431 protein-coding genes, 1 tRNA gene, 6 pseudogenes and 5 riboswitches (1 of these 443 only partly in view) are annotated in these 453746 nt (G+C 74.2%); of the genes and pseudogenes, 198 read left to right on the forward strand and 240 right to left on the reverse strand.

The genetic code is table 11. The features are described 5' to 3' along the window. Window positions 1-31: 31 nt before the first annotated feature. Window positions 32-994, reverse strand: coding sequence for a type I pantothenate kinase (coaA, locus tag ABC795_RS08785; RefSeq protein ID WP_347060629.1), 963 nt, complete (start codon window positions 992-994; stop codon window positions 32-34). A gap of 114 nt (window positions 995-1108) precedes the next feature. Between coaA and ABC795_RS08790 the strand changes: the two genes are divergently transcribed. Further along, a complete protein-coding gene (locus ABC795_RS08790) occupies window positions 1109-1921 on the forward strand; it encodes a GNAT family N-acetyltransferase (protein WP_347060630.1) in 813 nt (270 codons plus the stop codon). A 15-nt stretch (window positions 1922-1936) separates the two neighbouring features. On the opposite strand, the gene ABC795_RS08795 is transcribed toward ABC795_RS08790, so the two are convergent. Both ABC795_RS08795 and ABC795_RS08800 read right to left on the reverse strand, forming a co-directional pair. After that, window positions 1937-2845: a serine hydrolase gene (locus ABC795_RS08795; RefSeq protein WP_347060632.1), complete on the reverse strand. Its 909-nt coding sequence runs from the start codon at window positions 2843-2845 to the stop codon at window positions 1937-1939. Window positions 2846-2958: 113 nt separating this feature from the next. Continuing rightward, window positions 2959-3504: a YbhB/YbcL family Raf kinase inhibitor-like protein gene (locus ABC795_RS08800; protein ID WP_347060633.1), complete on the reverse strand. Its 546-nt coding sequence runs from the start codon at window positions 3502-3504 to the stop codon at window positions 2959-2961. A gap of 166 nt (window positions 3505-3670) precedes the next feature. Here ABC795_RS08800 and ABC795_RS08805 point away from each other — a divergent pair, with 166 nt between their 5' ends. Beyond that, on the forward strand, window positions 3671-4414 hold the full coding sequence (locus ABC795_RS08805) for a beta-phosphoglucomutase family hydrolase (protein ID WP_347060634.1): 744 nt from the start codon (window positions 3671-3673) through the stop codon (window positions 4412-4414). Beyond that, a complete protein-coding gene (locus ABC795_RS08810) occupies window positions 4411-6771 on the forward strand; it encodes a glycosyl hydrolase family 65 protein (RefSeq protein WP_347060635.1) in 2361 nt (786 codons plus the stop codon). Before ABC795_RS08805 ends, ABC795_RS08810 begins: the two co-directional genes overlap by 4 nt. A 92-nt stretch (window positions 6772-6863) precedes the next feature. Here ABC795_RS08810 and ABC795_RS08815 read toward each other — a convergent pair whose 3' ends face one another. The 3 genes from ABC795_RS08815 to ABC795_RS08825 all read right to left on the reverse strand — a co-directional run bounded on the left by ABC795_RS08815 (window position 6864) and on the right by ABC795_RS08825 (window position 8678). Further along, complete coding sequence (locus ABC795_RS08815) at window positions 6864-7568, reverse strand: M50 family metallopeptidase (protein ID WP_347060636.1); 705 nt, start codon at window positions 7566-7568, stop codon at window positions 6864-6866. 188 nt (window positions 7569-7756) lie between these two features. Next, window positions 7757-7945 (reverse strand): hypothetical protein, encoded by a 189-nt coding sequence (locus ABC795_RS08820; protein ID WP_347060637.1) that lies wholly within the window; start codon window positions 7943-7945, stop codon window positions 7757-7759. Window positions 7946-8087: 142 nt separating this feature from the next. After that, window positions 8088-8678 carry a hypothetical protein gene (locus tag ABC795_RS08825; protein ID WP_347060638.1) on the reverse strand — a complete coding sequence of 197 codons (591 nt, stop codon included), beginning with the start codon at window positions 8676-8678 and terminating at the stop codon, window positions 8088-8090. Between the two features lie 537 nt (window positions 8679-9215). On the opposite strand from ABC795_RS08825, the gene ABC795_RS08830 reads away from it, so the two are divergent. Continuing rightward, window positions 9216-9443, forward strand: a complete 228-nt coding sequence (locus ABC795_RS08830; RefSeq protein WP_347060639.1) for a hypothetical protein — start codon at window positions 9216-9218, stop codon at window positions 9441-9443. Window positions 9444-9452: 9 nt separating this feature from the next. On the opposite strand, the gene ABC795_RS08835 is transcribed toward ABC795_RS08830, so the two are convergent. Further along, window positions 9453-9857, reverse strand: a complete 405-nt coding sequence (locus tag ABC795_RS08835) for a hypothetical protein (protein ID WP_347060640.1) — start codon at window positions 9855-9857, stop codon at window positions 9453-9455. 73 nt (window positions 9858-9930) lie between these two features. Between ABC795_RS08835 and ABC795_RS08840 the strand changes: the two genes are divergently transcribed. The 6 genes from ABC795_RS08840 to ABC795_RS08865 all read left to right on the forward strand — a co-directional run bounded on the left by ABC795_RS08840 (window position 9931) and on the right by ABC795_RS08865 (window position 15479). Further along, window positions 9931-11154 carry an aminotransferase class I/II-fold pyridoxal phosphate-dependent enzyme gene (locus ABC795_RS08840; RefSeq protein ID WP_347060641.1) on the forward strand — a complete coding sequence of 408 codons (1224 nt, stop codon included), beginning with the start codon at window positions 9931-9933 and terminating at the stop codon, window positions 11152-11154. A gap of 4 nt (window positions 11155-11158) precedes the next feature. After that, a complete protein-coding gene (locus tag ABC795_RS08845) occupies window positions 11159-11935 on the forward strand; it encodes a glycerophosphodiester phosphodiesterase (RefSeq protein WP_347060642.1) in 777 nt (258 codons plus the stop codon). Beyond that, window positions 11932-12810: a lysophospholipid acyltransferase family protein gene (locus tag ABC795_RS08850; protein WP_347060644.1), complete on the forward strand. Its 879-nt coding sequence runs from the start codon at window positions 11932-11934 to the stop codon at window positions 12808-12810. Before ABC795_RS08845 ends, ABC795_RS08850 begins: the two co-directional genes overlap by 4 nt. Window positions 12811-12862: 52 nt before the next feature. Beyond that, window positions 12863-14215 (forward strand): MFS transporter, encoded by a 1353-nt coding sequence (locus ABC795_RS08855; RefSeq protein WP_347060645.1) that lies wholly within the window; start codon window positions 12863-12865, stop codon window positions 14213-14215. Beyond that, the gene (locus ABC795_RS08860; RefSeq protein WP_347060646.1) at window positions 14212-14946 is read left to right on the forward strand and encodes a thymidine kinase; all 735 of its coding nucleotides are present in this window, start codon (window positions 14212-14214) and stop codon (window positions 14944-14946) included. The genes ABC795_RS08855 and ABC795_RS08860 overlap by 4 nt, the downstream gene beginning before the upstream one ends. 188 nt (window positions 14947-15134) lie before the next feature. Next, window positions 15135-15479, forward strand: coding sequence for an RNA polymerase-binding protein RbpA (locus ABC795_RS08865; RefSeq protein ID WP_347060647.1), 345 nt, complete (start codon window positions 15135-15137; stop codon window positions 15477-15479). A gap of 164 nt (window positions 15480-15643) precedes the next feature. Here ABC795_RS08865 and ABC795_RS08870 read toward each other — a convergent pair whose 3' ends face one another. From ABC795_RS08870 to ABC795_RS08885, 4 genes are all read right to left on the reverse strand, one after another. Continuing rightward, window positions 15644-16168: an FxsA family protein gene (locus ABC795_RS08870; protein WP_347060648.1), complete on the reverse strand. Its 525-nt coding sequence runs from the start codon at window positions 16166-16168 to the stop codon at window positions 15644-15646. 63 nt (window positions 16169-16231) lie between these two features. After that, complete coding sequence (locus ABC795_RS08875; RefSeq protein ID WP_347060650.1) at window positions 16232-17005, reverse strand: polyprenol monophosphomannose synthase; 774 nt, start codon at window positions 17003-17005, stop codon at window positions 16232-16234. Next, window positions 17002-18582: an apolipoprotein N-acyltransferase gene (lnt, locus tag ABC795_RS08880; protein WP_347060651.1), complete on the reverse strand. Its 1581-nt coding sequence runs from the start codon at window positions 18580-18582 to the stop codon at window positions 17002-17004. The genes ABC795_RS08875 and lnt overlap by 4 nt, the downstream gene beginning before the upstream one ends. 607 nt (window positions 18583-19189) lie before the next feature. After that, complete coding sequence (locus tag ABC795_RS08885) at window positions 19190-20704, reverse strand: amidohydrolase family protein (RefSeq protein WP_347060652.1); 1515 nt, start codon at window positions 20702-20704, stop codon at window positions 19190-19192. A gap of 102 nt (window positions 20705-20806) precedes the next feature. Here ABC795_RS08885 and ABC795_RS08890 point away from each other — a divergent pair, with 102 nt between their 5' ends. Then, window positions 20807-21334, forward strand: a complete 528-nt coding sequence (locus ABC795_RS08890; protein WP_347060654.1) for a GNAT family N-acetyltransferase — start codon at window positions 20807-20809, stop codon at window positions 21332-21334. A 10-nt stretch (window positions 21335-21344) separates the two neighbouring features. Here the strand turns inward: ABC795_RS08890 and ABC795_RS08895 are convergent, their stop codons facing one another. Then, window positions 21345-22205, reverse strand: a complete 861-nt coding sequence (locus tag ABC795_RS08895) for a lysophospholipid acyltransferase family protein (protein WP_347060655.1) — start codon at window positions 22203-22205, stop codon at window positions 21345-21347. A 9-nt stretch (window positions 22206-22214) separates the two neighbouring features. Further along, window positions 22215-23393, reverse strand: a complete 1179-nt coding sequence (locus tag ABC795_RS08900) for a glutamate--cysteine ligase (protein ID WP_347060656.1) — start codon at window positions 23391-23393, stop codon at window positions 22215-22217. 232 nt (window positions 23394-23625) lie between these two features. Here ABC795_RS08900 and ABC795_RS08905 point away from each other — a divergent pair, with 232 nt between their 5' ends. Beyond that, window positions 23626-24471, forward strand: coding sequence for a hypothetical protein (locus ABC795_RS08905; protein WP_347060658.1), 846 nt, complete (start codon window positions 23626-23628; stop codon window positions 24469-24471). An 18-nt stretch (window positions 24472-24489) separates the two neighbouring features. Here ABC795_RS08905 and ABC795_RS08910 read toward each other — a convergent pair whose 3' ends face one another. From ABC795_RS08910 to ABC795_RS08920, 3 genes are read right to left on the reverse strand one after another with little or no spacing between them, the layout of a single operon-like run. Next, window positions 24490-25605: an Rv2578c family radical SAM protein gene (locus tag ABC795_RS08910; RefSeq protein ID WP_347060659.1), complete on the reverse strand. Its 1116-nt coding sequence runs from the start codon at window positions 25603-25605 to the stop codon at window positions 24490-24492. Window positions 25606-25645: 40 nt separating this feature from the next. Further along, complete coding sequence (locus ABC795_RS08915; protein ID WP_347060661.1) at window positions 25646-26119, reverse strand: Lrp/AsnC family transcriptional regulator; 474 nt, start codon at window positions 26117-26119, stop codon at window positions 25646-25648. Then, window positions 26094-27248 carry a Xaa-Pro peptidase family protein gene (locus ABC795_RS08920; RefSeq protein ID WP_347056828.1) on the reverse strand — a complete coding sequence of 385 codons (1155 nt, stop codon included), beginning with the start codon at window positions 27246-27248 and terminating at the stop codon, window positions 26094-26096. Before ABC795_RS08920 ends, ABC795_RS08915 begins: the two co-directional genes overlap by 26 nt. Window positions 27249-27419: 171 nt before the next feature. Between ABC795_RS08920 and ABC795_RS08925 the strand changes: the two genes are divergently transcribed. Then, a complete protein-coding gene (locus ABC795_RS08925; RefSeq protein ID WP_347060701.1) occupies window positions 27420-28337 on the forward strand; it encodes a 5'-3' exonuclease in 918 nt (305 codons plus the stop codon). Window positions 28338-28343: 6 nt separating this feature from the next. On the opposite strand, the gene ABC795_RS08930 is transcribed toward ABC795_RS08925, so the two are convergent. The 8 genes from ABC795_RS08930 to ABC795_RS08965 form a co-directional block, all read right to left on the reverse strand. After that, complete coding sequence (locus ABC795_RS08930) at window positions 28344-28985, reverse strand: DUF4333 domain-containing protein (protein ID WP_347056829.1); 642 nt, start codon at window positions 28983-28985, stop codon at window positions 28344-28346. A gap of 82 nt (window positions 28986-29067) precedes the next feature. Beyond that, window positions 29068-31902: a DEAD/DEAH box helicase gene (locus ABC795_RS08935; protein ID WP_347056830.1), complete on the reverse strand. Its 2835-nt coding sequence runs from the start codon at window positions 31900-31902 to the stop codon at window positions 29068-29070. Window positions 31903-32009: 107 nt separating this feature from the next. Next, window positions 32010-32921, reverse strand: a complete 912-nt coding sequence (locus ABC795_RS08940) for a diacylglycerol kinase family protein (RefSeq protein WP_347056831.1) — start codon at window positions 32919-32921, stop codon at window positions 32010-32012. Window positions 32922-32926: 5 nt separating this feature from the next. Next, entirely contained in the window at window positions 32927-33841 is a 915-nt protein-coding gene (tatC, locus tag ABC795_RS08945; RefSeq protein ID WP_347056832.1) for a twin-arginine translocase subunit TatC, read from the reverse strand. Window positions 33842-33866: 25 nt separating this feature from the next. Continuing rightward, window positions 33867-34190: a Sec-independent protein translocase subunit TatA gene (tatA, locus tag ABC795_RS08950; RefSeq protein ID WP_347056833.1), complete on the reverse strand. Its 324-nt coding sequence runs from the start codon at window positions 34188-34190 to the stop codon at window positions 33867-33869. A gap of 111 nt (window positions 34191-34301) precedes the next feature. Further along, window positions 34302-34508, reverse strand: a complete 207-nt coding sequence (locus ABC795_RS08955; RefSeq protein ID WP_347056834.1) for a hypothetical protein — start codon at window positions 34506-34508, stop codon at window positions 34302-34304. 10 nt (window positions 34509-34518) lie between these two features. After that, window positions 34519-35493: a WYL domain-containing protein gene (locus ABC795_RS08960; RefSeq protein WP_347056835.1), complete on the reverse strand. Its 975-nt coding sequence runs from the start codon at window positions 35491-35493 to the stop codon at window positions 34519-34521. Continuing rightward, window positions 35490-36467: a WYL domain-containing protein gene (locus ABC795_RS08965; RefSeq protein ID WP_347056836.1), complete on the reverse strand. Its 978-nt coding sequence runs from the start codon at window positions 36465-36467 to the stop codon at window positions 35490-35492. The genes ABC795_RS08960 and ABC795_RS08965 overlap by 4 nt, the downstream gene beginning before the upstream one ends. A 79-nt stretch (window positions 36468-36546) precedes the next feature. Between ABC795_RS08965 and ABC795_RS08970 the strand changes: the two genes are divergently transcribed. Continuing rightward, a complete protein-coding gene (locus tag ABC795_RS08970) occupies window positions 36547-37719 on the forward strand; it encodes a DUF3866 family protein (protein ID WP_347056837.1) in 1173 nt (390 codons plus the stop codon). A gap of 104 nt (window positions 37720-37823) precedes the next feature. On the opposite strand, the gene pafA is transcribed toward ABC795_RS08970, so the two are convergent. The 6 genes from pafA to ABC795_RS09000 all read right to left on the reverse strand — a co-directional run bounded on the left by pafA (window position 37824) and on the right by ABC795_RS09000 (window position 42356). Beyond that, window positions 37824-39182: a Pup--protein ligase gene (gene pafA, locus ABC795_RS08975; RefSeq protein ID WP_347056838.1), complete on the reverse strand. Its 1359-nt coding sequence runs from the start codon at window positions 39180-39182 to the stop codon at window positions 37824-37826. A gap of 56 nt (window positions 39183-39238) precedes the next feature. After that, on the reverse strand, window positions 39239-39586 hold the full coding sequence (locus tag ABC795_RS08980) for a hypothetical protein (protein ID WP_347056839.1): 348 nt from the start codon (window positions 39584-39586) through the stop codon (window positions 39239-39241). A gap of 27 nt (window positions 39587-39613) precedes the next feature. Then, window positions 39614-40495, reverse strand: a complete 882-nt coding sequence (gene prcA / locus ABC795_RS08985) for a proteasome subunit alpha (protein ID WP_347056840.1) — start codon at window positions 40493-40495, stop codon at window positions 39614-39616. 3 nt (window positions 40496-40498) lie between these two features. Continuing rightward, window positions 40499-41356 carry a proteasome subunit beta gene (gene prcB, locus ABC795_RS08990; RefSeq protein ID WP_347056841.1) on the reverse strand — a complete coding sequence of 286 codons (858 nt, stop codon included), beginning with the start codon at window positions 41354-41356 and terminating at the stop codon, window positions 40499-40501. Between the two features lie 97 nt (window positions 41357-41453). Then, a complete protein-coding gene (locus ABC795_RS08995) occupies window positions 41454-41930 on the reverse strand; it encodes an endonuclease VII domain-containing protein (protein ID WP_347056842.1) in 477 nt (158 codons plus the stop codon). Window positions 41931-42146: 216 nt separating this feature from the next. Beyond that, window positions 42147-42356 (reverse strand): ubiquitin-like protein Pup, encoded by a 210-nt coding sequence (locus ABC795_RS09000; RefSeq protein WP_347056843.1) that lies wholly within the window; start codon window positions 42354-42356, stop codon window positions 42147-42149. 235 nt (window positions 42357-42591) lie between these two features. Between ABC795_RS09000 and ABC795_RS09005 the strand changes: the two genes are divergently transcribed. Then, complete coding sequence (locus ABC795_RS09005) at window positions 42592-43002, forward strand: hypothetical protein (protein WP_347056844.1); 411 nt, start codon at window positions 42592-42594, stop codon at window positions 43000-43002. A gap of 19 nt (window positions 43003-43021) precedes the next feature. Here ABC795_RS09005 and dop read toward each other — a convergent pair whose 3' ends face one another. After that, on the reverse strand, window positions 43022-44527 hold the full coding sequence (dop, locus tag ABC795_RS09010; RefSeq protein ID WP_347056845.1) for a depupylase/deamidase Dop: 1506 nt from the start codon (window positions 44525-44527) through the stop codon (window positions 43022-43024). A gap of 287 nt (window positions 44528-44814) precedes the next feature. Here dop and ABC795_RS09015 point away from each other — a divergent pair, with 287 nt between their 5' ends. Then, complete coding sequence (locus ABC795_RS09015) at window positions 44815-45426, forward strand: transglycosylase family protein (RefSeq protein ID WP_347056846.1); 612 nt, start codon at window positions 44815-44817, stop codon at window positions 45424-45426. 94 nt (window positions 45427-45520) lie between these two features. Here the strand turns inward: ABC795_RS09015 and arc are convergent, their stop codons facing one another. After that, window positions 45521-47296, reverse strand: a complete 1776-nt coding sequence (gene arc, locus ABC795_RS09020; protein WP_347056847.1) for a proteasome ATPase — start codon at window positions 47294-47296, stop codon at window positions 45521-45523. Window positions 47297-47472: 176 nt separating this feature from the next. Then, window positions 47473-48321, reverse strand: a complete 849-nt coding sequence (locus ABC795_RS09025) for a tRNA (adenine-N1)-methyltransferase (RefSeq protein WP_347060702.1) — start codon at window positions 48319-48321, stop codon at window positions 47473-47475. A gap of 194 nt (window positions 48322-48515) precedes the next feature. On the opposite strand from ABC795_RS09025, the gene ABC795_RS09030 reads away from it, so the two are divergent. Beyond that, window positions 48516-49466 (forward strand): PD-(D/E)XK nuclease family protein, encoded by a 951-nt coding sequence (locus ABC795_RS09030; RefSeq protein WP_347056848.1) that lies wholly within the window; start codon window positions 48516-48518, stop codon window positions 49464-49466. 91 nt (window positions 49467-49557) lie between these two features. On the opposite strand, the gene ABC795_RS09035 is transcribed toward ABC795_RS09030, so the two are convergent. Beyond that, window positions 49558-50310: an HAD family phosphatase gene (locus ABC795_RS09035; RefSeq protein ID WP_347056849.1), complete on the reverse strand. Its 753-nt coding sequence runs from the start codon at window positions 50308-50310 to the stop codon at window positions 49558-49560. Between the two features lie 758 nt (window positions 50311-51068). Here ABC795_RS09035 and ABC795_RS09040 point away from each other — a divergent pair. Continuing rightward, window positions 51069-51809 (forward strand): hypothetical protein, encoded by a 741-nt coding sequence (locus tag ABC795_RS09040; RefSeq protein ID WP_347056850.1) that lies wholly within the window; start codon window positions 51069-51071, stop codon window positions 51807-51809. Between the two features lie 159 nt (window positions 51810-51968). Here ABC795_RS09040 and metH read toward each other — a convergent pair whose 3' ends face one another. Next, on the reverse strand, window positions 51969-55769 hold the full coding sequence (metH, locus tag ABC795_RS09045) for a methionine synthase (RefSeq protein WP_347056851.1): 3801 nt from the start codon (window positions 55767-55769) through the stop codon (window positions 51969-51971). Window positions 55770-55965: 196 nt separating this feature from the next. Between metH and ABC795_RS09050 the strand changes: the two genes are divergently transcribed. Further along, a complete protein-coding gene (locus ABC795_RS09050; RefSeq protein ID WP_347056852.1) occupies window positions 55966-56838 on the forward strand; it encodes a PAC2 family protein in 873 nt (290 codons plus the stop codon). Between the two features lie 15 nt (window positions 56839-56853). Here the strand turns inward: ABC795_RS09050 and ABC795_RS09055 are convergent, their stop codons facing one another. After that, a complete protein-coding gene (locus ABC795_RS09055; RefSeq protein WP_347056853.1) occupies window positions 56854-57906 on the reverse strand; it encodes an HD domain-containing protein in 1053 nt (350 codons plus the stop codon). Further along, window positions 57906-59156, reverse strand: coding sequence for a cysteine--1-D-myo-inosityl 2-amino-2-deoxy-alpha-D-glucopyranoside ligase (gene mshC, locus ABC795_RS09060; protein ID WP_347056854.1), 1251 nt, complete (start codon window positions 59154-59156; stop codon window positions 57906-57908). The genes ABC795_RS09055 and mshC overlap by 1 nt, the downstream gene beginning before the upstream one ends. A 109-nt stretch (window positions 59157-59265) precedes the next feature. Here mshC and ABC795_RS09065 point away from each other — a divergent pair, with 109 nt between their 5' ends. Beyond that, window positions 59266-59982 carry a maleylpyruvate isomerase N-terminal domain-containing protein gene (locus ABC795_RS09065; protein WP_347056855.1) on the forward strand — a complete coding sequence of 239 codons (717 nt, stop codon included), beginning with the start codon at window positions 59266-59268 and terminating at the stop codon, window positions 59980-59982. A 130-nt stretch (window positions 59983-60112) separates the two neighbouring features. On the opposite strand, the gene ABC795_RS09070 is transcribed toward ABC795_RS09065, so the two are convergent. From ABC795_RS09070 to ABC795_RS09085, 4 genes are all read right to left on the reverse strand, one after another. Further along, the gene (locus tag ABC795_RS09070) at window positions 60113-60862 is read right to left on the reverse strand and encodes an SCO1664 family protein (protein ID WP_347056856.1); all 750 of its coding nucleotides are present in this window, start codon (window positions 60860-60862) and stop codon (window positions 60113-60115) included. Between the two features lie 14 nt (window positions 60863-60876). Further along, window positions 60877-61428: a DUF3090 family protein gene (locus ABC795_RS09075; protein WP_347056857.1), complete on the reverse strand. Its 552-nt coding sequence runs from the start codon at window positions 61426-61428 to the stop codon at window positions 60877-60879. Window positions 61429-61510: 82 nt separating this feature from the next. Continuing rightward, window positions 61511-62209, reverse strand: coding sequence for a histidine phosphatase family protein (locus tag ABC795_RS09080; protein WP_347056858.1), 699 nt, complete (start codon window positions 62207-62209; stop codon window positions 61511-61513). 67 nt (window positions 62210-62276) lie between these two features. Continuing rightward, complete coding sequence (locus tag ABC795_RS09085) at window positions 62277-63143, reverse strand: undecaprenyl-diphosphate phosphatase (protein ID WP_347056859.1); 867 nt, start codon at window positions 63141-63143, stop codon at window positions 62277-62279. Between the two features lie 177 nt (window positions 63144-63320). Here ABC795_RS09085 and ABC795_RS09090 point away from each other — a divergent pair, with 177 nt between their 5' ends. Continuing rightward, window positions 63321-64286, forward strand: a complete 966-nt coding sequence (locus tag ABC795_RS09090) for an aldo/keto reductase (protein WP_347056860.1) — start codon at window positions 63321-63323, stop codon at window positions 64284-64286. Then, complete coding sequence (locus ABC795_RS09095; protein ID WP_347056861.1) at window positions 64283-66244, forward strand: AAA family ATPase; 1962 nt, start codon at window positions 64283-64285, stop codon at window positions 66242-66244. Before ABC795_RS09090 ends, ABC795_RS09095 begins: the two co-directional genes overlap by 4 nt. A gap of 281 nt (window positions 66245-66525) precedes the next feature. Here ABC795_RS09095 and ABC795_RS09100 read toward each other — a convergent pair whose 3' ends face one another. Then, window positions 66526-66798, reverse strand: a complete 273-nt coding sequence (locus ABC795_RS09100; RefSeq protein WP_347056862.1) for a hypothetical protein — start codon at window positions 66796-66798, stop codon at window positions 66526-66528. A 131-nt stretch (window positions 66799-66929) separates the two neighbouring features. Here ABC795_RS09100 and ABC795_RS09105 point away from each other — a divergent pair, with 131 nt between their 5' ends. Continuing rightward, on the forward strand, window positions 66930-67133 hold the full coding sequence (locus ABC795_RS09105; RefSeq protein ID WP_269194247.1) for a DUF5703 family protein: 204 nt from the start codon (window positions 66930-66932) through the stop codon (window positions 67131-67133). A 59-nt stretch (window positions 67134-67192) separates the two neighbouring features. Here the strand turns inward: ABC795_RS09105 and ABC795_RS09110 are convergent, their stop codons facing one another. Further along, on the reverse strand, window positions 67193-68149 hold the full coding sequence (locus ABC795_RS09110; RefSeq protein WP_347056863.1) for an NADPH:quinone oxidoreductase family protein: 957 nt from the start codon (window positions 68147-68149) through the stop codon (window positions 67193-67195). Between the two features lie 130 nt (window positions 68150-68279). Here ABC795_RS09110 and ABC795_RS09115 point away from each other — a divergent pair, with 130 nt between their 5' ends. After that, the gene (locus tag ABC795_RS09115; protein ID WP_347056864.1) at window positions 68280-68843 is read left to right on the forward strand and encodes a methyltransferase domain-containing protein; all 564 of its coding nucleotides are present in this window, start codon (window positions 68280-68282) and stop codon (window positions 68841-68843) included. A gap of 7 nt (window positions 68844-68850) precedes the next feature. Here the strand turns inward: ABC795_RS09115 and ABC795_RS09120 are convergent, their stop codons facing one another. Both ABC795_RS09120 and ABC795_RS09125 read right to left on the reverse strand, forming a co-directional pair. Beyond that, window positions 68851-69660 carry an SDR family NAD(P)-dependent oxidoreductase gene (locus tag ABC795_RS09120; protein ID WP_347056865.1) on the reverse strand — a complete coding sequence of 270 codons (810 nt, stop codon included), beginning with the start codon at window positions 69658-69660 and terminating at the stop codon, window positions 68851-68853. Window positions 69661-69757: 97 nt separating this feature from the next. After that, entirely contained in the window at window positions 69758-71083 is a 1326-nt protein-coding gene (locus ABC795_RS09125) for a M20/M25/M40 family metallo-hydrolase (RefSeq protein WP_347056866.1), read from the reverse strand. A gap of 87 nt (window positions 71084-71170) precedes the next feature. On the opposite strand from ABC795_RS09125, the gene ABC795_RS09130 reads away from it, so the two are divergent. Beyond that, window positions 71171-72013, forward strand: coding sequence for a GGDEF domain-containing protein (locus tag ABC795_RS09130; RefSeq protein WP_347056867.1), 843 nt, complete (start codon window positions 71171-71173; stop codon window positions 72011-72013). A 38-nt stretch (window positions 72014-72051) separates the two neighbouring features. Then, window positions 72052-72136 (forward strand) — tRNA-Leu (locus ABC795_RS09135). Between the two features lie 136 nt (window positions 72137-72272). Here the strand turns inward: ABC795_RS09135 and ABC795_RS09140 are convergent. The 6 genes and pseudogenes from ABC795_RS09140 to urtA form a co-directional block, all read right to left on the reverse strand. Next, window positions 72273-72404: pseudogene (locus ABC795_RS09140) on the reverse strand (IS256 family transposase); the annotation flags it as partial. A gap of 263 nt (window positions 72405-72667) precedes the next feature. Next, entirely contained in the window at window positions 72668-73360 is a 693-nt protein-coding gene (gene urtE / locus ABC795_RS09145; RefSeq protein WP_347056868.1) for an urea ABC transporter ATP-binding subunit UrtE, read from the reverse strand. Continuing rightward, window positions 73360-74121 carry an urea ABC transporter ATP-binding protein UrtD gene (gene urtD / locus ABC795_RS09150; protein WP_347056869.1) on the reverse strand — a complete coding sequence of 254 codons (762 nt, stop codon included), beginning with the start codon at window positions 74119-74121 and terminating at the stop codon, window positions 73360-73362. Before urtD ends, urtE begins: the two co-directional genes overlap by 1 nt. Continuing rightward, window positions 74121-75275, reverse strand: coding sequence for an urea ABC transporter permease subunit UrtC (urtC, locus tag ABC795_RS09155; RefSeq protein ID WP_347056870.1), 1155 nt, complete (start codon window positions 75273-75275; stop codon window positions 74121-74123). The genes urtD and urtC overlap by 1 nt, the downstream gene beginning before the upstream one ends. Beyond that, window positions 75272-76156: an urea ABC transporter permease subunit UrtB gene (urtB, locus tag ABC795_RS09160; RefSeq protein WP_347056871.1), complete on the reverse strand. Its 885-nt coding sequence runs from the start codon at window positions 76154-76156 to the stop codon at window positions 75272-75274. Before urtB ends, urtC begins: the two co-directional genes overlap by 4 nt. 23 nt (window positions 76157-76179) lie before the next feature. Next, complete coding sequence (urtA, locus tag ABC795_RS09165) at window positions 76180-77460, reverse strand: urea ABC transporter substrate-binding protein (RefSeq protein ID WP_347056872.1); 1281 nt, start codon at window positions 77458-77460, stop codon at window positions 76180-76182. Window positions 77461-77687: 227 nt separating this feature from the next. On the opposite strand from urtA, the gene ABC795_RS09170 reads away from it, so the two are divergent. The 7 genes from ABC795_RS09170 (at window position 77688) to ABC795_RS09200 (ending at window position 83663) form a co-directional block, all read left to right on the forward strand. Then, on the forward strand, window positions 77688-77990 hold the full coding sequence (locus tag ABC795_RS09170; protein WP_347056873.1) for an urease subunit gamma: 303 nt from the start codon (window positions 77688-77690) through the stop codon (window positions 77988-77990). Beyond that, a complete protein-coding gene (locus ABC795_RS09175; protein WP_347056874.1) occupies window positions 77987-78307 on the forward strand; it encodes an urease subunit beta in 321 nt (106 codons plus the stop codon). The genes ABC795_RS09170 and ABC795_RS09175 overlap by 4 nt, the downstream gene beginning before the upstream one ends. Next, complete coding sequence (locus ABC795_RS09180) at window positions 78304-80028, forward strand: urease subunit alpha (RefSeq protein ID WP_347056875.1); 1725 nt, start codon at window positions 78304-78306, stop codon at window positions 80026-80028. Before ABC795_RS09175 ends, ABC795_RS09180 begins: the two co-directional genes overlap by 4 nt. Next, window positions 80028-80705 (forward strand): urease accessory UreF family protein, encoded by a 678-nt coding sequence (locus ABC795_RS09185; RefSeq protein ID WP_347056876.1) that lies wholly within the window; start codon window positions 80028-80030, stop codon window positions 80703-80705. Before ABC795_RS09180 ends, ABC795_RS09185 begins: the two co-directional genes overlap by 1 nt. Next, complete coding sequence (gene ureG / locus ABC795_RS09190; protein WP_347056877.1) at window positions 80695-81405, forward strand: urease accessory protein UreG; 711 nt, start codon at window positions 80695-80697, stop codon at window positions 81403-81405. The genes ABC795_RS09185 and ureG overlap by 11 nt, the downstream gene beginning before the upstream one ends. Next, the gene (locus tag ABC795_RS09195) at window positions 81402-82103 is read left to right on the forward strand and encodes an urease accessory protein UreD (protein ID WP_347056878.1); all 702 of its coding nucleotides are present in this window, start codon (window positions 81402-81404) and stop codon (window positions 82101-82103) included. Before ureG ends, ABC795_RS09195 begins: the two co-directional genes overlap by 4 nt. A 762-nt stretch (window positions 82104-82865) precedes the next feature. Then, the gene (locus ABC795_RS09200) at window positions 82866-83663 is read left to right on the forward strand and encodes a hypothetical protein (RefSeq protein WP_347056879.1); all 798 of its coding nucleotides are present in this window, start codon (window positions 82866-82868) and stop codon (window positions 83661-83663) included. Between the two features lie 56 nt (window positions 83664-83719). On the opposite strand, the gene ABC795_RS09205 is transcribed toward ABC795_RS09200, so the two are convergent. The 3 genes from ABC795_RS09205 to ABC795_RS09215 all read right to left on the reverse strand — a co-directional run bounded on the left by ABC795_RS09205 (window position 83720) and on the right by ABC795_RS09215 (window position 88038). Continuing rightward, entirely contained in the window at window positions 83720-85957 is a 2238-nt protein-coding gene (locus tag ABC795_RS09205; RefSeq protein WP_347056880.1) for an MMPL family transporter, read from the reverse strand. 156 nt (window positions 85958-86113) lie between these two features. Next, window positions 86114-86797 (reverse strand): response regulator transcription factor, encoded by a 684-nt coding sequence (locus ABC795_RS09210; protein WP_347056881.1) that lies wholly within the window; start codon window positions 86795-86797, stop codon window positions 86114-86116. Then, window positions 86794-88038 (reverse strand): sensor histidine kinase, encoded by a 1245-nt coding sequence (locus ABC795_RS09215; protein WP_347056882.1) that lies wholly within the window; start codon window positions 88036-88038, stop codon window positions 86794-86796. The genes ABC795_RS09210 and ABC795_RS09215 overlap by 4 nt, the downstream gene beginning before the upstream one ends. 301 nt (window positions 88039-88339) lie before the next feature. Here ABC795_RS09215 and ABC795_RS09220 point away from each other — a divergent pair, with 301 nt between their 5' ends. From ABC795_RS09220 to ABC795_RS09245, 6 genes are all read left to right on the forward strand, one after another. Then, entirely contained in the window at window positions 88340-89254 is a 915-nt protein-coding gene (locus ABC795_RS09220) for an ABC transporter ATP-binding protein (RefSeq protein WP_347056883.1), read from the forward strand. Beyond that, the gene (locus tag ABC795_RS09225; protein WP_347056884.1) at window positions 89251-89964 is read left to right on the forward strand and encodes a hypothetical protein; all 714 of its coding nucleotides are present in this window, start codon (window positions 89251-89253) and stop codon (window positions 89962-89964) included. The genes ABC795_RS09220 and ABC795_RS09225 overlap by 4 nt, the downstream gene beginning before the upstream one ends. 49 nt (window positions 89965-90013) lie before the next feature. Further along, window positions 90014-90790, forward strand: a complete 777-nt coding sequence (locus ABC795_RS09230; RefSeq protein WP_347056885.1) for an SDR family oxidoreductase — start codon at window positions 90014-90016, stop codon at window positions 90788-90790. Window positions 90791-90873: 83 nt separating this feature from the next. Further along, window positions 90874-91545, forward strand: coding sequence for a DUF2807 domain-containing protein (locus ABC795_RS09235; RefSeq protein WP_347056886.1), 672 nt, complete (start codon window positions 90874-90876; stop codon window positions 91543-91545). A 790-nt stretch (window positions 91546-92335) separates the two neighbouring features. Further along, window positions 92336-93199: a DUF389 domain-containing protein gene (locus tag ABC795_RS09240; protein WP_347056887.1), complete on the forward strand. Its 864-nt coding sequence runs from the start codon at window positions 92336-92338 to the stop codon at window positions 93197-93199. 242 nt (window positions 93200-93441) lie between these two features. Then, window positions 93442-95085, forward strand: coding sequence for a RecQ family ATP-dependent DNA helicase (locus ABC795_RS09245; protein WP_347056888.1), 1644 nt, complete (start codon window positions 93442-93444; stop codon window positions 95083-95085). Between the two features lie 1353 nt (window positions 95086-96438). Here ABC795_RS09245 and ABC795_RS09250 read toward each other — a convergent pair. From ABC795_RS09250 to ABC795_RS09285, 8 genes and pseudogenes are all read right to left on the reverse strand, one after another. Next, window positions 96439-96804: a hypothetical protein gene (locus ABC795_RS09250; protein WP_347056889.1), complete on the reverse strand. Its 366-nt coding sequence runs from the start codon at window positions 96802-96804 to the stop codon at window positions 96439-96441. Between the two features lie 121 nt (window positions 96805-96925). Beyond that, complete coding sequence (locus ABC795_RS09255; protein WP_347056890.1) at window positions 96926-97057, reverse strand: hypothetical protein; 132 nt, start codon at window positions 97055-97057, stop codon at window positions 96926-96928. A 35-nt stretch (window positions 97058-97092) separates the two neighbouring features. Continuing rightward, window positions 97093-97269, reverse strand: coding sequence for a hypothetical protein (locus ABC795_RS09260; protein ID WP_347056891.1), 177 nt, complete (start codon window positions 97267-97269; stop codon window positions 97093-97095). Window positions 97270-97409: 140 nt separating this feature from the next. Next, window positions 97410-97822, reverse strand: a pseudogene (locus ABC795_RS09265) (transposase); the annotation flags it as partial. Between the two features lie 114 nt (window positions 97823-97936). Next, entirely contained in the window at window positions 97937-98560 is a 624-nt protein-coding gene (locus tag ABC795_RS09270; RefSeq protein WP_347056892.1) for a TPM domain-containing protein, read from the reverse strand. An 81-nt stretch (window positions 98561-98641) separates the two neighbouring features. After that, window positions 98642-99769, reverse strand: a complete 1128-nt coding sequence (locus tag ABC795_RS09275) for a heparan-alpha-glucosaminide N-acetyltransferase domain-containing protein (RefSeq protein WP_347056893.1) — start codon at window positions 99767-99769, stop codon at window positions 98642-98644. Window positions 99770-99957: 188 nt separating this feature from the next. Further along, the gene (locus ABC795_RS09280) at window positions 99958-100104 is read right to left on the reverse strand and encodes a hypothetical protein (RefSeq protein WP_347056894.1); all 147 of its coding nucleotides are present in this window, start codon (window positions 100102-100104) and stop codon (window positions 99958-99960) included. A 90-nt stretch (window positions 100105-100194) separates the two neighbouring features. Then, the gene (locus ABC795_RS09285; protein ID WP_347056895.1) at window positions 100195-100377 is read right to left on the reverse strand and encodes a hypothetical protein; all 183 of its coding nucleotides are present in this window, start codon (window positions 100375-100377) and stop codon (window positions 100195-100197) included. A 91-nt stretch (window positions 100378-100468) separates the two neighbouring features. Between ABC795_RS09285 and ABC795_RS09290 the strand changes: the two are divergent. From ABC795_RS09290 to ABC795_RS09325, 8 genes and pseudogenes are all read left to right on the forward strand, one after another. Then, a pseudogene (locus ABC795_RS09290) lies at window positions 100469-101293 on the forward strand (hypothetical protein); the annotation flags it as partial. 85 nt (window positions 101294-101378) lie between these two features. After that, a complete protein-coding gene (locus ABC795_RS09295; RefSeq protein ID WP_347060748.1) occupies window positions 101379-101696 on the forward strand; it encodes a hypothetical protein in 318 nt (105 codons plus the stop codon). Window positions 101697-101818: 122 nt separating this feature from the next. Continuing rightward, window positions 101819-103303 carry an ABC transporter permease gene (locus ABC795_RS09300; protein WP_347056896.1) on the forward strand — a complete coding sequence of 495 codons (1485 nt, stop codon included), beginning with the start codon at window positions 101819-101821 and terminating at the stop codon, window positions 103301-103303. 38 nt (window positions 103304-103341) lie between these two features. Beyond that, entirely contained in the window at window positions 103342-104019 is a 678-nt protein-coding gene (locus ABC795_RS09305) for an ABC transporter ATP-binding protein (protein WP_347056897.1), read from the forward strand. Between the two features lie 906 nt (window positions 104020-104925). After that, on the forward strand, window positions 104926-106359 hold the full coding sequence (locus ABC795_RS09310; protein WP_347056898.1) for a histidine kinase: 1434 nt from the start codon (window positions 104926-104928) through the stop codon (window positions 106357-106359). Next, on the forward strand, window positions 106356-107000 hold the full coding sequence (locus ABC795_RS09315; protein WP_347056899.1) for a response regulator transcription factor: 645 nt from the start codon (window positions 106356-106358) through the stop codon (window positions 106998-107000). Before ABC795_RS09310 ends, ABC795_RS09315 begins: the two co-directional genes overlap by 4 nt. A gap of 507 nt (window positions 107001-107507) precedes the next feature. Continuing rightward, window positions 107508-107918 (forward strand): hypothetical protein, encoded by a 411-nt coding sequence (locus ABC795_RS09320; RefSeq protein WP_347056900.1) that lies wholly within the window; start codon window positions 107508-107510, stop codon window positions 107916-107918. Window positions 107919-108255: 337 nt separating this feature from the next. Continuing rightward, the gene (locus tag ABC795_RS09325) at window positions 108256-108822 is read left to right on the forward strand and encodes a hemerythrin domain-containing protein (RefSeq protein WP_347056901.1); all 567 of its coding nucleotides are present in this window, start codon (window positions 108256-108258) and stop codon (window positions 108820-108822) included. Window positions 108823-109339: 517 nt separating this feature from the next. On the opposite strand, the gene ehuA is transcribed toward ABC795_RS09325, so the two are convergent. From ehuA to ehuB, 4 genes are read right to left on the reverse strand one after another with little or no spacing between them, the layout of a single operon-like run. Further along, window positions 109340-110104: an ectoine/hydroxyectoine ABC transporter ATP-binding protein EhuA gene (ehuA, locus tag ABC795_RS09330; protein WP_347056902.1), complete on the reverse strand. Its 765-nt coding sequence runs from the start codon at window positions 110102-110104 to the stop codon at window positions 109340-109342. 37 nt (window positions 110105-110141) lie between these two features. Further along, window positions 110142-110807 carry an ectoine/hydroxyectoine ABC transporter permease subunit EhuD gene (ehuD, locus tag ABC795_RS09335; protein ID WP_347056903.1) on the reverse strand — a complete coding sequence of 222 codons (666 nt, stop codon included), beginning with the start codon at window positions 110805-110807 and terminating at the stop codon, window positions 110142-110144. Beyond that, on the reverse strand, window positions 110804-111505 hold the full coding sequence (gene ehuC, locus ABC795_RS09340) for an ectoine/hydroxyectoine ABC transporter permease subunit EhuC (RefSeq protein ID WP_347056904.1): 702 nt from the start codon (window positions 111503-111505) through the stop codon (window positions 110804-110806). The genes ehuD and ehuC overlap by 4 nt, the downstream gene beginning before the upstream one ends. A gap of 4 nt (window positions 111506-111509) precedes the next feature. Next, window positions 111510-112418, reverse strand: coding sequence for an ectoine/hydroxyectoine ABC transporter substrate-binding protein EhuB (ehuB, locus tag ABC795_RS09345; protein WP_347056905.1), 909 nt, complete (start codon window positions 112416-112418; stop codon window positions 111510-111512). A gap of 376 nt (window positions 112419-112794) precedes the next feature. Here ehuB and ABC795_RS09350 point away from each other — a divergent pair, with 376 nt between their 5' ends. After that, window positions 112795-113811: an SDR family oxidoreductase gene (locus tag ABC795_RS09350; protein ID WP_347056906.1), complete on the forward strand. Its 1017-nt coding sequence runs from the start codon at window positions 112795-112797 to the stop codon at window positions 113809-113811. 39 nt (window positions 113812-113850) lie between these two features. On the opposite strand, the gene ABC795_RS09355 is transcribed toward ABC795_RS09350, so the two are convergent. Continuing rightward, the gene (locus ABC795_RS09355) at window positions 113851-114603 is read right to left on the reverse strand and encodes an alpha/beta fold hydrolase (RefSeq protein ID WP_347056907.1); all 753 of its coding nucleotides are present in this window, start codon (window positions 114601-114603) and stop codon (window positions 113851-113853) included. A gap of 335 nt (window positions 114604-114938) precedes the next feature. Here ABC795_RS09355 and ABC795_RS09360 point away from each other — a divergent pair, with 335 nt between their 5' ends. From ABC795_RS09360 to ABC795_RS09380, 5 genes are all read left to right on the forward strand, one after another. Next, on the forward strand, window positions 114939-115964 hold the full coding sequence (locus tag ABC795_RS09360) for a 3-oxoacyl-ACP synthase III (protein ID WP_347056908.1): 1026 nt from the start codon (window positions 114939-114941) through the stop codon (window positions 115962-115964). Between the two features lie 2 nt (window positions 115965-115966). After that, window positions 115967-118570: an alpha/beta fold hydrolase gene (locus ABC795_RS09365; protein WP_347056909.1), complete on the forward strand. Its 2604-nt coding sequence runs from the start codon at window positions 115967-115969 to the stop codon at window positions 118568-118570. Next, window positions 118567-119601 carry an NAD-dependent epimerase/dehydratase family protein gene (locus ABC795_RS09370; RefSeq protein WP_347056910.1) on the forward strand — a complete coding sequence of 345 codons (1035 nt, stop codon included), beginning with the start codon at window positions 118567-118569 and terminating at the stop codon, window positions 119599-119601. The genes ABC795_RS09365 and ABC795_RS09370 overlap by 4 nt, the downstream gene beginning before the upstream one ends. Window positions 119602-119624: 23 nt before the next feature. Next, window positions 119625-119840 (forward strand): helix-turn-helix transcriptional regulator, encoded by a 216-nt coding sequence (locus tag ABC795_RS09375; protein ID WP_347056911.1) that lies wholly within the window; start codon window positions 119625-119627, stop codon window positions 119838-119840. Window positions 119841-119918: 78 nt separating this feature from the next. Continuing rightward, window positions 119919-121295, forward strand: a complete 1377-nt coding sequence (locus tag ABC795_RS09380) for a cyclopropane-fatty-acyl-phospholipid synthase family protein (protein WP_347056912.1) — start codon at window positions 119919-119921, stop codon at window positions 121293-121295. 427 nt (window positions 121296-121722) lie between these two features. On the opposite strand, the gene ABC795_RS09385 is transcribed toward ABC795_RS09380, so the two are convergent. The 7 genes and pseudogenes from ABC795_RS09385 to ABC795_RS09415 form a co-directional block, all read right to left on the reverse strand. Continuing rightward, window positions 121723-122631 carry an NAD(P)-dependent oxidoreductase gene (locus ABC795_RS09385; RefSeq protein ID WP_347056913.1) on the reverse strand — a complete coding sequence of 303 codons (909 nt, stop codon included), beginning with the start codon at window positions 122629-122631 and terminating at the stop codon, window positions 121723-121725. 205 nt (window positions 122632-122836) lie between these two features. Next, the gene (locus ABC795_RS09390) at window positions 122837-123007 is read right to left on the reverse strand and encodes a phosphoenolpyruvate hydrolase family protein (RefSeq protein WP_347056914.1); all 171 of its coding nucleotides are present in this window, start codon (window positions 123005-123007) and stop codon (window positions 122837-122839) included. Window positions 123008-123012: 5 nt separating this feature from the next. Continuing rightward, window positions 123013-123117, reverse strand: a pseudogene (locus ABC795_RS09395) (hypothetical protein); the annotation flags it as partial. After that, the gene (locus ABC795_RS09400; RefSeq protein WP_347056915.1) at window positions 123114-123533 is read right to left on the reverse strand and encodes a phosphoenolpyruvate hydrolase family protein; all 420 of its coding nucleotides are present in this window, start codon (window positions 123531-123533) and stop codon (window positions 123114-123116) included. The pseudogene ABC795_RS09395 and the gene ABC795_RS09400, both read right to left, overlap by 4 nt. Window positions 123534-123982: 449 nt before the next feature. Next, window positions 123983-124201, reverse strand: a complete 219-nt coding sequence (locus ABC795_RS09405) for a hypothetical protein (RefSeq protein WP_347056916.1) — start codon at window positions 124199-124201, stop codon at window positions 123983-123985. 177 nt (window positions 124202-124378) lie between these two features. Then, window positions 124379-125545, reverse strand: a complete 1167-nt coding sequence (locus ABC795_RS09410; RefSeq protein WP_347056917.1) for an MFS transporter — start codon at window positions 125543-125545, stop codon at window positions 124379-124381. Next, window positions 125503-125823: a hypothetical protein gene (locus ABC795_RS09415; protein ID WP_347056918.1), complete on the reverse strand. Its 321-nt coding sequence runs from the start codon at window positions 125821-125823 to the stop codon at window positions 125503-125505. Before ABC795_RS09415 ends, ABC795_RS09410 begins: the two co-directional genes overlap by 43 nt. A gap of 166 nt (window positions 125824-125989) precedes the next feature. On the opposite strand from ABC795_RS09415, the gene ABC795_RS09420 reads away from it, so the two are divergent. Beyond that, the gene (locus ABC795_RS09420; protein WP_347056919.1) at window positions 125990-127504 is read left to right on the forward strand and encodes an NAD(P)/FAD-dependent oxidoreductase; all 1515 of its coding nucleotides are present in this window, start codon (window positions 125990-125992) and stop codon (window positions 127502-127504) included. 76 nt (window positions 127505-127580) lie between these two features. Next, window positions 127581-128402, forward strand: a complete 822-nt coding sequence (locus ABC795_RS09425) for an alpha/beta fold hydrolase (protein ID WP_347056920.1) — start codon at window positions 127581-127583, stop codon at window positions 128400-128402. Window positions 128403-128443: 41 nt separating this feature from the next. Here the strand turns inward: ABC795_RS09425 and ABC795_RS09430 are convergent, their stop codons facing one another. Then, a complete protein-coding gene (locus ABC795_RS09430) occupies window positions 128444-128620 on the reverse strand; it encodes a hypothetical protein (RefSeq protein ID WP_347056921.1) in 177 nt (58 codons plus the stop codon). 220 nt (window positions 128621-128840) lie between these two features. Between ABC795_RS09430 and ABC795_RS09435 the strand changes: the two genes are divergently transcribed. Further along, window positions 128841-129131, forward strand: coding sequence for a hypothetical protein (locus ABC795_RS09435; protein WP_347056922.1), 291 nt, complete (start codon window positions 128841-128843; stop codon window positions 129129-129131). Next, window positions 129125-129295 carry a hypothetical protein gene (locus ABC795_RS09440; RefSeq protein ID WP_347056923.1) on the forward strand — a complete coding sequence of 57 codons (171 nt, stop codon included), beginning with the start codon at window positions 129125-129127 and terminating at the stop codon, window positions 129293-129295. Before ABC795_RS09435 ends, ABC795_RS09440 begins: the two co-directional genes overlap by 7 nt. Window positions 129296-129321: 26 nt before the next feature. Here ABC795_RS09440 and ABC795_RS09445 read toward each other — a convergent pair whose 3' ends face one another. Then, window positions 129322-131145 carry an NAD(P)/FAD-dependent oxidoreductase gene (locus tag ABC795_RS09445; RefSeq protein WP_347056924.1) on the reverse strand — a complete coding sequence of 608 codons (1824 nt, stop codon included), beginning with the start codon at window positions 131143-131145 and terminating at the stop codon, window positions 129322-129324. Between the two features lie 132 nt (window positions 131146-131277). Between ABC795_RS09445 and ABC795_RS09450 the strand changes: the two genes are divergently transcribed. Next, window positions 131278-132501 carry a transcriptional regulator gene (locus tag ABC795_RS09450; protein WP_347056925.1) on the forward strand — a complete coding sequence of 408 codons (1224 nt, stop codon included), beginning with the start codon at window positions 131278-131280 and terminating at the stop codon, window positions 132499-132501. Window positions 132502-132639: 138 nt separating this feature from the next. On the opposite strand, the gene ABC795_RS09455 is transcribed toward ABC795_RS09450, so the two are convergent. Then, window positions 132640-133266: a class I SAM-dependent methyltransferase gene (locus ABC795_RS09455; protein WP_347056926.1), complete on the reverse strand. Its 627-nt coding sequence runs from the start codon at window positions 133264-133266 to the stop codon at window positions 132640-132642. An 82-nt stretch (window positions 133267-133348) separates the two neighbouring features. Further along, window positions 133349-134926 carry a phospholipase D-like domain-containing protein gene (locus tag ABC795_RS09460; RefSeq protein ID WP_347060703.1) on the reverse strand — a complete coding sequence of 526 codons (1578 nt, stop codon included), beginning with the start codon at window positions 134924-134926 and terminating at the stop codon, window positions 133349-133351. 117 nt (window positions 134927-135043) lie between these two features. Here ABC795_RS09460 and ABC795_RS09465 point away from each other — a divergent pair, with 117 nt between their 5' ends. Beyond that, window positions 135044-136042 (forward strand): YihY/virulence factor BrkB family protein, encoded by a 999-nt coding sequence (locus ABC795_RS09465; RefSeq protein ID WP_347056927.1) that lies wholly within the window; start codon window positions 135044-135046, stop codon window positions 136040-136042. Window positions 136043-136100: 58 nt separating this feature from the next. Here the strand turns inward: ABC795_RS09465 and ABC795_RS09470 are convergent, their stop codons facing one another. Continuing rightward, entirely contained in the window at window positions 136101-137465 is a 1365-nt protein-coding gene (locus ABC795_RS09470; protein ID WP_347056928.1) for a TrpB-like pyridoxal phosphate-dependent enzyme, read from the reverse strand. Window positions 137466-137661: 196 nt separating this feature from the next. Next, window positions 137662-138726, reverse strand: a complete 1065-nt coding sequence (locus ABC795_RS09475; RefSeq protein ID WP_347056929.1) for an AraC family transcriptional regulator — start codon at window positions 138724-138726, stop codon at window positions 137662-137664. A 64-nt stretch (window positions 138727-138790) separates the two neighbouring features. Between ABC795_RS09475 and ABC795_RS09480 the strand changes: the two genes are divergently transcribed. Continuing rightward, window positions 138791-140290 carry an NAD(P)/FAD-dependent oxidoreductase gene (locus tag ABC795_RS09480; protein WP_347056930.1) on the forward strand — a complete coding sequence of 500 codons (1500 nt, stop codon included), beginning with the start codon at window positions 138791-138793 and terminating at the stop codon, window positions 140288-140290. A 71-nt stretch (window positions 140291-140361) separates the two neighbouring features. Continuing rightward, window positions 140362-141297, forward strand: a complete 936-nt coding sequence (locus tag ABC795_RS09485; RefSeq protein ID WP_347056931.1) for an alpha/beta hydrolase — start codon at window positions 140362-140364, stop codon at window positions 141295-141297. Between the two features lie 880 nt (window positions 141298-142177). On the opposite strand, the gene ABC795_RS09490 is transcribed toward ABC795_RS09485, so the two are convergent. After that, window positions 142178-144778 carry a SpoIIE family protein phosphatase gene (locus ABC795_RS09490; RefSeq protein ID WP_347060704.1) on the reverse strand — a complete coding sequence of 867 codons (2601 nt, stop codon included), beginning with the start codon at window positions 144776-144778 and terminating at the stop codon, window positions 142178-142180. Between the two features lie 150 nt (window positions 144779-144928). Here ABC795_RS09490 and ABC795_RS09495 point away from each other — a divergent pair, with 150 nt between their 5' ends. The 19 genes from ABC795_RS09495 (at window position 144929) to ABC795_RS09585 (ending at window position 164100) form a co-directional block, all read left to right on the forward strand. Continuing rightward, window positions 144929-145198, forward strand: coding sequence for an isochorismatase family protein (locus ABC795_RS09495; RefSeq protein WP_347056932.1), 270 nt, complete (start codon window positions 144929-144931; stop codon window positions 145196-145198). Window positions 145199-145318: 120 nt separating this feature from the next. Further along, complete coding sequence (locus ABC795_RS09500) at window positions 145319-146326, forward strand: acetamidase/formamidase family protein (RefSeq protein ID WP_347056933.1); 1008 nt, start codon at window positions 145319-145321, stop codon at window positions 146324-146326. After that, entirely contained in the window at window positions 146323-147846 is a 1524-nt protein-coding gene (locus ABC795_RS09505) for an AtzH-like domain-containing protein (RefSeq protein ID WP_347056934.1), read from the forward strand. The genes ABC795_RS09500 and ABC795_RS09505 overlap by 4 nt, the downstream gene beginning before the upstream one ends. 45 nt (window positions 147847-147891) lie before the next feature. Beyond that, complete coding sequence (gene uraD / locus ABC795_RS09510) at window positions 147892-148389, forward strand: 2-oxo-4-hydroxy-4-carboxy-5-ureidoimidazoline decarboxylase (protein WP_347056935.1); 498 nt, start codon at window positions 147892-147894, stop codon at window positions 148387-148389. Then, a complete protein-coding gene (gene uraH / locus ABC795_RS09515; RefSeq protein ID WP_347060705.1) occupies window positions 148386-148700 on the forward strand; it encodes a hydroxyisourate hydrolase in 315 nt (104 codons plus the stop codon). Before uraD ends, uraH begins: the two co-directional genes overlap by 4 nt. Continuing rightward, on the forward strand, window positions 148700-149611 hold the full coding sequence (gene pucL, locus ABC795_RS09520) for a factor-independent urate hydroxylase (RefSeq protein WP_347056936.1): 912 nt from the start codon (window positions 148700-148702) through the stop codon (window positions 149609-149611). Before uraH ends, pucL begins: the two co-directional genes overlap by 1 nt. Then, window positions 149608-150951, forward strand: a complete 1344-nt coding sequence (gene allB, locus ABC795_RS09525; protein WP_347056937.1) for an allantoinase AllB — start codon at window positions 149608-149610, stop codon at window positions 150949-150951. Before pucL ends, allB begins: the two co-directional genes overlap by 4 nt. Then, window positions 150951-152171, forward strand: a complete 1221-nt coding sequence (locus tag ABC795_RS09530) for an alanine--glyoxylate aminotransferase family protein (protein WP_347056938.1) — start codon at window positions 150951-150953, stop codon at window positions 152169-152171. The genes allB and ABC795_RS09530 overlap by 1 nt, the downstream gene beginning before the upstream one ends. After that, window positions 152168-153409: an allantoate amidohydrolase gene (locus ABC795_RS09535; RefSeq protein ID WP_347056939.1), complete on the forward strand. Its 1242-nt coding sequence runs from the start codon at window positions 152168-152170 to the stop codon at window positions 153407-153409. Before ABC795_RS09530 ends, ABC795_RS09535 begins: the two co-directional genes overlap by 4 nt. Next, entirely contained in the window at window positions 153406-154233 is an 828-nt protein-coding gene (locus ABC795_RS09540) for a hypothetical protein (protein WP_347056940.1), read from the forward strand. The genes ABC795_RS09535 and ABC795_RS09540 overlap by 4 nt, the downstream gene beginning before the upstream one ends. Beyond that, complete coding sequence (locus ABC795_RS09545; RefSeq protein ID WP_347056941.1) at window positions 154233-155042, forward strand: FAD binding domain-containing protein; 810 nt, start codon at window positions 154233-154235, stop codon at window positions 155040-155042. The genes ABC795_RS09540 and ABC795_RS09545 overlap by 1 nt, the downstream gene beginning before the upstream one ends. After that, window positions 155039-157681 (forward strand): molybdopterin cofactor-binding domain-containing protein, encoded by a 2643-nt coding sequence (locus ABC795_RS09550; protein ID WP_347056942.1) that lies wholly within the window; start codon window positions 155039-155041, stop codon window positions 157679-157681. Before ABC795_RS09545 ends, ABC795_RS09550 begins: the two co-directional genes overlap by 4 nt. Further along, window positions 157678-158154, forward strand: a complete 477-nt coding sequence (locus ABC795_RS09555) for a nucleoside deaminase (protein WP_347056943.1) — start codon at window positions 157678-157680, stop codon at window positions 158152-158154. The genes ABC795_RS09550 and ABC795_RS09555 overlap by 4 nt, the downstream gene beginning before the upstream one ends. A gap of 212 nt (window positions 158155-158366) precedes the next feature. Next, complete coding sequence (locus tag ABC795_RS09560) at window positions 158367-159422, forward strand: ABC transporter substrate-binding protein (protein WP_347056944.1); 1056 nt, start codon at window positions 158367-158369, stop codon at window positions 159420-159422. A 5-nt stretch (window positions 159423-159427) separates the two neighbouring features. After that, a complete protein-coding gene (locus ABC795_RS09565) occupies window positions 159428-160291 on the forward strand; it encodes an ABC transporter ATP-binding protein (protein WP_347056945.1) in 864 nt (287 codons plus the stop codon). 5 nt (window positions 160292-160296) lie between these two features. Continuing rightward, a complete protein-coding gene (locus ABC795_RS09570) occupies window positions 160297-161079 on the forward strand; it encodes an ABC transporter permease subunit (protein WP_347056946.1) in 783 nt (260 codons plus the stop codon). Then, window positions 161076-161930, forward strand: a complete 855-nt coding sequence (locus ABC795_RS09575; protein ID WP_347056947.1) for an ABC transporter permease subunit — start codon at window positions 161076-161078, stop codon at window positions 161928-161930. Before ABC795_RS09570 ends, ABC795_RS09575 begins: the two co-directional genes overlap by 4 nt. Beyond that, on the forward strand, window positions 161927-163054 hold the full coding sequence (add, locus tag ABC795_RS09580) for an adenosine deaminase (RefSeq protein ID WP_347056948.1): 1128 nt from the start codon (window positions 161927-161929) through the stop codon (window positions 163052-163054). Before ABC795_RS09575 ends, add begins: the two co-directional genes overlap by 4 nt. Continuing rightward, window positions 163051-164100, forward strand: coding sequence for a 2-oxoglutarate and iron-dependent oxygenase domain-containing protein (locus tag ABC795_RS09585; RefSeq protein WP_347056949.1), 1050 nt, complete (start codon window positions 163051-163053; stop codon window positions 164098-164100). Before add ends, ABC795_RS09585 begins: the two co-directional genes overlap by 4 nt. Before the next feature lie 55 nt (window positions 164101-164155). Here ABC795_RS09585 and ABC795_RS09590 read toward each other — a convergent pair whose 3' ends face one another. From ABC795_RS09590 to ABC795_RS09605, 4 genes are all read right to left on the reverse strand, one after another. Next, window positions 164156-164461 (reverse strand): hypothetical protein, encoded by a 306-nt coding sequence (locus ABC795_RS09590; protein WP_347056950.1) that lies wholly within the window; start codon window positions 164459-164461, stop codon window positions 164156-164158. A gap of 108 nt (window positions 164462-164569) precedes the next feature. Next, on the reverse strand, window positions 164570-165307 hold the full coding sequence (locus tag ABC795_RS09595; RefSeq protein WP_347056951.1) for an aldolase/citrate lyase family protein: 738 nt from the start codon (window positions 165305-165307) through the stop codon (window positions 164570-164572). A gap of 170 nt (window positions 165308-165477) precedes the next feature. After that, a complete protein-coding gene (locus ABC795_RS09600) occupies window positions 165478-166299 on the reverse strand; it encodes an SRPBCC family protein (RefSeq protein ID WP_347056952.1) in 822 nt (273 codons plus the stop codon). Between the two features lie 185 nt (window positions 166300-166484). Beyond that, a complete protein-coding gene (locus ABC795_RS09605; protein ID WP_347056953.1) occupies window positions 166485-168521 on the reverse strand; it encodes a DEAD/DEAH box helicase in 2037 nt (678 codons plus the stop codon). A gap of 455 nt (window positions 168522-168976) precedes the next feature. Between ABC795_RS09605 and ABC795_RS09610 the strand changes: the two genes are divergently transcribed. Continuing rightward, window positions 168977-169993, forward strand: a complete 1017-nt coding sequence (locus tag ABC795_RS09610; RefSeq protein ID WP_347056954.1) for an MsnO8 family LLM class oxidoreductase — start codon at window positions 168977-168979, stop codon at window positions 169991-169993. 35 nt (window positions 169994-170028) lie between these two features. Here ABC795_RS09610 and ABC795_RS09615 read toward each other — a convergent pair whose 3' ends face one another. The 3 genes from ABC795_RS09615 to ABC795_RS09625 are packed head-to-tail and all read right to left on the reverse strand — an operon-like array spanning window position 170029 to window position 172313. Next, entirely contained in the window at window positions 170029-170289 is a 261-nt protein-coding gene (locus tag ABC795_RS09615; RefSeq protein ID WP_347056955.1) for a hypothetical protein, read from the reverse strand. Between the two features lie 58 nt (window positions 170290-170347). Continuing rightward, a complete protein-coding gene (locus tag ABC795_RS09620) occupies window positions 170348-171436 on the reverse strand; it encodes a 1-acyl-sn-glycerol-3-phosphate acyltransferase (protein WP_347056956.1) in 1089 nt (362 codons plus the stop codon). A gap of 1 nt (window position 171437) precedes the next feature. Next, entirely contained in the window at window positions 171438-172313 is an 876-nt protein-coding gene (locus ABC795_RS09625; RefSeq protein WP_347056957.1) for a patatin-like phospholipase family protein, read from the reverse strand. A gap of 85 nt (window positions 172314-172398) precedes the next feature. Between ABC795_RS09625 and ABC795_RS09630 the strand changes: the two genes are divergently transcribed. Then, the gene (locus tag ABC795_RS09630) at window positions 172399-172569 is read left to right on the forward strand and encodes a hypothetical protein (protein ID WP_347056958.1); all 171 of its coding nucleotides are present in this window, start codon (window positions 172399-172401) and stop codon (window positions 172567-172569) included. 41 nt (window positions 172570-172610) lie between these two features. After that, a complete protein-coding gene (locus ABC795_RS09635; protein ID WP_347056959.1) occupies window positions 172611-173582 on the forward strand; it encodes a zinc-binding dehydrogenase in 972 nt (323 codons plus the stop codon). Between the two features lie 12 nt (window positions 173583-173594). Here ABC795_RS09635 and ABC795_RS09640 read toward each other — a convergent pair whose 3' ends face one another. The 3 genes from ABC795_RS09640 to ABC795_RS09650 are packed head-to-tail and all read right to left on the reverse strand — an operon-like array spanning window position 173595 to window position 175035. Next, window positions 173595-173978: an SMP-30/gluconolactonase/LRE family protein gene (locus ABC795_RS09640; RefSeq protein WP_347056960.1), complete on the reverse strand. Its 384-nt coding sequence runs from the start codon at window positions 173976-173978 to the stop codon at window positions 173595-173597. After that, on the reverse strand, window positions 173969-174409 hold the full coding sequence (locus ABC795_RS09645; RefSeq protein WP_347056961.1) for an SMP-30/gluconolactonase/LRE family protein: 441 nt from the start codon (window positions 174407-174409) through the stop codon (window positions 173969-173971). Before ABC795_RS09645 ends, ABC795_RS09640 begins: the two co-directional genes overlap by 10 nt. A 20-nt stretch (window positions 174410-174429) precedes the next feature. Next, on the reverse strand, window positions 174430-175035 hold the full coding sequence (locus tag ABC795_RS09650) for a peroxidase-related enzyme (RefSeq protein ID WP_347060706.1): 606 nt from the start codon (window positions 175033-175035) through the stop codon (window positions 174430-174432). A 145-nt stretch (window positions 175036-175180) separates the two neighbouring features. On the opposite strand from ABC795_RS09650, the gene ABC795_RS09655 reads away from it, so the two are divergent. From ABC795_RS09655 to ABC795_RS09670, 4 genes are read left to right on the forward strand one after another with little or no spacing between them, the layout of a single operon-like run. Next, window positions 175181-176152, forward strand: coding sequence for an asparaginase (locus ABC795_RS09655; protein WP_347056962.1), 972 nt, complete (start codon window positions 175181-175183; stop codon window positions 176150-176152). A gap of 55 nt (window positions 176153-176207) precedes the next feature. After that, a complete protein-coding gene (locus ABC795_RS09660) occupies window positions 176208-177098 on the forward strand; it encodes a polysaccharide deacetylase (protein ID WP_347056963.1) in 891 nt (296 codons plus the stop codon). 16 nt (window positions 177099-177114) lie between these two features. Then, window positions 177115-177627 carry a hypothetical protein gene (locus tag ABC795_RS09665; protein ID WP_347056964.1) on the forward strand — a complete coding sequence of 171 codons (513 nt, stop codon included), beginning with the start codon at window positions 177115-177117 and terminating at the stop codon, window positions 177625-177627. Window positions 177628-177637: 10 nt separating this feature from the next. Further along, complete coding sequence (locus ABC795_RS09670; protein WP_347056965.1) at window positions 177638-178147, forward strand: phosphohydrolase; 510 nt, start codon at window positions 177638-177640, stop codon at window positions 178145-178147. A gap of 261 nt (window positions 178148-178408) precedes the next feature. On the opposite strand, the gene ABC795_RS09675 is transcribed toward ABC795_RS09670, so the two are convergent. The 4 genes from ABC795_RS09675 to ABC795_RS09690 form a co-directional block, all read right to left on the reverse strand. Beyond that, window positions 178409-179233, reverse strand: a complete 825-nt coding sequence (locus tag ABC795_RS09675) for a TSUP family transporter (protein ID WP_347060707.1) — start codon at window positions 179231-179233, stop codon at window positions 178409-178411. 112 nt (window positions 179234-179345) lie between these two features. Beyond that, on the reverse strand, window positions 179346-180179 hold the full coding sequence (locus tag ABC795_RS09680; RefSeq protein WP_347056966.1) for a crotonase/enoyl-CoA hydratase family protein: 834 nt from the start codon (window positions 180177-180179) through the stop codon (window positions 179346-179348). Window positions 180180-180253: 74 nt separating this feature from the next. Continuing rightward, window positions 180254-181282: an ATP-dependent 6-phosphofructokinase gene (locus ABC795_RS09685; protein ID WP_347056967.1), complete on the reverse strand. Its 1029-nt coding sequence runs from the start codon at window positions 181280-181282 to the stop codon at window positions 180254-180256. A gap of 127 nt (window positions 181283-181409) precedes the next feature. After that, window positions 181410-182246: an acyl-CoA thioesterase domain-containing protein gene (locus ABC795_RS09690; protein WP_347056968.1), complete on the reverse strand. Its 837-nt coding sequence runs from the start codon at window positions 182244-182246 to the stop codon at window positions 181410-181412. A 170-nt stretch (window positions 182247-182416) separates the two neighbouring features. Between ABC795_RS09690 and ABC795_RS09695 the strand changes: the two genes are divergently transcribed. Both ABC795_RS09695 and ABC795_RS09700 read left to right on the forward strand, forming a co-directional pair. Then, window positions 182417-183280: a siderophore-interacting protein gene (locus ABC795_RS09695; protein WP_347056969.1), complete on the forward strand. Its 864-nt coding sequence runs from the start codon at window positions 182417-182419 to the stop codon at window positions 183278-183280. 152 nt (window positions 183281-183432) lie between these two features. Beyond that, window positions 183433-184965 carry a DUF2252 family protein gene (locus tag ABC795_RS09700; RefSeq protein ID WP_347056970.1) on the forward strand — a complete coding sequence of 511 codons (1533 nt, stop codon included), beginning with the start codon at window positions 183433-183435 and terminating at the stop codon, window positions 184963-184965. On the opposite strand, the gene ABC795_RS09705 is transcribed toward ABC795_RS09700, so the two are convergent. The 4 genes and pseudogenes from ABC795_RS09705 to ABC795_RS09720 all read right to left on the reverse strand — a co-directional run bounded on the left by ABC795_RS09705 (window position 184956) and on the right by ABC795_RS09720 (window position 188249). Beyond that, window positions 184956-186029 (reverse strand): YihY/virulence factor BrkB family protein, encoded by a 1074-nt coding sequence (locus tag ABC795_RS09705; protein WP_347056971.1) that lies wholly within the window; start codon window positions 186027-186029, stop codon window positions 184956-184958. The genes ABC795_RS09700 and ABC795_RS09705 overlap by 10 nt on opposite strands. A gap of 25 nt (window positions 186030-186054) precedes the next feature. After that, a pseudogene (locus ABC795_RS09710) lies at window positions 186055-186573 on the reverse strand (UGSC family (seleno)protein). Next, window positions 186570-187964, reverse strand: coding sequence for a thioredoxin family protein (locus ABC795_RS09715; protein ID WP_347056972.1), 1395 nt, complete (start codon window positions 187962-187964; stop codon window positions 186570-186572). Before ABC795_RS09715 ends, ABC795_RS09710 begins: the two are co-directional and overlap by 4 nt. Window positions 187965-188021: 57 nt before the next feature. Beyond that, on the reverse strand, window positions 188022-188249 hold the full coding sequence (locus tag ABC795_RS09720) for a hypothetical protein (protein WP_347056973.1): 228 nt from the start codon (window positions 188247-188249) through the stop codon (window positions 188022-188024). Between the two features lie 224 nt (window positions 188250-188473). On the opposite strand from ABC795_RS09720, the gene ABC795_RS09725 reads away from it, so the two are divergent. Beyond that, a complete protein-coding gene (locus ABC795_RS09725; RefSeq protein WP_347056974.1) occupies window positions 188474-189427 on the forward strand; it encodes a hypothetical protein in 954 nt (317 codons plus the stop codon). A 241-nt stretch (window positions 189428-189668) separates the two neighbouring features. Then, window positions 189669-189956, forward strand: a complete 288-nt coding sequence (locus ABC795_RS09730) for a Dabb family protein (RefSeq protein WP_347056975.1) — start codon at window positions 189669-189671, stop codon at window positions 189954-189956. 73 nt (window positions 189957-190029) lie between these two features. Here the strand turns inward: ABC795_RS09730 and ABC795_RS09735 are convergent, their stop codons facing one another. Next, a complete protein-coding gene (locus tag ABC795_RS09735) occupies window positions 190030-190689 on the reverse strand; it encodes an alpha/beta fold hydrolase (protein WP_347056976.1) in 660 nt (219 codons plus the stop codon). 186 nt (window positions 190690-190875) lie between these two features. Between ABC795_RS09735 and ABC795_RS09740 the strand changes: the two genes are divergently transcribed. Next, window positions 190876-191346 carry a heme-degrading domain-containing protein gene (locus tag ABC795_RS09740; RefSeq protein ID WP_347056977.1) on the forward strand — a complete coding sequence of 157 codons (471 nt, stop codon included), beginning with the start codon at window positions 190876-190878 and terminating at the stop codon, window positions 191344-191346. A gap of 10 nt (window positions 191347-191356) precedes the next feature. Here the strand turns inward: ABC795_RS09740 and ABC795_RS09745 are convergent, their stop codons facing one another. Further along, window positions 191357-192328, reverse strand: coding sequence for a patatin-like phospholipase family protein (locus tag ABC795_RS09745; protein ID WP_347056978.1), 972 nt, complete (start codon window positions 192326-192328; stop codon window positions 191357-191359). A 208-nt stretch (window positions 192329-192536) separates the two neighbouring features. Here ABC795_RS09745 and ABC795_RS09750 point away from each other — a divergent pair, with 208 nt between their 5' ends. From ABC795_RS09750 to ABC795_RS09760, 3 genes are all read left to right on the forward strand, one after another. After that, window positions 192537-192926, forward strand: a complete 390-nt coding sequence (locus ABC795_RS09750) for a universal stress protein (RefSeq protein ID WP_347056979.1) — start codon at window positions 192537-192539, stop codon at window positions 192924-192926. 88 nt (window positions 192927-193014) lie between these two features. Beyond that, on the forward strand, window positions 193015-193614 hold the full coding sequence (locus tag ABC795_RS09755) for a helix-turn-helix domain-containing protein (protein WP_347056980.1): 600 nt from the start codon (window positions 193015-193017) through the stop codon (window positions 193612-193614). 6 nt (window positions 193615-193620) lie between these two features. Beyond that, a complete protein-coding gene (locus ABC795_RS09760) occupies window positions 193621-195816 on the forward strand; it encodes an MMPL family transporter (protein WP_347056981.1) in 2196 nt (731 codons plus the stop codon). Between the two features lie 73 nt (window positions 195817-195889). On the opposite strand, the gene ABC795_RS09765 is transcribed toward ABC795_RS09760, so the two are convergent. Further along, window positions 195890-196765 carry a mechanosensitive ion channel family protein gene (locus ABC795_RS09765; protein ID WP_347056982.1) on the reverse strand — a complete coding sequence of 292 codons (876 nt, stop codon included), beginning with the start codon at window positions 196763-196765 and terminating at the stop codon, window positions 195890-195892. Between the two features lie 154 nt (window positions 196766-196919). On the opposite strand from ABC795_RS09765, the gene ABC795_RS09770 reads away from it, so the two are divergent. Both ABC795_RS09770 and ABC795_RS09775 read left to right on the forward strand, forming a co-directional pair. After that, complete coding sequence (locus ABC795_RS09770; protein ID WP_347056983.1) at window positions 196920-198725, forward strand: helicase-related protein; 1806 nt, start codon at window positions 196920-196922, stop codon at window positions 198723-198725. 211 nt (window positions 198726-198936) lie between these two features. Then, window positions 198937-199323 (forward strand): WhiB family transcriptional regulator, encoded by a 387-nt coding sequence (locus ABC795_RS09775; protein ID WP_347060708.1) that lies wholly within the window; start codon window positions 198937-198939, stop codon window positions 199321-199323. Here the strand turns inward: ABC795_RS09775 and ABC795_RS09780 are convergent. After that, entirely contained in the window at window positions 199313-199549 is a 237-nt protein-coding gene (locus tag ABC795_RS09780) for a ferredoxin (protein ID WP_347056984.1), read from the reverse strand. The two genes, ABC795_RS09775 and ABC795_RS09780, sit on opposite strands and share 11 nt — an antisense overlap. Window positions 199550-199588: 39 nt before the next feature. Between ABC795_RS09780 and ABC795_RS09785 the strand changes: the two genes are divergently transcribed. From ABC795_RS09785 to ABC795_RS09800, 4 genes are all read left to right on the forward strand, one after another. Next, window positions 199589-200500, forward strand: coding sequence for an acyl-CoA thioesterase domain-containing protein (locus tag ABC795_RS09785; protein ID WP_347056985.1), 912 nt, complete (start codon window positions 199589-199591; stop codon window positions 200498-200500). 65 nt (window positions 200501-200565) lie between these two features. Continuing rightward, window positions 200566-202029, forward strand: a complete 1464-nt coding sequence (locus ABC795_RS09790; protein WP_347056986.1) for a protein adenylyltransferase SelO — start codon at window positions 200566-200568, stop codon at window positions 202027-202029. Window positions 202030-202088: 59 nt separating this feature from the next. Further along, window positions 202089-202244, forward strand: coding sequence for a hypothetical protein (locus ABC795_RS09795; protein ID WP_347056987.1), 156 nt, complete (start codon window positions 202089-202091; stop codon window positions 202242-202244). 113 nt (window positions 202245-202357) lie between these two features. Further along, window positions 202358-203329 (forward strand): NADPH:quinone oxidoreductase family protein, encoded by a 972-nt coding sequence (locus tag ABC795_RS09800; RefSeq protein ID WP_347056988.1) that lies wholly within the window; start codon window positions 202358-202360, stop codon window positions 203327-203329. A 24-nt stretch (window positions 203330-203353) separates the two neighbouring features. Here the strand turns inward: ABC795_RS09800 and ABC795_RS09805 are convergent, their stop codons facing one another. Then, on the reverse strand, window positions 203354-205255 hold the full coding sequence (locus ABC795_RS09805; protein ID WP_347056989.1) for a protein kinase: 1902 nt from the start codon (window positions 205253-205255) through the stop codon (window positions 203354-203356). 161 nt (window positions 205256-205416) lie between these two features. Between ABC795_RS09805 and ABC795_RS09810 the strand changes: the two genes are divergently transcribed. Beyond that, window positions 205417-205692: a hypothetical protein gene (locus ABC795_RS09810; RefSeq protein WP_347056990.1), complete on the forward strand. Its 276-nt coding sequence runs from the start codon at window positions 205417-205419 to the stop codon at window positions 205690-205692. 216 nt (window positions 205693-205908) lie between these two features. Here the strand turns inward: ABC795_RS09810 and ABC795_RS09815 are convergent, their stop codons facing one another. From ABC795_RS09815 to ABC795_RS09830, 4 genes are all read right to left on the reverse strand, one after another. Beyond that, a complete protein-coding gene (locus ABC795_RS09815; RefSeq protein WP_347056991.1) occupies window positions 205909-206808 on the reverse strand; it encodes a hypothetical protein in 900 nt (299 codons plus the stop codon). Between the two features lie 268 nt (window positions 206809-207076). Next, window positions 207077-207239, reverse strand: a riboswitch (cyclic di-AMP (ydaO/yuaA leader). A 152-nt stretch (window positions 207240-207391) separates the two neighbouring features. Next, the gene (locus ABC795_RS09820; protein WP_347056992.1) at window positions 207392-209053 is read right to left on the reverse strand and encodes a bifunctional 3'-5' exonuclease/DNA polymerase; all 1662 of its coding nucleotides are present in this window, start codon (window positions 209051-209053) and stop codon (window positions 207392-207394) included. Between the two features lie 45 nt (window positions 209054-209098). Then, window positions 209099-209668, reverse strand: a complete 570-nt coding sequence (locus tag ABC795_RS09825) for a DNA-directed RNA polymerase subunit alpha C-terminal domain-containing protein (protein ID WP_347056993.1) — start codon at window positions 209666-209668, stop codon at window positions 209099-209101. A 47-nt stretch (window positions 209669-209715) separates the two neighbouring features. Continuing rightward, entirely contained in the window at window positions 209716-210945 is a 1230-nt protein-coding gene (locus ABC795_RS09830) for a saccharopine dehydrogenase NADP-binding domain-containing protein (RefSeq protein WP_347056994.1), read from the reverse strand. 135 nt (window positions 210946-211080) lie between these two features. Here ABC795_RS09830 and ABC795_RS09835 point away from each other — a divergent pair, with 135 nt between their 5' ends. Then, window positions 211081-212712 carry a glycoside hydrolase family 13 protein gene (locus tag ABC795_RS09835; protein ID WP_347056995.1) on the forward strand — a complete coding sequence of 544 codons (1632 nt, stop codon included), beginning with the start codon at window positions 211081-211083 and terminating at the stop codon, window positions 212710-212712. A gap of 64 nt (window positions 212713-212776) precedes the next feature. Here ABC795_RS09835 and ABC795_RS09840 read toward each other — a convergent pair whose 3' ends face one another. The 4 genes from ABC795_RS09840 to ABC795_RS09855 form a co-directional block, all read right to left on the reverse strand. Next, a complete protein-coding gene (locus ABC795_RS09840; protein ID WP_347056996.1) occupies window positions 212777-213613 on the reverse strand; it encodes a CoA ester lyase in 837 nt (278 codons plus the stop codon). Window positions 213614-213691: 78 nt separating this feature from the next. Next, entirely contained in the window at window positions 213692-214720 is a 1029-nt protein-coding gene (locus tag ABC795_RS09845) for an Atu2307/SP_0267 family LLM class monooxygenase (protein ID WP_347056997.1), read from the reverse strand. Window positions 214721-214945: 225 nt separating this feature from the next. Then, complete coding sequence (locus tag ABC795_RS09850; RefSeq protein ID WP_347056998.1) at window positions 214946-215836, reverse strand: alpha/beta hydrolase; 891 nt, start codon at window positions 215834-215836, stop codon at window positions 214946-214948. 105 nt (window positions 215837-215941) lie between these two features. Beyond that, window positions 215942-216580: a hypothetical protein gene (locus ABC795_RS09855; protein WP_347056999.1), complete on the reverse strand. Its 639-nt coding sequence runs from the start codon at window positions 216578-216580 to the stop codon at window positions 215942-215944. Window positions 216581-216859: 279 nt separating this feature from the next. Here ABC795_RS09855 and ABC795_RS09860 point away from each other — a divergent pair, with 279 nt between their 5' ends. Next, window positions 216860-218380 carry an acetyl-CoA hydrolase/transferase family protein gene (locus tag ABC795_RS09860; RefSeq protein ID WP_347057000.1) on the forward strand — a complete coding sequence of 507 codons (1521 nt, stop codon included), beginning with the start codon at window positions 216860-216862 and terminating at the stop codon, window positions 218378-218380. A gap of 131 nt (window positions 218381-218511) precedes the next feature. Here the strand turns inward: ABC795_RS09860 and ABC795_RS09865 are convergent, their stop codons facing one another. Further along, window positions 218512-219588 carry a hypothetical protein gene (locus tag ABC795_RS09865; protein ID WP_347057001.1) on the reverse strand — a complete coding sequence of 359 codons (1077 nt, stop codon included), beginning with the start codon at window positions 219586-219588 and terminating at the stop codon, window positions 218512-218514. A gap of 56 nt (window positions 219589-219644) precedes the next feature. Continuing rightward, a complete protein-coding gene (locus ABC795_RS09870; protein ID WP_347057002.1) occupies window positions 219645-220109 on the reverse strand; it encodes an SRPBCC family protein in 465 nt (154 codons plus the stop codon). A gap of 59 nt (window positions 220110-220168) precedes the next feature. On the opposite strand from ABC795_RS09870, the gene ABC795_RS09875 reads away from it, so the two are divergent. Together ABC795_RS09875 and ABC795_RS09880 are read left to right on the forward strand one after the other, a co-directional pair. After that, window positions 220169-220594, forward strand: a complete 426-nt coding sequence (locus ABC795_RS09875) for a DUF1622 domain-containing protein (RefSeq protein WP_347057003.1) — start codon at window positions 220169-220171, stop codon at window positions 220592-220594. Continuing rightward, a complete protein-coding gene (locus ABC795_RS09880; RefSeq protein ID WP_347057004.1) occupies window positions 220591-220938 on the forward strand; it encodes a hypothetical protein in 348 nt (115 codons plus the stop codon). The genes ABC795_RS09875 and ABC795_RS09880 overlap by 4 nt, the downstream gene beginning before the upstream one ends. A gap of 97 nt (window positions 220939-221035) precedes the next feature. Here the strand turns inward: ABC795_RS09880 and cobN are convergent, their stop codons facing one another. After that, on the reverse strand, window positions 221036-224665 hold the full coding sequence (cobN, locus tag ABC795_RS09885; protein ID WP_347057005.1) for a cobaltochelatase subunit CobN: 3630 nt from the start codon (window positions 224663-224665) through the stop codon (window positions 221036-221038). A 52-nt stretch (window positions 224666-224717) separates the two neighbouring features. Then, window positions 224718-224781, reverse strand: a riboswitch (cobalamin riboswitch). A gap of 278 nt (window positions 224782-225059) precedes the next feature. On the opposite strand from cobN, the gene cobG reads away from it, so the two are divergent. The 5 genes from cobG to ABC795_RS09910 all read left to right on the forward strand — a co-directional run bounded on the left by cobG (window position 225060) and on the right by ABC795_RS09910 (window position 231079). After that, window positions 225060-226229: a precorrin-3B synthase gene (gene cobG / locus ABC795_RS09890; protein WP_347057006.1), complete on the forward strand. Its 1170-nt coding sequence runs from the start codon at window positions 225060-225062 to the stop codon at window positions 226227-226229. A gap of 116 nt (window positions 226230-226345) precedes the next feature. Continuing rightward, complete coding sequence (locus ABC795_RS09895; RefSeq protein WP_347057007.1) at window positions 226346-227602, forward strand: DUF222 domain-containing protein; 1257 nt, start codon at window positions 226346-226348, stop codon at window positions 227600-227602. A 62-nt stretch (window positions 227603-227664) separates the two neighbouring features. After that, window positions 227665-228285 carry a precorrin-8X methylmutase gene (locus ABC795_RS09900; RefSeq protein ID WP_347057008.1) on the forward strand — a complete coding sequence of 207 codons (621 nt, stop codon included), beginning with the start codon at window positions 227665-227667 and terminating at the stop codon, window positions 228283-228285. Further along, window positions 228282-229799, forward strand: coding sequence for a precorrin-2 C(20)-methyltransferase (locus ABC795_RS09905; RefSeq protein ID WP_347057009.1), 1518 nt, complete (start codon window positions 228282-228284; stop codon window positions 229797-229799). Before ABC795_RS09900 ends, ABC795_RS09905 begins: the two co-directional genes overlap by 4 nt. A 47-nt stretch (window positions 229800-229846) precedes the next feature. Further along, window positions 229847-231079, forward strand: a complete 1233-nt coding sequence (locus ABC795_RS09910; protein ID WP_347057010.1) for an MFS transporter — start codon at window positions 229847-229849, stop codon at window positions 231077-231079. Window positions 231080-231137: 58 nt separating this feature from the next. Here ABC795_RS09910 and ABC795_RS09915 read toward each other — a convergent pair whose 3' ends face one another. Both ABC795_RS09915 and ABC795_RS09920 read right to left on the reverse strand, forming a co-directional pair. After that, window positions 231138-231260 carry a hypothetical protein gene (locus ABC795_RS09915; protein WP_347057011.1) on the reverse strand — a complete coding sequence of 41 codons (123 nt, stop codon included), beginning with the start codon at window positions 231258-231260 and terminating at the stop codon, window positions 231138-231140. 35 nt (window positions 231261-231295) lie between these two features. After that, the gene (locus ABC795_RS09920) at window positions 231296-232033 is read right to left on the reverse strand and encodes a cobalt-precorrin-6A reductase (RefSeq protein WP_347057012.1); all 738 of its coding nucleotides are present in this window, start codon (window positions 232031-232033) and stop codon (window positions 231296-231298) included. 26 nt (window positions 232034-232059) lie between these two features. Here ABC795_RS09920 and ABC795_RS09925 point away from each other — a divergent pair, with 26 nt between their 5' ends. Then, window positions 232060-233151, forward strand: a complete 1092-nt coding sequence (locus ABC795_RS09925; RefSeq protein ID WP_347057013.1) for a cobalt-precorrin-5B (C(1))-methyltransferase — start codon at window positions 232060-232062, stop codon at window positions 233149-233151. Here the strand turns inward: ABC795_RS09925 and cobM are convergent. From cobM to ABC795_RS09940, 3 genes are read right to left on the reverse strand one after another with little or no spacing between them, the layout of a single operon-like run. Beyond that, on the reverse strand, window positions 233148-233891 hold the full coding sequence (cobM, locus tag ABC795_RS09930) for a precorrin-4 C(11)-methyltransferase (protein ID WP_347057014.1): 744 nt from the start codon (window positions 233889-233891) through the stop codon (window positions 233148-233150). The two genes, ABC795_RS09925 and cobM, sit on opposite strands and share 4 nt — an antisense overlap. After that, window positions 233888-235135 (reverse strand): precorrin-6y C5,15-methyltransferase (decarboxylating) subunit CbiE, encoded by a 1248-nt coding sequence (gene cbiE, locus ABC795_RS09935; protein ID WP_347057015.1) that lies wholly within the window; start codon window positions 235133-235135, stop codon window positions 233888-233890. Before cbiE ends, cobM begins: the two co-directional genes overlap by 4 nt. Before the next feature lie 43 nt (window positions 235136-235178). Further along, on the reverse strand, window positions 235179-236210 hold the full coding sequence (locus ABC795_RS09940) for an AbrB family transcriptional regulator (protein ID WP_347057016.1): 1032 nt from the start codon (window positions 236208-236210) through the stop codon (window positions 235179-235181). A 266-nt stretch (window positions 236211-236476) separates the two neighbouring features. Beyond that, a riboswitch (cobalamin riboswitch) is annotated at window positions 236477-236605 on the forward strand. 72 nt (window positions 236606-236677) lie between these two features. Between ABC795_RS09940 and ABC795_RS09945 the strand changes: the two genes are divergently transcribed. The 10 genes from ABC795_RS09945 (at window position 236678) to ABC795_RS09990 (ending at window position 247864) form a co-directional block, all read left to right on the forward strand. Further along, window positions 236678-238777 carry a putative cobaltochelatase gene (locus ABC795_RS09945; RefSeq protein ID WP_347057017.1) on the forward strand — a complete coding sequence of 700 codons (2100 nt, stop codon included), beginning with the start codon at window positions 236678-236680 and terminating at the stop codon, window positions 238775-238777. After that, complete coding sequence (gene cobO, locus ABC795_RS09950; protein WP_347057018.1) at window positions 238777-239391, forward strand: cob(I)yrinic acid a,c-diamide adenosyltransferase; 615 nt, start codon at window positions 238777-238779, stop codon at window positions 239389-239391. The genes ABC795_RS09945 and cobO overlap by 1 nt, the downstream gene beginning before the upstream one ends. Before the next feature lie 11 nt (window positions 239392-239402). Further along, window positions 239403-240779: a cobyrinate a,c-diamide synthase gene (locus ABC795_RS09955; RefSeq protein WP_347057019.1), complete on the forward strand. Its 1377-nt coding sequence runs from the start codon at window positions 239403-239405 to the stop codon at window positions 240777-240779. Beyond that, entirely contained in the window at window positions 240766-241458 is a 693-nt protein-coding gene (locus ABC795_RS09960; RefSeq protein WP_347057020.1) for an energy-coupling factor ABC transporter permease, read from the forward strand. Before ABC795_RS09955 ends, ABC795_RS09960 begins: the two co-directional genes overlap by 14 nt. Continuing rightward, the gene (locus tag ABC795_RS09965; RefSeq protein ID WP_347057021.1) at window positions 241455-241763 is read left to right on the forward strand and encodes an energy-coupling factor ABC transporter substrate-binding protein; all 309 of its coding nucleotides are present in this window, start codon (window positions 241455-241457) and stop codon (window positions 241761-241763) included. The genes ABC795_RS09960 and ABC795_RS09965 overlap by 4 nt, the downstream gene beginning before the upstream one ends. Next, window positions 241760-242497 (forward strand): cobalt ECF transporter T component CbiQ, encoded by a 738-nt coding sequence (gene cbiQ, locus ABC795_RS09970; protein WP_347057022.1) that lies wholly within the window; start codon window positions 241760-241762, stop codon window positions 242495-242497. The genes ABC795_RS09965 and cbiQ overlap by 4 nt, the downstream gene beginning before the upstream one ends. Further along, window positions 242494-243339, forward strand: a complete 846-nt coding sequence (locus ABC795_RS09975; RefSeq protein ID WP_347057023.1) for an ATP-binding cassette domain-containing protein — start codon at window positions 242494-242496, stop codon at window positions 243337-243339. The genes cbiQ and ABC795_RS09975 overlap by 4 nt, the downstream gene beginning before the upstream one ends. Next, a complete protein-coding gene (gene cobA / locus ABC795_RS09980) occupies window positions 243336-244994 on the forward strand; it encodes a uroporphyrinogen-III C-methyltransferase (RefSeq protein WP_347057024.1) in 1659 nt (552 codons plus the stop codon). The genes ABC795_RS09975 and cobA overlap by 4 nt, the downstream gene beginning before the upstream one ends. Before the next feature lie 135 nt (window positions 244995-245129). After that, window positions 245130-245282: riboswitch (cyclic di-AMP (ydaO/yuaA leader) on the forward strand. Window positions 245283-245296: 14 nt separating this feature from the next. Then, window positions 245297-246553 (forward strand): NlpC/P60 family protein, encoded by a 1257-nt coding sequence (locus tag ABC795_RS09985; protein WP_347057025.1) that lies wholly within the window; start codon window positions 245297-245299, stop codon window positions 246551-246553. An 84-nt stretch (window positions 246554-246637) separates the two neighbouring features. Next, a complete protein-coding gene (locus ABC795_RS09990) occupies window positions 246638-247864 on the forward strand; it encodes an MFS transporter (protein WP_347057026.1) in 1227 nt (408 codons plus the stop codon). 6 nt (window positions 247865-247870) lie between these two features. Here the strand turns inward: ABC795_RS09990 and ABC795_RS09995 are convergent, their stop codons facing one another. Both ABC795_RS09995 and ABC795_RS10000 read right to left on the reverse strand, forming a co-directional pair. Continuing rightward, window positions 247871-248272 carry an ABC transporter permease gene (locus tag ABC795_RS09995; protein WP_347057027.1) on the reverse strand — a complete coding sequence of 134 codons (402 nt, stop codon included), beginning with the start codon at window positions 248270-248272 and terminating at the stop codon, window positions 247871-247873. Continuing rightward, a complete protein-coding gene (locus tag ABC795_RS10000) occupies window positions 248269-248445 on the reverse strand; it encodes a hypothetical protein (RefSeq protein ID WP_347057028.1) in 177 nt (58 codons plus the stop codon). The genes ABC795_RS09995 and ABC795_RS10000 overlap by 4 nt, the downstream gene beginning before the upstream one ends. A 256-nt stretch (window positions 248446-248701) precedes the next feature. Between ABC795_RS10000 and ABC795_RS10005 the strand changes: the two genes are divergently transcribed. From ABC795_RS10005 to ABC795_RS10040, 8 genes are all read left to right on the forward strand, one after another. Next, a complete protein-coding gene (locus tag ABC795_RS10005) occupies window positions 248702-249841 on the forward strand; it encodes a globin domain-containing protein (RefSeq protein WP_347057029.1) in 1140 nt (379 codons plus the stop codon). Then, window positions 249838-250638 carry a DivIVA domain-containing protein gene (locus ABC795_RS10010; protein WP_347057030.1) on the forward strand — a complete coding sequence of 267 codons (801 nt, stop codon included), beginning with the start codon at window positions 249838-249840 and terminating at the stop codon, window positions 250636-250638. Before ABC795_RS10005 ends, ABC795_RS10010 begins: the two co-directional genes overlap by 4 nt. A gap of 108 nt (window positions 250639-250746) precedes the next feature. Further along, on the forward strand, window positions 250747-251361 hold the full coding sequence (locus tag ABC795_RS10015; protein ID WP_347057031.1) for a DUF4178 domain-containing protein: 615 nt from the start codon (window positions 250747-250749) through the stop codon (window positions 251359-251361). Then, a complete protein-coding gene (locus tag ABC795_RS10020; protein ID WP_347057032.1) occupies window positions 251358-251867 on the forward strand; it encodes a DUF2617 family protein in 510 nt (169 codons plus the stop codon). Before ABC795_RS10015 ends, ABC795_RS10020 begins: the two co-directional genes overlap by 4 nt. 5 nt (window positions 251868-251872) lie before the next feature. Next, window positions 251873-252268 (forward strand): DUF4247 domain-containing protein, encoded by a 396-nt coding sequence (locus tag ABC795_RS10025; protein WP_347057033.1) that lies wholly within the window; start codon window positions 251873-251875, stop codon window positions 252266-252268. Window positions 252269-252317: 49 nt separating this feature from the next. Further along, the gene (locus ABC795_RS10030; RefSeq protein ID WP_347057034.1) at window positions 252318-252782 is read left to right on the forward strand and encodes a DUF350 domain-containing protein; all 465 of its coding nucleotides are present in this window, start codon (window positions 252318-252320) and stop codon (window positions 252780-252782) included. A gap of 4 nt (window positions 252783-252786) precedes the next feature. Then, window positions 252787-254361 (forward strand): polyamine aminopropyltransferase, encoded by a 1575-nt coding sequence (locus ABC795_RS10035; protein WP_347057035.1) that lies wholly within the window; start codon window positions 252787-252789, stop codon window positions 254359-254361. A gap of 196 nt (window positions 254362-254557) precedes the next feature. Beyond that, window positions 254558-256177 carry a peptide chain release factor 3 gene (locus ABC795_RS10040; RefSeq protein ID WP_347057036.1) on the forward strand — a complete coding sequence of 540 codons (1620 nt, stop codon included), beginning with the start codon at window positions 254558-254560 and terminating at the stop codon, window positions 256175-256177. A gap of 15 nt (window positions 256178-256192) precedes the next feature. Here ABC795_RS10040 and ABC795_RS10045 read toward each other — a convergent pair whose 3' ends face one another. From ABC795_RS10045 to ABC795_RS10065, 5 genes are all read right to left on the reverse strand, one after another. Then, window positions 256193-257065 (reverse strand): alpha/beta hydrolase, encoded by an 873-nt coding sequence (locus ABC795_RS10045; RefSeq protein WP_347057037.1) that lies wholly within the window; start codon window positions 257063-257065, stop codon window positions 256193-256195. A 163-nt stretch (window positions 257066-257228) separates the two neighbouring features. Further along, the gene (locus ABC795_RS10050; protein WP_347057038.1) at window positions 257229-258881 is read right to left on the reverse strand and encodes a thiamine pyrophosphate-binding protein; all 1653 of its coding nucleotides are present in this window, start codon (window positions 258879-258881) and stop codon (window positions 257229-257231) included. Then, entirely contained in the window at window positions 258878-259654 is a 777-nt protein-coding gene (locus tag ABC795_RS10055; RefSeq protein ID WP_347057039.1) for a cyclase family protein, read from the reverse strand. The genes ABC795_RS10050 and ABC795_RS10055 overlap by 4 nt, the downstream gene beginning before the upstream one ends. 80 nt (window positions 259655-259734) lie before the next feature. Then, on the reverse strand, window positions 259735-259917 hold the full coding sequence (locus ABC795_RS10060) for a PspC domain-containing protein (RefSeq protein ID WP_347057040.1): 183 nt from the start codon (window positions 259915-259917) through the stop codon (window positions 259735-259737). Window positions 259918-259965: 48 nt separating this feature from the next. Continuing rightward, window positions 259966-260799 carry an alpha/beta hydrolase gene (locus tag ABC795_RS10065; RefSeq protein ID WP_347057041.1) on the reverse strand — a complete coding sequence of 278 codons (834 nt, stop codon included), beginning with the start codon at window positions 260797-260799 and terminating at the stop codon, window positions 259966-259968. 92 nt (window positions 260800-260891) lie between these two features. Here ABC795_RS10065 and ABC795_RS10070 point away from each other — a divergent pair, with 92 nt between their 5' ends. Beyond that, window positions 260892-261086, forward strand: coding sequence for a hypothetical protein (locus tag ABC795_RS10070; protein ID WP_347057042.1), 195 nt, complete (start codon window positions 260892-260894; stop codon window positions 261084-261086). 238 nt (window positions 261087-261324) lie between these two features. Next, window positions 261325-261528, forward strand: a complete 204-nt coding sequence (locus ABC795_RS10075) for a cold-shock protein (protein WP_347057043.1) — start codon at window positions 261325-261327, stop codon at window positions 261526-261528. A gap of 419 nt (window positions 261529-261947) precedes the next feature. Here the strand turns inward: ABC795_RS10075 and ABC795_RS10080 are convergent, their stop codons facing one another. Then, window positions 261948-262820 (reverse strand): ATP-grasp fold amidoligase family protein, encoded by an 873-nt coding sequence (locus ABC795_RS10080; RefSeq protein ID WP_347057044.1) that lies wholly within the window; start codon window positions 262818-262820, stop codon window positions 261948-261950. 162 nt (window positions 262821-262982) lie between these two features. Here ABC795_RS10080 and ABC795_RS10085 point away from each other — a divergent pair, with 162 nt between their 5' ends. Further along, on the forward strand, window positions 262983-264110 hold the full coding sequence (locus ABC795_RS10085) for a hypothetical protein (protein ID WP_347057045.1): 1128 nt from the start codon (window positions 262983-262985) through the stop codon (window positions 264108-264110). On the opposite strand, the gene ABC795_RS10090 is transcribed toward ABC795_RS10085, so the two are convergent. Further along, window positions 264107-264649: a sugar O-acetyltransferase gene (locus ABC795_RS10090; protein ID WP_347060709.1), complete on the reverse strand. Its 543-nt coding sequence runs from the start codon at window positions 264647-264649 to the stop codon at window positions 264107-264109. The two genes, ABC795_RS10085 and ABC795_RS10090, sit on opposite strands and share 4 nt — an antisense overlap. Window positions 264650-264686: 37 nt before the next feature. Further along, the gene (locus ABC795_RS10095; RefSeq protein ID WP_347057046.1) at window positions 264687-265466 is read right to left on the reverse strand and encodes a phospholipase; all 780 of its coding nucleotides are present in this window, start codon (window positions 265464-265466) and stop codon (window positions 264687-264689) included. Window positions 265467-265651: 185 nt separating this feature from the next. Here ABC795_RS10095 and ABC795_RS10100 point away from each other — a divergent pair, with 185 nt between their 5' ends. After that, window positions 265652-265885 (forward strand): hypothetical protein, encoded by a 234-nt coding sequence (locus ABC795_RS10100; protein WP_347057047.1) that lies wholly within the window; start codon window positions 265652-265654, stop codon window positions 265883-265885. Here ABC795_RS10100 and ABC795_RS10105 read toward each other — a convergent pair. Genes ABC795_RS10105 through ABC795_RS10120 form a run of 4 tightly spaced genes read right to left on the reverse strand, consistent with a single transcriptional unit; the run spans window position 265875 to window position 268615 of the window. Next, the gene (locus tag ABC795_RS10105; protein WP_347057048.1) at window positions 265875-266315 is read right to left on the reverse strand and encodes a flavodoxin; all 441 of its coding nucleotides are present in this window, start codon (window positions 266313-266315) and stop codon (window positions 265875-265877) included. The two genes, ABC795_RS10100 and ABC795_RS10105, sit on opposite strands and share 11 nt — an antisense overlap. Before the next feature lie 7 nt (window positions 266316-266322). Continuing rightward, window positions 266323-266868 carry a G/U mismatch-specific DNA glycosylase gene (mug, locus tag ABC795_RS10110; protein WP_347057049.1) on the reverse strand — a complete coding sequence of 182 codons (546 nt, stop codon included), beginning with the start codon at window positions 266866-266868 and terminating at the stop codon, window positions 266323-266325. A gap of 35 nt (window positions 266869-266903) precedes the next feature. Continuing rightward, window positions 266904-267557, reverse strand: coding sequence for a phosphoglycerate mutase family protein (locus ABC795_RS10115; protein ID WP_347057050.1), 654 nt, complete (start codon window positions 267555-267557; stop codon window positions 266904-266906). After that, entirely contained in the window at window positions 267548-268615 is a 1068-nt protein-coding gene (locus ABC795_RS10120) for a phosphotransferase family protein (protein ID WP_347057051.1), read from the reverse strand. The genes ABC795_RS10115 and ABC795_RS10120 overlap by 10 nt, the downstream gene beginning before the upstream one ends. Before the next feature lie 251 nt (window positions 268616-268866). On the opposite strand from ABC795_RS10120, the gene ABC795_RS10125 reads away from it, so the two are divergent. Next, entirely contained in the window at window positions 268867-269322 is a 456-nt protein-coding gene (locus tag ABC795_RS10125; protein ID WP_347057052.1) for an STAS domain-containing protein, read from the forward strand. 9 nt (window positions 269323-269331) lie between these two features. Here ABC795_RS10125 and ABC795_RS10130 read toward each other — a convergent pair whose 3' ends face one another. From ABC795_RS10130 to ABC795_RS10140, 3 genes are all read right to left on the reverse strand, one after another. Then, window positions 269332-269565: a hypothetical protein gene (locus ABC795_RS10130; RefSeq protein ID WP_347057053.1), complete on the reverse strand. Its 234-nt coding sequence runs from the start codon at window positions 269563-269565 to the stop codon at window positions 269332-269334. Between the two features lie 39 nt (window positions 269566-269604). Further along, window positions 269605-270912, reverse strand: coding sequence for a S8 family serine peptidase (locus ABC795_RS10135; protein WP_347057054.1), 1308 nt, complete (start codon window positions 270910-270912; stop codon window positions 269605-269607). A 268-nt stretch (window positions 270913-271180) separates the two neighbouring features. Further along, window positions 271181-271801: a TetR/AcrR family transcriptional regulator gene (locus ABC795_RS10140; RefSeq protein WP_347057055.1), complete on the reverse strand. Its 621-nt coding sequence runs from the start codon at window positions 271799-271801 to the stop codon at window positions 271181-271183. A 91-nt stretch (window positions 271802-271892) separates the two neighbouring features. Between ABC795_RS10140 and paaA the strand changes: the two genes are divergently transcribed. The 5 genes from paaA (at window position 271893) to paaE (ending at window position 275793) form a co-directional block, all read left to right on the forward strand. Beyond that, entirely contained in the window at window positions 271893-272858 is a 966-nt protein-coding gene (gene paaA, locus ABC795_RS10145) for a 1,2-phenylacetyl-CoA epoxidase subunit PaaA (protein WP_347057056.1), read from the forward strand. After that, window positions 272855-273220, forward strand: coding sequence for a 1,2-phenylacetyl-CoA epoxidase subunit PaaB (paaB, locus tag ABC795_RS10150; protein ID WP_347057057.1), 366 nt, complete (start codon window positions 272855-272857; stop codon window positions 273218-273220). Before paaA ends, paaB begins: the two co-directional genes overlap by 4 nt. Window positions 273221-273292: 72 nt before the next feature. Next, the gene (paaC, locus tag ABC795_RS10155; RefSeq protein ID WP_347057058.1) at window positions 273293-274201 is read left to right on the forward strand and encodes a 1,2-phenylacetyl-CoA epoxidase subunit PaaC; all 909 of its coding nucleotides are present in this window, start codon (window positions 273293-273295) and stop codon (window positions 274199-274201) included. Window positions 274202-274212: 11 nt separating this feature from the next. Then, on the forward strand, window positions 274213-274707 hold the full coding sequence (gene paaD / locus ABC795_RS10160) for a 1,2-phenylacetyl-CoA epoxidase subunit PaaD (RefSeq protein ID WP_347057059.1): 495 nt from the start codon (window positions 274213-274215) through the stop codon (window positions 274705-274707). Beyond that, window positions 274708-275793 (forward strand): 1,2-phenylacetyl-CoA epoxidase subunit PaaE, encoded by a 1086-nt coding sequence (gene paaE, locus ABC795_RS10165; protein WP_347057060.1) that lies wholly within the window; start codon window positions 274708-274710, stop codon window positions 275791-275793. A gap of 18 nt (window positions 275794-275811) precedes the next feature. On the opposite strand, the gene ABC795_RS10170 is transcribed toward paaE, so the two are convergent. Beyond that, entirely contained in the window at window positions 275812-276336 is a 525-nt protein-coding gene (locus tag ABC795_RS10170; RefSeq protein ID WP_347057061.1) for a hypothetical protein, read from the reverse strand. 411 nt (window positions 276337-276747) lie between these two features. Between ABC795_RS10170 and ABC795_RS10175 the strand changes: the two genes are divergently transcribed. Further along, window positions 276748-277626, forward strand: coding sequence for a metallophosphoesterase (locus ABC795_RS10175; RefSeq protein ID WP_347057062.1), 879 nt, complete (start codon window positions 276748-276750; stop codon window positions 277624-277626). A gap of 9 nt (window positions 277627-277635) precedes the next feature. On the opposite strand, the gene ABC795_RS10180 is transcribed toward ABC795_RS10175, so the two are convergent. Then, window positions 277636-278640, reverse strand: coding sequence for a potassium channel family protein (locus ABC795_RS10180; protein ID WP_347057063.1), 1005 nt, complete (start codon window positions 278638-278640; stop codon window positions 277636-277638). A 475-nt stretch (window positions 278641-279115) separates the two neighbouring features. Between ABC795_RS10180 and ABC795_RS10185 the strand changes: the two genes are divergently transcribed. The 5 genes from ABC795_RS10185 to ABC795_RS10205 all read left to right on the forward strand — a co-directional run bounded on the left by ABC795_RS10185 (window position 279116) and on the right by ABC795_RS10205 (window position 284394). After that, complete coding sequence (locus ABC795_RS10185) at window positions 279116-280174, forward strand: IS110 family transposase (protein WP_347057064.1); 1059 nt, start codon at window positions 279116-279118, stop codon at window positions 280172-280174. Between the two features lie 14 nt (window positions 280175-280188). After that, entirely contained in the window at window positions 280189-280866 is a 678-nt protein-coding gene (locus tag ABC795_RS10190) for a response regulator transcription factor (RefSeq protein WP_347057065.1), read from the forward strand. Then, a complete protein-coding gene (locus ABC795_RS10195; protein ID WP_347057066.1) occupies window positions 280863-282284 on the forward strand; it encodes a HAMP domain-containing sensor histidine kinase in 1422 nt (473 codons plus the stop codon). Before ABC795_RS10190 ends, ABC795_RS10195 begins: the two co-directional genes overlap by 4 nt. Next, complete coding sequence (locus tag ABC795_RS10200) at window positions 282281-282877, forward strand: GerMN domain-containing protein (protein ID WP_347057067.1); 597 nt, start codon at window positions 282281-282283, stop codon at window positions 282875-282877. Before ABC795_RS10195 ends, ABC795_RS10200 begins: the two co-directional genes overlap by 4 nt. Before the next feature lie 140 nt (window positions 282878-283017). Further along, entirely contained in the window at window positions 283018-284394 is a 1377-nt protein-coding gene (locus ABC795_RS10205; RefSeq protein WP_347057068.1) for a DUF2254 domain-containing protein, read from the forward strand. Window positions 284395-284434: 40 nt separating this feature from the next. On the opposite strand, the gene ABC795_RS10210 is transcribed toward ABC795_RS10205, so the two are convergent. The 12 genes from ABC795_RS10210 to ABC795_RS10265 all read right to left on the reverse strand — a co-directional run bounded on the left by ABC795_RS10210 (window position 284435) and on the right by ABC795_RS10265 (window position 295663). Continuing rightward, window positions 284435-285115: a GPR1/FUN34/YaaH family transporter gene (locus tag ABC795_RS10210; RefSeq protein WP_347057069.1), complete on the reverse strand. Its 681-nt coding sequence runs from the start codon at window positions 285113-285115 to the stop codon at window positions 284435-284437. After that, complete coding sequence (locus ABC795_RS10215) at window positions 285112-285594, reverse strand: hypothetical protein (protein WP_347057070.1); 483 nt, start codon at window positions 285592-285594, stop codon at window positions 285112-285114. Before ABC795_RS10215 ends, ABC795_RS10210 begins: the two co-directional genes overlap by 4 nt. Then, window positions 285591-288056: a nitrate reductase gene (locus ABC795_RS10220; protein ID WP_347057071.1), complete on the reverse strand. Its 2466-nt coding sequence runs from the start codon at window positions 288054-288056 to the stop codon at window positions 285591-285593. The genes ABC795_RS10215 and ABC795_RS10220 overlap by 4 nt, the downstream gene beginning before the upstream one ends. A 159-nt stretch (window positions 288057-288215) precedes the next feature. Next, on the reverse strand, window positions 288216-288752 hold the full coding sequence (locus ABC795_RS10225; protein WP_347057072.1) for a YetF domain-containing protein: 537 nt from the start codon (window positions 288750-288752) through the stop codon (window positions 288216-288218). A gap of 9 nt (window positions 288753-288761) precedes the next feature. Next, window positions 288762-290042, reverse strand: coding sequence for a cation:proton antiporter (locus ABC795_RS10230; RefSeq protein ID WP_347057073.1), 1281 nt, complete (start codon window positions 290040-290042; stop codon window positions 288762-288764). A 40-nt stretch (window positions 290043-290082) separates the two neighbouring features. Next, entirely contained in the window at window positions 290083-290490 is a 408-nt protein-coding gene (locus tag ABC795_RS10235) for a four-helix bundle copper-binding protein (protein ID WP_347060710.1), read from the reverse strand. Window positions 290491-290642: 152 nt separating this feature from the next. Next, entirely contained in the window at window positions 290643-290789 is a 147-nt protein-coding gene (locus tag ABC795_RS10240) for a hypothetical protein (RefSeq protein ID WP_347057074.1), read from the reverse strand. Continuing rightward, entirely contained in the window at window positions 290780-291493 is a 714-nt protein-coding gene (locus ABC795_RS10245; protein WP_347057075.1) for a formate/nitrite transporter family protein, read from the reverse strand. Before ABC795_RS10245 ends, ABC795_RS10240 begins: the two co-directional genes overlap by 10 nt. A gap of 205 nt (window positions 291494-291698) precedes the next feature. Then, window positions 291699-292562 (reverse strand): dioxygenase, encoded by an 864-nt coding sequence (locus tag ABC795_RS10250; protein ID WP_347057076.1) that lies wholly within the window; start codon window positions 292560-292562, stop codon window positions 291699-291701. Between the two features lie 83 nt (window positions 292563-292645). Then, window positions 292646-293617, reverse strand: coding sequence for a zinc-binding dehydrogenase (locus ABC795_RS10255; protein WP_347057077.1), 972 nt, complete (start codon window positions 293615-293617; stop codon window positions 292646-292648). Window positions 293618-293627: 10 nt separating this feature from the next. After that, the gene (locus ABC795_RS10260; protein WP_347057078.1) at window positions 293628-294470 is read right to left on the reverse strand and encodes a citryl-CoA lyase; all 843 of its coding nucleotides are present in this window, start codon (window positions 294468-294470) and stop codon (window positions 293628-293630) included. Further along, the gene (locus ABC795_RS10265) at window positions 294467-295663 is read right to left on the reverse strand and encodes a CoA transferase (RefSeq protein WP_347057079.1); all 1197 of its coding nucleotides are present in this window, start codon (window positions 295661-295663) and stop codon (window positions 294467-294469) included. Before ABC795_RS10265 ends, ABC795_RS10260 begins: the two co-directional genes overlap by 4 nt. Window positions 295664-295892: 229 nt before the next feature. On the opposite strand from ABC795_RS10265, the gene ABC795_RS10270 reads away from it, so the two are divergent. From ABC795_RS10270 to pdxY, 3 genes are all read left to right on the forward strand, one after another. Further along, on the forward strand, window positions 295893-297413 hold the full coding sequence (locus ABC795_RS10270) for an amidohydrolase family protein (RefSeq protein WP_347057080.1): 1521 nt from the start codon (window positions 295893-295895) through the stop codon (window positions 297411-297413). 86 nt (window positions 297414-297499) lie between these two features. Further along, window positions 297500-298336 carry an IclR family transcriptional regulator C-terminal domain-containing protein gene (locus ABC795_RS10275; protein WP_347057081.1) on the forward strand — a complete coding sequence of 279 codons (837 nt, stop codon included), beginning with the start codon at window positions 297500-297502 and terminating at the stop codon, window positions 298334-298336. A gap of 67 nt (window positions 298337-298403) precedes the next feature. Further along, window positions 298404-299255 (forward strand): pyridoxal kinase PdxY, encoded by an 852-nt coding sequence (pdxY, locus tag ABC795_RS10280; RefSeq protein ID WP_347057082.1) that lies wholly within the window; start codon window positions 298404-298406, stop codon window positions 299253-299255. Between the two features lie 6 nt (window positions 299256-299261). Here pdxY and ABC795_RS10285 read toward each other — a convergent pair whose 3' ends face one another. Further along, window positions 299262-300080 (reverse strand): hypothetical protein, encoded by an 819-nt coding sequence (locus tag ABC795_RS10285; RefSeq protein ID WP_347057083.1) that lies wholly within the window; start codon window positions 300078-300080, stop codon window positions 299262-299264. A 422-nt stretch (window positions 300081-300502) separates the two neighbouring features. Next, window positions 300503-301927 (reverse strand): NADP-dependent succinic semialdehyde dehydrogenase, encoded by a 1425-nt coding sequence (locus ABC795_RS10290; protein WP_347057084.1) that lies wholly within the window; start codon window positions 301925-301927, stop codon window positions 300503-300505. 324 nt (window positions 301928-302251) lie between these two features. On the opposite strand from ABC795_RS10290, the gene ABC795_RS10295 reads away from it, so the two are divergent. The 3 genes from ABC795_RS10295 (at window position 302252) to ABC795_RS10305 (ending at window position 304862) form a co-directional block, all read left to right on the forward strand. After that, the gene (locus ABC795_RS10295; RefSeq protein WP_347057085.1) at window positions 302252-303217 is read left to right on the forward strand and encodes a sensor histidine kinase; all 966 of its coding nucleotides are present in this window, start codon (window positions 302252-302254) and stop codon (window positions 303215-303217) included. A gap of 158 nt (window positions 303218-303375) precedes the next feature. After that, window positions 303376-304194 carry a CoA transferase subunit A gene (locus ABC795_RS10300; RefSeq protein ID WP_347057086.1) on the forward strand — a complete coding sequence of 273 codons (819 nt, stop codon included), beginning with the start codon at window positions 303376-303378 and terminating at the stop codon, window positions 304192-304194. Beyond that, window positions 304194-304862, forward strand: coding sequence for a CoA transferase subunit B (locus ABC795_RS10305; protein WP_347057087.1), 669 nt, complete (start codon window positions 304194-304196; stop codon window positions 304860-304862). The genes ABC795_RS10300 and ABC795_RS10305 overlap by 1 nt, the downstream gene beginning before the upstream one ends. 97 nt (window positions 304863-304959) lie before the next feature. Here ABC795_RS10305 and pcaC read toward each other — a convergent pair whose 3' ends face one another. Genes pcaC through pcaH form a run of 5 tightly spaced genes read right to left on the reverse strand, consistent with a single transcriptional unit; the run spans window position 304960 to window position 308881 of the window. Then, window positions 304960-305364, reverse strand: a complete 405-nt coding sequence (pcaC, locus tag ABC795_RS10310; protein ID WP_347057088.1) for a 4-carboxymuconolactone decarboxylase — start codon at window positions 305362-305364, stop codon at window positions 304960-304962. Beyond that, a complete protein-coding gene (pcaD, locus tag ABC795_RS10315; RefSeq protein WP_347057089.1) occupies window positions 305361-306143 on the reverse strand; it encodes a 3-oxoadipate enol-lactonase in 783 nt (260 codons plus the stop codon). The genes pcaC and pcaD overlap by 4 nt, the downstream gene beginning before the upstream one ends. Next, window positions 306140-307465 (reverse strand): 3-carboxy-cis,cis-muconate cycloisomerase, encoded by a 1326-nt coding sequence (gene pcaB / locus ABC795_RS10320; RefSeq protein ID WP_347057090.1) that lies wholly within the window; start codon window positions 307463-307465, stop codon window positions 306140-306142. The genes pcaD and pcaB overlap by 4 nt, the downstream gene beginning before the upstream one ends. Before the next feature lie 25 nt (window positions 307466-307490). After that, the gene (gene pcaG, locus ABC795_RS10325) at window positions 307491-308138 is read right to left on the reverse strand and encodes a protocatechuate 3,4-dioxygenase subunit alpha (RefSeq protein ID WP_347057091.1); all 648 of its coding nucleotides are present in this window, start codon (window positions 308136-308138) and stop codon (window positions 307491-307493) included. Continuing rightward, the gene (gene pcaH, locus ABC795_RS10330) at window positions 308135-308881 is read right to left on the reverse strand and encodes a protocatechuate 3,4-dioxygenase subunit beta (RefSeq protein WP_347057092.1); all 747 of its coding nucleotides are present in this window, start codon (window positions 308879-308881) and stop codon (window positions 308135-308137) included. The genes pcaG and pcaH overlap by 4 nt, the downstream gene beginning before the upstream one ends. 68 nt (window positions 308882-308949) lie before the next feature. Here pcaH and ABC795_RS10335 point away from each other — a divergent pair, with 68 nt between their 5' ends. The 9 genes from ABC795_RS10335 (at window position 308950) to ABC795_RS10375 (ending at window position 319948) form a co-directional block, all read left to right on the forward strand. Further along, window positions 308950-309726, forward strand: coding sequence for an IclR family transcriptional regulator (locus ABC795_RS10335; protein ID WP_347057093.1), 777 nt, complete (start codon window positions 308950-308952; stop codon window positions 309724-309726). Window positions 309727-309916: 190 nt separating this feature from the next. Beyond that, entirely contained in the window at window positions 309917-311089 is a 1173-nt protein-coding gene (locus tag ABC795_RS10340) for a 4-hydroxybenzoate 3-monooxygenase (RefSeq protein WP_347057094.1), read from the forward strand. 237 nt (window positions 311090-311326) lie between these two features. Then, entirely contained in the window at window positions 311327-312502 is a 1176-nt protein-coding gene (locus ABC795_RS10345) for an acyl-CoA dehydrogenase family protein (RefSeq protein ID WP_347057095.1), read from the forward strand. A gap of 6 nt (window positions 312503-312508) precedes the next feature. Then, entirely contained in the window at window positions 312509-313657 is a 1149-nt protein-coding gene (locus ABC795_RS10350) for an acyl-CoA dehydrogenase family protein (protein WP_347057096.1), read from the forward strand. Between the two features lie 488 nt (window positions 313658-314145). After that, complete coding sequence (locus ABC795_RS10355; protein WP_347057097.1) at window positions 314146-315720, forward strand: Re/Si-specific NAD(P)(+) transhydrogenase subunit alpha; 1575 nt, start codon at window positions 314146-314148, stop codon at window positions 315718-315720. Further along, window positions 315717-317123, forward strand: coding sequence for a Re/Si-specific NAD(P)(+) transhydrogenase subunit beta (pntB, locus tag ABC795_RS10360; RefSeq protein WP_347057098.1), 1407 nt, complete (start codon window positions 315717-315719; stop codon window positions 317121-317123). The genes ABC795_RS10355 and pntB overlap by 4 nt, the downstream gene beginning before the upstream one ends. 198 nt (window positions 317124-317321) lie before the next feature. Next, entirely contained in the window at window positions 317322-317732 is a 411-nt protein-coding gene (locus ABC795_RS10365) for a hypothetical protein (RefSeq protein WP_347057099.1), read from the forward strand. Window positions 317733-317734: 2 nt separating this feature from the next. Further along, complete coding sequence (locus ABC795_RS10370; protein WP_347057101.1) at window positions 317735-318466, forward strand: sulfite exporter TauE/SafE family protein; 732 nt, start codon at window positions 317735-317737, stop codon at window positions 318464-318466. Between the two features lie 249 nt (window positions 318467-318715). Further along, window positions 318716-319948 carry an IS110 family transposase gene (locus ABC795_RS10375; RefSeq protein ID WP_347057102.1) on the forward strand — a complete coding sequence of 411 codons (1233 nt, stop codon included), beginning with the start codon at window positions 318716-318718 and terminating at the stop codon, window positions 319946-319948. Window positions 319949-319958: 10 nt separating this feature from the next. On the opposite strand, the gene ABC795_RS10380 is transcribed toward ABC795_RS10375, so the two are convergent. After that, window positions 319959-320339, reverse strand: coding sequence for a hypothetical protein (locus ABC795_RS10380; protein WP_347057103.1), 381 nt, complete (start codon window positions 320337-320339; stop codon window positions 319959-319961). 188 nt (window positions 320340-320527) lie between these two features. Here ABC795_RS10380 and ABC795_RS10385 point away from each other — a divergent pair, with 188 nt between their 5' ends. Then, complete coding sequence (locus ABC795_RS10385) at window positions 320528-321763, forward strand: glycoside hydrolase family 3 N-terminal domain-containing protein (protein ID WP_347057104.1); 1236 nt, start codon at window positions 320528-320530, stop codon at window positions 321761-321763. 100 nt (window positions 321764-321863) lie between these two features. On the opposite strand, the gene ABC795_RS10390 is transcribed toward ABC795_RS10385, so the two are convergent. The 4 genes from ABC795_RS10390 to ABC795_RS10405 all read right to left on the reverse strand — a co-directional run bounded on the left by ABC795_RS10390 (window position 321864) and on the right by ABC795_RS10405 (window position 326386). Further along, a complete protein-coding gene (locus ABC795_RS10390; RefSeq protein ID WP_347057105.1) occupies window positions 321864-322730 on the reverse strand; it encodes a transglycosylase SLT domain-containing protein in 867 nt (288 codons plus the stop codon). Between the two features lie 194 nt (window positions 322731-322924). After that, a riboswitch (cyclic di-AMP (ydaO/yuaA leader) is annotated at window positions 322925-323069 on the reverse strand. A 124-nt stretch (window positions 323070-323193) separates the two neighbouring features. Continuing rightward, entirely contained in the window at window positions 323194-323856 is a 663-nt protein-coding gene (locus ABC795_RS10395) for a 50S ribosomal protein L11 methyltransferase (protein ID WP_347057106.1), read from the reverse strand. A gap of 200 nt (window positions 323857-324056) precedes the next feature. Beyond that, on the reverse strand, window positions 324057-324896 hold the full coding sequence (locus ABC795_RS10400) for an SDR family NAD(P)-dependent oxidoreductase (protein WP_347057107.1): 840 nt from the start codon (window positions 324894-324896) through the stop codon (window positions 324057-324059). Further along, window positions 324896-326386 (reverse strand): NAD(P)/FAD-dependent oxidoreductase, encoded by a 1491-nt coding sequence (locus tag ABC795_RS10405; protein WP_347057108.1) that lies wholly within the window; start codon window positions 326384-326386, stop codon window positions 324896-324898. The genes ABC795_RS10400 and ABC795_RS10405 overlap by 1 nt, the downstream gene beginning before the upstream one ends. A gap of 143 nt (window positions 326387-326529) precedes the next feature. On the opposite strand from ABC795_RS10405, the gene ABC795_RS10410 reads away from it, so the two are divergent. After that, on the forward strand, window positions 326530-327183 hold the full coding sequence (locus tag ABC795_RS10410) for a TetR/AcrR family transcriptional regulator (protein WP_347057109.1): 654 nt from the start codon (window positions 326530-326532) through the stop codon (window positions 327181-327183). 47 nt (window positions 327184-327230) lie between these two features. Here the strand turns inward: ABC795_RS10410 and ABC795_RS10415 are convergent, their stop codons facing one another. The 3 genes from ABC795_RS10415 to ABC795_RS10425 all read right to left on the reverse strand — a co-directional run bounded on the left by ABC795_RS10415 (window position 327231) and on the right by ABC795_RS10425 (window position 329209). After that, the gene (locus tag ABC795_RS10415; RefSeq protein WP_347057110.1) at window positions 327231-327410 is read right to left on the reverse strand and encodes a hypothetical protein; all 180 of its coding nucleotides are present in this window, start codon (window positions 327408-327410) and stop codon (window positions 327231-327233) included. 230 nt (window positions 327411-327640) lie between these two features. After that, entirely contained in the window at window positions 327641-328153 is a 513-nt protein-coding gene (locus tag ABC795_RS10420; protein ID WP_347057111.1) for a universal stress protein, read from the reverse strand. Window positions 328154-328252: 99 nt separating this feature from the next. After that, a complete protein-coding gene (locus ABC795_RS10425) occupies window positions 328253-329209 on the reverse strand; it encodes a hypothetical protein (protein WP_347057112.1) in 957 nt (318 codons plus the stop codon). Between the two features lie 249 nt (window positions 329210-329458). Here ABC795_RS10425 and ABC795_RS10430 point away from each other — a divergent pair, with 249 nt between their 5' ends. Together ABC795_RS10430 and ABC795_RS10435 are read left to right on the forward strand one after the other, a co-directional pair. Further along, window positions 329459-330604, forward strand: a complete 1146-nt coding sequence (locus tag ABC795_RS10430; RefSeq protein ID WP_347057113.1) for an LLM class flavin-dependent oxidoreductase — start codon at window positions 329459-329461, stop codon at window positions 330602-330604. After that, a complete protein-coding gene (locus ABC795_RS10435) occupies window positions 330601-331227 on the forward strand; it encodes an FMN reductase (RefSeq protein WP_347057114.1) in 627 nt (208 codons plus the stop codon). The genes ABC795_RS10430 and ABC795_RS10435 overlap by 4 nt, the downstream gene beginning before the upstream one ends. Before the next feature lie 78 nt (window positions 331228-331305). On the opposite strand, the gene ABC795_RS10440 is transcribed toward ABC795_RS10435, so the two are convergent. The 5 genes from ABC795_RS10440 to ABC795_RS10460 form a co-directional block, all read right to left on the reverse strand. Beyond that, on the reverse strand, window positions 331306-331482 hold the full coding sequence (locus ABC795_RS10440) for a hypothetical protein (protein ID WP_347057115.1): 177 nt from the start codon (window positions 331480-331482) through the stop codon (window positions 331306-331308). Window positions 331483-331633: 151 nt separating this feature from the next. Further along, complete coding sequence (locus tag ABC795_RS10445; RefSeq protein WP_347057116.1) at window positions 331634-333208, reverse strand: FMN-binding glutamate synthase family protein; 1575 nt, start codon at window positions 333206-333208, stop codon at window positions 331634-331636. 68 nt (window positions 333209-333276) lie between these two features. Next, a complete protein-coding gene (locus tag ABC795_RS10450) occupies window positions 333277-334737 on the reverse strand; it encodes a gluconate:H+ symporter (protein WP_347057117.1) in 1461 nt (486 codons plus the stop codon). Between the two features lie 16 nt (window positions 334738-334753). Next, window positions 334754-336307, reverse strand: coding sequence for a gluconokinase (locus tag ABC795_RS10455; protein WP_347057118.1), 1554 nt, complete (start codon window positions 336305-336307; stop codon window positions 334754-334756). 77 nt (window positions 336308-336384) lie between these two features. Further along, the gene (locus ABC795_RS10460; RefSeq protein WP_347057119.1) at window positions 336385-337710 is read right to left on the reverse strand and encodes an MFS transporter; all 1326 of its coding nucleotides are present in this window, start codon (window positions 337708-337710) and stop codon (window positions 336385-336387) included. Between the two features lie 213 nt (window positions 337711-337923). Here ABC795_RS10460 and ABC795_RS10465 point away from each other — a divergent pair, with 213 nt between their 5' ends. The 4 genes from ABC795_RS10465 (at window position 337924) to ABC795_RS10480 (ending at window position 342987) form a co-directional block, all read left to right on the forward strand. After that, window positions 337924-338325 (forward strand): cupin domain-containing protein, encoded by a 402-nt coding sequence (locus tag ABC795_RS10465; RefSeq protein WP_347057120.1) that lies wholly within the window; start codon window positions 337924-337926, stop codon window positions 338323-338325. Window positions 338326-338441: 116 nt separating this feature from the next. Further along, window positions 338442-341303 carry an FAD-binding and (Fe-S)-binding domain-containing protein gene (locus ABC795_RS10470; protein ID WP_347057121.1) on the forward strand — a complete coding sequence of 954 codons (2862 nt, stop codon included), beginning with the start codon at window positions 338442-338444 and terminating at the stop codon, window positions 341301-341303. 25 nt (window positions 341304-341328) lie between these two features. Further along, the gene (locus ABC795_RS10475; RefSeq protein ID WP_347057122.1) at window positions 341329-341814 is read left to right on the forward strand and encodes a cation:proton antiporter regulatory subunit; all 486 of its coding nucleotides are present in this window, start codon (window positions 341329-341331) and stop codon (window positions 341812-341814) included. Window positions 341815-341820: 6 nt separating this feature from the next. Then, window positions 341821-342987 carry a cation:proton antiporter gene (locus tag ABC795_RS10480; RefSeq protein ID WP_347057123.1) on the forward strand — a complete coding sequence of 389 codons (1167 nt, stop codon included), beginning with the start codon at window positions 341821-341823 and terminating at the stop codon, window positions 342985-342987. A gap of 4 nt (window positions 342988-342991) precedes the next feature. Here ABC795_RS10480 and ABC795_RS10485 read toward each other — a convergent pair whose 3' ends face one another. From ABC795_RS10485 to ABC795_RS10535, 11 genes are all read right to left on the reverse strand, one after another. Beyond that, window positions 342992-343615 carry an SGNH/GDSL hydrolase family protein gene (locus ABC795_RS10485; protein ID WP_347057124.1) on the reverse strand — a complete coding sequence of 208 codons (624 nt, stop codon included), beginning with the start codon at window positions 343613-343615 and terminating at the stop codon, window positions 342992-342994. A 73-nt stretch (window positions 343616-343688) separates the two neighbouring features. Continuing rightward, window positions 343689-344462 (reverse strand): crotonase/enoyl-CoA hydratase family protein, encoded by a 774-nt coding sequence (locus ABC795_RS10490; RefSeq protein ID WP_347057125.1) that lies wholly within the window; start codon window positions 344460-344462, stop codon window positions 343689-343691. 124 nt (window positions 344463-344586) lie between these two features. After that, entirely contained in the window at window positions 344587-345360 is a 774-nt protein-coding gene (gene fabG, locus ABC795_RS10495) for a 3-oxoacyl-ACP reductase FabG (RefSeq protein WP_347057126.1), read from the reverse strand. Window positions 345361-345495: 135 nt separating this feature from the next. After that, window positions 345496-345927: an ATP-binding protein gene (locus tag ABC795_RS10500; RefSeq protein ID WP_347060711.1), complete on the reverse strand. Its 432-nt coding sequence runs from the start codon at window positions 345925-345927 to the stop codon at window positions 345496-345498. Beyond that, on the reverse strand, window positions 345924-347303 hold the full coding sequence (locus tag ABC795_RS10505; protein ID WP_347057127.1) for an AI-2E family transporter: 1380 nt from the start codon (window positions 347301-347303) through the stop codon (window positions 345924-345926). The genes ABC795_RS10500 and ABC795_RS10505 overlap by 4 nt, the downstream gene beginning before the upstream one ends. A 51-nt stretch (window positions 347304-347354) precedes the next feature. Continuing rightward, window positions 347355-347753: an ankyrin repeat domain-containing protein gene (locus ABC795_RS10510; protein WP_347057128.1), complete on the reverse strand. Its 399-nt coding sequence runs from the start codon at window positions 347751-347753 to the stop codon at window positions 347355-347357. A gap of 105 nt (window positions 347754-347858) precedes the next feature. Then, on the reverse strand, window positions 347859-348623 hold the full coding sequence (locus tag ABC795_RS10515) for a dienelactone hydrolase family protein (RefSeq protein WP_347057129.1): 765 nt from the start codon (window positions 348621-348623) through the stop codon (window positions 347859-347861). Between the two features lie 14 nt (window positions 348624-348637). Beyond that, window positions 348638-349183 carry a hypothetical protein gene (locus ABC795_RS10520; RefSeq protein WP_347057130.1) on the reverse strand — a complete coding sequence of 182 codons (546 nt, stop codon included), beginning with the start codon at window positions 349181-349183 and terminating at the stop codon, window positions 348638-348640. Window positions 349184-349255: 72 nt separating this feature from the next. Continuing rightward, window positions 349256-349777, reverse strand: coding sequence for a hypothetical protein (locus tag ABC795_RS10525; RefSeq protein ID WP_347057131.1), 522 nt, complete (start codon window positions 349775-349777; stop codon window positions 349256-349258). Continuing rightward, window positions 349774-350361 carry a hypothetical protein gene (locus ABC795_RS10530; RefSeq protein WP_347057132.1) on the reverse strand — a complete coding sequence of 196 codons (588 nt, stop codon included), beginning with the start codon at window positions 350359-350361 and terminating at the stop codon, window positions 349774-349776. Before ABC795_RS10530 ends, ABC795_RS10525 begins: the two co-directional genes overlap by 4 nt. A 38-nt stretch (window positions 350362-350399) precedes the next feature. Further along, window positions 350400-350867: a PPOX class F420-dependent oxidoreductase gene (locus ABC795_RS10535; RefSeq protein WP_347057133.1), complete on the reverse strand. Its 468-nt coding sequence runs from the start codon at window positions 350865-350867 to the stop codon at window positions 350400-350402. Window positions 350868-350956: 89 nt separating this feature from the next. Here ABC795_RS10535 and ABC795_RS10540 point away from each other — a divergent pair, with 89 nt between their 5' ends. Together ABC795_RS10540 and ABC795_RS10545 are read left to right on the forward strand one after the other, a co-directional pair. Then, a complete protein-coding gene (locus tag ABC795_RS10540; RefSeq protein WP_347057134.1) occupies window positions 350957-352243 on the forward strand; it encodes an AI-2E family transporter in 1287 nt (428 codons plus the stop codon). 140 nt (window positions 352244-352383) lie between these two features. Beyond that, window positions 352384-353337 carry a PAC2 family protein gene (locus ABC795_RS10545; protein ID WP_347057135.1) on the forward strand — a complete coding sequence of 318 codons (954 nt, stop codon included), beginning with the start codon at window positions 352384-352386 and terminating at the stop codon, window positions 353335-353337. A gap of 30 nt (window positions 353338-353367) precedes the next feature. Here ABC795_RS10545 and ABC795_RS10550 read toward each other — a convergent pair whose 3' ends face one another. The 9 genes from ABC795_RS10550 to ABC795_RS10590 form a co-directional block, all read right to left on the reverse strand. Further along, window positions 353368-354663: an aromatic acid/H+ symport family MFS transporter gene (locus tag ABC795_RS10550; RefSeq protein ID WP_347057136.1), complete on the reverse strand. Its 1296-nt coding sequence runs from the start codon at window positions 354661-354663 to the stop codon at window positions 353368-353370. Window positions 354664-354800: 137 nt separating this feature from the next. Continuing rightward, window positions 354801-356459 carry a catalase gene (locus ABC795_RS10555; RefSeq protein ID WP_347057138.1) on the reverse strand — a complete coding sequence of 553 codons (1659 nt, stop codon included), beginning with the start codon at window positions 356457-356459 and terminating at the stop codon, window positions 354801-354803. Beyond that, window positions 356456-356947: a Fur family transcriptional regulator gene (locus tag ABC795_RS10560; protein WP_347057139.1), complete on the reverse strand. Its 492-nt coding sequence runs from the start codon at window positions 356945-356947 to the stop codon at window positions 356456-356458. Before ABC795_RS10560 ends, ABC795_RS10555 begins: the two co-directional genes overlap by 4 nt. Window positions 356948-357144: 197 nt before the next feature. Next, window positions 357145-358026, reverse strand: a complete 882-nt coding sequence (gene purU / locus ABC795_RS10565) for a formyltetrahydrofolate deformylase (RefSeq protein WP_347057140.1) — start codon at window positions 358024-358026, stop codon at window positions 357145-357147. A 50-nt stretch (window positions 358027-358076) separates the two neighbouring features. Continuing rightward, window positions 358077-358646 carry a DUF222 domain-containing protein gene (locus ABC795_RS10570; RefSeq protein WP_347057141.1) on the reverse strand — a complete coding sequence of 190 codons (570 nt, stop codon included), beginning with the start codon at window positions 358644-358646 and terminating at the stop codon, window positions 358077-358079. A 408-nt stretch (window positions 358647-359054) separates the two neighbouring features. After that, entirely contained in the window at window positions 359055-359987 is a 933-nt protein-coding gene (gene ligD / locus ABC795_RS10575) for a non-homologous end-joining DNA ligase (protein ID WP_347057142.1), read from the reverse strand. Next, complete coding sequence (gene ligD, locus ABC795_RS10580; protein ID WP_347057143.1) at window positions 359984-361483, reverse strand: non-homologous end-joining DNA ligase; 1500 nt, start codon at window positions 361481-361483, stop codon at window positions 359984-359986. Before ligD (ABC795_RS10580) ends, ligD (ABC795_RS10575) begins: the two co-directional genes overlap by 4 nt. Window position 361484: 1 nt before the next feature. Continuing rightward, a complete protein-coding gene (locus tag ABC795_RS10585) occupies window positions 361485-362534 on the reverse strand; it encodes a Ku protein (protein ID WP_347057144.1) in 1050 nt (349 codons plus the stop codon). 138 nt (window positions 362535-362672) lie between these two features. After that, the gene (locus tag ABC795_RS10590) at window positions 362673-363260 is read right to left on the reverse strand and encodes a DUF1360 domain-containing protein (protein WP_347057145.1); all 588 of its coding nucleotides are present in this window, start codon (window positions 363258-363260) and stop codon (window positions 362673-362675) included. A 187-nt stretch (window positions 363261-363447) separates the two neighbouring features. On the opposite strand from ABC795_RS10590, the gene ABC795_RS10595 reads away from it, so the two are divergent. Both ABC795_RS10595 and ABC795_RS10600 read left to right on the forward strand, forming a co-directional pair. After that, window positions 363448-363888 (forward strand): hypothetical protein, encoded by a 441-nt coding sequence (locus ABC795_RS10595; RefSeq protein ID WP_347057146.1) that lies wholly within the window; start codon window positions 363448-363450, stop codon window positions 363886-363888. A gap of 247 nt (window positions 363889-364135) precedes the next feature. Beyond that, the gene (locus ABC795_RS10600; RefSeq protein ID WP_347057147.1) at window positions 364136-364534 is read left to right on the forward strand and encodes an STAS domain-containing protein; all 399 of its coding nucleotides are present in this window, start codon (window positions 364136-364138) and stop codon (window positions 364532-364534) included. A 93-nt stretch (window positions 364535-364627) separates the two neighbouring features. On the opposite strand, the gene ABC795_RS10605 is transcribed toward ABC795_RS10600, so the two are convergent. Together ABC795_RS10605 and ABC795_RS10610 are read right to left on the reverse strand one after the other, a co-directional pair. After that, a complete protein-coding gene (locus ABC795_RS10605; protein ID WP_347057148.1) occupies window positions 364628-365638 on the reverse strand; it encodes a DNA topoisomerase IB in 1011 nt (336 codons plus the stop codon). Between the two features lie 58 nt (window positions 365639-365696). Further along, entirely contained in the window at window positions 365697-367514 is a 1818-nt protein-coding gene (locus tag ABC795_RS10610) for a SpoIIE family protein phosphatase (protein WP_347057149.1), read from the reverse strand. 222 nt (window positions 367515-367736) lie between these two features. On the opposite strand from ABC795_RS10610, the gene ABC795_RS10615 reads away from it, so the two are divergent. Continuing rightward, window positions 367737-368234 carry an ATP-binding protein gene (locus ABC795_RS10615; RefSeq protein ID WP_347057150.1) on the forward strand — a complete coding sequence of 166 codons (498 nt, stop codon included), beginning with the start codon at window positions 367737-367739 and terminating at the stop codon, window positions 368232-368234. Continuing rightward, window positions 368231-369175, forward strand: a complete 945-nt coding sequence (locus ABC795_RS10620; protein ID WP_347057151.1) for an RNA polymerase sigma factor SigF — start codon at window positions 368231-368233, stop codon at window positions 369173-369175. The genes ABC795_RS10615 and ABC795_RS10620 overlap by 4 nt, the downstream gene beginning before the upstream one ends. A 110-nt stretch (window positions 369176-369285) precedes the next feature. On the opposite strand, the gene ABC795_RS10625 is transcribed toward ABC795_RS10620, so the two are convergent. Beyond that, entirely contained in the window at window positions 369286-370509 is a 1224-nt protein-coding gene (locus ABC795_RS10625; RefSeq protein ID WP_347057152.1) for an SPFH domain-containing protein, read from the reverse strand. A 78-nt stretch (window positions 370510-370587) separates the two neighbouring features. Beyond that, window positions 370588-371022: an NfeD family protein gene (locus tag ABC795_RS10630; protein ID WP_347057153.1), complete on the reverse strand. Its 435-nt coding sequence runs from the start codon at window positions 371020-371022 to the stop codon at window positions 370588-370590. Between the two features lie 72 nt (window positions 371023-371094). Here ABC795_RS10630 and ABC795_RS10635 point away from each other — a divergent pair, with 72 nt between their 5' ends. Then, on the forward strand, window positions 371095-371829 hold the full coding sequence (locus ABC795_RS10635; RefSeq protein WP_347057154.1) for a hypothetical protein: 735 nt from the start codon (window positions 371095-371097) through the stop codon (window positions 371827-371829). A 78-nt stretch (window positions 371830-371907) separates the two neighbouring features. Here the strand turns inward: ABC795_RS10635 and ABC795_RS10640 are convergent, their stop codons facing one another. From ABC795_RS10640 to ABC795_RS10665, 6 genes are all read right to left on the reverse strand, one after another. Then, the gene (locus tag ABC795_RS10640; protein WP_347057155.1) at window positions 371908-373077 is read right to left on the reverse strand and encodes a ferrochelatase; all 1170 of its coding nucleotides are present in this window, start codon (window positions 373075-373077) and stop codon (window positions 371908-371910) included. Window positions 373078-373115: 38 nt separating this feature from the next. Then, the gene (fabI, locus tag ABC795_RS10645) at window positions 373116-373892 is read right to left on the reverse strand and encodes an enoyl-ACP reductase FabI (RefSeq protein ID WP_347057156.1); all 777 of its coding nucleotides are present in this window, start codon (window positions 373890-373892) and stop codon (window positions 373116-373118) included. Next, window positions 373892-374596, reverse strand: a complete 705-nt coding sequence (fabG, locus tag ABC795_RS10650; protein WP_347057157.1) for a 3-oxoacyl-ACP reductase FabG — start codon at window positions 374594-374596, stop codon at window positions 373892-373894. The genes fabI and fabG (ABC795_RS10650) overlap by 1 nt, the downstream gene beginning before the upstream one ends. Window positions 374597-374718: 122 nt before the next feature. After that, entirely contained in the window at window positions 374719-375171 is a 453-nt protein-coding gene (locus ABC795_RS10655) for a PGPGW domain-containing protein (protein ID WP_347057158.1), read from the reverse strand. Between the two features lie 145 nt (window positions 375172-375316). Beyond that, window positions 375317-376078, reverse strand: coding sequence for a hypothetical protein (locus tag ABC795_RS10660; RefSeq protein ID WP_347057159.1), 762 nt, complete (start codon window positions 376076-376078; stop codon window positions 375317-375319). An 85-nt stretch (window positions 376079-376163) separates the two neighbouring features. Further along, window positions 376164-377084 carry a diacylglycerol kinase family protein gene (locus ABC795_RS10665; protein ID WP_347057160.1) on the reverse strand — a complete coding sequence of 307 codons (921 nt, stop codon included), beginning with the start codon at window positions 377082-377084 and terminating at the stop codon, window positions 376164-376166. A gap of 232 nt (window positions 377085-377316) precedes the next feature. On the opposite strand from ABC795_RS10665, the gene ABC795_RS10670 reads away from it, so the two are divergent. The 5 genes from ABC795_RS10670 (at window position 377317) to ABC795_RS10690 (ending at window position 381527) form a co-directional block, all read left to right on the forward strand. Continuing rightward, window positions 377317-377766 carry an ATP-binding protein gene (locus tag ABC795_RS10670; RefSeq protein ID WP_347057161.1) on the forward strand — a complete coding sequence of 150 codons (450 nt, stop codon included), beginning with the start codon at window positions 377317-377319 and terminating at the stop codon, window positions 377764-377766. Between the two features lie 934 nt (window positions 377767-378700). Then, window positions 378701-379417: a nucleoside/nucleotide kinase family protein gene (locus ABC795_RS10675; protein WP_347057162.1), complete on the forward strand. Its 717-nt coding sequence runs from the start codon at window positions 378701-378703 to the stop codon at window positions 379415-379417. After that, the gene (locus ABC795_RS10680) at window positions 379401-380648 is read left to right on the forward strand and encodes an AGE family epimerase/isomerase (RefSeq protein WP_347057163.1); all 1248 of its coding nucleotides are present in this window, start codon (window positions 379401-379403) and stop codon (window positions 380646-380648) included. Before ABC795_RS10675 ends, ABC795_RS10680 begins: the two co-directional genes overlap by 17 nt. Window positions 380649-380968: 320 nt before the next feature. Beyond that, entirely contained in the window at window positions 380969-381319 is a 351-nt protein-coding gene (locus ABC795_RS10685; RefSeq protein WP_347057164.1) for a SpoIIE family protein phosphatase, read from the forward strand. Window positions 381320-381323: 4 nt separating this feature from the next. Continuing rightward, window positions 381324-381527, forward strand: coding sequence for a zinc-ribbon domain-containing protein (locus ABC795_RS10690; RefSeq protein WP_347057165.1), 204 nt, complete (start codon window positions 381324-381326; stop codon window positions 381525-381527). Between the two features lie 24 nt (window positions 381528-381551). On the opposite strand, the gene ABC795_RS10695 is transcribed toward ABC795_RS10690, so the two are convergent. Further along, window positions 381552-382628, reverse strand: a complete 1077-nt coding sequence (locus ABC795_RS10695; RefSeq protein ID WP_347057166.1) for an SDR family oxidoreductase — start codon at window positions 382626-382628, stop codon at window positions 381552-381554. A 547-nt stretch (window positions 382629-383175) separates the two neighbouring features. On the opposite strand from ABC795_RS10695, the gene ABC795_RS10700 reads away from it, so the two are divergent. After that, on the forward strand, window positions 383176-384147 hold the full coding sequence (locus ABC795_RS10700; RefSeq protein ID WP_347057167.1) for an NADPH:quinone oxidoreductase family protein: 972 nt from the start codon (window positions 383176-383178) through the stop codon (window positions 384145-384147). A 67-nt stretch (window positions 384148-384214) separates the two neighbouring features. Here ABC795_RS10700 and ABC795_RS10705 read toward each other — a convergent pair whose 3' ends face one another. The 6 genes and pseudogenes from ABC795_RS10705 to ABC795_RS10730 form a co-directional block, all read right to left on the reverse strand. Continuing rightward, complete coding sequence (locus ABC795_RS10705) at window positions 384215-385171, reverse strand: VWA domain-containing protein (protein WP_347057168.1); 957 nt, start codon at window positions 385169-385171, stop codon at window positions 384215-384217. Beyond that, complete coding sequence (locus ABC795_RS10710; RefSeq protein WP_347057169.1) at window positions 385168-386202, reverse strand: DUF58 domain-containing protein; 1035 nt, start codon at window positions 386200-386202, stop codon at window positions 385168-385170. The genes ABC795_RS10705 and ABC795_RS10710 overlap by 4 nt, the downstream gene beginning before the upstream one ends. A gap of 284 nt (window positions 386203-386486) precedes the next feature. After that, window positions 386487-387398 (reverse strand): annotated as a pseudogene (locus ABC795_RS10715) (MoxR family ATPase); the annotation flags it as partial. Between the two features lie 366 nt (window positions 387399-387764). Beyond that, entirely contained in the window at window positions 387765-389105 is a 1341-nt protein-coding gene (locus ABC795_RS10720) for a C40 family peptidase (protein ID WP_347057170.1), read from the reverse strand. Between the two features lie 165 nt (window positions 389106-389270). After that, window positions 389271-390806: an AMP-binding protein gene (locus ABC795_RS10725; protein WP_347057171.1), complete on the reverse strand. Its 1536-nt coding sequence runs from the start codon at window positions 390804-390806 to the stop codon at window positions 389271-389273. A 241-nt stretch (window positions 390807-391047) separates the two neighbouring features. Continuing rightward, the gene (locus ABC795_RS10730; protein WP_347057172.1) at window positions 391048-391806 is read right to left on the reverse strand and encodes a Sir2 family NAD-dependent protein deacetylase; all 759 of its coding nucleotides are present in this window, start codon (window positions 391804-391806) and stop codon (window positions 391048-391050) included. 375 nt (window positions 391807-392181) lie between these two features. On the opposite strand from ABC795_RS10730, the gene ABC795_RS10735 reads away from it, so the two are divergent. The 4 genes from ABC795_RS10735 to ABC795_RS10750 are packed head-to-tail and all read left to right on the forward strand — an operon-like array spanning window position 392182 to window position 397384. After that, window positions 392182-395040, forward strand: coding sequence for an aconitate hydratase (locus ABC795_RS10735; protein ID WP_347057173.1), 2859 nt, complete (start codon window positions 392182-392184; stop codon window positions 395038-395040). 17 nt (window positions 395041-395057) lie between these two features. Beyond that, window positions 395058-395819: an SDR family oxidoreductase gene (locus ABC795_RS10740; RefSeq protein ID WP_347057174.1), complete on the forward strand. Its 762-nt coding sequence runs from the start codon at window positions 395058-395060 to the stop codon at window positions 395817-395819. A 10-nt stretch (window positions 395820-395829) separates the two neighbouring features. Next, entirely contained in the window at window positions 395830-396585 is a 756-nt protein-coding gene (locus ABC795_RS10745; RefSeq protein ID WP_347057175.1) for a CbiX/SirB N-terminal domain-containing protein, read from the forward strand. Between the two features lie 16 nt (window positions 396586-396601). Then, window positions 396602-397384, forward strand: a complete 783-nt coding sequence (locus ABC795_RS10750; RefSeq protein WP_347057176.1) for a DUF881 domain-containing protein — start codon at window positions 396602-396604, stop codon at window positions 397382-397384. Between the two features lie 7 nt (window positions 397385-397391). Here the strand turns inward: ABC795_RS10750 and ABC795_RS10755 are convergent, their stop codons facing one another. The 5 genes from ABC795_RS10755 to ABC795_RS10775 all read right to left on the reverse strand — a co-directional run bounded on the left by ABC795_RS10755 (window position 397392) and on the right by ABC795_RS10775 (window position 402953). Next, complete coding sequence (locus ABC795_RS10755; protein ID WP_347057177.1) at window positions 397392-397856, reverse strand: SgcJ/EcaC family oxidoreductase; 465 nt, start codon at window positions 397854-397856, stop codon at window positions 397392-397394. Window positions 397857-398105: 249 nt separating this feature from the next. Next, the gene (locus ABC795_RS10760; RefSeq protein WP_347057178.1) at window positions 398106-399998 is read right to left on the reverse strand and encodes an ABC transporter ATP-binding protein; all 1893 of its coding nucleotides are present in this window, start codon (window positions 399996-399998) and stop codon (window positions 398106-398108) included. A gap of 76 nt (window positions 399999-400074) precedes the next feature. Further along, on the reverse strand, window positions 400075-400866 hold the full coding sequence (locus ABC795_RS10765) for an enoyl-CoA hydratase/isomerase family protein (protein ID WP_347057179.1): 792 nt from the start codon (window positions 400864-400866) through the stop codon (window positions 400075-400077). Beyond that, complete coding sequence (locus ABC795_RS10770) at window positions 400863-401090, reverse strand: helix-turn-helix domain-containing protein (RefSeq protein ID WP_347057180.1); 228 nt, start codon at window positions 401088-401090, stop codon at window positions 400863-400865. The genes ABC795_RS10765 and ABC795_RS10770 overlap by 4 nt, the downstream gene beginning before the upstream one ends. Window positions 401091-401351: 261 nt before the next feature. Beyond that, complete coding sequence (locus ABC795_RS10775) at window positions 401352-402953, reverse strand: ABC-F family ATP-binding cassette domain-containing protein (protein WP_347057181.1); 1602 nt, start codon at window positions 402951-402953, stop codon at window positions 401352-401354. 84 nt (window positions 402954-403037) lie between these two features. Here ABC795_RS10775 and ABC795_RS10780 point away from each other — a divergent pair, with 84 nt between their 5' ends. Further along, entirely contained in the window at window positions 403038-404864 is a 1827-nt protein-coding gene (locus tag ABC795_RS10780) for a hypothetical protein (RefSeq protein ID WP_347057182.1), read from the forward strand. Between the two features lie 111 nt (window positions 404865-404975). Here the strand turns inward: ABC795_RS10780 and ABC795_RS10785 are convergent, their stop codons facing one another. The 8 genes from ABC795_RS10785 to ABC795_RS10820 are packed head-to-tail and all read right to left on the reverse strand — an operon-like array spanning window position 404976 to window position 411982. Continuing rightward, window positions 404976-405368 carry a metal-sulfur cluster assembly factor gene (locus tag ABC795_RS10785; RefSeq protein ID WP_347057183.1) on the reverse strand — a complete coding sequence of 131 codons (393 nt, stop codon included), beginning with the start codon at window positions 405366-405368 and terminating at the stop codon, window positions 404976-404978. Continuing rightward, on the reverse strand, window positions 405365-405874 hold the full coding sequence (sufU, locus tag ABC795_RS10790; RefSeq protein WP_347057184.1) for a Fe-S cluster assembly sulfur transfer protein SufU: 510 nt from the start codon (window positions 405872-405874) through the stop codon (window positions 405365-405367). Before sufU ends, ABC795_RS10785 begins: the two co-directional genes overlap by 4 nt. Further along, window positions 405875-407203, reverse strand: a complete 1329-nt coding sequence (locus ABC795_RS10795) for a cysteine desulfurase (RefSeq protein ID WP_347057185.1) — start codon at window positions 407201-407203, stop codon at window positions 405875-405877. Further along, complete coding sequence (gene sufC / locus ABC795_RS10800; RefSeq protein WP_347057186.1) at window positions 407200-407985, reverse strand: Fe-S cluster assembly ATPase SufC; 786 nt, start codon at window positions 407983-407985, stop codon at window positions 407200-407202. Before sufC ends, ABC795_RS10795 begins: the two co-directional genes overlap by 4 nt. A gap of 16 nt (window positions 407986-408001) precedes the next feature. Beyond that, window positions 408002-408367, reverse strand: a complete 366-nt coding sequence (locus ABC795_RS10805) for a non-heme iron oxygenase ferredoxin subunit (RefSeq protein WP_347057187.1) — start codon at window positions 408365-408367, stop codon at window positions 408002-408004. Between the two features lie 2 nt (window positions 408368-408369). Then, a complete protein-coding gene (gene sufD, locus ABC795_RS10810; RefSeq protein WP_347057188.1) occupies window positions 408370-409692 on the reverse strand; it encodes a Fe-S cluster assembly protein SufD in 1323 nt (440 codons plus the stop codon). Then, window positions 409692-411128, reverse strand: a complete 1437-nt coding sequence (gene sufB / locus ABC795_RS10815) for a Fe-S cluster assembly protein SufB (RefSeq protein ID WP_347057189.1) — start codon at window positions 411126-411128, stop codon at window positions 409692-409694. The genes sufD and sufB overlap by 1 nt, the downstream gene beginning before the upstream one ends. After that, a complete protein-coding gene (locus tag ABC795_RS10820; RefSeq protein WP_347057190.1) occupies window positions 411125-411982 on the reverse strand; it encodes a metalloregulator ArsR/SmtB family transcription factor in 858 nt (285 codons plus the stop codon). The genes sufB and ABC795_RS10820 overlap by 4 nt, the downstream gene beginning before the upstream one ends. Before the next feature lie 172 nt (window positions 411983-412154). Between ABC795_RS10820 and ABC795_RS10825 the strand changes: the two genes are divergently transcribed. Further along, entirely contained in the window at window positions 412155-413081 is a 927-nt protein-coding gene (locus tag ABC795_RS10825; protein WP_347057191.1) for a COX15/CtaA family protein, read from the forward strand. Window positions 413082-413136: 55 nt separating this feature from the next. Here ABC795_RS10825 and ABC795_RS10830 read toward each other — a convergent pair whose 3' ends face one another. Next, window positions 413137-414051: a DUF559 domain-containing protein gene (locus tag ABC795_RS10830; protein WP_347057192.1), complete on the reverse strand. Its 915-nt coding sequence runs from the start codon at window positions 414049-414051 to the stop codon at window positions 413137-413139. Between the two features lie 144 nt (window positions 414052-414195). Further along, a complete protein-coding gene (locus ABC795_RS10835; RefSeq protein WP_347057193.1) occupies window positions 414196-415128 on the reverse strand; it encodes a heme o synthase in 933 nt (310 codons plus the stop codon). Between the two features lie 277 nt (window positions 415129-415405). On the opposite strand from ABC795_RS10835, the gene tkt reads away from it, so the two are divergent. From tkt to pgl, 6 genes are all read left to right on the forward strand, one after another. Further along, window positions 415406-417619 (forward strand): transketolase, encoded by a 2214-nt coding sequence (gene tkt / locus ABC795_RS10840; protein ID WP_347057194.1) that lies wholly within the window; start codon window positions 415406-415408, stop codon window positions 417617-417619. A gap of 31 nt (window positions 417620-417650) precedes the next feature. Next, on the forward strand, window positions 417651-418757 hold the full coding sequence (tal, locus tag ABC795_RS10845; RefSeq protein WP_347057195.1) for a transaldolase: 1107 nt from the start codon (window positions 417651-417653) through the stop codon (window positions 418755-418757). A gap of 73 nt (window positions 418758-418830) precedes the next feature. Further along, on the forward strand, window positions 418831-420432 hold the full coding sequence (locus ABC795_RS10850) for a glucose-6-phosphate isomerase (protein WP_347057196.1): 1602 nt from the start codon (window positions 418831-418833) through the stop codon (window positions 420430-420432). Between the two features lie 110 nt (window positions 420433-420542). Continuing rightward, on the forward strand, window positions 420543-422060 hold the full coding sequence (zwf, locus tag ABC795_RS10855) for a glucose-6-phosphate dehydrogenase (protein WP_347057197.1): 1518 nt from the start codon (window positions 420543-420545) through the stop codon (window positions 422058-422060). A 117-nt stretch (window positions 422061-422177) separates the two neighbouring features. Further along, window positions 422178-423320: a glucose-6-phosphate dehydrogenase assembly protein OpcA gene (locus ABC795_RS10860; protein WP_347057198.1), complete on the forward strand. Its 1143-nt coding sequence runs from the start codon at window positions 422178-422180 to the stop codon at window positions 423318-423320. Next, window positions 423317-424132 carry a 6-phosphogluconolactonase gene (pgl, locus tag ABC795_RS10865; RefSeq protein WP_347057199.1) on the forward strand — a complete coding sequence of 272 codons (816 nt, stop codon included), beginning with the start codon at window positions 423317-423319 and terminating at the stop codon, window positions 424130-424132. Before ABC795_RS10860 ends, pgl begins: the two co-directional genes overlap by 4 nt. A 6-nt stretch (window positions 424133-424138) precedes the next feature. Here the strand turns inward: pgl and ABC795_RS10870 are convergent, their stop codons facing one another. The 13 genes from ABC795_RS10870 to ABC795_RS10930 form a co-directional block, all read right to left on the reverse strand. Continuing rightward, complete coding sequence (locus tag ABC795_RS10870; RefSeq protein ID WP_347057200.1) at window positions 424139-424480, reverse strand: RNA polymerase-binding protein RbpA; 342 nt, start codon at window positions 424478-424480, stop codon at window positions 424139-424141. A gap of 176 nt (window positions 424481-424656) precedes the next feature. Next, entirely contained in the window at window positions 424657-424890 is a 234-nt protein-coding gene (gene secG, locus ABC795_RS10875) for a preprotein translocase subunit SecG (protein ID WP_347057201.1), read from the reverse strand. 150 nt (window positions 424891-425040) lie between these two features. Continuing rightward, complete coding sequence (locus ABC795_RS10880; protein WP_347057202.1) at window positions 425041-426813, reverse strand: ABC transporter substrate-binding protein; 1773 nt, start codon at window positions 426811-426813, stop codon at window positions 425041-425043. A 48-nt stretch (window positions 426814-426861) separates the two neighbouring features. Continuing rightward, complete coding sequence (gene tpiA / locus ABC795_RS10885) at window positions 426862-427671, reverse strand: triose-phosphate isomerase (protein WP_347057203.1); 810 nt, start codon at window positions 427669-427671, stop codon at window positions 426862-426864. 13 nt (window positions 427672-427684) lie between these two features. Then, window positions 427685-428878 carry a phosphoglycerate kinase gene (locus ABC795_RS10890; protein ID WP_347057204.1) on the reverse strand — a complete coding sequence of 398 codons (1194 nt, stop codon included), beginning with the start codon at window positions 428876-428878 and terminating at the stop codon, window positions 427685-427687. Continuing rightward, window positions 428878-429882 carry a type I glyceraldehyde-3-phosphate dehydrogenase gene (gene gap, locus ABC795_RS10895; protein ID WP_347057206.1) on the reverse strand — a complete coding sequence of 335 codons (1005 nt, stop codon included), beginning with the start codon at window positions 429880-429882 and terminating at the stop codon, window positions 428878-428880. Before gap ends, ABC795_RS10890 begins: the two co-directional genes overlap by 1 nt. A gap of 176 nt (window positions 429883-430058) precedes the next feature. After that, complete coding sequence (gene whiA, locus ABC795_RS10900; RefSeq protein ID WP_347057207.1) at window positions 430059-431039, reverse strand: DNA-binding protein WhiA; 981 nt, start codon at window positions 431037-431039, stop codon at window positions 430059-430061. 134 nt (window positions 431040-431173) lie between these two features. Continuing rightward, a complete protein-coding gene (yvcK, locus tag ABC795_RS10905) occupies window positions 431174-432142 on the reverse strand; it encodes a uridine diphosphate-N-acetylglucosamine-binding protein YvcK (RefSeq protein WP_347057208.1) in 969 nt (322 codons plus the stop codon). Beyond that, a complete protein-coding gene (gene rapZ / locus ABC795_RS10910) occupies window positions 432142-433155 on the reverse strand; it encodes an RNase adapter RapZ (protein ID WP_347057209.1) in 1014 nt (337 codons plus the stop codon). The genes yvcK and rapZ overlap by 1 nt, the downstream gene beginning before the upstream one ends. Beyond that, entirely contained in the window at window positions 433152-435182 is a 2031-nt protein-coding gene (gene uvrC, locus ABC795_RS10915; RefSeq protein ID WP_347057210.1) for an excinuclease ABC subunit UvrC, read from the reverse strand. Before uvrC ends, rapZ begins: the two co-directional genes overlap by 4 nt. Before the next feature lie 143 nt (window positions 435183-435325). After that, on the reverse strand, window positions 435326-435532 hold the full coding sequence (locus tag ABC795_RS10920) for a hypothetical protein (RefSeq protein WP_347057211.1): 207 nt from the start codon (window positions 435530-435532) through the stop codon (window positions 435326-435328). 303 nt (window positions 435533-435835) lie between these two features. Continuing rightward, entirely contained in the window at window positions 435836-438733 is a 2898-nt protein-coding gene (uvrA, locus tag ABC795_RS10925; protein ID WP_347057212.1) for an excinuclease ABC subunit UvrA, read from the reverse strand. Window positions 438734-438905: 172 nt separating this feature from the next. Then, window positions 438906-440354: an amidase gene (locus tag ABC795_RS10930; protein ID WP_347057213.1), complete on the reverse strand. Its 1449-nt coding sequence runs from the start codon at window positions 440352-440354 to the stop codon at window positions 438906-438908. Window positions 440355-440401: 47 nt separating this feature from the next. Here ABC795_RS10930 and ABC795_RS10935 point away from each other — a divergent pair, with 47 nt between their 5' ends. After that, window positions 440402-441070 (forward strand): MBL fold metallo-hydrolase, encoded by a 669-nt coding sequence (locus ABC795_RS10935; protein ID WP_347057214.1) that lies wholly within the window; start codon window positions 440402-440404, stop codon window positions 441068-441070. A 9-nt stretch (window positions 441071-441079) separates the two neighbouring features. On the opposite strand, the gene ABC795_RS10940 is transcribed toward ABC795_RS10935, so the two are convergent. The 4 genes from ABC795_RS10940 to uvrB form a co-directional block, all read right to left on the reverse strand. After that, on the reverse strand, window positions 441080-441361 hold the full coding sequence (locus ABC795_RS10940; RefSeq protein ID WP_347057215.1) for a hypothetical protein: 282 nt from the start codon (window positions 441359-441361) through the stop codon (window positions 441080-441082). An 86-nt stretch (window positions 441362-441447) separates the two neighbouring features. Beyond that, the gene (locus tag ABC795_RS10945; protein WP_347057216.1) at window positions 441448-443493 is read right to left on the reverse strand and encodes a prolyl oligopeptidase family serine peptidase; all 2046 of its coding nucleotides are present in this window, start codon (window positions 443491-443493) and stop codon (window positions 441448-441450) included. Between the two features lie 277 nt (window positions 443494-443770). Then, the gene (locus ABC795_RS10950; RefSeq protein ID WP_347057217.1) at window positions 443771-444916 is read right to left on the reverse strand and encodes a TerC family protein; all 1146 of its coding nucleotides are present in this window, start codon (window positions 444914-444916) and stop codon (window positions 443771-443773) included. Window positions 444917-445172: 256 nt separating this feature from the next. Continuing rightward, the gene (uvrB, locus tag ABC795_RS10955) at window positions 445173-447302 is read right to left on the reverse strand and encodes an excinuclease ABC subunit UvrB (RefSeq protein WP_347057218.1); all 2130 of its coding nucleotides are present in this window, start codon (window positions 447300-447302) and stop codon (window positions 445173-445175) included. A 511-nt stretch (window positions 447303-447813) separates the two neighbouring features. Between uvrB and glgX the strand changes: the two genes are divergently transcribed. The 3 genes from glgX to treZ all read left to right on the forward strand — a co-directional run. After that, window positions 447814-449925: a glycogen debranching protein GlgX gene (glgX, locus tag ABC795_RS10960; RefSeq protein ID WP_347057219.1), complete on the forward strand. Its 2112-nt coding sequence runs from the start codon at window positions 447814-447816 to the stop codon at window positions 449923-449925. 14 nt (window positions 449926-449939) lie between these two features. Next, window positions 449940-452255 carry a malto-oligosyltrehalose synthase gene (gene treY, locus ABC795_RS10965; protein ID WP_347057220.1) on the forward strand — a complete coding sequence of 772 codons (2316 nt, stop codon included), beginning with the start codon at window positions 449940-449942 and terminating at the stop codon, window positions 452253-452255. A gap of 193 nt (window positions 452256-452448) precedes the next feature. Then, on the forward strand, window positions 452449-453746 hold the 5' portion of the coding sequence (gene treZ, locus ABC795_RS10970; protein WP_347057221.1) for a malto-oligosyltrehalose trehalohydrolase. 457 nt of this gene lie beyond the right edge of the window; only the first 1298 of its 1755 coding nucleotides appear in the window; its start codon is at window positions 452449-452451; its stop codon lies off the right edge, out of view.

Here is a 453746-nt window from a genome sequence, read left to right on the forward strand (position 1 = left end):
GTGACCGGGTGCCGGCGGCGTGTCGCCGGGGTCAGAGCTTGCGGAGGAGCACCCGGCGCACCGAGTGGTCGGCGGACTTCTGCAACACCAGCCGGGCGCGCGATCGCGTAGGGGCGATGTTGTCCCGCAGGTTCGGCCCGTTCACCGCCGACCAGATGCCCAGTGCCGTCTCCCGGGCCTGGTCGTCGGTGAGGGCGGCGAAGCGGTGGAAGTAGGCGGTGGTGTCCTGGAACGCCGTCCGCCACAGCGCCAGGAACCGCTCGACGTACCACCGCTGGATGTCGGCCTCGGCGGCGTCGACGTAGACGGAGAAGTCGAAGAAGTCCGACAGGAAGATCTCCGGCGCCGACCCGTCGGTGCGGCGCCCGGCCTGCAGCACGTTGAGCCCCTCCAGCACGAGGATGTCGGGGCGGTCGACCGCCTGCACCCGCCCGGGCACGATGTCGTAGGACTGGTGGTCGTACACCGGCGCGAACACCTCCTCGCGGCCGGACTTCACGTCCGCGAGGAAGCGCAGCAGCGCCCGGCGGTCGTAGCTCTCCGGAAACCCCTTCCGACCGAGCAGGCCCCGCTCCTGCAGGACCGCGTTGGGGAGGAGGAAGCCGTCGGTGGTGACGAGGTCGACCCGGGGGGCGCCGGGCGTGGCGGCCAGCAGCGTCTGCAGCAGGCGGGCGGTGGTGCTCTTGCCCACGGCGACGCTGCCGGCGACGGCGATGACGAACGGCACCTTGGCGGTGGCGTCGCCCAGGAACTCGCTCTGGGCCGCCCACAGCCGGCGGCTGGCCGTGACGTGCAGGCTGAGCAGGCGCGCCAGCGGGAGGTAGACGGTGGCCACCTCGTCGAGGTCGATGCGGTCGCCCAGGGACGCGAGTGTGTCCAGCTCCGTCGCGTCCAGCGGCAGGCTGGAGCCGGCCGCGAGCGCTCGCCACGAGTCGCGGTCGAACACCGCGTAGGGCGAGATGGAGCCACGCGTCCCAGCCGTCACGCGCCCCATCGTGCCGTCTGGCCCGGGTGCGACGTGCGCGCGGGTCAGCCGGGCGGGTGCCGGGACCGGGTCCGCGGGTGGGGAAGCACCCCGTCGGGACGCGGCCCGTCTAGGGTTTCCCCCGTGCCTTCCCGCCCGGGACTGCTCGAGTGCATCGAGCGCTACTTCGCCGCCGCGCCCCTGCTGGACGCGCGGATCGAGCGCGCCGGCGCCCTGGACGTCCCGATCGCCGACGCCGCCTGGCCCTATCCGGCGCGACCGCGGAAGGATGCCGGCGCGGTCACCGCCGACGACGTCCGCGGCGCGATCGCGCTGCAGCAGGCCGCCGGGCTGCCGGCGGCGCTGGAGTGGATCCTCGAGCGCTCGCCCGGGATCGGCGCCGCGGCCCGGGCCGCGGGGATGACGGTCGAGGAGCTGCCACTGCTGGTGGCCGACGACCCGGTCGACGTGGTGCTGCCGGCGGGGGTGCGGCTGTTCCTGGTCGGCGCGGAGGACCCCGAGCTGCCGCACTACCAGCAGCTCGCCGTCCTGGCCTTCGCCCACCCCGGCGGGCCGGCCGACGTGCACCAGGTCCCGGCCGACACCTCGCCGGAGGCGGCCGCGCGCACCGCCGTCCTCCGGGAGCGGATCGCCGAGGGGCGGACCGTGATGATGGTGGCCCTCGAGAGCGGGACGCCGGTCGCGGTCGGCTCGCACCAGCCGGTGGACATCGACGGCACCGAGGTCAGCGAGATCGTCGGGGTGGCGACGCTGCCCCGGCTGCGCGGCCGCGGGCTGGGCGCCGGCATCGCGTCCGCGCTCGCCGCGCACGCCCGGGAGACCGCCGAGCTGGTGTTCCTGGCCGCCGGTGACGACGAGGTGGCCCGGGTCTACGAGCGCATCGGCTTCGCCCGGGTCGGGACCACGGGCGTCGCGGAGCTCCCTCCGACGGAGTGACTTCCGGCCGGTGGCTCACCTGCCGCCGGGGACGCCGACGCGGGCGGCGACCGCGGCTCCGGCCGCGTCGAGGGCCGCGCGTGCCGAGCCGTAGCCGACCGTCCGCGGGACCTCGCTGAGCAGCACGATCACCCGGGAGCCGAGCACGGCGACCGAGTGGAGGTGCCGCTGACCGTCGACGCAGCACATCCACCCCTGCTTCAGGGCCGGTTCGCCGGGCAGCGTGCCGAACAACCCGAACCGCTGGTCGAAGCCGTCGGCGGCCCGGGGCGTCGCCTCGCGCATCCAGCTCAGCACCGCCGCCGCGTCGTCGGGGTGGGCGACCACGGGCAGCAGCGCGAGGAACCGGGCGACGTCCTGCGCCGTCGTGACCGCCTGCCCCCACTGACCGGGGATCCGCGCCGACGGGGGGCCGGTGCCGGGGAGGTCGTAGCGGGCGGCCACGTCGCGCACCATCTGCCCGCCGCCGAACCGCACCCACAGGGTGGAGGCCGCCGGATCGTCCGAGCGGCGGATCATCTCGCGCAGCAGGTCGCGCTCGGCGGCCGTCAGCCCGATCGAACCGTCGCGCGCCCTGGTGAGGATGTCCTCGGCCATGAACAACTTGACCATGGAGGCGGTCGGGAACGGTCGCTCGGCCACCGGGCCGTTGTCGGAGCCGTACGCGGCCCGGCGCGCGGCCCGGGCCTCGGCGGCGCGGACGCTGCCCTCGGTGGCGCGGGTCTGCTGGCGGGCGACCGCGACCGTGCCGACCGCGCCGTAGCCGTGCACCGCGTCGGCCACGATGCCGGCCGGAGGCGCACCGCCGGCCACGGCGCGGCCCGGGCGGGCCGCGCCCAGCGCGAGCAGCTGGACGACGGCGAGGGCCGCGACCAGCGGAACCGCCACGATCCCGGACCGGTGCCGGGCAACCGGATGGGACACGCGCCGGAGTCTTCTCCGGCCGGCCGGCGGCTTTCCCGGCTCGCGTCGGCTTCCGGGAGGCGGAACGGGGTGGCCTGCCGCTGTGCAGCCGTCCGGCTGCACAGCGGCAGGGCTCACTCCTGCTCGTAGGTGGCGACGAGCGTGGCCCGCGCCAGCGTGTGGAAGAACAGGTTGAACCCGAGGACGGCGGGCGTGGTGGCGGCGTCGACGTCGAGCCGCTCGGTGTCGACCGCGTGCACCACCACGAAGTAGCGGTGCGGGCCGTGCCCGGCCGGGGGAGCGGCGCCCACGAAGCCGGCGAAGCCGCCGTCGTTGCGCAGCTGCACCGCGCCGTCGGGGAGCAGCGGGGCGTCCTTGTCGCCGGCGCCGGAGGGCAGCTCGGTGACCGACGCCGGGATGTTGGCCACCGCCCAGTGCCAGAAGCCGCTGGCGGTGGGGGCGTCGGGGTCGTAGACGGTCACGGCGAAGCTGCGGGTGCCCTCGGGGAAGCCGGACCAGGCCAGCTGCGGCGAGCGGTCCTCGCCGCCGGCGCCCATGACGCCGCTGACCTGGGGCATCGGCAGCACCTGGCCGTCGGACACGTCGCTGCTGGTGACGGTGAAGCCCGGCACCTGCGGCAGGAAGTCGTACGGGTTCGGCGGGGTGGGCCGGTCGGCCATGGCGTTCCTCTCCTCGTAGCGGTGCGACGGCTGGTGGAGTTCGCCGAGGCGTTCCCCGTCGGGGACCCTAGGCAGCCCGGCTGCGCGGCGCCCGTCGGATCACCGGGACACGGCACCGCGCCCGGCTGGACACGTGCACGTTGCCCGGCGCCGGTAGCGTCGAGGCGTGCCCACTCCGCGATCGCTCGGCCTCCCGGACGACGTCCGTGCCTGCCTGTTCGACCTCGACGGCGTCCTCACCGCGACGGCGACGGTGCACATGGCGGCCTGGAAGCGCACCTTCGACGGGTTCCTGCGGTCGCGCGACCCCCAAGCGCCCGAGTTCACGCAGGACGACTACAACCACCACGTCGACGGCAAGCCCCGCGCCGACGGCGTCCGCGACTTCCTGGCCAGCCGCGGCATCACCCTCCCCGAGGGCGACCCGGGGGACGCTCCGGACGCGGAGACGGTGCAGGGGGTGGCCACTCGCAAGAACGAGCTGGTGCAGCGGGAGCTCGAGGAGCACGGCGTCGAGGTCTACGAGGGGTCGATGGCCTACCTGCGGGCGGTGAAGGAGGCCGGGCTGGCCACCGCGGTGGTCACGGCGTCGGCGAACGGGGAGCGGGTGGTGGCCGCCGGCGGGTTCGCCGAGCTCATCGACGCCCGCGTCGACGGCGTCGTCGCCCGCGAGGAGGGGCTGGCGGGCAAGCCGGCGCCCGACACGTTCCTCGCCGGCGCCCGCGCCCTCGGCGTGACGCCGCAGGAGGCCGTGGTGTTCGAGGACGCGCTCGCCGGGGTGGCCGCCGGACGGGCGGGCGGGTTCGCCTTCGTCGTCGGCGTGGACCGGGTCGGCCACGCCGACGGGCTGCGCGAGGCCGGCGCCGACGTCGTCGTCACCGACCTCGCCGAACTGCTGGACCGGACATGACCGAGGGGCGGGCGATCTTCCCGGTCGAGCCGTGGGCGCTGACCGAGGTCGGGCTCGACCACGACAGCCTCGCCGTGCACGAGTCGGTCTTCGCGCTGGCCAACGGGCACCTCGGGATGCGTGGCTCCTTCGAGGAGGGCGAGCCGGTCGTCGTCCCCGGCACCTACCTCAACGGCTTCTTCGAGGAACGGCCCCTGCCCTACGCCGAGGTCGGCTACGGGTTCCCCGAGATGGGCCAGACCGTGGTCAACGTGACCGACGGCAAGCTCATCCGGCTGCTGGTGAAGGACTCGCCGCTGGACCTCAACTACGGCGAGGTGATCGACCACCGCCGCACCCTCGACCTGCGCGCCGGCGTGCTGCGCCGGTCGACCGAGTGGCGCTCACCCAGCGGCCGCACGGTGCGGGTCACCAGCACCCGCCTGGTCTCGCTGGCGCGGCGGTCGATCGCCGCGATCGAGTACCAGGTGGAGGTCACCGACAACCTCGGAGACCTCTACGTCGCCCTGCAGTCGGACCTGCTCGCCAACGACGACGACGCGCCCGCCGACGACGGCGACCCGCGCGCGGCGGCCGCCCTCGCCCGCCCCCTGGAGTGCGAGCTGGCCGCCGGCCGCGGGCGCCGGGCGGTCCTGGTGCACCGCACCAAGCGCAGCCGGCTGCGCATGGCCGCCGGCATGGACCACGTCATCCAGATCCCCGACAGCTGCACGGAGGACATCGAGGCCGCCGGGGACCTCGCCCGCTACACGCTGGCCGCCCGCATCCCGCCCGGCGGGTCGCTGAAGCTCGTCAAGTTCCTCGCCTACGGATGGTCCTCGCGCCGGTCCGGTGCGGCGCTGCGCGACCAGGTCGAGGCGGCGCTGGCGACGGCGAAGCTGGCCGGCTTCGAGCGGCTGCTGCGGGAGCAGCGGGAACTGCTGGACCAGCACTGGGAGGACGCCGACGTCGAGATCGACGGTGACGACGAGCTCCAGCAGGCCGTCCGGGTGGGCATGTTCCACGTCCTGCAGGCCGGGTTGCGGGGGGAGCGGCAGGCCATCCCGGCGAAGGGGCTGACCGGCCCCGGCTACGACGGGCACACCTTCTGGGACACCGAGACCTACGTCCTCCCGGTCCTCACCTACACCGCCCCGCACGCCGCCCGGGACGCGCTGGCCTGGCGGTACACCACGCTGGCGCTGGCGCGCGAGCGGGCCCGGGTGCTGGGGCTGCGCGGCGCGGCGTTCCCGTGGCGGACGATCCGCGGTGAGGAGACCTCGGGCTACTGGCCGGCGGGAACGGCGGCCTTCCACATCAACGCCGACATCGCCGACGCCGTCATCCGGTACAACGACGCGACCCTGGACGAGGCCTTCGACCGCGACTACGGCGCCGAGCTGCTGATCGAGACGGCCCGCCTGTGGGCGTCGCTGGGGCACTTCGACGCCGAGCACGGTTTCCGCATCGACGGGGTCACCGGCCCGGACGAGTACACCGCCGTGGTGGACAACAACGTCTACACGAACCTGATGGCGCAGCGGAACCTGCGCGGCGCGGTCGATGCCGTCCGCCGGCAACCCGAGGTCGCCGGCCGGCTGTCGGTGACCGAGGAGGAGGTCGACGGGTGGCTGCGGGCCGCGGCCCTGGTGGCGGTGCCCTACGACACCCAGCGCGGCGTGCACATGCAGTCCGACGGCTTCACCCACCACGAGGAGTGGGACTTCGCCGCCACGCCACGGGAGAAGTACCCGCTCCTGCTGCACTACCCCTACTTCGAGATCTACCGGACGCAGGTGGTCAAGCAGGCCGACCTGGTGATGGCGCTGCACCTGCGGGGGGACGCGTTCACCCTCGAGGAGAAGATCGCCGACTTCGCCTACTACGAGGCGCGCACCACCCGGGACTCGTCTCTCTCGGCGACCCAGCAGGCCGTCGTCGCCGCCGAGACCGGGCACCTGCAGCTGGCCCACGAGTACTGGGCCGAGGCGGCGCTGACCGACCTGCAGAACCTGCACTCCAACTCCGGGCACGGGCTGCACATCGCCTCGCTCGCCGGTGGGTGGACCGTCGCCGTCGCCGGTTTCGGCGGGCTGCGCGACCACGGCGGGCAGCTGGCGTTCGCGCCGCGGCTGCCGGAGCGGATCAGCCGGCTGCGCTTCCGGGTGGTGTACCGCGGCCGCAAGCTCACCGTGACCGTGGAGCGGGACCGGGCCACCTACCGCCTGGTCGACGGCGACCCCCTCGACGTCCGTCACCACGGGCGGCAGGTGCGGGTCGACCACGAGGACGTGGTGCTCGACGTACCGCCGCCCCCGCGAGTGGAGCCGGTGCACCAGCCGCCGGGCTGCGAACCCCGGCGCCGCGTCCGCGGTTGACCGCAGAGACCATCCGGCCTGGCTCCTCCGTCCGCGACGCCTGGGCCGCTTGCGACCGTTATCCCTAACAAAAACCCACAAAATACACGGGTTCAGCCGAGCAACCACCTCGCGCCCAGAACCAACGCAGCAAGGTCAACGACCAGGAAGACACCCACCCAGACGAGGGCAGGAAAGGGGGTCAGCCGGGCGAGCTGGTCGGCGTCGGAGTCCCGGGTGCCGCGGCGCCGGCGGGCGGTGTGCAGCTCGAGCACGGCCCGCGGCGCGGCCAGCAGCAGGAACCACGTGGCCACCGCCGCGAACACCGACTGGCCCGCCGGCGGCAGCCACCAGGTGGCGGCGAAGACGATCCCGCCGGTGACCAGCACCGACCACAGCCCGTACCAGTTGCGGATCTGCACCAGCAGCAGGGTGAGCAGGAGGAGCAGCGCCCACAGCAGCCCGATGGCGTGTCCGGCGGCGAGCAGGGCTGCGGCGCCGAGCCCGAAGAGGGCGGGGCCGGTGTAGCCGGCGGCGCAGGTCAGCACCATGCCCAGCCCGGTCGGCCGACCCGCGGAGACGGTCAGGCCGGAGGTGTCGGAGTGCAGCCGGATGCCGGAGAGCCGCCGCCCGGCCGCCAGCGCCACCAGCCCGTGAGCGCCCTCGTGGGCGATGGTCACGACGTTGCGGGCCGGGCGCCAGAGGCTGGGGGAGAGGACGAGGAGGGCGGCCGCCGCCGCGGTGGCGAGCAGCACCAGCGGCGGGAGGTCCGGGACGGTCGCCGTCGCGCGGGCCCAGAACCGGGCGAGGACCTCCATGCCCGGCAGTCAACCGCACGTGCCCGGCAGTACCCGGGGGGCGAGGAGGGTGTCGGGGGAGGCGGGCCTCACGCCGCCCTGGGGAGCCCACCGGGGCACCCCAGGCCCGATCCCGGGGGCATGACGACGTCAGCCTCGGCTGCAGTGGTGACCCCAGGGCAGACGCTCCGGGATCGCTGGCCCCGCGTTCAGTTCCCCGGCTTCACGGCCTTGCCGCGCTCCTGCTCGGCCTCGTCGGCCTGGTAAACGCCCGGCACGGCCCGCGCCGCACCGTCGTCGCCGGGCCCCACCGGTCGGTCGGTCAGGTTGCCCGGGCCGGGGGAGGGGGTGCCCCCGGGCTCGCGGCGGTCGTCGGTGTCGGGCCGGGCGTCCGTCATGAGTCCTCCTGGTTCGGTTGGTCCCCGGGTCCGCTACCCGCCCGGAGCGACCGGAACCGGGGTCGCAGCAGACCGGCGTCGTGCACCACCGCTCGGCAGCACCCGGCCCGGCACTCCGGCGTCGACCGCCGGATCTGAGCGGTCAGCCCGCGCGGGTGAACAGCCAGCGGGCGAAGACCGCGTCCTCGTAGAGCTCCGTACGCCAGAGGACCGACAGCCGGAACGCCCCCGGGGGCACGACCAGCAGCGGGCTGGCGTCAGTGGCCGCGCCGTCGCTCAGCGCGTCGGATTCCGGCGTCGGGCCGGGGGACTCGGGGAGCAGGAAGGCGCCGTCCTCGCCGGTGCCGTCCAGCGCCGCGCTGATGAACGCCAGGCGGCCGCTGGGCACGTACACCACGTCGCCGGCCTGGTCGTCGGCCTCGGGAAAGGCCAGGGCTGCGTCGAGGATGCCCCGGTAGTCACCCGCGTTCGCCTGGACGACGGCGATGCTGCCGTCGTCGGCCCGGAAGACCTCCAGCCAGCCCTCGTCGCCGACCTCCGGGTCCGTGAGGACCAGTGCGGCCCTGCTCGCACCCACGGGGATGCCGGTCAGCTGGTAGTCCAGTCGCGGCACGAGACCCTCGTAGGCCTGGTCGCTCAGCCCACGCCAGGAGGGCAGCAGATCGCCGTCGAGGGCGAGGAACGGCTCACCGTTGGTCCAGCAGCGACCGACGTGGGTCCAGGTGCGGGGCATGGTCCGATCATCACCCTCTCGGGCAGGTTGCCGCGCTTGCTGTCCGGGGGATGTCGGCTGCTTCAGGCGCTAGTTGACATAACGTCGATTATCGGCGCAATGTCCACGGGCGGGAGACGGGCAGTGATCATGGTTCGCAGTCCGGTTCGCGCACCTGGCACGCGCGCCGGCCATCGGGTGCTCGGAAGTTCCCGAGCGGGTGTCGCCGTGCGCGTCCCGCTGCATCCGCGCCCCGCCCCGTCGTCGCAGACCCGACCTCGCAGCTCCATGGCCGGCCGGCCGGGCAGGATGGGATGACGGGCCTCCCGTCATCCCCGTCCTCGACTCCCCCGGCGTTGATCTTGGCCTTATTGATCTTGGCCATCCGGCTGGCCCACCGATCGCTTGGTCCGGACGGCGTTCCGATGCTCGGCGAGTCGTCGGCGAGACCTCTTTCCCCATCCAGCTACACCGCCACCAATGCGTCACAGTGACGTAAGTGGTGTGGTCTCGGTCGTTCGACGGGCGCCCGACGGTCGGCGTTCGTAGGGTCGGTGCATGAGAATCCGACGGCCGTTCGCCGCACTGATGACCTCGCTGGCACTGTTCGGCGGAGCCGCCTCGTTGACCGCCTGCGGCGACCCGGCCGGGCTGGACCGCAACGACGGATCGACCGACGAGTCCGTCCAGACGGTCGACCCGGAGGACGCTGACCGCGAGAACCTGCCGGACGTCAGCAACCCCGAGATCGAGCAGAACACCGACGAGGACACACAGGGGGACTGACCTCGGGGCTCAGTTGGAGCGTTCGGTGACCCACAGGCGGTCGAGCCGGCCCGTCGAGTGGACGAGGTCGGCCAGCGAGCGCTCCAGCTCGGCCTTCGTCGGCCGTTCCTGCAGCAACGTCTGGACGTCCTCGAGGGCGCAGCGCAGCTGGAACAGCCGGTCCTGCAGCCCGTCGAGCTCGGCCCGGGACACGAGGACGACGTCGCCCGGCAGGCCGGCCTTCGCCGTCGCCGAGCGCTGCTCGTACGCCCGCTGGCGGCACGCCTGACCGCAGTACAGCCGTGGCCGCCCGACCGAGCCCTGCTGGGGCAGGACCCGCCGGCACCAGCCGCACCGCCGTTCACCGCTCCCCCGGCCGGGGAGAGGTGCGACGGGGACGGAGGCCGTGCTGCCGGACGCGTGCTGCTGTGCCACGTCTGCGCACGGTAGACGCCACCACCGACAGCTTCGGGTGACACGCCAGCACGGCGCACGGAAGGGGCCGGCGATGGACGACCACGCTCCCGAGGACCTCTCCCCGGTCTTCGACGCGTACAGCGAGGAGGGGCTGCGGGCCGCCGGCAGCCTGAAGTGGACGCGGTACGGCCAGGCGCTGGGCGCATTCGTCGCCGAGATGGACTTCGGGACGGCCCCGGCGGTGACGGACACCCTGGCCGCCGCCGTGGCCGGGAACCGGTTCGGGTACCTGACGCCGGAGGCGGCGACCGACATGGCCCGGGCCTGCGCGCGGTGGCAGGCCGACCGCTACGGCTGGGCGGTGCCCGCCGAGTGGGTCACCCCGCTGCCCGACGTGCTGGCCGGCCTGCAGGCGGCGATCGAGTACTTCACCCCGCCCGGCAGCCCGGTCGTCCTCCCCACGCCCGCCTACATGCCGTTCCTGCGGGTGCCCGGTCTGCTCGGGCGGGAGATCCTCCAGGTGCCGATGGTGCGCCGCGATGGCCGGACGACCTACGACCTGGGCGGGATCGCCCGGGCGCTGCAGGCGGGTGGCCGCCTGGTCGTGCACTGCAATCCGCACAACCCGCTGGGGCGCGTGTTCTCGGTCGAGGAGCAGCTGGCGCTGGCCGACGTCGTGGAGCGGGCAGGGGCGCGTGTGTTCTCCGACGAGATCCACGCACCTCTGGTGCTGCCCGGCGCGGTTCACCGGCCCTACGCCTCGCTCTCCGCCGTGACGGCCGGGCACACCGTCACCGCGACGTCGGCGTCGAAGGCCTGGAACCTGCCCGGTCTCAAGGCGGCGCAGCTGATCCTCACCAGCGAGGCCGACGCGGACCACTGGTCGCAGGTGGGCTTCCTCGCCGGCCACGGCGCGTCGACGCCCGGAGTGCTGGCCGCCACCGCCGCCTACGACCGGGGCCGCGGCTGGCTCGACTCGGTCCTCGGCTACCTCGACGGGAACCGACGGCTGCTGGGACACCTGCTGGCCGAGCGGGTGCCGGGCATCCGGTTCGAACCACCGGAGGGCACCTACCTGGCGTGGCTCGACTGCCGGGAGCTGGCCCTGCGGGGCCCGGCGGGCCAGTTCTTCCTCGAGCAGGCCGGCGTGGCGCTGGTCGAGGGCGCGGAGTGCGGCGCTCCCGGTGCCGGTCACGTGCGACTGAACTTCGCGACGCCCCGCCCGGTGCTGACCGCCCTGGTGGACCGGATGGCCGCCGCCCTCGCCCACACGGACGGGGGCCCGCAAGGGGGCGTGGGGCTGCCACTAGCGTGAACGCGTGCCTGCCGCACGGTTCGCCTTCCTCGACGCGCCGACCCCGTTGGCCATGGCCCACCGCGGCGGTGCCATCGAGCACCTGGAGAACAGCATGCCCGCCTTCGAGGCGTGCGTGGAGCTGGGGTACCGGTACCTGGAGACCGACGTCCAGGTGACCGCCGATGGCGTGCTCGTCGCCTTCCACGACCCGACGCTGGAGCGGACCACCGACCGCAGCGGGCGGATCGACTCCCTGACCTGGGCGCAGGTCTCCGAAGCCCGGATCGGTGGCCGGGAGCCGGTCGTGCGCCTGGAGGACCTGCTCGGCGCGTGGCCCGACGTCCGGATCAACCTCGACATCAAGGCTGCCGGGGTACTGGCTCCGCTCGTCCGGCTGGTCGGGCGCATGGAGGTGACCGACCGGATCTGCCTCGGGTCGTTCTCCGACGCCCGGATCGCGGCCGCCCGGCGGTTGTTCGGCCCGACCGTCTGCACGTCCCTGGGCCCCCGCGGGGTGGCGGCGCTGCGGCTGTCGTCCTACTCCCCCCGGGCGGCCGGCCTGGTGCGCATCTCGGCCGGCTGCGCGCAGGTGCCCCTCCAGCTCGGCGGGCGCGCGCTGGTCGACGAGCGGTTCCTCGCGGCCGCGCACGCCCGCGGGCTGCAGGTGCACGTGTGGACCGTCGACGACCCGGTCGAGGCCGAGGCCATGCTGGACCTCGGCGTCGACGGGATCATGACCGACCGGCCGACCATGCTGCGCGAGGTGCTGGAGAAGCGCGGTCAGTGGTCGCCGCGGTGAGGCTGCGCGACTGGCGGCCGCGCACCCCTCCCCTGCCGGAGGACCTCGCGCAGCTGGTCCGGCCCGGTGACCCCGAGTGGTTCGCCCGCGAGCTGGCCATCGCCGTGGCGCCGCCGTGGTGGCTCTGGCGTTCGGTCCTGCGTCGGCTCTCCTGGCTGGTGGGCGTCTTCGGCCGGGTGGAGGTCACCGGCACCATCCCCGAGGAGCTGCGCCGGGGGCCGCTGCTGCTGGCGGCCAACCACATCGGCGACTTCGACCCGTTCGTCGTCGCCGTCGCCCTCCACCGGCTGGGCGTCACCCCGCGGATCATGGCGACCGGCGGGATCATCTCCGCGCCGGTCGCCGGCGCGCTGCTGGAGCGGACCGGCGCCATCCGGGTCGAGCGGGGCACGGAGCTGGCGCGGCACGCCGTGCGGGTGACCGAGGTGGCCCTCGTCCACGGCGGCCACGTCGTCGCCTATCCCGAGGGCCGGGTGGGCCTGGCCCCGGACTTCTGGCCCGAGCGGGGCCGCACCGGCATGGCGCGGCTCGCGCTCGGCCTGCGGGTGCCGGTCATCCCGGTCAGCCAGTGGGGGGCCCACGAGGTGCTCCAGTACGGCAACGACCGGGGCAAGCTGCGCACCGCCGTCCGAGCGGTGCTGCGCCGCCCGGCGCTGCGGGTCCACGTCGGCCCGCCGGTGGTCTTCGACGACCTGCAGATGGGCCGGGTCGGTGACGCCAACCGCGCTCGGGTCCGGATCGCCGCAGCGCTGACCCGGGGGCTGCGGCCGCTGCGCGAGGGAGAGCTCGACAGGCCCGCGTTCGTCGACCCGACCCGCCCGACCAGCGCCGTCGCCGCCTTTCCGGGTGGTGTCGTGCCGGACGACATCCCGTGAACGGCGGAGCCCGGTGCTGGACCGGTTCCGCCCTGCCTGGCACCCTGCCGCGGTGACCTCTGCCCCGGCCAGCGCCGGCCCGTCGGCGGCCCCCGCAGACCACGCCCTGAAGCGCGAGCGGTTCGGCTGGTACTCCTACGACTGGGCGATGTCGGTCTTCAACACCTCGGTGACGACGGTCTTCCTGGGCCCGTACCTGACGGCGATCGCCCGCGACGCCGCCGGCCCGGACGAGCGGCTGTCCTTCCTCGGCCTGTCGCTCGCCGCCGGCAGCTGGTTCTCCTACGTGCTGTCGGCCTCGGTCGTCCTGCAGGTGCTGGTGCTGCCGCTCACCGGCGCCGTCGCCGACCGCACCGGGCGCAAGAGGGAGATGCTGGCCGCCTTCGCGAGCCTCGGCGCGCTCGCGACCACGGGGCTGTACTTCGCCGGCGACGGGCGGTGGCTGCTGGCCGCGGTGCTGTTCGTCGTCGCCAACATCAGCTTCGGCGCGGCCACCGTCGTCTACTACTCGTGGCTGCCCGATCTGGCCGGTCCGGAGGAACGCGACGCCGTCTCCAGCAAGGGCTGGGCGTTCGGCTACGTCGGCGGTGCGCTGCTGCTCGCCGTGCACCTGGGTCTCGTCGTCGCCGCCGAGGACCTGGGGCTGACGACCGGCGAGGCGGTACGGATCTGCCTGGCCACCGCGGGGCTGTGGTGGGGCGCGTTCACCTTCTTCTCGGTGTCCCGCCTCCGCAACCGCCCGGTCGCCGCCTCCGCGGTGCGGTCGGGCAGCTTCCGCCAGCTGGCCACGACCTTCCGGGAGATGCGGGCCTTTCCGCTCACCCTGTGGTTCCTCGGGGCCTACCTGCTGTTCAACGACGGCGTGCAGACGGTCATCTCGCTGTCGGCCACGTACGCGACCGAGGAGTTGGACCTCGAGCAGGACGTGCTCACCGGCGCGATCCTGATGGTGCAGGTGGTGGCGATCTTCGGTGCCCTGGGCCTGGGCCGGATGGCCGGGCGGTACGGCGCCAAGCGCGTGGTCCTCGGCGCCCTGGTGGCGTGGATCGGCGTGCTGTTCGCCGCCTTCTTCCTGCAGACCGGGGCCGTGGCGCAGTTCTACGCCCTCGCGGCGGTCATCGGGCTGGTCCAGGGCGGCACCCAGGCGCTGTCGCGGTCGCTGTTCAGCCAGCTGATCCCGCTGGGCAAGGAGGCCGAGTACTACGGCTTCTACGAGATCAGCGACCGCGGGACCAGCTGGCTCGGACCGCTGGCGTTCGGCCTGACCTACCAGCTCACCGGCTCCTACCGGCTGGCCATCATCAGCCTGGTGGTCTTCTTCGTCGCGGGGTTCGTCGCGCTCGCGGCACTGCCCATGCGCCGCGCTGTGATCGCTGCGGGCAACGTCCCGCCGGAGCGGCTGTGACCACGGCCCCGCCCGCACCACCGGGACCATCGGCGGTCCCGGCGTCCGGTGACCGGCGACGGCACCCCGCACGTGCCCACCTGCGCTTCTTCCACGGCCCCATGGACTGTGGCAAGTCCACCCTCGCCCTGCAGGTCGACCACAACCACAGCCGGCAGGGCAGGCACGGGGTGCTGGTGACCCAGGGCGACCGGTCGGCGGTTCCGCAGATCAGCTCCCGCGTGGGGCTGCGCCGGGAGGCGGTCGAGATCGACGGGGGCACCGATCTACGGCTGCTCGTCCGTGACCGGTGGGCCGCCGGGCACCGGGTGGACTACCTGATCGTCGACGAGGCGCAGTTCCTCTCCCCCGCGCAGGTCGACCAGCTCGCCGAGCTCGCCGACGAGTCGCACGTCGACGTCTACGCGTTCGGGCTGACCACCGACTTCCGGGCCCGGTTGTTCCCCGGCACCCAGCGGCTGCTGGAGGTGGCCGACGACGTGCAGCGCATCCAGGTCGAGGTGCTGTGCTGGTGCGGCCTCCCCGGGCTGCTCAACGCCCGCGTCGTGGACGGGGTCATGGTGCGGTCCGGCGCGACCGTGGTCGTCGCCGACACCGCGCCCCCGGAGCCGCCCGGCGAGGTCGCCGGCCCCTCCCCCGCCGTCCGCTACCAGGTGCTGTGCCGACGGCACCACGTGCCGGGCGAGCTGGGCCCCACGGCGGCCGGGCCGGGTCAGCTGGCCCTTCCCTGAGCGGCGCTCTCACCCCTCCGAGGGGCGGCGGCGCCGCGGATGCCCCCCCATGCGATGATGAACAGCCGTCTCGGCGGAATCTCTCCGCCTTTTCGGTCGTTCATCTCTCTGACTCCCCGTTGTCTGGGTAAAGCCATGGCACCGGACGTCGAGTCCCGACCGACACAAGCACGAGAGGACGGTGTGCCATGGGCGAGCGTTCCCTGCGCGGCAGCCGACTGGGCAGCGTCAGCTACGAGACCGAACGGAACACCGCGCCGATCGAGCGGCAGTACGCCGAGTACCGCTGTTCCTCGGGGCACCTGTTCACGGTGCCCTTCGCCGACGACGCCGAGCTCCCCGACACCTGGGAGTGCAAGTTCGACGGCTCCGCGGCGAAGCTGGTCGGTGGGAGCGAGCCGACTCCCAAGAAGGTCAAGCCGCCGCGGACGCACTGGGACATGCTGCTCGAGCGCCGCAGCGTCGAGGACCTCGAGGAGGTCCTCGCCGAGCGCCTCGAGGTGCTCCGCGGCCGGCGCACGCGGGCCAGCTGACACCAGCAGTACGCAACGGAACGGCCCCGGTGGAGCGATCCACCGGGGCCGTTCTGCGTCCGGAGGCCGTTCCCACGCGGCGTCGTGACCAGGGATGACGGCGGTTGGCGACGACTGAGTCGAGAGGTCGGCGGCCGCACGAGCCTGACGTTCCGGGTGCCCAGCTAGCCCTCGGGGCGGCCGTCGGGGTCGCGGAGGACCTCCCCCTCGATGACGAGCGGCGTCGCCCGTGTGCTGCCGCTCCTGCTACCGGGGACGTCGCCCACCTCCTCGACCCGGACGCTGCGGGTGCGCACCGGGCCGCGCATCCGGTCAGGCAGCCGGGAGAGCACCGCCCGCGCCAGGGCCCGACGCACCAGGCCGCGCGTCCCGGGCAGCAGGCAGAGGAGTCCGAGCAGGTCGCCGAGGAAGCCGGGCAGCACCATGAGCAGCCCGCCGACGGCGACCAGCCCGGCGTCCCCGAGCTCCCGGCCCGCGCTCTCGCGCGACCGGGCCCGTTCCCGCAGGTCCGCCAGCGCCCGCCGGCCCTGCCGGGCCAGCAGCACCGAGCCGAGCGCGCTGGTGAGCAGGGTGGCGAGGATCGTCCAGGCCAGCCCGATCCAGGCGGCCACCAGGACGAGGACGACCAGCTCCGCCAGCGCGGTCAGCCCCACCACCACGCGCAGCCGTCGGCGCACCAGGTCAGCCACGACGGTCCCTCCTCCCGATAGCCCTGCTCGTGGCCGGACGGCGGCGGCCCCACCGTGCGCGGGTCACCGGCCGGAACTTTCGGCCGGGCCGGTCACCGGCGGTGGCACGCGGCCCGGCAGCCACTCGGCCAGCCGGTCCTGCACACCCCACACCGTCACCCGTGCCCACGCCTCCCCAACGATCGAGCCGCTCATCTTGCTCCGGCCCAAGGCGCGTTCGGTGAAGGTGATCGGTACCTCGGTGATCCGCGCACCGGAGCGCAGCGCCCGCCAGGCCCAGTCCACCTGGAAGCAGTAGCCCTCGCTGGCGACCTCGTCGAAGGGCAGCCGGTCGATGAGGTCGGCCCGCGCGGCCCGGAAGCCGCCCGTGGCGTCCTGCAGGGGGAGGCGCAGCACCCACCGGGTGTACCGGTTGCCGAGGCGGGACAGCAGCAGCCGGTGGACCGGCCAGTCCTCGACCCGACCTCCGTCGACGTACCGGGAGCCGAGCACCAGATCGGCGTCGGCCAGCGCGGCCAGCAGGTCCGGAAGCTGCTCCGGGGGGTGCGAGCCGTCGGCGTCCATCTCCACCAGCACCCCGTAGCCGCGCTCCCGCGCCCAGCCGAACCCGGCGACGTAGGCGCGCCCCAGGCCGGTCTTGGCAGTGCGGTGCAGCACGTGGACGCGCGGGTCGGCAGCCGCCAGCCGGTCCGCGAGGTCGCCCGTGCCGTCGGGCGAGCCGTCGTCCACGACCAGGGCGTGGGCCTCGGGCACGCTGGCGTGCAGCCGCTGGAGGACCCGCTCCAGGTTCTCGACCTCGTTGTAGGTGGGGATGATGACCAGCACCTGGTCGCTCACGCCGCTGCCCTCCCCCGGCGCCGGCCCAGCGCCCAGAGCGCCGCACCGAGGCCCACTGCGGTCAGCAGCCACTCGGGCGCGGCGCCGAGCCGCTGGGCCACCGTCCGGTCGTCGCGCTGCGCGATCTCCTCGACGAACACATCGGGCTCGAACAGCTCCGACGAGCGGACGACGGTGCCGTCCGGGGCGACGATCGCCGAGATGCCGCTGGTCGCGGCGACGGCGACGGTGCGGCCGACCTCCACCGCCCGCACGCGGCTCATCGCCAGCTGCTGGGCGCTCTCGTCGGTGTGGCCGAACGTGGCGTTGTTCGTCTGGACGACGAGCATGCCCGCGCCGCCGTCGACCACGTCGCGCAGCAGCCCGTCGTAGACCACCTCGAAGCAGATGAGGTCGCCGATCCGGATGCCGCCGATGTCCAGCACGCCGACCTCCTCGCCCGCGGCGAAGTCCCGGCGGACCAGGTCCACCTTCTCGCTGAACAGGCGGAAGAAGTCGCGGGCCGGCACGTACTCGGCGAAGGGCACCGGATGCCGCTTGACGTAGGTGTCTCCGGGGCCGTCCTCCGGGGACCAGACGATGGCGGTGTTGCTGATGAACTCCCCCGGGCCCTGGACGACCGCACCGACGAGCACCGGGGCGCCCACGGCGTCGGCCGCGCGCTGGATCTGCGCGGCGGCGTCGTCGTTGCGGTAGGGGTCGATGTCGGAGCTGTTCTCCGGCCAGAGGACGACGTCGGGCTGTGCGGTCCGGCCGGCGGCGACGTCCTCGGCCAGCCGCAGCGTCTGCTGGACGTGGTTGTCGAGCACCGCTCGGCGCTGGGCGTTGAAGTCCAGCCCGACACGGGGGACGTCACCCTGGATGACCGCGACGGTCGCGGTCGGCCCGCCCGCGGTGAGGGATCCGCCCGACAGCGGCAGCCAGGCCAGCCCGCCCACCAGCGGTACCGCGAGCGCGGCGGCGACCGCCTGCAGGGCGCGGCGGGGCGCGGTGCGCCGCGCCCCCGCGGGGTCGTTCGCGGCGTTCCGGGCGCGCAGCAGGGCCAGGACGGCGGCGGCCAGCAGCGTGCCGGTGAGAGCGACGGCGAAGCTGACCAGCGGCACGCCGCCGTAGGCGGCGAGCGCCAGCAGCGGGCCGTCGGTCTGCGAGAAGCCGAGCCGTCCCCAGGGGAAGCCACCGAACGGGAAGCGGCCGCGGACGGCCTCGTCGGCGACCCAGAGCGCCGCCGCCCACAGCGGCCAGAGCGGCAGCCGGGAGACCACCGCGGTCAGGGCGCCCAGGAGCGCGAGGAACAGCGCCTGGCTGACCGCCAGGGCCAGCCACGGGAACGAACCCACGTAGATGCCGGTCCAGGACAGCAGGGGCACGAAGAACGCCAGCCCGGTGACCAGGCCGAGCCACAGGCCGGCCCGCACCCCCTGCCCGCGCACGGCCAGGGCGAGGGCGGCGGGACCGCCGACGGCCAGGCCGGTCAGGTCGTGCTCGGGGAACGCCAGGAACAGCGACAGCCCGCCGGCGACGGCCAGCAGGGTGCGCCACGGGAGGCGGGACCGGCGGGAGCGCGTCGACGGCTCCACCGGCCGCCCGGGTGATCTTGGGCCGGCCGGACGAGGGAGCGTTCCCGTCACCGGCCCGCCATCGCCTGCGGGCACGCAGCGCCTCCCCGGTGCAGCCGCCCGTCGGGCGGATCCTCCCCGCACCGATCGGGCGGGGTCCGGACCGCGGCGTCCGCGCGCGGTCCTGACCCAGCATCCCATCCCGGCCAGGGCGGGCGAGCGGACGTGCACGCCACCACCCGGCCGGGCTCCCGGCCCCCGACCGGACGGCGCCGGCGGCAGCTCCAGGGGGTCGGCGCGCCTTCGGGCCGGACGGCCGGTCGCTGGCGGCGAGCGGCGCGACCGTTGTCTGATGGCTCGGGTCCACGTGGGCTCCGCCGGGATGCCCGCCCCGCGGCCTCCCGCGGGCCGCCGCTCCTCCACGACCTGGTGGCGTGCCGGCGCGAGCCGGCCCACGCCGGCCGGGGGGACCGCCCGCGCCCGAGGAGGAAGCGCAACGGTGCGTCCGGACAGGAACTGCAGCAACTGTAGGAACCGCCGCCCGAGGAACGAGACCGGGGAGGGTTGCGAGCCGCGATGTGATCGGATCGTTACTGCTCGTTGCAGCCGGTTCCGGCCGACCAGGCCCTCAGACCGGTGCGCCGACGGGCTCACCGGCGACCAGCAGCAGCCGGCACGCCGGGCGTCCCCGATCCGCCAGGACCCGCGAGAGACCGTCCCCGGTCCCCCACAGCGTCAGATCCGCGGGCGCACCGACGGCCAGCGGCCCGCCGGGGTGCTCCGCCCGGACGGCGAACCAGCCGCCGTGCGTGGCGGCGTCGAAGGCGTCGAACGGGCGCAGGCCCGATCCGGGCGCCCGGTGGTCGACGGCCGCGTGCACGCCACCCCAGGGATCGAGCGGGGTCACCGGGGTATCGCTGCCCAGGGTCAGCGCCACGCCTCCGTCCGCGAGATCGGCGAACGGATTGGTGGCCAGCGCCCGCTCCACCCCCAGCCGCTCGGCGTACATCCCGGTGTCCCCGCCCCAGGCGGCGTCGAACGCCGGCTGCACGCTGGCCACCATGCGCCAGTCGCGCATCCGGTCGACGACCTCCGCCGAGGGCATCTCCAGGTGCTCGAGGCGGTGCCGGCAGGCCCGGACGGCAGAGGCGCCGAGCTCGGCGACCACGGCTCCCACGGCCTCGAGGACCTGGTCGACGGCGGCGTCGCCGATGACGTGGAAGCCCGCCTGGATGCCGGCGACGGTGCACGCCCGGACGTGCTCGACCAGCGCGGCCGTATCGAACCGGAGGGCGCCCGAGGTCTCGGGCCGGTCGGTGTAGGGGGTGCTCAGCGCCGCCGTGTGCGAGCCGAAGGCGCCGTCGCAGAACAGGTCTCCCCCGGCGCCGGCCAGGTCGAGCTCGCGCACCAGGTCCAGCCCGCCGCGTTCCGAGAGCTCGCCCCAGTACCCGAGGACGCGGGGCCCCGGCACCTCGGCCGCCAGTGCCAGCAGGTCCCCGAGGTCCTCGGCCGAGGAGACCTCCGGCCCGGCCATCTCGTGCAGGCTGCCGATGCCCAGCGCCGTCGCGGCGGCGCGGGTGGCCTGCTGCGCCGCTCGCCGCTGAGCCGGCCCGACCGCGCCGTAGGCGGCCCGGCGGGCGACGTGGTGGGCATCGAGCCGCAGCTGCCCGTCGGCCGAGAACCCGGCCAGCCCGGCGATGCCCGGGATCCGGTCGAGCAGGGCGGTCGAGACGGTTGCGGAGTGGACGTCGACGCGCGCCAGGTAGACCGGCCGGTCCCCCGCCACCGCGTCGAGGTCGGCCCGGGTGAGCCCACGGCCCTCGGGCCATCCGGTCTCGTCCCAGCCGGTGCCCAGGACGATCCCGTCCGGCGCGGAGGCGACGTGGGCCCGGACCGCAGCCAGCGCGTGCACAAGGCTCGAGCTCGAGTGGAGGTCCAGACCCGAGAGCGCCAGGCCGGTGGCCGTGGCGTGGACGTGCGCGTCGACGAACGCGGGGGTCAGCAGCGCCCCCTCGCCCCTGACCACCCGGTCCGCCGACGGCGCGGCCGCGGCGTCGCCGGTCCACGCGATCCGGCCGTCGTCGACGAGCAGCGACCTCCCGGGGCGGTCCCCCACCTGCACGTCGCTGAGCAGCAGGCTCATGTCGGCACCGTACGGTGCAGCGACGGCAGGGCCTCCGCGGCGTGTCGGGTCGTCCGTTCCGTCCGGGTGGCCGCAACCCTCCCCCGACGGTAGGCAGGACGGATGACGGCGGTGGCGGAGGAGCTGCGCACGGAACGGCTGCGGCTGCGTCCCTGGACCACCTGGCCGGCGGACCTGGCCCGGCTCACCGACATCTACGGTCGCGTGGAAGTGACCCGCTGGCTGGGCGGCGCACCGTCGGTGCCCCCCGAGGAGCTCGTGATCCGCTGGGCGGCCGTGCACCGGCTCGACGAGCGCTTCCTGTGCTGGGCGATCGAGCGGCCCGACGGCACCCCGGCCGGCACCGTGCTGCTCAAGCCGCTGCCCGACGGGGTCGGCGAGGTGGAAGTCGGGTGGCACCTGCACCCGGACTCCTGGGGGTACGGCTACGCCACGGAGGCGGCGCGCGCGGTCATCGACCGGGCGTTCGCCCTCGGCCTCCCCGAGGTGTACGCCGTGGTTCGGCCGGGGAACGAGCCGTCGATCGCCGTCTGCCGGCGGCTGGGCATGACGCCGCTCGGGCGCATGCGCCGCTGGTACGGCGTCGAGCTGGAGGCCTTCCGGCTCATGGCGGCGCCGGTCGTGGCGTGACCTCCCCGGGTCAGCGGCGGCGTACGAGCCCGGAAACGCGGCGGCCCAGCGACTTCTTCGGGGCCTTGGCCCCCCGGCCGGCGGCGCGCACCGTGTCGGCGGTTGCGGCCTCGGAGGGCGTCGGGGCGGTGCCGCCGAGGTGGGCAGGCTGCCACCAGCGGTCGTCGTCACCGGCGGGCTGGTCCGGGTAGCTGCGCTGGGCTTCGTCCAGGAGGGCCTCCATGGCCGTCCTCGTGCGGGCCAGGAGAGCGGGGATCTGCTCTCCCGGCTCGGCCGTGATCGGCTCGCCGAGGGCGACGGTCACCGCGACGCCGCGGCGGAGCTGCACCTTGTGGTTCTTCGTGGCCACCCGGTGCCCGCCCCACACGGCGGCCGGGATGATCGGCACGCCGGAGTCGATGGCCATGCGTGCGGCGCCCGCCTTGAGGTCCTTCACGGTGAAGCTGGTGCTGATCGTCGCCTCGGGGAACACCCCGACGATCTCGCCGTCCTTGAGCGCCCGCACCGCCGCCTCGAAGGCTGCCGAGCCGGCCCTCCGGTCGACCGGGATGTGCTTCATCGCGCGCATGAACGGGCCGGAGAACCAGTGGTCGAACACCGCAGACTTGGCCATGAACCGCACCAGGCGATGCTGCGGCAGTGCGCCGAGCCCGAGAAAGGTGAAGTCGAAGAAGCTGACGTGGTTGCTGCAGATGATCGCGCCACCGGTGGGTGGCACGTGGTGCGAGCCGCGGACGTCGAAGCGGAAGCGGAACAGCCGGAACACCACCAGGGCGAGCCGGATGATGAACCGGTAGGGCTTGTCCCGGGGGTCGGGCGAGGCACCGAACAGCCCGGGACGGACGACGTCACGCCAGCTCGCGGTGTACATGGCCGGAATCTAGCGGCTGACCCCGGCGACCGCCCGGTCGCCTTCCGTCCCGGCGGTGACCTCGACGGCGGCCCGGACGACCGCGGGGAGGCTGCCGGTCTCCCGGTGGACCCGCCGCTGGAAGTCGGCCCCCGTGCCACGGGTGAGCAACGCGTCGAGCCCGTCGGTCACCCGCTGCTCGTCGCCGGCATCCGCGAGGGCGGGACGGACGTGGCCGAGGAGGTCCGCGAGCACGTCAGCCGCGGGCGCGGGCCGACCGGTGCGCGGGTGCACGAGCTCGCCGGACAGCCCCGAGCGGCCGGCTCGCCAGGCGGACAGGCGCAGGACCTCGGCCCGCATCTGCGGGGGCGCCGAGCCGCTCCGGGCCTCGCGGGCGGCGGTCTCCACCAGTCCGCGCACGAGACCGGCCACGGTGACGGCGTCCTCGACGCGCAGCGCGACATCGGCGGTGCGGACCTCGACGGTGGGCCAGTTGGCCGACAGCCGGGCGTCGAAGTACACCATCCCCGTGTCCAGCACGGTGCCGGTGGCGAGCACCGCGTCGACGAGGCGGTGGTAGTCGGCGGCATCGGCGAAGGGGCCGTTCGGCCCGGCGGAGGGCCACCGGTGCCAGACCTCCGACCGGAAGCTGGCGTACGAGGTGTCCCGACCCTGCCAGAAGGGCGAGTTGGCGGTGAAGGCGGTGAGCACCGGGAGCCAGCTGCGGATGCGGTTGAGCACCGCCACGCCCTCCTCGTCGTCGGCCACGGACACGTGCACGTGGCATCCGCAGGTCAACACCTCCTCCGCCGTCCGACCGAAGGCGGTCACCAGGCGCCGGTAGCGCTCCCCCTCCGTGGGCACCGGCTCGACGGCGACCGGGGAGGTGGCCAGGGCAGCCACCCGAGCGCCCACCGCGCCGGCCGCGGCGTCGGCCCGGCCCCGCCAGTGGCGCAGCTGGACACCCACCTCGTCGAGCGTCGAGCAGACCGGGGTGCCGAGCTCGAGCTGCTGGGCCTTGAGCTCCGGCATGAGGTGAGCGGTGTCGGGAACACCGGCTTCCTCGCCTCGCTCGGCCCGGTCGTGCTGCCGGACGTCCTCCCCCTCGCCGCGGCTCGCGGCGATCTCGAGGGCCTCGGGGGCTCGCGAGACGGGGACTCCCTCCGTGTCGACCACGAGCAGTTCCTCTTCGACGCCCACCGTTCGCACGAGTCCATGATCCCGAGCCGGTCGCCCGAGCGCAGAACCGGCCAGTGGTGGTGCACCCGACCTGGCCGGGTGCACGCGGGCTCCGTCCCGGCGGGGGCCATCGGTCCCCGGGTGCGACGGTTGGGGTCGGGTTGTTGCTGCCCGGGCACCCGAAGGGTGCCGTGTTCGTGGTGTCGATAAGGGGCGACAACGATTTTTTCGACCTTGTTGGGGATAACGGTAGTATTGCGGAATGCAACGTGCATGGCAGCAGCCGCTGCCCGACATGCCCGCTCCTTCTCCGGAGCGGGCCTGGGCGCGGTGGACGCCCCCTCCCGGATACGAGGCGCAGTGGCGCCGGCTGGTCGATGCCGCGCTCGAGCTGGACCTCGGCCCCGACGACCTCGCGGCCGCCGGTCTCGACGAGCTGGCCGCCGCCCGGGGGTGGAAGCCGGCGACCGTGGCGCTCTACAGCAAGGTCGCCCGGTACGGCGGCCTGGCCCTGCCGCTCCCCAGCACACCCGAGCCCGATCCCCCGCGACTGGACCTGCGGCCTCTCACCCAGGTGCGCGGGAACGACCCGGAGCACCTTCGCTCGGTGGCCTGGTGCGCGCTCGCACTGGGCTGGCCGGCGCCCGTCGGCGTCTTCCGGTCGCTGCGCCGGGACCAGGTGCGGGTGACCACCCGCCGGCTGCTGCTGTCCACCGACGACGGCGAGTGGGCGGTCCCCGGTGCGCTGACCGCCTGGCACGCGTGGGAGTCGGTGCGGGCGAGGTACCCCGCGCTGGCCGCGAGCAGCTGGGTGCTCCCGGCACTCCGGCGCGGTCCGGGGCTGAACTCCCGCGTCGGGGGGCGGCTGTCCAACCAGGCGTTGCAGGCCACCTTCACCAAGCACGTGCGGATGACGGTCGGGCATCTCCGGGCCGGCGCGCCGCCGTCCCGCCGCGAGTCCGTCGAAGAGCTCGCCGCCGCCTACCGGACCCTCTCCTACGACTCCTACCGCCGGCTCGCCCTGGCCGCCGGCGCCCCACCGGTGGCGTCTCGGGGCGCGGTCCGCGCGAGCCGTGCGGTGGCGCGGGCGTCCCGGCTGGCCGGCTGAACTCCGCTCACAGCAGTGTCAGCTGCTCGGCCGGCCCGGCCGACGGGGCTCGCCCGCGGGCCGGCGCGGGCACGGTGCCGGGCGACCCACCGGAGGGGAGGGTCCCGGCGGGGAAGCCGGCGGCCTCGTCCACGGGCACGCCGTCGGCGACCGCCGGGTCGACCCGGCGTGCTGCGCCGCCGGACCGGCGGTCGAGCCCGTGGCGCACGAGCAGGGGCGCCACCCGCCGTGCCAGCCAGGCGCGGTACTCGGCCGGGACGTACGCGCGCCGGGCGTAGAGCTGCTCGTAGCGCGGGACCAGCTCCGGATGCGCGCGGCCAGCCAGGCCATGAACCACTCCCGGGCACCGGGGCGCAGGTGCAGCGGGATGACCGTCACCCCGGCGGCACCGGCGGCGGCGATCGCCCCGAGGGCCGTGTCGAGGTGCTCCACCGTGTCGGTGAGGCCCGGCAGCACGGGCGCGAGGAAGACGCCGCAGGGCAGCCCCGCCTCGGCGAGCGCCCGCACGAGATCCAGTCGGGCGCGCGGCGTGGGAACGCCGGGTTCCAGGCCGGCGTGCAGGTCGTCGTCCCAGATCGCCAGGGAGACCCCCAGGCCGAGCGGGACGTCGCGGGCCGCCGCAGCGAGCAGTGGCACGTCGCGCCGCAGCAGGGTGCCCTTGGTCAGCACGGAGAACGGGGTGCCCGAGCGGGCGAGCGCGCCGATGACGCCGGGCATGAGCCGGTAGCGCCCCTCGGCCCGCTGGTAGGGGTCGGTGTTCGTGCCCAGCGCCACGTGCTCGCGCTGCCAGGACGGCCGGGCGAGCTCCCGCTGCAGAACCTCGACCAGGTTGGTCTTCACCACGACCTGGCTGTCGAAGTCGCGGCCGGTGTCCAGCTCCAGCCACTCGTGCGTCCGGCGGGCGAAGCAGTAGACGCACGAATGGCTGCAACCACGGTAGGGGTTGATCGTCCACGGGAACGGCATCGCCGACTCCCCCGGCACGCGGTTCAGGGCGCTCTTCGACCGCACCTCGTGGAAGGTCAGCCCCGGGAACTCCGGCACCTGCACGCTGCGCAGCAGGCCGCGGATGCTCGGCATGCCCGGCAGGGCACCGGTCTCCTCCAGGTCCAGCCGCTGCGCGTCCCACCGCATGGCCCTATGCGAACACATGTTCGAACCGGTGTCCAGCGGGTCAGAGCAGGGGGCGGGCCTCGTAGGGGGTCGAGAGGACCACCGTGGTCCGGGTCGTGACGTTCGCGGTGCACCGGATCTCCTTGAGCAGGAGCTCCAGCGCGTCGGGCGAGGCCACCCGCACCTTGAGGATGTAGCTCTCCACGCCGGCGACCGCGTGGCACTCCTCGATGGCGTCCAGGTGCGCGAGCAGGGCCGGGGCGTCGTCGGTCTGCGCATCGGTCGGGGTGATCGACACGAACGCCGTCAGCGGCAGCCCGATCTGCGTGGCGTCCAGCGTCGCGCGGTATCCGGTGATGAGCCCACGCTGCTCCAGCCGGCGCACCCGCTGGTGCACTGCCGAGACGGACAGGCCCACGCGCTCGGCGAGGTCGGTGTAGCTTGCGCGGCCGTCCCGGGCCAGGGCGGCGAGGAGGGCGCGGTCGACGTCGACCGCGGTCGCCCCGGCCTCAGCCGGGGAGTTCGACGAGCTCACGGGAACCGTTGTTGAGGACGCGGACGCCGTCGTCGGTGCAGACCACGATGTCCTCGATGCGGGCGCCGTGGCGGCCGGGCAGGTAGATACCCGGCTCCACCGAGAACGCCATGCCCGGCTCGAGGGGCAGCTGGTTGCCCGCGACGATGTAGGGCGCCTCGTGGGTGTCCAGCCCGATGCCGTGACCGGTGCGGTGGATGAAGTACTCCCCCCAGCCGGCGCCGGCGATGATCTCACGCGCCGCGGCGTCGATCTGCTCGGCGGTGACGCCCGGCCGCACGGCCGCGGTCGCGGCCTGCTGCGCCTCGTGCAGCACGGCGTACCACTCGGTGACCTCGGCATCGGGCGCGCCGCCGACGACGTAGGTGCGGGTGCAGTCGGAGCGGTAGCCGGTGGCGGTCTCCCCGCCGATGTCCACCACGACCAGGTCGCCGGCGGCGATCACGCGGTCGGAGAGCTCGTGGTGGGGGCTGGCCCCGTTGGGCCCGGCGCCCACGATGGTGAAGTCCACGCCGACGTGCCCCTCGGCCAGGATGGCGGCGGCGATGTCCGCGCCCACCTCGGCCTCCGTGCGCCCGACGGTCAGCCACTCCCCCATGCGGGCGTGCACCCGGTCGATGGCGGCGCCGGCCAGCGCCAGCTCCTCGACCTCGGCGGGGGTCTTGACCATGCGCAGGCGGTCCACGACCGGCGACGCCAGCTCCAGGGCGGAGCCGGGCAGTGCCCGCTGCACGCCGAGCGCGTGTTCGGCCCAGGTGCGCGAGCCGACGGCGACCCGCACCGGGGCCGAGCCCAGCCGCTCGGTGGCGGCCGAGGCGAGCGCCGCGTACGGGTCGTCGGTCTCGTCCCAGGCCATCAGCTCGAGGCCCAGCGCACCCGCGGGGCTGACGCCGACCATGGGGGCCTCCAGCCGCGGCACGACGAGGAAGGGCTCCCCCGACCGCGGGACGGCGAGGGCGGTCAGCCGCTCCATCGCGTGCGCGTCGTACCCGCACAGGTAGCGCAGGTCGGCGCCCGGGGTGAGCACGAGCAGGTCGACACCCAGCTGTCCGGCGACCGCCCGCGCGGCGTGCACCCGGTCGGTGGTCAGGAGCGGGCCGGTCCCGGCCGGAGTCGTCACGGTTCCCACCCGCGCAGACTAACCACGGGGACCGCCGTTTCCCGCAATCGTTGCCAGACCGCTACCGTCCGCCGTCGTGGACGAGTTCGCGAGGTCCGGCACGAGCACGGCACCGTCGATCACCCGGGCGGCGGACCGCTGCCCGTCCGCCGGGATCGGCGGTGCAGCCGCGTGACCACCATGCTGCTGGACGCCGCGTCCCTGTACTTCCGCGCCTTCTACGGCGTCCCCACCAGCGTGACCACGCCGGACGGGCGCCCGATCAACGCCGTCCGCGGCTTCCTGGACATGACCGCGCGGCTGGTCGCCACGCAGGCCCCCGACCGGCTGGTGGCCTGCTGGGACGACGACTGGCGGCCGGCGTTCCGCGTCGAGGCGCTGCCCTCCTACAAGGCCCACCGGCTCTCATCCGACGGCGGCGAGGAGACCCCCGACGAGCTCGGACCGCAGGTGCCGGTCCTCGTGGAGGTGCTGGCCGCCGCCGGGCTCGCCCGCGTGGGCGCGCCCGGCTACGAGGCCGACGACGTGATCGGCACGCTCGCCACCCGCGCGCGCGGCCCGGTCGACGTCGTCACCGGTGACCGCGACCTGTTCCAGCTCGTCGACGACGCCCGCGGGGTGCGGGTGCTCTACACCGCCCGGGGCATCTCCGACCTCGAGTTCGTCGACGAGGCCGCCGTCACCGCCAGGTACGGGATCCCCGGCCGCGCCTACGCCGACTTCGCCGTGCTGCGCGGCGATCCCAGCGACGGGCTGCCCGGGGTGGCCGGTGTCGGCGCCAAGACGGCGGCCGCCCTGATCAACGAGTTCGGGGACCTGGCCGGCATCCGGGCGGCGGCCGCGCGAACCGTCGTCCCGAAGCCGCCGTTGACCACCGCGGTGCTCAAGAAGCTGCACGCCGCGAGCGACTACCTCGACGCGGCCCCGGTCGTGGTGGCGGTGGTCACGGGCCTCGACCTGCCGGCGGTCGAGGGCACGCTCCCCCGCGCGCCCGCCGACCCGGGGGCCCTCGCCGCCCTGGCCGAGGCCCACGGGCTGCAGTCGTCGCTCAGCCGGCTGGGCGCCGCCCTCGGCTGGCCCGACGGCGTGCTGGGCTGACCGGGATCAGGGCTCGGACCAGGTGTAGCGGGCACCGTCCTCGTCGGTGATCTCGATCCGGAGGGTGATCCGCTCGTCGTCGGAGGTCACCCCGGTGCACTCGTACGTGGCGCCCTGCTCGACGGTCATCTCCTCGGCGCACTCGAGGTCGACCGCCACGCCCTCGCGCTGCTCGAACTGGACGGCGACGTCGCGCTCGACCGCCCCGCGCGAGAGGACGGTCGGCCCCGACGTGGTGGCCAGCACGGCGATGCTCCCCAGCACGACCACGGCCAGGAGCGCCAGGACGGCGAGCACGCCCCGGCGGGGCCCGCGGCGCGCCGGGGTCGGGTCGGACGGGGGGCCGCCGTCGCCGGGCGGTCCGTACCCGGGCACGCCGGAGGAGGGCGTGGCGCCGGCTGGGAATCCGTAGGGCCCGGCGGCGCCCGGCGGCGTCGCCCAGTGCTGTTGCGGTGGCGGCAGCGGCTGACCGGAGCCCCCGGGCGGCCGGGCGTAGGGCTGGGTGGCCCCGTGCGGAACGCTCCCCGGCTGCTGCCGCCAGGGCCCGGGCCGTCCGTACGGGGGCTGCTGGCCGTACGGCGGCGGCTGCGCGGGGCCGCCGTCGGGGTCCCCGCCGCGGCGGCCGTCGCGGTACGGCGGGTCGGTCATCGTCGCTCCCGGGTCGCTGGCGCTCTTCGCGGAACGCGCTCGGATTCTGCCGCACCGGCCACGCCCTCGCGGAACGCGCCGGTCAGCCGCCGACGGCCACGGCCACCACGCCACGCCGGATCCGGTCCACCGCCGCGCGGGCCGTCCGGGCCACCGCGTCGTCGGCGACCTTGCCCAGCTGGTCGAGCAGGTCGAGCAGCTGCCGGGTCCACCGGACGAAGTCACCACCGGAGAGCTCGGTGCCGGCCTGCTCCGCCCCGGCCAGGACGCGGTCCAGGCTCTGCCCGTCGGCCCAGCGGTAGGCGGCCCAGGCGAAGCCCAGGTCGAGATCGCGGCTGGCCGGCACGCCATGGTCGAGCTCGACGTCCTGCAGCCGCGACCGGATCTGCCGCATTCCGCCGATCGCCGCCGCGACCTTGCCGGCCGGAACCGCGGGCAGGCTCGGGGTGTCCCGCCGGGCCTCGAAGACCAGCGTGGAGACCGCGGCCGCCAGCTCCGGCGCGTTCAGCCCCCGCCACACGCCGGCCCGCAGGCACTCGGCGGCCAGCAGGTCCGACTCCGACCAGATGCGGGACAGCCGGCGGCCGTCGTCGGTCACCACCGGGACGTCGTCGACCGCGCCGACCACCTCGGTGTCGGCCGGGACCAGCGGCGCGACCTCCGGCACCAGGTAGCCCAGCTCCTCCAGGACGTCGCAGGTGCGGTCGAACTGCCGGGTGAGCGATCCGGTGCGCTCGGCCATCGTCCGCTGCAGCGACTCCGCCTCCCGCACCGCGCGCAACCAGCGCTCGGCCACCCGCACCCGCTCCTCGCGGTCGGGCAGCTGGTGCACCGGGTGGTGACGCAGGGCCTGCCGCAGCTCGGCCAGCACCGGGTCGTCGGCCGCGGCCGAGCGGTTCTTCACCCGCCGGGCACCCAGCTCGTGCTCCACCCGGGCGTTGCGCAACGTGGAGGCGAGGTCCCGGCGCGCGTGCGGGCTGCGGTGGTTGAAGTTCTTGGGCACCCGGACCCGGGCCAGCGCCGTCACCGGCGCGGGGAAGTCCACCGAACCGAGCCGGCCGGCCCACTTGTCCTCGGTCAGCACGAGCGGCCGGGGGTCGGCGAGGTCGGTGATGCCGGGGTCGAGGACGACCGCGAGGCCCTGCCGCCGCCCCGTGGGCACCCGGATGACGTCGCCCGGGCGGAGCGCGGCCAGGGCGTCGGCGGCCTCCAGGCGGCGCTTGGCCTGCGAGTCGCGGGAGAGTTCCTTCTCCCGGTCGGCGATCTCCCGGCGCAGCCGCGCGTACGCGCCGACGTCCCCGTGGTCGGACCGCATCTCGGCGGCGAACTGCGCGGCGTCCCGTTCGTGCCGGGCGGCCGCCCGGGCCAGGCCCACCACCGAGCGGTCGGCCTGGAACTGGGCGAACGACGACGCCAGGAGCTCCCGCGCCCGCGCCCGGCCGAAGGAGCTGACCAGGTTGACCGCCATGTTGTAGCTGGGCCGGAAGCTCGACCGGAGCGGGTAGGTACGGGTGCTGGCCAGTCCGGCGACCACCGAGGGGTCCATGCCCGGCGACCAGATGACCACCGCGTGCCCCTCCACGTCGATGCCGCGGCGGCCGGCCCGGCCGGTGAGCTGCGTGTACTCCCCCGGCGTCACGTCGACGTGCGCCTCGCCGTTCCACTTGACCAGCCGCTCCAGGACGACGGTGCGTGCGGGCATGTTGATGCCCAGCGCGAGGGTCTCGGTGGCGAACACCGCCTTGACCAGGCCGCGCACGAAGCACTCCTCGACCGTCTCCTTGAACGCCGGCACCAGGCCGGCGTGGTGGGCGGCCAGCCCGGCCAGCAGGCCCTCGCGCCACTCCCAGAAGCCGAGGACGTGCAGGTCCTCCTCCGGCAGCGAGCCGGTGCGCTCGTCGATGATCGCGGCGATCTCCGCGCGCTCGGCCTCGTCGGTGAGCCGCAGGCCGCTCATCAGGCACTGGTGGACGGCGGCGTCGCAGCCGTTGCGGCTGAAGACGAACGTGATCGCCGGGAGCAGGCCGGCGCGGTCGAGCCGCTCGACGACGTCGGACCGGGCCGGCGGGCGGTACCGGGGCCGGTGGTGGCTCTCCCGGCGGCCCGGACCCCCCCAGCTGTCGATCCGGCGCTCGTACTCGCGCACGTAGCGCACCAGCTCGGGGTCGACGACGGAGGCGCCGCGCTCACGGGTGGACAGCGGACGGGGGCTGTCCCCCTGCTCACCGGCGTGCGCGGCCGGGCGGAGGGAGAACAGGTCGAACACCCGGCTCCCGACCAGCATGTGCTGCCAGAGCGGGATCGGCCGCACCTCGCTCACCACGACCTTCGTGTCGCCGCGCACGGTGACCAGCCAGTCGGCGAACTCCTCGGCGTTGCTCACCGTCGCCGACAGGGACACCAGGGTCACCGACGGCGGGAGGTGGATGATCACCTCCTCCCAGACCGCGCCCCGGAACCGGTCGGCGAGGTAGTGCACCTCGTCCATGACCACGTAGCCCAGCCCGCTCAGCGCCGGCGACTCGGCGTACAGCATGTTGCGCAGCACCTCGGTGGTCATCACGATCACCGGGGCGTCGCCGTTGACCGCGTTGTCGCCGGTCAGCAGCCCCACCCGCTCGGCGCCGTAGCGCTCCACCAGGTCGTTGTACTTCTGGTTCGACAGCGCCTTGATCGGCGTCGTGTAGAACGCCTTCCGCCCCTCGGCTAGGGCCTTGTGCACGGCGAACTCGCCCACCACGGTCTTGCCGGCGCCGGTGGGCGCGCAGACGAGGACCCCCGAGCCGTCCTCCAGCGCCTCGCAGGCCTCCACCTGGAACGGGTCCAGGGAGAAACCCAGCTCGGCGGTGAAGTCGGCCAGCATCGGGTGGGAGGTCCGCCTCCGGGCAGCGGCGTACCGCTCAGCGGGGCTGGACATGGCTCCACGTTAGGCGCTGGGCCCGGAACGATCAGGTCGGCTGACCATTCGGGGTCCTGGCTCACTGCTGACGGGCAGCCAGGACCCGGAACGACCAGGCCACCTGATCATCGGGGAGGTCCAGGCCGGGTCCTGGACGGGGCCGCGCCGACCACCCGGAGGGCGCCGGGGACGCACTCGCTCACGACCGGCAGCGGCGCCACCGGCTCGCCGTCGGCGTAGGTGGTGACGCCGGCGCAGGCCAGCTCCACGCGGGCAGCCCGGTGCACGGTGACCAGCGGGTGGTCGACGTGGGAACCGTCGGCCAGTCGCGGCTTGGTGCGGACCAGCTCCCGCCGGGTGGTGGCGCCGACGACGGTGACGTCGAAGAGCCCGTCGGCCGGGTCGGCGGCCGGGCAGATGCGCAGCCCGCCGCCGTACCAGGCGGTGTTGCCGACGGCGACCATCGTCGCCGGCAGGGTCCGTTCCTCACCGTCCAGCGACAGCGTCACCTCGTACGGGCGCAGCCGGGCCAGCTCGGTGAGGACGGCGATGTCGTAGCGCCGTCGCCCCGGCGGCCAGCGCAGCCGGTTGGCCCGGTCGGTCACGGCGGAGTCGAACCCGCAGCACAGCACCGTGGCCCACCACCGGTCCGCGGACCGGCCGGCGTCGACGCTCCGCGAACGGCCGGCGAGCAGGTCGGCGGCGGCGGCGCGGACCGCTGCGGCGGGGTCGGCGGGCACGCCGAGGGCGAGCGCCAGGTCGTTGCCGGTGCCGGCGGGGACCACCGCCAGGGGTGTCGTGGTGCCGGCGACCGCCTGCAGCGCGGCGTGCGCCGCGCCGTCCCCGCCGACGGCGAGCACCGCGGCCGCTCCGCCCGCCACCGCGGCGGTCGCCTGCCGCTCGGCGTCCGGCCGCGTGCACGCGTCGAGGACGCGGGGCGTCAGCCCGGCTTCCCGCAGCAGGCCGGGGACGGCGGCGGACAGGGCCCGTGCGCGGCCCCGGCCGGCGGCGGGGCTGGTGAGGACCGCGACGTCCACGCCGGTCAGCGCTGGGGGGACGGCGAGGAGTCGACGGGCTCGTCGAGGGATGAGGGGCGGGCGTCGAGCGGGGAGGCCTCGTCGTCGCCGAGGTCGTGGAAGTGCTCGGCGGCGGCGCGCCGGGCCCGGCGCCGGTCGACGACGCGGGCGAGCTGGATGGCGAGCTCGAACAGCACGATCATCGGCCCGGCCATGAGGAGCATGGTGAACGGGTCCTGCGTCGGCGTGACGAACGCGGCGAACACGATGGTGAGGAAGAAGATCCACCGGCGGCTCCTGGCCAGCACCTCGTGGCTCAGCACCCCGGCCAGGTTCAGCGCGACCGCGATGAGCGGCACCTCGAAGCTGGCGCCGAACGCGACCAGCAGCGACAGCACGAACCCGATGTAGTCCTGGGCGGTCAGCGCCACGACGACGCCGTCGCCGGCGAGGCTCAGCAGCAGCTCCAGCCCGGCCGAGAGCGACACGTAGGCCAGGACGGCGCCGAGGGCGAACAGCGTCGAGGAGACGGCGACGAACGCGATGCCGTAGCGCTTCTCGTTGCGCTTGAGGCCCGGGGTGATGAACGCCCACAGCTGGTACAGCCAGAACGGGGCGGAGAGCACCACCCCGGCCAGGAAGGCGACCTTGAGGCGGATGAAGACGCCACCGAAGACGTTGGTGATCAGCAGACCGCACCCACCGGCGTCGTCCCCGCCGTAGCGGAGTTCCTCGGGCAGCCCGCAGTACGGGGCACGGATGAACTCCCCGAGGCCGTGCCCGTACCACCAGAACGAGATCGCGGTGGCCACGAGGATGGCCAGCCCCGCCTTGGAGATGCGGTTGCGCAGCTCGGTGAGGTGCGCGATCAGGCTCATCGTCGCCTGCGCGTCGCGGGGTGGCCGACGCCGACGGCGCGTGCCGCGGGTCGACTCGCTCACCGCCGGGCTCCCGGGTGCAGGAGGGTCAGCGCGAGCTGTCGGACGAGCGTGCCTGGTCCGCCCGGGCCCGCAGGTCGGCGGCGCGGAGCTCGGCGAGCCGGGCCTCCTCCTGCAGCTGCGCGTTCGGGTCGCCGGACGGGGCCGGCGGGGGAACGATCTCACCGCGGACCGGCGTGGTGCTGACGGCGTCCTTCGAGCGGACGTCGTCGTCCTTCATGCCCTTCATCTCGCCCTTGAAGATGCGTAGCGAACGGCCGAGCGAGCGCGAGGCGTCGGGCAGCTTCTTGTAGCCGAAGAGCAGCAGGATGGCCAGGATGATCAGGCCGATCTCGAGCGGGCCGAGTCCCATGGCGCGTCCTCCAGAACGTTCGGGTGGCTGCGGCGATGCTACGCCGGGAAGGGTCGTCCCATAGGCCTGCGCCGACGCCGCCGGGCAGGCGGCGGCGTGTTCGCCCGCCGTTCAGCCGGCGGTCGTGCGCTGGTCGCGCAGCTGCGCGGCCCGTTCCGCGGACTGCTGCGCCTGCGCGCGCACCGGGGCGACGTCGCGCTCGGCCGCCTCGAGCTCCCGGCCCAGCCGGGCGAAGGCGCCCAGCGTGCCGTGCGCGACCACACCGAGGACGACGAGCGCCAGCACCACCACGACGGCCAGGACGATCCAGAACACCACGGCGGCGACCCTAGCCGTCGCGGCCCGGCGGAACGCCGTACCGGGCGAGGGCGGCCCGCGCCTCGGCGGCCACCTGGACGCCGATCTCGGACGGCTCGTCGACGACCGCCCTGCCGCCGAGGGTGGCCACCAGCCGCCGCGCCCAGGCGAGGTCGCCGGTGCGGACGGTGACGGCCAGCCCGCCGGGCGGGTCCTCGACCGGGGTGACGTCCTCGGTGGGGTAGTACTCGGCGACCCACCGCGCGCTGCGGTCCAGCCGCAGCCGGACCGCCGGGGCGTCGGGGGCCGGCTGGTAGATGCCGTCGTCCAGATTGCGCCCCGTGGCCTGCGGCGGGGGCGCGGCCGCCTCGTCGAGGACGACGACGTCGTCGAGCCGGTCGAGCCGGAACAGCCGGACCCCCTCGGCCCGCCGGCACCAGGCCTCCAGGTACGACCGGCCGTCGACCAGGAGCAGCCGCATCGGGTCCACGGTGCGCTCGGTGCGCTCGTCACGGGTCGGCACGTAGTAGTGCAGGTGGAGGGCGCGGCGGCGCTCGAGGGCGTCGCGGACGACGGCCAGGTTCTCCTCCCGCGCGTCCACGCTGACCGCCACCGGGCTGACCCGGTCGGCCGCGTCACCGGCTGCGGCCGACACCTTGGCCAGCGCGTGGCTGACCGCGTCCCGCTCGGCGAGCCCCGGCAGCTCGAGCAGCGTGCGCAGCGCCACCACGAGCGCGACCGCCTCGTCGGTGGTCAATCGCAGCGGCCGGACCATGCCGGCGCTGAAGGTGACCCGGACCCGGTCGCCCTCGAAGGCGACGTCGATCAGGTCACCGGGACCGTAGCCGGGCAGGCCGCACATCCAGAGCAGCTCGAGGTCGCTGCGCACCTGCCGTTCGGTCACGCCGAAGTCGCGGGCGACCTCGGCGACCGCCACCCCGTCGGGGCGGGCGCTCAGGTACGGCACGAGGGCCAGCAGCCGGGTCATCCGGTCGGTCGTCCTCACGCGCCCTCCCCCATCGCGGCCAGGCGGGTCAGCCGGGCGATGACCGCCTCGCGGACCTGGGCGGGCGCCTCCACCACGACGTCGGCGCCGTAGGCGGCCAGCTGGTCGGCCAGCGCCCACGGCTCGGTGGTGCGCAGCTGCAGCCGGTCGTCGCCGTCGTCGGCGGGGCCGAGCGACGTGGCGTGCCGGCGCAGCCCCACCGCGGTGCCGGGCCGGGCGCGGACGACGACCAGGTGCTCCTCCCCCCCGACCTGGCCGGCCACGACCGCGGTGAGGTCGAGGTCGGCCGGGGGCTCGAACGCCCCGGCCGGGCCGACCGCCTTGGGTGCGCCGACCACCCGGGACAGGCGGAACACCCGCGGGGCCTGCCGGTGCAGGTCGTGGCCGACGAGGTACCAGCGCCCGTGCCAGGCGACGACGCCCCACGGCTGGACGTCCCGGCGGACGGCGGTGTCCTCGTCGGGACGCCGGTAGTCGAACTGCAGCCGGCGGCGGTCGCGCGCCGCGGCGTAGCAGGGCTCGAACGCCGTCTCTCCCCGGTCGATGCGGGGCTGGATGGGGATCGAGCCGGAGGTGTCGACGTCGACCCCGGCGGCTCTGAGCTTGACCAGCGCGCTCTGCGCGGCGCCGGCCAGCTGCGCCGACTCCCAGAGCCGCAGTGCCAGGCCCACCGCGGCCGCCTCCTCGCCGGTCAGGTGGATCTCGGGCAGCTCGTAGTCGGCGCGGGCGATGCGGTAGCCGTCCTCGGTGTCGAAGACGCTGGTGCGGCCGGTCTCCAGCGGCACGCCCATCTCGCGCAGCTCGGCCTTGTCCCGCTCGAACATCCGCTTGAACGCCTCGTCGGCCCGGTCGCTGCCGTCGTCGGCCTCGTAGCCGGGCACCGTCGCGCGGATCCGTGCGGCGGTCACGTACTGCCGGGTGCTGAGCAGCGCGATGACCAGGTTGACCAGTCGCTCCGCCCGCTTGGCCGCCATGACGACCAGGCTAGTCAGCCGGTGCCCGGTCCACCTCGCCGGTGCGCCGTCCCCGGGGTCCGCTGGCTAGCCTTCCTCCATGCCCTTCTCCGCCACTCCTCCTCCGCCCTCGCGCATCCGTTGGCGCCGCGGTCGGGTGACGGCCAGCGCACGGAGCGGGCGGGACACCTTCGCGCTGACCGTCGACGTTCCCGGCGACGGGGAGCTCCCCGCCCTCGCGTACGCGTCGCTGGTCGGCTCACCCGAGGTCGGCGACGACGTGCTCCTCAACACCACGGCGCTCGCCCAGGGCCTCGGGACCGGGGGCTACGCGCTCGTCGTCGCCCTCCCCGACCGGCTGCCGCCGGACCCGGAGGGCCCCGGCCACCTGGTCAAGGCCCGGTACACACCGCTGCAGGTGACGGTGCAGGGCGTCGACGAGCAGGAGACCGAGCACCACGCCGCGATCGCGGCGGCCGACGACCTCGCCGGGATGCCGGTGGTGGTCGCGGACCTGCACTCGGCCCTGCCGGCCGTCCTCATCGGGATGCTCGCGACCGACCCGGACCTGAAGGTCGCCTACGTGATGACCGACGGCGGCGCGCTGCCCGCCGCCTTCTCCCGGACGCTCGACGCGCTGAAGACCTCGTTGGCGGGGGTGGTCACCGTGGGTCAGGCCTTCGGCGGTGACCTGGAGGCGGTCACCCTGCACACCGGGCTGCTGGCGGCCAAGCACGTGCTCGGCGCGGACCTGGCGATCGTCAGCCAGGGGCCGGGCAACCTGGGCACCGGAACGCCGTGGGGCTTCTCCGGCGTCGCCGCCGGCGAGGCGTGCAACGCGGTGAGCGTGCTGGGCGGCCTGCCCGTGGGTGCGCTGCGGATCTCCGACGCAGACCCGCGTCCCCGGCACCGCGGGGTCTCCCACCACTCGCTGACCGCGTTCGGGCGGGTGGCCCTCGGCGGAGTGACCCTGGTCGCGCCGCGGGGGCTGACGTCGGAGCTGGGCGGCCAGGTGGACGAGGACCTCGCCGGGCAGCCCGAGCGCAACGTCGTGGTGTGGGTGGACACCGACGGGCTCGACGCCGCTCTGGGGCTCTCCCCCGTGCCGCTGCGCACGATGGGCCGCGGCTACCCCGAGGAGCGCGCCTACTTCCTCGCCGCCGCCGCGGCCGGCCGCTACGCCGCCCTGCAGGTACCCCTGCCGGAGGCCGCCCTGGCCCAGGAGGGGCCCACCGAGGGCACCGACCGAGCGGGGGCGGACGCCACCACCTGAGGCCGTGCGGGAACCGGCCCGCAGGGGTCCGCGCAGGCACGACCCAGCGGCTCGACGCCGTCGGGCACGGCACCGGGCCGCGGTGCAGGCCCGAGGACTGCAGCTCACATGGAGGCGATGAGCTTCTCGACGCGCTCGTCGACGGACTTGAACGGGTCCTTGCACAGCACGGTGCGCTGGGCCTGGTCGTTGAGCTTGAGGTGCACCCAGTCGACGGTGAAGTCCCGGCGCTTCTCCTGGGCCTTGCGGATGAACTCGCCGCGCAGCTTGGCGCGGGTCGTCTGCGGCGGCACGTTCTTCGCTTCGAACACCCGGGGCTCGTGGACGACGCGGTCGACCTGACCGTTGCGCTCGAGCAGGTAGTAGAGGCCGCGGGTGCGGCTGATGTCGTGGTAGGCGAGGTCCATCTGCGCGACCCGCGGGGAGGACAGCGGCAGGTCGCGCTTGGCCCGGTACCGCTCGATCAAGCTGTACTTGATGGCCCAGTCGATCTCCCGGTCGATGAGGCTGAGGTCCTCGCTGTCGACGGCCTTGAGCACCCGCCCCCACAGCTCCAGCATCTGCCGGTGCACGGGGCTGCAGCCCTCGCGGTCGACGAACTCGGTGGCCCGGCTGTGGTACTCGGACTGGATCTCCAGCGCCGACATCTCGCGGCCGCCGGCCAGCCGCACCTTGCGGCGGCCGGTCATGTCGTGGCTGATCTCCCGGATCGCCCGGATCGGGTTCTCCAGCGTCATGTCCCGGATGGGCACCCCCGCCTCGATCATGCGCAGCACGAGGTCGGTCATGGTGACCTTGAGCAGCGTCGTCGTCTCGCTCATGTTCGAGTCGCCGACGATGACGTGCAGCCGGCGGTAGCGCTCGGCGTCGGCGTGCGGCTCGTCGCGGGTGTTGATGATCGGGCGGGACCGGGTGGTGGCGCTGGAGACGCCCTCCCAGATGTGCTCGGCGCGCTGGCTGACGCAGTAGATCGCGCCGCGCGGCGTCTGCAGCACCTTGCCGGCGCCGACGACGACCTGCCGGCTCACCAGGAACGGGATCAGGACGTCGGCCAGCCGCCCGAACTCGCCGTGCCGGCCGACGAGGTAGTTCTCGTGGCAGCCGTAGCTGTTGCCGGCCGAGTCGGTGTTGTTCTTGAACAGGTAGATGTCGCCGGTGACGCCCTCCTCGGCCAGGCGCTGCTCGGCGTCGACCAGCAGCCCCTCGAGGATCCGCTCGCCGGCCTTGTCGTGGACGACCAGCTCGGAGAGGTCGTCGCACTCGGCCGTGGCGTACTCGGGGTGGCTGCCGACGTCGAGGTAGAGCCGGGAGCCGTTGCGCAGGAACACGTTGGAGCTGCGCCCCCACGACACCACGCGCCGGAACAGGTACCGCGCCACCTCGTCCGGCGAGAGCCGACGCTGGCCCTTGAAGGTGCACGTGACGCCGTACTCGGTCTCTATCCCGAAGATCCGTCGGTCCACGCTTCGAGACTAGGCGCCGGGAGCGACACAGGCCCATCGCCGGACCCGCGGGTTCGCTACCGCTTCGCGTCGAGCCGCTGCAGCAGGTCGTCGAACGCCTGCTCGATCTCGTCGTGTCCGTTCTGCGCCGCGCGCTGCTTGCCGTGGATCAGCGCCGCCCGGTTGACCTTCGCGAAGTCCCCGTAGGGGAAGTGGTAGCGCTTCTTGGTCTCCACGTTCGCGTCCGGGTCGACGGCGAGGTGCCAGGCGGCGTAGCCGTCCCAGCCGTGCTCGTCGATCTCGGCGTTGCCGTCGTCGGCGGACGGCGCGGCGTCGGACCACTCGGTCTCGTCGTCGTAGGTGCCCGCGTCGATCAGCTTCCGCGCCCGGGCGACGGCGTCCTGGTTCACCTCGTAGTTCGGCATGCCGTCTCCCCTACCCAGCCGACGGGCTCAGTCCTCCGGTTCCCCGTCGGTCCGCGGGTGGCTCTCGCCGGTGTCGGGAACGCCGCCCGCGGTGTCCGGCGCCGCCGGGTCGCCGAGGCCGGCGGGCGTGCCGGGTGCGGGGTGGGTGGGCACGTGGGCGGAGTGCTGCGTCTGCGGCTCCTGCTCCCCGGCCTGCCCGTCGCCCAGGAGGCCGTGCAGGGCGGCGCCGACGACGCGTCGGAACGCCCGCTTGGGCCGCCGCCGGTCGAGGACGGCGACCTCGAGCTGCTGGGCGCCCAGACGAGCGGGGCCGCCGTTGCCGGCGCCGGCCGTGGCGGGGCTGACGGCGGAGAGTGCGTCGACCCCCACCTTCAGCGCGTCGGCCAGGCCCATGCCGGGGTGGAAGTTCTCGCGCAGGTGCGAGGTCACCGAGTCGGCCTGACCGCCCATGACGACGAAGTGCGGCTCGTCGACGACGGAGCCGTCGAAGGTGAGCCGGTAGAGCTGGTCGCGGTCGGGGGTCTCCCCGACCTCGGCGATGCAGAGCTCGACCTCGTAGGGCTTCATCTGCTCGGTGAAGATGGCGCCGAGCGTCTGGGCGTAGGCGTTGGCGATGACGCGGCCGGTGACGTCGCGGCGGTTGTAGGAGTAACCGCGGACGTCGGCCAGGCGCACCCCGGCCACCCGGAGGCTCTCGAACTCGCTGTAGCGGCCGACAGCGGCGAAGCCGATCCGGTCGTAGATCTCGCCGATCTTGTGCAGCGTGGAACTGGGGTTCTCGGCGATCAGCAGGACGCCGTCGGCGTAGGTGAGGACGGCGACGCTGCGGCCGCGGGAGATGCCCTTGCGGGCGTACTCCGAGCGGTCACGCATGACCTGCTCGGCGGAGGCGTAGTACGGCATGGTCATGGCTCAGGCCTCCCGCTCGGTGTTCTGGCGGTCCGCGGCCGCGCGCTCGGTGACGATGCGGTCGGCGACCGCGGCCACCTCGGCGTCGGTCAGCCGGACGGCGCCCTCGGCGTCCACCCGGTAGACGATCGGGTAGAGCCGGCGGACCGGGTCGGGGCCGCCGGTGGCGGAGTCGTCGTCGGCGGCGTCGTAGAGGGCCTCGACGACGGTGCGGGTGGCCTCGTCGGCGGGCAGGCCGTACCGCCAGGTCTTCTTCAGTGAGTTCTTGGCGAACAGCGATCCTGAGCCGACGGCGGCGTACCCGCGCTCCTCGTAGTTCCCGCCGGTGACGTCGTAGCTGAAGATGCGCCCCGGGGAGGAGCCCGGCGCGGCGTCGAGGTCGAAGCCGGCGAAGAGCGGGACGACGGCGAGACCCTGCAGCGCGGCGCCGAGGTTGCCGCGGATCATCTGGGCCAGGCGGTTGGCCTTGCCGTCGAGGCTCATCGTGAGCCCCTCGATCTTCTCGTAGTGCTCGAGCTCGACCTGGTAGAGCTTCACCATCTCGATCGCGATGCCCGCGGCGCCGGCGACGCCGATGACGCTGTAGGAGTCGGCCGGGTAGACCTTCTCGATGTCGCGGCTGGAGATCAGGTTGCCCATCGTGGCCCGGCGGTCGCCGCCCATGAGGACGCCGCCGTCGTAGGTCGCCGCGACGATCGTGGTGCCGTGCGGCGCGATGTCACCCACGGGCAGCTGTGGAACGGGCCGGCGGCCGGGCAGGAGCTCCGGCGCGGCCGTCGACAGGAAGTCGGTGAACGAGGAGCCCACCCGGTCCAGGTAGGCGGGCGGGAACCCGCTCCGGCCAGCCGACGACTCGCTCACCCATCCACCTCTCCCGCCTGCGTCTGCCGGCGTGACCGCTGCTCCACCGGGACGCCGCGCGTGGTGCTCGCGCGCCTTCCCGGACCTCGCTGCGACCCTACCGGCGGCCGGTGACGTCGGCTGGCCCGTCCGGGTCCGCGCTGCCCACGGCCTGGAGGAGCGCCAGCGCCTGCTGCTCACGGTGGTGCTGCACGTAGAAGGCGGCCATGTGCAGCAGGTCGGGGTCGTCCCTGAACTGCCCGAGACCGCCGTTGCAGTTGAAGCAGAGGAGCGCACGAACCGCGCCGGTCTGGTGGTCGTGGTCCACGTGCTCGGCGGGGTTCGTCCGGCAGACGGCGCAGACCCCGCCCTGCGCGGCGAGCATGACGTCGGCCTCGGCCGCGGTGATCCCGTACCGGCGCGCCAGGTGGTACGTGCGGGAGCCCCCGACCTTGGCCCGGGACGCCTTGCCTCGTTCGTTGTGGCAGGGCAGGCAGTAGGTGCCGTAGCCCGACGCGGCCGCGCGTGAGCGTGGGAACCCGGCGACCGGCTGGACATTGCCGCAGTCCGGGCACCACTTCGATCCGTCCGGCACGAAGAGGCCAGCCGGAGGGACGCGGTACCGGCGTGCCTCGACCCGCCGCGCCTCTCGACTCCGCGAGGACCGCTCCGCCAGATGCTGGCGGCAGTAGAACGCCAACCCGTCGCGTGCGCGACGGTTCCGGCTGAACTGGGCTATCGGCAGGTGGCGGCCGCAGTCACGGCAGAACTTCGTGTCCATGGAGTCGGGATGCGCAGGCGATGATCTTGTTCACTCCCCGCCTTTTTGTACATAGGCACGCACGAACTCCTCGGCGTTCTCCTCGAGGACGTCGTCGATCTCGTCCAGGAGCGAGTCGACGTCCTCGGTCATCTCCTTGTGCCGCTCGGCGACCTCGGTGTCGACCGAGGCCTCGACCTCGTCTGTCTCCTCGCGCGACCGCGTCGCCTTCTGCTGCCCGCCGGTGTCCCTGGTGGCCATCGCTCGCCCTCCGCTCCTGAGAACTGCTGCTGCGCAGAAAGCTACCCGCACACACCGACATCCGGACGCCCCGAGAGCGACTCCGCCCTGCCCGGCACAGGCGACCGGCCGACAGGAGGCATGTCGCGGCACCGTCATGGAACCGTCAGGGCTCCGGGCTGTCGGCCGTAGCTCCGGGCGGGAACACCGAGGGTGCGGACCGTCACCTCCTCGGTCCGACGACCGTTCAGAGGCCGTGGCGGACGCCCGGCAGCCGGCCGAGAGGGACGACTGGCTTCCCGACGGCCTCCAGCAGGATCTGCGGGAGCTGCACGACGTCCCCGCCGATCAGCGGGCCGAGAGGCTGCAGGACGTCCTGCGGTCCGGCCTGGACGGCGAGTACGGCGGAGAGGTCGAGCAGTGGACCCAGCAGCTCGAGGGGTTCCCGTCCTCGGTCCCGGAGGACCTGCGCGACGACCTCGGGCAGCTGTCGGGGCAGGAACCCGGCCAGCTCCGCGAGGACCTCGGTGACGTCGTCGTCGACTCGGCCCGCTCCGGTCAGTACGGCCTGGGCCTGGACACGCGGACCGGCTGGGCAGGCGACGCCGCGGAGCGGTCGAACCTCTCCAGAGCACTCGACGGCACCTCGGGCGACGGCGGCAACTGACCACCCGGTCCCCGGCGACTCAGCCGCCGGTGATGGTGTCCACCAGCTCCTGCGCCGTCGCCGAGGCCTCGAACAGAGCGCCCACGTGCTCGCGGGTGCCCCGCAGCGGCTCCATGGTCGGGATCCGGACCAGGTTCTCCCGCCCCAGGTCGAACACCACCGAGTCCCAGGACGCCGCGGCGACCTGGGCGGGGAAGCGGCGCAGGCACTCGCCGCGGAAGAACGCCCGCGTGTCGCCGGGCGGGTGCACCATCGCGCGGGCGACCTCCTCGTCGGTCAGCAGCCGCTGCATGGCGCCCCGGGCCACCAGCCGGTGGTACAGCCCCTTGTCGGTCCGCACGTCGGAGTACTGCAGGTCGACCAGGCGCAGCCGGGAGTCACCCCAGCCCAGGCCGTCGCGGGCGCGGTAGCCCTCCAGCAGCCGCAGCTTGGCCGGCCAGTCCAGCCGGTCGGCCAGGCGCATGGGGTCGGCCTCCAGGTCGTCGAGCACCTCGGCCCAACGACGCAGCACGTCGGCGGTCTGCTCGTCGGCCTCTCCTCCGTTCTCGACGAACCGCACGGCCTGCTCGAGGTAGCAGCGCTGGACCTCGACGGCGGTCATGCGACGGCCGTCGCGCAGGAGCACCCGGTGGCTGAGCGTCGGGTCGTGGCTGATCGCCTGCAGCTCCTGCACCGGCTCCTCGAGGGCCAGGTCGTGCGGGAGCGCCCGCGCCTCGATCATCGCCAGCACCAGCGACGTCGTCCCGACCTTGAGGTACGTCGCGAGCTCGGCGAGGTTGGCGTCTCCGATGATCACGTGCAGCCGGCGGTACTCGTCGGGGTTGGCGTGCGGCTCGTCGCGTGTGTTGATGATCGGCCGCTTGAGCGTCGTCTCCAGGCCCACCTCGACCTCGAAGAAGTCGGCCCGCTGCGACAGCTGGAAGCCCTCCTTGCGGCTCTCGGTGCCGATGCCGACCCGGCCCGAGCCGGCGAACACCTGGCGGGTCACGAAGAACGGCACCAGCCCACGGATGATGTCGATGAACGGGGTACGCCGGTCCATCAGGTAGTTCTCGTGGGAGCCGTAGGAGGCGCCCTTGCCGTCGGTGTTGTTCTTGTAGAGCTGGATGGGCTGCGTGCCGGGGACGCGCGCCGCGCGACGGGCCGCCTCGGCCATCACCCGCTCCCCCGCCTTGTCCCACAGCACGATGTCGCGCGGGGTCGTGACCTCCGGGGTCGAGTACTCGGGGTGCGCGTGGTCGACGTAGAGCCGGGCGCCGTTGGTCAGGATGACGTTGGCCATCCCGGAGTCCTCGTCCAGGTCGTTGTGGTCGAGGGCCTGCGCCGGCGTGAGGTCGAAGCCGCGGGCGTCGCGCAGCGGCGACTCCTCCTCGAAGTCCCAGCGCGGCCGGCGCGGGGTCGGCGCCTCGGCGACGGCCCACGCGTTGACCACCTGGCTGCTCAGCGTGGTCGGGTTCGCCCCCGGCTGCCCCGGCACGGAGATCCCGTACTCCACCTCGGTCCCCATGACCCGCCGCACACTCATGGCCCAACCCTAGGCCGCACCGGTCCGGAGGCTCCGGGTCGCCACCGGACCGGTGCGGTGGCAGGCATCGAGACGAATCCGTAACCTCGGTGGAGCCCCGGCCGCAGCAGAGCGGTCGGGAACGCGCGCGGGATGCAACGGCCGTCGAGCCGCTCCCCGTGCAGTCACCGGACGTGCCGCGCGTCCTCTCCGCCCAGCGGCACGGTCCTCCATCTCTCCGGCTCCGTGGGCGGAGCGTGCTGCCGTCGCGACGGCGGGCACGTCGGCGCCCGCCGTTCGAGAGGATCATGACGAACCCGAGCACCACCTCACGCCTGTCCACCCGCTCCCTCCGGCGTCGCACCGCCGGCATCGCCGCCACCGGCGCCGTGCTCCTGGCCCCGTTCCTGGGAACCGGCACCGCCGCGGCTGCCGACGGCGCCACCTGGGACCGCCTCGCGCAGTGCGAGAGCAGCGGCGACTGGGCGATCAACACCGGGAACGGCTACTACGGCGGCCTCCAGTTCTCGCCGTCCACCTGGGCGGGCTTCGGCGGCACCGAGTACGCCGAGCGCGCCGACCTGGCCACCCGTGAGCAGCAGATCGCGATCGCCGAGAAGACCCTGGCGGTCCAGGGCTGGGGCGCCTGGCCGGCCTGCTCGGCGAAGCTGGGTCTGGGCGAGGCGGACAAGGCGGGCAGCGCCGCGGCGCCCGCGCCCGCGCCGGCGCCGGCAGCGGAGGCCCCAGCGCCCGCTCCGGCAGACCCCGCCGCGCCGTACACGGTGCGCGCCGGCGACACGCTGTCGGCGATCGCCGCGGACAACGGGCTGCAGTGGCGGTCGCTGTACGAGAACAACCGGGACGTCATCGGCGCGGACCCCGCGTTGATCTTCCCCGGTCAGGTGCTCGACGTGGCCTGACCGCCCCGGCACAGGGATCGGCCCGGCCCACCCCGTGGGGTGGACCGGGCCGTTCGCTGTCCTTCCAGACCCGCCCCGGGCGGACGGGCCCTGGCTACAGGTACTGGCCGGTGTTCGTGGCCGTGTCGATGGCCCGGCCGGTCTCGTTGCCCTTGCCGCTGATCAGCGTGCGGATGTAGACGATCCGCTCGCCCTTCTTGCCCGAGATCCGCGCCCAGTCGTCGGGGTTGGTCGTGTTCGGCAGGTCCTCGTTCTCCTTGAACTCGTCGAGGCAGGCCTGCATCAGGTGCCCGACCCGGAGCCCTCCGGTGCCGGTCTCCAGCCGCTCCTTGATCGCCATCTTCTTCGCGCGGTCGACGATGTTCTGCAGCATGGCCCCGGAGTTGAAGTCCTTGAAGTACAGGACCTCCTTGTCACCGTTGGCGTAGGTGACCTCGAGGAAGCGGTTCTCCTCGCTCTCGGTGTACATCCGCTCGACGGTGCGCTGGATCATCCCGGCGATCGTCGAGTCGCGGTTGCCACCGTGCTCGGCGAGGTCGTCGGGGTGCAGCGGCAGCTCCGGCACCAGGTACTTGCTGAAGATGTCGCGGGCCGCCTCGGCGTCGGGGCGCTCGATCTTGATCTTCACGTCCAGCCGGCCGGGCCGGAGGATCGCCGGGTCGATCATGTCCTCGCGGTTGGAGGCGCCGATGACGATGACGTTCTCCAGCCCCTCGACGCCGTCGATCTCGCTGAGCAGCTGAGGGACGATCGTCGACTCGACGTCGGAGGAGACCCCCGAACCGCGGGTGCGGAAGATCGAGTCCATCTCGTCGAAGAACACGATGACCGGCGTGCCCTCGCTGGCCTTCTCGCGGGCCCGCTGGAAGACCAGGCGGATGTGCCGCTCGGTCTCCCCGACGTACTTGTTGAGCAGCTCCGGGCCCTTGATGTTCAGGAAGTACGACTTCGCCTGGTTCACGCCCTCGCCGCGGACGGCGGCGACCTTCTTCGCCAGCGAGTTCGCCACCGCCTTGGCGATCAGCGTCTTGCCGCAGCCGGGCGGGCCGTACAGCAGGATGCCCTTCGGCGGCCGCAGCTGGTACTCGCGGAACAGGTCGGCGTGCAGGAACGGCAGCTCGACGGCGTCGCGGATCTGCTCGATCTGCCGGGAGAGCCCGCCGATGTCGGCGTAGTCGATGTCGGGGACCTCTTCGAGGACCAGCTCCTCGACCTCGCTCTTGGGGATGCGCTCGTAGACGTAGCCCGAGCGCGTCTCCAGCAGCAGCGAGTCGCCCACGCGCAGCGGCTGACCGGTCAGCGAGTCGGCGAGGTAGACCACGCGCTCCTCGTCGGTGTGTCCGATGACCAGCGCACGCTGCGTGACGCCGTCGACCGGCTCCAGCAGCTCCTTGAGCATGACGACGTCACCCTGGCGCTCGAACTCCCGCGCCTCGACGACGTTCATCGCCTCGTTGAGCATGACCTCCTGGCCGGCCCGCAGCTCGTCCACCGGGACGTTCGGCGACACCGACACCCGCAGCTTCCGGCCACCGGTGAAGACGTCGACGGTGCCGTCGTCGTACCCGGTAAGGAAGACGCCGTAGCCCGACGGCGGCTGCCCGAGCCGGTCCACCTCCTCCTTGAGCGCGACCAGCTGCTCGCGGGCGTCCCGCAGCGTGCCGGCCAGCTTGTCGTTGCGCTCGGAGAGGAAGGCCGCCCGGCCTTCCGCCTCCGCGATCCGCTCCTCCAGCGCGCGCACCTGGCGCGGGCTGTCGGCCACCTTGCGGCGGAGCAGGCCGATCTCCTCCTCGAGGTAGGAGATCTGGCTGAGCAGCGCCGTCACGTCGCGTTCGCGCCGCGCGCGCAGTTCGTCAGGACCCAGGCCCATCACGCACCTCCGCACTGTCGGGGGAGCCAGGACGCAAATCTATACACGCGCGGCGATACTTCGCCGTGGGCTCGCTGAGGTCGCGACGCGGTGCTAGGAGGTCGCGAACCGCGCCCACGGCTCCGTCCCGAGGCTCGCCGCGAGCCGGCGAGCGGGAAGGGGGCCAGGGGCCGCTTTCAGTGCTTCTGCGCGCGGCGCTGCCGGATCGGGGCGACGGTGCCCTCGGCGAGACGGCGGGCGGTCACCAGGAAGGCGGTGTGCGCCACCATCCGGTGCTCCGGCCGCACCGCCAGGCCCACCGCGTGCCACGGCCGCATCAGCGTCTCCCAGGCGTAGGGCTCGGTCCAGACGCCCTGCGCGCGCAGCGCCTCCACGTAGGTGGACAGCTGGGTGACCGTCGCGACGTAGCCGACCAGCACCCCGCCCGGCCGCAGCGCGGCGGCGACGGTGGGCAGCACCGCCCAGGGCTCGAGCATGTCGAGGACGACGCGGTCGACGACCTCCTCGGCGGGGTGGTCGGCGAGGTCGCCCAGCCGGAGGGTCCAGTTGGCCGGCACCTCGCCGAAGAACGCCCCGACGTTGCCGCGGGCGACGTCGAGGAAGTCCTCGCGCCGCTCGTAGCTGGTCAGGGAGCCCTCGGCGCCGACCGCGCGCAGCAGCGAGCAGCTCAGCGCGCCCGAACCGGCCCCGGCCTCCAGGACCCGCATGCCCGGGCCGACGTCGCCGAAACCGACGATCTGCGCGGCGTCCTTGGGGTAGATGACCTGCGCGCCGCGGGGCATGGAGAGCACGTAGTCGGACAGCAGCGGTCGCAGCGCCAGGTAGCCGGTGTTGGCCGTCGAGTGGACGACCGAGCCCTCGGGGGCGCCGATGAGATCGTCGTGCTCGATCGCCCCGCGGTGGGTGTGGAACTGCTTGCCCGGCGTGAGGACGACGGTGTGCAGGCGGCCCTTGGGGTCGGTCAGCTGCACCCGGTCGCCGGCCACGAAGGCGCCCTCGACCGGCTCGGCCCGCTGGGCCGGCACCTCGGCCGGCGCGTCCGTCGGCGCCTGCGCGGGCGTCTCCCCGGACGCGGGCTGCGCCTCGTCGACGACGTCGGTCCCCGGCTCCTGCTCACTGGTCACGGGCGATCAGCGTACGGACGGCGTGGATGTGACCCGGGACGCCGACGCGGCGCGGGCACTCGGAACTGTCGGAGGGGCGACCTAGCCTCGGGGGCATGACGGCGATGGTGCACACCGAACCGCAGGCCGACGGCTCCGCTCCGGCGGCCGTCCCGCCCACCGAGGACGCCCCGGCCCCCCGCCGCCCCTCGTTGTCGCCCAGCCGCGCGGCCGACTTCAAGACGTGCCCGCTGCTGTACCGCTTCCGCACCATCGACCGGCTGCCCGAGCGCAAGAGCCTCGCCGCGGTCCGTGGCACCCTCGTCCACTCGGTGCTCGAGCGGCTCTACGACCTGCCGCCGGCCCGGCGCACCCCCGAGGAGGCGCTGGAGCTGCTGGAGCCGGCCTGGGCGGAGCTGCGGGAGGAGCCCGGCATCGCCGAGCTGTTCGAGACCGCGCAGGCCGACGGCGGCGAGACCGACGCGAACGCCCCCGAGTCCGTCGCGGTGTGGCTGGCGTCGGCCGGAAAGCTCGTCGAGCGCTACTTCACGCTGGAGGACCCTCGCCGGATCCAGCCCGACGGGCGCGAGCAGCTGGTGGAGGTGACGCTCCCCGACGGGCTGCTGCTGCGCGGTTACGTCGACCGGCTCGACGTCGCCCCGAACGGTGCACTGCGGGTGGTCGACTACAAGACCGGCTCGATGCCCCGCGAGGCCTTCGAGTCCAAGGCGCTCTTCCAGATGAAGTTCTACGCGCTGGTCCTCTGGCGCACCCGCGGCGTGGTCGCCGCCCAGCTCAAGCTGCTCTACCTGGGTGACGGCGACGCGCTGACCTACGCCCCGGAGGAGGCCGAGCTGGTCCGCTTCGAGCGGACGCTGCTGGCCATCTGGTCGGCCATCGAGCGGGCCGTCGCCACCGGTGAGTTCCGGCCGAACAAGTCCCGCCTGTGCGGCTGGTGCGACCACCAGGCGCTGTGCCCGTCCTGGGGCGGCACTCCCCCGCCGTTCCCCGCCGAGGCGGCCGCGGCCGCGGGCTGGCGCACCACCCTGCCGGTCGCCCCCGTCTGACCCACGGCAGCCGCTGACGGTGATGCGCACGTCGGTGAGCGCACGAGGGTCGGGCGGCGGGGGCGTCGGGTCGCCCGGTCAGGCGGGACGCTCAGCGGCCGGGGACCGCCCTGGCCGGTCCGGCCGCGAGCACCTCGTCGAGCTCGGCCGGCCCGACGCCCACCAGCGTGCCCCGCAGGGTGAGCCCGGGGGTCGGCGGCACCGGCTGCAGCGCGGGCACGCCGAGCACCGCCATCCCGGCGGCCAGCCCCGCGGTCACGCCGACCAGGGAGTCCTCGATCACCACGCAGCCGGCGGGATCGACGCCCAGTGCCGCCGCGGCCTGCAGGTAGGGCGCCGGATCGGGCTTGCGGGCCGGCACCTCGTCGCCGCAGACGGTCACATCGAACGGATCCGCGCCCAGGTCGGCGGTGATGCTGGCCAGGACGAGCGCGGCGAGCCGGCGGGGGGTGGTCGTCACGAGGGCGGTGGCCGGGCCGGCCTCGCGGACGGCGGCCAGCAGCTCGCGAGCCCCGGGACGCCACGGGATGCCGCCCCCGGACATGAGCACCGCCACCCGGTCCTCGATCCAGCCGGCATCGGCGAGCAGCTGCGCCTCGGTCCGGTGCACCCCGAGATCGGCGTGGAGCACCTGCATGGCGCGCCGCATGCTGGTGCCCACCGTCGCAGCACGTGCCTCCGGCGACATCTGCCCGCCGAGCGAGGCGGCGAGCTCGAACATCGCCTCGCCCCAGTACTCCTCGGTCTCCACGAGCGTGCCGTCCATGTCGAACAGCACCGCCCGGACGCCGTCGCCGACCGAGGGGGCCGTGGCCCCCCGTCCACCCACCGGAGCCACCGACACGCTCCCGAGTTTAAGGACGACGCCACCGTCCTTTCCCCCGCACCGGGCGACGTGGCGCGGATCTCAGGCCGGGCGGATCCCAGCGTCACCATGCCCGTGCCCTGGACCCCGAACCGGTTGAGGGCGCCGAGGTCGGCCTGGTAGCTCTGCGGGCCCTCGTGCGCCGAGGCGGCGGACGTGGACAGCAGCGGGAAGGCCGCGGCGGCGAGCGCGACGGTCGGGAGTGCGAGTGCCTTGCGCAGGGTGTGCTCCTCGTGGTCGGAATGGTGGCCTGGAGCAGCGCGCGCTGCCCGGCAGGAGGTCCCTGCCGCCGCGCTGTCCGTCCTGCTTTCGGCGGCCGCGGCCGGATCGGTTCACCCCGTTCTGGGGGAATGCCGACCGCCCGGTTGGTGGTTGACCGCGACCGCGTGGTCGCCGACGCTGTCGCCGCCCGGGACAACCGGAAACCCGGCGGTGCACGAAGGACAGGCGTGACTGCTTCGCGACGCCCGCCCTGCGGCCGGGTCCACCGGCAGCGGGCAGCCACGCTGCTGCTCGCCCTGGTGGCCGCAGGCGCGCGTGAGCCGCGCCGTTCCGCTGGCCCGCGCCCGTCCGGCCACCGTCGAGGACCGGCCGCCGCGGGGCCGCCGGGTGCCGTCGCGTGCTCTCGCTCTCACGGGCGTGGGCCTGGTCGCCGTCCTCGTCGCCGCGCTGGTCGTCGGGAGCGGGAGCCCCGGCTCCGCCGCGTCCGGGCTGCCGGGCGCCGGCCGGGCCGTCGAGTGGGGCTGCCCCTCGTCACGCTCGCCGGCCGGATCGCGGCCGTCGGCACGGTGGACACGCTGCTCGCCACCGCCGTCCTGCTGCCCGGCCGGGCCGGATCGCCCGCGGAGTCGCGGCGGGCGTGCCGGGCGTGCCGGGCGGCGTCGGGCTGGGCGCTGGCCTGGACGGTCGCGACCGCACTGGCTGCGCTGCTCACGGTCAGCCGGCTGGTCGGCGTCGCACCCACGTCGCTGACCTGGGAGGGGCTGCGGATCTTCGTCGAGGACACCGCGGCCGGTCGCGCGGCCGTGCTGGTGGTGGTTCTCGGCGGCCTCGTCGCCGTCGCCGCTCGCCGCAGCACCGGGGCGCTCGCCGCCGGGCTCCTGCTGGTCCTGACGCTGTCGGCGCTCGTCGCCGCGACCGTGTGGGTCGGTGGCCTGCTCGCCCTCCTCGCCATCGCGCGCCACGCTCGCGGCGTCCCCGCCGCCGGTGGACGCCGCGCACGCGGCCTCCGGGACCACCGCCCCGGCGCCGGTCCTGCCGCCGACCCGATGGCCGGGCAGGACCACGGGGAGCTGTCGGTCGGCGTGCTGGTCGACGGCACGCGCTTCCACGTCGCCGGCCCGGTCGCCGCCGGCTCCCGGGTGACCGTGCACAACCACCGAGGCGGAGGTGACGCTCACCGCGGCCGACGGGTCGTTCGACGTCGCCGTGCCCGGCGGGACGCTGACGACCTTCCTGGCTCCTCAGCAGCTGGGTGAGTACCGCTTCACCAGCGGCCGTTCGGCGTCATTCACCGACGTGCTCGTCGTCGAGTGACCGCGGTGCACCGCGCTGGCACGGTCGCGGTGCAGGGCCCCGCCGTCGGCCCCGTCCCGCTGCCGCCCTGAGCGTGCGGAGGGTGGGGAGGACGGGGTCCTTCATTCGTCCTCGGTGCGGTAACCCAGGTTCGGGGAGAGCCACTTCTCCGCCTCGTCGACCGTCCAGCCCTTGCGCCGCGCGTAGTCCTCGACCTGGTCGCGGCCGACCCGGCCCAGGACGAAGTAGCGCGACTCCGGGTGGGAGAAGTACAGCCCGCTGACCGCCGCGCCCGGCCACATCGCCATGCTCTCGGTCAACTCGATGCCGGTGGTCGCCTCGACGTCGAGCAGGTCCCAGATGGTGAGCTTCTCGGTGTGCTCCGGGCACGCCGGGTAGCCGGGCGCCGGGCGGATCCCGGCGTACTTCTCGGCGATCAGCGCCTCGTTGTCCAGGCGCTCGCCGGCCGCGTAGCCCCAGAACTCGGTGCGCACCCGCTCGTGCAGCCGTTCGGCGAACGCCTCGGCAAGCCGGTCGGCCAGCGCCTCCAGCAGGATCGCGCTGTAGTCGTCGTTGTCCTTCTTGAACGCCGCCACCCGCTCGGCCGACCCGAGGCCCGCCGTCACGGCGAACGCCCCGACGTAGTCGCGCAGCCCGGTCTCCTTCGGGGCGACGAAGTCGGCCAGCGATTTGCGGGGCGAGCCGTCGCGGCCCTCGGTCTGCTGGCGCAGCTGGTGCAGCGTCGTCCGGACGGCGGTGCGCGACTCGTCGGTGTACACCTCGATGTCGTCGCCGTCGACCTGGTTGGCCGGGAACAGCCCGAACACGCCGCTGGCGCGCAGCCACCGCTCCGCGACGATCCGGTCGAGCATCACCTGGGCGTCCTCGTACAGCCGCCGCGCGGCCTCGCCGGTCGCCGGGTTGTGCAGGATGTCGGGGAACCGGCCGCGCATCTCCCAGGCGTTGAAGAACGGCTGCCAGTCGATGTAGCCGCGCAGCTCCTCGAGCGGGTAGTCGGGGAACGTCTTGACGAACTGGGTGGCCCGGTCGTGCAGGTGGTCGCAGCCCGGGCCGCTGCACACGTCCTTCGCCTGCTGCAGCAGCATCCGCGGGCGCGGCGGGGTGTAGCCGCTCCACTCGACGGGCGTCGCGGCGGCGCGCGCGGCGGCGATCGGCAGCAGTGCGCGGCTGTCCTGGCGGGCGGCGTGCCGCTCCCGCAGCGCGGCGTAGTCGGCGTCGGTCTCGGCGAGCAGCGCCGGCCGCTGCTCGTCGGACAGCAGCGCGGCGACGACCGGGACCGACCGGGAGGCGTCCTTCACCCAGATGACCGGGCCGGAGTACTGCTGCGCCACCTTCACCGCCGTGTGCGCCCGGGACGTGGTGGCGCCGCCGATGAGCAGCGGGATCTCGAAGCCCTGCCGCTCCATCTCCGAGGCCAGGCTGACCATCTCGTCCAGCGAGGGCGTGATGAGGCCGGAGACGCCGATGATGTCGGCGCCTTCGGCCTTGGCGGCGTCGAGGATGCGCTGCGCGGGAACCATGACGCCGAGGTCGACGACGTCGTAGTTGTTGCACTGCAGCACGACGCCGACGATGTTCTTGCCGATGTCGTGGACGTCGCCCTTCACGGTGGCCATGACGACCTTGCCGTTGCTGCGCTCGGCGTCACCGGGCTGCTTCTCCGCCTCGATGAACGGGATGAGGTAGGCGACGGCCTTCTTCATCACCCGGGCGGACTTGACCACCTGCGGCAGGAACATCTTCCCCTGACCGAACAGGTCGCCGACGACGTTCATGCCGGCCATCAGCGGGCCCTCGATGACCTCGATGGGCCGGCCGCCGCGGGCGGCGATCTCGGCCCGCAACTCCTCGGTGTCGTCCTCGACGTGCGCGTCGATGCCCTTCACCAGCGCGTGGGTGATCCGCTCCCCCACCGGCAGCGTGCGCCACTCCTCGGTGGCGACCTCCCGGGCCGCGCCGTCGCCGGCGTAGTCGCCGGCGATCTCCAGCAGCCGCTCGGTGGCGTCGGGGCGCCGGTTGAGGACGACGTCCTCGATGCGCTCGCGCAGCTCGGCCGGCACCTCGTCGTACACCTCGAGGGCGCCGGCGTTGACGATGCCCATGTCCATGCCGGCGGCGATCGCGTGGAACAGGAACACCGCGTGGATGGCCTCGCGGACGCGGTTGTTGCCGCGGAAGGAGAAGGAGACGTTGGAGACACCGCCGGACACCAGCGCGCCCGGGAGGTGGGACTTGATCCAGCGGGTGGCCTCGATGAAGTCCAGGCCGTAGTTCGCGTGCTCCTCGATGCCCGTGGCGACGGCGAAGACGTTCGGGTCGAAGATGATGTCCTCGGCCGGGAAGCCGACCGTCCCGGTGAGGATGTCGTACGCCCGGCGGCAGATCTGCTTGCGGCGCTCGAGGTCGTCGGCCTGCCCGTCCTCGTCGAAGGCCATGACGACGACGGCCGCGCCGTACTTGCGGCACAGCTGCGCCTCGCGGACGAACTCCTCCTCGCCGTTCTTGAGCGAGATCGAGTTGACGATCGCCTTGCCCTGGACGCACTTGAGCCCCGCCTCGATGACCTCCCACTTCGACGAGTCGATCATCGTGGGGACGCGGCTGATGTCGGGCTCGGCGGCGATCAGCTTGGTGAAGCGGTCCATCGCCTCGACGCCGTCGATCATCCCCTCGTCCATGTTGACGTCGATGACCTGCGCGCCGACCTCCACCTGCTGGCGGGCGACGGCGAGGGCGGCCGGGTAGTCCCCGGCCTTGATCAGGTTCCGGAAGCGGGCGGAGCCGGTGATGTTGGTGCGCTCGCCCACGTTGACGAAGAGGCTCTCCTCGGTGACGACGAGCGGCTCCAGGCCCGACAGCCGGAGCGCGGCCCGGTGCTCGGCCGGCGTTCGAGGGGTGCCGCCCTCGACGGCCCGGGCGATGGCGGCGATGTGCGCCGGGGTGGTGCCGCAGCAGCCGCCGACCAGGTTGACGAACCCGCTGGCGGCGAACTCGGCGACGATCGACGCGGTCTCCTCCGGCGACTCGTCGTACTCGCCGAAGGCGTTGGGCAGGCCGGCGTTCGGGTAGCAGGAGACGAAGGTGTCGGCGACCCGGGAGATCTCGGCGATGTAGGGCCGCATCTCCTTCGCGCCGAGGGCGCAGTTCAGCCCCACCAGCAGCGGCTTCACGTGCCGGACCGAATACCAGAACGCCTCGGTCACCTGACCGGAGAGGGTGCGGCCGGAGGCGTCGGTGATCGTGCCGGAGATGAGCACCGGCCAGCGGCGGCCGCGGTCCTCGAACAGGGTCTCCAGGGCGAAGATCGCCGCCTTGGCGTTGAGCGTGTCGAAGATCGTCTCGATCAGCAGCGCGTCCGCCCCGCCGTCGACCAGGCCGTTCGCCTGCTCCAGGTAGGCCTCGACGAGCTGGTCGAAGGTGACGTTGCGGGCGCCGGGGTCGTTGACGTCGGGCGAGATCGAGGCCGTCCGGCTGGTCGGGCCGATCGCCCCGACGACGAACCGGGGCTTGTCCGCCGTGCGCTCGGTCATCACGTCGCACTCGCGGCGGGCCAGCCGGGCCGAGGCGACGTTGAGCTCGTAGGCCAGCTCCTGCATGCCGTAGTCGGCCAGCGAGATGGTCGTGGCGTTGAAGGTGTTCGTCTCGATCAGGTCGGCGCCGGCCTCGAGGTACTCGCGGTGGATGCCGGCGATCAGCTCGGGCCGGGTGAGGCTGAGCAGGTCGTTGTTGCCCTGCACGTCGCTCGGCCAGTCGGCGAACCGCTCCCCGCGGTAGCCGGCCTCGTCCGGGCGGTCCCGCTGGATCGCCGTCCCCATCGCGCCGTCGAGCACCAGGATGCGCTGCTCGAGCAGAGCGGTGAGCTGCGCGGTGGCGTCGGGACGGACGGAGGGGGGAACGGGCACGGGCTTCCTCGCGGTTCGATCGGGGCGCTGGGCCACCCGCGGCGCCCCTGGACGGGACACCGGGGGCGTCGACAGCAGCAACGTCTGGCCCATGGTCTCATTCCGCACGCCCCCGACCGGGTGGACGGCGGGGTGGCCGGGCGCGACCCTGGCGCGCAGCGGGGCCCGGCGGACGGACCGACGTAGGCTGACAGGGGTGATCGATCCCCAGTCCAGCGCTGATGACCTTCCCCAGCTCACCGACCCGGTGGTCGTGGTGGCGTTCGAGGGCTGGAACGACGCCGGCGACGCCGCCACGGGGGCCGTCGAGCACCTGGAGCTGATCTGGGACGCCAAGCCGCTGGCCGCCCTGGATCCCGAGGACTACTACGACTTCCAGGTCAACCGGCCCACGGTCTCCCTGGTCGGCGGGGTCAGCCGGCGCATCGAGTGGCCGACCACCCGCATCTCGGTGGCTCGCCCCGAGGGCCTGGGCCGCGACGTCGTCCTCATCCGCGGCATCGAGCCCAACATGCGCTGGCGGAGCTTCTGCGAGGAGCTGATCGACATCCTGGAGGAGCTCGACGTCTCGATCGTCGTCGCCCTCGGTGCCCTGCTCGCCGACACGCCGCACACCCGGCCCACGCCGGTCACCGGCTCGGCCTACGACGGCGATTCGGCCCGGGCCTACGGGCTGGAGACCTCCCGCTACGAGGGGCCGACGGGCATCCTCGGGGTGTTCCAGGACGCTTGCGTGCAGGCGGGGCTGCCGGCGATCAGCTTCTGGGCCGCCGTGCCGCACTACGTGTCCCAGCCGCCGTCCCCGCGTGCCACGGTCGCGCTCCTGCAGCGCGTCGAGGAGGTCCTGGAGACCACCGTGCCGCTGGGCGCCCTGCCGCAGCAGGCCGACGAGTGGGTGCAGACCGTCGACGAGATGGCCAACGAGGACGCCGAGGTCGTCGAGTACGTCCGGTCCCTGGAGGAGCGGGCCACGGAGGTCGACCTCTCGCAGGCCAACGGCGACCAGATCGCCCGCGAGTTCGAGAGGTATCTGCGCCGCCGCGGCGGCTCCGCCGGCGGCGGCGCCTGACCCCGGCTCCGCCGGTCAGCTCGTGGGCAGCAGCGGGCGCATCTGCGCCGACGTGTCGGTGCCGAACAACCGGTCGTGGGTGGCGAGGGCGAACCGGTCGGTCATCCCGGAGACGTAGTCGACGACCTGGGTGAGCGCGTCGGCCTCGGTGTCGCGGTAGGACGCCGGGATGAGCTCGGGATGGGCCAGGTGGTGGTCGACCAGCCGGCGGATGACGCCGATCGCCAGGTGCTTCTGCCCGGCGGCGACGTCGGAGGCGTAGACCCGGGCGAACATGAAGTCGCGCAGCTCGTTCATCGCCTGCAGCGCCTCGGCGTCCATGACCACCGCGCCGGCGGCGTTGGCCGGGGACAGCGACCCGGCGACGACGGCGTCGATCATCGTCCCCACCATCTCGCTGCCGGGCTGCCCGAACACGGCGACGGCGCGCGCCGGCAGGTCGGCGGTGCGGATGACCCCGGCTCGGGCCGCGTCCAGCGCGTCGTGGGACAGGTAGCCGATGCGGTCGGCGTAGCGCACGCACTCGGCCTCCCGGGTGGCCGGCGGCGGGTCGATCTTCCAGCTGTGCGCCCGGATGCCGTCGCGCACCTCCCAGGTCAGGTTGAGGTGCTCGAGGACCTCGACGATCCGCACGCCCTGGGCGGCGTGGTGCCAGCCACCGGCCACGTACGGGTCGAACGCCTCCTCCCCGATGTGCCCGAACGGCGAGTGCCCGACGTCGTGGCCGAGCGCGATCGCCTCGGCGAGCGGCTCGTTGAGGCCCAGTGCCCGGGCCAGCGAGCGCGCCACCTGGGTCACCTGCAGCGTGTGGGTCAGCCGGGTGACGAAGTGGTCGCCGTCGGGGTTGAGGAAGACCTGCGTCTTGTGCTTGAGCCGCCGGAATGCCTTGGCGTGCAGGATGCGGTCACGGTCCCGCTCGAAGGCGGTGCGCAGCGCGTCCTCGGGCTCCTCGCGGACGCGCCCCCGGCTGCTCGCCGACCGGGTGGCGGCGGGCGCGAGCTGCTCCTCGGCCTGCTCGCGCGCCGCGCGGTCGGTCAACCGGAACGGGCCGGCGGGGGCGCTGGACATCAGCTGACCTGCAGCTCCACGCCGAGGAGCGCGTCGACGGCGTCGCACACCACCTGGGGCGCGAGCTCCTCGAGGTCCTGGCCGCCGGCCAGCGTGTGCTCGGCCCAGGCGTCGACCACGGCGATCGCGCCCGGGCTGTCGAGGTCGTCGGCCAGCCGCTCGCGCAGCCCGTGCAGGACCGCCCCGGCCGGGGCCCCGGCGTGCCGGGACACCGCGCGGCGCCACGTCGCCAGCCGCGCCTCGGCCTCGGTGAGCAGCTCCGCCGTCCAGGCCCGGTCGGTGCGGTAGTGGCCCGACAGCAGCGCGAGCCGGATGGCCATCGGGTCCACGCCCTCGCCGCGGAGCTTGGAGACGAAGACCAGGTTGCCGCGGCTCTTGCTCATCTTCTGCCCGTCCAGGCCGATCATCGCGGCGTGCACGTACGCCTGGGCGAAGGGCTTCGTGGCGGTGAGCGCCTCGGCGTGCACGGCGGAGAACTCGTGGTGCGGGAAGACCAGGTCGCTACCGCCGCCCTGCACGTCGAACCCCATGCCGATGGTGTCCAGGGCGATCGTGGCGCACTCGATGTGCCAGCCGGGCCGCCCCGCGGCGCCGCGCGGGCCGGTCCACGACGGCTCACCGGGGCGCTGCCCGCGCCAGAGCAACGGGTCCAGCCGGTTGCGCTTGCCGGCCCGGCCGGGGTCTCCCCCGCGCTCGGCGAAGAAGCTCAGCATCGTCGGCTCGTCGTAGCCGGACTCCGAGCCGAACCCGGGCGCCTGCGCCACGTCGTGGTAGACGTCGCCGGTGCCGTCGTCGAGCACGTAGGCCAGCCCCTCGTCGAGCAGCCGCTCGATGTGCGCGACGATCCGCGGGATGGCCTCGACGGCGCCCACGAAGTCCTCCGGCGGCAGCACCCGCAGCGCCGTCATGTCCTCGCGGAACAGCGCTGTCTCGCGCATTCCCAGGACGATCCAGTCCTCCCGGTCGCGGTCGGCGCGCTCCAGCAGGGGGTCGTCGATGTCGGTGACGTTCTGGACGTAGTGGACCGCGTGCCCGGCGTCGCGCCACATCCGGTTGATCAGGTCGAAGGCCAGGTACGTGGCGGCGTGCCCGAGGTGGGTGGCGTCGTACGGGGTGATGCCGCAGACGTACATGCGGGCCGTCCGGTCGGGCGTGGTCGCGACGATCTGCCGCTGGGCGGTGTCGTGGACCTTGAGGACGGGGCCGGTGCCGGGCAGGGTCGGCAGCAGCGGAGCGGGCCAGGAGAGCACGGCACGAGCCTAGAGGCGAGGTCCGACGACGCTGCCCCGCCGGTCCGTGCCGGTCATCACGTCGGAGAGCGCGCCGCCGGTCCCCCACCGGGCGGGGCGAGGAGGAGCGATGGAGCTCGACGAGTACCTGCCGGCCCTGCGTCGGGCGGACGCCCGGTTCGCCGACGCCGCGGCGGAGGCGGTGCTGGCCTCCGGCTGGGGCGCCCGGGTGCCGGGCTGCCCGGAGTGGACGCTGGCCGACCTGGTCTGGCACCTGGCCGAGGTGCAGCACTTCTGGGCCTGGGTGGTGCGCACCCGCGCGGCGGACCGGTCGGCCTACGTGCACCCGCGCCGGCGCCCGGACGACGAGCTGCTGGGCTACGGCAGCGCGCGGAGCGCCGCGCTGGAGGCGGCGCTGGCCGGGGCCGGCCCGGACGAGCGGGTGTGGACGTGGGCGCCGCAGCAGGACGTCGCCTTCGTCCTGCGCCGGCAGCTGCAGGAGGCGACCGTGCACACCGCGGACGTCGAGCAGGTCCGCGGGGACGTCCGGCCGATCCCCGCGGCGGTGGGCCTGGACGGGCTGGACGAGTGGCTGGAGGTCATGGTGCCCGCGGCCCTGCCCGACGGCCCGCCGGAGAACGCGCACCCGGTGGTGTTCCACGCCGTGGACGCCGACGCGGAGCGGACACTGTTCCCCGGCACGGCGCCGTTCCCGATCGCGGCGCTCACGGGCACGGCCGGCGACCTGCTGCTCGCGGTCTGGCGCCGGGTGCCGCTCGAGGTCCTCACCGTGGACGGCGACGGCCTGCAGGCCGCCGCGATGATCGGCCTCGCCGACCTCGAGTAACACCGGAAGCCATCCCGCGACGGCGACGGGCCTTCCGCGGAATCAGATGACGCCGTGGCGGTCGGACCCTCGCCGGTCGGCGGGGATGTCGTCGGTCTCCTGGCCGCGGTCGGAGCCCGGAGGGCGACAGTCAGAACGGCGGCCAGGGCAGGGCGGGCCACTCGCCGCTCGGCTCGGGGTGGCGGCCGCTGCGCAGCAGATCGGTGACCCGTCGCTGGGTGCAGCGCACCTCGGTGCGGGTCAGGTGCTCGTGCAGCTGCTCTCCGAGCCCGTCGCGCAGGTCGTCGGCCAGCCGCTCCAGGACGGCCAGCGCCTCGGCGGGCAGCGGCTCGCCGGCCCAGCGCCACAGCAGCGTCCGCAGCTTCGGGTCGACGGAGAAGCAGATGCCGTGGTCGACGCCGTACACGTGGCCGTCGGGCATCGGGATGATGTGCCCGCCCTTGCGGTCGGCGTTGTTGACCACGGCGTCGAAGATCGCCATGCGGCGCAGCGCGGGGTCGTCCCGGCGCACGAACGCGGCCAGGTCGACATCCGGGTCGCCGTCCATCCACAGCTGGACCATGCCGGGGCCGAACGGGCCCTCCCGCAGCACCGTGGGCGGCACGACGTGCCAGCCGGTCGCCTCCGACACCAGGTACGCGGAGATCTCCCGGCCGGCGAGGGTGCCGTCGGGGAAGTCCCACAGCGGCCGCTCCCCGGCGACGGGCTTGTAGACGCACTCCGCGGCGAGGGTGTCGGTGCGGATGGCGCCGACGAGCGTCACGTTGGACGCGTCCACCATCCGGCCCTCGACGTCGATGACGCCCTCGGTGAGCAGCCGGTGGACCTCGGCGTCGTCGGCGGGCGGGCGGAGACCGGGGTCGGCGGGCTGCTCGCTCATCGAGGCGTCGCCGCTCAGCGGCGGTAGCCGTTCTGCCGCGGGCACACGTGCCCGACCGGGTCGAGCGGCAGCGAGCACAGCGGGCACGACGGGCGGCCGGCCGCGACCACCCGGAGGGCGCGGGCCACGAAAGCGCGCGCGGCCATCGGCGTGATCGTCACCCGCAACGCGTCGGGGCCCTCGTCGCTGTCGGAGAGGATGGCGTCCTCGTCGATGGGCTCCTCGCCGGCGGCGACGGCCTCCACCACGACCGCCTCGGCGGCGCCGTCCCAGGCCAGGCCCATGGCGGCGACCCGGAACTCCTCCTCGACCGGCGCCGTCAGCGGCTCCAGGTCGTCGACGTCGGCCTCGGCCGGGATCACCGAGTCGGCCCGGTTGCTGACCTCGTCGAGCAGCTCGTTCATCCGGTCGGCCAAGACCTGCACCTGGGTCTTCTCCAGCGCCACGCTGACCGTGCGGCCGGTGTCGTCGGTGGCCTGCAGGTAGAAGGTGCGGTCCCCGGGCTGCCCCACCGTTCCTGCGACGAACCGGCTGGGGCGATCGAATTGATGGACCTGGCGGGACACGCACCCAGGTTACGCGGGGGCGCCGACGACCTGCCGGGACGACCTGCCGGGACGACCCGCGGGCGACGGCGACCCCGACGGCTCAGGTGGGGGCGCCGGCCCCGCCGCCCACCACGGCGTCGGAGGACGCCTTGCGCCGGCGGCCCTTGCGCGGTTGCGGGATCAGGGCCGAGACGTCGCCCCCGGTGTCGTTGATCCGCGCGACGAACGGCCGGGTGTCGGTGTAGGACACCACGGAGATCGACGCCGGGTCGACGACGATCCGCTGGAAGGAGTCCAGGTGCATGCCGAGCGCGTCGGCCAGGATCGCCTTGATGACGTCGCCGTGGCTGCAGACCAGCCACACCGCGTCGGCGCCGAGCCGGGCGTTCCACTCGCGCACCGCGGCCACGGCGCGGGACTGGGTCTGGGCGAGCCCCTCCCCCTCGGGCCCGGGGAACACGGCTGCGGACGGGTGCTGCTGCACGACCTTCCACAGCGGTTCCTTGACCAGCTCCTTGATGCTGCGGCCGGTCCAGTCGCCGTAGCGGGCCTCGCCCAGCCGGTCGTCGGTCGCCAGCTCGAGCTGCCGATCGGCCAGGACAGCGCCCGCCGTCTGCTGGCAGCGCTCCAGGGGGCTGCTGACGACGGCGGCCAGCGGTACCTTCGCCAGCCGCTCCGACACCGCCTGCACCTGCGCCTGGCCGGTGTCGTCCAGCTGCACCCCCGGCGTCCAGCCGGCCAGCACGCCCCCGGCGTTGGCGGTCGTCCGGCCGTGCCGCAAGAGGATGACGGTGGTCACGGGGCCGAGCCTAGGCGGTCGCGGGAGTCGACCCGCTGGTCGGCGGAACCCCGCCGCGCGCCTGACCTCAGCGCGGGACCGGCGGAGAGGTGATCTCCGTCGAACCCACCGGGTCGAGCACACCGGTGAGGACGAGCACGAGGATGAGCACCCCGAGCACGATCCGGTAGACGACGAACGGCACGTAGCTGCCGCGGTCGAGGTAGCGCAGCAACCAGGCGATGACGACGAGGCCGACGCCGAAGGCGAGCACCGTCGCGAGGATCGTCGGCCCCCAGGCCACCTCCGCACCGGCGACCTCACCGCTGAGCGCCTCGTACACCTGGAAGAAGCCCGCGCCCAGCACCGCCGGAACGGCCAGCAGGAACGAGTAGCGGGCCGCCGCCGACCGGCTGTAGCCGAGGAAGAGACCGGCGGTGATGGTGCCGCCGGAGCGGGAGACGCCGGGGATCAGCGCCATCGCCTGGGCGAACCCGAAGGCGATGCCGTGCCCGACGGTCAGCTCCCGGAGCTCGCGCTGCTTGGCGCCGACACGGTCGGCCCAGAACAGGACGAGCGAGAAGAGGATCAGCGCGACGGCGACGATCCGCAGGTCCCGCAGCGTCGTCTCGATCGAGTCCTGGAACAGCAGGCCCAGGACGACGATCGGCAGCGTGCCGACGATGATCAGCCAGCCCATGCGGGCGTCGGGATCACCCTTCCGGCGGCCGCCGAGGGAGGCGACCCAGGCGGTGATGATCCGCCAGATGTCGTGCCGGAAGTACAGCAGGACGGCGGCCTCGGTGCCGATCTGGGTGATGGCGGTGAACGCCGCGCCGGGGTCGTCCCAGCCGAAGGCCTCCCCCACCACGCGCAGGTGGGCGCTGGAGGAGATCGGCAGGAACTCGGTCAGCCCCTGGACGAGGCCGAGGACGACCGCCTCGATCCATCCCACCGTCAGCACCCCCCGGTGGACGGGCGGGCGGCCGGACGGGAGCAGGAGCGTTCGGGCACGGGTGCTGACCCTAGGTGCCGGCCGGGGGCGGCCGGGCGCGCCGCACCGGAGGTCCGGGTGCTCCCGGGTGCGGGCCGGGCGGCGGCGGTAGGTTGGCCGGTCGTGGAGCAACGGGCGTTGGGACGCAGCGGTCTGGTCGTGTCCCGGCTCGCGCTGGGCACGATGACGTGGGGCGGGGACACCGACGAGGACGAAGCAGCCATGCAGCTGACGGCGTTCGTCGACGCCGGCGGCACGCTGGTCGACACCGCCGACGTCTACCGCGACGGGGAGAGCGAGCGGGTCCTGGGTCACCTGCTGGCCGACGTCGTCCCGCGATCCGACGTCGTCGTCGCCACGAAGGCCGTCGGGCGCACCGGGCCGGGGCCGATGGGCCGCGGCGCCTCCCGCGGGCACCTCATCTCCGCGCTGGACGCCTCCCTGGAGCGCCTCGGCCTGGACTACGTGGATCTCTGGCAGCTGCAGGCCTGGGACGAGACGACGCCGCTGGAGGAGACCCTCGCCGCCTGCGACGTCGCCGTCTCCTCGGGCCGGGTGCGCTACGTCGGCATCAGCAACTTCACCGGCTGGCAGACCGCCCAGGCCGCGACCTGGCAGCGGGCGTGGCCGGGCCGCACGCCGCTGGTGAGCACCCAGGTGGAGTACTCACTGCTGCAGCGCGGGGTCGAGCGGGAGGTCGTGCCCGCGGCGGAGTCGCTGGGCCTGGGCGTGCTGGCGTGGTCGCCGCTGGGCCGCGGGCTCCTGACCGGCAAGTACCGGCACAGCACCCCCTCGGAGTCCCGTGGTGCCGCGCCGCAGTGGCAGGGATTCATCGACGGGCTCCGGTCGTCGAAATCCGACCGCATCGTGGAGGCGGTCATCACCGCCGCCGAGGGCCTGGGCACCAGCCCGCTGGCCGTGGCGCTGGCCTGGGTGCGCGATCGGCCGGGAGTGGTCGCCCCGGTGGTCGGCGCCCGCACCGCCCAGCAGCTGCAGGCCTCGCTCGACGCCGACGGCGTCCGGCTGCCCGCCGCGATCCGCACGGCGCTCGAGGACGTCTCCGCGCCGCCCTTCAGCTATCCCGAGCGACGGTCGCACCGGTGACGGCCGACCCGACCACCCCCGGCCCGGACCTGGTCTTCGCGGCCTTCTGCACCGCCGGGCTGTGGCCCGGCCTGGGCAAGCGGACGGCGGCGGAGCTCCCGGCCGCGGGCATCACCGGCCCCGACGACGTCACCGCCGACCGGCTGATGAAGCTGCCGCGGGTGGGCCGCCAGCGGGCCGAGCGGTTGTTCTCCAGCTTCCTCGCCGCCGCGCCCACGTACGAGGTGGTGCAGATGCTGGTGACGGCAGGGCTGCCCGCCAAGCTGGCCGCCGGCGTCGCCGACGGGCTGGGACCCGACGCCGCGCGGCGGCTGCGCGACGATCCCTGGGCGCTGCTCGGGCTGCCCGGCGTGACGCTCGGGGACGCCGACCGGCTGGCCATCGCCGTCCTCGCGGGGGCCGACCGGCAGGACGCCCGCCGCGGCCGGGCCATCGTCGGGCTGACGCTGCGGACCGCGACCCGCGACGGGCACACCGTCCTGCCGATCGACCTGGTCGTGGCGGCGCTGCGCGCCGAGGGCATCGGCGACCCCGCCGCGGCGGTGGTGGCGGCCGTCGACTCCGGCGAAGTCCTCGAGCACGAGCCTCCCGAGCCCGAGTTCGATGAGGACCGGGTGGGCGGGGCGGACGGCGCAGCGCCGGACCCATCGCTGCGCACGCTCTCGCTGGCCCGGTTCGGCATGGCCGAGGAGGCCGTGGCCGAGGGCGTCGCCCGGCTGGCGGCCGCGGCGGAGCGGATCGCCGATCCGGCGTCGGTGCGCTCGGTCGCCAAGGGGCTGGACGAGGCGCAGAAGCAGGCCGTGGCGCAGGTGCTCTCGGCCGGGGTCAGCCTGCTCACCGGTGGGCCCGGCACCGGCAAGAGCCGCACCGTCGCGGCGGTGGTCAAGCTGCTGCAGGCCAAGGGCACCGACGTCGCGCTGGCCGCGCCCACCGGCCGGGCCGCCAAGCGCCTGGAGGAGCTGACCGACCACCCCGCGGTCACGGTGCACCGGCTGCTCGGCGCCCAGGGCGCCTCCGGTGGCTTCTCCCGCAACGAGGAGTGGCCGCTGGACGCCGACGTCGTGGTGGTCGACGAGGCCTCGATGCTCGACGTCGAGCTGACCGCGGCGCTGCTGGAGGCGTGCCCGGACGGCACGCACCTGCTGCTGGTCGGCGACCCGGCGCAGCTGCCCTCGATCGGGCCGGGGCACGTGCTCGGCGACCTCATCGACTCCGGCGTCGTGCCGGTGACCGAGCTGACCACCCTGTACCGCCAGGCGGAGGGCGGGGCGATCGCCCGGCTGGCCTCGGCGGTGCGCAGCGGCGAGCTCCCACCCGTGGACTCCCCCGACCGCGAGGTGGTGGTTGTCCCCGCCACCGGCAGCGCCGAGGCCTCGCGGCGGGTGGTGCAGCTGGTCACCGACTCCATCCCCCGGGCGCTGGGCATCGAGCCGGCCGCGGTGCAGGTGGTCACCCCCGTGCACCGCGGCCCGGCCGGCACCATCGAGCTGAACAAGGCGCTCAAGGCGAGGCTCAACCCCGGTGACGGCGCGGTCTTCGGCTTCGACCCCGGCGACCGCGTGGTCGCGACCGCCAACCACCTCGACCTGGAGCCCACCGGGTTCGCCAACGGCGAGGTCGGCGTGGTCACCGGAACCGGCGAGGGGTCGCTGAACGTGGACTTCAGCTCCGGGCCGGTCACGGTCAACGGCCAGGCGCTGTTCGACCTGCGGCACGGCTGGGCCATCACCGTGCACCGGGCGCAGGGCTCGGAGTGGCCGGGCGTCGTGGTCGTACTGCCGCCCGAGGCCGGCGGGATGCTGTCCCGCCCGCTGGTCTACACCGCCCTCACCCGGGCGCAGCGGCACCTGTCGGTCGTGCACGCCAGCGGTGCGGCCCTGGCCCGGGCCGTCCGCGACGTGGACGTGCGTCCGCGCCGCACCCGGCTGGCGGAGCTGCTGCGCGAGATCGCCGGGTGAGCTGGGGCTCCGGAGGGCCGGCGCCGCCCGGGTAGCGCAGAGGACCTGCACGACGGCGTCGTCGCGCCCGGGACGCGGTGCCGCCGCTGCAGCGGCATGCCGGCCACGCGCGCCCATCGCTCGGCGGCGGCCTGCACCTGCGCGTCGGAGACGGCCGGGCCGTCCGCGTCGCTGCTCATCCGCCCCACCCTCCCCGGGATCCGCCGCCCGCTCTCACCGGTCGGCGGACCCGGGGCGGGCCGGAGCCGGGAATCCACCGGCCGGCGGACCGTCGCGGCGGGTCAGGTGAGGACGTCGTCCTCGTCGACGGGCACGTCGGCGTCCTGCTCCAGGACGTCGGCGTCGTCGGCCTCGCGGTAGCCGATCGGCCCGCGGGGCGTGCCGGCCTCACCCGGTCGGGCGGCCAGCTGCTGCTCCAACGCGTCGGCCTCCGGAACGTCGCCGGCAGGAGATGTCGCCTCCCCGGCGCGGCCGGGGGCGGGCGGATCCAGGAGCGCCTCCTGCTCCGCGCGGTCGGCGTCGGGCACGTCGCTCGAGATACCGGGCTCGGTCACGTCGTCCTCCCTGAGAAGCGGGTGCGGTCGCCCCCATCGTGCCGTCCACCGGGCGACCCGGCAGAGCGGGGAGGTGTGAGGGAGACGACGAAGCCGTGACCGGACCGCCAATGGCAGGCACAATCGAGGTGATGGACACGCCCGGGGACTACGAGTTCGCGCCGCTGCGGATCCCGCCGGGCACGTCCCGGTCCGCGGCGGCGACCATGCTGAGCCTGCAGTCCGACGTCGGCGGCTGGGAGCTCGCGCGCCTGCAGCTGCACGCCGACGGCACCCGCAAGGTCATCCTGCGGCGCCGCGCGCGGCTGTCCTACCTGCCCAAGCCGGTCATCTAGCGCCAGGCGCCGGCGGCGCACGGCGGCGGGGATCCGGGTCGCGGCGTCGCCGGGCCCGGTCAGGGGACGAGCACGACCTTGCCGACGGTGTCCCGGGAGGCGAGCCGGGCCAGCGCCTGGGGCGCCTGGTCCAGCGGCAGGGCGGCGCCGACCAGCGGGTCGATCGAGCCGTCGAGCACCAGCCGGGTGAGGTCCTCGTGCACCGCGCCGACCACGGCCGGGTTCTTCGTCCGGTACAGGCCCCAGTGCAGGCCGACCACGCTGTAGTTCTTCACCAGCACGTGGTTGGCCGGCGCCTGCGGGATCGTTCCGCTGGTGAAGCCCACGACGACGATGCGGCCCTCGAAGGCGATGCACTTGCGGGACTTGTCGAAGACCTCGCCACCGACCGGGTCGTAGACGACGTCGGCGCCGTGCCCGCCGGTGACCTCCTTGACGATCGGCACGAAGTCCTCGGTCGTGTAGTCGATGACGTGGTCGGCGCCCAGTTCACGGCAGATCTGGGTCTTCCGGGCCCCACCAGCCGTGGCGATGACCGTGGCGCCTGCGGCCTTGCCGAGCTGGATGGCCGCCGATCCGACGCCCCCGGCGCCGGCGTGCACGAGGAGGTACTCCCCCGCCTGCAGGTGCGCGCGACGGTGCAGGCCGACGTGGCCGGTCTGGTAGGTCAGGTACAGGGAGGCCGCCTTCTCGTCGGACATCCCCTCGGGCACCGGCCAGGCATTGGCGGCGTCCATGACCGCGTACTCGGCGAACGCGCCCGGCCCGCCCGACGGGCCGCCGATCACCCGCTGGCCGGTCTCGACGATCTCGCCGCACAGCTCCACGCCGGGCGTGTACGGCAGCGGCGGCTTCTCCTGGTACATGCCCATGGCCATGAGCACGTCGGGGAAGTTCAGCGCGGCCGCCCGCACCTTGACCAGCAGCTGCCCCTCGCCGGGAGTCGGCCGGTCGACCTCGTCGAAGGACATGACCTGGGAGGGATCGCCGAGTTCGTGGACCCGCCATGCACGCATGGGCCGACCTTGCCAGACCCGGGGTGACCGCCATCACGCGGCCCGGCTCGCCTCGCCAGGACCCCGGGCCGCATGCCAAGGTGCGGACGAGTGGCCACCCGTTCCTGCCGGTGGCCCGGAGGGAGACCTGATGATCGAGCAGCTCACCGACCGAGTGCGCTTCCTGGGCGCGTTCCTCGCCAACCCCCGGCAGGTGGGCGCGGTACTGCCCACCTCCCGGACGGCGGTGCGGGACATGCTGGACATGGCCGACGTGCCCGGTGCCGCGCTGGTGGTCGAGCTGGGCGCCGGCACCGGGGCGCAGACCCAGGAGATCCTGGCCCGGCTGGGCCCCGACGCGCGGCTGGTCACCCTCGAGATCGACCCGCGCCTGGCGAAGCTGCTCGACGAGCGGTTCGACGACCCGCGGGTTCAGGTCGTCTGCGACTCCGCGGAGAACCTCGGCGCGCACCTCGGGGAGGCGCGGGCCGACGTCGTGGTCTCCGCGCTGCCCTACACGTCGCTGGAGGCGGGGCTGCGCCGCCGGATCCTCGACGTGCTGCCGGGCGCGCTGGCCCCGGGCGGGAGCGTCGTCGTCATCCAGTACTCGCCGTTGCTCCTGCCCGAGTTGCGCAGGCGGTTCTCGTCGGTGCGATGGCGGGTGACGCCGTGGAACGTGCCGCCGGCGTTCCTGTACGCCTGCCGGCAGGACTGACCGGCGCTCAGCGCATCGACGGCGGGCGCAGCGCCTCCGGGACGACGGCGGTCTCGCCGGTCGTCGTCTTGGCGCTCGGCACGCCCTTGAACTTGTAGGGCACGGTGCCGACGCCGGGCTGGACCACGTACGCCGCACCGGGCTCGGCCGAGCCCCACGCCATGATCATCGCGTCGGCGACCTCCTCGGCGGTGAGGACGGGGAAGCCCGCCGCGGTGAACTGGTCGCGGATCCGGTCGATGATCGCGGTGTCGGCGAACCCGGGGCAGATCGCGGAGATCGTCGTCCCCTCGGCGGCCAGCCGCGGAGCCATGGAGCGCACGAACGCGATGGCCCCGCCCTTGGCGACGCTGTAGCCCGGGTCGGTCGCCATGGGCGACAGACCGGCCAGCGACGCGGTGACGACGATCGCCCCACCACCGGCGCGCTTGATCGCGGGGCGGGCCGCGGCGACGCCGTAGACGACGCCGAAGAGGTCGATGTCGACCACGCGCATGAACTCGTCCAGGTCCAGGACGTCGTCGCTCTTGGCCGCGGAGATGCCCGCGTTGAGGTAGGCGGCGTCGAGCCGGCCGTGATCGGCCTCGATGCGGGCCACGAGGGCCTCGTTCGCGGCCCGGTCGGTGACGTCGAGGACGGCGAACTCGCAGCCGAGGTCCGCGGCGGCCTGCCGGTTGCGCTCGCTGTCGAGGTCGGCGAGGACGACGGTGACCTCGCGTTCGCGCAGCTTGGTGCCGAGGGCGCGGCCGAAACCGCCGGTCCCTCCGGTGATCAGGGCGACGGATCCGGGGCGGGGTGCGGGAGTGGTGTCGGTCACGCGCCCATCCTCGCTGGCGCTCGTCCGGCGCGCGCCGCCGGGTGCCCGGCCCCCGCGCTGCCACGCGAGCTCGGTGGCGTCCGCATCACGCCATGGCTCAGGCGTTGCGGAGGAAGCGGTCCAGCACCCGGACGCCGAACTGCAGCGACTCGACCGGCACCCGCTCGTCGATGCCGTGGAAGAGCGAGGCGAAGTCGAGGTCGGCGGGCAGCCGCAGCGGTGAGAACCCGAAGCAGCGCATGCCGAGGCGCTGGAAGCTCTTGGCGTCGGTGCCGCCGCTCATCGTGAACGGCACCGGCCGGGCGCCGTCGTCCTCCGCCTTGAGCGCGGTGACCATCTGGTCGACCAGTGGACCGTCGAACGTCGTCTCCACGGCCTGGTCGTGCACCAGCCACTCGCGCTGCACCCCCTCGCCGATCAGCGCGGCCAGCTGGCGCTCGAACTCCTCCTCCTGCCCGTAGAGGAAGCGGCCGTCGACGGTCGCGCTCGCCGTGCCGGGGATGACGTTGGCCTTGTAGCCGGCGTCGAGCATCGTCGGGTTGGCGGTGTTGCGCAGCGCCGCGCCGATCATCCGGCTGATGCTGCCCAGGCGGGCCAGCGCGAGCTCGGGCTCGGCGGGGTCGATCTCGATGCCGTAGGCGTCCTCGACCGCGGCGAGGAAGGCGCGCATCGGCGGGGTGAGGGTGAGCGGGAAGCGGTGCGCGCCGATGCGGGCCACCGCTTCGCACAGCCGGGTGACGGCGTTGTCGTCGTGCACGAAGGAGCCGTGCCCGGGCCGTCCGCCGGCCGTGAGCCGCATCCACGCCAGACCCTTCTCGGCGGTCTGCACGAGGTAGAGGCGCAGGTCGTCGCGGACGGTGATGCTGAAGCCGCCGACCTCACTGATCGCCTCTGTGCAGCCCTCGAACAGGTCGGGGTGCTCGTCGACCAGGAAGTGCGCGCCGAGCTTGCCGCCGGCCTCCTCGTCGGCGACGTACGCGAGCACGATGTCGCGCGGAGGCTGCACGCCGGTGCGGGCCCAGTCGCGCACCAGCGCCAGCACCATCGCGTCCATGTCCTTCATGTCGACCGCGCCGCGGCCCCAGATGTACCCGTCGCGCTCCTCGCCGGAGAACGGGTGGACGCTCCACTCGGTGGGATCGGCCGGAACGACGTCGAGGTGGCCGTGCACCAGGAGCGCCGGCCGGCTGCGGTCGGCCCCCGGGATGCGAGCGACCAGGCTCGCCCGGCCGCGCTCGGACTCGTGGATGACCGACTCGATGCCCGCCTCGTCGAGCTTGCCCGCGACCCATTCCGCGGCCGCCCGCTCCCCCGCGCCGGTGGCGGTGCTCCCGGTGTTGGTGGTGTCGATCCGGATGAGGTCGGAGAGCAGCTCGGCGACCTCGTCCTGGGCGCCGGCGAGCGGGGCGGGGTTCTCGGCCATGGGCGCGATCGTGCCACCCGCACGCGGTCACCCGTGCGAGTGATCCGGTACTCCACCGTCCGATACCTTCGGCCGATCACCCCATCCGTGAGGTCGTTGCGCGCCTACGGCGCCCGAGAGCCCCGTGCCGCCGTCACCACCGCCGGGGTGCTGCTGGTCGTGAGCGCGGCCATCCTGCTCGTCCTCCCCGTCCTCTGGGCCGCCGTCCACCTGCGGACCCCCGCGGTGGTCCTCGTCACCGCGTGCGCGCTCGCCGCCGACCTGCTCACCCTGCTGGTGCTGCTGCCCGCCGCTGCGGCGTTGGCCGACTTCGTCTTCTTCGGCGCCCTGCTGATCGTGATCGCCGTCCTGCTGGTGCGCGCCAACCGGACCCAGGAGCGGCTGGTCGCCGCCCTGCAGCGCCGGCTCACGGTCGACTCCCTGACCGGCCTGGCCACACGGCGGGCCTTCGACGAGGCGTTGGAGACGGCGATGAGCCGGTCGTACCCCGGAGGCACCGCCCTGGTGCTCATCGACGTCGACTCGTTCAAGTCGATCAACGACCAGCACGGTCACCCCGTGGGCGACGACGTCCTCGTGCACCTTGCGCAGGTGCTGCGCGGCCACATCCGCACCGACGACGCCGTGCTCTCCCGGCTCGGCGGCGACGAGCTGGCCGTCCTGCTGCCCGGCTGCGGCCGCCACGTCGCCGCACGGCGCGCCGACGAACTGCTGCACGCGGTGCGGGCCGAGCCGCTGGCCCTGCCCGACGGCACCCTGCTGTCCCTGTCGATCAGCCTGGGCGTGGCCCACGTGCCGCGTTTCTCGCGGGACCGGCGGGCGCTCTACGCCTCGGCCGATGCGGCGCTCTACGACGCCAAGCGGGCCGGCCGGGGGCAGGTCGCACTGGCCTCGGCCCGACGCACCACGGCGGCGTCGGGGGGTGCGTGATCGGCCCCCGGGGGTCAGGTAGTCTTCTCCACGCACTCGTCCGGGTGGCGGAATGGCAGACGCGCTAGCTTGAGGTGCTAGTGCCCTTTATCGGGCGTGGGGGTTCAAGTCCCCCCTCGGACACCGAGTTGAACCCCCATGGCCTCTGGCCGATGGGGTCTCTCCACGTGAATATGGCGCATCCGCCGATTCCTCCGGCCCAATCGTGTTCACCCGTCATGTCGGTCGCGCATCACGCTTGCCGCGGATCGATCCCCAAGACGGCGTCGGCCTCGGCGCTCATGAGAGTGTTGATCAACGTGGTCAGCATCTGCCGCAGCAAGTCAGGGCTGCCCTGGGCCAGCTGCTCGTGCAGGAAGTGGGCAGGCTCGATACTGCTCCGAGCGGTCAACGCGTCGTACTCCTGAAGGACTGTGAGAGGTCATCCAGAAGATGACGCGGTGGCGGCTTTCACGTCGTCGTCGGCCCGCTGTTCACCGGGGCCGTCGCACACCACCCTTGGTGGACGCGCCTACTCCGCGCCCGGGTCGGCCGCTGAGCAGCGCGGCAAGGCGGACCGCCGCCTGGCGACCCGTGCGAGGTGGACGTGGCGAGTGGCCCGCGGCGGGATCACAGCACTCTGGTGCGGCCGTCGATCGCCCCGTCCGAGTCGGATCAGATCGCCATGGCTGCACGAACCGCGCCGCTCGACGTTAGGCCACCCTCGCCGGTACCGACCACCCGTCCCGACTCGACGACGTAGTAGGTGCTGGCCGCGGTCAGGGCGAAGCCGACGTGCTGCTCGACCAGGAGCACCGACAACCCGCCCCGACGGGTCAGCGCAAGAATCGCCTCCTGGATCTCGGTGACGACGCTGGGCTGGATCCCCTCGGTCGGCTCGTCGAGAACCAGCACGCGAGGAGCGGTGATCAGGGCTCGGGCGATCGCCAGCTGCTGGCGCTGGCCGCCGGAGAGCAGGCCCGCCTGGCGGGCGAGCAGGCTCCTCAGCGCCGGGAACAGGTCCAGCGCCTCGTCGGTGCGCGCCCGCCCGTCCTTCCGGCCGTCCGCCACCAGCTGCAGGTTCTCCCCCGCCGTCAGCTGCGGAAAGCTCTGCTGGCCCTGCGGGACGTAGGCCAGTCCCCGGCGCACGCGCTGGTGCGGGCTGAGGCCCGTGACGTCCTCACCCCTCAGCAGCACGCGCCCCGACCGCGGCTTCAGCAGACCGACCGCCGCGCGCAGCACCGTCGTCTTGCCTGCGCCGTTGTGCCCGAGTATCGCGGCCACGCCGTCGGGAGGGACGACGACGGAGACGCCGTGCACCACCTCGGTCCGCCCGTAGGCGATGTGGACGTCGTGCAGTTCGAGCATCAGTGCACCACCTGGTCGTCGGGCTGCTGGTGTCCGGGGCCGAGGTAGATCTCCTGCACGCGTGGATCGGCCTGGACCTGGGCGTAGGTGCCCTCCGCCAGGACCTTGCCGGCAGCCAGCACGGTGACCGAGTCGGCGTAGGCGCGCAGGAACTCCATGTCATGCTCGACGACGACCACCACGTGGTCCCGCCGCACCCGGCGGAGCAGCTCGCCGGTTTGCTCGCGTTCCTCCGCGCTCATGCCGGCGACCGGCTCGTCGAGGAAGAGGACCGTGGCGCTCTGCACTAGCAGCATGCCGATCTCGAGCCACTGCTTCTGCCCGTGCGCGAGCTCCCCGGCCGGCCGGTCGCGCAACGCCGTCAACCCGGTGGTCTCCATCGCCAGCTGCACGTTGTCGGGGACGGAGGTCCTGGCCCGCAGCAGGGAGCGCCGCCGGCGACCCGCTCCCGCCGCGATGTCCAGGTTCTGCAGCACGGTCAGCTGCTCGAACACGCTGGCCGTCTGGAAGGTGCGCCCGACACCGGCCCGGGCGATCTGGTGCTCCTTCTTCCCGAGCAGCTGGATGCCGTCGAACTTCGCCGAGCCGGTGGCGGCGGCCAGGCCGGTGACCGCGTCGACCAGGGTGGTCTTGCCCGCGCCGTTGGGGCCGATCAGGAAGCGGAGGTCGCCCTGCAACACGGTGAGGTCCACGCCGTCGACGGCGACGAAACCGTCGAAGCTGACCCGCAGGTCCTTGATCTCCAGGTAGTCCTCCCGCATCACGGCCTCCCGCTGTGGACGTCGGCCGGGGCTCGCTCGGGATCGGCGTCGTCCACCAGCGGTGGATCGGAATCGTCAGGTCCGTGCCCCCGGCTCTCCTCGGCGAGCGTGCCGACGCCGACGCGACGACGCCCCCGCAGTACCCCGCCCAGCGAGCCGATGCCGCCGGGGAGGAACGCGACGACGAGGACGAAGAGCAGACCCTGGAGGTAGATCCACCCGGACTCGAAGTTCTCCGACAGGGTGCTGCCCGCGTAGGAGACGGCCAGCGAGCCGAGCACCGGCCCTAGGAGCGTGGCCCGGCCGCCGACGGCGACGCCGATGAGGAAGCCGATGGACGGCACGACCCCCACGTTGTTCGGCGAGATGATCCCGACGATCGGCACGAACAGGGCACCGCCGATGGCGGCGAACACCGCCGCCACGACGTAGGCGACGACCTTGACCAGCGCCGGGTCGTAGCCGAGGAACCGGACCCGCTCCTCCCCGTCGCGGACCGCCGTCAGCAGCTCGCCGTACCGGCTGCGGCGCAGCTGGTGCACGATCGCCACCATCGCGATCAGCACACCGGCCGCGATGAAGTACAGCATCCGGCGGTTGACCGGGTCGTTGAGCACGAAGCCGAAAAAGGAGCGGAAGTTGCTCAGCCCGTTGGAGCCGCCGATGGTGTTCTGCTGGCTGATCAGCAGCAGGGCGAACGCCGCCGCGGACGCCTGGGAAAGGATCGCGAAATAAGCGCCCTTGACCCGCCGACGGAACACGCCCAGTCCCAGCAGCAGGGCGATGAGCCCCGGGACGACGACGATGCCGCCGACCGCGACGACCGGGTTGCGGAAGATCTCCCACCACCACGGCACCCCGCTGCCGGTGATCATGAACGCCGGCCGGCCGCCCGGTCCGGCATCGGCAAGCTGCAGGTGGATCGCCATGATGTAGGCGCCGAGGCCGAAGAACACGCCCTGGCCGAGGGTGAGCATGCCGCCGCTCCCCCAGGCCAGCCCGATGCCCACGGCCACCATCGCCACGCACAGGAACTGGGCGAGCAGCCGCAGCCGGAAGTCGCTCAGCAGCGCCGGCGCCGCACCGAAGAGGACGACGATCCCCAGCAGGTACCCGCCGAGCACCAGGGCCCGGCCACGCCACACCCCGCTCACACCAGGCTCCTCGTCCGGACGCTGAACAGACCCTGGGGACGAAGCTGCAAGAAGGCGATCACGCAGACCAGCAGCAGCACCTTGGCTGTGCTGACCGACTGGGAAAACGCGAAGAACGCCTGCAGCACGCCGAGCCCGAAGGCCGCCATGACGGCGCCCTTGATCTGCCCCACGCCTCCGGCGACGACGACCAGGAACGCGTCGACGATGTAGTTCTGGCCCATGTAGGGCTGGGTGGAGCCGATGAGCGTGAGCGCCACACCGGCCAGCCCCGCGAGCCCGGACCCGATGAAGAACGTCATCCGGTCGGTGAGCCGGCTGTTGATGCCCGACGTCTCCGCCAAGCCCCGGCTCTGCACCACCGCTCGGATCCGCCGTCCCAGGGAGGTGAACCGCAGGACGGCGCTCAGCGCCACCACTGCGGTGACCGCCACGACCACGATGAACAGCCGCCCATGGGTGAACGGCACCCCGAACAGCTCCACGTTGCCGCGCAGCCACTCCGGGGCCCGCACCTCGACGGCCGGAGCCCCGAAGACGTCCCGGGCCAGCTGCTGGAGCATCAGCGCGACCCCCCAGGTGACGAGCAGGGTGTCCAGCGGCCGGGAGTACAGCCGGCTGATCAGGGACACCTCCAGCAGCACTCCCAGCAGGCCGCCGACGAGGAACGCCAGTGGCAAGGCGATCAGCAGCGCCAGACCGGCGCTGCCGATCACCTGCTGGACGACGAACGCCGTGTAGGCGCCGGCCATGAGGAACTCCCCGTGCGCCATGTTGATGACGCCCATCTGCCCGAAGGTCAGCGTGAGCCCGAGGGCGATGAGCAGCAGCACCGAGCCGAGGCTGATGCCGGCGTACAACTGGCCGAGGACGGCGTCCATCGGTCGACCTCCCACTCAGCCGGTCAGCAGTAGGTCTCGTCCTTCTCCATGTCGGCGGCCCAGTCGTAGCCCTCCAGGCAGGGATCGGGCTCGATCGGCCCGTCCGAGGACAAGACCACGTCGATCAGGCCGTCGGCATTGACCCGGCCGATGAGCGCGGTCTTGGCGATGTGGTGGTTGTCCCCATCCACCGTGACCGAGCCCTCGGGGGCGTCGAAGCTGACGCCGTCGGCTGCCTCCTGCACGTCGTTCACGGCGAAGGACTCGGCCTTCTCGACCATGCCCTTCCACAGGTAGACCGAGGTGTAGGCGGCTTCCATCGGGTCGCTGGTCACCGCGTCCTCGCCGTAGGCCTCCTTGAAAGCCGCGACGAAGGCATCGTTCTCCGGGGTGTCGACGGTCTGGTAGTAGTTCCAGGCCGTGTACTGGCCCTCCAGCCTGTCCACCCCGATGCCGGGGACCTCCTCCTCGGCGATGGACACCGAGATCACCGGCATCGTCTCCGGGGTCAGGCCGACGTTGGCGTACTGGGTGAAGAAGCTGACGTTCGAGTCGCCGTTCAGGGTGTTGAAGACCGCGTCGGCGCCGGAGGCCTGGACGCGGTTGACGATGGTCTGGATGCCCTCAGTCGAGCCGAGGGGCTCGTAGTCCTCACCGACGATCTCGATGCCGTGCTCCTCGGCGTAGGCCTTGATGATCGCGTTGGCCGTGCGCGGGAAGACGTAGTCACTGCCCACCAGGTGCAGGCTCGTCACGCCGAGCTCGTCCTTGAGGTAGTCGAGTGCCGGGATGATCTGCTGGTTGGTCGTCGCGCCGGTGTAGAAGATGTTCTCCGAGGCCTCCAGGCCCTCGTACTGCACCGGGTAGAACAGCAGCGCGTCGTTGCTCTCGAACACCGGCAGCATCGCCTTGCGGCTGCTGGAGGTCCAGCCGCCGAAGACGGCGGCCACGCAGTCGCTCTGGATGAGCTTGGTGGCCCGCTCGGCGAAGACGGTGGGCTCGGACGCGCCGTCCTCGGTGACGACCTCGAGCTGCTTGCCCAGCACCCCGCCGTCGGCGTTGATCTCCTCGACGGCGAGTTCCAGGGAGCGGCGGACGGTCGTCTCGCTGATCGACATCGTCCCCGACATCGAGTTCAGCAGGCCGATCTTCACCGAGTCGCCCGACGTGTCGACGCAGGACTCGCCGCCGCCGGATGCGCTCGCGTCGGTGTCGCCGGTCCGGCTCCCGCAGCCGCTGGCGACCAGCGCGAGGGTGAGCAGAGCAACGGGGGCCGCCACACGGTGCTGTCCAAGGGTGAGCATGGGGCTCCTAGTCAGAAGGCCCGCCGGAGCGGGCCGCGGATCTATGGGGCGCCGGGCGCCGCGAGGCTGCGAGCTCTCGGGCTGCCCGGCGGAGAGGAACCTATGAGCCGGGTGTTCCGGAAATAGTCGTTCCGCGTGAATGGCGTGTTACGCAGCGGAGCGGCTGCACGCTCACGGCCACCACGGCGCGTCACATGGCCGTAACGGAGCGCCGCTAGTTTTCGGTCATGCGTCTGACCGAGCACGAGCAGGAGCGGCTGCTGATCACCCTCGCCGCCGACGTCGCCCGACGACGGCGGGACCGCGGGCTAGCGCTCAATCACCCCGAGGCGGTCGCGATCCTGACGTCGTTCGTGCTCGAGGGGGCCCGAGACGGGCGCACCGTCGCCGAGCTGATGACCGCCGGCCGCGACGTCCTCGGGAGGGACGACGTCCTGCCCGGCGTGCCGGAGATGATCGAGTCGGTGCAGGTGGAGGCGACGTTCCCGGACGGGACCAAGCTCGTCACGCTGCACGGGCCGATCCGATGATCCCCGGCGAGATCCTGCCCGCCGAGGGCGACATCGATCTCAACCCCGGCCGGCCCGTGCTGGAGCTGGTCGTGGAGAACACCGGTGACCGGCCGGTGCAGGTCGGCTCCCACTACCACCTGGCCGCGGCCAACCCGGCGCTCGCGCTGGACCGGCAGGCGGCCTGGGGCCACCGGCTGGACATCCCCGCCGGCACCTCGGTGCGGTTCGAGCCGGGGCTGTCCCGCACGGTCGCGCTCGTGCCGCTGACCGGCGCCCGCCTCGTCCCCGGGCTGCGCTCGGAGTACGCCGGCCCGCTGGACGGAGCGCGCTCATGAGCCGGCTGAGCCGGGAGCGCTACGCGGCCCTCTACGGACCCACCACCGGCGACCGGGTGCGGCTGGCCGACACCGACCTGCTCATCGAGGTCACCGAGGACCGCTGCGGCGGACCGGGCGCGCTGGCTGGTGACGAGGTCGTCTTCGGCGGCGGCAAGGTGATCCGCGAGTCGATGGGGCAGTCCGCCCGGACCCGCGCCCAGGGCACGCCGGATCTGGTGATCACCGGCGTGGTCGTCCTTGACCACTGGGGCATCGTCAAGGCCGACGTCGGCGTCCGCGACGGCCGGATTGTGGCGCTGGGCAAGGCCGGCAACCCCGACACGATGGACGGCGTCACCCCCGAGTTGGTCATCGGCCCGTCGACGGAGATCATCGCCGGCAACGGGCTGATCCTCACTGCCGGCGCCATCGACGCCCACGTGCACTTCATCGCCCCGCAGCAGATCCCGGTGGCCCTCGCCGCCGGCGTCACCACGCTCATCGGTGGCGGCACCGGCCCCGCCGACGGGACGAAGGCGACCACGGTCAGCCCCGGGGCCTTTTGGCTCGAGGCGATGCTCGACGCGCTGACCGCGTGGCCGGTCAACGTGGCGCTGCTGGGCAAGGGCAACACCGTCGACGAGCGGGCCCTGACCGAGCAGCTGGAGGCGGGCGCGTCGGGCTTCAAGCTGCACGAAGACTGGGGGACGACGCCCGCCGCGATCGACGCCTGCCTCACCGTCGCCCAGCGGCACGGGGTACAGGTCGCCATCCACACCGACACCCTCAACGAGGGCGGCTTCCTGGAGTCGACGCTGGCCGCGATCGGCAACCGGCCGATCCACACGTACCACACCGAGGGGGCCGGAGGCGGGCACGCGCCGGACATCATCCGCGCAGCGAGCTTCCCGAACGTGCTCCCCAGCTCCACGAACCCGACCCGGCCCTACACGCACAACACCCTCGACGAGCACCTCGACATGCTCATGGTCTGCCACCACCTGGACCCGTCGCTCCCCGAGGACCTTGCCTTCGCCGAGTCCCGCATCCGGCCGACGACGATGGCCGCCGAGGACGTGCTGCACGACCTCGGGGCGCTGTCGATGATCGGCAGCGACTCGCAGGCCATGGGCCGGATCGGCGAGACCATCATCCGGACCTGGCAGACCGCGCACGTGATGAAGCGGCGCCGCGGCGCGCTGCCCGGCGACGGCCCCGCCGACAACCACCGGGCCCGGCGGTACGTCGCCAAGTACACGATCGGCCCAGCGGTCACCCACGGCATGGCCGGCGAGATCGGCTCGGTGGAGCCGGGCAAGCTGGCCGACCTCGTGCTCTGGGAGCCGGCCTTCTTCGGCGTCCGCCCGCACCTGGTGCTGAAGTCCGGCGTGATCGCCTGGGCACGGATGGGCGACGCCAACGCCTCCATCCCCACCCCGCAGCCGGAACTGCCGCGGCCCATGTTCGGCGCCTTCGGCGGGCTGCCAGCCCGCCTGGGTCGAACCTTCGTCTCCCCCGCCGCCTTGGAGGCCGGCTTCGCCGACCGGTGGCGCAGCGACCGGCCCCTGGTGGCGACCGGGGACGTCTCCCGGTTGTCCAAGGCCGACCTGCCCGAGAACGACGCGCTGCCGCGCATCGACGTCGACCCGGAGGCGTTCACCGTACGCATCGACGGGGAGGCCGTGGAGCCGGAGTACGCCGAGAAGCTGCCGATGGCGCAGCGGTACTTCCTCTTCTGATGCACAGCCTGCTCCTGCTGCTGCTGGACTCCCGCTCCCCCGCGGGCGCCCACGGCCACTCGGGCGGCATGGAGCCGGCGGTCACCGCCGGTTTCGTCCGCGACGAGGACGACGTCCGGCGGTTCTGCGCCGGTCGGCTGGCGACCGCCGGCGCGGTCGCGGCCGGGTTCGCCGCCGCGGCCGCCCGTGCCTGGGCCGCCGGCGCCCCCGCCCCGGAGTGGCGGGACCTCGACGACGAGCTGAGCGCACGGACGCCGTCGGAGGCGGCGCGCGCCGCCTCCCGCGCCCTGGGCCGGGGCCTGCTGCGGCTGCTGCGCTCCACCGTCCCGGACGTCGACCCCCGCCCCGCCTGGTCGCTGATCGAACGGCCCGCGCCGCACCACGCCCTCGTCCTCGGCGGCGCCTGCGCGATCGCCGGTGGCGACCCGGCCCTGGCCGCGCGGGCCGCGGCGCTCGGCGTCTGCACCGCCCCGGCGTCGGCCGCGGTCCGGCTCCTCGGCCTGGACCCCTACGCCGTCCACCGCCTGCTCGCGGAACTGGCGCCGGAGATCGACCGGGTCGCCGACGCCGCCGCCCGGCCGATGCCCGCGTCCGCCCTGCCCGCCGGATCGGCCCCGGCGCTCGAACTGCTGGCCGATGTCCACGTCACGAGAGAGGTCCGGCTCTTTGCCTCCTGAGCTCCGTCCCCGCGCCCCCCACCACAACGATCCCGGCGACTCCACCGACAGCGGCCTCGGCCTGCTCGCCGCCCGTCCCGGGGGCCCCGGCACGCCGATCCCGCGGATCGGCATCGGCGGTCCGGTCGGTAGCGGCAAGACCGCCCTGGTCGCCGCACTCTGCCGCGCCCTGGCCGGCCGGCTGTCGATCGGCGTGGTGACCAACGACATCTACACGACCGAGGACGCCGACTTCCTCCGCCGGGCCGGTGTGCTGCCCGCCGACCGGATCCGGGCGGTGCAGACCGGCGCCTGCCCGCACACGGCGATCCGGGACGACATCAGCGCCAACCTGGACGCGGTCGAGCAGCTGGAGGAGGACGTGCCCGGGCTGGACCTGGTGCTCGTGGAGAGCGGCGGCGACAACCTCACCGCCACCTTCTCCTACGGGCTGGTGCACCGGCAGATCTTCGTCGTCGACGTCTCAGGCGGGGACAAGGTGCCGCGCAAGGGCGGTCCCGGGGTGACCCGGTCGGACCTGCTCGTGGTCAACAAGACCGACCTGGCCCCGCTGGTCGGCGCCGACTTGTCGGTGATGGACCGGGACGCCGCGGCCGTGCGCGAAGGCCGTCCGGTGCTGTTCACCTCGCTGGCGCAGGACCCGACCGCCCGGGTGGTCGCCGACTGGGTCCTCGAGACGGTCGCGGCGCTCACCCGGTGATCACCTCCGCCCGTGCGGAAGTCACCCCCGGCGTGCTCGCCGAGCTGTCCAGCCGCCCGCCGCTCACGCTGCGCCAGGTGCGGGCCCGGCCGGGCACGGTCGGGCTGTGCCTCGTGGGCACCGCCGCCGGCCCGCTGGACGGCGACGAGCTGCGGCTGACCGTGGACGTCGCCGACGACGCACGGGCGGAACTGGTCGCCGCCGGGGCGAGCATCGCCCAGGGCGGCGCATCCCGGATGGCCACGTCGGTCCGCCTCGGGGCCGGCGCGCGCCTGGACGCCGATCCCGGCCCGCTGATCGTCAGCGCGGGTGCCCGCGTCGACGTCGATCTCTCGATCGACGTCGAGCCGACGTCCACGCTGGTCTGGCGGGAGCTGGTCGTCCTCGGGCGCACCGGTGAGCCCCCCGGCCGGGCCACCCTGCGCTGGGACGTGACCCGCGGCGGATTGCCGGTGCTGCGTCAGCACGTCGACCTCGCCGATCCGGCGCTCGCCGGCTGGCATGGCTCGACCGCCGGGTGCCGGGTCCTGGTGAGCGAGTTGCGCATCGGGCCGGACGTGGACGCTCGGACTGTGGTGCACTCCCCCACCGCCGTCACCCAGCGGTTGGCCGACGGCGCCACGCTCACCACGGTCCTGGCCGCCTCGGCCGCGGCGGCTGAACTTCTTCGCTCCTCGTGGGAAGCCGCCGGGAGGTGACCGGCGACCGGTCCAGCGAGGGCGGCAGGACGACGATCGACGATCGAGCGATTCCAGCACTGGAGCAGAACTGGACCGCGTCAGCGCGTGCGCAGGCGTGCGCGTACCTACCAAGTCGCCCCCTCGGACACCAAGTTGGAACCCCACAGCTCTCAAGCCACGGGGCCGCCCAGTGGTCTACAGGAACAGCGGAGGTGTGTGCGTATGTAGCGTGTCGCCCCTCGGACACCGAGCGAACCCCCACGGTCTTCGGGCCGGTGGGGTGTTTGCTTGCCTCAGACGTCGGCACGTCTGTCCGATGCCTGAAGGGGCCACGTCAGTCTGCAGGCCGGCCCGAGGTCTCGGACGTCCGTCCGGCGCCCCTTCCAGGCAAGGGGCAACTCAACCGGACAACCCGTCTCGTCCGCGGCCAGGGGGTCGGGCTCACCTCGCCGTGCCGGCGTCGGAGGTCGGACCACTCGATGTCCACGGCGATGCCTCGAACCGAGGTTGCGGGAAACGTCCGTGGAACGGTTCCCCTTCACGGTCTCCCTCCGGCGTCGCCTTCGACGACGGGCGCCGGTGGCGGCCCACGACCGCCTGGACGCCGACGCGGTGCCCGGTCCGAACAAGGTGGGCAGCACGTCTGGCCCTCGTTCTCGCCGAGCGGTTCTCCTACGGCCATCGACGTCCTCCTCGACGGGCGTGGAAAGCCAGCGGCGCAGAGGCCTGCCGGGCGAAAGGCGGCCCGGAACCGATCCGACTGACCGTAGGCTGCTGGGCGTGGCAGGTATCGCGCGCTGGCGGCGCTGGGTGCCCACTCCCCGGGCGGACTCGGCTGCAGTCCCCTCCCCCGCTGCTCCGGCTTCAGCCACGGACGTGCTGTACGCCGTTCCGCTGCCTGCATCCGACCCGGACCGCATCAACCAGTTGGCGGGGTTGTTGCGCGGGCATCAGGACGTGCTGGCCGCCGAGCGGCTCGCGGCCGGCGTCGAGGCTCAGACGTTCTGGCTGCAGCACCTGGACGAGGCCGACGTCCTGCTGGTGCACCTCCGTGCCGGCGATCCGTGGGGCGCGGCGCGCCGGCTGGCTCAGCCGGCCGACGAGGAGACGGCGCGGGTCCACGCCCGGATCACCGCCGCCCTGGGGGCCGATCCGTGGCATGCCGGTGACACGCCTCCCGTCGAGGTGCGCCGGTTCTCCGCCCCCGGCACCGCAGACGAGTTCCCGGAGGTCATGGCGTTCGCCACCGTGCTCCTGCCGGGGGTTTCCGCCGGCATTCCCGAGCGACGTCGCGCGATCGACCGGTTCGACGACGTCCGCCACGAGCTCACGGGCTCGCGTCAGGAGGCGCACTTCGTCCAGCGCACCAGGATCGGGGAGCTGTACCTGATCTACGCGCGCGGTGAGGTGTCCCGGCTCCTGGAGGTCATCCGGACCTCCGACCACCCGTTGCTCCAGGCCGAGCGGGACATGAGCGTCTTCCTCTACGGGATCGACCTCACCCAGCGGTTCATGCCGATCCCTTCACCACTGCACGCGTGGACCGCACCGGTCCCCCTGGCCGTTCCCCGCACCTGAACTGGGAGGCACCGAGGGGCACCGTCCGTCCGGACGGCGCCCCTCGGGCGGCACGATCAGTCCCGGCTCAGGAGGAGTTCCTCCTCGGGCTTGCGCGGGGCAGGCACAGTGACTCCGGGTGCTGCATCCGGGTCTACGTCATGTCGCAGGGTGGGCAGCCAGTGCAGCCAGCGCGGCAGGTACCAGTTGGCGTCCCCCAGCAGCTGCATCACCGCCGGCAACAGCAGCGCCCGGACGATGGTGGCGTCGAGCAGCACCGCGATCGCCAGACCCAGCCCGATCTGCTTCATGCTGGTCAGCGACAGGGTCAGGAAGGTCGCGAAGACGAAGACCATGATCACCGCGGCGCTGGTCACCACCCCGGCGGAGCTGGTGATGCCCTGGGCGACCGCTGTCCGGGTGGGCAGGCCGCGGTCGTGGCCCTCACGGATCCGGCTGAGGATGAAGACGTGGTAGTCCATCGACAGGCCGAACAGGATCACGAACAGGAAGAGCGGGATCCAGTTCACGATCGCCCCGGTCCGGTCGATGCCGAGCAGCCCCAGCCCCCAGCCCTCCTGGAAGACGAGCACGAGTGAGCCGTAGGCCGCCGCGACGCTGAGCAGGTTCAGCACGATGGCGGTCACGGCGACCACCACGGAGCGGAACGAGACCAGCAGCAGCACGAACGCCAGCGCCAGCACGAAGCCGAACACCCACGGCGTCCGGTCGGCCATGAGCTCGTCGAAGGCCACCGAGTAGGCGGTGCTGCCGGAGACCGCCACCGTGGCGTCCTCCAGGTCGCCGGCCGTTGCTGGGAGGATGTCGTCGGTCAGCGTGGCCAGGGCGTCACGTGAGACCTGCTCCTCCCCGTCACCGACCAGCGGGACGCCGACGACCGCGACCGTGCCGGCCTCGTTGGTCTCGACTGTGATCGGGTCGTTCATCTGCCCACTGGCCAACGCTCGTCCGCGCAGATCGGCGATCGCCGCCTGCACCGCGGGGGTCGTGACGTCGGGCGCCTCGATCACCACCCGCGCCGGGGAAGGGCCGCCGGGGAACGCCTCGGTGATCCGCTCGTAGGTCTGCATCACCGCGAGGTCGTCGGGGATGTCCTCGACGCCCTCGTTGCGCAAGTCCATCGACAGGGCCGGGAGGGCGAGACCGATCAGGGCAGCCGCCGAGACCACCGCGGCGACCAGCGGCCGGCGCAGCACCGCGCCGAGGACCGCGGGCCAGAACCGGCCGGGCCCGCCCTCCCGCTGGCGGCGCAGGAACGGGAGACGGCCCTTCTCCACCCGGTCGCCCAGCCAGGCCATCATCGCCGGCAGCACGGTGAGCGAGCCGAGCACCGAGCAGGCGACGACGAGGATGGTGGCCGAAGCGACGCCGGTGAACACCGAGAAGCCGGTCAGGAACATGCCCGCCATCGCGACCATGACGGTGATGCCCGAGATGAGGACCGCGCGTCCGGAGGTGGCCGCGGCAATGTCCAGGGCGTCGACCGGCCCGGCGCCCCTGGCGCGCTCTTCGCGCTCGCGCTTGAGGTAGAAGAGCGAATAGTCCACGCCGACGGCCAGGCCGATGAGCAGCATGACGATCTGCGCGGTCTGGTCGACGTGCCAGAGCTGGCTGGTCAGGCTCAGCAGGCCGAGCGCGCCGACGAACGCGGTCAGCGCGAACACCAGCGGGAGCACGGCGGCGACCAGCGCACCGAAGGTCAGCAGCAGCACCGCCAGCGTGATGGGGATCGACAGCAACTCCGCGCGCTGGAAGTCCGCGTCGATCGTCTCGTTCAGCGCCAGGTCGGCGCTGATGTCGCCGAACTGCTCCACCCGGACGTCGTCGTGCTCGGCCGCCACCGCGGCGACGGCGTCCTGGATGGGACCGATCCGCTCCTCGGCGCTCTCGGCGTCCCCGGCGATGTCGAAGGTGACCAGCGCCGAGAGTCCGTCGGCGGACACCAGCGGGGCGCCGTCGAGGGGGCTGACGACGTCGGTCGCCTCGGGAGTGGCCCGCAGCCTCTTCACCACGTCGGTCACAGCGGCGGTGGCGACGGCCTCGGGCGCGCCGCGCTCCCGCTGTACCAGCACCATTTCCGAGGCCGGCTCCTCCCAGCCGTTCTCGTCGAGGATCCGCTGTGCCTCGGCCGCCCCACCCAGCAGCTGCTCCGCAGGGGTCAGTTCCCCGCGCGGCAGCAGGCCGCCGAGGACCACGGCCAGGGCCACGAAGGCCAGCCAGCCGAGCACCGCGGTCCTGCGGTGCCGGGCGCTCCACCGACCCATGCGGCCGGCGATGTTGCGTGATGTCTCCACTGTCGTCTCCCGAGGTCCGGATTCGACGACAGAGCCTGCCCACGCCGGACGGCGTGCGCGTCGGCCGGCGGTCTGATCCGGCGGGCGGTCGTCCTGACCCGGATGGTGTACGACCCACGGGTGAGACCCTTGGGTGGGTGCTGCGCCGGTCTCGTGCTACGCCCCGGCCGAACCCGGCCTGAGCAGCCCGCTCTCGTAGGCGACCACCACGGCCTGCGCCCGGCTGGACAGGTGCAGCTTGGCCATGACGCGGCCCAGGTGGGTCTTCACGGTCGCCTCGCTGACGAACAGCTCCGCGGCGATCTCCTGGTTGCTGCGCCCGGTGCCCACCAGCCGAAGGACATCGACCTCGCGCTCGGTCAGCTCGGCCAGCTGCCTCCCCGAAGGCCGCGCCGACGGGGCCGGCTGGCGGGCGAACTCGGCGATGAGCTTGCGGGTGATCCCGGGCGAGAGCAAGGCCTCCCCCCGGGCGATCACCCGGACGGCGTCCAGCAACTCCACCGGCCGGGTGTCCTTGAGCAGGAAGCCGGCGGCGCCGGCCCGCAACGCGGCGAAGACGTAGTCGTCGAGATCGAACGTCGTCAACATCATGATCCGCGGCCGCTCGCCGCCGTCGGCCGGCCAGTCAGCGAGGATGGCCCGCGTCGCCTCGATTCCGTCCATGACCGGCATCCGCACGTCCATGAGGACGACGTCGGGCCTCAGCCGGTGGGCCAGCTCCACCGCCTCCTGGCCGTTCCCGGCCTCGGCGACGACCTCGATGTCGTCGTTGCGCAACAGGGCGCTGAACCCGGCCCGCACGAGCTCCTGGTCGTCCACGACGAGCACGCGGGTGGTCACGACCCGCTCCCGGCGGTCGCGCCCTCCGGCGCGAGGGGCAGCCGGGCGCGGACCCGGAAGCCCCCTCGGGGATCGGGCCCCGCCTCGAGTTCGCCGCCGACGGACGTGGCCCGCTCCTGCAGTCCGATCAACCCGTACCCGCCGGGGGTGCCCCGGCTCTCCCGTCCCCCGACCGGGCCGCGCCCGTCGTCGCTGATGTCGACCTCCAGGCGATCAGGCCGCCAGGTGAGCACGACCCGGATCTCCGCCGGGCCCGCGTGCTTGGCGGCGTTGGTCAGCGCCTCCTGCAGGATGCGGTAGGCGGCCAGGTCCAGCTGCGGCGGCAGCGATCGCGCGGTCCCGTTCACCGTCAGGGCGACCACCAGCCCGGTCGCGCGCGCACCGGCGAGGAGCTCGTCGAGCCGGTCCAACCCCGGCTGCGGGCCACGGCCGGCGGAGGCGGGGGCAGAGGCCGCGCCGCCGGAGCCGGACCCGGGCCCGTCGTCGACACGGAGGACACCCAGCAGCTGGCGCATCTCGGTGAGCGTCCGTCGGCTGCTGTCCTCGATCACGCCCAGCGCCTTGCGCGCGGTCTCGGGATCCCGGTCCATGACGTGCCGCCCCACTCCCGCCTGGACGGCGATGACGCTCATGCTGTGGGCCATCACGTCGTGCAGCTCGCGCGCGATGCGCAGCCGCTCCTGGGCCACCGCCTCCCGACTGTGTGCCTCGCGGTTCGCCTCGGCCTCCCGGGCCCGCTCCGCCAGCGCAACGGCCTGCAGTCGGCGGGTCCGGGCGGCGTCGCCCAGCGACCAGGCCGCGGCGGCCAGCAGTCCGTCCTGCAGCGCCGATCCCCAGGTGTACTCCGCGCGCCACTGCAGGTAGACGACCAGCATGGGCAGTGCCGCCAGGAGGAGCCCCGGCACCGACAAGCGCCGCGGGCACTGGGCCGCAACCCCGTAGAGGGCGACCAACACCGCGTAGCCGGAGAGCGAAGGCGGGTAGCCCAGCGCGACGAAGACGACCATCGCCATCGAGGCCAGCACCAGGACGGTCCACGGCGCCCACCGGCGCACCAGAACCGGCAGCGTGGCCACCGCCGCCAGGAGCCAAGCCAGGGCGTCGATCGGCCGCTCCCCCACGTCCGACGGCGCGGCCGCCAGCAGCCGGCCGGCGTGCAGCACGGCCAGGGCCGCCGTGAGCACCCCGTCGACCAGCCACGGCAGCGCGCGGCGCATCCGTTCAGGAGGTCGTCCGGGCACCGGGCCACTGTAGGAATGCCCACGGCTGCTCTGCCTGCCCCGTCAGGAGGAGACCGACCTACACCTGGAGTCTGACCCCGCGCCCGTGGCCACTGCCCGCGCTCCCGGTGACGGCCTCCGGGGGCTTCTGCCCGGGCCCCGGACCTGGCGCTCGACTACCACTCCCGGCGCAGCCGCCGGCGTGCCCTACCCCGGCAAGCGGGCCCCGGGGACCCGACCGCTGGGCGATGCCCGACGCGGCCGCCCCCTCCTACCGTTCCGGCCCGACGACGAACGAGCGACGACCGGGAGGAGCGCGGCGGTGGCGGTCATCGAAGTAGCAGGGTTGACCAAGCGGTACGGGGAGGTGACGGCGGTGGAGGACGTGGCCTTCACCGCCGAGGCCGGGCGGGTGCTGGGATTCCTGGGCCCCAACGGAGCGGGCAAGACCACGACGCTCCGCATGCTCATGGGTCTGGTCGCCCCCACTGCCGGGCACGCGACCATCGACGGCGTCGCCGTCCGGGACCTCCCCGACCCGGTCCGCACCGTGGGGGCGGTGCTCTCCACCGGTGCCTTCCACCCCCGCCGGACCGGGCGAGGTCATCTGCGCGTGCTCGCCGCGATGGCCTCGCTGCCCGCCCGCCGGGTCGACGAGGTCCTGGAGCTGGTGGGGCTCACCGATGCCGGAGACCGGCGGGCCGGCGGCTACAGCCTCGGCATGCAGCAGCGCCTCGGCCTGGCCGCGGCCCTGCTCGGCGATCCCCGCGTCCTCGTGCTCGACGAGCCCGCCAACGGGCTGGACCCCGACGGGATCCGCTGGCTGCGGACCTTCCTGCGCTACCTCGCCGCCGAGGACCGCACCGTGCTGGTCTCCAGCCACGTCCTCGCCGAAGTGGAGCACACCGTCGACGACATCGTCGTCATCCGCTCCGGACGGCTGGTCGCCCAGGGTGCCCTGGCCGACCTGATGCGCACACCGGAGCCGGTCGTCACCGTCCGGACGCCGCAGCCCGACCGGCTCGCCACGCTGCTGTCCGGGGCCGGAGGAACCAGCACCACGGTGGCCGCCGACCGGCTGGAGATCCGCGGCCTCGCCCCCGAATCGGTCGCCGAGGCAGCCGCCGGCGCCGGGATCCCCCTCTACGCCATCGACTCGACCACTCCCTCGCTCGAGGAGCTCTTCTTCTCCCTCGTGTCCGACCAGGACGCGGCCCAGACCGGAGGCATCCGATGACCGCTCTCCTGCGCGCCGAGCAGATCCGCCTGCGCACCATTCCCGCTCCGCTGATCGCCGTCGCGGTGATCCTCACGATGACCGGGCTCCTGGTCGGACTCGCCTTCGGGCTGGCGCCGGCCGATGTCGCCGAGGATCTCGCCGAGGCCGTGCGCGTCCCCGGTGTCCTGGCGGCGGTCACGATGCTGGTGCTCGGGATCCTGGGCGGCTCCAGTGACCACCAGCACCGGACCGCGGAGTCGACCTATCTCGTCCGGCCCCGCCGTGTCGACGTCTTCGCCGCCCGACAGCTGACCTACGCGGTCTTCGGCGGAGTCACCGGTGCCCTCACGGGGCTGGTCTCGTGGCTGCTCGCCGGCGTGATCGGCTCCGCCCGGGGCCTGCCGGCAGGGCCCACGGCCGACGCGGTCGGCCTGATCACCGCACCGGCCGTAGCCGCCACCCTCGCCGCCGTCCTGGGCGTGGGCGTCGGCTACGCCGCACGCTCGACGGTCGCCGGGATCCTCGGGCTCATGGCCTGGGCCGTGGTCGGCGAGAATCTCGTCGGCCTCCTCGTCCCGTCGACCTACCTGCCGGTGGGCGCCGTCAACGCCACCATGGGGCTCTCCGACGCCGGCCAGCCGCTCCACGGGGCGATCGCCCTGGCCGCCTACGCCGCGATCGCCGCCGTCGTCGCCGGCCGGCTCGTCCTCCCCAGGGACATCACGTGAACGGGTGCCCGCCACGTCTCCCATGGCCCAGCCCGACCTGTCCGGGCGGGTGGTGCTGGTCACCGGTGGCACCTCGGGCATCGGGTTGGCCACGGCCGCCGCATTCCTGGACGCGGGGGCAGCCGTCGCCGTCGCCGGGCGCGATGCCGGCCCCGGTCAGACGGCTCTCCGGCGGCTCGAGCCTCATGCCCGTGAGGCCTGCATGGTGATGTTCCAGCTCACCGACGTCACCGAGGAAGGCGAAGTCGAGGAGCTCGTCCGCGCTGTCCAGCGTCGCTTCGGCGGCCTGGACATCGCGGTCAACGGCGCCGCCAACGCCGAAGGGGCCGCCGACAGCGGGCCCGCCTTCACCGACATGTCCTCGTCGGCGTTCGAGTACCTCGTCCGTGCTTCGCTGACCAGCGTCTGGCTGTGCATGCCTCACGAACTGCCTGCCATAGCTGCCAGCGGGGGCGGCTCCATCATCAACATCAGCTCGATCGACGCGTTGCTCGCCCCGGCCGGGACCGCTCCGTACGCCGCGGCCAAAGCGGGGGTGAACGCGCTCAGCCGTGCGGCGGCAGCCGAGTACGCCTCGCGGGGCATCCGGGTCAACGTCATCAGTCCGGGCGCAGTCCGGACGCCGATGCTCGAGGCGAACCTGGCAGCCGACAGCGAGGAGGCACGAGCGGCCCTCCTCGACGGCTACCTGTCCCGGATCGCGGCCCGTCGCCTGGGTGAGCCGCGCGAAGTGGCGGCCGCGGCCGTCTGGCTGGCGTCCGAGCACGCGTCCTACGTGATCGGTCACAACCTCGTCATCGACGGTGCCGTCGACGGTGCGTGGTGAGCCGCCGCCCTACCCGCCCCACCCGGTCGGCGCCGAGCGTCTGGAGGACAGTGCTGACCCGCCGAACCACTCCCGTAGCCGCGATGCTGGCGGTCCTGACCACCACCGGCTGTTCCCTCGTTCCGGACACCGGCCCAGCCACCACCCAAGACCGCGTCGTCGCCGGCGTCACCGGCGTCCGGCTGGAGACCAGCGGGACACTGTCCATCACTCCGGGCGCTAGCCCCGCCCTCACCGTGACCGCCGGCAGCGAGATCATCGACACGCTCACCAGCGACGTCGAGGACGGGGTTCTGGTGCTCGCGCTCGACGGCCGGCCCCCCACGCTCGGCGACGTGCACTACTCGCTGACCGTCTCTCACCTCGACACCCTCGTCGTGGCCGGTTCCGGACAGGCCGTCGCCAGTTCCGTACCGGCCGACGCGTTGTCGGTCGCGGTCGACGGCTCCGGCGACGTCGAGATGAGCGGCATGGACATCGACGAACTGCACGTGGCGCTGACGGGCTCAGGAACCGTCGAGGCCCAGGGCGACGCCATCACCCAGGAGGTGCGAGTGGAAGGGTCCGGGAACTACGCCGCCGACCTCCTCGACAGCGCCGTGGCCACGGTGACCGTGGCCGGCTCCGGCAACGCCGATGTCCGGGTCACCGACGCCATCACCGCGACCATCCGAGGAAGCGGGGACATCAGGCACACCGGCGGCGCCCGGGTCACGAGCACGGTCGACGGCTCCGGGGAGGTCGTCGCGCGGTAGCCCGCATCATGATCATCGGTGCGCGGCGGCCCCGGCCTCCTGTCCCTCCCGGATGGTGGTCGACATCGCCGAGATCAGCGTGCGTGTCGCGCATCCGCCGCGTGAGCAGCCAGATGACCAGCACTGCGGTCAGCCCGTCGAGCCAACCGGCCAGTTGTGCGGTGGGGGCCGGGTCATCAGCGGCACGACCGTGAGACCACTGAGGCCCAGCTCAGCTCACGACGTCGTGCGCCGCCGGCCCCAGCGGTCCCTGGCGCGGATGAGGCCCGACGCGGCGACGTGCGCCCCGGCGACCACCAGCGGCGCGAGCAGCGGTACGGGCGCCACCGGCACCTCCGCGCGGCGGAGTCGTCGCCAGGCCCAGAGGGCGAAGGGCGCGGAGCAGGTGCGCGGTTGCGTGGTCCAACCGTCCGACCAGCTCCAGGCGGCCGGTCACGAGGTCCAGGCGCGCGAGAAGCCGTGAGACGTCGTCGCAGTGGGGATCGGTCGGAGAAGCGGACGGCAGGGCCACTGCGGTCACCTCGAGAACGAGGAGGAGTCGCCGGTGGCGGAAGGCAACGACCGGCACCCGCACCGGTGCGGGCAGAGGCCGCGTTTTCGACCCATTGAGACGCTGACCCGCCCGCGGCGCAGAAGCCACCGGCGCAGCCGTCGCCGCATGGCCAGCCGGCAAGCTGCGGCACGCGGGCGGCGTCCTGCACGAGGCTCCCCCGCAACGCCGTCCATACCTTTCGGGTACGTCGGTATGCGACGACGGTTGCCGCCCTGGGATCCGGGAAGGGGCACGCACATGCCGAGGACCGTGGAGATCACCCTTCCCCCCGATCTGGTCGATGCCGCGGTGGAGGAGTTGCGCGGTCTCGAGCCGCTGTCGCTGCGTGTGCTGCGTGGCGTGTCGCTGCAGCCGCCGGGCGACGTGATCAGCGTGGAGGTGACCAACCGCCGGCTCGCCGCGGTGATGCGCCTGGCCGACCGGTGCGGCGTCGGTCAGGAGTCCTCGGTCTCGCTGTCCTCGAGCAGGCCGGCCAGCGTCATCTCCGCCGGCCGGCAGGACGACGTGCTCCGGGACATCACCAGTGGGACGGCCGAGGAGATCGAGCTCGAGATCGGCCGGGAAAGCACGATGACCGCCGGCAAGCTCGGCGTGATGGCCACCGCCGGCCTCCTGGCGGGGCTCGGCCTGGCCAGCGGCGCCTTGCACCTGATCATCGGCGCCATGGTCATCGCACCGGGCTTCGAGCCGTTCAGCCGACTCGCCCTGGGGCTGATCGAGCGCAGCCGCGCCTGGCAGCGCGGCCTCGTCGACATCGCCAGGGGGTACGCCGCCCTGGCCGCCGGCGCCGCCCTCAGTGCCGCCGCCTGCGCCACCTTCGGCGCCGGCGCGCTGGCGGCGGGGACCGGCAGCTACCTGCCGTCGTCGGCCCTGATCGACTACTTCTCCACCACGTCCTGGACCAGCTGGGCGGTGGCCGTGGTGGCCGGGCTGGGCGGTGGACTGCTCCTGGTGATCAACCGCCGGGTACTGACCGCGGGGGTCATGATCGCGCTCGGCCTCATCCCCGCCCTGACCCTGGCGGCCATGGCCCTGGTCGCCGGCGACGTCGAGCTGGCCCTGCTAGCCTGGGCCGGTGGAGCGTGGACGCCATCGTGGTGACGGCGACGTCGGCGGCGGTCTTCTTCTGGCACCGCAGGCACGACGGCCGAGCCTCCACCGGTTGACCAGCACAGGGACTCCGTCGGGGGGGCCTCCGGCAGTGACACCCGAGCAGGCCGGCGCGCTGCCTCGCTGAAAGTCTTGGCTACGAGGACAGATGGTCCACGGTCACCGATCGGGCACGAGGCCCCGGTTGGCACGCCCCCGGTTGGGCCGGCGCTGGGGCCGGGTACCGGCCAGCGGTGGCAGACACCAGAGATTCCCTGCAGCACGTCGCCGCCGAGACGTTCGGCTGGCCGGAACTGCACCCCGAACAGCTCGAGGCGATGGAGCAGGTGATGGCCGGCCGGGACGTCCTGGCGGTGCTGCCGACCGGCGCGGGGAAGTCGGCCATCTACCAGGTGCCCGCCCTCCTGCTGGACGGCCCCACGCTGGTCGTGTCGCCGCTGCTGGCACTGCAGCGGGACCAGATGGGGGGCATCGATGACTCGGCCGCCCCCGAGGCCGTCGCGGTCAACTCGGCCCAGCGCGCCGGGGAGACCCGGCACGCCTGGGACGCCGTCCGGGAAGGCGACGCCGAATACCTGTTCCTCTCCCCCGAACAGCTGGCCAAGGATGACGTCCTCGACCAACTCGCCGTGCTCGGCATCAGCTTCTTCGTCGTCGACGAGGCGCACTGCGTCTCCGCCTGGGGCCACGACTTCCGCCCCGACTACCTGCGACTGGGGACAGCGATCGAACGGCTCGGGCACCCGCCGGTCCTGGCCCTGACCGCAACCGCGGCGCTGCCGGTGCGCCGGGACATCACGGAGCGGCTCGGCCTGCACGACCCCGCCGAGATCATCGCGAGCTTCGACCGGCCCAACCTGCGGCTGGCCGTCGAGCGGGAGAGCGACGACCGGCGGAAACGGTCCGCCGTCGTCGTCCGGGTGAGCGGGCTGATGTCCGACCCGGCCACCCGTGGCGGGCTGGTCTACGTCGCCAGCCGCAAGGACGCCGAGCACTACGCCGACGAGCTCGCCCAGCTGGGCCACCGTGTCGCGGCCTACCACGCAGGCATGAAGGCGTCCGACCGCAAGCAGGTGCACGAGCAGTTCCTCGACGGCGAGGTGGACGTGGTGGTGGCCACCTCGGCCTTCGGCATGGGCATCGACAAGCCGGACGTGCGGTTCGTCGTGCACGCCTCGGCGCCGGAGTCGCTGGACTCCTATTACCAGCAGATCGGCCGCGCCGGACGCGACGGCGAGCCGGCGGAGATCCACCTCCTCTACCGGGCCGAGGACCTGCACCTGCAGACCTTCCTCACCGCCAGCCGTGCCCCCGCAGACGTGCTGGAGGAGGTGGCAGAGTCCCTCGACCAGCACGACGAGCCGATGGCCACCGCAGAGCTGGCCTCCGACGTCGACGCCCCGGCGGCCAAGCGCACCCGGGCGGTGAACCTGCTGGAGCAGGCCGGTGCCGTCGGCACCACCGAGGACGGCCGGCTGGAGTACCTGGACCCCGACATGGACCCGGACAAGGCGGTCGCTGACGCCGTGGAGGTCTCCGAGACCCACCAACGCCTCATCCGGTCCCGGATCGAGATGGTGCGTGGCTACGCCGAGACCACCGGCTGCCGGCGCCAGTTCCTCCTCGGCTACTTCGGCGAGCAGCTCCTCCACCCCTGCGGCAACTGCGACACCTGCGAGGCCGGCACCGCCCAGGAGCACCCAGTCGACGACGCCCCGTTCCCGGTCAACAGCGCCGTCCGGCACGCCGAGTGGGGGCACGGTGTCGTCATGTCCGTCGAGCCCGACCGACTCACCGTGCTGTTCGACCAGGAGGGCTACAAGACACTCGCCACCGCCGCCGTGGCATCCCACCACCTGCTCGAGGCGGCCGGGTGAGGAGTGCTTACGCGCCGGGCTACGAGGTTGCCGTCGTCCGGTCGTCCCGCCGCCTCCAGCTGACAACCTCGGAGGGCGGAGTCGGCAAGGGCGGCCTCTGCACGGATACGACGGTCGCGGTGTCCACCCGGCCGAGGCAAGTGTCCATCGGCGGCAACGCGCTCGGGCACTGTCAGGTGGTCGACCCAGGGCGGTGAACCAGCCTCCATGAGGGTCCGGCGACTACGCGGTCGCGTCCCTCGACAGCCGGCGGGTCACGGTGGCCATCAGTGGCTCCGGCAACGCCTACATCCGCGCCACCGAGACCCTCAGCGCAGTCGTCCCCGGCAGCGGGGACATCGGCTACACCGGGGACTCACGGGTCAGCAGCACCGCCCATGGCTCCGGCGACGTGCGCACCGGGCGAGAAATAGGGGCGCGGGCTCGGCAGCGCACTCGTCGTCCTCAGCGCCACCGCCGGCGGCCGCCGACCCGGCTGGCCGACCGCCAACGCTGCTTCTCGATACCTCCGACGCCGCCGTCAGCGTCGCCGCCATCGACGACGCGGTGTCGGCGACGCGGTGTCGGCGGCGAGGACCAACCCGACGGTCCTCAAGAGCTGAGCGGACACCCGTGGGTGCCGATACATCCTCGGCAGGACGCCTGGTGACGCCGTCCCCACGCCCGCGAGCTGATCCGACGAGCGCCCGAGGGGTCGACGGTCGTCGCCCGCGGCGTCCAGTCCTCCTCAGAGGACCGGCCTGCGATCGGGCAGTGGCCACGGGACGGCCAGCCGGCGAGGGCGATCCAGGTCTCGGCCAGACCGTCGGGGCGCCGCACGATGCCGAGCGCGATGGACGGCCCGCTCGGCTGTTCGTGTGTGCGCATCAACGGCATCGAGAGCGCGTACTCGCTCACCGGTACGCCCGCGCGTGAGGTTGCGTCACGAGCGGCCCGGAGGTCGTGCCGGATGAGGTCTGCGCAGGGCGTCTCCGGGATCGCCCGGAGGTCGAGGCACGCGGCGAGATAGGCGTGCTTCAAGGCGGCGAGCTTGTACCGGTTGCGGTCCGGTGGCGTGAACAGCAGCGAGAACAGTGGCGTCCACCACCATCCGTCGCCACGCCGGGATGAACCGCAGCGGCGGCAGGCAGGGGTCTGGCGAAGCCGGCTCCTCACCGCAGTGATGCTGCTACCCGCGCCTGACATCGCACGGATCACCGTCCGCGCTGCTCGATCCGGCGGCTCGGGAAGGGAAGGCCTGCTGCGCAGCCTTCCCGACGTCCCGTCAGCCCTCCTGCGAAGGCACCCGATCCCGCCGGATCTCGGCGCCGACCTACGGATGCTGGACGGGGCGAGGGGGGCTGACCGCAGCCTTCACCGCCGGAGCGATCGGGTCCACGCCATGAGCCAGGCGGCCTCCAGGACCGCATCCAGGAGATACATCCGGCTGATCCGGTGGCGGCTTCCGTAGTAGATGTCCACGGCAGCCAGCACGAGCGCCGTGCCCATGCCGATCCGGCGAGCGGCCGCGATCCCGTCCGGGGAGGGTTCGGCCCGGAGTTGGGCGACACCGTTGACGACCATGAGCCCGCTGACCGTCCGCACCAACCAGCGGTCGACCTTGGGGCCGGTGACCGCCTCGAAGCTGGCCATATGGACCAGCGGCCAGGAGCCGCCGACCACGTTGAACAGGCCGTGCGCCCGCGCGAGCCGTACGTCCGCCGACGAGACTGCCCTCATTTGTCCTCCCCCTCCCGGCGGGTGCGAGGCCCGAACGTCCGGCGGGGCTGCCGAACCGCACCGCTCACCGACTCAGGGCTGGCACCACAGCGACGACCGAACTGATGGGCGGGCCAAGCCTTCAGTCATCGGGCAGTTCGGACGACCGGTCGGGATCATCCAGGCGGTGCACACCCGAGTTCGGCCCTCCGTCGAGGAGGTCGCCGTCGGTGGACAAGGCGATGTCCTCCACCCGGTAGTGGATCGTCTGCACGCGGATCCAACCGCGGGTTCCCGAGGAGGGACGCGTCAGGTCTTGCTCTTGCCGGCGGCGCTGGAGTGCTCGTGCCGGTCGTCGCTGTGGGGCACGTGGTTGATCTGCTTCGAGGCGCCGGTGGTCACCCCGGCGGCGCTGGGTGACTTCCCTTCCCTCTTCGCCTCACGGACCGCGGCTCGCTGGGCATCTGCATCGTTGTTCTTGGCCATGGCTCATGGTTTCCCCGCAAGAGGAGCAGGCACACCTCCGGGACGCCGCTGATCGGGGGCCGCGGGCCACTCGTGCACCGCCCAAGCCTCGGCCGGGCCGCAGGGCTTGCTCACCGTGCGCCGGGGCAGTCCCGCGCGATGCAGATGGACTCGACTCCGAGGATGCGACCCTCGACGACGTCGTCGCGATTGGCGTCGATGAAGGCGACTACTTCTTGTGTTGGCGGTCGAGCTCCGCCCCGAAGAAGGACGCCGCTCGCTTCAGGATCTCGTTCGCGCGCTTGAGTTCGCGGTTCTCTTGCTCGAGCTCCTTGATCTTCCTCGCCTCCGCCGTCGTCACACCCGGGGCGTGCCCATCGTCCACGTCGACCTGCTTGACCCACTGGCGCACCGATTCCACGCCGTAACCCAGCTGAGCCGCGACCCGCTGCACCGTCCCGTGCTCGGTCCCCAGCTCCGCTCGCAACGTACGGACCATCCGGACCGCCGCCACCTTCTCCTCCGGGCTGTAACGCCGGGTCTGCGGCTTCCCCGGCACCTGCTCCTTCGGCATGGCTCCATCCTCGTTTCCAAGGTCAGGAGCTCCAAGAAACCCAGGGCGCTTCATGGTGCCGGACGCACCACCTTGACGCGCGGCCTCCGCAACCGGCGACTAGCACCAGGACGCTCAGCCGGTCGGGCCCTGCGCCTGGGCATCGTCAGCCTTGGTTTTCATGGGCTGGGATCGTCGGGACAGCTGGCGGGCGGCCAGCAGGACGAGGAGGACACCACCGATGACCGCCGATGTCGTCGCCGCGCTCCAGCCCGCCTCCCCGGCCTCCTCGCCTCCGGAGGGGATCTCGCCGGTGCGCAGGCCTTCGGCGAGCGCCGTTACCGCAGCGCTCCAGTTTCCGTTGATGACCTCCGGCTGGGCCGCCGTGGTCACCAGCTGGTCGACCTCCGTGGCGTCGTAGGGGAACGTGTCCCCCAACCACCACTGGTACTCGTTGTCCTCCACTGCCATGGCGAACAGAAGATAGGAGGAGCCGAGCTCCGACTGGGTCGCGATCTGCTCCGCCCAGTCCGCTCCGGCCTCCTCGAAGCTCGACACGAGGACCACGTGCAGTGCTTCCCCGGTCTCGTCGCGGACGGCTTCGAGGGTGCGCCGGACCTCGGCCGCGTCGCTGCCCAGCACACCGTTCGGGTCGGTCAGCAGGTCGTCCACCGGAAAGGGCGGTTCGGCGACGGCCGGCCCCGTCCCGGTCAGCACGAGGACCGCGAGGCCGACAAGGACGGTGATCAGGCGGTGCACTCTGCTTCCTCCACCGAGGCGGATCGGTCGGGGACGGGCGTGGGGGGACCTCACGAGTTCGTGGCGTCCGGCGCCGCACCGTCAGGCCCGCGCGCGGCGCGCCGCGCGCGGGCGGCGGCCTCCGCCGCCATTTATTTGCTCGAGCGGTCCCCGGCCCACCGCCTGGCGCCAGGCCACCGCGAAGGCGAGGGCCACCGCGACCTGCACCAGGTAGCCCGGGGTGGCGCTGAAGGAGTCGAGGGGTGAGTTGATGAACAGGACGTGGGCGGTGTAAAGGGTGAGGGTCATGCCGCCGGCCGCGGCGATGGGGAGCAGGACGGTCCCGGCGCGGCGGGCGAGGAGCAGCATGCCGCCGAGCACCGCCGTCGCCACCCCGATTGTGTGGATCAGGTCCAGGGGGGTGGAAGTGTGCGGGGCGATGGTCGCCAGCCACCACCAGGTGCCTGTCGGGGTGACCCCGCCGCTGCCGAAGACCAGGAGGTCGCCGACCTCTGCCCCGCTCAGGCCGCTGGCGGCCGCGGTCGCGTAGAGCCGGGACTCACCGCCCAATGCCCCCAGCAGCACGCTGGACAGAGCCCAGGCTCCGGCCCCGGCGGCCGCACCGACGGCGAGCAGGCGGACGGCGACCCGGTGCTCGGACAGCCGCAGGCGGCCGATCGCGATGCCGATGCAGATGTAGGCCATCCAGGGCAGTGCCGGGTAGAGCCCCGTGACGGTCAGCTTCAGCAGCAGTCCGAAGGGGTCCGTGAAGACCTGACCGAGGGCGACGTTGTCGGCGGACGCTGCCGGCAGCGCCGGGCGCGCGAGGTGGCTGAGCACCGGGACGACCACCGCGATCGTCACCCCCACGGCAAGGAGCGCCCGCGTGGAGAGCAGGACTGCGGGGATCGCCAGGACGAAAAGCACCGCGTAGTAGACGAGGATGACCGTGGCCACCCCCGGGTCCGTCCAGCCCAGCGCCAAGCCCACGGCGGCGATGACCCCGGCGCGTGCGGCCAGCGACGCCGCGGCCGCCTTCCGGTCACCGGGCCCGACCCGCCGCCGCCCGGTCATGAACGCGATGCCGATCCCGGCGAGCAGCGCGAACGTGGCGGCCGACTGCCCCGCGGCCAGAGCGTAGTGCCAGGTGACGTCGCCGTCGTCGTCGTAGGCCCAGAGGGAGTGCACCGCCATCATCCCGAGTAGGGCCAGGCCTCGGGTGGCGTCCACGCCGGCCAGCCGGCCCAGGGCTGTCAGGGTCGACGGGGCAGAATCCTCCCGCCTGCCGGCCTCCCGCCTGCCGGCCCCCGGAAGGCCGCGCAGCTCGGGATGCCGGCGCGAACCCGGACCAGTCGGCTGGGGGGCCTCGGCGGGGGTGGGGCCGGACGCCCGTGCCGCGGGGCACTGGTGGTCCCGCATCAGGAGCCCACGCCGTGATCACGGGAACGGAGCGGGGACAGCCGGGAGAACGGCGGCAGCGACTGCATGCCACCACGATGCGTCGGCCCGGTCACCCAGCGCCTGGTCACCCGGTGGCCGTCCTCGTCCAGGACGAGGTCACCCACGATGTGCACCGCGTCGCCCCGGGCGACCGGGTCCTGTAACGCAGGTGGCGATGCAACGGACGACGACGTCCTCCAGGCTGAACCGCTTGGTCAGGTAGTCGTCGCCCCCCGGCGGTGAGACCGGCGAGGGGTCCCCGGCGGCTCCTTGGCGATCACGGACCAGACCGGCAGCGCCGGTGCGTCCCCGCGCAGCCGGACGAGCATCTCGAACCCGGTGGCGTCGGGAAGCTTCACGTCGAGCAGGTCGCGACGAGCACCCGGGGGAGCGGTCAACGCGCACGTCGCGGATCGAGTGCTCTAGTGCTGCAGTCGACGTCATGCCGCTACGGTCGGCGGCGAACCTTGGCCGTCCCTGGACGTAGGGATGGAAGTGCCTGGACGGCCGGTGGACCAGCCGGGCAGCCGGCTGTGGGGCCGCTGTGAGAAGCGGCCGTGGGCGGGCAGGCTCCTGCTGCGCCCGGCAGACTCCGGAAGGGCGCACGGTCCGGTCGGGCCGGATGACGGAGGGCTTCCCGGATGGACGTGCGGGAGTCGGGCTCCGGCGTTGGGCGACGAGCCGGTCACCGGGCTTTCCCAGCGGGAGGCCGAGGCCCGGCGGCGCGGGGGCGAGGGCAACGTCGCCGTCAGTGCGTCGTCCCGTGGCTACGCCCGGATCCTGCGCACGAACGTCTTCTCGTTCTTTCAACATCATCCTGTTCGTCATCGGGGCCGCCCTGCTCGCGCTGGGCCGCTACAGCGACGCCTTCACCAGCGTCGGTCTCGGCCTGGTCAACGCAGCCATCAGCGCCGTGGAGGACATCCGGGCCAAGCGCAAGCTCGACCGGCTCCAGCTGCTCGGCCGGAGCCGGTCACCGTCATCCGGGACGGCCGGGACGTCGAGGTGGTGCCGGAGACCGTCGTCCGCGGAGACGCCGTCCACGTGCGCCCCGGTGAGCAGCTCGTCGTCGACGGCCCGCTGCTCGACGGCGGCCGGGTGGACGTCGATGAGTCCCTGCTGACCGGGGAGTCCGAGCCGCTGCACAAGTTGCCCGGCGACGACCTGCTGTCGGGCAGCTTCTGCGTCGGTGGCGAAGGGCCCCAGCTGGCCCGGGACGTCGGCGCCGCCAGCTACGCCAGCCGGCTCACCGCCGACGCGCGCCAGGTCACCAGCGACAAGACGCCCCTGCAGAACCGGATCGAGTTCGTCCTCCGGCTGGTGACGCTGCTCGTCGCGCTGATGAGCGCGACGATCCTGTTCCAGGCCGCGCTCGAGGGGACTCCCTCTGGTCCGGGTCGTGCAGACCACCGCGGTGCTCTCCGGCCTGGTGCCCTACGGCCTGTTCTTCCTCGTGACCGTCGCCTACACCGTCGGCGCAGCCAGGAGCAGCGGCCGCGGCGCCCTCGTGCAGCAGGTCAACGCCATCGAGTCGGTGACCAACGTGGACGTCGTCTGCCCCGATAAGACGGGCACGTTGACGACGGGCCGGCCACGCCCATCGAGTACGAGACCATCACCCACACACCGGCAGCTCAGGCCGCCTGACCCAACCTGTCACCGGTCCGTGCAGCAGTCCCAACCGGATCACCTCATCGGGCGGATCGCCGAGACGTAGCGCCTTCCCGGCGGCATCCCCACTGCCAGGGCATTCACAGGTGTCATGCAGTCGCATCCACAGTCGGGGCCGCCAGTCTCCCTTGGCACGCCCCGGAAGAGGGCCTGAACAGAAGGATGACGATGCTGCTGAGGTACGCCCGACGTGAACTAACTCGGCGTCGACGCCAGACGATCATCGTGGCCGCGGGGCTTGCACTCGCGGTGGCGCTGGTGTTGGTGGTCAACTCGGCGTCCACCGGCGTGCGCGACGCACAGTCGGGGGTGCTGGAGTCGATCTACGGGGTCGGCACGGACGTCACCGTGACGCAGGCTGCGGAACCGGGTCAGAGCGGCCGTCAGGGGTTCCAGTTCGGCGCCGAGGACGGCGCCGACGGGGGGGACACCACCCGGATCGAGCAGCAGAACCTCAGGGTCGCGATGGGCACGGCGGCGATGGACGCTTCCGCGCTCAACACGATCGAGAACCTCAGCGGCGTGGACGCCGCGGTTGCGACCCTCTCGCTGACGAGCACGTCTCTCACCGGAGAGCTCCCCGACGACACCCAGCAACCCGCCGAGCCGCCCGCTGGCGGCCCACCGGGTGCCGGGGGATTTCGTGGCGGCAACTTCGGGGTCAGCACGTTCTCCATCGAGGGGGTGGAGCCCGGTGCCGCCGCGCTCGGGCCGCTCTCGTCCGCCGAGGTGACCGACGGGCGAGGATTCACCACCGACGACCGGGGGCAGGCCGTGGCCCTCGTCTCGCAGTCCTACGCCGACAGCGAGGCGCTCGCGGTCGGTGACGCGCTGACGATCTCAGGAACCGAGGTGGAGATCGTCGGGGTGCTGACGTCGGACAGTTCCGCCGGCACGCTCTCCGATGTCTACTTGCCGCTGGACATGGCCCAGGAGATGGCCGGTCTCGGCGACCAGGTCACCGACGTCTACGTGCAGGTCGCGTCCGCGGACACCGTGGACCAGGTCGCCGCGGACATCTCTGTGGAACTACCCGAAGCGACGGTCTCCACGCAGTCGGATCTGGCGTCGAACGTCTCGGGTTCGCTGTCGTCCGCCTCTTCGCTGGTGAGCACGCTGGGCACCTGGCTGTCCGTGGCGGGGCTGGTCCTGGCCTTCGCCCTGGCTGCCCTGTTCACCATCTCCGGGGTCACCCGGCGTACCCGTGACTTCGGCACGCTGAAGGCGATCGGCTGGAGCAACGGCCGCATCGTGCGCCAGGTGGGCACCGAATCGCTCATGCAGGGCGTTCTCGGCGGCGTCGCCGGTCTGGCCATCGGCCTGCTGTCGATCCTGGCCATCAACGCGGCCGGCATCACGCTCTCCGGCCAGACAGGAAGCTCAACTCTGCCTGCGGCCGCTGACGGCGCCGCGGCCGCCGGGCAGATGCCGATGGGACCGAGCGGCGCTGGACCCTTCGGCGGTGGACGTGGCGGAAACCCGATCGCCGACCAGACGAGCAGCGTCGACGTCGTCCTGAGCGCGCCCGTGAACGTGACCATCGTCCTGCTCGGCATCACGCTGGCCCTCGTCGGCGGTCTCGTGGCCGGCGTCCTCGGGGGCTGGCGGGCCGCCCGGCTACGTCCGGCAGCGGCCCTTCGCAGCATCGACTGACCTGTCCTGACCTGACCTGACCTGATCGGAGACCGACGATGTACGTGCTCACAGACGTCAGCAAGACCTACTCCTCGGACAAGAAGACCATCACCGCCCTCGACAAGGTGAGCCTCACCATTCCCGCAGGGCAGATGGTCGCCGTCGAAGGCCCGACCGGGGGAGGAAAATCCACGCTCCTTCAGATGCTCGGTGCCGTCGACCGGCCCACGTCCGGCTCGGTGCGCCTGGGTGACGAAGACCTGTCCGAGGCTTCCGAGCGGCGCCTGACCGAACTGCGCGCCCGCGAGATCGGGATCGTCTTCCAGTCGTTCAACCTGATTTCGACGCTGACCGCTCAAGAGAATGTCGAGACGGCGTTGGTTCCGCTCGGTGTCTCCTCGTCCGAGCGGCGGGAGCGCGCCGCCGCGGCCTTGGCGGTAGTGGGACTCGCGGACCGGCTCGACCACCTACCGCCACAGATGTCCGGTGGGCAGCAGCAGCGCGTGGCCATCGCCCGGGCGATCGTGAAGCAGCCGCGTGTCCTGCTCGCCGACGAGCCGACCGGGAACCTGGATGAGCCCACTCGCGACGAGATCATCGCGATCCTCGAACAACTCTGTCGGCAGCAGCAGCTGACGCTAGTGGTCGTGACACACGATTCCGCCGTCGCGGCGCGAGCCGAGCGCCGGCTGCGGATAGTGCGTGGCAGATTGCAGGAGCGTGCGGTCGTGTAACAACCTGCCGGACGTGGTATCGGTGCAGGCCGAGGGCTGCGTCCGTGCCACCATGTTGACCTCCCTCCCCTCGGTTCATCCCGATTTGCTGGAGTCCGCACTCGTTGCGTATGCAGCCTGAGCTCCAGGAACGGACGTCGTAGAATCTCGGCGGACACGCTGCCCGACGCCCAGTGCTGCGGCCGCCACCTTCGCCCCGCTTCGGTGACACACCCGCCGGGGTCCTTGGCTGAGGACCCCGGCGGGTCGACCGTCGGGCTCGTCTGATCCTGTCTTCCCCGCAGGAGATGCGAGATTGCGCATCGCGTGCAGGTCCGGGCCATCGACAACGACGAGGGCAACCAGTTGTTGCGCATCGTCCGCCACAGCAGCGGATTGGTGGTGACCTTGTGAAGAGCCCAGGTCGTGCTGCTCTCGGCCCTGGGCAGGGACGTCCCGATGATCCGAAGGTGACGTTCGCCAGCCCCGACCCGGTGCGGGACGTGATCAACAACTGTCCCATCGCAGTCCTGTCCGTCCCGCCCGACCAGCGGGATGCGACCGCGATCTGTGAGGAGACACCGGCCATGACCAGGATGACCCTGCGCGCCGACGATGTCGTCGTCGCGTCGCCGCTCCTGGCGGCGACGCTCTACGCCAGCCTGCCGATGCTGCTCCTCGTCGTGGACGATCGACCGATGGCGGTCAGACGTCCCGTCGACTGCCCTGGCCGGGGCCCGCCCGGTCCCGGCGACCGGGTCGCCCATGACGCACGGCCCGGCGCCGCCCGCCGCCTCGAAGCCGTTCTGGACCGGCTCGGCGTGCGAAATGTCGTGCCGGCACCCGTGCTGACCGGGCGTATGCGCGTCCCAGGCGCCCACCGACCGGGTACTGGTCAGGGCGCAGCGGGCGGGCCACCATGGCGCGGTGGCACACCCACCGGTCCGCACGGCGCTGCCGTGGCTGGTCCCCGTCGGCGCGGCAGCCGCGGTGGTGGCTGCCTTCGTGCTGCACGCTCAGGTCTCGGCCGTGCGGGCCGACGTGGCCGAGATCTACCTGGCCGACGTCTGGGCCTCGCTGCTCTGTCCCGTCGTCGGAGCCTGGTTCCTGTCCCGGGGCGGCGCGCGGCCCGTGGGCGGCCTCCTGCTGCTGGCCGGCTGCCTGTCGCTGGCCGCACTGGGCACGGGGCTGGCCAACCTCGACGCGCTCGACGGGGCGCTGGGCCCCGTGGGCACACTCTCCGCCTGGATCACGGCCTGGGCGTGGACGCCGTACCTGCTGCTGCCCACGGTGCTCCCGTTGGTCTACCCGGGTGGCCGGCCGGCCTCAGCCGCGGCGCGCGCGGTCGCGATGGCGGCCCTCGTGCTCACCGGGCTGATCACCCTCGGCTCCGCCATCGCACCGGGCCCGGTCAACGAGGCCACCGACGTCGGCAACCCGCTGGGGATCGCGTCGCTGCCACTGATCGGCGAAGTCGGCGGCGCCCTGATCACGGTCGTGGTACTGGTCCTGGCCCCGCTCACCGTGGTGGTGCTGGCGGTCGAGCGCGTGCGCCGGCCCCGCCCCGGCGGTACGGCCGCCCTCGTCGGCAGCGCGGCCTTCGTCCTTGCCACGTTCGCGTTCGGGCAGCTGAGCTACCCGTGGCCCGACGTCGCCACCGCGGCCGGGCTGTCGGTCCTGCCGCTGGCGATCGTGGTGGACACGCAAGCGCACTCGGTGCGCGAGGCGGAGCGGGCCGAGCAACGACGGATGCGGGCCGCCCGCGAGGAGGAACGGCGACGGATCCGGCAGGAGCTGCACGACGGGGTGGCTCCCGAGCTGGCCGGCCTGAGCCTCCAGCTCGAGGGACTGACCGCCGAGGTGGATGACGCACAGCAGGCGGCGCTCGCGCAGGCCGGGCGCCGGCTGCGGGAGTCGGCCGTGGAGGTCCGCCGAATCGTCGACGGCCTGGGCCCGAGTGCGGTCGACCAGCTCGGCCTGGTGGGCGCCCTGCGCGTGCACGCCGACCGGGTGGCCGGGGGCGGTGCGGTCGTGCGGGCCGGCGACCTGCCGGACCTCCCGGCGGGCACGGAGGTCACCGCCTACCGCATCGGGTGCGAGGCGCTGACCAACGCCGTCCGTCACGCCGGCGCCGCCCGGATCGAGGTGGACCTGCGAGCCGACGCCGGGTCACTGCGGCTGACGGTGACCGACGACGGCGTCGGTGGGGTCGAACAGCGCCCCGGCGGTTTGGGGCTGCATGGCATGGTCTCCCGGGCAGAGGAGTCGGGTGGTCGCTGCCACGTCCGGGCGCGGGACGGCGGTGGCACCGTCGTGGAGGCCGAGCTGCCGCTCTCCCCCGGAGAGGAACGGCCCGGATGACCCGGGTCCTGGTGGTCGACGACCACCCGACGTTCCGCGACGGCGTCCGGGCGGTGCTGTCGAGGGCCCCCGGCATCGAGATCGCCGGGGAGTGCGGCAGCGGTGAGGAGCTGCTCGAGCAGTGCGCCGCCGACCCGCCCGACGTGGTGGTGCTGGACCTCCTCATGCCGGGTATGGGCGGGCTGGAGGCAGCGCGCCGGCTGTCCGTCCGGCACCCGGACGTCGCGGTGCTGGTGGTGACGATGAGCGACGCGGACGAATCCGTCTACGCCGCGCTCCGCGCCGGGGCCGCCGGCTACGTGCTCAAGGAAGCGCCGGGCACCCAGATGGTCGACGCCGTCCGGCTGGTGGCCGAGGGACAGGCGGTGTTCGGCGCGCCCGTGGCTCGCCGCATCTCGGCGTTCTTCGCCGGGTCCGCGGCGCCGCCGCGGCCGTTCCCGGAGCTGACCGACCGGGAGCGGCAGGTGCTGGAACTCCTGGCCCGCGGTCTGGACAACGGCGAGATCGCCGAGCGGCTGTCGGTCTCACGCAAGACCGTGCGCAACGTCGTCTCGACCGTGCTCGGCAAGCTCCAGGTGGCCACCCGCGCCGAGGCGGTCGCGCGCGGCCGTGATGCCGGGCTCGGCAGCCCGCCGGTCTGACGCCGCCATCCGCGAAGTTCCCGACCTCGTCGGGACCTCGGCCCCTGCCGACCGGGACGGTCACGGCGGTGTGCTCCGGGAGTCCGTCTCACGCCCCCCGGGAGTCCCGTCATGCCCACCCAGGCCCCCACGCGCCGAACGGCGCGCTGCCGGTGCTGGCCCGCCGACCGGCACCGCTCGCGCTCCCCCGCCGCCTGGCCGCAGACGGCGTCGCAGCCACCGGTGTGCTCGCCATCCGCACCGCGAGGCTGTACCCGGTGCGGACCAGCGAAGGGCCGGCGAGGGGAAGCCGCCCTCCGACACAGCGCAGCCGAGCCGTGACGCCCGCGGAGGTCGTGGTGACGGCGGAGGACGGCGCGGCATCGCTGGTGGTCCGCAACGACGACTGGCTGCACGCACGGTCCTGCGACATCGACACGACTTCCTCACGTCCACCCCGGCCACCGAGGGCAGCGTCGTCGTCCGCCGCGGCGCCTGACGCGACCCCATCCTGAGAGGAGAACGCTCGTGAACGTCCGCATCGAGGACCGGGCCGGAGGTGTCGCCGCCGCGGCGGCCATCGGCGCCGTGGGGGCCTGGCTGGCCAAGGCGGTCGTCATCGCGGCGTCCGGCGGCCTCGGTCGCAGCGCCCTGGAAGGTCCGCTGTTCCTGGCCGGGCTCCTGCTGCTCGTGCTGGCCTTCATCGCCGGCGGGGTGTCCGTCGCCGGTGGTGGGCCGGCGCGCCGGGCGCTCACTGGCGCCGTCGCGGCGGTGGTCGGCATAGCGCTTGCCCTGCTGATCGAGACGGGGGTCGACGCCGTGCTGCCGGAGTCCTCCGGCTGGGTGGCGGAGGAGGCGGGGCTATGGGCGGTCAGCCTGCTCACCGCGGCGGTGCTCGGTGGCCGGTGGCTGCGGCGGAGGAACGCGGTGCCCGTCTAGTGCGTCGGCCGGTCACCACTCCGCTGCTGGACGCCCGCAGTCCGGTGGACCTGCCATGGCTTCACACCGGTGGGCTGGAGCCGCCGACTACGCCCCTGCCCGAACGGGCTGGTCGGGGCCTCGACACCAGACGTCTCCGGTTTCACCGGCAAGGCCACGCTCGATGCGCGCACCGCCCACACGCCACTCCAGGCATCCCCGCTGTTCCGCCATGCCTCGATGAGCACGGAACCCGAACCTCTATCCATGCCTCCACGGGGATTGCGAGGGCGACCTGGGGTACCGGAGCCGAGGCAGAGCAACGCCCACAGGCCAATGCACTGGGAGATGAGAGCGGATGACCGCCAGCACGGGAGAACAGGACGTCATCGACATCCTGACCACGGACCACCAGGAGGTACTGGCCCTCGTCAGCCAGATCCCGGCCGCCGATGCTGGACAACGGCGGGACATGATCGACACGGTCATCGCCGAGCTGATGCGCCACTCGATCGCCGAGGAGATGTACGTCTATCCGGCGATGCGTGAGCACCTCGCCGACGGGGACAGCCACGTCCAGCACGACATCCAGGAGCACCAGGAACTCGAGGAGGTCATGAAGGAGCTCGAGGGCGTCGACACCGCCGACCCGCGGTTCCTGGAGACGCTCGCACGCCTCGAGGCGGTGCTGCGCGACCATGTCTCTGACGAGGAGAGCGAACAGTTCCCCATGCTCCGTGCACAGTTGCCCCGCGAGCAGCTGGTCAAGATCGGCAGCAAGGTGGAGGCGGCGAAGAAGGCTGCGCCCACCCGTCCACATCCCGCGGCACCGCACAGCGAGCTTTTCCACAAGCTCGTCGGCCCGGGTGTCGGCATGGTCGACCGGCTCAGGGACAAGCTGACCGGCCGGCAGAACAGCGTCTGATCCGCACAGCGCAGCCGGTCGAAGGCGCAGCCAGCGGCCTGGTGGTCCGGGACCACCAGGCCGTTGCTGTCCGGGCGCCGTCCAGCGAAGCGCCCGGGGATGGCGAACGGGGCGACGTAGATCAGTGGCGAGGCCTTCTGCCGGTGGCGAAGACGTACGCCCCGGCCCCTCGCCGGCGTGGGCCCGTCCGCCATCTCCCCGGTCGCTCTCGGCCCCGCCTCCCGGCCGGCAGCCGGCCGGCAGCCGGATCCGCATGCCGACGTCGCAGTCGACGACCGACCCCGGCCCTCAGCGCCTACCTCGGCACGACGGAGCATCGCGGAGCAGCCGCCCGGGTCGGAGGAAGATCGCGGAACGGATCTCCTGCGCGACCCGCCTAGGGCCCGCCGCCCCTCCTCAGCGGCGCGCCCCGCTCCGGCCGTCATCCCCCACCGGCCGCGAGGCCCCTGGTCCTTCCCGGCCGGCCCCCGGATGCCTCGCCGTGGTGGCGCCGAAGTCCGCGAGCCGGCGACTGTGGTCAACGCTCCTCGAGAACCGCCTTGAGGAACGTACGGGTGCGCTCGTGGTCCGGGTCGTTGAAGATCTTCTCGGGCGGCCCGTCTTCGACGATGACCCCGGAGTCGAACATCATCACGCGGTGGGAGACGTCGCGGGCGAAGTGCATCTCGTGGGTGACGATCAGCATGGTGATGTCCGTGGTCTCCGCGATGTCCCGCAAGACGTTGAGGACGTCCACCACGAGCTCGGGGTCGAGCGCGGACGTCACCTCGTCGAGCAGGAGGATCTCGGGCTCCATCGCGAGTGCCCGCGCGATGGCGACCCGCTGCTGCTGGCCACCGGAGAGCTGGGTCGGGTGAGCATCGGCGCGGTCGGCCAGGCCGACCTTGCCCAGCAACTCCTCACCGCGCGCCCGCGCCTCGGCTTTGCTCAGCCCGAGCACGGACACCGGTGCTTCCATGATGTTCTCGATGACCGTCATGTTCGGGAACAGGTTGAACTGCTGGAAGACCATCCCGATCCGCTGACGGGCCTTGCGGAGGTACTTCTCCGACGCCGGGACCAGCTGGTCGCCCTTGCGCTCGTGGGTGAGCGGCTCCCCCTTGACCCAGATGACGCCCTCGGTGATGTCCTCGAGCGTCATCAGCAAGCGCAGGATCGTCGTCTTCCCCGAGCCCGAGGGGCCGATCAGGGTGACGCGCTCCCCCGGCGCGACGGAGAAGTTCATGCCGTCGAGCACGGTGTTGTCGCCGAAACGCTTGACGACGTCCTGGAAGCGGATCATCGCATCCGGCTCCCCCGGGCGGACCGACGCTGCTGTCTCAGTAGCCAAGGTGGGTCTCCAACCTTCTCAGCACGACCGACGTCGGGTAGCTCGCCGCCAGGAAGATCAGGCCGGCGATGGTGATCGGCTCGATGTAGCGGTACTGCTCCGCCGCGAGCTGGTTGGCGACCGTGACCATCTCCAGCACGCCGATGACGATCAGGAACGGCGTCTCCTTGAACAGGGCGATGATCTGGTTGCCGGTGGCAGGCAGCACCCGCCGGACCACCTGCGGCAGGACCACCGCCCGCCATGTCCGTTGCGGCGGCAGGGACAGCGCGACACACGCCTCCCACTGACCCTTGGGAACCGCGTCGATGCCCGCCCGGTAGACCTCCGACATGTAGCAGGCGTAGTGGACGCCCAGCACGATGATGCCGGTCATCAGGGCGCTGATCCGGATCCCGGTGGCCGGCAGCGCGTAGTACACGAAGAACAGCTGGATCGGGATCGGCGTGCTGCGGACGAACTCGACCAGTCCGTACACCGGCCAGGAGATGCCCCGGATCCGCGACCGCCGGCCCAGCGCGAGCACGAGCCCCAGGACGACGGCGATCAGCGACGCAGCCGCAGTGATCCCCAGGGTCAGCCGCAGGAACGCGGTCACCAGCTCGGGGAGGACGTCGAACGCGTACTCCCAGTCCCACAGTGACCTCTCGTTCACGTGTGGGCCACCGCCTGCGGATCGGCGGTCACCGTCACGGCTCTGGGCCCTCTGCCCACCTTGGCCGCCGCGCGGTTCTCCCAGAACCGCATACCGGCGAGCAGCAGCTGGGCAAGGACGAAGTACACGACGAGCGCGATCCCGAAGGCCGGGAGGCTGCCGAGTTCGAACCGCAGCTGATTGACCTCGAAGGTCAGGTCGGTGATGCCGACGATGAACAGCAGCGACGAGCTCTTCAGGATCTGCACCAGCAGGTTGCCGAACGGCGGGATCATCTCGGGGATCGCTTGAGGCATCAGGACGCGGCGCATCCGCTGGACCCGCCCCATGCCCAGGGCGACGGTGGCCTCCCACTGCGCCTTGGGCACCGACGTGACGGCCCCGCGGACGATCTCGGATCCGTAGGCACCGAAGTTGAGCGCGAACGCCAGCGTGGCCGCGGCCATGGCCTCGAAGCGCAGGCCCAGCTGAGGCAGCACGAAGAAGATCCACAGCAACTGCACGACCAGCGACGTGCCGCGGAAGAACTCGACGACGGCCCGGGTCACGCCACGGACGACCGTCGACCGCGACATGGCCAGCAGGCCGAAGACGAACGAGACGACCAGCGCGGACACCGCAGCGAGCAACGTGTAGAGGATCGTGATGCCGACCCCCCGGAGGAACAGGGGGCCGGCATCGATCAGCTCCTGCAGCAAGGGGTCAGCCCTGGCAGAGCTCTTCGGCGGTCAGACCCGGATCCGGGCGTTCGGCCTCGGTGAAGCCGTACGGCTCCACCAGCTCGAGCCACATGTCGCTCTCGATCAGCTCCGCCAGCTCGGCGTTGAAGGCCTCCCGCAGCTCGTCGTCGCCCTGGCGGAACACCGCCGCGCCGGCGCCGATCTGCTCCTCGCCGTCCACGACGGGGATGAAGGCCTCGGCGACCTCGACGCTCGCGTCGTTCTCTGCGAGCGCCCGCAGGGAGATGGCCGTCAGGGCGAAGGCGTCGGCACGGCCGGACTTGACCGCATCCATGCCCGACTGCTGGTCGGGGACGATCTGCAGCCGGTCGTCGGGGATGCCGTTGGCACGGGCCTGCTCCACCTCGACCGCACCGTTCATCACCGCCAGCACGGCGTCGCTGTTGGCGACGGACTGGTAGTCGGTGAGGCCCATCGGGTTGCCGGCGGGGACGAGCAGGGCCGTCGTGGCCACGTACACGGGGTTGCTGAACGCGGCTTGCTCGCAGCGCTCCGGGGTGATGAACATCCCGGCGGTGACCACGTCGACCCGCTCGGAGTTCAGCGCCTGGATCAGCGAGCCGAACTCGAACAGGTTCGGTTCGAGCTCGACCCCGCCGATCTGGTCGAAGATGTAGCCGTGGACGGCGGGTGACTGCCCTACGAGCTCCCCGTCCTCGCGGTAGGCGTAGGGACGCTCGTTGGCGAATCCCACCTGGACGACGCCTTCATCGGTGATCCGGTCCAGCGTGCTGCCCCCGCCCGTCGCCGCCCCCGTACCCGGCTCGGTGCTGGAGCAGGCGGTGACCAGGCCGACCGCAAGGACGACACCCCCGGCGCCCAGCTTCCGTCGCTTCGATCCACGCGGCGCCCGGCTCAAGTGATAGCTCACGTCTTCCCCTCATCTTCGATTCCAAAGGTCATCGAAAAAGAGCCGCGCCGCTAGGCCGACCGTCGTTCATCGTGGGCCGAACGCGGCTTGCGGCCGCAGTCACGAGGCAAAACGCTATGAAGACCGACGAGAGGTGTCAAACCCACCGCCGGAGCGCAGGGTGCTCGCCGCCCCCTCCCCACGGGCCTGCACGTCGACGCCAGCGTCCTGCCCGAGTCGCTCCGCGCTGCGTTCGGTGGGACCCGAGCGTCTGCGGACGGCGGCAGACGTATGCATTGCACGACCAACACCGCGTGCTGCATCGACGATCGCGCTGTCGTCCGCCACATCCGCGCCGTTCGCCCATCAGGACCGGACCACCGGGTAGGGGGGAGTCATGCCGCAGCCAGTGTTGAAGCCAGTACGTGACCAGGTCGTCGTCGTGATGGGCGCCTCGAGTGGAATCGGTCGTGCGGCCGCCGCCAGGTTCGCCGCGAAGGGTGCGAAGGTCGTCGTCGCCGCCCGGGGAGAGGCCGGCTTGCGGTCGCTGGTCGAACAGATCCGGGCCGACGGCGGAGACGCTGTCGCCGAGGTAGCCGACGTGACCGACCCCGCGCAGATGCGACGCGTGGCCCAGCGCGCGGTGACGGAGTACGGCCGGCTGGACACCTGGGTGCACGCCGCTGGGGTCCTGCTGGTCGCCCCGTTCGAGGAGACGACGCCGGAGGAGTTCCAGCGCGTCATCGACGTGAACCTCATGGGCCAGGTCCACGGCGCCATGGCGGCTCTTCCGCACCTGAGGCAGCACGGCGGAGCGCTCATCCACATCTCCTCGATGGGTGCCAAGCGCGGCGTACCCCTGCAAACGGCCTACTGCGCGTCCAAGCACGGCATCGACGGCTTCGTCGAGACGCTGCGGATGGAGGTCCGGCGCGAGGAGCTCCCGGTCAGCGTCACCAACGTCATGCCGGCGACCATCAACACCCCGCTGTTCGACCAGGCGCGCACGAAGATCGGGGTGAAACCGGTCGCGCCCCCGCCCGTCTACCAGCCGGACGTGGTGGTGGACGCCCTGCTGCACGCCGCCGAGCACCCTGTTCGGGACCTCGTCGTCGGCGGGGCGGCGAAGGCGCTGATCCTCGGGGAGAAGCTCGCGCCCCGGCTGCTGGACGCCCTGCTGGTCCGCTTCGGTTTCGAGGCACACGACACCGGGGTGCCCAAGTCGGCCGACGCGCCGGACAACCTCTTCGCTCCGCTGGACGCCCACGACACCGCCCGCGACGGGTTCGACGAGAGCGCCTGGCCACGCAGCCTCTACACGTCCCTGCAGCGACAGCCGCTCGTCAGAAGCATCCCCCTGGCCAGCGAGGCGCTCGCCGTGGCCGGTTTCGTGCTCAAGCCGCTGCTCCGGTGACCGGCGCGGCCGTGCGGGCGTGAGCGCGGAGCCTGCCGCTCACCGGTGCGCGGCAGCCCGCGCGGCCTCGGTCACGAGGCCGAGAATCCGGTCCGGGACGTCGGCGATGCTGCTGTGGCCGGCGACGGGTAGCAGACGGAACCGGGCGCCTGGCACCAGGGCCGCCAACCACGCCGACTGGCTGGCGGCGAGGACGTCGTGGGTGCCCTGCGCGATGATCACCGGGCAGTCGACCGCGCGGTAGTCCAGCGTCGCCTCGGGCAGGACGGCGTACCGCAGCAGCCGCCAGAAGTCCTCCGTCGTCGCGAACTCGCGGACCAGCGCCGCTGCCTCGTCGGCCGGTGTGCGCCATCCCCGCGCCCGCAGGAAGCCCAGCACGGCCGTGCGGGGGACGGCGAAGCGCAGCAGCGGGCCGGCCACCGGTGCCAGGGCGCCGGTCATCAGTCGTGCGTTCACGAGCATGGCCGCCTGGTACGCCCGCACCGGCGGTGTCACCGGCCCGGTCGGGGCGATGGCGACCACGGACGCTGCGCGGTGGCGTCGAGCCAGCTCCAGGGCGATACGGCCGCCGAGGGAGACGCCCAGCACCTGCGGCACGGCGACGCCTTGCCTGTCGAGCTCCCGCTCCACGGCGTCGGTCAGCGCCCCGACGTCGGGCCGCAGGGGCGCGGGCAGGGCGGGAGATCCGCCCTGGCCAGGCAGGTCGAGCGCCAGCACCTCGTTCCGCCGGGCCAGCGCCGGCAGCACCGTGCCGAACTCGCCGATGTGACTGGCGAGGCCGGGGAGGAGCACCAGGGTCGGTCCGGTCCCCTCCCGGTGCGCGTTCAGTCTCGGTAGCTCTGCCGCCCGGTCCACCCGGCACATTCAACGCGCCGCGCCGAAGGTGATCCCCGTCACCCCGCGTCGGGGCCGGACAGTGGCGCCTGTCGTTCCCCTGCTCGGCCTCCCGCGTCGCGTCGCGGCCGCCGGCGCCGCTGCCGGACCACCGCCTCCCCCCGGGCACGTCCGGCTGCGATGCTCGAGCCGACGGCCCGGCCGGTGTACCTGTCGCCCCGACGGGTAAGCGCGCCGGACGAGGGTGGCGCAGGAGGACGACGGCCGCCCGCCGCACCTCACGAGTGGACCTGATGACCGGCAACGCCACACACCGATTCAGCAACACCGCGATCCTCACCGTGCAGACGGTGGACGCGTCCCAGGTCGTCACGTCGGCCTCGTTCGACGAACGGCTGGGTGACACCTACCAGCGCGTCGGGCTGCGCCCCGGGCTGCTGCAGCGGCTCGCGGGCATCGAGGAGCGCCGCTGGTGGGCCGACGGCGTCTCGTTCGTCGACGGCGCGGCGACCGCGGGCGCCAAGGCGATCAGCGAGAGCGGGGTCGACCCGGCGCACATCGGCCTGATGGTGAACACGTCGGTCAGCCGCAAGCACCTCGAGCCGTCCACGGCCGTCGCGGTGCACGACGCCCTCGGGCTGCCGAGCTCCTGCCAGAACTTCGACGTGACCAACGCCTGCCTCGGCTTCGTCAACGGCATGGAGCTGGCCGCGGCGATGATCGACAGCGGGATGGTGGACTACGCGCTGATCGTCAACGGTGAGGACGCACGGCCCGTGCAGGAGCGCACGATCGACCTGCTCAACCGGCCGGACACGGTGGCCAAGGACGTGATGGGGCACTTCGCGACCCTCACGCTCGGCTCCGGCGCCGTGGCCATGGTGCTCGGTCGGGCCGATCGGCACCCCGAGGGACACCGGCTTGTCGGGTCGGTCAGCCGGGCCGGCACCGAGCACCACCAGCTGTGCACCGGCGACAACGACGGGATGCAGACCGACCTCAAGGGGCTCCTCGCCGCCGGCCTCGAACTGTCCGGCGAGCTGTGGGCGGACGCCGCGGCCGAGTTCGACTGGGCGCGGGGAATGGACCGCTACGTCATCCACCAGGTCTCCAAGGTGCACACCGGGGCCCTGTGCGACCGGTTCGGCATCGACCGGGCCCTGGTGCCGACGACCTTCCCGACCCGCGGCAACCTCGGCCCCGCGTCGGTGCCGTTCACGCTGGCGGGGCAGGCCGACACCCTGGCCGACGGCCACCGCGTGCTGCTGATGGGGATCGGCTCGGGCCTCAACGCCTGCTGCCTGGAGATCGCCTGGTGACAGTGGGCGCGACGGTCCGGCTGCCGGGCCTGGACCCGTCATGGTCGCGGTGGGTCGCCGTTCCCGGGGCGGACGGCGGCAAGCACCTGTGGCACGTGCTCGACAACGGTGTGACCGACCCGGTCGGCACCTTGCTCTGCGTGCACGGCAACCCCACCTGGTCCTACCTGTGGCGCCGGATCGTCGCCGCCGCCCCGCCGGGGTGGCGTGTCCTCGCCCCCGACCAGCTGGGCATGGGCTGGTCCGAGCGGCCGGCCGCGCCGCGGACCCTGACCCAGCGGGTCGCCGATCTCGGGGACCTCACCGCCGCGCTGGGCATCACCGGCCCGGTCGTCACGGTCGCCCACGACTGGGGCGGCATCATCTCCCTCGGCTGGGCGCTCGAGCACCGCCAGGACGTGCGCGGCGTGGTCCTCACCAACACCGCCGTGGCCATGCCGGAGGGCGACCTGGGGCCCGCGCTCATCCGGCTGGCGCACGCGCCGGGCCTGCGCACCGCCGTCACCGTCGGCAGCTCGGTGTTCGTCCGCGGGGCGACGGCGCTGTCGTCGCCGCGGCTGCCCCGGGAGATCCGCCGGGCCTACGCGCAGCCCTACCCGTCGGCCGCGCGGCGCCGGGCCGTGGGCGAGTTCGTCGCCGACATCCCCTTCCGGCCGGGACACCCCTCCCGTCCGGCGCAGGAGGCCATCGCCGAGGGCATCCGCACGCTCGACGTCCCGGCGCTCCTCCTGTGGGGCCCTCGCGACCCGGTCTTCGGGGAGAAGTACCTGACCGACCTGCGCGAGCGCCTTCCCCAGGCGGACGTGCACCGCTACGAGGGCGCCTCCCACCTCCTCCCCGAGGACGCGCCCCAGTACGCCCAGGCGGTGGCCACCTGGGTGACCGACACGTTCGCCGCGCCGGACGCCACGGCGGCGGGCAGCCGCGGTGCGTCGGCCGAGCCGGCCCGGCCCTGGGCGGCCCTGGCCGCCCGCTCGGACGACGACTCCCCGGCGGTCGTGCAGACCGGCGGGGGCTCGGTCACCTGGGCGCAGCTGGCCCACCGGGTCGCCGACCTCGCCGCCGGCCTGGCGGCGGCCGGGGTCCGTCCGGGAGACCGGGTGGCGCTCCTGCTGGAACCATCGGCGGACCTGACGGCAGCGGTCTACGCCACCTGGCGCGCGGGCGCCGTCATCGTGGTCGCCGACAAGGGGCTCGGCTTGCGAGGCATGCGCCGCGCGCTCCGGGGAGCAGCGCCGGACCACGTCCTGGGCAGCACCGCCGGCCTGGTCGCCGCACGGGCGATGGGGCTGGCCGGGACGCGCATCGTCGCGGGGCGATCGACGGCTGGACTCCGCCGGGTGCTCCACGCCGAGCACGACCTGACCTCGCTGGAGGCCCTCGGCCGGTCGTCGGCCGCGCCGGCGGAGGTCCCGACGGACTCCGACTGCGCGGTCGTCTTCACCTCGGGGGCAACCGGCCCCGCCAAGGGCGTGGTCTACACGCAACGACAGGTCGGCGCTCAGCTGGAGCTGGTCCGCACGGCCTACGGCCTCACCCGGGGCGACTCGCTCGTGGCCGCGTTCGCCCCCTTCTCCATCCTCGGGCCGGGGCTCGGGATCGCCTCGTCCGTCCCCGACATCGACGTCACGGCGCCCGGCACGCTCACCGCCGCGAAGCTGGCCGACGCGGCGGCCGCCGTGGACGCCACGGTCGTCTTCGCCGCGCCCGCTGCCCTGCGGCACGTCGCCGCCACCACCGCGCAGCTGACCGGGGAGCAGCGCTCGGCGTTGAGCCGGGTGCGGCTGCTCATGTCGGCCGGAGCGCCCGTGTCGACACCGCTCCTGCGCTCCCTCCGCGGGACGTTCCCGCAGGCCGAAGCGCACACGCCGTACGGCATGACCGAGGCGCTCCCGGTCACCGACGTCTCCCTGGACGACGTCGAGGTCGCCGGACCGGGGAATGGCGTCTGCGTCGGCCGCCCGGTGCCCGGTGTCGAGGTCCGGATCAGCCCACTCTCCCCGCTGGGGGCCGCTGACGGCCCGCTCACCGAGGCTCCCCACACTCCCGGCGAGGTCTGCGTGCGCGCCCCGCACGTGAAGGACCGCTACGACGCACTGTGGGCCACCGAGCGGGCGGCCACCCGGGATCCGGGATGGCACCGCACCGGGGACGTCGGGCACCTGGACGGCGCGGGACGGCTCTGGATAGAGGGCCGGCTGGCGCACGTGATCAGCACCGCGGACGGACCGGTGACCCCGGTCGGCCCCGAGCAGCGGATCGAGCGCCTGGACGCCGTCTCCGCTGCGGCGGTCGTCGGCGTCGGCCCGGAAGGCGCGCAGGTGGTCGTCGCCGTCGTCGTGCCCAGCGACGGCGCCGGGCGACGGCGCCGTCGCCACCGGGTGGGAGCTGGTGCCGAGCGGCTGACCGCGGCGCCGGTCGAGCTCGCCGACCGGGTCCGGGACGCGGCCGGTACCGGCCTCGCCGCCGTCCTCGAGACGAAGGCGCTCCCGGTCGACATCCGGCACCAGTCGAAGGTCGACCGGACGGCACTGGCACGCCGGGCAACCCGAACTCTCTCCGGCACGCCAGTCCGTTGGGCGACCCGGAACGGCGAAAGGGCGTGAAGGTCCTGGTCACGGGCGCGAGCGGATTGCTCGGCCGGGTCACCGCCCAGCGCCTGCTCGCACGGGGCGACGAGGTGACGGTCCTCCAGCGCCGTCCCTCGGGCCTGCCCTGCTCCGAGGTGCTCGGGGACATCGCCGATCCCTCCTTGGTGGCACGGGCCGCCGTCGGGCAGGACGCCGTCGTCCACCTCGCCGCGAAGGTGGACGTGACCGGGAAGTGGGAGGAGTACGCGCGGACCAACGTCCAGGGCACGAGGAACGTCGTCGCCGCCTGCTCCGCCGAGGGCGTCGAGCGGCTGGTGCACGTGTCGTCGCCCTCGGTCTCGCACGCCGGGTCACCCCTGTTCGGGGCGGGGGCAGATCCCGCCGATCCAGCCCGGGCGCGTGGCGCCTACTCGAGGTCCAAGGCGGTGGCCGAACAGGTTGCGCTCGACGCGGACTCGGCTGCCCTTGCGGTGCTGGTCCTCCGCCCGCACCTGGTGTGGGGCCCCGGCGACGAGCAGCTCGTGGCGCGGATCATCGCGCGGGCCAGGAGCGGCCGCCTCCCGCTCATCGGTTCCGGCACGGCCCTGATCGACACCACGTACATCGACAACGCCGCTGCCGCCGTCCTGGCAGGGGTCGACGCGTGCGGGCCCGTCCACGGGGAAGCACTGGTGGTCTCCAACGGTGAACCCCGCACGGTGGACGAGATCCTGCGACGGCTGTGCGCGGCAGCCGGCGTGCCCGGACCACGGGGTCGAGTGCCCGCGCACGCAGCCTGGCTGGCCGGCGCCGTGGTGGAGAAGAGCTGGTCAGCTCTCGGCCGTCGGTCGACTCCTCCACTGACCCGGTTCCTCACCGAGCAGCTGACGACGGCGCACTGGTTCGACCAGCGGCGGACCCGGAGCGCGCTCGGCTGGCGGCCGGAGGTCGGCCTCGACGCGGGATTCGCCCAGCTGGCTGCCTGGTACGGCGGTTCGGGCACAGGGGCGGGCCCCCGGGTCGGGCACCGTCAGCCGCCTCACGGCGCCGGCCGTGTGGGTACGTAGCGCGTCGCCCCTCGGACACCGAGGTGGACCTCGGCGGGCGGGATCTCGGCCTGACCGGCCGGGAGGTCGCCGTCCTGCAACCGCTGGGGCCGGGCCTGACCGCCGCGTCGATCGCCCGGCGGCTGGGCTCCTCACCACGAACCGTGCACGAGCACCTGGGGCGCGTGTACCGCACGCTCGGCGTCGGGGACCGGCTCGTGGCGGTGCAGCGGGCCCGCGATCTAGGCCTGCTCACCTAGCTCCACCGCACAGCCGATGGCGCCGCGTGCTGGCGAACGGTGCGGACGAGCTCCGGCATCGCTGTGCAAGGGTTGGGCATGGTTTCCTCTTCGCGCGGGGCTGCCGAGTTGGTGGACGAGCTGGGACGGCTGCTGCTGGGGGCGCCGATTCCGCTGTCGGTGCGGTGCTGGGACGGCTCGGAGTCCGTCGTCCAGGGGGCCCCGACTCTGGTCGTGCGCCACCCGCGCGCCCTGCGCCGGTTGGTCTACGCGCCCGGGGAGCTGGGGCTCGCCCGCGCCTACGTCAGCGGGGATCTCGACATCGAGGGGGACGTCTACGCGGCGCTGAGCTTTCCGGATCGGCTGCCGGCCCGCCCGGAGCTACGCCTGGACCGGGCGGCCCTCGCCCGGCTGGCCGGCCCGCTCCTGCGACTGGGGGTGCTCGGCCCGCCCCCTGCGCCGCCGCCCGAAGAGGCTCGGCTGCGCGGGATCCGGCACTCGCTCGGGCGGGACCGGAGCGCCATCAGCCACCACTACGACATCGGGAACGACTTCTACCGGCTCCTGCTGGGGCCCTCACTCGTGTACAGCTGCGCCTACTTCCCCGAGCCGACGGCGACGCTGGAGCAGGCGCAAGAGGCCAAACTCGACCTCGTCTGCCGCAAGTTGGACCTGCAACCCGGGATGCGGCTGCTCGACGTCGGGTGCGGCTGGGGCTCGCTGGCCCTGCACGCCGCCGCCCGGTACGGGGTGTCGGTGACCGGGGTGACCATCTCCGCCGCCCAGGCCGAGCTGGCCACCCGCCGCGTGGCCGAGGCAGGCCTCTCCGAGAGCGTCGAGGTCCGGCAGCAGGACTACCGGGAGGTCGTGGACGGGCCCTTCGACGCGATCGCCTCGATCGGGATGGCCGAGCACGTGGGCCTCGCCCAGTTGCCGGCCTACGCCGCACAACTCCACGCGCTGCTGCGCCCCGGTGGCCGGCTGCTCAACCACGCGATCGCGCGCGGCCCGGCAGCCGGGCCGGACCGCCCGGATCCCGGCTCGTTCCTCACTCGCTACGTCTTTCCCGACGGAGAGCTGCAGCCGCTGGCCACCCACGTGCGGGTGCTGGAGGAGGCGGGTCTCGAGGTCTGCGACGTCGAGGCGCTCCGCCGGCACTACGCGCTCACCTGCCGGGCCTGGGTGAACAACCTCGAGCGCGGATGGGACGACGCCGTCCGGCTCTCCTCCCCCGGCCGGGCCCGGGTGTGGCGGCTCTACCTGGCAGGATCGGCGCTGGCGTTCGAGGGCCGCCGGGTCGGCGTGAACCAGGTCCTGGCGATCAAGCCAGGACTTCCCGGAGACGACCGGGTCCCGCTGACCCGTCCGGACTGGAGCGCCCGCGCAGTGCGGGGAGCTCACCAGCCGGGCAACGGCTCAGCCGCAGGACGTCGCGGCGGATCAGCGGCGGCAGCCGGTGACCCGTTCGTCCCCTGAGGCCCATCGTCACCCGGTGACCACGGCGGTCGGCTCCCCGCGACGGGCTGGAGTGCGGCGATCAGCTGACGCCGGACCCGAGCGTAGGGAGCGAGCCGCCCCTCGGACACGTGCACGCCCCGGTCGGGACTGCCCCGAGTCCAGTTGACTCGTCGGGTGGGATGGTCCGGCCGCGGCGAGGTCGAGCGCCGAGGGCGAGCCACTTCTGCACGATCGGGGACGTCTACCACGACCGGATGTCGGGCGCCATCGACTCCCGGGTGAAGGCGTCGTGGCGGTCGCGGCGCTGAGACATTGCCCGCGAAAAGCTCCCCTCGCTGCCGGTTCTGCTCGTCGGGAGGGTGTGCGCAGGGCGGAGGTGACCTGGGCGGAGGTGACCTGGGCGGTCGCCGGCGGCCGGTCACCCTGACACACGAGACCACCTGTGTCACGAACGCGTCGTCAGGCCTCGCCGCAGCTCGTCCATCGCCTGCGCGAGGCTGACTCGCGGCGCCCAGCCCCACCCGCGCGCGCGGTCGGTGCGCAACTGCCCCGTCCAGGCCGGCTCGTCGGTCCACTCCGGCTCGACGCCCAACGCCTCGGTCACCGTGCCCAGGTAGTCCCGCCACGTCGCCGGCTCGCCCGCGACGATGACCGCAGTCGTGCCACCGGCCACAGGGCCTCGCGCCGCGTCGTCGCCGGCCGGAACGGCGCCCGTGGCGAGGTCCGCGATCAGGTCCGCCAGGTCCTCGACGTGCACCCAGGGCCAGGTCTGCGCCGGGTTTGCCCGGCGATCCCCGTCGCGGATCTGCTGCGGTCGCAGCGCGTTCCAGACCGACGTCTCGCCGGCTCCCATGATCGCCGGCGGGCGCACCAGCACGGTCGTGAGCCCGCCGACCTCTGCCAGGGCGGCGTCGGTGGCGTTCTTGGTGTCGGGGTAGTCCCCGCTCCCCTCGGGCAGGAGAGCACCGTCCTCGGCCACGTCCCCGACGCCGGCCGAGCGGTCGTAGACCCCGGCCGTGGAGACGTGCACCAGCCGGGCGACACCGGCGTCCCGGGCAGCCCGGGCGAGGACCGGCGTGCCCTCCACGGCCACCCGGTGCTGCACCTCCCGGGGCGAGCCCATCGGATGCACCGTCGTGACCACCGCGTCGGCGCCCCGGCTCACCTCGCGGGCGAAGCCCTCGTCGGCGAAGTCCCCGACGTGCTCGGTGACCCCGTCGAAGGCGGGCGCGCTGCCCTCGCGGCGGACGACGGCGCGCACCCGCGCCGACCGCTCGACCAGCGCCCGGCACACCGCGGTGCCCACCAAGCCGTTCGCACCGGTCACCACGACGACGGGAGACGGAGTGGTCATGCCCTCCACACTGCCAGCCGCCACCCGACGACGCCCGCTCTGCAGCACGTCGTCGCAGCGCCTCCGAGCGCCCGGCACTCACCGGGCCGGCCGGTCGGACTGCGGCAAGCAACGCGCCAAAGCCCGGCGAAACACCCCTCGCATCGAGAGGTCGCTCGTCGCCTGCCGACACCGAGCGAGAGCTCCCACCTCGGGACGGCGAGGGTCAGCGGGCGATGTCGATGGCCTTGAACGCCTCGGTCTGGGTACGGATGGCGATCTCGGTGGGCAGCCGTTCAATCGAGGATGCACCGAAGAAGCCGACCACGCCCTCGGTGCGCTGCAGGACGTAGGCGCGTCGTCGGGCTCGGCGATGCGGCCGCCGTGGCAGAGGCACAGGATGTCCGGGTTGACCCGCTTGGCCGCGTCGGCCATCGCCTGCACCCGTGCGACGGACTCGTCCAGGGTGAGTGCGGTGGCCGCGCCGATCGAGCCCTTCGTGGTCAAGCCCAGGTGCGGAACGAGGATGTCGGCCCGGCGGCGGCCATGCTGCGGGCCTGGTCCTCGTCGAACACGTACGGCGCGGTGAACAAGTCCTTCTCGTTGGCGAGGCGGATCATGTCGACCTCCAGGCCGAAACCCATGCCGGTCTCCTCGAGGTTGGCCCGGAAGACGCCGTCGATGAGGCCCACGGTCGGGAAGTTCTGGACGCCGGTGAACCCGAGGCGCTTGAGGTCGTCGAGGAACGGCCCCATCAGCCGAAACGGATCGGTGCCGTTGACGCCGGCCAGGACTGGGGTGTCCTGGACGATGGGCAGCACCTCGCTGGCCATGTCCACGACGATGGCGTTGGCGTCGCCGTAGGCCATCAGCCCGGCCAGCGAGCCGCGGCCGGCCATCCGGAACCGCCCCGAGTTGTACATGATCAGCAGGTCGATGCCGCCGGCCTCCCGGACTTCGCCGAGATCCCGGTCCCGGCTCCGCCGCCGATGATCGGTCGGCCGGCGGCGACCTGGGCGGCGAAACGGGCGCGTGCGGTACTGCGGTCCGTGTCAGCTCTCCTTCGGTTGGCGACGAGGTCCTGGCAGGCGTCGGCCGCCGCGGCGGAGCCGGGGCGGTGATGGCCTCGTCGCGTCTGGGACGGCACGGGTCTGTCCCGCCGGGGCGGACGGCGTCGGAACAGGCCGCCGTCGACGTGGACGCACTCACGTCGGGCAGCGGGATGACGGCCGCCCTGCCCCCGTCGCCGCGGCGAGCTCAACGGCGATCCCCGTGCCCGGCTCCGCCATCCCGCCCGGGTGGTACGCGTCGGGGTCACACCGGGCGTGCAGTGACCGACGGTCCTGACCTGCTGGGGACCGGAACCTGCGGATCAGGACCGCGTCGCGTCCTCGGCGGCGACCAGCCATGCGCGCGCCGACGGGTAGTCCTCTGCCACGCCGAGAACCCGGTACCCGCTCCGCGTCCGCTCCAGCAGCAGCCAGGCGTCGTCGAAGGCCTCGACGACCGTGTCGTCGCAGCGGTCCGGCAGCCCGTGGGGAAAGCGGGCCGAACGGATCTCGCGTTGGAAGGGAGGCGGGGTCGCGGACATCGGTCCAGCCGGGATAGGGGTCGATGCGGTACTCCGCCACCCGCTCGCTGGACACGAGTGCCTGGCCGGTCCGCACTCTCGGGGCGGAAGCCGATTCTGCCCCCGGACCGCACTCCCCGTCAGCCTTCCGCGCATGCGGAGCCGGATCGGGTCACGGGTCGCGGCGGCCCCCGGTGCTCAGGCCCGGCCGACGCTGAGCACCGTCAGGTAGGCCGCCAGCCCCAGGACCAGGCATCCGGCGACGACCGGTGTGTAGGACCCCGAGGCGTCCACGGCCGTACCGGCGAGCGGAGCGCCCAGGGCCGAGCCGAGCCCGGCGCTCGTGTAGAGCACCCCCAGCAGCCCACCCAGGCGGGTGGTGCCGAAGCGCTCGGCGACGACGGCGGGACCGATGGCCACGAAGCCGCCGTAGCCGACGCCGAGCACGACCGCGAAGGCGAGCAGCATCCCGTAGCCGCCCCCCACGCCCCACAGCGCGAAGCTAAGGCCCATGGTCAGGAAGCACCCCTGGAAGGCCCGCAACGCACCGGTCCGCCCCGCCACCAGTCCGAGCAGCAGCCGGCCCGCGATGCTCGCCGCGCCGATCACCCCGACCAGGGCCGCCGCCGCGACCCGGTCGGCGCCCTGCTGCGCGGCGTACCCGGGCAGGTGCACGAAAGGCACGAACAGGGCGACGGACAGGAGGCCCGACGCCAGGTACAGCCTCCGGTAGTCGCGGTTGCGCACGGCCTCGCGCAGCGTCAGCGCCGCGGGGCCGCCCTCCACCGGTGGGCGCTCGACGACCACGGCACAGAGCACGAGCACCAGCGCGCCGGTCAGGCCCAGAACGAGGTGGGTGCTGCGCCACCCCAGCTCACCGATCAGCGCGGCCGCCAGCGGGGCCACGGCGAGCGTGCCCAGGCCGATGCCCGTCACCGCCACCCCGACGGCGAAGGTGCGGCGCTGCTCGAACCACCCGCTGACGACGGCCACCATCGGCACGTAGGCGCAGCCCACCCCGATGCCGACCCCCAAGCCGTAGGTGAGCAGGCCGATCCACAGCTCCCCGGCCACCGACGTCGCGGCGAGCCCGGCACCGAGGGCGACGGCGCCGACCAGCAGCACCCGCCGGGGGCCGTAGCGGTCCACCGCGACGCCGCTGAGCGCACCCAGGCCGAAGTACGTGAGCGAGGTCAGGGCGAAGAAGGCCGACGTCGTGCCGCGACCGGAGCCGAACTCCTCCGCCATGGGACCGAGGAACGCGCCGAACGAGTAGGCGATCCCGAACGTGACGAACATGCCCGCGAACCCGGCGGCGACCATCACCCAGCTACGGACCGAGTCGACCGCTGCCGCAGGGCGCATGCCGGAGGACGATACGAGATCGACCGGCGCGTTGGACCGAGGCGCCAGGGACCGAACCGCAGGACGACCACCTCCGAGCTCCGCGACGGCGGGTCCTCGTCGAACTGGCTCTCCACCAGGAGCAGCCGCCCGCGGGCGACGTCCGCGGTGGTGCGCACGCGATCGGGGTCGGTGGGCACCTCGGCGATCGGCTCGGCCGCCGTGTCGCCGCCGTCCAGCGGCAGGTAGGTGAGGACGCGCAGGAAGTCGGGGACGGCGACGAGCGTGCTGCCCTGCACGACGAGCCCGTCGGCCGAGGGGAGACCGACGCCCCCCCGTACCGACGTGGGTGGGTGCCGCAGTCACCGAGCCCTGCACCACGCTCGCGCCGGAATCACTCCGCAGACGCCGGCACGTGGGTAACGTCTGTGGCTCACGTCACAGCTCCGCAGTGGAGGTCGATCCATGACCGCGACCGAACAGCGAACCGCCCCGGAGCGGCACGGCGCCGCGTCCCCGCCGGAACACGTCGACGTCCTCATCGTGGGGGCCGGGGTCTCCGGCATCGGGGCCGCGCACCACCTGCAGGAGCGCTTCCCGGAGCGGTCCTTCGTGCTCCTGGACGCGCAGGATGCCCGCGGCGGCACCTGGTGGACGCACCGGTACCCGGGCGTGCGCTCCGACAGCGACCTGTTCACCTACGGCTACCGCTTCAAGCCCTGGCGAGGTCCCTCCATCGCAGCGGGCGAGGAGATCCTGAACTATCTGGACGAGGTCATCGCCGAGGACGACCTCGCCACGCACATCCGCTACCTGCACCGGGTGACCGCGGCCAGCTGGTCGAGCGAGGACCGCCGGTGGACGGTGCAGGTCACCCGCTTGGACACCGGGGAGGAACTGCAGTTCACCACGGGCTTTCTGTGGATGTGCCAGGGCTACTACAACCACACCGAGCCCTACCAGCCGCGCTGGGAGGGCATGGACCGGTTCGAGGGCCTGGTCGTGCACCCGCAGCAGTGGCCCGACGACCTGGATCTCAGCGGTAAGCGCGTCGTCGTCATCGGCTCCGGTTCCACCGCCGCGACACTGATCCCCGCGATCGCGCAGCAGGCGGACCACGTGACCATGCTGCAGCGGTCCCCGTCGTACTTCTTCGCCCCGCCGCTGACCCACGAGCTCGCGGTGACGCTGCGCCAGCTGGACATCCCGGAGGAGTGGACCCACGAGATCATGCGTCGCGCCTACACCGCCCAGCTCAACGAGCTGGCGAGGCTGGCGCACGAGGCGCCCGACGAGCTGCACACGTTCCTCATGGAGTCGATGAAGCCGCTGCTCCCGGAGGGCTTCGACGTCGAGAAGCACTTCACCCCGCGCTACCGCCCGTGGCAGCAGCGGATCGCATTCGTCCCCGACGGCGACCTGTTCGCGGCGCTCCGGGAGGGGAAGGCCTCGATCGTCACCGACACCATCGACACCTTCACCGAGAAGGGCATCCGGGTCAGCTCCGGTGAGGAGCTCGAGGCCGACGTCGTCGTCACCGCCACGGGGTTCAACCTGTCGGTCCTCGGCGACGTCGCGTTCACCGTGGACGGCGAGGCGGTGGACTTCCCCGAACGCGTCACGTGGCGCGGCGTGATGATCAGCGGCATCCCCAACATGGCCTACATGTTCGGCTACTTCCGGCACAGCTGGACGCTGCGCGTCGACCTGGTCAGCGACCTCGTGATCCGGTTGATGGAGAAGATGGAGCTCGAGGACGCGACCATGGTCGTCCCGACGCTGCGCGACGAGGACGCCGGCATGCAACTGCGCCCGTGGTCGGACCCGGAGGACTTCAACGCCGGCTACGTCATGCGCTCGCAGCACGTGCTGTTCAAGCAGGGCGACCGCGAGCCCTGGACCCACATGCTGGAGCACGCGGCCGAGATGGAGATCCTGCCGAAGGCCGACCTCGACGACGGGTCGCTCGTCTACCGCTGACGCCGGTCCCCCATCCCCCGAACCTCCCCGCCGGGCGCCGTGCCCGGGGGGCCCAGTCGCTCAGTGAGGAGCCACCATGCCGCAGACGCCCGTCCGGACCGGGGTCACCCTGAACTACGAGATCACCGGGGAGGGTGATCCTCTGCTGCTGATCATGGGAACGTCGGGATCGATCCCGCTGTGGGTCGAGATGATCCCGCGGCTGGCCGAGCAGTACCGGGTGATCGCCTTCGACAACCGCGGGCTCGGCGGGAGCGAGCGCGGCGACGGCGCGATCTCCGTGGGGTCCCTGGCCGAGGACGCCTCGGCGCTGCTCACCGCCCTCGACGTCCCCCGGGCGCACGTCATGGGGTGGTCGCTCGGCTCCGCCGTCCTGCAGGAGCTGGCGCTCGCGCACCCGGAACAGGTCGCCACCGCGGTCATGTACGCCAGCTGGGGGCGGTGCGACGGTTTCCAGCGTTCCGTCCTGTCGGCTCTGCGGTACCCCTACGTCCACCGCGACATGGAGACGGCGCTGGCCACCGCCGGGCTGGCCTTCTCGCCGCAGCTGCTCGACCACCCGGACTTCGCGGCGATGCTGGAGCCGATGCTGCCGGCGTTCCCGCAGACGGACGAGCAGATGCAGGTGACGGTCGAGCAGTGGGACGCCGACCTGGCGCACGACACCCTCGACCGCCTCGGCGACATCACCGCCCCCACCCTGGTGATCGTGGGCGAGCAGGATCTCCTCACCCCACCCTGGCAGGCGAAGGCCGTGGCCGACGCCATCCCGGGCGCGCAGTTCGAGCTGCTGACCGGGCCCGGGTCGAGCCACGGCGTGCACATCGAGCGCCCCGAGGACCTGGCGCGACTCGTGACCGGGTTCCTCAGTCGGCACACCTTGCTGCAGTCGAGCTGATCCTCCGGACCGTCCCGCCCCGGGCCTGGGTGCCGGAACGGTCACGGGGTCACGGCGGGCGGGCCGCCGGCCGCCCCGATGATCCCGTCCTCGACCAGCTCGCTGGGCCGGGGAGCGCTGACCGGCAGCGGCGCGGACTCCCAGCGCGCGGAGACGACCAGGATTGCCTTCGGCCTGGGCAGGGAGCCGGGGCACACCGGTGCAGGGGGTGCAGCCACCCCGTGCCCTGGGAAGAGCGGGGCCACCGCCGTGGGACAGGGGCAGCGTCACGCCCGGTCGGGTGGAGCTGTGCCGGTCAGGCATCCGTCCGGATCGACGAGCTGCCCGATCCGCGTGGCGATTCGTGCAGCTGGCGCACCCGACTGCTGGTCAGCGGGTCGAACGCCAGGCCGGAGGCACAGATGCCGTCCGCCCGTCCGGGCGCGGCAGGATGGCCGCATGACCACCCGGCCGACGTCCTCCCGAGGAGTCGAGGCGGCGGTCACCGGAGCGGTGACCGGCTTGTACTACGCCACCCCCGACTTCATCCCCTCCCGCCGGGCCCGCGGCTGGGCGAAGGCCGGGCTCGTCGCCGCCTCCGTCGCAGCCGCCATCCCAGGCGCCCGGGCGGCGCGGGCCACCGCGCGCGAGGCCCGGGAGGAGGGCAGCGCAACCTCCCTCCCGCAGGCGTTCCGTGCGCTGACCACCGGGCGAAGGTCGTCGCCCTCGCGTTACTGGCCGCCGTGCTGACCTGCTCGGTCGCCGGGGTGGTGGCCGCCGAACGGCGGGCCCTCCGCCACGGGCAGGCGCGGGCGGCTGCGGGCCGGCGGCTCGCGCACACCGGCCCGGCGCTGCTGTACGGCGCGCTGGCGGGCGCGCTCCGACTGGTGCCGGCGCCGCCCGGCACGGCCTGACGCCCGCGAGTGGCCAGGCGCCGCGGTCACCGCAGGTGGTGCACCTCCTGGAGGCCGTGGACCGGCGTCGGGATCCCCTCGTACCGGGCCTTGAGCTGCAGGGCGAGGTAGAGCGAGTAGTGCCGCGACTGGTGCAGGTTGCCGCCGTGGAACCACAGCGCCTCCTGCTGGGTGGGCTTCCACATGTTGCGCTGCTCGCCCTCCCACGGACCCGGATCCTTGGTGGTGTCCGAGCCCAGGCCCCACACCTTGCCGACCCGGTCCGCCACCTCCTGGCTGATCAGGTCCGCCGCCCAGCCGTTCATCGACCCGTAGCCAGTGGCGTAGACGACCAGGTCGGCCGGGAGCTCGGTACCGTCCTCCAGGACGACGGCGTCCTCGGTCAGGTGGTCGACCTGCCCGTGCACCAGGCGCACCTGCCCGTCGGCCACCAGCTCCGCGGCACCGACGTCGATGTAGTAGCCGGAGCCGCGGCGCAGGTACTTCATGAACAGGCCGGACCCGTCCTCACCCCAGTCCAGCCAGAAGCCCGCCTTCTCCAGCCGGTCGTAGAAGTCCGCGTCGCGCTCCCGCATCTGCTCGTACAGCGGGATCTGGAACTCGTGCATGATCCGGTACGGCAGCGAGGCGAACGTCAGGTCCGCCTTCTCCGTGGCCACCCCGGCGGCGACGGCCTCCTCCGAGTAGAGGGCACCGAGGCCGATCTCCATGAGGCTGTCGCTCTTGACGATGTGCGTCGAGGAGCGCTGCACCATCGTGACGTCGACGCCGTGCTCCCACAGGGCCCCGCAGATGTCGAACGCGGAGTTGTTGCTGCCGATCACCACCACCCGCTTGCTGGCGTAGGCGTCGGGCCCGGGGTGCTGGGAGGAGTGCTGCTGGTCGCCGCGGAAGACGTCCTGCCCGGGGATGACCGGCACGTGGGGCTTGCCGGACATCCCGGTGGCGAGGACGACGTGCCGCGGTCGCAGGGTCAGCGGCTTGCCCTCGCGCTCCACCTCGACGGTCCACTCCCCCGCCTCCGGCGAGTACGACGCCGACAGCGCCACGGTGCTCGACCAGTACGGGATCTCCATCACCCGTGTGTAGGACTCGAGCCAGTCGCCGATCTTGTCCTTGGGCGCGAACACCGGCCAGTTGTCCGGGAACGGCAGGTAGGGCAGGTGGTCGTACCAGACGGGGTCGTGCAGGCACAACGACTTGTACCGGCCCCGCCACTGGTCGCCCGGTCGCGGGTGCTTGTCGACCACCAGGCTCGGGACGCCGAGCTGGCGCAGCCGGGCGCCGAGCGCGATGCCGCCCTGCCCGCCACCGACGACCAGCACGTACGGCTGCGTGGCGACGCCCAGCTCGGCCGCCTCACGTTCGCGGCGCTCCAGCCAGGTCTCCCGGCCGCGGTGGATCCCGTGCTCGGCACCCGGAGGACGACGGGGACCACGCGGCTCCTCGTGCCCCTTCAGCTCGTGCATCGTGGTCAGGAACGTCCACGCCTTCGGGACGCCGTCCTCCTCGACCAGGCGCACCAGCCCCTTGCCTCGCCCCACGGCGGTCTCGAAGGTGAACCACGCGGTGGTGACGCCGTCGGCCTCCTCGGGCGGCTCCGACACCGCGAAGCACGACGGGTCGGTGCGCTCGAGCGTCGCCGTCAGCAGGTCGGTGACCCCGGCCGGGTCCTCGGCGGTCGTGATGTTCCAGCTGAAGGCGATCAGGTCGCGCCAGAAGCTGGTGGCGGCGAACATGCCCGCCGCGCGGGCGACGTCGCGGGCAGTCAGCGCCTCGTCGAAGTCGGCGAGCCAGCGCTCCGCGCGTTGCGCCGGGGCCTGCGTGGTCGTGTCGAGGGTCTGGGTCATGCGGGCTGCCTCCTGCGGACACCGGTCGGCGTGATGTGATGTGCAGCACAGCGCCTGGAGGCCCTCGGCGGAAGCGTTGCAGCGTGTTGCGCGCAGCCGGCCCGGGCGGGAGGCCCGAGCTGGAGGTGGGACGTGACCGGCTACTCGGCGATCACCCCCGGCACCGACCTGTCGCAGCACGCCCGGGTGCTGGTGCGGGTGCACGACGCGGTGATCGGGGGCGGCCGTCCGCCCGTGCGTCCCCGCGGCGTCGTCGCCCGCTCGTGGTCGCGCGTCCTCGGCCTGGGGCTCGACCCGTCCCGCACGAACGCCCGCGAGCCGCTGCTGCCCACCGAGGTGGAGCGGCGACGCCGGTGCTCACCCCTGCTGCCGGTGATCGGGGAGCTCCGGGAGGTCCTCGGCAGCGTCGCCGACGCCTCGGCGTTCCTCATGGTCGTCACCGACGCCGACGGAGTCATCCTCTGGCGGGAGGGATCGCCCCGGGTGCGGCTGCGCGCCGACGCCCTGGGCTTCACCGAGGGCGCCCGGTGGACCGAGGGCACGGCGGGCACCAACGCCATCGGGACGGCGCTGGCCGAGGCGGCTCCGGTGCAGCTGTTCTCCGCCGAGCACTTCGAGCAGGCGCAGCACCCCTGGTACTGCACCGCCGCCCCGATCCACCACCCCGTCAGCGGCGAGCTGCTGGGAGTCGTCGACGTCAGCGGGCCCGCCCTGACCCTGCACCCGGTCATCGGAGCGCTCGTCGACACCGCCGTCAGGCTGGCCGAGTCCCAGCTGTGGCGGCACCACGAGCAGCGGCTGGAGCGGTTGCGCCGGTCGGCCCGGGGCCTGCTGGCCACGGTCTCCGGCCCGCTGCTGCTGGTCGACGACCACGGCTGGGTCGCCCACCGGTCGGGCATCGCGGCGCGCGACCGGGTCGCGGTCCCGCGCGACGGCACGTTGATCGCCGTCCCCGGCCTCGGGCTGTGCGCGCCGGAACGGGTCGGCGAGGGCTGGCTGGTCCGGCCGCGCGAGGCCGCGGACGACGTCGTCGCCGAGCTGGACCTGACCGGTGCGCCCGTGCTCCGGCTCCGGTCCCGTGGTGAACCGTGGGTGACCCCGCTGACCCGGCGGCACGCCGATCTCCTGCTCCTGCTGCGGCACGCCGGCCGGCCGGGGCTGAGCGCCGCCCGGCTGAGCGCGGCCCTGTTCGGCGACGAGGAGCACTGCGTCACCGTCCGGGCCGAGATCTCCCGGCTCCGGAAGGTGATCGGTGGCCTGGTGACCAGCAATCCCTACCGGCTGGCTGCCGGCGTCACGCTCTCCGTCGTCCGGCCCGACGAGGCGACTGCGGTGCCGGGGCCGGGGCCGGGGTAGGGAGAGCCGGATCCGCGACGGCCGGGTTCCCCGGGCCGACGGTCACCGGCGGTGCCGGCGCACCGCCCCGGCCGCCGGCATCGTCAGCACCGCCGCCCACACCGTGGGCAGCGACCTGCGCGGGCTGCGCCGCCGGAGTCACGTCCGGGTCGCGACGAGGGCCGTCCAGCAACCGGCGAGCCGGTTCTCCTGGGCGGCCACGGTCAGCCCCGCCTCCTGGCAGGCCGCCGCCAGTCCGGACGGGGTGGGCCGATCGGCGTCGGCCGGGTGGAAGGCGACCGCGCGCAGCAGGCGGCTGTCGACGAACCGCGCGGTCATCTCGCAGGAGAAGAACCGGCCGCCCGGTCGCAGCACCCGCGCCGCTTCGCGGACCACGTCACGCCAGGCCTCGGCGTGGTGCAGCACGTGGTAGGCGAAGACCGCGTCGTAGGACGCCTCCGCCGCGGGAAGGGCGGTGGCGTCACCCTCGCGCACGTCGACCCGCCCGCCGAGGTCGGCGAGGGCCGCCCGGCTCGCCGACACGCTGGCGGGATGCCGGTCGATGCCCTCGGCACGGTCGGCGCCGAAGACGTCGACGGCGAGCCGCAGGCCGGTGCCCCGCCGCCCGGTACCCAGCTCGAGGACGGTGCCGCCGGTCACCTCCCCGCCGAGGCGCCGCAGGATGGCCGCCTCCCCGCGGCGCTGCACGAACGCCCGGGGCCGGGAGTCGACCCACAGGCGGGTGGCATCGACGTACGTGGGTGGAACCGAGGGCCTGTCGCGCACCGTGCGGTCGTGCCCCTCGGGGGCTGGGCGAAACGGGACGATGACGAGCCGGCGCGGGTGGTCGCGCAGCACGCGCGCGGGCTCAGGAGCGCACCCGGTTCCGCGGCCTCCGGCGGCGGGCGAAGAACCGCTCGATCCGGCGCCACCGGTTCGGCGTCTTCTCCGGGTCCATGACCTCCGACTCGGCGAGCGCCCGGTCGGCCGGACCGAGCTCGGGCGGCTCGAAGGGGATCAGCGAGCGGCCGGTCGGCCGGCGCAGCCGCTCGATGCCCTGGACGAGCGACCCGGTGTGGGCGACCGCGGCGGCGACCTCGTCCGGGGTGCAGCCGAGGTGCTCGGCCAGCAGTCGGTCCCGGAAGCCGACGATGGTCTCGGCGAGCCGGTCGGCCCCCGGCCGTCCCGCCGCCGCCTCGATCGCCAGGTCGCACTCGGTGTCCAGGCCCATCGACCGGTTGTTCACGTTGCTGGAGCCGATGCGCAGCAGCCGGTCGTCGACCACGGTCACCTTGGCGTGCACGTAGATGTGCTCGCGCTGCTCCGTCACGGGCGTGTAGAGCCTGAACCGGTCGTGGACGTCGGCCTCGCGGAGGTCCTCCAGGATCGCGGCCCGGGCCGTGCCCATCGCCTTCTCCGAGAGCCAGCCGTCGGCGGTCCAGGGGTTGACCACGACCACATCGGGGCCGTCGGGCTCGCGCAGCCGCTCCGCGATCGCCTCGGCGATCCGGCGGCTGGCGAAGTACTGGCTCTCCACGTACAGCGCGCGGCGGGCCGCGGCGACGACCGCCAGCCACAGCAGCTCGATCTCGTGCACCAGGGGCGTTCCGGCGTGCTCGGGCCGGGTGCGGGAGATCGCGACGTCGACGTCGGTGAGGAGGGGTTCCACCTCCTCGGGCCAGCACGCCCGATCCTCGTCCAGGGGCTCGAGCCGTTCCCCGGTGCCGCTCTCCCACCGTTCCCGGGCGAGCTCGGCGACCGCGCGGGCGGCGGGCCCGGTCATGATGCTGGTCGCGTCGTGCCACGGCCCGGTGGGCCGGCCCGGGCCGCGACCGTTGGCCGGCCGGCGCCGGTGCGGGTTGCCGTCGGCGTGCTGGGAGGTGTCCCAGCGGTCGGCGGTGATGTCGATGCCCCCGGCGAAGGCCAGGCAGTCGTCGATGACCACGATCTTCTGGTGGTGGGCTCCGCCGACCGGGTGGTGGGTGTCCACGGCGAAGGTGAGCCGGTCGGGAGTGCGCCGGTCGAGGAGCACGATCGGCGCCAGGCCGCGCCCGAGCGCGCGCAGCATGCCCAGATCCCACTGCAGGACACCGATCTCCAGCCGGGGGTTCTGCTCCACCGCCCGTTCCAGCACGGCGCCGAGCCGGTCGTCCTCCGGCGGACCGCCGTCCAGCGGGTCGAGCTGGATCCGGGGGTCGAAGTCCCAGCCGATGAACAGCACCCGCCGCTGGGCGCGGAGCACGGCCCGTTTCACGGTGGCGAAGTAGTCGGCCGCGTCGACGAAGATCGCGAACCGGGTGGCCCGCTCGATCCGCCAGCAGGTCTCACCGGGGATCAGCAGCGGCGCCCCCTGCTCGGGGCGCCCGTCGTCGGTGGCCCGGTCGAGGCCGGGCAGCGCGGTCTCCGGATCCGTGTCGGGCTCCGTCGTCGACTCTGCCCCGTCCATCACACGGGCAGTCTGCCCGCCGGCGTGGGCGGAGCCAACGCCCGACCCTTCCGGGCGTGCCTCGCGGGCCGCGCCGAGCGGTGTTGCGGTCGGTCGGCGCCGCGGGTGTGATGAGCCATGACCTCGGCCGGGGGGAACGGCGGTGAGGGTCCGGCCTCCGCGGGTGAGTGCGGTCCCCGGTCCAAGGGCGCCACCTCCCCCGGCGCCCTGTCGGCCGACGCCTGGCGCTCCGTCCTCCGGCGCGTCGTCCGGCACGTGGTCAGCGATCGGCTCATGGTCCAGAGCGCCGGGGTCGCCTTCTTCGCCCTCCTGTCGATCGCGCCGGTGTTGGTCACGGCGATCTCCGTCTACGGGGCCGTGCACACCCCGGAGCAGGCGCTGGCGCAGCTCTCGGACGTCACCGAGATGCTGCCCAGCGAGCTGCAGCCGATGGTGGCCGACCAGCTCACCACCATCACGACCGCCTCGACGCAGGTGCTCACCTGGCGCGGGCTGGCCGGGCTGGTCGTGGCGCTGTGGACCGCGACGACCGCCATGACCTACCTCGTCGACGGGCTGACGCTGGCCTACCACGAGACCGAGACGCGCAGCTTCCTGCGCCGCGGCGGGCTCGCCCTCCTCCTCGTGCTCGGCAGCGCCGTCCTCCTCGGCGCGGTGATCGCCGGATCGGGTGCCGTCTCGCGGTGGCTCGCCGGAGCGCCGGGGCCGGTCCGAGCCGGCGCACCGGCGCTCACCTGGGGAGTCCTCGCGCTGCTCATGGCCGTGGTGCTCGCCATCCTGTACCGGTTCGGCCCCGACCGGAAGCAGGCCCGATGGCGGTGGATCTCCACCGGCTCGGCGATCGCGACGCTGCTGTGGCTGGCCGTCACCTTCGGACTGTTCGCCTATGTGGAGCAGCTGGGGAGCTACCGGGCGACGTACGGGTCCCTCGCCGGGGTCGCGATCAGCATGCTGTGGCTCTGGGCGACCGTCTTCCTCGTCATCGTCGGCGCCGCGATCAACGCCGAGACCGAGCGCCAGACCACCTGCGACTCCACGGTGGGGCCGGAGCGGCCGCTGGGCGAACGGGGCGCCGTCGTGGCCGACAGCGCCCCGCCCTACCCGGGGGACGGATGACCCGCCCGAGCCGCCCGGCCGGTGGGAGGCCACGCGCTCTCCGGTCGGGCGGCCGCCGTCAGAACGGCTGGTCGCCGGCTGCCGAGGTGCGCCTCCCGGTGAGGTGCTCGGCGTAGGCGGGCAGGTCCAGCTGACCGTTGCCGGAGAGCCCGATCACCAGGGCGCCCTCCTCCCCCGTGCCCGCACGGCGGCGCGCCTCGGTGACCGCCGCGGCGATCGCGTGGCACGACTCCGGCGCCGGCACCAGGCCCTCGGTCCGGGCGAAGAGCACTCCGGCGTCGAAGGCCTCCGCCTGCTCGACCGCCTGCGCGGTGATCAGCCCGAGCTCGACCGCGTGGCTGACCATCGGGGCCATGGCGTGGTATCGGAGGCCGCCGGCGTGGATCGGGTCGGGCACGAAGTCGCGGCCCAGGGTGTGCATCTTCATCAGCGGGGTCAACCCGGCCACGTCGCCGTGGTCGTACTCGTAGCGGCCCTGCGTCAGCGACGGGCACGCAGCGGGTTCCACCGCCACCACGCGGGTTCCGGTGCGGCCGGCGAGCCGCTCCCGGAGGAAGGGGAAGGCCAGCCCGGCGAGGTTGGACCCACCCCCGGCACAGCCGAAGACGAGGTCGGCCTGCTCCTCGCCGAACATCCCGAGCTGGCGCAGGGCCTCCTCGCCGATGACGGTCTGGTGCAGCAGCACGTGGTTGAGCACGCTGCCCAGCGCGTAGCGGGCCTCGGGGTCGGGCACCGCCGACTCCACCGCCTCGCTGACCGCCATGCCGAGGCTGCCGGTGGTGTCGGGGAAGCGCTGCCGGAAGCCACGCCCGGACTCGGTCAGCTCCGACGGGCTGGAGTGCACCACCCCGCCGTAGGTCTCCATGAGCATCCGGCGGTAGGGCTTGCCGTCGTAGGAGGCCCGGACCTGCCACACCTCGCACTCCAGCCCGAACATCGTGCAGGCCAGGGAGAGGGCACTGCCCCACTGGCCGGCGCCGGTCTCCGTCGTCAACCGGCGGACGCCTTCCGCGGCGTTGTAGTACGCCTGCGCGACGGCGGTGTTCGGCTTGTGGCTGCCGACCGGGCTGACCCCCTCGTACTTGTAGTAGATGCGCGCCGGCGTACCCAGCGCCCGCTCGAGGCGGTGCGCCCGGTACAGCGGTGAGGGCCGCCACAGCCGGTACACCTCGCGGACCGGCTCGGGGATGGGGACGAACCGCTCGGTGGTCATCTCCTGCTCGATCAGCGCGGCGGGGAACAGCGGAGCCATGTCCGCCGCCTCGAGCGGCTGCCCGGTGCCCGGGTGCAGGTACGGCGGCATGGGCGCGGGCAGGTCGGCGGCCAGGTTGTACCAGTGGGTGGGCAGGTCCTCGTCGCTCAGCACGGCCTTGGTCATGGGCCGGACGTCGCGGTCGACGCCGGGCACATCGGTGCTCGTCACTGTCCTTCTCCTCGGGATGCGGCCCACCGGCCGCCCGAGGCGAAGCTCCTCGAACCGTCCGGCGGGGGGACGATCCGAGCGCGCGTCAGCGGGCCTCGGTCGTCCTCGACGACCGGGCCCACCAGCACGCGCGACGGCTCACGGGCGCGACTGTAGCGTTCCGCCCCGTCCCCGACGGAACCGCCCGCGCCCGCGCTCAGCGAGCGGCACCGGCACGGGCGGCCTGGGCCCAGCGGCCGGGGCTGAGCCCCTTCCAGCGCCGGAAGGCCTGCACGAAGCTCGACGCCTCCGAGTAGCCGAGCCGCTCGGCGACCTGCTCGACGCTCAGGCCCGCCGTCAGGAGCAGCTCTTCGGCGAGGTGCTCGCGCGTCTGCTCCAGGACGGCGCGGTAGCTCGTCCCCTCGTGGGCGAGGTGGCGACGCAGCGTCCGCACGCTCAGGTGCAGCGCGGCGGCCACCTCGTCCTGCCCGGGCATCCGCCACGGCTCCCGCAGCAGGACGTCGCGCACCCGGCCGCTCGTTCCCGAGCGGGAGTGGCGCCGGTCCAGCACGTCGCGGCACTGTGCCTCGCAGGCCGCCGCCGTCAGGGGAGCCGCGTGGGGCAACGGCTGGTCGAGGAGTTCCGCGTCGAAGGACACGACCGAGCGGGGCGCACCGAACTCGGGGAGCAGGCCGAAGGCCGCCTCGTACGGCGCCGGGTCGGTGGGCGGCGGCAGGGTGAGCGCCACGCGCCGCGGCACCACGCCCCGCCCGAGGGTCTCCCGCCAGATCTGCAGGGCCGCCGACGTGTCCCGGAGCAGCGCGAACCGCCGCACCGGGCCGGGCAGGTCCAGGTCGTCGAAGAAGAGCGCGAGCTCGTCGCGGAACTCCTGCGCGCTGATGCGGGTGAGCGCATAGCTGAGGTCGAGGAAGCGCATGCCGATCTCGTGGCTCTCCCGGATGGTCCGGCTCGACAGGAGCGCGAAGCCCCAGATCCCGTACGTGGTCAGCCGGTAGCGCGCCCCGGCCTGGAGCGCGGCGGTCTCGGGCAGCCGGGCGGCGAGCGTCCCGATGAGCCGGGCCTCCTGGACGGCGGTGATCTCGGCCCCGGGGTCGCCCAGCGCCGACGCGGGGATCCCGGTGCCCTCAAGTGCCTCCTGGGTGCGGAACCCGTGCTCGGCCGCGAGCGCGCACAGCAGCGCGACGCTGCCCGTACCGCGTACGGCAGCGTGTCCAGGATTGGCCGGATATCTCAACCCGTGACCGGTCGTGTCATGGCTCACAACGTGCCAGACGTCCTAGCGTTCGGGCCGTGACGTGCATCACTACTCCGTGGGGGGCCTGGGCATGACGGTGTTGGCAGAGACCGAGCGATCGGCGACGGCGACCGAGCACGTCGACGTGCTCATCGTGGGAGCCGGCATCTCGGGGATCGGTGCGGCGCACCACCTGCGGGAGCGGTTCCCCGACAGGTCGTTCGTCCTCCTCGATGCGCTGGAGGCCCGGGGGGGCACGTGGTGGACCCACCGGTACCCCGGGGTTCGATCCGACAGCGACCTGTTCACCTTCGGCTACAAGTTCAAGCCGTGGCGGGGGGCGTCGATCGCGACGTCCGAGGAAATCCTCCGCTACCTCGACGAGGTCATCGACGAAGAGGACCTGGCCGGCCGCATCCGCTACCGGCACCGGGTCACGACCGCGAGCTGGTCCTCGGCGGAGCGCCGTTGGACCGTCCAGGTGACCCGGGAGGACACCGGTGAGGAGCTGCGCCTCACCACCGACTTCCTGTGGATGTGCCAGGGCTACTACGACCACGCCCAGCCCTACCGGCCGCAGTGGGCGGGCCTCGACCGCTTCGGCGGCGAGGTCGTGCACCCCCAGCAGTGGCCCGACGACCTGGACCACGCCGGCAAGCGCGTGGTCGTCATCGGCTCCGGCGCGACGGCGGCGACCCTCGTCCCGGCCATCGCGGAGACCGCCGACCACGTCACGATGCTCCAGCGGTCGCCGACCTTCTTCTTCGCCCGGCCCCGGACCCACGAGCTGGCCGACACGCTGCGGTCGCTCGGCATCCCCGACGAGTGGACGCACGAGATCCTGCGCCGTGCCTACATCGCGGAGGGCGACGAGATCACCCGGCTGTCCTTCGAGTCCCCCGACGAGCTGCGGGCCATGCTGATGGAGGCCATGATCCCGTTGCTGCCCGAGGGCTTCGACGTCGAGAAGCACTTCAGCCCGAGCTACCGGCCCTGGCAGCAGCGCCTCGCCGTCGTACCCGACGGCGACCTGTTCACGGCCCTGCGCGAGGGGAAGGCGTCGGTCGTCACCGACACGATCGAGACCTTCACCGAGACCGGCATCCGGCTGGCCTCCGGTGAGGAGCTCGAGGCCGACGTCGTGGTCACCGCCACGGGCTTCGACCTGAGCCTCTTCGGCGGGATCGCGTTCACCGTCGACGGCGAGGCGGTGGACTTCACCGACCGGGTGACCTGGCGCGGCGTCATGATCAGCGGGGTGCCGAACATGGCCTACGTGTTCGGCTACTTCCGGGCCAGCTGGACCCTGCGGGCGGACCTGGTCAGCGAGCTGGTGTGCCGGCTCCTGGCCCACGCCCAGGAGCGGGGAGCGTCCACGGTGGTCCCGCAGCTGCGCCCCGAGGACGCCGACATGCCCCTGCGGCCGTGGGCCGACCCGGAGAACTTCAACTCCGGCTACGTCATGCGCTCGATGCACCTGATGTTCAAGCAGGGCGACCGCGAGCCGTGGACGCACCTGCTCGAGTACCAGCAGGAGCGGACCGCGCTGCCCGCGGCCGACCTCGACGACGGGACCCTGCGGTACAGCTGAGCCACGCGAGCGAGATACCGGCGGGACGCCCAGCTCCCGCCGTCCACCCCCTTCCAGAAACAGGAGAAACCGTGCCGGTCGACCCGCACATCGCCGCGATGCTCACCATGATGGAGGAGGCCGGGCTGCCCCCCATGTACGCGGGCAGCCCCGAAGCCGGACGGGCGCTGTACCTCCAGCTCACCCACGGCGCCCGCACCCCCGAGCAGCTGGTCCCCGTGGCCGGTACCGAGGACCGCACCGTGCCCGGCGCCACGGGGGACCTGAAGGCCCGCGTCTACCGGCCGGAGGGTGAGGGCCCCTTCCCGACCGTCGTCTTCTTCCACGGCGGCGGCTGGGTGATCGGCGACCTCGACACCCACGACAACATGGCCCGGCACATCTGCCGGGGCAGCCGCGCGGTCGTCATCGCGATCGACTACCGGCTCGCCCCCGAGCACCCCTTCCCCGCCGCGGCCGAGGATGCGGTCGCCGCCGCCCGCTGGGTCGCCGGTTCCCTGGACGAGCTGGGCGGGGACCAGCGCCTGGCGCTCGCCGGCGACAGCGCGGGTGGCAACCTGGCCGCGGTCGTCGCCCAGGTGCTGCGGGACGAGGGCACCCCGTTGGCCGGGCAGCTCCTCATCTACCCCGCGGTCGACGCCGAGGGCGACTACCCGTCGCGCGTGGAGAACGCCAAGGGGTACTTCCTCGAGAAGGACACGATGGACTGGTTCTACGGGCACTACGCCGGGGCCTGGGACGACGCGAAGGATCCGCGACTGTCGCCGCTGCACGGCTCGGACCTCTCCGGGTTGCCGCCGGCGGTCGTCGTGACAGCGGAGTACGACCCGCTGCGCGACGAGGGCGAGGCCTACGGCGAGGCGCTGCGGGCCGCGGGCGTCGAGGCCCACGTCCAGCGGTACGACGGCCTGATCCACGGGTTCTTCGACATGGGGACCATCTCCCCCGCTGCCCAGCGCGCGATCGAGGAGAGCTGCGAGCGGTTCGGCCGGCTGCTCCACCGCTGACCGGCACCGGGGGGCGGGCAGGGCGCGCCCGCCCCCCGGTGTGCGGGAGCCCGGGCGAGGACGACGAGCCCCGGCGTCCTGGTGGACTCGGCGGTCCCCCTCCGTCGACGCGTGCCCGGAGCGGTGCTGCCCGGCCGCCCCCCAGAACTGGGGGTCCGAAGACCCCACGCACGCGTGTGCCGCCCCACCCCTCGGGGACGCGGTGCTCCTCCGGTCACGGGCCGCCGGCCCGGCGCCGCGGTCACGCTGCCCTCGGCCGGCCCGGTGTCCATCCCGAGCGCCGCCCCGCCGGCGACCGTGACCGTCGAGGACGCCGCCGGCACCACGGCCGTCCTGCCGGTGACCGTCCTGGGCGGGGGTGCGACCCCGGGCGGCTCCTCCGGCGGCGGCACCGCGCCCGATGCCGGCACGCCGCCCGGCCAACCGACCGGCGTCGTGGCCACGGTGGAGGACGGGCACACCACGGTGACCTGGGCCGCCGCCGACCGGTCGGCCACCGCTCGGGCGAGCCCGCCCCGACGGTCTGATGGCGACGAACAGAGGGCCCGGCACCGGTTGGTGCCGGGCCCTCGGTGCCGTGCAGTCACCGACCACCACGCGTTCGCGGGGCGTCACCACGGGCGCTGCACACCCGGCGGCGATGCTGGTGACCTGTGCCGTCAGGCCGTCAGGTCCGACGACGGCCGCTGAGGCGGCTGAGCAGCCGCTTGAGCAGGTTCGCCTTGATGAGCCCGGAGACGAGTCCCATGCCGGTTCCTCCTTCGGGGGGTGGTGGAAGTCGTCTCTCTACCCAGGAACACGGCCCCCATGTCCGGAGGGGTGGAACGCCGTGCAGCGGTCGCCCGGAAGCGCCGCGCAGGCGACGGCTCCGGACGTGCGGTCAGCCGGTCCGCTCGATGACGCCGGGGGCGTCGGGGATGCGGCTCGGCCGTGCCTCCGGGGGTCGCGGCCGGTCCTGCGGATGCAGTCGGACGGCGATCAGCGCGACGTCGTCGTCGACCGCTCCCGGGAGCATCCGGGTCAGCAGCTCGTCGCAGAGCACGTCGAGGTCCTGCCCGGCCAGATCGCCCAGAGCGTCGGTCAGCCGCTCGAACCCGGCGTCGAGGTCGGCGTCGCGCCGCTCGACCAGCCCGTCGGTGTACAGCACGAGGACGGCGCCCCTGTCGAGTTCCACCTCGTGCTCCGACCGGCGGGCGGAGTCGTCGACCCCCAGCAGCAGGTCCGCCCGCGGGGCGGTCAGCGACCGGACGGTGCCGTCCGCGCCCACCACGACCGGCGGTGGGTGACCGGCGTTGGACCAGCGGATGGTGGTGGCTCCTCGACGGGCCTGCTCGTCGGTCTGCTCGAGGCGGAGGACGACGGCGGTGGCGTTCGTCCGGGTCCGCAGGACCGCCATCGCCTCGTCCACGCGGGTGAGGATCTCCGCCGGCCCGGCATCGGTGGTGACCGCGATCGCCCGCAGCATCGAGCGGACCTGGCCCATCGCGGCGGCCGCCTCGGTGTTGTGCCCGAGCACGTCGCCGATGGTCACGATGGTCGTGCCGCCCGGTTGGCGGAACGCGTCGTACCAGTCGCCGCCGACCTTCGCCGCCTCGGCCGCAGGCGTGTACCGCACCACGATCTGCACGTGGTCGGGCTGGACGGGTGCGGTCAGCAGCGACCGCTGCAGCCCCTCGGACAGCCGGCGCTGCTGGCGGTAGAGCCGCGCGGTGTCCAGAGCGAGCCCGGCGCGGGCGGCGATGTCGGCGGCGATCTGCCGGTCGGCGGCGGCGATCGGCGCACGCGCCGGGCCGCTGAACAGCGTGAGCACGCCGACGGTCCTACCCCGGCCCCGCAGCGGGAAGACGGCGAAGGACTCCGGCGCCAGCCGGTCCAGGTACCGGTGCACCGGCCCGGGCTCGAACACCTCCCGGAGACGTTCGGTGCCCTCGGCGCTGACGGTGACGACCCGGCCGGTGACCAGCGCCTGCCGGAGGTACGACGTCTCACGCAGCGCGCCGATGCGCTCGTGCGCATAACCTTTCACGACGGGGCGGAGCTCCGGTCGGGCGTGCCACCAGCCGACGTCGCGCACGGCACGCCAGCTACCGGCCTGGTCGTCGTCGACGAGGCTGACCAGGCACCAGTCGGCCAGCGACGGGACGACCAGCTGGGCCAGGCGGCCGACTGCCTGCTCGGCGTCCAGCGTGCCGTTGAGCTCGCGGGTGACGTCGCCCAGCAGCTCGCTGCGCTGCTGGGCGCGCACCCGCTCGCTGATGTCCACGAAGTAGAGCGCCAACCCGCCGTGCTCGGGATTGGCACGGACCTCGACCCAGATGTCGAGCGGCTCGGGGTAGTACGCGTCGAACGCGACCACGCGGCCCGTGGCGACCGCCCGCCGGTAGCTGTCCTCGAACTCGCTGCCGACGGTGGCCGGGAACGCCTCCCAGAAGACCCGCCCGACGAGATCCGCCCGCCGGTAGCCGGAGACCCGCTCCGCCTCGGAGTTGACGTACGTGACCCGCCAGTCGGCGTCCATCGCCAGGTAGCCCACGGCCATCGACTCCAGTGCCTGCGCGGCCAGCTCCAGCGACCCCCGCTGCGCGGTGGTGTCGTGCACGACGCCGATCAGCCGTCCGGTCAGCCCCTCCTCTCCACCGACCACCTCGCCGCGGGCCGCGACCCAGCGGGGCGCCCCGCCGGGGACGACGATCCGGTACTCGGCCTCGTAGGTCCCCCCGGTCTCGATGGCTCGCCGCACCCGGGCGACGACGTCCGCAACGTCGTCGGGGTGCACGTGCGCGTAGACGTCCTCGGGCCGGCCGCTGAACCCGGCCCGGTCCATCCCCGACAGCTCCAGCAGGCGGTCGTCGACGTCGAGGTCACCGGTGGCCAGGCCCAACTCGAAGGTGCCGACCTGCCCGGCCTCGAGCGCGAGCAGCCAGCGGGACCTGTCGATGGCGTGCTGGGCGAGCAGCCGCTGGGCCTGACCGGTCGCGCTCCGTGCCACCGCGGCGGCATCCGCCGAGCGCCGTCGCGCACCCCGCAGCTGCAACTCGGAGCTGCACGCATCGGCCAGGTCGGTCAGCACGGCCAGGTCCCGGTCCGACCAGGTGCGCGGCCGGCTGTCGATGGCGCACAGCGACCCGACCACGGCACCGTCGACGTCGGTGAGCGGCACGCCGGCGTAGGCGATCACCGACAGGTCGGGGATGGCCAGGTTGTCGCGAACCAGCGGGTGCGTGCGCGCGTCGGTGATGACCAGCAGCTCCGCCGACCGCACCACGTGCTGGCAGAAGGAGTGGCTCAGCGGCGTGCGGCGGGTGGACTGCCAGGGCTCGGGCAGGCCGAGGGCACCCGCGAACACCTGCTCCTCGGCCGACACCAGGGTCACCAGCGCGACCGGCACGTCCAGCTGCCAGCGGACGAGGCGGGCGAAACGCTCGAACGCGGGATCGGAGTCCGCCGGCAGCGGCGTCCCGGAGGGCAGCGATCCAGTCAGATGTCCTCCCGGAGCAGGGGCACGTGACCGACGACGTCCCGATGGGCCAGCCCCGCGATGCTACTGCTCCTCCCCGCCCTGGTCCGCTGCCCGGACGTCCGCCCATCGCCGGCGGCGGTTCCCGCGGTGGGGCTCCACCGACCATGGGCGATGTGGAAGCCTCGCTGGGGAGCATTCCACCGCACCCCCCTGGACGGGCACCTGCGCGCCCTCGGCGTCAGCACGGTCGTGATCGCCGGCTGCAACTACCCCAACTGCCCCCGCGCGACGGTGTACGGGGCCAGCGAACGCGACTACCGGACGCTGATTGCCGAGGACGCGATCTCCGACCTGAATCGGATGCACCTGGCGGAGGCCGCCCGGATGGGGGTGCTGCACGCGCCGAGCACCGAGATGCTCCGGCGGCTGACGCCAGGGTGACCCGGGGCCGGTCGCAGCGGAACATGGTGGAAACGTCGGGCTCCTAGGTTCCGGCGGGTGTCCCACCCCATGCTGCAGCCCGGGAGCGGTCGGATCCCGGCACCGACGTACCTGCCCTCCATGCCCGAACACGTGCTGTGGGGACGGCTGCCGTGCGAGAAGGACCCACCGGTCCTCACCGTCGACCCCGGCACCGAGATCACCGTCGACACGGTCAGCCACGAGGGCATCCTGGAGGACCAGGGCCGGGACCCGGCTGCGTTCTTCGCCCGCCACGGTGCGACCGGGGTGCTCGAGGACGCCGTCGCCCTGGCGCACAGCGACCACCCGCACCGGTTCGGGGTCGACGGGCCGCACGTGGTCAGTCGGCCGATCGCCGTCGACGGTGCGCGCGTCGGTGACCTGCTGGCGATCACGGTCCTCGATGCCACGCCACGGGCGCCGTACGGCGTCATCTCCAACCGGCACGGCCGGGGCGCCCTGCCGGGCGAGTACCCCCTCGCCGGCGAGCCCCTCTACAGCGCCTTCGCCACCGTCAGCGACGACGCGGCGCACGGCCGGCTGCCGCTGACCGAGGGCGGCGAGCCGGCGGTGCGGTTCCCCCTCGCTCCGTTCCTCGGCATCATGGGCGTCGCCGTGCCGGGCGGCGAGCGACCGCACTCGGTGCCACCCGGTCGCCACGGCGGCAACATCGACATCTCCCTGCTGACGGCGGGGAGCACGCTGTACCTGCCGGTCCAGGTCGACGGGGCACTGGCCTACGTCGGCGATCCGCACTTCGCCCAGGGCGACGGCGAGGTGAGCCTGACCGCGATGGAGGGCAGCCTGCGCGCGACGCTCCGGCTCGACGTGGTCGCCCACGAGGACGCGGTGCGGCGGTTCGGCGAGCTGGCCGCCCCGCTCGCCGAGACGACCGAGCTCCTGGTTCCCACGGGCATGGACGAGGACCTCGACCGCGCCGTCCAGAACTGCGTCCGTGCCGCGATCGCCCTGCTGGAGGCCCGGTTCGGCATGGACCCGCGCCTGGCCTACGCCTACCTCTCCGCGGCCACCGACTTCCGCATCAGCCAGGTGGTCGACGTCGTGAAGGGCGTGCACGCCACCATCCGGAAGGTGGACTTCGCGTGACCGGCCCCGAGCCCGTCCCGTCCGGGCTGCTCGAGGCGTTCGACGCGTACGAGGCCGCGCTCATGGCCGACGACGTCGCGGCCCTCGACCAGCTCTTCGCCCCGGGCCCCGGCACGCTGCGCGCCGACGCCGACGGCGTCCTCGTCGGGCACGGGGAGATCGCCGCGTTCCGCCGCGGCCGCGGCGGGGCGCCGGGGCGCGCCGTCGTCCGGGTCCACGTGCAGGTGATCGACGACGACCACGCGCTCGTCCTGGCGGTCACCGAGCTCGCCCGCGGCGGGCGGGGGGTGCAGACCCAGCTCTGGGCCCGGTCGGCCGGCGTCCCGGAGCACGGCGGCTGGCAGGTGACCGCGGCGCACGTCGCCGTTCCGCCGCCGGTCCTCGACACCCGGATCTGGCGGGTGGTCGGCGATCCGCTCGTCCCGCCGGCGGGCGACGGCCCGCTGACGGGCCAGACCCTCGCGGTCAAGGACCTGTACGCGGTGGCCGGTCACCCGCTCGGCGCCGGCAACCCGGCCCGGCTGGCGCAGGCCCGGCCCGAGCCGCGGCACGCGGACACCGTCGACCGGCTGCTGCGCGCCGGCGCCTCGGTCCGCGGCATCGCCCGCACCGACGAGTTCGCGTACTCGCTGGCCGGGGTCAACCCCCACTACGGCACGCCACCGAACCCCGCGGCACCGGGCCGCCTCCCCGGCGGCTCCTCCAGCGGGAGCGCCAGCGCGGTCGCCCTCGGCCACGCCACCGTCGGCCTGGGCACCGACACCGGCGGATCGATCCGCGTCCCTGCGGCCTACCAGGGGCTGTACGGCATCCGCACCACCCACGGCGCCGTCGACCGGACCGGTCTGCTCCCGCTCGCCCCGGACTTCGACACGGTGGGCTGGCTCACCCGGACGGCGGACGTGCTCCGCGCGGTCGGCGACGTGCTGCTGCCACCCGGGTCGCCCGGGGGCAGCGATCAGCTGGTGTTCGTGCCCGGGCTGGTCGACCTCGCCGGCCCCGAGGTCCGCGACACCGTCCTGGCCTGGGTCGGGACGGCCGGCGCGACCAGGCTCGACCGGTCGCTCGACGACCTCGACGAGTGGCGCGCCGCGTTGCAGACCTGGCAGGCGTCGCAGGCCTGGCGCTCGCACGGGAGGTGGCTCGACGGGAACCTCGACGCGCTGGGGAACGACGTCCGGTCCCGGTTCGAGGTCGCCGCGGCCGTCGACGCGGGCACCGCCGGCCGGGCCCGCGCGGTGCTCGACGAGGCCCGCGGAGTCGTGCGGGAGCTGGTCGGCGACCGGGTGCTCGTGCTGCCCAGCGCGCCCTCGGTGGCGCCGCCGGTGTCGACCGGCGCCACGCTCGAGGAGCGCAACGCCACCATGCGGCTCACCTGCCTGGCGGGGCTGGCCGGCCTGCCGGCCGTCAGCGTCCCCACCCGGACCCCCGACGGGCTCCCCGTCGGCGTCTGCCTCGTGGCCGGCGCCGGGCGCGACCGCGACCTGCTCGACCTGGCCGTCGAGTACACACAACGCTGAAACGGACGCAACGCCCCTGAAACGGGGGTTTCCTACGTTCGCTGGGTGCGCATCGCCGAGTTCGACACGCTCGCGGCCGAGGAGGCCGCGGCGCTGGTACGGAGCTGCGCCGACATCCCCTCGTTCGCGACGGGCGTCACCGACGGGCGGCCCTACGGCTCCGTCGGTGCCCTGCTGACCGCGGCCCGCGAGCAGGCCGGCACCTGGACCGACGCGGAGGTGCAGGCGGCGCTGGCCGACCACCCCCGCATCGGCGAGCGGCCGGCCGGGCACGGTGCCGGCGCCGGGCTGTCGGACCGCGAGCAGGCCGGGGTCGACCCGGCCGACGCCGAGCTGCAGCGGCGCCTCGCCGACGGCAACCGGCGCTACGAGGAGCGGTTCGGCCACATCTACCTGGTCCGCGCCGCCGGGCGCACCGGGGCGGAGCTGCTGGAGCTGCTGGAACAGCGCCTGACCAACGACCCGGGCACCGAGCGCGCGGTGACCCGTGAGCAGCTGACCGAGATCGCACTGCTCCGCCTGGAAGGGCTGGTGACCCCCTGAGCACCTTCAGCACGCACGTCCTCGACGCCGCGCTCGGCCGTCCGGCGGCCGGGATGGACGTCGTTCTCACCCTGGCCGACGGCAGCGTCCACCCGGGCGGCACCGACGACGACGGGCGCGCCCGGGTGGACGCCGACCTGCCGGCGGGCCTGCACACCGTGCGGTTCGGGACCGGCGCCTGGTTCGCCGCGCAGCAGCGCGCCACCTTCTACCCGTCGGTGACGGTCACCTTCGCGATGGTCGACGGCGAGCACCACCACGTGGCGCTGCTGCTCAGCCCCTTCTCGTACACCACCTACCGAGGGTCCTGATGAGCAGCTCCGACCGCCCCGCCCCGTACGTGCTCGGCGCGCACCAGTACGGCAAGGCGGAGTGCCGCCTCGTCCGCATCGAGCGCGCCACGCCGGTCCACGGCATCGCCGATCTCACCGTCACCACCCAGCTGCGCGGCGACTTCGACGCGGCCTACACCCACGGCGACAACGCGCACGTGCACGCCACCGACACCCAGAAGAACAGCGTGTACGCGCTCGCCAAGGAGCACGGCGTCCACTCCCCCGAGGCCTTCCTGCTCGTCCTGGCCGACCATTGGCGCGCGCAGCCCTGGGTGACCGGTACGCAGCTGACCGCCCAGCAGCACGCCTGGGACCGCATCGGCGCGGGCACGCCCGGCGCCGGACACTCCTTCGCCCGCCGCGGGGCGGAGATCCGCACCGCGGTCGTGCAGACCGACGGGAGCGACACCTTCGTCCTGGGCGGGCTCGCCGGCCTGACCGTCCTCAAGAGCACCGGCAGCGAGTTCGCCGGCTTTCCGCGCGACCGGTTCACCACGCTGGCCGAGACCGACGACCGGATCCTGGCGACCAGCGTCACGGCCTGGTGGCGGTACACGGTGCCGGCGCCGGACTGGGACGCCGCCCACGCCGCGATCCGCGCCGCGCTGGTGGACGCCTTCGCGGCGACGCACAGCCTGGCGCTGCAGCAGACCATCCACGCCATGGGCGCCGCAGCCCTGGACGCCGTCCCCGAGCTGGCCGAGATCCGGATCAGCTGCCCGAACAAGCACCACGTCGAGGTCGACCTGGCGCCGTTCGGGCTGGCCAACGGCGGCGAGGTGTTCGTCGCAGCCGACCGGCCCTACGGGCTGATCCAGGCCACCCTGCAGCGCGCCGGCGTCCCCGCGGAGCCTCGCGCCTGGGCCGCCGTGCCGGCGTTCGCATGAGCGCCGCCCTGACCGCCACCGCCGTCGTACGCGCGCGTCGGGTCCTGATCGGGAGCACCCTCCGGCCGGCCACGCTGCGCATCACCGACGGGAGGATCACGGCGATCGAGCCCTACGACGCCCCGGGACCGGGGCTCGACGTGCCCGACACGGCGTGCCTCCTCCCGGGCGTGGTGGACACCCACGTGCACGTCAACGAGCCGGGTCGCACGCACTGGGAGGGCTTCGCGACGGCGACCCTGGCCGCCGCGCTCGGCGGGGTCACGGCGCTGGTCGACATGCCGCTCAACTCCGTCCCGCCGACCACCACCGTCGGGCACCTGCACCGCAAGCAGGACGCGGCGCGCGGCCGGCTCGCCGTCGACGTCGGCTTCTGGGGCGGCGCGGTGCCGGGCAACGAGCGCGACCTCGAGCCGCTGTGGGCGGCGGGCGTGTTCGGCTTCAAGTGCTTCCTCTCCCCCAGCGGCGTCGACGAGTTCCCACCCCTGGACCCCGCCGCCTTCGGCCGCGCGCTCCGGACCGTCGCCGGCTTCGGCGGCCTCGTGGTCGTGCACGCCGAGGACGCCGGCGTCCTGGCGGCGGCGCCGGCGCGGCCGAGCCGGGCCTACGCGGACTTCCTGCTCAGCCGGCCGGACGAGGCCGAGACCCGCGCCGTCCGGCAGGTGCTCGACGGCGCCCGGGAGACCGGCGCCCGCGTGCACGTGCTGCACCTGTCCAGCGCGCGGGCGCTGCCGCTGATCCAGGCCGCCAAGGACGAGGGACTGCCCGTCACGGTCGAGACCTGCCCGCACTACCTCGCCTTCACCGCCGAGCAGATCCCCGATGCCGCGGCCCAGTTCAAGTGCTGCCCGCCGATCCGCGACGCGGGCAACCGCGACGAGCTGTGGTCGGCCCTGGCCGAGGGCGTCATCGACTGCGTGGTGAGCGACCACTCCCCCGCGACGGCCGAGGAGAAGGCGAAGGGGGGCGGGGACCTGCAGCAGGCCTGGGGCGGCGTCTCCGGTCTGCAGGTCGGCTTCTCCGCGGTCGCGGCCGAGGCCGCCCGGCGCGGCATCGACGTGGCCGCGGTGAGCCGGTGGATGTCCCGGAACACCGCCGATCTGGTCGGCCTGGACCGCAAGGGCCGGATCGCCGTGGGCGCCGACGCCGACCTGGTCGTCTACGACACCGCCCAGGACACCGCCGTCGCCGCCGAGCGGCTGGCCCACCGCAACCCCATCTCGGCCTACGACGGGCTGACCTTCCCCGGCCGCGTCACCCGCACGCTCGTGCGCGGTCGCGCCGTCGACCCCGGCCTGCCCGACCACGGGTGGGGCGAGCAGCTGAGGAGGAGCGCCTGATGGAAACCACCGCCGGCCTCGACGTGCCGCCCCGGCTGCTCATGGGCCCCGGGCCGATCACCCTCGACCCGCGGGTGCTGCGCGCGATGTCCGCGCAGCTCGTGGGGCAGTTCGACCCGTTCATGACCGCGGCGATGAACGAGACGATGGCCCTCTACCGGGAGGTGTTCCGCACCGCCAACGAGCAGACCTTCCTCGTCGACGGCACCTCCCGGGCGGGCATCGAGGCCGCACTGGTCTCCCTGCTCGAGCCCGGCGACCGGGTGCTGGTGCCGGTCTTCGGGCGCTTCGGGGCGCTGCTCCGGGAGATCGCCGAGCGGTGCGGCGCCGAGGTGCACGTCATCGAGGTGCCCTGGGGCCGGGTGTTCGCGCCCGAGGAGATCGAGGCGGCGGTCGTCCGGGTCCGCCCCAAGCTCCTCGCGCTGGTCCAGGGCGACACCTCCACCACGATGTGCCAGCCGCTCGCCGACATCGGCGAGATCTGCCGCCGGCACGACGTGCTGCTCTACTGCGACGCGACCGCCTCGCTCGGGGGCAACCCCTTCGAGGCCGACGCGTGGGGCATCGACGTCGCGACCGCGGGCCTGCAGAAGTGCCTCGGCGGACCGCCGGGGAGCGCGCCGATCACCCTCTCCCCGCGGGCGGTCGAGCTGATCACCGCCCGCACCCACGTCGAGGCGGGCATCCGCGACGACGGCGACACCGACCGCGGCGCGCGGATCGCCTCGAACTACTTCGACCTCGCGCAGGTGATGGCGTACTGGGGGCCGCGCCGGCTCAACCACCACACCGAGGCCAGCTCGATGCTCTACGCCGCCCGCGAGTGCGCCCGGTTGCTGGTCACCGAGGGTGTCGACGCCGCGATCACCCGGCACGCGCTGCACGGCCGGGCGATGCTCGCCGGCGTCCGCGGGCTGGGTCTGCAGGTTTTCGGCGACCCGGAGCACCGGATGAGCAACGTCGTCGCGGTGCACATCCCCGACGGCGTGCCCGGGGACGGCGTCCGCGCCGCCCTCCTGGAGGACTTCGGCATCGAGATCGGCACCTCGTTCGGTCCGCTGCACGGCACGGTCTGGCGGATCGGCACCATGGGCTACAACGCCCGCCGGGACGCCGTGCTGACCACGCTCGCCGCCCTCGAGCAGGTGCTCCGCGGCTGCGGCGCGCCCGTTCCGGCCGGCGGCGGCGTCGGTGCCGCGCGCGAGGTGTACGCGGCATGACCACCGCTGCCCACGTGCTGGCGCGCTGCGCCGAGCTGGACCGCATCTCCGCGAGCCCGCACCACCTCGAGCGGGTGCACCTGACCGCCGAGCACGCGGCCGCCAACCGGCTGGTGGCCGGCTGGCTGGCGGCGGCCGGCCTCACCCCGTGGCAGGACGCCGCCGGGAACCAGTGGGGCCGCCGCGAGGGCACCTCCCCCGGACTGCCGGCGCTGGTGCTCGGCTCGCACCTGGACACCGTTCCGGACGCCGGGAGCTACGACGGGATGCTCGGCGTCGCCATGGCCGTCGCGGTGGCCCAGCGGCTGCGCGGCACGGACCTGCCGTTCGCCCTGGAGGTCGTGGGCTTCGGCGACGAGGAGGGCGCCCGGTTCGGCAAGGCGCTGCTCGGCAGCCAGGCGGTCGCCGGCACCTGGGACCCCGCCTGGTGGGACCTGCGTGACGCCGACGGCGTGACCCTGCGCGAGGCGTTCCACGGCTTCGGGCTGGACCCGGCGCGCGTGGCCGAGGCCGCCCGCCGGCCGGAGGAGCTGGTCGGGTACCTCGAGGCGCACATCGAGCAGGGGCCCTTCCTGGAGGCCGCCGACCGCTCCCTGGGCTACGTCACCACCATCGCCGGCGCCCGGCGCTTCCGGCTCTCCGTGCTCGGCGAGGCGCGGCACGCCGGCGGCACCCCGTACGAGCGGCGCCGGGACGCGCTGGTCGGCGCGTCGGAGGCGGTCGTCGCCGTGGAGCGGCTGGCCCGCGTCGGCGGCTGCATCGCCACCGTCGGCCGGCTCGAGGTGCGGCCGGGTGCGGTCAACGTCGTCCCCGGCCGAGCCGACCTCACCCTCGACCTGCGCGCAGCGACCGACGAGGAGCGGGACCGGATGTGGGAGGTGCTGCGGGCCGAGATCGGGGCGATCTGCGCGCGCCGGCGGCTCACCCTGGAGGTCATCGAGACCCACCGCGCCCCCGCCGCGCCCTGCGCCCCGTGGCTGCAGCAGGCGGTGGTGGACGGCATCCGGACCACCGACGACGCCGGCTCCGCCGATCCCGTGGGCCTGTGGAGCCCCGCCGGCCACGACGCGATGGCCGTCGCCGCCGTCGCCGACATCGGCATGCTCTTCCTCCGCTGCGCCGACGGCATCAGCCACTCCCCCGACGAGGACGTCCGAGAGGTCGACGTCGCCCGTGGCCTCGACGCGTTCGAGGCCGCGGTGCTGCGCGTCGCGGCCGTCGTGGGGGCACGGGCATGACGGAGCTGCGGATCGACGAGCGGATCGACGAGCGGATCGCCCGCCACCACCCGGAGCTGACGTCCCAGGAGCGGCGGGCCGCCGAGGCCCTGCTCGAGCACCTGGACGACCTCGCCATCTACCGCGCCTCCGAGCTCGCCGCGCTCGCGGGCGTGTCCAAGGCGACGATGAGCCGGTTGTTCCGCTCGCTGGGCTTCACCGGTTTCGACGAGGTCCGCGACCACCTCCGCGCCCTGCGCGGCACCGGCGAGCCGCGGCGGACCGAGGGCCCGCCCGATCTGGCCGCCCACGCCGAGCAGGAGGCGGCGGCCGTCGCCGACGCGGTGCTGCAGCCGGGGGTCGCCGACGCTGCGGCGGTGCTCGCCGGCGCCCGCTCGGTGCTCGTCGTCGGCTGGCGGAACAGCCACCCGGTCGCGTTGCACCTGCGCGAGCAGCTGGTGCAGGCCCGGCCCCGGGTGGCCCTGGCTCCCCTGCCCGGGCAGGTGCTCGGCGAGGAGCTGGCCGACCTGGGCAGCGGCGACGCGGTCGTGGCCGTGGGGTTCCGCCGCCGGCCGGCCGGCTTCGCCGGGTTCATGGCCGCGGCCGCGGCGACCGGCGCGGACGTGGTCCTCCTGGGCGACCCGACCGCGGCCGGCCACTCCGGCTCCGCCCGGGTGTGGCTGCCGTGCCCGGTCCAGGGACCGCTGGCCTTCGACTCCTACGCCGCCGCGATGAGCCTGGTCGGTGTCCTGGCCGATGGCGTGCTCTCCCGCGCGGGTCGCGCCGGGCAGGACCGGATCTCCGCGATCAGCGCCGCCTACTCACGACTCGCGGAGGTGGAGTGATGGACCTCACCTGGGTGGAGGCCTACCGGAGGGCCGAGGACCGCGGCGCCCTGACCGTGCGGCCCGGCGAGCGCCTGCTGGCCGGGGGCACCTGGCTGTTCTCCGAGCCGCAGCCGGAGGTGACCGGCCTGGTGGACCTCACCGCCATGGGCTGGGCGCCGTGGGAGCTGCTCCCCGACGGCGGTCTGCGGCTGGCCGCGACCTGCACGGTCGAGCAGGCCCGGCGGGCGCCGTGGCCCTCGCCGGCCCTCGCGGAGCTCTGCGCCGACGCGCTGCTGATGTCGTTCAAGGTGCAGTCCGCCGCCACCGTCGGCGGCAACGTGTGCCTCGGTCTCCCGGCCGGTGCGATGATCTCCCTGACTGCGGCCCTCGCGGGCGAGGCGGTGATCTGGACCCCCGGCGGCGGCGAGCGGCGGGCGCCCGTCGCGGCGTTCGTGCGGGGCGCGGGCGTCGTGGACCTGGGGCCCGGCGAGGTGCTCCGCGCCGTCGAGCTCCCCGGTTCCGCGCTCCGCGCACGCACCGCGTTCCGGCGGGCGTCGCTGACGGCGCACGGCCGCAGCGCCGCGCTGGTCATCGGCCGGCGGGAGCCCGACGCCGTCGTCCTCACGGTGACGGCATCGGTGCCGCGGCCGGTGGTCCTCGTGCTCCCGCCCGCGTCGCCCGCGCACGCGGTGCGCCGGGCGGTGGCCGAGGCCGGTGCCGAGGTCGGCTGGTACGCCGATCCGCACGGCGCGGCCGACTGGCGGGCGGCGCAGACCGGGCTGCTCGCCACCGAGGTGCACGCCGAGCTGTCGGAGGTGGCGGCGTGAATCTGGACGGGACCGAGGTGCCCGGGTCCCCGGCCCCGGGTCAGTGCCTGCGCAGCTGGATCCGCGAGTGTGGCGGAACGGCGGTCAAGAAGGGCTGCGACGCCGGTGACTGCGGCGCGTGCACCGTGCTGCTCGACGGGGCGCCGGTGCACTCGTGCATCACCCCGGCGGCCCGGGCGGCCGGCCGGGCGGTCACCACGGCGGCCGGGCTGGGCACGCCGGAGGACCTCTCCCCCGTGCAGCGCAGGTTCGTCGAGGCGGCCGCCTTCCAGTGCGGGTTCTGCACCCCGGGCTGGGTGGTGACGGCGACGGCGCTGGCCGACGAGGACGGAACGGTGCGCGTTCCCGAGCCGGAGCGGAGCTTCAAGGGCAACCTGTGCCGCTGCACCGGTTACCGGTCCATCCGCGACGCGCTCGAGGGCCGGGCCAACGTGACGACGGAGGGCGGCTTCGGCTGCTCCGTCGCCGCGCCCGCCGGGCCCCGGGTGGTCACCGGGCAGGAGCCCTACACCCTCGACCTGCCCGACGCCGGGGTCCTGCACGTGAAGCTGGTGCGCGCGGAGGCGGCGCACGCGCGCGTCCTCGCGATCGACACCGCCCGCGCCGAGGCGGTCCCCGGCGTCGTGCTGGTGCTCACCTCCCGGGACGCCCCGGACGTCCTCTACTCGACCGCCCGGCACGAGAGCCGGCTCGACGATCCCGACGACACCCGGCTGCTCGACGACGTGGTCCGCTTCCGCGGCCAGCGGGTCGCCGCCGTCGTGGCGGTCTCGGCCGCCGTCGCCGAACGCGCCGCCGCGCTGGTCGAGGTCCGCTACGAGCTGCTGCCGGCGGTGTTCGACGCCGAGGACGCGCGTGCCCCCGGCGCCCCGCTGCTCCACGGCGACAAGGACCCGGCCGTCTCCCGGATCGCCGAGCCGTCCCGCAACGTCGTGGCCCGCACGCACGGGGAGGTCGGCGACGTCGCCGCCGGGCTCCGCGACGCCGTGCACACCGTCCGCGGCACCTGGACCAGCGGCCGGGTGGCCCACGCCGCCCTGGAGACGCACGGCGCCCGGGCCTGGGTCGACGACGACGGCGCGCTCGTGGTGCGGACGAGCACGCAGGTGCCGTTCCTGGTCCGCGACGAGCTGGCCCGCGTGCTCGGTCGCGACCCGGCCGCGGTGCGCGTGGTCGCGGCCCGGGTCGGCGGCGGGTTCGGCGGCAAGCAGGAGCTGCTGGTCGAGGACGTCGTCGCGCTGGCCGCGCTCCGGCTCGCCGACCGGGGGGACCGCCGGCCGGTGCAGCTCGAGATGACCCGCGAGGAGCAGTTCACCGCGATTCCGCTGCGCCACCCGATGCGGGTGTCGGTGGAGCTGGGTGCCGACGGGGACGGCCGGCTGACCGCGATGCGGGTCGGAGTGCTCAGCGACACCGGCGCGTACGGCAACCACGGCCCCGGGGTGATGTTCCACGGCGTGCACGAGTCGGTGGCCGTGTACCGCTGCCCGAGCAAGCGGGTGGACGCCGAGGCCGTCTACACCAACAACCCACCGAGCGGCGCCTTCCGCGGGTACGGGCTGGGCCAGGTGGTGTTCGCCATCGAGTCCGCCCTCGACGAACTGGCCCGGCGGATCGGCATTTCCGCCTTCGACCTGCGCCGCCGCAACGTGGTGGTCCCCGGCGATCCGCTGGTCGTCAACGGGCCGCCGTCGACCGATCTCGAGTACGGCAGCTACGGCCTGGACCAGTGCCTGGACCTGGCCGAGGAGGCGCTCGCCGCGACCCGCACCGGCGCCCGCCCCGGCGACGGGTGGCTCCTCGGTGAGGGGATGGCGCTGGCGATGATCGCGACCATCCCACCGCGTGGCCACCACTCGCACGCCCGGGTCACCCTCGACGCCGAGGGCACCGCCACCGTCGAGGTCGGCACGGCCGAGTTCGGCAACGGCACCGCGACCGTGCACGCGCAGCTGGTCGCCGACACCCTCGGCATCGCTCCCGGGCGGGTCCGCCTGATCACCTCCGACACCGCCACCTCGGGCTACGACTCCGGCGCGTTCGGCTCCACCGGCTCCGTCGTCGCGGGCCTGGCCGTGCAGCGCGCGGCCGAGGAGCTCCGCCGGCGGCTGGACGCCCTGGGCGGACCGGGCGCCCTCCGGGCGATCGAGGGGCCGCTGGCGGCGACCGGTGCCAGCGACGGCACCCGGCGCTCGGTGGCGTTCAACGTCCACGCCGTCCGCGTGGCGGTGCACCCGGCGAGCGGCGAGGTGCGGCTCCTGGACTCGGTGCAGGCCGTGGACGCCGGCGTCGTGATCAACCCCGAGCAGCTGCGCGGGCAGGTCGAGGGCGGCGTGGCCCAGGCCGTCGGCTCGGCGTTGCAGGAGGAGGTCGTCGTGGTCGGCGGCGAGGTGCTCACCCGGGGCCTCCGCTCCTACCGCACCCCGCAGATCGGTGACGTCCCGGCCACGCGGGTGCTGTTCGCCGGCACCTACGACGCCCTGGGCCCCCGCGGCGCGAAGTCGATGAGCGAGGCCCCCTACAACCCGGTCGCACCGGCGATCGCGAACGCGCTGCGCGACGCCCTCGGCGTCCGCCCCCACGACCTGCCGATGAGCAGGGACCGCATCTGGCGCCTGGCCCGAGGAGGAGCACCATGACGTCCGCCGTCGACGAGAGGTGGCTGCAGCAGGCCGTCGACCTGGCCACCGCGAACGTGGCCGCCGGCGGCGGCCCGTTCGGGGCGGTCGTCGTCCGCGGGGACGCGGTCGTCTCGACCGGCGTCAACCGGGTGACCCGCGACCTCGACCCGACCGCGCACGCGGAGGTCACCGCCATCCGGGGGGCGTGCCGGGACCTCGGCACCTTCGCGCTGGGCGGCTGCACCCTGTACAGCTCCTGCGAGCCGTGCCCCATGTGCGCCGCGTCGGCGCTGTGGGCGCGGCTGGACCGGGTGGTCTTCGCCGCCAACCGCCACGACGCGGCGGACGGCGGCTTCGACGACCGGGCGTTCTACGACCTGCTCGCCTCGGCCCCGCCCGCCTGGCCCACCCCGGTCCAGGAGCTGCGCCTGGGCTCCGCCGTCGCCCCGTTCGACGCCTGGCGCGGCAACCCGCTGCGCGTCGACTACTGAGGGCCCGCCGGACCGGCAGTGCGACCGGCGTCACCCCGGACGACGGCGGGACGCCCGTTCCGGCCTGGAACGGACGTTTCCTTTACCGGCGCGAAACGCGGCTTCACCTGGGCCGAAACCCGCCGCTCCTAGCGTCCAGCAGCAGACGACGGCGGGCCGGACCACCGCCCCGCCGTCGAGCCGGACAGCCCTCTCGCGAGCAGGAGACGCCCATGAACACCCGCGCCGTGCGCACCGCCGCAGCGGTCACCACCGCCGTCCTCGCCCTCTCGGCGTGCGGTGGGAGCGACGAGACCGACGCCGCCGCCGAGGGCGGCGACCTCGGCGCGCTCACGCTCCAGCTGTCCTGGATCAAGAACGCCGAGTTCGCCGGCGAGTACTTCGCCGACGTCAACGGCCACTACACCGAGGCCGGGTTCTCCGACGTCACGATGGACCCCGGCCCCGGCCCCATCGAGACCCTCGTGGCCAGCGGTGAGGCCGACTTCGGGCTCAGCAACGCCGTGGCCACTGCGCAGGTGGTCGCGGAGGAGGACGCGCCCCTCAAGATCGTCGGCACCAAGTTCCAGAAGAACCCGTTCACGATCCTGTCGCTGGCCGACGGCGGGAACATCGCGACGCCGGAGGACCTGGTCGGAAAGCGGATCGGCGTCCAGGCGGGCGGCAACGAGACGCTGTTCGACGCCCTCCTCGAGGTGAACGGCATCGATCCGGCCCAGGTCGAGAAGGTGCCGGTCGAATACGACCCCGCGCCGCTGATCGACGGTGAGGTCGACGGCTTCCTGGCCTACCTCACGAACGAGTCGATCACCGTGCAGGACGCCGGCTACGAGGTCACCAACCTGCCCTTCGCCGACAACGGGCTGCCGTTCGTCGCGGAGAGCATCATCACCACCGAGGAGATGATCGCCGACGAGCCCGAGAAGGTGAAGGCCTTCCTCGAGGCCGAGATCCGCGGCTGGCAGGACTACCTCCGCGACCCGGAGGAGGGAGCCCGCCTCGCGGTCGAGGAGTACGGCGCGGACCTCGGCCTGGACATGGCCAAGGAGATCGAGCAGGCGGAGGTCCAGAGCACGCTGATCGTCACGCCCGACGTCGAGAGCAACGGACTGCTGACCATCACCGACGAGCTGATCGAGCAGAACCTGGCCACCCTGGCCGCCGCCGGTATCGACCTCACCGACGCCGGGGACCTCTTCGACCTCTCGCTGCTCGACGAGCTGCTGGCGGAGAAGCCCGAGCTGGTCGAAGTCCCCAGCGCCGCCTGAACGCCGTGGCCCTCCTGTCATCGCACCGGAAGCCCGCCCGAACCCGGCCGGGCACTCCCGCAGCCGCCCGGCCCGCCGCTCCGCGGCGGGCCGGGGGGACCGGGATCCACCTGCAGGACCTGACCAAGACCTTCGGCACCGGCCGCAAGGAGGTGCAGGCGCTCACCGCCGCCACCCTGCACAGCGACCAGGGCAGCTTCGTGTCCCTCCTCGGCCCGTCCGGATGCGGCAAGTCCACGATCCTGCGGATCCTCGCGGGGCTGGAGCAGCCGACGAGCGGCACCGCGCTGGTCGACGGCATGACGCCGCTGGAGCTGCGCCGGGAGCACGCCCTCGGCATCGCCTTCCAGGACCCGGCGCTGCTGCCGTGGCGGTCGGTCGAGGCCAACGTCCGGCTGCCCTTCGAGGTCTCCGGAGCCCGGCCCGACCCCGCGCTGGTGCGGGAGCTGATCGACCTCGTCGGGCTCTCCGGGTTCGAGAAGGCCAAGCCGGCCCAGCTCTCCGGAGGCATGCGCCAGCGGGTCTCCATCGCCCGTGCACTGGTCGTCAAACCGTCCGTGCTGCTGCTCGACGAGCCGTTCGGGGCGCTGGACGACATGACGCGGCAACGACTCAACGTCGAGCTGCTGCGGATCTGGACCGAGCAGCCCGCGACCACGCTCATGGTCACCCACGGCATCTCCGAGGCCATCTTCCTGTCCGACCAGGTCGCCGTCATGAGCCCTCGCCCGGGCCGGATCAAGGAGGTGATCGAGGTGGACCTGCCACGCCCGCGACAGCCCGAGATGATGCGGACGCCGGAGTTCCACGCACTGCACGACCACGCCTCGGAGCTGCTCTTCGGCGGCGACGCGGGGGGCGGGGAGTGATCGCCGTGCCCTTCCGCACCGCGCTGCGGTCCGCCGGTCCCGGCGCCCTGGCCCTCCTCGGCGTGGTCGCCGTCTGGTGGCTGCTCCAGCTCACCGTGCTCGCCGGCGCCCGGATCCCCTCCCCCGCGGAGGTCGTGCGGGCGGCGATCGACCGGGGATGGGGCTTCCACGCCACCCACTTCGGCATCACGCTCCAGGAGGCCGCGGTGGGCTTCGGCTACGGAACCGTCGCGGCCGTCGCGCTCGCCGCCCTCACCCTCCTCGTGCCGGCCCTGGAGCGGCTGGTCATGCAGATCGCCGTCATCACCTACTGCGTGCCCCTGGTCGCGATCGCACCCGTGCTCTTCATCGTCATCGGCAACCCCGACGAGGGGGAACGGGCCGGCACCGCCACGGCCCTGGCCGCCCTGTCGGTGTTCTTCACCACCGTCGTCGGCACCGTGCTCGGGCTGCGCTCCGCGGACCCGGCCACCCTCGAGGTCGTCCGCGTCTTCGGCGGTGGCGCCGTCCGGCAGCTCACCAAGGTGCGCCTGGTCGCCGCGCTGCCGTCGGTGCTGGCCGCCCTCCGCGTGGCTGCGCCGCTGGCCTTCCTCGGCGCGATCCTCGGCGAGTATGTCGGCGGGGTCCAGCGCGGCGTGGCCGTCACCCTCAAGATCGCCCAGCAGAACGTCGACGTGGCGGGGGCGTGGGCCATCGGGCTCGGCTGCGCGCTCGTGGCGGGCTGCTTCTACGCGCTGTTCGCCGTCCTGGCCCGGTTCGCGGCCCCGTGGTCCCGGGGCGCCGCATGAGCGCGGACCTGCTACTGACCGACCGGCCCGCCGCGGGCGCGCCGGCGCCCCGGGGACGCCACCCGCTGCTGTTCGCGGCGCTGCGGACGGTGGGCACCATGGGCCTGGTCCTCGTCGCCGTCGTCGCGCTCTGGGCGGCGGCGCTGTGGGTCTTCGACGTCTCGCCCTACGTCGGCAAGGGCCCGCTGGACGTCGTCGACATCCTCGTCGTCGACGAGGACGCCCCCGCGCTGAGGGCCGAGATCGCCGGGCTGCTCGGGCGGACCCTTCTCGACGCCGGCGTCGGCTTCGCCGCCGGCATGCTGGTCGCGATGCTGCTGGCCGCCGTGGTGGTCCGCTTCCGCACCGCGGAGAGCGCCGTGATGCCCGTGGCGCTGGTGCTGCAGACGGTGCCGCTGATCGCCCTCGCGCCGATGCTGATCCTGCTGGTGGGACGCGGCTATCCGACCGTGGCCCTGATGAGCACCATCGTGGTGCTCTTCCCCGCGCTGGTGACCATCGTGGTCGGGCTGCGCTCGGTCAGCCCGCAGATGCGCGACCTGGTCGTGGTCTACGGCGGCTCGCCCATGACGGTCCTGCGCACGGTCGCTCTCCCGTCCGCGCTGCCGGCGCTGTTCGCCTCGGTCCGCATCGCCGTCCCGGGCTCCATGACCGGCGCCCTGCTGGCGGAGTGGCTGGCCACCGGCAAGGGCATCGGCTACGCGGTGGTGTCGGCCGCCGCACGGTCCCAGATCGGCAAGGTCTGGGCCCTGGTCGTGGTGATCACGGTGGTGTCGCTGCTGCTCTACCTGCTCGCCCAGCTGGTCGAGGCCGCCGTGCTCAGCCGCTTCGGGCAGGCGGACCGCGCATGACCACCGCGCACCGCCCGCCGCCGGGCTATCCGCCGCACTCCCGCACCGTTCCGCACGACCCCGCCGTCGACGCGATGGTGGCCGCACTGCCCAAGGTGAGCCTGCACTGCCACCTGATCGGCACGGTCGCGCCGCAGACCGTCCTCGACCTCGCGGCGAAGCACGGCGTGCCGCTCGAGCGCGGGGCCGACGACCTCTACGACTCCGAGAGCTACGCGGACCTCGGCGAGTTCCTCCGCGTGCTCGACGTGGTGGGCTCGGTGATCCGCGACGTCGACGACTTCCACCGGGTCACCTACGAGTCGCTGACCGCCGGGGGCGCCGACCACGGCGTCCTCTACCGGGAGATCCAGCTCAGCCCCCCGGGCCACCCGGGCGTGCCGTACCGGCGGATCCTCGAGGGCGTCGTCGCCGGGCTGCGCGACGCGCGCACCGACACCGGCATCGACGCGCGGCTGGTCGTCGGGATCAACCGCGAGCGCAGCGGCGCCGAGGCGGTCGAGCTCGTCGAGCAGGTGATCGAGCACCGCATCGACGAGGTGGCCGGGATCGGCCTGGACTACGCCGAGGTCAACGGGCCGCCCGGGCGGTTCGTCGAGGCGTTCCGGCTCGCCGGCCGGGCGGGGCTCGGTCGCACGGCGCACTCCGAGTCGGGCCCGCCCGCGCACGTGCGCACGCTGCTCGACGAGCTCGGCTGCAGCCGCGTCGACCACGGTTACCACGTCGTCGACGACCCGGAGCTCACCGCCCGCTGCGTCGCCGAGCGGATCCCGTTCACCTGCACGCCGGTGAGCTCCGACGTCGGTCGCTACTCCGGCAGCGGTGACGGCACGCACGCCCGGATCGGGCAGATGGTCGACGCCGGGCTGTGCGTGACCATCGACTCCGACGACCCGCCCATGTTCGGGACCGACCCCACCCACGACCTCCGGGTGCTCGCCCACGCGCTGGGCTACCGCCGCGACCAGCTGGCCGCCTTCACCGCCGACGCCGTCGAGGTCTGCTGGCTCGACGAGACGGACAAGGCGGCGCTGCGCCGGCGCACCCGGGCGCTGGTAACCGCCACCCCCGACGCCCCTCCCCCGACCTCCACCACCGATCCGATCGAGGAGCCCCTCCGATGACCGACTTCGCCGTGCCCGCCGTGGACATCTCCGCCTACGTCGACCCGGACGGCAGCCCGGAGGCGAGGCGGGCGGCGGCGCGGGCCTTCGACGAGGCCGCCGCCACCGTCGGCTTCGTCCAGGTGCTCGGCCACGGCGTCCCGACGGCGGTCACCGGCGCCTTCGCCGACGCGCTCGACTCGTTCTTCGACCTGCCCCTGGAGGCGAAGAAGGTCTACCGGACGCCGCCGGAGATCAACCGCGGCTACAGCCCGCCCAAGACCGAGTCGCTGAGCCTGAGCCTGGGGCTGGCGCCGTCGAACCGGATGCACGACTTCTTCGAGGCGTTCAACGTCGGTGCCGCCCACACCGACTACCCCGGAGTGGAACTCCCCACGACGGACTACCCCGAGAACGTCTGGCCCGAGGAGGCCGGCGGCTTCCGCGAGGCGGTGTCGGCGTACTTCGACGAGGCGGGCCGGGTGGCGCGCACGCTGACGACGCTGTTCGCCGACGCCCTCGGGCTGCCGGCCGGGTTCTTCGAGCGGTACACCGACCACAGCCTCGACGTCCTGAGGATGAACAACTACGCGCTGCCCCCGGGCGAGGTGGCCCTCGACGGTGACCTCACCGGGATGGGCGAGCACACCGACTACGGCATCGTCACCGTGCTGTGGGCCGACCAGGTCCGGGGGCTGCAGGTGCTGGGCCGCGACGGCGGCTGGCACGACGTCATGCCCGCCGATGGCGCGCTGCTGATCAACCTCGGCGACCTCATGGCCCGGTGGACCAACGAGCGGTGGATGTCGACCCTGCACCGGGTCAAGCCGCCCATCGTGGCCGGCCGGATCGAGCGCCGGCGGTCCGCGGCGTTCTTCCACGACGGCAACATCGACGCCGTCATCGAGACGCTGCCCACCTGCGTGGGGGCCGACGGCACGTCGGCGTACCCGCCGATCACGGTCGGCGGCCACATCCGGGCGAAGCTCGCCGGCTCGCGGGCCGGCGTCGCCAACACCGAGGCCGAGCGCGAGGCCGCACGGGTCCTGGCGGCGCGGTCGGCGTGAGCAGGGGACCGGCGGGCCGGCCGGAGGTCGCCGGCCCGTCGTCCCGCCGGTGCGCTCAGCGCTGCACCAGCGGTGCGGTCTCCTCGGCGGACGCGCCGGCCGGCCGCGGGGTGGCCGGGAGCAGGAGGTCGAGCAACCGGTCGTCGAGGGCGGCGCCGTCGCCGGAGACGACGACCGTCGCGCTCCACTCCGACAGCCCCACGCCGCGGTACTTGCCGACCCGGACCGGTCCCTCCACCCGCAGGGTCGACCAGTCCGGATCCGCACCTGCGGCGGCGGCCATCACCCGGAGCTGGCCACGGAGTCCGGCGGTCACCCGGTCCCGGTCGTCGAACGGCAGGGCGGCTGCGGCGCGGTACATCACGGCGCCATGGGTGCCCGATCCGCGGCGGGCTACACGGCGCCGCTCGCAACGTGACCCGATCGTGGTACTCCGTCCGGTCCCCGCCGGTCCCTGGGCCGGGGGCGGTCATCCGGTGGACCGGCCCCGCGCGACCGCGAGGTGGTGCGCCGTGGCCTCGCCGAGGGAGACGGCGTCGACGGCCACCGTGACGATCGTGGCGCCCTCGGCGGCGTAACCGGCCGCGGCCTCGCCGCTGCGGGCGTGGACCCCCACGGGCACCCCGGCGGCCCGCGCCCGGCCGATGACGGACGACAGGACGTCGCGGAGCTCGGCCCGGTGGTCGTCCCCGGTCAGCTCCAGGGACAACGCGAGATCGGCCGGGCCGACGTACACCCCGTCCAGGCCCTCCAGGGCGAGGACCGCGTCGAGATCGGCGAGCATGGACGCCGCCTCCACCATCACGATCACCAGCGGCTCCTCGGCACCGCCGGACAGCCGGCCGATGGACCGCCCGCCGGCCGGCGCGTACCGGCAGGCGGCGATGACCTCGCGGGCGTGGTCGGCGTCGCGGACGTTGGGCACGATGACGCCGCGGGCACCCAGGTCCAGCGGCCGGCCGATGTCGGGGAACAGCGGGCTCCGCGTGCGGACCAGCGGCACCGAGCCCGCGGCCGCGATCGCCGCCGCCGCGCCCGGCAGCCCGGCCTCGGTCGTGGCCCCGTGCTGCAGGTCGACCACGACGAAGTCGGCGCCGGTCCGCGCCAGCACCTCGCCGGTCACCGGTCCGGGCAGCATGTTCCACACGCCCTGGCACGGCTCCCCCTGCGCCCACCGCTGCCGCAGCTCCGCTTCGCTGATCGCCATCCGGACCACCCTCCACGACTCCGCACCCCGTCGGTGCGGCCGGGACGATCCTGCGCTGACGGTGCAGCGAGCGCGACCGCGGTCCGGTTCCAGCGCCCGCGTCAGGGGCGGCGGAGGCCGGGGCGCGGCCGGTGGGGGACGGGAGAACCGCCTCCCCCCGGCCGGGCCGCTCAGCGGGAGCCGCCGCCGATCATCGGGTCGTCGCCGGGCTCGACTCCGCCACGCTCGACACCTTCGCTGGAGGTCCGGGTGGTGTAGCCGGCCGGGTTCGACTCGTCCACCACCACCTCGTCCCGCACCACGTCCGCCGGCGGCTGCGGGACGACGGCGACGTCCTCCTCCGGCCGGCTCCCCCGCTGCTGCGGGCTCTCGCTCTCCTGACCGCTCGAGGACCCGGCGGCGACGGCCCCCGCGGCCGCGGCCGCCGCTCCGGCCACGGCGGCTCCGGCGGCGACGGCCTTACCGGAGACGCCGGCCTTACCGCTGTCCCCCCGCGACGAGAAGGCGGCGTTGGCCCCGGGCGTGCCGACGTCCTGGCCCGGGTTGATCGTTCCGCGCCACCCGCCGGTGGCGTACCCCGGGCTCTCGACGAGGGCCTTGAACCGCTGGAGATCGGCGTCGACCTGACGCTCGACGACGCCGAGCTTGTCACCGACCTTCTCGACCAGCCCCTCCGGCTCGTACTCGAGTGACAGGTGCACCAGCGTGGACCCGGCGCCCGCCGGATGGAACCGGACGGCCCCGGCGTTGGTCGCGCCCTCCGTCGCGGCCCAGGCGATCTTCTGGTCGGGGATCTGCTCGATGATCGTGGCGTCCCACTCCCGACGGACGCCGGCGATCTCGGCCACCCAGTGCAGCCGCTTGTCGCCGTGCTGCCGGACCTCCTTGACCCCGCCCATGAAATGGGGGAAGTCCTCGAACTGGGTCCACTGGTTGTAGGCGGTGGACACCGGTACGTCGACCTGGATCGACTTCTCTGCCTTGGTGGTCATCGTTGACGCCTCCTCGTGCGGGATCCGTGCTGGACTGTGTGGGTAGCGCTACCCGTCCGTCCGGTGGTGAAAGCCCGCACCGTGGACCGATCCGATGCGGGCCACCCGGAGCCGGCTCCGGCACCGGCTGGTCGACCTGGCGATCGAGTCGTCAGCTCCCGCCGAGATGCCGGGTGCCCGAGTCGCTACCGCGAGGAGAGGGCGTCGGTCAGCAGGGCGACGAGCGCCTCCAGCTGCACGTCCGCCGACGACGAGACCTCCTGGTCGGACCCGTCGAGCGCCCGGGCGGCGAGCCCCGCCTTGCTGTCGATCAGCTCGGCGATCCGGGCGTCCATCGTCTGCGCGGCGATGATCCGCCAGGCGGTGACCGGCTCGGTCTGCCCGATGCGGTGGCTGCGGTCGATCGCCTGGGTCTGCTCGGCGTCGGTCCAGGACAGCTCGGCCAGCACCAGGTTGGAGGCCACCTGCAGGTTGAGCCCCACGCCGGCCGCCGTCAGCGAGCACACCGCGACGGCGACGTCCGGGTCGTTGACGAAGGCGTCGATGTTCTTCTGCCGCGACGACGGCGTCTGGTCGCCCCGGATCGAGGAGAACCGGACGCCCTGCCGGGTGAAGGTCTCCTCCGCAGCGTCCATGACGTCCACGTGCTTGGCGAAGAACACCACCTTGCCGGCGCTGCGGGCCAGCTGGGCGGCGTAGTCCGCGGCGAGGCCGGCCTTGGCGCGCCCGATGCGGCGCATCATGCCGAACACGTTCTCGCCGGCCGTCGACGTGGTCGCCTCCTTGAGCTCCCACCGGGCCACCTTGCGCACCAGCTCGGCGTCGATCTCCTCGACGACGTCGGCGGACTCGCGGGCCGCGAGCGCGCCCTCGTACCGCTTCACCAGCCGGCGCGCGAGATCCCGCTCCGCCGCCCGGATCGACCGCCCCGCCGCCGCGTCCAGCTCGACGGGGAGGTCGGCGATCCGCCGGGCCGGGATGTCCGCCGCCACGTCCACCTTGCGGCGGCGGACGATGCCGAGGTCGATCACGCACCGGCGGGCGGCGGCGTAGAAGCCGAAGTCCGCGGGGGTCAGCCCGGTGTCCTCGAGGGCGTCCATCAGCTCGCCCAGCGGCTTGCTGTCGTCGATCCAGCCGAGGAACTGCCAGATGGCGCGGAAGTCCTCGATGTCGTTGATCAGCGGCGTGCCGGTGAGGGCCATGAGCAGCGGGCGCACGGTGCGGGACCGGATCCGCTCGGAGAGGTCGAGGACGTTGCGCGACCGCTGCGAGGACTTGTTCTTGATGAAGTGCGCCTCGTCGACCACCATCCCGCGGAACCCGAAGTCGCCGATCCAGCCGACGTGGCGGTCGAGCACCTCGTAGTTGACGACGACGATGTCGGCGAAGCCGTCGATCGTCTCGCCGTCGCCCTGGATCACGGTGGCGGGGCGGTGCGGGGTCCAGAGCCCGGCCTCCCGGGCCCAGTTGGTCTTGACGACGCTGGGAACGACCACGAGCAGCGGGTAGGCGTCGGCCGCCTCGGCGGCGAGCAGGGCCTGCGCCGTCTTGCCCAGGCCGGGCTCGTCGGCGAGCAGGAAGGTCCGGTGACCGGCGGCGGCCGCGGCGACCAGCTGCGCCTGGTGCGGCATCAGCTCCAGGCCCTTGGGCACCGGCAGCCACGACGGCGTCGGCAGCGGCATGCACGCCGGCTCGCCGCTGCCGGCGCGCTCGAAGGAGCTCAGCAGCGGGTCGAGCAGCTCCCAGCCCGCCAGGCGGCGCGGCCGGGACACGCGCGGGGGCGCCGCGGAGAAGTCGGGCGCGAGGAAGGGGTTGGCCAGCTGCCGGGAGACCACCGACTGCGGCACCACGCGGCGCTCGGGCACGACGGGGACAGTCGCCGGCTCCGCCGGCGGGGCCTCCTCGGGGGCGGCCTCGATCCCGGCGTCCCTCAGCAGCTCGCGGCGCAACGCCCGGGCCGCGTCGGAGGCGACGGCGTCCTCGGCCAGCAGCCCCAGCAGCCCCGCGTCCTGGACGGCGGTCGTGGCCAGGATCGTGGCGACGCCGTCCAGGCGCTTGAGCTGCTCGGCCCGGTGCGCCTCGCTGCCGGTCGTCTCCTCCCGGACGCGGGCGCGCTCCTCGCGCAGCAGGAGGGCGACGGCCTGGAACTTCGTCCGCACGGCGGGCGTCACGCGGCCGCGCTGGGCGGCGGCCTCGACCTCGCGCACGGTGCGGGCGAGCACGCCGATGACGCCACCGTCCCGGACGCGTCGCTGGCTCCGCGGAGCGGTACGGCGAGTGCCCGCCCGGGACTGGCCTCGTCGAGCCACGTGCTCCTCCTTCGCGACGCCCGGCAGTGTTGCCGCAGCGGTGTGCCGCCCGGACCCGCGGTCGGGCGGCCGACGTCCCGGCGGAGCGCTCCGTGCCGCTCCGGGACTTCGAGCCCGGACGCACGGACCGGCGGCGGTCCGGCGCCGCACGGTTCGGCAGCCTCCCCGTGGCGGGCGGCTCCGGCCACCGGTCGAGGACCGGGGCGCCGGCTGATCTGGGACGACGTCGCCGCACGGGCGAGGGATCGCCCCGGGGTCGGTACGCCACGATGCTAGCCCCTGCCGGCCCGGCGTGACGGGCGGTGCCTGCCGGGGCTCCCCCGTACCGCGTGCGGAACAGTCCCCGGCCGCCCCGCGCTGCAGCTGCCGTGATCGACGCGCGGCTCTCCCTGCTGGACCGGTCCCGCACCCGGGCCGGCGAACCCGACACCGCGGCGCTGACCGGCTCCGTCGCCCGCGCCGTGCACGCCGAGCGGCTGGGGTTCGACCGGTTCTGGGTGGCCGAGCACCATGGCGTGCCCGGCATCGCGGGCGCCGCCCCGGCGGTGCTGCTGGCGGCCGTGGCCGGCCGGACGACGGTCATCGGGCTGGGCTCGGCCGGCGTGATGCTGCCGCACCACCAACCGCTCGTGGTGGCCGAGCAGTTCGTCACGCTGTCGGCGTTCGCGCCCGGCCGGGTGGCCCTGGGGCTGGGCCGCTCCCCCGGTTTCACCCCGCCGGTGCGCCAGGCGCTGCGGGAGGGCGAGCGGGACTTCGCCGCCGACCTCGCCGAGCTGCGCGGTTTCCTCACCGGAACGGCGGAGATCACCGTGCACCCCCGGCCCGCCGGTCCGGTGCCGATGCACGTGCTCGCCACCGGGCGCGGCCTGGAGGTCGCGGCGCAGCTCGGGTTGCCGGTCGTCGTCGGCGGCCCGCTGCTGGGCGTGGCCGGCGATCCCGAGCCGGGGCTCGCGGCCCTGGCCGGCTACCGGCGCGCGTTCCGCCCGTCGGCGCAGCAGCCGGAGCCACGGGTGGCGGTCAGCCTGGACGTGCTGGTGGCCGACACCGCCGCCGAGGCCGCCGACCTGCTGCTGCCCGAGGCGTGGGCGATGGCCCGGGCGCGCACCACCGGGAGCTTCCCGGCGCTGGAGCCGGTGGCCGCCGTCCGGGCCGCCGACCGCACCCCGCGCCAGCAGCAGTACCTGGAGCAGACCGCCGCGGCCGCGATCGCCGGCACTCCGGCCCACGTGGAGGCGCGACTGGCCGAGCTGCTGGAGCGCACCGGGGCGGCCGAGCTGGTCGCGAGCAGCAGCACCTTCGACCGGGGCGCCCTGGCCGCCTCGGACGCAGCGCTCGCCACGCTGTTCGGCCGGTCCGCCGGCCCCGCCCCGGCGTCGCCGGCCTGATCTCCCTGGCACCGCGGGGCAGCCGGAGCCGTCGGTCAGCCGCCGACGGTCTGCTGCAGGTCCCCGCGCGGTGCCACCCGCAGCGCGCGGTAGGGCAGCCCCTCCGCTCCCGGCTGCGTCCACTCGACCTCGACGACCTGGCCGGCCCGGAGCTCACCCGGCGTCGACGTGCCGGGCTCGACCACGGATCCGTCCGCCCAGCACCCGCCCGGCAGGTCCGGGACCTCGATGAGCGCACCGCCGCGTTCGTCGTCCCACCGGACCACCGTGCCGAAGCTGGTGCCGCCGCCGGTCATACCGTCGAGGTTGCGCCGTCCCCGCCCGGGAGGCAAGCCGACGGCGCACGGCACGCCGTCACGCGCGGCGCCGGCGCCCGAGGGCGGGCCGGCGGCGCCGGCCACGATCCGCTCCCGGCGACCGCTCGTCCTCCCGCCGCTGCGTGGCCTCGATCCACTCGTCGATGGTCTGCCACCAGGAGTAGAGCCACTCGGTCCGCTCGTCCTCGCCGCGCGGCACCTCCGCGGCGGGGACGAACCACCAGCGCAGGTGCAGGGTCTTGTCCACCGGGAGGTGGCGCCAGACGTCCCGCATGGTGCTCAGGTGCTCCAGGCCGGTGTGCGCGACGAAGACGACGTCGGCGTGCGGAGCCGCCCGCAGCGCCGCGGCCACCCCGGCCGGGCGCGGGGGCAGGAGGTGCTGCATCGCCTCCGCCTGGCGCACCGCCTGCTGCAGCCCCCGATCGCGCAGCCGCTGGATCGCCCGAACCCGGCGGCCCGGGGTGGCGTTCGCCCCCTCGGGGAAGATCAGCAGGGCGTCCTCCTCGCCCAGGTCGCGGGCCAGGTCGCCGATCGCCTCCACCGAGCCGGTCCCGGGCCCCGCCGTCACGAAGTGGTTGGGCAGCCGGTTGAGGTAGACGTCGAGCAGCGGGTCCAGCTGCAGCACGTCCTTGAGCACGATCCGCGGCCGGCGCAGGTGATCGCGGTCCATGAGCGTGTGGACGAGCAGGAACGAGTCACCGGGCCCCGCGTGCCGGGACAGCACCACCATCGCGTTGGTCGAGCCGGGCCGGCCGTCGTCCAGCGGCGACCAGGACTCGCCGTCGGTGACCAGCCGCAGCGCGAACAGCCGCCGCGCCGCGCGCATCAGCACCTCGAGCAGCAGCCGCAGCACCGTGTAGTGGGCCGACCGGTACGCCGCGGTGTGCGCCCGGCGGCCGAAGCCGGCGAGCACCCACAGGCCCCCGGCGGCCACCAGTCCCGCCACCTGCAGCGCCAGGTACACCAGCGCGAAGGAGAGCAGCCGCAGCGCCTGCCAGCGACCGGGCAGCCACGCGGAGACGACGGCCGCCACGAGCACGAGCACGGGCAGCAGCGCGACCGCGGTTACCAGCGCACCGATCAGCAGCGGTCCGGTCAGCCGGCGCACGCGACGGGGTGGCAGCACCTCACACCCCGCTCTCGGCCCGGCCGGACCGGTCCAGGTGCTCGCCCGCGGCGGCGTGGGCGCGGTCGATCCGGTCGGTGACGCCGGAGAAGTCGCGGTAGCGCAGGCTCCGCAGGTCGCCGGCCGACGGCGGAGCCTGCTCGCCGGAGGGGAGCACGTGCACGGTCACGCCGTCGGGCAGGGCGGCCAGGTCGGCGGCGAAGCGGTGCCGCCGGGCGATCTCGAAGGCGACCAGCGCGACCTCCCACGGCCTCGTCGGCGCGCGCAGCGGGCGGTCGATCCGCCCGACGTGCAGCACGTAGATCGTGTGGGCCCCCAGGGCGACCGCCCGGCCGACCGGGATGCTGTGCACCAGGCCCCCGTCGAGGAAGTGCTCGCCGTCGAGCGCCACCGGGGGCAGCAGCCCGGGCACCGCGCAGGAGGCGAGGACCGCGTCGACCAGCGCGCCGTCGGTGAACCAGTGCTCGGCGGCCCGCTCGATGCTGGCGGCCACGCACTGGAACGGGACCGGCAGCTCGCCGAAGGTGCGCACCGGCAGGTACTCGGTGAGCAGGTCGCGCAGGGGCTCGCGCGGGTGGACGTGCGTCCGCGTGCGCACCAGGGTGCCGACACGGGAGAGCATCGATCCGGCGAACACGCCCCGCGAGGTGAGGTCGGTCCAGACCCCGCGCAGCCGGTCCACCCCGGCAGGCGTCGGGTCGGCGGCGACCAGCGCACCGTTGATCGCCCCCACGGACGTGCCGACGACCAGGTCCGGCCGGATCCCGCGCTCGACCAGGGCCCGCAGCATCCCGACCTCGGCCGCGCCGAGCACTCCGCCACCCCCGAGGACGAACGCCGTGCCGCCCCGCCCACCGGGCACTCCTGTCGACGACATGGGGCCATCGTGCCAACCCGTGGCCGCGCCGTCGGCCGGAGGACGAGGCGCTGCGCCGCGGGCCGCGCGCTGGTTGACTTCCCGGATGGTCGAACCACTGCCGGAGCCCGACCCGCAGATCGATCCGGACCAGCCGGTCCCCGACGATCCCGGCGAGCTGCTCCCCGACACCCCGGACACGCTCCCGCCCCCGCCCATCGAGCCCACCCCGGACGATCCCGGCGGCGATCCCGGCAGCGTGCCCGAACCGGCCTGACCCGGCACCCGCCGGCACCGACGAGACAGGAGACGACGCTCATGTGGGCCCAGCGACTGAGCGGACCCTTCACCTTCGAGCGGGTCGAGGTCGGCGCGCCACGCGCCGACGGGCTGGCCGAGGGCCAGGTGCTCCTCGCCCCGAAGGCGGGCGGCATCTGCGGCAGCGACCTGCCCTTCTTCAAGGGCGCGCCGTTCCTGCACGCCGCCAACCCGGGGAGCGCGACGACGCCGGCCCCCGGGTTCCCGATGCACGAGGTGGTCGGCGAGGTCTTCGCCAGCCGGCACCCGGCCCACGCGGCGGGCGACCGGGTCGTCGGCTGGGCGTCGGCGTTCGACGGGCTGGCCGAGCTGGTGGTGACCGACGGTGAAGGGCTGGCCGGCTACGACACCGGGATGGCGCCCACCACGGCGGTCATGCTGCAGCCGCTGGCCTGCGTGCTGTACGCCGTCGAGCAGCTCGGCGACGTGCGGGGCCGGACGGTGGCGGTCATCGGCCAGGGACCCATCGGGCTGCTGTTCAGCCACGTGCTCAAGCAGCGGGGCGCCCGGCACGTCGTCGGGGTGGACCGGGTCGACCGCAGCGCCGCCGCGGGGACCTTCGGGGTGGACGAGACCGTCACCGCCAGCGCGAACCTGTGGGCGGCGACCCTCGGCGAGGAGGACCGTCCCTTTCTCGTCGTCGAGGCGGTCGGTCACCAGGTGACGACCCTGACCGACTGCCTGCAGGCCGTGGCCCGGGGCGGGCAGGTGCTGTACTTCGGCATCCCCGACGACCAGGTGTACCCGCTGGACATGCTCACGTTCCTGCGGAAGAACCTGACCCTGCGGGCCGGGGCCACGCTGGAGCGACGCCGGGTGCTCACCGATGCCGGGAGCTACCTCGCCGGGCACCCCGCACTGCGCGAGGCATACGTGACCGACGTCCATCCCGTGGACGACGTCCAGGCCGCCTTCGCCGCGGCGATCCAGCCCCGGCCCGGCCAGTACAAGATCGTCGTCGACCTGAGCTGACGGCCCGCGGGCTCAGGCCGCCCCGACGTCCACCCGGGCGGTCTCGATCCGGCCGGCGCGCGGACCCGGGCGCCAGCTCGGGGCCGGGCAGACGAAGAGGGTGCGCCCGTCGTCGCCACCGAGCGCGCAGGCGTAGGACAGCGACCCGCTGCCCACCGCCACCCGGCCGGTCACCTCACCCCCGTCCCGGACGCGCAGCACCTCGGGCGAGCGGGCGGTGGCCACCCACACCTGGCCCTCGGCGTCGAGGCAGATCCCGCCGGGGGCGATCCCGGGCAGCTCGGCGAAGACCCGCCGGCCCGACAGCGAGCCGTCCGCGGCGACGTCGAAGGCGGTCAGCCCGGCCGCGTAGGTCTCGGCGAGCACCAGCGTGCGGCCGTCCGGGGTCAGCACCATCCCGTGGGGAAGACGACGCCCTCGGCGGCTCCGGACACCGAGCCGTCGGGGTCGACGCGCACCAGGACCGTGGGCTCCGGCTCGGCACCGGCTTCGAGGTCGGAGCCGAAGCTGCTCACCCAGGCCCGTCCGGCGGCGTCGACCACCAGGTCGTTGGCCCGGAAGCGGGTGACGCCGGAGAGGTCGGCGTGCAGCCGCGGTCTCCCGTCCACCACCCGCTGCACCATCGAGACCACCAGCAGGTCGCCGCCGGGCAGCCAGCCGAGCCCCGACGGGCTGTCGTCCTGCTCCAGGGCCACGGACAGCTCGCCGTCCGGCGCGAGCCGGCGCACCACGCGGTCGTGGAAGTCGGAGAACCTCAGCTGCCCGTCGTGCCAGCGGGGGGCCTCCGGGAAGCCGAGGTCGTCGGCGAGGACGGTGGTCGTCGTCACGGGCCGGACCGTCGCGGGCATCACCCGGGGCCGGCGCCCTCGGGAGGTGCGGCGGGCCGGGGCAGCCGCCCCATCAGGAAGAACTCGGGGTTGGGGGTGATCGCCGCGAAGTGCGCCAGCCGGTTCGACAGGGCGAAGAACGAGGTGATCATGCCGACGTCCCAGACGTCGTCCTCGGTGAGGCCGTGCTCGGACAGACCCGCCAGGTCTTCCGCGGTGACGGCGGCCGGGTCGGCGGCCAGCCGGGTCGCGACCGCGAGCACCGCGTGCATCCGGGGCGGCAGCGGCGCCTTGCGCCAGTCCACGGCGACGTGGTCGGCGATGTGCGGGTCCCGCGTGCGGACGCGCGCGACGGCCCCGTGCGCGACGACGCAGTACAGGCAGTCGTTGCCGGCGCTGGTCGCCACCACGATCAGCTCCCGGTCGGCCTTGGACAACCCCGGGGTGTCCTTGTCCATCAGGGCGTCGTGCATCGCGAAGAACGCACGGGCCTCGTCCGGCCGCCACGCCAGCGCGGCGAAGACGTTGGGCAGGAAGCCCGACCGCTCCTCGACCTCCGCGTAGCGCTCGGCGAGGTCGGCCGGCAGCTCGGTGGCCGGGCGGAGCGGAAAGCGGCTGATCGGCATCCGGGTCACCGGCCCCACTCTGGCAGCGACTCCCCCGGTGCGCACCGCCCGACGTGCGCGCACGTCCCGCCCGTGGTGACCTTGAGGCCGGTGGCGGTACCCCGCGTCGGGCCGGGCCCGGCGCATCGGCGAACCGGGAGGTCGCGTGCGACGGGTGCATCTCCTGGCGACCGGGGGCACCATCGCCAGCCGCCGCGGCCCCGCCGGGCTCGCGGCCACCACCCCGGCGGCCGAGCTGCTCGCCGCGGCAGGGTCCCCGGACGGCGTCGAGGTCACGGTGCGCGACCTGACCACCGTCGGCAGCTACGCGCTCTCGGCAGCCGACCTCCGGAGGCTGGTCGCAGAGGTCCGCCGCTGCCTCACCGACGACGACGTCGACGGTGTCGTCGTCACGCACGGCACCGACACGATGGAGGAGTCGGCGTACCTGGCCGACCTCGTCCACGACGACCCGCGCCCGGTGGTGTTCACCGGGTCGCAGCGACCGTTCGACTCCCCCGCCCCCGACGGCCCGGGCAACCTGGGCGCCGCCCTCCGCGTGGCCGCCTCCCCGGCGGCCCGCGACCTCGGCGTGCTGCTCTGCTTCGACGGCCTGGTCTTCGCCGCCCGCGGCGTGCGCAAGGTCGAGACCCTCCGCAGCGCCGCCTTCGCCGCACCCGGGAGGGGGCCGGTGCTGCAGGTGGCGGACGGAACCCCGGTTCCGCTGGCCCGCCCGGTGCGTCCCACGCCGCTGCCCCTCGACCTGGACCGGGAGCTGCCGCGCGTCGACGTCGTCGCCTGCTACCTGGGTGCCGACGCCGCGCTGCTGCGCGCCGCGGCCGCGGCCGGCGCGCAGGGGGTCGTGCTCGAGGCCTTCGGCGCGGGCAACGTGCCGCCCGGCATCGCGGAGGAGGCCGGCCGGCTCGTCGGCCGCGGCATCCCGGTGCTCGTGTGCTCCCGGGTGCCGTCCGGCCCGGTCGCCCCCCTCTACGCCGGTGGCGGCGCCGGCCTGGCCCGCGCCGGGGCCCTGTTCGCCGGCGACCTCAGCCCCTGGCAGGGCCGGCTGCTCCTGGCCGCCGCGCTCTCCCTCGACCCCCGGGAACCGCACCGGCTGCTGGTCGACCGGCTCCCCCGGTGATCCACCCGTCCACGTCCGAGGCCGCTCGCGGCCACCAGGGAAGGAACCGACAGGGATGACCAAGGAGATCTACGTGGCCTTCGGCGTCGACATCGACGCGGTGGCCGGCTGGCTCGGCTCCTACGGCGGGGAGGACTCGCCCGACGACATCTCCCGCGGCCTCTTCGCCGGGGAGGTCGGCGTACCCCGCATCCTCGAGCTGTTCCGGCGGTACGGGCTGACCCAGACGTTCTTCTGGCCGGGCCACTCCATCGAGACCTTTCCGGAGCAGTTCGACGCCTGCGTCGCGGCGGGGCACGAGATCGGGGTGCACGGCTACAGCCACGAGAACCCGATCGCGATGAGCCGGGAGCAGGAGCGGGCGGTCCTCGACCGCTGCATCGAGCTCATCGAGCAGCGCACCGGGCGCCGCCCCACCGGCTACGTCGCGCCGTGGTGGGAGTTCAGCCCGGTGACCAACGAGCTGCTGCTCGAGCGCGGCATCACCTACGACCACTCGCTGATGCACCGGGACTTCGAGCCCTACTACGTGCGCGTCGGCGACAGCTGGACGAAGATCGACTACTCGCAGCCGGCCGAGACCTGGATGCAGCCCCTGGTGCGTGGCGAGGAGACCGACCTCGTCGAGATCCCGGCGAACTGGTACCTCGACGACCTGCCGCCGATGATGTTCATCAAGTCCAGCCCGAACAGCCACGGGTTCGTCAGCCCCCGGGACATCGAGCAGTCGTGGCGGGACCAGTTCGACTGGGTGTACCGCGAGCAGGACTACGCCGTGTACACGATGACCATCCACCCCGACGTCGCCGGGCGGCCCCAGGTGCTCCTGGCGCTCGAGCGGCTCATCGAGCACATCAACGCCCACGACGGCGTCACCTGGGCGACGTTCGACGAGATCGCCCGGGACTTCCTGCGCCGCCGGCCCCGGACGGGCGCGGGTTCGTGAGGCCCGGGCACCCCTGATGTGCGGCGGCTGCCGCGGCGCGGCGGGGCCGGCGCCTCCGGAGGACCTGCTCGCCGGGGCCGGACCGGCGCAGCGGGCCGCCCGTGCGGCGGCGGCCGGCCGGTTGCTGGCCGGCCGGCGGATGCGGGTCTCGGCCTGGCGCGGTGGATACCTGCTCACGGCCGCGACCGGGCGGGCCCACGTCGCGGCATCGCTCGAGGAGCTCTGGAACGCCGCCGGCCTCCCGCGCGCGGCACCCCACCGCCCGGCCGCCGGGGAGTGGGCGGAGGCGGCGCCGCCGGCTGGCTGGGACGTCCAGGCAGGCGTCGTCTGGCTCTCGGCGGCGCTCCGGAGCGGCGAGGTCACCGAGGCGGCGCTGCCCGCCGGGCCGGCCGGCCGGATCGCCGTCCGCGGCCCGGAGCCCGGGCGGGCGCTCGCCGGCCTCCTCGCCTTCGGGTCGGGGGACGGCCCGGCGTCCCCCGGCACCCGGTCGTCGGCCGCGCCCGACGCATCCGGCCGCAACGCCGCCTAGCCTCGGCCGCGTGGGTTTCTCCGTTCCCGACGCGCACCTGCTCGCGCTCGACGCGCACGACGGGCAGGTCGACGAGCACGGGCACGACCACTACCTCGCGCACCTGCGGCCCCTCGGGGAGGCGCTGCGCCCGTACGGCCCCGACGCGGTGATGGCCGGGCTGCTCTCGGGCATCGTCGAGTGCACCCGCGACCACCCCGACCCCGCCCGCCGCTTCGACCTCGACCGGTTGCGGGGACTGGGTGTGCCGGAGGTCGTCGTCGAGGCGGTCGACGCGGTCACCCGGCGGCCCGGCGAGCCCTACATGTCCGGCCTGGTCCGGCGGGCGGCCACCCATCCTCTCGGCCGCCTGGTCATGCTGGTGGCCAACAGCCGCGACCTCGCCGCCAGCGCCGCCCTGGCCGCGACCGATCCCGACCGGGCCCGCACACTGCGCGAGGGCCGCTACCGCCCGGCGCGCCGGATGCTGCTCGCCGCCGAGGCCGCCGACCGCCTGCACGGGTGCCGCGTCCTCGTCTGACGCCCTCGGGGAGGTGCACCGACAACCCGGTGGCCCCGGCTGGCAGGTACCCACGAGCTTGCCGGCTGCGAAGTCGCCGATGTCCTGCTGCGCGTCCTCGGTGGAGCCGCCGACGTGCGGGGTGAGGACGAGGTCGGGCAGCCCGCGCGGCTCCGACCCGGACGGGCCTCCCGGGCCGGTCGGCTCCTTCGGGAAGACGTCGGAGTCAGCCGCCAGCTACTCCGGGGTCGCGCATCGGCGGGCGTCGCCGAGGGCCGGGGATCAGCCGAGGAGGGGACGGACGTTCTCCGTCCACACGTCCCAGCCGACCCGGCCGATCAGTGCGGTGACCACCACGAGGAAGACCACCCGGATGAAACCGCTCCCCCGGGTGGCCGCCGTCCGGGAGCCCACGTAGCCGCCGAGCATGTTCGCCGCGCCCAGGACGAGCCCCAGGCCCCAGAAGACCGCACCGTGCGGGGCGAAGAACAGCAGCGCCCCCAGGTTCGTGGCGACGTTGACGATCTTGGCCTTGGCGCTGGCGTTGAGGAAGTCGTAGCCGAGCAGCGAGACCATGGCGAACACGAGGAACGACCCGGTCCCCGGGCCGAGGATGCCGTCGTAGAACCCGATCACGGCACCGACCAGCCCGGCGACGACGTGGTGCCGCTGCCCGCTGTGCCGCAGCGCCGTCACCTCGCCCAGCGATGGGCGCAGCAGGGTGAACGCGGCGATGGCGATCAGCGCCACGACGATCACCGGCTTGAACACCGCGGCCGGCAGCGCTGCCGCGACCGACGCCCCCGCGAAGCTCCCGACGAGCGCGATCCCGGCCATGGGCAGGGCCGTCCGCAGATCGGGGTGGACCCGGCGGTAGTAGGTGACCGCGCTGGTCGTGGTGCCGAAGATCGAGGCCAGCTTGTTGGTGGCCAGCGCCTGCACCGGGCTCATCCCCGGGACGAGCAGCAGCGCGGGCAGCTGGACGAGCCCACCGCCGCCGACGACGGCGTCGATCCACCCGGCCGTGAGCGCGGCGAGCAGGAGCAGCAGCAGGATGCCCGGGGTCAGGCCCTCGGGCAGCAGGTCGGCCGGGACGGCGTCCAGCATTCCGCCCACGACCTCCTCGTCCCCCGCCCCCGGCCCGGGCGTCCACGGGAACGGTAGGGCCCGCCGCCCACCTACTCGACCGCGGGGTCGGGCGGGGGCGCCCCCGCGTGGATCAGGTCGCGGACGGTCCGGCCTGGCCGCGCGGGGAACCGGCACCCCGGGTGCTCTGGAGGCGCCGGTTCACCACCGCTACCTGCTCCGGAGAGCCGATCAGCCCACCGATCGCCTCCTGCTCGGCCTGCAGCCCCTCGGCCAGGCCGACCCGGCCGGCGAGGTCGACCAGGCGCTTGACGTGCCGGGTGGCGGAGCGGCTGTGCCCGGCGATCTCCCGGGCCAGCGCGCCGGCCGCCTCGAGCGGGTCGACGGCCCACCGCGTGGCCAGGCCGAGGCGCACCGCCTCCGCGCCGTCGACCTGCCGGCCGGTCAGCGCGAGGTCCTTGGCGACGTCGCGGCCGACGAGCTCCGGGAGCAACTGGGTGCCCATCATGTCGGGCACGAGCCCCCAGTGGACCTCCATGACCGCGAGCCGGGCGTCCGGGGCGACGATCCGGATGTCGGCCCCCAGGGCGATCTGCAGCCCTCCGCCCAGCGCCACGCCGTGCACCGCCGCGATCACGGGGGCCGGTACGAGGGACCACACGTGCACCGCCTGCTGCGCCAGCGCGCGTGCCGCCCCGAGCGGCTCCCGGGGCGCCGCCGCCCCCGACCGGCGGCCGTCGCCCATCGCGGCGAACTGGGCGAAGTCCAGCCCGGCGCAGAAGGCACGGCCGTTCCCGGCGAGCACCACCGCGCCGACGTCCGCACGTGTCATGAGCTCGGTCCCGACGGCCACGAGCGACTCGAACATGGCGGTGTCCAGCGCGTTGAGCTTCTCCGGCCGGTCGAGCCGCACGTGGGCGACCCCCTCCACCACGTCGAGGGTCACGCGTCGGTCCTGGTCGCTCACGGCCGCCTCCGGGAAGTCCTCGGCCGCACCGTCGCGGCCCGCCGGCATGCTAGTGAGCGCCAGGTCACGTGCGGTCAGCCGGTGAAGGCGCGGGTCTCGGCCAGCCGGGCGGGGGTCACCGTCTTCAGCCGGGCGACGGCGCGGGCCAGCGGGACGAGCTCGATCTCGGTTCCGCGCAGGGCGACCATCTGGCCGGTGCGTCCCTCGTGCGCGGCGATCGTCGCGTGCAGCCCGAAACGGGTGGCCAGCACCCGGTCGAAGGAGGTCGGCGTCCCGCCGCGCTGCACGTGGCCCAGCACGGTGGCCCGCACCTCCTTGCCCGTGCGCCGCTCGAGCTCCTCCCCCAGCTGCTGGGTGACCCCGGTGAAGCGGCGGTGGCCGAACTCGTCGACGCCGCCCCGCCGGAAGGCCATCTGCCCGGGCAGCGGCTCGGCGCCCTCGGCGACGACGCCGATGACGTGGGAATCCCCCCGCCCGAAGCGCTCGCACACCAGCGAGACGACCTCGTCGACGTCGAAGGGCTGCTCGGGCACCAGGGTGAGGTGCGCCCCGGCGGCCAGGCCTGCGTGCAGCGCGATCCACCCGGCGTGCCGGCCCATCACCTCGACCAGCAGCACCCGCTGGTGGGACTCGGCGGTGGTGTGCAGCCGGTCGATCAGCTCGGTGGCGATGCTGACCGCGGTGTCGAAGCCGAAGGTCAGGTCGGTGCAGTCGATGTCGTTGTCGATGGTCTTGGGGATGCCCACCACCGGCACGCCCGCCTCCGACAGCAGGTGGGCCGCGGTCAGGGTGCCCTCGCCGCCGATCGGGATCAGCACGTCGATGCGGTGCTCGTCGAGGGTGCCGATCATCTCGTCGATGCCGGCGTGCAGCTTCTCCGGCGCCACGCGGGCCGAGCCCAGGGTGGTGCCGCCACGGGTCAGCAACCCGTCGACGGCGGCGACGTCCAGCGGCGTCGACCGGTTCTCCAGCAGCCCGCGCCAGCCGTCGCGGAAACCGACCACCTCGCTGCCGTAGTGGGCGCCGGCGCTGCGGACCACCGAGCGGATCACGGCGTTGAGACCGGGGCAGTCCCCGCCTCCGGTCAGTACTCCGATGCGCACCGGCTGGCTCCTCGCGGTCGTTGGCCGGGACGCGCCCGACGGTACGTCATGACGTCTGGACGAACCGGCGACGCGCGGACCGCCGCGGCCGGTCGTCACCGGCTGCGGTGCATGCACGCGCCGTTCGTCAGCTGCCCGGGCGGAACGGGTTGCGACCCGGCCGGAACAGCGTCTCCTGCGCGAAGCTGGCGGCCAGCACGCCGCTGGGTGTGGTGATCGAGCCGGTGTACCAGCCCCGCCCGCCGGAGACCGTGCGCGGGACCATGTCCATGAGCACCCAGTCGTCGAGCCGGGCGTGCCGGTGGAACCAGACCGCGTGGTCCAGGCTCGGGCCCGGCGCGGCCTCGTCCTCGGGCAGCGCCGAGAGCCCGGTGCCGATGTCGGACAGGTAGGTCAGCACGCAGGCGTGCACCAGCGGGTCGTCGGGCAGGGCGACCGTGGACCGGGCCCAGAACCGGGTGGGCCGGTGCGCCGCCGGGAACGGCTGCTCGGGCCGGCGGGCCGCCATGGAGAACAGCCGCGGCAGGTCGAACCGGGGCAGCGCGTCCGGCGCCTCGACGGTCGGCGTCTCCTGCACCTGCTGGTCGGGCCCCGGCCCGGGCACCGAGAAGGAGGCGGACATGCTGAAGATGACGTCGCCGCCCTGGACGGCGACCACCCGGCGGGCCGAGAAGGACCCGCCGTCGCGGTCCCGGTCGACCCGGAAGATGGTCGGGCGAGCGGCGTCCCCGCTGCGCAGGAAGTACCCGTGCAGCGAGTGCGGGAGCCGGTCGGCGCCCAGGGTGCGGCCGGCCGCGTACAGCGCCTGGGCGGCCACCTGACCGCCGTACAGCGGGAACGGGTCGGTGAACAGCAGGGTGCTGCGGTAGAGGTCCCGGTCGATCTCTTCCAGCGCCAGGACGTCGAGCACGCTCGGCCCGGCTCCGGATCGGTCCTCGCCGCTACCGGCCGCCACGGATCCCACGCCGGGACAGTAACCGCAGTCCCCCGCCGCCCCGGGCGAGCGGGCCAGCCGACCGGGCGCGGTGATCACCGGGCTCTGTACCGTCGTCCGCGCGCAGCGGCCGCACACCGGCCGGGGACGACGGGCCGGTCGGTACAGCGGTCGCCGGGGCGACCGGGAGCGGAGCAGCGATGAGCGAGCCACGGCGGAACGGCGACGGGCGCCCGCCCCGCAAGCGGACACCGCGGATCGGGGAGGTCGTCCGCACCTCCTGGATCACCCCGCACATGGTCCGCGTCGTGCTCGGCGGCGAAGGCCTCGCCGGTTTCCCGGACGGCGAGTTCACCGACCGCTACGTGAAGCTGATGTTCCCGCCGGCGGACGCGACGTACGCCGTTCCCTACGACGTCGAGCAGCTGCGCGCCGAGCTCCCGGCCGACCAGTGGCCGGTCACCCGCACGTACACGGTCCGGGCCTGGGACGCGGCGGCCGGTGAGCTGACCATCGACTTCGTCCACCACGGCGACGAGGGGATCGCCGGGCCCTGGGCCGCCGCGGCCCGCCCCGGCGACCGGATCCAGTTCATGGGCCCCGGTGGCGCCTACGCGCCGCGGCCGGATGCCGACTGGCACCTGCTCGCGGGGGACGAGGCCGCCCTGCCCGCGATCGCCGCGACCCTCGACCGGCTGCCCGCCGGCGCCCGGGCGCTGGTGTTCGTCGAGGTGGCCGGGCCCGAGGAGGAGCAGACCGACCTCGCCACCGGGACCGGCGTGGAGCTGCGCTGGCTGCACCGGAACGGCACCGAGCCGGGATCGGCGCTGGTCGACGCCGTCCGCGCCGTTCCGCTGCCGCCTGGCGACGGGCACGTGTTCGTGCACGGCGAGGCCTACGCGGTCCGGGAGCTGCGCCGGCACCTGCGCGCGGAGCGGGGCCTGGACCCGGCGTGGACGTCGGTCTCCGGCTACTGGCGGCGGGGTGACACCGAGGACGGCTGGCAGTCGACCAAGCGGCAGTGGAATGCCGCCATCGAGGCCGAGGACGCCGCCGGCCGCTGACCGTCACCCGCTCCCGGGCGGCGGGGCGAGGAGGCGCTCACGGGCCCACCGGCCGCGAGCGCTCCGCCGGCGAGCACGGTGACGACCACGAGGTCCGGGGCGTAACACAACCGTCGTGCCTGGTCGGGGCGCCGGCGGGTAGGCGTGAGGCCATGGACTCCTCCCCCCAGCTCACGACCGCCACCCGCGACGAGCTCCTGCGCCTGGCCCGCGAGCACGGGATCCCCGGCCGGAGCCGGATGAGCAAGGAGGAGCTGGTCGCCGCGCTACGGCAGCGGGAACGGCCCGCGGCGCAGCTCGGAACCGGGCGCCCGGGGTCCGGCCGGCGGCGGATCGGCTCGCGGGTGGACGCCTTCCGTCTGCTCGCCGAGGCCCGGGCAGCGGGCGAGATGGTGCCGGTGCCCCGCATGCTGACCGGCAACGACCGCCGGATCCACGTCCGCGAGACGGTGCGCGAGGACCACGGGACCCGGATCGCCAGCCACGACGTCGAGGCCCAGGAGAAGTTCGACAAACTCGCCCGGTCGGTCTTCCAGTTCTTCCGCGGTACCGCCCTGCTCTTCTACCGCGACCTGGTCGGCGAGGACGCCCGCATGCCCACGGTGCTCGCCCTCGGCGACGTCCACCCGGGCAACTTCGGGGTGATGCCGAGTGCGGACGACGTCCCGATCTTCGGGGTCAACGACTTCGACGACGCCTTCTACGCCCCCTTCACCTGGGACCTCAAGCGCGGTGCGGTCGGCTTCCTGCTCGGCGCGGGCGAGAAGGGCGGGCAGGGCCCCGCGAAGCAGCGCGCCATCGCCCGCCGGTTCGTCCACGGCTACGTCTCGGGCATCGCCTCCTACGCCGCCGCCGCCACCGAGGACTCCGAGCAGCTCCGGCTGGACAACGCCCCGCCACTGATCGCCGACCTCATCGCCGGTGCGCTCGAGGTGAGCCGGGCCGACTGGCTGGCCGGCCTCCTGGACGACGCGCGCAGCGGCTTCCGCACCGACGACGAGGTGGTGCCGGTCAGCAGCCGCCGCGTCGAGTTCCAGCAGATCGTCGACCGGTACGTCGCCGACAACGAGGTGCCGGTGCCCGAGCGGGCCGGCCGGATGCGGGTGAAGGACGTCGCCGAGCGCAAGGGCGCGGGCACCGCCTCCCTCGGCCTGACCCGCTTCTTCGTCCTGATCGAGGGGCCGCGCGCCGACGGGACCGACGACCTCCTCCTGGAGTTCAAGCAGGCCCGCCGGTCTGCGCTCGACGGCGTGGTCCCGCCCTCGGACTACCGCATGGACGGCCTGGCCGACCGGATCCGGCACGCCCAGCGGGTGCACCTGGTGGACGGCGACGTCTTCTACGGCAGCGTGGACATCGACGGCCGCAGCTTCATGGTGCGCGAGCGCGCGCCCTTCCGGGACTCGATCAGCCTGGGCAAGCTCTCCGGCCGCGAGTGGAAGGAGTACGCCGAGATCTGCGGCCGGGTGCTCGCGCACACGCACGCCATGTCCGACGACACCGGGAACGTCGACTACGACGTGGAGCCCGCGATCCTCGACGCGATCGGAGGCCGGGACCTGTTCGTCGACGACGTCCTGCGGTTCGCCGAGGAGGCGGCCGCCCGGGTCCGGCAGGACCACGAGCACTTCGTCGCCGACCACGCGCTCGGCGCCTTCCGGAGCGTCGACGTCGTCTACCGCTGACCGCTGCCCGGGGACCCGTCCACGGCGGCCGCGGCGTCGTCCCCGGCGACGTCCCCGGGGAACCCCTCGGCGTCGGCGGACTGCGGCCGGGCGCCCTTGCCGAACGTGGCCTCCACGCGCTGGAACCCCTTGTACCGCTCGCTGCGCGCGTAGCCGGTGTACGCGCGGACGTCGGCGGGCGTGAGCTCCACGTCGTCGGTGAACGGGGTCAGCAGGGACCGGGGGTAGAGCCGCCGGTGGCGGACGACGTTGATCTCCGCGGCCAGGACGACGACGAGCGCTTGGAGGTAGATCCAGACGACCAGGCCGAGGATCACGCCGAAGACGCCGTAGACGTCGCTGGACCGCGTCACGTACGTGCCGAAGTAGTAGGTGCCGAGCACGTGCAGCAGCTCCCAGAGGACCGCGGCGATGACGGCGCCGACGGCGACGTTCCGCCAGTCCAGCCGGCGCGCCGTGAGCACCTGGTAGACCACCAGGAAGATCCCGACGTTGATCGTCAGGCTGGTCAGCGTGGCCGCGACGGTCACCACCGGCCCCGGCACCGGCAGGGCGCCCGAGAGGGACGACACGGAGGCGGTCAGCGCGGTCGACGCCACCGCGCCCAGCCCGAGGGCCAGGACGAGCAGCAGGCTGCGCAGCCGGGACAGCAGCGGGTTGGGCTGGGCGAAGCGCGGCACTGCGTAGATCCGGTTGAGGGCGGCCTGGGCCGCCTGCATGACGCCCAGCCCGCCGTAGAGGCTGCCCAGGATCCCGATGACCAGCGCGACGCCGCTCCCCCGGAACGTGCCGATGTTCTCGACCAGCACCGGCCCGAGCAGCGGGAAGTCCGACAGCGCGGACTCGAGGATGCGCTGCTGGAGCCCGGGGTCGTCCTGCAGCAGGAAGCCGAGCACGGACGTCAGCATCAGCAGCAGCGGGAACAGCGACACGAAGCCGTAGTAGGTGATCAGCGCGGCGAGGTGCGGTCCGCGGTCGTCGGCGAACTTGTAGACCACCGCCAGTGGGAAGGCCACCGCGGGATGCCTGGCCTGGAACGCGTCGAAGCGTGCGGCGAGCGCCATGCGTGCATCCCTCCTTCGTCGGCGGCTACCCCGTCCCCGTCACCGCACTCACCACCGCCGGGTAGACCTGCTCGGCGACGGCCCGCAGCTCCGCGTCGGTGCGGTCCTGGACCGGGTGCGGCACCAGGACCGACGGCGCGGGGAAGCCCAGCGCCTCGCCCTGCAGCCGGGAGGCCTCGGCGAACGCCTCGCTGGCCAGGAAGACCCCGACCACACCGCGGCGCTCGAGATCGGCGATGTCGTGCACACTGCACGACGTGCAGGAGCCCTAATCGGCGAGCGCCTCGATGACCACCTCGCACTGCTCGGCGATCTCGTGGCGCAGGTCGACCGGGGCGGTCCGGGCGAACGTGGGCTTGCGGTACCGGCGCACCACCGCGCCGTCCCCGGTCAGCAGCTCCTCCAGGCGGTCCAGGACGACGTCCCCGCGGGCCTTGCTGATGTCGAGCAGCCCGACGGTTCGGCCGCGCAGCGAGTCCGGCCGGGGCAGCAGCTCCCGGGCGGACGCCTGCCGCTCACCCGTCGGGTCCAGGACGGTTCTCAAGCGCGCACCTCTCGTGTCACGGGGACGCTTCCCGTCGCACCGGCCACCCAGCCGCCGACGATCGCGCTGAACAATCCGGCGTCGCCGCCCGCGGAGGCGATGAGCAGCCCGCCCGGGCGGAACTTCGGCACGGTTCCCTCGACCGGACCGGGCAGGCCCTCGGCCATGCCGTCGGCCCCCCGGACCAGCTCGGCGGCCGGCAGCGCGAGCAGCCCCTCCAGCTCGGCCAGCAGACGGGCCCGGTCCCAGCCCGCCTCGCGGAACACCCGGCCGTGCTCCGGGGAGACGACGAGCATCGCATCGAAGGCCATCGGCAGCTTCGGGTGGGCGTTGACCCGCAGGCAGGCCGCGAACGTGCGGGCCAGCGACTCCGGGTCGCGGCTGAGCTGGTCGACCACGGGTTGGACACCGGACCCCGCGAAGACGGTGACCGCGTCGCCGGGGACGCCCCGGTCGGCGGCCAGCGGGCGGAACGGGCTGGTCTCCTCCCGCTCGGCGAAGCAGAAGGTGAACTTGCCCGGGTTGCCCATGGTCGCCCGGTCGACCTCGCCGGGTCGCCCGCCGCCGACGTTGCGCACCACCAGCTGCAGCGCCCGGCCGATCGTCGCGTTGGCCCGGTTCCCCTGACCGAACGCGTTGACCCCGCTGTTCATCCCGATCCGCCCGGCGACGGGCCCGTTCACGATCACCACCGGCCCGGAGAAGTACGTCGTCGCCAGCAGGCCGTGCAGCGCGAACTCCTCCGCGGAGGCCGCCTCCAGGGCGGCCAGCACGACCGGGAGGTACTCCGGCAGGCAGCCGGCCATCACCGCGTTGACGGCCACCTTCTCGACCGTGCACTCCACGAGGTCCGGCGGCACGAGGGCGATCACCTCGGCCGGGTCGCGGGTCGTGCCGCGCAGCATCCGCAGCACCCGTTCCGGCGTCGGCGGGACGACGGGCAGCCCGTCGGTCCAGCCGCGGTCGAACATCGCCTCGTGTTCGTCCTCGAGGTCGGCCAGCTCCACCCGCCGGCTGGTCAGGCCGCTGGCGCCGTACCGCGCCTCCAGGGCGTCGACCCGGAAGGGGTCCACCGACAACGAGCCGCAGCCGGGCCGGTGCTCGGGCAGCTCCGCGCCGAGCCCCGCCACGCCCGTCAGCTGCTCCCACTGCTCCCGGCTCCAGCCCACGACCCGGGCCGTCTCCGCACCGTCCTGCACCCGCAACAGCGTGGGGACGGTCTCGATCCCCAGCCGGTAGGACAGCTCCAGCTCGGTGTCGTCCCCGGGGAACCACGCGGCGTCGTCCTGGCACCACACGGCCGCGCCGAGCTGCCGCAGCACCGGCTCGACCAGCACGCAGGTGGGGCAGTCGCGCTTGACCACGGCGACGAGGCCGTCAGGGAGGCGCACCCCCGGACCGTACCGAGGCGCCGCTCCCCCGGCCACCGACGCCCTGGGCCGGCTCCGCTACCGATCGACGCCCACCTCGTCCGGGTCGTGCGGGACCCGCGACCGTGCGGCCAGCCACTGCTGCCACTCCGCACGGCCGCTCGCCCCCTGGCGGGCCGAGAGGGTGAACAGCGTCGCCACGGCGACGAGCGCCACGAGGATGACGACGGAGGCGAGGACGTGCCAGTCGAACAGCGGCGGAACCGTCATGCTGCCGGGGGCCGGCACGGGAGTGGGCAGGGCCATGAGGAACGGTCTGCCCCGGCGCCGCGCTGTTCCACCCTCCGCGCGTCGTGGCTCACCCGTGCGGGGGACGTCGCGGGGAGCGACCGCTGAGGAAGGCGACGACCCGGACCGGGCGACCCGTCCCACCCGCCCGGGTGATCGGCCGCCACGCGCGGGAGCGGACCGGCGCCCCGCCCACCTAGCGTCGGTGCGATGACGACCAGGCGGGCACCCGAGGGGCACCGATGAGCGCGGCGACGCAGCACCAGCGCCCTGCAGGGGTCACCGGTGGCGACCCGTCGGCCGAGCGCGAGCGGCCCAACGTCACCGGCGACCTGTCCACGCTGTTCCGGGCCGCGCCGATGTTCGGCCGGGCGCTGGCCGGTTACGACCGCTTCCAGGTCGACACCTACGTCCAGTGGGCGGAGGACGAGCTGGCGACGGCGGAGCGGGAGCGCGAGCACCTGCTGGCCCGCTGCCTGGACACCCGGAGAGAGCTCGCCGAGGCCCGGGAACTGCTCGACCACTCGGCCGGCGCGGGCGAGTTCCTCCGGCTGTCGGACCGGATCGGGTCGATGCTCGCCGCCGCCGCCGACGAGGCCGCGGGCATCACGGCCGAGGCCGACGCCGTGCGCGCCGCGGCGCAGGCGGAGGCCGAGGAGCTCGTCGCCCGTGCCGCCGCGGAGCTCGCCGACGCCCGGACGCGCGCCCGCGAGATCATCGCCGACGCGACGGCACGGGCGGAGACGATCCTCGCCGCGGCCGGCCGGACGCGCGATGACGCCGAGCAGGCTCGACGCGACGCCGCCGAGGAGGCCGCCGCCCGGATGGCCGAGGCGAGGGCGGTGGAGCAGTGCGCCGCCGACCGGGCCGCCCTGCTGGGACGGCAGGCCGCGGCCGACGTGGCGCACCTCCGGTTGCAGGGCAGGGACGAGGTGGTCCGGATGCTGGCGAGCGGCCGGGAGGAGCGCCGCCGTGCGGACGCCGCGGCGGAGGTGGAACGGGAGCGCCTGGACTGCGCGGCCGCAGACCGCCGCGCCGCCCTGCTGGCCGACGTGACCGCCCTCGTGCGCCGGCGGTCCGAGCTCGAGGCGGAGCTCCGGCGCGCGGCCGGCTCGATCGCACCCACGACGGGAGGTCCACCGTCGGCCGCCGGCAGCCTCTCCGCCCGATGGCGCTGGACCCGGCGCAGGAGCTGACATCCGCGGGGCAGCGAGCGCACGTCGCCGACCGCGCCGAGGTTCCCCCGTGCACCTTCATCGATACTTCCCGTCGACGGTCGAGTCGGCGTCGACGCCTACCCTGCTCGCCTCCGTACGGGCCTGCGCCGTCCGCACCGCCCGCCACCGCCGGCCGGCCACCGACCTCGCCGCCTGTTCCTCCGCGGATCCCGCCCCACCCCGGCCTGCGCGCACCTCGCTGCCGTGCTGGACTGGACGCGTGATCCGCAACGTGGTCGTCGGCCGGGTGCGAGCGGGAGTGCCGCAGCAGCGGATCGAGGAGGCGCTGGCAGCCGTCGTCGCCCTTCATCCGCCGGGCTGCCTGGACATGCGGGTCGGTGTCGACGCAGGCCTGCGGGCAGGCAACTGGAGCTTCTCGATCACCGCGGACTTCGTCGACGCGGACGCCTACCGGGCCTACGACGCCGAGGCCGAGCACGACCGGGTGCGTCGGGAGCTCTTCGCTCCCATCAGCGAGGAGGTCGTGCGCATCCAGTTCGAGGCCTGAGCCGGCCCCGCGAGGGCGGCCGGAAAGACCCAGGAGACCTGGCGCGCCGTCCGCCAGCGCCTCGCCACGGCCGTCACCGCGTGCCGGCGAGCTCCTGCAGCGCGGCCGGGACCGTGGGCCGGACGGCGCTGCGCGGATCGATCACGGCGAAGTGCCCGGCCGGAACGGGGACGAGCACGGCCCTCGGGCGGGCGGCCGCGTAGGACTCGCTGAGCTCGGCGGGCACCACCTCGTCCGCCGTTCCGTGCACGATCGGGACCGGCACGGCCGGGGCCGGCAGCTGCGCGGAGTCCAGGTCGGGGCGCGCCGCGGCGTCCTCCCCGAGGAAGTCGGCGACCGCGCCGCCGCAGCCGAGCGCCTGCGCCCGGCGCAGGTCGGCGACCGGCGCGAGCGCCGCCACCCCCACCGGCACCTCCGGCCCCACCATGGTCGCGGCCGCCTGCAGCACCAGGTGCCCGCCCGCGGAGTGACCGACCAGCAGCACCCCGGCGGACCGCGCCCGGCCGGCGACCGCCCGCACGGCCGCGTGGACGTCCTGGACGGCGAGGTCGGGGCGGCCGGGGACGCGCCGGTACTCCGGTGCCACCGTCGTCCAGCCCGCGGTGGTCAGCGCCTCGGTCATCGGCCGCACGTGGACGCGGTCCTCCTCCGGGCCGTACCGCAGGACCGTGTCGGGCCCCGGCACCCACCGGGTGAGCACCGACCGGTCCACCGGCGCGGGGGAAGGAAGCACCTCCGGAAGCATCGGCCACGTCCGCTGCCGGCGTCCAGCCGCGATGCGGACGGTCGCCGGGGCGCGGAGCCGGCGTCGTCCCAGACCTCCGGCGGCCCTGCGGGCTGGCCACGGCCTGGTGACCGGCTGGACGGTCCGCGAGTGGAACGTCGACATCGGCTCAGCCGGGCACGGTAGGAAGGTCGCATGGCCGATCCCTTGCCCTCGCTCGCCGATCTCGCCGCCGAGGAGGCCGAGCTCCAGCTCACGTCCTTCACCAACGACGACGCCTGGGAGCTCGGCTCCGCGCTGGTTGCCGCCGCCCGCCGGGCCGCCGCGCCGGTCGCCGTCGAGATCTCGCGCAACGCCCACCGGCTGTTCGCGGTCGCGCTGGCCGGCGCCACCCCGGACAACGCGTCGTGGATCGAGCGCAAGTCGCGGGTGGTGCACCGGTTCGGGCACAGCTCCCTCTACGTGCGCCAGGACAGCATCGAGCGGGGCACCACCTTCGAGGCCGAGTTCGGTCTGGACCCCGCTCGGTACGCGGCCCACGGGGGCGCCTTCCCGCTGCTGGTGCGCGACGTCGGCCCGATCGGCGTCGTGACGGTCTCCGGGCTCCCCCAGCTCGCGGACCACCGCATGGTCGTCGGGGCGCTGCGGGAGCACCTCGGCCGCTGACCGGCCGGCGCTACGGCGCCGCCGCGGCGCGGAGCAGCTCGGCGACCTCCGGCTCCGCCGCGTGCGCGCCCGCCGAGAGGAACGCATGCCGGACGACCTCGTCCAGCCGGGCGCGCGACATCATGTCGGTGCCCATGACCTCCTGCTCCTCGGGGCCGGGCGTGAACACCACGGTCCGGATCCCTTCGGCGCGCAGCGCCCGCACCTCGCGCTGCAGGAGGCGGTCGGAGTACCGGCGGGCAGCCGGGAACACCCCCGGCCGCCACCCGGTGGGACCGCTCATCGGCGCGATGACGATGACGACGTCGAGCCCTTGACCGCGGAGCACGGCGGCGTTGGTCGACGAGTGCACGCCGCCGTCGATGTAGCTGTGCCCCCCGATGGTCACCGGGGCGAAGTAGCCGGGCACCGCGCACGACGCCCCGATCGCCAGGTGCAGCGGCGCCTCCGGCGATCTCGGGCGACCGAACACCACCCGGCGGCCGTCCCGGCGGCGCACCGCGCAGATCCACAGGGCCGGTTCCGGCCAGCCCGGTCCCTCCAGTTCCCGGAGCGCGGCCAGCTGCTCGACGACGTCGTGCCGCCCCGGCGCCATGAGCGCCATCCCGGCCGCCATCGGCCGGAACTGCAGCGGCCGGGTGAGCGCCCGGTGCACCATGTGCCGCCCGGGCAGCCGCAGCGGGCGGTACAGCAGCTCCCAGGCGCGGAACGGCGCCAGCTCGGGCACCGCGGCGTCGGCCATGTACCGGAGCACGTCCTCGGTGCCCGAGAGCGGTGCCCGCACCGTCCAGGCGGCGAGGTTCTCCGCCGACACGCCCAGCCGCAGCAGGGCACCGGTGATGGAGCCGGCCGAGGTGCCCACGACCACCTCGGCGGTGCGTGCGTCGAAGCCGGCGTCGTGCTGGAGGACCGCCAGCACGCCCGAGTGGTAAGCCTGCCCGACGACGCCGCCGCCGCCCAGCACCAGGCCCACGCGCGTCACGGGCCCGAGCCTGCCACGGGCGGCCCACGCGGGCAGGTCGTCACCGGCCCGGGCCCCGGCTGCCGGGCGTCCACCGCCCGATTCCTCACCGGGCCGACCCCGGCAGGCTGCTCGTAGTCTTCCTGCTGGTGGCCCCGGCCCCGCGATCCGCACCGCCCCCGGCCCGGCGGAAGTCCGCCGGGCGTCCCAGCGACACCGAGGAGCTCGCATGACCGTCCTGGTCGGATACCTGCCCACCCCCGCGGGCGAGGCCGCCTTCAGCGCAGGACTGCAGGAGGCGCGGCGGCGCTCGGAGCCGCTGGTCGTGGTCAACACCGCCCGGAGCGGAGCGCCGGTGAGTGCCGAGGTCGCGCCCGAGCACGCGGTGCAGCAGATGACCCAGCGCGCCGCGGCCGAGGACGTGGCGCTGGACCTGCGGCAGACGAGCCACGACGGCGACGCCGCCGACGAGGTGCTCCGGACCGCCCGGGAGGTCGACGCCTCGGTGATCGTGATCGGCCTGCGCCGCCGCTCCCCCGTCGGCAAGCTCCTGATGGGCAGCGACGCCCAGCGGATCCTGCTCGACGCCGACCGCCCGGTGCTCGCCGTCAAGCCCTGAGCCGCCCGCGCCCGGTGTGACGAACGTCCACCGACCGGGTCGGTCGGAGAACCTACCGATCCGGTCGGGCGGTCGTACGCTCGTCGCCATGGCGCGACCGTTCCGGCAGCAGGCCGACGACGGCATCCTCGACCGGGCCGCCGGGCTCTTCGCCCGCCGCGGCTTCGCGAAGACGTCGCTCCAGGACATCGCCGCCGCCGTCGGCCTCTCCAAGGCTGGCCTGCTGCACCACTTCCCCAGCAAGGAAGCGCTGTACGACGCGGTGCTGGCCCAGGCCGGCGCCCTCGGCGAGCGGGTGCTGGGCCAGGTGAGCGACCTACCCGTCGGGGCCGAGCGCGACCGGCGCGCCATCGAGATCCTGGTCGACATCGCGTTCGACCACCCCGGGGTGGTCGCCCTGCTCCTCACGCCCCTGACCCAGGACAGCTCCGGCCGCGGTGAGGCCGAGATGGACGCCGCCGGAGCCGCGGCGCTCCAGGCGCTCGGCGTCTCCGCCGAGGCCCCGGTCTCCGAGCGGGCCATCCGCGCCATCGGCGCCCTCTCCGCGCTCGCCGTGCTGACCCTGGCGGCGCACGGCCAGGAGGAGCCGGCGACCTGGCGGGCCGCCATCGTCGCCACCTGCTTCGACGCGCTCGGCCACCCCCGGCCCGGCGCTGCCCTTCCCGTTCCGCACCAGGTGGAGGCCTGATCCCGCATGGCTGTGCTGTTGTCCCGGCTCGGCGCCTTCTCGCACCGGCACCGGCTGTCCGTGGTCGCCGTCTGGCTGGTCCTCCTCGTCGGCGGGAGCGTGGGTGCACTCACCTTCGCGGGCGAGACGTCGAGCAGCTTCGCCATCCCGGGGCAGGAGTCGACCATCGCCCTGGACCGGATCGGCGCGGAGTTCGGCCCCGGCGGTGACGGCGCCACCGCGCGGGTCGTGGTGCAGGCGCCCGACGGCCAGACCCTGACCACGCCGGAGAACGTCGTCGCGCTGGGTGAGCTGGTGGCCGGGCTCGGTCAGCTGCCGGGCGTCACCTCCGCCACGAACCCGCTCGACCCGGCCGCGCCGTCGGTGAACGCGCAGCAGACCACCGCCTACAGCACGGTCACCTACGACGCCGCACCCGGCGAGGTGACCCCGGCGCAGCAGGAGGCGCTGCTCGACGCGGTCGCGGACGCCCGCGCCGGCGGGTTCACCGTCGAGGCCGCCGGTGAGGCGATCCAGGAGGCCCCGCACGTCGGTGGCCCCAGCGAGGCGATCGGGGTCGTCGTCGCCCTCCTCGTCCTCGCCGTCACCTACGGCGCGCTGGCGGTCGCCGGCCTCAACCTGCTCACCGCCCTGGTGGGCGTGGGCATCGGCGTCCTGGGCGTCACCGTCGCCACCGGGTTCATCGAGCTCTCGTCAACCACCCCCACCCTGGCCGCGATGCTCGGCCTGGCGGTCGGCATCGACTACGCGCTGTTCATCATCACCCGGTACCGGCAGGAGGTGCGCTCCGGCTCCGACGTCGGCACGGCCATCGCCACCGCCGCGGGCACCGCGGGCTCCGCGGTCGTCACCGCCGGCCTGACCGTCGTCATCGCGCTGGCCGGCCTGTTCGTCGTCGGCATCCCGTTCCTGACCCAGATGGGGGTGGCCGCCGCGCTGACCATCGTGGTCGCCGTCCTCGTGGCCCTCACGCTGGTACCCGCCGTGCTGGGCTTCCTCGGCTACCGGGCACTGCCCCGCAAGCACCGCGCCGCAGCGCGGGAGGCGACCGCGGGCAGCGCCGCGCCGGCCGGCGGACGCGGCTTCCTCGCCGGCTGGGCCACCACGGTCACCCGCCGCCGGGTGCCCTCCCTGCTGCTGGCCGTCGTCGCCCTGGGGACGATCGCCCTCCCGTTCCTCGCCATGCAGACGACGCTCGTGCAGACCCCGCCCGAGAACTCCACCCAGGCCCGTGCGCAGGAGCTGCTGGCCGACGGCTTCGGCGCCGGCTTCAACGGCCCGATCACCATCCTGCTGGAGGGCGAGGGCGCGTCCGGCGCCGCCGGCCGGGTCGCCGCACCGATCGGCCGGCTGGATGACGTCGCGCTCGTCACGCCCCCGGTGCCCAACGCCGACGACACGGCGGCGCTGCTCACCGTCATCCCCAGGTCCGGCCCGACCGACCCCGCCACCGAGCAGCTCGTCGCCGACCTGCGCGACCGGCTCGCCGGCGTGGAGGGGGTCGACGCCTACGTCACCGGCCAGACCGCGGTGAGCGTGGACGTCGCCCAGAGCCTGGACGAGGCACTGCCGGTCTACCTGGCGCTCGTGGTGGGCCTGGCGCTGGTGCTGCTGGTCCTGGTCTTCCGCTCGCTGCTGGTCCCGCTGGTCGGCGTGCTCGGTTTCCTGCTGACCATCGGCGCCTCGCTCGGCGCCACCGTGGCGGTGTTCCAGTGGGGCTGGCTGGCCGACGTGGTCAACCTCGACACCACCGGGCCGCTGATCAGCCTCACTCCCATCCTGGTGATCGGCATCCTCTTCGGCCTGGCGATGGACTACCAGATCTTCCTGGTGTCCCGGATGCACGAGGCGCACAGCCACGGCACCCGCCCGCTGGACGCGATCCGCACCGGCTTCGGGCAGGCGGCCCCGGTGGTCGTCGCCGCCGCGCTGATCATGTTCTCGGTGTTCGCCGGGTTCGTGCCCGCCGGCGAGGCGACGATCAAGTCGATCGCCTTCGCCCTCGCGGCCGGGATCCTGTTCGACGCCTTCGCGGTCCGGATGGTGCTGGTGCCGGCCGCGCTGGCGTTGCTCGGCGAGCGGGCCTGGTGGCTGCCGGGCTGGCTGCGGTGGCTGCCCGTCCTCGACGTCGAGGGCGCCGCGCTCGAGAAGGCCGCCACCCCTGCCGGGGACCGGGAGCCGGTCGGCGCCAGCCGCCGCTGAGCGCCGCCCCCGTCCCACCCCGCACGGCCCGTCCCCCGGGGGGGGCGGGCCGTGCGCCGTCCGGGGTGGCAGCTCAGCCCGCGTCGCTCCCGTCGGCTCCGGGAGCGGATGCATCGCGATCCCGCGGGAACCAGAGGACCCGCTGCGGGAAGGGGATCTCGATGCCGGCCGCGTCGAGCGCCTTCTTCAGGGAGATGGCGACCTCGCTGCGCACCCGCCAGCGGCTGGCGATGTCGGCCGGGTGCCAGTAGCGCACCGCCACGTTGATGGAGGACTCGCCGAACTCCTCCACCCACACCTCCGGTGGCGGGCTCGGCTGGACGCCGTCGGCACGGGCGCACGCCTCCGCGAGCACCTGCCGGGCCCGGTCCAGGTCGGCGTCGTAGGGCAGGCCCACGGTGAGCGACGTCCGGCTGGTCGGCGTCCGCGTGTAGTTGATGATCGGGTTCTTCAGCACCTCGGCGTTGGGCAGGTACACGGTCAGCCCGTCGTAGGTGCTGAGCTGCGTGGTCCGCAGGTTCACGTCCTCGACCACCCCCTCGTGGTCCCCGCTGCCGATCTGCTCCCCCACGCGGAAGGGGTGCCGGACCTGGAGGAGCACCCCGGCGACGAAGTTCTGCAGGATGTCCTGGGCGGCGAAGGCGATCGCGATGCCGCCCACCCCGAGGGCCCCGACGAGCGGCCCGATGCGTACCCCGAGCAGGTCCAGGGCGTAGACCCCGGCCACGGCCGCGACGACCACGCTCACGAAGCGCCCGACCACCCGGCCGATGTGGCGGCTGCCCTCGCGGTCGATCGCCCGGACCATCACGCGGCGGACCACGACCGCCAGCACCAGGCCGAGGGAGAAGACCACCAGCGCCTGCACGGCCTCCTGCCAGGTGATCGGATCGGTGACCACCGGGTCCTCGACCGCGAGGAGAACGGTTCTGGGCAGGGCTCCGGGCACCTCCGGAGGCTAGGCAGTGGCGGGCGTTCGCGCAGACCGGCACCCGGCGGCCGGCCCCGCGGGCATGGATCGGCGCCCGTCGGTGTTGGCTGGATGACGGTCCGTCCCGGAGGGACGCCGACCACCTCAGCCGTTCCCCACCGAAGGACGTCGTTTGCCCCAGCACGACCCCCAGCCCGCCGCCACCTCGCGACGCCGGGAGCGCTCTGCCACCCGCCGGTCGGCGGGGCGGCAGACCGACCGCGCCGCCGCCCTCGAGGAGCGGCTCGCCCAGCAGAGCTGGGTCGAGGGCGCCGAGCCGGAGCTCCCCGCCCGCGCCACCCGGCCGGAGAACGTGGTGTTCCACCTCGGCCCGACCAACTCCGGCAAGACCTACGACTCGCTGCAGGCGCTGGCCGCCACGGGGTCGGGCGTCTACGCCGCACCGCTGCGCCAGCTCGCCCACGAGGCGTACGCCAAGCTGTCCGCCCAGCTCCCCGAGGGCACGGTCGGCCTGTCCACCGGCGAGGAGGAGATCGATCCGTTCGCGCCCATCGTCTGCTGCACGGTCGAGAAGGCGCCCGACCGCGGCCAGATGCTGGTGCTGGACGAGGCGCACTGGGTCACCGACCCCGATCGCGGCCACCACTGGGCCCGCCTCCTGCTGACCGGCGAGTACCGGGAGATGCACCTCATCTCCGCCGCCGAGGCCTACCTCGTGCTCAAGCCGCTGGTCTCCGACGCCGAGCACGTCGAGGTCGTCAACCACAAGCGGTTGTCCCGGCTCGACGTCCTGCGCGGCCCGGTCCGCCCCGAGGGCGTCCGGCCCCAGACGCTCGTCGTCGCCTTCTCGCGCAAGGCGGTCTACGCCGTCGCCGCCGAGCTCGACCAGCACCGGCCCGGCAAGGTCGGCGTCCTCTACGGCGCCCTCCCGCCGGCCACCCGCCGTGAGGTCATCGAGCGGTTCACCAGGGGCGAGCTCGACGTGCTGGTCACCACCGACGTCATCGGCCACGGCATCAACGTGCCGGCCACGACCGTGCTCTTCGCCGAGACCACGAAGTTCGACGGCCAGGAGATGCGGCCGCTGCGCACCTGGGAGGCCGCCCAGATCGCCGGGCGGGCCGGGCGCTACGGCCTGACCGGGCACGGCGGCGTCGGCATCCTCATCGGGGTCAGCGGGCTCAAGCCCGTGGCGTCGCTGGTCGGCGCCGGTGCGGCCGTCGCCCGCGGCGACGAGATGAGCGACCTGCCCAAGCGCGCGCCCCGGCTGCGGCCGGAGCTCGAGGACCTCGGCGCCTTCGAGGCGGTGGACCTGCCCGAGGCGCTGACCCGCTGGATGGCGTGGGCCCGCGCCGCGACTCGCGACGAGGCGATGACCGCCGACGACGTCACCAGCCTCGTGCTGCGGGTGCACGCCCTGCTGCCGCTGCTCCGCGGCCCGCTCGGGGCGGCCGGCGACCTGGCCACCGTCTGGCGGCTGGTCAACCTGGCCATCGACTACAACCCGCCGCGGCGCACGCGTTGGCTGGTGCTCGCGAAGGCCGCGCTGCGGCACGCCGTCGGCCTGCCCGTCCCGCCGGAGACCGTGCTGCCGGACGTTCCGCGCGGCGGCGCCGTCGAGGACTACGAGCAGGCCGCCGCGGCGGCCCGCGACGCCCAGACCCTGCTCCGCCAGTTCCCCGGCGTCGCCGGACTGGACAGCGAGGACGCCGCGTGGGTCGAGGAGGAGTGCGCCGAGATGATCACCGAGCTCCTCCCCGACGCCATCGCGCTGGGCCGCTCGGGGAAGTGCGCCGAGTGCGGCAACGCGATCGCGCCCTGGTTCACCACCTGCCGGCCGTGCAGCGCACCGGCCGGCCGGCGGGAGGGCGATCGCGACCGCCGTCCCGGTGGTCGTCGGCGGGCGGCGGGCCGGGCGGCCGGCCGCGCGCTGGGCGGCCGCCAGGGTGGTCCCCGGGGACGGGCCCGCCGCGGCTGAGCCGGCTCACCGCCGGCCACGGTGGGCGGTCGCAATGGGCAGGTTCCACCAAGAGCGGCGCCGATTTCATCCGCTTCTTGCCAGTGCCGATCCGCCGCCCGGTCCGTACCGTCACTGACAGCAGCCGGGCCGTACCGGTCCGTCACCCGTCGTGTCCCGCGACCCCGAGGAGCTTCCCATGCCTTCCCTCTTCCGCCCCGCCCTGACTCTCGTGCACGACGGCGAGGCCCGCCTCGACGGCGCCGTTCCTGCGCCCCACACCGCGCCGGTGTGGGAGGCCGCGCCCGAGTGGGACGACGCGCCGCAGTGGGGCGCCGGCTCCCCGTCGCAGCAGACCCCTGCGTGGACCGGTGACCAGGCGGGTGAGGACGCGTGGCGGCAGGACGCGCTGTGCGCCGAGACCGACCCGGAGGCGTTCTTCCCCGACAAGGGCGGGTCGACCCGGGAGGCCAAGCGGGTGTGCACCGGCTGCCCGGTGCGCGCCGAGTGCCTGGAGTTCGCACTGGCCAACGACGAGCGGTTCGGGATCTGGGGCGGGCTCTCCGAGCGGGAGCGCCGCCGGGTGCGGCTGCAGCGCCGCAGCTCGATCAGCGCCTGACCCCGCGGTCCCGCCGGTCAGCCGAGGGCCGGCGCAAGGCCGCTTCCGGCATCGCCACGGCCGACTCCGGGCAGTCGGCGGTGGCCAGCCGGGCACCGTCCTCGCGGCCGGCGGGCACCTGCCCGCCGCCGGGCACGGTGCCGTAGCCGTCCTCGTCCTCACCGCTGAGGTCGGGGCTGAGGTCGTAGCAGCGGCCGTGCCCCAGCCGAGGGGTGATTCCATTCACCCGGCAAGTGCTCCGGACGGGACGAGGTGGACGACCGACATGCCGCTCGACGACGAACGGCCGGCACCCCCACAGCAGCCCACCGGCGCGGGCTCCGGTGGGCTGGCAGAGCTGCTCCGGCTGGAGGCGGCCCCGCCGGGGCGCTTTCGCGCCGGGCCCCGCAGCGCCGTCCCGGGGCCGGCCTTCGGGGGCGCGGTGGCGGCACAGGCACTGCTCGCCGCCGGGCGCACGGTGCCGCCCGAGCGGGCGGTGCACTCGATCCACGGCCACTTCCTGCGCCCGGGCGACGTCACCGCACCCACGGACTTCTCCGTCACCCCGGTCCGCGACGGCGGCAGCTACTCCACCCGCTCCGTCGTCGCCGAGCAGCACGGTGCGGCGGTCTTCGCGCTGACCGCCTCCTTCCACGTGACCGAGGAGGGGTGGGCGCACCAGCTGCCCCAGCTCGACGCACCGGCACCCGAGGAGCTGCCGACGCTGGAGGAGGTGGCGGACGCGAGCGAGGGACCGGCTCGGGAGTGGCTCCGCTGGCTCGCCCAGCGGCACCCCTTCGACATCCGCTTCGCCGGCGACTCGCCCCGGCTGGCCGCGGCGCGCGGCGAGCGCAGGCCTCCCCTCCAGCAGTTCTGGCTGCGCAGCCGCACCCCCGTCCCGGACGAGCCGCTGGCGCACGGCTGCGGGATCACCTATGCGTCGGACATGCTCCTGCTCGGCACCGCCCTCACGCCGCACGGCACCATGATCGGGGAGCCCGGCGTCGCCGCGGCGAGCCTGGACCACGCGGTGTGGTTCCACGAGCCGGCCCGGATCGACCAGTGGCTGCTGTTCGACCAGGAGAGCAGCTGGGCCGGGCGCGGGCGGACGCTCTGCCGCGGCCGGCTGTTCGACCGCGCGGGCCGGCTGGTCGCGACCGTCGCCCAGGAGGGCATGCTCCGCCGCCGCTTCCGCTGACCGCCGGCGTCCGTCCCGCCGCCGCGGCCGGGGACGATCGCGGAAATCGACGTACCCTCGATGGGGTGAGCGTCGCACCGTCTCCGACAATCGTCCTCGGCGACCGCTTCGCCCGTGAGCTCGGGGAGATGGCCCTCCCCTGGCAGGCGGAGGAGGCGCCGGATCCCCGCCTGCTCGTGCTCAACGAGCCCCTCGCCACCGAGCTCGGTCTCGACCCGGCGGCCCTGCGCACGCCCGACGGCCTCCGGCTGCTGGTGGGCACCCTCGTGCCCGAGGGGGCCACCCCGGTGGCACAGGCCTACTCCGGGCACCAGTTCGGCAGCTTCAACCCGCGCCTCGGCGACGGGCGGGCGCTGCTGCTCGGTGAGCTGCCCGGAGCCGAGGGCGCCCTGCGCGACCTGCACCTGAAGGGCTCCGGCCGGACCCCGTTCGCCCGGGGCGGCGACGGCCTGGCCGCCGTCGGCCCGATGCTCCGCGAGTACGTGATCAGCGAGGCGATGCACGCCCTGGGCATCCCGACGACCCGCTCCCTGGCCGTGGTCGCCACCGGGCGCGCCGTGCGCCGGGAGACCCTGCTGCCCGGCGCCGTCCTCGCCCGGGTCGCGAGCAGCCACCTGCGCGTCGGCAGCTTCCAGTACGCCCGGGCCACCGGCGACGTCGACCTGCTGCGCCGGCTCGCCGACCACGCGATCGATCGCCACCACCCCGGCGCGGCCGGCGCGGAGAACCGGTACCTGGCCCTGTACGACGCCGTCGTGGCGGCGCAGGCGTCGCTGGTGGCGCAGTGGATGCTCGTCGGGTTCGTCCACGGGGTCATGAACACCGACAACACGACGATCTCCGGCGAGACCATCGACTACGGCCCGTGCGCCTTCCTCGACGCCTACGACCCGGCCACCGTGTACAGCTCCATCGACGCCGGCGGGCGCTACGCCTACGGCAACCAGCCGGTCGTGGCCGAGTGGAACCTCGCGCGGCTCGCCGAGGCGCTTCTTCCGCTGTTCGACGACGACCAGGAGCAGGCCGTCGCCGTGGCCGTGGAGTCCCTCCGCGGTTTCGCACCGCGGTACGAGGCGGCCTGGACCGCCGGCGTCCGGGCCAAGCTCGGGCTGCCGGAGGGGCTCGACGACGCGGTGGTCCGTGCCCTGGCCGAGGACCTCTTCGTCCTGCTGCGGCAGGACCACGTCGACCTCACATCGGTCTTCCGGGCCCTGGGCGGCGCCGCGCGCGGGGACGTGGAGCCCGTGCGGCTGCTCTTCCTCGATCTCGCCGGGATCGACGGCTGGCTGGAGCGCTGGCGGGCCCTGGCTCCCGACGCCGCCGGGATGGACCGGGCCAACCCGGTCTACATCCCGCGCAACCACCTGGTCGAGGAAGCCCTCGACGCCGCGACCGAGGGCGACCTCGCCCCGCTCGGGCAGCTCCTCGAGGCCGTGACCGCGCCCTTCGACGCGCGGCCGGGTCTGGATCGGTACGCCGCGCCCGCCCCGCAGGACTTCGGCGCCTACCGGACCTTCTGCGGCACCTGAGTCGCGTCGGCGCCGGCCGGCCACCGGTTGGCGCCCAGCCCCGCGGGTAGTCCGGCCCCGTGCCCCGCGAGATGGACCCCAAGAACCCCGACACCCTCTACGCCGAGGGGCCGGTGGCGCCCGAGCCCCCGGACGACGACGTCCCCGACACCTCTCCCCTGGTCGACTCCGGCGGCACCGGGCCGGGGCCCGACGACCTCGACCGGCTGCTCTGAGGCTTCCGGCCGCCTCCCCGGAACCGGGGCCACATCCGTCTGAGAGGCTCGCGGGACCCGGTCCGCGTGGCGACGCGCCGCGCCGGCCACGTGCCCACCGAGCAGGAGGACCTGTGCACGCCGCCCAGATCAGCTCCCACGACGGCCCCCGCGCGGTGCGGGTCGTCGACATCCCCGAGCCCGAGGCCGACGGAAAGGTCCTCGTCGACGTGCACGTCGCCGGGGTGACCTTCCCCGAGGTGCTCCTCAGCCGCGGCGAGTACCAGCTCAAACCGGAGCTGCCGTTCGTCCCGGGCAGCGAAGTCGCCGGCACGGTACGCAGCGCCCCCGAGGGCAGCGGGCTGCAGCCCGGGCAGCGGGTGGCCGCGTTCCCCGGATTCGGCGGCTTCGCCGAGGTGGTCGCCGTGCCCCCGTCACTGGTCTTCCCGCTCCCCGACCGCACCAGCTTCGAGGAGGGCGCCGCCCTACCGATGAACTACCTGACGATGCACTTCGCGCTGCACCGCCGGGGTCGGCTGGCGGCCGGCGAGACCGTGCTGGTGCACGGCGCGGCCGGCGGCCTCGGGACGGCGGCCGTCCAGCTCGCCCGTGCCGCGGACGCCCGCGTGCTCGCCGTTGTCTCGACCGAGGCCAAGGGCGAGGTCGCCCGGGCCGCCGGCGCCGACGAGGTCGTCCTCGCCGAGGGGTTCCGCGACCGCGTCAAGGAACTCACCGGCGGGCGGGGCGTGGACGTCGTCGTCGACCCGGTCGGCGGCGACCGGTTCACCGACTCGCTGCGCAGCCTGGGCCGGGAGGGCCGGCTCCTCGTCCTGGGCTTCACCGGCGGCGACATCCCCACGGTGAAGGTGAACCGGCTGCTCCTGAACAACGTGTCGGTGGTCGGCGTCGGCTGGGGCGCGTTCTGGTCGGGTGGCGAGCCGGGCTACCCGAAGGAGCAGTGGGCGGAGCTGGCTCCGCTCCTCGAGCAGGGCCGGTTGGACCCGCCCCTGGGCTCGGTCCACGAGCTGGCCGATGCAGCCGAGGCCGTCGCCGAGCTCGACGAGCGCCGCGCCACCGGGAAGGTGCTGCTCCGGGTCCGCGGCTGACCGACCCGGGGGGCAGGCCCCAGGTCAGACCCGGGGGTCGGCCGTGCCGTCCTCCGGATCACCCGCGTCGCCGTCATCCTCGCCCTCCGGGGTGGTCGGGGTCTCCGTCGTCCCGGTGGTGGACGGGGTCTCCGTCGTCCCGGTGGCCGGAGTCTCCGTCGTCCCGGTGGTGGACGGGGTCTCCGGCTCGGCGACGGGGGTGGTCGGCTCCTCCCCCTCGTCGGCGGGAGTGGTCGGCGTCCCGGTCCCCTCGTCGGCCGGGGTGGTCGGTGTGCCGGTGCCCGGATCGGTGGGATCGCCGGCCGGGCTGCTGGGCGCGGACGTCCCGGGCGCCGACTCGTCGACGGCCGGCGGCTCCGTCGTCGTGGCCGCCGGCTCGGGCCGGAGTTCGGGCCGGGGGGCCGGCGCGGGCGCCGGGGCCGGCGCGGGCGCCGGGGCCGGCGCGGGCGCAGGAGCGGGCGCCGGGGCCGGCGCGGGCGCGGGCGCAGGGGCGGGCGCGGGCGCAGGGGCGGGCGCCGGGGCGGGCGCAGGGGCCGGGGCGGGCGCGGGCGCCGTGGCGCCGCCGCCGTCGGTCGACGACGACGTGTCCGGCGCGGCGGGTGGTGCCGCGACGCGGACGAGGACCTCGTCCCCGGGCTCGGGTCGCGCATCGGCGGCCTCGACTCCGGTCACGGTCCCCGCGACACCGCCCGGGGTCGGGTCCTCCTGCAGCCGCACGGTCAGGCCGAGCGCGCTGAGTTCGGCGACGACCTCCTCGACCGGCCGCCCGACGTAGTCCGCGGCCACCAGGTCCACCTCGGCGACCGGCTGCGACTCGACGGCCCCGGCCGCACCGCCGGGATCGGAGGCCGACGCGGCGAGCAGGGCGGCCACGCCTCCGCCGAGCAGGAGGAAGGCGAGGACCGGGAGGAGGACCAGGAGGAGCGGCCGGCGCCCCGCGGGTCGCTCTGCCGGCGTCTCCCGGCGGGGGCCGGCCTCCCCGACCGAACCGGTCCCCCGGTGCGCGCCCGTGCCGCCCCCGGAGCCGGTCGCGCGGGCGGCCGCCACGACGGCCACCGGCCGGGTGAGGGACGCGGTGTCCGGCGGGCCGTGCATCGTCTCCTCGACCGCGTGCAGGAAGGCGTTCCCGTCGGGCAGGCGGTCGTCGGGGTCCTTGACCAGCGCGGCGTCGATGAGGGCGCGGACGTCCCGCGGCAGCTCGGCGGGCAGGGGCTCGGGGTGCTCCTGCACCTGCTTGAGCGCGACGGTCACCGGGTTGTCGCCGTCGAAGGCGGCGTGCCCGGCGAGGGTCTCGTAGCCGACCAGCCCCAGGGCGTAGACGTCGCTCGCCGGGCCGACGTGCTCGCCCCTGGCCTGCTCGGGGGACATGTACTGCGCCGTGCCGATCACCTGGCCGGTCTGCGTCAGCGGCACGCTGCCCGCCGACCAGGAGATGCCGAAGTCGGTGAGCTTCACGGTGCCGTCGTGGGTCAGCAGGATGTTGGCCGGCTTGACGTCGCGGTGCACCACACCGGCCCGGTGGGCGGCGGCGAGCGCGGCCGCGGCCTGCTGCAGGACCGAGAGGGCGGCGCCGGTGCCGAGCGACCCGTCCTCGGCCAGCAGCGCCGACAGCGGCGGCCCGTCGACCAGCTCCATGACGAGGTAGGCGAGGTGCTCGCCGGTGCCCTCCGCCGTCGACTCACCGTAGTCGAGGACTGCGGCGATGTTGGGGTGGCTGAGGCTGGCGGCGTTCCGGGCCTCCGTGCGGAACCGCGCCACGAACACCGGGTTGTCGGCGTACTCGCTGCGCAGCACCTTGACGGCCACCCAACGGTCGAGCAGCACGTCGCGGGCCCGCCACACCTGACCCATCCCGCCGACGGCGATCAGGTCGCGCAGCTCGTACCGGTCGCCGAGGATCTGCCGGCTGGTCTCGGCCGTGGTCACTCCCGATTCCCTCGTGCTGGTCCCCGCGAGGCCGTCCTCGCCCGTCGCCCGTGCCCTTGTGGGTGCCCGTCCCGGCCGCAGCCGAACCCCGTCGGCCCCGAGGAGGTCAGACCGGGGCGGTGCACCCGCTCCCCTCCCGTCCGTCCGCGCTGGTGCATCGCGTGGTCCGGCTGCTCGACACCGTTGGCGGCCGGGTGCTGTGCCTGGCCGGGGAGGTCGACGACGCCGTCGTCGACACCTTCCTGCAGCACTACGGCGGCGAGCCGGTGCGCGTCGACGCCGGCTCGGTGACCGGGCTCTCCGCCGCCGGCCGGCAGCTGCTGCTCGACCACCTCGACGCCGCCGCGCGGATCGGTCGGCAGCTGCCGCTGCTCCGTTCGGCGGCGCTGGCACGGGCCCTGGTCGGCACCGGGTCCGTCCCCGCCGAACCGGGCTGACCGACGGGCGGAGCCGGTCGGCACGCCCCGACGCATGAGCACGTCGATCGCCCACGGCTCCATCCGCTCGGAGAGAGATCAGCACGTCCGTGTGGGCCCTGGGTACCGATCGCCCTGGCCATGCGGATGCTGCCGCTGTCGGTCGTCCGGAAGCTGACGCTACGTCGTCCGGGGGTCGAGCGGCCCCGGGCCCGGGCGGGCCCGGGGCGTCGGCGCTCAGCCCCGGTAGTTCACGTGCGGGTGGTCCATGTGGTTGGCCGTGGGGCTGCCCCGGTTCCCCATGGGCTGCCAGGAGCCGTTCGCGGACGACAGCATGCGCTGCTGCCAGATGATGTAGTCCACCCCGAGCTCGGCCCAGTGTGCGCGGTGGTACGCGACGATGGCGTCCCCGAGCGCCGCGTTGGACATGACCATGTAGTCCAGCGCCAGCCCGGACGGGTGACCACCCGGATCGGCCGCGCTGGCGCGCGTGCCGCCGATCGTGATGCTCGCCGCACCCGGCACGTTGCTGACCACGGCGTCGGCCGCGGCCTGGGCCTGCGGCCTGACGGCTCCGGCGCTGTTGCTGATCCGCGCGACCGCCGACGCGGCCACCGAGGCGGCCGGCGAGCTGGACACCGGCGCCTGCCGGCTCCGGCTCGCGGCCGCCGGTGCCGCTGCAGCCGGTGCCGGGGCAGCCGGTGCCGCGGCAGCCGGTGCCGCTGCCTCCGCGGCCACGGCGGCCTCCGCCTCGGCCTTGGCCTTGGCCTCCGCCTCGGCACGGGCTGCGGCCTCCGCCTCGGCCTTCTGCCGGTCGAGCTCCGCCTGGTCGGCAGCGGCCTGGGCCTGCTGCGCCGCGACCTGCTCGGCGTCGCGGGTGCTGCGGCTGGCGGTGAGGTCCTGCAGCGGGGCCAGGTCCTCGGTCACGTCGATCGGGCCGGACTGGGCGGTGAGCCCGAGCTCCTGGGCGACGCTGACCGACTGGGGCGCATCGGCCTCGGCCTGCGCCGCCGGCTCAGCGCCGACGAGGACGTTGACGAGGAGCGCGCCGGCGGCGGCGGCACCCAGGTACAGGGCGGGACGGCGGACGTGCGCCGGCGGGCAGCGGCGGCCGGAGGTGGTGGTGCGGACATTCATGGGTACGGGAGCTCCGAGGGTGTCGCGCGGCCGGCCGGAGGGCGGGCCGCGGCGGGGTGCGGGCAGCAGGGCGCCGGCGCCGGGACGACTGCCTGGGCCACCGGGAGACGGCGGGGAGCCGGTCGAGCGGGAAGTGCTCGGTGGTGGGCGACAGCCGGCGGGGCGCCGTGCGTGGGCGCGGTCAGTTCCGCGGGCGCACCCGGATGCGGCGGTGCCGGGTGGTGCAGGGACGTGCGGCGGTGCAAGGGCGCGCCATGCGGCGGCTCTCCGTTTCTTCCGTTGCCGCCTACCGGGTTAGCTGACGGATTCGGGCGGGAAGTAGCCCTACCCGCGCCGCCGACGTGCTCGGCGCAGGATTCACCCCAGTGCTGCGGTGGGTCCCCGGCTCACCCGCAGCGCGATCGCAGTGGGTGACTCGGCGGCGCCGATCGGACTCCCCGGACGGGGACGTGTCGACCGATCGGACCTGGCCACGGTAACCGCCGTTATGCAGATGTGACAATCGAGAGCCGGTTATTTCCACGGCGTGACGTGTGTCGCCTGCCCCTCACCGCCCCCCCGGCGGTGTAGGGCGGACCCCGGCTCAGCCGGCGTCGGCCCACGACCGGACGACGGCGACGTCGAGCGGGAAGTCCACCGGGAACGCGCCGAACAGCAGGCGCCCGGCGGTGGACGCGGCGGCCCGCACCACCTCCACCACGTCGTCGGCCAGGTGTTCCGGAGCGTGCACGACGACCTCGTCGTGCAGGAAGAAGGCCAGGTGCGGCCGCTCGGCCGGCGACCCGGCCCCGCCCAGCCGCCACAACCGGTTGCGCAGGTCGGCCATCCAGCACAGCGCCCACTCCGCGCCGGTGCCCTGGACGACGAAGTTGCGGGTGAACCGGCCCCACGCACGGCGGGCGCGGTCGCGGTCCCCCCGCGAGCCGGCCTGCTCCGCGGGCTCCCCGAGCTCGACCGCCCGCTGCGCCCACGCCCCGGTCGGCGACGGCGCCCCCCGGCCCAGCAGGGTGTGCACCACCTCGCCGCGCTCCCCCGCCCGGGCCGCCTCCTCGACCAGGCCGATGGCACGCGGGTAGCGGCGGGTGAGCCGGGGCATCATGCGGCCGCTCTCCCCGCGGGTCCCGCCGTACATGGCGCCGAGGATGCCCAGCTTGGCCTCTGCCCGGGACGCCACCGCCCCACCGGCGACCATGCCCTCGTAGAGGTCCGAGGCGCGCGCCGCCTCGGCCATTGCGGTGTCGGCGCTCATCCCTGCGAGCACCCGCGGTTCCAGCTGGGCTACGTCGGCGACGACGAACCGCCAGCCGTCGTCCGCGACCGCCGCGGGTCGGATGAGCGTGGGCACCGAGAGCGCGCCGCCGCCGGTGGAGGCCCACCGCCCCGTGACGACCCCGCCGGGGAGGAAGGAGGAGCGGAACCGCCCCTCCTGCACCCAGGTCTCCAGCCAGCTCCAGCCGTTGGCCGTGAGCAGCCGCATCAACTTCTTGTACTCGAGAAGCGCGGGGATCACGGGGTGGTCCAGCTGCGCGAGGCTCCACGAACGGGTGTCGGCCACCGGGAGACCGGCCTGCTGGAGCGCTCGCAGCAGCTCGGCCGGCGAGTCGGGGTTGAGCAACGGTGCGCCCAGCGCCGCGCGGATCTCGCCGAGCAGCCGCTCGAGCACCGCCGGCCTCCCGCCGGCCACCGGGCGGGGGCCGAGCAGCGCGGTCAGCAGGCGCTCGTGCACGTCGGCCCGCCAGGGCAGGCCGGTGTACGTCATCTCGGCGGCCACCAGAGCGCCGGCGGACTCCGCCGCGAGCAGCAGGGCGAGCCGGTCGCGCCGCGGCGAGGCGGCCAGGGCCGCCTGCTGGCGCCGGTGCTCGGCCGCCGGGTCGAGCAGGTCAGCCGGATCAGCGGGCGGGAAGAGCGCGGGGTCGGCCGCCGCGACCGGCTGCAGCGCGTCCCAGCCGGCGGTGTCCCCACCGACGAGGAGCGCCTGGTCGGCGAACGGTGACCGCCGCAGCAGGACGTGGCTCAGCCGCAGGTCGGTGCAGCGCTCCACGCGCGCCCCGGCCGCCAGCAGGGCCGGGTACCAGCGGGTCGTGTCGTCCCAGACCCAGCGGACGGGCGCCGGTGCGGCCTCCCGCTCGGCGACGACGGCGGGCAGCTCCTCGACCGGGATGCGGGTGGCCGCCGCCGACCCGTCGTCGCTGTGCTCCGTGATGTCCACCGCGGACCCGCGGCGCCGGAGCAGGACCCGCTGCACCCCCGCAGTGTCGCCGACGGCACCGAGGGATCCGCGGGCCGGTCCCTAGCCGAGCAACCGGCGCAGACAGCGGGCCGGCGCGGTGAGCACCGTGCGGGCGACGTGCACCCCCAGCCGCAAGAGATCGGCGTAGTCCGGTGGCCGCACCGCCGCAGGCGCGGCCGGCCCGGTCGGTGCCAGCGGTGCGGTCGGCGGGCGGGACGGCGACGGCGCGGCCGGCGCGGCCGGGTCCGCGGGCACGCCCGGCGGCGGCGGGTCCGGGAGCAGGAGGTCGACCGCCGACCGGCGGCGCGGGCCGCGCAGGGAGGCGAACGACGGGATCGCCGGGGCGGCCGGGGACTCCTCCTCCGCCGGCGCGGGCTCCCGGTCGGCCGCGGGGGCGGCCGGCGGCCCGCCGGCCGCGGGCAGCCGCGCGGGTGGCTCGGGGACGACGGTGCGGATGGCGGCCACCATGCCGGGGCCGAGCCCGGCGACCGCGCTCAGCTCCCGCCGGGTGAGCGCGGCCAGCGCCCCGACGTCGGTGATCCCCGCGCGGGTCAGCGCGGTCACCGCCCGCGCGGGCAGGCCGAGGTCCCGGATCGTCCCTGCGGGCTGGTCGGGCGAGCTGATCGGCATGTCGGCCAACCCTAGCGACGCCGCTCCGGCGTCGCCGACGCGCCCGATCAGCGGGCGGTCACCTCGTAGGTGTGTCCGGCGGTGCGCAGCCGCTCGACGAGCACCTCGCCCATCGCCGTGGCCGGTGTCAGCGACCCGGCCCGGTCGGGCAGCCGGTCGCCGTCGAGGGCGAGCGCCAGGGCGCTCTCCCCGAGCATGACCGCCGTCGCCGCGTAACCCGGGTCTCCCTCCCCCGCCGCGGTCGCCCGGTACCGGCGCCCGTCCTCGGTCTCCGCGTCGACCACCATCCGGAACCAGCCCCTCTCCCGGGCCGCCTCGCCCGGGCCGGTGCCGGGCGCCGGTAGGACCCGGTCCAGGAGCGCGCGGGTGGGCGGGAAGGCCATCGCGGAGACGGTGCCGACCAGGCCGGCGCTGATGCCGGCGGCGGTCACCGCGCCGACGGGGCCCCGACCGCAGCCCATCACCTCGCCGTAGCTCATCCCCCGCCCGTACGCCCAGTCCTGCAGCGCGTTGCTCCGCCGCACGATGCGGGTGTTGAACGGCGCCATCACGAACGCCGCCGTCCAGCGCCCGTCGGCGGTCCGGGTCGGCAGGACGCCGTCGCGGGGCTGCCGCGTGTCGGGCTCGGCGGCCCGGTCCGGGCTGAGCGCGAAGGGGTCGCCGACGACGCGGCGCAGCGACGGGTCCTGCTGCAGGGCCTCCACCTGGGCCCGCATCGAGTCGATCGTGCCGCCGCTGAACCCACCCCGGGCCGTGGCGACCAGCTGGACGTCGCGGAGGCCACCCGCACCGTCGGCCGCGGCCCGCCGGCCGAGCAGGAACACGCTGAGGTCGGAGGGGATGGAGTCGTAGCCGCAGGCGTGGACGAGGCGGGCGCCGGTTTCCTTGGCGACGGCGTCGCAGCGCTCGATCGCGTCGCGGACGAACAGGACCTCACCGGTCAGGTCGGCGTAGTGCGTGCCGGCCCGGGCGCACGCCTCGACCACCGGCAGGCCGTACCGGGCGTAGGGGCCGACCGTGGTGACCAGCACGCGGGCGCTCCCGGCGAGGGCGGCCAGCGAAGCGGCGTCGGTCGAGTCGGCCTCCTCCAGCGCCCAGTCGCGGCCGGCGGCCGGCAGCCCGGCGCGGATCTCCTCGAGCCGCTGCCGCGACCGCCCGGCCAGCGCGATGCGGGTCCCCCGCGGGGCGTGCTCGGCCAGGTAGGCCGCGAGCAACCGCCCGACGAAACCGGTGGCCCCGTAGACGACCAGGTCATAGGTCCGTCCGTCATCTGCCATGCGGCCATCCTCGCCTGCCCGGCCGGCCCCGGCAGCCGGCGGCCCCACCTCACGGGCAGGTCACGGAACGGCACACGGATCACTCCGGTGCGCAGGAGGCACGGGCTCCGGTGCCGCCCTGCCGATGGAGGTCGCATGGCAGTGCGGCTCGCAACGGTGCGGACCGCGACCGGTCAGCAGGTCGCGGCCCAGACGTCGTCGTCCCCCTGGTGGCGATCGGCGGTGGTCTACCAGGTCTACCTGCGCTCGTTCGCCGACGGCAACGGCGACGGAATCGGCGACCTCGCCGGGCTGCGCTCGCGCCTCCCCTACCTGTCCTGGCTGGGTGTCGACGCGGTGTGGATCAACCCGCACTACCCCTCCGGTGGTGCCGACGGCGGCTACGACATCGTCGACTACCGCGCCGTCGACCCCGAGTACGGCGACGTGGCCGACCTGGAGGCGCTCGTCGCCGAGGCCCGCGCCTTCGGCCTGCGGGTCGTCCTCGACGTCGTCCCCAACCACACCTCCGACCGGCACCCCTGGTTCCAGGCCGCGCTGGCCGACCCGGACTCCCCCGAGGCCTCCCGCTACCACTTCGCGCCCCCGTCGGAGGAGCCGCCGAACAACTGGCAGTCGCTCTTCGGCGGGCCGGCCTGGTCGCGCACCCCCGACGGCCGCTGGTACCTGCACCTGTTCGCCCCCGAGCAGCCCGACCTGAACTGGCGCGACCCGGCCGTCGCCGCCGACTTCGAGCGGACCCTGCGCTTCTGGCTCGACCGCGGTGTCAGCGGGTTCCGGGTCGACGTCGCCTACGGGCTCTTCAAGGACGCCGGCCTGCGGAACAACCCGGGCGCCTACTCCCCCACGCTGTTCGGCCACGGCCCCGAGCAGGCGATGACCTGGAACCAGCCCGAGGTGCACGACGTCTGGCGCCGGTGGCGGTCGGTCTGCGACGAGTACCCGGGCACGATGCTGGTCGGGGAGGTCTGCCTGGCCGACCCGCGGGAGGTCGCGCTCTACTCCCGCCCGGACGAGATGCACCAGTCGTTCTCCTTCCGGCTGCTCAAGTCGCCCTGGTCGGTGGAGGCCTTCGCCGACGGCGTGCGCAGCGCCCTGGACGCCTTCGGCGAGGTCGGCGCACCGGTGTCCTGGGTGCTCGGCAACCACGACAAGGACCGGCAGGTGACCCGGTTCGGCGGCGGCGCCGTGGGCACCGCCCGGGCCCGGGCCGCCGCGCTGCTGATGCTGGCGCTGCCCGGCTCGGCCTACGTCTACGCCGGTGACGAGCTGGGCCTGCCGCAGGCCGACGTGCCCGACGAGGCCAAGCGCGACCCGATCTTCTTCCGCAGCGGAGGGGCCCGCTCGGGCCGCGACGGGTGCCGCGTGCCGATGCCCTGGAACCCGTCCCCCGGAGTCGGCTTCTCCACCCGCCCGGCCGAGCCCTGGTTGCCGATTCCCGACTACTGGGAGCGCTACGCGGTGTCCCGCCAGTCACGGGACGGCGGCTCGATGCTGACCCTCTACCGCCGGGCGCTCGCACTGCGTCAGGCGCACCCGGCCCTCGGCTCCGGCGAGGCCGCGGTGAGCACACGCGGCGACGTCCTCACCGTGCGCTGCACCGCCGCGGACGGCGCCGTCGTGCGGTGCGTGGTCAACATGGGGTCGGCGACGGCGCTGGTGCGCTCCCGCGGCCCGGTGCTGCTGGCCTCGAACACCAGCGTGCGCCGGTCCCCGGCCAGCGTGGCGCTGCCTCCGCACACCGCGATCTGGCTCGCCGAGGGCTGACGGCCGACGGCCGCCCCGGCCTCGCAGGCGGGGCGGCCCTCCGTCGTGGTGCGCGGCGACGGCCTCAGACGGGCTCGACCCCGAACACCCGGGCCAGGCGCTCGATCTTCCGGGCGCGCCCGAGCCGGGGCAGGTCGCTGCCGTCGCGGATGACCTGGCCGCGCGCGTCGAAATCGGCGAGGAAGTCCCGCGCCCACGCGACGTCGGACGGCGTGGGGCTGATGACCTCGTTGATGACCGGGAGCTGGTCCATGTCCAGGCACAGCTTGCCGGTGAGGCCCAGCGAGACGGTGACGGCGGTCTGCTCGCGCAGCACCGGGTGGCTGCTGCTCACCGTCGGTCCGTCGATCGGCCCGGGGAGCCCGCCGATGCGGCTGGCCACCACCAGGCGCGAGCGCGGGTAGGCCATCGCCAGGTCGTCGGCGCTCGTGCCGGTGTCGCGCCGGTAGTCGCCGCTGCCGAACGCCAGCCGGAAGGCGCCGCGGGCGCGGGCGATGTTCACCGCCTCCTCGATGCCGAGGGCCGACTCGACCAGCGCCAGGACCGGCGTGACCCCAGCGAGGCGGTCGAACGTCTCGGTCACGTGCTCGGCGGCCTCGGCCTTGGCCAGCATCACGCCGAGTAGGCCCGGCAGGCCGGCCAGCCCCGCGACGTCGTCGGCCCAGAAGGGCGTCGAGTGGTCGTTGATCCGCACCCAGGCGCTGCGGTCCTCCTGGGAGAGCCACTGGACCACGCCCTCGCGGGCCTCCGCCTTGTGCGCGGGGTCGACGGCGTCCTCGATGTCGAGCACCACCGAGTCGGCCCGCGATTCGTGCGCCACGTCGAACAGCTCCGTGCGCGCGCCGTTCACCAGCAGCCAGGAGCGTGCGTCCTCGGGCCCGACCTTCCGTCTTCTCGCCACGCCCACATCCTCGTACGGATCACCCGGCGGCACCGCTCCGGGTCCCCGCCGGGCCGGTTCCGGTCCCTCGCCTCCGCGTCAGCCGGCCGCCACCCGCGGGACGACCTCGGTGCCCAGCAGCTCGATCCCGCGCAGCAGGTCCTCGTGCGCCAGCCGCGGGTTGGTCATCTGCAGCGCCACCCGTTCCACGCCCCCGAGCTGGTCGGAGACGCGGCGCAGCTTGGCCGCGACCGTCTCGGGATCCCCCATGAAGAAGGCGCCGTCCGGCCCGCTGGTCGCGTCGAACTGGGCCCTGGTGGGCGCGGCGAACCCGCGCTCGCGGGAGACCTTGGTGAACATCTCGTGCCACCCGGGGTAGATCGTGTCCGCGGCCGCCTGCGTGCTGTCGGCGACGAAGCCGAAGACGTGCAGGCCGACCTGCAGCTTCTCCGGAGCGTGCCCGGCGTGCGCACCGGCCCGCCGGTAGAGGTCGACGAGCGGGGCGAACTGGCGGGGTTCGCCGCCGATGATCGCCACCATCAGCGGGAGGCCCAGCAGCCCGGCGCGGACGAAGGACTCCGGCGTCCCGCCCACGCCGACCCAGATCGGCAGCGGGTCCTGGAGCGGTCGCGGGTAGACCCCCTGACCGGTCAGCGGCGGCCGGTGCTTCCCGGACCAGGTGACGTGCTCGCTCTCCCGGATCTGCAGCAGCAGGTCGAGCTTCTCGGCGAACAGCTCGTCGTAGTCGGCCAGGCTCAGGCCGAAGAGCGGGAACGCCTCGGTGAAGGAGCCGCGGCCCACCACCAGGTCGATGCGGCCTCCGCTGATCAGGTCCAGGGTGGCGAACTGCTGGAACACGCGCACCGGATCCGCGGCGCTGAGCACCGCCACCGCGCTGCCCAGCCGGATACGGGACGTCCTCGCCGCCGCGGCGGCGAGGATCAGCGGCGGCGCGGAGTCGTAGTACTCGGGCCGGTGGTGCTCCCCGATGCCGAAGGAGTACAGCCCGACCCGGTCGGCGAGCTCGATCTCCTCGAGCAGGTGCGCCATCCGTTCTTCCGGGCCGATGACCCGCTCGGTGCGGGGATCGGTGACGGCGGAGACGAAGCTGTCGACGCCGAGGTGCATGGCCGTCCTCCGGGGCTGCGCGGACGGGCGCCGGCCGGCCGGCCGGCCCCGCGGGGATCCGGCCGTCAGTCAAGCACCGAGGGGCTGCCGGGGCAGGACACGTCCGGCCCGAACCCGCCGAGGACCCCGACCGGCTGGCCTGGTCGCCCCGGCTCCCGATGCGCCCGACCGCACGGCGGCGGCCACCTCACCGGAGGTGGCCGCCACGCCGCGTCTTCTACCAGCTCAGCCCGGCGGCACGACCCGGTCCAGCCAGGCGAGCAGGTCGCGGACCACCTCGGCGCGGTTGGTCTCGTTGAACACCTCGTGCCGGGCGCCGGGGTACGCCTGCAGCGTCACGTCCTCCACCCCGGCCTCCCGCAGCCGCTCGACCAGGACCCGGACCAGCGCCAGCTGCCCGTTGAGCGGATCCGCGTCGCCGACCGCGACGTACACCGGCAGGTCCGGCCGGATGCTGCGCACGCGGTCGGCGTCGGCCAGCTGCCGCCCCGAGAGGAACATCTGCCGGCTGTCCGCGGTGGCCAGGCCGAACCCGCACCGCGGGTCGGCGACGTAGGCGTCGACCTGCGCCTCGTCGCGGGAGAGCCAGTCGTAGTCGGTGCGGGCCGGCGTGAACGGCGCGTTGAACGCCGAGAGGTCGGTCGGCCCGTCGAGGTCGGTCGGCCCGTCGAGGTCGACGGCGGGCTCGAGCAGGTCCAGCAGCGTCGTCCCGGTGAGCACCAGGCCGGCCAGCTCCGCGGAGTGGTCGAGGACGTGCTGCTGGGCGGCGAAGGATCCCATGCTGTGCCCGAGCAGGACCAGCGGGGCGTCGGGCAGCTCGGCGCGCACGCGGGCGCTCAGCCGGCCGACGTCGCGCACCAGCTCGTCCCAGCCACCGGGTCCGAGGTCGCCCCAGCGGCCGTCCTCCGCGGTGGCGCCGTGCCCGCGGTGGTCCTGGCCCACGACCACCCAGCCGGCGCCGGTCAGCGCGGCGGCCAGGGGCTCGTAGCGGAGCAGGTGCTCACCCATCCCGTGGGTCAGCTGGACGATGCCGCGCACCGGGCCGGCGGGGTCCCAGCGGTAGGCGGTGACGCGGACGTCGGAGGCGGAGTCGATCGAGAAGGTCTGATCGGGCATGCCGGGAGGCTACGGGCGTCCCCCGCCCGGGGGACCCGGGAAGGCGGCAGCGGCGCCGCCTCCGCAGAACGGGATGCGGCGCCGCTGGGCGACGGGACCAGGAACTCAGTCGGCCGGGGTCTGCTCCGTCTCCTCGGTCGACTCGGTGCCGTCGGTCGAGTGCGTGCCGTCGGTCGAGCTGCCGGGGTCGGCGGCGTTCCCCCGGGGTACCTTGCCGCCACCGCGGCCGGGGAACGTGCGCTCGATCCGTTCGGCCATCCGCTCCTCGACGTCGGCCAGCCGCTCGTCGGCCTGCTCGTGGGTGATCCGGCCCTGCTCGACGGCCTCGGCGATCCGCTCCTCCTCCGCCTGCACCAGGGCGTCGAGGAGGGTGTCGGTGGCCACCCCCTGCGCCTCGGCGACGTCGGCGAGCGTGGTGCCCTCGGGCCGCAGCGCCGTGTGGGGCTGCTCCTCGCTCAGCCCCAGCGCCCCGGCTGCGGCCGACAGGTCCAGCCGGCCAGCTCCGTGGTGCCCACCGCGGCCGCCCGGCCCGCTCTCCGCCAGCGTGTCGGCGACCTCGTCGGCCTGTTCCTGGCTGATCGAGCCGTCGGAGACCAGGCCGGACAGGGCATCGCGGATGCGGTCGGCGGCGGTGGACGCCGCCTCGGCGGTCGTACCCGGCGCGGCGAGGGCCGGTACGGCCACGGCCATCCCGGTCAGGCTGAGCGCACCGGCGGTGGCGCCGATGATCATCTTCTTGCGCATGGAACTCCTCCGCCTCGGCCGGCACCTCCGACCGCTGCCGCCACCCTCCGGGCCGCTGCTGTGGCGGACCTGTGATTCCGCCGCGAACCGGCCGTGGACCACCCACGGGCGCGGCGTCCTCCAGCTCCGGCTGGCCGCCGGCCTCGTCGCGGTGGCCGCCCAGCCGACCGCCTCGCCCGCTCCGGGGCGCCGCGGACGGCGCCGTCGGGGAGGATCGGCCGACGACGCGGCCGCGCCACCCGGGTGCCGGCGCGCACGATCTGACGGAGGGCCCGCGCCATGCCCGGAGACGGCCGCATCCAGCATCCGGACCTGGCGCGCCGGGTCGTGCCCGCGGACGCCGCGGCCGCCCTCATCGGCCCCGGCGACACCGTGGGCATGAGCGGGTTCACCGGCGCCGGCTACCCCAAGGCGGTCCCCGAGGCGCTCGCCCGCCGGATCAGCTCCGCACACGCGGCCGGGGAGGCCTTCCGCGTCAACGTCTGGACCGGCGCCTCGACGGCCCCGGAGCTCGACGGCGTCCTCGCCGCGGCCGACGGCGTCGACCTGCGGCTGCCCTACCAGTCCGACCCGGTCACCCGCGCCAAGATCAACGCCGGGGAGATGGACTACCTCGACGTCCACCTGTCGCACGTCGCCCAGCTGGCCTGGGAAGGGTTCCTCGGGCCGCTGGACGTCGCCGTCGTCGAGGTCAGCGGCATCACCGCCGACGGCGACCTCGTGCCGTCGTCCTCGATCGGCAACAACAAGACCTGGCTCGACCGCGCCGAGCGGGTCGTCCTCGAGGTGAACTCCTGGCAGAGCGCCGACCTCGAGGGCATGCACGACATCTACTACGGCACCGCCCTCCCCCCGAACCGGCTGCCGATCCCGCTCACCGGGCCGGCCGACCGGATCGGCGTGCCCTATCTGCGGTGCGCGCCGGAGAAGATCGTCGCGATCGTCGAGACGCACGCACCGGACCGGAACAGCCCGCTGGCCACCCCCGACCAGACGTCGCGGCGGATCGCCGGGCACCTGGTGGAGTTCCTCGAGCACGAGGTGGCCGTGGGGCGCCTGCCCGACGGACTGCTTCCCCTTCAGTCCGGGGTCGGCAACGTGGCCAACGCCGTACTGGCCGGCCTGGAGTCCTCCCGCTTCCAGGGGCTGTCGGCCTACACCGAGGTGATCCAGGACGGGATGCTCGAGCTGCTGGACTCGGGCACGCTCTCATCGGTCTCCGCGACCGCCTTCTCCCTGGGGCCGGAGGTCGCGGCCGCGTTCAACGACTCGGCCTCCGCCTACCGTGACCGGATCGTGCTGCGGCCGCAGGAGATGAGCAACCACCCGGAGATCGTCCGGCGCCTCGGGGTGCTGGCGATGAACGGGATGATCGAGGCCGACATCTACGGCAACGTCAACTCCACGCACCTCATGGGCAGCCGGATCCAGAACGGCATCGGAGGCTCCGGCGACTTCGCGCGCAACGCCTACCTGTCGTTCTTCCTGAGCCCGTCGACCGCCAAGGGCGGCGCGATCTCGAGCATCCTCCCGATGGTCTCCCACGTCGACCACACCGAGCACGACGTGCAGGTGCTCGTCACCGAGCAGGGGCTGGCCGACCTCCGGGGGCTCTCGCCCCGGCGGCGGGCACACGCGGTCATCGCGCACTGCGCGCACCCCGACTACCGCCCGCTGCTGGAGGACTACCTCGAGCGGGCCGAGCGCGGGGCGTACGGCCGGCACACCCCGCACCTGCTTCCCGAGGCGCTGTCCTGGCACACGCGGTACCTGGAGACGGGTTCGATGCTGCCCCGCTGAACGCCGCCGGCAGGCTCAGGTGTCCACCGCCTCGTGGGTGTTCACCCCGGGGACCCGGCGCACCGACCCCAGCCGAACCGGCATCCCCGACGGCCGCCTACCCCTCGGCCCGGGAGCTCATCCCGCACCGGTCAGAGCTGCGGATGCGGATCGGCACCGCGTTCCCGGGCCCGGGTGGCGCCGGGCATCCCGGAGAGCACCTGGTGGAGGTCGTCGAGGATCTCCAGCATCGCGTGCAGGTCGGCCGGCACCCGGCCCAGCTCCCGGCTGCTGGGCAGCTCGTCCCCCTCCAGCGCTCCGGTCAGCCACGGCGCCCGGTCGACGAGCGCCGCCAGGTGCTGGGTGCGTTCCCCCGTGAGCACCGCCGCGCCGCGCTGCAGCAGGTCGGCGAGCTCCTCGGCGCGGGGCTCCGGGAGGGCCTGCTCGAACCGGGCGAACAACCGCAGCGCCGCCGCCAGGCCGCCCTCGGGGATCAGTCGCTCCAGCCGCTCCACGTGCTCCTCGGCGAGCACCCGGTCCAGCCGGTCGCCGACCCCGCGCAGCCGGTCGTCGTGCAGCAGCTCGTCGGCGCGGTGCAGGACCCGGTCGGCGCGGTCGTCGGCGAGGAGGGCGTCGAGGCGGGCGAGCACCCGGTCGGCCCGGCCGTCGGCGGCGAGGTCCAGCACCCGGTCGGCCCGGCCGTCGGCGGCGAGGTCCAGCACCCGGTCGGCCCGGCCGTCGGCGGCGAGGTCCAGCACCCGGTCGGCCCGCCCGTCGGCGGCGAGGTCCAGCACCCGGTCGATCCGCCCGTCGGCGGCGAGGTCCAGCACCCGGTCGATCCGCCCGTCGGCGGCGAGGTCCAGCACCCGGTCGAGGAGCCGGTCGGCGCGGCCGTCGGTGGCCAGGTCCAGCAGCCGGTCGAGCCGCCGGTCGGCCAGCACCCGGTCCAGCAGCTCCCCGACGGCGGCGGTCCGCTCCGGCGTGAGCACCCCGGCCACCCGTTCCAGCACTGCCGCCGCCGTCCCGACCACCCGGGGCAGCGCCGGCAGGGCTTGGCCGATCGCGGGCGCGGCGCGGTCGAGCAGGACCCCGGCGCGCGCGAGGACGTCCTCCGCCCGCGGCACCAGGGCCTCGGCCCGGGGCAGGACCGCGCCCAGGGCGCGGACGGCGTCGGTCACGGCGCCCGGGAGCCGGAGGAGGTCGGCGGGCGGTGGCAGTCCCAGCGGCATGGACGCCCGTTACCCCGCCGCGCCGGATCCAGGCGCGGCGGTCGGTGCCGGACCGCTCAGCCTGCCTCGGCGATCCGCTTGATTGCCGCGAGCGTCGCGGGGATGCCCTCGCGCGCCTGGCGGGTGCGCAGGTCGATCTGCTCCTGCGCCTCGTCGCCGAAGCGCTGGGCGAAGTAGGCCAGCCCGGCGGGGAGGAACTCCCAGGACTCGGTGAGCCGCGTGCCGCCGTCGGCCGGCCCGAGGGTGAAGCCCCAGCGGACGTAGCCCTTTCCGACGAGCCAGGCGAACTCCCGGCCGCGGTCGGCCGCCACGACCTGCGAGCGCGTCTCCCAGGTCCGGTCGGGGGTGACGTTGCGGCCGGTGAACCAGTCCCCGACCGTGCCCGAGGCGCCCTCGTCCCACCAGCAGGCCGCACAGACCGGGCTCCACTCGCCGGTGCGGGTCACGTCGGAGACCAGGTCGTAGACGTCCTCCGGGGACGCGGCCACGGTGATGGACTCGGAGTGACGTAGCTGGCGCACGCCAGAAGTCTCGCAGCCGTGATGCGTGGTCGGGTGGAAGGCCCGGGTATGCGCGCCGCGTGGAAGAGCTGCTGCAGGAAGTCGTCGACGTCCTGGTCGTCATCGTGGAGGCCTGCGGCGCCGCGGTCATCATCGTCGGGGCGGTCTGGGCCTTCGTCCGGTTCCTGTGGGTCGGGTTGCGGCACCGCGCGGCCGACGGCTTCCTCCCGGTCCGCCTGACGCTGGGTCGGTTCCTCGCCCTGGGGCTGGAGTTCCAGCTGGCCGGCGACGTCCTGCGCACGGCCGTGGCCCCCAGCTGGGAGGAGATCGGCCAGCTCGCCGCCATCGCCGCTATCCGGACGGCGCTGAACTACTTCCTGGGCAAGGAGATCGCCGAGGAGCGCCGGCAGATGGAGGAGGACGAGAACCGGTCCACCGACGGTCCGGACGACGCCTCGTCGTCGGGGACGGACCGGTCGACGTCGCGGGCCGGACGCACCAGGTGATCTCCACGCTGGCGGCCGTTTCCGGTGCCGCCGCGCAGCTCGTCGCCGGCGCGGCGCTCGTCAGCGGCCTGGTCACCCTCGCCGCCACCCGCCGGCCCGCGCTGGCCCTGGGCGTCCTGCTCGACATGCTGGTCGCCGCAGGGCTGCTCCGGCTGGTCGGTGCCCCCAGCTGGCAGGCGCTGGCCACCGCGGCCGTCGTCATCGGGCTGCGCCACCTGGTGGGCTACGGTCTGCGGCTCGGGGCCCGCTCGTGGGCGGAGACCCGGCTCCGCCGCCCGGGCCGGCCGCCCCGGCGGTACGACGACGCGGCGGGCCGCCTGCTCCGGCCGGCCTGGCGGGCGTGACGACCGGCCGGGCCGGCTGCGATCCGCGGGCCACCCCCTCCCCCGTCGTCGGGCCATCCCCGGTCGACAGCCCCGAGACGGTCGGCAGCCCGCCGGATCAGGCCCGGCCGGCGTCGACGGCCGCCGGCGTCTCCCCGCCCTCGAGGTCGCCCTCCGTGTCGAGGTAGGCCTGCTGCAGTTCGGCGAGCAGCGCCGGGTCGGGCTCGGCCCACATCTTCCGATCGACGGCCTCGAGCAGCCGCTCGGCGATGCCGTGGAGCGCCCACGGGTTCGACGTCTCCATGAACTCGCGGTTCTCCGGGTCGAGCACGTAGGTCTGGGCCAGCTTCTCGTACATCCAGTCGGCTACCACGCCGGTCGTGGCGTCGTAGCCGAACAGGTAGTCCACGGTCGCGGCCAGCTCGAAGGCGCCCTTGTAGCCGTGCCGGCGCATGGCGGCCAGCCACTTCGGATTGACCACCCGCGCGCGGAACACCCGGGCGGTCTCCTCGGTCAGCGATCGGGTGCGCACCTGCTCCGGGCGGGTGGAGTCACCGATGTAGGCCTTCGGTGCCGCACCGGTGAGCGCCCGCACCGTGGCCACCATGCCGCCGTGGTACTGGAAGTAGTCGTCGGAGTCGGCGATGTCGTGCTCGCGGGTGTCGACGTTCTTGGCCGCGACGGCGATCCGCTTGTACGCGGCCTCCATGTCCGGCCTCGCCTGCACGCCGTCGAGGTCGCGGCCGTAGGCGTAGCCGCCCCAGACCGCGTACACCTCCGCGAGGTCGGCGTCCCCGCGCCAGTCGCGGCTGTCGATCAGCGACAGCAGCCCCGCGCCGTAGGCACCCGGCTTGGACCCGAACACCCGGGTGGTGGCCCGCCGCCGGTCGCCGTGGGTGGCGACGTCGGCCTCCACGTGCGCCTTGACGAAGTTCTGGTCGTCGGGCTCGTCCAGGGAGGCCGCCAGGGTGACGGCGTCGTCGAGCATGGTCACCACGTGCGGGAAGGCGTCCCGGAAGAAGCCGCTGATCCGCACGGTGACGTCGATCCGCGGCCGGCCCAGCTCCTCGGGCGGGATCGGTTCGAGGCCGGTCACCCGTCGGGAGGCGTCGTCCCACACCGGGCGGACGCCGAGCAGCGCGAGCACCTCGGCGACGTCGTCGCCGGAGGTGCGCATCGCCGAGGTGCCCCACACCGACAGTCCGACCGAGCGGGGGTGGTCGCCGGTGTCGGCGACGTAGCGGGCGACCAGCGACTCGGCCATGGCCTGCCCGGTCTCCCAGGCCAGCCGGGAGGGCACCGCTCGCGGGTCGACCGAGTAGAAGTTGCGCCCGGTCGGCAGCACGTTGACCAGCCCGCGCAGCGGCGAGCCCGACGGCCCGGCCGGCACGTAGCCGCCCTCGAGCGCGTGGAGGGTGGCGTCGAGCTCGTCGGTGGTGCGCGCCAGCCGCGGCACCACCTCGTCGACGGCGAAGCGGAGGATCGCGGCCACCCCGTCGTCCGTCCTGCCGAGCACGTCTCCGACGACGTCGGCGACCGCGGCCGGCGACCAGCCGCGCGCCTCCATGCCGGCCACGAGCGCCTCCGCCCGGGCCTCGACCTCGTCGGTCGCCTTGAGCCCGGCGGTGCCGTCCTCGCGCAGGCCGAGCGCTTCGCGCAGCCCCGGCAGCGCCACCGACCCGCCCCAGATCTGCCGCGCGCGCAGCATGGCCAGCACGAGGTCGACCCGGTCCTGGCCGGCCGGCGGGGTGCCGAGGACGTGCAGCCCGTCGCGGATCTGGGAGTCCTTGATCTCGCAGAGCCACCCGTCGACGTGCAGGATCATCTCGTCGAAGTGGTCGTCCGCGGGCCGCTCGTTCAGGCCGAGGTCGGCGTCGAGCTTGGCGGCCTGCAGCAGGGTCCAGATCTGGGCGCGGACGGCCGGCAGCTTGGCCGGGTCCATGGCCGCGACGTTTGCGTGCTCGTCGAGCAGCTGCTCCAGCCGGGCGATGTCGCCGTAGGAGTCCGCGCGGGCCATCGGCGGAACCATGTGGTCGATCAGCGTGGCGTGGGCGCGGCGCTTGGCCTGGCTGCCCTCGCCGGGGTCGTTGACCAGGAACGGGTAGATCAGCGGCAGGTCGCCGATGGCGGCGTCGGGGCCGCACGAGGCCGACAGCCCCACCGTCTTGCCCGGCAGCCACTCCATGTTGCCGTGCTTGCCGACGTGCACCAGCGCGTGCGCACCGAAGGACTCCCGCAGCCACCGGTAGGCGGCCAGGTAGTGGTGCGAGGGCGGTAGGTCGGGGTCGTGGTAGATCGCGATCGGGTTCTCGCCGAAGCCGCGCGGCGGCTGCACCATCACCACGACGTTGCCCGCGCGCAGGGCGGCGAAGACGATCGCCTGGTCGTCGCCGTCGCCGTCCACGAACAGCGAGCCGGGCGCCTGGCCCCAGTGCTCCTCCATCGCGACCCGCAGGTCCGCGGGGAGTGTGTCGAAGAACGCGCGGTACTCGGCGGCGGGGATGCGGACCGGGTTGCCGCTGAGCTGCTCCTGCGTCAGCCAGTCGGCGTCCTGGCCACCGGCGGCGATGAGCGCGTGCACGAGCGCGTCGCCGTCGAGGTCGGCGACGCCGGGCAGCGCGCCCGGCCCGTCGAAGGGGCCGATGTCGTAGCCCTGGCCGGCCATCGCGGCGAGCAGCCGGACGACCGAGGCGGGGGTGTCGAGGCCGACGGCGTTGCCGATGCGGGCGTGCTTCGTCGGGTAGGCGGACAGCATGACCACGATCCGGCGCTCGGCGGGCGGAGTGTGCCGCAGCCGGGCGTGCGCGACGGCGGTGCCGGCCACGCGGGCGGCCCGCTCGGGGTCGGCCACGTAGTGCGTCAGCCCGTCGGCGTCGGTCTCCTTGAACGAGAACGGCACGCTGATCAGCCGGCCGTCGAACTCCGGGATCGCGACCTGGTTGCCGACGTCGAGCGGCGAGAGGCCGTCGTCATCGGCGAGCCACTCCGCGCGGGAGCGGGTGAGGCAGAGCCCTTGGATCACCGGGACGTCGAGCTCGGCCAGGGCCCCGATGTCCCAGGCGCCGTCGTCCCCGCCGGCGGAGGCGGTCGCCGGCCGGGAGCCGCCGGCGGCGAGCACCGTGACGACGAGGGCGTCGGCCCCGCGCAGCGTGTCGAGGAGGTCGGGCTCGACGGTGCGCAGGCTGGCGGTGAACACCGGCAGCGCCTGGCCGCCGGCGTCCTCGATCGCGGTGCAGAGCTCCTCGACGAACGCGGTGTTCCCGGCCAGGTGGTGCGCCCGGTAGTACAGGACGGCGATCCGCGGGCCGGTCGTCGCCCGGGCGGTGCGCTCCAGCAGCCCCCAGTCGGGGGCGACCGACGGCGGGTCGAAGCCTTCGCCGGTGAGCAGCACCGTGTCCGAGAGGAAGCGGTGCAGCTGGACGAGATTGTCCGGCCCGCCCTGGGCGAGGTAGCCGTGCGCCTCGGTGGCCACGCCCATCGGAACGGTGGAGAGCTCCATCAGCTCGGCGTCGGGCACCTGCTCGCCGCCGAGGACGACGACCGGCGCGGGCCCGGCCAGCAGCGGCGCGAGCATCTCCTCGTACTGCCGCCGGACGCCGAGGATGCGGACCACCACCACGTCGCTGCCCTCGACCAGCGCGGCGACACCGTCGGTGCCGAGGCGGACCGGGTTGCCCAGGCGCCAGTCGGCGGCGCTGGCACGGGCGGACAGCAGGTCGGTGTCGCTGGTGGAGAGCAGGGTGAACACGCGTTCGGCCTCCCTCGGGGTCCGCGCCCCGGTCCGCTCGGCACGGCAGCCGGAGTGTCTGGCTCACCCGAGGGCTCACAGTGGCGGGACCGCACCGGGATCGCACCGGTTTCCTCGCTGCACTGCCGTGATGTGGCCCGGACGCTACCGGGGTGCCTGCGCGGCGCGGGGCAGCACCCACCGTCCGCATCCGGGGGGAAGGAGGGCTATCGACCGGTTCCTCGGCGAAGGGCGATGCGGAACGCGGAGGTCGCCGTCGTGCAGCACACCGCGACCCCCGACCAGCACCGCCGCGCGGCCGCCATGGCCGGGGCCCGGAGCCGGGCGGACCGCCGCGGGTGTGGATGTCCTTCGACGCCGGCGGGCCGGGCGCCGGGACGTAGCCTTCTCCGCCATGACCTTCCCGGCGGCGGCCCGCGACCGTGCGGACGCCTGCCCGGGCGCCCTGCAGACCCACCCGGCCGCCGACGGCGCGCTGGCGCGGGTGCGGGTGCCCGGCGGCGTCCTCACCACCGCACAGCTGCGGGTGCTGACGACCGCGGCCGGAGAGCTCGGCGACGGCGCGCTCGAGCTGACCAGCCGCGGCAACGTGCAGTTGCGCGGGCTGGCGCGCGGGTCGGAGCCTGAGCTGGGCGAGCGGCTGGCGGCGGCCGGGCTGCTGCCGAGCCCGACGCACGAGACCGCGCGCAACGTGCTCGCCAGCGTGCTCAGCGGCCGCTCCGGCGGGCTGGTCGACGCGCGTCCGTGGGTGCCGGCCTTCGACGCCGGTCTGTGCGCCGACCCCGCCCTCGCGCAGCTGCCGGGCCGCTTCCTGGCCGCGTTCGACGACGGCCGCGGCGACGTCGCCGGGCAGGGTGCCGACGTCACCGTCCTCGCGCTCGCCCCCGACGCGGTGGCACTGCTCCTGGCCGGCGCCGACTCCGGCGTCCGGGCCCGGCCCGAGGACGCGGTGGACCTGGCGCTGGCCGCCACGCGCGCCTTCGTCGCCGAGCGGGCGGCCCAGGGCGGTACCGCCTGGCGGCTGGCGGAGCTGGCCGGCGGCGCGGAGCGGGTCGCGGCGGCCCTGCGCGGCCCCCGGGCAGAGCGGGTGCCGGCGCCGAGCGCACCCCGGACCGGCCCCGCCGGTCCGGTGGCCCAGGACGACGGGCGGACGGCGCTGGTCGCCGTCGTCCCGCTGGGGCGGCTCACGGCCGGACAGGCCGCCGTGCTCGCCGACGTCGGCCCGTCCGAGCTGCAGCTGACGCCGTGGCGCAGCGTCGTGGTACCCGACCTCGCCGACGGGAGCGCGTCGGACGCCCTGGCGGCGGCCGGTCTGGTCCTGGAGCCCGGCAGCCCCTGGCTGCACGTCACCTCCTGCGCCGGCCTGCCCGGGTGCGCGAAGTCGCGAGCCGACGTACGTGCCGACGCCGAGGCCGCTGTCGCGGCCGGCACCCTGCCCGCCGGCGGGGCACGACAGCACTGGGCCGGCTGCGAACGCCGCTGCGGCCGGCCGGCCGGCGGCGTGGTCGACGTCGTGGCGACCGGCTCGGGCTACCGCGTCGACAGGGATCCGATCTCCCGCTGAGGCAGCGCCGGCGACGAGAGCCGTCGGCCCGTCAAGACGTCACGGCAAGCTGTGGACGAGCCGCTCACCTGGGGATTCGTCCTGCGCCGGCGGCTGGCCGGCGATATTCTTCGTACATGCGTTCGACGGGTGGGTCCGATGCGCTGAGCCGGTTGGCGGGCGCGCTGGACGACCTGGCCGCCGAGGACCTGGCGGGCCGGTTCGGCCCGGAGTTGCTCGACCGGCTCGGTGGCCTGTTGACCGCGTCGAACCGGCTGGCCGCGCAGGTGGCGCGCACGGTGCGGGAGTGCGAGCTGACCCAGGCCGCCGAGCACGACGGGCTGAAGACGATGGCCTCCTGGCTGCGCGGCCACGCCGGGTTCTCGGCGGCTGCGGCGTCGCGGTTGGTGGGTTCGGGGCGGGCGCTGGCGGAGCTGCCGGCGGTCGCTGCCGCGGCGGTGGCCGGCGTTGTGACGCCGGAGGGGGTGGCCGCGGTCGCGCCGGTCGCGGCGCCGAAGCACCTGGCCGCCGCGCAGGCGCAGGGCGTCGATGTGGCCGGGGTGGCTGCGGCCTTGGCGGAGGTGGCGGCGACCCAGCCCTACGCCGAGCTGCGGCAGGTGGTGCACCACTACCTGGCCCGGCTGGACCCCGACGGACCCGAACCCGACCCGACCGAGCAGCGGTCGCTGGTGATCGTGCGGCACGCCGACGGATCGGTGTCCTTGCGCGGTGAGCTCGACGCCGTCGGCGGGGAGAAGCTGCAGGCCGCGGTCGAGTCGATCACGCAGGCCACCCGCCCCTCGGGTGACACGCGGACGCGGGCGCAGCAGTCCGCCGACGCCCTGGTGCAGCTGGCCGACAACCAGCTCGCGGCCGGGTCCCTGCCGGTGCTGCGGACGGTCAAGCCGCACGTGGTGGTGCGCGTGGACCTGACCGACCTGGTCGACCCTTCGAGGGGCCCGGCCGCGGGGCGGATGGGCTTCGGCGCGACGATCTCCGCCGCCCGTGCCCGCTGGCTGGCCTGCGACGGCACCATCACCCGCATCGTGCTCGGCCCCGAAGGTCAACCGCTGGACCTGGGCCGCAGCCACCGGGTCGTGCCACCCCATCTGCGCCGGGCGGTGGAGGCCCGCGACGGCGGCTGCGTGTTCGCCGGCTGCGACGCCCCGTCCCACTGGTGCGACGTCCACCACCTGATCCACTGGGCCGAGGGTGGCGACACCTCACTGGACAACTCAGGGCTGCTATGCGAACAGCACCACACCAAGGTCCACCACGGATTCCGGATCGAACGCCAACCCGACGGACGATGGCGCACCTGGCGCCCCGACGGCACCGAGATCCTCATCCTCCCCCGCCGCACCGAGCAGACGGCCGACGCGCGCGCGGGCTGATCCCGGCTGCCCGCCGTTCCCCGGAGCGAATGGTCGCAGCCTGGGACGTAGCCTCCCTGCCGATGTACGACTACGAGAAGGACGGCGCCGAGATCTACCGGCGCTCGTTCGCGACCATCCGCGCCGAGGCGGACCTCACGAGCCTGCCCGCCGACGTCGCCCAGGTGGCGGTGCGGATGATCCACGCCTGCGGGCAGGTCGACCTGGTCGACGACGTCGCCCACTCCGGCGCGGTGGTCGAGCGCGCCCGCGAGGCGCTGCGCGCCGGCGCACCGGTGCTCTGCGACGCGCAGATGGTCGCCAGCGGCATCACCCGCCGGCGGCTGCCGAAGGACAACGACGTCGTCTGCACCCTGAACGACCCGCGCACCCCCGGCCTGGCCGCCGACCTCGGCACCACCCGCACCGCCGCCGCCCTGGAGCTGTGGCGCGACCGGCTCGACGGCGCCGTCGTCGCGATCGGCAACGCGCCCACCGCCCTGTTCCACCTGCTGGAGATGGTGGCCGCGGGCGCACCCCGGCCGGCCGCCGTCATCGGCATCCCGGTCGGGTTCATCGGCGCGGTCGAGTCCAAGGAGGCCCTCGCCGCCTCCGACCTGGAACACCTGGTGGTGCACGGCCGGCGCGGCGGCAGCGCGATCACCGCTGCGGCGATCAACGCGATAGCGAGCACCGAGGAGTGAGCACCACGGACGCCACCACCCCCGGCCGTCTCTACGGGGTCGGGTTGGGCCCCGGCGACCCGGAGCTGGTCACCGTCAAGGCCGCCCGCCTGATCGGGTCCGCCGACGTCGTGGCGTTCCACGCCGCCCGGCACGGGCGGTCGGTCGCCCGCGCGCTGGCCGAGCCCTACCTGCGGGAAGGCCAGGTCGAGGAGCTGCTGGTCTACCCGGTCACCACCGAGACCACCGACCACCCCGGCGGCTACCAGGGTGCGATCGACGAGTTCTACGAGGCCGCCGCCGCCCGGCTCGCCGCGCACCTCGACGCCGGCCGCGACGTCGTCGTCCTCGCCGAGGGCGACCCGCTCTTCTACGGCTCCTACATGCACATGCACAAGAGGCTGGCACACCGCTACCCGACCGAGGTGGTCCCGGGCGTCACCAGCGTCAGCGGCGCGGCCGCCGCCGTCGGCCGGCCGCTGGTCGAGCGTGACGAGGTCCTCACCGTCCTGCCCGGCACCCTGCCGGCCGACGAGCTCGCCGCGCGGCTCGCGGCCACCGACTCCGCCGCGGTCATGAAGCTCGGCCGCACGTTCCCCCGGGTGCGCGAGGCCTTCGAGCGGGCCGGCGTCCTCGACCGGGCCCTCTACGTCGAGCGCGCCACCACCGATCGCCAGCGCTGCCTGCCGCTGGCCGACGTCGACCCGGCGAGCGTCCCGTACTTCTCCCTGGCCCTGCTGCCCAGCCCGCTGACCCCACAGGGCACCGGGCCGGCCCCGCCGACCGGACAGGCCGCACCGCACGGCGAGGTCGTCGTCGTCGGCCTCGGCCCCGGCTCGCGGAGCTGGACGACGCCGGAGGCCGCCGAGGCGCTGGCCTGCGCCGACGACCTCGTCGGCTACGGCCCCTATCTGGACCGGGTGGCGGCCAATCCCCGCCAGACCCGCCACGCCAGCGACAACCGCGTCGAGGCCGACCGCGCCGCGCACGCCCTGGAGCTGGCGCGGTCCGGCCGGCGGGTGGCCGTCGTGTCCAGCGGGGACCCGGGGGTCTTCGCCATGGCAGCCGCGGTGCTGGAGGTCGCCGAGCGGCCCGAGTTCGCCGGCGTCCCGGTGCGCGTGGTGCCCGGGCTCACCGCCGCCCAGGCGGTGGCCTCCCGGGTCGGCGCTCCGCTCGGCCACGACTTCTGCGTCATGTCGCTGTCCGACGTCCTGAAGCCCTGGGAGGTGATCGTCGACCGGCTGCGGCACGCGTCCGCCGCCGACCTGGTCATCGCCCTGTACAACCCGCGGTCGAAGCACCGCCCGCACCAGCTCGGCGAGGCGCTGCAGGTGCTGCTGGAGACGCGCCCCCCGGAGACCGTGCTGGTCGTGGGCCGGGACGTCGGCGGCCCCGAGGAGACCGTCCGGGTCACCACCCTCGGCGCGCTGGACCCGGCGACGGTGGACATGCGCTGCCTGGTCATGATCGGCTCGTCGCAGACCCGGGTCACGCCGTCGGGAGCGGTCTACACCTCCCGCAGCTACCCGCGCTGACACGCCGGGCGGGAATGCCGGGGAGATCGTTGCCCTTGCCCACCACCGTGGCACCTCCGACGCTCTCCCGCACCCCCGCGTTCTGGACCACGGCCGGCCTCCTCCTGCTGGTGCTCGCCGCGTCCGGCGTGCCGACGCCGCTGTACCGCGTCTACCAGGAGCAGTTCGGCTTCGGTCCGGGCATGCTGACGACGGTCTTCGGTATCTACGCCCTCGCGCTGCTGGCCGCGCTGCTCGTCGCGGGCGGGCTCTCCGACCACGTCGGACGCCGGCCGGTGGTGGCCGCCGGGCTGCTGCTGCAGGCGGCCGCCATGCTGGTCTTCCTGACCGCGGACGCGGTGAGCTGGCTGCTGGTGGCCCGCGTGCTGCAAGGCTTGTCCATGGGCGTGCTGACCGGCACGCTGGGCGCCCTGCTGCTGGACACCCAGCACGCGAACCGCCCGCTCGGTGCCCTGGTGAACAGCGCCGGCCCCGGCGTCGGGCTGTCCCTGGGCGCGGTCAGCGCAGCGGTGGTCGTCGAGTACGTGGCCTCGCCCACCCGGTGGGTCTTCGCCGTCCTGACCGCCGCCCTCCTGCTGGCCGCGGCCGTCGTCGCGCTGCTGCCGGAGACGTCACCCCGGGGTCCCGGTGCGCTGCGCTCGCTGCGGCCGACGGTGCGGGTGCCCCGGACCCAGCGCCCGGCCTTCTTCGCCGCGGTGCCGGCCATGGTCGCGGCCTGGGCCCTCGGCGGCCTCTACCTGTCCCTCGGCCCGTCGCTGGTCGCCTCCGTCTTCGGCATCGAGGACCACCTGGTCGGCAGCCTGCTGGTGCTGGCCATGCAGGGCACGGCTGCCGTCGGCGCCGTGCTGGGCCGCAACCTCGCCCCGGAGCGGGCCATGGTCGCCGGCGCCGCGGTGTTCGCCGTCGGAGTGGCCGGGACGATCGCCGCCCTGGTCACCGGGCAGGTCGCGGTGCTCTTCGTCTCGGCGGTCGTCTCCGGGCTCGGCTTCGGCCTGTCGTTCCTCGGGGCGGTGGCGACCGTCAGCGCCGGCGTCGCGCCTGCCGAGCGCGCCGGGCTGCTGTCCAGCGTGTTCGTCGTCGGCTACCTGAGCTTCAGCGTCCCGGCGGTGGTCGCGGGCTCTGCCGCGGCGGTGATCGGCCTCGAGACCGTCACCGAGATCTACGCCGCGGTGCTCGTCGTCCTGGCGCTGCTGGCCATCGGCGGGGTGCGGCTGCGCCGCCGCCGCGCCCGGCTCCCCGAGGGCGCGCCCGGCCCGACCGCGGAACGCCTCCCGGCCTGACAGGAGGAGTTCGTCCTCCCCACCCCACGCAGGCCCCGGGGCAGAGCCGGGTCGGGGGTCAGCTGTACGGCTGGACCTTGAGCGCCCGCGCCAGGGAGGCGGCGTTCTCGGCCAGGGTCGCGGTCGTGGAGGCGACGGCCTCGGGCGTCTGGTCGAGGTCCATGTAGTCGGTGCCGCCCATCGCCTGGTCGTTCCAGTAGGTCTCACACGTGACGATCAGATCGCGTGCGACCGAACCCAGTCCGCGGCAGCTCCGACCGTCGCGGCCACCGGCACTCCCTGCGGCAGCGCCGGACGGCGCACGACCACGACGGGCAGGCCCAGCTCGCGGGCGGCGGTGAGCTTCGCGGCCGTCATCGGTCCCCCGCTGTCCTTGGTGACGACGACCTCGACGCCGTGCTCCCCCATCAGCGCCCGCTCCGCCGCGACGTCGAACGGCCCGCGGTCGAGCAGCACGGTGGCCCGCCGCGGCAGCGGGGGGGACGGCGGATCGACCGAGCGCACCAGGCAGTGCCCGGGCACGTCGGCGAAGGCGGCGAGCCCCTGCCGGCCGGTCGTCACGAACACCGAGCCGAACCCGGCCACCGCGGCCGCGGCGTCGGCCAGCGAGTCGACCCAGCGCCAGTCGTCGCCCGGTCGCGCCGTCCAGCCGGGTCGCTGCAGGCGCAGCAGCGGGATGCCGGTGGCCGCCGATGCCTCGGCCGCCGTGGCCGTCATCCCGGCGGCGAACGGATGCGTCGCGTCGACCACCGCCGCGGTGGGCGCCTCCCGCAGCCACGCCACCAGCCCGGCGACCCCGCCGAAACCGCCGATCCGCACGCGCCCCGGCGGCAGCGCCGGATCGGCCACCCGGCCGGCCAGCGAACTGACCACGTCGATCCCCGCGCCCGCGAGCGCCGCGGCCAGCCGCCGCCCCTCGCCGGTGCCGCCGAGCACCAGCACCCGGCCGGTCACCTGATCCCGCCGTGCATGCTGATCCCGTGACGACGGCGGATCGGGCGGAGGGCACCGGCCTGCGCTCCGGCTGGACCACCGGGGCCTGCGCCACCGCAGCGACCACCGCCGCGTACACCGCGCTGCTCACCGGCGAGTTCCCCGATCCGGTGACCATCGACCTGCCGAAGGACCGCCACCCGTCCTTCGCGCTGGCCGTCGAGCGGCTCGAGGACGGCGCCGCCACCGCGGGCGTCGTCAAGGACGCCGGCGACGACCCCGACGTCACGCACGGCGCGCTCGTCTCCGTCCGCATCACCCCCGGGGAGCCGGGCAGCGGCGTGACGTTCCGGGCCGGCGACGGCGTCGGCACCGTGACCAAGCCGGGGCTGCCGCTGCCGGTGGGCGAGCCGGCGATCAACCCGATGCCCCGGCAGTTCATGCGGGAGCACGTGGCCGCGGTCGCCGCCCGGCACGGCGGAACCGGCGACGTCGTCGTGGAGGTGTCCGTCGAGCACGGCGCGGAGCTGGCCCGCCGCACCTGGAACCCGCGGCTGGGCATCCTCGGCGGGCTGTCGATCCTCGGCACCACGGGCGTCGTCGTGCCGTACTCGTGCTCGGCGTGGATCGACTCGATCCGCCGCGGGGTCGACGTCGCGCGCGCCGCCGGCCGCGCGCACGTCGCGGCCTGCACCGGCAGCACCAGCGAACGGGTGGCGGTCGAGACCTACGGGCTCCCCGAGGACGCGCTGCTGGACATGGGGGACTTCGCCGGCGCCGTCCTCAAGTACCTGCGCCGCCACCCGGTCGAGCGGCTGACCATGGCCGGGGGCATCGGAAAGCTGGCCAAGCTGGCCGACGGCCACCTGGACCTGCACTCCGGTCGCTCCCAGGTGTCGACCGACTCGCTGGCGGCCATGGTCGAGGGCGCCGGCGGATCCCCCGGGCTGGCCGATCGGGTGCGCGCGGCCAACACGGCCCTCGACGCCCTGCAGCAGTGCCAGGCGGACGGGCTGCCGCTCGGCGACCTGGTGGCCGCCGGCGCGCGCCGGACCGCGCTCGGCGTCCTGCGCGGCGCACCGGTCGCAGTCGACGTGCTCGTCATCGACCGCGCCGGGACCGTCGTGGGACGCGCCTAGCTGCGGCATCTCGTCGTCGAGTACAGGTGGCTGTCGGGGAACTCGCCGGCGGTGAGCACCGAGCCCACGATCACCACGGCGGTGCGGGTCACCCCGGCCGCCTCCACCTGACCGGCGATGTCGGCCAGCGTGCCGCGGAGGACCAGCTCGTCGTCGCGGCTGGCCCGCGCCACGACGGCGACCGGGCAGTCGACCCCGTACGAGGGCACCAGCTCGGGCACCAGCGCGGCGATCCGCTGCACCGCGAGGTGGAGCACGAGGGTGGCGCGGGACGCGCCGAGGGTGGTCAGGTCCTCCCCCGGCGGCATCGGCGTCGACCGCGCGGACGTGCGGGTGAGGATCACCGTCTGCCCCACCCCCGGGACGGTCAGCTCCCGCTTGAGCGACGCCGCCGCGGCGGCGAACGCGGGCACCCCGGGGACGACGTCGTAAGGAACGCCGGCCGCGTCCAGACGACGCATCTGCTCGGCCATCGCGCTGTAGACCGACGGATCGCCGGAGTGCAGCCGCGCGGCGTCGTGGCCGGCCTCGTGCGCGGCGACCAGCTCGGCGGTGATCCGGTCGAGGTCGAGGTTCGCGGTGTCGACCAGCCGGGCGCCCGCCGGCGCGGTGTCCAGCAGCTCACGGGGCACCAGCGCGCCGGCGTAGAGGCAGACCGGCGCGGTGGCGATGAGCCGGGCGGCCCGGACCGTGATGAGGTCCGCCGCTCCCGGCCCGGCTCCGATGAAGTGCACCGTCACGGCTTGACTCCCGACCAGATCGTCACAGGCATGGCCGCCTTCCACCCGGTGAAGCCGCCCACCGGTGTGCCGTGGGCGACGCCGAGCCGCACCAGCTCGCCACCGCAGCGCGCGTACCGGTCGGCGAGCACCGCCTCGCTCTCCAGCGTGACGGCGTTGACCACCAGCCGGCCACCGGCGGGCAGGGCGTCCCAGCAGGCGTCGAGCACGCCGGGCGCCGTGGCGCCGCCCCCGACGAAGACCGCGTCCGGGGCGGGCAGCCCGGCCAGGGCCTCCGGCGCCCGCCCCTCCACCACGTCCAGGCCGGGTACGCCGAGCCGGACGGCGTTGCGGCGCACCCGCGCGGCGCGGTCCGGGTGGGCCTCGATCGCCACCGCGCGGCAGGACGGGTGGGTGCGCAGCCACTCGATCCCGATGGACCCGGCGCCCGCGCCGACGTCCCAGAGCAGCTGCCCGGGCAGCGGGGCCAGGCGGGCCAGGGTCACCGCGCGCACGTCCCGCTTGGTCAGCTGGCCGTCGTGCTCGTAGGCGTCGTCGGGCAGCCCGGGAACGGTCGGCAGCGGCACGGTGCCGGGGTCGGCCACCACCTCCACGGCGGTGATCACCAGCGGATCGGTCTCCGGGTGCGGCCAGCCGGCCGCCGTACCGGTGAACGCGCGCTCGCCGGGCCCGCCCAGCTGGGCCAGCGCGGTGAGCCGGCTGCCGCCGGAGCCGAGCGAGGCGAGCAGGGCCGCCACGGCCGCGGGCGTGCCCGTGTCGGAGCCGAGCACCAGCAGCCGGCGCCCCGGCGTCGCGTGCGGCGCGACGAGCTCCACCGGACGTCCCACGACGGAGACCACCTGCGTCTCCTCGACCGCCCAGCCGAGCCGGGCGCACGCCAGCGTCACCGACGACGGGTGCGGGACGACGTCGACCGCGCCCGGGCCCAGCAGCCGGACCAGCGACGTGCCGATCCCCGAGAGCATCGGGTCGCCGCTGGCTAGCACCACGACCCGGCGGCCCGGGTGCGCAGCGGGGAGCGCCCGCAGCGCGGGGGCCACCGGCGAGGGCCAGGGCACCCGCTCGGCGGCCGCCCCGGGCGGCACCAGCGCCAGCTGCCGGGCGCTCCCGCGCAGCACATCGGCGGCCTCGATCGACCGGCGCGCGGCCGGGGACAGGCCGTCCCAGCCGTCGGCGCCGATGCCGACGACCACGACCGGGGACGCGGTCGTCGCCGGGGACGGTCCGGGGGCGGCGGCAGGCACATCGGCAGATCCTAGGGACGACGCCCGGACGGTGGCAGGGAGATCAGGCCCAGCGGCGCAGCAGCCGAGCGATGAGCGGCGCGCTGAGCAGCATGACGAACAGCCGCAGCAGCTGGACGGCGAGAACGAACGTGGTGTCGGCGCCCGTGGAGGTCGCCGTCACGAGGACGGCGTTCATGCCGCCCGGCGTGGTGGCCAGGTAGCCGTCGAGCGGGCTGACGCCGGTCGCCGCGGCGAGGGCCACACCGAGGCCGGCGCACGCCACGCTGAGCACGACCAGCACCGCGAGTGCCAGCGGCAGGACCTCCCTGACCATGCGCAGGCTGGCCCGCGTGAAGTTCAGTCCCACCAGCAGGCCGACCACGAGGAACGCGAGCTCGGCCAGCGGAAAGGGCACGCCGGCCCCACCGGACAGACCGCCCAGGTCCAGCGCGGCGGCCACGAGCATCGGGCCGAGCAACGAGGCGACCGGCAGACGCAGCAGCGTCGCCGCGGCGGTGCCGACCACCCCGCACACCGCCGTGAACCCCAGCTCCGTCCACCATCCGGGGGCCGTGACCGCACCGATCCCGGGGCCGCCCACGGGGTCCGCGGAGAACACCAGGAGCGCCACGGCGGGCAGCGTCAGCACGATCAGCAGTACCCGGAGGTACTGCAGAACCGCCACCATCCGCTCGTCCGCGCCGAGCTCGCGGGCCATCAGCGTGATCCCGGAGGCCCCACCGGCCACCATCGAGAAGGCACCGGTCACCCGGCTGATGCCCCGGCGCAGCGCCATGAGCTGCCCGGCCACCAGGCTGAGGACCAGGGTCGCGACCGTGACCAGCAGGACCGGCAGCCAGTCCGAGGCAATGGCCACCACGGTGTCCATCTGCACCAACGTGCCCACCTTGACGCCGATGACCACCTGGGCGGCAGTCGTCGCGTGCTGCGGGAGGGTCAGCTTGCGCGGGACCGCGAGCGCGCGGGCGAGCCCCACCAACAGGCCGGCGAACAGCGGCGGCGAGGGCACCCCCAGGGCCTCGAAGCCGAGGATGACGAGGACGCCGAGGACCAGGATGGCGAGCAGGTCCACGGACCGCAGCCATGCATCCCGCGCTCCCACACCGGCTCCCGTCGTCGTCCGGGATCATTCTCCGTCCGCAGGGCCCGTAGGGGCAGAGACTCGGGTCACACGTCGGTGACGGGTCCGACCTCCGCGACGTCGGCGACGCGTGGATCTGCGGCCGGGGCGTCCGGTGGATCACCGCCGCGAAGACCGTCCCGGTCGTCGAGCGACGGGCCGCCTGTCGGGGCGTCGTGCACTCGTGGTCTCATGACCACTGCCACGCGACGGCAGCGGAGGAAGCCCGGTGAGATTCCGGCGCGGTCCCGCCACTGTGACCGGGGAGTCCGTCCCCAGCGAAGGCCACTGCTCCCTCGGGGGCGGGAAGGCCGGGGACGGACGTCGAGCCGGGAGCCAGGAGACTCCAGCCGTCGTCCCTGCCACCTCCGGGCGTGGACACCCGGGGAGAGGATGCGCGCCATGCTCGGGTACCCCGCATGAGCTTTCCCTTCACCGCCGTCGTCGGCATGGACGACCTGCGCCTGGCGCTGCTGCTGAACGCCGTCTCCCCCGCCGTCGGCGGCGTGCTGGTGCGCGGTGAGAAGGGCACTGCGAAGTCGACCAGCGTGCGCGCGCTGGCCGCCGTTCTGCCCCCGGTGGCGGTGGTGGCCGGCTGCCGGTTCGGCTGCGACCCGGCCGCGCCCGACCCCACGTGCCCCGACGGCCCGCACGAGGCCGGCGCCGCCGCCCGCAGCCGCCCGGCGCGGCTGGTCGAGCTGCCGGTCGGCGCCTCGGAGGACCGGCTGGTCGGCTCCCTGGACCTCGAGCGGGCGCTCACCGAGGGCGTGAAGGCCTACGAGCCCGGGCTGCTGGCCGCCGCCCACCGCGGGGTGCTCTACGTCGACGAGGTCAACCTGCTGCACGACCACCTGGTCGACCTGCTGCTCGACGCCGCCGCGCTGGGCACCGCCTACGTCGAGCGGGAGGGCATCTCGGTGCGGCACGCCGCCCGCTTCCTGCTCGTCGGCACGATGAATCCCGAGGAGGGCGAGCTCCGCCCCCAGCTGCTCGACCGCTTCGGGCTGACCGTGGAGGTCGCCGCGCCGCGCGACCCGGCCGTGCGCGCGGAGGTCGTCCGCCGCCGGTTCGCCTCCGACGCCGACCCGGCCGGGTTCGCCGCGGCATGGGCGGACGACGAGACCGCGCTGGCCGAGCGGATCGCCGCCGCCCGCGCCCGCCTGCCGCACGTCGTGCTCTCCGACGGTGCGCTGCGCCAGGTCACCGCCGTCTGCGCCGCCTTCGACGTCGACGGGCTGCGGGCCGACCTGGTCACCGCCCGCGCCGCCATCGCGCACGCCGCCTGGTGCGGGCGCGACGAGGTCACCGAGGACGACGTCCGCGTCGCCGCCCGGCTCGCGCTGCCGCACCGCCGGCGGCGCAACCCGTTCGACGCTCCCGGCCTCGACGACGACACCCTCGACCAGGCGCTCAGCGACTCCCGCCCCGACGACGGCCCCGACGACGAGCCGCCGACCGACGGCCCCGACGGCGGCGGCCCCGACGACGGCGGCGCGGGCCCCGGCGACGCAACCGGCGGCCCGGACCAGGGCGGCCCGGACCCAGGCAAAGGAAGCAATACCTACGGATCCGGCCCCGAGGCGCAGGTAACGGATCCAATGCCCGGCGACGGCGAGGACGCGGGCGAGCCGCCGCCCTCGCCGCGCGGCGAGGGCGGCGGCCAGGCCGAGGCGGCGCCCGCTCCCGAGCGCTCCGCCGTCACCCCGGCGGACCCGTTCCGCACCCGCCGGCTGGAGGTTCCCGGCATCGGCGCGGGGGCGGCCGGGCGCCGCTCCCGCGCCCGGGCCGAGCGCGGCCGGGTGGTGGGCTCGACCCACCCGGCCGGCGCCGTCACCCGGCTGCACCTGCCCGCCACCGTGCTCGCCGCCGCCCCGCACCAGCTGGCCCGCGGCCGCACCGGCCCGGGGCTGCGAGTCGTCCGGGACGACCTGCGCCAGGCCACGCTCGAGGGGCGCGAGGGCAACCTCGTCCTCTTCGTCGTCGACGCCAGCGGTTCCATGGGCTCCCGGGCCCGGATGACGGCGGTGAAGGGCGCGGTCCTCTCCCTGCTCCTCGACGCCTACCAGCGCCGGGACAAGGTCGGCCTGATCACCTTCCGCGGGGCCGGCGCCGAGCTGGCCCTGCCGCCCACCTGGTCGGTGGAGGCCGCCGCCGCGCGGCTGACCGGGCTGCCCACCGGCGGGCGCACGCCGCTGGCCGCCGGGCTGCTGCGCGCCGCCGAGGTGCTCCGGGTGGAGCGGGTGCGCGATCCGCGCCGCCGGCCGCTGCTCGTCGTCGTCACCGACGGCCGGGCCACCGGGGCGCGCGGGGGCGATCACCTGGGCGACGCCCGCCGGGCGGCCGGCCTCCTCGCGGCGGCGGACGTCGCCGCCGTGGTCGTCGACTGCGAGTCCGGGCCGGTGCGGCTCGGGCTGGCCGGCGGGCTCGGGGCCGCCCTCGGCGCGCAGACGCTGCGCCTGGAGGAACTGGCCGCGGACTCGCTGGCGGCGACCGTCCGCAGCGCCCGGGCGGCGGCCTGATGCCCCGGGGACAGGTCGAGGTCGTCCCCGCCGACGGGCTGACCACGCGGCAGCGGCGCAACCGCCCCCTGCTCGCCGTGCACACGGGCGAGATGAAGGGGAAGTCCACCGCCGCCTTCGGCATGGCGATGCGGGCGTGGAACCAGGGCTGGTCGATCGCGGTCTACCAGTTCGTCAAGAGCGCGAAGTGGAAGGTCGGCGAGGAGAACGCGCTGACCGCCCTGGGCCGGCTGCACGAGCAGACCGGCGAGGGCGGCCCCGTGGTCTGGCACAAGATGGGGTCGGGCTGGAGCTGGTCGCGCCGCCAGGGCACCGAGGTCGACCACGCCGCCGACGCCGCCGAGGGCTGGGCGCAGATCCGGCGCGACCTCGCCGCCGAGGCGCACCGGTTCTACGTGCTCGACGAGTTCACCTACCCGCTGAAGTGGGGCTGGGTCGACGTCGACGAGGTGGTGCAGACCCTGGTGAACCGGCCGGGCAACCAGCACGTCGTCATCACCGGGCGTGACGCTCCTCCGGCGCTCGTCGAGGCCGCCGACCTGGTCGTGGAGATGACCAAGGTCAAGCACCCGATGGACGCCGGCCAGAAGGGCCAGCGGGGCATCGAATGGTGACGGTCCCGAGAGTGGTGGTCGCCGCGCCGAGCAGCAACGCGGGGAAGACCTCGATCGCCACCGGGCTGATCGCCGCCCTGACCGCGCGGGGGCTGACCGTCTCCCCGCACAAGGTCGGCCCCGACTACATCGATCCCGGCTACCACGGCCTCGCCGCCGGCCGGCCCGGGCGCAACCTCGACCCCTGGCTGGTCGGTGAGGAGCGGATCGCCCCGCTGTTCCTGCGCGGCGCCGTGCACCCGCAGCCCGCCGACGTCGCCGTCGTGGAAGGCGTGATGGGCCTGTTCGACGGCGCCGCGCACCCCTCGGTCGAGCCGGGGTACGCCTCGACCGCGCACGTCGCCCGGCTGCTGCGGGCCCCGGTGGTCCTGGTCGTCGACGCCGCTTCGCAGGCGCACAGCGTCGCGGCGCTCGTGCACGGGTTCGCCACCTTCGACCCGTCGGTGCGCCTCGGCGGGGTGGTCCTCAACCGCGTGGGCACCGACCGGCACGAGACGATCCTGCGGGAGGCGCTGGGCGCGGCCGGCGTGCCCGTGCTCGGCGCCGTCCGCCGGGACGACCGGCTGCACACGCCCTCGCGCCACCTCGGGCTGGTGCCCGCCGCCGAGCGGTCGGCCGCGGCGGTGGACACGGTGCGCCGGCTCGGCGAGGTCGTCGCCGGCAGCGTGGACCTGGCCGCCGTCCTGGCGCTGGCCCGCACCGCTCCCCCGCTGGACGCGGCTGCCTGGAACCCGACCGTCGAGGTCCCACCGGTCGCCGGCCGCCCGCGCATCGCGGTCGCCGGCGGGCCAGCGTTCACCTTCGGCTACGCGGAGAACACCGAGCTGCTCGAGGCCGCCGGCGCCGAGGTGGTGACCGTCGACCCGCTGCGCGACGAGACCCTTCCCGAGGGCACCGCCGGGCTGGTGGTCGGCGGCGGGTTCCCGGAGGTGCACGCCGCCGACCTGTCGGCGAACGGGGCGCTGCGGGCCGACGTGGCCGCGCTCGCCGCCCGGGGTGCGCCGATCGCCGCCGAGTGCGCCGGGCTGCTGTACCTGGCCCGCGAGCTCGACGGCGTCCCCATGTGCGGAGTCCTCGACGTGGCGACGGCGATGGGCGGGCGGCTCACGCTGGGCTACCGCGCGGCGGTGGCGGCCGGCGACTCCGTGCTCGCGGCGGCCGGCACCCGGGTGCGCGGCCACGAGTTCCACCGCACGACCGCCGAGCCGGGCGCGGGACCGGCCCCGGCCTGGCACTGGGCGCCCGCGGGGGCCGAGGGCTTCGTCCGGGGCGGCGTGCACGCCTCCTACCTGCACCTGAACTGGGCCGGCTCGCCCTCGCTGGCCGGCCGCTTCGTCACCGCCTGCGCCACGGCCGACCGATCGGAGCACGCCCGTGCACATCGCTGAAGGTTTTCTGCCGGCCGGGCACGCCCTGGGCTGGACGCTCGCCGCGGCGCCGTTCGTCGCGTACGGGGCCCGCGCCGTGGTCACGGAGGTGCGCGAGAACCCGGAGTCCACCCTGCTGCTGGGCGCCGCGGGCGCGTTCACCTTCGTGCTGAGCGCGATCAAGCTGCCCTCGATCACCGGCAGCTCCAGCCACCCGACCGGGACCGGGCCGGGCGCGATCCTCTTCCGGCCCCCGGTGATGGCGCTGCTCGGCACCGTCGTCCTGCTGTTCCAGGCGCTGCTGCTCGCCCACGGCGGGCTCACCACCCTGGGGGCGAACGCCTTCGCCTTCGCGGTGGTCGGCCCGTGGACCGGCTACCTGGTCTACCGGCTGGCCCGCTCGGTGGGGACCGGTCTGCTGCCCGCGGTTTTCGCCGGAGTCGCGCTGGCCGACCTCGCCACCTACGTCACCACGTCGCTGCAGCTGGCGCTGGCGTTCCCCGATGCGAGCACCGGCGTCGCGGGCGCCCTGGTCAAGTTCCTCGGCGTCTTCGCCGTCACCCAGATCCCGCTCGCCCTCGGCGAGGGGCTGCTCGGCGTCCTGCTGTTCCGGGTCCTCACCGTCAACGCCCGACCCGAGCTGGAGCGGCTCGGCATCCTCCGGCCCGCTCCGCTCGCCCGCACCGAGGGCGTCGCGTGAGCCGGCGGGCGCTGGTCAACGCGCTGCTCGTCCTCGCCGTCGTCGCGCTCTTCGCCGTTCCAGTCCTCCTCGACGGCGGCACCTCCGAGTACGGCGGCACCGACGCCGCCGTCACCGAGGAGCTGGCGGCCGACGGCTACACGCCCTGGTTCGAGTCGCTGTCCAGCCCTGCCGGTGAGGTGGAGTCGGGGCTGTTCGCCCTGCAGGCCGCGCTCGGGGGCGGCGTGCTCGGCTACGTGCTCGGCCGGCTGCGCGGTCGCCGGTCGACCGCGCAGCCCGGCCCCGCGGAGGCCGACCCCCGGTGACCGGCCTGGCCGTCGACGACGCGGCCTGGGCGAGCGCCTGGCGTGGCCGCGCCCCCGGCGACAAGCTCCTGCTCTGCGCGGGCCTGGTCGGGTGCGCGCTCGTGCTCCCGCCCTGGCCCGGTGCCGTCCTGGTGGCGGCGAGCGCGGTGGCGCTGGCACTGGGCCCGGCCCGCGTCCCGCCCGGCACCTTCCTCCGGGCCGTCCGGTGGCCGCTGGCGTTCATCACCGTCGGCGCGGTGACGGCGGTGGTCACCGTGGACGGCGGCGGACTGGGCTGGGCGCCCGACGCGGCGGAGCGGGCGGGACAGCTCGCCGGGCGGGCCGTCGCCGGCAGCGCCGCCGTGCTGCTGCTGGCCACCACCACCCCCATGTCCGACCTGCTGCCGCTGCTGCACCGGCTGCGCGTGCCGGCCGCCGTGGTGGAGATCGCCTCGGTCACCTACCGGCTGCTGTTCGTGCTGCTCGACAGCCTCGGCACCGTGCGGGAGGCCCAGGCCGCCCGGATGGGCTGGTCGACGCCGCGCCGCTCGTACCGCTCGGCCGGGATGCTCGCCGCCGCCGTCCTGACCCGGTCGTGGGACCGCGCCCGGCGCATGCAGGAGGGGCTGGCCGGCCGCGGCATGGAGACGGGCCTGCGGGTGCTGCCCGATGCCCGGCCGTCGTCGCGCCCCTTCCTGGTGCTGGCGGTGGCGCTCCCGGCCGCCGTCGTCGCGCTGACCCTGGTGCTGCGGTGAGCCACCGGACCCTCGCCGCCGCGGGCCTGGTCGCCGGTTACCCCGGCGCGGCCCCGGTGCTCGACGGCGCGGCGGTCCGCGTGCCGCCGGGGCTGCGGCTGGCGCTGCTCGGCGCCAACGGTTCGGGCAAGACCACGCTGCTGCGCTGCCTGTCCGGGGCGCTGCGGCCCGCCGCCGGCACGGTCACCGTCGACGGCGAGCCGCTCGCGCACACCCGCCGCGGCCTGCGCGCCCACCGCCAGGTGGTCCAGCTCGTGCTGCAGGACCCGGACGACCAGCTGTTCAGCGCCTCGGTCGGCCAGGACGTCTCCTTCGGCCCGCTCAACCTCGGCCTGGCCGAGGACGCCGTCCGGGCCCGCGTGGCGGAGGCGCTGGAGCTGCTGGGCGTGGCACCCCTGGCATCGCGGCCGACGCACCAGCTCTCCTACGGCGAACGCAAGCGGGTGGCGATCGCCGGTGCCGTCGCCATGCGCCCGTGCGTGCTGCTCCTCGACGAGCCGACCGCCGGGCTCGACCCGACCGCGGTGGCCGACACCCTCGCGGCGCTCGCCCGCCTGCAGGAGCACGACTCCACGGTGGTGATGAGCACCCACGACGTCGACCTGGCGCTGCGCTGGGCCGACGAGGTCGCGGTCGTGGTCGACCGGACCGTGGTCCAGGGCGCCCCCGGCACGGTCCTCGGCGACGGCGGCCTGCTCGCCCGGGCCCGGCTGTCCCGCCCGTGGGCCCTGGAGGTCGGCGCCCGGTTGCGCGACCTCGGGCTGCTCCCCGACGGTCCGCTCCCCCGCGACGCCGCGGGGCTGCTGGCCGCGCTCCCCGACCGTCCGGGGGTGCCCATGTGACGACCGTGGGGATCGGGCTGTCGTCGGGGGTGAGCGCCGCCGAGGTGCTGGCCGCGGTGGACGCCGTCCTGCCCCCGGTCGCCGGCCCGGTGCGGCTGGCCACCCTCGACACGCGGTCGACCGAGCCGGGGCTGGTCGCGGCCGCCGCACGGCGCGGCTGGCCGGTGACCGGCCACCCGGCGGCGGACCTGGCCGCCGTGCTGGTGCCCACGCCGTCGCCCGCCGTCGCGGCCCGCGTCGGCACCCCCTCCGTGGCCGAGGCGGCGGCCCTGCTCGGCGGGGGTGAACTCGTCGTCGGCAAGACCGTCCACGGCCGGGTGACGGTCGCCGTCGCCCGGCTGCCCGACGCCGCCGGGACCGCCGTCGACGCCGAGGACCGAGGAGGTCCCGTGACCCCCGACCCGGCCGGCGAGCTGCTGCACCCGGTGGGGCTCCGGCTCGCCGGCCGGCCCGTGGTCGTGGTGGGCGGCGGCGCGACGGCGCACCGCGGGGTCGCCGGCCTGCGGGCCGCCGGCGCAGTGGTCACCGTGGTCGGCCCCGAGGTCACCCCCGCGCTGGAGTCGCTGGCGACGACCGGCGGGATTGCCTGGGAGCGCCGGCCCTACGGCGCCGGCGACCTCGCCGGTGCCTGGTTCGCGCTGGCGGCGAGCGGGGACCCCGCGGTGGACGCGGCGGTGGCCGCGGAGGCGGAGCAGGCCCGCATCTTCTGCACCCGGGCCGACGACCCGGCGCTGTCCAGCGCCGCACTCCCGGTCGCGGGCCGGGCGGGCGACCTGGTGGTCGCGGTCCACCGCGCCGCGGATCCCCGGCGGGCGGCCGGTGTGCGGAACGCCGTGCTGGCCGGCCTCGGCGACGGGACGCTGGCTCTCCGGTCGCCCGACGCCGGAGCCGCCCCCGGACGCGTGGTCCTCGTCGGTGGCGGCCCGGGGGATCCGGGGCTGATCACGGTGCGCGGCCGGCAGGCGCTCGCCGAGGCCGACGTCGTGCTGGTCGACCACCTGGCACCCCGGTCGCTGCTCACGTGCCTGGCGCCCGGCGCCGAGGTGATCGACGCCGCCAAGCTCCCGCGGGGCCGGTTCATGGCGCAGGAGCGGATCAACGACCTGCTGGTGGGCCACGCGCGCGCCGGCCGGCGGGTGGTCCGGTTGAAGGGCGGCGACCCGTTCGTCTTCGGCCGCGGCATGGAGGAGCTGGCGGCCTGTACCGCCGCCGGGGTGCCGGTGGAGGTGGTGCCGGGCGTCACCAGCGCCGTCGCCGTTCCTGCCCTGGGCGGCATCCCGGTCACCCATCGCGGCCTGACCCACGAGTTCGTCGTCGTCTCCGGCCATCTGCCCCCGGGCCATCCGCAGTCGCTGGTCGACTGGGCGGCCCTCGGCCGGCTGCGCGGCACGCTCGTCGTGCTCATGGGCGTGGAGACCGCCCCCGCGATCGCCGCGGCACTGGTCGAGCACGGCCGGGCGCCGGACACCCCGGTCGCCGTCGTGGCCGACGGCTCCACCGCCACCCAGCGGAGCGTGCGCACCACCCTCGCCGGCCTGCCGCAGGTCCTCGCCGACGGTGGCATCCGGCCACCTGCGGTCTGGGTCGTCGGCGAGGTCGTGAGCCTTGCCACCGTTTCCGAGGGCGCTCCGGCGGTGCGCCGTGACCGTGCGTGAACGCGTCGGCAGCGGAGGAGGAAAGGCCCGACGAACTCGTCACCCGACGTGGTGACGGCGCCGGTCGCCCCCTAGCGTGGGCCCGTCCGGACGGACCCGTCCGTCGCCCGACCGGTGACAGCCGCCCGGACGCCGCCGAACCACCCGCCGGCACCGCCGGCACCCGGACCGGGGACCCATCGCACTCCCGGGGTGAAGCGACCGACCGACCCGGAAGGGCCGCCGGACGCCGGGCGTCTTCCCGCCCGAACCCGTCAGCTAACCCGGTAGGCGGCCGTGGAAGAAAGGAAAACCCGCCGAACATGGCGAGTTCGCTCAACCCTGCCCACCGCCGGATCACCGGCCGTCGGGCCCTGGTGGCCCTCGTGGCCGCCGGCGGTGTCGCCCTCACGCCGCTCCCCGCGTTCGCCGACCCCGAGCGGCCGACGACGTCGCAGCAGGCCGCGCAGCTGATCGCGAGCCGGGCGCACGACCTGGAAGTGCTCACCGAGCGGTACAACGAGACCCGCGAGCAGCTCAAGGCGACCCAGCAGGCCGCCGACCTGGCCGCCGAGGAGCTCACCGCCGCGCAGGCCGCCCTGGAGCGCGCCCGCGACCGGGTCCGCACCGTGGCCCGCAGCGCCTACACCGGCGACGGGCTCGGCGTCCTCGAGGCCATGCTGACCAGCGGCTCCGCCGGCGACCTGGTCGACCGGGTGGGCCTGCTCGACGCCATCGCCGCGCACAACAACGGCGTGCTGAGCGAGGCCCGTCAGGCCGGGGAGGACGCCGACCGGGCCCGGGCCTCGGCCGAGCAGGCAGCGGAGGACGCGCGGTCCCAGGTCGACCGGGTCACCGCCGAGCGGGCCCGGCTGGACCAGCAGATCGCGGAGTACCAGGCGCAGTACGAGCGGCTCACCGAGGAGGAGAAGCGCGCCTCCCGGGCCGCCGCGGAGCGGCACGCCGCCGAGCAGGAGGTGGCGGCTGCCCAGGAGGCGGCGGCTGCCGAGGAGGCTCCGGCCGAGCAGGCCCCGGCCCCTGCGGCGCCGCGCGCCTCGGCGCCGGTCGCCGCTGCCCCGGCTCCGGCGGCCCCGCCTGCTCCGGCTCCGGCTGCTCCGGCTCCGGCTGCTCCGGCTCCGGCTGCCCCAGCTCCGGCTGCCCCAGCTCCGGCCGCCCTGCCGGCTCCGGCCCCCGCACCCCCGCCGGCGCCGGTCGCGGGCGGGAGCGCCGCGGCCCGGACCGCGGTCGACACCGCCCTGGCCCAGGTGGGCGACCCCTACGTGTGGGCCGCCGCCGGGCCGAACGCCTTCGACTGCTCCGGGCTGGTGCAGTACGCCTACGCCGCGGCCGGCATCTCGGTGCCGCACTCGAGCCGGATGCAGTCGACCATGGGCACCCCGGTGTCCCGGTCGGCCCTGCAGCCGGGTGACCTGCTGTTCTTCTACAGCCCGGTCAGCCACGTCGGCATCTACGTCGGCAACGGGCAGATGGTGCACGCCTCGACCTCGGGCGTGCCGGTCAAGGTCGCGTCGATCGACTCGATGGGCAGCTTCAACAGCGCCCGGCGGATCGCCGGCTGATCTCGGGGCGCGCGGGGCGGCGGTCCGCCCCGCGCCCCCGCCTGCCCGGAGGCCCGGGCGGGCGGCGTGGGACGATCGCGTTCCGTGCGGGTCGGGACGCGGGGCGAGCTCCCCCGCGAGGTCAGGGTCCTGGCGGTCATCGCCTTCGTCGTGGCGTTGGGGTTCGGCATCGTCGCGCCGGCGATCCCGCTGTTCGCCCGCTCCTTCGGCGTCGGCACCACCGCCGTCGGGCTGGCGGTGAGCGCCTTCGCGTTCTTCCGCTTCGTCTCCGCGTTCAGCGGCGGCACGCTGGTCGAGCGCTTCGGCGAGCGGCTGGTGCTGGCCACCGGCCTGGCCATCGTCGCCGTGACCACCGGTGCGGCGGGGCTGGCGGGGTCCTTTCCGCTGTTCCTCGCCCTGCGGGCGGCCGGTGGCATCGGCAGCGCCATGTTCACCGTGGCCGCCCTCTCGCTGCTGCTGCGCGTCGCACCCCCGTCGCACCGAGGGCGGGCGGCCGCCACCTGGCAGGGCGGCTTCATCCTGGGCGGCATCGCCGGGCCCGCGGCCGGCGGGCTGCTGGCCGAGCTCTCCCCCCGGCTGCCCTTCTTCCTCTACGCCGGGTTCCTGCTCGTGGCCGGCGGCGTCGGTGTGCTGATGCTCCGCTCGGCCGCGCCCGCCCCGGACCCCGAGGCCGCGGACGTCGCCTCGCCCGACCTCGGCGCCGGGCCGATGCCCCTGGGCACCGCGCTGCGCTCCCGGGTGTACCTCGCCGCGCTGGTGGCGAACTTCGGCGTCGGCTGGGTGCTCTTCGGCGTCCGCAACTCGCTGGTGCCGCTGTACGTGACCGAGGAGCTCGGCCGGACGGTCGCCTGGGCGGGCGCCGGCCTGCTGGCCGGCTCGGTCGCCCAGGCGCTGGGGCTGCTGCGGTCCGGCCGGCTGGTGGACGGCTGGGGACGGCGTCCCTCCCTGGTGGTCGGCGCCGCGCTGGGCACCGCCGCCATGGCGATCCTCGTCCTGCCGCCGGTCATCTGGGCGTTCCTGCTGTCCATGGCCGTCTTCGGGCTGGCGGCCTCCCTGCTGGCCAGCGCGCCGGCCGCGCTCGTCGGCGACATGAGCGCCGGGCGGGGCGGCCGGGTCGTGGCGGTGTTCCAGATGTCGGCCGACCTCGGGGCCATCGCCGGCCCGCTGGTCGCCGGCTGGCTGACCGACGTCGCGTCCTTCCAGGTGGCGTTCGCCGTGAGCACCGCCGTCCTCGCGGCCGGTCTCGTGGGCGGTCTGGTCATGCCGCGCGAGGCGCCCCGGCCCGCGGCGGTCGGGGCGCCCACCCCCTGACCCCCGTCAGCTGCTCCGGTACAACCGGGTGGTCAGCGGCAGGAACACCGCGGCCAGGCCGGCGGCCACCGCCAGCGAGACGCCGATCGCGCCGCCGTCCGGTGTGCCGTCCATCAGCGAGCGGCACGCCGTCGCGAGGATCGAGATCGGGTTGACGGCGACGAACGCCTGCAGCGGCCCGGGCAGCGTGGCGGGGTCGACGAACACGTTGGACAGGAACGTCAGCGGGAAGATGCCCATGAAGCCGGCGTTCATCACCGCGTTCGGGCTCCGGAGCAGCAGGCCGAGCACCGAGAACGCCCACGACAGCCCGAAGGAGAGGACCAGCACGAGGGCCAGTGCCGCCACGGCACCGGCCACCCCCGCGTCCGGGCGGTAGCCCAGGAGCACACCGACGACGATGATCACGGTGCCGGCGACGACGTACCGGACGCTGTCCCCGAGCAGCGAGCCCAGCAGTCCAGCACCCCGTGGATCGTCCCGGCCGGGACGACGAGGTCCAGCCCGCCGACGGCCGTCGTCCCCCCGTAGGTCTTGACCAGTGCGGTCGCCTCGACCGCCAGGGGTGCGTGCAGCTCCATGGGGACCTCGCCGGGTGTCGCCTCGTCGGGTTCTTCCCCCTGTTCGACGGACTCTCCTCGGCGGACTCATCGGAGGCCAACGACTTCTCCGCGGCCGGGCACCGTGCCGGCCGGAGCGGCGAGAAAGATCCGCCACCTCTGTGTGGCGGCGGCCGGGCCGGGGAAGGGGCAGGCGGAGTGCGCGGACGTGGTCGCCGGCCAGAGCTGACGTCGGGCGCTCGCCCAGCCGGACCGACCACGCCGCGAGGAGGCACGCATGGACATCGCCGCGATGCGGGCCAGCTTCGCGAAGGCCGCCGCGACGGGCGACGAGGCGCCGCTGTACTTCTACTCGCACCTGTTCCTGAGCCACCCCGAGACCCGGGCGATGTTCCCCGTCTCGATGGCCCACCAGCGCGACCGGTTCTTCCACGCCCTCGGCGAGGTCGTCTCGCACGTCGACGACCTCGAGGGCCTCGTGCCCATCCTGAAGCAGCTCGGGTACGACCACCGCAAGTTCGGCACCCTCCCGGCGCACTACCCGGCGGTGCTGCCCAGCCTGCTGGCCACCCTCGAGCACTTCGACGACGAGTGGGACGAGCACCGCGCCCGCACCTGGACCGAGGCCTACGGGCTGGTCGCCTCGGTGATGATCCAGGGCGCCGAGGAGTCCGCCGACCACCCCGCCACCTGGCGGGCCGAGGTCGTGGCGCACGAGCGCCGCTCGGTCGACGTGGCGGTGCTCCGCGTCCGCCCCGAGGTGCCGGTGGACTACCTGGCCGGTCAGTCGCTCTCCCTGGAGATCGACCGGCGTCCCCGGCTCTGGCGCTACTACTCCCCCGCCAACGCACCCCGCGACGACGGCACGCTCGACGTGCACGTCAAGGCCCGCCCCGGCGGACCGGTGAGCACCGCGCTGGTGCGCAGCGTGGAGGTCGGCGACCTGATGCGGCTGGGCCCGCCCCTCGGCGACCTGACGCTGGGCGAGGGCTCCGACCGCGACCTGCTGCTCGTGGCCGGTGGCATGGGCCTGGCCCCGCTCGAGGCCCTCGTCGACCAGGTCCGCCGCCAGGGGCCCGCCCGCCGGGTGGATCTCTTCGTCGGCGCCCGCACCGAGGACCAGCTGTACGACCGCGCCGCGCTGGACGCCCTGCAGCAGGCCTGCCCGTGGCTGAGCGTCAGGTACGCGGTGTCGGACGACGGGCTGTCGGACCTGGAGCAGGGCGACGTCGGGGACGTGGTCCTGCGGCACGGTCCGTGGCTGAGCCGCGAGGTGTTCGTGGCCGGCCCGGCGCCCATGGTGGAGCAGACCGTCCACGGGCTGCTCCAGCACGGCGTACCGCGGGAGCGGCTGCGCAGCGAGGTGTTCGCCCCCAGCCGACCGGGGCCCAGTGCCGAGGGGAAGGTGACCGAATGACCACCACCGATGCGTCCGGTTCCGGAGGGCAGGATCGACGGCTGACGCCGGCGCAGATCCGCAGCACGCGGTTCCCCTCCGGCACCATGCTGCACCCCGGCTACGACCAGGCCGCCGTCGACCGCTTCCAGCAGCTGGTGGCGGCGGAGGTGAGCGCGCTGGCCGCGGAGGTGGAGACCCTCGCCGGGGAGCGCGCCCGCCTGCGGGAGCAGGTCACCGTCCTCGAGCAGCGGCTGGACGGCGCGCCGGTGCCCCAGCCGCCGAGCGAGCAGGCGGTGAAGATCCTGGCCAGCGCGCAGCAGACGGCCGACGAGTACGTCGCCGAGGCCGAGGACTTCAGCCGGCAGATGACCACCGAGGCCCGCGACCAGTACGAGGAGCAGCTGCGGCTCGCCCGCGAGAACGCCGGGGCGATCATGCAGGCGGCCCAGGAGGCGGCCGCCCGGCTGACCGGCAGGACCGCCGCCGTGGACGAGGACGCCGCCCCCGGCTCGCGGACCGCCGCGGAGCTCGAGGAGCAGGTCGCCTTCCTCAAGGCGTTCGCCCAGGCCTGCCGCGCCCAGCTGCGGGCCTACCTGGAGGCGCTGCTCACCGACGTCGAGACCGAGTGGGGCCGCGTCGACCCCGCGCTGGCCCCGCAGGCGATCGCCTCTCCCGCCCAGCCGGGCCGGCGCCCCGGGGGCACCGCGGCACCGCAGGCGTCCTTCCACGGCAACAGCGCCGGCGGCCCCGTGCAGGAGGACGAGCACGACGCCGAACGCGCCGCACCCGCGGGGGCGCGCGCGTCCGGCGGCTGAGCCCGGGCGGCCGGCTCCCGGGCCGGGCCACCGGGCGCGGAGCCCGTTCCGCGGTTCGGCGCGATAGGTTCTCCCCGGCCCGTCCGCCGACCGCCAGGAGGCCGCCCGATGCCCGACGTGCTCCTCGTCCTGCTGATCGTCGTGCTCGTGGCCCTGGCGGTCCTCGCGGTGGTGATCCTCGTGCTGCGCCGGCGGAACCTCGCCCGCGCGGCGGCCCCCCGCCCCCGCGTGGACCCGCTGGCCGACGAGCCCGACGTCTACGACCCGCACGCGATCGGCGTCGGCGACGTCATCACCTACGCCGGGATCGACCACGTCGTCCGCGGCACGATCGTCCTCGAGGAGGGCGGCATGACCTGGCGCGAGCACCTGCTGGACGGCTCCACCGGCCGCCGCTGGCTCACCGTGGAGGACGACGAGGGAGAGCTGGAGATGACCCTCTGGATGCGCCGGGAGGGCACGAACCTCACGCCGGACGGCGACGTGATCCTCGACGACCGGGTGCACCGGCAGATCGAGCGGGGCCGGGCGTCCTACACCGCCGAGGGGACCACGGGCACCCCGGCCACCGGGACCGTCGACTACGCCGACTACGCCACCGCGGACAAGACCGGCCTGCTCGCCTTCGAGCGCTGGGCGCCGACCCAGTCGTGGGAGGTCTCCACCGGCCGCAGCGTGAGCCGCGGCGAGCTCACCGTCTACCACCGGACGCCCGAGGCATGAGCCTGCACCAGCTGGACGTGGAGCCGCGGGACGTCTCCGCCGCCGCGCTGGGGCTGCTGCTCGGCGGCCCCGCGCCGGAGACGCTGGCGGAGCTCCGGCTGCCCGGTCCCGGCGGCGGATCGATCACCCTCGGCGTGCTCGGGGCCTCCCACGTGGTCACCGCCGAGGCCGGCGGCCGCCGGCTGACCGAGCAGGTCTCCTGCGACGCCGTCGGCGCCGGCGGCCACCCGCTCCCCCGCGCCGCCCGTTCCGGCGGCTACCGGCTCACCACGGCGGTCACCGCCACCGGCCGCGGTGAGCTCGACGCGACCGCCGACCGGTTGCGGGGGCTCGCCGCGGCCGATCCGGCCTGGTTGTGCGGCGCCTTCCCGGGGTCGGCGGGGGCGCTGACCGCCATGACCGCGCAACCTCGTGCGGGCGGCGGCTGGGCCTGGCAGACCTGGCACCTGTACCCCGCCGGCGTCACCGGCGAGGTCGTCACGACCCGGAGCTGGTGGACGCCGTGAGACCGATGCCCCGCGTGCTGGCCGTGCTCCTGGTCGCCGTCCTCCTGGCCGGCTGCAGCAGCGGCACCCGCGTCCGCGACTTCCTGGCCGGCACCTACGACCGGCAGAGCGCGACCGACGACACGGTCGTCTACTCCTCCCCCGACCCGGTCGGCACGACGACCGCGGCGATCGCCGACGCCGTCCCTCCGGCCGAGCGGCAGGCCGACGGCGGCAACGAGTACCTGCGCTACGACGACGACATCGTCATCGTGAGCGCGGCCGCCGGCGGCAGCACGGTGCGCGTCGAGGACCTCGACGGGCGCTACCGCAGCGGCTTCTTCGCCTTCCTCGGCCCCGGGTTCCGGCCGGGCTCCCCCGTCGGGGGCGGCGGCAGCGGCGGCCCCGGTGACGCCAAGTGACCCGTCCGCGTACGCCGTGGGCGCACCCGACCTCAGGAGGAACCCCGACGTGAGCAGCACCTGGCAGGCCCTGGAGTTCGGCACGGTCGAGGGCGGCGCCCTGGTCGACGGCGTGCTGGCGACGTTGCTGTGGTTCGTGATCGGCGTCGGCGTGCTGGCGCTGGGCTTCCTCGCGCTGGACCTGCTGACGCCCGGGAACCTGCGCACCCAGGTCTACACCGACCACAACCCGAACGCCGCGATCCTCCTCGCCGCCAACCACCTGGCCCTCGGGATCATCGTGGTCACCGCGATCATGACCAGCGCCGACAGCCTCGGCCAGGGCCTGGTGGACACCGCCGTCTACGGGCTGGTCGGCGTCGTGCTGCAGGCCGTGGCGCTCCGGCTGCTGGACGCGGTGATCCCGGAGAACCTGCGGGACCTGGTCAACGAGCCGCGGATGCGGGGCTCGGCGTGGGCGGTCGCCACCAGCCTGGTCGCCATCGGCGCGGTCAACGCCGCCGCGCTGTCCTGACGCCGTGGCCGCGTCCGCGCCGGAGGTGGCCCCGGCACCGGCGGCGGGCCGCGGCGCGGTCCGCTCCCGGCCGCTGCTGCTGGCCGCCGTCGCGGTCTGCGCCGCCTGCGGGCTGATCTACGAACTGGTCCTGCTCACCCTGTCGGCCAGCCTGGTCGGCGGTGGGATCACCCAGACCTCGCTGATCGTCGCCGGGTTCGTCGCGGCGCTCGGCGCCGGTGCCCTGCTGGTCAAGCCCTTCCTGCCGCACGCGGCGACGACGTTCGTCGCGGTGGAGATCCTGCTCGGCGTCGCGGGGGGCTTGAGCGCCGTCACCCTCTACGTGTCGTTCTCCTTCTACGGCACCAGCACCGCCGTCCTGCTCGTCGCGACCGGGGTGCTCGGCGTGCTGGTCGGCGCCGAGGTGCCGCTGCTGATGACGCTGCTGCAGACCGGGCGCAGCGGGATCGACGCCGAGGGCTCGGGCAAGGTGCTGGCCGACCTCAACGCCGCCGACTACGCCGGCGCCCTGCTCGGCGGCCTGCTGTGGCCGTTCCTGCTGCTGCCCGTGGCGGGGCAGGTGCGCGGGGCGGCGATCACCGGCCTGGTCAACCTGCTCGCCGCCGCCGTGGTCTCCGGCCTGCTGCTGCGCCGGCAGATGAGCGTCCGCGCGCGCCGCTCCGCCACCGCCGCGCTGCTCGTCGCGGCCGCCGGGCTCGGGTTCCTGCTGCTGCGCGCCCAGGACATCGAGACGACGGCGCGGCAGCGGCTCTACGACGACCCCGTGGTGGCCGCCGAGCGCTCGACGTACCAGGAGATCGTGGTCACCGAGCGCTCCGGCGACACCCGGCTGTACCTCGACGGCGACCTGCAGTTCTCCAGCCGGGACGAGCACCGGTACACCGAGTCGCTGGTGCACCCCGTGCTGTCCCGCGACCCCCGGCGGGTGCTCGTCCTCGGCGGCGGCGACGGCCTGGCCGCCCGCGAGGTGCTGCGCCACCCCTCGGTCGAGGAGGTCGTGCAGGTGGAGCTGGACCCAGCCGTCATCGAGCTGGCCCGCACGCGGCTCGCCGCGCTCAACGACCATGCGCTCGACGACCCCCGGGTCCAGGTCGTCCCCGAGGACGCCTTCCGCTGGCTGCGCTCCCCGGCCGCCGACGGCTTCGACGCGGTGATCGTCGACATGCCCGACCCGGACACCCCCGTGCTGGGCCGGCTCTACTCCGAGGAGTTCTACGGCCTGGTCGCCGCCGCGCTCGCGCCCGAGGGGCTCGTGGTGGTGCAGGCCGGCAGCCCGTACTCCACCCCCACGGCGTTCTGGCGGACGGTCTCGACCCTCGACGCCGCCGGGCTGGCCGCCGCGCCGTACCACGTGCACGTGCCGAGCTTCGGCGACTGGGGCTTCGCGCTGGCCCAGCGCGGTCCGCGGCCGCCCGACCTGGCGCTGTCCCCTGCCGCACCGGCGACCCGGTTCCTCCACCCCGACGTGCTGGCCGCCGCCGCAGTCTTCCCCGCCGACCGGCCCCGGCAGCGGCTGGCGCCCTCGACCCTGGACCGGCCGCTGATCGTCGAGGACCTGCGCGCCGGCTACACCGGCTGACGCAGCGGAGCGCGGCGACGCGGCCGATGGGCACACGCCTGTAGCGTGCTGTTCTTCAGGACACCGACGCTGCGCGCCCGACCCTCCGGCCCCCCGGGGCCCGGCCGGCGGAGCGCCCCGGCCGCGGTGTCCCCGCTCCACCCGCCGCCGCCCTCCCGCGAGGCGCCGGCGCCCCGTCCTGCGAGGAGGACCACCCGTGACTGCCGCTCCCACCTCCGGTGATGCGGATCGGACCGCCCGCTCGGCGGTCGCGGAGGCCGCCCGGCGGCGCACCTTCGCCGTCATCAGCCACCCCGACGCCGGGAAGTCCACGCTCACCGAGGCGTTGGCCCTGCACGCGCGGGTGATCGGGCAGGCCGGCGCGGTGCACGGCAAGGCCGGCCGCCGGGGCACCGTGTCGGACTGGATGGACATGGAGAAGGCCCGCGGGATCTCCATCACCTCGGCGGCGCTGCAGTTCGAGTACCGCGACGCGGTGATCAACCTCCTGGACACCCCCGGGCACGCCGACTTCTCCGAGGACACCTACCGGGTGCTCACCGCCGTCGACGCCGCCGTGATGCTCGTCGACGCGGCGAAGGGCCTGGAGACGCAGACGATGAAGCTCTTCGCCGTCTGCAAGCACCGCGGCATCCCGATCATCACGGTGATCAACAAGTGGGACCGGCCCGGCAAGGACGCCCTCGAGCTGATGGACGAGATCAGCGAGCGCACCGGCCTCACCCCCACCCCGCTGACCTGGCCGGTCGGCATCGCCGGTGACTTCCGGGGCGTGCTCGACCGCCGTGACGGCACCTTCCGCCGCTTCACCCGTACCGCGGGCGGGGCGACGATCGCCCCGGAGGAGCTGCTGACCGCCGCCGAGGCCACCGCGCGCGAGGGCGACGTCTGGCGGCAGGCCGAGGAGGAGGCCGAGCTGCTCGAGGCGACCGGCGCGGAGCACGACCAGGAGTCCTTCCTGGGCGGGGTGACCACGCCGGTGCTGTTCGCATCCGCGATCTCGAACTTCGGCGTCGGCGCGCTGCTGGACACCCTGGTCGACCTCGCCCCGCCGCCGGCCGGGCGCCCGGACGCCGACGGCGCGGTGCGCGGCCTCGACGAGCCGTTCAGCGCCTTCGTCTTCAAGGTGCAGTCGGGCATGGACGCCGCCCACCGCGACCGGCTGGCCTACATCCGGATCTGCTCGGGCGTCTTCGAGCGCGGCATGGTCGTCACGCACGCCGGTACAGGACGCCCCTTCGCCACCAAGTACGCCCAGCACGTCTTCGGCCGGGAGCGGGAGAGCGTCGACGTCGCCTACCCCGGCGACGTCGTCGGCCTGGTCAACGCCTCGGCGCTCGGCGTCGGCGACAGCCTGTACACCGACCGGTCGGTCAGCTACCCGGCGCTGACCACGTTCGCACCCGAGCACTTCGCGGTGGTGCGCAGCCGGGATACCGCCAAGCACAAGCAGTTCCGCAAGGGCATCGAGCAGCTGGACTCCGAGGGCGTGGTGCAGGTCCTGCGCTCCGAGCGGCGGGGCGACGGCTCCCCCGTGCTCGCCGTCGTCGGGCCGATGCAGTTCGAGGTGGCCACGCACCGCATGGAGCACGAGTTCAACGCCCCGGTGGCGTTGGACCGGCTGCCCTACAGCATCGCGATGCGCACCGACGAGGCGTCCCTGCCGTTGATCGCGAGCTCCGGCGGGGTCGAGGTGGTGCAGCGGACCACCGGCGAGCTGCTCGCCCTGTTCCCCGACAAGTGGGCGCTGCGGATGCTCCAGCAGCGCCATCCGCGCGTCACCCTGGAGCCGCTGGTGGCCGCGCAGCTGGCCTGAGCCGGGCACGCGCGGTCACCCCCGTAGGGCGGCGTACACCTCCTCGGCGTGGTCGAAGACGAAGAAGTGCCCCTCGCCGCCGAGCCAGTGCGCCGTGCAGACGGGCAGCATGGCGCTCAGGACCTGCCCCAGGACGACGGGCACCTGCCAGTCCTGCGTCCCGTGCCAGATGTGCACGTGCTGGCGGATCTCCGACAGCGGGAAGCCCCACGGCCGGAACAGCAGCGCCCGGTCCTCGGCCAGCACGGCGGTTCCGTTCCGCAGCCCCTCGCTGAACGTCGCCGCCAGGATCCCCCGGACCGCCGGCCGGCCGATCACCCGCCGGTCGGCGGCGTTGAGCCGCAGCTGCAGGTACCGCGGGATCATCGCCGGCCGCAGCCCGATCGGCGCCAGGACGGGCCGGAGCACCGCCGCCAGCTGCGCGGGCCGGTGCGCGGCGGCCCGCACGCGCCGCGGCACCCAGCGCGGCCACGGCCAGGGCACGTCGGGCGGCGGCGCCCCACCGAGGATGCCGACGGCCCGGACGCGGTCGGCGAACGTGTGCGCACACGCCAGCGCGTAGGCCGCCCCGCCGGACAGGCTGACCACCGAGAAGCGGTCGACGCCGAGGTGGTCGAGCAGCTGCCCGACGTCGTCGGGCCAGTCCTGCACCCGGCGACCGGGCTGCGGGTCCGAGCGCCCGAAGCCGGGGCGGTCCGGGACGATCACCCGCATCCCCCACCGCCGGTAGGCGTCGGGGTCCTCCACGTGCCGCTCCAGCCGCGAGCTGGGCGATCCGTGGCAGCCCAGCACCGGCCAGCCGGCCGGATCGCCGTACTCGGCGTACGCGAGCACCCGGCCGTCGCGCAGCCGGATGCTGTTCTGACCGGGTGAGGGGTCCTCGACCATGGGGCTCCCCTACCCGCCGATCCCGGCCTCACCCGGCGGCGCCGGTTGCCAGCTCGCCCGCATGGCGGCCGATCCACCGGTGGGCGTGCTCAGCCGCGGGGAGTGACCGACGCCGCCGAGGACCTGCTGGACCGGCTCGCTGGGCGGTCCAGCAGGTCCTCGGTCAGTGGCCGCGGAACGCCTCCTCCAGCCACCACGAGGGCTGGTCGCGAGTCACCTTGGCATCGACGAGCAGCGGTGCCGACCGCGGTCCGGCCAGCCACGCGGCGACCCCGTCAAGGTCGGCGGCCCGCCGCACGGTCACCGCCGCGTAGCCGTGACCGCGGGCGAGCGCGGCGAAGTCGGTCTCCGGGAAGCGGACGGTGTCCAGCGGGTGCCCGTCCGGACCGAAGTGGTGCATCTCGGCGCCGTAGCCGGCGTCGTCGTAGACCACGACGACCATCGGCAGGCCCAGCCGGACGACGGTCTCCAGCTCGGCCGCGCCCATCAGCGCCCCGCCGTCGCCGAGGGCCGCGACCGGCAGCCGGTCGGGCCGGGCCAGCGCCGCGCCGATCGCCGTGGCGAGGCCCAGGCCGACGGACTGGAAGGCCTGCGTAAAGCAGAAGCCCTGCTCGTCGGGCACGTCGAGGAACATGCTCGGGTAGCCCATGAAGTTGCCGGAGTCGACGGCCACCACCCGCTCGGCGGGCAACAGGTCGTCGAGCGCCACGGTCAGGGACCGCGGATCGATGCGCTCGCCGTCCGCGGCGCCGGGCAGCGGCTCGTCCCGCCAGCGGCCCCGCCCCGCCAGGGCGGACCGCACCTCCGGCGTCCGGTAGCCCGCGGCCCCGGACGAGCCCACGCGGGCCGCCGCCGCCTCGGCGACGGCCCGCACGTCGCCGGTGACGCCGAAGGAGACCTGCCGCTGCGCGCCGATCGCGTCGGCGTCGAGGTCGACCTGCACCACGGTGGCGTCGTCGGCGATCAGCCGCCCGTGCCGCATGGTCCACATGTTGAGCTGGCAGCCCCAGCCAACGATCAGGTCGGCGCCGCCGATGAGCTCGGCGGCCAGCGGGGTGGCGAACCCGCCGGAGACGTCCAGGTCCCAGTCGCTGCCGCGGAACAGCCCCCGGGCCACCGCCGAGGTCGCCAACAGCGCCCCGCAGCGCGCGGCCAGCTCCTCCAGCGCCCGGCGGGCACCCGGCCCGCGGGAGCCCCGGCCGGCCACGAACACCGGCCGCCGCGAGGCGCGCAGCGCGTCGGCCAACCGCGCCACCTCCGCGTCGGCGGGCACCGGCGCCGCCCGGTGCGGTGCCGGCGGAGCGCCGGCCTCCTCCGCGGCGAGGGACTGGACGTCGAGCGGCAGGTTCAGCACGACGGTGCGCCGCTCCTGCCGGGCGGTGTCCACCGCGGCGCCGGCCACCGCGACCGCCTCGGCCGCCGAGGTCACCCGCACCGGCACCGCGCCGACGGCGGTGGCCAGCCCGAACTGGTCGACGTAGAAATTGGAGCGCGCCGACGTCGCCTCCGCCGTCAGCACCACCAGCGGGGTGCGGCTCTTCGCCGCCTCGGTGATGCCGGTGAGCGCGTTGGTGAGGCCGCAGCCCTGGTGCAGGCTGAGCACCGCCGCCCGGCCGCTGGTCCGGGCGTACGCGTCGGCCATCGTGGCCGCGCCGCCCTCGTGGCGGGCCGCGACGTACCGGGCCCCCGCGGCGACCATCGCGTTGGTCGCCACGAAGTTGCCCGAGCCGACGACGCCGAAGACCGTGTCGACCCCGCGCCGGACCAGCGTCTCCCCGACGGCTGCCGCGACCGTGCGCCCGGTGGCCGGGGTCATCCCCGCTCGACCAGCGCCAGCACCCGCGACGGCGAGCCGGATCCGGAGACGATCGGCAGCGGTGCCGCCACCAGGAGGGCACCGGTCGCCGGGAGCCGGTCGAGGTTCTGCAGCTGGGTCAGCCCGTACTTGCCGCTGCCCATCAGCGCCGCGTGACAGGGGAACGGCGGGTCGAAGGAGTGCGCCGCGCCCGCGTCGGTGCCCACGGTCTCGACGCCGAGCCCGAGGACCGGGGACTCCTCGGCGAGCCAGCGCGCGCAGGCCGGCGAGAGCCCCGGAGTGTGCGGTCCGGTGTCGTCGGCGTTGAGGAACGCCTGCTGGGAGGCCGACCGGGCGTCCCAGCCGGTGCGGAAGAGCAGCCACCCGCCCTCGGGTAGCGGCCCGTGCTCGGCCTCCCACTCCCGCACGTGCTCGACCTCGAGCAGGAAGTCGGGGTCGGCGGCGGCCTGCGCGGAGAAGTCCAGCACGACGGCCGGGGCGATCAGCCGCCCGGCCGGCACCGAGGCGACGTCGTCGCCGTTCCGGCCGGTCACCCAGTGGTTGGGCGCGTCGAAGTGCGTTCCGGTGTGCTCGCCGGTACGGAAGTTGTTCCAGTACCAGGCCGGGCCGCGGTCGTCGTACCGGCTCAGCTCCTCCAGCTCGAACCGCGCCGTCTGGGCGAACTGCTCGGGCAGCTGGATGACCGGCGTCTCCGCCGACAGGGGCGCGGTGAGGTCGACGACCTCGATCCGCGCGGTGGCCAGCGCCTCGGCGAGGCTGGTGAGGAGCGACATCGAAGTCCCTTCGCAGGAGGGCGGAACGGCCGACAGTCAAACATGATCGTCGTCGGCAGCCCGGCCCTCCCGGGAACGCCTCAGCGCTCCTTGGGGATCATGATCCACAGGGCGATGTAGACGAGCTCCCCGACGCCGACGACGCCGAAGACGACGAAGCCGAGCCGGACGAGGGTCCGGGAGACGCCGAACCGGTTCGCCAGGGCGGCGCACACCCCGGCGATGACCTTCTGCGAACGTGGTCTGACCAGCGTAGATGTCATTCCGGCGCCCTACCCGGCCCCGGCCGGGGGCACACCTGCCCCGGCCGGTCAGGCCTGCGCGACCAGGCGCAGCACCGCCTCGGCGACGACGTCGGGCCGGTCGGCGGGCGCGAAGTGGCTCGCGTCGTCGATCCAGGTCAGCCGGGCACCCGGGATGTCGTCGGCCAGCCGCTGCCCGTACTCCGGCTTCATCTGGTGGTCCCGGCGGCCCCACACGATCTCGGCCGGGAGGGACAGCCGGGGCAGGAAAGGGGCCACCGTCTGGGTGTAGACGGAGTCCAGCGACCGAAGGTGCTGCGCGAGCTGCGCGGGGCCGCCCGGGCGCTCCCACGGCTCGACGAAGCGGTCGATGAACGGCGCGGCGCGGTCCTGGTGCGCGAACAGGGTGCGCAGCGCCGGACGTAGTCCGGTGGCGAGTGCGGTGGGCGGCAGGTGCTCGATCACCGGCCAGGCGGCCTTCATCGCCCGGACCAGCGGTACCGGCCACCCGTCGTAGGACACCCCGTTGACGACGCCCAGGCCGGCGACCCGCTCGGTGGCGGTGGTGGCCAGGATCTGCGCCACTCCTCCACCGAGGTCGTGGCCGACGACCACCGTGCGCTCCACCGCTGATGTGTCGAGCAGCCGCAGCAGCAAGGCCGCCTGCGCCGCGAGGTCCACCCGGCTCCCCCCGGACGGATCCGAGTTCCCGTAGCCGAGCATGTCCACGGCCAGCACCCGCGCTTCCGCGGCCACCGCCGGGACGACGTCCTGCCAGAGCCGGTGGTTGGTCGGGATGCCGTGGATCAGCAGGACCGTCGGTCCGGAGCTCCCGGCCTCCCAGACGTGCAGCCGGTGATCGCCGACCTGGACCGTGCGCGTCTCTCCGATGGGTAGCTCCATGAGGGGTCACTGCCCACGTCCCCGGGTCCGTGCACGTGGTGGCCTCGACCGGCCGTGGGTATCCGGGCGTGCACGGGGTAGGACCCCCGGCCATGGACGCAGTGACTCTCGGAAAGGCCGGCCTCAAGGGCTGGCGCGCACGCGTGGCGGATGCGGTGGCCGGGCCGGTGGCCCAGCGGACGCCGGTCACCGACGACCAGGTGCGGGCGGCGATCGGAGCCCTCTTCCTGGCCCTGTCGGTCATGTACGTGGCGAAGGCGGCGAAGGACCTGGCGACCGCCCGCTGAGCCGGCTCCGTCAGCCGGGTCGTCACCCCCCGCCGAGGCGCGCCCGTGACCAGGCGCTTCCCATGGCGGCCGGCAGGGCGTACAGTTCTGCTCGGTCGCTGTTGCGCCTCTGCTTTCGTTCTTGGACGTCCGCAGTCGTCTCTGCCTGACGTTCCTCTCGGTCCTTCCGGTCGGTGCGGCGGCCCCGCACCCGGTACGTACCTGTGCGGTCACCTCCCAGCACGGAAGAAGAACGAACATGGCTCAGGGCACTGTGAAGTGGTTCAACGCGGAGAAGGGCTTCGGGTTCATCGCCCAGGACGGCGGCGGCGCCGACGTCTTCTGCCACTACTCCGCCATCACCGGCACCGGCTACAAGTCCCTCGACGAGGGCCAGCAGGTCGAGTTCGACGTCACGCAGGGCCAGAAGGGCCCGCAGGCGGAGAACGTCCGCCCGCTCTGATCGACGCCTGAGGAGGGGGCCACGGCGCACTGCGCCGTGGCCCCCTTCGCGTCGGTGCCCGGGCGTCGCCCGCACCGGCGACGACGACGGGCGCCGCCGGCGTGCCGTCGACCACGAGACCGAGGGGCACCCCATCGCCACACATGCCGGACGCTGCGAGGAAGCTCATCTCGGTTGCCCCTGCCGAGGCGACGCCAGGATCCACGAGGAGCGCTCCCGGGCGCTCAGCGAGGCGCGCGCCAGCTCCGAGGGAGCGGTCGAGTGCCCCGAGTGCGGTGGCCCGACCACGCCGCTGTGCATCGTCTCCTGGGGGAACTGCCGGGCCTGCCGGACCGCGCACTCCCGCTCCACGCACCCTCTGCGCTGGTGAGCCGGGAACTGCCGGCCTCCTGAGGCTGCTGCAGCGCCGGGTGTTCCCGCTAGGGCGCCCGGACCTCCGCCCGGCCGGGGAGCGTCCAGCAGTCGCCGAGCAGCCGGTCCAGCGCCGGGTCGAACGGGTCGAGCCCGCCGCCGGGATAGGGCGTCAGCTCGCTGAACCACACCTCGCCGCCGACGTCGTAGAGGTCCACCCGGACGAAGTCGAACGCCGCGCCCAGCGTCTCGGCGGCCGCGACCATGGCCGGCAGCGCCGCCGGCGGCGGGGTGACCGGGCCGGTGACCACGTGCGGCTCGTGTGCCGCCACCGGCTCCCAGTCCCGGGTGTAGAGCCGCCGGGAGTGGCTTCCGGTGAGCCGGCCGGTGTCCACCTGCACGAGCCGCACCCGGCCGCCGAAGACCAGGAACTTGTGGTCGGCGAGCACCTCTCCCGGCCGGCCCAGGAACTCCTCGGCCAGGAGCAGCCGGCGGGCCTGGCTGTACACCCACTCGCCGCGCTCGGGCCACAGCGGCTCGCCGAGCCAGTCGGCGGTCAACCGCCGGAGCGCCGGGACGTCCGGGGCACCGGTGCCGCGGTGCACGCGCAGCGTGCCGTGATTCGGCTTGAGCACCCACCGCTCCGGCAACGCCACCCCGGCGAGCTCGCCGACGTCGGTGCCCGACCACAGCACCCGCGGGATCGCCAGCCCCGGGCAGGCGCGCGCCGCGTACTCCTTCATCGCCAGCTTGTCGCCCAGCTGCCCGATGAGCGGCCGCCGGTCGTGGACGATCCGCCAGTTCAGCTTCTCGGTGAAGGTGCGCGGGTTCCCCAGGTGCGGCCGGCGGCCGTGCGCCTCGGCGTACAGCAGGGCACGCCTCGCCGCGAGCGGCAGGCGCCGCACCAGGGCCCGGTGCAGCCGGTCGGGCACCGCGGCCACGCTGCCTCCTCCTCGGTCCCCCGGGGCCGTCCGGACCGGCCCCTCCCGGACAGTCTGGTCGGCGGACCGGACGGTCTGCTCCTAGGGTGGGGCCGTGACGACGGACGGGGCCCCGCACTGAGCAGGACCGACAGCCGGGAACCGTCCGGAGGGGTGGGCTTCGTGGCCAAGGACCCGTGGCATCCGGCCATCCGGCGCGAGCAGATGATCGCCCGCGAGCTCGTCCGCCAGGACCGGCCGGTGAGCTTCCTGCAGGCGCCGGCGGACTGGCGCCGGCTGCGCAGCGACCCGGCCAACTGGTGGGGCCACCTGACCCGGGCCCGGTTCGCGCCGGCCGCTCCCGGCGTCCGGGTGTCGGAGCGCTCCACCGTGCTGCCCGGCTCACGGGGCCCCCTCGCCGAGCGCCTGGACGCGGCGCTGCTGGGCACCGTCCTCCGGCGCTCGGGCTGGGACGCCGACGTCACCGCCTTCATGCTGCCCTGGGAGTGGCGCGCCTCCCGCGCCGTCCGCGGGCGGGTGGTGTTCGACTGCACCGACGACTGGGCCCGGCTGCTCCCGCACGCCCGCCGGCTGCCCGACCAGCTCCGCCGGATCGCCGCGGAGGCCGACGAGGTGGTGGTCGTCAACCCGCTCCTGGGCGCGCTCTTCCCGGGGCGGACGCCGGTCGTCGTGCCGAACGGCACCGACGCCGACCTGCTCGCCGCGCCCCGGACGGCCCAGCGCGCCGAGCGGCACGCGGTCTACGTCGGCAGCATCGCCGAGCGCTTCGACGTCGACCTGGTCCGCGCCCTGCTCCGGGCGCTACCGGACTGGACGATCTCCGTGCACGGCCAGCTGGTGTTCCCCGACCGGGCCCGTCCGGCCGCCGAGCGTTTCCGCGCGCTCGTCGCGGAGTCCGGCGGGCGGCTGACCTGGTGCGGTCTGCTGCCGCGGGACCGGCTGGCCGCCGTCCTCGACGCCGCGACCGTCGGGCTGGTCCCCGACGTGCCCGGCCGGGCGCTGGGCCAGTCGTCGATGAAGAGCTACGACTACGCGGCCCGGGGGCTGCCGCTGGTCGCGACCGCCGGTCACCTCGAGCACGCCGCGGAGCTCCCCCCGCACACCGCGATCGTCTCCGGCGCCGAGGAGATGGCCGCCGCCCTGCGCGCCGCCGCGGAGGAGCCGCGGCAGTTCGCGGCCCGGCGCCGGGCCTGGGCCGCCGACCGCACGTGGGGGCGGCGCACCGGGCAGTGGCTGGACGCCGTCCTCGGGCGGCCGGTGGCCCCGGCCGGATCGCAGCGGTCGGCCTAACCCAGGGAGCGGACCACCCGCGCGGGGTTGCCGACGGCCGTCACGCCGGCGGGCAGGTCGGCGGTGACGACCGCCCCCGCGCCCACCACCGTGTCGGCACCGATGGTGACGCCCGGGAGCACGATCACCCCGCCGCCGAGCCAGGCGTTGTCCCCGATGGTGACGGGTGCCGCGTGCTGCCAGCCGGCCCGCCGCTCGGCCGGGTCGAGCGGGTGGACGGCGGTGAGCAGCTGCACGTTCGGGCCCAGCTGGACGGAGTCGCCGAGGACGATGGGGCCGACGTCGAGGAAGACCGCACCCCAGTTCACGAAGCAGTAGGCGCCGATGCTGATGCGGTAGCCGTAGTCGCAGCGGAAGTCCGATCGGATCGTCGTCCCGCCGCCCACCGCGCCGAGGAGCCCGGTGAGCAGCTCGTGCCGGCGATGCGGGTCGGACTCGGCGTTGTAGGCGGCGACGAGGGCGGCGGCCCGCCGCCCGTCCGCGGCGAGGTCGGGGTCGTCGGGGCGGTACGGCAACCCGGCCAGCATGCGGTCCTTCATCTCGCCCACGCGGGAACGCTATCCGGCCTGTCGGAGGTCAGTCGGCGGCGAGCCACTCGACGGCCGCGTGCAGCACCTCCGGGGGCACGGCGTGCGGCCCCGGGAACTCCCGGTAGGTGACGTCGTAGCCGTCGTCCTCGAGCGCGGGCACGATCCGGCGGCTGGTCCGGTCGATCGGCAGCACGTCGTCGTCGACCCCGTGGGAGACGAACACCGCCGGGCTGCCCGACCGCGGGGCGGGCGGCACGAACCCCGGGGAGAAGGCGACGATGTGCCGGAACAGCCCTCCGTTGGCCAGGCCGAGCCCCAGCGCGTACGAGGCCCCGTCGGAGAACCCGGCGACGGCGATGCGCGCCGGATCCACCGGCACCGTGCCGAAGACCTCGGCCAACGCCCGGTCCACCAGCGCCGCGTCCCGGCCGTACTCGCCTCCGACGGCGTCCCAGGTCGGCCCCCGCGACGCAGGCGCCAGGACCACCAGCCCCTGCTCGTCGGCCGCCGGCCGCAGCAGGCCCAGCCCCGCCTCGGCGTCCCCGCCGGCGCCGTGCAGGGAGACGACCAGTGGCAGCGGGCCCGTGCCGGGGTCCGGCGGGACGTGCAGCAGCGGGTCGCGCGAGGACACGAGCCCGAGCGGACGGGTACCGGGCTCGGGCGCACCCGTCGGCGGCGACCCGGTCGGCCGGGCCGTGAGCGCGGCCCCCTCCTGCCCCGCCGCCGCCCCACCGGCCGAGCCCGGCGTCCGGGGCGCGCAGCCCGCGCCCAGGACGGCCAGCGCCGTCGCGGCCCCCGCTCCCAGCACGGCTCGTCGCGTCGGCACCGTCGTCCTCCTCCCCGGCGGATCCGGTGGCCGACCGGTACCCCGTCCCCGGCACGCGACACGGGGCGGCTCCGGGTCGGCCCGTCACCGGGCCCGGCGATCAGGGAGGACGGCGGTGACCCGGATCCCCCCGGGAGGGCGCCACCACGGTCGTCGCCGGCCACGACCACACCGCGGCCGCCCTCATGCGCCGGCTGCGCAACCTGCTGCGCGGCATCGCCCACGCCCCGACGGCCTGGTCGAGCGGCGCGGTCCGACGCTGGACGACGGGTTGGACCGGCTGCCTCCGCCGCCGGCGCCCCCCCGGCCTCTCCGTCGAGGAGGTGGCGGACACCCTCCTCGGCCGCATGGCGCCGGACTACGCCGACGACGTCGCGCTGGTGGTCTCGCGCGTGGTGCCCGGGATCGTCAGAGGCTGACCGCCACGGTCGCCGCGAGCTCGCGGCAGGCCTCCAGCTCGGCCGGACCGGGTGCGCCGGTCAGGCTCAGCGGCGCCGCGACCTGCTTCCAGCGCAGCGCGCCGGTGATCCGCTCGATGCTGCGCAGCGCGCCCGCCGTGTCGTCGTTGCCGTGCACGTAGACCCCGTAGGGCAGCCCGCCGGTGGCGTCGAGGCACGGGTAGTAGACGGTGTCGAAGAAGTGCTTCAGCGCACCGGACATGTAGCCGATGTTCGCGGGGGTGCCCAGCAGGACGCCGTCGGCGGCGAGCAGGTCGGCGGCCCCGGCCGACAGGGCCGGGCGGACGGTCAGCTCGACGTCGTCGACGAGGGCGACGCCCTCCCGGACCGCTTCGAGCACCGCCTGCAGCGCCGGTGAGGGGGTGTGGTGGACCACGAGGAGACGGGACACCCCGGCATCATCCCGTCCCCGGCACGGGCCGGAGCTGCCGGTAGACGCGGGCGAGATCGGCGAGCTGGAAGTGGGCGTTCAGCCCGCTGGGATTCGGGACGACCCAGGTGTCGGCGCCGCCCACGCGCTCGGGCTGCCGGCCGATGACCGCCTTCGGCCGGCCGAACCCCTCCCGCCACGCGGTGATGCCCAGGACCGCCAGCACCCGCGGCCGGTACCGGGTGACCAGGCGCTCCAGCGCGGCCGCACCGGCCCGCAGCTCCTCGGGGGTCAGCTCGGCCGCGGTCCGCGTGGGCCGGTCCACCACGTTGGTCACGCCCAGCCCGTGGCGCAGCAGCTCGCGGTCCTCGTCCGGGGAGAGCCGCCGCGGGGTCAGCCCGGCGAGGTGGATCGCGGGCCAGAAGCGGTTGCCCGGCCGGGCGAAGTGGTGACCGCGCTCGGCCGACATCAGGGACGGGTTGATCCCGCAGAAGAGGACGTCGAGCCCGGGGGCCACGATGTCGGGCAGCGCCTTGCCGGGCAGGGCGTCGTCGGGCGTCGGCTCGTCGGGCACCGCCCCATCCTGACCCGCGAGGACCCGACCGCTCCTCAACGGTAGGTGAGCAGGTCCCTGCGGGCCCCGGTGACGTGCGCGTGGTCGTTGAACGCCAGCAGCGACAGGCCGTTCGACCCCGCGAGGACGGAGGTGACGCCGACGTTCACCGCGGCGCGGTTGAGCGCGATGACGCCGTCCCCCGGAGCGCCCAGCAGCGCGGCCACCACTGCGGCGATGACGCCTCCGGAGCTGACGACGACGGCGTCGCGCCCGGAGGGCACTGCGGCGGCCACGTCGGCCACGGCGGCGACCGCCCCGGCGGAGAAGGCCGGCCAGCCGTCGGCGTCAGCCGCCGCGATCCACGACCGCAGCGCGCCGTCGAGCAGCCGCTGCACCTCCCGGGATCCGGACCCGTCCCCGGCCCCGCCCTCCCCTGGATACCGCTTCAGCAGGTCCAGGTGGTCGTACTCGTCCAGCCGCGGGTCGGGCTCGGCCGCCACCGGCCACCCGGCGGCCGCGGCCAGCAGGGCGGCGGTGTCCCGCTGGCGGCGCAGCGTGCCGGAGACGACCAGCGGGTCGCGCAGCTCCCGGCGGCGCAGCTCCTCCCCCACGCAGCGGGCCTGCTCCCGGCCGAGGTCACTGAGCACGTCGTAGTCGTCGGCACCGAAGGACGCCTGCCCGTGCCGGACGAGGCAGATCAGCGGCATCCGGCCAGCTTCTCCGCGCGCTCGAGCAGGACGGCGGTGGCGGCACCGAAGGTGGCGAACCGTGGGTTGGTGCTGTGCCCGGAGCTGTACCGCGCCCAGATCTGCTGCAGGATCACCGCGAGCCGGAACAGCCCGAAGACCTCGTAGAACGCCCAGTTCGACGTCTGCAGACCGGTCCGGGCGAGATATCGCTCGACGAGCTGCTCCCGCGTCGGCATGCCCGGCAGGATGCTCGGCTGGTTCGACACCATCGCGAACGCCTCGTCGTCGTCGGCGGTGACCCAGTAGGCCAGCGACGCGCCGAGGTCCATGAGGGGGTCGCCCACGGTGGCCATCTCCCAGTCGAGGACGCCGGTGATCCGCGGCGTGCCCGACAGGTCGAGCACCAGGTTGTCCAGCTTCCAGTCACCGTGCAGCAGGCTGGCGCGCACGTCCTCCGGCTGGGAGGCGGCCAGCCAGGCCATGAGCTCCTCGGCGGCGGGCACGTCGTCGGTCCGGGCGTCGCGGAACCGGCGCGACCAGCCCTCGACCTGACGCCGGACGTACCCCGGTCCCCTGCCCAGATCGGCCAGGCCGGCGGCGTCGACGTCGATCGAGTGCAGCTCGGCGAGGGTGTCGTAGGCGGTCTCCCCCAGTACCCGCGCGCGGTCGGGCCCCAGCTCCACGCCCTCGGGCAGGGTCCGGCTCAGCACGACGCCGTCCAGCCGCTCCATGACGTAGAAGTCGCTGCCGATCACCGACGGGTCCTCGCAGAAGCCGTGGATCTGCGCCACGACGTCCAGGTGCGGCCGCAGCCGCTGCTGCACCCGGACCTCGCGACCCATGTCGTGGGCCGAGGCCGCCTTGTGGCCGTGCGGCGGCCGGCGCAGCACCAGGTCGAGGCCGCCGTAGTCGAGCAGGTAGGTCAGGTTGCTGGCGCCGCCGGTGAACTGCCGTACCTGGGGCGCGGGCCGCCCGCCGAGCGCCGGCACGCGCGGCGCGAGCCACGCGTGCACGGCGTCGACGTCGAAGGCGTCCTCGGGGCGGACATCACGCAGTCGGGTCGCGTTCTCGCTCATCGCCCCCATCCCACCACGGCCCGCCCGGGCGCCTCCCGCAGCGGTCTCCGCCCCGGACTCCTTGCCGTCACCGTCCGCGCGCCCACGGTGAGCACCGGGCCGACCGCGGCTGCGGAACCGCCACGGTCCCCATCCCGGGTATAGCGTGACGCGTGGGTCGAAGCACCGGCCCGGCGCATGCCGCACCGCGGGTAGCGCTTGCCCGGAGCCACCGGCCCCGGCTCGCGCGACCTCCAGGCGGGAGACCTGCCATGGCACCGGACGCACTGCAGTTCAGCCCTCGTCACGACGACGAGCCGATCCCCTTCCACGTGTGCGTCGACCTGGTCGACGCGACGGTGACCGTCGCCGGCGAGCTCGACCGTGAGAACGCCCACCACGTCGTCGACGGGCTGGCGGCGCTGACCGCCACCAGGCACCGCCGCTGGGCCATCGACGCCGCCGGTGTCATCTTCTGCGACGCCGCGGGGCTGCGCATCCTGGTCACCGCGCACCACCTGGCCCGGCGGCACGGATGCGCACTCGTGCTGGAGCGGCCGAGCCCCTGCCTGCACCGGCTCATCCTGCTGGTCGGGCTGGACCAGATGCTCGAGTTGCACCCCACCGGCGCCGCGGCGCCGCCCGCGGCGGGCGGTCACCGTCCGCTGCCGTCGGCCGGTCCGCTGCGGGCGGGGCACCCGATCCGGACCGTGCCGACCCGGGTCTGACCCGGACCGCTACTGGACCGGTGCGTCCGGTGGGGGCAGCCGGGTGGTCAACTGCTCGTCCACCGAGACGACCCCGGCGACGCCGGTCAGGGCGCCGAGGGCGCCCGACTGCACCGAGCCGGTGATGATCCCGAGCCCGTCGAGGACCTGCTCCACCTGCATGCCGCGGGCGCGCAGGCCCTGCACCACGCCGTCAAGGGCGGCCAGGTGCCCGTCGTCCACGGTGACGCTGACGTGGGTCATGCGGCCGACGCTACGCGGGTCCGGCCGGGCCGGGAACCGTCAGCGCGGGGCCACCACCAGGCCGCTGCCGACGTCGGCCGACGGCTGGAGCAGCCGCTCGCTCTCCTGGCAGAGCGTCGCCCAGAGCTCCAGCCCCCGCAGGCCGGTCGCCTCGGCCCAGAGCGCCGCGACCCCGGCCACGTGGGGAGTGGCCATGCTGGTGCCGCTGATGGTGTTGTAGCGGGCCGGCATGGGCCAGGCCGAGCGGACCTCCCAGCCCGGGCCCGCGACGTCGACCTGCCCCCCGCGCGCCGGCAGGCTCCGCGCGGAGAAGTAGGCCGTTTCGCACCCCTGGTCGACCGCACCGACGGCCATGATCTCGACGCTGTTGGCCGGGGCGCCGACGAAGCCGTCGTTCCCGGCCGGGCGGTCGGCGTTGTTCCCGGCCGCGGCGATGACCAGCGACCCCCGCTGCAGCGCGCGCCGGCCGGCGGCGGAGTAGGGCGGGTGGGCCTCGACCACGTCGGCGCCCAGCGACATGGAGATGACCGGACAGCCGCTCGTGACGGCCCAGTTCATCCCCGCGAGGATGCCGGCGTCGGTGCCGCTCCCGTCGGTCCCGAGCACCTTCCCGGCATACACCTCCGCCTCGTGCGCGATCCCGTAGCGCTGCCCGTCCGGCGGGGTCCGCGGCCCGCAGGCGGTGCCGATGCAGTGCGTTCCGTGCCCGTGACCGTCCTGGGCGTCCTCGCCGGTGACGAAGGAGCGGGCCGTCACGGCCCGGCCGGCGAAGTCGGGGTGGGTGAGGTCGAAGCCGGTGTCGAGCACCGCCACGCGGACGCCGCGCCCCGATCGGGACGAGGCGTCCGCGCGCACCGCCTGCACCCCCCACGTCGCGTACGGCGTGTCGGCGAACCGGGCCGTCGGCACGCCACCGCCTGGCGCGGCCGGCGGGAGCAGCCGTCCGGCCAGGTCGGACACGCCGTCGCGGTATCCCCGCGCGTACCCGCCCACGTCGTTCCCGAGAACGCGGTGCACGAGCTCGGGCGAGACCGAGAGCACCGGCCGGGCCGACGCCGCCCGCAGCGCGCCGACCTGGTCCGGACCGGCCGCGACGACGGCGATGCCGAGGGCGGCGAAGACCGTGGCCCCGGCTTCTCGGAGCGTCTCCGGGGGCACGCCCCCGTCCGCGAAGTCCCGCGAGTCGGCGATCCGGTGCACGCCGGCGCGACCCCAGTCCACGGGCGCCTCGGCGCCCTCCCCGGCGTCGGCGAACACGACGATCTGGCGGCCGGTGGTCCGGGCCGTCGGCTCCACGGCTCCGTGCCGGACCCTGCCCGGCTCCGGCGGCTCCTGCGGATCGATCACTGCTCCCCCTCGGCGTCGTGGCGGGCCGGAACGGCGACCCGCACGCTCGCGACCGCGGGTATCCGGTCGGAGACCCAGGGTGGCCGAGGTCGGGCCGGACCGCCATCCGGTCCCGCCGGTCCCAGTGTGGCCGCGGGGTACGACGCTCCGCGGGGGGCCGGCCTGCACCACCGACGGGTCCATCCACATGACCTCCCCGACGGTGCCGTCCGGGTCGGTAGAGCCGGCGCCGTACACAGCCCCGTGGTCCTGCGCCGGCAGCCGGGGCTCACGCCGGGCGGGCGCGCAGCCCGCTGAACGTGGTGGTGACCACCGCGTCGGCGAGCTCGTCCGGCGACAGGCCGCCGTCGGGCCGGTACCACCCGGTCACCGAGTTGACCGCCCCGAACAGCAGCCGGGCAGTCACCGCCGGGTCGACGTCGGGGCGCACGTCCCCCTCCGCCACGGCGTCGACCACGAGCCCCGCGACCAGCCGGTCGAACTCCCGTCGACGGTCCAGCGCCGCGCGCTCCACCTCGGAGTTGCCGCGCACCCGCAGCAGCAGCCTGACCGCCGGCAGCTGCGCGGCGAGCACCCGGACCGAGGCCCGGACCACGTGCTCGAGGCGGTCGACGGCACGCCCGGTGACGGCCCCCGGCTCCTCGGTGACGGCGAAGAGGGCGTCGAGCGCCTGCTCGAGCGCAACCCTCAGCAGGTCGAGCTTGCTCGGCACGTGGTGGTAGAGAGCCGCCTTCGTGACGCCGAGCCGCCCGGCGAGCTCCTCCATGCTGGCCGCCTCGTAGCCGCGCTCGTCGAAGAGCTCGACAGCGGCAGTCAGCAGGGTGTCCAGGGAGTGCCCGGGCCGGCCCCGCCGTCCGGCCGGTTCCGCTCGCGGACCACGGGTCGTCATGGCGGCGATCCCTTCCGGCAGGCGGGGCTTGTGGCGTGATGTGCGCTGCATCACACTATTACTGACCAACCGGTCAGTCGCAGGAGGTGTCATGGTCGCGTCGGGGATCGATGGGCCGCCGGCCGACGAGGCCAGCCTGCAGGCGCTGTTCGACGCCACCATCGCCGCCGGCTCACGGATCGAGCCGCGCGACTGGATGCCGGAGGGCTACCGGCGGACGCTCGTGCGCCAGATCGCCCAGCACGCCCACTCCGAGACCATCGGCATGCAGCCCGAGGGCGACTGGCTGCTCGCCGCACCGAGCCTGCGCCGCAAGGTGATCCTGCTGGCCAAGGTGCAGGACGAGGCGGGCCACGGCCTCTACCTCTACGCGGCGGCTGAGACGCTGGGCGCCGACCGGGCCGACCTGACCGACAAGCTGATCGAGGGCCGGCAGAAGTACAGCTCGATCTTCAACTACCCGACACCGACCTACGCCGACGTGGGCGTGATCGGGTGGCTGGTCGACGGCGCGGCGATCTGCAACCAGGTGCCCCTGTGCCGGTCCTCGTACGGCCCCTACGCCCGGGCGATGATCCGGATCTGCAAGGAGGAGTCGTTCCACCAGCGGCAGGGCTACGAGCTGCTGATGACGATGATGGGCGGCACCGCGGAGCAGCGGGCGATGGTGCAGGAAGCCGTCGACCGGTGGTGGTGGCCGTCGCTGATGATGTTCGGCCCGCCCGACACCGACAGCCCGAACACAGCGCAGTCGATGGCGTGGGGCATCAAGCGGCACAGCAACGACGAACTGCGCCGGCGCTTCGTCGACATGACCGTGCCCCAGGCGGAGTTCCTCGGCGTGACGCTGCCCGATCCGGAGCTGTCCTTCGACCCGGCGAGCGGCCGCTACCGGTTCGGGGCCATCGACTGGGGAGAGCTGAAGCGGGTCATCAGCGGCGGCGGGCCGTGCAACGCCGAGCGGATCGCCCGCCGGCGCGCGGCCCGGGACGACAACGCCTGGGTGACCGAGGCGGCGACCGCCTACGCCGCGAAGCAGGCGGGGCCCCCGGCATGAGTGACCTGACGGCCGAAGGCGGCCGCGGCGCCGTCCCGACTGCGTCGGAGGTGCCGGTGGCCCCTACCCGTCGGGCGGTGCAGCGCGACTGGCCGCTGTACGAGGTGTTCGTCCGTGGCAAGCGCGGTCTCAACCACGTGCACGTGGGCTCGCTGCACGCCCCCGACGCCGAGATGGCGGTGCACGCCGCGCGCGACCTCTACACCCGGCGCAACGAGGGCGTGAGCATCTGGGTGGTCCGGGCCGCCGACATCACCGCGTCGAGCCCCGACGAGAAGGACCCGATGTTCGCCCCCAGCGGCGACAAGGTCTACCGCCATCCGACGTTCTACGAGATCCCGGTCGACGTCCCGCACATGTAAGAGGACCCCTCCTCCCCCGCACCTCGTACCTCGGTGCGGGGACCCCTGGAAGGGCCACCCACGGAGGGCACCATGCACGAGGAGACCGTGTACGACGCGCTGGCCAACGCGCAGGAGGATGCCGGCCACTGGGCCTTCGGCGCCGGGTTCGACGACCCGCTGGCCGGGGTCGACACCACCGTCCCCGACGGTGTGGACCCCACCGATCTCGGCGCCTACTGCCTGATGCTCGGCGACGACGCCCTGGTGCTCGCCCAGCGGCTGATCCAGTGGGTGACGGCCGCGCCGGAGCTCGAGGAGGAGGTCGCGATCGCCAACACGGCGCTCGACCTGCTCGGCCAGTCCCGGCTGCTGCTGGCCCGGGCCGGATCGGTCGGGGTGCTCGGCCGGTCCCGGAAGACGGCCACCGCCTCCATCCCCGACGAGGACGCCCTCGCCTACTTCCGCGACCCCGGCGAGTTCCGCTGCACCGCGCTGGCCGCGGCGGAGAACGGTGACTTCGCGCAGACGATGGTCCGGCTGCTCGTCGCCTCCACCGTGCGGCTCGCCGTCTTCGCCCGGCTGCGCGGATCGCGGGACCCGGTGCTCGCCGCGATCGCCGCCAAGGGCGTCCACGAGCTGGCCTACCACCGCGACCACGCCGCCCGCTGGGTGCTGCGCCTCGGCGACGGCACCGCGCTGTCCCACCGCCGGGCCCAGGCCGGCGTCGACGCGGTGTGGCCTCTGCTGGGCGACGTCCTGGCCGCCACCGAGGTCGAGCGAAGGCTGGTCACCGCGGGCGTCGCCGTGGACCCGGCGGACACCGCCGAGGAGGTGACCGGCGTGCTCCGCCAGGTGCTGGAGCAGGCGACCCTCCGGACGCCGGCCTGGCCGGCGCGGACGCCGCCGCGCGGGCGGGTGGGGAAGCACGGGCCGGAGTTGACCGAGCTGCTCACCGGGCTGCAGGGCCTGGCCCGGGAACACCCGGCGGCGACCTGGTGAGGCCGGTGCCCGTGACCCTCGACCCCCGCGCGGTCGCCGAGACGGTGACCGATCCCGAGCTGCCGATGCTCACGCTCGCCGACCTCGGCGTGCTGTGCGACGTGCGGGAGGAGGAGGGCACGGTCGTCGTCGAGATCACGCCCACGTACAGCGGGTGCCCGGCCATGGGTGTGATGCGCGCCGACCTGCTGCACGCGCTGCACGCGGCCGGCTTCGCCGACGTCGACGTCCGCACGGTGCTGTCCCCGGCCTGGAGCACCGACCGGATCACCGCCACGGGACGCCGGAAGCTGGCCGAGGCCGGCATCGCCCCGCCGGGCCCGGCCCCGGAGGCCGCCCCCGGTCCGGTGCCCCTCCAGCTCGGCCGGGCCCGGCGCACGGCCGACTGCCCGCTGTGCGGATCGCCCGACACCGACCAGCTCAGCGAGTTCGGCGCCACCGCCTGCACGGCGCTGCGCCGCTGCCGCAGCTGCCGGGAGCCCTTCGAGCACGTCAAGGAGATCTGAGTGGCGCGACAGGGAGCGGGCACCCGCCGTCGCCCGCGGTTCCACCCGTTGACGGTGGCGCGCGTGGACCGGCTGACCGACGACGCCGTGGCGGTCACCTTCGACGTCCCGCCCGAGCTCGCCGAGGAGTACGCGTTCCGGCCGGGCCAGGCGCTGACCCTGCGCCGCGTCGACGGCGACCGCGACGAGCGGCGGTCCTACTCGATCTGCGCGCCCGTGGGCGCGCCGCCGCGGGTGGGCGTCCGCGAGGTCCCCGGCGGCTTCCTCTCCACCTACCTCGTCCACCAGGTCCGCCCCGGTGACGCGATCGAGGTGCTGCCGCCGTCGGGCACCTTCACCGCCGACCTCTCGACGCCGGCCGACCACGTCTTCATCGCCGCTGGATCGGGCATCACGCCGGTGCTGTCGCTGGCCGCGACGGTGCTGGCGGACGGCGGGTCGACGGTCACCGTCCTGTACGGCAACCGGCGCACCGACACCGTCATGTTCGCCGACGAGCTCGCCGACCTGAAGGACCGCCACGGCCCCCGCCTGCAGCTGGTGCACGTGCTCTCCCGCGAGCCGCGCGGAGCCGAGGTGACCAGCGGCCGGCTCGACCGGGACCGGCTCGGCACCCTGGTGGGCCACCTGGTCGACGCCGCCCACGTGGACCACTGGTGGCTCTGCGGACCGCACGGGATGGTGCAGGACGCCCGCGAGCTGCTGACCGCGCTGGGGGTGCCTGGATCACGCGTGCACCAGGAGCTCTTCTTCGTCGACGACGTCCGACCCGAGCCGGTCCGCGGCGACGAGCGGACCGTCGACGGGCCGAGCGCCCAGGTGACCGTCGTCCTCGACGGGCGGACGACGACGATCGCCGTGCCCCGGGACGTGCCGTTGCTCGACTCGGCGCAGCAGGTCCGCGGCGACCTTCCCTTCGCCTGCAAGGGCGGCGTCTGCGGCACCTGCCGCGCCCACGTCACCGACGGGCGGGTCGAGATGCGCCGGAACTACGCGCTCGAGCCGGACGAGGTGGCGGCCGGCTACGTGCTCACCTGCCAGGCCGTGCCGGGAAGCGACGCGGTCACCGTCGACTTCGACACCTGACCGGCAGCGCCGCCCGGCTCACGACTCGGTGCGCACCTGGCTGGCGGCGAGGTAGGGCTCGTCCTCCCACTCCTCGAACGCCTCGTCGGGCAGGTCCGCCCCCAGCGCGTCCTCGGCCTCCGCGAGCGAGAACTCGTCCTCCGGCTGAGCTGCGACCACCACCTGGTCCCCCGGCGCGAGCGCCGGCTCGGTGCTGGTGAGGACCAGGATCGGCTCGACGTCGGCACCATCCGGCCCGCTCATGGTGAACGCCACCGGCGAGACGATGCTGACCACCTCGCCGGTCAACGTCACCTCCACGTTGGTATACGCGTCGAGGTCCTCGCGGAACTCGGCCGTGTACGCCCCGTCGTAGGGGTCCTCGAGGTCGCCGGACGGGCGGATGTCGGGATCGGCGGCCGTGGTGGGCTCGCCGCCCCCGCCCTCCGCGTCGTCGACGCCCGAACAGCCGCCGAGGACGGCGGTTCCCAGCGCAGTGACCAGGAAGGCGCCGGCGATGCGCGGCGCGCGACGCCGGGCCGGGGGCAGGGTGTGGAACGCCACGCCGCTCACCCGTTCCGTGGGGCGAGGGGCGCGGGGGCGTGCGCCCCGGTCGTGGGCCGGCTGGTCTGCATGGACGTCGTTCCTTCCGGGCCGGGGTCCGGCCACGGGGCTTCCCGCGGCGGGTGCTGTGCTGCCGCTGGTGCTGCCCCGGCAGGGGCGGCACCCTGCCGCGCCCGCCACTTCGTCACGGTTCCGCAAAGACCGGGGGCGCCCCGCAGCGGCCGGTCATTGCGGAACCGTGACGGCGGCCGGCAGCGGTTCCCGGCCGCCACCGCGTGGCCCGCCGCGGCGGGCTCGGCCCTACATGACAAGCGCGTGGCGATCCCGTCGCCGGAGGAGTCGGCGGAACGGCGGCGGGCACCGCCCGACGGCGGCACACGGCCGCGCCCTGCACCCTGGAGGCACCCCGACATGTTGCGCTGGACCCTGCGGATCGCCGTGGCGCTCGCGGGGGCGCTGGCGCTGCTCGTGGCCTACGGCGTCCTGGTGGAGCCGCGGCTGATCCTCGACGAGGAGCACCTCGACGTCCCGCTGCCCGGCCTCGTCACCGCTGCCGACGGCACGGAGGTCGGGGTCGTCACCGACCTGCAGATCGGCATGTGGTGGTCCAACACCGGCATGGTCGAGCGGGCCGTGGAGCGGATCGTCGACGCCGATCCGGACATGGCGCTCCTCGGCGGTGACTACGTCTACAGCAGCGACCCGAGCATCCCCGAGCAGGTGGCCGGGGTCATGGAGCTGCTCGACCCACTGGTCGAGTCGGGCATCCCCACCTTCGCCGTCCTGGGCAACCACGACTACGCCGTCGGTGCGGCCGAGGAGCTGACCACCGCCTTCGAGGAGGCGGGCATCACGATGCTGCGCAACGAGGCGGCGCCGGTGCCCGGCACCGGGACCGGTGCGCAGGCGCTGCACGTGGTGGGGATCGGCCCCGTCGTCCCCGGGGAGGTTGACGTCGAGGCGGCCCTCTCCGGCGTCCCGGACGACGCCCCCCGGATCGTGCTGTCGCACAACCCCACGGCCTTTCCGGAGTTCCCGGCCGGCACCGCCCCGCTGGCCCTCGCCGGGCACACCCACTGCGGCCAGATCGCGCTGCCGGGCACGCCGACGTGGTCGTACCTGGCGCTGACCGACGAGGAGAAGATCGTCGCCAAGGGTTGGGCCCCCGAGGAGTACGGCGCGGAGGGCAACCGGATGTTCGTGACCTGCGGCATCGGGTTCAGCCTCGTGCCGATGCGGATCAACGCCCCGCCGGAGGTCGCCTTCTTCGAGCTGCGCCCGGGGGACTGACCGGCGCGGTCATTCCTGCCACTCCCAGCCTGCGTCCTGCACGAGCTGCCGCAGCCGGGCGCGGCGCGGCGCCGCGGCGTCGACGGCGCGCCGCCACTCCGCCGCATCGCCGAGCGGTATGCCCGCGTCGATCAGCCGGCGGAGCCCGGGCTCGGGCGGCGGCCCCGCGTCGTGCAGGGGTGTCCGGCCGTGCGACGCGGTCGCCACGTAGCGGTCGATGACGCGGCGGACCGGCAGCACCGCTGCGGCGGGCGGCCGCAGCTCCGCGGCGACCGCCGCCCCGAGGACCAGCAGCGCGTCGTCGAGCCGGGCGATCGCGACCGGCGCCGACGCGGTGGCCCGCGCGCTGCGGAAGTAGTGCAGCACGGGGTAGGCCAGGTGCTGCTCGGCGACCGAGGCCAGCTGCGCCGGCAGCTGCAGGAGCTGCTGGGTGAGGACGGGGCTGAACCGGTCCCCGTCCCAGCCGCCGACCACCATCCGTTGGGCGCTGTCCCCCAGCCCGTGCAGCTGGGTCGCCACCGACCTCCGGGCGACGACCGCGTTCATCACGGAGAACAGGTACGTGATGGAGAGGGTGACCAGCGCGAGGCCGCTGAAGCTGGCGAGAGAGGTGATCACCCGCCAGGCCGGATCGGTGGCGACGAAGTCGCCGACGCCGAGGGTGGACACGGCGTAGCCCGCGAAGTAGACGACGTCGGCGGCCGACCCCGGCCGGCCGGTGCTGGCCTCGGCCACCGAGCCGCTGCCGAGGAAGATCAGCGACCAGCCGGCCCAGAAGAGGACCACCCACAGGGCGACGGTCGCGCCCATCAGGACCGGGCCGGCCACGCTGAGCAGGCGCGGCCGACCGCCGCCCCGCCGGTGGAGCCGGAGCAGCACGCGCCACGCCGCCGCGAGCAGCCGCCGGGTCAGCGGACCGGCGCCCTCGCCGAGGGCGAGCGTGGTGGCGCTGACGTCCCACACCACCAGGGCGACGGCGGACGCCCCGACGAGGACGAGGAGGACGTCGCTCACCGCGCACGGACCTCCGGGGGCCCGCCGCGGCCCCGTCGGCCGGGACGTCTCCTGCGGGTGATCTGCACGTTCTCCTCCTCCGCCGCGGCGTCTCCACCCGGCTCGTCCAGGACGAGGTAGCCCACCCCGGCGCTCGCGACCCGGTCATCATGCAGTCGTCACATGGTCCCGCCCGGACCGGCACCCGCCCGGGCGCTCCGCGCTGCAGGCCGCCGGTGCGGTCGTCAGACTGAGGTCAGTGTCAGGGTGCTGAGCACCGCGCCGACTGGTTGCGGGGGTTGGGATCCTGGCTGGCGGTGGTCTGGCTCGCAGACTGCGTGCCGCTCCGTAAGGGGTTGGCCGTCATGCGTTGTGCCGATCGCCGCTGGTCAGGGCCGACCGGCGTGACTTGATAGGAGCGTGGCCGCGCCCCCACTGAGGTGTGTCCGCCGGCCGGCCCAACCGTCCCTTCTCGGGTCAGAGAGGAGACCCCCTCATGGTGGTCACGGTTGAGATCGACGTCCACAAGCAGACCCACTGCGCGGTTGGGGTAGATGCAGCCGGGCGGCAGCTGGGCACGCCGAAGACGGTGCGGGCGACCGATGCCGGGCATCGGCAACTGATGCGCTGGGCGATCCGCGAGTTCGCCGAGCAGCGGGTGGAGTTCGCGGTGGAGGACTGCCGTCACGTCTCCACCCGGCTCGAGCGGGCTCTGCTGGATGCCGGCGCCTCCGTGGTGCGGGTGCCGCCGAAGCTGATGGCGCAGGCCCGCACCAGCGCCCGCACCCGCGGCAAGTCCGATCCCATCGACGCGCTGGCCATCGCCCGGGCGGCGCTGCGCGAGCCGGACCTGCCGCGCGCTGAGCACACCCACGCCTCGCGGGAGCTGAAGCTGTTGGTCGACCACCGCGAGGACCTGGTCGGCACGCGGACCGGGCTGCAGAACCGCCTGCGTTGGCGGCTGCACGAGCTCGACCCGGAGTTCGACCCGCCGACTCGCAAACTGGACCTGGCCAAGCACCTGGACCGCGCCCAGGCGCGGCTTCAGGAGTTGCCGGCCAGCACGGTGCGGCGGATCGCGCTGGAGGAGCTCGCCGACATCCGTGCGCTCACCGAGCGGATCAACGCATTGGAGAAGGAGATCAGCGAGCTGGTACGGGCCCAGGCCCCCCAGCTGCTCGACCTGCCCGGCTGCGGGGCACTGACGGCGGCCAAGCTGCTGGGTGAGACGGCCAACCCGGCCCGGTTCCGCTCCGAAGCCTGCTTCGCCATGCACACCGGCGCCGCTCCCATCCCGGCGTCCTCGGGCAAGACCGACCGGCACCGACTGGCCCGCGGCGGCAACCGCCAGCTCAACGCCGCTCTGCACCGCATCGCGGTCACCCAGATCCGCCTCGACGGCCAAGGCCGCGCCTACTACCAGCGCCGACGCGCCAACGGCGACACGAGCATGGAAGCACTTCGCGCGCTCAAGCGACGCCTCGCCCGGATCGTCTTCCACCTCCTTCGACCCACCGACCAGCTCGCCGCGGCACCCCTGCCGCAGGCGGCTTGACATAGGAGCAACGCATGTCGCGGTCCGTGCTGATCATCGAGGACGATCCGCGGATCCGCCGGATGCTCCAGATGACGCTGCAGCGGGAGGGGCTCGAGGTCACCGAGGCCGGCAGCGGCGAGGACGGGCTGGCGCGGCTGGCGGAGAACACGTTCGACGTCATCCTGCTGGACCTCATGCTGCCCGGGAAGGACGGTTTCGAGGTCTGCCGGGAGATCCGCCGCACCTCCAACACACCGGTGATCATGGTGACCGCGCGCTCGGACAGCCATGACGTCGTCGCGGGCCTGGAGGCCGGCGCCGACGACTACGTCTCCAAGCCCTTCGTGGTCAAGGAGCTGTCCGCGCGGATCCGGGCCCTGGCGCGGCGCACCCGGGCCCCGGAGCCGCGCACCCGGCTCCAGGTGGGCGACCTGGAGATCGCACCGGCGGACGGCACGGTGACGCGGGGTGGGGAACTGCTCAACCTCACGCGTACCGAGTTCCGGCTGCTGTGCGAGCTGGCCGCCGAGCCCGGCCGGGTGCTCAGCCGCGAGGAACTCCTCGAGCGGGTGTGGGGCTACGACTACTTCGGCGACTCCCGGCTGGTCGACGTCCACGTGCGCCGGTTGCGGAAGAAGATCGAACCGGAGCCGGGCAACCCCACGCTGGTCACCACCGTGCGCGGCATGGGCTACCGAGTACCGGAGTGATCCCCCGGCACGACCACCAGGACGGTCGGCCGGCCCGGTCCCTCCGGCCGCGGACGCTGCGGGGGCGGGCCGCCGTGGCGTTCGCCGCGGTCACCTTCGTTCTCTCCGGCGTGCTGGCCATCGCCGTGTGGGTCGGTGTGTCGCAGTACCTGCTCGTCCAGCGGGAACGGGTCACCCTGATCCAGGCCACCGACAACGCGGCGCAGGTCCAGCGTGCCCTGGCCACCGAAGGGCTCGGCGTCCCGCAGGTGCTCGCCCAGCTACCGCGGGAGACCGGGTCGACGTCGCTGCTCGTCGACGACGGCGCCTGGACGACCACCTCGCTGCTGGTCGGCCGGGACGCCCTCCCCGAGCAGCTGCGCGAGACGGTGGTCGCCGGCACGCCCGCGCGGCAGCGGATCGAGGTCCAGGGCGAGACGATGATGGCCGTGGGCATCCCGCTCGCGGAGCTCCGGCAGGCCTACGTCGAGGTCTTCCCGCTCGACGAGCTGGACAAGACCTACCGCGTGCTGGCGACCGTGCTCGCCGTCGCGGTCCTGGGCACGGTGCCCCTCTCCCTGCTGGTCGGCTGGTACGTGACCCGCCCGACCCTGCGCCCGCTGGACCGCATCTCCAGCGCGGCCGCCGCCGTCGCCGGCGGTGCCCTCGACACGCGCATCGACCCCCGGGGCGACCCCTCCCTCGTCCCGATCGCCACCTCGTTCAACCAGACCGCCGACGCGCTGGAGGCGCGGGTGCGCAGCGACGCCCGCTTCGCCGCCGACGTCAGCCACGAGCTGCGCAGCCCGCTCACCACCATGCTGGGCGCGCTGGACCTGGTGGACGCCACCGCCGACCCTGACGACCCGCACCAGGCCGAGGCCCTCGCCCTGCTCCGCTCGGAGGTGGTCCGCTTCGAGCGCCTGGTCGCCGACCTGCTGGAGATCTCGCGGGCCGACGCCGGCAGCGCCGACCTGGTCGCCGAGCCGGTCCGCCTGGCGTCGCTGACCGAGGCCGTGGTCGCCCGGCACCGCCTCGACGGCAGCGCCGCGGAGCTGCTCACCGTCGAGGACGCCGCCCGCGACGTCCTCGTCTGCGTCGACAAGCGACGGCTCGAACGGGCGCTGAGCAACCTGCTGGACAACGCCGACAAGCACGGCGCCGGCGTCACCGCCGTGATCGTGGACCGGCACGGCGACACCGCCATGGTGTGCGTGGACGACGCCGGCCCTGGCGTCCCGGAGGACGAGCGGGAACGGATCTTCGAGCGGTTCGCCCGCGGGTCGGGCAGCATCCGCACGCGGACCGACGGCTCCGGCCTCGGGCTCGCGCTGGTCACCCGGCACATCACCGCCATGGACGGGCGGATCCGGGTCAGGAACAGCCCGTCCGGCGGCGCCCGCTTCGTCGTCGAGCTGCCCGTGGAGACGCAGTCGTGAGGGCCCTCGCCGTGCTGCTGTGCGCGCTCGTGGTCCTCGCCGGCTGCGGGGTGGACCCCCAGGACCGCCCGCAGGTGCTCACCATCCCGGTGCCCGAGGTCAGCGAGACCGGGGGGCAGCCCCCGGCGAACGGCCCGACGCTCACCGTCTACTTCGTCCGGGGCACCGTCCTGGCGCCGGTCGAGCGCGCGACGGACGTCGTCGACGCCCCGTCCGCGCTCGGCCAGCTGAACCTGGGACCCACCCGGGCCGAGGTCATCGGTGGGCTGCGCACCGCGCTCGCGCCGCAGACCCTGCGGGTCGACGAGGGCGTTCCCGGTGGCATCACGTCGGTGTCGGTGACCCGGGAGTTCACCGGAATCACCGGGGGCAACCAGCTGCTCGCGGTGGCCCAGGTCGTGTGGACGCTCACCGACCTGCCGGGCACCACGCAGGTGCGGTTCCTCGTCGACGGGGTGCCCGTGGAGGTCCCCACCGACGGCGGGCTCACCGAGCAGCCGGTGAGCCGCACCCACTTCCGGTCCGTGGCGCCGGTGAGCGGTCCCGACGACGACCGGCCGCCGTCCGGGCCGCCCGCCACGGAGACCGAGTGACCGGCCGGTCCCGCCGTCGTCAGGCGGTCGGGTCCCCGTCCACAGCAGCACCCGTGCGGTGCTGGTCACCCTGGTCACCGACGGAGCGGAGGCGGCGGTCATGATCGTCGGCATGGTCCTCGAGATGCGGCGGTGACGGGGTGACGCGGATCAACCCGTTCGGCCGGCTCTGGCGGCTGGCCCGCGGTGCCCTCTGGCCGCTGCCCCTCCTCGCCGTGACCCTCGCCGTGGCCGTCGGAGTGATGCTGCCGCTGCTCGACGAACGCCTGGGCACCGCCGACGAGGGCTCGCCGCTCGCGTCCGTCTTCGGCGGCGGACCGGCCGCCGCGCGGGACCTGCTGGCCGCGATCGCCGGCTCGCTGATCTCGGTCACCGGCGTCACCTTCTCGCTGACCGTGGTCGCCCTGCAGCTGGGCAGCAGCCAGTACTCCCCCCGCTTGCTGCAGACGTTCGTCACCGATCCGGTGGTGCAGGCGACCCTCGCCCAGCTGACCGGGACATTCGTCTACGCGCTCACCGTGCTCCGGACCGTCCGGACGTCGGAGGCGACGCTGGACGGCTCGGCGTTCGTGCCCCGCCTGTCGATCACCCTGGCCTTCCTGTTCTCCCTGGGCAGCGTGGCGGCCCTGGTGGTGTTCCTCGGCCACCTCGCCCGGATGCTGCGGGTGGAGACGATGCTGCGCAACGTCCACGACGAGGCCGTGGCCACGATCGAGCGCACGGCGGACGACCCGGACGACGCCCCGCCGGAGCTGCCCGCCGGCCCGGGCACGCCCGTCGAGGCGCGCGCCAGCGGCTTCGTCGTGGCGGTCGACGAGGAGCGGCTGGTCGCCGAGGCGCGTGACCGGGACCTCGTCGTGGTCCTGCGGCCTCGGATGGGCGACTCGGTGGTGGCGGGCACACCGCTGGCCCACGCCTGGGTGCGCGCCGGGGGCCCGGTGCGGGACGCGGACGAGCTGGCGGAGGTCGTCACCGGCGCGGTCGCGCTGTCCTACGAGCGGACCCCGGAGGAGGACGCCGCCTACAGCGTGCGCAAGATCGTCGACATCGCCGGGCGAGCCCTCTCCCCCGGCATCAACGACCCGACGACGGCCGTGCACGCGCTGTCGCACCTCTCCGCGCTGCTGGGCGACATGCTGCCCCGCCACTCGCCGACGCTGGTCCGCCGGGACGCCGATGGCGTCGTGCGCCTGGTGGTCCACCGCTGGACGTCCGGGGAGCTGCTGCGGCTGGGGCTCGAGGAGACGCTCGAGTACGCCTCCGGGCAGCCGGCGGTGCTGCGGCGGATCGCGGGGCTGTTGCGCGAGCTGGCCTGGCGCGTGCGCGGGCACGGGCTGGACCGCGACCTCGACGTCCTCGTCGAGCGCACCACGAGCCTGGCCGTGGAGACCACCGCGATCGACGACCGGGAGGCCGCCCTGTGGCGCTCCGGCGTCGAGGACGCGCTCGCGGGCCGGTGGTCGGTCGCGCCCGAGCCCCATCGCCGGCCGTCGGCCCAGGACGCGCCGGCCGGCTGAGCACCGCCGCCGCCGGGCCGACGCGCCGAGGGCCGGCGGGTCACAGCTGAGGGCGGACCCCCGCCTCCCGGATGAGGTCGCCGGGGTCCAGCGGGCCGTCGCCCGCCATCGCCGAGCGGCCGGCGCCGCGCCGGCCGACGGGGATGACGGTCCGCTCCCGGGCCCCCTCCAGCTCCAGGGCGAGGGCCGCGTAGATCGCCAGCACGGCGAGCACCACCCCGACCCAGCCGGCCGTCGTCTTCCAGGCGGCGGAGCCGGTGAGCTCGTAGATCCCGGTGACGGCGAACCGGGTGGCGGCCAGGGCCATCACGGCCGCGGGAACGACCTTGCTGCTGACCGCCGCGGCCGCCGGCACGAGCATGGCGGCGGCGCCCACGAGCAGCAGCGTGCCCAGCCCGGGGCTGACCTGGCCCGGCCGGGTGCTGAGGGTGGTGAGACCCGCGACCGCCCAGGTCCCGCTGAGGACGCCCATGCCGGTCGCGGCCACGGGATCGCGGCTCAGGAATCCGAACACCGACGCCAGCAGCTGGAGCGGCACGGTGGCGAACAGCGCGGTGTAGCCGGCGACCCGCCCCTCCTCGGGCGGCACCCAGCCGAGCTGCACCGCGCTGAACACCGTGGTGGCCAGCGCCAGCGCCAGGAAGCCGAGCGGCAGCGGCGTGGCCAGCGGGCGGAGCACGACCTGCGTCCCCGTCGGCGTGGCACCCGCGCCGGTGCTCAACTGACCAGCACCTGGGTCGCCGACTCCTTGAGCTTGCCGTTGGCCCACCGGACCTGGCGGAGCGTCTGCGGGTGGCACCGCTGGGCGAGCTCGAGCAGCTCCTTCTTCCGCGCGCCCTGCGCCCCCTGGGCCAGCAGCTCCCAGTCCAGCGACGTGCCCGACGCCTCCCGGTAGATGTGCCGCAGGTCGGCCAGCAGCAGGAGCCCCGGCGCGCTGCTGCGACCCATCAGGTCCGAGGCCTTCTGCCGGGTCTTCTCGAGGATCGTCGGATCACCCTCGGGCTCGGGGTCCAGGTCCAGCCCGAACTCCTGGCCGATGTCCGCCAGGGCGCGCACGTGGTCCTGCGACCACCGGGCGATGTCACGCGCCACGTGGAAGATCTCGTGGTCGGCCTTGTGCCGGTCCGACATCGCCAGCAGGGCGCCGGCGAGGTGGTTCTCCGACCTGTGCAGCTCCTCGATCGCCAGCCTCAGCTTCATCGGGCACCTCCGGACACGCTCACCAACTCCTCGGTGGCCAGGGCGGCCTCGCCACCGGTCGTGGGCGGAACTCCCTCGGTGACCGGTCGCGAGCCGGTCGTGGTGGGGGCCGGCGACGGCCCGTCGGCCTTCTCCAGGCGCTTCACGGCAGCGGCTGCGGTCTTGAAGATCGGCTGCTTCGAGGCCGCATCCCAGTCGGTGAGCGTCAGCTCGTTGGCCGCCCGGCCCCGCTTCCCGGCCGGCTCGCGCCCCTCGGGTGCGTCCCAGTAGCCGTAGTGGAACGGCAGGAAGACCACCCCGGGCCGGATGCCGCTGATCCGCAGCTTGGCCTCCACCCGGCCGCGCGGCGTGCTGATCTCCAGCAGGTCCCCCTCGGTGAACCCCCGGTCGGCCGCGTCGCCCGCCGACATCTCCACCCACACCTCCGGTGCCGCCTTCTGCAGCTGGGGGGCGCGGGCGGTCTTGGTCCGGGTGTGGAAGTGGTACAGCGTCCGGCCGGTGATCAGCTGGAACGGGAAGTCCTGGCTGGGCAGTTCGTGGGGCGGCACGTACTCCGCCGCCTTCAGGACGGCCTTGCCGCCGGGGTTCATGGCCTTGTACTCGGTGGGCGACAACGGCGCACCGGTGACCAGGTCCCGGCCGTAGTTCTCGCAGTAGCCGGGAGCTGCCCAGAACTGCCCGTCCACGTAGATGCGCTCGGTGCCGTCGGGGTGCTCCTCGTTGCACGGCCACTGGATGCCGCTGCCGCCGCGCAGCTTGTCGTAGCTCAGGCCGGTGTAGTCGCACGGCCGCCCGCGGGTGCAGTCCTTCCAGCCCTCGAACGCCTCCTCCGGCGTCGACCACTTGACCAGCGGCTGCCCGTCCTTGTCCTTCAGCCCCAGCCGGTGCGCGAAGTCGATGAAGATCTCGAGGTCGGGTTTGGCCTCACCCGGCGGCTCGACCGCCTTCTCCGACAGGTGCACGGTGCGGTCGACGTTGGTGAAGGTGCCGGTCTTCTCCCCCCAGGTCGCCGCGGGTAGCACGACATCGGCCAACTGCGCGGTCTCGGAGAGGAAGATGTCCTGCACCACCAGGAACAGGCGGTCCTGGGCGAGCACGTCGCGGATCCGGCCCAGCTCGGGCAGCGAGACCGCCGGGTTGGTGGCCTGCACCCACATGAACCGGATGGAGCCCTCCTCGGCGTACCGGAACATCTGCATGGCGTGCGTCGGCGGCGAGTAGTGCGGGATGTCCATCGGGTCGACGTTCCAGACCCGCGCGAGGTCCTTGACGTGCTCGTCGTTCGACCAGTTGCGGAAGGCCGGCAGGTCGCCGTCGGCCCCCGCCTCCCGGGTGTTCTGCGCGGTCGGCTGGCCGTTCATCTGCAGGATTCCGCACCCGGGCTTGCCGAGCATGCCGCGCACGATGTGGATGTTGTTCACCTGGACGGCCGCGGCCGTCGACTGGTGGGACTGGTAGAAGCCCTGCAGCACCGACGACAGCAGCCGCTCGGCGGTGCCGATGACGCGGGCGGCCTCCCGGATGCGCTCCGCCGGCACGTCGCAGACCTCGGCGGCCACCTCGGGCGGGTAGTTCTGCACCCGGTTCACCAGCTCCTCGTAGCCGACCGCGTGCGCCTCCACGTACCCGGCGTCGACCCAGTCGTTGGCGATGATCTCGTGCAGCAGGGCGTTCATGAGCATGAGGTTGGTGCCCGGCCGCGGGGCCAGGTGGACGGTCGCCGCGCGGGCCACCGGCGTCTCCCGGGGGTCGATGCAGACGACCGCCGGTGGGGTGGGCCCGGCCAGCCGGTCGAGGATCCGGGACCAGAGCACCGTCTGGGTCTCGGCCATGTTGTGGCCGTACAGCGCGATGACGTCGGCGTGGTCGATGTCGGTGTACGAGCCCGGCTGGCCGTCGCTGGCGAAGGACTCCTTCAGCGCGGCCGCGGCGGTGGCGGTGCACAGCCGGGTGTTCCCGTCGACGTGGTTGGTGCCGATGCCGCCGTGGGCGATGAGTCCCAGGGTGTAGTACTCCTCCAGGAACAGCTGCCCGGTGGTGTAGAAGCTGATCGCGCTGGGGCCCTGCTCGTCGAGCAGCTGCTTCGCCCGGCCGACGACCGCCTCCATCGCGGTGTCCCAGTCGGTCTCGACGAGTTCGCCGTCGCGGCGGATCAGCGGTTTCGTGAGCCGGTCGGGCGAGTTGTTGGCCTGCCAGCCGTAGAGGTCCTTCGGCCCCAGCCGACCGTGGTTGACGCGGTCGACGGCGCGCCCGCGGACGCCGACGATGCGGTCGTCCTTGACGGCGATGTCCAGGCCGTCCCCGTTGGAGTGCAGGATCGTCGCCGACTGCACCCAGCGGTCGACGTCGTCTTCGGTCAGTCCGTCGGCGAGGTAGCTGTCCACCCGTGTGGGCCAGTCCTCGCCCGGTCCGTACGGGGTGCGTGTGCCCCACGGGTCCGCGATGCGGTCGGTGCGTCGCACGGTCGTCCTCCGGGAGGTCGATGGTGTTCCAGGCCCGCCCCGTGCCCGGCCGGCCGCCGGTTGCAACACCCACCTGGGCTGTCGGGAGCAGCTGACACGGTTTCGTCACATCGGCCCGGCCCCCACGGCGACACGTGCACCTGCCGCCGCGGGCGTCGGTCAGGCTTTCGCGCCGCGGGTGACGTCGTCGGCACCCGCGATCCCCTCGAGCGCGGAACCGGCGCCGTACTTCTCCGCCGGGATGACGCTCAGCGAGCCGTCGCTCTCGAGCACGACCGCGGCCACGTCGGCCAGGTCGCCGGCCCCGGAGGCGCGGACCGCCTGGCGGATCTCGGAGATGCCCACCCGCACCTCCCGCATCCGGTCGCGCACCGGCTCGCCGTTCCGCAGCACCAGCGTGGGCCGGGACGTGACGACGGTCCGCAACCCCGGCCACCGGACCGTGAGCCATGCGACCACCGCCTGCAGCAGCGCCAGCAGCCCCAGGGCGACGGCGCCCTCGGTCCAGGCGACGTCGCTGCTGAGCAGGATGGTGGCCAGGGTGGAGCCCAGCGCCACGGTGACCACCAGGTCGAAGGCGTTGAGCTTGGTGAGCGTCCGCTTGCCGGAGAGCCGCAGGACCGCCACGACGGTCACGTACGCCGCCGATCCCACCAGCAGCACCCGGACCACACCGGACCATTCGTCGAACCACATGGGGTGCCCCTACCCGTCCGGCCCCGGAGTCGACGCAGATCGGTCCCGATCGTGATCTCCGGTGTCGTCCTGCTCGTCGCGGCCCTTCGGGCCGGCGACCTTGCGGTAGAGAACGCGCCCCGGCGTCGCCGTCAGGCCGTGCACCACGGTGCTGGCCGCCACCACGAGTGTGCCGGCGACCAGGACGACCGGGTCCATCGACAACCGTTCGGACTCCAGCGTCAGGTAGAACAGCGCCGAGACACCGATCGGGCCGAACCAGCCCAGGTAAGCGGCGTCCGGTCGGGCCAGGTGCAGGGGACGGCGGAGCAGGTAGACGACGGGGGGCCGGCGAAGCACCAGTACCAGCACGGTGAAGAGCAGGCCGCCCCAGCCGAGGGTGCGCCACTCCGACCACGGCAGGATCGCACCGAAGGCCAGGAACAGCGGGAGGACGACGAACCGGTTCACCGCCTCGTCGATGCGTACGTCCGCGGTGCGCTCCCGGCCGGTGCTGACCGCGTTGAAGGCCAGGCCGCAGACGAACACCGCCAGGATCCCGTCGACCCGGATCAGCCCACCGACGCCGAGCACGGCGAAGGCCAGGACCACCGTGAAGACCAGCTCGGGCCCTGGATCGGTCGCCCCGTGCTCGGCGCCGGCGCGCAGCGCGCGGCCACCCAGCCAGCCGAGCAGCACGCCGAGCAGAACGGCGCCGGCGACGTCCCACAGCGACTCCACCAGCGCCTCACCCATGGACAGCGGACCGGCCAGGGCGATGGCGACGAGGACCAACGGCAGGGCCAGGCCGTCGTTGGCCCCGGACTCCAGGGAGAGCAGCTGGCGGTCGTGCCCGGGCAGATCCTCCTCGGCCGGCTTGCCGGTGGCGACGGTGGAGGCCAGGACCGGGTCGGTCGGCGTCAGCGCAGCCCCGATCAGCGCCGCCACCCCGAGCCCGACGCCGAGGGTCAGCGCGGCCAGCCCGGCGGTGACGAACGCCATCGCCGGCATCACCACGGCCAGCAGCAGGAGCACCTGCCGCCAGCGGGTGCGCGCGAGGCGGAACGGGTAGCGCAGCGCCACCGACATGACCGACATCGCCAGCAGCAGCCGGGCGGCGGTGTGCAGCCACGCGTGGTCCTCGAGCAGGTCGGGCAGCGGCAGCACGCCCAACACCGCCGGGCCGAGGACGACGCCGATGCCGAGCGCCAGGAGCGGCTCGCTGACCGGCAGCCGGCGGATCCAGTCCGACCACGCCGCGGCGACGAGCGCCAGGGCGCCCGCCGCCGCGAGCAGCACGTCGACGGTCATCGTGCCCCGCCGGACTCGTTCCAGACGTGCAGCACGGTGGTCAGCCCAGGCTGGCGATGAGCTCCCGGCACGCCGTCTCGCAGCGGCGGCAGGCCTCGGCGCAGACACGGCAGTGCTCGTGCATCTCGGCGTGCTGCGCGCACTCGTCGCCGCAGGCCTTGCACGCGGCGGCGCAGGCCTCGAGGACCGCCCGGGTGAGGTTGGCGTCGTAGCCGGTGTGCCGGGACAGCACGCGCCCCGTGGTGTCGCAGATGTCGGCGCAGTCGGCGTTGGTGCGGATGCACTTGGTCAGCTCGGCGACCATGTCCTCGCTGAGGCAGGCGTCGGCGCACGCGGTGCACGCCTGGGCGCACTCGAAGCAGGCCTCGATGCACTCGAGGAGCTTCTGCTTGTCCACCCCGCCCAGGTCCTTCGGGTAGGTGTCGAGCATCTGCGCGGCGACGGTCACGTCGGACTCCTTCACGGTCTCGGCCCGGTGCGCGGTCACGTCCGGGGCTCTCGCCGCGGGACGCCCTACCCCGCGCCCGCGGCGGGCACACCATCGACCATGACGATTGTGTGACGGCGCTCCGGCCGACCGGGTGGCGCGGGAGGCCCCGGTCAGGCCCGCTCCGCGGGCTCGGCCGCGTCGGCCTCCGCCGAGGTGCCCGGCGTCTCGCGCAGGAACAGGTACCAGTACGACGTCGCCACGAACACCACCGCGCCGACCAGGTTGCCGACCCCGGCGAGCAGCCAGTTCAGGAGCACGTCCCCCAGCCGATGTCCTCGACGCCGGCGAAGATCGCCGCGGGGAGGAAGAACATGTTGGCGACCACGTGGTCGAAGCCCATCGCCACGAACGCCATGATCGGGAAGAAGATCGCCAGGATCTTGCCCGAGACCGTCGTCGCCGCCAGCGACATCCACACGGCGAGGCAGACCAGCCAGTTGCACCCGACCGCACGCAGGAAGGTCTGCCACGGCGTCTCCCCCAGCGCCTTGCCCTCGGCGATGCTTACCAGCCGTTCGTGGGTCAGCCCGGCGGCACCGGTCGCGTCCGCGTCGCCGATCACCCCGGTCTGCACCGCGAGGAAGTAGGCCACGAGCAGCGCCCCGGCCAGGTTGCCCAGGAGCACCAGCGTGAGGTTGCGGGCGACGTCGCCGAGGCCGAGCTTGCCGTTCATGGCGCCGAAGGGGACCAGCAGCATGTTCCCGGTGGCGAGGTCGGAGCCCGCGATCAGCACGAGCACGAGGCCGAGGGTGAAGGCCGCACCGGTGAAGAGCGTGGGCAGCGTGCCCCAGGTGGCCGGGTCCAGGCCCGAGGAGACGGTGATCGCCACCAGCCCGCCGAAGGCGATGTAGGCGCCGGCGAGGAAGGCGCTGACCAGCACCCGGTCCCACGTGCGGTGCACCTTCTTGGCACCGGTCGCGGCCGCTACCTGGGCCATCTCCTGCGGTTCACGAGCCGCCATGGTCGCCTCCTCGGGGTGGTGCCTGCTTACCACAGCAGCCTCCCGCCGGGTCGGCCCGGCGGCAAACCGAGGACGGGAACCGGCGCTGTGGCACCCGCGACGCGGATTGTTACAGCGGCTGCAACGGACCGCGCCTGCGTCCCGACCCCGCATCGGCCCCCGGCGCCGGTTCGGTGCAGTGACCGCACCGAACCGGCGCGGCCGGTCAGCCCTGGCGCTGGAGCACGAAGTCGTACCGGGACTCCAACCACGGCACGTCGAGGGATCCGCCGTCGGGCGTCCGGCCCGGCTCCCGGGCGTCGAAGGAGGTGACCAGCTCCTGCTTGGTGCCGAAGACGACATCGCTGTCCAGGTACTGCGCCCCCTCCTGGAACAGGTGGGTGATGAGCGGCTCGAACCCGGGCACGTTGATCAGGAAGTGGACGTGCGCCGGCCGGAAGTGGCTGATGCCGGTACGGGCGACCAGGTCGCCGACCGGGCCGTCCATCGGGATCGAGTAGCCCAGGGGCGCGATCGTGCGCACGCAGTACTCGCCATCCGGCCCGGTCGTGTACTTGGCGCGCAGCCGGGCCTCGTCCACCTCGGCCAGCTGCGACTCGTAGAACCCCTCCGAGTCCGACTGCCAGACGTCGAGGACCGCACCGGCGACCGGGGCGCCGTCGAGGTCGGTCACCCGCCCGTGCAGGAACAGCGGCACCCCGGGCAGCCCGTCGGACATGTCCTCGGCGAAACCCAGCTCGGGGGAGCCCTCGATGTGGAAGGGGCCGAGCACCGTCGCCGGGGTGGCCCGGGGGTCCAGCCGGTGGTTCATCTGGACGACCAGCATCGACAGGCCGAGCACGTCGGAGGCGAGGATGAACTCCTCGCGCTTCTCGGTGCTGATCTTCCCCGTGGCGGTGAGCCACTGCATCGCGGCCATCCACTCGGCCTCGGTGAGCCGGACCTCGCGGGCGAAGTCGTGCAGGTGCCGCACGAGCGCCGTCATGACCTCGGCCAGCCGCGGATCGCGAGCGGTCGCCCACCGCTCCGCCGCCAGTTCGGTGATGTTGTCCTCGGTGACCAGTTGCACGCCGATCCTCCTGCCGTCCGGCGCGGCCGGTGCCCCGGCCGCGCGACCTCTCGCCCCCGCGGCTCCCGCGGGGTCGTGCTCGTTCAGGGCGTCAGCACGAGCCGGACGCCGGGGTCGCCGGTCGCCTGCCGGCGCCAGGCGGCGGCGACGTCGGCGAGCGGAAGCTCCTCGTGGGCCACGGCCATGCGGCCCGCAGCGGCCTCACGGGCGATGGCCGTGACCGCGTCGGCCCGCTGGGCCGGCGTGAGCGCGTTGTTCGTGTAGCCGAGCACCGACGCCGACCTCGACCGCAGCCCCGCGGAGGAGAACTCCGCGGAGTCCCCGGCCGCGCCGCCGAGGTTGACCAGCCGCCCGCCGGGCGAGAGGGCCTGGGCGGCCGCTGTGGCGGCCGGCCCGAACACCGGGTCGACGACGAGGTCCAGGCGCCCCCCGGCGGCGTCGGCGAACCGGGTGGCGAGGGTGCCGGTCTCGCCGTCCAGCGCGACGACCGCGTCGGCGCCGGCGGCCAGGGCGCGCTCGCGCGCCGTCGCCGACCGGGCGCCCGCGACCACCCGGCCCGCACCGAGGATCCGGGCCGCGGCCACCGCGGCCTGGCCCACCGCGCCGCCGGCGCCGAGGACGAGCACGTGCTCGCCCGGGCGGAGCCCGCCGCGCCCGGTGAGCGACATCCAGGCGGCGACCGCGGACAGGCCGAGGGCGGCCATCGCCGCATCGGGGACGTCGGCATGCACCGGCACGAGGTCGTCGGCTGCGACCGCGCACCGCTGCGCCAGACTGCCGTCCCCCGGCGCCATGCCGGCGGCGGTGCTGAACCAAACGCGGGTGCCGGGCGCGGCACCGGGCCCGCTCTCCACGACCCCCGTTCCCTGCACCCCGGGGACGTAGGGCACGGCGGGGCGCCCGAAGTAGGACGTGCCCGACGCGCAGAGCAGGTCCAGCGGGACCAGCGGGGCCGCGGTCACCCGGACGACCGTCGACGCCGGTCCGGGCTGGGGATCGGGATGCTCGCGGAACTCCGGGGCCTCCCCCGGCGTGTGCAGGACGGCGGCGCGCACGGCCGGCGCCTCAGCCCGGCGCGCCGTCGCCGGCGACCGGCAGCGGCGGCGGGACGAACGGATCGGGGTCCACCGGCCGGTTGTTGAGGTCGACGGACAGGAAGACCTCGTTGGCGACCGGGTGCCGCAGCTCCTCGGCGAGCTGGCCGATCAGCCCGGCGGTCCGCGCCAGCAGCGCGAAGCCGCGGAGCAGCTCCAGCGGCAGGCCGAGATCGGCCAGGGCCGCACCGCAGACACCGGCGCCGTTGAGCGGGAGCTGCTTGCCGAGCACCTCCCGGTGCACCCGCCCGATGGCGGCGAACAGCGACAGGTGGGGGCCGTAGAGCCCCTCCTCGGCCGCGATCTCGAACAGCCGGGGCGTGCGCGGGTCGCCCTGCTTGTGCACGTGGTGGCCCAGGCCCGGGACGAACCGCTTGGCCGTGCGCTGCGCGGTCACCGTCGCCAGGGCGAGGGCGTCCCAGCCGGCGTCGTCGGTGGGGAGGTCGCCGTCCACGGAGGCGAGGACGTCGTGCAGGAACCGGCCGCAGTCCTCCGTCACGCCGAGGAACCGGGAGCCGCCGCCGAGGAGGCCGGCCGCCAGGGCGCCCTGGATCGAGTCGGGGGCCGACAGGTAGGTCAGCCGGGTGACGATCGCGGTCGGGGTGAAGCCGTGGTCGGCCAGCGCGGCGAGCACCGCCTCGAACACGCGGGTCTCCCCCTGGCTGGGGCGCCGCTGGGTGGCCAGCCAGAAGGCCAGCTCGCCGAAGCCCACCCGGCCCATGACGTCGCCGGCCAGGTCGCTGCCGAGCAGCGTGATCTTGTCCAGGCTGGAGGCGCCCAGCGCGGTCGGGTAGCCGGGTCGCTCGTCGCTCACCGGGTCTCCTCGGCAGCGGCCAGCCAGCGGCGGATCTCTGTGCCGTGCTCGTCGAGACCCGGGGGCGGGAGCCGGTAGGCCGGCGGCGTCTGCGAGAAGGTGATCGGGTTGCGGACCGACGGCACGGCCGCCGCCCCCTCCCCCACGCGGACCACCGGGTCCAGGCCGACCTCCTCGGCGAAGGCCACCCCCTGGTCGATGGTGTTGATCGGCCCGCACGGGACGCCGGCGGCGATGATGTCGCGGAACCACTCCAGCTTGCTGCGGGTGCGCAGCCGCTCGACGAGCAGCGGGCGGAGCTCGTCCCGGTTGGCGGTGCGGTCCTCGTTGCGGCCGAACCGCGGGTCGTCGGCGAGCTCCGGCACGCCGAGGACCTCGACGAGCCGGCGGAACTGGCCGTTGTTCCCCGCCGTGATGATCAGGTCGCCGTCGGCGCAGGGCAGCGGCTCGTAGGGGAACAGGCTGGGATGGCTGTTGCCCATCCGGAACGGGACCACGTTCCCGGCGACGTAGGCGCTGGTCTGGTTCACCAGCCCGGACAGCGCCGAGGAGAGCAGGTTGACCTCGATGTGCTGCCCCTGCCCGGTGGCGTGGCGGTGGTTGATAGCCGACAGCACGCCGATGGTGGCGTGCAGCCCGGCCATGACGTCGAAGAGGGCGACCCCGGCGCGGTAGGGCGAGCCGTCGGTGTCGCCGGTCAGGCTCATGAACCCCGAGATGGCCTGCACGATGAGGTCGTAGCCGGGCAGCGGCGCACCCTTCGGCCCGCTGCCGAAACCGCTTATCGAGGCGTAGACGACGCCGGGGTTCGTCGCGGCGACGGAGTCGTAGTCCAGGCCGAAGCGCGCCAGGCCGCCCGGCTTGAAGTTCTCGACCACCACATCGGCGCGGCGGGCCAGCTCGCGGGCGGCGTCGGCGTCTGCGTCGTCCTTGAGGTCCAGGGCCACCGAGCGCTTGTTCCGGTTGACGCCCATGTAGTAGGTCGAGACGCCCTCGCGCACGGGCGGCTGCCAGGTGCGGGTGTCGTCGCCGGTGGGCCCCTCCACCTTGACCACCTCGGCGCCGAGGTCGGCGAGCAGCATGGTGGCGTACGGACCGGCCAGGATGCGGGAGAAGTCGGCCACCAGGAGCCCGGAGAGGGGCCCCGGGGCCGCCGCTGCGGTGCTCGCCCGGTCCGTCGTGTCAGCGCTCATCTGCGGTTCGCCACTCCTCACAAGCCCTACACGGACCACTGTCCGCGCTCGTCGTCGCAGTCTCTGCCGGGCTCGTGACGCCTGTCAACCGCAGCGCAGCGGCTCGGGCGGCCCCTCGGCCCGCTGTTGACACTCGGCGCCCGAACGGCGAAGGTGACGCAGGTCGCACGGTCTGTCCATTCTGCGGACGCCCGTCCGGCGATGAGACGACGACGTCCAGGAGGAGACGATGACCCAGTCCGAGCCCACTCCGGTGTTCGGCCGGCCGGTGGTCCTGCGCGGCGGGACCGTGCTGACCATGGACAGCAGTTGCACGGTGCTCGACCGCGCCGACGTCCTGGTCGTCGACGACCGGATCGCCGGCGTCGGGCCTGCCCTGGAGGTACCCGAGGGCACCCAGGAGATCGACGCCCGCGGCGGCATCGTCATGCCGGGGATGATCGACACCCACCGGCACATGTGGCAGACGGCGATGCGCGGCTACGGCGCCGACTGGACCCTGACCCAGTACTTCGTCTGGTACTACCTCGAGCACGGGAAGAAGTTCCGGCCCGAGGACGTCGCCGCGGGCAACCGGCTGTCGGCGCTGGAGGCCCTCGAGTCGGGGGTCACCACCACCGTCGACTGGTCCCACGGCCTGCAGACCGTCGACCACGCCGAGGCCGCCGTCGCGGCGCTGCGCTCGGTACCGGGCCGCTTCGTGCTCGCCTACGGCAACATCCAGGCCGCACCGTGGGAGTGGACCGCCGACCCGGCGGTCCGCGCGTTCCTGGCGCGCCACCGCGACGCGGCCGACGACCGCCTCGGTCTGCAACTGGCCTTCGACGTCACCGGTGACCCGGCCTTCCCGGAGAAGGCGGCGTTCGAGGTCGCCCGCGAGCTCGGCCTGCCGGTCACCACGCACGCCGGGGTGTGGGGCGCGACCAACGACGACGGCATCCGGCTCATGCACGAGCACGGCTTCATGACCCCCGAGACGGTGTACGTCCACGCGGCGACCCTGACCCCGGACTCCTACCACCGCATCGCCGCCACCGGCGGATCGATCTCGGTGTCCACCGAGTCCGAGCAGAGCGCCGGCCAGGGCTACCCGCCCACCTGGCAGGTCCGCTCGCACGGCATCCCGGTCTCGCTGTCGATGGACACCAGCGTCTGGTGGAGCGGCGACCTCTTCTCGGCCATGCGGACCACGCTGGGCGCCGACCGCTCCCGCGAGCACTTCGAGGCGCACCTGACCGGGGACACGGTGACCCACCTGCAGCTGCGCGCCCAGGACGTCGTCCAGTGGGCCACCCGCGGCGGGGCGCTGGCGCTGGGCCGCGACGACCTGGGCAGCCTGGAGCCGGGGATGAAGGCCGACGTCGTGCTGATCAAGAACGACGCCTCCCCGGTCTCCTTCCCGATGCTCAACCCGTTCGGCCACGTCGCCTTCCAGGCCCAGCGCGGCGACGTGCACACCGTCCTGGTCGACGGCCGGGTGGTGAAGCACGCGCACCGCCTGGTCGACGTCGACCTGGCGGCGGTGCGGCGCGAGGTCGAGTCGACGGTGGACCACCTGCGCGGCGCCATGGGCGAGGACGCGTGGACCGGCGGGATGTACCCGGACCTGCCCGACGCCGAGGTGCTGGACAATCCGTACCAGTACACCGACTACAAGTCACACGGCACGCACGCCGCCCGTGAGCAGGTGTTCGAGGACCACCTGGCCACCGAGCGGCCGGCCGGCGAGCAGCCGACCAGCCACCACTGAGCGGTCCGGGCCGGCGGTCCCGCGCACATCCGGCAGCGGGGTGCGCGGGACCGCCCTCCACCGGCACCGAGGAGAGGACCACGGACATGGCAGGGCGCGGCACCGGGCCCGACTTCGTCGAGGCGCTCGCGCGGGGGCTCGACGTCCTCGCCTGCTTCGACCGCGACTCCCCCACCATGTCGCTCACCGAGGTGGCCGCCGGGGCGGGGCTGGCCCGGCCCACCGCACGGCGGCTGCTGCTCACCCTCGAGGAGCTCGGCTTCGTCCGGTCCCGCGACGGGACGTTCTCCCTCACCCCCAAGGTGCTGACCCTCGGGATGGCCTACGTGGGTGCGCTCGGGCTGTGGGACATCGCCCGACCGCACCTGGAGGACCTGGTCGCCCGCACCGGGGAGTCCTCGTCGATGGCGCAGCTCGACGGCTCCGACATCGTCTACGTCGCCCGGGTGTCGGTGCCCAAGCTGATCGCGCTCCGCGTCGACATCGGCACCCGCTTCCCCGCCACCCAGACCTCCCAGGGAAAGGTGCTGCTCGCGGCGCTGTCGCCCGATGAGCTGGCCGACACCCTCGCCCAGCGCAGCCGGGCCGGCCTGCCACCGATGATCGGCCGGTCGCCCGAGCAGCTGCGCGCCGAGCTGACCGAGGTGCGCGCCCGTGGCTGGGCGCTCGCCGACGAGGAGCTGGCCCCGGGCGTGCGCTCGGTGGCGGTCCCCGTCCGGGACGGCGCCGGCGTGGTGCGCGCGGCGATGAACGTGACGGTGCACGCGGCGGAGACGTCCACCGACCGCCTCCTGCGCGACCACCTGCCGCTGCTGCTGCGGACGGCGGGCGACGTCAGCGCCGAGTGGGCGGTGTGGCAGGCCCGGCCGCACACCGAGGTCTCGCCCCACGGCACCGCCGGCGACGACACGGCCTCGGCCTGACGGCGCGCGACTACCTCCTCGCCCCGATGTCGACGAACCGTGACGGCCGTGTGCCAGGGTGCCCTCCGTGACCGCCGTCCTCAGCATCCAGTCGCACGTCACCTACGGGCACGTGGGCAACTCCTCGGCCGTGTTCCCGCTGCAGCGCCTCGGCATCGAGGTGTGGCCGGTGCACACCGTGCAGTTCTCCAACCACACCGGTTACGGCGAGTGGCGGGGCCGGGTCTACGACGGCCAGTCGATCGATGAGCTGGTGCAGGGCGTGGCCGAGCGCGGTGTGCTGGGCAGCTGCGACGCCGTGCTCTCGGGCTACCTCGGGTCGGCCGACATCGGGCACGCCGTCGTCGGCGCGGTGGCCCGTGTGCGGGGGGCCAATCCCCAGGCCGTCTACTGCTGCGACCCGGTCATCGGCGACGTCGGCCGCGGCGTCTTCGTGCGGCCGGGCATCGAGGAGTTTATGCGCGAGGTCGCGGTCCCCGCCGCGGACGTCGTGACGCCCAACCACTACGAGCTCGACCTGCTCTCCGGCACGGCCACCCGCTCGCTGGCCTCGGTCAAGGACGCCGTCGCCGCAGTGCAGGCGCTCGGCCCCCGGGCGGTGCTCACCACCTCGCTGGTCACCGAGGACACCCCGGACGACGCGGTGGACCTGCTGGCGTCGGAGGACGGACGGCACTTCCGGGTCCGCACCCCCCGGCTGGGCGTGTCGGTCAACGGCGCCGGCGACGCGATCGCCGCTCTGTTCCTCGCGCACTGGCTCGACACCCGCTCGGCGGCCGAGGCGCTGGGCCGGGCGGCGGCGTCGGTGTTCGGGCTGCTCCAGCGCACCGAGGACGCCCGCTCCCGCGAGATCCTGCTGGTGGCCGCGCAGGAGGAGTTCGTCGCCCCGTCGCGCACCTTCCCCGTCGAGGAGGTCTGACCCGGCTCAGCGCCCGGCGAGGGTCGCCGCGATCCGGGTGATCGTCGGCTCCTCGACCGGCAGGTGCGGCAGTACGCCCGTCACCTCGTCGGGCTCCAGGCCGGCGTCCCCCAGCGCGGCGAGGAGCAGGTCCGCCTCGGCCGGCGGGACCGGCACCGCGCAGCCGGAGTCCTCCAGGGCCGCTCGGGCGAGGAACAGCGCCCCCGCCAGGCCCTCGTCGGGAGTCGGGGCGGGGGCCGGCGCAGCCGCCCGGGTCGCCGCCTCGGCCGCGCGGACGAGCGAGAGCGGCAGGCCCTCGGCCTCCACCTCGATCAGCGGGACGTCGCGCAGCGCGGCGAGGACGAGGTGCTCGGCGTCGATGCGCAGCGGCGCCTCCCAGCCCCCGGCGCGCACGACGTCCCCGACGTCGGCCGGCTCCTCGCCCAGGTCCTCGGCGAGCTCGGCCCACTCCGCCCGGCGGGTGGTGCGCGCCCGCTCACCGGCCACCCGGCAGGTCTCGGTGACGAAGGGCACGAGCACCTCGTCGTCGAACCGCTCGGCCTCGAGCCGGCCGTCCGGGCCGATCATGGTGAGCGCGTCCTGGAAGCTGCCGGGGCGGGCGTCCTCGAGGTCGACCCGGCCGTCCTCCTCGCTGCCCAGCGGCTGCCCGTTGGCCGCGCGCTCCCCCACCGTCAGCCCGCTGGGCACGATCCGGCCGGAGCGGCGCCGGTAGTGCGGGCGGTCGGAGAGCCCGACGGCCCACGCGCAGCTCTCGGCGATCAGCGCGACGCCGCGCTCGCGCAGCACCTCGCGGGTCAGCAGGCCCATCCAGTCGACGTCGAACACGCCCTCCACTGTCCCCGACCGGTCAGCCGGCGGCACCTGTCGGCTCGGTCACCGGCAGCATGACCCGGAAGCGCGCGTCCCCCGCACGGACGCCACCCGGACGTCCCGACCGTGGCGCTCGACGACGATCCACCACGAACACGTCCAGGCCCAGCCCCGTGCCCTGACCGACCGGCCTGGTCGTGAGGAAGGGCTCGAAGAGGCGGGCTGGTCCTGCCGGAGTCAGTCATGACCGAGCGCGCCATCGATCGCCCGGTCCCGGCCGGCGAGGAGGGCTCGTCGAGTGCCCGGCCACCGGTGGCGCTGTCCCCGCCCCAGCACCACCCCCTCGACCAGCCGGCGCCCGGACCGCGCGGTCGGGTGCCCGCCGATGGACCCTTCGCCTGCGCCGAGCACGCATGCCCGCGGCGGTGCTGCGGGGATCACTCGGCGGCGGCGCCGGCGGTGCTGCCCTTGGCCTGCCCGCTGCTGGGGCCGCCGACCCACACGGTCTTGGCGTTCATGAACTCCCGCATGCCCAGCTCGGTGAGCTCCCGGCCGTAGCCGCTCTGCTTGATGCCGCCGAAGGGCAGGTCCGGATAGCTGGCGGTCATCCCGTTGATGAACGCCATGCCGGAGGCGATGTCGCGGACGAACTGCGCCCGCTCGTCCTCGTCCTCGCTCCAGAGGTTCGACCCCAGCCCGTAGACGTGGCTGTTGGCGATCTCGATGGCCTCGTCGAGCGAGTCGACGGTGTAGAGGGCGGCGACGGGTCCGAAGACCTCCTCCGAGTGCACCTTCATCTCCGGCGTGACCCCGGTGAGCAGGGTGGGGGCGTAGAACCAGCCGGGCCGGTCCAGCCGCTGCCCGCCGACCACCACCGTGGCGCCCTTGCTCCGGGCGTCCTCGACGTAGTCCTCGACGTCCTGCAGGCCGGATTCGGTGGCCAGCGGGCCCACCTGGGTGTCGGCGTCCGTCGGATCCCCGACGGTCAGCGCCCCGATCTTCTCGGCGAACAGCCGGGTGAACTCCTCGGCCACGTCGCGGTGCACGAAGAACCGCTTCGCCGCGATGCAGCTCTGCCCGTTGTTCTGGTTGCGGGCCGTGGTGGCCACCTCCGCGGCGGTGTCCAGATGGGCCGAGGGCATCACGATGAACGGATCCGACCCACCCAGCTCCAGCACCGTCTTCTTCAGCGCGTCACCGGCGATCGCGGCCACCGACTGCCCGGCCGGGCCGCTGCCGGTCAGCGTCGCGGCCATGACCCGGTCGTCGCGCAGCACCTTCTCGACGGTCGACGAGCCGATCAGCAGGGTCTGGAAGACGTCGTCGGGGAAGCCGGCCTTGCGGAAGACCTCCTCCATGTACAGCGCCGTCTGCGGCACGTTGCTCGCGTGCTTGAGCAGGCCGACGTTGCCGGCCATCAGCGCCGGGGCGGCGAAGCGCATCGCCTGCCAGAGCGGGAAGTTCCACGGCATGACCGCGAGCACCACGCCGAGCGGCTGGTGGACGACGTAGGCCCGCTCGGCGCCGACGGCGGCGGCGTCCTTGTCCTCGGGCTCGAGGAAGGCCGGGCCGCGCTCGGCGTACCAGCGCAGCGCCTTCGCGCACTTGCCCACCTCGGCCTTCGCCGAGGCGAGGGTCTTGCCCATCTCGGTGGTCATGAGCTCGGCGACGGAGTCGGCGTCGGTGTCCAGGACGTCGGCGGCGGCCGACAACCAGCCGGCCCGCTGCTGCGGCGTGGTCAGCCGGTAGCTCGCGAACGCCTGGGCGGCCCGGGCGATCTTGTCCTCGAGGGCCTCGTCGGTGAGCGGCTCGTAGGTCTTGAGCGTCTCCCCGGTGGCTGGGTTGATCGTGGCGATGGCCATGGTTCTCTCCCTCCTGGTGTGCTCTCCCCTGCCCGGACGCAGGCAGGTGAAACCGGCGGCCGGCAGGTGCCCTGCGCCGCCTCGGTCCGCTGAGCGCCCGCCACCTGGTCGGCTGCGGCATCGCCGCGGTCGCCGGCACCCGGCACTCGCGGGTGCGGTCCGGTGCCGTCGGCCGCGACCGGCTTCCGGCACCTGTGGGTCGCGAGTGGCGGAGGGAGCACCTGCGGCTGACCGATCCCCGGCGAGGGCCTACCGTGGAGCATCGGTCCGGGGCGGCGGACGCAACAGGCAGGGGTGCACGTGGAGTGGACGGCAGCAGGCGGGGTGGGACATCCCCCCGCCGGGGGCTTTCCGCACGACGCCCTCCTGTACGACTCGACCGACCAGCTGGTCGCCACCGCCGCCCCCTTCCTGCGTGCCGGGCTGGACGCCGGCGAGGCCGCCGTGGTGGCGGCGTCGCCCGAGGGCGCCACCGCGCTGCGCGAGGCCCTGGACGGCGATCCGCGACTGCTGGTGCTCGACCGCGGTGAGGCCTACCAGCAGCGCACGCCGGCCGCGATCACCGCCTTCCGCCGGCTGGCCCAGCAGCAGACCGCCGGTGGGGCCCCGCGGGTCCGCGTCGTCGGCGAGCTGGACTACGGGCGCACCGAGCGGGAGTGGCTCGAGTGGGAGCGGTACGAGTCGGTCATCAACGAGGCGCTGCGCGGGTGGGACATGTGGGGTGTCTGCGCCTTCGACACCCGGCACTCGCCCGAGCCGGTGCTCGCGTCCGCCATCCGCACGCACCCCCACGTCGTCACCCCGGCCGGGCGCACGCCCAACCGCGGGTACACCGATCCGGCCGAGTACCTCCGCGCGCTCCCGGTGCCCGCCGAGCCGCTCGAGCGCACGCCCCCGCGCTTCGCCGCCGCCGACGTCGCCGACTTCATCGGCCTGCGGCACGCCGTGGCCGCGGAGCTGGCCGCCGTTCCGGCCTCCGCCGACGTGGTCGAGGACTTCCTCCTGGCCGTGGACGAGATGACCTCCAACGCCGTCCGCCACGGGCGGCCGCCGGTGAGCCTCCGGCTCTGGACCGCGCCGGACCGCATGGTGTGCACGATCAGCGACGGCGGACCCGGCTGGGACGATCCATTCGCGGGCTACGGCCCCGCGCACGGCGAGGACCTCTCGCACGGCGGCATGGGGCTGTGGCTGGCTCGCCAGCTGTGCGACCACGTCGACATCGCCGGCGGCGAGCACCACCCGGGCGACGGCGGCGTCAGCGTCCGGCTGACCACCGTTCTCCGCTGATCCCGCCGGAACTTCCGGCCCGTGGAGCCCCCGGGCCCGCGGTGCGATCGCGGACGGCGATACTGGGCGCGGCAGTCGGCGAGCGATGGGAGCACTGTGGTGGATCGGACACGCGCGTACCGCGGGCGGAACACCGTCCCCGTCGAGTTGGCCCGCCGGTGAACAAGGTCGTCGCCTCCGCCCGGGAGGCCGTGGCCGACATCGAACCGGGCTCGGTGCTGGCGGTGGGCGGGTTCGGGCTGTGCGGGGTGCCGTTCGCGCTGATCGACGCACTGCTGGAGCAGGGCACCGACGGGCTGACGACGATCTCCAACAACTGCGGGGTCGACGACCAGGCGCTGGGCGTGCTGCTCTACGCCGGGCGGATCCGCCGCACGATCTCCTCCTTCGTCGGCGGCAACAAGGAGCTCGCCCGGCTCTACCTCTCCGGTGAGCTGGAGGTCGAGCTGACCCCGCAGGGCACGCTGGCCGAGCGGCTGCGCGCCGGCGGCACCGGCATTCCCGCCTTCTACACGCCGACCGGCGTGGGCACGATGGTCGCCGACGGCGGCATCCCGATCCGCTACGCCCCCGACGGCACGGTGACCGAGGTGAGCGCACCCAAGGAGGTGCGCGAGTTCGACGGCCGCCAGTACGTGCTGGAGACCGCGCTGACCGCCGACTACGGCCTGGTCCGCGCCGCCGTCGGCGACCGGCACGGCAACCTGGTGTTCCACGAGTCGGCGCGCAACTTCAACCCGCTGGCCGGGATGGCCGCTCGCGTCACCGTCGCCGAGGTCGAGGAGCTTGTCGAACCCGGCGAGATCCTGCCCGAGGACGTGCACCTGCCCGGGGTCTTCGTCGACCGCGTCGTCGTCGTCGGCCCGGAGGGCAAGCGGATCGAGAGGCGCACCACCCGCCCCCGCCCCGCGGCGGGCACCGCCGACACCGCCGCGCCGGCCGCCGCCGGCGAGGAAGCGACCGGAGGAGCAGCCTGATGTCCCTGTCCCGCGAGCAGCTGGCCGCCCGTGTCGCGCTGGAGCTGGAGGACGGCTCCTACGTCAACCTCGGCATCGGCATGCCCACCCTGGTGCCCAACTACGTGCCCGACGGCGTCCACGTCGTCCTCCACTCGGAGAACGGCGTCCTGGGCGTGGGGCCCTACCCCTTCGAGGGCGAGGAGGACCCCGACCTGATCAACGCCGGCAAGGAGACCGTCACCGTCCTGCCGGGCGCCAGCTTCTTCGACTCCGCGCTGTCGTTCGGCATGATCCGGGGCCAGCACCTCGACGTCGCCATCCTGGGGGCCATGCAGGTCAACCCCCGCGGCGACCTCGCCAACTGGCTCATCCCCGGCAAGATGGTCAACGGCATGGGCGGTGCCATGGACCTCGTCCACGGCGCCAAGCGCGTGATCATCATGATGGAGCACGTCGCCCGCGACGGTTCGCCCAAGATCGTCGACGAGTGCACCCTGCCGCTGACCGGCAAGGCCTGCGTGGACCGCATCGTCACCGACCTCGCCGTCATCGACGTCACCGACTCGGGCCTGGTGCTGCGGGAGACCGCTCCCGGCGTCACCGCCGACGAGGTGGTGGCCGCCACCGGCGCGCCGCTCACCGTCGCCGAGGACCTCCGCGAGATGCCCCTGCCCGCTGCCGTCTGACGGCGCCGGAGGTCGGGTCGCCGTCGTCCGGATCGGGACGGCGGTGACCCAGCGATCAGCAGCCCCGACGCCGTTGCGGCACGCAGGCCGGTGGCGGTCAGGTCCCGGTGGTGCGGAGCTCCTCGAGGATCGGGCCGGCGACCTTGAAGGCGTGGTTGGCCGCGGGCACGCCGGCGTAGACCGCGGCGTGCTGGATGACCTCGCCGATCTCCTCGTCGGTCAGCCCGTTGTTCACGGCCGCCCGCACGTGCAGCGCGAACTCGTCCCAGTGCCGCAGCGCGATGCAGATGGAGAGCGTCATGAGGCTGCGGTCGCGGCGGGCCAGACCCGGTCGCTGCCACACGTCGCCCCAGGCCACCCGGGTGATGAAGTCCTGGAACCCGGCCGTGAACGGTGTGGTGCCGGCGACGGCGCGGTCGACGTGGGCGTCGCCGAGCACCTCGCGGCGGGTGCGCATCCCCGCCTCGCGGCGTGCCCGGTCGGTGTCGGGCAGCTCGGTCATCGGGTGTCTCCTGCGGCGTCGAAGTGGGCGAGCAGCGCGCCGGTCACCTGCAGCGGCTGCTCGATGTTGGCCAGGTGCGCACCGGGGCTGACCGTGACCAGCCGCGCACCCGGGATCCCCTCGACGATGGCCTGCTGGTGCTCCGGCGGCGTCGCCGGGTCCTCCGCCCCGGAGACGACGAGGGTCGGCGCGGCGATGGTCGGGAGGTCCGCGCGCAGGTCCATGTCGGCGATCGCCTCGCAGCAGCTCGCGTACCCCTCGCCGTCGATGCCGGCGACCATGTCCCGCAGCCCGGCGAGGACGTCGGGGTGGTCTGCGGCGTAGCCCGGGGTCACCCACCGGCTGACGACGGTCGGCGCCAGCACGCCCGTGCCCTCGGTCCGGGCCGTCGCCGCGCGGTCGAGCCAGTTCTGGCGGGGGCCCAGCAGGGCGGAGGTGCACAGCAGCGCGAGCCGGTGCACCCGCTGCGGCTCGCGCGCGGCCAGGCGCATGCCGGTCATGCCGCCCAGCGACAGCCCGGCGAGGTGCGCCCGCTCCGCGCCCACCTCGTCCAGGATGGCGACGAGGTCGTCGGCGAGGTCGTCCAGCGAGTAGGGGCCCGGCGGTACCGGGGACTCCCCGTGCCCGCGGGTGTCGTAGGTGACCACCCGGAAGCGCTCGGCGAGCGCGGGCACCTGCCGGTCCCACATCGCCCGGGTCGCACCCAGCGAGTTGGACAGGACGACGACGGGCGCGTCGGCGGGCCCGTCGACGGTGTACGAGACGGCGACGGCGGTCATCGGGCTCCTTCGGTGAGGTGGGCGTGCTCGGCAAGCGCAGCGTCGACCTGGGCGCCGGCCTCCCCGACGTCCGGTCCGCCGCCGAGCAGGTCGGGGAGCTCGACGTCGTCCCGGCCGGCGACCACGTCGGCGAGGGCCCGGCCGGTGGCCGCGGCCTCCCGCACGGCGGCCGCGGCCTCGTCGTGCGCGGCACCGCGACCGAGGACCGGGGTGAGCGCGTCCGCGAGGGCCCCGGCGAGCTCGGGATCCCCGGCGGCGGCCACCGTCGCGGACATCCGGTCCACGTCGGGGCGCAGGCCGGAGAGGCTCTCGACGAGCCAGGCCGCCGCCGAGCCGACGGTGGTGAGCAGATCGGTGAGCGCCGGCCACTCGCTGTGCCAAGCGCCGGCGGCGCGCTCGTGCTCCTGCTCCATGGCCCCGAGCAGGGTGGCGACCAGGCCCGGCGCGCGGCGGGCGCAGGCCCGCACCGAGATCGCGGCCACCGGGTTCCGCTTGTGCGGCATCGCCGACGAGCCGCCCCGGCCCGCCCCGCTCTCCGCCGCCTCCCCGACCTCGGTCTGCGCCATGAGCACCACGTCGACGGCGACGGTCGCCAGCACGCCCGCCGTCGCCCCGAGGGCACCGGCCAGGTCGGCGATCGGCAGCCGCACCGTGTGCCACGGGACCGGAGTGGTGGCCAGGCCCAGCTCGGCGGCCAGCGCGGCCCGGAGCACGGCGCCCGATCCGCCCGAGGCGGCGAGCGTCCCGACCGCGCCGCCGTACTGCACGGGCAGCGTGGCCACGACCTCGGCCAGCCGCAGCCGGGCGCCGTCCAGGCCGCTGAGCCAGCCCGCGGCCTTGAGGCCGAAGGTGGTCGGCAGCGCCTGCTGCATGAGGGTGCGGCCCATGACGACGTCGTCGCGGTGGGTGCGGGCGAGGCCGGCGGCGGCCTCGGCGGCCAGCGCGAGGTCGCGGTCGATCGCCGCGATCGCCCGCCGGGCCAGCAGCACCATCGCCGTGTCGAGGACGTCCTGGCTGGTGGCGCCGACGTGCACCGCGGCCGCGTCGCGCTCCCCCACCGCCGCCTGCAGCACCCGCACCAGCGGGGGAACCGGGTTCCCGGCGTCGGCCGCACGGGCCACGACGGTGGCGAGGTCCAGCCCGGCCGGCTCCGCGCACGCCGCGGTGACCGCGTCAGCGGCGGTGGTGGGCACCAGACCGGTGGCGGCCGCCGCACGGGCCAGCGCCGCCTCCACGTCCAGCAGGGCGTCGAACCAGCCCGCGTCGGAGACGGCCGCCGCCGCCCCGCCCCGGGCGAAGGTCCCGCTGAAGAGGCCGCTCACGCGGCGGTTCCCGTCACAGGAGAGTTCATACCGCGAAGAAGACGGTCTCGCGCTCGCCCTGCAGGTGGATGTCGAACCGGTAGCCGTCGACGGTGGGCGTGGCGATCAGCGTCTGCCGCGCCGCGTCGTCCGGCAGCGCCCGCAGGACGACGTCGTCGGCGTTGGCCTCCGCCTCGTCGGCGAAGTAGATGCGGGTGACGACCCGGTCGAGCAGCCCGCGGGCGAACACGCTCACGTCGACGTGCGGAGCCTGCAGCCCGCCGTCCCCGTCCGGCACCCGGCCGGGCTTGATGGTGTGGACGGCGAACTCGCCGCTGAGCGTCTGCGCCCGGGCGTAGCCGCGGAAGCCCGGGTAGGACGACGGCCCGCGGGGGTCCTCGGGCGAGGGGAAGCCGCCGTCCGGATCGGCCTGCCAGGTCTCGACCATCGCGTCCGGGACCACGTCGCCGGCGCCGTCGAACACGCGGCCGCGGATCCAGACGCCGCCCTCGGTGCCCTCGGCCGCGGCCCACTCGCCATCCGGCCAGGTGAGGCCGATGGCCAGGTACGGCCCCACCGTCGCGCTCGGGGTGGTGCCCAGCCGCAGCGGCCCGGTGAGGAAGCCGGTGCCGCGCTGCCCGGTGCGCGGCTGGAAGGGGCCGGGTGGGTCCGGCGGCACGTCCAGGGGGTTCACGCGACATCTCCGTCGTCGTCGGTCTCGAACGGCGTCTGGTCGGCCCCGCGCAGCACGATGTCCCACTCGAAGGCCAGCGCCCAGTTGTCCTGGGTGCGCTCGAGGGAGTACCGGCTGATCGCCCGGTGCCGCGCAGCCGCCGGGATGGCGTTGAAAATCGGGTCCTGGCCGAACAACGGGTCGTCCGGGAAGTACATCTGGGTCACCAGGCGCTGGGTGAACGCCCGCCCGAACAGGCTGAAGTGGATGTGCGCCGGGCGCCAGGCGTTGTGGTGGTTGCCCCACGGGTAGGCGCCGGGCTTGATCGTCATGAACTCGTAGCGGCCCAGGCTGTCGGTGACCACCCGGCCCAGCCCGTCGAAGTGCGGGTCCAGCGGCGCCGGCCAGTTGTCGACGACGTGCCGGTAGCGGCCGGCGGCGTTGGCCTGCCAGACCTCCACGAGGGCACCGGGCACCGGGCGGCCGTTGCTGTCGAGCACCCGGCCGTGCACCAGGATCCGCTGGCCGATCGCCTCGCCGCCGCTGCGGAAGGTGAGGTCGGCGTCCTCCGGCCGCACCCGGTCCTCCCCCAGCACCGGACCGGTGACCTCCGTGAGCCGGTGCGGCAGGTCCACCGGCGTGCGCAGGGGCGCGCGCAAACCGGTGCTGCGGTACTCGGGGAAGCCCACGGGGGTGCGCAGGGCCTCGGGCTCGCGCAGGTACCGCGGCACGTGCAGGCCGCCGGCGGAGGTGGTCCCGGTCATGCCGGGACGGTACGACCGGGACGCTAAGCTCCCAACCCCAAGCTTCCACTGGGCGGGAGTACCACGAGATGGCAGGTCGCAGCGCCGCCCCTGGCCGGTCGGTCACCTCCCGGGCGCTCGGGGTGCTCGACGCGTTCGGCAGCGACACCCCGCGGCTGTCGCTGTCCGAGATCGCCGAGCGGACCGGCACCCCGCTGACGACGACGCACCGGCTGCTCGGCGAGCTCACCGGGTGGGGAGCGCTGGTGCGCCGGTCCGACGGCCGCTACGAGATCGGCCGCAAGCTCTGGGACCTCGGCCTGCTCGCCCCGGTTCAGCTGGGGCTCCGGCAGGTGGCCGCCCCGTTCCTGCTCGACCTGCACACCACGATCCGCGACACCGTGCACCTCGCCGTCCGGGAGGGGCTCGCCGCTCTGTACGTCGACCGGGTGTCAGGGCGGGAGTCGGTGCCGGTGGTCAGCCAGGTGGGCAGCCGGCTGCCCCTGCACGCCACCGGCGTGGGCAAGGTGCTGCTCGCCGCCGCACCGGACGACGTCGTCGACCAGACGCTGCGCTCGCTGTCCCCGATCACCCGGCGCACCGTCGTCGACCCGGCGCAGCTCACCCGGGAGCTGGTCGAGATCCGCCGGCGCCGGTACGCGCGCACGTGCGAGGAGATGTCGCCCGGGGCCGCGTCCGTGGCCGTTCCCGTGCAGGTGGAACGGGCGACCGGCCCGCTGGCCGTGGCCGCCCTCGGCATCGTCGTCCCACCGCACCGCCGGGACCTCGCCCGCCTGGTTCCGGCGCTGGAGATGGCGGCGCGGGGCATCGGCCGGGAGCTCGCCCGCTCGCAGGAGTTCCACTGACGTCCGCGCGCCCGGCGACACCGGCTTCCCCAGTGGTCGAGCTCGGCGCCACCGGGGGGACAGCTTGGGGGCATAGCGGCCCGTCGGCGGGATCGCTGACCGACGCCCGCCTCCCGGGATGCCACCGCCCCTGCCACTGGGCGGAAGGTTCCGGTCCCGCCGACGGGCGCAGGCGGGAACACTTCCTTCCGTGCGCACTCAGGTGGGAATCATCGGCGCCGGCCCGGCCGGCCTCCTGCTGTCCCGGCTGCTGACGCTGCGCGGCATCGACTCGGTGGTCCTGGAGAACCGGTCCCGGGAGTACGTCGAGGCCCGGATCCGCGCGGGCATCCTCGAGCAGCACACCGTCGACACGCTGACCGACGCCGGCCTCGGCGACCGGCTGCGCCGGGAGGGGCTGGAGCACCGCGGCATCCACCTGCAGTACCCCGGCACCCGCCACACCCTCGACTTCCCGGAGCTGTGCGGGCGCACCGTGTGGGTCTACGGGCAGACGGAGGTCACCAAGGACCTCATCAAGGCGCAGCTCGACGGCGGGCCGCCCCTGCTGTTCGACGTCTCCGACGTGGTGCCCGAGGACGTCGACGGCGAGTCGCCGCGGATCCGGTTCACCGACGCCGACGGCGTCGCGCAGGTCCTCGAGTGCGACGTCGTCGCCGGCACCGACGGCTTCCACGGCGTCTCCCGGCCCGTCGTGACGGCGGGAACCGACAGCCGGCTGTGGGAGCGCACCTACCCCTACGCCTGGCTGGGCATCCTGGCCGACGCCCCGCCCGCCACCGACGAGCTGATCTACGCCTGGCACCCCGACGGCTTTGCGCTGTACTCGATGCGCTCGCCGTCGGTCTCCCGGCTGTACCTGCAGGTCGACCCGTCGGACTCGATCGAGAACTGGTCCGACGACCGCATCTGGGAGAATCTCTCCCGCCGCATGTCGCTGGACGGCTGGGACGTCTCCACCGGTCCGATCACCGAGAAGTCGATCCTGCCGATGCGCTCGTTCGTCAGCGCGCCCATGCGCCGCGGCCGGCTGTTCCTCGCCGGCGACGCCGCGCACATCGTGCCGCCCACCGGCGCGAAGGGGCTGAACCTGGCCGTCGCCGACGTCACGCTCCTGGCCACGGCGCTGACCCGCCTGCTCCAGGAGAACAGGACCGACCTGGTGGACGCGTACTCCGACACCGCGCTGCGCCGGGTCTGGCGGTGCACGCACTTCTCGTGGTGGATGACGTCGATGCTGCACACCTCCGGCGACGACTTCGACGCCCGGCTGCAGCTCGCCCAGCTGGAGCGCGTGTGCTCGTCGGAGGCCGCCGCGCGCGAACTGGCGGAGAACTACACCGGGCTGCCGATCGAGATCTGACCGGGCAGCCGTGCGTCGCGACCTGCGGCGCCCGCCGGGGCGAGCTGCTCGTTCTGGTCGACCCCGATCTGATCCGTCGGCGCTCCGCACCGGGCCCCGGGCAGCACCGCTGCCCGGGCCCGGTCGTGCGGCCGGCACTCCGCAGCCGGGATGCCGCATCTACCCGCCGGTAGCCCGTGTGGGATCGTCGGAGGCACTACGTCGAGACGGCGCTGCCGCCGTCAGGAATGAGGACCGATGCGGTTGCAGCTGTCCCCGGAGCTCCAGGCCTTCCGGGAGGAGATGCGGACCTTCTTCACCACCCAGGTGCCGCAGGAGATCCGCGAGAAGGTCGCGGCCCACCGGCACGTGTCCAAGGAGGAGTACGTCCAGGCCCAGCGCGCACTCAACGCCGCCGGCCTGGCGGTGCCGCACTGGCCGGTCGAGTGGGGCGGCCGGGACTGGACGCCGCTGCAGCGCCACATCTGGCGCGAGGAGATGCAGCTGGCCGGTGTGCCCGAGCCGCTGGCCTTCAACACCAGCATGATCGGCCCGGTCATCGCCGCCTTCGGCAACCAGGAGCAGAAGGAGCGCTTCCTGGCCAAGACGGCCAACCTCGACATCTGGTGGTGCCAGGGCTTCTCCGAGCCCGACGCCGGCTCCGACCTCGCCTCGCTGCGCACCACCGCCGTCCGTGACGGCGACGACTGGGTGGTGAACGGTCAGAAGACCTGGACGACCCTGGGGCAGCACGCCGACTGGATCTTCTGCCTCGTCCGCACCGACCCGACCGCGGAGAAGAAGCAGCGCGGCATCTCCATGCTCGTCTTCCCGATGGACACCCCCGGCGTCACGCTCCGCCCCATCGAGCTCATCGACGGCGGCCGCGAGGTCAACGAGGTGTTCTTCGAGGACGTCCGCGTGCCCGCCGAGAACCTCATCGGCGAGGAGAACCGCGGCTGGGACTACGCCAAGTTCCTCCTCGGCAACGAGCGCGTCGGCATCGCCCGCGTCGGCGCCACCAAGAAGATGCTCGCCCAGGCCAAGGAGTACGCCCGCGAGATCACCGTCGACGGCCGCCCGCTGCTCGAGGACCCGTTCATGGCCCGGCGGATCGCCGAGGTCGAGAACGAGCTGGTGGCCCTGGAGCTCACCGCGCTGCGCGTGGTCGCCAACTCCGCCGACGGGAAGCCGCACCCGGCCTCCTCGGTGCTCAAGCTCAAGGGCTCGGAGCTGCAGCAGGCCGCCACCGAGCTGCTGGTGGACATCGCCGGCCCGCTCTCGGTCGCCTCGTTCGCCGAGGAGGGCTCCGACGTGCCCGACTGGGCGCGCGTCGCGACGCCGCACTACCTGAACTACCGGAAGGTCTCCATCTACGGAGGCTCCAACGAGGTTCAGCGCACCATCATCGCCGGCACGATCCTGGGGCTGTGATCTGACGTGGACTTCACCTTCGACAGCGAGCAGAACGACCTCCGCGAGGCCGTCCGCGGCCTGCTGGAGCGCACGTACTCCGACAGCGAGGCGCGCCGCAAGGTCGCCGCGAACGACCCCGGCTTCGACGAGAAGACCTGGTCGCGGCTGGCCGAGATGGGCCTGCTGGGCCTGCCCTTCGCCGAAGAGCACGGCGGCATGGGCGCCGGGCCGATCGAGGTGGCGATCGTCGCCGAGGAGATCGGCCGCGTCATCGCTCCCGAGCCGTTCATCGAGGCGGTCGTGCTGGCCGGCGGGCTGATCGCCGCCGTCGGTACCGACGAGCAGAAGGCCCAGCTCCTGAGCGTGATCGCCGAGGGCACCAGCGTGCCGGCCTTCGCGCACGCCGAGATCGGCACCCGGTGGAGCCCGTCGGCGTCGGCGGTCACCGCCACGCAGGCCGGCGACGGCTGGACCCTCACCGGCGTCAAGGAGCCGGTGCCCACGGGCGCCCGCGCCGACGTCCTGGTGGTCTCAGCCATGGTCGACGGCGGCACCGGGCTGTTCGTGGTGCAGGGCGACGCGGCGGGCCTGACCCGCACCGGCTACCGCACGCACGACGGCACCCGCGCGGCCAACGTCCGCTTCGACGGCACCCCCGCGACCCTGCTGGGCACCGGCGGCGACCAGACGGCCGCGATCGAGCGGGCACTGACCGAGGCGCGCATCGCCTACAGCCACGAGGCGATCGGCGCCATGGACACCGCCCTGCGGATCACCGCCGAGTACCTCAAGACCCGCAAGCAGTTCGGGGTGACGCTCAACAAGTTCCAGGCGCTCACCTTCCGCGCCGCGGACATGTACGTGTCCCTGGAGCTCGCCCGCAGCACCGCGCTGTGGGCGTCGATGGTGCAGGACGCCGGCGGCGACGTCCGCTCCGCCGCCGACCGGACCCGGCTGCAGACCAGCCGCGCCGGCCGGCACGTCGGCAAGGAGGCCATCCAGCTGCACGGCGGGATCGGCGTGACCGCGGAGTACTCCGTCGGGCACTACACCAGCCGGCTCACCGCGATCGACCACCTGCTGGGCGACGGCGACTTCGCCGCGGCCCGGCTGGCCCGCACGGTGGCCGACCGGCCGACCGTCGACCCGCTGGGCGCGCCCTACGCGGTCTGAACGAGGGCCCAACTGCAGGTCTGCGCCGGAGCCCCGCTCCCCCTTCCCGGGGGGGCGGGGCACCGCCGTCTCGGGCCGGGTCGGCCCGGCGGTGAGGAGGCGAGGCAGGCAACGACGAGGCGGTCCGCCCGGTCGGGGCTGATCGCCGACGCGGGGAGCCGGCAGCGCCGATCCCGGGGACGGACACGGTCCTCCCTCCGTACGAACGGCCACCGTCGTCCGGACCCATCCCGCAGTTCCTCGGCCGGTTCCGCCACCCGCCTCACCCTGGCTGCCGCCCCGCCCCTCGTGGGGGGAGGCAGCCGTCACACTCCCGCCCGGAGGCGCGCCCGGTGCCCCGACCTCGTGTGCCGTGACTCACATCGTTGGAGCCGGACGCCGCAACGGTCCGGCAGCAGGCAAGATCCCCCGGGATCCACCGCACCGTGAACGACCCCGCCACTGGCGGGCAGGCGACGAGGCGACGCACCGAGGAATGGAGCACCACGATGCTGATCGGAGTTCCGCGCGAGACGCGGCCCCGCGAGACGCGGGTGGCCGCGACACCGGCGACGGTGACGCAGCTGGTGCGGCTCGGATACGACGTCGTGGTCGAGGCCGGTGCCGGTACCGCCAGCAGCTTCCCCGACGAGGCCTACGCCGAGGCCGGCGCGCGCGTCGGCACGGCCGAGCAGGCATGGGGCGCCGAGGTGGTCCTGCGGGTCAACGCCCCCGCGGTCGAGGAGATCGGCCGGCTGGCCGACGGCGCGACCCTGATCAGCCTGCTCTCCCCCGCGCTGAACCCGGATCTGGTGAACGCGCTGGCCGCGCGGCCGATCACCGCGCTGGCCATGGACGCGGTGCCGCGGATCTCCCGGGCGCAGTCGATGGACGTGCTGTCCTCGATGGCCAACATCGCCGGGTACCGGGCGGTGATCGAGGCGGCGAACGTGTTCGGCCGGTTCTTCACCGGTCAGGTGACCGCCGCCGGCAAGGTCCCGCCGGCCAAGGTGCTGGTGGCCGGCGCAGGCGTGGCCGGGCTGGCCGCCATCGGAGCCGCCTCCAGCCTGGGGGCGGTCGTGCGGGCCACCGACGTACGCCCCGAGGTCGCCGAGCAGGTGCGGTCGCTCGGCGGCGAGTACGTGGCGGTGCCCGACGCCGACGGTGCAGAGGTCAGCTCCGACGGCTACGCCCGCGAGATGGGTGAGGACTTCAACCGGCGTGCCGCCCAGATGTACGCCGAGCAGGCCCGCGACGTCGACATCGTCATCACGACCGCGCTCATCCCCGGTCGGCCGGCCCCCCGGCTGTTCACCGAGGAGATGGTCGCCTCGATGCGCTCCGGGTCGGTGATCGTCGACATGGCGGCCGCGCAGGGCGGCAACGTGGCCGGGTCGGTGCCCGACGAGGTGGTGGTGACGCCGAACGGCGTGTCCATCATCGGGTACACCGACCTGCCCGCCCGCCTGCCGGCCCAGGCCTCCCAGCTCTACGGCACCAACCTGGTGAACCTGCTCAAGCTGCTGACACCGGGCGCGGACGGACGGCTGGTCCTCGACTTCGACGACGTCGTGCAGCGGGCGATCACGGTCGTGCGGGAGGGCGAGAAGACCTGGCCGCCACCGCCGGTGCAGGTCTCGGCGGCACCGCCACCGCCGCCGTCCCCACCCGCCGGCGCGACGGCGGGCGCCCCCGCGGTGCCGCAGAAGACCCCCTCGCCCGGCCGCCGGTTCGCGCTCGTGGCCCTCGGTGCGGCGCTGCTGTTCCTGCTCACCGCATTCTCCCCGAACGAGCTCGTCGGGCACTTCACCGTGTTCGCGCTCGCCGTCGTCGTCGGGTTCTACGTGATCGGGCACGTGCACCACGCCCTGCACACCCCGCTGATGAGCGTCACCAACGCGATCTCCGGGATCATCGTCGTCGGTGCACTGCTGCAGCTCGGCAGCGACGACGGCGTCGTGCAGGCCCTGGCCTTCGTCGCCACGCTGGTGGCCAGCATCAACGTCTTCGGCGGCTTCGCCGTCACCCGCCGCATGCTGGGCATGTTCTCCCGCGGCCCGAGTGTGCAGGGCGCCGCCCGATGACCGCCACCACCGCCGCCGCCGCGGCGTACATCGTCGCCGCCCTGCTGTTCATCCTCAGCCTGGCCGGCCTGTCGAAGCACGAGACGGCGAAGGCCGGGAACGCCTACGGCATCGCAGGCATGGCGATCGCGCTCGCCGCGACCGTCGGCGTCGCGACCCGCGACATCTCCGCCGTCGGCCTCACCCTGCTCGTGGTCGCCGTGGCCATCGGCGCGGCGATCGGCCTGTGGCGCGCGCGCAGGGTCGAGATGACCGGCATGCCCGAGCTCATCGCTCTGCTGCACAGCTTCGTCGGCCTGGCCGCGGTGCTCGTGGGCTGGAACGGGTACCTCTCGGTCGAGGGCGCCGACGGCCGCTCGACGCTCACCGGGGCCGAGGCGGGGATCCACTCGGGCGAGGTGGTCGTCGGCGTGTTCATCGGCGCGGTCACCTTCACCGGCTCCATCGTCGCCTTCCTCAAGCTGTCGGCGCGGATCAAGAGCAACCCGCTGATGCTGCCGGGCCACAACTGGCTCAACCTCGGCGCGCTGGCGCTCTTCGCCGTCCTCACCGTGATCTTCGTCGCCGAGCCGAACCTGCTCGTGCTGTCGGTGGTGACGGTGCTGGCCCTCGCCCTCGGCTGGCACCTGGTCGCCTCGATCGGGGGCGGCGACATGCCGGTGGTGGTCTCGATGCTCAACAGCTACTCGGGCTGGGCCGCCGCCGCCTCGGGCTTCCTGCTGGGCAACGACCTGCTGATCATCACCGGTGCCCTGGTGGGCTCCTCCGGCGCCTACCTGTCCTACATCATGTGCAAGGCGATGAACCGCTCGTTCCTGTCGGTCATCGCCGGCGGGTTCGGCAACGAGGGCAGCGTGGGCTCCGCCGACGTCGACTACGGCGAGCACACCGAGATAAGCGCCGCCGAGACCGCCGAGCTGCTGCGCGAGGCGAAGTCCGTCGTCATCACCCCTGGGTACGGCATGGCCGTCGCCCAGGCCCAGGGCCCGGTCGCCGAGTTGACCCGCAAGCTGACCGAGCGAGGCGTCGAGGTCCGGTTCGGCATCCACCCCGTCGCCGGCCGGCTCCCGGGCCACATGAACGTCCTCCTGGCCGAGGCGAAGGTACCCTACGACGTCGTCCTGGAGATGGACGAGATCAACGACGACCTGGCCGCCACCTCCGTCGTCCTGGTCATCGGCGCCAACGACACCGTCAACCCGGCCGCCTCCGAGGACCCGACGAGCCCCATCGCCGGCATGCCGGTGCTGCGCGTCTGGGAGGCGGAGAAGGTGATCGTCTTCAAGCGGTCGATGAGCACCGGCTACGCCGGCGTCCAGAACCCGCTGTTCTTCCGCGAGAACACCGCCATGCTGTTCGGCGACGCACGCGATCGCGTGGAGGACATCCTCAAGTCACTGTGAGCGCCGCACCCGGGGCCTGGTCTCCCGGCGGGCCGCGTGCGCGGTCGGGCCGGTGGCGAAGACGTACCTCCCAGGGACCGCCGTGGATCGGGCCGAGCACCTGCCGGTCGGCCGCTGGATCGCCCCGGGCACCGCCGGGTTGCGCTGCGCGGCGGAGTCGCCGACGGTTGCCCGGTGGATCCTTTCCGCGGTCTCGGCATGCCCCGCATCCCCGGGTTTGGCGAACTGCTCACCCTGCTGCAGACGCAGACCGAGGCCCTGGCGCAGCTGCCCCGGACCCTCTCCGACCTCAACGCCACCGTCCGCGAGCTGACCGCGGCGACCACGTCCGCGCGGGAGACGATCGCCTCGGCCCACCGCATCGCCGAGCGCCTGGAAGGGCTGGTCGAGGAGCTGGAGGAGCCGGTGCGCGCGCTGCGCCCCGGCATCGAGCGGGTCGGCCGGGTGCTCGACGACCCCGCCGTCGACACCGTTCCCGACACGCTGCGACGCATCCACGACGACCTGATGCCGCTGATCCACGGCCTGCGCCAGGCGCAGAGCCGGGTGGGCTCGGTGACCGGCCTGCTGCGCCGTCGTCCCCACGAAGACGGCGACGACGGCTTCTGAGCGTGGAGCTCGCCGCCCATCCGCTCGCACTGGTGGCGTGCGGCCTGGCGGTGCTGGTGGCGTCCGTCGTGCAGACGGCGACGGGCATGGGCTTCGGCCTGCTCGCCGGACCGCTGGTCCTGCTCGTCCAGCCCGCGCTCGTGCCCGGTCCACTGCTGGTGGGGACGCTCGCCTCCCTGCTGCCGGTGCTGTGGCGGGAGCGGGGCGCGCTGGAGATCCCGGCGATGCGCGGAGCGATGCTCGCCTCGGTCCCCGGAGCGCTCGCGGGGCTCGGGCTGCTGCAGGTGATGGATGCACGGCTGCTGGCGGCGACGGTTGCGGTCGTGGTGCTGGTCGCCTGCGGCGCGGGGATCGCCGGCGTCCAGCTGCCCGGCGGCCGGCGTGCGCTGACCGTCGCGGGCTTCGCCTCCGGCACCCTGTCGACCGTCGCGGCGACCCCGGGACCGCCGCTGGTGCTCACCTACCGCGCGCCCTCCCCCGCCGCCCAGCGGGCCAACCTCTCGGTCTTCTTCGTCGGCACCACGGTGCTCTCCCTCGGGGTGCTCGTGGCCGGTGGGGAGCTCTCGGGCAGCGGTGCCGCGTCCGGCGCGCTGCTCGTGCCGTTCGTCCTGCTCGGCTACGTCGCCGCCGGCCCGCTGCGGCGCCGGCTGTCCCTGCCGGCCATGCGCCGCGCGGCGCTGGTGCTGTGCCTGCTCTCCGGCGCGGCGCTGCTGGTCCGGGCGCTGACCGGCTGACCCTCACTGCTGGACCCTGGTGCCGCGGCTGGGTTGGTGACAGCCTGCCGTCGCACCCCGGTGTCGCCGGTGCACCGCCAGGCTGACGGAGCCTTTCGAGGGCCTGGCTGAGAAGTTGCGGGCCCGGCGGCCCGGGGCGTGCCGACTGGCGACAGGGCTGCGCGCCTCGAGCGCCGATCAGTGAGCGACCGGCTGCACGTCCCGGACCGCGGGTGCTGACCCCACTGGTGCAACAGCGGAGGCAGCAACATGAACGGTAGGCAGGTTCGGGCAGACGAGGAACCCCGCTTCGGCGGGCTGGATTGGTCCTGGGAGCGGCACGCGGTGTGCATCGTCGACTCGGCCGGGGCGGTGATCGAGCGGTTCGAGGCTGAGCACCAAGCGGCCGGACTGCAGACGATGACGCATCGGCTGCGGCGGGCCGGGGTCGTGCGGGTGGCGATCGAGCGCGGTGACGGGTCGGTCGTGGATGCACTGCTGGCCGGCGGCCTGGAGGTGGTGGTCGTCTCCAGCCGGCAGGTCAAGGCGCTGCGGCTGCGCTACGGCACGGCCGGCAACAAGGACGACCGGTTCGATGCGTTCGTGCTCGCCGACGTGCTGCGCAGCGACGGGCACCGGCTGGCCTCGCTGACCCCGGACAGCTCCGCAACGATCGGGCTGCGGGCGCTGGTGCGCGCCCGCAAGGACCTGATCAAGCACCGGATTGCGCTGGCCAATCAGCTGCGCGCCAACCTGCTGGCCGCCTTCCCTGGCGCGGTGGGGCTCTTCGCCGAGATCGACTCGCCGATCAGCCTGACCTTCCTGACCCGCTTTCCCTGCGCCGAGCGGGCGGCCTGGCTCTCCGAGAAGCGGATGGCCGCCTGGCTGGCCGCGGTCGGCTACTGCGGGCGGCAGACTGCCGAGCAGCTCATGGCCCACCTGCGGAATGCCCCAGCCGGGCTTCCCGGTCCCGCGGGCGCCGCCTGCGCCACCGTCACCGAGCAGCTCGTCGCCACGCTGAGCGACCTCCGGGCTCGCATCGACGTCCTCGACAAGGCCATCGCGGAAAGCCTCGCCCTGCATCACGACGCCACGGTCTTCACCAGCCTGCCCCGCGCCGGCATCAACCGCGCCGCGCTGCTGCTGGCTGAGATCGGTGATTGCCGCGCCCGCTTCCCCGACGACACCGCCCTGGCCGCCGCAGCTGGAGTGGCGCCCTCGACCCGGGCCAGCGGCAAACGCCATCACGTCGCGTTCCGGCACTCCTGCGACAAGAAGCTGCGAGAAGCACTCATCGACTTCGCCGCCGACAGCCGCCAGGCCAGCCCCTGGGCCGCCGACATCTACCAGCGAGCCCGCGACCGTGGCGCCCGCCACCCTCACGCCGTTCGCATCCTCGCCCGAGCCTGGTGCCGGATCATCTGGCGCTGCTGGACCGACAACACCGCCTACGACCCCGCCCGCTACAACGGCCTACAACAACTCCTGACCGCCGCGGGTTGACACAGGGCTCTCAGCCCCCGGGCGGCGGCTCCCGGCGGACGAGGTCGCCGACGGCCTCCTCCAACCGGGCCCACGAGCCGCTCCACTCCACCAGCGGGTCGAGGATCCGCTCGAAGACGGCGAGCTGCTGGTCGAAGGCGTCCAACTGGGCCCGCATCGCCGCGATCGAGGTGCGCTGCGCGGTCACCATCTCCATGATCGCGCGCAGCTGGGCGGCCGACATCGCGCCGGGCGGACTGGGCAGGGCCGGCAGCGGGAGCCGGGACGTCGCACTGCCGGCCAGGGTGCGGGCGCGGTCGGTGAAGAACCGCAGCTGGCTCACGAACTCGTCGATCGACCGCCCTACGATCCCGCTCTGCGGGTCGGTGCGGTCGCCGTCGGCCTCGGTCATCGCTCCCCCTCCGGCTGTCCTGCCCCCCCCGACCCTAGGCAGGACGGGCCGACGGTGCCCGGTCAGCCGTCGGCGGGGCGGTTCCGGATCTCCTCCTCCGTCGCCCGGGTAGCGGCTCAGGGTCACCCGACTGCGACACGGCCACCATCTCCCCGGCTCCCGGGGCGGCCCGGGCAACACTCGGGGAGATGCCCACACACCGCACGACGACGTCCCGGGCGGGTTCCGCGCCCATCCGACGGCCGGACCGGGCGCGGTCCCTGCTCCTCGCGGCCGTCGTCGTCGCCGCGCTGACCGGCTACGCCTCCACGCCCGTCCGACCGGCCTCCTTCTCCGGCGGCGGACCCGCGACGGCCACCACCACTCCCCCATCGCCCGAGCAGACGTCGGCGGACGTGTCCGTGGACGCCGTGCTCGCCGGACTGGACCGCCGGGCTCAGGTGTCGCAGCTGTTCGTGGCCGGCGTTCCGCTGGACGGGCTGGGCGCGGGCACGGCCGTCGTCGGCGAGGGGGTCGGCGGGGTCTTCCTGCAGGGCCGGACCACCTTGGCCGCACCGGAGCTCGCCGCCACCACGGCCGCCTGGCAGGAGGCGGCGCCCGGCCCCGACCTCTGGATCGCCGCCGACCAGGAGGGTGGCGCAGTCCAGACCCTCAAAGGCTCCGGGTTCGACGTGCTCCCGCCGGCGGTGGAGCAGGGGGTGCTGGCGGTCGGCGAGCTCGGTGCGCTCGCCGACCGGCTGGGAGCCGCGATGTCCGGTGCCGGCCTGAACCTCAACCTCGCCCCGGTGGCCGACGTCGTTCCCCCGGGCACCGAGGCGGGCAACGCGCCGATCAGCGCGTTCGGCCGGCAGTACGCCGGCGCCGGCCCCGCGGTGGCAGCCGCTGCCGCGACGATGGCCGACGGGCTGGCATCGCACGGCGTCGTCCCGACGTTCAAGCACTTCCCCGGCCTGGGCCGGGTGTCCGAGAACACCGACATCACCAGCGACGTCGTCGACCCGGTGACCGCCGCCGGCGACGAGCAGGTCACCGCCTTCGCCGATGCGCTCGCCCGCACCGCGGCCGACCCGTTCGTGATGACGTCGTCGGCGACCTATCCCCGAATCGACCCGGAGGAGCAGGCCGCGTTCTCCCGCGCCGTGGTCACCGACCTGCTCCGCGACCGGCTGGACTTCGACGGGGTGGTCGTCTCCGACGACCTGGGTGCCGCCGAGGCGGTGGCGGACATCCCGCCGGGCGAGCGCGCCGTCCGCTTCCTCGCGGCCGGGGGCACGCTGGTGCTGACCGTCGACGCCGGTCTGGTGCCGGAGATGGTCGACGCCGCCGTGGCCCGAGCGGAGACCGACCCCGCCTTCGCCGCGACCGTCGACGCCGCCGTCCGCACCGCCCTCACCGCCAAGGCCGAGGCCGGCCTCCTCGGCTGAGCCCGGAAACGACGAGTTCGGCGATCTCCCCCCCATCACGCGCGTGAAGGGGACGAGATCACCGATCTGGTCGGTGGGTGATCGGGGGAGCCAGCTGCGCTCAGTACCAGCCGGTCGCCCGCGAGTGCGACCACGCGCCGCACGGCGAGCCGTAGCGGTTCTCGATGTAGATCAGCCCGGCGTCGATCTGCCGGTAGCCGTCGGAGGTCTTGGCGATGCCCGTCCCGGCCCACGTCGAGTTGAGGAACTGCGGGATGCCGTACGCGGTGCTGGTCGGGTTCTGCGCGTTGGGGTTCCAGCCGCTCTCCTTGCCCCACAGGCTCTCCAGGCAGCTGAACTCGCCGGCGCTGCCGACCTTGCTCATCGCGTACTGCTTGAACGACCCGGCAGGGGCGGCAGGTGCCGCCGGGGCGCTGGTCGCGCGCGCCGGAGCGGGGACGGCTGCCTGGGCGCGGGCGGCCTCGGCACGAGCCGTCTCCGCGCGCGCGGCTTCGGCGCGGGCGGCCTCGGCGCGGGCGGCCTCGGCGCGGGCGGCCTCGGCGCGGGCGGCCTCGGCGCGGGCGGCCTCGGCGCGGGCGGCCTCCTCGGCCGCGATGCGGGCCGCCTCCTCGGCGGCCCGGCGATCGAGCTCGGCCTGCTCCGCGGCGGCCCGGGCCTCGGCGGCCGCAGCCCGCTCGGCGGCGCGCTCGCTGCGGCTCGCCGCCAGCGGGGCGAGGCTGTCGACGGCGGACTGCACCGTGTCGGCGGCGGGCGCCTCGGCGGTGATCCCGAGCTGCTCGGCGACGCTGACCGACGCCAGCTGCGGCTCGTCCTGCGCGGTCGGCTCGTCGGTGACGACGACGTTGGCGATCAGCCCGCCGGCGGCGACGACGGCCAGCAGCAGCGCCGGACGGCGGACCCGGCCGGCGCTACGCCGTCCGCCCTCGGGCCGGAGGGCGCGGGTGATCGAGGTGGCGCGAAGCTTCATGGGGAGGAACTGCTCCAGGGGCGGGGCACAGCGGGGCAGCGGAGGCTGCACGGACTGCTGCGGGGTGGTCGAGTGGCAGCGGCGGTCGGGTGGTGCGCCCGGGCGCTCAGCGCGGGGAAGGCGCGCGCGAGGCCCCGTACCGGCTGCGGTTCCTTACAGGGTGGGCCCGCAGGGTCACCACGCGGCGGCTCTCCGTTTCTTCCGTCGTGCCGCCTACCGGGTCAGCTGACGGATTCGGGCGGGAAGCGGCCCTACCCGCGCCGCCACGTGCTCGGCGCGCGATTCACCCCAGTGCTGCGGTGGGTCCCCGGCTCGCCCGCAACTCGACGGCAGCGGGCGACTCGGCGGCGCCCGGCGGACCTCCCCGGGTGGGGAGAGAACGAACGGCCGGGCGGGGCCCACGGTAACCAGCGTTATCCGTTCGTGACAATCCCCTGCCGGGAAAAGGAACGTGACGCGACCCTCAGGGCAACCGCCAGACGGTGGTCCGGCGCACCGGTGCGGGCCGGCCTGGCGACGGTTCGGTGTCGGGCACGTCGTAGGCGGCCAGGGACTGCAGCCGGTCCTCCGGGAGGTAGACGCGCCCCGGATCGCCGACCAGCACCTCCACGCCGCGGGCACGTGCGGCCTCCAGGAAGGGCAGCACCCGGTCGGTCATCTCTCGGTCGTAGCAGACGTCGCCGGCCAGGATCACCGCCACGTCCGGCGGTTCGGCGCCCAGCACGTCACCCACCGGCGTGATGCCCGGCGTTCCGTTCCGCTCGGCGTTCACGATCACGGCGGTCAGCGCGAAGGGGTCGACGTCGCTGGCGAGCACGGACGTCGCCCCGGCACGGACCGCCGCCACGGCGACCAGCCCGCTGCCGGCGCCGAGATCCAGCACCGCCCGCCCCGCGACCAGGTCGGGGTGGTCGAGCACGTACCGCGCCAGCGCCTGTCCGCCCGGCCAGGCCGCCGCCCAGAACGGCGGATCGGTGGAGGTGCGCCCCTGCTCGGTCTCCATGGCCTCCCACAGGGCGACGACGTCGGCGGCCACCAGCAGCTCCACCTCGGGCACCAGTTCGGGCCGCACCGCGCGGGTGTGGGCGCGGACGAACTCCGGGGGGACGGGACGGTCGGCCGGCACCGGGGCAGTCAACCGCACCGGCGGGACGACGGCGCAATCGAGGTGCCGTCGCTCAGGCCTGGGGCGCCCACGACGGCAGCTTCCCCGGTCGGCCGGAGACCCAGCGCCTCGTCGACGCCCACCATCCGGGCGTTGCTCCCGGAGTTGCAGGTGCTGATCCGGGGACGCCTCGGGGAACGCTCCCGGAGCGCCGCGACCGGTCAGCTCGTCGGCTTCGCCGGTGCCGCCCGACGGGCGATCAGCCGCCAGTAGCTGCCCGGCACGAGCCGCACGAGCACGTCGGGAACCTTCGCGGTCCAGCCGATCAGCAGCCGCGGACGACGACGCTCGATCGCCGCGACGATCTGCGCGGCGGCGTCCTCCGGCGGCATCCGGAGCAGCGTGGCGAACCGCTTGCGCCCCTCCTCGTACTCCGCCACCGACACGCCCGAGCCGGTCCGGGCGCTCTCGGCGATGCGCGTGCGGACGCCGCCGGGGTGCACCACAGTCACGCCGATGCCGTCCTCGGCCAGCTCGTGCCGCAGCGCCTCGGTGAACCCCCGGACGGCGAACTTGCTGGCCGCGTAGGCGGCCTGGCCGGCCGGGGCGACGATGCCGAAGACGCTGGACACGTTCACCACGTGCGCGCCGGGGTGCGTCTTGAGCACCGGCAGCAGGGCGTGGGTGAGCTGGACGACGGCGCGCACGTTGATCGCCATCACCCACTCGAACTCCTCCAGGGTGACCTGGTCGAAGCGCCCGCCGAGCGCGACCCCGGCGTTGTTGACCAGCAGCGTCGTCTCCGGGTGCTCGGCGACGAGCGTCGCCGCCACCCGGGCGGTCGCCTCGTCGTCGGCGAGGTCGGCTACGTGGGTGGCGATCCGCAGCCCCGGGTGGTCGGCACGGATCCGCCCGGCCACCCCCTCGAGCCGCTCGGCATCGCGGTCCAGCAGCACCAGGTGGCTGCCCCGCCCGGCCAGCTGCGCGGCGAGCGCTTCGCCGATGCCGCTCGCCGCGCCGGTGACGACGGCCGTTCCGCCCGCGAACGCGTAGGGACCCATCACGCCATCGTCCGCTCGGCGACGGCGCCGGCCAGCGCTCGCGGCTGGAAGGTCATGCCCTCGTCCTCCAGGGAGCCGCGGCGCATCAGCGCGACGTCGCGCAGGTAGTTCTGGTGCAGCCGCCAGGGCGCGCGGCCGCCCTGCTTGGGCAGGCCGGCGAGACTGCGCTGCACGTACCCGGCCGCAAGGTCCAGGAACGGCGCGTCGGCCCCCTCCGGCGGGGCGACCGGGGTCGCCGACACGTAGCCGTGCGCGTCCATGTGGTCCAGGAGCCGGACGACGTAGCCGTTGACCAGGTCGGCCTTGAGCGTCCAGGAGGCGTTGGTGTAGCCGATGACCATGGCGAAGTTGGGCACGCCGGAGAGCATCATCCCCTTGTAGGAGACCGTCTCGGGCAGCTCGACGGGCTCTCCGTCCACGGCGAGGGTCATGCCGCCGGCCGGGAGCAGGTTCAGCCCGGTCGCGGTGACCACGACGTCGGCGGCGAGGTGCTCTCCCGATTCCAGCTCGATGCCGTCCTCGGTGAAGGTGCGGATCCGGTCGGTGGCGATCGAGGCCCTCCCCTGCCGCAGGGCGCGGAACAGGTCGCCGTCCGGGACGAGGCAGAGCCGCTGGTCCCACGGGTCGTAGGGCGGGTTGAAGTGCGTGCTGACGGCGAACCCGGCCGGCAGCTGCTTCTCGGTGAGCCGGCGGATCAGCTTCCGGACCATCGCCGGGCGACGGCGGCTGAGCTGGTACAGCGCGGTGCTGGTGAGCACGTTCTTCCAGCGGACGATCGGGTAGGCGGCCCGGGCCGGCAGCTTGGCGCGCAGCCACTGGGCCAGTGGATCCCGGCTCGGCAGCGACATGACGTAGCTCGGCGTGCGCTGCAGCATCGTCACGTGCTCGGCCTGCTCGGCGAGGTTCGGCACGAGGGTGACGGCGGTGGCGCCGCTGCCGATGACCACGACCTTCTTGCCGGTGATGTCGAGGTCCTCGGGCCAGTGCTGCGGGTGCACCAGCTCTCCGCGGAATCGCTCCTCGCCCTCGAAGCGGGGGCGGAAGCCCTCGTCGTAGCGGTAGTAGCCGGAGCAGACCGACAGCCACGAGCAGGTCAGCCGGACCGTCTGCCCCGTGTCGGTGCGCTCGGCGGTGACCGTCCACCGGCTGTTCGGCGTCGACCACTCCGCGGAGAGCACGCGGTGGTGGTACCGGATGTTGTCGGTGACCCCGTACTCGCGCGCCGTCTCCTCGATGTACCGGCGGATGGCGGGTCCGTCGGCGATCGACTTCGCCTCGTCCCACGGGCGGAAGGAGTAGCCGAGGGTGAACATGTCGGAGTCCGACCGGATCCCCGGATAGCGGAACAGGTCCCACGTGCCCCCGAGAGCGGCGCGGGACTCCAGCACCAGATAGCTCGTGCCCGGCCGGTCCTTCTCCAGGTGGCAGGCGGCGCCGATGCCGGAGAGGCCGGCGCCGACGACCAGGACGTCCACGTGCTCGGTTGGCATGCCTGTCTCCGGTTCGCTCGTCCGGCCCGGGCCGGAACTGGGTCTGCGCCGTCGCGGACGGTGCGCGGCGCACGGTATCGACGGCGTGTCGATAGAGTCAACACGACGTCGAGACATGGGCCGGTGCGGCTAGTCTGCGTGCCGTGCCGGCTGCCACGGGTGAGCTCCCCAGCGCCGGGCGCGGCCGGCGGCCCGCCCGGCCCTCCGGCGACGACCGGGAACTGGCGATCCTCTCCACCGCGGAGCGCCTCCTCGCCGAGCGGCCGCTCGCCGCCATCTCGGTCGACGACCTCGCGCGTGGCGCAGGCATCTCCCGGCCCACGTTCTACTTCTACTTCTCCTCCAAGGACGCCGTCCTGCTCGCCCTGCTCGACCGCGTGGTCGCCGAGGCCGACGCCGCGATGCAGCGGGCCTTCGGATCGCCGGCCACCGGTGCGCGGGACGGCTGGGCGCGGGCGATCGGCGCCTACTACGAAACCTTCCGCGCGCACCGGTCGCTCACCGTCGCCTGGGCGCAGGCGCGCTCCACGAACGACGAGGTCCGAGCGCTGTGGTCGGAGGTGTTCGAGCGCTGGGTGCAGCAGTGCGCCGCGGCCGTCGACGCCGAGCGGGCACGCGGGGCCGCACCGCCGGGGCTGCCCTCGCGCGCCCTCGCCGTCGCCCTGACGTCGATGAACGAGCGGGTGCTCTACGCGACGTTCAGCGGGGACGGGCCGGCCGTCCCCGAGGAGCGGGTCGTCGACGTGCTCCTCGGCATCTGGCTCTCGGCGGTCTACGGCGCTGCGGTCCCCGACTGAGCATGCTGAGCAGGGCGCGCAGCGGCGCGGGCGGCCGAGCAGTTCGATCACCGTGCCGTCGGGCGTCCGGCGGAACGACCGGTCGTCGTGGTCCGCCGCACCAGGTGGGCGCGCCGCCGCGGGATCCGGAAGTACAGCGAGGAGTCGGCCAGCAGGCCGGCGTCCGACGCGCAGACCGGCAGCTCGTGGTCGTCGAGGCACTCAACGCCCGGCGGTCGGCCTGGCACGCGCGCCACGGTGCCGACCCGACCGGTGGGCCGCCGACGCGCACGATGCGCCCGTCGGCCAGGCCCATGTACACCCGCCCCGCCCCGTGACCAGGACGCCCTCCGGCCCCTCGCCGACCGGCACCACCGTCGGCCCACCGACGTCGCGCGCGCCGATCCTCCCGCTCCCACTCCGCGGCCGGTCCGGAGGTCAGCGGCAGACTGCCCGCCGGCCCCGGAGGCCGCCGGGATCACTCCCCGACGACGGCGGAGCCGGCCCCGGCGGTCGTGAAGTCGCGGCCGCCGGCGCCGGTGCGGACCACGGTGACCGGGCAGGCCGCGTGGTGCACCAGCTGGTCGCTGACCGAGCCGAGCAGCAGGCCGGAGAACCCGCCGCGGCCACGCGCGCCGACCACCACCAGGTTGGCACCCTCTGCGGCGGCGAGCAGGCCCTGCACCGGCGGCCGGTGGACGACGTGGCAGGTGACCCGCGCGGCGGGGTCCAGCCCGGCCGCGGCGACGTGCGCTGTGAGCTCCTCCAGCACGGCCTGCTCCCAGTCGGGCAGCGGCGGCACGTAGCCGGGCTCCCAGGTGGCGGGGTGCGGTGCGGTGGTCATCGACCAGGCGCGGACCACGTGCACGTCGACGTCGGCCCGGCGGGCCAACCGCGCCGCCCAGCGGAGCGCCTCCTGCGCGCACTTCGAGCCGTCGTGCCCGACCACGACGCCACCCTCGACCTGAACCACCTTACGGACCTCGTCCACTGCTGCCCTCCACGTTGGTGCGCGCCGGCGTGATCACCGACACGGTCAGCCTCTCATCACGCGGCGACGCGCACGTCACCGGCGGCGGACGGCGCACCGTCAGCCCGAGACGGGCTCGGGCCGGCCACCCAGCAGCACGAGCTCGTCGGCCGGCGGGACACCCACGGCCTGCAGCGCCGCACCGATGCGGTCGGTGAGGCACCGCAGGGACTCCCGGGCCTGGTCGCGCTGGCGGCAGAGGTCGTCGACCTCCGCCCTGATCGCGGCGAGCCGGGCGCCCGCGACGTCGTCGGCGGACTCGCGGTCCCGCTGGGCCAGGGCCGCGGCCTGCTCGCGCTCGGCGGCCGCCGCCCGGGCCAGCTCCTCCCTCTCGGCAGCGGCCTCGGCGGCCAGCCGGTCCCGTTCGGCGATGGCCTCAGCGGCGAGGCGGTCGCGCTCCGCCGCCGACTCGGCAGCCGCGCGGTCACGCTCGGCGGCGGCCACCCTGAGCAGCTCGGCGGCCTCGGCCTTCGCCCTCTCCAGCACGGCGGCCCCCTCGGCGCGGTCCCGCTGGGCGTTCACCCGGAGCTGATCGGCGACGTCGATCGCCATCTCCTTGATCTCGTGCGCCTTGCGCAGCCGCGCGTCGGCCTCCAGGCGGGCGTCGGCGAGCACCTGCGCCGCATCCGCCTCGGCCGCGTCGAGCACCTGGGCCGCCTGGTTCTCCGCCAGCCGCAGGACCTCCCCGACCCGGGCGCTGACCACCGGCCGCTCGCGCCCGACGGGCTGCTCGGCCAGCAGGCGGCGGGAGATCTCCAGCTCCGTCCCGCAGGCGACCACGCGGTCGAGCAGGTGCTCCCGCTCGCGGTGCGCGGCCGAGAGCTCCCCCTCGGCCCAGGCGACGTAGTTGTCGACCTCCATCCGGTCGTAGCCGCGCAGCGCACCGCGGAAGGCCGGCCGGTGGTCCAGCAACGTCTCCAGGGCGCCCGCCGGCCGCGGAGCCCGGGCATCGGGCGCGTCCGGCGGCACCTCCTCGTCCTGGACACGATTGGCGACGAACTCGACATGCCGGAGCATCCGGACGGCCCCCCTGGGAAGTAGGTGAGGCGGAATCTGCCAGAGGGCCACCCGGCTCGCGGGCCGCTGTGACGGGTCCGTGACCGTGTCGCCGACACCCCGGCGGTGCCACGCCGGGGCGTACTGGAACGACTACGCGGCGCTGCCGCCGCCTCGCCTCCACCCATCGGGCACCCGGGCATACCGGGCCGGTGCGGCGCGTTCACCCGGCAGAGATACTTGCACTCTCAACCAGATGCGGAGACCGAGATGCAGTTCGGCGTGTTCACCGTCAGCGACATCACCACCGACCCGACGACCGGGCGCACCCCGACCGAGGCGGAGCGGCTGAAGGCGGTGCTGGCCATCGCGCAGAAGGCCGAGGAGGTCGGCCTCGACGTCTTCGCCCTCGGCGAGCACCACAACCCGCCGTTCTTCTCCTCCTCCCCCACCACCACGCTCGCGTGGATCGCGGCGCGGACCCGGACGCTCCAGCTGTCGACGTCGACGACGCTGATCACCACCAACGACCCGGTGAAGATCGCCGAGGACTACGCGATGCTGCAGCACCTGGCCGAGGGCCGGGTCGACCTGATGATGGGCCGCGGGAACACCGGCCCGGTCTACCCCTGGTTCGGGCAGGACATCCGCAACGGCATCGAGCTCGCCGTCGAGAACTACGCGCTGCTGCGCCGGCTGTGGACCGAGGACGTCGTCGACTGGCAGGGCAAGTACCGCACCCCGCTGCAGGGCTTCACCTCGACACCCCGCCCCCTGGACGGCGTTCCGCCGTTCGTGTGGCACGGCTCGATCCGCTCCCCCCAGATCGCCGAGCAGGCCGCGTACTACGGCGACGGCTTCTTCTCCAACCACATCTTCTGGCCGAAGGAGCACACCCAGCGGATGGTCGAGTTCTACCGCCGCCGCTACGAGCACTACGGCCACGGCAGCGCCGACCAGGCGATCGTCGGCCTCGGCGGCCAGGTGTTCATGCGCAGGAACAGCCAGGACGCCGTCGCCGAGTTCCGCCCCTACTTCGACAACGCGCCGGTCTACGGCCACGGCCCCTCGTTGGAGGAGTTCAGCCGGGAGACCCCGCTGACCGTCGGCTCGCCGCAGCAGGTCATCGAGCGGACGCTCGGTTTCCGCGACTACGTCGGCGACTACCAGCGGCAGCTGTTCCTCGTCGACCACGCCGGGCTCCCGCTGAAGACGGTGCTCGAGCAGCTCGACCTGCTGGGCGAGGAGGTCGTCCCGGTGCTGCGGAAGGAGTTCGCCGCCCGTAAGCCGGCGCACGTGCCCGAGGCGCCCACGCACGCCGCGCGGGTCGCGGCGGCCGGCGGCAGCACGGACACGACGGTCCACGCCGGTGGCGACGACGTCACCGGGCGCACCCCTGAGGCGGTGACCCGATGAGCACCCGCACCCTCGCCGTCGTCAGCGCCGGGCTGGGCGTCCCGTCGTCCACCCGGCTGCTGGCCGACCGGCTGACCACGGCCACGGTGGAGGCCCTCCGCGAGCGGGGCGTCACCGCCACGGTCGAGGTGGTCGAGCTGCGGCAGCACGCCCGCGACCTCGCCGACAACCTGGTCACCGGCTTCGCCAACGAGGCGCTGCGGGGCTCGGTGGACACGGTGGTGGGCGCCGACGGCCTGATCGCCGTGACACCGATCTTCTCGGCGTCCTACAGCGGCCTGTTCAAGACCTTCTTCGACGTCCTGGACAAGGAGGCGCTGGCCGGCAAGCCGGTGCTGCTCGGCGCCACCGCCGGCACGGCGCGGCACTCGCTGGCCCTGGAGCACGCCATGCGGCCGCTGTTCGCCTACCTCCGGGCGACGGTCGCCCCGACCGCGGTCTTCGCCGCGTCGGAGGACTGGGCCGGCGGCGAGACCGGCAGCCCGGCTCTCACGGGGCGGGCGCACCGGGCCGCCGGCGAGCTCGCCGACCTGGTGGCCGGACGGCCACCGGCCGCCCCGGCAGACCCGTTCGCCGACCCGGTCGGCTCCTTCGAGGACCTGCTCCGCGGCTCCGGCGCCTGAGGAACGCCCCCTGCCCCGACCGCCGACACGATCGCGACGGGCGCCGGCAGGGGGCCGCTCCGGCCGGAGGCCGAGGGATCAGTCGTCCTCCTGCTCGCCGCCTCCCTCCTCGCCGCCTTCCTGCTCGACGATGCCGCCCTCGTCCACGGCCTCCTCGCCGCCGCCGCAGGCGGTCATGGTGAACGAAGCGGCCGCGATGGCGATCCCGGCTGCGGCCGAGCGCCAGCGGCGGGTGGGCAGGGACGTGCGGTTCATGGTTTCTCCTCCAGGTGGGCCGACCACGGGTCGGAGCGGATGTGCCTTTCGTGCTGTGCCCCGGCCCGCACCGAAGCACGCACATCCGTCCCGACGTCATCGATCGGTCACCCGCACCCGCCGCGCGGCCGGCGCCGGACGGGGTCCTCGTTCAGCCGACGGCGTCCTCCGACGGGGGCGCGGCACCGCCCTCGGACCCCTCGCCGGTCATGAGCGCGACGACGGCGGCCCGGTCGGCCGCCGACGGCAGACCCCAGCCCGGCTCGTACCCGTACACCTCGCGCAGCGGGCGGGACGCCGTCCGGCCGGTGAGCACCTCCACCGAGTCGGTGTCGATCAGGCTCGGGTGCTCGACACCGCACGCCTCGGCCACCTTCAGCAGGTCGCGGCGCAGCGTGCGGATGTAGTTGGCGGCCCGGGCCGACTTCAGCGCCGGGTCCAGCCCGTGCGCCAGCCAGGAGTTCTGCGTGGCCACCCCGGTCGGGCAGGTGTCGGTGTGGCACTTCTGCGCCTGGATGCAGCCGATGGCCAGCATCGCCTCCCGCCCGACGTTCACCATGTCGCAGCCGAGCGCGAAGGCGACCACGGCGTTGTCGGGCAGGCCCAGCTTCCCGGCCCCGATGAAGACCACGTCGTCGGCCAGACCGGCGCGCGCGAACAGCGCGTGGACGCGGGAGAAGCCGAGCTGGAAGGGCAGCGACACCGAGTCGGTGAAGATCAGGGGCGCGGCACCGGTCCCGCCCTCGCCGCCGTCGATGGTCACGAAGTCCACGCCGCGCCCGGTGCTCGACATCAGCTCGGTGAGCTCCTCCCAGAACTCCATGTCGCCGACCGCCGACTTGATGCCCACGGGCAGGCCGGTCTCGGTGGCGAGCAGCTCCACCCAGTCCAGCAGGCTGTCGACGTCGGAGAACTCCGCGTGCCGGGAGGGGCTCACGCAGTCGACGCCCTCGGGAACGCCCCGGGCCGCGGCGATCTCGGCCGAGACCTTCGCCGCCGGCAGCACCCCGCCGAGACCGGGCTTCGCCCCCTGGCTCAGCTTGATCTCCAGCGCGCGTACCGGCGCCCCCGCGACCAGGTCCTTGAGCCGGTCGAGGTCGAACCGCCCGTGCGCGTCACGGCAGCCGAAGTAGGCCGTGCCGATCTGGTAGACCAGCTCCCCGCCGTGCCGGTGGTAGCGGGAGATCCCGCCCTCCCCCGTGTTGTGCAGGCAGCCGGCCAGCGCCGCTCCGCGGTTGAGGGCCTCCACGGCCGCGCCGGACAGCGAGCCGAAGCTCATCGCCGAGATGTTCACGACCGACGGCGGCCGGAAGGCTCCCGCCCGGCCCCGGGCGGCGCCCAGCACCTTCGCGCACGGGAGGTCGACGTCCTGCCCGGCCTGAACGTGGGTGGCCGGGACCGCCCGCCCGAACGTGCGGTGCTTGATCACCGGGTACCCCGCGGTGTACTCGAGGTCGTTGTCGGTGCCGAACCCGAAGTAGTTGTTGTCCCGCTTGCTCGAGGCGTAGACCCAGCGCCGCTGGTCGCGGGTGAACGGCCGCTCCTCGTTGTTCCCCGCGACCAGGTACTGCCGGAGCTCAGGCCCGATCGACTCCAGCAGGTAGCGGGCGTGGCCCACCAGCGGGTAGTTGCGCAGGAGGGTGTGCTCGCGCTGGAGCAGGTCGCGGACGGCGACCCCGGCCAGCGCGGTGAGACCGGCAGCGGCGGCGCGCGGGAGGAGCGGCATGCCTCACTATCGCGCGGCGGGGCCGGCCGCGCAGTCGCTGCCGGCCCCGGCCACAGGAACAGGCTGAGTCACAGGAAGAGGCTCAGCACCAGCGCCAGCAGGAAGCCGATCGTGCCCAGCAGTGTCTCCATCACCGTCCAGGTCTTGAGGGTGGTCTTCTCGTCCATCTGGAAGAACCGGCTGACCAGCCAGAAACCGGAGTCGTTGACGTGCGAGAGCACGGTCGCCCCCCCGGCGATCGCGATGACGATCAGGGCGAGGTCCACCGAGCTGAGCCCCTCGCTGGCCGCCACCACGGGGGCGATCAGGCCGGCCGCGGTCGTCAGCGCCACCGTGGCGGAGCCCTGCGCCACCCGGATCAGGGCGGAGATGACGAAGGCCGCCACGATGACCGGCAGGCCGATGTCCCCGAGGACGTCGGCCAGCGCGGCGCCGATGCCGCTGGCCCGCAGCACGCCGCCGAACATGCCACCGGCACCGGTGATCAGGATGATCGCGCACACCGGCCCCAGTGCGCTGTTGAGCACCGACTCCACCTCGGCACCGCTGTCGCCGCGGCGCCGGCCCAGCACCCACATGGCCAGCAGGACGGTGATCAGCAGCGCGATCGGCGTCGCCCCGATCAGCTGCCCCCAGCGGACGAACGCCGACTCCTCGTCCACGACCCCCTCGGCGGCCAGCGTGGTCAGGCCGGTGTTCAGGAAGATCAGCAGCATCGGGAGCAGCAGCACCGAGATCACGGTCGCGAAGCGCGGCGGTGCGGGGCGGGTCGCCGTCTCCGTGCCGGTCCGCCCGCCGGCGGCGATCCCCGGCGAGCTGCCCTCCACCGACGGGTCCGGGGAGTCGTCGGCCGTCCTCGGCTCGCCGGCCAGGATGTTGGGGACGGGGAGCTCGAACCGGCGCCCCGCCCAGAGGCCGAACAGGTAGCCGCCCAGGAACCAGGTCGGGACGCCGATGAGCAGGCCGAAGACCAGCACGAGGCCGATGTCGGCGCCGATCAGCCCGGCCGCGGCGACCGGCCCCGGGTGCGGCGGCACGAACGCGTGCATGACGGCGAATGCGCCGGCCACGGGCAGCCCGTAGGTGAGCAGCGAGCCACCCAGCCGGCGCGCCACGGTGAACACGATGGGCAGGAAGACGACGAGCCCGGCGTCGAAGAAGATCGGGAACCCGAACAGCAGCGCCGCCACGCCCAGGGCCAGCGGCGCCCGCTGCTCGCCGAAGCGTCTGATCAGGCTGTCGGCGAGCACCTGGGCGCCGCCGCTGTGCTCGAAGAGCCGGCCCAGCATCGCCCCGATGCCCACGAGCAGCGCGACGCTGGCCAGGGTGGAGCCGAAGCCGGTGGTCATGGTGGTGACCACGTCCTCCAGCGGGACCCGCGCCGCCAGCGCCACCGCCAGGCTGACCAGGATGAGAGCCAGGAAGGCGTGCAGCTTCACCTTCATGATCAGGAAGAGGAGGACGCCGACCGCCACCGCGGCGATCAGCAGCAGCGGTCCGGCGCTCAGCGCCGGTTCGGCGTCGGTCATGGCTCCTCCACTGAGGTCAGGTCGGTGGGGTGGGTGCGTCGTCCAGGGCGTCGAGCGTGGTGAAGACGTCGACCAGGGCCTCGGTGGACCGGTCGACCAGGGGGCGCAACCGCCGGTAGACGTCGACGGCATCCGGATCGGGCAGGACCGGCTCGTGCACCGCGACCAGCGAGGTCGCCGCGTCCAGGTCGGGCAGCTCCCCGAGGGCGTGCCAGCCCAGAAGGCAGGCGCCGAGCCCGGTGCCCTCCGGCGACTCGGCGACGCGCACCGGCAGGTCGAGGGTCGCCGCCAGCGTCCGGATCCACAGCGGGGAGGCGACCGCGCCCCCGGTCGCCCGCACCTCCCGCACCGGCACATCGGTGGCGGCGAAGGCGTCGCGCACCAGCGCCAGCTGCTGGCAGACCCCCTCCACGGCGGCCCGGACCAGGTGCGCACGTCCGTGCTCGCGCCGCAGCCCGAGGTAGGCCCCGCGCATCCCCGACCGCCACCAGGGCGCCCGCTCGCCGAGCAGGTAGGGCAGGCAGACCAGGCCGGAGCTGCCCACCGGAACGGCCTCGGCCTCGGCCAGCAGCCGGGCATCGAGGTCGTCGGCCGCCTCCCCCTCCGGCGGCGGTGCGCCGTCGAGGCCTGCGGCCAGCGCCTGCGCGGCCCACCGCACGACCGATCCGCCGTTGTTGATGGCCCCGCCCACGACCCAGGCGTCGTCGGTGAGCGCGTAGCAGAACAGCCGGCGGCCGGGATCGACCGTCGGGGCGGGGACGACGACGCGCATCGCCCCGCTCGTGCCGAGCGAGACCGCGGCGACGTCGGAGCGCACCGCACCGATGCCGAGATTGGCGAGCACCCCGTCGGACGCGCCGATCACGACCCGGAGGCCGGCCGGCAGGCCCGTGGCCGCAGCCACCTCCGGCCGCAGCCCGGGCAGCACAGCCGTCGTCGGGAGCACCTCTCCCAGCTGGCCGGGACGCACGCCGGCGATCTGCATCGCCTCCTCGTCCCAGCGGCCGGCCCGGATGTCGTAGAGCCCGGTCGCCGACGCACTGGAGCGGTCCAGCACGTGCGGCCCGCCGCAGAGGGTGGCGACCACCAGTTCCTTGACCCCGCCCCAGCGCGGGACCCCGGCCAGGCGATCGGCGTCCTGCACCCGCTCCCACGACAGCTTCACCAGCGGCGACATCGCGTGCACGGGGGTGCCGGTCCGGGCGTGCAGCTGCGGCGCCCGGCCGTCGGCCACCAGCGCCTGGGCCCACTGCGCGGCCCGGTCGTCGGCCCAGGTCACCACGGGGCCGAGCGGGCGCCCGTCCCCGTCGAGGGGCACCAGGCCGTGCATCGCGGCGCTGAGGGTGACCGCGACGATGGTGTCGCCGCGCTCCCGGGCGCGGGCGGTGACGTCGGCGAGGGCCTCCACGGCCGCGGACGCAAGGGCTCCGGCGTCCAGCTCGGCCCGGCCCGGTGCGGGCACCAGCAGCGGGTAGGCGACGCTGACGACGTCCCGGACCCGCCCGTCGGACCCCGCCGTGACCGCCTTCGTCGCCGTCGTCCCCGAGTCGAGACCGACCACGACGTCCACGCCCACCCCCTGACCGGCTCGCTCGCTCCAGGCATCCTGCCCGCGAGGAGCAGGTGGCGGCAAGGCGGGAGCGCGGCTCAGCCGGTCGGCCCCTCCCCGCCCAGACGCCGGCGGACGGCGACCATCAACGGCTGGAGGACGACGCCGTCGCGGGCCAACCGGTCCCGCAGCCGGCGCCGGTGCCGGACCACACCGGCCAGCCCGATCGCCCAGAACAGGTACTGGACGGAGAACGCCGCCCGGAAGGCGTCCAGGTCGTAGTCGGTCGAGACGCCCGGCGTGAGCACGTCCAGGACCGCCCCGACGGCGAGGATGGTCAGCAGCGAGGCCACGAACCCGCCGACGTTGACCACGCCGCTCGCGCTGCCCTGCCGCTCCACCGGGTTCTCCGTGCGGGCGTAGTCGAACCCGATCATGGAGCCGGGGCCATTGGTGCCCAGCACCACCACCAGCAGCACGAGCACCGGCAGCGGGGCCCGACCGGGCCACAGCAGCACGACGGTCCACACCGTCGCCGTCGCCGCCAGGATGCTGAAGACCAGCACCGAGCGACGGAGCGGCCACCGGGCGCAGAGCCGGCCGAGCGCGGGGCCCACGCCCATGCCGACCAGCACCAGCAGCGTGAGCAGCCCCGCGGCCGTCCCCGGGGTGAGCCCCTGACCCACCACCAGGAAGGGGTAACCCCACAGCAACGCGAAGACGGTTCCCGAGAACTGGGTGACCAGGTGCGTGTAGAGACCGATCCGGGTTCCCGGCTCGCGCCACGTCTCGACCAGCCCGTGGCGCAGCTGGGCGAGGTCCGGGGCCTGCGGCCGGGTGCTGCCGGCCGGGGCGTCGCGCAGGGCCAGCAGCACCAGCAGGAACACCAGCACACCGGTGGCCGCGGCCCCCAGGAACGTCGCCGTCCAGGAGGTGGCGTGCAGCAGGGTCACCAACGGATAGGCGGCGACGATGGAACCGACCTGGCCGAGGATCCCGGTCAGCTGGGTGATCAGCGGCGCCGCCGAACCGGGGAACCAGAAGGACACCACCCGCAGCACGCTGATGAACGTCATGGCGTCGCCGGCACCGACCAGCACGCGCCCCGCGACGGCCGTGGGCACGCCCCCGGCCAGGGCCAGCACCAACTGTCCGGCCGCCATGGTCAGCGCTCCGGCCAGGATCATCCGGCGCGACCCGAACCGGTCCAGCGCGACGCCCACCGGGACCTGGAGACCCGCGTAGACGGCGAGCTGCAGGACGAGGAACAGCGACACCGCCGCAGCGCCCGCGGAGAACCGCTCCTGCGCCTCGACCGCGGCGACACCCAGCGAGGAGCGGTGGAAGACCGCCACCGCGTAGGCCAGCAGCCCGACGCCCCACATGGCGTAGGCACGCGTCGTGGGGCGCGCGGGAGGCGGCATGTGCACACCCTCTCCTACGTCCGCGCCACCCCGGTCCTTCCGGGAGCGACAGGTGAGTTGCGCCACTGAGCCGTTCCGCCCGGCGGGTGGCCGGCGTCACGGAGGCGAACGAGGACTACTCGGCCGCACGCCGGGGCAGCACCAAGGCAGTTCCCGGACGGGTCGTTGTCGGCCGGTCCGCCACCCGGCCCCGAGACGAGAGGAGCGCCGTCCATGGCGTCCGTCATCCACTACACGATCGCCACCGAGGCCGAGAAGAGCCCCGATTTCCGCCGGGTGCTCTGGACCGGCAGGAACACCCAGCTGGTGATCATGACGATCCCGCCGGGCGGGGAGATCGGCGAGGAGACGCACGAGGACATCGACCAGATCCTCACCTTCGTCAGCGGCATCGGTAAGGCCGTCATCTCCGGCAGCGAGAAGGACGTCGCGCAGGGCGACCTGGTCGTCGTCCCTGCCGGCACGAAGCACAACTTCCTCAACACCGGCGGGAACCCACTGGTGCTCTACACCGTCTACGGCCCGCCCGAGCACGCCGACGGTGCGGTGCACAGGACCAAGGAGGAGGCCGACGAGGCCGAGGAGTCGGGCGAGGACGAGCCGCCGGCGTCCTGACCTCCGCACACCTCCACCGGCCGTGGCCGGGCACCGACGGTGCCCGGCCACGGCCGTTCCCGCCTCCGGACCACCCGCTCGTGCCCGTGTCAGGAGCGGGGACCAGACTCGGCGGTATGAGCGCACCGGCCGCGAACCCGACGACGCGCACCGACGACGGCCGGGCGGTGGCCGAGGAGCTGCGCCGCGCCGGGATCGGCGACGTCGACGACTCCGGGCTGGCCCGGGCCCTCTACTCCTCCGACGCGTCGCTGTACCGCGTCCTGCCGCGCGCGGTGGTCCGCCCGCGCGACGCCGACGAGATCGTCGCCGCCCTGGAGGTCTGCCGGTCGCTGGGGGTTCCGCTGACCCCGCGCGGCGCGGGTACCTCGATCGCGGGCAACGCCGTGGGCGCCGGCGTCGTCCTCGACACCAGCCGGTACCTCTCCCGCGTGCGCGCCGTCGACCCCGGCGCCCGCACCGCCACGGTGGACCCCGGCGTGGTCCAGGCCGCGCTGCAGACGGCCGCTCGCCCGCACGGCCTGCGCTTCGGCCCCGACCCCAGCACCCACAACCGCTGCACGGTCGGCGGGATGATCGGCAACAACGCCTGCGGCTCCCGGGCACTGGGCTACGGCCGCACCTCCGACAACGTCGTCGCCCTCGACGTGGTCACCGGCACCGGCGAGCGCCTGACCGTCGGCCCGGGCACTCCGCCGCGGAACGGCGTCCTCGCCGACCTGCACCGCCTGGTCGCCGGTGAGCTCGCGACGATCCGCACCGAGTTCGGCCGCTTCGGCCGGCAGGTGTCGGGTTACTCGCTGGAGCACCTGCTGCCCGAGCGCGGATTCGACGTCGCCCGGGCGCTCGTCGGCAGTGAGGGCAGCCTGGCCGTGGTCCTCGGTGCGACGGTGCGGCTGGTCACCGACGCCCCGGTCCGCGGGCTGGTGGTGCTCGGCTACCCCACGATGGCCGACGCCGCCGACGCCACACCCGGCCTGCTGCCCCACGAGCCCACGGCGGTCGAGGGCCTGGACGAGCGGATCGTGCAGCGGCTGCGGGACGTGCCGGCGGCCGTGGTCCCCGACCTGCCGCGCGGCGCGGGCTGGCTGATCGTCGAGCTGACCGGGAACAGCGTCGCCGAGGTCGAGTCGAAGGCGCGCGGCGTGCTCGCCGACGCCGGCGCCGTCGACTCGATGGTGGTCACCGACCCGACGCACGCCGCGGCGATCTGGCGGATCCGGGAGGACGGCGCCGGGCTGGCCAACCGCACCTCCGACGGCCGGCCGGCGCACGCCGGGTGGGAGGACGCCGCCGTGCCGGTGCAGCGGCTCGGCGACTACCTCCGCGGGTTCGAGGCCCTGCTCGACGACCACGGGCTGCAGGGCGTGCCCTACGGGCACTTCGGCGACGGCTGCCTGCACGTGCGCATCGACTTCCCCTTCGGCCACGGCTCGCCCGCCCACCCGGACGACGGGGGCCGCAGCGCCTACCGGTCGTTCGTCGAGGACGCCGCCCGGCTCGTCGCCGGCTACGGCGGGTCGCTGTCCGGCGAGCACGGCGACGGCCGGGCCCGCAGCGCGCTGCTGCCGCACATGTACTCCCCCGCCGCGCTCTCGCTGTTCGAGCAGGTGAAGGCGGTCTTCGACCCGGACGACCTGCTCAACCCCGGTGTGGTCGTGCGCCCGGTGCCGGTCGAGGACGACGTGCGGATGACGGTCGCCCCGCGGCTGACCGAGGGCCTGGCGCTGGCCTACCGGCACGACGGCGGGGACTTCTCCACGGCCGTGCACCGCTGCACCGGCGTCGGCAAGTGCCGGGCCGACCTGCAGTCCTCCGGCGGGGTCATGTGCCCCTCGTGGCCCGCGACGCGGGAGGAGAAGGACACCACCCGCGGCCGCGCCCGGGTGCTGCAGGAGATGCTCGCGCCCGGCGGCCCGGTGCGCGACTGGCGGTCGCCGGAGGTGCACGCGGCGCTGGACCTCTGCCTGTCGTGCAAGGGCTGCTCGTCGGACTGCCCCACCGGCGTCGACATGGCCTCCTACAAGGCAGAGGTGCTGCACCAGTCCTACCGGCGGCGGCTGCGGCCCCGCGCGCACTACACGCTGGGCCGGCTGCCCTTCTGGTCGGACCTGGTCGCCCTGGCCCCGCGCCTGGTCAACGCGATGCTCGGCTCCGCGCTCGTGGGCCCGCTGGCCAAGTGGGGTGCGGGCATCGACCAGCGCCGCTCGGTGCCGACGTTCGCGCCGCGCACCTTCCGGCAGCTGTGGGCCGACCGGCCTGAGGCAGGCGACGGGCCGCGGGTCGCCCTGTGGGTCGACTCGTTCACCGACCACTTCGCCCCGGAGGTCGCGGTCGCCACCGCGCGGGTGCTCACCGCGGCCGGCTACCGCGTCGAGGTGCCCGGCGCCGACACCTGCTGCGGGCTGACCTGGATCACCACCGGGCAGCTCGACAAGGGGAAGCGCATCCTCGGCGACACGGTGCGTGCGCTGGCACCGCTGGCGGCCGCGGGCGTGCCGGTCGTCGGCATCGAGCCCTCCTGCACCGCCGTGCTGCGGAGCGAGGCGCTGGAGCTGGTCGGCGGGCCGGAGGCCGAGCAGGTGGCCGCCGCCACCCGCACCCTCGCCGAGCTGCTCCGCGACACCCCGGGCTGGACCCCGCCGTCGCTGGCGGGCACGGAGATCGTCGCGCAGCCGCACTGCCACCACGCCTCCGTGCTCGGCTGGTCGGCCGACGCGCAGCTGCTCGAGCGAGCCGGCGCGACGGTGACCCGGCTGGGCGGCTGCTGCGGGCTCGCCGGCAACTGGGGCGTCGAGCGCGGGCACCACGACGTCTCGGTGGCCGTGGCCGAGCAGCAGCTGCTGCCCGCCGTGCGCGACCTCCCCGACGACGCGGTCGTGCTCGCCGACGGGTTCTCCTGCCGCACGCAGCTGGACCAGCTGGCCGGCCGGCGCGGCCGGCACCTCGCGGAGCTGCTGGCGGACCGGCTGGGCTGAGCGCCGGTCTGCGACGATGCCGGACGTGGAGCTCGAGGAGACCCTGCTGCCCGGTGTCGGCGTCCGCTACCAGATGAGGACCCGGTCGGGTCAGGTGCTGGGCATCGTGGTGCAGCGGGAGGGCGGAGCCGAGATCGCGGTGTTCGACCGGCGCGATCCCGACCGGGCGCGGGAGACGTTCCGGCTCGACCCGGAGGAGGTCGACGCCCTGTCCGAGGTGCTGGGCGCACCCCGGCTGACCCAGCGGTTCGCCGACCTGTCCCGGGAGGTGCCCGGGCTCGAGTCCGCCCGGATCTCCATCCGGCCGGGCTCGCCGTTCGCCGGCCGGACCCTGGGCGACACCCGCGCCCGCACGCTGACCGGTTGCTCGGTGGTCGCCATCGTCCGCGGCGCCGACGTGGTCCCCTCCCCCTCGCCCGGTGACCCGTTGTTCGCCGGCGACGTGCTGGTGGCCATCGGCTCGGCGGCCGGGCTGGAGCAGCTGGACCGGCGGCTCGCGGGTCAGGAGTAGCCCGCGGTGGACCACGTCGCCGCCCTGCTGCTCGAGCTGGGGCTGCTCTTCCTCGGCCTCTCGGCGCTCGGGCTGCTGGCCCGACGGCTGGGCCTCTCCCCCATCCCGTTCGTCCTGCTGGCCGCGCTGGCCCTCGGCGAGGGCGGCCTGGTGCCGGTGGAGAACGCCGCACCGTTCCTGGAGGCGGCCGCGGAGATCGGCGTCGTCCTGCTGCTGCTCACCCTGGGCCTGGAGTTCTCCGCCACCGAGTTGTTCGCGTCGTTCCGCCGGCACGCGCCCTCGGGACTGGTCGACCTGGTGCTCAACGGTCCGCCGGGCTTCGTCGCCGGGCTGCTCCTGGGGCTGCCCTGGCAGGGGGCGCTCGCGCTGGGCGGGGTCACCTACATCTCGTCGTCGGGCATCATCGCGCGGCTGCTCGGGGACCTGGGGCGGCTGACCAACCGGGAGACCCCGGCCGTGCTCTCGGTGCTGGTGCTCGAGGACCTCGCGATGGCGCTCTTCCTGCCCCTGCTCGTGGTGGCTCTCGCCGGTCAGGGCCCGATGTCCGCGGTGGCCGGCGTGGGGCTCGCCGTGGGGGCGGTGCTCCTGGTGCTCCTGGCCGCGCAGCGGCACGGCCACCGGCTGGGCCGGCTGCTCAGCCACGACGACGACGAGCAGGTGATGCTCCGGCTGGTCGGGCTGACCCTGCTGGTCGCCGGCGCCGCGCAGGCGATGGGCGCCTCGGCGGCGGTCGGGGCGTTCCTCGTCGGGCTGGCGCTGCCGGCGTCCTTCGCCGAGCGCGCCCGGGTGATCCTCGGCCCGCTGCGCGACTTGTTCGCCGCCACCTTCTTCGTCGCCTTCGGCCTGGCCACCGATCCGGGGGCGATCCTCCCGGTGCTGCCCGCCGCGCTGGCCCTGGCCGCGGTCACCACCGTCACGAAGATCGGCACCGGCTGGTTCGCCGCGGCCCGGGACGGGGTCGCCGTCCCGGGCCGGCTGCGCGCCGGCACCGCACTGGTGGCCCGCGGTGAGTTCTCGATCGTGATCGCCGGGTTGGCGGTCACCGCCGGGCTCCCGGCCGTCGGCCCCGTCGCGACCGGGTACGTGCTCGTGCTCGCGGTGACCGGGCCGGTGCTCACCCGCTTCGTGGAGCCGCTGTCCGACCGACTGGTACGCGCCCCGGCCGCCGCGTGAGCGGTCAGGCCGCGGCGTCGCCCCGCCGGGCGCGGGCCGCGGCCAGCACGTACGGGGCGAGCACCCCGGCGATGCGCGCGTAGCCGGCCGAGGACGGGTGGAACCGGTCGGGTGAGAACAGCGCCGGGTCGGCCGAGAAGGCGCGCGCGACCTCGGCGGCCACCGGCGCCACCGTGGCACCGCCGGTGGTCGCCACCTGCGACTGCCGCCGCTGGAGCACCGCGCAGGCGCCCCGGACCAGCGCCCGCAGTGCCGGCGGCACGAACGGCACCATCGACATGTCCGGCGCCGGAACCACCACGACATCGGTGCCCGCGGCCCGCAGAGCGGTCACCGCGGCCGAGAGCGCGGTCGCGGCCTGCTCGGCCGGCACGAACCGGGCGAGGTCGTTGGCGCCGACGACCACGACGGCGAGGTCGGCGGACAGGGGCAGGGCGCGGCGCACCTGGTCGGCCAGCCCGGCCGAGACGGCGCCGGGGACGGCGAGCACGTGCAGGTCGACGTCGAACCCGTCGTCGGTCAGCGCCCGGGCCAGCCGCGGGCCGAGGGCGTCGGCGGGGCGGGCGGCACCGGTGCCGAAGGCGAGGGAGTCACCGAGGAGGAGCAGGCGGAGGGCGGAGAAAGCCACGTCAGGGGGAACGACGTGACCCCCTCCGGTATGCCTCTCCCACCGCGTCCACACGAGGCGGCGGACCGACCGGTCAGCGGCCTCGCCACACCGGCGGGCGGCGTTCGGCGAATGCGGTCGACCCCTCCCGGGCGTCCTCCGAGCCGAACACCGGGCGGACGATCTGCTCCTGGCGCTCCCACGCCTCCTCCACCGGCCAGGATGGCGCCGACAGCACGACCTGCTTGGTCGCGGCGACCGCCAGCGGGCCGTTGGCGGCGATCACCTCGGCGAGGGCGACCGCTGCCTCCACCGCCGCTCCGTCGTCGACCACCCGGTTGACCAGGCCCACCGCCGCCGCGCGCTCGGCGTCCACCGGGTCCCCCGTCAGGAGCAGCTCCAGGGCGATCGCGCGTGGCACCCGCTGCGGCAGGAGCAGCGCCGCCCCGCCGGCCGCGACCAGCGAGCGCTTCACCTCCGGCACCCCGAACCGGGCCCCGCGGCCGGCCACCACGAGGTCGCAGGCGAGGACCAGCTCGAAGCCGCCGGCCAGCGCCCAGCCCTCGACGGCGGCGACCAGGGGCTTGTGCGGCGGCGTGCGGGTGATGCCGCACAGACCCCGGCCCTCGATCGACGGGCTCTCGCCGCGGAGGAAGGCCTTGAGGTCCATTCCGGACGAGAAGGTGCCACCGGCCCCGGTGAGCACGCCCGCCCGCAGGTCGCCGTCGGCGTCGAGCTCGTCCACCGCGGCGGCGACCGCCCGGGCGACGCCGCCGTCGAGGGCGTTGCGCGCGGACGGCCGGTTGATCGTGATCACCTGGACGGCGCCGCGGCGCTCCACCAGGACCTTGTCGTCGTCGTCGACCATGACGCCTCCTCGGGCGGGCAGAGATGGCGCAGGGCCGGGCAGCCGGAACGGCTGCCCGGCCCTGCGGGAACAACCCCGCGCCAGGGTCCCACCCCGAGCGAGCGGGGGACGCGGGGGTCCTGCTCTAGGCCTTCGGGCCGCCGGCGGCGTAGACCACCTGGCCGGAGACGAAGCCGGCACCCTCGCTGACGAAGAACGACACGAGGTGCGCGATGTCCTCGGGCTGGCCGACGCGGGCCACCGGGATCATCGACGCCGCGCCCTTGATGAAGTCGTCGAAGGGCACGCCCATGCGGTCGGCGGTCGCCTTGGTCATCTCCGTCTGGATGAACCCGGGGGCGATGGCGTTGGCGGTGACGCCGAACTTGCCCAGCTCGATGGCGAGGGTCTTGGTGAAGCCCTGCAGACCCGCCTTCGCCGTCGAGTAGTTCGCCTGGCCGCGGTTGCCCAGCGCCGAGGTGCTGGACAGGTTGACGATCCGGCCCCACTTCTGGTCGATCATGTGCTTCTGCGCCGCGCGGGTCATGAGGAACGCGCCCCGCAGGTGCACGTTCATGACGATGTCCCAGTCGGAGTCGGACATCTTGAACAGCATGTTGTCCCGGAGCACACCGGCGTTGTTGACCAGGACGGTCGGCGGGCCCAGCTCGGCGGCGATCCGCTCGACGGCGGCCTCCACCTGAGCGGAGTCGCTCACGTCGGCGCCGACGGCGAGCGCCCGGCCGCCGGCGGACTCGATGGCCTCGACGGTGGCCTTGGCCTGCCCCTCGTCCAGATCCAGGACGGCGACGGCGAAGCCGTCGGCCGCCAGGCGCTGGGCGGTCGCCGCGCCGATGCCGCGGGCTGCGCCGGTCACGATGGCCACGCGGGACGCGCCCGTGGTGCCTGCCTCGCTCATGAGAGTTCCCTTCGTCTCGGATGCCTGCGGTCACCGGGGCGGAGGCCCCGGCGCGCGGCGAGCTGCGCCCGACACGTTACGGCCGCCGGTCGAGGCCCCGGCCACATGGTCCGGCGCCGACGGGAGGCGGCGCGGTCAGGAACTGCCGCGGACGACGTCGACCCGGTCGAACCCCTCGGCGGTGGACGGGGGCACGAAGCGTGCCCGGGTGCCGAGCAGCCCGGCCAGGGGCACCTTCGCCCGGCCCTCGCGCGCGGCGTTGCGGGTCAGGCAGACCTCGAGCGGGGTGTCGATCCAGACCGCGCGCACCGGTACCCCTGCCTTCCGGGCCAGCGCGATCAGCGGCGCGCGCTCGTCCGGCGAGGGGTTGGTGTTGTCCACGACGACGTCGCGCCCCTCCGCCAGGAGGTCGGCGACCACCCGCAGCTGCCGGGCCTCGCGGCGCCGCGCGTTGGGCCAGTGGTCCTTGCTCACCACGGTGTGGGTGCCGGCCAGGGTGCGGGCGGTCCAGGTGCTCTTCCCGCTGCCCTGCAACCCGGCCAGGACGACCAGCTCCGGCCCGCTCAGACCTGGCTCGCCGGGCTCGTGGCCTGCTCGGACTGCGCGCGCAGCGGGTCGCCCCCGGCCGGCTGCCCGGCCTCCCCGGCCTCCCCGGCTTCCGCGGTTTCCGCGGCGGCCGAGCGGCGGTGCGGGTGGTGGTGCAGCCTGCGCATGGACGCCAGCGTCGCCCGGCGGGCGGCCATCCGCCGGCGCGCCCGCATGGTGCGGGGCGCTCGCGGTTCCTCGCGCAGCAGCGCGTCCAGCCAGTGGCTCCGCGGGTCGACGTCGACCAGGAGCGCCTTGACCAGCAGGGTGAGCGGGATGGCCAGCAGCGCCCCGAGCGCGCCGAGGACCCAGCCCCAGAACAGCAGCGCAATGAAGGTGACGGTCATGGACAGGCCCACGGAGTCGCCGACGAATCGCGGCTGGATGAGCGTCTGCACCACGAAGTTCAGCAGCGAGTAGACGACGATGATCGCGATCAGCTCGCCCCAGCCGCCGGAGAGCAGGCCGAGCACGGCGGGGGGCGCGACGCCCAGCAGGAAACCGATGTTGGGCACGTAGTTGGTGATGAAGGCGAGCAGCCCCCACAGCGGCGCGGCCGGGACGTCCAGCCAGGCCAGGGCGATGGTGTCGCCGACCGCGACGATCGCGCCGAAGACGGTGCTGACCAGCAGGTAGCTCCGGGTTCCGCGGGTGAAGAGGGTCATCGCCACCGGCAGGTGCGGGCGCTCGGCGCCGATGAGCGCCATCCGGCGGCCGAAGCCGCTGCTCTCGATCGCCATGAAGACCAGTGCCGACAGCAGGAGCAGCAGCGTGGTGGCCGCGTCGGTGAGCCGGCTGAGCAGGTCGGTGGCCAGGCCGACCAGCGAGCCGTAGTCGATCTGCTGGACGAGGTCGGACAACTGACCGGAGACGATGCCCCGGCTGTTCAGGTCGGCGACGACGTCGTTGATCAGGATCTCGGCGCGTCCGGTGTAGTCGGGCAGCAGCGCGGCGAACTGGGCGACGGAGGCGACCAGCAGCGCGACGAAGGCGAGCAGCACCGCCCACACGAGCAGCAGCAGAACCGTGGTGGCCAGCCAGCCGGGCGTACCGATCCGGCGCAGCCAGCCCTGCACCGGGGCCAGCGCGACGACGACGACGAGGGCCAGGAACACCGGCGCCACGAGCCAGGCGACGGCCTGCAGCCCGGCGATGGCGATGGTGGCGGCGGCCGCCCCGCCGACCAGCAGCAGCCAGCGCGGCAGCCCGCTGGACGGCGCCTGCACCAGCGGCTCACCGCCGTCAGCGGCGGTGGGCAGGTCGGCGGCGCGCTCGGCGGCGGCCGGGTCCGCGGCCTGCTGCTCCGCCCGGACGAGCGGCAGCCGCCCCGTCGCCGGCGAGTCCCGCCGTCCCGCCATGCCCTCCCCCTCGGTCCCGCCTGGTCCGACCACGCCGCCGCGGCGCGCCGGTCAGCCGCGGGCGTCCAGCATCGCGGTCATGGCCGGCAGGTCGAAGAACGCCGCGGTCGCCCGGGCGCTCGGGTTCCCGCCGTCGGGATCGGCGCCGCCGTCCAGCAGCCGCCGGACGGTCTCCGCCGACTGCTTGAAGACCGCCGCGGCGAGCGGCGTCTGGCCCCGGTCGTTGGCGCGACCGTGGTCCGCGCCCCGCTCGAGCAGCGCGGCCACCGTGCCGGCGTGCCCGTGGTAGGCGGCCAGGATGAGCAGGGTGTCACCCTTGTCGTTGGTGAGGTTGACCGGTACCCCGGCGTCGACGTACGCCGCGAGCTCCTCGGTGTGCCCACCGCGGGCCAGATCGAAGACCCGCCCGGCGAGTTCGATGACTCCGGGATCGATCGGCTGGCCGCTCACGGCACCAGCGTAGGAGACCGCTGCTCCGCCGGCCCGGGAGCACGGCACCGTTCCGCCACGTGCGCGGCGGTGCCCGTCGACGGACCCCAGGCCCGGCCGGACGGCTCATCCACCGGACCGGTCGCCGCCGACGCGGTCGGTGAGCGCGAACACGTGCTCCCAGGCGTCGCGGCAGGCGTCGGCCCAGTCGCCGAAGGAGCGATCGAAGAACGAGTGCGGCGCCCCGTCGTAGACGACGGCGTCCACCTCCGCACCCGCCGCCCGCATCCGTCCGGCCAGGGCCAGCTGGTCCTCCACCGGCGTCGCGGTGTCGGCGCCGGCGATCAGCATGACCGTGGGCAGTGCGGCGCGGTCGGCGGCGTCCCCCACCAGGGCGGGCCGGCCGTAGAAGCCGGCGCAGCCGGCGAGGTCGATCCCGCCGCCGGCCAGCCGCCACGCGTGGCTGCCACCGAAGCAGAAGCCGACGACCACCACCGGCAGCGCGGCGCCGGCCCGTTCGCGGAGGTGCGCGACGGCCGCGGTGACGTCGGCGTCGACGCCCTCCGGGGTGGTGCGCGGGATGTGCGCCTGCCAGTCGAAGTCCTCCGCCCGGACCCCGTCCGCGCAGATCCCGGCGGTCCGGCCGAACCAGTCGATCGCCACTGCGGCCACGCCGGCTTCCGCGAACCGCTCGGCGAGGGCGACGTAGTACGGGTGCAGCCCGCGGATGTCGGGGAGGACCACCACGCCCGCGCGCGGGTTGCCCTCGGGCAGAGCGGTGGCGGCCGAGAAGGCGGTGCCGTCGGCCGCGGTGAGCGTGGTGCTGGTGCGCTCGCGCACCGGCCCGCTGCGCGGCGGGGCGGGCGGGCGGCTGTCGTGGGCGTGGCACATGCGCGCGATCCGGCTCAGGTGTCGGCGGCGTCGCTGGCGGCCTGCGCCTGCCCGCCGAAGACCGACGCCGCGACGTCGCGCCGCGCCTCGGACAGCCAGTGGTGCTGCCGGTCGGCCTGGTCGATGAGCCGCTCGAACAGCGCGGCGTCGATGCGGCCGTCGACCTCGCCGAGGGCGCGGAGGGTCTCGAACCCGGCCCGCTTGGCCAGCACCGCAGTGGCGATGAACTCGAACTCGACCAGGTCGCTGAGCGGCGACCGGGTGAGCAGCCGCCCGTTGAGCTTGCCGCGGGAGAGCTTCTCGGCCGCCCAGATGGCCACCTGCTTGTACTGGCGGACCGGCAGCCCCAGGGCGCCGATCGTCGTGCGCAGCGCCGCCCGCTCCTCGCGGAGCTCGTCCAGCAGCTGCTCCAGCGGGGCCTCGTACCGGTTGCCGCGATGGCGGCCCAGCATCCGGCCGACCAGCTCGATCCCACCGGAGGCCGCGGCCAGGTGGTCGTTGCAGTAGACGGTGAGCAGGTCGGGGTTGCGGACGGCGCCGGTGGCGGGTGTCTCGGGCACGGGGCCTCCAGGAGGAGCGAGGATGTCGCCCGTCATTGTGGTTGCCCCGTGATCACCCCGCTCGGCGTGCGGTCACCCGCGGAGCAGGACCGCGACCCCCACGCACGCCGCAGCCCACAGTGCGCTGGCCAGCGTGCCCACGATGAACCGCTCGGCGGCGGCAGGGGCGCGTAGCTCGGAGAACCGGCCCAGCCCCTTGACCGCCAGCACGACGGCGAGCCCCTCGGGCCAGCCGGCCAGCAGCGTGCCGGCGATCGCGCCGCGTTCGAGCACGCCGATCCAGGCACCCCCGCGGAGGATGTCGGGGTCCTGGGGGCCGCCGGACACCCCGACAGCGGCCGGGTCCGCGGCGCGCAGCACCGCCGTCGCCACCGGGCCGCCGCCGGTGACGGCCGCCAGGACCGCGAGGAGGGCGCCCGCCTGCACGAGGCCGGCGCCGCCCTCCTCCGTCGTCCAGGCGAAGATCCCCGCGACGGCCAGCGCGGCGACCAGGGCCGCGGCGCCGAACGCGGCTCCCGGCCGCTCGCCGCGAAGGGCGAGCGCGAAGCCGGCGACGGCGACCAGCCCGAGCAGGAGGATCACCCCGGTGGTCATCCGGCGGCCCTCCCCAGGAGCCGGGCCGCCGTCGGCCGCAGCTCGCGTTCCAGCTCCCACGAGGCCGCTGCCAGCCGCTGGCCCACCGCCTGCCGGGAGATGCCGAGGGTCGTGGCCGCCTCGGCCTGGGTCCGTCCGCCCTCGACCAGCTCGATCGCCTCCCACGCCTGCTCGCTGCGCCTGCCCACCAGCACGGCGAGGGCGCCCAGGACGGCCTGCGCGTCGGCCGCGTCGGGTGGCACCGCGCCGCGCACGGCCAGCCTCACCGGCCGCTGCTTCGCCGCGTCGACGGCGCGCCGGGCACACAGGAAGGCCGGCCCCGTCGCGGCCCGCGTGCTCGACGGCAGCGGGGCCTGGACGGGGCCGGCGCCGATGCCGATGCTCCAGCCACCGAGGCGCACCAGGCGCATCGCGACGTCGACGGCGGCCTCCGGCGTGGCCAGGACGCCCTGGAACTCGTCACCGGCGGTCCGCTCGAACGACAGCACGGCGCAGACGTCGGCGTTCAACCGGGCCAGGACGTCGGCGACCCGGTCGGGGCCGCGCCGGCTGGCGCGCTGGTCGACCGTCAGCACGAAGGGCACGGGGCAAGCCTGCCAGCTTTCCAGGACAAGGGCAAGGCTCAGAGCTTGTCGGCCACGTCCGCCGGGAAGCCCCCGGTGGCGATGGGCCCCCATCCGGTCACGGTGATGCGCAGTAGCGCCTTCCCCTGCCGCACCATGGCCGCGCGATAGTCGTCCCAGTCGGGGTGCTCCCCGCCGATCGCGCGGTAGTAGTCGACCAGAGGCTCGAGGGCGTCGGGCAGGTCGAGCACCTCGGCCTCGCCGTCGAGCTGCACCCACGGCCCGTCCCACTCGTCGGAGAGCACGCACAGCGACACCGCGGCATCGCGGCGGGCGTTGGCGACCTTCGCCCGCTGTGGATAGGTGGAGACGACGACGCGCCCCTCGGCGTCGACCCCGCAGGTCACCGGTGACAGCTGCACGGCGCCACCGCGCCGCCGGGTCACCAGCACCGCGCGGTGCCGTGGGCGGAGGAAGTCCAGGAGGGCGCTGCGGTCGACCCGGTCGGCGGTCGCGATCTTCAGCATGGATCGAACGCTACGACGCGGGTGAGTTGATCGTTTCCCGCCCGGTCCCGACCCGGCATCTGTGCTGAGATCGCAGCATGAGGATCCGCTTGCCCGGTCGCACCGACCCGCCACCGGACGAGACCGGGGACGTCGAGCCCGACCAGCCCCGCCCGGACGCCGGGGTCCGGTCAGCCACGCACGCCCCCGCTCCGACCAACCTGCGGGGGCAGCGCCTCCACCGGGCGAGCCGGTCGCTCGCCATCGCCTCGGCCGAGCTGCTGCTGATCGTGGGCGGGCTGATCGTCCTCGGCTACGTCGTGGGCAAGCTGTGGGTCATCCTGCTCCCGGTCGTCCTGGGGCTGCTCTTCACCACCGTCCTGTGGCCCCCCACGCGCTTCCTCCGCGAGCACGGCTGGCCCTCGGCCCTGGCCGCGCTCACCGTCCTCATCACGTTCCTCGCCGCGTTCGGCGGCATCATCGCGCTGATCGCACCCCCGGTGGTCCGGCAGGTCGAGGAGCTCGCCGACGGCGTCAGCGTCGGCCTCCAGCAGCTGCAGGAGTGGCTGACCGGCCCGCCGTTCAACCTCGGTCAGGAGCAGATCGGCGGCGCCGTCGACCAGGCCATCGACTCGATCCAGGGCAACGCGCAGAACATCGCGCAGTACGCCGTCACGGGCGCCACGGCGATCGGCGGCCTGCTGATCAACCTGGTGCTCGCCCTCGTGCTGACCTTCTTCTTCCTCAAGGACGGTCCCGGCTGGGTGCCGTGGCTGGCCGCCCAGACCGGCCCGCCGGCCGCGCCGCACGTGGCCGCGCTGTCCTACAAGACGTGGTCGACGCTCTCGGAGTTCATCCGCCAGCAGGCCATCGTCGGGTTCGTCGACGCGTTCTTCATCGGCCTCGGCCTGTGGATCCTCGGGGTCCCGCTGGTGCTCCCGCTGGCGGTGCTCACCTTCTTCGGCGCGTTCATCCCGATCATCGGTGCCTTCGTCGCCGGCGGTTTCGCGGTGCTGATCGCACTGGTCGACAGCGGCTTCACCACAGCGCTGATCGTGCTGGGCATCGTTCTCGTCGTGCAGCAGATCGAGGGGAACGTCCTGCAGCCGATCCTGCAGGGCCGGGGGCTGAACCTGCACGCCGCCGTGGTCATCCTGGCCGTCACCGCCGGCAGCAGCCTGGCGGGCATCATCGGTGCCTTCCTCGCCGTCCCGGTGACCGCGCTGATCGCCGTCTCCTACCGCTACGCCCGCGACCAGCTGGACGGGAAGTCGCCGGAGATCCTCCCCGACGGCACGCGCGCGCAGATCACGGCCGACGAGACCGGCGCCCACCTGGTGCGGGAGCCGGTGGCGCCGGAGGGCGCGGGGCAGCCGGTGAGCGACGCCCGAGGATGACGGGGAGGACGTGGCGGCGCGCTGACCCCGCCGGCGTCCGGGGACGCCGAGGTCCCGGCGGGAATGCGGCGCCTCCCGCCGGGGCTGTACCGGCAGGCGCGATCGTGCGTCGCGCCGGACGAACCCTCAGGAGGACGACCGTGCCCCAGCGACCGGAGGACCTCGTCGAGCTGCTCCCGGCGGCCGAGCGCTTCCTCACCCGTGAGTCCGCCGTCGGTGACCCGTCGCAGCGCCGCGGCCTCGTGCTCGTGCACGACCTGGCTGGCGACTTCGATGCCGCGTCCGCCGGCACGCTGGCCGGCGCGCACCTGCTGGCCGCCCTGCCGCACGAGGTCGTCGCCCGCTTCGACGCCGACAGCCTGGTCGACTACCGCGCCCGCCGGCCTCGCATGACCTTCAACGCCGACCGCTACGAGGGCTTCACGGCTCCGGAGATCCAGGTGTACGCGGTCGAGGACGATGCCGGCGAGACGTTCCTGCTGCTGCACGGGGCCGAGCCGGACTACGCCTGGGAGCGGTTCGTCGCCGCCGTCGGCCAACTGGTCGAGCGGCTCGGGGTCACCTCCGTCGTCGCGCTGCAGGCCATCCCGATGCCGGTGCCCCACACCCGGCCGGTCACCGTCACCGCGCACGCGACACGACGGCAGCTCATCGAGCCCTATCCCGTGTACTGGGGCGAGATGCGCATCCCCGGCAGCGTCTCGGCCCTGCTCGAGCTGCGCATGGGCGAGGCCGGGGTGGACGCCCTCGGAGTCGCGGCCCACGTCCCCCACTACCTCGCCCAGGCGACGTACCCGGCGGCGTCGGTCACGCTGATCGAGCATCTGGAGCGGTTGACCGGGCTCCGCCTGCCGACCGAGTCGCTGCAGGAGGCCGCCGATGCCAACCGGGCCGAGATCGACGAGCAGATCGCCCGGTCGACCGACAACACCGCGGTCGTCGCCGCTCTGGAGCAGCAGTACGACTCGTTCACGGCCGCCCGCGAGGGCAGCGACCTCCTCGGCAGCGCCGGCGAGGTGCCCAGCGCCGAGGAGATCGGTGCGGAGTTCGAGCGCTTCCTGGCCGACCAGGACCGCAACCGCCCCCGCGACTGAGCCCGTCGGGGTCAGTACGCCCTCGACCCGCTACGCGCGGCGGGTGATGCTGAGTGCCAGCGCGCCCAGCGCACCGACCACGGCGAACATGTAGAAGCCCCACGGGAAGGCGATCCCGGCGCCGACGAGGAGGCCGGCCAGGATCGGGCCGACGATCGCGCCAATGCGACCGGCGCCGGCCGACCAGCCGAGGGCGGTGGCCCGCACGTGCGGTGGGTGGTCGGCGCTGACCAGCGCGTACACCAGCACCTGGGCGCTGAAGACGAAGCAGCCGGTCAGGAAGACCATCGGGTAGATCCCGAGGGTCGGCAGCCTGATCGACAGCAGCGCGAGGAGCAGCGCCGCGGCGGCGAACCAGGCGATGCCGGCCTTCCGGGCACCCACCCGGTCGGCCACCCGACCGGCGACCAGGAGGCCGGCGACCGCCCCGAGGTTCAGCACGGTCAGGAAGGCGAGCTGCGCGCCCAGCTCGTAGCCGGCCTCGCGCATGATGCCCGGCAGCCAGTTGTTCAGGCCGTAGACCAGCAGCAGGCCCATGAACGACGTGACCCCGAGGGCCATCGTGTTGCGCAGGTAGACGTTGCTGAAGAGGGTCCGCAGGTTCGCGGCGGCGCCCCCGGCGCCGGCCTGTCCTGCGCGCGGGTCGACCGGAGCGTCCAGGGTCGGCAGCTCCAGCCCGTAGCGACGGGCCACGTCCTCCGCCTCGGCCCGACGGCCGTGCGAGGCGAGGTAGGCGGCGGACTCGGGCAGGTGCCGGAGCATGAGCGGCACGAGCACCAGGGCCGGCAGCGCGCCGATGACGTACATCCAGCGCCAGCCCATCGGCTCGACCACCAGGATGCCCAGAGCCGAGGTGGCGACGGCACCGACGTGGTAGCCGGTCATCATCCTCGTCGTCGCCCGGCCGCCGCGGGTTCTCCGGCTGAACTCGTTGACCATCGCGATCGCCGTCGGGAGGCAGCCGCCCAGCCCCAGGCCGGCCAGGAAGCGCAGCACTCCGAAGACGAACGGGTTGGGCGCGAAGGCGCACAGCAGGGTGAGCACGGAGAAGGCGGCGACCGCCCCGATCAGCGCCTTCCGACGACCGACGAGGTCGGTCAGCGTGCCGATGGTCAGCGCGCCGACCATCATGCCGACCAGGCCGACGGTGATGAGGGTGCTGGCGCCGGCGGCACTCAGCCCCCACTCCGCCGAGATACCGCTCAGCGTGGTGGGCACGACGACCAGGTCGAAGCCGTCGAGCAGGACGGCGATCCAGCACAGCGGGGCCACCCAGCCCGCTGCAGCGCGGGGGGTGGTGCCGGCGGCGGTGGAGGCGGAGCTCACGTCGTCCCCTCGGGGTCTGCGATCAGGTGCCCGAGAACCGTAGGTCGTCCGGTTCCCTGCTCCCCCACCGGCCTTCCGCTGGGTGGAACGACAGCGGGCCGCGACCGGGAATCCCGGTCGCGGCCCGCCGCCGGCTGTCAGGCGACGACGACGTGCTCGTTCGGCACGCAGTGCGTCATGACGAGGCCGGTCACGTCGCGCGGACCGTTCTTGCCGAGGTTGGCGGCGCGCTGCTGCTCCTCCGCGGAGAGGGTCTGCGTCTGCAGCGGCGGCAGGCCACGGACGTCGTCCGCGGTGATGCCGAGCGCGTCACCGACGCGCTGACCCCACTCGTCCTCGCACATGAAGAAGTGCCAGACCATCCGCTCCTGGATCTCGCGGCGGCACTGCTGGAGGGCACCGACCAGGTTGGTCACCAGGTCGTCCTTCTCCCACTGCTCGCTCAGCAGGTAGCGCTCGCCGGCCTGCTTGTAGTCGTTGGTCCGCGGGATCCGCTTGCGGGTGAGCCGGCCGTTGATGACCGGGCCCTGCTCGTCGTGCGTGGGGTAGGTGGCCTCACGCAGACCACCGGTGATCGACGGCTCGTAGTTGACGTGCGGGTTGTCGCCCACGTTGTCGCGGCCGTAGGACATCGGGCCACCCTGCTGGTTGGTGTTCACCTGCACCCTGGGGCGGTTCACCGGCAGCTGCAGGTAGTTCGGGCCCACCCGGTAGCGCTGGGTGTCCGAGTAGGAGAACGTCCGGCCGACCAGCATCTTGTCGTCGGAGAAGTCCAGTCCGTCGACCAGGACGCCGGTGCCGAAGGAGATCTGCTCGTTCTCGGCGAAGAAGTCCTCGGGCATCCGGTTCAGGGTCATCGTCCCGACCTTGCGGAGCGGGAAGACCTCCTCCGGCCACACCTTGGTGTCGTCGAGCGGGTCGAAGTCGAGCTCGGGGTGCTCGTCGTCGCTCATGAGCTGCACGTGCAGCTCCCACGACGGGAAGTCGCCGTTGGCGATCGAGTCGTACAGGTCCTTGGTGTGGGCACCGAGCGTCTGCGCCTGCACCGCGGCACCGTCGGCGGCCGTGTAGGACTTCACGCCCTGCTTGGGCAGCCAGTGGTACTTGACCAGGACGGTCTCGCCCTGGGCGTTGACCCACTTGTAGGTGTTCACGCCGAAGCCCTGCATGTGCCGGTAGCTCGCCGGCAGGCCGCGGGGGCTGAAGACCAGCGAGACCATGTGCAAGGCCTCGGGGGTCTGGCTGAAGAAGTCGAACGCGCGCTCGGCGACGTTGGCCTCGAAGGTGACCGGGTCCGGCTTCTGCGAGTGGATGAAGTCGGGGAACTTGATGGCGTCCCGGATGAAGAAGACGCCCAGGTTGTTGCCGACGAGGTCCCAGTTGCCCTCCTCGGTGTAGAACTTCACCGCGAAGCCGCGCGGGTCGCGCGCCATCTCCGAGGAGTCGCGGCCACCGGCCACGGTGGAGAACCGCAGCGCGACATCGGTGCGCTTGCCCTTCTCCTGGAACAGCGCGGCGCGGGTGTACTTCGAGACCGGCTCGTCGCCGACGGTGCCGTCGGCCTCGAAGTAGCCGTAGGCGGTCACGCCGCGGGCGTGCACCACGCGCTCCGGGATGCGCTCCCGGTCGAAGTGGCTGATCTTCTCGAGGAACTGGTAGTTCTCCAGGGTGGCGGGGCCGCGGGCCCCCACCGTCCGCTGGTTCTGGTTGTCGTAGACCGGGTGGCCCTGACGGTTGGTCAGGACCGGCTTGCCGGCCTGGCTGGGCGCCGTGCCCTGCGATGCGACGTCGGTCATGCTCCTACTCCTCCTCGGATGTGGTGCTGCGGTTCGACCTGCATGGCGTCGGTGCCTGCCGCGACCTCCCGGTCACGGCTCCGACAGGTGGCGCAGAGCCCCCAGAGCACGACCTCGGCCTCGTCCACGACGAAGCCGGCGGTGTCCGACGGGCTCAGACAAGGGGCTGCACCCACGACGCAGTCGACGTCGGCGACCGCGCCGCACGAGCGGCAGACCAGGTGGTGGTGGTTGTCGCCCACCCGGAGCTCGAACAGCGCGGGGGCCCCGGCGGGCTCGATCCGGCGGGCGATCCCGGCGGAGACGAAGGCCTTGAGCACGCCGTAGACGGCCTGGGGAGACAGCGAGGGGTGCAGCTGCCGCGCGCCGGTCACGATCGTCTCGGCGTCGGCATGGGGATGGTCGGCCAGCACGCTCAGCACGGACAGGCGGGGCCGCGTCACGCGCAGGCCGACCTCCCGCAGCTGGTGCGCCCAGGTCGTCTCCATCGCTAGCCATCCAACGCGCTTTCCTTGATTGAGTCAAGACAACGGCACGCGGGGTGAGTCGAACCACCCGTCCGCGAACCCTCCGTCACCCGGTTCCCCGGGCGGCCGATCACGAACCACCGGAACCCCGGCGTCCTGCGCATGAACTGTGCGGCGACGACGTCTCCGGCGGCCTGCGCGCACGACGCCGGGGTGGGTCAGGCGAAGACGATCGTGCGGTCGCCCTCGACGATGACGCGGTCCTCCACGTGCCAGGTCACCGCCTGGGCCAGCACCTGCCGCTCGACGTACCGGCCCACCCGGCGCATGTCCTCGACCGTCGCCCTGTGGTCGACCCGGGCGACCTCCTGCTCGATGATCGGCCCGGCGTCCAGCTCGGCGGTGACGTAGTGCGCGGTCGCCCCGATCAGCTTCACGCCCCGGTCGTGCGCCGCCTGGTAGGGGTTGGCGCCCACGAACGCCGGCAGGAAGCTGTGGTGGATGTTGATCAGCCGCTCGGGGAACCGCGCGCAGAACTCCGGCGAGACGATCTGCATGTATCGGGCCAGCACCAGCAGGTCGACGTCGCCCGCGAGCTCCAGCGCCCGCCCCTCGGCCGCGGCCTTGGTGCCCGGGGTGACCGGCACGTGGTGGAACGGGATGCCCGCGGCGGCGGCGACCGGCTCGAGGTCCGGATGGTTGGAGATCACCGCGACGATCTCGGCGCGCAGGTCGCCGGCGCGCACCCGGTAGATCAGCTCCTGCAGCACGTGATCGGTCCGGCTCACGAAGACCGCCACGGTGGGCCGGTGGGCCGCCTCGACCAGCCTCCAGGTCAGCTGCCACTCCTCCGCCAGCGCGGCCAGCCGCTGCTCGAGCTCGGGACGGCGCGTGGCCAGGCCGGCCAGCACGAACTCGAGCCGGAGGGTGAACGTGCCGCCGCTGGGGTCGGAGGAGTGCTGCTGCGACTCGGTGATGTTGGCGCCGACGTCGGCCATCAGCCCGCTGAGCACTGCGACGATCCCCGGCCGGTCGGGGCAGCGGACGACCAGCCGCCCGACGTCGGTGGTGCGGGGATCCTGCGGACCTGCGACTGACATGGGCGAATGGTCTCATTCCGGCCGGCCATGATCATCGCCGCCGCTCGAGGCTAGCCCTGAGGCCACCACGCCGACGTCCTCAGAACGGTGGTGGCGTGTCGTCCGGTGACGTGCCCGGTGAACGCCGGACCGCCGGTGCCGCCCGGGTCGAGCACCAGCGCGGCGTGCGCCTCGGCGCGCAGCAGCCCGATCGGCCGGTCGTCCCCGGTGGTGTGGGCCAGCTGCGCGGCCCGGTCGATCACCGACCACATCGCTGCGGCCACCGACGACGGCAGCTCGCTCGCGAACACCGACATCCCGTCGGAGGTGGCATAGGTACGGACCCCGGCCCGCCGCTCCGCCTGCCGGCGGCGCTGTTCGGCGAAGGACTCGTCCGTACCGATCGCCGCTGCCACGAGCCGCTTGCGCAGCCGCCCCGAGGGCAGCCCCGCCGCCACCGGCAGCAGCGCCGGCACCACCACAGCCACCACCTCGTCAGAGGCCGCACCCAGCACGTCGGCGAACACCCGCGCCCGGAACCAGTCCAGCTCCCCGGCACCGCACGCCCGCCACACCGCCGGCATCCGGTCCACCAGCTGGTGGGCGTCGGCAGCACCCCGCCGGCGAAGGACCGGGAGCACTTCAGCGCCGCCGCCAGCTCGTCGGGCAGGAACTCCGATGTCCCGGGCACCGGCGACCCGCTCCCCCGCCGGCGCGCCCCGGGATGCCCCGGCGGCGGATCGGCGACGTCAGGCCGGTGCCCCGCCAGCGCCACGACCAGCTCCGCTTCATAAGCGGCATCCATCGCCTTGCGCGCCTGCACCCGCTCCAGCTCCGCCGCGACCTCGGCGGCGGTCAGCACACCCACCGGTAGACGATCCACCGACGGCGACCGCTCCAGCACCCAGCCCACCAGCACGCCCTCCACGGGGGAGCGCTCCAGATCGGCCACCGGCATGACCCGAACGTATTTTCGAGGTGCGACAGTTCCGGCGCCTCACCAGGCGGCGGGCGGTGTGCGGGAGCGTGCGGGGCGCCCAGGGGGAACCTCAGACCTCGGGCAGCGGAGCACGGATGGCGCCGGCCACGTCGAACAGGTCGCCGTACTCCTCGACCCGCGCCAGGACGTCATCGGTGGTGAACCGCAGCCCCGCCGGGTCGAGGGAGCCCTCGCGCACGGCGTCGACCTCGTCCCAGCCGATCGGGGTGGACACCGTGGCCCCGGCCCGCGCCCGCAGCGAGTACGGCGCGACCGTTGTCTTGGCCGGGTTGTTCTGGCTCCAGTCGATGAGCACCTTGCCCGGGCGCAACGCCTTCTCCATGCGCCAGACGACGTCGTCGGGCGTCTCGGTGGAGAGCTCCTGCGCCAGCTTCTTGGCGTAGCGGCTGGGGTGCTCGCGGTCGGTCGGCGGCTGGATCGGCGCGTACACCTGCATCCCCTTGGAGCCCGACGTCTTGACGACCGGGTCCAGGCCGTCGGCCTCCAGCCGCTGCCCGAGCCGCTCGGCGACCTGGCAGCACTCGGCGATGCCGGTGTCCGGGCCGGGGTCGAGGTCGAGCACCAGCAGGTCGGGCAGCCGGGCCGCGCCGTCGTCGTCCACCTGCCACTGGGGCACGTGCAGCTCCAGCGCCGCGAGGTTCGCCGCCCAGGCCAGGTCGGGGACGTGCTCCAGGACGACCATGTCGAGCGTCTCCCGGCCCGTCGAGCTGCCGGGGCTCGGCAGCGTCACCCGGCGCACCCACTCGGGCGCGTGCCGGGCGCTGTTCTTCTCGAAGAACGCCTGCCCCTCCACGCCATCGGGCCACCGGGTGAAGGTCACCGGCCGGCCGGCCAGGTGCGGCAGCAGCACCGGCGCGATGCGGACGTAGTAGTCGATGACCTGCGCCTTGGTGAACCCCACCTCGGGGAACAGCACCTTCTCCAGGTTGCTCACCGCCAGCTGCCGCCCGGCGATCTCCACCCGCTGCTTGGCCGGGCTCACGGTTCCCGCACCACGTCGTCGGGCTCCAGGTCGTCCCGCACGCCGCGCCACGACGGGTGCCGCAGCCGCCCGTCCGCCGTCCACACCGCGTAGGCGACCTCACCCACGAGGTCCGGCTCGACCCAGTGCGCGTCCCGGGTCACCTCGCGCGGCAGGGCGCCGTCGAACGGCGGCGCGCTGCGTGAGGTGAGGGTGCGCTGCAGGTGGCGCAGGTCCTGGTCGCTGAACCCGGTGCCGACGTGCCCGACGTAGACCAGTCGGCCCTCGTCGTCGGGCACCCCGACCAGCAGCGAGCCGATGGACCCCGCGCGGCGGCCCTGGCCGGGTCGCCAGCCGCCGACGACGACCGCCTGCGTGTAGAAGTTCTTGACCTTCCGCCAGTCGGGGCTGCGGACGCCCTCGCGGTAGGGCGAGTCCAGCCGCTTCGCGACGACACCCTCCAGGCCGTTCTCCTCGCTGGCCGCCTGCACGTCGGCGCCACCACCGCGGAACCACGGCGTCAGCACCCACCGGTGCCCGGCCGGCGCGAGCTCGTCGAGCAGGTCCCGGCGCTCGGCGTAGGGCCGGGGCCGCAGGTCCTCCCCGTCGAGCTCGAGCAGGTCGAAGACCAGGTACGTGACCGGCGCGGCCGCGGCCAGCCGCGGGACCTCGGGCCCGGTTCGGTGCATCCGGTTCTGCAGGGCCCCGAAGTCCGGGCGCCCCGCGGCGTCCATCATCACGACCTCGCCGTCGACGACCACGTCACGACCGGCCAGCGCGCCGGGCAGCCTCGTGACCTCCGGGTACCGGACGGTGATGTCGGTGCCCTTGCGCGAGGACAGCGTCGGCACGCCGGCCCGCACGGTCGCGACCGCCCGTACGCCGTCCCACTTGAACTCGTAGCCCCAGGCGCCGTCCTCCGCGACCGCGGGGAGCTGACCGGCGGTGGCCAGCATCGGCAGCGGCGCCGGCGGCGGCATGGATCCCGCCGCGGGCGTCCGGTTCCCCACCGGAGGTGCGTCGTCCAGCTTCCGCAGGTTCCAGGCGCCGTCGTCCACCGGGAAGAGCACGTAGCGGCCGGTGAGCCGGCGGCCGTCGAACGTCACGATGACGTGCCGCTCGTCCCACTTCTCGGTGGCGTAGCGGCCGAGGTCCCAGATGGCCACCTCCCCGCCGCCGTACTCGCCGGCGGCGATGGTGCCGGCGCAGGAGGCGTACTCCAGCGGGTGGTCCTCGGTCGGGACGGCCAGCCGGTTCGCGCCCGGTTCCAGCGGCGGACCCTCGGGCACCGCCCAGCTCTTCAGGACGCCGCCCCGCTCCAGCCGCAGGTCCCAGTGCACCCGCTCCCCGGCCCGGCCACGGGCGGTGTGGTGCTCGTGGACGACGAAGGTGTCGTCCCTGCCCGCGGGCAGCGGCTGCCCGGCGGGCGGGACCGGCTCGGCGGTGCGGGCCGGGTCCCGCTCGGCGCGGTACTCGGCCAGCGGGTCGTCGCGCCGGCCGCCGGAGCGGGCGAGCACGTCAGGCGCTGCGGCGGGCGCGCTTGGCCGGCGGCTTGTCGGCGCCCGTGGTCTTCTTCGCCGCCGTCGTCTTCTTCGCCGTGGTCTTCTTCCCCGCCGTGCTTCTCGCCGGCGTGCTCTTCGCCGCGGCGGCCTTCTTCGCCGGAGCCTTCGCGGCCGCGGCCTTCTTCGCCGGCGCCCGCTTGGCGGGCGCCTTCGTCGTCGCGGGGGTCGCGTCGTCCTCCGCGGCGCCCCCGCCGGCGGCGGTGTCGTCGGCAGCGGAGTCGTCGGCAGCGGCTCCGCCGCGGGCCCGTTCGACGCTGCGCCGCAGCGCGCTCATCAGGTCGACGACCGCGGCGCCGTCGTCGGGGGTCTCCACCGGCGCGGCGACCTCGCCACCGCTCTGCTTGGCCTCGAGCAGGGCGGTCATGGCCTCGCGGTAGTCGTCGGTGAACTCGGTGGCGTCGAACTCCGCGGTCATGGAGCCGATGAGCGCCTCGGCCATCTTCAGCTCCTGCGGCCGGACGGAGATGTCCTCGTCGAGGAAGGCGAAGTCCGGGCGGCGGATCTCGTCGGGCCAGCGCATCGTGTGCAGCACCAGGACGCCGTTCCGGACCCGGAGCGCGGCCAGCGACTCGCGCTGGCGGATCGCGATCTTGGTGATCGCCACCTGCCCGGCGTTCTCGAGCGCGTCGCGCAGGAGGACGTAGGGGCGCGCGGCCGGGCCGTCGGGCTCCAGGTAGTAGGTCTTCTCGAACATGATCGGGTCGATCTCGTCCTGCGCGACGAACTCGAGGACCTCGATCTCGCGTCGGGTGGAGAGCGGGAGCTCCTCGAAGTCCTCGTCGGTGAGGATCACGACCTCGCCGCTGGGCAGCTCGTAGCCCTTGGCGATGTCGCGGTACTCGACCTCTTCGCCGTCGATGGAGCAGACCCGCTTGTACTTCACCCGGCCGCCGTCGACGGCGTGCACCTGGTGGAAGCGGATGTCCTTGTCCTCCGTGGCGGAGTACAGCTTCACGCCGATGCTGACCAGGCCGAACGACACGGCGCCCCGCCAGATCGATCGCATGCCGGCCCCTCCCTCGCACCCGGTTCCCCGGGCGGTCCCGGACCCGGAGCCGGGTCAAGATCACACGATAGGCGCGGAGTCGCACCCGCGGCAGCGCGAACGACGCGCCTCCTCCCCCTCACGGAGGACGGCGTCCGGTCAGGACGGCGCCTGCTCCTCGCCCTCGTCCTCGTTCCCGGCCGGAGCCAGCGCGCCGTTCTGGATGGCGTCGTACACGAACTGCAGGACGTCCGAGCCGGCGACGGTGGCCATGGTGAGCGCCGCCAGCCGGGTCGCGCGGGGCGCGGCGACGTAGCCGAAGACGAACGCCGTCCCCACCCACTGCGCGAGGCAGAAGGGGCAGGTGAGCAGCTCGCCGACGGCGTGCTTCACCCCGCCGTGCTCCCGCACCTCCTCCGCGACCTCCGCGTGGCCCGAGGAGCCCTGGAACGAAGTGAAGGGCGCGCGGATCGGCGCGGTCACCGGGTCCTTGGCCAGCCGACGGGCGAGCCGGAACGTCGCGATGGTGAGCAGGGCGGCGTCGCCGAACGGAATCCGCTCCGGCAGCTCCCGCCCGGAGGCACGCACCGCCACCACACCCGCGGCCACGAGGCTGCCGTACACCCCCATGGCGCCCAGGTCGCTGCCCAGCGGCCGGGCCTCCCCGTTCGTGTACTCGCGCTTCTGGGTCCGCGCCCACCGGAAGATCGGTGCGCCGGCCCGCTGCACCTCGTCTGCGATCGCCATGGCCCCTGGCTACCCCCGCCGGGCGGCGGCCATGCCGACGGCGGCGCGGGAGTGCGCCGACGCACACCGGCGCATGCCCGCGGACGCGCCGGGTAGGGCGATGGTCCGACGCCGGTCCCCCCCGACCGGCTCACGGCCCCCTGAGGGCGACGAGCGCGGGCACGCCCGCCGACGAACGGAGGCCCCGATGACCGACCCCGGCACCTACGACGGCACGACCCAGACCGAGGGGCAGACCGCCCGGGACATCTTCCCCGCGGACGACGGCATTCCCGAGGTGGCACAGGACGACAACCCCACCCAGGCGCGCGCGGAGGACCCCCAGTTCGAGCCGATGCCGAACGAGAGCGCGACGGCGACGGTCGACTTCGGGACGACCGCCTTCGAGCAGTCCGAGGGCGAGTCGCTCACCGGCCGGCTCGAGCGGGAGATCCCCGACGACGTCCCGGACGTGCGACCGGCCGAGGACCCGCAGCGGGCCGACGCCCAGCTCGAGCAGGACACGTCCACCACGCCCGACAGCGACTCCGGCACCAACCGCACGGCCGACGACGTCGAGGCCACCGCCGACGTGCCGATCGGTGGCGAGGGTCCCGAGGAGAGCGCGGTCCACGTCATCGACGGCTGAGCGCCGCCCGCTTCGGCGCCGCCGGCCCACCCCCCTCGAGCGTGTCCCGGGGGGTGGGTTGGCGCGCGCCCGGCAGGTTGTCTACGTTGGGTCAGCGGCTCAGCAGTCAGCCGCACGTGCCGGACCGGTGGTCCGGCACGCACCACGTTCGACCACCGGCGCACCGAGGACGAGTTCCCGGGGCGCACCAGCGGTAGATTGTCCGGGCGGGCAGCCGTCCGGGTGCCGCCGAGAGGAGCAACTGTCCGTGACCACTTCCGACCTGCCTGCCGAGGGGCAGCCCAACGTGTCGACCGAGGGCACCGAGGCACCCTTCGACGACGTGATCACGCTGTCGACCTCCACCGACAGCGACGGCGCGGTCACGGTGACGGTCGTCGGCGAGGTGGACACCTTCACCGCACCCGTGCTCCGCTCGACCCTGGACAGCCAGCTCGAGCAGCAGCCACGTGAGCTGGTGATCGACCTGTCCGGTGTCCAGTTCCTGGGCTCCGCCGGCCTGGCCGTGCTCGTCGAGACGCAGAAGTCGGCCCGCAGCCGTGAGGTCGCCCTCCGGCTGATCGCCACGACCCGCGCCGTCACCCGGCCGCTCGAGGTGACGGGCCTGATCGACCTCTTCACGATCGCCGACAGCCCCGCGCGCTGAAGAAGGGCCCCCTGCCCCCGCCGCTCGCTAGCTGGCGGGGGGCAAGGGCCCCGCGGAACGGCCCCGCTCCTCGTTGGAACGGGGCCGGCGGCGTCACTGGGCCGAGAGCATCGCGCAGACCGCCTGCTCCAGCGTGCGCTGCGCGTCCCGGTCGGCCTCGGCCTCGCCCGCCGCCCGCAGCGCGTCGGCCACGGTCTCGCCGTGCTCGAACCGGTCGACCACCCGGGGGTCGACGTAACTGGCCTTGCAGACGGCCGGGGTGTTCCCCAACTGCTCCGAGACCGCCTTGTACGCCGCGCTGATGACCTTCTTGCGGGCGGTCTTCGTCGCCGGCGGCGGCCCCTCGGCGAGGGTCGCGGCCATCATCACGGTGGCGTTCCAGGTGCGGAAGTCCTTGGCCGTGATCTCCGCGCCGCTGATCTCCTTGAGGTAGGCGTTGATCTCGTCGCTGGTCACGTCGCGCCACTCCCCGTCGTCGGTGAGGTAGGCCAGCAGCTCCTCCCCGGTGCCCTCGGGCCGTTCCAGCAGCTGACGGACGACGGTGGCGGTGGGACGGTCGGTCAACTCGATCTCGCGCTCGATGCCGCCCTTCGCGGTGTAGGAGAAGAACGTCCGCTCACCACGCACCCGTACGTGCTCGCGGCGCAGGGTCGCAAGCCCGTAGGTGCCGTTCTCCTCGGCGTACTGCTCGCTGCCCACCCGGAAGGCGCCCAGGTCGAGCAGCCGCACCGCCGTGGCCAGCACCCGCTCCCGGTTCAGGCCACGCGTCCGCAGCGCCGAGGTCACCGCGTCACGGACGTCGGGCAGCTGCTGGGCGATCTCCAGCACCCGCTCGTGCTTCTCGGCGTCGCGCCGGGCACGCCAGGCGTCGTGGTAGCGGTACTGCCGCCGGCCGGCCGCGTCGACCCCGGTGGCCTGGATGTGGCCGTTGGGCCACGGGCAGATCCAGACGTCCTTCCAGGCCGGTGGGACGGCCAGCGCCCGGATCCGCTCCAGGCGGTCGTCCTTGATCAGCCCGCCGTCGGTGTCGTAGTAGGCGAAGCCCCGCCCTGCCCTCCGGCGCCGGTAGCCCGGACCGTGCACGTCGCTGCGCCGCAGTCTCACGGGCGGTGCATGAGCACCGCAGCCGTTCCGCAAACCCCCCGGGACGGAGAGTCACGCCTCAGCGCAGCTCGACCAGCCCGTCCAGCCCGCTGATCTCCAGCACGTGACGGGTGACCCCACCTTCCGGCGCGTGCACGACCAGGCGCCAGGACTCGTCCCGGGCGATGCGCGCCATCGCGAGCACCACGCGGACGGCAGCGCTGCTGAAAAGTCCGACGCCGGCGAGGTCCAGCTCCATCGGCGTCGCGCCGCCGTGGCTGGCCTCCAGCATCCTGATCCTCAACTGCTCGGCGGCCGCGGTGTCGACGGCCCCGCGCGCCCGGACCACGGGACGCTCGCCGTCGCGGTCGACGACCACGTCGGCGTTGTCGGGGAACCGGTGCTCGTCGAGGCTCTCGTCAGGGGTTCGGCGCAGCCGGAAGCTGAGGGTCACCGTCGTCCCGTGGTCCTCTTCCAGCGTCACGCCGTCGACGAGCTGCCGCATGATCAGCAAGCCCCGACCGCGGTCGCCGGGGTCGCGGTCGGGCGGCCGCCAGTTGCCCTCGTCGTGCACGGTGACGGTGAGGACGCCGTCGACGTCGACCTGCGCGGTCACCGACATCGGCCCCGGCTCGGTGCCCCGGTAGGCGTGCTCGGCCGCGTTCGCGCAGGCCTCGCCGACCGCGACCATGACGCCGACCCGGTCCTGCTCCCCCATGCCCAGCCCGGTGAGCCACGCGTTGAGCCGACGGCGCACCCCCGGCAGCGCCGAGGGGACGGCGAGCAGGTCCAGCCGCAGCGCCTCCTGCGTGGTGGCCCGCCGGTGGGCCACCAGGACGGCGACGTCGTCCAGCCAGCCATCCGGCCGCCGTGCCCCTTCGGCGATGGCGCCGGCGAGCCCCGCCACCGCCGCCACGTCGAGGGCGCCGGGCTCGGCCAGCACCCCGCGGGCGGCCTGCCCCAGGTGCTCGAGCGCCTCCGCCGGCTGCTCGGCACCGGCGACCGCGCCGTTGGAGAACAGCACCAACGTGGCCCCGTGGCGCAGCACGTCCTCGTGCACCGGCGCCGGCGCACCGGGGAGGCTGCCCAGCGGCGGCCGCGGCGTCACGTCGAGGAAGGAGCTGCGGCCGTCGGCGTGCACGACCAGGGGCGCCGGGTGACCGGCGGCGCTATACACCAGCCGTCCGGTCGCGGCATCCAGGACTCCGTAGAAGACCGACGTGCCCTCCACGTCGTCCATCTCGGCGGCGAAGGCGTCCAGGGCGGCCAGCACGCTCGCCGGCTCCGGATCCCGCAGCACCGTGGAGCGCATGGCGCCCCGCAGCCGGCTCATCGCGCCGGCGGCGGGCACGCCGTGGCCGACGGCGTCTCCCACCACGAGGGCCACCCGCCCCTTGCCCAGCGGCACGGCGTCGTACCAGTCACCGCCGGCCGCGGACAGGTCGGTGGCGCGGTGGTAGCTGCCGGACAGGCCGACGTCGGGCAGCATCGGCAGCGACGGTGGGAGCAGCGACCGCTGCGCAGGGTGCACGTCGTCACCGGCCGGCGCCTCCACGACGACGAGGGCGCCCGGCCCGCCGGCGACGGTCATCGGCCGCACGGTCGCCGTCGCCACCGGACCGCCCTCCCCCAGCGTGCCGTGCAGCGTCTCGGCGTGACCGCTCCGTACCGCGACGTCGACCAGGTCGGCCAGCGGCCTGCCGGCGATCTCCGGCAGGCCGTTGCGCGCGGCGTCCATCCCCCGGGCTCGGGCGTTGGCCCACAGCGGGCCGGAGCCGTCGGCGGCCAGGCAGAAGACGGCATCGGACGCCGCCTCCAGGGCAGCGAGCAGCACGGCGGACCCCTCGTCCGGGGAGCCGTCGGGTGCGGGTGGCAGACTGCCTGAACTGGCGCTCATCTCGGGCCAGGAAACAACAGGGTCCCGGTGGCGGCAACCGCGTACACGGACGGTGGAACACGTGGCGACCACCACGTTTTCCAGCCACGTCGCGGGGGTAGCAGAGCCCCTCGTGCACCGACCGGGCCCGGTCCGACCGCACCGGTGGCCGGGCCGCCCGACAGGATGGGACCGCCGCGACTCGAGGGTCGAGCGCGCCGGCAACGAAGGAGCGGACGACGGATGGTCGACTCGAGGGGCACCCTCGCGCAGGACGGACGACGCGCGGAGCGGCTGGAGCTGCGGGTGCCCACCACAGCGACCCAGCTGCCGGCGGTACGGGCGATGGCCGGTGACCTGGCGATGCGGATGGACTACGACCTCGACGCGGTGGAGGACCTCCGGCTCGCCGTGGACGAGGCCTGCGCGACCCTTACGACCGTCGCCCTGGGCGACGCCCCGCTGACCGTCGTCTTCGAGACCACCCGCGCCGGGCTGCACATCGACGCCTGGGTGCCGACCGCCGACGGCACCGAGGTGCCCACCGACGGGTTCGGCTGGGCGGTGCTCGCCGCCCTGGTGGACGCGGTCGAGGGCCGCCGGTCCACCGAGGGCGAGATGCCCGGCGGGAACGGTTCCGGGGCCCCGGTCGCCGTCATCTCGCTGGAGAAGTACCTCCCTGGTCAGCGTCCGACCGGGGTGGACGGCGGTCCGGGGCAGAACCTCACGGTGGCCCGGTGAGCCGGTCGGCTGCCACCGACTCCCGCGAGGAGGAGCCGCTGAACGCCGCGGAGGGCACCCCGGTCGACCCCGCCGCCGAGGCGCCCGTCGACACCCCGGACGAGCCCGCGGTCGAGACGCCGGCGGAGCCGGTGGCCGAGGCGGCGCCCGCCCCCGAGCCCGATGCTCCGCCGCTGTCGGAGAACCGGAAGCGGGCCGAGCGGACCGCCCCGCTGTTCGCCGAGCTGGCGACCCTGGAGAAGGACGACCCACGCCGGGAGCGGCTGCGGGAGATCCTCGTCGAGGAGCACCTGCCACTCGTGCGGCACTTCGCCCGCCGCTTCAGCAACCGCGGCGAGCCGTTCGACGACCTGCTGCAGGTCGGCACGCTCGGCCTGATCGCTGCGATCGACCGGTTCGACCCGACCCGCGGAGTCGAGTTCCTCTCGTTCGCGGTGCCGACGATCACCGGTGAGATCAAGCGGCACTTCCGCGACCAGGGCTGGTCGGTGCGGGTGCCGCGGCGGCTGCAGGAGCTGCACCTGTCGCTGAACGCCGCCGTCGGCGAGCTGGCCCAGAAGAACGGTCGCGCACCGACCCCCTCGGAGCTGGCCGAGCACCTGGGCATCCCGCGCGCCGAGGTGCTCGAGGGCCTGGCCGTGGCCAACGCCTACCGCAGCAGCTCCCTCGACGAGCGGCTCTCCGGTGAGGACGACTCCCCCACCCTGGCCGCGACGCTGGGCGAGGAGGATGCCGCGCTGGAGGGCGTGGAGTACCGCGAGTCGCTGCAGCCGCTGCTGGCCACCATCCCGGCCCGCGAGCGACGCATCCTGATCCTGCGGTTCTTCGGGAACATGACGCAGTCGCAGATCGCCGCCGACATCGGCATCTCGCAGATGCACGTGTCGCGGCTGCTCAGCCAGACGCTGGCCAAGTTGCGCGAGGGCCTGCTCAAGGACTGAAAGACTGCGGTCCTCCGCACCGCGCCGCGGCCAGGAACCGTTCCCGGCCGGGCACGAGCCGCTGCCCGTGTCCCGGCCGGGAGCCCTCGGCGTCCCGACCGGTCCACCTGTCAGCGCGGCGCGTCGCCCTCCTCGGTCGCGCTGAACTGCTCGCGGACGGCGGGATCGGCCGCCGGGCCGCTGTCCCGCACGTCGGCGGTGACCTCGGACAACGGGGGCGGGGTCGGGACGGCCGGCACCGAGTCGGTGATGCTGGACAGCTCGATGCGGGCCTCCGGCTGGTCGGCCGCGGCCGGCAGGTGCGACTCGAACCAGCTGCTGGTGTCCAGGCCGCCGTCGGCCGGGCGGGAGCCGTTGCCGGCGCCCTTCTCCGGGTCGACGTCCATCCACGACGTGCCGCCTTCGGCGCCGCCGAGGTTGGCCAGCCCCTCCAGCGCCTTGCTGAACTCACTGGGCACGATCCACATCTTGTTGGCGTCGCCCTGCGCGATCTTCGGCAGCGTCTGCAGGTACTGGTAGGCCAGCAGCCCCTGGTCGGGCTTGCCGTCGTGGATGGCCTGGAAGACCGTCTCGATGGACTTCGCCTGGCCCTGGGCCTGCAGGTAGAGGGCGGCGCGCTCACCCTCGGCACGCAGGATCCGGCTCTGCCGCTCGGCCTCCGCCTCGAGGATCGCGGACTGCTTCTTGCCCTCCGCCGACAGGATCGCGGCGGCCTTCTCGCCTTCCGCGGAGGTGATCGCCGCCTGCCGCTGGCCCTCGGCGGTGAGGATGATCGCACGCTTGTCGCGGTCGGCGCGCATCTGCTTCTCCATCGAGTCCTGGATGGACAGCGGCGGGTCGATGGCCTTGATCTCGACGCGGGCCACGCGCAGGCCCCAGGGCCCGGTCGTGCCGTCCAGCACGGAGCGCAGCTGGCTGTTGATGCCGTCCCGGCCGGTCAGGGCGCCCTCGAGGTTCAGCCCACCGACGACGTTGCGCAGCGTCGTCGTCGTGAGCTGCTCCATGCCGGTGATGTAGTTGGCGATGCCGTAGACCGCCAGCCGCGGGTCGGTGACCTGGAAGTAGACGACGGTGTCGATGCCGACCTGAAGGTTGTCGGCGGTGATGACCGGCTGCGGGGGGAAGGAGATGACCTGCTCGCGCAGGTCGATCGTGGCGCGCACCCGGTCGATGAACGGCACCAGGATCGACAGGCCGGGCGACAGGGTCCGGCTGTACCGGCCCAGCCGTTCGACGACCTTGGCCTGAGCCTGCGGAACGATGGTCACGCTCTTGGCGATCACGACGATCACCAGGACGGCGATCACGAGCAGTGCGATGAGGGCCGCGTCCACGGCTGGCTCCCTTCGTCGGGGGTCAGCCCCGATCCTCCCCCGCCGGGTACGCCGACGTCAGCACCCTGTGGACGGGTATCACTCCAGGGCGTCGCCGACGACCGCGGTCGCTCCCTCCACCTGCAGGATGCGCACCGTCTTCCCGACGTCGAACGACTCCGCGCTGTGCTGGCTCCGTGCACTCCACTCGTCGGCCCCCAGCCGGATCCGGCCACCGGAGACGTCGACGTGCTCGGTGACCTGCGCCGTCTTGCCGATGAGCGTGTCGACGCCGTCGAGCTGCAGCGGGGTGCGGTCGGTCAACTGCTTCTTCGCCAGCGGGCGCACCAGGACCAGGAGCACACCGGAGACGACGATGAAGGTGGCCACCTGCAGCGCCAGCGCGCCACCCAGCAGCGCGACGGTCATGCCGCCGAGCGCGCCACCGGCCAGCATCAGCAGTACCAGGTCGAGGGTGAGCATCTCGCCGACGGCCAACGCCCCCGCACCGATCAACCACAGCAACCACGCCATGCACCGAGTCTGGCAGAGCCGCAGGCCCGGGACGCCCCGCGGCGGCCCCGCCCGTCGTCGTAGCCTCGTTCGGTGCACGACTTCCCCGCCGGCCGCCTCGCGGTCTGGTCCACCGCCTGGCTGTCCGGACGCACCTCCTACGACGAGGCGCTGGAGTCGCTGACCGGCGCGCACGCCCACCTGGTGGCGGGCATGCCCGGCGAGGTGGGGGTAGTGCCGCTCGGTGCGGCGCTGAGGGCGCTGCGGGGGCTCGGCGAGCGGCGGCTGCGGCTGGTGTTGCCGGTGCCCGGCGACGTCCGCGGGCTGCCCGCGGTGCCGGGGCTGGCCCCGGTGGCGCTGGAGGCCGGTCAGGCCGCCGTCGGCGACCGGGTGGCCCTCGTGCCGCGGCCGGGCCCTGAGGTGGTCACCTGGACGGCGTTCCCGCTGGACGGCGCGGCGCTCCCGCCCCCACCGGCCGAGGGCACGCTGCGCGCGGCGTCGGGCGCGCTGGACCTCGCCGTCGGCGACGCGGCGCGCACCCTCGCCGGCCTGGACCTCGCCCGCTGGCACCCCGAGGTGCCCGCGCTGCTGGCCGAGCTGGCCCGCCCGAAGCCGGCCCCCGGCCTGCCGTCCGACCACGACCCGCTGGCGCTGTCGGTGCTGGGGCGGGCCCAGCGGTTGGCGGCCGTGCTCGACCTCGCGTCGACCGACGCCCCCGGAGCGGCGGTCAACCAGGCGCAGGCGACCGCCCGTGACACGGCGCTGCGCCCGCTGTCCGACGCAGTGCGCGAGGCGGTCACCGCCGCCTACAACGCCGTCCCGAGGTAGCTGAGGGGGGAACGCCGCCCTTGGGCGACTCGGGCCGAGTGGGGCCCGCAGGGTCCCGCGCAGGCACGAAGCAAGGGCTCAGCCCACGGGGGGACGACCGTTGGTCGCGGTGTCGGCCGGAAGCCGACGTCGGACATAGCAGCAGGACGCCGGGCAGTCGGTACCCAGGCGCGGCTGCCCACCGGCCCGGCGTTCCTCGAGCAGCTCCCGCAGCGCCGTCACGAACGCCGGGTGGGTGCCGGCGGTGGCGGCGCGGGCGAAGGCCAGACCGAGCTCGTCGGCGGTCTCCTTCGCCTCGTTGTCGAGGTCCCAGATCACCTCGAGGTGGTCGCTGACGAAACCCACCGGGAAGAGGACCACGGCCTTCTCCCCCGCCTCGGCCAGTGCCTTCAGGTGGTCGTTGACGTCCGGCTCCAGCCACGGCACCGACGGCGGGCCGCTGCGGCTCTGCCAGACCAGGTCGAACGGCCGCCCCGGGGCGGCGAGCTCGACCACCTGCCCGGCGGCGGTCATCAGCTGCGCCTCGTAGGCATGCCCCTCCGGCCCGGCGACGGCGGCCATCGTGTCGGGGATGCTGTGCGCCGTCGCGACCAGGCGGGCGGTGTTCCGCACGCCGTCGGGCAGCTCGGCCAGCGCCGCGGCGAGCGCGTCGGCGTTGGCCCGCACGAAGCCGTCCGCGTCGAAGTAGTGCGGCAGCTTCTCCGCGGTCGGCCCGCCCGGCGCGGCGGCGTCCCCGGTCAGCGCCGTCCGGGCCCGCGCGATGTCCTCGTGGTACTGCCGGCAGCCGGAGAAGGAGGCGTAGGCCGACGTCGCCAGCACGTAGACGTGCTGGATGCCGTCGTCGGTCATCTGCTGCCACACGTCCTCGACGTAGGGCGCCCAGTTCCGGTTGCCCCAGTAGACCGGCAGGTCGATCCCGGCCGAGCGGAGTTCGGCCTCCAGCGCCGCGAGCAGTGCCTTGTTCTGGTCGTTGATCGGGCTGACGCCACCGAAGTGGTGGTAGTGCTCGGCGACCTCCTCGAGCCGCTCGCGCGGGATGCCGCGGCCCCGGGTGACGTTCTCGAGGAAGGGCATGACGTCGTCGTGGCCCTCCGGGCCGCCGAACGACAGGAGCAGCAGCGCCTCCCGCCGGCCGGGCGCGGCGGGCTCGGCCGACGGCGCGATGCCGCCGTTGTTGCGGACAGCGAGCGAGGGGTCCTCGTCGGGCCGCTGACCGGCAGGGGTGATGTCGACGATTGCGCGGGGCACGTGGGTTCTTCCTTCTCGCGGGGCGTCGCCGGGTGCACTCACACACCGACCGCGTGGAAGCCCCCGTCGACGTGGACGATCTCGCCGGTGGTGGCGGGGAACCAGTCCGACAGCAACGCGACGACGGCCTTGCCCGCGGGCTCGGTGTCGGTGACCGACCAGCCCAGCGGCGCGCGCCCCTCCCAGGCCTCCTCGAACTGCTTGCTGCCGGGGATGGATTTCATGGCCATGCTGCGCAGCGGGCCGGCGGCCACGATGTTCGAACGCACACCCTCGGGGCCGAGCTCGCGGGCCACGTAGCGGCTGACGGACTCCAGCGCTGCCTTGGCCGCGCCCATCCAGCCGTAGACCGGCCAGGCGACGGTTGCGTCGAAGGTGAGGCCGACGACGGAGGACGGGTTGGCCAGCAGCGGTCGGCAGGCCTGGGTGAGGGAGGCGTACGACCAGGACGAGACCTGGAACGCGGTGGCGGCGTGCTGCCAGGCCACCTCGGGGAAGCCCTCCCCCATCGCCTCCTGCGGCGCGAAGCCGATCGAGTGGACGACGCCGTCGAGGGAGTCGAAGCCCTGCTCGCGGAGCCGGTCGGCGAGCGTTGCCAGGTGCTCGTCGTCGGTGACGTCGAGCTCGACCACCGCCGCCTCCTGCGGTAGCCGCTTGGCGATCCGCTGGCACAGCGACAGCGCTCGCCCGAAGTTGGACAGGACGACGGTCGCGCCCTGCTCCTGGGCGATGCGCGCGGTCGCGAAGGCGATCGACGCCTCGGTCAGCACGCCGGTGACGAGGACCTTCTTGCCCTCGAGGATGCCGCCGCTCATCAGTGCCCCATTCCCAGTCCGCCGTCGACCGGGACGACCGCCCCGGTGATGTACGCCGCCGCGTCGGAGGCCAGGAAGCGCACGACGCCGGCGATCTCGTCGGCGTCGGCGTACCGGCCCAGCGGCACCTGCCCCAGGATCTCCCTCTGCCGGGCCTCCGGCAGCTCCGCGGTCATGTCGGTGGTCACGAACCCGGGCGCCACCACGTTGGCCGTGATGTTGCGGCTGCCGAGCTCGCGGGCGATCGAGCGGGCCAGGCCGACGAGGCCCGACTTGCTCGCCGCGTAGTTGGCCTGACCGGCCGATCCGAGCAGCCCCACGACCGACGAGACGAAGACCATCCGACCCGAGCGGGCCCGCACCATCTTCGCCGTCGCCCGCTTGGCCACCCGGTAGGCGGCGGTCAGGTTCGCGTCGACGACGTCGGTGAAGTCCTCTTCCTTCATCCGCATGAGCAGGCCGTCGCGGGTGATGCCGGCGTTGCTGACCAGCACCTCCACCGGCCCCTGGTGCGCCTCCACCTCGCCGAACGCGCGGTCGACGTCCTCGGCGCTGGTGACGTCGCACCGCACGCCGAACAGGCCGTCGGGAGCGCCGCTGCCGCGGTGCGTCACCGCGACCGAGTCGCCCTGCTCGGCGAAGGAGCGGGCGATGGCCAGCCCGATCCCCCGGTTGCCGCCGGTCACCAGCACCGACCTGCCCACGTGCCACTCCCCTGCGCCCGACGACCCGGTGTTCCGGTCCGAACCTATCCCTTGGTCGCAGGTCACACCCCCTACCCGCCGGTAGGCCGGATCGCCGGGTGCCGACCGCCGGTCGCCCGCCTTCAGTCCGCCGTCGGCCGCGCGGCGCGGTAGGCGCCACCGCCCTGCGGCGTCCCGGCCGGCCGGTGCGCCCGGGCCTGCTCCGCCTTGTCCTCGTGGCGGGCGAAGACGACGGTGCCGATGAGGAACAAGCCGGAGAGGATGAGCACCACCGCGGTGAACGCGTTGATGAACGGCAGGTCGACCCCGGCCAGCGTGACTCCCCCGAGCGTGACCAGGACGAGGGCCGCGAGCACGGCGCCGGCCGCCCGCCAGGGGTTCCGGCCGACCTCCTCGACCCCCTCCTGCGCCTTCTCCTTCGCGTAGTCCAGCGGCTTCCTGGCCCACGGGAAGCGGGTGGCCAGCACCGCCAGCCCCGCCGCGACGAGGACGAAGCCCGGGCCGGGCAGCACGAGCAGCGCGACGCCGGAGAGGGTGAGCAGGGAACCGAGGACGGCGATGGCGGCGGTCTTCACCACTCGGTTGTGCCCCACCGAACCTTTTCCATGCCCGTCACCGGCCGCCGGAGCCGACGGGGACCGTTCGCGGCGCCCGCGTCGGCGGCGGGCGGGGTGCACGTGGTCGACACCCAGGAGCGGGGATACCCGCGGCGCCCGCTGCTCAGGGTGTGCAGGTCATCCCGTCGGCCATGGCGGGCACGTCCTCGCGGGTGAGCGTGTCGGGCGCCTGGAAGAGGAACAGCGCGCCGTCGGGAAACCGGGCGGCGAGGTGCCACGTCCGGCGGCCGGCACCCGGGTCGGCGAAGGAGTCGGGCACCGAGACCAGGGCGGCAGGCAGCCCGTTGACGGTCACCTGCTGCACCGGGTCGCCGTCGGTCATGCCCTGCAGCACGTCCTCCGGCTCGTGGTGCCCACGCCACCGCTCCTGCAGGCTCACGCCGATCCGGTCGCTGAGGCTCGTGGGCTCGGCCTCGTCCACCAGCGCGAGATGGCCGGGGCTCTCGTAGCTGGAGACGCCCCAGCCGTCGGGAGCGAGCCCGAACTGCAGCACGACCGGCTGCGCGCGGTCCACGATCGACTCGGCGACCGAGACCAGCGCCGGCACCTGGCCGTACCGGTCGCCCTGACCGGCGAGCGCGATCCACCGGCCGTCCTCGCGCTGGTAGACGAGCTCGGCGTAGGCGGTGCTGCAGAGCTGGGCGGGTTCGTCCTCCTGCGTCGGCGCCGCGGGGACGCGGCGGCAGTCGGGCGCGTCGAACGTGGCGCGGACGAAGTCGGCCGGCCGTCGACGGTGACCGTCCCGCGGTCGTCGATCTCGTCCTCGTCGTAGGGCAGCGCCATGAAGGGCGTAGCCAAGCACGGCGGTGCCCGCGCTGCGGTACACCTGCTCGAAGATGTCGCCGCCCCCTGGCGGGCTGGTCATGGGTGGCGGCCCCTGCGTCGCGAACACATCCGGTACATGTCCGGCTCGGACGGATCGTCACAGGGCGGCCACCGTCCGTCGGGGACTACGCGGGCGCCAGCACCGACCAGGCGGCGGGCTGCACCCGCCACGTCCGGGCGACGGCGACCTCGTCGAGCTCGCCGTCGGCGTCGACGGCGACCGCTCTGCCGGAGACGCGCACCTCGCGGCCCCGGGTCACGAGCACGTCGGCGCGGTCCCCGTGCCGGCCGCCGGTCAGCGCGGCGCCGAAGGCGACCCGGGCGACGGGGCCGGTCGCGGCGCTGACCACGACGTCGAGCCAGCCGTCGTCCGGACGCGCCGCCGGGGCCAGCGGGGTGCCGCCGCCGATGGTCGGGCCGTTGCAGATCCCGATCATCAGCAGTCCGGTCGTGCCGTCGGCCGTCCAGCCCTCCGCGTCGTGCGTGGCGACCCGGCCGTCGATCTCCACGCACAGCTGCCATCCGGAGCCGGACATCCCGGCGATCGCGGCGCCGATGGGGTAGGCGACCGCACCGAGCCGGCCCTTGAGGCGGACGGCCTCGGCCGCGGCCTCGGCGCCGACGCCGGCGTGGACGGCGTTGACGACGATGCCACCGTCGTCGTCCCGGACCAGGTCCAGGGGCCGCGGTGAGCCGGCCAGCACCGCGGCGGCCCCCTCGACCGGGTCGAGGGGCAGCCCCAGGGCGCGGGCGAGGTCGTTGCCGGTGCCGCGGGCGATGATGCCGACCGGCTCGACCGGCGTCAGCCGTCCGGCCCGGTCGAGGGCGGCGACCACGGCGTGCACCGAGCCGTCACCGCCGAGCACGACCACCCGGCGGCCGGGGTGGTCGCCCAGCGCGTCGTCCAGCTCCGCAGCGTCGGAGGTCGCGGCCACGGCGACGTCGGCTCCCGACCGCAGCTCGGTCAGCGCCGCCTCGACCGCGTCGTCGGCGGCCGTCCCGGCGGACCTGTTGACGACCAGGAGCAGGTCGGGGGTGTCGGGCACGCGTCCTCCTGGGCGTAGCGATCGTGGACAGCGCAGTGTCCGCCGACGATCCCCGGGCACCGCTACCGGTGTCACCCGCCCGGGCCACGGCCGCCGGGTCACGATGCGGGCTGGGCGCGTGCCCGACCCGGCGACCGGCGTTACCGTGGGGAACAGCGGGCTCGCAGCACACCCTCGGCCACCCGGCCCACCTCGTACCGGACGCAGACCCCGCCGAACACCGTGGGGAGCGATGAGCACCGACCGGCCCGAGACCTGGGCGCACCGACCGCTGCCCACCATCACCGGCGCCAACGGCACCTGGACGTGGGCCATCACCCGCCCCGCCGAGCTGACCTCCGCCCGCAACGACCTCCGCCGCGGGCTCGCCGCCACGCCGCTGCCGCAGGGCGCCGACGGCGACGACGTCGACCGGCTGCTGCTGGCCTTCGAGGAGCTGGCCTCCAACGGCCTGCGGCACAGCGGCGCCGCCGTCCGGGTGCGCGTCTACAGCTGTGACGACGGCTGGCTCGTCGACGTCAGCGACGCGCGACCCGACCGGCCACCCGTTCCTGCCGTCGACCGGGACCCGGCCTTCGGCGGGCTGGGGCTGCACCTGATCGCCCGGCTGTCCTCGGCGTTCGGCTGGGCGGTCGTCGGCGCCCGCAAGCACGTCTGGGCGGCGCTCGGCCCCACGGCCTGATCCCACCGCCACCTGCGCGCGGGCACCGCCGCGGCGAGAACCGGCGCTCCACGACGCCGCGCCGGCTGGATGGGCACGTGGGACGCCCGGTTCCATGATCCCGCCGGTGCGCCAGGGGCACGCCGTGCGATCGCTGTTCCAGCCGATCGTCGACCTGCACGACGGCGCCCTGGTGGCGGTGGGGTCTCGCGCTCGTGACGTTCCGGCGCCCGGACGTGATCAAGCTGGACCTCGCCCTGGTCCGCGAGCACCCGGACCGGCAGGCGGCCGCGGTGATCAACGCCGTCCGTGCCGACGCGGAGCGCTCCGGCGCGGCCGTGCCGGCCGAGGGCCCCGCACGACGTCCTCGCCGCCGGTTCGGAGCCACGGCGCACCAGCGTGCCGCTGCTCGCCTCGATGACCCGCCAGGTCGAGCGCCGGGCCCTGCTCCTGGGACGAGCAGACCGTCGTCCTCGCGAACCTCCAGCACGCGAACCAGATGAACGCCCGCACGCGCCGCCGGTACCCCCGCCGGGCGCCGGCTCGACCACGTGCTGACCTACGACCGGCAGCGGGTGCCGCCGGACTCCCCCCGGAGAGGGCACATCCGTCCGAAGCGGGGACACCGCCCGGAGCGGCGGAGCTGGTCCGGCGGGTGCAGAACCACCTGCGCGCCGCCCTCGACGAGCCGCTCGAGCTGGCCGGCACCGCGCTCCGGCTCACCGCGAGCTCAGGCGCGGCGCTCTTCCCCCGGGACGCCGACACGGCTGCGGCACTCATCGCCCGCGCCGATGCGGCGATGTACCAGGGCCAAGCGCGGCGCGGACGACCGACGTCGAGGAGACCGCCGGTGACCAACCACGGTGGCCCCCGTGTCGCCCCACCTCTACCGTCCTCCGTGCCCGCTGCGTCTGCCCCGCGCCGCAGCGGCAGGCGGACCGAGAGGACGTGGACGGTGCACGAGCAGGCCCCGCCCGGAGTGGGCTCCCCGCCGGTCGTCCGCGCGACCCTGGAGCAGCTGGTCGACCGGGCAGCTGCCCTCGTACGACCGGGCGCCCGACGCATCCTCGGCATCACCGGCGCTCCCGGCGCGGGGAAGTCGACCCTCTGCGCCGCCCTGCTCGACGCCCTCGGCGAGCGGGCGGCCCTGGTGGGCATGGACGGCTTCCACTACGCCAACGCGGAACTGGCGCGCCTCGGGCGCGTGGACCGCAAGGGGGCACCGGACACCTTCGACGTCGACGGCTACGTCGCCCTGCTCCGCCGGTTGCGGACGCCGCCTCCCGTGGCGGTCTACGCACCGGTGTTCGACCGCGCCCTCGAGGAGCCGATCGGCAGCGCCGTCCCGGTCGCTCCGGACACCCCCCTCGTGCTCACCGAGGGGAACTACCTGCTCCTCGACGAGCACGGCTGGTCGGCGGTTCGCCCGTGCCTGGACGAGGTCTGGTACCTCGACGTCCCGCCGGGGGTGCGCGAGCGGCGCCTGGTCCGCCGGCGGCGGTCCTACGGTCACGAGCCCGAGGCGGCCGAAGCGTGGGTGCGCACCGTCGACGGCCGCAACGGCCGCACCGTCGAGACGTCGCGGTCGCGCGCCGACCTCGTCGTCCACCGCGACGTCCCGGAGCCACCCGGGGACCCATCCACGAGGAGGACCCATGACGACGACCGGTGACTCCCTGCGATCGGGTTCCTGGATGTCGCTGCCGAGTCACCGCGCCTGGCTCGACGGCGAGGGCGAACGGCTGCTCGCCTTCGCCGAGGCCACCGGTGGCGCGACGACCGGCTTCGCGTGGCTCGACGACGACGGCCGTCCCGACACCGAGCAGGTCCCGCAGCTGTGGATCACCGCGCGGATGACGCACGTCTTCGCGCTGGCCCACCTGCGCGGGCGGCCCGGCGCCGGGCTGCTGGTCGACACCGGGCTGGCCGCCCTGACCGGATCCTTCCGGGACGCCGAGCACGGCGGCTGGTTCTCCTCGCTGACAGCCGACGGCGCGCCCGCAGCCACGGACAAGTCCGCCTACGACCACGCCTTCGTCGTGCTGGCCGCGGCCAGCGCCACCGCGGCCGGGCGGCCGGGCGCCGCGGACCTGCTGCGGGAAGCGCTCGCGGTGGTGGAGCAGCATTTCTGGCGGGACGACGAGGGCCGCTCGGTCGAGAGCTGGAACCGCACGTGGACCGAGCTGGAGGCCTACCGCGGCGCCAACAGCAACATGCACACGGTGGAGGCATTCCTCACCGTCGCGGCCGTGACCGGCGACGACCGCTGGCTCACCCGCGCCACCACCATCGCGGAGCGGCTGGTGCACACCGCGGCCCGGGAGAACGGCTGGCGGCTGCCCGAGCACTTCGACACCGACTGGCGGCCGCTGCCGGAATACAACGCCGACCGGAAGAACGACAAGTTCCGCCCCTACGGCTCCACCCCCGGCCACTGGCTGGAGTGGTCACGGCTGCTGCTCCACCTGGAGGCCGCGCTGGGTGCCGACGCCCCCGACTGGCTGCTGCCCGACGCCCGCAGCCTGTTCGACGCCGCCGTCGAGGTCGGCTGGGCGCCCGACGGGGAGTCCGGCTTCGTCTACACGCTGGACTGGGCGGACCGGCCGGTCGTCGCCTCCCGGCTGCACTGGGTGCTGACCGAGGCCATCGGCGCGGCGGCCGCGCTCGTCCAGCGCACCGGCGACCCGGGCTACGAGCGCTGGTACCGCACGTTCTGGGACGAGGCCGCCACCCGTTTCATCGACCGGGAACGCGGGAGCTGGGTGCACGAGCTGCCCGTGGGCGGCGCCGAGGCCGTCTGGACGGGCAAGCCCGACGTCTACCACGCCTACCAGGCGACGCTGCTCCCCCAGCTCCCGCTGGCACCGGTGCTGGCTGCCGGGCTACGGCATCGGCCGGCCTGAGCGGCCCGGGGCTCAGCCAGCGACGCGTCCACGGCCGAGACCGAGCAACTCGCGTTCGCCGACCACCTGGTCCGCACCGGTGAGCTCCTGGGCCGCTGACCGTTCGTGAGGCGGTCGGCCGGGCCGGCCGACGGGTCGTCCGGCGTGCCAGCACGGACGGCATCGTCGCGACCGGACGCCGGTGAAGTCGGCCCCGGTGGCCACCGTGTTGGACCACCGGAACCTCGTCGGCGCGGCAGATGCATCAATGCGGTGGCGACGTGACGCCGTCATGCGGCGCCGCCGAGCATCCAGGGCGCCTGCCGGGAGGGGGCGACCTGGTGACCCCTGCGCCCCGCGATCCCGACAGCCACGAGGGATTCCGGTCGGACGACGAGCACACCCCGGCTGATGGAAGCCCTCCCGGCGGCGCTGGGGCGCGCTCGACCGGCGCTGTCCTCTACACCGACGGCCTCGTCGGAGGCCGCGGAAGGGATCTGGACGACGGCATGGGCGGGCTGACGTCGACCGTCGCCGACCTCGCCTGCCGGGATCACGAGCAGCTGTGCGACGCCCTGCTCGACCTCGTGGACGGACGGACCGAGGACGACGCCGCGCTCCTCGCCTTCCGAGTCGGGGGAACGTCGTGCGCGCCGACCGCGGGCGGTCGCGGGGTCGGCTGCCTACGCTGACGCCGTGTTCTTCCTCTTCGGCTTCGGCAGCAAGCAGCGCGACATGGGCCCCGGGGAGGTCCGCACCTGCCCGCGCTGCGGCAACACCTCCCAGTGGGCGCGGGTACGGCGGTTCCGGCAGTTCACCGTGTTCTTCGTGCCGCTGGCCCGGTGGGGGCGACGGCAGCTCGAGGTCTGCGGCATCTGCGGCACCGCCGTCGAGGTCTGAGCCCTCCTGCTCGCGTGGCCGCGGTCACCGGAACGGCGGGATGACCCCATCCGCGGCCAGCCGGTCGAAGAGCTCCAGGAAGCGGTGCTCGGTATCGAGGCAGTCGGCGAAGCCGGCCTGACGGAGCTTGATCGTCGAACTGACGTTGTCGAAGCCGGAGGTGAAGATGAACTCCCCGAACTCCCAGCGCACCAGGTCCTCGTAGGGCGTGCTCACCAGGCCGTGCCGGGCGACCAGCCGCTCCCACACGTCCCGCCGGTCGGCCATCGCCTCGGCCAGCGGGACCGGCTGCGGCTCGGCGTGCTCCATCCCGAGGTGCCGGGCGAAGGCCGGGAACAGGTGCCGCCAGCGGATCTGGTCACCGTTGGTGACGTTGTAGATCTCGCCGTCCGCGCGCGGCTCGCTCCCGGCCCAGACCGTGGCCCGGGCCAGCAGTTCGGCGTCGGTGACCTGGTAGAGGGCGTCGTACGCGGCCAGGCTCCCGGGGAACCGCAGCGGCTGGCCGAGCTCCTTGGCGATCGCGGCGTAGACGGCGATGACCATGAGCAGGTTCATCGGGTTGCCCACCGCATAGCCGATGACGCCCTCAGGGCGGAAGACCGTGAGCCGGAAGCCGCGCTCGGCCGCGACCTCGCGCAGCAGGTCCTCCTGGTCGTAGTAGAAGTTCGGTTGGATGATCCTCGGGTCGGTCTCCTTGGCGGGGGTGTTGAAGAACCCCATGTGCGCTCCGTACGCCTTGCCGCCCTGGTACAGCGTGACGTGCTCCAGGGGCGCGCCCGCCGCCGCCAGCCCGTCCAGGGTGTTGCGCAGCAGCGCGACATTGGCCTCGGACGCCTCCCGCGCGGTGGCGCGTTCGGTGTAGGCGGCGAAGACGAGGTGCGTCACGTCCCCGAGGGACGCCAGGCCGGCACGCGCGGCATCCGGATCGCCGAGGTCGACCGGGAGGTGGTCCCACTGGGTGGTCCGCGGCCGACGGCGGCTCACCCCCCGCACGCGCCAGCCCGGCCGCCTCGCGTACTCCGCGGCCGCATGCGCCCCGATGACGCCTCCGGCCCCCGTGACCAGGACGCTGCCGTGCGCGTCCGCCGTCGCCTCGCTCATAGTGTCCAGGTCCGTTCCGCTCGGTCGTCGTCCCACGGCGCCGGTCCCGGTCCGCCGCGGAGCCCTGTCCGCATCCATGCCACCCGGAGCCGCCGCTAACCCTGGCGGCCGGTACTGCGACCACGGTCCCGGTCCCGGGCTCTCGGTCCGCCCGCTCCCGACCAGCCCCGGCTGCACCTGCGAGCGAGCCGTGCGGATGACCCGCTTCGGCGGTCCGGACGTCCTCGACGTCGTCGACATCCCCGAGCCGGAGTCCGGTCCGGGGCAGTAGCTCTACGACGTCTCCGCCGCCGGCGGCGACGGGGCCGACACGCACCATCCTGGGCCGCCCACGTGGATTCTCGCGCTGCGACCGGGAGGCCGCCGGTCCACCTCAAGCGCGCCCGCCCGGGCCCGCCACGCGGTAGGCGAAGGCTGCCTGCAGCGCGCAGACGAACCCATGCCGACGAAGAGCACGGAGAGCACCACGCCTCGCTGCATGCGCACCGTTCAGTTCCGGACGCTGTGTCAGGGTGGGCGCGCGGAGCCAGGCCCTAGCCTCACGTGCATGCGAGCTGTGCAGATCACCCGCTTCGGCGGCCCGGAGGTCATGGACGTCGTCGACCTTCCCGACCCCACTCCCGGGCCGGGTCAGCAGCTCTACGAGGTGAGCTCCGCGGGCGTGAACTTCGCCGACACCCACCAGATCGAGAACAGCTACCTCGCCGAGCAGCGGCTGCCGCTCGTTCCGGGGGCGGAGTTCGTCGGCACCCCGGTCGGGGGCGGGCAGCGCGTCGTCGGCCTCCTCGACGGCGGCGGTTACGCCGAGAAGGTGGTGGCGAACGACGTCCTCACCTGGCCGGTGCCCGCCGGCGTCAGCGACGAGCAGGCGCTGGCCGTCGTCCTCCAGGGTTCCACCGCGTGGCACCTGCTGCGCACCAGCGCCCACCTGGCCGAGGGCGAGTCCGTCGTCGTCATCGCCGGTGCCGGCGGCGTCGGCTCGCTGGCAGTGCAGCTCGCCCGCCGCTGGGGCGCCGGCCGGGTCATCGCCACCGCCTCCAGCCCGGCGAAGCGGACGCTCGCCGAGGACCTCGGCGCACACGCCACCGTCGACCCCGCGCTCGCCGACGAGGACCCCAAGCAGTTCACCGCAGCGCTGCGCGAGGCCAACGGCGGCAAGCCGGTCGACATCGTGCTGGAGATGACCGGCGGCAACGTCTTCGCCGGTTCCCTGTCCGCCCTGGCGCCGTTCGGCCGGCTGGTCACCTACGGCATGGCCGCGCGGCAGCGGACCCACTCGGTACCCCCGGGCATGCTTCTGCAGAAGAGCCGGGCGGTCATCGGGTTCTGGCTGGCGCACTGCATGTTGCGGCCGCAGATGATGGACGCGGCCATGACGGACCTGCTGCAGCAGGTCGCCGACGGGCAGCTGCACCCGGTGATCGGTGGCCGCTACCCGTTGTCCGCCGTCGCCGAGGCACACGAGGACCTGCTGGCCCGCCGCACCACCGGCAAGCTCGTCCTCGACCCCTCCCGGTGACCCGCTGGAACGGCCGCAGGGGACCCGCCGCGAGCGCAGCGAGTGGTGGGGGCGGCCGGGGTCCTTCTCAGATCAGGCGGTTGGTCCACAACAGGCTGAGGACGGCGCCGACCAGCACCACCAGGACGCCGGCCCGCACGAACCACGGGCTGATGTCCTTGGGCTCGGTCGTGTAGCCGATCTGGCTGCCCAGGTCCGAGTAGACCTGCTCGAGCTCCGCCGCGCTGGCGGCCTCGCTGAAGCTGCCGCCGGTCTGGTCGGCGATCTCCTCGAGCGCCCCCCGGTCGACCGGCACCGGCACCCGCTCGCCGTCGATGTCGAGCGTTCCGTAGTCGGTGCCGAAGGCGATGGTGGAGACGGGCACCCCTGCGGCGCGGGCGGCGTCGACGGCTTGCGTGTTGTCCCGGCCGACGGTGTTGGTGCCGTCGGAGAGCAGCACGATCCGCGCCGGAGGCGGCTCCTCGCCGGTGCTCTCCAGCGACGCCTGGAAGTTCTCGATCGCCGCCAGCGAGGTGAAGATCGCCTCCCCGATCGCCGTCGCCTCGGCGAGGTCGAGGTTCTCGATGGCCACCGCCACCTGCGCCCGGTCGGTGGTCGGGGGGACCACGGTCGTGGCGGTGCCGGCGAAGGTGACCAGACCGAGGTTGATCCGCTCGGGCAGCACGTCGACGAACTCGGTGGCCGCCCGCTGCATCGCCCGGAACCGCGTGGGCTCGACGTCCTCGGCCTCCATCGACAGCGAGACGTCCACGGCCATGACCACCGTGGCCTTCTCCCGCGGCACCCGCACCTCGGTGCTCGGCACGGCCAGCGAGACGACCAGCGTGGCGAGACCGAGCGCGACGACCCCGAAGGCGAGGTGCCGCTTCCAGCCCGGCCGCCTGGGCACCAGCGAGCCGAGCAGCGCCACGTTGGTGAACCGGGCGGCGTACGCCTTGCGCCGCAGCTGGAGCACCACGTAGACCGCGACGAGCAGGGCGACCACCAGCAGGGCCAGCAGCCACCACGGGGACTGGAAGGTCATCGGGAGGCCCCTCCGTTGCCGGCACGCCGGCGTTCGGCGACGAAGCGGACGACGTCCATGAGCCAGTCACGGTCGGTCCGCAGTTGCAGGTGGCCGGCGCCGGCCCGGCGCAGCGCTGCGGCCACCTGCTCGCGCTGGGCGGCGGCGCCCTCGGCGTAGCGAGCGCGGAACTCGGCGTCGCCGGTGGGCACCTCGAGGGTCTGGCCGGTCTCGGGGTCGACCACGGTGAGCAGGCCGACGTCGGGGAGCTCCAGCTCCCGGGGGTCGAGGACCTCGACGGCGAGCAGCTCGTACCGGGTACCCAGGCCACGCAGCGGCCGCTCCCAGTCGCTGTCGCCAAGGAAGTCGGAGATCACCACGACCAGCCCGCGGCGGCGCAGCGGGCGGCGCAGCGTCTCCAGCGCCGCCGCGAGATCCCCGCGCCGGCCGCTGGCGGCCCGCGGTGTGGCCACCACGGAGTGCAGCAGCCGCTCGGCGGCCAGCCGGCCGGGCATCGCCGGGTAGCGGTCGACCCGCTCCCCTGTGGTGACGACGGCGCCGAGGCGGTTGCCGCCGTGCACGGTGAGGTGGCCGACGGCGGCCAGGCCGGCGATCGCCAGGTCGCGCTTCTGGCAGTTGGCGGTGCCGAAGTCCAGGCTGGCCGACAGGTCGACGACCGCCCACGTCTCCAGTTCACGGTCGGCGATCGTCTCGCGGACGTGCGGCACCTGGGTGCGGGCGGTCACCGGCCAGTCCATCCGCCGGACGTCGTCGCCGGGGTGGTAGGTCCGGGAGTCGCCGGCCTCGCTGCCGGAGCCGGGCACCAGGCCGAGGTGGTCACCCTGCAGCAGTCCGTCGAGCCGCCGGCGCACGGTGAGCTCCAGCCGCCGGAGCAGGACGTCGGCGGGGCCGTCGGTGAACCGCGGTGGTGCACCGTCGTCCTCCGTCGCACCCCCGTCCGCGGCCGACCCGGGCGTCGCCGGGTGCAGCAGCAGGCCGGGGTGCTCGGGCGCGGCCGGGAGCGGTTCCTCCCGGCGACGGCGGCGGATCACGTCTGCTGCGGCCCGGGGACGGCGCCGTTGGAGCTGCCGTGCCCGCCGGCCGCGGACGCGCCGCCGGCGACCGGTCCGCCGGGCCCCTGCGGACCGGGGCCGTAGGACCGCCCGACCGGAGCCTGCGGGGCGCCCTGCCCCCACGGGCCGCCATTGGGCATGCCCTGCGGCGGGCCGAAGAACGGACCGCCGTGCCCCGGCGGCACCGACGGCCCGCCCGGCACCCCGGGACCGCCGCCGGACGCGCCCTGCCGCGGGGCCACCTGCGGCAGCGGGACCGTCTGCACGATCCGCTTGACGATGTGGTCGGCCGGCACGCCGTCGGCCAGCGCGTCGTAGGAGAGCACCAGACGGTGGCGGAGGACGTCCGCGGTGATGTCGAGGACGTCCTGCGGCAGCACGTAGTCCCGGCCCCGCACCAGAGCCAGTGCACGGCTGGCGGCGATCAGGCCGAGCGAGGCGCGCGGGCTGGCGCCGTAGGAGACCCAGCCGGCGACGTCGTCCATCCCGTGCTCGCGCGGCGAGCGGGTGGCGATCACCAGCCGGACGACGTAGTCGACCAGGGCGTGGTGCACGAAGACCTGTGAGGCCGTGCGCTGCAACCGGCGCAGCTCACCCGGGGCGAGCACCGTCTCGGGCACCGGCGGCTCGGAGCCCATCCGGTAGATGATCTCGCGCTCCTCCTCGGAGCTGGGGTAGTCGACCAGCACCTTCATGAGGAAGCGGTCGCGCTGGGCCTCGGGCAGCGGGTAGACGCCCTCGGACTCGATCGGGTTCTGGGTGGCGAGCACCAGGAACGGGTCGGGCAGCGGGTGGGTGACCCCGCCGATGGAGACCTGCCGCTCGGCCATGACCTCCAGCAGCGCCGACTGCACCTTGGCCGGTGCCCGGTTGATCTCGTCGGTGAGCACGAAGTTGGCGAACACCGGGCCCAGCTCGGTGTCGAAGGAGTCCTGACCGGACTTGTAGATGCGGGTGCCGATGATGTCGGCGGGCACGAGGTCGGGTGTGAACTGCAGGCGGGAGAAGCTGCCACCCACCACGGTCGCCAGCGTCTCGACCGCCAGGGTCTTGGCGACGCCGGGCACGCCTTCGAGCAGCACGTGACCACGGGCGAGCAGCGCGACGATCATCCGCTCCACCAGCCGGTCCTGGCCGACGATGACGCGCTTGATCTCGAAGATCACCCGCTCCAGCCGGGCGGCGTCGACGGAGGGCGGCACGGGCGCCTGCGGGTGGGCGGGCACGCTCTCGGTCGGGGTGCTGGCAGCGCTGGACACGTGGCTCCCTGGTCGTGCCGGGCCGCGACTGCCCGGCTCGGGCAGGCCGTCGACGGGGCGGTGTCGTCCCGGCCCCCTGCCCAGTGTCCTACACGAATCCGGTGCGGCCACCCCCCGCCGACACAGGCCCGCCCGGCCGTCGCCGGCGAATCGGCGCAGCCGCGTCGGGACCCCTGCCCGCGGGCGTTCCGGACTGCTAGCCTCGCGTCTGCGTCGGGCAGCTCCCCCCGTGGCTGCCCGACGCCCCACTGCCCGCGGCTCACCGCACCGGCGGCAGGCCCGTCAGCGGGCGCTCGGCCGCACCGCGCCGACGTATCCCCGCCACCACATGGGCGACACCTTCACCACGTCGCCGCTCTGCGGCGCCTGCACCACCCGGTCGCCACCCAGGTAGATCGCCACGTGCGTGATCGACCGCGGATTGCTGGGATCGGTGCCCCAGAAGACCAGGTCGCCGGCGCGCAGGTCGTCGCTGGAGACCTTGGGCAGCGCCGCGTACTGGTCGCGACTGTTCCGGGGGATGGGGATGCCCGCGCGGGCGTACGCGTGCTGGGTCAGGCCGCTGCAGTCGAAGCCGACGATGCCCAGGTCCGGATCCTGCCCGGGGCCGGGTCCGCGGGTACCCCCGCCACCCCACGCGTACGGGGTGCCGAGGTAGGCCATGGCGGTGTCGATCGCCCGCTGGGCGACGGAGGCGTCCCCGGTCCCGGCAGGCGGGGCCGGGCTGGTCGAGCCGCCACCGCTCGACGACGGCGTGCCGGCGACCGGAGCAGGAGCCGGAGCAGGAGCCGGAGCGGGCGCCGGAGCCGGAGCCGCAGCGGGAGCGGACGACGCGACGACGAGCGCCGCGGTCCGCTCCTCGGCGGCGCGGGCGCCGACGAGGGTCTGCAACTGCTGCTGGGCCGCGCCGAGCTCCTCCTGGAGCTGCTCCTCCTCGGCGGCGAGCGAGGCCGCCTGGGCGCGGGCGGAGATCTCCGCCGTCCGCGCGATCTCCAGCGTGGCGGCGGCCTCCGTCTGGAGGGCATCCGCCTGGACCAGAGCGACCTGCGCGACGGCATCCGCCCGGTCTGCCACCACCTTGAGCTCGGCGACCCGGCCGAGGACGTCGGACCGGTGGCTGCCGGCCGCCTCGAGCAGCGCGGCGCGCTCCACGAGCTGACCCGGATCGCCGGCGGTGACCAGGGCCGTCGCGCCGGCGTAGGTGCTGCCCTCCATGTAGCTGCGCCGGGCGAACACGGCCACGTCGTCGCGCGCCACACCCAGCTCGGCCGCGGCCTGCGCGGACGCCGCGGCGGCGGAGTCGGCGTGCGCCCGCGCGGCCTCGAAGGACTCCTGGGTCGCCTGGTACTCGTCGAGCGCGATCGCCGATACCGCGCGGGCGGCGTCCACCGAGGCCTGGGCGGCCGTCAACCGCCCGCGGAGCTCCCCGATGCGCCCGGTGACCGCGTCGGCCTGCGCCTGCGCCGCCTCGATCCGGCTGTCACCGGGACGGCGGGGCGCCGCGTCCGCGACCGCGGGGGTGAGCCCGAGGACGACCAGGCCGGCCAGCGCCGTCCCGACCACCCGCAGTGCCGTGCGAGCCCCCGAAGGGCGGGCCGTACCGCTCCGGATACCGCTGTCCACGTCTTCGGACCTCTTCCAGCACATCGACGACCGGCACCCCGGGAGGGCGCCGCTGTGCTGGTGTTCGGTGCGGACGGGGACGTCGTTGAGCGCTCCTCACCCCGAAGGGTGGGACGGCCGGGTGCGGAGCGCCGTCGCCCCGGGAGCCTGCCGACTCCCGGCTGCTCAGTTGACCCTGCGGTCGGAGCCGGACCAGAACTCCTCGCGCAGCTTGAACTTCTGGATCTTCCCGGTGGCGGTCCGGGCCAGCTGGTCGCGGAACTCGACCCGCTTGGGCGCCTTGTAGCCGGCCAGGCGCGCCCTGCAGTGGGTGATGATGTCGGCCTCCGTGGCCTGCTCCCCCTCGGCCAGGACGACGATCGCGGTCACCATCTCGCCCCACTTGTCGTCGGGGATGCCGATGACCGCCACCTCCGCGATGGCCGGGTGGCTGAAGACGACGTCCTCGACCTCGATCGAGGAGACGTTCTCGCCGCCCGTGATGATCACGTCCTTCTTGCGGTCGGAGATCGTCAGGTAACCGTGCTCGTCGATCGATCCGCCGTCGCCGGTGTGGAACCAGCCGCCCTCCAGCGCCTCCGCCGAGGCGTCGGGGTTCTCCCAGTAACCGGCCAGCACGGTGTTGCTGCGCGCGAGCACCTCGCCGCTGTCGCTCACCGCCATCCGCGTGCCGATCACGGGCACCCCGGCGCGGGACAGCCGCTTGGCGCGTTCTTCGGCGTCCAGGCCGTCGTACTCGGCGCGCGGCCGGTTGATGGTGAGCAGGGGCGCGGTCTCGGTGAGGCCGTAGATCTGGTTGAACTCCCACCCGAGCTCGGCCTCGACGCGGGCGATGGTCCGCGAGGGCGGCGGCGCACCGGCGACGACGATCCGCACCCGATCGCGCCCGGGGATCTCGCCGTCCCAGTCCCCGGCGGCCTCCAGGACGGCGTTCCAGACCGCCGGCGCCCCCGCCATCACCGTCACGCCGTGCTGGTCGACGCGGCGCAGGATCTCCGCGCCGTCGATCTTCCGGATCACCACCTGGCGAGCGCCGACCCCCGCCATGGCGTACGGCAGGCCCCAGCCGTTGCAGTGGAACATCGGCAGGGTGTGCATGTAGACGTCCCGGTCGCTGACCTGCATGTGCATGCCGAAGGTGACCGCGTTGACCCAGATGTTGCGGTGGGTCATCTGCACGCCCTTGGGCCGCGCCGTCGTGCCGCTCGTGTAGTTGATGGTCGCCGTGGCGTCCTCGTCTGGCTCCGACCACGGCCGGGGCTCGGCGTCGAAGCGGAGCAGCTGCTCGTACTCCTCCCCCGTCCCGAAGCGGTGCTCGGCCCGCACGCTCTTCAGCGAGGTCTCCAGCTCGGGGTCGACCAGCAGCACCCGGGCACCGGAGTGCCCGACTATGTACTCCACCTCCTCCGGCTGCAGCCGGAAGTTGATCGGCACGGCGACGCGGCCCGACGACGGCACGGCCAGCAGCAGCTCGAGCAGCCGGGCGGAGTTGTGGCTCACGATCGCCACCCGCTCCCCCTCGCCGATGCCCAGCGCGTCGAGCCCGGCCTGCAGGGCGCGGCCCCGCCGGGCCACCTCCCGGTAGGTGACGTCCCCGAGCGACGGGGCGGGCTGCGCCGGCTCGTCGACGACGCCGACGCGGTCGCCGTAGACCAGCTCGGCGCGGTCGAGGAAGTCGCGACTGGTGAGGGGGACGCGCATGCCGGCTCCCGGAGGTGCTGGGCCGGCACGAGGCCGGCCGAAGACGTGGTCCCCGTCACGCTATCGGCCGTCGGGGACGACGACGAACCGGTGCGCTCCGCTCAGGCCGATGGCGCGGAACCAGCCGGAGGAGCCGACGTCGCATCCCGCGGCCACGTCGTCGCCTGGCCGCTGTTCGCGACGACCAGGTCACCCGGGCTCACGGGCCCTGGCTCGCCACCGGTCGTGAGCCAGCACACCGTCAGCCGGCCGCGACCAGCTTCGGCAGGGCGCTCCCGATCGGCTCCCGGACGACGAGGTCCGCCACGTCGTCGTACGGCGTGGGCTGGGCGTTGACCACGACGACGCGCGCACCGTTCGCCACCGCGATGTCGACGAGGCCGGCCGCCGGGTGCACGGTCAGGGAGGTGCCGACCGCGAGGAGCACGTCGCAGTCGGCGGCGGCCGCCGCCGCGGCGTCGATCACCGCGGGGTCGAGCATCTGCCCGAAGCTGATCGTCGCCGACTTGAGGATGCCGCCGCAGGCCCGGCACGCGGGGTCGGGATCCCCGGCCGCCACCCGGTCCAGCGCCTCCTGCATCGTCGTCCGCGCGCGGCAGCCCAGGCACTCGACCTCGTGCACGGTGCCGTGGATCTCCAGCACCCGGTCGGGCGCCGACCCGGCGGCCTGGTGCAGGCCGTCGACGTTCTGGGTGATCAGCGTGCGCAGCCGCCCCTGGCCCTCGAGGTCGACCAGGGCCGCGTGCCCCGCGTTGGGGCGCACGTCGAGCGCGCCCATGTCCCGGCGCATCAGCCAGGCCCGGCGGCGGATGTCGGGGTCGCCCACGTAGTACGACAGCGTCACGAGCTTCTCGGCGTCCGGATCGCGCGTCCAGACGCCGTTCGGTCCCCGGTAGTCGGGGATGCCGCTGTCGGTCGAGATGCCCGCGCCGGTGAGCGCGGTGATGCGGGAGGCGGCGGTGAGCCAGCCGGGCAGGGGTTCGGGGACGACGCCGGTCACGCCCGCCACGGTAGGGCCGCGCGGCGGGTTCCCGCGCGCGCCGGCCGCCCGGCCGGCGGGAGGAGCAGGACGACCGCGCAGGCGTAGGCGCCGCCCAGCAGCGGCGCGATGGGACGCCGGTGCACGGCCCCACGCCCCCGGGCGGAGGCGTGCCCTCCCCGGGGCACGCGTCCCCCGAACGCCGGTTGCGACGGGTGCGGCGGTCCGGGCGGCACGGACACCGCCGGACCCGGGCCCGCCGACGTGTTTCCCGGGCCGTGATACAGGTCACCGGGTGAGGGAAGGGTCGCCTGACTCGGTCCACCCGGCCGCGAACTGGGATGATCGAGGGTGGTCAACGAAGCGTGATGAACCACGAGGGGTAGGCGCAGAGCAGTGGCAGCCAGCAAGGACACCTTCGGAGCACGGGCGACGCTCTCCGTCGACGGCACCGACTACGACATCTACCGGCTCGACGCGGTGGAGGGCTCCGAGAAGCTGCCCTTCAGCCTCAAGGTCCTCCTCGAGAACCTGCTGCGCACCGAGGACGGTGCGGACATCACCGCCGATCACATCCGGGCGATCGCCAACTGGGACCCGTCGGCCGAGCCCGACCAGGAGATCCAGTTCACCCCGGCGCGCGTGGTCATGCAGGACTTCACGGGCGTCCCCTGCATCGTCGACCTCGCCACCATGCGCGAGGCCATGGCCGACCTCGGTGGCGACCCGAACAAGATCAACCCGCTCGCGCCGGCCGAGCTGGTCATCGACCACTCCGTGATCGCCGACGTCTTCGGCACGCCGGAGAGCTTCGAGCGCAACGTCGAGATCGAGTACGAACGCAACGGCGAGCGCTACCAGTTCCTCCGCTGGGGCCAGGGCGCGTTCGACGACTTCAAGGTCGTCCCCCCGGGCACCGGCATCGTCCACCAGGTGAACATCGAGCACCTGGCGCGCGTGGTCTTCCCGCGCCAGGAGGGCGACAAGGTCATCGCCTACCCCGACACCTGCGTCGGCACCGACAGCCACACCACGATGGTCAACGGCCTCGGCGTGCTGGGCTGGGGCGTCGGCGGCATCGAGGCCGAGGCCGCGATGCTCGGCCAGCCCGTCTCGATGCTCATCCCCCGCGTGGTCGGCTTCAAGCTGACCGGTCAGCTGCCCGACGGCGCCACGGCGACCGACCTCGTGCTGACCATCACCGAGATGCTCCGCGAGCACGGTGTGGTCGGGAAGTTCGTCGAGTTCTACGGCGCCGGCGTCTCCGCCGTCCCGCTGGCCAACCGCGCCACGATCGGCAACATGAGCCCGGAGTTCGGCTCCACCGCGGCGATGTTCCCCATCGACGAGGAGACCATCACCTACCTCACGCTCACCGGCCGCTCCGAGGAGCAGGTCAAGCTGGTCGAGGCCTACGCCAAGGAGCAGGGCCTCTGGCACGACCCGTCCCGCGAACCGGCCTTCTCCGAGTACCTGGAGCTGGACCTCGCCACCGTCGTCCCGTCGATCGCCGGGCCGAAGCGCCCGCAGGACCGCGTGGCGATCACCGAGGCGAAGCCGGCGTTCCGCACGTCGCTGGCGAACTACGTGGCCGACGACGAGACCGGCGGCGAGGACCGCAAGCCCGGAGTTCCCGGCCAGGAGCAGCCCTACGGCGTCGAGTCCGCGGCCGACGAGGCCTCGGCCGAGTCCTTCCCCGCGTCCGACCCGGTCAGTCCCTTCGCCTCCGGCAACGGGGAGGCCGGCAAGCCGAACCACCAGACCGTCCCGGACCGGGTGCCCGACCGCCCCTCCAAGCCCACCCGGGTGGTCATGGAGGACGGCACGGAGACCTACGTCGACCACGGCCACGTCGTGATCGCCGCGATCACCTCCTGCACCAACACCTCCAACCCGCAGGTGATGATCGGCGCCGCGCTGCTGGCGAAGAACGCCGTCGAGCGCGGTCTGACCAGCAAGCCGTGGGTGAAGACGACGCTGGCCCCCGGGTCCAAGGTCGTCATGGACTACTACGAGAAGGCCGAGCTCACCCCGTACCTGGAGAAGCTGGGCTTCTACCTGGTGGGCTACGGGTGCACCACCTGCATCGGCAACTCCGGCCCGCTCCCCGAGCCGGTCTCCAACGCCGTGAACGAGGCCGACCTCGCCGTCGTCTCGGTGCTCTCGGGCAACCGGAACTTCGAGGGCCGGATCAACCCCGACGTCAAGATGAACTACCTGGCGTCCCCGCCGCTGGTCATCGCCTACGCCCTGGCCGGCTCGATGGATGTCGACCTGAACAACGAACCCCTCGGCCAGGACGCCGACGGCAACGACGTCTTCCTGCGCGACATCTGGCCCTCTCCGCAGGAGGTCCAGCGGGTCATCGACCACGCCGTCTCGGCCGAGCAGTTCGGCCGCAGCTACGAGGACGTCTTCGCCGGCACCGAGCAGTGGCAGAACCTGCCCACGCCCACCGGTGACACCTTCGAGTGGGCCGAGGAGAGCACCTACGTCCGGCGTCCTCCGTACTTCGAGGGCATGCCGGCCGAGCCTGCTCCGGTCGAGGACATCACCGGCGCCCGCACCCTCGCGGTGCTCGGCGACTCGGTCACGACCGACCACATCTCCCCGGCCGGTTCGATCAAGGCCGACAGCCCCGCGGGCAAGTACCTGCGCGAGCACGGGGTGGACCGTCGCGACTTCAACTCCTACGGCTCGCGCCGCGGGAACCACGAGGTCATGATCCGCGGCACCTTCGCCAACATCCGGCTGCGCAACCAGCTGGTGCCCGGCACCGAGGGTGGGGTCACCAAGAACCACCTGACCGGCGAGACGACGACGATCTACGACGCCTCGCGCGCCTACATCGACGCCGGCATCCCGCTGGTCGTGCTGGCCGGCAAGGAGTACGGGTCCGGCTCGTCGCGCGACTGGGCCGCCAAGGGCACCGCGCTGCTGGGCGTCAAGGCCGTCATCGCCGAGAGCTACGAGCGCATCCACCGCTCGAACCTCATCGGCATGGGCGTCCTGCCGCTGCAGTTCCCCGAGGGCGAGAACCGCGAGTCGCTCGGCCTGACCGGCGACGAGGAGTTCACCATCACCGGGATCACCGCGCTGAACGACGGCGAGGTCCCGCGCACGGTGAAGGTGAAGGCCGGCGAGGTGGAGTTCGACGCCCGCGTCCGGATCGACACCCCCGGTGAGGCGAACTACTACCGCAACGGCGGGATCATGCAGTACGTCCTGCGGTCGCTGCGCGGCTCCGCCGCCTGATCCGGAGGGACTGAGTCGTGGACCTGGGCCTGGGTGGCCGCGGATTCCTGCTGACCGGCGCGAGCCGGGGGCTGGGGTTCGCGACCGCCCGGGCCCTCGTCGACGACGGGGCCCGGGTGCTGGTCAGCTCCCGGTCCGAGGACGGCGTCGCGCAGGCGGTCACCGCGCTGGGCGGGCCGCCGTCCGCGCACGGGCTGACCGCCGACCTCGCCGACGCGGCGGCCGCGGAGCGGCTGGTCACCGCAGCCCGTGACCGCCTGGGCGGGGTCGACGGCGCGCTCATCTCGGTGGGCGGCCCGACCCCCGGCTCGGTGCTGCAGACCGCCGAGGACGACTGGCGCGCCGGCGTCGACACGGTGCTGCTCGGCCCGCTGCGCCTGGTGAAGGCGCTGGTGCCCCACCTCGGCGAGGGCGCCGTCATCGTGTTCGTCCTCTCCACCTCGGTGCGCCAGCCGATCGGGCACCTGGCGATCTCCAACGGCCTGCGCCCCGGGCTGGCGATGACGGCGAAGGCGCTGGCCGACGAGCTGGGACCACGGGGCATCCGGGTGCTCGGACTGCTACCGGGGACCATCGCGACCGACCGGATCACCGAGATCGAGGCCGCGTCCGGGGAGGCGGCCGCCATGCGCGCGCGAACCGAGGCCGGCATCCCGCTGCGCCGGGTCGGCCGCCCCGAGGAGTTCGCCCGGGTGGCGGCGTTCGCCCTCTCCCCGGCCGCCTCCTACCTCACCGGGACGATGGTCGCCGTCGACGGCGGCGTCACCCGCGCCCTGTGACCACTGCTCCGTGACTCCCGCCGTTCCGTCCCCGGTGCTGGTCGCCTGCGCCCACGGCACCCGCAACCCCACCGGCCGCCGGCTGATCGCCGAGCTCGCCCTCGCCGCCCGAGCCCGGCGCGCCGGGCTCGTGACGACCGCGGCGTTCGTCGACGTGCAGCCACCCACGGTCGTCGACGTCGTGGCCGGTCTGTCGGCCGAGGGACGGCCGGCGGTCGTCGTCCCGCTGCTGCTGTCGGGCGGCTACCACGTGCACGTGGACATCGCCCGGGCCGTGGCGCAGGCCGACGGCGCCATCGCGGCCCGGCCCCTCGGGCCCGATCCGCGGCTGGCTGCCGTGCTGCGCGACCGGCTCGTGCAGGCCGGCGCCGACCCCGGTGATCCCCGCACCGCCGTCGTGGTCGCCGCCGCCGGCTCCAGCGACCACCGCTCCGTGGCCGACGTGGAGCGGACGGCGGCGCTGCTGCAGGAGGCGTGGAGTGGTCCGGTCACCACCGGATACGGCTCCGCCGCCCGCCCCGCGGTGCCCGACGCGGTCACGGCTGCCCGGGCCGCCGGTGCCGCGACCGTCGTGGTCGCGTCCTACCTGCTCGCGCCGGGCCACTTCCACGACAAGCTCCGCGGGGCGGGCGCCGACGTCGTCACCGCTCCCCTGCTGCCGGACGAGCGGATCGCCGCGGTCCTGCTCGACCGGTACGACGCCGCGGTCGGCGTCCGCACCGGCTCGCTGACCCGGCCGGGCACCACCGGCACGCTGCGGCGCTGACCTACTGTGGAGCTCGATGGAGCGCCAGCCGACGACCGACGAGGTGCCGGACCCGTCGCCGGAGTCGCCGGCGTCGGAGAACGGCTCCCAGCCGGCTGCCTCCACCGGCGGTGAACGCTCTACCTCCACTAGAGGGTCAGTTCCACGTCGCAGCTGGCGCCGTCCGGTCGCCGCCCTGGCCACCGCCGGGCTGACCGTAGCGCTGGGGTTCGCGCTCACCGTCCAGATCCGGAGCACGGCCGAGCCGGAGGTCCGGGACCTGCGGCGCGAGCAGGACCTCGTCCTCATCCTCGACGAGCTCAACGCCCGCGAGGAGGCGCTGCGACGGCAGATCGGCGAGACCCGGCAGACCGTCGAGGAACTCAGCAGCGGCCAGGAGCAGTCCGGCAGCGCCCTGGCCGAGGCCCGGACACGCGCCGAGGCCATCGGCATCCTCGCCGGCACGCTCCCGGCCACGGGCCCCGGCCTGCGCATCACGATCCAGGATCCGGACGGCGCGGTACCGGCGTCGGTGGTGCTCGGCGCGATCCAGGAGCTCCGGGGCGCCGGCGCGGAGGCCCTCCAGGTCGACGGCGTGCGGGTGATCGCGTCCAGCGCGGTCACCGGAACCCCGGGCGACCTGCGCATCGACGGCGAGCGGCTGAGCGCCCCCTACGACGTCCGTGCCGTCGGCCCGCCGGCCGCGATGGCCGTCGCGCTCCAGGTCTCCGGCGGCATCATCGCCGACATCGGCCGGGTGGGCGGCAAGGCCGTTGTCGAGCAGGCCGACGTCGTCACGGTCGACGCCACCGTCGGCTGAGCGCCGCTCACTGCGGGATGAGCAGCCCCCGCAGCTCCTCGGTGAGCGCCTCCCGGGCCTCCGGGTGCTGGTCCCAGGCCGCGGGAGTCGCCTGGAACAGCGAGATCCGCCACCGGCCGCGCCCCTCGTCGACGGCGACCATCGTGTGCACGGCGTTCAGGTCGGGGTCGAGGTCGCTGCCGCCGGCGGGGATCATCCCGGCGTGCGCCGTCAGCATCGCGACGCCCTCGCCGATCGGCCGCACCGAGCGGACCACCGCGACATAGGCGGGGGTCTGGTGGGAACCGAAGACCTGGCGCAGGTCCGCGGCGATGGAGAGCCGACCGCGGTGATGCGTGCCGTCGAATCCGATGATGTCGCCGTCGTCGGCGAACCCGGCCGCCACCGCCGCACCGCTGCGCCGGTTCCACCCGTCGATGAACTGGGCGTAGAGCGAACGGATCTGGGTGTCCTGCGGGTGCGCTGCGGTCACGTCTCCTCCTCGCTGGCGTCCGCCGGTTCGTCCGACGCCTGCTGTGGTTCTGCGTGACCGCGCCAGCCCGGTCACGTGCCCCGGGCTGCGGTCGCCTGGGACAGGAGTGACGCTAGTGGTCGCGAGCGCTCGCTCGTCCGACCCCCGCCGGAGTTCCACCCCGTCTGATCTGCTCGTTCGACCGTTTCCCGAGCGCCCGCGACAGCCCGTGCCCGGCTGTGCGCGCAGCGCCACGAGAACTCGGTGCGGTCACCCGACAGCGGCGGCGTCGTGCTCGTTGCGGGCGAACTGGGTCCGGTAGAGATCGGCGTACCGGCCGTCCCGGGCGAGCAGCTCCTCGTGGGTCCCCTGCTCGACGATCCGACCACCGTCGACCACCAGGATCTGGTCCGCGCTGCGGATGGTGGAGAGCCGGTGGGCGATGACCAGGGAGGTGCGCCCGGCCAGTGCGGTGTCGAGCGCGTGCTGGACCGCGGCCTCGGACTCGCTGTCCAGGTGGGCGGTCGCCTCGTCGAGGATGACGATGCCGGGCGCCTTGAGGAGCACGCGGGCGATCGCCAGGCGCTGCTTCTCGCCGCCGGAGAGCCGGTAGCCCCGGTCGCCCACCACCGTGTCCAGCCCCTCGGGCAGCGAGTGCACGAGGTCGCCGATGCGGGCGCCGGTCAGCGCATCCCACAACTGCTCGTCCGAGGCCTCCGGGCGGGCGTAGCGGAGGTTGGCGCGGATGGTGTCGTGGAAGAGGTGCGCGTCCTGGCTGACGACGCCGATGGCGTCGCGGAGGGAGCCGAAGGTGGCATGCCGGACGTCCACTCCCCCGACCCGGACGGCTCCCCCGGTCACGTCGTACAGCCGCGGTACCAGGTTGGCGATGGTCGACTTGCCCGCGCCGGAGTGGCCGACCAGCGCGACGAGCTGCCCGGGCTCCACCCGGAAGCTGACGTCGTGCAGCACGTCCACCGGCCCGCCGTGCTCGGGCAGGGACACCTCCTCCAGCGACGGCAGCGAGACATCTGCACCCGCCGGGTAGCTGAACGAGACGGAGTCGAACTCGATCGACCGGTCGTCGGCCGGCACGGGGACGGCGTCGGGCGCCTCCCGGATCATCGGCGGCAGGTCCAGCACCTCGAAGACGCGGTCGAAGCTGACCATCGCGCTCATCACGTCGACCCGCACGTTCGACAGCGCGGTCAGCGGGCCGTACAACCGGGACAGCAGCAGGGCCAGCGCCACGACGTCGCCGGCGCTGAGGGTGCCGGTGAAGGCCAGCCAGCCGCCCAGGCCGTAGACGAGCGCGGTGGCCAGCGCGGCGACCAGCGTCAGCGCGGTGAAGAACGTCCGGCCGTACATGGCCGAGAGCACGCCGATGTCCCGCACCCGCGCGGCGCGGCCTCGGAAGGACTCCGCCTCGACGGTGGGCCGGCCGAACAGCTTGACCAGCAACGCGCCGGCGACGTTGAAGCGTTCGGTCATCGTCGCGTTCATCGACGCGTTGAGCGAGTAGGACTCCCGGGTGATCTCCTGCAGCCGGCTGCCGATGCGCCGGGCGGGCATGACGAACACCGGCACGAGCAGCAGCGACAGCAGCGTGATCTGCCAGGACAGCGTGAACATGACGCCGGCGGTGAGCACCAGGCCGATGACGTTGGAGACCACGCCGGAGAGCGTGGACGTGAACGCCTGCTGGGCCCCGATGACGTCGTTGTTCAGCCGGCTGACCAGCGCGCCGGTCTGGGTGCGGGTGAAGAACGCGACCGGCATCCGCTGCACGTGCTCGAACACCTGGCTGCGCAGGTCGTAGATGACGCCCTCGCCGATCCGGGCGGAGTACCAGCGGGTGGCCAGCGAGATGGCGGCGTCGACGACCGCGAGGCCTGCGATGAGCAGCGCGATCCGGACGATGCCGGCCGCGGTGCCCTCGAGCCCGGCGATCCGGTTGACGATGTTCCCGGCCAGCAGCGGGGTGATCACCCCGATGACCGAGGACCCGACGACCAGGACCAGGAACGTGGTCAGCTCCCGCTTGTAGGGCCGGGCTATGCCGAGGATCCGCCGGACGGTCCCTTTCGGCAGCCGACGTGCGGTCACCGCCGGATCGCGCCGGAACGACCGCATCGCCGCCATGGAGGTCATGGGACCGTCCACCGAACCTCCTCCGTGCGCCGCTTCCGACCCGGCGGATCGTCCAACCGCGGCGCGACGGCGGTTGTTCCGCCGACCGTCAGCGACCGCCGGCGAGGTCGTGCAGGCGCTCCACCTGGGCGGCCCGCTCCGCCGCGTCCTGGGTCGGGAAGTCGTTGCGCACGGCCGATCGCACCAACGCCGCGGTCGCCCTGCTGGCCCCGGCCGGCGGCGCCAGCAGGGCGGCGGTGAGGTCGCCGACGACGTCGTCCAGCTCCGTCCCCGGCACGACCGCGGTGGCCAGGCCGATCGCCCGGGCCTCCGCCGCGCTCACGGCGCGGCCGGTCAGGCACAGCTCCAACGCTCGCGAGTAGCCCACCAGCTCGACCAGTGTGCTCGTCCCGGTCAGGTCGGGGACCAGGCCGAGGGTGACCTCCGGCAGCCGGAGCTGGGCGTCCTCGGCGAACACCCGCAGGTCGCAGGCGAGGGCCAGCTGCGCACCCGCGCCGATGGCGTGCCCCTGCACCGCGGCGATCGAGACGACGCCCGACGAGCGCAGCCAGCGGAAGCCTGCCTGGTAGGCGCGGATGCGCTCCTGCGCCTCCTCCACCGGCAGGCGGACGAGCTCGCCGAGCCCGCCGTGCGTGGTGGAGGAGGTGTCGAACATGCTCCGGTCCAGGCCGGCCGAGAAGGCCCGGCCCGCGCCACGCACGACGACGACGCGGACGTCGTCGTCGAGCGAGGCGCCCACGTCGGCCAAGGCCGACCAGGTGGCCGGCGTCTGGGCGTTGAGCTGGTCCGGGCGGTCGAGCGTGACGGTGAGGACGGCGCCGTCGCGGCTCGTCCGCACGAAGCCGGACCCGGACGGAGAGCTGGAGAGGTCTGCGATCACGCCTTCTTGCTATTCCGGTTGGCCCCGCCGCGGCTGCGCAGCGAGGCCCCGGACTCCGACAGGAGCCGGTGCACGAAGCCGTAGGACCGGTTCGTGGAGGTGGCCAGCGACCGGATGCTCTCGCCCTCGTCGTACCGCTTGCGCAGCTCGTCGGCGAGCGTGGACCGGTCTCCGCCGGTGATCCGCTTGCCCTTGCCGAGGTCCGCAGTGCTCGTGTCGGCCATGGCTCCCCTCCGTGTCGGCCACCGCCCACCGGCACAGAGATGCCGGGCGCGCGGCGACCCGTTGTTGGCTGTCGCCGTGGTGCCGCCGTCCCGTCGACCACGGCTCCCTCGAACCCATGATCACCCAGACGCGGGACGTCGGCCATGCGAAAGGTGACCTGCCGAGCGGGGCCCGGAGGGTCCCCCAGGAAGGTCACGGACACGCGGCACGCGCAGGGGGACGGCACCCGGCCGCGGTGTCGGCTGGAGGCCGACGATGTATCAGGCCAGTTCCACCAGGTCGGCGAGGTCCTCGCTCCAGGCGTCCTCGGTGCCGTCGGGCAGCATGATGACCTTGTCGGGGTTCAACGCCCGCACCGCGCCCTCGTCGTGGGTGACCAGCACGATGGCGCCGGCGTAGGTACGCAGCGCCTCCAGCACCTGCTCCCGGCTGGCCGGGTCGAGGTTGTTCGTCGGCTCGTCGAGCAGCAGCACGTTGGCGCCGGAGACGACCAGGGTGGCCATGGCCAGCCGGGTGCGCTCACCGCCGGAGAGCGTGCCGGCCCGCTGGTCGACGGCCTCGCCGGAGAACAGGAACGCGCCGAGGATCCGCCGCAGCTCGGTGTCGGTGCTGTCCGGGGCCGCGGAGCGCATGTTCTCCAGCAGCGACCGGTCCATGTCGATCGTCTCGTGCTCCTGCGCGTAGTAACCGATCCGCAGCCCGTGCCCCGGCTTGACCTCGCCGGTGTCCGGGCTCTCGGTGCCGGCCAGCATCCGCAGGAGGGTGGTCTTGCCCGCGCCGTTGAGCCCGAGGACGACGACGCGGGCGCCCTTGTCCACCGCGAGGTCGACGTCGGTGAAGATCTCCAGCGAGCCGTAGCTCTTCGACAGGCCCTCGGCGGTCAGCGGGGTCCGGCCGCAGTTCGCGGGCGTCGGGAACCGCAGCTTGGCGACCTTGTCCTGCACCCGGACGTCGGCCAGCCCGGCGGCGAGCCGTTCGGCCCGTTTGTCCATGCTCTTGGCGGCCTTCGCCTTGGTGGCCTTGGCGCGCATCTTGTCGGCCTGGGCGTTGAGCGTGTCGATCTTCCGCTCGGTGTTGGCCCGCTCCTGCTTGCGGCGGCGCTCGTCGGTCTCCCGCTGGGCCAGGTAGGGCTTCCAGCCGAGGTTGTAGATGTCCACGGTCGCCCGGTTGGCGTCCAGGTGCCACACCTTGTTGACGACGGCGTCGAGCAGCTCGACGTCGTGGCTGATGACGATCAGGCCACCCTTGTGGCTGGAGAGGAAGCCCTTGAGCCAGGTGATCGAGTCGCCGTCGAGGTGGTTGGTCGGCTCGTCGAGCAGCAGCGTCTCGGCGTCGGAGAACAGGATGCGGGCCAGCTCGACCCGGCGCCGCTGCCCGCCGGACAGGGTCCGCAGCGGCTGCGCCAGGACGCGGTCGGGCAGGCCGAGGTTGGTGCAGATGCGGGCGGCGTCGCTCTCCGCGGCGTACCCCCCGAGGGCGGCGAACTGGTCCTCCAGGCGCCCGTACCGACGGACGGCCTTGTCGCGCTCGGCGTCGTCGGCCGGCTCGGCCATGGCCACCTGGGCCTTGACCATCTGGTTGCGGATCACGTCGAGGCCGCGGCCGGACAGGACCCGGTCGCTGGCGGTGATGTCGAGGTCGCCGCTGCGCGGGTCCTGCGGCAGGTAACCGATCTCGCCGCTGACCTCGACCTTGCCGGTGTGCGGCAGCCGCTCCCCGGCGAGGGTGGTCAGCGTCGTCGTCTTGCCCGCACCGTTGCGCCCCACCAGGCCGATGCGGTCACCCGGCTGCACCCGCAGGTTGGCCTCGCTGAGGAGGATGCGGGCGCCGGCGCGCAGCTCCAGGCCCGTCGTCGTGATCACTGCACCCAGGGTAGGCGCTTCTCGGCCCCGTTCCGAACGGTTCGCCGGTGATTCGGGCGGCATCGCCGCGGGCACGGTGCTGCGGTGACCCCGGGGACGCGTCCGACGCAGCCGGCGGCGCCGCCGTCGGTGCCCCCGTTCCCGTACGCGGCGCACCCGCCGCAGGTCCTGCTGACCGTGGGCGCCGTCCTGCTGGTCAGCGCCGGCGCGACCCTGGCGTCGGCCTACGGTGGTCCGCTCGTGCGGGGGGCGCTCCTGGTGCTCGCCGTCGCGGCCGCCGCGGGTTCGGTCCGGGCGGACCGGGCGGGGCTGCGCAGCTCGGCCGAGACGTTCGCGGCCAGCGCGGCGGGCCTGGCGCTGGCGGCGAGCGACATCGGCGGCGCCCTCCGCACCGGTGATCCGCTGCTGCCGCTGGCCCTGACCGGCGTCTTCCTGGCGGTCGCCCGCCTCTCCCCCGCCACCGCGGCGTGGCCGCTGGCGGCGTGGGCCGGCCTACAGGTGACGGTGCTGCGCGTGCTGGGGTCGGTGCCCGAACTGCTGCGCACCGAGTTCGTCCTGGCCGTCGCGCTCGTCGGGCTGGCGGTGGCGCTGTTCGGCCGGCCGCTGGTCGCGCGGGTGGTGATGGCCACGACCGCCCCGTGGTTCGCCGCCGGGGTGCTGGCCGGGTTGGCCGAGGCCTGGACGGCGGGGGCCGGCGACCGGTGGCCGGCCGCCGCGCTGATGGCAGGTGCCGCCGGGGGGCTGCTGCTGGCGCGGCTGCGGGAGCCGCTCGACGTGCTGCTCGGCCCGCCCCGGCTGGTCCCCGTCGTCTGCGGTGCCGTGACCGGCGTCGCCGTCGCCGGCTCCTCCTCCGCCGGCGGGCCCGTCGCCGTCGCGGTGGCCGGGTTCGCCGGCGTCCTGGTCGCCGCGGTGGCGGCCGGTGAGCTGTCGGGGTGGCGCCGAGGGCTGTTCCTGCCCGTGGCGCTGTCCGGCGGCGTGCTGCTGGCTGCGTCGTCGATCGGTCGCCTGGTCGCGGGCGCCCACTGGTCGGCGCTGGCGCTGCTGCTGCTCCTGACGGCGGCCCCGACGGTGTGGGTCGCGGCGCTGCGCCCCGACGACCGGCCGGTGGCGGCTCCGACGGCGGTGGGCTGCCTGGCCGGCGCAGCGCTCCTGGGCCTGCCCGACGGCTGGGCCTCCCCCGCCGGCGCGGCTGTGCTGCTGACCGTCCTCTACGTGGCCTCGCTCGGTACGGCCGCCGCCCTCGAGCGCGACTCCCGGCGGGCCACCGTGCTCGCCGCCGCGGCCGTCGCCGCCCTGGCCGTGCTGCTCCTGGTGGCCGAGGGCGAGCGGGGACAGGTCCTGGTCCACCTGACCGTGCAGGGCGCGGCGACGCTGGCGCGGGCGGGGTGGACCGGGCGCGCGGCGCGCCGGGACGCCGGCACCGAGGACGACGCCTCGGCCGCCTGGCGGGTGGGTGCGGCCCAGCTGGTGCTCGCCGCGTGGATCGCGGCGGCGCTCGGTGGCACGGCCACGGTCGAGGCCTACACCCTGCCCGCAGCCGCGGGGCTGCTGCTGGCGGCCGGCCGCGGGCTGGTGCGCGAGGCGTCCTGGCCGTCGTGGGGGCCGGGCCTGGTGACGGCGGCAGCACCGTCGACCGCGCTCGCCGTCCTCTCCCCCGACGCACCGCGCGGGGTGCTGGTGCTGGCCGTGGCGGCGGTCGCGATGGTGGCCGGTGCCCGCGCCGGCATCCGCGCGCCGCTGCTGGTCGGGGCGCTCTCGACGCTCGTGCTGGCCCTGGGGCTCGCGGTGCGCGCGCTGCCGTGGCCGGTGGGCACCGCGCTGGTCGTGGGGACCGCGCTGCTGCTCATCGGCATGCGGCGTGAGCGCGCCCCGGTCGCCGGCTTCGCCGCCCGCCTCGCCGACCTCAGGTGAGCCCCGGCCCGGAGACGACGATGTCCCTGGAACGGGCATTCCGGGCGGCGGAATGCCCGTTCCAGGGACACTGCGTGACGAGCTCAGCCCCCTGATCGGCGGGGGGTCGGTCTAGACGCGGAAGCCGAGGGCGCGCAGCTGCTCGCGACCGTCGTCGGTGATCTTGTCCGGGCCCCACGGCGGCATCCAGACCCAGTTGATCCGGATGTCGTCGACCAGGCCGGGGCCGGGGCCACCGGTGAGGGCCTGGCGCGCCTGGTCCTCGATGACGTCGGTCAGCGGGCAGGCCGCCGAGGTCAGCGTCATGTCGATGATCGCGACGTTGCTGTCGTCGACGTCGAGGCCGTAGACCAGGCCGAGGTCGACGACGTTGACCCCCAGCTCGGGGTCGACGACGTCGCGCATGGCCTCTTCGAGGTCCTCCAGCAGCGCGGACTTGTAGGCAGGCAGGTCGCCGGGCGCGCCGTCGGTGGCCGGGGTGGCGTTCTCGGTGGTCTCGCTCATGCTGTCTGACCTCCGGTCGGGGTGGCGGGGTGGGCGGCAGGCGCAGCGGCGGTGGGCTGGGCGGCCGACACCGCTCGGGCGGACGCGTCCTTCAACGCCATCCAGCTCATCAACGCGCATTTGATGCGCGCTGGGTACCTGGACACACCGGCGAACGCGACGGCGTCCTCCAGCTCGTCCTCGAGCTTCTCGGCGACCGACGGGTCGCCCTTGGCCTGCATGAGGGTCATGAAGTGCTCCCCGGTCGCCAGGGCCTCGGTCACGCGCTTGCCGACCACCAGGTCGTACATCGCCGACACCGAGGCCTGGCTGATCGAGCAGCCCATGCCCTCGTACGACACGTCGGCGACCGTGTCGCCGTCGAGCTTGACCCGCAGGGTGACCTCGTCCCCGCACGTCGGGTTGACGTGGTGGACCTCGGCGTCGAACGGGTCGCGCAGACCGCGTCCGTGCGGGTTCTTGTAGTGGTCCAGGATGATGTCCTGGTACATCGACTCCAGCTGCAACTAGCTCACCTCGCCGGGTACAACACCGAAGAACCGCTGGGCTTCCCGGATTCCGTCGGCGAGCGCGTCGATGTCGTCGTAGCCGGTGTGCACGTAGAACGTCGCGCGCGCGGTCGCCGGCACGCCGTAGCGCCGGACGACTGGCCAGGCGCAGTGGTGCCCCACCCGGACGGCGATGCCGAGGTCGTCGAGCACCTGGCCGACGTCGTGCGGGTGGATGCCCTCGACGGTGAACGAGATGGCTCCCCCGCGGGCGACGGTGTCGGCCGGGCCGATCACGGTGACGCCGGGGATCTCGGCCAGCTTCGCCAGCGCGTAGCCGGTGAGCACCTTCTCGTGCTCCTCGACCGTGTCCATGCCGAGGGCCTGCAGGTAGTCGACGGCGGCGCCGAGCCCGATCACCTGGGCGGTCATGGGAACGCCGGCCTCGAAGCGCTGCGGCGGCGGCATGAAGGTGCTGCCCTCCATGCGCACGACCTCGATCATCGAGCCGCCGGTGAGGAAGGGCGGGAGCTTGTCCAGCACCTCGTAGCGGCCCCAGAGGACACCGACGCCCGTGGGCCCCAGCATCTTGTGGCCGGAGAACACCAGGAAGTCCGCACCCAGCGTGGTGACGTCGACCGGCTGGTGCGGCACCGACTGCGCGCCGTCGACCAGCACCAGGGCACCGACCTCGTGGGCCCGGGCGACGATCTCCTCGAGCGGGTTGATCGTGCCGAGGATGTTCGACTGCTGGGTGACCGCGACCAGCTTGGTCCGCTCGTTGACCACGTCCGACAGGTTCGAGAGGTCCAGCCGGCCGTCGTCGGTGAGGCCGAGCCAGCGCAGGGTCGCCCCGGTGCGCTCGCACAGCTGCTGCCACGGGATGAGGTCGGCGTGGTGCTCCATCTCGGTGACCACGATCTCGTTCCCCTGGCCGACCGCGTAGGTGCGGAACTCCGGCTCCTTGGCCGTGACCGCGTTGGACAGCGCGTACGCGACGAGGTTGATCGCCTCGGTGGTGTTGCGGGTGAAGACGATCTCGTTCTCGGGTGCACCGATGAACGCGCCGATCTTCGCCCGGGCGGCCTCGTAGGCACCGGTCGCCTCCTCGGCGAGCTGGTGCGCTCCCCGGTGCGGCGCGGCGTTGACGTTCTCGTAGAACCAGCGCTCGGCGTCGAGCACCTGGCGCGGTTTCTGCGAGGTGGCTCCGGAGTCGAGGTAGACCAGCCGCTTCCCGTCGCGCACGGTGCGCGTCAGGATCGGGAAGTCCGCCCGGATCGCCTCGACGTCCAGCGGCAGGGGCACCTCCGGCGCCCCGGCACCGGGACGCGAGACGGTCTGGGTCATGACTGGGCAACCTCCGCGGACGCCTTGACGTAGGACGCGTAGCCCTCGTCCTCGAGCTTGGCCGCCAGCTCCGGGCCGCCCTCGTCGACGACCTTGCCGGCGACGAACACGTGCACGAAGTCGGGCTTGATGTACTTCAGGATCCGCGTGTAGTGCGTGATCAGCAGGACGCCGACGTCGCTGTCCTCGCGGCTGCGGTTCACGCCCTCGGACACCACGCGCAGGGCGTCGACGTCGAGGCCGGAGTCGGTCTCGTCGAGGATCGCGATGGCCGGCTTGAGCAGCCGCATCTGCAGGATCTCATGGCGCTTCTTCTCACCGCCGGAGAAGCCCTCGTTGACGTTGCGCTCGGCGAACGCCGAGTCCATCTCCAGGCCCGCCATCTCGGTCTTGACGTCCTTGACCCAGGTGCGCAGCTTGGGCGCCTCGCCCTTGACGGCGGTGGCGGCGGTGCGGAGGAAGTTCGACACCGAGACGCCGGGGACCTCGACCGGGTACTGCATGGCGAGGAACAGGCCGGCGCGGGCGCGCTCGTCGACGCTCATCTCGAGCACGTTCTCGCCGTCGAGCGTGACGGTGCCCCCGGTGATCGTGTACTTGGGGTGGCCGGCGATCGAGTAGGCCAGGGTCGACTTGCCCGACCCGTTGGGGCCCATGATGGCGTGCGTCTCGCCCGAGCGGACGGTCAGGTCGACGCCGCGGAGGATCTCCTTGGCGTCCGGGTGGGTGGGCGAGTCACCGCCCACGCTGACGTGCAGGTCGCGGATCTCCAGAACGGACACTTCTCTTCTCGCTCCTTCATTCACCGGCCGCGTGGGGAAGGACGTCGTCGGACACAGCGCTTGCTTCTGTGTCGACGAGCACGTCCTCTCCCTCCACGCGGACCGGGTAGACGTCGACCGGCTCGGTGGCCGGCAGGTTGGTGGGTTCGCCGGTGCGCAGGTCGAAGCACGACCCGTGCAGGAAGCACTCGATGGTGGGAGCGCCGTCGACGGTCTCGACGTCGCCATCGGTCAGGGGGACGTCGGCGTGCGAGCACCGGTCCTCCAGGGCGTAGACCTGGCCCTCGAACCGGACGACGGCGACGTCGATGTCCGCGAGCTCGACCCTCAGAGAGCCGTTCTCCGGGACGTCGGACAGCGCGCAGACCCGCTCGAACGCCATGGTCAGGCCACCTCGACCGGCTGCTCGTCCAGGCCCGGCAGCGCGCCCAGACGGGTGTCGATGGAGGCCATCAGCCGGTCCTGCAGCTCGTTCACGCCGATGTGCTGGACGACATCGGCGAAGAAGCCGCGCACGACCAGCCGGCGGGCGGTCTCGGCGTCGATGCCGCGCGAGCAGAGGTAGAACAGCTGCTCGTCGTCGAACCGGCCGGTGGCGCTGGCGTGGCCGGCGCCGACGATCTCGCCGGTCTCGATCTCCAGGTTCGGCACCGAGTCGGCGCGGGCGCCGTCGGTGAGCACGAGGTTCCGGTTGAGCTCGTAGGTCTCGGTACCGGTGGCCGCGGGGCGGATGCGGACGTCGCCGATCCAGACCGTGCGGGCGCTCTCGCCCTGCAGCGCGCCCTTGTAGAGCACGTTGCTGGTGCAGTTGGGCACCGCGTGGTCGACCCAGAGCCGGTGCTCCTGGTGCTGGGTCTCGTCGGCGAAGTAGACGCCGAAGAGCTCCGCGGAGCCGCCCGGGCCGGCGTACTGCACGTTGCTGACCAGGCGGACCAGGTCACCGCCGAGGGTGACCACGACCTGCTTGAACGAGGCGTCCCGGCCGACGACGGCGTCGTACTGAGCCCCGTGCACCGCGCCGGGTGCCCAGTCCTGCACCGACACCAGCGTCACGTGCGCGCTGTCGCCGGCGAGCACGGTGACGCCACCGGCGTAGCGCGCCAGGCCGGTGTGATCCAGGACGACGGTCGCCTTCGCGAACGCGCCGACCTCGACGACCAGCTGGCCCCAGACGACCTCGTCGGAGCCGGTGCCGGCCAGGCCGAGGGTGACCGGGCGGTCCAGCTGCGCCTCCGCGGGCACCCGGACGACCGCGGCGCCGCCGCTGCGTTGCCGCGCGAGCGCGGCCAGCCGGTCGACCGGGTCGGGCAGCCCCTTGAGCAGCGGGTCGCCGGCCTCGGCGTGGATCAGCTCGACGCCCTCGGGCAGGTCGGTGATCCAGGTCAGGTGCGCGTCGGACGGAGCGCCGTCCAGGAGCGGACGGATCCGCTTCATCGGCGTGAAGCGCCAGGTCTCCTCGCGGCCGGTGGGCACGCCGAAGGCGTCCGGGTCGGTGGAGGTGAACCGCTCCGCCGGCGAGCCGGTCGGCGCAGGGCCGCCGTGCGAGTGCGCGCCCGGAGCCGCCTGGCCGGCGCTGCCGGTGCCCTCGGCCGGGGTGGTCGGCGGTCCGGCCTGCGCACCCACGCCCGGAGCGAAGAGCTCCGAGGCGAGGGTGGCCGGGACCGTCGTCAGGTCGGTCGTGCTGGTGTTCTCAGGACTTGCCGACATCAGCCGACGGCACCTTCCATCTGCAGCTCGATGAGCCGGTTCAGCTCGAGGGCGTACTCCATGGGCAGCTCGCGGGCGATCGGCTCCACGAACCCGCGGACCACCATGGCCATGGCCTCGTCCTCGGACAGGCCGCGGCTCATCAGGTAGAACAGCTGGTCCTCGCTGACCCGGGAGACGGTCGCCTCGTGGCCCATGGCGACGTCGTCCTCGCGGACGTCGACGTAGGGGTAGGTGTCCGACCGGCTGATCGTGTCGACCAGCAGGGCGTCGCACTTCACCGTCGACTTCGAGCCGTAGGCGCCCTCGTCGACCTGGACCAGGCCGCGGTAGGAGGTGCGGCCACCGCCACGGGCCACCGACTTCGACACGATCGTCGAGGAGGTGTGCGGGGCGGCGTGCACCATCTTGGCGCCGGCGTCCTGGTGCTGGCCCTCGCCGGCGAAGGCGATCGAGAGGACCTCGCCCTTGGCGTGCTCGCCGGTCATCCAGACGGCCGGGTACTTCATCGTCACCTTGGAGCCGAGGTTGCCGTCGACCCACTCCATGGTCGCGCCCTCGTGGGCCACGGCCCGCTTGGTGACCAGGTTGTAGACGTTGTTCGACCAGTTCTGGATGGTCGTGTACCGGCAGCGCGCGTTCTTCTTGACGATGATCTCGACGACCGCGGAGTGCAGCGAGTCCGACTTGTAAATCGGCGCGGTGCAGCCCTCGACGTAGTGCACGTAGGCGCCCTCGTCGACGATGATCAGCGTCCGCTCGAACTGGCCCATGTTCTCGGTGTTGATCCGGAAGTAGGCCTGCAGCGGGATGTCGACGTGCACGCCCTTCGGCACGTAGATGAAGGAGCCACCCGACCAGGTGGCGGTGTTCAGGGCCGCGAACTTGTTGTCACCGGAGGGGATGACCGAGCCGAAGTACTCCCGGAACAGGTCCGGGTGCTCCTTCAGCGCCGTGTCGGTGTCGAGGAAGATGACGCCCTGGTCCTCCAGCTCCTTCTGGATCTGGTGGTAGACGACCTCGGACTCGTACTGCGCGGCGACCCCGGAGACCAGCCGCTGCTTCTCCGCCTCGGGGATGCCGAGCTTGTCGTAGGTGTTCTTGATGTCCTCGGGCAGGTCCTCCCACGAGGCGGCCTGGGCCTCGGTGGAGCGCACGAAGTACTTGATGTTCTGGAAGTCGATGCCGGAGAGGTCCGAGCCCCAGTCGGGCATGGGCTTCCGCTCGAAGAGCTTCAGCGCCTTGAGCCGGCGCTCGAGCATCCACTCGGGCTCGTTCTTGCGCCGCGAGATGTCCCGGACGACGTCCTCGTCGATCCCGCGGCGGGCGGAGGCACCGGCGACGTCGGCGTCGGCCCAGCCGTACTCGTAGCGGCCGAGCTGGTCGATCTGCTCGTCCTGCGTCAGCGGCGCTGCAGGCTGCTGGATGCTGGTCATGCGGGCGTCCTCTCCCGGTCGTTCGTGGGGGTGGTGGTGCTGGACGGTGCGGCGGTGCGCTCCCGGGCGGGCCGGGACGCTCCCTGCTCACCGAGTACAGGGCGCGCGGGGACCGATCTGTTCCCTGCGCGGATGTGCTCCCGGCCGCTGCCGGGACGGGTCCCGGGCACCAGCGGCCCCGGGATGTGGGTGGTGCAGATCCCGTCGCCGTGGGCGATGGTGGCCAGCCGCTGCACGTGGGTGCCGACGAGCCGGCCGATGACCGCCGTCTCGGCCTCGCACAGCTGGGGGAACTCCGCCGCGACGTGCGCCACCGGGCAGTGGTGCTGGCAGAGCTGCCCGCCGCCGGAGAGCGCCGAAGCGGTGGCAGCGTAGCCCTCGGCGGTGAGCGCGGCGGCGAGCGCCTGCGCCCGGTCCACCGGCTGTCCCGGACGCGCCCGGACCGCCTTCTCCACGGCGGTGGACGCGCGACGCTCGAGACCGGCCAGCTGCTTCTCGGCGACGGCCCGGACGGCGTCGGGGCCGCCCGCCTCGGCGACGAACCGGAGTGCGGTCAGCGCCAGGTCGTCGTAGGCGTGCGGGAAGGCGGAGCGGCCGGCGTCGGTGAGGTGGAAGCGGCGGGCCGGACGGCCGCGACCGCGGTGGGCCTCTCGCGACTGCCGTTCCTCGACCCGCCCGGTGGCGACCAGGGCGTCGAGGTGCCGGCGGACGGCGGCCGGGGAGATGCCCAGCCGGCCGGCGAGCTCGGTGGCGGTCTGCGGGCCGTGCTCGAGGAGCAGGGCGGAGACGCGGTCGCGCGTGCGGCCGTCGTCGGCAGACGCCGACGGCCGGGGGTGCGCCGCGAGGGATTCCACAACACGAGTGTGTCCTATTTCCAGAGCCCTGCAAGCAAGGTCCACCTAAGAAACCGCCGCTCGGGGGGCCGTTCGTGAGCAGCCTCACGCCCCCGCGACGGCCCCGGTGCAGGGCCCGCGGCGAGCTCGCGAGGCGCGGGGGGCAGCGGGGCCGGTCAACTAGCATCGGTGCGTGCCGGTACTGCCCGCCTCCTTCTCGCCCACGACGATCACGCGGGTCGCGCTCGCCAACGTCCTGGCCAACGGCGCGATCGTCCTGACCGGTGGCGTCGTCCGCCTGACCGGCTCCGGGCTCGGCTGCCCCACCTGGCCGCGGTGCACCGACGACAGCTTCGTCACCACGCCGGAGATGGGCATCCACGGCGTGGTCGAGTTCGGCAACCGCCTGCTGACCTTCGTCCTGTCGGTGCTGGCCGTCGCCCTCGTCGTGGTGGTGCTCCGGTCGGCCCGCCGCGACCTGCGGCCGCTGGCCGTGGCGGCGTTCCTCGGCATCCCGGCGCAGGGCGTCATCGGCGGCATCACCGTGCTCACCGGGCTGAACCCGTGGACGGTCGCCGCCCACTTCCTCGTGTCCATGGGGCTGGTGGCCCTCACCACGGTGCTCTGGCTGCGCTCCCGCGAGCCGGGGGCCGGACAGCCGCTGGTCGGGCGTCCGTTCCGGCTGCTCGTGCGCGCCGTCGCCGCGGCGGCCGCGCTCGTCCTGGTCATGGGCACGGTGGTCACCGGCAGCGGGCCGCACAGCGGCGACCTCGAGGCGGGCCGCACCGGCCTCGACGCCGAGCTGGTCAGCCACCTGCACGCCGATGCGGTGTTCCTGCTCGTCGGGCTGACCGTCGCGCTGCTCGTGGCCCTGCACGCCACGGACTCCCCCGGCCGGATCCGCCGGGCCGCCCGCGACCTGCTGGTCGTCGAGCTGGCACAGGGCGTCGTCGGGTACGTCCAGTACTTCACCGACCTGCCGGTCGTGCTGGTGCTGCTGCACATGCTCGGCGCCGTGCTGGTCGCCGCGTACGCCGCGCGCCTGGTGTGGTCGGTGCGCGGGCCCGCCTCGGAGGCCCCGCTGACCGCCTCCGTCGAGCCGGCGGTCGCCGCACGCTGACCCGACGCCGTCAGCGTGTGCGCCCAGGCCGGATCCGGACGTGAAGAACCCGGCGTCAGCGCACACCAGAGAGGAGAAGGCGTCGCCGGGCGGCATGCACCGACCGGATCTCACGGCGGCACTCCTCGGGCTCGACGGTCAGTCGGCGGTAGCTGAAGCGGAGCGTCTGCCAACCGGCGGTGGCGAGCAGTGCGTCGCGGCGGATGTCCCGCTCCCGCTGCTCCCTCGACCCGTGCCAGGCGGCGCCGTCCATCTCCACGGCGAGCAGGACGTCGTCGTAGGCGGCGTCCAGACGGTGGGTCCGGCCGCCGACGGTGACCGACCGCTGCTGGGTGAACCGGGGCATTCCCGGCGTGCGGAGCACCTGGAGGCATCCCCAGATCTCGAGCTCGCTCTGGCAGCCGTCCGCGAGGAGCCCGACCAGCTCGGCGAGCGCCGCGCGCCCGGGCAGGCACGGCCGCCGCTCGATCTCGCCGGCCAACTGCCGCGGGAGGCACAGCCGTCGACGCACGGCGGTGATCGCAGCAGCCCGGAGTTCCGACCGGGGCGCTCCGTGCGGCCGCCCCCAGGTGTCCACGACCGCGCGTTCGGCGCAGGTGACCGGCAGGCCGCCTACCCGGCGGAGCGGGTCGGTGACCTCGCGGCTGCGGTGGAGCACGACACCGGCCGGCCCCCTGCCGCTGCGTGCCAGGTCGACGGTCAGGTGCACCGGGCCTCCTGGTGGGAGGAGACCCCAGAGCGCGAGCGCCGTGTGGTGGCTGAGCACCCCCTCGCACGCCCGTACCGCGGCACGAACACGGACGCGCCAGTCGTCGGCGACGTCGGGGAGCGCGTACACCCCCGGCTGGACGCGGCGCACCCTTCCGGCGACCACCCACGCCGTGAGCGTGCTGCGATCGATCCGGTCGGTGAGCTCCGCCCACGTCGCCCAGCCATCGGAACCGAACAGGGTCGAGAGGTCGTACGCCACGATGCGACCTTGTCGAACAGGTCGTCCGCGCGGGACGTCCTCCCACATCTGTGGACGGCCGCTCCGAGTGTGTGCAGTCGGGCCGACTCGTGAGTGCGATCACCCGGCGCGGGCGCACACGCGCAGTCCCGGGTCAGCCGCGGGTCAGACGATCGCGTCGACGATGATCGCGACCGACAGCAAGGACAGGTACGAGATCGAGACGTGGAACAGCTGCATCGACTTCGTGTCGACGTCCCGCCTGATGCGGCCGAGCAGCCGGTGGGCCTCCACGATGAACCAGGCGCCGAGCAGGACGGCGGGGACGGTGTACCCCAGCCCGATGCCGTAGTCGGCCGCGACCGGCCACAGCAGCAGCGAGACGGCGACGGTCACCCAGCTCCAGGCGACGGTCTGCCGGCCGACGGACAGCGGCGTGGTCACCACCGGCAGCATCGGGACGTCGGCCCGCGCGTAGTCGTCCTTGAACCGCATGGCCAGCGCCCAGAAGTGCGGCATCTGCCAGGCGAAGACGATCCCGAACACCACCACCGCCGGCCAGTCCAGCGATCCGGTGACCGCCGCCCATCCGATGAGCACCGGCGCGGCCCCGGGCACGCCGCCCCACTCGGTGCTGCGGCGGGTGTGCCGCTTGAACACCATGGTGTAGAGCACGGCGTAGTAGAAGATCGCGGCCGCGGCGAGAGCGGCGGCCAGCGCCGTCGTCGTCAGGGCCAGCAGGACGATCGACGCCACCGTCAGCACGGAGCCGAACACCAGCGCCGCCCGCGGGGTGACCGCCCCCGTGACCAACGGCCGCTTCTGGGTGCGCTGCATCAACCGGTCGATGTCCCGGTCGAAGTAGCAGTTGAAGACGTTGGCCGCACCCGCGGCGAAGGTGCCGCCCACGAGGGTGCACAGCAGCAGCGTCCACGACGGCCAGCCGCTCGCCGCCAGCATCATCGCCGGCACGGTCGTGACCAGCAGCAGCTCGATGATGCGCGGCTTGGTGAGGCCGACGTAGGCGCCCACCCGGGCACGCATCCGGGTGGGGAGAGGAGCAGCGGAGGCGGCGGGGCGCTCGGACAGCGCCGTCACCGGGTGCCCTCGTGCGCGGTCGCGCGCGGGCAGCAGGGCACCACGGGATCCCTTCGAACCGGGGGGCGGAACGTCCCCACTGTAGCCCCGGGCGGTTCGCCGGCAGCCGCACGGCATGACCTGCGATAGCTAGGCTTGATCACGTTGCTGCCGGCGGTGGAACGGGTAGGGGCGACCCGACGACGTCGTCACGCCCCCCGGCTCCCGACCCGCCCCCGGGCGCCCGGCCGCTCGCCCGGGCACGACGCCAGGCCTACCTCGAGGGAGAACCGACCGAATGGACACGCGAAGCACCCGGGCCGAGGCCCCGGCCGAGGCCGCGACCGACGCGCCCACCGGCCACCCGTCGCAGCCCCAGCCGACCCTCCCCGAGGGCTTCGGGGACCTCGACCGCCGGGCCATCGACACCGCTCGCGTGCTGGCGATGGACGCCGTCCAGAAGGTGGGCAACGGCCACCCGGGCACCGCCATGAGCATGGCCCCGACCGCCTATCTGCTGTTCCACAAGTGGCTGCGGCACGACCCGACCGACCCGAACTGGGTCGCCCGCGACCGGTTCGTCCTCTCGATGGGGCACTCGAGCCTGACGCTCTACGTCCAGCTGTTCCTCTCCGGCTACGGCCTCGAGCTCGACGACCTGAAGGCGCTCCGGACCTGGGGCTCGAAGACCCCGGGGCACCCGGAGGTCAACCACACCCCGGGCGTCGAGACCACGACCGGCCCGCTCGGCCAGGGTGTCGGGAACGCGGTCGGCATGGCCATGGCCGCCCGCCGCGAGCGCGGCATGCTCGACCCGGACACCCCCGAGGGCGAGAGCCTCTTCGACCACTCCATCTGGTGCTTCGCCTCCGACGGCGACATGGAGGAGGGCGTCAGCGGCGAGGCGTCGTCCCTGGCCGGCACGCAGAAGCTGGGCAACCTGACGCTGGTCTACGACGACAACAGGATCTCCATCGAGGACGACACGACCGTCGCCTTCACCGAGGACGTCGGCAAGCGCTACGAGGCCTACGGCTGGCACGTGCAGCACGTCGACGACGGGGAGGACCTCGCTGCCGTCGACGCCGCGTTCGCCGCCGCGAAGGCCGAGACCACCCGGCCCTCCTTGATCGTGCTGCGGACGGTCATCGCCTGGCCGGCCCCCACGAAGCAGAACACCGGCGCCTCCCACGGCTCGGCGCTCGGTGACGACGAGGTCCGCGCCACCAAGGAGATCCTCGGCTTCGACCCCGAGCGCACCTTCCAGGTCGACGACGACGTGCTCGCCCACACCCGCTCGGTCGTGGAGAAGGGCCGTGCCGCCCGCGCGGAGTGGAACGAGCGGTTCGCCGCCTGGGAGCAGGCCAACGCCGAGGGCGCGGCGCTCCTCGCCCGGATGCGCGAGCGCCGGCTGCCCGAGGGCTGGGACGAGGACCTGCCGTCCTTCCCCGCCGACGAGAAGGGCGTGGCCACCCGCAAGGCGTCGGGCAAGGTGCTGGCCGCGCTCTACCCACGGCTGCCCGAGCTGTGGGGCGGCTCCGCGGACCTCGCGGAGAGCAACAACACCGCGGTGGAGGGCGAACCGTCGTTCCTGCCCGCCGACCGGCAGACCAAGATGTGGTCCGGCGGCCCCTTCGGTCGCACCATCCACTTCGGCGTCCGCGAGCACGCCATGGGCGCGGTGATGAACGGCATCGCCCTGCACGGCGGCACCCGCGTGTACGGCGGCACGTTCCTCACGTTCTCCGACTACATGCGCGGCGCGGTCCGGTTGGCAGCGCTCATGCAGCTGCCGGTCACCTACGTCTGGACCCACGACTCCATCGGCCTGGGCGAGGACGGCCCGACCCACCAGCCGATCGAGCACTTCGCCGCGCTGCGTGCGATGCCGGGGCTCGACGTCGTGCGACCCGCGGACGCCAACGAGGTGACCGCCGCGTGGCGGACCATCCTGGAGAACAACGACCGCCCGGCCGGCCTGCTGCTGTCCCGGCAGAACCTGCCGGTGTTCGACCGTGAGCGGTTCGGCTCGGCCGACGGCGTGGCCCGCGGTGCCTACGTGCTCGCCGAGGCGTCGAACGGCAGCCCCGACGTGATCCTGCTCGGCACCGGGTCCGAGGTGCAGATCGCCATGGCCGCCCGCGAGCGCCTGGAGGCCGACGGCGTCCCCACCCGGGTCGTCTCCGTGCCGTGCGTCGAGTGGTTCGCCGACCAGGACCAGGCCTACAAGGACGAGGTGCTCCCGCCCTCGGTGCGCGCCCGGGTCAGCGTCGAGGCGGGCGTGCCCATGGGGTGGCGCGAGTTCGTCGGTGACGCCGGCCGGATCGTCGGGCTCACGCACTACGGCGCCAGCGCGTCCTACTCCGTGCTCTACGAGGAGTTCGGCCTGACCGACGAGGCCGTCGTGACCGCCGCCCGCGAGAGCCTCGAGGCGGCCCGCTCCGGTACCGCCGTCCCCACCGGACCCGTCGCCGCCACCGGCGGGCTCCCCCAGGCCACCGGTGACCGCTGAACGTTCGCCGACACACACGAAAGGCACTCTCATGCCACAGAACCAGAACCTGGCCGAGCTGTCGGCCGCGGGGGTCGCCGTCTGGCTGGACGACCTCTCGCGCGACCGCATCCGCAGCGGGAACCTCCAGTCGCTGGTCGACGAGTACTCCGTCGTGGGCGTCACCACCAACCCGAGCATCTTCGCCGCGGCGGTCAGCGGGTCGGACTCCTACGACGACCAGCTGCACGCCCTCGCCGTCCGCAAGGTGAGCGTGGAGGAGTCGCTGCGGACCATCACCGCCGCCGACGTCCGCGATGCCTGCGACCTGCTGCGGCCGGTGGCCGAGCGGCAGCCCGGTGACGGGCGGGTCTCCCTGGAGGTGGCACCCGGTCTGGCCCACGACACCGACGCCACCGCCGCGGAGGCGGCGCACCTGTGGTGGCTGGTGGACCGGCCGAACCTGTTCATCAAGATCCCGGCCACCGAGGCCAGCCTGCCGGCCATCACGACATCCATCGCCCGCGGCATCAGCGTCAACGTCACGCTGATCTTCAGCCCCGACCGGTACCGGGCGGTCATGGACGCCTACCTGGCGGGCCTGGAGCAGCGGCTGGCCGACGACCCGGCGGCCGACCTGTCGGGCCTGGAGTCGGTGGCGTCGTTCTTCGTGTCCCGCGTCGACAGCGAGATCGACCAGCGCCTCGATGCCGCCGGCGCCGACGCCTCGCTCAAGGGCAAGGCCGGCGTGGCCAACGCCCAGCTGGCGTACCAGGCGTACGAGGAGGTCTTCTCGTCCGACCGCTGGCGGGCGCTGGAGGCGAAGGGCGCCCGGCCGCAGCGCCCGCTGTGGGCGTCGACGGGGGTCAAGAACCCCGACTACTCCGACACGCTGTACATCAGCGAGCTGATCGCGCCCGGCACGGTCAACACCATGCCGGAGAAGACGCTCATGGCCTACGCCGACCACGGGGTTCCCGGCACCCCGGTGCAGAAGTCGTACGACGACGCCGCCGCGGTCATGCAGTCGGTCCGCGACGCCGGCGTGGACGTCGACGACGTCTTCCGCGTCCTCGAGGAGGAGGCCGTGCAAAAGTTCGTCGACTCCTGGGACGAGCTCACCGACTCGGTCCGCGAGCAACTCGAGGACAAGGCGTGAACGAGCCCGCGGGTGCACGGAGGGACGCAGCAGCCCGGCTGACGCGCCCGACGAACGCCGGCGTGGAGGGCACGTGAGCCTCGGGGTCAGCAGCAGGGGGCTGGAGGTCCCCGAGGCGGTACGGGCCCAGCTCCTGGAGGACGACGTCGCCGCGCGGCTGGTCCGCAAGGACGCGACCCTGTGGGGTCCCGACGCCGAGAGCGAGGCTGCCGTCCGGCTGGGCTGGCTGGACCTGCCGGCCACCTCGCGGTCGCTGGTCACCCAGCTGGCCGATCTCCGCGCCCAGCTGGTCGCCGAGGGCCTGGACCGGGTCGTGCTGTGCGGCATGGGCGGCTCGTCCCTGGCCCCGGAGGTGATCTGCCGTACCGCGGCGGTGCCCCTGGTGGTGCTCGACACCACCGATCCCGGGCAGCTCATGGCGGCCATGACCGACCTGGAGCGCACCGTCGTGGTGGTCAGCTCCAAGTCCGGCGGCACGGTCGAGACCGAGAGCCAGCGCCGTGCCTTCATCGCCGCGTTCGCCCGGGCGGGTCTCGACGAGAGGCAGATCGGCGCGCGGTTCGTCGTCGTCACCGATCCCGGGTCGCCGCTGGCCGACACGGCCGCGGCCATGGGCGCCCGCGCGGTGTTCCTGGCAGACCCGACCGTCGGGGGCCGGTACAGCGCCCTCTCCGCGTTCGGGCTGGTGCCCTCGGCGCTGGCCGGGGCCGACGTGGCCGCGCTGGTCGACGACGCCGAGGCGCTGGCCGAGCGGCTCGCCGACCCGGGCAACGCCGCCATGGAGCTCGGCATCGCCTTGGGCGCAGGCTTCCGCACCGGTCGCGACAAGCTCGCCCTCGCCGACGCCGCCGGAACGCCGATCCAGGGCTTCGGCGACTGGGCCGAGCAGCTGATCGCCGAGTCCACCGGCAAGGAGGGCCGCGGCATCCTGCCGGTGGTGCTGGAGTCGCCGGAGGCGCCCGGGGCCTCCGCTCCCGACGTGCTGCTCGCGCTGGTCGGTGCCGAGGCACCGGCGCAGCCGCCGTCCATCTGCGTGTCCGGCCCGCTGGGTGCCCAGTTCCTCGGGTGGGAGTACGCCACCGCCGTCGCCGGGCGGGTGCTGGGGATCAACCCCTTCGACCAGCCCAACGTGACCGAGAGCAAGGAGAACACCTCGGCGCTCCTCGCCGCCGGCCTGCCCGACGAGCAGCCGGCGGCGACGATCGGCGCGGTGGAGATCCGCGGCACCGCGCCGGTGCTCGAGGGGGTGGACCTCTCCGCGCACGACGGGCTCTCGCTGGCCCTCGACGCGCTGCTGGCGTCCATCCCGCCCCGCGGCTACCTGGCCGTCATGGCATACCTCGACCGGCTCCGCGACGCCCGCGCGGCCGACGTGCGGGCCGCGCTCGCCCGGCGGACCGAGCACGCGGTGACCTTCGGATGGGGGCCGCGCTTCCTCCACTCCACCGGCCAGTACCACAAGGGCGGACCTCAGGTCGGCGCCTTCCTGCAGCTCACCGGGGCGGTCGACGAGGACGTCCCGGTGCCCGACCGGACGTACAGCTTCGGCACGCTCCAGGCCGCGCAGGCGGCGGGCGACCGCAAGGCGCTCGCCGACCGGGGTCGGCCACTGCTCCACCTGCACCTCACCGACCGGGCGGCGGGCATCGGCCAGCTGCTCACCGCACTGGGCTGACCGCCGGCGCACTGCGCCGTCGGGAAACCCCCTTCCCATCCGCGCCTGCCCCACCCCGCCGTCCGACCCCGCGCCGGGACGGCGGGTCACTCCGACCACGAGGACGGACGATGACTTCCAACCCGCTGCGCGATCCGCGGGACCGGCGGCTGCCCCGGGTGCCCGAGCCCTGCGCACTGGTGGTCTTCGGCATCACCGGGGACCTGGCGCGCAAGAAGCTCCTGCCGGCCGTCTACGACCTGGCCAACCGCGGGCTGCTGCCCACCAACTTCGCGCTGCTGGGCTTCGCCCGCCGCGACTGGGGCGACACCGAGTTCGCCGAGCTGGCGCGCGACGCCGCCCGTCAGAACGCCCGCACCCCGTGGCGGGAGGAGGTCTGGGAGCGGCTGGCCGGCAGTGTCCACTTCGTCCAGGGCTCCTTCGACGACGACAACGCCTTCGACCAGCTCGCCGCCGCGCTCTCCGAGCTGGAGGGCAGCCACGGCATCGGCGGCAACGCCGCGTTCTACCTCTCCATCCCGCCGGCGATGTTCCCGACGGTGCTCAAGCAGATGCAGCGGACCGGCATGGCGGAGAACACCCCCGGCCGCTGGCGCCGGGTGGTGGTGGAGAAGCCCTTCGGCACCGACCTGGCGTCCAGCCGGGAGCTCAACGAGCTGGTCGACTCGGTGTTCAGCGCCGAGGACGTCTTCCGCATCGACCACTACCTGGGCAAGGAGACCGTCCAGAACCTGATGGCGCTGCGGTTCGCCAACGAGCTGTTCGAGCCGGTCTGGAACGGCCACCACGTCGACTCCGTCCAGATCACCATGGCCGAGGACGTCGGCATCGGCGGCCGAGCGGGCTTCTACGAGGAGACCGGAGCGGCCCGTGACGTCCTGCAGAACCACCTGCTGCAGCTGCTGGCGCTCACCGCCATGGAGGAGCCGGTCGAGTTCTCCGCCGATGAGATCCGCACCGAGAAGCTCAAGGTGCTGCGGGCGATCTCGCTGCCCGAGGACCTGAGCTCCTTCGCCATCCGCGGCCAGTACCAGCAGGGCTGGCTGGCCGGGCAGCGCGCCCACGGCTACCGGCAGGAGGAGGGCGTCGATCCGCAGTCGACCACCGAGACCTACGCCGCCGTCCGCCTGGGCGTCGAGACCCGTCGCTGGGCCGGGGTGCCGTTCTACCTGCGCACCGGCAAGCGGCTCCCCCGCCGGGTCACCGAGATCGCGCTGGTGTTCAAGCGTGCGCCGCACCTGCCCTTCGCCGACACCGACACCGAGGAACTGGGCAACAACCAGCTGGTGGTGCGCGTGCAACCGGACGAAGGGGTCACCCTCAAGTTCGGGTCGAAGGTGCCGGGCAGCGTCATGGAGGTCCGGGACGTCGCCATGGACTTCCTCTACGGCGAGCAGTTCACCGAGACCAGCCCCGAGGCCTACGAGCGCCTGCTGCTCGACGTCCTGCTGGGCGACGCCACGCTCTTCCCCCGCAACGCCGAGGTCGAGGCCTCCTGGGCGGTCATCGATCCGCTGGAGGAGTTCTGGCAGGGCACCGAGCCACACCCCTACCGCGCCGGCGAGTGGGGCCCCCGGGCCGCTGACGACATGCTCGCGGCCGAAGGCCGTCGCTGGCGGCGACCGTGAGGCCCGCACCCCGCGCTCCAGTCGATCGGAGGAGGCACTGATGACCGAGCGTGCGAGGTCATCCAGGAGCAGGGCACCCATGGGGACGGTGCCGACGAGCGCCAGCGAGGAGGCACCGTGACGACGCTGTGGGACACCACCGGATCGGCCGTGGTGAAGGAACTGGCCGCCCAGCGGCGCACCGGAGGCGCGGTGCTCTCCGGCGTGGCGCTGACGCTCGTCGTCGTCGCCGAGGAGAGCCGGGTGACCGAGGCGGAGGAGGCGGCGACGCACGCCGCGGAGATGCACCCCTGCCGGGTGCTCGTCGTGGTGCGCCGGCAGATCGACGCCCCCGGCCCCCGGCTGGACGCCGAGGTGCAGATCGGCGGCCGGCTCGGCCCGGGCGAGGCCGTCGTCATGCGGATGTACGGCCGGCTGGCCCTGCACGCCGAGTCGGTCGTGCTGCCGCTGCTGGCCGCCGACGCCCCCGTCGTGACCTGGTGGCACGGGGTACCACCGGAACGGATCGCCCGGGACGCGCTCGGCGTCTTCGCCGACCGGCGGATCACCGACAGCTCCCTGGCCGAGGATCCGCTGGCCTGCCTGCGGACGCGCGCCGAGGACTACGCCCCGGGCGACTCCGACCTGGCCTGGACCCGCAGCACCGGCTGGCGCTCGGCGCTCGCCTCCACGCTCGACTCGGTGTCCGGCCGGCGTGGCGACTCCGTCCGCGTGCTCACCGGCACGATCGAGGGGGATCCGCGCAACGCCACCGCCCGGCTGCTGGCCGGCTGGCTGTCCTCGCGCTCCGGCTGCGCCGTCGACATCACCGAGGCGACCCGCAGCCCCGGGCCCAGCGGCGTGGCCGCGGTCAAGCTGTCCCTGGACCAGGACGAGGAGGTGGAGATCCGGGCCGACCGCCGGGGCGGCGCGCTCATCTCGCAGCCCTTCCGTCCGGACTCGACCGTCGCCCTTCCCGAGCGGCCGCTCGGGGATTTGCTGAGCGAGGAGCTGCGCCGGCTCGATCCCGACGAGCCCTACAGCGAGGCCCTGGAGGCAGCCACCGGCCTGCACGGGTTGTCGGATCGGCCCGCGGTCCGCGAGCTCGTGTGGTTCGACCCCGCCGCCCCCGAGGGCGACGACGAGCAGCGGCCGGCTTCGGCGCCCACGGTGCCGGGTGACTCGGAGGACGCCGACGAGGTCGCCGAGAGCGGGGAGCACGACGGCGACGCCGCCGGCGACCCGGACCCCACGACCGGCGAAGGAGCCCTGACCTCGTGAGCTCCTCCCCCGGCGACCGCGCCTCGGCCGAACCCGCCGACGGCGGGGCACCTGTACCCGACGTCGTGATCGAGCCCGACGCCGACCGGCTGGCCCGCGCAGCCGCCGAGGCGCTCGTCGCCCGGCTCGCCGCTGCCCAGGCGGTGCACGGCACCGCCTCGGTCGTCCTGACCGGCGGCGGCATCGGCATCGCCGTCCTCGAACGGGTGGCCGGCCTCGCCGCCGAGCCGGTGCGCGAGACCGTCGACTGGACCGCGGTGGACGTCTGGTGGGGCGACGAGCGGTTCGTCCCGGCCGACGAGGCCGAGCGCAACGAGAAGCAGGCGCGCACGGCATTGCTGGATGCGGTGGGAGTCCCGCCGGAGCGGGTGCACGCGATGCCGCCCTCCGACGGCGACTTCTCCGAACCCGAGGACGCCGCCACGTGGTACGCCGATCAGCTCGCCGCCGCGGCTCCGGAGGGGCAGGTCCTCCCCCGGCTCGACCTGCTGCTGCTCGGCATGGGCCCCGAGGGGCACACCGCCTCGATCTTCCCGGCCTCCCCCGCCGTGCGGGACGAGCGGACGGTGGTCGCGGTGCGGAACTGCCCCAAGCCACCGCCCACCCGGATCAGCCTCGGGTTCCGCGCGATCAACAGCGCCGAGGAGGTCTGGCTGCTCGTCTCCGGTGCGGGCAAGGCCGCCGCCGTCGCCCGCGCACTGGCCGGCGCCGACCCGCAGGAGCTACCGGCCGCCGGGGTACGCGGCACCCGCGCGACGAGGTGGCTGCTCGACCAGGCCGCGGCCGCCGAGCTGCCCCGCTCGCAGGGCTGACGCCCCTCAGCCCCCGCGACGGACGCGGAGCCGGTCCAGCGCCTCCTGCAGGAGCGCGTCACCGTCGGCGTCGCTGCGCCGCTCGCGCACGTAGGCCAGGTGCGTCTTGTACGGCTCGATGCGGGGAGCCGGCGGCGGTGCGGCCTCGTCCTGCCCGGCCGGCAGACCGCACCGCGGGCAGTCCCAGAACTCCGGGACCTCGGCCTCGCTCGCGAGGACCAGCCGGGTCTCGTGCCCGTTCCCGCACCAGAACGGGATGCGCCGACGGGGTGCGGTCTCGCCGCGCTCGACCTCGCCCATCGGACCTGCACCGACCCGGCTACCCCGGATCGCGTTCCCACCAGTCACGTGTGCCCCCTGATCGTCGGTCCAGGTCGCGGCGGCGCGAACCGCCGCGCGGGCAGTCTAGGGCGAAACGGCGCGCTGTCCGGTCACGATTGCGCGCCGGATGCGGAACGTGCTGGCAGGGCCCTTCTGCGGGGTCCCACCGCGACCCTGCGAGTGCCGGGCAGGAGGCGCGTGGCTCAGTTGGCCTTGATGAGGATGCCCAGGCCGACGATGCACACCGTCCAGATCATCGCGGTCAGCACGGTCAGCCGGTTGAGATTCTTCTCGACCACCGACGACCCGGACAGCGACGAGGACACCGAGCCGCCGAACATCGAGGACAGACCGCCGCCCTTGCCGCGGTGCAGCAGGATGAGCACGATGAGGAGCAGGCTGCTGAGGACCAGCAGCACGTTGAGGACCAGCTCCATTGACCTCTCCGGAAGGCTCGACGACCGGCGACGGACGCCAGCTCTCGCCCCGAGACTAGCCGACGCCGACCGCAGTCCCCGTCAGCGGACCCGTTCCGCCGCCCGCTTCCGTGCTCCGCTCCGCTCCTCGCCGCGAGGCTCCCGCAGCTGTCAGCGGACCCCGGCCGTGGCGACGTCGTACCCGTCGTACGGGCGCATGACCACGCCGTTGCGGAGCCGCTGCCCGGACACCAGCTGGATGCGGGTCTCCGCCAGCGGGACGTAGGCCCCGCTCGCCCGCGCCGCCTCGGCGACCTGCGCCCAGTCGGCGTCCCCCGCCCGCGCCTGGTCGACCAGTGCGTTGATCTCCGGGTCGTCCAACCGCGCGTAGTTCGGGTTCCCCACGCGGGCGATGCTGCGACCGGCGACCAGCGGCTCGAGGAAGGAGCCCGCCGTCGGGAAGTCGGCGGTGCGGGTGGCCAGCACGAGCCCGTAGCCGCTCCGGGCGACGTTGTCCGGGTTGCCGACGTCGGTGGCGTAGAAGGTCGCCGGGTCCAGCGGTCGGACCTCGACCTCGATGCCGACCGCACCGAGCTGACCGGCGATCTCGTCGGCGACGTCGACGCTGCTGCGCACGTCCGGCACGGCCAGGACGGTCGAGAAGCCGTCGGGCCGGCCGCACTCCTCCAGGGCACTCCGCGCAGCGCCCGGATCCGGCCCCGCCTCGGTGACCTCGGGGCCACCCGCGAGCGCGCGCGGCCACAGCTGCGAGCTGCGCACCGCGTCCACAGCACCGCCCAGCGCCGACTGGACCGCCCGCCGGTCGACGGCGGCGGCCACGGCCGCCCGGCAGGCCGGGTCGTCCATGGGCGCCACGTCGGTGGGCAGCGCGAGCAGGCGGACGGCGCCGGTCGTCACGTCGTCCACCCGGTCCAGCAGGGCGACGTCGTCACCGGACAGCCGGGCGGTCGTCGCCGCCTGCACCCCCGTGCCGGAGATGTCCAGGTCCGCGGAGCCGGCCAGCAGCGCCTGGTCGCGCGCCAGGCCGGAGAGCCCGGTGCGCACCTCGACCCGGTCGGGCAGTGCCGTCCGGACGTCGTCGGTCGCCGGGTCCCACTCCGGGTTGGGCTCCAGCACGATGCCGGTCTCCGGGTCGACCGAGGTGATCGCGTACGGCCCGGAGGACACCGGGTCGGCGCCGTAGTCACCACGGGTGTCGGCCTCCGCCGGTACCGGGCTGCTGGACGGCAGCGCGAGGACGTAGGGCAGGTCCGGCTGCGGAGCGCGCAGCCGGAAGATGATCGTGCGGTCGTCCGGCGTCTCGATCGAGGTGAGGACCGGGTCGTCCTCCTCGGTGGAGTACGGCCCCGGATAGGGGTTGGCCGGGTCGTCGAGGAGGTTCACCAGGTAGGTCGGCCCGCCGACGATCACGTCGGAGGCGAACGACCGGGCGATGCCGTACTTCACGTCGCCGCTGGTGATCGGCCGGCCGTTCTCGAACCGGACGCCCTCGCGCAGGGTGTACGTCCAGCTGAGGCCGTCCTCCGACACGGTGCCCAGGTCGGTCGCGAGGTCGGGCACCAGCTCACCGGTGGCGCCGGGTTCGCTGGAGAAGGTGACGAGCGTGCGGGTGTAGAGGCGCATCAGGTTCCAGACCCCGGGCAGGTACGAACGCTGCGGGTCCAGGCTGTCGACGGTCGGCGCCACGACGCGCAGGGTGCCACCGCGCTCGTCCGACGGGGAGCGGACGCCCTCGACGCCGGCGTCGGGGCCGTCGGCCAGCACCGGGACGTCGGCCCGCCCGCCGCCGCTGCCCAGGCAGCTGACCGCGAGTACGAGGACCAGGACGATCACGGCTGCCGCGGCGGCGATGCGCCGCCAGGGCCGGCCCCGTGCCCACGGCGGCAGCCGGTCGGCCAGCCGCTCCCGCGTCTGCTGCTCCACGCTGCTGCCCGCCCCCACCCGTGTCCGGCCGGCGGCGGGCAGCAGGGTTCAGCTACCGCCGGCGGCGATCCGACAGATCTGCGCGAACTCGTCGGCGTCCAGGCTGGCACCGCCGACGAGCGCACCGTCGATGTCCGCCCCGGCCAGGATCCCGGCCGTGTTCGCGGCCTTCACCGACCCGCCGTAGAGGATACGGACGCTCGAGGCCGTCTCGTCGCCGAAGCGCTCGGCGAGCCGCGCCCGCAGTGCGCCACAGACCTGCTGCGCGTCCTCAGGCGTGGCGACCTCGCCGGTGCCGATCGCCCACACCGGCTCGTAGGCGATCACCAGACCCGCGACCTGCTCGGCGGTGCGGCCCTCGAGGGCCGCGTCGAGTTGGGCGGTGCAGTGCGCGACGTGGGCGCCGGCCTTGCGGACGTCGAGCCCCTCTCCCACGCAGAGGATCGGCACGATGCCGTGCCGCAGGGCCGCCTGCACCTTTGCGGCGACGACGCCGTCGTCCTCGCCGTGCCGGGCTCGCCGCTCGGAGTGGCCCACCGTGACGTACTGGCACGCGAGTGCGCTGAGCATCCCGCCGCTGACCTCACCGGTGTAGGCCCCGGAGTCGGCGGCCGAGAGGTCCTGGGCGCCGTAGCCGATCGCGAGCTTGTCGCCGGTGACGAGCGTCTGCACGCTGCGCAGCGCGGTGAACGGCGGGAGGACGACGACCTCGGCGGTGTCGAGCTCCTTCTCCTTGAGGGAGAACACGACCTTCTGGACCAGCCCGATGGCCTCCAGGTGGGTCATGTGCATCTTCCAGTTGCCGGCGATGAGCGGCCGGCGCCCCTGGCGGGCGGGGGTGGGACGGGTGCGTGCCATGTCCGCTCCCCGCTCAGTCGGCCAGCACCGCGAGGCCCGGGAGGTCCCGGCCCTCGAGGTACTCCAGCGACGCGCCGCCCCCGGTGCTGATGTGCCCGTAGGCGTCCTCGTCCAGGCCCAGGACGCGAACCGCCGCCGCCGAGTCACCGCCGCCGACGACCGACAGGCCGTCCACTGCGCCGACCGCCTGCGCGACGCCCCGGGTACCGGCCTGGAAGGGGGCGAGCTCGAAGACGCCCATCGGGCCGTTCCAGAACACGGTGCGGGCGTCCCCGAGCATCGAGCCGAAGATCTCCACCGTCCGCGGACCCACGTCGAGGCCCATCTGCCCGTCCGGTATCCCCGCCGCGTCGACCACCGTGGTCTCCGCCTCCGCGCTGAACTCCGGGGCGCAGACGACGTCGACCGGCAGCACGATCCGGTCGCCGGCCTCGGCGAGCAGCCGCCGGCAGGTGTCGACCTGGTCGGCCTCCAGGAGCGAGTTGCCCACCCCGTGGCCCTGGGCGGCCAGGAAGGTGAAGCACATGCCGCCGCCGACGAGCAGCCGGTCGACCTTCGGCAGCAGCGCCTCGATGACCGCGAGCTTGTCGCTGACCTTGGAGCCCCCCAGCACGACCACGTAGGGCCGCTCGGGCTCCGTGGTGAGCCGGGTGAGCACCTCGAGCTCGCGGGCGACCAGCCGCCCGGCCGCGTGGGGCAGACGCTCGGCGACGTCGAACACCGAGGCGTGCGCGCGGTGGACCGCGCCGAAGGCGTCGTCGACGTACACGTCGGCGAGGGCGGCCAGCCGGTCGGCCAGCGCGGCCCGCTCGGCGTCGTCCTTCGACGTCTCCGCGGCCTCGAACCGGACGTTCTCCAGCAGCAGGACGTCCCCGTCGCCGAGGGCGGCCGCCTTGGCCTGCGCGTCGTCGCCGGCGACGTCGGTAGCCAGCGGAACGGTGGTGCCGAGCAGCTCGCCCAGGCGCGCGGCGACCGGCGCGAGGGAGAACGCGGGATCGGGCGTGCCCTTGGGCCGGCCGAGGTGGGCCGCGACGATCACGCGGGCGCCGCCGTCGCGCAGCGCCTGCAGGGTCGGCAGGCTCGCGCGGATCCGGCCGTCGTCGGTGATGGAGCCGGTCGTCTTGTCCAGCGGGACGTTCAGGTCGGCGCGCAACAGCACGCGCCGACCCGAGACGCCCTCGGCGAGGAGGTCGTCGAGCGAACGCATCAGAGTGACTTGCCCACCAGCGTGGTGAGGTCGACGAGCCGGTTCGAGTAGCCCCACTCGTTGTCGTACCAGCCCAGCACCTTGGCCATGGGCCCGAAGACCTTGGTCAGCTTGGCGTCGTAGATGCACGACGACGGGTCGGTGACGATGTCCGAGGAGACGATCGGTGCGTCGGTGTAGGTGAGGTACTTGCCCAGCGGGCCGGCGGCGGCCTCCCGGTAGGCGGCGTCGATGTCCTCGGCCGAGGCCTGCGTGGCCAGCTGGACGGTGAGGTCGGTGGCCGAGCCGGTGGGGACGGGCACGCGGATGGCGTAGCCGTCGAGCTTGCCCTTGAGCTCGGGGAGGACCAGGCCGATGGCCTTCGCGGCGCCGGTCGAGGTGGGCACCATGTTGAGGGCGGCGGCGCGGGCGCGGCGCAGGTCCTTGTGCGGGCCGTCCTGCAGGTTCTGGTCGGCGGTGTACGCGTGGATGGTGGTCATCAGGCCGCGCTCGATGCCGAACGCGTCGTTGAGCACCTTGGCCAGCGGCGCCAGGCAGTTGGTGGTGCACGAGGCGTTGCTGATGATCGTCTGCGAGCCGTCGTACAGGTCGTCGTTGACGCCCATGACGATCGTGATGTCGTCGTCGGTCGCCGGCGCCGAGATGATGACCTTCTTGGCCCCGCCGGCGTCGACGTGCTTGCGGGCGTCGGCGGCCTTGGTGAAGAAACCGGTGGACTCGACGACGACGTCGGCGCCGAGGTCGCCCCACGGCAGGTTGGCCGGGTCCCGCTCGGAGAGGACCTTCATGGTCTTCCCGCCGATGGTGATGCCGTCGCCGTCGGCCGAGACGTCCTCCGTGAGGACGCCCAGGATGCTGTCGTACTTCAGCAGGTGGGCCAGTGCCTCGTTGCTGGTCAGGTCGTTGACCGCGACGATCTCGATGTCCTGACCGCTGGCGGCGGCGGCACGCCAGAAGTTGCGGCCGATCCGGCCGAATCCGTTGATGCCTACCCGGACCGTCACTGCAGACCTCCACTGTCGCCGTTGACGCTGTCGCGTTCGGGACCGTGCGGCGCGCGGTCCCGCTCCGGGCCGACCCTATCGGTCGCCGCCCGACCCGGCTGGCCCCCGTCGATCAGGTCACCTGCTCGACGACGCTCCTCGCCCGGCGTCGGCGTCCGGGCGGAAGGGTCCTCCGGCTACTGCGTGAGCATGTCGTCGGTGACGACGGACTCCGTGTCGGGGATCCCCAGATCCTTGGCCCGCTTGTCGGCCATGGCCAGCAAGCGCCGTATGCGGCCGGCGACGGCGTCCTTGGTCATCGGGGGGTCGGCGCGCTGGCCCAGCTCCTCGAGCGAGGCCTGGCCGAACTCCAGCCGCAGCCGGCCGGCCACCAGCAGGTGCTCCGGGGCGTCCTCGCCGAGGATCTCCAGCGCGCGCTCGACCCGGGCGCTCGCGGCCACCGCGGCCCGGGCAGAGCGGCGCAGGTTGGCGTCGTCGAAGTTGGCGAGCCGGTTGGCGGTGGCCCGGACCTCGCGGCGCATCCGCCGCTCCTCCCAGGCCATCACCGCGTCGTGGGCCCCCATCCGGGTGAGCAGCGCGCTGATGGCGTCACCGTCCCGGACGACGACCCGGTCGGCGCCCCGGACCTCGCGCGCCTTCGCGGCGATGCCCAGGCGGCGGGCGGCGCCGACGAGCGCCATGGCCGCCTCCGGGCCGGGGCAGGTGACCTCCAGCGACGAGGACCGGCCCGGCTCGGTGAGCGAGCCGTGAGCGAGGAAGGCACCCCGCCAGGCGGCCTCGGCGTCGTTGATGCTGCCGGACACCACCGACGGCGGCAGTCCCCGGACGGGGCGCCCGCGCTGGTCGACCAGGCCGGTCTGCCGCGCCAGGCCCTCGCCGTGCTTGGCGATGCGGACGAGGTAGCGCACCCCACGGCGGATGTTGCCGCCGGCCAGCACGCTCACCCCGCTCGTGTAGCCGTAGACCTCGCTGATGTCCCGGCGCAGCCGCCGGGCGACCGAGCCGGTGTCGAGCTCGGCCTCGATGACCACCCGCCCACCGACGATGTGCAGGCCACCGGAGAACCGCAGCAGCGCGGTCACCTCGGCCTTGCGCTCGGAGGTCTTCGTGCACTCCACCCGGGAGAGCTCGTCCTTCACCATGGCGGTCATCGCCATGCCGTCCACCCCCACGTTCCCCCGGGGTATGCCGCCCCCGCACTTCGGGTCAGCGCCATGTACGCCGTCCCCCCGTCCCCTCGTGCCGGCCGGCCGGCCGTACACCCGCTACCCGCTCGCTCACGCCCACTCGTTCACCGCATCCCGACCACGGAGGCCAGCGCCGCCGACAACCGCGCGGGATCGTGCCGCGGAGCGCCGTCCGGCTCGGCCACCGGCGCCAGGAGGAGCTCGGCGCCGGTCCCGCGGACTGCGTCAAGCAGACCACGGCGGTCAACCACTGATTCCACGTCCGCGATCACCGTGTGCAACGCCACTCCGCCCAGGTGCGCCCGCAGCACAGCCAGATGCTCCTCTGGGGAGAACCCGTCCGTCTCACCGGGCTGCGGCTCCAGGTTCAGCACCACCACCACCCGAGCCCGCGCGGCGGCCAGGGCGGCGCGCAGCCGGGGCACGAGGAGGTGCGGCAGCACAGAGGTGTACCAGGAACCCGGGCCGAGCGAGACCACGTCGGCCGCCGCGATCGCGTCCAGCACCGCTGGGTGCACCGCCGGATCGGCCGGCGCGAGGCGGATCTCCCGGACCCGTCCCGGCGTGGCGGCGATCGCCACCTGCCCCCGGATGGTGCGCACCGGGGCGGGGTCGTCCCGGTCGGCGGTCTCCACGCGGGCGACGAGATCGAGCGGCTCGTCGGCCATGGGCAGCACCCGCCCGCACGCCCCGATGAGCGCACCCAGCTCGTCGAGGGCCCGCACCGTGTCACCACCGTGCATCTCGGCCAGGCCGGTGAGCAGCAGGTTGCCCACCGGGTGCCCGGCCAGGACGCCGCTGCCGCCGAAGCGGTGCTGGAACAGCGACGCCAGCGTCCGCTCGCGCTCGGTGTCACCGGCGAGCGCGGCGAGGGCCATCCGGAGGTCTCCGGGGGGCAGGACCGGCATCTCCCGGCGGATCCGGCCCGACGAGCCGCCGTCGTCGGCGACGGTGACCACGGCGGTCAGCTCCGGGGTGATGCGGCGCCAGGCGGCCAGCGCCGCGGCCAGGCCGTGGCCGCCACCGAAGGCGACGACCCGGGGCGGCCGCCCCGAGGACGTGGTGCCGCCCACTACTCGCGGCCCAGGTCACGGTGCCGGGCGACGGCGGCGATGCCCTCGGCGCCGAGCCGCCGGGCGAACTCCTCGGCGATCGCGACGCTGCGGTGCTTGCCCCCGGTGCAGCCGACCGCGAGCGTCAGGTAGCGCTTGCCCTCGCGCCGGTAACCGGGCAGGAGGAGCCGGAGCACCTCGGTGTACCGGTCGAGGAAGTCGGCGGCGTCGTCCTGCCCGAGCACGTAGTCGCGGACGTCGGCGTCCCGGCCGGTGTGCGACCGCAGCTCCGGGACCCAGTGCGGGTTCGGCAGGAACCGGGCGTCGACGACCAGGTCGGCGTCCAGCGGCAGGCCGTACTTGAAGCCGAAGCTCATCACCGTCGCGGTGAGCGGCGGCGTGCCGCCGTCGCGGGCGAAGGCGTTCTCCAGCGTGGCCCGCAGCTGGTGGACGTTGAGGTCGCTGGTGTCGACCCACAGATCGGCCTCGCCGGCGATGCCGGTGAGCAGGGCGCGCTCCTCGGTGATCCCGTCGGTGAGCGTGCCGCTGCCCTGCAGGGGGTGTTCCCGCCGGTTGGACTCGTACCGCCGGACGAGCACCTCGTCGCGGGCGTGCACGTACAGCACCCGGGGCCGGTGCCCGGCGTCGGACAGGACGCGGATGGCCTCCTGGAGGTCGCTGGAGAAGGCCCGGCTGCGGACGTCGACGACGGCGGCGAACCGGCGGAGGTCGCCGCGGGCGCCCAGCTCCACCATCGGCAGCAGCAGGGCCGGGGGCAGGTTGTCGACGACGAACCAGCCGAGGTCTTCGAGCACCCGGCCGGCGCTGTTCTTGCCGGCCCCGGAGAGACCTGTGACGACGACGACCTCGAGCGGCGCCGTCTCGGTGCTCGCCGGGTCGAGCGCCGGTGAGACGCCGTTCTGCGGCCCGGCCGCGGCGGCCGGTTCCGCCCCCGGGGGAGCGCCGGCGCCCGTCGTCTTGCCGGCGTCCCCGCGGGCGTCGGCCGCCGCCCCCAGCTCGGTGCCGACGGTCACGAGGCCACCCGGCCCACCTCGGCGGTGTCCCCGGATCCCGCACGCGCGGTGCCCTGGTCGGCGGGGCCCTGCGGCGCCAGCGAGGTCTCCGTCGCCTCCGGCTCCTGCGGTGCCCGCGCCGGCTCGGCGACCGCCATCTGCACCGCCTCCGCCGTCCGCCGTCCGATGCCCGGCACCGCCATCAGCTCCTCCACTGTCGCCGCGCGAAGCCGCTTGAGCGACCCGAACTCCTTCATCAGCGCCTTCCGTCGTGCCTCCCCGAGCCCGGGGACGTCGTCCAGGAGAGACACCAGCATGCCGGTGGACCGCTTCTGCCGGTGGTAGGTGATGGCGAAGCGGTGCGCCTCGTCGCGCACCCGCTGCAGCAGGTACAGCGCCTCCGAGGTGCGCGGCAGGATCACCGGATCGCTCTCCCCCGGCAGCCACACCTCTTCCATGCGCTTGGCCAGCCCGCACACGGCGACGTCGACGATGCCGAGCTCGTCGAGCGACCGGGCGGCCGCGGCCACCTGCGGGGCGCCGCCGTCGACGACCAGCAGGTTCGGCGGGTAGGCGAACCTGCGCGGCCGCCCCTCCTCCGCGGCGATGCCCTGCTCGTCCTTGCGGTCGGCCTCGTCCTTGAGATGACGGGCGAACCGCCGGCGGACCACCTCGGCCATCGCGGCGGTGTCGTCGGTTCCCTCCGTGACGGAGAACCGGCGATAGTCGGACTTCTTCGCCAGACCGTCCTCGAAGACCACCATGGACGCCACCACGTTGGTGCCCTGCACGTGGCTGATGTCCATGCACTCGATCCGCAGCGGCGCGTCGGGCAGCTCCAGCGCCTCCTGGAGCTCTGCGAGCGCCAGCGAGCGGGCGGTGAGGTCGCTGGACCGCTTCACCCGGTGCCGGGCGAACGCCTCCTTGGCGTTCCGCTCGACGGTCTCCATGAGGCTGCGCTTGTCGCCGCGCTGCGGCACCCGCAGCGACACCCGGCCGCCGCGCAGCTCCTCCAGCAGCTCGACGTACACGTCGGCGTCGTCGGGGAGCTCGGGGACGAGCACCTCGCGGGGAACGGCCTCGCCGGCCTCTCCCACCCCGGTCTGCTCGTCGACGCCGCCGTAGACCTGCAGGAGGAACTGCTCCACCAGCTCGCCGGTGGTGACCTCCTCGACCTTGTCGATGATCCAGCCGCGCTGGCCGCGCACCCGCCCGCCACGGACGTGGAAGACCTGGACGGCGGCCTCCAGGTCGTCCTGGGCAAAGGCGACGACGTCGGCGTCGGTGCCGTCACCGAGGACGACGGCCTGCTTCTCCATCGCCCGCTTGAGCGCCCCGATGTCGTCGCGGAGCCGGGCCGCCTTCTCGTACTCCATCGCCTCGGCGGCCTCGGCCATCTCCCGCTCGAGGCGCCTGATCATCGAGTCGGTGCGGCCGGCCATGAAGTCGCAGAAGTCGTCGACGATCCCCCGGTGCTCCTCGGCGCTGACCCGGCCGACGCACGGGGCGGCGCACTTGCCGATGTAGCCGAGCAGGCAGGGGCGGCCGATCTGCCCGGCGCGCTTGAAGACGCCGTTCGAGCAGGTGCGCGCCGGGAAGACGCGGGTGAGCGTGTCGAGGGTCTCCCGGATCGCCCAGGCGTGGGCGTAGGGGCCGAAGTAGCGCACGCCCTTCTTCTTGGGCCCGCGCATGACCTGCAGCCGGGGGAACTCCTCGTTCAGCGTCACGGCCAGCGACGGGTAGCTCTTGTCGTCGCGGTACCGGACGTTGAAGCGCGGGTCGAACTCCTTGATCCAGTTGTACTCGAGCTGGAGGGCCTCGACCTCGGTGCCCACGACGGTCCACTCGACGCTCGACGCCGTCGTCACCATCTGGCGGGTACGGGGGTGCAGTCCGGCCACGTCGGCGAAATAGCTGTTCAGGCGCTGGCGGAGGCTCTTGGCCTTGCCGACGTAGATGACCCGACCGTTCGGGTCACGGAACTTGTAGACGCCGGGGCTCTCGGGGATGGAGCCGACCGCCGGGCGGTACGTGGACGGATCGGCCATGTCCCCACATTAGGTCGGAGGACCGACACGCCGCGGGAAACCGGACCCGTCCGTCCCACGCGTCCCGTCCCGCACCTCGCCCCGGGCGCATGCCGCCGGAGCGGCGCCGCAGGGCGCCGCTCCGGGAACTGCTGGCGACGCGGTCAGGCCGCGGGCTGCGACCGCCGCACCGTGACGGCCGGCATGCGCGCCGCGACGGCAGAGGCGCCCCGGGCGGCCAGTCGGACGCCCCGGCGGGTGAGTGCGACGGCCGCCAGCACGCCGACCGGGACCGCGACGAAGTCGAACGCGTCGGACACGAGGTCCTTGGTCACGACGAGCAGCGAGACCCCGAGCAACAAGACCAGCACGGTGGCCGAGAGGACGCCCGAACCCGGCCTGCCTTTCCCCTGCCACGGTTGGCCGCAGTGGGCCATGTCCGGGTCGCAGTCAGGTGTGAGTGCACTCATCGTGACCTCCTTGCAGCAACACAGGGGGAATCCCGGTGATGTCGGTCACACGGACTGTACGCCGGATGCGACTTATCTCACAAGACGACGGGCGTGATCGCCCCGTGTCCTCCCCGGGGCTGGGCCGGTGCCTGTGCCGGTCACCTCATGTCGACGGCCCGCGCTCCCCGGAGGGGGCGCGGGCCGTCGTCCGACGCCGGTCGGTCAGCTGGCCTTCTTGCGCGCCCGCTTCTTCACCGGGCCGGCGCCGGCCGTGGCGATCGCGTCGGGGTGGAGCAGCGGCACCAGGTAGCGCCCGGTGTGGCTCTCCGGCACCGAGGCGACGAACTCCGGCGAGCCCTCGGCGACGACCGTGCCACCGCGGAACCCGCCTTCGGGACCCATGTCGATGAGCCAGTCGGCGCTCTTGATGACGTCGAGGTTGTGCTCGATGACGATCACCGAGTTCCCCTTGTCGACCAGTCCCTGCAGCACGAGCAGCAGCTTCCGGATGTCCTCGAAGTGCAGGCCGGTGGTCGGCTCGTCGAGCACGTAGATGCTGCGCCCGTTGGACCGCTTCTGCAGCTCGCTGGCGAGCTTCACCCGCTGGGCCTCACCGCCGGACAGCGTCGTCGCCGGCTGGCCCAGGCGGACGTACCCGAGCCCGACGTCGGTGAGCGTGCGCAGGTACCGGGCGATCGCCGGGATGGCGGCGAAGAAGTCCGCCGCCTCCTCGATCGGCATGTCGAGGACCTCGGCCACCGTCTTGCCCTTGTAGTGCACCTCGAGGGTCTCCCGGTTGAACCGGGCGCCCTTGCAGACCTCGCAAGGGACGTAGACGTCGGGGAGGAAGTTCATCTCGATCTTGAGCGTGCCGTCGCCGGAGCACGCCTCGCAGCGACCGCCCTTCACGTTGAAGGAGAACCGGCCCGGCAGGTAGCCGCGGACCTTGGCCTCCGAGGTCTGGGCGAAGAGCTTGCGGACGTGGTCCCAGACACCGGTGTACGTGGCCGGGTTCGAGCGCGGCGTACGGCCGATCGGCGACTGGTCGACGTGCACGACCTTGTCCAGGTGCTCCAGCCCGGTGATCGTCCGGTGCCGGCCGGGCACCATGCGCGCCCGGTTCAGCTCGTTGGCCAGGACGGTGTACAGGATGTCGTTGACCAGGCTGGACTTGCCGGACCCGGAGACGCCGGTGACGCCCACCAGGCAACCGAGCGGAAAGGTCACGTCGACGCCCTTGAGGTTGTTCTCGCGGGCGCCCTTGACCACGAGCTGCCGCGCCGGATCGGGCTGCCGCCGGACCTCGGGCACGGTGATCGACCTCCGGCCGGACAGGTACTGCCCGGTCAGCGACCGCTCGCTCGCCAGCAGGTCGGCGACCGTGCCGCTGACGACGACCTCGCCGCCGTGCTCGCCGGCACCGGGACCGATGTCGACGACCCAGTCGGCCACCTTGATCGTGTCCTCGTCGTGCTCGACGACGATGAGCGTGTTGCCCATGTCGCGCAGCCGCAGGAGGGTCTCGATCAGCCGGGTGTTGTCCCGCTGGTGGAGACCGATCGAGGGCTCGTCGAGCACGTAGAGGACCCCGACGAGGCCGGAGCCGATCTGGGTGGCCAGCCGGATCCGCTGGGCCTCGCCGCCGGCCAGGGTGGCCGCCGGGCGGTCGAGCGACAGGTAGTCGAGGCCGACGTCGACGAGGAAGGACAGCCGCGCCTGGATCTCGCGGAGCACCCGGTCGGCGATCGCCTTCTCCCGCTCGCCGAGCTCCAGCGCCCCCAGCCACTGGGACGCCTCGCCGATGGAGAGGTTGGTGACCTCCGCGATCGACCGGCCGCTGAGCTTGACCGCGAGGATCTCGGGCTTCAGCCGGGTGCCGTGGCAGACCGGACAGGGCACGTCGCGCATGTAGCCCTCGTACTTGTCCCGCATGTACTCGCTGTCGGTGTCGTCGTGGCGCCGCTCCAGGAACGGCAGCACGCCCTCGAACGCGGCGTAGTAGCTGCGCTCGCGGCCGTAGCGGTTCTTGTAGCGGACGTGCACCTGGTCCGGCGAGCCGTGCAGGATCGCCTTCTGCACCTTGGCCGGCAGCCGCTCCCACGGGTCGTCCATGGAGAAGCCGATCTGCTGGGACAGGCCGGTGAGCAGCCGGGTGAAGTACTCGTTGCTCATCGAGCTGGCCCACGGCGCGATGGCGCCCTGGTTGAGGCTCTTCCCCGGGTCGGGGACGACGAGCTCCGGGTCGACCTCCTTGCGGGTGCCGATGCCGGTGCACTCGCCGCAGGCGCCGAAGGGCGAGTTGAAGGAGAACGAGCGCGGCTCCAACGCCTCGAACGACAACCCGTCGTCGACGCAGGCGAGGTGCTCGGAGAAGGTGCGCTCCCGCTCCGGGTCGTCCTCGGGCAGGTCGACGAAGTCGAGGACGACCAGGCCGCCGGCGAGGCCGAGCGCGGTCTCCACCGAGTCGGTGAGCCGGCGCTTGGCGCTCTCCTTCACCGTGAGGCGGTCGACGATCACCTCGATGCTGTGCTTCTCCTGCTTCTTGAGCGTGGGCGGCTCGGTCAGCGGGTGCACCGTGCCGTCGACGCGGACCCGGGAGAAGCCCTGGGTCTGCAGCGAGCTGAACAGGTCGACGTACTCGCCCTTGCGCGCCCGGACGACGGGGGCGAGCACCTGGAAGCGGGTGCCCTCGACCATGGCGAGCACCTGGTCGACGATCTGCTGCGGGGTCTGCCGCGAGATCGGCTTGCCGCAGTTGGGGCAGTGCGGCTGGCCGGCGCGGGCGTACAGCAGCCGCAGGTAGTCGTAGACCTCGGTGATGGTCCCGACCGTCGACCGAGGGTTGCGGTTGGTCGACTTCTGGTCGATCGACACCGCGGGCGAGAGCCCCTCGATGAAGTCGACGTCGGGCTTGTCCATCTGCCCGAGGAACTGACGGGCGTAGGCCGACAGCGACTCGACGTAGCGGCGCTGCCCCTCGGCGAAGATCGTGTCGAAGGCGAGGCTCGACTTGCCCGATCCCGACAACCCCGTGAAGACGATGAGCGCGTCACGGGGAAGGTCGATGTGGACGTCCTTCAGGTTGTGCTCTCGGGCGCCGCGGACGACGAGCCGGTCCATGTGATCCCTGTCGGTCGCTGGTGGATGCCACCTGGTGGATGGGGCGGTGGAGCGTGCGCGGCGGCCGTCGGTCCCGGCCCCGGTTCACCCGGTGCAACACCGGCGCTACTCGCGGTCGTCCACCAGGCGGTGTGACCTGCGCCTGGTCTCCGGGACCGGCATGCCGGGGCGCTCAGCCGGGCGGGGCGGCGGCTGCCGTCGTGGGGTCGAAGACCGGCGCGTACCGGCGCCAGGGCTGCCGGACCTCCATCTCTCCGGCGACCCAGAGTAGACGCTCCTCGGCACCGGGCGGGCCGACGAACTGGACGGGGACCGGGGGCCCGCCCGGCCGCGCGGCGGCCGGGAGGACCGCGGCGGGGATGCCGGCCAGGTTCCAGGCCGCCGTCCACGGCGCCCACCGGGCGTTGGCCGTGATGTTGGCCAGGAACGACCGCTCGTGCCAGGGCCGCGCCGCCAGCGGCGGGCCGGTGGTGACCGGCGTCAGCAGCAGGTCGACGTCGTCGAACCACCGGATCATGCGCTCGCGGAACCGCTCCTGGGTGCGCGGCCGCACGAGCCCCAGCCGCCGGACCAGCCGGCCCAGCCGCGCATGGGTGCGGCTGCGGGGCTGCAGGTCGGCGCGGCCGATCCCGAGGAACTCTGCGTCGTCCTCGGCCCCGGCCATCCAGCGGACGAGCGCGCCGGCCGCCGCGGCGGGCGTGATCGGCGGGTTGCGGGGGACGACGGTGTGCCCCGCCTCGCGCAGCCGGGCGACGACCGCGTCGACCGCGGCCCGTGTGGCGGCGTCGGCCCCGAGGCCCGGTAGGGGCGACCGGGTGCTGACCGCGATGCGCAGCGGCCGGCCCGGGGCGGGCGGCGCCGCGGGCTGCTGCCCGGCCAGGACGGCGTGCACGACCGCGAGGTCGGCCACGGTCGTGGCCAGGGCCCCGTTCACGGCCATGCCCGACCAGTCGTCGGCACCGATCCCCCCGGGGACGACGCCGATCCCGGGCTTGAGCGCCACGAGGCCACAAGCGGCGGCGGGCAGCCGGAGCGAGCCCATGCCGTCGTTGCCGTGCGCCACCGGCACCGACCCGGACGCCACCGCTGCCGCACTCCCACCGGAGCTGCCGGCGGGTGAGAGCGCGGTGTCCCAGGGGTTGCGGGTGACGGTGCCGGGCCCGTCGGTGGCGGCGTACAGGCAGAGCTCGGGAGCGCGGGTGATCCCGACGACGACCGCCCCCGCCTTGCGCAGCCGGGTGACCACCTCGTGGTCCTTCCGTTCGGGCCCGGACCGGCGGGCCGGCGAGCCGTCCGTGCACGTCTCCCCCGCCACGGGGACGTTGTCCTTGATCGCCACGGGGACCCCGGCCAGCGGCAGCGCGAAGCGGGTCAGGCTGGCGTCGACCGCCGCGGCCTCGGCGAGCGCGGCCTCGCGGCGGACCACGCGGAAGGCTCCGACGCGCGCGTCGACCGCCTCGATGTGGTCGAGGTGGGCGCGCACCACCTCGACCGCCGTCAGCTCCCCCGCCCGGACCCGGGTGGCGATCTCCGTGGCCGTCAGGCCGACGACCGGCGCCCCGGCCCGCCCCCCGTCCCCGGCGCCGCCCTGAGCGGTGCCGACACCTCCGCTAGCGTCCATAGCTGGACCGTAACGGCGGTCACCGACACTTTCCGAACGGAGTCCCGATGAGCACCCCGACCTACACCGGGAACGTCACGGTGGGGGGCCCCGCCGACGTGCGCGAGCTGCCCGGGCTGACGATCAGCAAGGTGGCGGTGAGCGAGATGGCGAACAACGCCTACCTGCTCCGCGCCACGGACACCGGCGAGGCGCTGCTGGTCGACGCCGCGGCGGAGCCGGAGACGCTGCGGGCGCTGATCGGGGACGCGAACCTGCGCACCGTCGTCACGACCCACGGCCACTGGGATCACCACCGGGCCCTGCCCGACGTCGTCCGGGAGAGCGGCGCGGTGACCGTCGCCCACCCGGCCGACGCCGCGGACCTGCCGGTCCCCGTGCAGCGTCCCGTGGAGCACGGCGACACCGTGACGGTCGGTGACCAGGTGCTGGAGGTCGTGCACCTGCGCGGGCACACGCCCGGGAGCATCGCGCTGGTGTGGCACGGCCCCGGCGACGCGGGCGTCCACGTGTTCACCGGCGACAGCCTCTTCCCCGGGGGTGTGGGGAACACCCAGAAGGACCCGGGCCGCTTCACGAGCCTGATCGACGACGTCGAGGAGCGGCTGTTCGCCGTCCTGCCCGACGACGCGTGGGTCTACCCCGGCCACGGGAGCGACACGACGATCGGCGCCGAGCGCCCGCATCTCGCGGAGTGGCGCGAGCGCGGCTGGTGACCTCCGGGGTCAGTCCTCGGTGAAGAGCCCGACCAACTCGTCCGCGGTGCCGGGGACGTGCAGGGGCAGCACCGAGATGGTCCAGTCCGGCTGCCGTTCGTCGACGCCGAGCGCCAGGTCCCAGGCCGCCCGGGGCGTCAGCGGGCCGAAGCACGCGTCGTCGCCGTCCTCGCCGAGGTCCACCTCGACGAGCCACTGGTCCGAGAGGTCCGCGGCGAGCTCGGCGAAGTCCGGAGCCGCGTCGTCGTCGGGCTCCGGGCTGTCGATCCGTACCGGGTAGATGAGCGCCATCCTGCGCACGCTAGGCGCTTCCGGTCACCGGGACACCTCCTGCGTCCCACCGGCCGGCTGTCGTGGTGCCGCGCCACCGTCAGCGGTCAGCCCGTGACTCCGTGACCGTGCACGTGGTCGCGCGCGAGCCGACCGCCACCGGCCGCCTCCTCGACGGTGCCGCGCTCGTCGGCGGGTAACGCCTCCGCGGTGGGTGAGAGCCAGCGCGCCCACCACCGCAGGAGGTGCTCGAAGCGCGCCAGCCGGTGCCTCGGCCGCCCGGTGCGCGGCAGGTCGTGGCCCTCCCCCGGGAACAGCAGCAGCTCGGCCGGCACCCCGCGTCGCGCGAGTTCCACGTAGAGCCGCTGGCCCTGTTCCAGGGGCACCCGCCGGTCCTCCTCCGCGTGGACGACCAGGGTCGGCGTGCTGATGACGTCCGCGTGCTCGAGCGCGCTCTGCGCGGCCGGCCGCTCGGGGTCGGCGCCGAGGTACTGGTCGGCCAGGTGCCAGCCGACGTCGGAGGTCCCGACGAAGCTGGCCGGATCGGTGAGCGCGCCCTCCACCGCGGCGGCGGCGAACCGGTCGGTGCGCGCGACGAGCAGGGTGGTCAGGTACCCGCCGTAGCCGCCACCCAGGACGCCGACCCGGTCCGGGTCGAGCGCCGGGTCGATCAGCGCCGCGTCGAGGAAGGCCAGGACGTCGTCGGCATCCGGCCCGCCCCACGCGCCGCGGATCACACGCTCGTGCTCGGCGCCGTAGCCGGAGGATCCCCGGGGATTGCACCGGACCACCGCGTAGCCGGCGGACACGTGCACCTGGGTCTCGTCGCACAGTCCGCGGTCGTACTGGCGGAACGGGCCGTCGTGGACCGTCAGGAGCACCGGGTGCGGGCCCGGCCCCGGCGGCGTGGTCACCCAGCCGTGCACCGGGTGGCCGTCCGGTGCGGAGGCGGTGCGCTCCTGCGCCCGGTGCAGTCGGCCGGTGGCGCCCAGGTCGCGGCCGAAACCGGTGAGCAGCCGGCGTCCGGCGCCGGTGATCGCGAGCAGCTCTCCCGCCGACCGGTCGTGCGCCACGGTGGCGACGACGACCCCCGCGGCGGCCGCGACGCCCCGCACCACGAAGGGTCCGTCGACCAGCGTCTCGGGTGCACCGCCGTCCAGCGGCACCCGGAGCAGCTCGACCGTCCCCCGCCGCTCGACGCCCACCAGCACGGCACCGTCGGCCAGCACCGTGGCCGCGGTCGAGTCCCCCCGCCGGTGCACCTCGGGGTCGAGCAGCGGCTCCAGGGGCCCACCCACGGCGGGCAACCGGCAGGGCACCGCCGGCCGGGCGACGGGGTCCGCCCGGTCCGGGCCGAGGTCGGGGACGGCGGTGACCAGCAGGGACGTGCCGTCCGGGGTGTAGACGGGCTGCGCGCAGTCGGCGCGGGAGTCGGTGAGGTGGCGCAGGCCCGTGCCGTCGGGCCGGACGGCGTGCACGTCGCGGACCAGATCCCGGCCGGCGCGCTCGTGGCGGACCGAGACGAACGCGAGCTCCCCCGCGTCGGGGCGCCAGGTGACGTCGGTGCAGTCGGCGTCGCCGCTGGTGACCTGGACCGGCCGGGGTCGCGGAGCAGCGTCGTCGACGAAGTCGGCCGGCAGGGCGACGACGAACACCTGGCTGGGCCGGTCGCGCACGAAACCCACGCCGTCGAGCCGGAACACCGGCGAAGTGATCAGCCGGGGCGCCTCGGCGCCCGCGTGGACGCCGGGCACCGTGCCGTAGCGCCCGTGCTCGGGCACGCGCGCGGCGTACGCCAGGCGCCGGGAGTCCGGTGCCCACACCGGCGGCCCTGCGCCCAGCAGGTGGTCGGTCAGCCGGCGCGGGGCGCCGCCGGCGGACGGCAGCACGTGGAGCTGCGGCCGGCTCCCGGCCTCCGCGCCCAGGTAGGCCAGCCACCGCCCGTCCGGGGAGAACACCGGGTCGGTGTCCCGGTGGCCGGAGGTGAGGGGCCGGGCGGGCGCGGAGCCGTCGGTCGGCACCGCCCACAGCTGGCTGCGGTACTCGTCGGTCGCCAGGTCCGGCCAGCCGACGGCCACCACGGCCATCCGCCCGTCCGGGGAGACCGTCGGCGTCCCAGGGGTGCGCAGGAGCGCGAGGTCCGTCGGCCGCATGTCGGCGACGCTAGCCGAGTGGAGTGCCGGCGCCGCCCCCGTGCGGACGCGGCGGCGGACCCGGTCGGCTCAACGACCGGAGCAGCTCCCGCTCAGGTCCTCGCTGCCGACGACGAACGGCTCGGCCTCCGCGGCGAACCGTGGGAGGGCACGCAAGACGATGATCACCGGGATCGAGAGGTTCCTGGGTGACGTGCATCCCGGGCCGGCACTCCGGGTCAGGCGGCCGACGCCGCCCGAGGGGGACCAGCCCACCCCGGGCGGCTCCGGCCTCGGCTCACTCCTTCGAATGCTCGTCGCGGGACGTCACCGGGGCGGACCTCGGGTCCGGGGGCCCGTCCCCGCGCCCGGGGGTGTCAAGCCCGTCATGGCTCCCGGGGGCGGCCACGTTGCGCCCGGTCCGGTCGGCGCCCGGGTCCCCGGCGCCCGTCGGGCTGGCGTAACCCTCCAGCCGATCCCGCTTGTTCTTGGCCAGGCTGGCGAGGGTGGTCACGAGCAGGGTGACCAGGATGACCGACAGGGAGAGCCAGGTCGGGATCTCCGGCACCACCGTCACGTGCTCCCCGCCGTTGATGAAGGGCAGCTCGTTGGTGTGCAGCGCATGGATGAGCAGCTTGATGCCGATGAAGCCGAGGATGACGGCCAGACCGTAGGCCAGGTAGACCAGGCGGTCCAACAGTCCGTCGATGAGGAAGAACAGCTGGCGCAGCCCCAGCAGCGCGAAGGCGTTCGCGGTGAAGACGAGGTACGTCTCCTGGGTCAACCCGAAGATCGCCGGGATCGAGTCGACGGCGAAGAGGATGTCGGCGCTGCCGATGGCCACCAGTGCGATCGCCAGCGGCGTGATGTAGCGCTTGCCCTGGATCTTGGTCAGCATGCGGTCGCCGTGGAAGTCGTCCGTCGTCGGCACCGCCTTGCGGGTGAGCCGGAGGAGGAAGTTCTCCTTGAACTCCTCCTCCTCCTCGTGGCCACCGCTGCGCGCCTGGGCCCACGCCGTGTAGATCAGGAACCCGCCGAAGATGTAGAAGACCCAGCTGAAGTTCTCGATCGCGGCAGCACCGATGAAGATGAAGATCGTCCGAAGCACGAGCGCGAAGGCGATCCCGAACAGCAGCACCTTCTGCTGCAGCGCCCGGGGTACCGCGAAGCTGGCCATGATCAGGACGAAGACGAACAGGTTGTCCACCGACAGGCTCTTCTCGGTGATGTAGCCGGCGAAGTACTCGCCGCCGTACGTGCCGCCGTAGGCCCACAGGACCAGCAGCCCGAACAGGACCGCCACCCCCACGTAGATGGCCGACCAGGTGGCCGACTCCTTCAAGGTCGGAGCATGCGGGGTGCGCACGTGCCCGTAGAAGTCGAAGACGAGCATCCCCACGATCGCGCCGACCGTGACAGCCCACACCCAGAAGGGCACGTCCATGGCAGATACCTCCGGAGTACTGGCAGTCGTCAGTGACCGGAGGTCTCTCCCGCCGCACGCGCCCTGCACGTGCGACCGGCAGCGCCGGGGGCCCTGACCCTGGATGGGAAGACCCCGTGATGACGACCCTGCCGCGGGGGATACTCCCCTCCACGCACGAACCCTACCGGCTGGACGCACGAACGCCTCTGCGGCTGATGGTAGGCCCGCCGGCTCGGTCGGCGCGCGGCGACGCCGTCGGCCACGCGACGCCGGCTCAGGCGTGCGCCGCGTCGAACTGGCGCAGCTCCTTCTTCAGCTCGTTCAGCTCGTCCCGCAGCCGGGCGGCGACCTCGAACTGCAGCTCGCGGGCGGCGGTCAGCATCTGCTCGTTCATCTGCGTGATGAGATCGGCCAGCTCCGCCCGCGGCAGGCCCTGCACGTCGATCGAGCCGGCCTTGGCCTTGCCGCCGGCCGCCTTCCTCGACGACAGGCCGGGCACCGGCGACTTGCCCCGCGACTGCTGGCGGCCGGAGCCGCCCAGCAGCTCGGTGGCGCCCTCGGTGTCCTCCGCGTCGCGGTAGATGCCGTCGAGGATGTCGACGATCTTCTTCCGGAGCGGCTGCGGGTCGATGCCGCGCTCGGTGTTGTAGGCGATCTGCTTCTCCCGCCGACGGCTGGTCTCGTCGATGGCCTGCGCCATCGACGGGGTGATCTTGTCGGCGTACATGTGCACCTGACCGGAGACGTTCCGGGCCGCGCGGCCGATCGTCTGGATCAGCGAGGTGCCCGAGCGGAGGAACCCCTCCTTGTCGGCGTCGAGGATGGCGACCAGCGACACCTCGGGCAGGTCGAGGCCCTCGCGGAGCAGGTTGATGCCGACCAGCACGTCGTACTCGCCCTGCCGCAGCTCGCGGAGCAGCTCCACCCGCCGGAGGGTGTCGACCTCCGAGTGCAGGTACCGGACCTTGATGCCCAGCTCGAGCAGGTAGTCGGTGAGGTCCTCGGCCATCTTCTTCGTCAGGGTGGTGACGAGGACGCGCTCGTCCTTCTCCGTGCGCAGCCGTATCTCGTGGACCAGGTCGTCGATCTGGCCCTTGGTCGGCTTGACCACGACCTCCGGGTCGATCAGGCCGGTCGGCCGGATGACCTGCTCGACGAACTCGCCCTGGGTGCGACCGAGCTCGTAGGGCCCCGGCGTGGCCGAGAGGTAGACCGTCTGGCCGATCCGGTCGGTGAACTCCTCCCACTTCAGCGGGCGGTTGTCCATCGCCGACGGGAGCCGGAAGCCGTGCTCGACGAGCGTCCGCTTGCGGCTCATGTCACCCTCGTACATGCCGCCGATCTGCGGCACGGTCACGTGGGACTCGTCGATGACCAGCAGGAAGTCGTCGGGGAAGTAGTCGATGAGGCAGGCGCCGGCCGAGCCGGGGCTGCGCCCGTCGATGTGCCGCGAGTAGTTCTCGATGCCGGAGCAGAAGCCGACCTGGCGCATCATCTCGATGTCGTAGGTGGTGCGCATGCGCAGCCGCTGCGCCTCCAGGAGCTTGCCCTGCCTGTCCAGCTCGGCGAGCCGCACCTCGAGCTCGGCTTCGATCGAGGCGATGGCCCGCTCCATGCGGTCGGGGCCCGCGACGTAGTGGCTGGCGGGGAAGACGAACAGCTCCTCGACCTCGCGGACGACCTCGCCGGTGAGCGGGTGCAGGTAGTACAGCCGCTCGACCTCGTCGCCGAACATCTCGATCCGGACGGCCAGCTCCTCGTAGACCGGGAAGATCTCGATCGTGTCGCCGCGCACGCGGAACGTGCCCCGGGTGAAGGAGAGGTCGTTGCGGGTGTACTGCTCGGTGACCAGAATGCGCAGCAGCTCGTCGCGGTCGCGCTCCTCCCCCACGGAGATCTTCAGCGCGCGGTCGACGTACTCCTCGGGCGTGCCCAGGCCGTAGATGCAGGAGACGGTGGAGACCACCACGACGTCCCGCCGGGTGAGCAGGCTGTTGGTGGCGGAGTGCCGCAGCCGCTCGACCTCCTCGTTGATCGAGGAGTCCTTCTCGATGTAGGTGTCGGTCTGCGGGACGTAGGCCTCGGGCTGGTAGTAGTCGTAGTACGACACGAAGTACTCGACCGCGGCGTCGGGCATGAGCTCCTTGAACTCGTTGGCCAGCTGCGCGGCGAGGGTCTTGTTCGGCGCCATGACCAGCGTCGGGCGCTGCACCTGCTCGATCAGCCAGGCCGTCGTCGCCGACTTCCCGGTACCGGTGGCACCGAGCAGGACGACGTCCTTCTCCCCCGCGTTCACCCGCTCGGCGAGCGCCTTGATCGCCGCCGGCTGGTCGCCCGAGGGGTCGAACTCGCTGACGACGCGGAAGCGCCCCTGGGTGGGCCGGAGATCGGTGGTCGTGCGCACGCCGTCGACGGTACGACGGGCGTGTGACAGAACGCGTCGCGAGCGGCGCCCCGCCACCGCTGGGGCACCCGGGGCGGGAGCGGCAGGGCGGGTACTTGTCTCCTCCCCGCGACCGCCCTAGCGTGCCGAGTCGCAGGAGCGGTCCGCGCCGAGGACCAGCGCCACCCGGGGATCCCCGGGCGAGGTCGGACCCCGGCGCACCGGCCCGGCCCCCGGAGCTCGACGCCCCCGTCGGTCCCGCCGGCCGGCCGGTGGCACGCCCGGCCGGACCTGCATACGACGCCCCCTGCGGCCCGCCGCGGGGGGCGTCGTCGGCTCCGGACGCCGGCGCCGGCGCGGCCGCCGCCGGTGGGCGACAGGACACCGGCACGAGTCACACCGCGCAGAGGTGTGGCGGGCCGCCCGGGCGGGCAACGGGGTCCCGACGACCGTCCCGACCCGGCCGCGCGAGCACGCACCCGGGTCACCCGCCCCCCGCCCCGGGGCGCCCTGCGCAGGAGGAACTCCCCAGATGACCCAGGTGTGGCCCGGAAGCGCCTACCCCCTCGGCGCCACGTACGACGGCACCGGGACCAACTTCGCGATCTTCAGCGAGGTGGCCGAGAAGGTCGAGCTGTGCCTGTTCGACGACCAGGGCAACGAGGAGCGCATCCGGCTGCCGGAGATGGACGGGTACGTGTGGCACGCCTTCCTGCCCGGGATCCACCCCGGCCAGAAGTACGGCTACCGGGTGCACGGGCCCTACGACCCCGAGCAGGGTCTGCGCTGCAACCCGAACAAGCTGTTGCTGGACCCCTACGCCAAGGCGATCGACGGCCAGGTCGCGTGGCATCCCTCGGTCTTCGGCTACGACTTCGAGACCAAGGAGCGCAACGACGAGGACTCGGCGCCGCACATGCCGAAGTCCGTCGTCGTCAACCCCTACTTCGACTGGGGCGTCGACCGCCCGCCGAAGACGCCCTACAACAAGACGGTCATCTACGAGGCCCACGTGAAGGGCCTGACGATGACCAACCCGCGGATCCCGGAGGAGCTGCGGGGCACCTACGCCGGCATCGCCCACCCGGCGACCATCGAGCACCTGACCGATCTGGGCATCACCGCGATCGAGCTCATGCCGGTGCACCGGTTCGTGCAGGACGACACCCTGCAGCAGAAGGGCCTGCGCAACTACTGGGGTTACAACTCGATCGGCTTCTTCGCGCCGCACGACGAGTACGCCAGCGACACCACGGCGGGCCAGCAGGTGCAGGAGTTCAAGGGGATGGTCCGCGCCCTGCACGAGGCGGGCATCGAGGTCATCCTCGACGTGGTCTACAACCACACCGCCGAGGGCAACCACCTCGGTCCCACCCTGTCGTTCAAGGGCATCGACAACCGGGCCTACTACAAGCTCGTCGAGGGCGACGAGCAGTACTACATGGACTACACCGGCACCGGGAACACCCTCAACGTCCGGACGCCGCAGGCGCTGCAGCTGATCATGGACTCGCTGCGCTACTGGGTCACCGAGATGCACGTCGACGGCTTCCGATTCGACCTCGCCTCCGCGCTGGCCCGCGAGCTGCACGCCGTCGACCGGCTGGCCACCTTCTTCGACCTGGTGCACCAGGACCCCGTGGTGAGCCAGGTCAAGCTGATCGCCGAGCCGTGGGACGTCGGCGAGGGCGGCTACCAGGTCGGCAACTTCCCCGCGCTGTGGACCGAGTGGAACGGCAAGTACCGCGACACGGTCCGCGACTTCTGGCGCGGCGAGGGCGGCACGATCGGCGAGTTCGCCGACCGGATCTCCGGCTCCTCCGACCTGTACCAGCACTCCGGCCGCCGGCCGGTCGCGAGCATCAACTTCGTCACCGCGCACGACGGCTTCACGCTCAACGACCTCGTCTCCTACAACGAGAAGCACAACGAGGCCAACGGCGAGGGGAACAACGACGGCGAGAGCCACAACCGCAGCTGGAACTGCGGCGTGGAGGGACCCACCGACGACCCGGGGATCCGGCAGCTGCGGGCTCAGCAGCGGCGCAACTTCATCGCCACGCTGATGCTCAGCCAGGGCGTGCCGATGCTCCTGCACGGCGACGAGCTGGGGCGGTCGCAGGGGGGCAACAACAACGGCTACTGCCAGGACTCCGAGCTGACCTGGATCGACTGGACGGACGTCGACGAGGGCCTGCTCGAGTTCACCAGGAAGGTCACCAAGCTGCGCTGCGACCACCCGACGTTCCGCCGTCGCCGCTTCTTCCACGGCCGGCCGGTCCGCCGGGGGCTGGGCGACCCGGTGCCCGACATCGACTGGCTGACGCCGGCCGGCGAGCAGATGACCGAGGAGGACTGGGACGTCGCCTACGCCAAGTCCGTGGCGGTCTACCTCAACGGCGTCGGCATCCGGGAGACGGACGAGCGGGGCGAGTACGTGTCCGACGACCACTTCTACCTGGCGTTCAACGCCTCGCCCGAGCCGATCGAGTTCACCCTGCCCAGCGACGACTACTCCCGGAGCTGGACGACCGTGCTCGACACCGCCGAGATGAACGAGGTCGAGCCGGTCGAGGTCAAGCCCGGTGAGACGGTCACCGTGCAGGGCCGCTCGCTCATCGTCCTGACGGGTCCCGCCCAGTGACGCAGCCGATCCAAGTGCCCGGTGCCGAGCGTCGCCGGGAGGTGCCGTCCGCCACCTACCGGCTGCAGGTCCACGCCGGGTTCCCGCTGCAGGACGCCGCCGACGTCGCCGGGTACCTCGCCGACCTCGGCGTCACCCACGCCTACTCCTCCCCCCTGCTCCGCTCGGCGGAGGGGAGCACGCACGGCTACGACACCGTCGACCACACGCACGTCGACGAGGCGCGCGGCGGCCAGGCCGGGTTCGACCGGTTCGTCGCCGCGCTGCACGAGCACGGCTTGGGGCTGGTGCTGGACCTGGTGCCCAACCACATGGGGGTCGACGACCCGTCGGCGGCGCGGTGGTGGTGGGACGTCCTGCGGCACGGGCAGGCCTCTGCGCACGCGGCGGCGTTCGACGTCGACTGGGACTTCGGCGGCGGCAAGATCCGCATCCCCGTCCTCGGGTCGGCCGACGACGTCGAGAAGCTCGAGGTCGTCGACGGCGAGCTGCGCTACTACGACAACCGGTTCCCCCTGGCCCCCGGCAGCGGGGGCGGTACCCCGCAGGAGGTGCACGCCCGGCAGCACTACGAGCTGGTCGACTGGCGGCGTGCCGACTCTGACCTGAACTACCGCCGGTTCTTCGCGATCAACACCCTGGCCGGGCTGCGCGTGGAGGACCCGGCGGTCTTCGACGCGACCCACGAGCTGGTGCTGCGCTTCGTGCGCGACGGCGCCGTGGACGGGCTGCGGATCGACCACCCGGACGGGCTGGCCGACCCGAAGGGCTACCTCGATCGGCTCGCCGAGGCGTCGGGGAACCGCTGGACGGTCGTGGAAAAGATCCTCGAGCCCGGCGAGGACCTGCCGGAGTCCTGGGCGACGGCGGGGACGACCGGCTACGACGCGCTCGCCGAGGTCGACGAGGTGCTCGTCGACCCGGCCGGTGAAGAGGCGCTCACCGCGCTGGACACCGAGCTCGCCGGCCGGCGGGTGGACTACGCGCAGCTGGTGCACGACTGCAAGCGCGAGGTCACCGACGGGATGCTCGGCTCGGAGGTCGCCCGGCTGGTGCGGGTCATCGGCGAGCTGCCCGGTGTGGACACCGCGCAGCAGACCGAGGCGCTGGCCGAGCTGCTGGCGTCCTTCCCCGTGTACCGCAGCTACCTGCCCGACGGCCGGGAGCACCTCGACGCCACGGTGGCGGCCGTGCGCCGGCGCCGGCCGGATCTGGCTGCCGCGCTGGACGCGCTGCACCCGGTGCTGTCGCAGGCCGGCACCGAGGCAGCCACCCGGTTCGAGCAGACCAGCGGGCCGGTCATGGCCAAGGGCGTCGAGGACAGCGCCTACTACCGGTGGGCGCGGTTCGTCGCGCTCAACGAGGTGGGCGGCGACCCGGCACGCTTCGGCAGCACCGTCGCGGAGTTCCACGCGGCCCAGCAGCGCCGGGCGGAGCGCTACCCCGAGTCGATGACGACGCTGTCGACCCACGACACGAAGCGCAGCGAGGACGTCCGCGCCCGGCTCGCGGTCCTCGCCGAGATCCCGACCGAGTGGGCGCAGCTCGTGCGGGGCTGGCTGGCCCGGCACCCGCTGGCCGACCGATCGCTCGCGCACCTGGTGTGGCAGAACCTCGTCGGCGCGTGGCCGCTCTCCCGGGAGCGCGCGCACGCCTACGTGGAGAAGGCCGCCCGCGAGGCGGGGACGTCCACCACCTGGACCGACCCGGTCCAGGCGTTCGAGGAGCAGCTGCACGCGCTGGTCGACGGCGCCTACGACGACCCGGCGACGACGGCGGAGCTCGACGCCTTCGTCACCCGGATCGCACCGCTGGGCTGGTCGAACTCGCTCAGCCAGAAGCTGCTGCAGCTCACGATGCCGGGCGTCCCCGACGTCTACCAGGGCACCGAGCTGTGGGACTTCTCCCTGGTCGACCCGGACAACCGCCGGCCGGTGGACTACGCGCTGCGGCGGAAGGTGCTGGCCTCGCTGGACGGTGGCGAGGTCCCGGCCGTCGACGGGACGGGGGCGGCCAAGCTGCTCGTCACCTCGCGCACGCTGCGGACCCGGCGGGACCACCCGGAGTGGTTCGCGGGGTACGAGCCCGTCGCGGTGACCGGGTCGGCCGCGGACCAGGTCGTCGCCTACGACCGCGGGGGCGTCGTCGTCGTGGCGACCCGGCTGCCGGCCCGCCTGGCCGCCGAGGGCTGGGGCGACACCGCGCTCCAGCTGCCCAACGGCGCCTGGCGGGACCTGTTCACCGGGGAGCGGGCGGTCTCCGACGTGGCCGGCGTCGCCGTCGACTCGTTGCTCACCCGGCTGCCGGTGGCCCTGCTCGTCCGCGACTGAGTTCGCTCCCGGCCCCCATGGTGCCGACATCGCCGGTCCGTTCCCAGGGCCGGAGGCGTCCGTCGTCGGGCGGATCCGCGATCCGGGGTCGAGTGCGGTGACCCCGGCACGGTTGGGCCCCGGCGATGGGGGCATGAAGCTCGCGCCTGCGACCACCGGCCAGGCTGTCCGCGCTGCCTGGGAGGCACACTGCATGTCCGCACCCGTCGAGTTCTCCGTCTGGGCCCCGCTGCCCGAGCGCGTGCGTGTGCAGGTCGACGGCGCCGTGCACGACATGCGCCGGGACGACGGTGGCTGGTGGCGCGCCGAGGTCGATGCCCGGCCCGACGCCGACTACGGGTTCCTGCTCGACGACGGCGAGACGCCGCGCCCCGACCCGCGCTCACGCCGGCAGCCGGAGGGCGTGCACGGCCTGTCCCGCCTCTTCGACCCCTGGGCCTACGAGTGGGGCGACCGGGCATGGACCGGTCGGCCGCTGGCCGGGGGCGTGGTCTACGAGCTGCACATCGGCACGTTCACGCCCGAGGGCACCCTCGATGCCGCGATCGGCCGGCTGGGGCACCTGGTGCGCCTCGGCGTCGACTTCGTCGAGCTGCTGCCGGTGAACGGGTTCAACGGCACGCACAACTGGGGATACGACGGCGTCCTCTGGTACGCGGTGCAGGAGGAGTACGGCGGGCCGGAGGCCTACCAGCGGTTCGTCGACGCCTGCCACCAGCAGGGCATCGGCGTGATCCAGGACGTCGTCTACAACCACCTGGGCCCGTCGGGGAACTACCTGCCCGAGTTCTTCCCGATCTTCGCCGAGGGTGGGTCGAACACCTGGGGCGAGTCGATCAACCTGAGCGGCCCGGACTCCGACGAGGTGCGCCGCTACATCCTGGACAACGTGCAGATGTGGCTGCGCGACATGCACGTCGACGGCCTGCGCCTGGACGCGGTGCACGCCCTCGTCGACGAACGCGCCGTGCCGATCCTCGAGCAGATGGCCGTCGAGGTGGACAGCCTGTCGGTCGCCGTGGGCCGGCCGCTGACGCTGATCGCCGAGAGCGACCTCAACGATCCGCGCCTGGTCACCCCGCGTGCGGCCGGGGGCACCGGGCTGGCCGCCCAGTGGAGCGACGACTTCCACCACGCGCTGCACACCACACTGACCGGGGAGAGCCAGGGCTACTACGCCGACTTCGCCGACGCCGGGCTGCCCGGGCTGGCGAAGACGCTGACCGGCGCCTTCTTCCACGACGGCACCTGGTCGAGCTTCCGGCGGCGCTCGCACGGCCGGCCGGTGGACACCGCACGCCTGCCCGGCTGGAAGTTCCTCGCCTACCTGCAGGACCACGACCAGATCGGCAACCGCGCCGTCGGCGACCGCATCTCGGCCAGTCTCTCCCCCGGCCTGCTCGCCGTGGGCGCCACCGTGGTGCTCACCAGCCCGTTCACGCCGATGCTCTTCATGGGCGAGGAGTGGGGCGCCACCACGCCGTGGCAGTT

It is taken from the genome of Blastococcus sp. HT6-30, assembly GCF_039729015.1.
Lineage (GTDB): Bacteria > Actinomycetota > Actinomycetes > Mycobacteriales > Geodermatophilaceae > Blastococcus.

Coding starts and splice junctions, on each gene's coding strand:
- ABC795_RS10060 (WP_347057040.1), bottom strand. CDS start 259,917: ATGACATCTACGCTGGTCAGACCACGTTCGCAGAAGGTCATCGCCGGG.
- ABC795_RS10515 (WP_347057129.1), bottom strand. CDS start 348,623: ATGTGCCACGCCCACGACAGCCGCCCGCCCGCCCCGCCGCGCAGCGGG.
- ABC795_RS08935 (WP_347056830.1), bottom strand. CDS start 31,902: ATGTCCAGCCCCGCTGAGCGGTACGCCGCTGCCCGGAGGCGGACCTCC.
- ABC795_RS10335 (WP_347057093.1), top strand. CDS start 308,950: ATGGCAGGTCGCAGCGCCGCCCCTGGCCGGTCGGTCACCTCCCGGGCG.
- ABC795_RS09650 (WP_347060706.1), bottom strand. CDS start 175,035: ATGCCGATCAGCCGCTTTCCGCTCCGCCCGGCCACCGAGCTGCCGGCC.
- ABC795_RS09105 (WP_269194247.1), top strand. CDS start 66,930: ATGGACACGCCCGGGGACTACGAGTTCGCGCCGCTGCGGATCCCGCCG.
- ABC795_RS10805 (WP_347057187.1), bottom strand. CDS start 408,367: ATGGCGTTCGAGCGGGTCTGCGCGCTGTCCGACGTCCCGGAGAACGGC.
- ABC795_RS09495 (WP_347056932.1), top strand. CDS start 144,929: ATGTGGAAGCCTCGCTGGGGAGCATTCCACCGCACCCCCCTGGACGGG.
- ABC795_RS09530 (WP_347056938.1), top strand. CDS start 150,951: ATGGAAACCACCGCCGGCCTCGACGTGCCGCCCCGGCTGCTCATGGGC.
- ABC795_RS10770 (WP_347057180.1), bottom strand. CDS start 401,090: ATGGCCGACACGAGCACTGCGGACCTCGGCAAGGGCAAGCGGATCACC.
- ABC795_RS09480 (WP_347056930.1), top strand. CDS start 138,791: ATGACGGTGTTGGCAGAGACCGAGCGATCGGCGACGGCGACCGAGCAC.
- ABC795_RS10400 (WP_347057107.1), bottom strand. CDS start 324,896: ATGGGTCCCTACGCGTTCGCGGGCGGAACGGCCGTCGTCACCGGCGCG.
- dop (WP_347056845.1), bottom strand. CDS start 44,527: ATGAGTGTGCGGCGGGTCATGGGGACCGAGGTGGAGTACGGGATCTCC.
- ABC795_RS09740 (WP_347056977.1), top strand. CDS start 190,876: ATGGCCGATCCCTTGCCCTCGCTCGCCGATCTCGCCGCCGAGGAGGCC.
- tkt (WP_347057194.1), top strand. CDS start 415,406: ATGGACACGCGAAGCACCCGGGCCGAGGCCCCGGCCGAGGCCGCGACC.
- ABC795_RS10670 (WP_347057161.1), top strand. CDS start 377,317: ATGAGCACCGACCGGCCCGAGACCTGGGCGCACCGACCGCTGCCCACC.
- ABC795_RS10070 (WP_347057042.1), top strand. CDS start 260,892: ATGGACGCAGTGACTCTCGGAAAGGCCGGCCTCAAGGGCTGGCGCGCA.
- ABC795_RS10265 (WP_347057079.1), bottom strand. CDS start 295,663: ATGAGCGCTGACACGACGGACCGGGCGAGCACCGCAGCGGCGGCCCCG.
- ABC795_RS10345 (WP_347057095.1), top strand. CDS start 311,327: ATGCGGTTGCAGCTGTCCCCGGAGCTCCAGGCCTTCCGGGAGGAGATG.
- pucL (WP_347056936.1), top strand. CDS start 148,700: ATGAGCAGCTCCGACCGCCCCGCCCCGTACGTGCTCGGCGCGCACCAG.
- ABC795_RS10795 (WP_347057185.1), bottom strand. CDS start 407,203: ATGACCCAGACCGTCTCGCGTCCCGGTGCCGGGGCGCCGGAGGTGCCC.
- ABC795_RS10120 (WP_347057051.1), bottom strand. CDS start 268,615: ATGAGCGAGAACGCGACCCGACTGCGTGATGTCCGCCCCGAGGACGCC.
- glgX (WP_347057219.1), top strand. CDS start 447,814: ATGACCCAGGTGTGGCCCGGAAGCGCCTACCCCCTCGGCGCCACGTAC.
- ABC795_RS10055 (WP_347057039.1), bottom strand. CDS start 259,654: ATGTCGCTCCTCACCAGCCTCGCCGAGGCGCTGGCCACCGCGCGGATC.
- ABC795_RS09260 (WP_347056891.1), bottom strand. CDS start 97,269: ATGGCCAAGAACAACGATGCAGATGCCCAGCGAGCCGCGGTCCGTGAG.
- ABC795_RS10125 (WP_347057052.1), top strand. CDS start 268,867: ATGGCACCGGACGCACTGCAGTTCAGCCCTCGTCACGACGACGAGCCG.
- ABC795_RS08910 (WP_347060659.1), bottom strand. CDS start 25,605: ATGCGGTGGGACGCGCAGCGGCTGGACCTGGAGGAGACCGGTGCCCTG.
- ABC795_RS10190 (WP_347057065.1), top strand. CDS start 280,189: ATGTCGCGGTCCGTGCTGATCATCGAGGACGATCCGCGGATCCGCCGG.
- ABC795_RS10610 (WP_347057149.1), bottom strand. CDS start 367,514: ATGAGCGCCAGTTCAGGCAGTCTGCCACCCGCACCCGACGGCTCCCCG.
- ABC795_RS09625 (WP_347056957.1), bottom strand. CDS start 172,313: ATGTCGTCGACAGGAGTGCCCGGTGGGCGGGGCGGCACGGCGTTCGTC.
- ABC795_RS10560 (WP_347057139.1), bottom strand. CDS start 356,947: ATGGAGACGACCTGGGCGCACCAGCTGCGGGAGGTCGGCCTGCGCGTG.
- ABC795_RS08800 (WP_347060633.1), bottom strand. CDS start 3,504: ATGGCCGACCGGCCCACCCCGCCGAACCCGTACGACTTCCTGCCGCAG.
- ABC795_RS09665 (WP_347056964.1), top strand. CDS start 177,115: ATGTGCGGCGGCTGCCGCGGCGCGGCGGGGCCGGCGCCTCCGGAGGAC.
- ABC795_RS10660 (WP_347057159.1), bottom strand. CDS start 376,078: ATGACCAGCCCGCCAGGGGGCGGCGACATCTTCGAGCAGGTGTACCGC.
- ABC795_RS10275 (WP_347057081.1), top strand. CDS start 297,500: ATGGCAGGGCGCGGCACCGGGCCCGACTTCGTCGAGGCGCTCGCGCGG.
- ABC795_RS10940 (WP_347057215.1), bottom strand. CDS start 441,361: ATGGCGCTCATCTACCCGGTACGGATCGACAGCCCGGAGCCCGACGAC.
- tal (WP_347057195.1), top strand. CDS start 417,651: ATGCCACAGAACCAGAACCTGGCCGAGCTGTCGGCCGCGGGGGTCGCC.
- ABC795_RS10005 (WP_347057029.1), top strand. CDS start 248,702: ATGGACATCGCCGCGATGCGGGCCAGCTTCGCGAAGGCCGCCGCGACG.
- ABC795_RS09405 (WP_347056916.1), bottom strand. CDS start 124,201: ATGTCCGCGACCCCGCCTCCCTTCCAACGCGAGATCCGTTCGGCCCGC.
- ABC795_RS09600 (WP_347056952.1), bottom strand. CDS start 166,299: ATGACCACCAAGGCAGAGAAGTCGATCCAGGTCGACGTACCGGTGTCC.
- ABC795_RS10355 (WP_347057097.1), top strand. CDS start 314,146: ATGCTGATCGGAGTTCCGCGCGAGACGCGGCCCCGCGAGACGCGGGTG.
- ABC795_RS10435 (WP_347057114.1), top strand. CDS start 330,601: ATGAGCACCCGCACCCTCGCCGTCGTCAGCGCCGGGCTGGGCGTCCCG.
- zwf (WP_347057197.1), top strand. CDS start 420,543: ATGACTTCCAACCCGCTGCGCGATCCGCGGGACCGGCGGCTGCCCCGG.
- ABC795_RS09360 (WP_347056908.1), top strand. CDS start 114,939: ATGACCGGCAACGCCACACACCGATTCAGCAACACCGCGATCCTCACC.
- uvrA (WP_347057212.1), bottom strand. CDS start 438,733: ATGGACCGGCTCGTCGTCCGCGGCGCCCGAGAGCACAACCTGAAGGAC.
- arc (WP_347056847.1), bottom strand. CDS start 47,296: ATGGGCCTGGGTCCTGACGAACTGCGCGCGCGGCGCGAACGCGACGTG.
- ABC795_RS09635 (WP_347056959.1), top strand. CDS start 172,611: ATGTGGGCCCAGCGACTGAGCGGACCCTTCACCTTCGAGCGGGTCGAG.
- paaB (WP_347057057.1), top strand. CDS start 272,855: ATGAGTGACCTGACGGCCGAAGGCGGCCGCGGCGCCGTCCCGACTGCG.
- add (WP_347056948.1), top strand. CDS start 161,927: ATGACCACCGCGCACCGCCCGCCGCCGGGCTATCCGCCGCACTCCCGC.
- ABC795_RS10525 (WP_347057131.1), bottom strand. CDS start 349,777: ATGACCACCGGGGTGATCCTCCTGCTCGGGCTGGTCGCCGTCGCCGGC.
- ABC795_RS09070 (WP_347056856.1), bottom strand. CDS start 60,862: ATGAGCGAGCAGCCCGCCGACCCCGGTCTCCGCCCGCCCGCCGACGAC.
- ABC795_RS09400 (WP_347056915.1), bottom strand. CDS start 123,533: ATGTACAACTCGGGGCGGTTCCGGATGGCCGGCCGCGGCTCGCTGGCC.
- ABC795_RS10075 (WP_347057043.1), top strand. CDS start 261,325: ATGGCTCAGGGCACTGTGAAGTGGTTCAACGCGGAGAAGGGCTTCGGG.
- ABC795_RS10750 (WP_347057176.1), top strand. CDS start 396,602: ATGGAGCGCCAGCCGACGACCGACGAGGTGCCGGACCCGTCGCCGGAG.
- ABC795_RS10615 (WP_347057150.1), top strand. CDS start 367,737: ATGGTCGACTCGAGGGGCACCCTCGCGCAGGACGGACGACGCGCGGAG.
- ABC795_RS09560 (WP_347056944.1), top strand. CDS start 158,367: ATGAACACCCGCGCCGTGCGCACCGCCGCAGCGGTCACCACCGCCGTC.
- whiA (WP_347057207.1), bottom strand. CDS start 431,039: ATGGCGATGACCGCCATGGTGAAGGACGAGCTCTCCCGGGTGGAGTGC.
- ABC795_RS10230 (WP_347057073.1), bottom strand. CDS start 290,042: ATGACCGTCGACGTGCTGCTCGCGGCGGCGGGCGCCCTGGCGCTCGTC.
- ABC795_RS09315 (WP_347056899.1), top strand. CDS start 106,356: ATGACCCGGGTCCTGGTGGTCGACGACCACCCGACGTTCCGCGACGGC.
- ABC795_RS09640 (WP_347056960.1), bottom strand. CDS start 173,978: ATGGTGCTGACCCCGGACGGCCGCACGCTGGTGCTCGCCGAGACCTAC.
- ABC795_RS10450 (WP_347057117.1), bottom strand. CDS start 334,737: ATGACCGACGCCGAACCGGCGCTGAGCGCCGGACCGCTGCTGCTGATC.
- ABC795_RS10090 (WP_347060709.1), bottom strand. CDS start 264,649: ATGAAGGACCGCATGCTGGCCGGGTTGCCGTACCGCCCCGACGACCCC.
- ABC795_RS10585 (WP_347057144.1), bottom strand. CDS start 362,534: ATGCGATCGATCTGGCGGGGCGCCGTGTCGTTCGGCCTGGTCAGCATC.
- ABC795_RS10785 (WP_347057183.1), bottom strand. CDS start 405,368: ATGAGCGAGACCACCGAGAACGCCACCCCGGCCACCGACGGCGCGCCC.
- cobG (WP_347057006.1), top strand. CDS start 225,060: ATGACCTTCCCGGCGGCGGCCCGCGACCGTGCGGACGCCTGCCCGGGC.
- sufB (WP_347057189.1), bottom strand. CDS start 411,128: ATGACCAGCATCCAGCAGCCTGCAGCGCCGCTGACGCAGGACGAGCAG.
- pcaC (WP_347057088.1), bottom strand. CDS start 305,364: ATGACCGAGCTGCCCGACACCGACCGGGCACGCCGCGAGGCGGGGATG.
- ABC795_RS10100 (WP_347057047.1), top strand. CDS start 265,652: ATGCGCCGGCTGCGCAACCTGCTGCGCGGCATCGCCCACGCCCCGACG.
- ABC795_RS09305 (WP_347056897.1), top strand. CDS start 103,342: ATGTACGTGCTCACAGACGTCAGCAAGACCTACTCCTCGGACAAGAAG.
- ABC795_RS09435 (WP_347056922.1), top strand. CDS start 128,841: ATGACCACCCGGCCGACGTCCTCCCGAGGAGTCGAGGCGGCGGTCACC.
- ABC795_RS09615 (WP_347056955.1), bottom strand. CDS start 170,289: ATGACCGGCGGCGGCACCAGCTTCGGCACGGTGGTCCGGTGGGACGAC.
- ABC795_RS10430 (WP_347057113.1), top strand. CDS start 329,459: ATGCAGTTCGGCGTGTTCACCGTCAGCGACATCACCACCGACCCGACG.
- urtE (WP_347056868.1), bottom strand. CDS start 73,360: ATGCTCGAACTGCACGACGTCCACATCGCCTACGGGCGGACCGAGGTG.
- ABC795_RS09225 (WP_347056884.1), top strand. CDS start 89,251: ATGACCGCTCTCCTGCGCGCCGAGCAGATCCGCCTGCGCACCATTCCC.
- ABC795_RS10695 (WP_347057166.1), bottom strand. CDS start 382,628: ATGAGCGAGGCGACGGCGGACGCGCACGGCAGCGTCCTGGTCACGGGG.
- ABC795_RS09595 (WP_347056951.1), bottom strand. CDS start 165,307: ATGGCGATCAGCGAAGCGGAGCTGCGGCAGCGGTGGGCGCAGGGGGAG.
- ABC795_RS10460 (WP_347057119.1), bottom strand. CDS start 337,710: ATGCCGCCTCCCGCGCGCCCCACGACGCGTGCCTACGCCATGTGGGGC.
- sufD (WP_347057188.1), bottom strand. CDS start 409,692: ATGTCGGCAAGTCCTGAGAACACCAGCACGACCGACCTGACGACGGTC.
- ABC795_RS10185 (WP_347057064.1), top strand. CDS start 279,116: ATGGTGGTCACGGTTGAGATCGACGTCCACAAGCAGACCCACTGCGCG.
- ABC795_RS08865 (WP_347060647.1), top strand. CDS start 15,135: ATGGGCGAGCGTTCCCTGCGCGGCAGCCGACTGGGCAGCGTCAGCTAC.
- ABC795_RS09000 (WP_347056843.1), bottom strand. CDS start 42,356: ATGGCCACCAGGGACACCGGCGGGCAGCAGAAGGCGACGCGGTCGCGC.
- ABC795_RS10390 (WP_347057105.1), bottom strand. CDS start 322,730: ATGAAGCTTCGCGCCACCTCGATCACCCGCGCCCTCCGGCCCGAGGGC.
- paaA (WP_347057056.1), top strand. CDS start 271,893: ATGGTCGCGTCGGGGATCGATGGGCCGCCGGCCGACGAGGCCAGCCTG.
- ABC795_RS08815 (WP_347060636.1), bottom strand. CDS start 7,568: ATGGAGGTCCTCGCCCGGTTCTGGGCCCGCGCGACGGCGACCGTCCCG.
- ABC795_RS09945 (WP_347057017.1), top strand. CDS start 236,678: ATGAGCTTTCCCTTCACCGCCGTCGTCGGCATGGACGACCTGCGCCTG.
- ehuA (WP_347056902.1), bottom strand. CDS start 110,104: ATGATCCGCTTCCAGGACGTCGTCAAGCGTTTCGGCGACAACACCGTG.
- ABC795_RS09425 (WP_347056920.1), top strand. CDS start 127,581: ATGCCGCAGACGCCCGTCCGGACCGGGGTCACCCTGAACTACGAGATC.
- ABC795_RS10130 (WP_347057053.1), bottom strand. CDS start 269,565: ATGACCCACGTCAGCGTCACCGTGGACGACGGGCACCTGGCCGCCCTT.
- ABC795_RS10595 (WP_347057146.1), top strand. CDS start 363,448: ATGACCGACCCCGGCACCTACGACGGCACGACCCAGACCGAGGGGCAG.
- urtD (WP_347056869.1), bottom strand. CDS start 74,121: ATGCGGGAGGACTACCTGGAGATCAAGGACCTGCGGGTCAGCTTCGAC.
- ABC795_RS10365 (WP_347057099.1), top strand. CDS start 317,322: ATGCCCCGCATCCCCGGGTTTGGCGAACTGCTCACCCTGCTGCAGACG.
- ABC795_RS09835 (WP_347056995.1), top strand. CDS start 211,081: ATGGCAGTGCGGCTCGCAACGGTGCGGACCGCGACCGGTCAGCAGGTC.
- ABC795_RS09180 (WP_347056875.1), top strand. CDS start 78,304: ATGAGCCGGCTGAGCCGGGAGCGCTACGCGGCCCTCTACGGACCCACC.
- ABC795_RS09915 (WP_347057011.1), bottom strand. CDS start 231,260: ATGGGCGGCACCGACTACATGGACCTCGACCAGACGCCCGAGGCCGTC.
- ABC795_RS10385 (WP_347057104.1), top strand. CDS start 320,528: ATGCCCACACACCGCACGACGACGTCCCGGGCGGGTTCCGCGCCCATC.
- ABC795_RS10930 (WP_347057213.1), bottom strand. CDS start 440,354: ATGGACGCTAGCGGAGGTGTCGGCACCGCTCAGGGCGGCGCCGGGGAC.
- ABC795_RS08885 (WP_347060652.1), bottom strand. CDS start 20,704: ATGAGCCTGCTGCTCAGCGACGTGCAGGTGGGGGACCGCCCCGGGAGG.
- prcA (WP_347056840.1), bottom strand. CDS start 40,495: ATGACCATGCCGTACTACGCCTCCGCCGAGCAGGTCATGCGTGACCGC.
- ABC795_RS09115 (WP_347056864.1), top strand. CDS start 68,280: ATGATCGAGCAGCTCACCGACCGAGTGCGCTTCCTGGGCGCGTTCCTC.
- ABC795_RS09785 (WP_347056985.1), top strand. CDS start 199,589: ATGCCGCTCGACGACGAACGGCCGGCACCCCCACAGCAGCCCACCGGC.
- ABC795_RS09760 (WP_347056981.1), top strand. CDS start 193,621: ATGGCTGTGCTGTTGTCCCGGCTCGGCGCCTTCTCGCACCGGCACCGG.
- ABC795_RS09030 (WP_347056848.1), top strand. CDS start 48,516: ATGACGGCGATGGTGCACACCGAACCGCAGGCCGACGGCTCCGCTCCG.
- ABC795_RS10065 (WP_347057041.1), bottom strand. CDS start 260,799: ATGGAGCTACCCATCGGAGAGACGCGCACGGTCCAGGTCGGCGATCAC.
- ABC795_RS10440 (WP_347057115.1), bottom strand. CDS start 331,482: ATGAACCGCACGTCCCTGCCCACCCGCCGCTGGCGCTCGGCCGCAGCC.
- ABC795_RS09895 (WP_347057007.1), top strand. CDS start 226,346: ATGCGTTCGACGGGTGGGTCCGATGCGCTGAGCCGGTTGGCGGGCGCG.
- ABC795_RS09235 (WP_347056886.1), top strand. CDS start 90,874: ATGCTGGCGGTCCTGACCACCACCGGCTGTTCCCTCGTTCCGGACACC.
- ABC795_RS10380 (WP_347057103.1), bottom strand. CDS start 320,339: ATGACCGAGGCCGACGGCGACCGCACCGACCCGCAGAGCGGGATCGTA.
- ABC795_RS09755 (WP_347056980.1), top strand. CDS start 193,015: ATGGCGCGACCGTTCCGGCAGCAGGCCGACGACGGCATCCTCGACCGG.
- ABC795_RS10405 (WP_347057108.1), bottom strand. CDS start 326,386: ATGCCAACCGAGCACGTGGACGTCCTGGTCGTCGGCGCCGGCCTCTCC.
- ABC795_RS09350 (WP_347056906.1), top strand. CDS start 112,795: ATGCCGCAGCCAGTGTTGAAGCCAGTACGTGACCAGGTCGTCGTCGTG.
- fabG (WP_347057126.1), bottom strand. CDS start 345,360: ATGAGCGAGGCAGGCACCACGGGCGCGTCCCGCGTGGCCATCGTGACC.
- ABC795_RS10680 (WP_347057163.1), top strand. CDS start 379,401: ATGACGACGACCGGTGACTCCCTGCGATCGGGTTCCTGGATGTCGCTG.
- ABC795_RS09865 (WP_347057001.1), bottom strand. CDS start 219,588: ATGCCGCTGGGACTGCCACCGCCCGCCGACCTCCTCCGGCTCCCGGGC.
- ABC795_RS09590 (WP_347056950.1), bottom strand. CDS start 164,461: ATGTACCGCGCCGCAGCCGCCCTGCCGTTCGACGACCGGGACCGGGTG.
- ABC795_RS09545 (WP_347056941.1), top strand. CDS start 154,233: ATGGACCTCACCTGGGTGGAGGCCTACCGGAGGGCCGAGGACCGCGGC.
- ABC795_RS09630 (WP_347056958.1), top strand. CDS start 172,399: ATGGTCGAACCACTGCCGGAGCCCGACCCGCAGATCGATCCGGACCAG.
- ABC795_RS09575 (WP_347056947.1), top strand. CDS start 161,076: ATGAGCGCGGACCTGCTACTGACCGACCGGCCCGCCGCGGGCGCGCCG.
- ABC795_RS10725 (WP_347057171.1), bottom strand. CDS start 390,806: ATGCGCGTCCCCCTCACCAGTCGCGACTTCCTCGACCGCGCCGAGCTG.
- cobO (WP_347057018.1), top strand. CDS start 238,777: ATGCCCCGGGGACAGGTCGAGGTCGTCCCCGCCGACGGGCTGACCACG.
- ABC795_RS08820 (WP_347060637.1), bottom strand. CDS start 7,945: ATGACGGACGCCCGGCCCGACACCGACGACCGCCGCGAGCCCGGGGGC.
- ABC795_RS09985 (WP_347057025.1), top strand. CDS start 245,297: ATGGCGAGTTCGCTCAACCCTGCCCACCGCCGGATCACCGGCCGTCGG.
- ABC795_RS09555 (WP_347056943.1), top strand. CDS start 157,678: ATGACGTCCGCCGTCGACGAGAGGTGGCTGCAGCAGGCCGTCGACCTG.
- pcaD (WP_347057089.1), bottom strand. CDS start 306,143: ATGACCGCCGTCGCCGTCTCGTACACCGTCGACGGGCCCGCCGACGCG.
- urtB (WP_347056871.1), bottom strand. CDS start 76,156: ATGGACGCCGTCCTCGGCCAGTTGTACGCCGGCATCAGCCTCGGCTCG.
- ABC795_RS09815 (WP_347056991.1), bottom strand. CDS start 206,808: ATGAATGTCCGCACCACCACCTCCGGCCGCCGCTGCCCGCCGGCGCAC.
- ABC795_RS09065 (WP_347056855.1), top strand. CDS start 59,266: ATGGAGCTCGACGAGTACCTGCCGGCCCTGCGTCGGGCGGACGCCCGG.
- ABC795_RS09460 (WP_347060703.1), bottom strand. CDS start 134,926: ATGGACGGGGCAGAGTCGACGACGGAGCCCGACACGGATCCGGAGACC.
- ABC795_RS09660 (WP_347056963.1), top strand. CDS start 176,208: ATGACCAAGGAGATCTACGTGGCCTTCGGCGTCGACATCGACGCGGTG.
- pcaH (WP_347057092.1), bottom strand. CDS start 308,881: ATGACCGGGACCACCTCCGCCGGCGGCCTGCACGTGCCGCGGTACCTG.
- ABC795_RS09750 (WP_347056979.1), top strand. CDS start 192,537: ATGACCGTCCTGGTCGGATACCTGCCCACCCCCGCGGGCGAGGCCGCC.
- ABC795_RS09110 (WP_347056863.1), bottom strand. CDS start 68,149: ATGCGTGCATGGCGGGTCCACGAACTCGGCGATCCCTCCCAGGTCATG.
- ABC795_RS08825 (WP_347060638.1), bottom strand. CDS start 8,678: ATGCCCCGCACCTGGACCCACGTCGGTCGCTGCTGGACCAACGGTGAG.
- ABC795_RS10015 (WP_347057031.1), top strand. CDS start 250,747: ATGCCCGACGTGCTCCTCGTCCTGCTGATCGTCGTGCTCGTGGCCCTG.
- ABC795_RS09695 (WP_347056969.1), top strand. CDS start 182,417: ATGAGCGAGCCACGGCGGAACGGCGACGGGCGCCCGCCCCGCAAGCGG.
- ABC795_RS10000 (WP_347057028.1), bottom strand. CDS start 248,445: ATGGAGCTGCACGCACCCCTGGCGGTCGAGGCGACCGCACTGGTCAAG.
- ABC795_RS10505 (WP_347057127.1), bottom strand. CDS start 347,303: ATGGCGGGACGGCGGGACTCGCCGGCGACGGGGCGGCTGCCGCTCGTC.
- ABC795_RS08965 (WP_347056836.1), bottom strand. CDS start 36,467: ATGGCGGCCAAGCGGGCGGAGCGACTGGTCAACCTGGTCATCGCGCTG.
- ABC795_RS08895 (WP_347060655.1), bottom strand. CDS start 22,205: ATGTACACCGCGAGCTGGCGTGACGTCGTCCGTCCCGGGCTGTTCGGT.
- ABC795_RS10425 (WP_347057112.1), bottom strand. CDS start 329,209: ATGCTCCGGCATGTCGAGTTCGTCGCCAATCGTGTCCAGGACGAGGAG.
- ABC795_RS08930 (WP_347056829.1), bottom strand. CDS start 28,985: ATGACCGACCCGCCGTACCGCGACGGCCGCCGCGGCGGGGACCCCGAC.
- ABC795_RS10375 (WP_347057102.1), top strand. CDS start 318,716: ATGAACGGTAGGCAGGTTCGGGCAGACGAGGAACCCCGCTTCGGCGGG.
- ABC795_RS08925 (WP_347060701.1), top strand. CDS start 27,420: ATGCTGCTGGACGCCGCGTCCCTGTACTTCCGCGCCTTCTACGGCGTC.
- ABC795_RS09845 (WP_347056997.1), bottom strand. CDS start 214,720: ATGCACCTCGGCGTCGACAGCTTCGTCTCCGCCGTCACCGATCCCCGC.
- ABC795_RS10445 (WP_347057116.1), bottom strand. CDS start 333,208: ATGCCGCTCCTCCCGCGCGCCGCCGCTGCCGGTCTCACCGCGCTGGCC.
- ABC795_RS10045 (WP_347057037.1), bottom strand. CDS start 257,065: ATGGTCGAGGACCCCTCACCCGGTCAGAACAGCATCCGGCTGCGCGAC.
- ABC795_RS09380 (WP_347056912.1), top strand. CDS start 119,919: ATGGTTTCCTCTTCGCGCGGGGCTGCCGAGTTGGTGGACGAGCTGGGA.
- ABC795_RS10215 (WP_347057070.1), bottom strand. CDS start 285,594: ATGAAGCTGAGGCTGGCGATCGAGGAGCTGCACAGGTCGGAGAACCAC.
- ABC795_RS09825 (WP_347056993.1), bottom strand. CDS start 209,668: ATGCCGATCAGCTCGCCCGACCAGCCCGCAGGGACGATCCGGGACCTC.
- ABC795_RS09540 (WP_347056940.1), top strand. CDS start 153,406: ATGACGGAGCTGCGGATCGACGAGCGGATCGACGAGCGGATCGCCCGC.
- ABC795_RS08830 (WP_347060639.1), top strand. CDS start 9,216: ATGAGAATCCGACGGCCGTTCGCCGCACTGATGACCTCGCTGGCACTG.
- ABC795_RS09725 (WP_347056974.1), top strand. CDS start 188,474: ATGAGCGCGGCGACGCAGCACCAGCGCCCTGCAGGGGTCACCGGTGGC.
- ABC795_RS09250 (WP_347056889.1), bottom strand. CDS start 96,804: ATGAGGGCAGTCTCGTCGGCGGACGTACGGCTCGCGCGGGCGCACGGC.
- ABC795_RS10050 (WP_347057038.1), bottom strand. CDS start 258,881: ATGACCCCGGCCACCGGGCGCACGGTCGCGGCAGCCGTCGGGGAGACG.
- ABC795_RS09055 (WP_347056853.1), bottom strand. CDS start 57,906: ATGTCCAGCGCCCCCGCCGGCCCGTTCCGGTTGACCGACCGCGCGGCG.
- ABC795_RS10700 (WP_347057167.1), top strand. CDS start 383,176: ATGCGAGCTGTGCAGATCACCCGCTTCGGCGGCCCGGAGGTCATGGAC.
- ABC795_RS10025 (WP_347057033.1), top strand. CDS start 251,873: ATGCCCCGCGTGCTGGCCGTGCTCCTGGTCGCCGTCCTCCTGGCCGGC.
- urtA (WP_347056872.1), bottom strand. CDS start 77,460: ATGCTCACCCTTGGACAGCACCGTGTGGCGGCCCCCGTTGCTCTGCTC.
- ABC795_RS09420 (WP_347056919.1), top strand. CDS start 125,990: ATGACCGCGACCGAACAGCGAACCGCCCCGGAGCGGCACGGCGCCGCG.
- ABC795_RS10290 (WP_347057084.1), bottom strand. CDS start 301,927: ATGGCCATCGCCACGATCAACCCAGCCACCGGGGAGACGCTCAAGACC.
- ABC795_RS09500 (WP_347056933.1), top strand. CDS start 145,319: ATGCCCGAACACGTGCTGTGGGGACGGCTGCCGTGCGAGAAGGACCCA.
- ABC795_RS09175 (WP_347056874.1), top strand. CDS start 77,987: ATGATCCCCGGCGAGATCCTGCCCGCCGAGGGCGACATCGATCTCAAC.
- ABC795_RS09585 (WP_347056949.1), top strand. CDS start 163,051: ATGACCGACTTCGCCGTGCCCGCCGTGGACATCTCCGCCTACGTCGAC.
- ABC795_RS09720 (WP_347056973.1), bottom strand. CDS start 188,249: ATGGCCCTGCCCACTCCCGTGCCGGCCCCCGGCAGCATGACGGTTCCG.
- ABC795_RS10890 (WP_347057204.1), bottom strand. CDS start 428,878: ATGCGTTCGCTCGACGACCTCCTCGCCGAGGGCGTCTCGGGTCGGCGC.
- ABC795_RS10115 (WP_347057050.1), bottom strand. CDS start 267,557: ATGCCGCTGATCTGCCTCGTCCGGCACGGGCAGGCGTCCTTCGGTGCC.
- purU (WP_347057140.1), bottom strand. CDS start 358,026: ATGTCAGTCGCAGGTCCGCAGGATCCCCGCACCACCGACGTCGGGCGG.
- ABC795_RS09860 (WP_347057000.1), top strand. CDS start 216,860: ATGCCCGGAGACGGCCGCATCCAGCATCCGGACCTGGCGCGCCGGGTC.
- ABC795_RS09300 (WP_347056896.1), top strand. CDS start 101,819: ATGCTGCTGAGGTACGCCCGACGTGAACTAACTCGGCGTCGACGCCAG.
- pntB (WP_347057098.1), top strand. CDS start 315,717: ATGACCGCCACCACCGCCGCCGCCGCGGCGTACATCGTCGCCGCCCTG.
- ABC795_RS10010 (WP_347057030.1), top strand. CDS start 249,838: ATGACCACCACCGATGCGTCCGGTTCCGGAGGGCAGGATCGACGGCTG.
- secG (WP_347057201.1), bottom strand. CDS start 424,890: ATGGAGCTGGTCCTCAACGTGCTGCTGGTCCTCAGCAGCCTGCTCCTC.
- ABC795_RS10555 (WP_347057138.1), bottom strand. CDS start 356,459: ATGACCGACGTCGCATCGCAGGGCACGGCGCCCAGCCAGGCCGGCAAG.
- ABC795_RS09445 (WP_347056924.1), bottom strand. CDS start 131,145: ATGACCCAGACCCTCGACACGACCACGCAGGCCCCGGCGCAACGCGCG.
- ABC795_RS09830 (WP_347056994.1), bottom strand. CDS start 210,945: ATGGCAGATGACGGACGGACCTATGACCTGGTCGTCTACGGGGCCACC.
- ABC795_RS10140 (WP_347057055.1), bottom strand. CDS start 271,801: ATGACGACCCGTGGTCCGCGAGCGGAACCGGCCGGACGGCGGGGCCGG.
- tatA (WP_347056833.1), bottom strand. CDS start 34,190: ATGGGACTCGGCCCGCTCGAGATCGGCCTGATCATCCTGGCCATCCTG.
- ABC795_RS10590 (WP_347057145.1), bottom strand. CDS start 363,260: ATGGCGATCGCAGACGAGGTGCAGCGGGCCGGCGCACCGATCTTCCGG.
- ABC795_RS10305 (WP_347057087.1), top strand. CDS start 304,194: ATGTCCCTGTCCCGCGAGCAGCTGGCCGCCCGTGTCGCGCTGGAGCTG.
- ABC795_RS10225 (WP_347057072.1), bottom strand. CDS start 288,752: ATGTGGTTCGACGAATGGTCCGGTGTGGTCCGGGTGCTGCTGGTGGGA.
- ABC795_RS08970 (WP_347056837.1), top strand. CDS start 36,547: ATGCCCTTCTCCGCCACTCCTCCTCCGCCCTCGCGCATCCGTTGGCGC.
- ABC795_RS09125 (WP_347056866.1), bottom strand. CDS start 71,083: ATGGCCGAGAACCCCGCCCCGCTCGCCGGCGCCCAGGACGAGGTCGCC.
- ABC795_RS08810 (WP_347060635.1), top strand. CDS start 4,411: ATGACCGAGGGGCGGGCGATCTTCCCGGTCGAGCCGTGGGCGCTGACC.
- ABC795_RS10470 (WP_347057121.1), top strand. CDS start 338,442: ATGAGCGCACCGGCCGCGAACCCGACGACGCGCACCGACGACGGCCGG.
- allB (WP_347056937.1), top strand. CDS start 149,608: ATGAGCGCCGCCCTGACCGCCACCGCCGTCGTACGCGCGCGTCGGGTC.
- ABC795_RS09325 (WP_347056901.1), top strand. CDS start 108,256: ATGACCGCCAGCACGGGAGAACAGGACGTCATCGACATCCTGACCACG.
- ABC795_RS10705 (WP_347057168.1), bottom strand. CDS start 385,171: ATGACCTTCCAGTCCCCGTGGTGGCTGCTGGCCCTGCTGGTGGTCGCC.
- coaA (WP_347060629.1), bottom strand. CDS start 994: ATGGGGCGCGTGACGGCTGGGACGCGTGGCTCCATCTCGCCCTACGCG.
- ABC795_RS09535 (WP_347056939.1), top strand. CDS start 152,168: ATGACCACCGCTGCCCACGTGCTGGCGCGCTGCGCCGAGCTGGACCGC.
- ABC795_RS10245 (WP_347057075.1), bottom strand. CDS start 291,493: ATGGCGGCTCGTGAACCGCAGGAGATGGCCCAGGTAGCGGCCGCGACC.
- ABC795_RS09465 (WP_347056927.1), top strand. CDS start 135,044: ATGACCTCGGCCGGGGGGAACGGCGGTGAGGGTCCGGCCTCCGCGGGT.
- ABC795_RS09240 (WP_347056887.1), top strand. CDS start 92,336: ATGCCGAGGACCGTGGAGATCACCCTTCCCCCCGATCTGGTCGATGCC.
- ABC795_RS10175 (WP_347057062.1), top strand. CDS start 276,748: ATGTTGCGCTGGACCCTGCGGATCGCCGTGGCGCTCGCGGGGGCGCTG.
- ABC795_RS09015 (WP_347056846.1), top strand. CDS start 44,815: ATGACGAACCCGAGCACCACCTCACGCCTGTCCACCCGCTCCCTCCGG.
- ABC795_RS09185 (WP_347056876.1), top strand. CDS start 80,028: ATGCACAGCCTGCTCCTGCTGCTGCTGGACTCCCGCTCCCCCGCGGGC.
- paaC (WP_347057058.1), top strand. CDS start 273,293: ATGCACGAGGAGACCGTGTACGACGCGCTGGCCAACGCGCAGGAGGAT.
- ABC795_RS09705 (WP_347056971.1), bottom strand. CDS start 186,029: ATGGCGCTCGCCGCACGCTTCGACGCGTTCCAGGCCAGGCATCCCGCG.
- ABC795_RS09700 (WP_347056970.1), top strand. CDS start 183,433: ATGGACTCCTCCCCCCAGCTCACGACCGCCACCCGCGACGAGCTCCTG.
- tpiA (WP_347057203.1), bottom strand. CDS start 427,671: ATGGCACGCACCCGTCCCACCCCCGCCCGCCAGGGGCGCCGGCCGCTC.
- ABC795_RS10935 (WP_347057214.1), top strand. CDS start 440,402: ATGAGCACCCCGACCTACACCGGGAACGTCACGGTGGGGGGCCCCGCC.
- ABC795_RS09410 (WP_347056917.1), bottom strand. CDS start 125,545: ATGCGCCCTGCGGCAGCGGTCGACTCGGTCCGTAGCTGGGTGATGGTC.
- ABC795_RS08840 (WP_347060641.1), top strand. CDS start 9,931: ATGGACGACCACGCTCCCGAGGACCTCTCCCCGGTCTTCGACGCGTAC.
- ABC795_RS09385 (WP_347056913.1), bottom strand. CDS start 122,631: ATGACCACTCCGTCTCCCGTCGTCGTGGTGACCGGTGCGAACGGCTTG.
- ABC795_RS10490 (WP_347057125.1), bottom strand. CDS start 344,462: ATGGTCGACGACGACGACAAGGTCCTGGTGGAGCGCCGCGGCGCCGTC.
- ABC795_RS08905 (WP_347060658.1), top strand. CDS start 23,626: ATGCAACGTGCATGGCAGCAGCCGCTGCCCGACATGCCCGCTCCTTCT.
- ABC795_RS09900 (WP_347057008.1), top strand. CDS start 227,665: ATGTACGACTACGAGAAGGACGGCGCCGAGATCTACCGGCGCTCGTTC.
- ABC795_RS08980 (WP_347056839.1), bottom strand. CDS start 39,586: ATGCCGAACTACGAGGTGAACCAGGACGCCGTCGCCCGGGCGCGGAAG.
- ABC795_RS10630 (WP_347057153.1), bottom strand. CDS start 371,022: ATGGCGTGGTTGCTGTGGTTGATCGGTGCGGGGGCGTTGGCCGTCGGC.
- ABC795_RS09850 (WP_347056998.1), bottom strand. CDS start 215,836: ATGCCCGATCAGACCTTCTCGATCGACTCCGCCTCCGACGTCCGCGTC.
- fabI (WP_347057156.1), bottom strand. CDS start 373,892: ATGAGCGGCGGCATCCTCGAGGGCAAGAAGGTCCTCGTCACCGGCGTG.
- uvrC (WP_347057210.1), bottom strand. CDS start 435,182: ATGGCCGATCCGTCCACGTACCGCCCGGCGGTCGGCTCCATCCCCGAG.
- ABC795_RS09675 (WP_347060707.1), bottom strand. CDS start 179,233: ATGCTGGACGCCGTCCCGGCCGACCTGCTGCCCGAGGGCCTGACCCCG.
- ABC795_RS10270 (WP_347057080.1), top strand. CDS start 295,893: ATGACCCAGTCCGAGCCCACTCCGGTGTTCGGCCGGCCGGTGGTCCTG.
- ABC795_RS09170 (WP_347056873.1), top strand. CDS start 77,688: ATGCGTCTGACCGAGCACGAGCAGGAGCGGCTGCTGATCACCCTCGCC.
- ABC795_RS10465 (WP_347057120.1), top strand. CDS start 337,924: ATGGCGTCCGTCATCCACTACACGATCGCCACCGAGGCCGAGAAGAGC.
- ABC795_RS09855 (WP_347056999.1), bottom strand. CDS start 216,580: ATGCGCAAGAAGATGATCATCGGCGCCACCGCCGGTGCGCTCAGCCTG.
- ABC795_RS10535 (WP_347057133.1), bottom strand. CDS start 350,867: ATGCTGAAGATCGCGACCGCCGACCGGGTCGACCGCAGCGCCCTCCTG.
- ABC795_RS10945 (WP_347057216.1), bottom strand. CDS start 443,493: ATGCGGCCGACGGACCTCGCGCTCCTGCGCACCCCTGGGACGCCGACG.
- ABC795_RS10950 (WP_347057217.1), bottom strand. CDS start 444,916: ATGGACGTGCCCTTCTGGGTGTGGGCTGTCACGGTCGGCGCGATCGTG.
- ABC795_RS10020 (WP_347057032.1), top strand. CDS start 251,358: ATGAGCCTGCACCAGCTGGACGTGGAGCCGCGGGACGTCTCCGCCGCC.
- ABC795_RS08890 (WP_347060654.1), top strand. CDS start 20,807: ATGACGGCGGTGGCGGAGGAGCTGCGCACGGAACGGCTGCGGCTGCGT.